The following is a 461373-nucleotide window of genomic DNA, read 5'->3' as shown; positions in this document are numbered from 1 at the left end:
CCAGAATTAGCGATTGCCTCATCATTATGCATCGTTGGTGCAATCAGTGTAGTCAGTAGTATTGGGTTTATTAAACAAAAAAAGGTCTCTTGGCCTCATGTTTTTTTGTTTGGGTTACCTGGTATGGCAGGCACTTATATAGGTGCATGGGCAAGTACCTTTTTCAATAGTGACATACAACTCACGGTGTTTGTGGTTTTGATGCTCGTTGGCGCGGTAATGATGTGGCGTAATCAATCTGGCAGATGTAAAGCAGGCACCAAGCTGAATATCGTTAAAATCCTGACACAAGGATTGGCTGTGGGTGTCGTCACTGGCTTTGTGGGTGTCGGCGGTGGTTTTCTCATTGTGCCAGCACTGGTATTGCTTGGTGGTATTGAAATGTGGCTGGCCATTGGCACTAGCTTATTGATTATTTCGATGAACTCACTGATTGGTTTTGTTAAATATTACAGTTTGCTTTCAGACAAAGGGCTTCAATTTGATTGGTCGGTTATTGGCATCATGATTGCTGGCGGACTTGTAGGCAGCATGGCTGGTCAATGGGTAAGCCAGTATGTTCCTAAAGCCATTTTACAAAAAGTATTTGCGGTCTTTTTGGTGTTAATGGCGATATTTATTTTTATTAAATCTGTTATTTAATTCTTGAGGTAAACATGAAAACAGCTAGACAGTACATTAGTGATATCAAAGCGAATATCCTCGAAGTGACAACTCAAGAGTTACTCACTGCAATGCTTAACCCTGAAGCCGTTATTATTGATGTTCGTGAACATGAAGAGTTTATCACTGGCCATGTTGAAGGGGCGGTGAATTTTCCTCGCGGCGTATTAGAGATGAAAATACAAGAACACCCTTTGGTGAGTCATCACTGTGAAGCATCAATGGCATTAGAAGAGTTAGCAAACAAGGATATTTACCTTATTTGTCGTTCTGGTGGACGCTCCGCACTTGCTGCTGAATCATTGCAGAATATGGGCTTTAGCAGACCTCTTTCTGTAGCCGGTGGTATGATGCAATGGCAACAGGATGGTTTTCCGTTGGTGAGTTATAAGGCCTAAAGTAATACAACACGAACCGGGTTATGCTGGTTCGTGTTAGTTGGTGATATTAGTTAGTTATATTAGTTGGTGATATTAGTTACTTATATTAGTTACTTATATTAGTTGGTTATCTTGGTTATTCTCGAGTATTACAACTGATTAAGCGGTATTTTAAGGTAATAGTTACCGGTAGCTTCTGCTGGAGGCATATTGCCTGCACGAATATTAAATTGTATTACGGGCAATAATAAAGGCTGGATATCTGAATCAACATGGCGTTGCTGATGTAACTTAACAAACTCAGCAAGGGTTGCTTTACCACCAACCACACTGTTATAACGTTTTTGCGCTATAACGGATGTTTCTAACACCTCATCGGCGCGTTTTTCTGCAAGCTTATTATGTCCGACGAACACCCGAGTACAATTTGGCAATGCCAATATTCGCTGAATGGAATGGTATAAAGTGGTTGTGCTGCTATCTGGAAAGTCTACATTTACAGTACCCAACTCTGGGGTTGATAAGGTATCGCCGACAAACACGGCATCTTCAATAAGATAACTTACACAGGCAGGTGTATGCCCAGGTGTATACATGATATGAATATCTAAATGACCCAGTTTAATGAGTTCTTCATCGGTAAACAGTTGATCAAACTGTTCACCATTGCACTTAAAACTGTCATCTAAATTAAGTAATCGTTTAAAGGTATGCTGAATTTGGGTAATGTGTTCGCCAATTCCTGTCATCCCCCCACGTTGTTTCTTGATATAACACGCAGCTGACACATGATCACAATGAGCATGTGTTTCTAAAATCCATTCAATTTCAAATCCATTATTGTCAATATGATCTATGATGCTATCGGCAAAACCAGTGCTTATTGTGCCAGATGCTATATCAAAATCTAAAACTGGATCAATAACCGCACTTTGACAAGTCGCAAGATCGGTCACCACATAGGTAACTGTATGGCTAGCTGGATGATAAAAAGGATCAATCCGGATTTTACTCATGACAAATTAACTCCCAACAAAATACATAATGCATTTGTTAGATAACACTTCAGATAAAAATTAACCTACATTTGCAACATCATTTCGACAACGACGGTGAAGGCTTAATTGCGACAGCTTAATATTAAATTAAACCATTATCATAAACTGCGCATGACGTCGCAATAAGTAGCAAATAACGACACGATAATGAAATGTGTATGACTTAGGTTTGGTGTAGTAGGGCTTAACAACAGTTAAGCCCTACGTAACACTAGGATATTCTATTCATGCATTAATTCTATTGTTTCAGCTTTGTTGTAGTTGTCATCGATTGAGCTGGATTACTGATCACCTTTTGCAATGAAAATGCCCCGCGAATATCACCTAGAGCAAAGTTAACTGCTTTATCATTTGGGTAGGTTTTGTTTATCAATGCACTCACGTCAGGTTCAACATTGCTACCATGACAACCTAAGCATAATTCCTGAGTCGGTATTGCTTTCATATAACGAAAATGGGTTTCCCCATCATTGACAATATATTCACTCGCAATGATGGGTTTATCAGCAGCCTGTTGCCCTGAAGCGTTAATAACTTCAAATTTTTGTAATTGGGTTAACTCCCAAGCATCAGGCGTATTTTCTGAATTACGCATCCGTAAACTGGTGCGCTTCAGTGTCCATCCTTCTTTAGCGTTCTCAGCGGCAATGGCTGGCGCGACAGAGTGACACACCGACACGGCATTAATTAATCCACCTTGTTTAATTGCTGCTTTTAACTGGCCTTTTAATGCTTGGCTAAAGTCAGCAATACGTTGGTTAGCTTGTTGTTCAAGTGTTTGCTGCTCAGTGAGTGATTCAGCCTGCCCTATTGTCGAAATGCTCATAAACATGATTAGCCCAGTCATTTGGCCAGATTTTATCCATGAGTTAGTTTGTTTGTGTGTTAAGCGCATTATTCGTCATCCTTTGTTTCTAGTCGAGTTATCCCCATGAGTTTGAGGCCATATTTTTCATAAAGTGGTTCACTACTTCCGGTTTTCATTTTACGTAAAAAATATTTCTCAAAACCAATTTTAGCTAAATGTGCCCATTTACCTTTAGCAAACCATGACACATTCCTTGGGGCTATTTGTGGGATAGCCACGAATACCGCACCAGTGTCCCCCATGTCAGCAATACAAATCGCATTCCAAGTCCCTTTACTTTTAGGTGCAACATTTTCAACAATAATGCTATGCAGGTTATGGGCTATGGCGGTCATCATTGACTCGATCATATATCCTGTTTTAGGCATTCCCGTTGGTACTGGAGTCACTTCTGCAGGCGGAATTGCGACACAAACCCCTCCCGCAAAAATATTGTTAAATCTTGGTGATTGTTGATGCTCGTCTGTAATGACAAAACCTTTGCCATTGCATAAACCTTCTACATTGGCGACGGCATCAATACCGGCAAACGGTGGAATTAACATTGCGTGATTAAATGGCAGTGAGTGTGAAAGGTAAAGATCTCCTTTACGATCTAGTTCAGATATGTGCATGGTTCCTTGTTCAATATTGTCGACACTCGCGTTACATATCCATTTAATATCTCGCTGACGTAACTCAGATTCGAGCATTGATTTTGAATCACCGACACCGTCTAGTCCTAAATGGCCCACATAAGGCTCACTGGTGACAAAATGAATTGGCACTTTATTCCTGATACCTGCATCACGTAATACTTTGTCTAATATGAACACATATTCATAAGCTGGTCCAAAACAACTGGCACCTTGAAATGACCCCACTATCACTGGACCTGGTTTTGCTAATAGCTTATCTACATCGATTTTGCAGGTTAACGCATGTTCCAGTGAACATACTGATTGAGTAAAGTGTTCTGGCCCTGCTCCAGGTATGCTGTTAAACGCCAACTTAGGTCCTGTGGCAATGACTAAATAGTCATAGTCAATAATGTCATTATCAGCGGTAATCAGTTGGTTTTGTTCAGCATCAATTTGAGTGACAAAAGCACATTTAAAATCAATATCTTTTTTAGCCAAATATTTTGCTATTGGTATAGATATCGCTTCGGGTTCTCGCCAACCCACTGCAACCCAAGGATTAGACGGTACAAAGCGGAAGTTTTCACGCTCATTAACCATTAACACCTGATGATCTTTACCTAGGATATCTTTAATTTCATACGCAGCAGGCATACCACCAGTACCTGCGCCGAGCACAACAACCTTCGCCATTGAGTATTCTCCCCATTTTATGCTCTACTAACCAATATGGTCAGGAAACATATAACAAGATGAATACAAACCTTGTGCCAGATCACACAAATAATATAAATACAATATAATCAGCTAGTTAAAATACATTGATATTTATATGATGCACATGCTAGGTTATAAAGTGACAAATATGACATTGCTGTGACAATTATCGTGTTAGATTGTGCTAAAAATGTCATTTAGATATTAACGGCTAGATGCGTACTGCAAACGAGAGCAATAAATGAATAACACTACTGTTGTGCAATCCATGATCAACGCGATTGATAAACCAGCGATATTTATTTCACCTGATTATGTTATTCATGCTGTTAATCAAGCCTATATAGAAACCTACGACACCCAAGTTATTTTAGGTCAAAGTCGCTGTCATCAGATATCACATCATAGTGACGAACCTTGTGATAAACATGGCGAAGAGTGTCCGCTACAACAATGCCAAAGCACGCAAAGGGCTGCCAATGCGGTGCATATTCATAGCACCGCACAGGGTAAGTCATATTGCGATATTTTAATGAAACCCATTAAAGACAGCAGTGGAGAAATATTAGGGTTTCTGGAGATTTTAGATGCTATCGATTATGCGTCAACAGAATCTAAAAAAGGCACCATGGTGGGTCAGTCTGTGCCATTTAAACAAATGCTCAACAGAATTAACCGAGCATCTCAATCCAGCATTGCTGTGCTATTACAAGGTGAAACTGGTGCAGGTAAAGAATTAGTCGCCAAAGCAGTGCATCAGGCCAGTAGCCGAAATGATAAACCGTTTGTGGTCATTGAATGTACCGGACTCAGTGAAAACCTATTTGAAAGTGAATTATTTGGTTACGAAAAAGGTGCCTTTACCGGCGCAACAACCAGTAAAAAGGGTCTGATTGAGATAGCCCATGGTGGTACGGTATTTTTTGATGAAATTGGTGATGTTCCGTTGAACATGCAAGTAAAATTGCTTAGGTTACTCGAAACCCAATGTTATCGAGCCGTCGGCGGATTAAAACAAAAACGCTCTGACTTTAGATTAGTCAGTGCTAGTCATAAAAATTTATTGGATTTGGTTGAAAAAGGTGAATTTAGACGTGATCTATATTATCGCATTGCAGGATTTCCCATTTACTTACCCTCGTTACGTGAACGCCATGATGACATTCCAGGACTCGTTAAGCATTTTATAAAGTATTCTGAATACAAACATAAAAAGTTTTCGGTCAATGCTTTAACTTTACTGAGCCGCTATGCATTCCCTGGTAATATTCGGGAATTAAAAAATATTATTGAACAAGCGGCACTGATAGCCAACGAAGATACTATCCACAGCAATGATTTACCTGAAAGTGTACAACTAACAGTAACAAGTGATGTCGTTAACACCAATACAGACACAGAAATAGTGACTTTAGATGACATGGAGTGTGCATATCTTTCTCAAATATGCTCGCAATATCAGGGATCACCAGCTGAGTTAGCCATAACACTGAATATTAGTGTGCGTACTTTATATCGTAAATTACAGCGCTATGGCTTAAAGCTTACAACGCTGTAATAACAATATCTCCACCATCGTTATCATTAATGATGATGATGCATTATTGAGTGCTTTTTACAGCAACGTTTCATTGTAGCTGTTTCATTTGCCAATTCAGATTCAGACTCGCAGCAACGTTTATGTGTCCCCGAGTCAGATTGATTATGGCAGCCTTCCTCACCATGCGCATGATGTTCATGCTCATGTCCATGTTCATGTTCATGGTTACAACAACCACCATTGGCCTTCTTAGCAATATTATTGATTGATGGACGCCCCTGACTTGCCTCGGTAAATGGCTCACAGTCTGCTAAATTAGCACCTGCAAAATACTCTATTGCTGTGCGACCATTTTTTGCATGAAATACACTCAATTGTTGGCTTAATAATTTAGATAACAGTTGTTGACCAATGTTACGCACGATGACGCGATCCGCTCCATTTGCCAGTATCATGCTGACTAATTGTTGCTTACCCTCACATCCTTCAGTTAACGCTGGGTTCACAAAGCGCCCTTTTACTTGGCCTTGCTCATCGATAAATAGCATCTCATCGGCACGACTAAAGTGGTTGGCAATATGTTGATCTTTCATTGGTATGGCGGTAATCATAATTTCTCCTCATGTGCATTTTGCATTAACAACGCTTTACCATTGGTTAAGCAGTCCATTAATTTAAAACGCGCAAGCTTAAGTACATTAGCTAACGTTTGACGTGACACTCCCATTTGAATAGCCGCTTGTTGCTGTTGCATTTTTAACAAGTCAACTAAACGCAATGCTTCAAACTCATCGCTATCCATTGCAATGTTTTCAAGTTTGTCCATCGGAATACCATTGGGCTTGAAACAGCTTTTAGCTGGTCCCCCACAAATTGTTCGCTGAATTTTCGGTCTTGACATAATCAACTCATGTTTGTTGGCATATGCTATATATACACCTATAAGTGGCATATGCCAATTATAATTTGTATTTTGTGATCGATTGCACTCTTTATGTAAACATGATTTTTTTGTCCATAAATGGCTGTAAATATGGCTGATAAACAATCAATAATAACGAGTTATACTAATCTCAAAGCCCTTAGCATTTAATGCTTGGTAAGCATTTCCATTGGGTTGAATATTGAGGTGTGAGTAAATCACGGCGCATGGCCCATTTTTGTTGTATCCCTTGAGCGGCGAGAAACACCGTATCGCGTCCATATCGTTGGTTGATGCCGTCAAGCGTGTGCATCAAGGCATAATTGACTTTAGCGGTATTAAACAAATCAAATTGAAAGTTTTTCTCGCTGGCTAAATCAACCAAGCCCACACCAATTTTGTAATAGCGTACACCTTGGCGAAATAATCTAGGAGCGGCTTCTGTCATGGCTTTGGTGAGTTCAATGGTGCAATGAGTTGGACATGGAAAATGTACGATAACTTTATAACTCACAGGCCGTTCGTCATGGGGCGAATTACTGGCAAACAACAACATAGTTTTACAATGTGAGCCTTGTTGACGGGCTTTAGTTGCCGCAATGCCAACATGTTTACTCAATGCTTGTAATAGCGATTCAACATCGCAAATACGTTCACCCACGCTACGAGTGGAGAAAATTTGTTTCTTATCTGCCCTAGCCTCATCCCATTGTTTGCACACTTGGCCATTTAGCTCACGAACCGTGCGTTCGATTTCAATACTAAATTGTTTTCTCGCGAGACTCGGAGGCATGGAAGCGAGATCATGTGCGCTGCGAATGTTCATCAATTCAAGCTTTTTACTAATACGTCTGCCAATTCCCCATACCTCCTTTACGGCAAGTTGGCGTAAAATATCATTACGTTGCTGCGCCGTTTCGATAACGCACACACCTTTATACCCCGGTATTTTTTTAGCGGCGTGATTGGCAATTTTTGCTAAGGTTAACGTTTGCCCCATTCCCACACAAACCGCTAAACGGGCTTCTTTCCATACTGCGCGTCGGATTAACTGGCCTTGGGTATACAGACATTTGATAGCGGGATAACAATGTTTAAAAGAGAGGAAGCTTTCATCAATTGAATACACATGCTGCTCTGGCGCAAAACGGCCTATTATCGCCATCATTTTTGCTGATAAGTCGGCATAGAGCTCATAATTAGACGAACACACGATGACATTACGTTGAGCACATAATGCTTTAACTTGAAAATAGGGTAAAAACTTTTCAATACCGGCCTCTTTTGCTTGCCGGTTAGCCGCGACAATGCAGCCATCATTATTGCTCAGTACAATAATCGGTCTGCCGCGCCAATCAGGGCGAAAAACCTGTTCTGCACTACAATAAAATGCATTGGCATCGACTAAGGCAAACATTGTTATTTACCCTTTTTTGCTGATAAACAGTGGACTTTGACGATGACAACGAATTGAGCGGATCACCACACCTTCGATGCTAAAGTCATCATAGTCGCATATGGTTACGGGTAAATGTTGCTCATTAGATGACACCAACATTCGTCGTTGCATGTCGATAATTTTACACACAAACTCACCATTAAAATTAGCCACTATCACATCCCCGCTTTTTGCAGTTTCATGGCGATCAACAATCAATAAGTCACCATCGAATATTCCCACACCTTGCATCGACTCGCCTTCGGCTAAGCCGATAAAAGTGGAACTTGGGTGCTGAACTAACATCTCATCAAGACTGAGGCTTAATTGAAGGTACTCGGCTGCAGGTGACTCAAAACCGGTAATGCCGGCACTGGCTGCAATGGGAATGACGCGCATATGACAACCTCTAATATGAAATAGATATTGTATAAAAATATACTGTATAAATAAACAGTGTATATTAGCGTTAAATTTTGTCAGTGCAAGCTTATTTGATTTGAACCGAGACAAGCAGCAGTTATTTTCAATTGTTAGCGCCATTTTTATTGTCATCTACACGCGACCGCGCGCCATAACTCACTCATCTTCAATGCGGCAAAGCATCAATACATCAAAGTGATAGCTTCATTATTGATGAAATAATATGTCCAAGGTCAAAATATAATCAACGGGCTTGGTCTACACTGTTAACAGGAGCTAAAAACCAAGCTAACCTGTTTATAAAACAAACGAGTATACTTATTTCATATTGGCTCGGGGGTCTAGCATGACACTCGCAACATTCCATATCGACATGCACGATGATAATTGCTTACTGAACCTTGCTGGTGATTGGCAACTAGGCCAAGCACCACTAGGCGCAGATATTTGTGCTGAGCTGCCATCGAATTGCCATAGTGTCACCTTAATTACCACAGAATTATCCCATTGGGATTCAAGTCTCGCTATTGCTCTATTACAGTTATCTCGCTGGTGTGAACAACATAAACTATCACTAGACACTCAACAAACGCCTCAAGGGCTACAGCAATTACTGCAACTTGCTACCGATGTTGCTGTTTATCAACCAACTAATGAAGGTGCCATTGGCGGTCTGTGGCCGATGTTACGTCGTCAGCTTATTGTGCAAGGTTTGCAGGTACACGACGGATTAGTGTTTGTTGGCAATAGCACGCTTGCATTGGGAAACTGGTTAAAAGGTAAAGCCAGTACTCGCAGGAGTGATATTGTATTTTTCATCGAACAAGCTGGGCCTAAAGGCCTTGCTATTGTCACCTTAATTAGTCTGCTTGTAGGTATGATTTTGGCTTATTTAGGCTCGGTACAGCTGCGCCAATTGGGGGCTCAAGTGTATGTGGCTAACTTAGTGGCTATAGGGATGGTGCGGGAAATGGGCGCCCTTATGACAGGGGTTATTATGGCCGGCAGAACAGGGGCTGCTTATGCGGCACAATTAGGCACTATGCAGGTTAATGAAGAAATTGATGCATTGCGAGTAATGGGAATTTCGACCATGGAGTTTCTGGTTTTACCTCGATTGTTGGCATTGGTTTTCATCATGCCGTTAATGTGTATTTATTCTGATGTAATCGGCATGATTGGTGGTGCAATTGTTGCCAATGGAATGGGGGTTAGTTACACCCAATACATTTTGCAAACCCAAGTAGCCATTGATTGGGTAGACATTTCAGCCGGTTTAATAAAGAGTTTAATTTTTGGCTTTCTTATTGCGATTGCGGGTTGTCAGGCTGGGCTGCTTTGCGGTCGAGATTCTAATGCCGTTGGTTTAGCCACCACCAGCGCAGTGGTTAAGGCCATTGTCTTTCTCGTGGTTTCCGACGCTGCCCTCAATGTTTTATACGATAAATTAGGGATCTAATCATGGTTGATGATGCCTTTATCAGTGTACGTAATCTTACCGTCGGTTATGGCAGTACCGAGGTGCAAAAACAACTCAACTTCGACATTAACAAAAATGATATTTTTTTTGTTATTGGTGGCAGTGGTTGTGGCAAAACAACCTTGCTGAAATCGATGGTGGGATTACTTACACCACTAAAGGGTGAAGTACTCTATCAAGGCAAAAACTTTTATGAGGCAGATGAACCCGCGCAGGTAGCAATGCTTAAAGATTGGGGCATTACCTTCCAAACAGGTGCGCTATTTTCGAGTATGTCACTTGGCGAAAATGTGGCTTTACCCTTGCAGCTCTATACCGACCTTTCTGAGCGACAAATAGCCGAAGCCGTTGCCTATAAGCTGGCATTAGTCGGCTTAGCTGGCTTCGAGAAGTTTTACCCTGCCGAGTTAAGTGGCGGTATGCACAAACGCGCAGGATTAGCGCGCGCACTCGCATTAGACCCTCAACTGTTATTTTTTGATGAACCCTCTGCAGGTTTAGACCCTATTAGTTCAATGCGTTTAGATCAATTGATCGTGCAAATATGCCAAGCGCTAGACTCTACCGTGATCATTGTGTCCCACGAGTTACCCAGTATATTGTCGATCGGCACCCGCTGTGTGTTTCTGGATAATCAAACCAATACGATGCTCGATTGTGGTGACCCTCGAGAATTAAAGATACACAGTAATCAGCCTAGGGTTCGTCAATTTCTCAATCGCACCGAAAAATCGGAGATATCATGAGTAAAAGCCAACGACTTCCGCTTGCGATTGGTGCCTTTATTTTTGGCGCCATTATCTTAGTGTTTATTGCTCTGCTGTTCTTTTCTGGTGGGCGGTTATTTGCCGAAAAAGCGCCTGTAATCATGTATTTCAATAACTCAGTGCAAGGACTTCAGGTAGGTGCACCCGTTAAGTTAAAAGGCGTGATAATAGGTGAGATTAGTGATATTAGTATTAATTTCCCCAACGACAGTAGCTTAGGTGTCACAGCTGCTGTTCATGCTGATTTACTATTAAAACGCATCAACCTTAAAGGCACACAAGTTGGGGAAGAGTTTTTCTCTCACGCTATTGGAAACGGTTTACGTGCTCAGTTGAATTATCTTAGTTTATTAACCGGGCAACTCTATGTTGAACTGGATTTTTACCCTGGTAGCACGCCTATATTTCATGGCAAAAAAGACTCATTACTAGAGTTACCTACCATAGCCAATGATTTCGAATCATTGTCAAAAGATCTACAATCATTAAACTTAAAAAGTTTAGTGACCAATGTCAATAACTTGGCTATGCAACTCAGTGAGATTGCCGCCAGTGGCAAAATACAGCAAGCACTGGATGACTTCGACAGTGCCGCAAATGCTGTAAAAAAAACCGCTGTTAACATTGATAGCACTCAAGCTAAATTTGGTATAAAGACTGAAGTAGTATTGGCTAAACTCGATAGTTTACTGACACAGTTCAGTCTGGATGAACCTAAATTAGTAGAGTCACTCAACCAAAGTTTAATGGCATTACGCGATACCTTAACAAGCATTGAGCAACTTGCCACCCGAACTGGATATTCACTAGACCAAAACTCACCATTGTTAATTGAGTTAACCAACACATTAGAAGAGATCAGTCGCACAGCTCGATCGTTACGCAGTTTAAGTGAGACCTTAGATGAACAACCTGAGGCCATCATCCGAGGTAAAAAAACCATACCGTCAGGAGAATAATGTTATGGGGAAATATGGGATGAAATTAATTTCTTGGAGCGTTTGTCTATTGGTACTTAGCCAGCTCTGCAGTTGTCAAAGCTCACCGCCAAAACAGTACTTTGTGCTAACCGCACAGCCTTCAGTGATAGAAGCAGGAAGTACATCACTCAAACACGACATTGGTATCGGCCCTATCGACGTCCCTGAGTACTTAAATTTCACTCAAATGGTCTATCAGCTTGAAGATGGCAGCCTGCAAAGAATAGGCAATAGCTATTGGGCCGAACCATTAGATCAAGGTATCAGCCGTATCATGAGTATGAATCTCAGCCAAAGCGATCATAGTCGTAAACTGGTGTTATTTCCATGGCCAGTAGAAAATACTCCTCAGTACAGCGTAACAATAAAGATCATGACCTTAAATCGCGATAACAACAACGCTAGACTGAATGCCAATTGGGAACTTATTGATAACCATGTAAACCGTCATATAACCCAGCAAAATTTCACCGCTATCACCAACGCAGGTACAACTGCAGCTGAAATGGTCACAGCCTACAGTGATTTATTGGCTCAATTATCTCAACAAATTGATAACGCGCTACAACAACTAACTGATTAACTGACTTAGTACCCGCTTTGATTTGTCTATAGGCTAAACATAACTAGGGGTTTAGAGGTGATGGGTATCTCAATAGCAATGTTCGATCAGGCAACTTGGATGTGCAATACCGCTCGCTTTATACAGCTTATTTATCGATACCCTGACATAGCCCTTTAAAGCGCTCGATTGACATTCATATCACTGGTGCAAAATTTGCTAACAATTCAAATGTTGACTATTTCTGTCACTCTTTCAATATAACAGAGTAAATAATTCTATAACTAAGCAAATAATTCTGTTCATACATTAGCTAAGGAACACGATAACAATGAAAAAATCCTTAATTGCGATTGGATTAACAACAGCACTATTAAGTGGTTGTGGCGTATCTGATACAAATAACACTCAGGCTGCGGCCGTGACCTCACCTGCTCCCGCTAAAGCAGAATTAGGTACTTTTGGTATTGATTTAACAGCACGCAATGAAGCCGTTAAACCAGGTGATGACTTCTTTATGTACGCAAGTGGTACTTGGTATGACAACTTTGTCATGCCTGCTGACAAAACCCGCTATGGTGCTTTTAATGCATTAGCAGAGCGCAGTGAAACACAAGTCAAAGCGATTATTGACGATATTGCCAGTCGCACAGATTTAAACGCCGAAGAACAACTCATTGCAGATTTTTACCATGCCTACATGGATACTGAGACCATTAATAAGTTAGGTATTACGCCTATTAAAGGCACCTTAGATCAAATTGCTGCAATTAATTCAACCAAAGACTTAACCAAGGTATTTGGTGAAGCATGGCTTACCGGAGCATCATCTCCTATTAACGGTGGCATGTGGTTTAATCGTTTAGACCCTAACCAATATGAAATGACTATTGGTGCGGGTGGTTTAGGTTTACCTGACCGGTCATATTATTTAGAAGACACAGAGCGTTTTATTAAAATCCGTAAAGCTTATGTCGAACACATCGCTAACATGCTTGCCTTTGCAGGTATAAAAGACGGTGAAAAACGTGCCGAAGCAATTCTTGCTCTTGAAACTAAAATTGCACAAGCACAATGGCCAAGAGAAAAACGTCGTGACCGTGATTTAACCTTAAACCAAATTAAACGTGAAGATCTTGCTAAACAATATCCAGGATTTGACTGGGATTTATATTTTGCACAAACAGGTTACCAAGTACCGCAGTTGAATATTTCGCAGCCAGAACCTGTTAAAGCAATGATAGGCTTAATTAATCAACAACCTCTCAATGTATGGCAAGACTATCTGACCTTCCACACCATCACCAACAACGCAGATCTACTGTCAGAAGACATTTTTAATAGTAACTTTGCATTTTATGGCAAGATATTAACGGGACAAGAGCAACCTCGCCCACGTTGGAAACGTGCCGTTGAAGAAATGTCGGGAACTCAATCATTAGGTTTTGCAATTGGTAAAGTATATGTGTCGCGTTATTTCCCCGAGTCATCTAAACAAAAAATGGCCGAGTTAGTTAAAAATCTGCGTACGGCATTAGGTCAACGTATTGATGGTATAGATTGGATGGGTGCTGAAACTAAAGTGAATGCTCATGCTAAATTAGCTGCATTTACACCTAAAATTGGCTATCCCGATGTATGGCAACAATTTGATGGTTTAACCCTAACTAAAAATGACTTAGTAGGTGACATTAAACAGTTACGCCAATACTTCCAAGCCGACAGTGTTGCCAAAGAACTGGAAAAAACCGACCGTAACCGTTGGGGGATGACACCGCAAACGGTAAATGCATATTACAACAGCTCATTTAATGAGATTGTTTTCCCTGCGGCGATTTTACAACCACCATTTTTTGATCCAAACGCAGACGCCGCCGTTAACTATGGCAGTATTGGTGCGGTAATTGGTCACGAAATGGGTCATGGTTTTGATGATCAAGGCTCTAAGTCAGACGCCAACGGAATTCAACGTAACTGGTGGACCGACGAAGACCGCGCGGCTTTTGATGCCAAGACCAATAGGCTTGCAGAACAATACAGTCAATATGAGCCAATCCCGAATAACTTTGTCAACGGACGCAACAGCCTAGGTGAAAATATCGGTGATGTAGGTGGTATATCAATGGCATATCATGCCTACAAATTAAGTTTAAACGGTAAAGAAGCGCCGGTTATTGATGGCCTAACAGGTGATCAACGATTCTTTTTAGCATGGGCTCAAGTGTGGAAAGAAAAACGCACCGAGCAAAGTATGTTAAGTCAGTTACGTTCCGATCCTCATGCACCTGGACGTTATCGCACCCTCGCCCCACGTAATCACGATGCGTGGTATAAAGCCTTTGATGTTAAACCCGGTGATAAGTTGTATTTGCCTGAAGATCAACGCGTACACATTTGGTAGAACATATTAAATAATATTAAGTAGCTAATATAGATTGATTCAATTAATTTGTTAAATGTCATTGGCTAATTTGTCGCGGTGTAAGCATTAATTAAGATAATAAAACAAAATGCCAGTCAGTTACCTGATTGGCATTTTTTGTTTCACACTAAAACAATCAGTAATGTCATGCTAAGGGATTAACGATCATGACTAGATACGAATAAAATATGGAATTGCAATTAAGATGACACCTATGATCAATAAACTGGTGACACTGGCAACAAAATAGGGAAATATAATTAACGCCATTCCAATACACAAAGGGACAATTGCACGTTGCCGTTTACCAAACACAAAATAACCCATGCCAATAGCACCAAATAATACACTCCACATAATCATAGCTGCATCCATCTATGTCCCTCTTTACCTGTCATCTGATTATTAGATCATTGTCAACTTTGGAACTTGTTCAGTCAATCATCTAAGCATAAAAACTCGACACATCAACAGATGTCACAAGCATAACAATATAGGATAACTCGACTTAAAATCTGTACAAATAATCGACTAACCACTTAAAATAAAACCAAAAATAACTGTAGCTATAATTATTACAGGTAAAATCTTTTATTTTAAACAAGATATTGCCTCGTTATTGGCAATACAGATATAAAGAATATTAACAGCATGTTACAGGTAATCTCTCGATTAACATCTCATCTAACACACTTAGATATGTGATCTAAATCAACATATTTCTTGATAGTTACAGCACTAATCATTAGTATTGTTATTAATTGAGCGTTCAATTAACAACTCTTAAGACTGATAACAGGACCCCTTTATGTCAAGACCTATAATGAAAAACGTCAGACAACAACAGCTGATAGATGCCACGTTAATGTCTGTCGAACGTCATGGGTTACAGAACACCACAATTAATACCATTAGTGGATTAGCTGGAATGTCATCAGGAATTATTAGCCACTATTTTGGTGGTAAACAAGGGTTAATTGAAGCCACGCAGAAATTCTTATTAGAAGAATTGAAGCAAGCATTACTGACGAGAACGTCAGGCAAAACATTAACCCCATTTGAACGGCTTTCAATGATTGTGGAAGCAAACTTTACTGAATTACAACGCTCAACTGCCGCAACAAAAACATGGTTAAGCTTCTGGTCTCAAGCGATGCACGATCCTGGATTAGCAAGACTACAAAATATTAATAGTCAGCGGTTATACAGCAACCTGCTTTTTTCATTTAAACAATTATTACCCAAAATCGACGCTATCAATGCCGCTAAACAAACGGCAGCAATGATTGATGGTTTTTGGTTACGCAGTGCGCTGAGTACCAACCCTAATGAAGATTTTAAACAAGCCCAAATTTTATCTAAAGCCTTTATCAAGGCTGTGATCGTGCAAAACGGAGTTCATTAATGTCGTCAAAAGTTATTTATCAAAATTATGTTCATGGCAAATACCTAGCAAATGGTACTGGTGAGACATTTGAAGTGATCAACCCTGCTACTGGAAATGTGAGTTATTTAGTTGAAGTAGCAACTGAATCGGTACAGCAAGCTGCAATTGAAAGTGCTAAAACAGGATTTGCTATTTGGTCTGCAATGATGCCGATAGAACGTAGCCGTATTTTACTTAAAGCCGTTGCCCTACTTCGTGAACAAAATGATGACCTTGCTGCAGGTGAAGTCTTAGATACTGGTAAACCATGGCAAGAAGCCTCGGTTGTCGATATTGTTACTGGCGCCGACTCTATTGAGTTTTTTGCTGGACTAGCACCAAGTATTGAAGGTAATCAACAGCCTGTAGGCGCGGACTTTTATTATACTCGCCGCGAACCATTAGGTATTTGTGCTGGTATTGGCGCATGGAACTACCCGTTACAAATTGCTTGTTGGAAAGCAGCCCCTGCACTTGCTTGCGGCAACGTAATGATTTTTAAACCTTCAGAAGAAACACCTCGTGGCGCAATGCGTTTAGCTGAAATATTCACTCAGGCCGGTGTACCAGATGGCGTGTTTAACGTAGTTCAAGGTGACGGTAGAGTTGGCGCATGGTTAACCACCAATGAAGATATCGCTAAAGTGTCATTTACTGGCGAAGTCGGTACAGGTAAAAAAGTGATGGCCGCTGCTGCAGGTTCACTTAAAGAAGTGACTATGGAGTTGGGCGGAAAATCGCCATTGATTATCTTTAACGATGCCGACGTAGAAAATGCAGTGTCAGCAGCAATGTTAGCTAATTTCTATACTCAAGGTGAAGTGTGTACCAACGGTACTCGCGTGTTTGTACAACAAGATATTTATCCACGGTTTATCCAACGCTTAAAAGAACGTACTGAGCAAAACATAGTTTGTGGCGATCCAATGCACCCTGACACCAATTTTGGTGCATTAATTTCACGTGACCATCAACAAAAAGTACTCGACTATATTGAAATCGGTAAAAAAGAAGGTGCCACCTTATTAACAGGCGGGACAGCATTAACACCTGACAATGCACCGAATGGTTTCTTTGTTGCTCCTACGGTATTTACCGATTGCACTGATGAGATGACGATTTCGAAAGAAGAAATATTTGGCCCAGTGATGTCTGTCTTTACCTTTACAGATGAAGATGAAGTTATTGAACGTGCCAATAGTACTCACCTAGGTTTAGCGGCGGGTGTATTTACTCAAGACATTACCCGCGCACATCGAGTTATTCATCAAATGCAAGCGGGTATTTGCTGGATAAATGCTTATGGTGCCTCTCCTGCAGAAATGCCGGTTGGTGGTTACAAGATGTCTGGTATTGGTCGTGAAAATGGCTCAGAAACATTAAAAGCATACACGCAAATCAAAGCGGTTTACGTTGGCATGCAGTCACTTGAAAGCCCATTTTAGGAGTGACCCAATTAATGTCTAAGCAAATGTCTCATGAATACGATTATATTATTGTTGGTGCCGGTAGCGCAGGTTGTGTATTAGCCAACCGCTTAACGGAAAACCCAGATAATAAAGTATTAATACTTGAAACGGGTGGAAGCGACAAGAGCATTTTTATTCAAATGCCTACCGCACTATCAATTCCAATGAATACTAAAAAGTATGCTTGGCAGTTTGAAACGCAGGCCGAACCACATTTAGATAATCGTCGTATGCATTGCCCTCGCGGTAAGGTATTAGGCGGCTCATCATCAATTAATGGCATGGTTTACGTGCGTGGTCATGCTCGCGATTTTGACGAATGGCAACAACAAGGCGCAAAAAATTGGGATTACGCTAATTGTCTTCCTTATTTTAAAAAAGCAGAAACCTGGTATCTGGGCGGTAATGAGTATCGAGGCGACCAAGGACCATTAGCGGTAAATAACGGCAATGAAATGAAAAACCCGTTGTATCAAGCTTTTGTTGATGCTGGTGTCGATGCCGGCTATTTAGCCACTGATGATTACAATGCCAGTCAGCAAGAAGGCTTTGGCCCAATGCACATGACAGTTAAAAATGGCGTGCGTTGGTCCACAGCTAATGCCTATCTTCGCCCAGCCATGAAACGTCCTAATCTAACGGTAGTAACCCACGCTTTAGTGCACAAGGTTATCATGCAGGGTAAAACGGCTGTCGGCGTGCGTTACGAACGCAAAGGTGAGTTAATTGATATTAACTGCAATAAAGAAGTGATTTTATCAGCAGGTTCAATTGGTTCACCACATATTCTACAGCTGTCGGGTATAGGTGAAGCAACAACGTTGGCAACCGCAGGTATTGAGCAAGTACATCAATTACCCGGTGTCGGTCAGAATCTGCAAGACCATTTAGAGTTTTATTTCCAATTTAAATGCTTAAAGCCGATTTCGCTGAATGGTAAAATTGATCCATTAAACAAATTGTTTATTGGCGCTCGCTGGATTTTAAATAAATCAGGTTTGGGCGCAACTAACCATTTTGAATCGTGTGGATTTATCCGTTCAAAGGCCGGTTTAGAGTGGCCTGATCTGCAGTATCACTTTCTACCTGCCGCTATGCGTTACGACGGTAAAGAAGCATTTGCTGGCCATGGTTTCCAAGTTCATATTGGCCACAATAAACCTAAAAGCCGTGGCGCCATAACTGTCGTATCAAATGATCCTAAGATAGCGCCTCAAATTCAGTTCAATTATTTATCGCACCAAGATGATATTGAAGGTTTTAGAGCTTGTGTTCGTCTCACCCGTGAAATTATTAATCAATCGGGTTTAGATGACTATCGTGGTGAAGAAATTCAACCTGGCCTAGCAATACAAACTGATGAAGAAATTGACCGCTTTGTCAGAAGCACAGTAGAAAGTGCTTACCATCCTTCTTGCTCTTGCAAAATGGGCGAAGATGAAATGGCTGTAGTTGATTCTGAAACCAAGGTTCACGGTATTAATGGATTACGAGTGGTTGACTCGTCTATTTTCCCGACTATTCCTAATGGTAATTTGAATTCACCTACCATTATGGTCGCCGAACGCGCTGCCGATATTATTCTGGGTAACAAAACACTAGAACCCAATATGGCAAAAGTGACTATTGCCGAGCAATGGCAAACAACACAACGATTGCAAACACCCAAAAGACAAGTTGATTAATAGGTATTAGTCGATGTGCATCAACACACATCGGCAATAGGTTGATGACCAACCTTCATTCAGTAAATGGCCAATATAGCCAAGTTCAATCTATCAGGGTTTAACTATCGTCAACACGATACTTAAGGCCTGAGGGCGTACTGCCTTTAAAAATTGTTCTATGGCATTAAATAACATAAAACAAGGAATTAACATTATGTTTTCACACACTATTAGTTCAGGAGTTCAATAATGGCTACCTGGTTATCAATCGGCATTTTATTTACATTTGTCGCTATCGCATTTGTTATTTATCGTTGGGGTAACATGCAATGTATTGGTGTCACACCCGTGCATAGATTTACTTTTATTGCCATTTTGTTCACTTCTGGACTTGATGTTGGCTTAATCATGTTTCCATTAACAGAGTTCGCTGGATATGCCGATTTGGTAGCAAGTCCAGAATATGGATTTAGTAATCCATTGGCTATTGAATTTGGTTTTTGGGCCTGCTTAATTTGGGCTTTTTACTTTTTAACCTGCTTCTACTTTTGTGTCATTGAACCAAGAGTTAAGTATTTTGAAATTCCATTAATTAAGTTTATTAATAACGTGGTTATTATTGGTACTTGTGCCTTTACCGCTTATTTATTACTCACTAATTTACCTTGGTATTTACCAGAATTAGGTGATGGCGAATCCGTTGTTAGCAGTTTCTATTTAATTGTATTTTTGGTGATTGCCGCAGCCGTGTATTCAAGTACCAGTATTCGATATGTTCGCTACCTTAGCTTAGGCAGTACGTGGTTGTTCCTAGGATTAATCGCCATTATGTGGTCAGGCGCATTTTTATCCGATAACTCTAGTGTTGGTGAGTTTTTTACAACCTTTGCATTAATTGGTGACTACTTCGAAAATATTAATAACTTTGTGTTACCTATTAATGATTACCATGAGTTTTACTTATTTTGGTGGTTTGCATGGAGCATTATGATAGGCCAATTTACCGCACGTTTTGTGGGTGGTATGAAAACCTATCAAGTACTAATTGCTATGATGGTGTTCCCTTCAATTCCAATCGCTATTTGGTTCACGGTTCTGTACTACTACAGCTTAAACGGCATTGATACCACAGGCTTCTATAACCTTGCCATGGTGATTGTTGGTATTACATTTGTAATTAACTCGCTGGACTCACTAGTGCGTTTATACACAGATAATTTAGATATAACCGTAAAACGTTTCGGCAAAACTAAATACATCATAGGTAATATTGTTTTATTGAGTGCATTAACGATGCTCTTTAAACTAGATTTCTTACAAATTCAGTGGGTTGGCGCATTAGCTATCGCCCTAATAATAAGTTGTTTCGTTTACATATTAAAATCGCATTTCCATACTGTGAGCGACATAGAGCGTTCACCAAAAGAAAATAAAATCGATTTTACTAAAATCGAATTAGCAGACTAAAAAACAATAATGACTCAAGGAATAATGATGAATACCACAATAAAAAAATTAGCATTACTCAGCTTATTTGCTTTACCGACGACAGTAATGGCAGGTGAATTAAGCACCACGATTAATGCCACTTCTGACTATACCTTTAATGGGGTTAGCCAAACGGATAATGATCCTGCATTACAAGCCAGCCTTGACTATGCTGTTGATAATGGTTGGTATGTAGGTGCTTGGGCATCTAATGTTGATTTTGGTAGTGCTGATGATACTTGGTTAGAACTTGATTTTTACGCAGGTAAATATATTGAGCTAACAGACAGAGTTTCTGTCGATGTGGGTATCGCGTATTATACTTATCATGGTGATGATGCCTCAGATGACTATTACTACCCTGAGATATACTCCAAGTTTGGTTATGCTTCTTCGCTTGGTCAAAGTGAATTAAATTTTTGGTATTCATGGGACTACTTTGGTCTTGATGCTGACCATTACATCATGATGGTTGCTCACACTTTTGCTATTGCTGAAGGTCACGATATTCGTGTTAGCTTTGACCGTTCAACATCAGAAGATAAAAACAAGTGGAACTGGGACGGCGATAAGTCTTACAACCATTACCGTGCTGAATATATGACGAGCTGGGAAGGTTTTGACTTTAACCTAGCCGTTGAAGATACCAGCATGGACTTAGATACTAGTGATACTCGAGCAGTATTATCTGTGTCGCGAACGTTCAGTTTGTAAGCTACAATTGTCGATAAAATCACTAAACAGAATAATGTTATCAACATTATTCTGTTTTTTTTATATTCGACATGAGTCAGAAGCTGATTTCTGTTATGGTGCGTGATGAATTATGAGGGGATTATGGAAAAATACGAGCAACTATTAATATCATTGCGTCGGGTCATTAGAGCCATTGATATACACTCGCGCCAATTAAATAAATTATCAGGTCTTACTGGACCGCAATTAATGGTTATACAGAAAATTGATCAACTTGACGCGCCACTGGCTAAACAAATAGCGCAAGAGATTAATTTAAGTGCGGCGACTGTAACGACCATTATTGATCGACTCGAAAATCGCAATATGGTGATTAGAACTCGCAGTGAAACCGACAAGCGTAAAGTTCACCTATCATTAAGTGACGCTGGTAAAACATTATTAAATAGCGCACCTAAACCACTACAAGAGCATTTTATTATGCGTTATCAAAATCTTGAAGAGTGGGAGCAAAGTCAACTATTGTCTGCCGTTGAACGGATTGCCACTATGATGGATGCCGATGAAATTGATGCTGCACCGGTTTTACTAGTAGGTCAAATCCAAGTTGAAGATCAATCTCAATAACTCCCCTTCTATATTCATAACGTGATGAGTAAAATTTATCCTACTCTCACGTTATGTTTTATTCTCAATCAAGCCTGTCTTCACTCAACTGTTATTATGAGTTCAGTTCAACGACCTATCTGCACTCTTTCAGTCCTATAAAGCTCAAAAATTCAATGACGTATAATATTCTACTTAATACCGGATAACTCTTAATAATAAAAAGTGATATGCCTTATGTACTATATGAGTGGTAAAGGTTAAATCTTAATCTAATTCACAAATTACTGACGTAAAAAAGCCTCAACTAATGTTGAGGCTTTTTTATACCATTCTTCATTACAAAGAGTTACGTATGTAATTTCTTACGATAAATAATGGTACCCGAGGCCGGACTTGAACCGGCACGCTTATTCAGCGAGGGATTTTAAATCCCTTGTGTCTACCGATTCCACCACTCGGGCAAAGTGTTGTTTTAACCGTTACTAAATGTAACCATCAAAAGCAATTTTGTGGAGGCGCGACCCGGAGTCGAACCGAGATCGACGGATTTGCAATCCGTAGCATAGCCATTCTGCCATCGCGCCATGCTTTAACCAAATTCTAGTCTATCGGATAAGATAAGAAATTGGAGCGACATATCGGGTTCGAACCGATGACCTATACCTTGGCAAGGTATCGCTCTACCAACTGAGCTAATGTCGCGTTTTCAATCGTTTTAATGCTTTATTAAATCTGCAGAAAAGTGATTCCCTTGACTGCGGAATGGCATTTTACCGATTTAGCCCCGATAGTCAATCAATAAAGGCCGGATTTTAACAACAAAATAGCTGTTTGGTGCATAAATAAACACTAGGATGCATTTTTAACAATTTGTGATTAAATGTATTCGACAAACTACGCGGAAAAATTAAATGATGCTTAAAAAAATTAAATGATGCTTAAATGAATAGCTAAACTTATGTCATTAACCAATAAAAAAGCATCTCAAAAGAGATGCCTTTTATATGCCTCAACAATAAGTAGATTAACTATTAGGCAAAGATAATGTAGTTAACCCAAGCATTTTTTGCATAACGCCTACGACCTGACAGCTATAACCAAATTCATTGTCATACCATACATATAAAATGGCGCGTTTACCGTCGGCAATAGTTGCCTGTGAATCAACTACTCCAGCATAACGCGAACCAACTAGGTCACTAGATACAATTTCTGTTGACTCCGTAAAGTCGATTTGATTTTGTAATCCGGACTGTAATGCCACGTCTTTTAAGTATTCATTTAGCTCATCACGATTCGTTTCAGCTTGTAAATTAACACTAATGATTGCCATAGAAACGTTAGGTGTAGGAACGCGAATAGCGTTGCCAGTTAACTTACCGGCTAATACCGGTAATGCCTTAGCAACAGCTTTAGCGGCACCTGTTTCGGTAATGACCATATTTAATGGTGCGCTGCGACCACGACGATCAGCACTGTGATAGTTATCAATTAGGTTTTGATCATTGGTATAGGAATGAATGGTTTCAACGTGACCATTCTCAATACCATATTTGTCGTTAACCGCTTTCAATACTGGAGTAATTGCGTTAGTAGTACAACTCGCCGCAGATACGATAGTATCTTCATCCAGAATATCGTTTTCGTTAACACCGTATACGATATTTTTAATAGCACCTTTCGCAGGTGCTGTTAACAATACTTTTGAAGCTCCAGGGCTTTTAAGATGTAAACCTAAACCTGCTTCATCTTTCCAAATACCAGTATTGTCAACAATTAACGCATCATTAATATCATACTGAGTGTAATCTACTTCATCTGGTGAATTTGAATAAATGATTTGGATATAAGTACCATTGGCAATAATGGCATTGTTTTCTTCATCAACTTCAACAGAACCATTAAAGGGACCATGTACTGAATCACGACGCAATAAACTGGCGCGTTTTTCTAAATCGCCTTTTTTACCACCGCGTAATACAATGGCACGTAAACGTAATTTGTTGCTTTTACCAGTACGTTCAATTAACAAGCGCGCTAATAAGCGACCGATACGACCAAAGCCATAAAGAACAACGTCACGGGCTGGAGTATCATCGCCATGATTAATTGCTTCAGACAATTCCTTGGCCATATAAGCTTCAATACCGCTTGCGTCTTTATTGTCACGCCAGTAGTTAATCGCTAATTTACCAATATCTACTTTACAATGTTTAATGGCCAATTTACTTAGTGCCACAACAAATGGGAAACTTTCACGAAGACGTAATTTTTCACCAACATGTCGACGAACTAAACGGTGCGACTTAATGATTTCGATGGTTGATGCGTTAAGCAGTGGTTTACCATACACCACGACTTCTATACCTTGATTACGATACAATTTGCCAAGCAATGGTTGCATTGCTTCAGCCATTTCGAAACGTTCTTGCCAGCTTTGTAAATGTTTATCTGCGCTCATGTAGGGATCCTTTATCTCACTTTTCTATTTTTTTCAGAAAGGTTGAGTAACAAAAAAGAAAAGACCAATAATTTAGTATATTGTATAGGGATGTCCCCTGCTTGGTCGCCGACATTGTAATAAAATATTAGCATTTTCGCCAGTAACTAATTTTCGGTAAATGTGTAATTTTATTAGACAATTTACCTATTGGAGTCGAATTTGAGCCGTAATTTTGTATTAATTACATCATTTACCATTTTTGTAGCAATATTTGGCCTTTTTGGCTGCGATAATGACCGTAATAGCGACATCATTTGTAAAAATAATCCTGAACTTTGTGCCGATTTACACAAAGATAGTTGGTGTAGGTTCGAAAAAGGCAATTTGATTCGACATCGTTACCAATTAAAGAAGGTAGATAAGCCAACAGGCAAGCAACTTTATAAACAGCTTGTTTATCTTGAAACATATAGCGATTGCATTCGACTTGCCGCTGGGGTTCAACATAAAGTGAATACTTATCGAACTCTTGATCGCGAACGTGCATTTGCTGTGAGTACACAGACACTTGCGGAGCTACAAGAGTCTACTAAAACTAACAATGAAGTGCATTTAGCCTTCTATCGTTGGATACGTTTCAATGACCAAGCCGGATTAGCGATTGTAGAAGATACCTATAAACAAGGTATGCTCATCGATAATGAAATCATCACTCAGTTAGCAGCTTATTATGTGCGTGTATCACCCCAAGATTCCAAAAAACTTTATTTACATTTGCTAGCGACAACAGAGCCAGAAAAAATCGATCCTGATTGGTTTTTGGCTTTAGCTTCTATATATCGGCAGCAACAAAATGAAGAAAAAGAATACTTGTTAACAAGGGCTAATTTACTGATCAGTGAGAATCAAGTTAATGAAAATAAATTATTGGCTCTCATTAAAGGGGATCGGGCACTTGCATTAATTCTAGACGGCCAAGCAGTTGAACTAGTCTCGGCAGTCATGAGTAAACAATTTGCTAATAGTGAAAGTGAAACATTATTAAAATAAATGACAACCTGACATTTTAGTTAGTTCTTGTAGTTTGATTAACTTTATTGAACTTACAAAACCGTGCTTAATTATCTAAAAAATAGGCTAAATGTAAAAATATTCCAAAATTATCAGCCTAATTTGGCATGTTAGGGTGATTTAACTTGATTATTATCGCCAATTTGGTAATTTTACAACTAGGCGAACTACATGCCACCAAATTATTTTTTAACTTGAGGGATATGAGATGACTATCCGTGTTGCAATTAACGGCTATGGCCGTATCGGTAGAAATATTTTACGTGCACTTTATGAAAGCGATAAAGATCTTCCAATCGAAATCGTAGCAGTAAACGACTTAGGTGATGCGGCAATTAATGCCCATTTAACCAAGTATGATACTGTTCACGGTCGTTTCAACGCTAAAGTTGATCACGATGATGAAGCTATCTATGTAAATGGTGACAAAATATTAACGTTCCAAGAACGTGACCCATCAAAATTACCATGGGCTGAACTAAAAGTTGATGTTGTTTTTGAATGTACTGGTCTATTCACTTCTAAGGAAGCGGTAAAGCCACATCTTTCTGCTGGCGCTAAGAAAGTTATTATTTCTGCACCAGGCAAGAATGTTGATGCTACGATCGTTTTTGGTGTAAATGATAATGTATTAACTTCAGACATGACCGTAATTTCAGCAGCATCGTGTACGACTAACTGCTTAGCTCCTATTGCTAAGCCGTTGAATGATGAACTTGGTATCGAGTCAGGTTTAATGACTACAATTCATTCTTACACAAATGATCAACGTTTATCTGACGTATATCATACAGATGTACGTCGTGCTCGCGCAGCAGCAATGTCAATGATCCCAACCAAGACGGGTGCAGCTGCTGCAGTAGGCTTGGTGGTTCCTGAGCTTCAAGGGAAGTTTGACGGCTTAGCGGTACGTGTCCCAACGATTAATGTGTCTTTGGTTGACTTAACTTTCTTAGCGTCTCGCGATACTACTATTGAAGAAGTTAATGCCATCATCACTCGTGCATCTTTAAAATCTCCAATGTCTGAAGTGTTAGCGATTAATTTAGAGCCGTTAGTCTCTGTCGACTTTAACCATAATCACTTCTCTTCTAATTTCGACGCAACGCAAACGCGTGTTAATGGTCGTTTAGTGAAAGTCATGTCTTGGTATGACAACGAATGGGGTTTCAGTAACCGCATGTTAGACAATGCTGTTGCACTAATGAACGCTAAGTAATCTACAAGGTATTATTTAATACTTGATAGAATTGTTAGCTTAAGGGCCTCGCATTTATGCGGGGCTTTTTGTTACTAGCAGGATAAATTAATAAAGCAAACGTATTTGATTAACACATCGGCATTCTGAACTTCATGCACAAACAGCCAACAAAAAAAACCGACATAAAGTCGGCTTTTTAATCTTTAATACAAGTTCAACGCTATTCGTTTATGCGTTGCCCTTCACATTCATGTTTAATTCTTTGGCAAAATCGAGCATACGTGTGAGTGGAATGAGCGCTTTGATACGCAGTGGTTCGTCAACAAAGATTTCATGTTGAGTTTTATCAGCATTGACCAATGATGCTTCAATCGCTTGCAAACCATTCAGGGCCATCCAAGGACAATGTGCACAGCTACTGCATGTGGCACCGTGCCCGCCAGTTGGTGCTGACAGTAACGTTTTGCCTGGAGCTTCTTGCTGCATTTTATAAAAAATACCGCGGTCGGTAGCGACAATGAAAGTGTCGTTAGTCATGTTATGTGCGGCTTTGATTAACTGACTGGTTGAACCTACAACATCAGCCAGTTCAACAACACTCGCGGGTGATTCTGGATGTACTAAAATCGCCGCTGTAGGATATTGTTTTTTAAGCTCTCGTAATCCTTTGGCTTGGAATTCATCATGTACAATACACTCACCCTGCCATAACAACATGTCAGCGCCGGTTTGTTTGTTGATATATGAACCTAAATGGCGATCAGGTGCCCAGATAATTTGTTTATCTTGGCTATCGAGATGCTCTACAATTTCTAAAGCAATACTTGAAGTGACTACCCAATCAGCACGAGCTTTCACAGCTGCTGAAGTATTGGCATATACCACAACAGTATGATCTGGATGCGCATCGCAAAATTCATTGAATTGCTCAATCGGACAACCTAAATCTAATGAACAGGTTGCTTCAAGTGTTGGCATTAAAATGGTTTTTTCAGGGCTTAATATTTTAGCGGTTTCGCCCATAAACTTGACCCCCGCGACAATTAATGTTTTTGCAGGGTGATCGCGACCAAAACGTGCCATTTCCAGAGAATCAGAAACACACCCCCCGTCTCTTCAGCTAACGCTTGAATTTCAGGATCAGTATAATAATGGGCAACAAGAACCGCATTTTGATCAATCAATAACTGTTTAATACGTGCTTTATATTGTGCTTTTTCAGCGTCAGACAACACGGCAGGTTTTGGCGGAAACGAATACTCAATAGTTTCAATTTTAGGTGCCGACAGACTCATACAAGTTCCAATCGAATAACATTGTCCGAGTATTATACGAAAAACATTCTAAAAACAAAAGGACGCGTTAGCGTCCTTTTGGATAAGATAGATTAATCATCATTAACGCATGGCTAAAAGCATTTCTTGCGGTTGTTCTAGGTAGTGTTTCCACAGATTACAAAAACGGGCAATCGTACCACCGTCGATCACTCGATGATCGCCAGACCAACTTACTTGCATGATCTTACGTGCTTCAACTTCACCTTTAGCATTAAAACGTGGCAATATTTGTAACTTACCTAACGCAACAATCGCGACTTCGGGCTTGTTAATGATCGGCGTTGCCACCGTGCCACCTAGTGCACCAATATTAGAAATCGAAATAGTGCCATCTTTTAAATCAGCTGGCGATACCCGACCACTGCGTGCTGCGACGGTCAATCGGGTAATATCGGCTGCAATTTCTAAAATTGATTTATTCTGCACATCTTTAACATTTGGCACCAATAAACCGACTTTAGAGTCGACTGCCATACCAATATTATGACGTGACTTGTACGTTAACTCGGTACAATCGGTATTGGGTTGGCTGTTCAATATTGGGAATTCGGTAATGGCTAACGACATGGCCTTCATGAAGAATGGCATCATGGTGAGTTTTACTTCGTCAGTTGAATAACGTTGTTTCATGCTTTCACGCAAGGCAACCAGTTCGGTTAAATCAAACTCTTCACAATAAGTAAAATGAGGGATAGTCGTTACCGACTCAACCATCATTTTTGCCATAATGGCTTTCACACCTTTGATTGGTTCGACTCTATCAGCACTTGATTGACTAACAGTGGTTACTTCAGTCGCCGTAATGGCGGTTGAGGTTGTCACCGTTGGTGCTGTTGAGACTGAAACTCCATTTTGTTGATGGCGTTCAATGTCCTCTTTGTAAACACGTCCATTTTTTCCAGTACCCACAACCATCGCAATATTAATATCGAGCACTCGTGCCATGCGGCGTACTGCAGGACTGGCTAATGCCTTACCTTGGGCGACTGGTTCAATGTTTTCTTGGGGATGAGCAGTTTGAGCTTGAGTGGTAAGTTCAACGGTAACAGCTTGATCATGACTCTGAGCTTCTACTTCAATAGAAAATAATGGCGAGTGCACTTTTGCCAACTGGCCTTTACGGTAGTGCAATTTAACAATTTTACCGGCTTTCATTGCCGGAATTTGCACGAGTGCTTTATCAGTCATCACATCAGCAATAGGCTGGTCTTCAACCACTATATCGCCTTCTTCAACTAACCAATCAACCAATTCACATTCAACAATGCCTTCACCAATGTCTGGCAATAAAAATTCTTCTATGTTTGATTTATTGCTCGTTGGCACATCAATAGTATCAGTATGATGCATCGATGTGTCGTTAACCGGTGTCATGGCTGCTACTGGCGTTTCAGCAACGCTGTCAGTACCTTCACCTTCCATTTCTACTGCATACAATGGCTGATGAACAATGGCAATCTCGCCTTTCGCGTAATAAAGCTTGGTAATTTTTCCAGCATGGGGCGCCGGTATTTGAACTAACGCTTTATCTGTCATTACATCAGCAATGGGTTGATCTTCGGTAACAAAGTCGCCTTCGCTGACCAACCAATCAACCAATTCACACTCAACAACACCTTCGCCGATGTCGGGTAAAATAAAATCTTTAATCATATCTTATTCCTAATACGCCACAGTGGCCTTGATGGCTTCGAAGGTCTTTAACTCATCTGGCATGTATTCTTTTTCGTGAATTAATGGATACGGAGTATCTAATCCACATACGCGGTTGATGGGTGATTCCAACGACAGAAAACATTCTTGTTGGATGGTAGCCGCAATTTCACCGGCAAAGCCACCCGTTAATGGTGCTTCATGGTTTATTAACAAGCGACCCGTTTTAGTCACGGATTTTGCAATAGTCTCGACATCCCAAGGAGATATGGTGCGTAAATCAATAATTTCACATGAAATACCTTCTTTTTCGGCACGTTCACAGGCTTTCTCAACCACTTCCATTTGCGCGCCCCAAGCCAATACCGTGATATCACTGCCCTGCTTGATGACTTGTGCTTTGCCTAACTCGATAATGTAGTCTCCAGCGGGAACTTCGCCAACAGAAGCTCTATACAAACGCTTAGGTTCAAAGAAAATAACTGGGTTAGGGTCGCGAATCGACGCCAACAACAAACCTTTAGCTTGTTCTGGGTTGCGCGGAATAACCACTTTTAAACCAGGCGTTTGCGTAAAATACGCTTCTGGTGATTGTGAGTGATAATGACCACCTGCGATACCACCTCCGTATGGCGTACGGAAGGTTAATCCTCCCACATCAAATTGATTACCACTGCGATAGCGAAATTTTGCTGTTTCATTGACGATTTGATCGAATGCCGGGAAAATATAATCGGCAAATTGAATTTCTGCCACGGCGGTCATGCCATATGATGCTAAACCATTAGCAAAACCGGCAATACCTTGTTCAGTTAATGGCGTATTAAAGCATCGATCACGACCGAACTGCTCTTGCAAGCCTGATGTAGCACGAAATACACCACCAAAGTGGCCAACATCTTCACCAAAAATCACCATGCGCTCGTCAGCAGTCATGGCTATTGATAACGCCTCATTGATGGCGTGTAACATATTCATTTGAGCCACGGTTAGAGTCTCCCTGCGCTTTTTGGATAGGCTTTTGGATACTTACTGATGTGTTCTTTCAATTCTTTCAGCTGTTTTCTTAACGCTGGAGTCGGCTTATCAAGCACATCTTCGATAATTTCGTCTAGTTTCGGTATCGGTAACTTTTCAGCCACTTTTACCGCGGCTAAAACCTCTTCGCGATAACGTTCAAATAATTTGGCTTCATCAGCTTCGGTCAGCCAATCTTTGTTCACCATCCACAATTTAAAGCGTTTTACTGGATCGTGTTGTTGCCATTTAGCCTCTTCTTCTTTTGAGCGATATCCCGATGGGTCGTCTGATGAAGAATGCGCCCCCAAACGATAAGTCATGGCTTCGATTAATACTGGTGCATTATGTTCTAGTGCATGAGCTCGAGCTTGTTGTGTGGCAGCTAACACCGCGAGCATGTCATTCCCATCAACACGGATAGTGTGCATCCCATAACCCACACCACGACTAGCAATACCGTTTCCGGCATATTGCTCTTCAGTAGGAGTAGAAATAGCATAACCATTGTTACGACAAAAAAAGATGGTTGGAGACTTAAGCACTGCAGCCATATTTAAACCGGCATGAAAATCACCTTCTGACGCAGCGCCTTCACCAAAATAACAAATGGCTACATTACGTTTGCCTTGTAACTTCATACCATAGGCAACACCTGTGGCTTGTGGAATTTGAGTGGCCAGTGGCGATGAAATGGTTTGGTAATTCAGTTCGCGACTGCCGTAATGAATCGGCATTTGACGACCTTTACCTAAATCTTTCTCGTTACTGAACATTTGATTCATAAATTGTTCAGTCGTAAAACCACGATAACGCAATGAGGCGTGCTCACGATATTGGGCCAAAATGACGTCGTCTTTATCAAGCGCTGCTGTGCTGCCAATAATTGAGGCTTCTTCACCAGTACAGGTCATGTAAAAACTAATTCGTCCTTGACGCTGCGCACCCAACATACGCTCGTCTAATACTCGTGTAAAAACACAAGTATCAAAGATTTTGTCGGCCAGAGCCTTATCGATTACTGGTAGAACCGCATTTTCATAAGTGGTGCCATCAGCTTGCAAAATACGCAAAATGGGGATGTGCAATGACGCTTTGTCTAAGAAGCTGACACGGTGCACTGTTTCATTGGTCAGTGGTGCGTTGCTCATATTATGCTCTTGTTATTGTTGAGCCCTGTTCAACATAAACATGGCTCTATTTATACTATGCGAGTAGACATTACGTTAACGTAAACTACCTATCAATACTTACTCTCACTGTAAACGTATTTTACTCACGATTAACATGTATATATTGCTTTACGACTATTCAATTTTCTCACTTAACGCTGGTACTAAACATAAAACAGTTCGCTGACCAATAGGCACATTTGCATTCGGAAATACGATTGCTTCTTGTGGGTGTTCAACTGTAATGGCATTACCGCCTTCTGTCGCTAACACTTCACCTTGACTAAAGGCACTGAAGTTTTCTACATCACCAGCAAAACTAAACTCAAAATCATCAAAGTGCTTATTAATAGAGCGCGATACTTTATATAAGTTCACCCTAGCGGCATCAAACGCTGGTACTTCTAGCACGATTTCAGTGATTAACTTTTCAAGCATAGTATGAGTTTGAATAAAACGACTCATATCGTTTTGGCCAAATGGCATCACTTTACCTAATTCAACGGTGAAAGCATCTGCTTGAAATTGCTCAGACGAATAATAACTGAACGTGGTCGTTGGCTCATGATGAAACAACATAGTATCAACGCCACATGCCGCCAAAAACATAATTTGCTCGCCACTGAAAGCACGACCTGGGCGGTATGGATAAATCGCGAACTTTTCATGCTTTGAGGCACGTATTGCGGTATGTAAGTCGTAATGAATACGTTGATTGTCGCTATTGGCATTGTAAAAGTCTGCCACGTATTGCTCTAACGCTTTGGCACGATGACGCTCTGGATGGCGTAAACCCTCGCCTTTAGAATGCGCGCCGCTAAATAAACGATTCATGTTTTCGTCAATAAAACGAGTTTTGTTGATAATAGCTGCTGGATTACCAATTAAAAATAAACAACGTTGTTTAACGATAATTTTTTCGCTCAAAAGATCATGAATTAATTGATTACATATTTCTATTGGCGCGGTTTCGTTGCCGTGCACAGCACTTGATAACACTATGTCTTTAGTTGATGGGGTATTAGGAGTGAACACAATCACCCCAGTATCAAGCACATCCACGCGAGTGTGATTGCTTAAGATAAAATTGAAACTGCCGTCTATTTTGTCTGGATTAGCTAAAGTATAAGCTAGAAAATCATTATCTTTAATTGGATTAGATAACACTATCAACTCCTTGAATGCTTTTTTTTATGGCATGATTAATCTTACTGTTGCGCTTCACTTAACCTTACAAATTTTGCATGCCTATTTTTATCAGCGGATTCTAGCATAAGCGACAATATTTTTTAATGGAGGCATAAGTTAGATTTATTTATTAATAAAACATTACTTGCAAAAAAAACAAATATTGAACACAATTACGGCCATCTAGACTTCTATAATTTGTTTTAAGGGTTTGTCATGGCGTTAGCAACATTTGGTGCAGGTTGTTTTTGGGGTGTTGAGTATTTTTTCCGTGAAGTTAACGGTGTAATAAACGCTACATGTGGCTACATGGGCGGTAAAGATTCAGCTTTGACTTATAAAGAAGTGAAAACAGGAACCACTGGTCATGCCGAAGTTGTGCAAGTTGAATTTGATCCTGAAGTTATCAATTACAACGAGTTATTAGATGTTTTTTGGAAAAATCATAACCCAACCATGTTGAATATGCAGGGTGGCGACATTGGCACTCAATATCGCAGCACTATCTTTTTTCATGATAAACAGCAAAAAGCCCAAGCCGAAACATCTAAGCTAGCGTTAGCACGCAGTGGTAAATGGGGACAACGTCATATTGTCACTGAAATTGTACCGATTCAAACATTCCACATTGCTGAGGAATATCATCAAAATTATCTTGAGAAGAATAATTTACCAACCTGTCACCTAGTTTACTAAGTTGGATTAATCCGTATCATTATTATGACAAATTTCCGTTTCAAGCTTGTTGATGCAACACATCTCTCAGCTTGAAGCGGATTATTTACACAATAGATAACCACAATCGATTTCCTACACTTAACTTCGCTTTACCCGCCGATGTAAATTCCATACAATCTCATCTATATTGCTTAAGGCAAGTTATTGGAGAACCAAATCATGAGTGAAGCTCGTCACGTTAACCTACTAATTTTAGGTTCTGGCCCTGCCGGCTATACCGCTGCTGTTTATGCTGCACGTGCAAATTTAAAGCCTGTAATGATCACAGGCATGCAGCAAGGTGGTCAATTAACCACAACAACTGAAGTCGAAAACTGGCCAGGTGATGCTGAAGACTTAACCGGTCCGGCATTAATGGAACGGATGCAAAAGCACGCTGAAAAGTTTGATACAGAAATTATTTTCGATCACATCAATGAAGTGAACTTAACTGAACGCCCTTTCCGTTTAAAAGGTGATAATGGCGAGTTTACTTGTGATGCACTCATTATTGCTACTGGTGCATCGGCTAAATATTTAGGCCTTCCATCTGAAGAAGCTTTTATGGGCCGTGGTGTGTCAGCCTGTGCAACCTGCGATGGTTTCTTTTATCGTAACCAAAAAGTGGCAGTGATTGGCGGTGGTAATACCGCTGTTGAAGAAGCGCTTTATTTAAGCAACATAGCTTCTGAAGTTCACTTAATCCACCGTCGCGATACTTTCCGTTCAGAAAAAATTCTGATCAATCGCCTAATGGACAAAGTGGCTAACGGTAATATCATTTTGCATCTTGACCAAACACTTGAAGAAGTGACTGGTAACGACATGGGTGTAACTGGTCTTAAGATGAAAAGTACTAAAGATGGTTCAGTAAGCGATCTTGAAGTAGCGGGTGTATTTGTGGCCATTGGTCACAGCCCAAATACGGGTATTTTTGCAGGCCAATTAGAAATGAATCACGGTTATCTAAAAGTAAACAGTGGCTTAGAAGGTAATGCAACTCAAACCAGCATTGAAGGTGTTTATGCCTGTGGAGACGTAATGGATCAACATTATCGTCAAGCGATTACTTCTGCAGGTACTGGTTGTATGGCGGCATTAGATGCCGAACGTTATCTAGACGCTCAAAAATAATCACCCCGCTAACGCGAGACAAAAAAGAGCAGTTTATCTGCTCTTTTTTATTGTCTGATAAATACCTAAATGGGATATGCACTAACATAACTAATCAACATTAAACTACTTTTTGATAAAACACCGCTTCGGTATCGCCAAGTGGATCTTTGTGAATACTTTTATGTTGAAAAGTCATGCCAAGTTTTTTCATAATAGCGATCGATGCTAAGTTATCTTCTACCGCCAGCGCACTAATATGAGTAACTTCATCTATCGCACTCACCGCCTCCATCACCGCTTGAGCGGCTTCTGTTGCATAGCCTTTTCCCCAACTCACATATTTGAAACGCCAACCTAATTCAAGATCATGCTGTTGTATATCGGTAAAAAAATGCATAGGCCTAACTAACACCCAACCTAAATACTGGCCACTTAATCCGTGTTTATCATTTTCAATACAATTGAGTGCATGAACTTTCCATAATCCCCAGCCTTTATCTGGATTTAAATATTGAGCCAATCGAGGGATCATCACCGTATCTATCTGTTGTTGAGTCGTTTTGTTGCCACCATTTAAAAAGTGCATTACCCGTTCGTCTTGGTCTAGTTCAAATAATAATGCGCTGTCATCAAGAGTCATTAATGATAACTGTAATCTAGTGGTGTTGTTTATGTGCACAATAATATCCCTGTAATTTTAAATGCAATTTACTCACATATCTTTGACACACAAGTTTACACAATGAAACAACAAAAAATAAACATTTCGATTAACATATAAAGTAGAAATAAGACTATTAGCTTTGATATGGCTATCGTCAAATAAATTTATTGCAAAGATAAAGCATTATTAAGAGGAAGGATTGTGGCTACTAAAAAGCAAATCATATTACCCATCATAGTATTAGGCATTGGTATAGCCGGTTTAGTTGGGATAGCTGCATTAAAAAAGCCCCCTGAAGAAAAGCCCCCACTTGATACCACACCATTAGTGTCTGTTGAAACAATAGAATATAAACCCATGACCTTTTCGGTAAGCTCATACGGTGTAGTTGCAGCCAAATATGATACTGAACTTGTTTCGCAAGTTAGCGGTGAAATCATTTATTTAGCCGATAAATTCGTTAAAGGCGGTTTTGTCAAAAAAGGCGAGATATTGGCTAAGATTGATCCAAGTGATTATGACGCTGGATTATTAGATGCACAGGCTAATCTTGCCTCATCAAAAGCCACTATGGTTCAAGAACGTGCTAATGCAGAAGTTGCTATTCGTGAATGGGCAGAAATAACCAGCAGTAAACCAACAGATCTTAGTTTACGTAAACCGCAATTGGCACAAGAATTAGCAAAGTTAAAAAGTGCCGAAGCGGGTTTACTTCGTGCGCAACGTGATCTGGAACGCACCATTATCCGCGCCCCGTATGATGCACTTATTTCCAGCCGTGAAATTGGTTTAGGTGCATACGTCACCACAGGCAGCAAACTTGGCCACGTTTACAATACAGATACAGCAGAAATTCGTTTGCCTTTGGCCGACAAAGAAATGCAATACCTAGATCGAAAAGGCACTCATGCAGAAGTGCGTTTAGTCGGTAACTTTGCTGGAAGTAAACAACAATGGATCGGTAAAATAGTCCGCAGTGAAGGGGTGGTTGACAGTAAAAGTCGAATGACTTATCTGGTTGCTGAAGTTGATGATCCATATGGACTTAACAGCGATAAAAACGAATTACGTTTTGGCACTTATGTAACAGCTCATGTTGAAGGCAATGATGCTGGTAAAGTGGCCATTATTCCACGTCATTTAATCGTCAATGGCTTAGTCGCTGTTATGGATAACGATAAAACATTACGTTATAAACCGGTGACCATTATTCGCCAACAAGGTGCTGACGTAGTTATTTCTGATGGATTAGCATCAGGAACACAAGTGATTACATCTGCACTTGATTATCCAATGGAAGGCATGAAGCTGGCTCTGCCAGAAGATAAAATCCAACAAGAAGAGTCACTAGAAACCGAACAGACTGAACTTGCAATGGAAGGTGAGTAAATATCATGGCAGATACTAATAAAGGCATCATTGCTTGGTTTGCCCGCAATAGTGTGGCAGCAAATTTATTGATGATCATCATCATACTTGGCGGCTTATTAACCGCCAATACCATCCGCAAGCAGTTCTTCCCAGCAGTTGAAGTTAATTGGATACAATTCAGCGCAGTTTATCCAGGTACTGCACCACAAGAAGTGGAAGAAGGCATTACCATTAAAATTGAACAAGCCTTAGAAAGTGTTCAAGGATTAAAACGGGTCATTACGTATTCTAACCGCAATATGGCGCAGGGATATTTTCAGGTTGAAGATGCCTACGACCCACAGGTCGTATTAGAAGAAGTAAAGTCAGAAATTGACTCAATCTCAACCTTCCCCGGCGGCATGGAGCCTCCAAAAGTTGAACGGATTAAATTTCGCCAAGAAGTGATGTATTTAAGCCTTTATGGTGACTTAAACCAAAAGCAACTCAAAGATTTAGGTGAACGCATTAATGATGAAATCATGCAACTGCCTGGCGTTAACATTAGCGAATACTATAGCGGTTTGAGTTATGAAATTGGCATAGAGGTCAGTAAAGACCGTTTGCGCGAATTTGGCTTAACATTTAACGATGTGGCTGAGGCCGTTCGTGGTTATTCACGCAACATGTCTGCTGGACAAATTAAAGCAGAAAATGGCTACATCAATTTACGTGTTCAAAACCAAGCCTATGTTGGTTACGAGTTTGAGCAGCTGCCGTTATTAACCTTAGATGATGGAACTAAGATTTTATTGGGTGATATTGCCAGCGTAAATGATGGTTTTGAAGAAGGCATTCAATACTCAAAATTTAATGGCAAAAATTCAGTGACCTTTTTCATTGGTGCAGCTAAGAATCAAAGTATTACCGATGTTGCTGATACTATTAATAATTTTGTTGAAAAACAACAAAAAATACTACCACAAGGTGTAAAGCTCGAACCTTGGGTAGACATGACTTACTACTTAGATGGTCGTTTACAGTTAATGCTCGACAGCATGAAGAGTGGTGCGATATTAGTCTTTATTATGTTGGCTTTATTTTTACGGGTTCGATTAGCTTTTTGGGTGATGATGGGTCTGCCTGTGTGTTTCTTAGGCACTCTACTCTTTATGCCAATGGGTTTTATCGACGTCACCATTAATGTTATTAGCTTATTCGCCTTTATTTTAGTGCTGGGGATAGTGGTCGACGATGCCATTGTGATGGGCGAAAGCGCCCACAGTGAATCTGAAGAACACGGTCAAAGCATTGAAAGCGTTATTCGCGGCGTTAAAAAAGTCGCTATGCCTGCAACCTTTGGGGTACTGACGACTATTGCAGCTTTCTTACCCATCACAATGGATGACGGCCCTTCATCGGCATTTGGCCAAGCCATTGGTTTTATTGTTATTTTATGCTTATTGTTTTCATTAATAGAATCAAAGTTGATTTTACCTGCGCATTTAGCACATATGAAAAAACCAACAATCGTTAAACCCGGCTCAAAGAACCCAATAGATTGGCTGCGTAACGGCGTCAATTTTGTTCAAGGCAAAATTGATCGTGGTTTAAATATTTTTATTAAATCTGTCTATCGCCCTTCCCTAGAATTAGCCGTTGAGTATCGCTATGCGGTTATTATGCTATTTATTAGTTTGATCTTGCTCTGTGTTGGGCTGTATATGGGCGGTGTCATCCGCTTTATCGGTCAACCTAAAATTCCACATGACTTTCCAAGAGTCACAGTTGAGATGAATGTTGATGCATCAGAAAAGTCGACGCTAGCTGCGGCATTAGCTATTGAGCAGACGTTATATGATGTTGATAAAAAAATAGAACAACAATACGGTCAGAAAATGATTTCTGACATGCAGGTTGATCTAAAAGGGCAAACTACTGCTGAAGTGATGACCAAATTAGTCGACCCATCACTCAGACCAATGGATACTTTTGCTTTAGCTGATTTATGGCGTAAGGCGATGCCACAAATTCCAGGGGTTAAATCGTTCAGCATTCAAGACAGCTTAATAGGCGGCGGTCGTGAAGACGGTGATATTAGCTTCAGACTTGAAGGTAAAGATGAAGCTCAGTTAGTAGCAGCGTCATTAGCCCTTAAAGACAAGCTTAATTCACTTAAAGGCGTCAGCGATGTTAACGACAGTCGTCAATCTAGTGCCAAAGAAGTACAGTTCCAATTGAAACCGTTAGCCAACGCATTGGGCTTAACCTTAGCCAATATTGCTTCGCAAGTGGGGAACAGTTTTTACGGTCTTGAAGCACAGCGTATAATTCGCAATGGTGAAGAGATCAAAGTGATGCTTCGTTATCCAGAAGAACAGCGTAATTCAATTGCACTGGTTCAAGATGTCATGATTAACACCCCACAAGGTGCTGAGTTACCCTTATCTGAAGTGGCGGAAATTAAAGTGGTTCAAGGCGTTAACAGTATCCGCCGCGAAAATGGTAACCGCACCATTAATGTCTGGGCCAATGTTGATGCTGATCAGACAGAACCGTTTAAATTGGCGAAGGATATCCGTGATAACTTTATGCCAGAGTTACTGACAAAATACCCTCGTGTGCATAGTGAAGTTTCTGGCAGTATTCAAGAGCAATTAGACAGCGCAGATACCCAAATGCGTGACTTTATTTTATCGCTATTGCTCATATACAGCTTGTTAGCTATTCCACTACGTTCATATATTCAGCCCGTTATGATCATGTCCGTTATCCCGTTTGGTGTTATCGGATCGGTTATGGGACATCTCATCTTAGGCATAGATTTAAGTGTGTTATCGATGTTTGGTATTATTGCCGCTGCGGGTGTAGTAGTGAATGACTCGCTAGTGATGGTGGACTATGTCAATAACTCCAGAAAAGCTGGCGTGCCGATGAAACAAGCTGTTCTTAATGCTGGTTGCCGCCGTTTTAGGGCTATCATGCTTACCTCATTGACAACATTTATTGGGTTAGTGCCGATTATGGCAGAGACCAGCATGCAAGCCCAAATGGTGATCCCTATGGCGGTATCATTAGCCTTTGGGGTACTGTTTGCGACTGTGGTGACCTTATGCCTCATTCCATGTTTGTATATTGCCATTGAAGACGGAAAAGCATTGATCCGCAAAGTTATCAATATATACGCCCCTGCCCCAGCTAATACTGCAACCGAGCAGTATTAACTCCGGTGGAAATCATCAATACCAGCAAGATTAAATAACAACAATGACAAAGGGCCTTAAAGGCCCTTTTTTGTCGCTGTTTTTTATGACCATGTTCTATTGAAAAGAGTGTATGCGCTAAAATCAACCCTAGCTCATTGCATTTATGCTGCTACTATTAGTGGTTAAAGTTTGGCTGAGCAATTGGTTTTATTAATAAAATATCAACTGACTAAAAATGTATCTTTAAGGTTATTCGGTAAAATATTATGCTAGTCTAGGTTAAACGAATCAGGTCAACCTCACCGTGTTTATTGCTAGCCAACTAAGGTAACAATTTATGAGTCAACGCAGCATTAATGCCTTGTTTAAACCCACTTCAGTAGCGGTTATTGGCGCCTCAAATGGTAATAAGCGCGCGGGTAAAGCAATCATGAAAAACCTGCTTTCTAGCGGTTTTTCTGGACCAATAATGCCCGTCACCCCTAAGTACACAGCAGTTATGGGCGTATTGGCTTATCCCAATATTGAAGCATTACCCATTAAACCCGATTTGGCCATCATTTGTACTAATGCATTAAAAATTCCTCGTATCGTTGAGCGCTTAGCTCAGTTTGGTTGCAAAGTGGCTATTATTATTGCCTCGGGTATGGCATCTCAAACAGACGAAAATGGTAATAACCTACTAGATTTAACCAAACAATATGCCAAGCGATACGGCATGCGTTTGTTAGGCCCAAATAGTCTGGGGATGATTTTACCTACGATAGGGCTTAACGCCAGTTTAGCGCATGCTGGTGCAATTCAGGGGAAGATAGCCTTTGTCTCACAGTCAGCGGCAATCTGCACCACAGTTCTGGATTGGGCCAACAATAAAGGTATTGGCTTTTCATCATTTATATCATTGGGTGATGCCACCGATATTGACTTTGATGAGTTACTTGACTATTTAGGCCGTGACAGTAAAACCAGCGCCATTATGTTGTATATCGATTCGATTAATGAAAAACGTCATTTTTTATCAGCTGCCCGTGCCGCCTCACGTAATAAACCTATTTTTGTGATTAAATCTGGTCGCAGTCGTGAAGGAGTACAAGCTGCAATGCTTCATACTGGTGGCGTTGGCGGCAATGATGCTGTTTATGAAGCAGCCTTTAGACGTGCTGGTATGTTAAGAGTTAATGATTTAATCGAATTGTTTGCAGCAGTTGAAAGTCTTGCTCATTCGGCTCAGCTTAAAGGTGAGCGATTGGTCATTATGAGTAATGGCGGCGGCCCAGCAGTGCTTGCCGCAGATGAATTAATCATAAAAGGTGGTAAATTAGCTAAGTTGTCAGATAAAACCGTCGATGAACTTAATGCTATTTTACCCAGCACCTGGTCTAAACAAAATCCTATCGACATGATTGGCGATGCCGATAGTCAGCGCTATGCAGACACATTAAAAGTTCTGATGAGCAGTAATGATACAGATACTATTCTGGTGCTACATTCACCGTCTGTGTTAGGAGAAAGTGTTGAAATTGCCAACAGTATTATTGACACCATTAATCAACATCCTCATCGACATCGATTAAATATTCTCACTAACTGGAGCGGCGAAGATTCGGCTTATCTTGCCCGCAAGCGTTTCACTAAAGGTGGTATACCGACCTATCGGACCCCAGAAGGTGCAGTGAGAGCCTTTATGCACATGGTTGAATACAGTCGCAACCAAAAATTATTACAAGAAGTGCCGCAGTCAATACCTGATAACATTCCCACCGACAGCAAAACCGCACGAGCATTATTGCAACGCGCATTAGATAATGGTCAAACAGTGGTTGAAACCCATCAAGCCGGAGATATATTAAAAGCTTACGGCCTGAATACCATTGATACTCGTTTTGTTAAAGACGTAGATGAAGCGGTAAATGTTGCCAACCAAGTGGGATATCCGGTGGCATTAAAAGTACAATCGCCCGACTTGCTGTATAAATCTGATGTTCATGGTGTGGTGTTAAATTTAGACTCAGACGAAGATGTTAGTCACGCGGCGCATTCGATTATAGATCGTGTGCATCAAATTAATCCTTCGGCCAAAATTGACGGATTAATTATTCAAAAAATGGCCTTAACTGCTGGCGCGCAAGAAATTAGAGTGTCGGTGATTAATGATCCAGTATTTGGCCCAGCTATCTGTTTAGGTGAAGGTGGATCTGAATGGGACCCGACACGTGATGCTGCCGTTGCCCTGCCTCCGTTGAATATGGCGTTGGCACGTTACATGGTGATCCAAGCGCTTAAAACGCAAAAATTGCATGACCGTCATTTACCACTTGGTCTCGACATGAATGCCTTGTGCGTAATGCTAACTCAAATTTCGCACTTGATAATTGATTGTCCTGAAATAGCTGAAATAGACATTAATCCTGTTTTGGCTGCTGGTGAGAAAATAACATTATTAGACGTTAATATGCGCTTGCATGATACCCCACAAGACAACATTAACCGATTGGCTATTTTGCCTTACCCTAAAGAATTAGAACAATCCACCACCTTAAAAAATGGCCTTCATGTCATGTTAAGACCCATTCTGCCAGAAGATGAACCCAAGCACTTGGACTTTGATAATTCATTAAGTGATGAAGACAGATACAAACGTTATTTTGGAGTCAGATCGCAAATGACCCATGAAGAAATGGCGGTGTTAACTCAAATTGATTATTCACGTGAAATGGCATTTATTGCAACCACTATGACAGAAGATGGTGAAGAGCTTACTTTAGGGGCTGTAAGAGCCTCTATCGACCCCGACAATACTGAAGCCGAGTTTGCCATGGCGGTACGCAGTAATTATCAAGGTATTGGCTTAGGTAAGTTATTGCTTGAAAAACTCATCGCCTACTACAAAACCAACAATACAATTGCATTGACTGGATTTACTATGTTTGAAAATCGTAACATGGCGAATTTAGCTAAATCGCTTGGCTTTACCGTATCATTTGATATGGAAGAACATCTCATTAAAATGCAAATGCAACTTCAACCCAAAGAAAAATAATCGTTATGTTCCTAATCTAAAATAGGATTGATATTTAATCGATTACAAGATGCCAGCAATGACTAAAATGGACTTTATGTCATTGCTATAAGTCATCAATTTTATTTATAGATTCGTTCAAATCCATGTAAAAATGCATTTTTTTGTTCTGCAACGACACAACTCGCCATAAATTTGAATAAATATAACCCTTTTAGTGCTACAGAACGTTTACTGAATATAACAAGGACAAATTGACTAGTTATACCAACCACAATAATTATCTGTTTTAGTATGATTAAAGGTAACATTGAAGTGAATCATTAAAAGGAAAATGTATGCTTAAATTACCACTTTCTCTAACTATATTACTCATCTGTACCACAACGATAATGACTTGTTTATACTCGCCATTTGCCCATGCGGCCAATCCAGAAGGTAAGATAAACATTGTTAGCACAGTAATGAATTCCGATGATTATCAAGCCTTAAGCGCGACCAAAATGTATCCTGTTCCTGAGGCCGGAATGGTGCAACATATTCTCACCTTACCGGCTCTCAATAACGAGCAACAATACCTACTGGAGGTACAAATAGGCCAACAGAAAATGGTGGATTGTAATAAGGTCAGGCTTATCGGAGAAATAAGCAGCTTATCATTGCCTGGTTGGGGATACATTTATTATCAAGTCGACAATATTATTCAAGGCCCTAATACGCTAATGATGTGTACAGAACCCAAAAAAGAAAAATTTATTGTTCTCAATAAAAGTATGACTCAGCCTTATGACAGTCGACAACCGATAGTTTTTTATTTACCTGAAGGTACTGATTTACGTTATCGAGTATGGAAAACTGCAAGCGATTATGTGTTTAGTGGACAATAACCCAATCAATTACAGCTAATAGCCATTTTGTCAGACAAACAGTTGAATGTAGACAGATAATATCTAAACTTATTCATTAGTTCAGTGCCAATATTATCATGTAAGAAAAATCAAACACCAAAATGGTTCATTTTTAATTAAATAACATTATTACACTAAAACAAATCATTCATTAATGCTCAGTTACACTTGATGTGTACAGAACATTAAGCATTGATGTTAATAGCGGCGAACCCTAACGACTTGCATAATTTCAATTTCAAACCCGCCCACAACTTCTTTTGATGGGTAATAAATCAAATTGACTTTATGGTCTAACAAACTCTTGAATCGTTGAGGTCGTTTGTATTTAAATGGCACATCGCAATCTTTAATCATCAAGGTTTGCAAAAACCATTCTCCAACTTGACGCTGAATATGAGATACCACAGTAACGCCTTCACTTTGTATTAACTCACCATGTCGCTCTAACAATATTTCAGGAACAGGTTTCATGAATTTACCTTCTTAACAGTATCCAGAATATCTTGATATCGATAAGCACTAAAACGTCCAAAACCTTCTAATTGCTTAACTTTCAAGCGACTAAACATTGGCATGACCATTCCAGCAAGGAATTTAGCCTGCGTAGCAATGGATGGAGTGGGTAACGATTTTGCCTGAGCCACTAACGTTAATGGTTCAAGCAATGTTGTAACAGTGGCTGAGTCTGGTAACGGAGCCAAAGCTTGTTTTGATAATATTGCAATTTGCCCACGACAAACGCTGCAGTGTCCACAGGCTTGTGGCACCGAGTGATCATCGAAATATTGAGCTAAATTGGCACTTAAACAACGATCAAGCTGAAAAAAATCGACTAGCTTACCAATCCGTACAATTTCTTTATGTTCATTGTCACTAAAATATTGACTGAGTTGCGATGTCAATTGTTGTAATTGCTGCGGGGTTGCTAGTGCCTGCTGTTGTACATCATACACTTGAGTGATTTTTTTTGTTTCAAGAATTATCGAATTCTGATCAGCTAAATAATCTAATGCTGCGACAACCCGCTGTCGATCACAGCCATGTTGTTGATATAAACTATCGAAATCGAGAGCGCCCCATACCTTTTTAAATTGTGTATGGCTAAAAATCTGATTCAGAAACTGCTGGCGATCTTCATTGAATCGACTAAGAATAAGCTGTTGATCTTCTACAAACCGATATTTAAATTCTGCAAAATAAGCATAACTTGGACGGATCACACCTAATAATTCTAATTGCACAAAGAGAGTTTTCAACGGCAATGATCGAATATTACACGCTGTAGACAATGGTGATTCTTGTACTTCCCAACGGCCATTCTCGGTCTCATTCGCGATTATAGTTAACAACTGATCAATATTGTGTGGTTCAGGCGTATCACCGTAAACAAAATTCTCAACAGTATTCAATCCATCTAAGTTAGCTAACGTAACACAATGAGACAAATGTCCATCTCGCCCTGCTCGGCCAATCTCTTGGCTATAATTTTCGATAGACTTAGGTAAATCAAAATGAATAACAAATCGAATATCTGATTTATCAATACCCATTCCAAATGCAATTGTAGCCACTATTACTTGAATTTGATTGTCCATAAATTGTTGTTGAATACGTTGACGGACAGTTTGATCCATACCCGCGTGATAAGCAGCAGCATTGATACCTTGACGTATTAAGTGTGCTGCTACGTCCTCAGCAGTCTTCTGTAAGGTTACATAGACAATACCGGCACCAGTATACTCTTTTACGGTCTCGGCAAGCTGAGCGAGCTTATGCTGCTGGCTGATGGCAATAACTGATAAATCTAAGTTAGCTCGATAAAAACCGGTTTGTATCACCTGTTGTGTTGATAAACCAAAACGCTTAGCCATATCCAATTTAACTTGTTCTGTCGCCGTTGCGGTCAATAGTAAACTTTGAGGAATTGAAAATTCTTGACAGTATTGCGGAATTTTTAAATAGTCGGGCCTAAAATTATGCCCCCATTCAGAAATACAATGCGCTTCATCAACCACCAGCAGAGAAATCGGAACAGACTTAAGGAATTGCCTAAATCGTTCATTCTTAAAACGTTCAACGGACACCATTAAAATCCGTGTGCGTTGCTCACGAACATCACGCATGACTTGTTGAGTTTGATCATAGGTTAAACTTGAATCGATACTGGCAGCCGCAATACCCTTACTTGCTAAAAAAGCCAACTGATCTTTCATCAATGCTAATAAAGGTGAAATAACCAAGGTCAAATGAGGTAATTGCTGGGCACAAAACTGATAACACAATGACTTACCTGAACCTGTCGGAAAAATGGCTAACGCTGAATGACCAGATAATATGGTTTCAATAACCGCTTGTTGGCCTTCTCTAAACCCATCAAAACCAAATTGTTGCTGTAATAATTGATGCAACCCCTGATGATCAAGAGCCAGTGCATTGTCGTCTGCTTTTAAGACTTGTTGGTGTGCTAAAGGGGTCATATAAAATCCTGATAATAACCCCAAATGATAAGGGCCTGTTGATCTTTGCCGGTTAATTTTTGTTCGAGACAAAGCAATTAACGATGTAGGAATTTGACAATGAACAACAAGATTACATTAACGTTTACGGGCAATATATTGGTTGATCAATTGTGTCAGTTTATCTTCAAAACGTTCTTCAATTTCATCAAGGTTTTGACTGAATGATTCAATAAATTTAACGGCTTTGTCGCGTGATAGCACCTTGCCTGCAAGACTGTATTGTATTTCAATCAAGTTTTTGTCAAATCGAGGAGCCAAAAACCAATGGCAAACATCAGAATTCAAGTTAACTAAGGCTTGTTCGGCAACATGACAAAAAGTGTCAATATGATTGACGCCATCAGGTCCTAAGCAACCTGGTTCAAGACGAAACAATATCACTAGTTTTTTAGTGCTAATTTCTCTTGCACTGTTTATCAACTCTTCCATAGCGTTTACGACAAAGTCCTTAGTAAAAAATTTATAATGTAAATTTGAGCTTCCAATGATACAGATAAACTCAAGCCATAGGCGTTCAGTTAGCATCTCGCAATCAAACTCAATATGCAAATATTTAACAGCTAGTAATCTATTTTTAGGGAAAAAATCGACTATTCAACGTCATTTTGACTGGCTTTGAGCGCTAGATTGAATGCATCAATAAACTCAGAAATTGGTATTATGGTCTCTTTTAAACGACGATTACGTCCCAACAACGAAGATTCAACAAACAGATCAAACCAAGTGGCTAATGCTAATCCGTTTTGCGGTTCTTGAGCTGCCGTTAATGCCAATGCCGCGACTTCAGCGGTACCGAGCTGAAAATCATGACTTCCTTTACGTAGCGCATAAGTTGCTAAGGTATCTGGTGCGAACGATAACACTGGCATTTTCTGCAAATACGGGCTTTTACGATACATTTTGATTGCTTCACGCCAACTACCATCAAGCATTACCAACAGTGGGGTTTTAGTTTGACCTTGTTCAATTGATAAGTCTGCGGCCGTTATTTGTTCCACAATGACTTGATCGCTCTCAACATATTGTTGGGGAAATACTAAAAATGGTTGGTATTTCGGATGATCTAATAACGCTAACATTGCACTATCTGTATCTGTTCTAGTCCATAAGAACGCATGAGTGTCCGGAATTAAGTCAGCAATTAAACGGCCACTATTGGTGGGTTTTAAGACTTCATCGTTATACATTATCAACATAAAGCTGACGTTTGTATTTAAATATTGACGATATTGACAGGTACAAAATAATTCACCCAAACGGCACAAATTACACCTAATTAGCTTTTTTCCGCGGGCACCATAAGGTTTTGTCGACAGTGATTTACGGTATTCATACAAACGATGAACAGCATGAATAGGAGGCTTGCGCACTTTGGCTGACGTTTCTGACATTTAAAGGCTCTGAGATGAAAAAAATTCACCACCAATGTTGGTGGTGAACAATAATAAACATTTACAACTGGCTATAAAATACGACGCAATAAAAAATCTGCTTTTAACCGACGAATTCGGTTCATGATTTTCTTCACTGGTTTAGGGTATTTTTGCAAGGTATCAATTTGGCTGTAATGATATAAACGCTCAGTGTGGAGCAAAATATGCTGTTGCTCTTCAATAAAAGATTCTTTCCAACAACCACTCTCATCATGCAACAATAAACCATTCTCTAAATCTAAAGCCCACGCTCGAGGGTTTAAGTTTGAACCCGTGATGAGATGTTTACGGTTATCAGCGCTGATCCCTTTTAAATGAAAACTATTAATACCATTTTTCCATAAATGAATATTGAGCTGACCATTTTCAATTGCCCACTGTTGATTTTTAGCAAACTTACGCAGCGATTGTTCGTACATGTAGGGCAAAGCACCAATGGTGGTAAAATCTTGATCGGGTGGAATATAAAAATCGTTAGCGGTTTTGTCACCTACAACAATATCAATTTTTTTGCCTTCACGCAGATGCCTGGCTAATGCACGAGTTAATACGGTTGGCGGGTTGAAATACGGCGTACAAATAAACAGTTCTTTAGAGGATGAATCGACTAACTGAACAATAGTGTCATTCAACTGATTATTTTTTCGACCTAAACCTATTAATGGTGTAACGCGATTGCCTTCTGTGGTTGAGGCATACTGATAACGAACATGAGACAACCGGTGCTTAAAGCTTTTTACATCGTTCTTCTCTGGATTATCTTCATTGCTAATCGTTTGACTTAATATACTCACAGCAGGATCGCTAATAATGTGTTGTTTTATCATGTCACGCATACTGCGGGCCAACTCAGGGCAATTTATGACATGGTATCGATCAAAACGATATTTTTCTTGTTGCTGTAAATAAATATTGTTAATGCTCGCGCCACTGTAAATAACAGTGTCGTCAATAAGGAAACCTTTAAGGTGTAACACTCCCATAAATTCTCGAGACTTTACTGGCACACCAATAATGTCAAACGGGTGTGTAGCTTCGTCCATTAATTTACGGTATAAAATATAGTTGCCGCTGTCGCCTTTTTGGCCAATTAATCCTCGGCGGGCACGATGATAATCAACTAATATTTTTATATCTAACTGTGGGTTTTGAGCTTTTGCGTCTAATAACGCCTGCAATACTTCACGGCCAGCTTCATCATCTTCAACATATAATGCTGCGATGTATATTGAAGAAGTTGCCGATGCAATTTTAGTTAATAAGGCTTGCTTAAAATCTTTTGGATTAAGCAACCAAGACACAGCATCTGCATTTAGGGCAATACCACCTAGCTTATCCAGCAAGGCATCCTCCTTAAAATGGGTGGCCATTACAATAATTGGTAATGGGATTACATTAAAAAACATCACAGCGATATATTTTAATTGTGAGCACGCTGATGAAATATGTAGCCAATACTATTTGCCATGTTTATACGCAAATGTTTAGCGTCGAGTTGAGGGAGTTATTCAACATCTACCTCATTCATGATGTTTCTGTTAACGCCATATCGATAGTGTTCGCGAGATAGCATCATAAAAATAAATCTAGCAATATGATAATAAATCGTAGCAATTCTCTCTGCTCAACTATATAAATCACCAGTTATAATTTGCAAATTTGCTGCTACTATCACGCTAAGGTATCACTTTTATAACTGTTAATTGAGTTTGGCATTCTATCAAGCTGATAGAAATTACCGACTAACAAGGTGATGAGCAAGATTTTTCTCACTTAGCAGCGGTTTTAGTGCACTTTTTTGTCGATAATTAGAGCATGATAACTAGATTGCTGGTTAACTAGGCAGCTTAGGAGACCGCCAAACATGGATAAATATATTTTAAAAAAACTTAAAATAGGTAAATTTAAGCAAAAATCATCAAATGCGTATCAGCAGAGGATATCATCAGCTACCATAACCTATCGTTAATGAATTCATGATGTAGGCTTTTATGACCGCAATGCTTTGCTTTCTCCTTCGGCCTCAGTCATCTTATGAGAATCACACGTTGAATTTTACTCGAACTTTATGGCTATTAAGTGCTTTTATTGTTTCAAGTATGCCTTGTGTTGTTATGGCAGAAGAACCCCTTAGCCAGTCAGCACTCAATCAACAACAAACTCCATCGACCCAAATCAATCATATTAACCAGCAACCTGCTGCCTTGTATTTAAATAATATGCTGCAGTTACTAAAACCAATGCATTCACAGTTAGGTATAACCGTTTGGGATATGTCTAATCAAAAAATGGTATTTGAGTACAACAATCAATCATTAATGCAACCGGCCAGCGTTCAAAAACTGTTAACCGCATTAGCGGCAACCAAGCAATTAGGTAAGGATTTCAGCTACCAAACTCGATTAACGACCTTAGCACAACAACCGCTTGATAAAAGCCAAATTGAAAATGGTATTTACTCAGGTGATATTTATATCGAATTTAGCGGTGACCCGACCTTAACATACCAAGATTTGCAGTTGTTACTCGCTTCCTTAAGTAATTTGGGGATTACTGAAGTGACAGGTAATATTATATTGGCCAGCGATCAAGATAGCCAATTGCAGGCACCAGGATGGGTTTGGGATGATTTAGGGATCTGTTATGCCGCCCCGATTTCACCTTATATTATTGATAAGAATTGTGTTTATGGTCGATTAGCCACAACGGGCTACAATAAAGTAGCTAAGATCACCATGATGGGAAATAGACCAATTGAAATCACTAATGATGCTTATTTTGTCACACCAACCATTAATCGTGCAGTGGCGATCCCCGCAGTTAAGCCATTAACCGATGATACTGATGCTCTCCCTTCGCACTTAACTGAGTCCGTGCCACAATGTCATCTAACCTTGCGTCGCTTCGATAATAACCGTTATCACCTTAGTGGCTGCCATGTTGGGGCTAAATCATTACCATTAGCAATAGCCATTACCGAACCACAACTTTATGCTCAACAAATAGTAGCTAAGCAACTCGCTGCTTTAGGTATTGTACACAAGCAACCTATTACTGTAGGAAAATTGAGTACGGAACCAGAGTTTATTGCTCAACGACAAATTATCGCCAGCCACCAATCTGCGGCGTTACCGCAATTATTAGAAACCATGTTACTAAAATCAGATAATTTGATTGCCGACAGTTTATTAAAAAAATTGGGTGAAGATTATTATCAGGCACCAAGTGATTTTGCTCGCAGTAGTCAAGCATTGAAAACGATTCTGTACTCAATTGGCATTGACTTATCCAATGCAAATATTGCTGATGGCTCAGGTTTATCACGTTATAACTTACTCACGCCTGAGCACGTATTAACCGTACTTACCACTTTGTATCAACAACCTGAATACCGTTTCTTGCTTGATTTATTACCAGAATCAGGTGTCAGTGGTACCTTACGCTATAAACGATATTTCAATAAGTCTCCGTTGAAACATCATGTGTTTGCCAAGACTGGCAGTATGCTAGGTATTGCTAACTTGGCTGGCAGAGTTAATGTCAGTAATGGTCATGACTATTTATTTGTATTATTCGAAAATGGTTTGAGCCCACAAATTAAAAAACAACAAAAGGCACCTTTTTCTGCGGTTTTTTTACAAACCATGATGGACTTGCCTAGATAAGAAGATGAAGCCGCAATGCATTAAGCTTGTGGCGATCATTTTCCCGTCATTAATTGCTCTAATGCCACCAGCCAAAACAACATAGAAAAAGCCGTTACGATTAATCTCCTACGTAACAATATTTTTGCTTAATCATCTTATATCGACACTAATTTCCATTCAGCACTGGCACATATTTTAACTTGCTATAACATTGCTATCAGTAAGTTAAAAATTTCAATGTTTTACCGGGTGGGTTTATTATGGATAAGCAAGTCAGTTCTCGTGGCACAAAAGAAAAAGCACTTCGTTTAAATTTAGACGAGAAAAAGTACGGAACCATTGTCGAGATTGGTGCTGGTCAAGAAGTCGCGCGTAACTTTTTTGTTGCGGGTGCTGCAGCAGGAACGATAGCGAAAACCATGTCGGCCTACGATATGAAATTCTCAGATGCCATTTATGGTGTTCAAGAAGATGGCCGATATGTGAGTAAGGCCCGTGTATTAGCCATGATGGAACAAGAATTCGATCTCGTTGTCGATCGTGTTGGCAGTGTACGCTCAAAATCATCGCGTTATTTTAGTTATGCCACTACTGTATCGGCCAAAAGTTTTAATCGTAAAAACGAATGCCATGCATGGTGTGGCGTGCGTATTCAAATGTACCCAGGTGCCGAACCGTCTAATATAATCGTTCACGTTCGTATGTTTGATGACAGTGCAGAAGCACAACAACAAGCGTTAGGTATTTTAGGGGTTAACCTAATTTACGCCAGTTACTACTATTTTGAAGACCCAAAGAAAATTATTGATTCGTTAACCGACAGCTTGAAAGCCAATCGAATAGAAATTGACTGTATCGACTTTCAAGGTCCCTACTTTGAAGATGTCGACAATCAGGCAAAAAACATTCATCTTATTCGCAGCTGGAAAACCCGCGCTATCATGTTCAAAGCAGATGGTAATGTCGCTATACCAGCCGATATGCTTTACAAAAAGAATGTATTAACCATTCGCGGGTCATTTAAACCAGTGACTAATCTCAATGTCGATATGATAGAGCAAGGCTATAAAGCCTTTTCCTTGCTCGAAGGTGTTAATAATAAAAATACTGTTTTGATCGCTGAAATTTCGTTAAACGATCTACACGGTAAAGACGCCAACATGACAGAAAAAGACATCATGGAGCGAGTCAAGTTACTGAATGTTTTAGGTTACAACGTAATGATATCGGACTACACTCGTTATTTCTCATTACGTGCTTATTTCCGTCAATATACCCAATTACAAATCGGTATCGTGGTGGGCATTGTTAATATTAAACAGATTTTTGATGAAGAATATTATCGTGGTATGGAAGGCGGTATTCTCGAAGCCTTTGGTAAGTTATTCCCTGATAATACCCGCTTGTTTGTCTACCCCGAACGAGATGAAAAAGACGAGCTCAATGACTTAAATACTGTCAGTGTTCCCAATAATCTACGCTATTTATTCCGCCATGTAATCGATAATGGTTTTATCACCAGTATTGAATCTAGCAATCCTGATTTGTTCAATATTTTTTCTCGTGAAATTTTACAGCAAATTTGTCGAGGTCAAGGAGAATGGGTGGACGCGGTTCCAGAAGCTGTCAGTAAGGTCATTATGGAACAAAAATTATTCGGCTATCGTGGATAATAACAGCATATAAATGTGACGCTATCACTGCGTTGCTATCACTAAGTTAAATCTCTTATCATTAATTGATTTCATTTTTAGTTTTATTACGCAAAAAACGATTTAGTACACTATCTTATAGAATGGCTAACCTAATTTGGTTAGCCATTTTTTTTACAGATAATTTTTCTCCATTATCCATTCACTACGACTTAAGAAATGTTAACTCACCCGTCCCTTTTAACGATAGGAACTTGCGATTGTTACAGATATTATCTTTATCCATGGTTATATTAGGGATCAGTATGCTGGTCTTCAGCTTAAGATCAGTAAATGAAATATGTATTAAGGATAATACTAGTGGTTGGCGCATTCTTAGAGCACAGATCATCTTTTTCGTATTGGGTTATATGGGGATATTTTATTACCTGTGTAAACAATCTGATTTTATAATATCCGATGTCATATTTTGTATCATCATGTTGTTTGGTGGTGCATTTGTGGTCTTAGTGACTCGGCTAAGTTTATTGAGTTTACTGAAAGTTGAAAAACTGATCATCAATGAACGAACTATTGCTCTACACGATAGCTTAACAGGCTTACCAAACCGCCAATACTTAATGAATTCATTAAGTCATCATGTCAAAATTGGTTTACCATTTAGTCTATTAATGATTGATTTAAATCGCTTTAAACAAGTCAATGATGCATTAGGACACTATTATGGTGATTTACTGTTAATCGAAGTCGGTAACAATGTGGCTGAACAGTTACCCCATGACGCCCAGTTATTTAGATTAGGCGGGGACGAATTTGCCGTGATTGTCACTCAAAGCGAATTACCAAAAGTAGAAGAAACAATCAATGCTATTCATCATGCGCTAGAGAGTGCATTTTGCATTGAGAGTTATGATTTATTAGTGGGTGCGAGTGTTGGTGTTAGTCATTATCCAAGCCAGGCGAGTGAAATAGGTCAACTACTACAACAAGCTGATATTGCTATGTATGCCAGTAAAAAAATGGCAACTGAATATACCCTCTATGACAATACCCTTGAAAGCAATGCTGTTGAAAAAGTCAATATTAGTGCCTCGTTAAAACGCGCTATTGAAAATCAAGAGTTTGAACTCTGGTATCAACCTATTATTAACCTTAGTGACAATAATCTGTATGGTGTTGAAGCGCTTATTCGCTGGCCTCGAACAGATGGAAGTTATACCGCACCTAACCTATTTATACATATTGCCGAACAAACGACACTGATAAACCAGATAACCGATTGGGTTATGCTGCAAGTATCAAAAGACATGGAATATTTTGACTCCCTGAGTGTATCTTTGTGTATTCATATCAACTTATCCGCGAAAGATTTGCAAGATCCAAAGCTTATCGAGAAAACGAGCGCATTACTAAAGAATAACCTTTCATCACAACAAGTCATGTTTGAAATTACCGAAAGTGCGATGATGACTAACATTGAACAAGTTAAAACAGCCATGGCAGTGATTACTGCAGCAGGCGGAACGTTCAGTATTGATGATTTCGGTACCGGATTTTCATCCCTAGAACTATTACGTGACCTGCCCGTTAAACAAATTAAAATTGATCGTTCTTTTATCAGTAATATTCATCATAAAGATGCTGATCTAGCCATCGTTAAATCAGTGATATTTTTATCGCAACACCTAGAATGTGTGGTGGTAGCTGAAGGTGTAGAACAATTAGAGACAGTCAATATCCTCAAATCATTGGGTTGTGACTTAGCTCAAGGTTACTACTACGCTAAACCTATGCCAACAAAAGATTTCAGAAACTTTATCAAAAATAAAGGGCATATTCCTCATGACAAAGCTTTACAAATCAATGAGCTGATTAGGTGATCTAGATCATAATTTAACCGGTAATTATAACTTAATCTCATCAGTCATGAACTATGGTTTGGTTAAATAACATTAGAATTTATTAGTAAGTATTTATATATCAATAAAACCGATTAGTGGAACCTAAAAATTTCATTTTTATATGTAATGACGATAAGTTAGGCTATTTATTCAATATTAGTATTTAACAAATTTAGTCAGTTTATTTTTTCGAGTTTAATTATAAAGGAATATATCATGGACAAATCCAATCAAGGCAAGTGCCCTGTTATGCATGGCGGCAATACGTCGAACGAAACCAACAATATGGACTGGTGGCCCAAAGCACTCAACCTCGATATTCTTCACCAACATGATACAAAGACCGATCCAATGGATCCAACATTTGATTACCGCGAAGCTTTCAAAAGTCTCGACCTCACTGCAGTTAAACAAGACTTGAGCACGTTAATGACTGACAGCCAAGACTGGTGGCCTGCAGATTGGGGCCATTATGGTGGATTGATGATCCGCATGGCTTGGCATTCAGCCGGGACTTATCGAATTGCTGATGGTCGTGGTGGAGCAGGAACAGGCAATCAACGCTTTGCACCACTCAATAGCTGGCCAGATAACGTTAACCTCGATAAAGCGCGCCGACTACTTTGGCCAATCAAAAAGAAATATGGCAATAAACTTTCTTGGGCAGATTTGATCATTTTAGCTGGTACTGTTGCCTATGAATCTATGGGGCTCAAAACATTCGGTTTTGCTGGTGGTCGTGAGGATATTTGGCACCCAGAAACAGATATATACTGGGGTTCAGAAAAAGAATGGTTAGCGACGAGTGACTCAGAAAACAGTCGTTATTCAGGTGAACGAGACCTTGAAAATCCATTAGCCTCTGTGATGATGGGATTAATTTACGTCAACCCGGAAGGTGTAGATGGTAATCCTGACCCACAAAAAACAGCAAATGATATTCGTATCACGTTCGAACGTATGGCAATGAATGACGAAGAAACCGTCGCCCTAACCGCTGGTGGCCACACAGTAGGTAAATGTCATGGTAACGGCAATGTAGAAAATTTAGAAGCAGATCCTGAAGGTGCTGAACTTGAAGACCAAGGTTTAGGTTGGTTAAACAAGACCAGTCGTGGCATTGGCCGAGATACAGTTTCCAGTGGTATTGAGGGTGCGTGGACCACACATCCAACTCAATGGGACAATGGCTACTTTGAACTATTGCTTAATTACGATTGGGAGCTTAAAAAAAGTCCTGCAGGTGCATGGCAATGGGAACCAATTAATATCAAGGAAGAACATAAACCTGTAGACGTTGAAGACCCATCAATTCGCTTGAATCCCATTATGACAGATGCCGATATGGCGATGAAAATTGATCCTGAATATCGTAAAATTTCCGATCGTTTTTATAAAGACCCTGCATATTTTTCAGCCGTATTCGCACGGGCGTGGTTTAAGTTAACCCACAGAGATCTAGGGCCAAAAAGTCGTTATCTTGGTACCGAAGTCCCTAATGAAGAGTTAATTTGGCAAGACCCAGTCCCAGAAGTTGACTATAGCTTAACAGAGCAAGAAATTAGCGAGTTAAAGGCTAAGATCTTATCTAGTGGATTAAGTGATGCAGAACTGATCGCTACTGCATGGGACAGTGCCCGCACCTTCCGTGGCTCAGATTATCGTGGTGGTGCCAATGGTTCGCGTATCCGTTTAGCGCCACAAAAAGACTGGCAAGGTAACGAACCGGCAAGATTACAAAAAGTGTTAAATGCTTTAACGACAATTCAAGCTGGATTAGCGAAACCAGTCAGTATTGCAGACTTAATAGTGTTAGGTGGTACTGCTGCGGTTGAAAAAGCAGCCCATGCTGCAGGTGTTAATGTAAAAGTGCCATTTTCAGCGGGTCGTGGTGATGCCACACAAGAACAAACAGATATAGAATCTTTTGAAGTGTTAGAGCCATTGCACGATGCGTATCGTAATTGGCAAAAGAAGGACTATATCGTTCAACCAGAAGAAATGATGCTTGATCGTACCCAACTTATGGGCTTAACCGCACATGAAATGACGGTATTAGTGGGCGGTATGCGAGTATTAGGTACCAACTACGATAACACTCAACACGGTGTATTTACTGACAATGTTGGTGTGTTAACAAATGACTTTTTTGTAAACTTAACGGACATGTCATACACTTGGAAACCTGCAGGCAATAACTTATATCACATAATTGACCGCAAAACAGGCAAGATGAAATGGACTGCCACTCGAGTTGACTTAGTCTTCGGTTCAAACTCAATATTGAGATCTTATGCCGAAGTGTATGCTCAAGATGATGCTAAGGAAAAGTTTGTTAAAGACTTTGTTAAAGCCTGGACCAAAGTGATGAATGCAGATCGATTTGATCTAATTTAATATAACGTCTATCCAATGACCACGAGTCATAAAAAAAGCACTGTGAATACTCAACAGTGCTTTTTTATTTCAATTAATCAACTCAATAGAAGATTAATTAACCTTTTAGTGCTTGATCAATCATTTGTTGTGCTTGAGTGATAATGTCATCTAGATGTTGCTGGCTAATAAAGCTTTCGGCATAAATTTTAAACAAAGCTTCTGTCCCAGAAGGACGTGCGGCAAACCAACCATTTTCAGTAGTGACTTTAATGCCACCAATGGCAGCATTATTACCTGGCGCATGACTTAATATTGCGGTAATAGCCTCACCAGCTAATTGGGTATCACTAAAGCTATCAGCGTTTAATTGTTCAAATTTGGCTTTTTTCTTAAGGCTAATAGGGCTATCGATACGACTATAAAAACTCTCACCAAACTGATCCGTTAATTCTTTATAACGTTGTGCAGGCGTTTTACCGGTTACCGCTAAAATTTCAGCGGCAAGCAAGGCCAAAATAAACCCGTCTTTGTCGGTACACCATGTGCTGCCATCTCGTTTTAAAAATGCGGCACCAGCACTTTCTTCGCCACCAAAAGCAATGGTGCTATGTGCCAAGCCATCTACAAACCACTTAAAGCCCACGGGTACTTCCAAACAGTGACGACCCAACGCGTTACATACGCGGTCAATCATTGCACTAGACACCAAGGTTTTTCCAACGGCCAATGAAGCAGACCATTGTGGGCGATGTGTCATTAAATAATCAATCGCAACCGCTAAATAATGATTAGGATTCATTAAGCCATAACCTGGGCAAACAATACCATGACGGTCATAATCGGGGTCGTTACCAACACATAAATCAAAATCTTCACTGCGCGCTAATAATCCAGCCATGGCATAAGGTGACGAACAGTCCATTCGAATTTGGCCGTCCTTGTCTAGGCTCATAAAACCAAATGTAGGGTCAACTTTGTTATTCACTAAGGTAATATCAAGGCCATATTTTGCTGCAATCTTGTCCCAATAATAAATACCAGAACCACCTAGAGGATCAACACCGATGCGAATATTAGCTTTTTTAATTGCGTCCATATCTACAACATCAATAAGAGAAGCAACATAGGGTTCAATAAAATCAACCTCATCAACCCAACCAGATTGAACCGCTACGCCGTAATTAACCTTTTTAACCCCAGAAAGTTGATTAGCAAGGTATTCATTGGCCTTGGTTTCAATGATTTTGGTGATGTCACCCTCAGCAGGACCACCATGAGGTGGATTATATTTAATTCCACCATCCTTAGGCGGATTATGTGATGGTGTTATGATAAGTCCGTCTGTTAGTGCTGAAGGTTTACTAACGTTAGCACTGACAATGGCATGTGACACAACAGGAGTTGGCGTAAAACCATTATCTGTTTGAATCAACATTTTGACTTGATTGGCAGTTAACACTTCAATAACAGACAAAAATGCCGAATAAGATAATGCGTGAGTGTCAAAACCGACAATCATAGGACCTGTAATACCAACAGATTGTCGATAATCGACCACAGATTGAGTGATGGCCCAGATATGGTTTTGATTAAAACTGGCCTTAAACGAGCTACCACGATGTCCCGATGTCCCAAATGACACTTTTTGCTGAACATCTTCCACATTAGGTATAATGCGATAATAATAACTCATCAATTTAGGAATGTTCACTAAATCCGTTTGTAAAGCTTGCTGTCCTGCACGTGGATGAATGGCCACTTATAGTCTCCTATTATCAAATCATTATTTTATCTAACTAAAAAATTGTCCGTGTGGATAACATCAATCACCGATTAAATATGTTCAGCAATCATTTTGGCCTTTTCACTATCACAACCCAAGTGTTCTAACACTTCGGTCAAAATATTTTGTTTTTTAGCAGTATTATTATTGGTCGTAACCCAAAAACCGCTGGTTGCAATTTCTTTAGGATTTGAAGATTTACTTGACGCTAATAATGCCTGTTTAGAACAAGCAAAGTACAAACGACCTTTGCCTTGGATATTTAAGACTTTATCGAAATCACTACCAACAACTGTTTCAAGGCTGCTTAATAAGTACATAAAGCGACCGACAGCACCTTTTTGCTGGCTCAATAAATGTTGATTTACAATAGAGTCAAAGTCAATCACTTCTGTAGATAAGGAATTTTCATCTAATGTTTTGTGTTGACTAGGAATTTTTTGTTCCGAAATAACCTTTTCAACCGCTATTTTAGCTTGATTAAATACGTGTTCTCGATTTTGTACAGGTGCAGATTCTAAACTGGGTTGACTAATATCAATGGGTAAACTTATATCAACATCTTCTACTGACAAGTTCAATAACCGACGTAAAATATCTGAAGCACTTTCGCCTATGCGTTCGGTCTTGCTGGCAATAAAGCGATAAAGTTCTTCGTCAATTTCTATGTATTTCATCAGAGTCATCCTTTTTCTATCAGTCTTTGTCACTACTGGAGCCAATATCATGCTGCTGTAGATTAATTAGGGATCGCAGATCAAATTATTATTAATGAGATCAAAACATATCGTTCCAGTGTAAGCCATGCTTAACCTACTAATAAAGTAGCAAAATCATTATATGCATTAAATGACTAAAAATTTATTAAAAGCAGTATAAAATATAAGCAATATTTGTTGTGACTGCCACAAAACTTGATTTGACTGGCCAGTTGCAGCAAAATCCTCAGCATTAATCGTTTTAACGAGCTTATTGCTGTATGCATTATGTAACTTCCGGTCAAGGTGAAGCCGTTCTGTTAATTCATGGACTCTTTGGTAATCTTGATAATCTAAAAAATCTTAGTCGTGTCCTGGAAAAACAACATCAAGTCATACGGGTTGATGTGCCCAATCATGGTTTAAGTGAACATTGGGATAATATGGATTATCCACAATTAGCCGATGCCATGATTGATCTACTTGACGATTTACAGATTAAACAAGTCCATGTTGTTGGCCATTCAATGGGCGGAAAAATTGCAATGGCAATGGCACTTTTGCATCCTGACCGAGTAATCAGTTTAGTCATAGCAGATATCGCTCCGGTGGCATATAGTCCAAAACATCAAACGGTGTTTGCTGGATTAACCAGTTTAGTATTAGACAGTGCCACCACTCGAAAATCAGCATTAACCCATTTAATGGCTGCAGGCATTGATGAGCCCACGTCTCAGTTCTTACTAAAGAATTTACAACGCACTGACAGCGGTTTTGAATGGAAAATGAATTTACCTGGGTTAATTCATTCTTATGACAATATTATTGGTTGGGATTTGCCATTAAATAATGACAGTCATTTTAATAAGCCTACACTATTTTTACGTGGCGGTGATTCAAACTATATAACGGCTGCATATCGTGATGACATTATGCGTCAATTCCCCCATGCCATTGCTAAAACATTGAATGGCACAGGCCATTGGTTACACGCACAAAAGCCAGAAATATTTAATCGTATTGTGTCCGAGTTTATTGAACAAAACCAAGGGTAAATTTTAATATTTACCCTTTAGAATATAGCCGATGCCAACGTGATGTGGTATATTCTCGCCCTCTTTTCGCCAGACAGTTAATTGCGAAGGTAGAAGTATGTTAAACCAATACATGGAACAAATTGAAGCAGTAGGCTTAAACTTGTTTTTTGCATCGATATTCTTTTTTATCGGCATGGCTATCCATGATGTGCTTAAACAAGGTGATGTGCCTAAATTTGGTCGATTTATTGTTTGGTTAGTTTTATTCCTTGGCTGTGCCGGGTTTATTGCAAAAGGTATTATTCAGATGACCTGGGAAGGCTCTGGGATCGGTTAAAGAGTACAATGGCAAAAGAAACAACAGATAGAACGACTATTGATCTTTTTTCCGCAGAAACGCGCCGAGGGCGTCCGAGAAGTAACCCTCTTTCTCGAGATCAGCAATTAAAGATCAATAAGCGCAACCAAATTCAGCGTGATCGCGCTAACGGTTTAAAGCGAATAGAGTTAAAAGTGTCACAAGATTTGTATGATGCCTTGAACCAACAAGCTTTGAACAGTAACATCAGCCGTAGCCAGTTAATCGAATTTATTCTGCAACAGCAACTCGACAACTGAGACGTTTTTAGAACATCGCACAACGCGAATTAGATATTTAAAGGATAGACAATGGCAACTGTAGGTCTTTTTTTCGGTAGCGACACTGGTAACACCGAAGCTGTAGCCAAAATGATCCAGAAAAAACTGGGTAAAAGCATGCTCGATGTCAAAGACATCGCAAAGAGTACCAAAGAGCAAATTGCTGAATATGATTTGTTAATGTTTGGTATTCCAACTTGGTATTACGGCGAAGCACAGTGTGATTGGGATGATTTTTTCCCGGAACTTGAGCAAATTGACTTTACCGACAAATTAGTCGCTATTTTTGGTTGTGGTGACCAAGAAGATTATGCTGAATATTTCCTTGATGCTATGGGCATGATCCGTGACATCGTAGAGGCTCGTGGTGGTATCATTATTGGTCATTGGCCATCAGAAAGTTACAACTTCGAAGCATCTAAAGGCATGGCAGATGACAAACACTTTGTCGGGTTAGGGATTGACGAAGACCGTCAACCAGAGCTAACCGAAGAACGTGTTGACGGCTGGGTTAAGCAAATTTATGAAGAAATGTGTTTAGCTGAGTTAGAAGACTAACCAAGCACATATTTTTATGATAAAAAGCGGCTTTATTGCCGCTTTTTAATGTCTAACGTTTACCTTTAAATGTTAAGTAACCATCAATATGCCAACCAATAGTTCTTGTTTAACTCAACATCATTGGGATATATTTTGTACCGTTGTCGACAACTATGGTGATATAGGCGTCACTTGGCGTTTGGCTAAACAATTGGTAGCAGAATATAACATTCCGATTAATTTGTGGGTTGATGACTTACTAAGTTTCTCACATATTTTACCTAAACTTGATATTAATAAAGCACAGCAATCATTTTGTGGCGTGAATATATTTCAATGGAATAACCCTCTAGATATAGAATTTAAATCTGGGGAAGTCGTTGTTGAAGCTTTCGCCTGTGAATTACCTTCACAAGTTAAGGATCAGATTGAACAACTGCATCACCACTCAGATACCCATGCCCCAACTTGGCTTAACCTAGAATACCTCAGTGCTGAAGATTGGGTTGATGGTTGCCATGGGCTACCATCATCACAACCTAATGGCGTTACAAAATGGTTCTATTTCCCTGGTTTTAGCGCTAAAACGGGTGGTCTTATTTGTGAACGTGATTTATTTAACCAACGTGATGAATGGCAAGCTGACCCTAAACATAAATTAGCATTATTCAAGCAGCTGGGTTTACAAGGTATTAATGCTCAAGATACGGTTATCAGTGTCTTTAGTTATGAAACAGAAGCATTAACCGCTTTATGTCATTTATGGCAAGCCTCACCGACTCCAGTTCATGCGCTTATTCCTAAAGGGCGTAGTTTGAATAGTATCCAAAGCTTATTACCTTGTGCCATTGAAGATTTGATACCCGGTCAACAATTTATAATAGGTAGCTTGACCCTACATATATTGCCGATGACGGATCAAAATGGCTTTGATCGCTTGCTATGGAGCTGCGATTTTAATATTGTGCGGGGTGAAGATTCATTTTTACGTGCTCAATGGGCTGCAAAACCTTTTATATGGCACATTTATCCACAAGAAGATGATTATCACCTGGTAAAATTACAAGCTTTTATACAAATTTACTGCGATAATCTGGCTCCAGAAATTGCTACTACTTGGTCTGAGGTGAATTTGGCCTTCAACCAAGGGAATACAAACGCGGTAGTAATGCACTGGCAACACTTACTTTCTGTTAATTTGCCTTTAATGCAACATGCTATTAAATGGCCAATTAACGCGTTAAATGATGCAGATCTTGCGAGTCGACTCGTTCAATTCGTTAACAATAGCTAAGATACTGCTCTATAAATAAAAAAAGTCCCAAAATATAGGAAATAGTGAAATGAAAACTGCTCATGAAATCCGTCCTGGTAACGTGATCATGTTAGATGGCAGCCCATGGGTTGTTCAGAAGACTGAAACAACTCGTTCTGGCCGTAACGCTGCAATCGTTAAGTTAAAATTAAAAAACGTATTGCTAGATTCTGGCACTGAACAAACCTTTAAAGGTGAAGACAAATTAGACGATATCATTTTAGAACGTCTTGATTGTACTTACTCATATTTTGCCGATCCTATGTATGTATTCATGGATAGTGAATATAACCAATACGATGTAGAAGCTGACAACTTAGGTGATGCTGCTACCTATATCATTGATGGCATGGAAGACATGTGCCAAGTGACCTTCTATGAAGGCAAAGCAATTTCTGTAGAATTGCCAGTTCACATCGTACGTGAAGTGATTTACACAGAGCCTTCAGCTCGTGGCGACACTTCAGGTAAAGTAATGAAACCAGCTACCATTACTGGTGGTGGTACTGTTACTGTTGCTGACTTTGTTAAAGTGGGTGACAAAATTGAAATTGATACTCGCACAGGTGAGTTCAAGAAGCGCGTATAATCGCCAGTTAACATGGGTTATTAGTAAAATAGTAATAACACAAGTCAACTCAGCAAAAGCCAGCACTACGTGCTGGCTTTTTTGTAGTCAAACACTATAACCACACTGCTAAATAATAAAAATACAGAATAAAACACTAAAGCAAAGCCTAATTTACCTAACAAGTCAGCATTTAACACTAATATTATTCTTCACTTTGCGCATTTGCCTCTTTCACAATGCCTATAAATTCGTTATGGTTCGATAACTTAAGCCGTATTTAGTTATCGAGAATAGTAGTATGCGCCCCATTATCAAATCCAATAAGCTTGATTCAGTTTGCTACGATATCCGTGGTCCTGTCCATAAAGAAGCCCGACGTCTTGAAGACGAAGGTCACCGTATCTTAAAGCTTAATATCGGCAACCCGGCCCCGTTTGGATTTGAAGCGCCAGAAGAGATCGTTCGCGACGTCATTTTAAATTTACCCAGTGCACAAGGTTACTGCGAATCTAAAGGCTTGTTCTCTGCACGTAAAGCCATTGTGCAACATTATCAAGCTCAAGGAATATTTGGTGTCGATATTGAAGATATCTACATAGGTAATGGGGTGTCAGAATTGATCGTGATGGCCATGCAAGGCTTGCTTAACGCCGATGATGAAGTGCTTATCCCCTCGCCCGATTACCCTCTATGGACTGCTGCAGCTAACTTAGCAGGCGGTAAAGCCGTGCATTATCGGTGCGATGAAGAAGCCGATTGGTTCCCGGACTTAGATGACATTATCAGTAAAATCAGCAGTCGCACCCGTGCAATTGTATTAATCAATCCAAACAACCCTACTGGCGCAGTTTATAGTAAAGAATTGTTGTTGCAGGTTATTGAGTTATGTCGGCAACACGATTTAATATTATTCGCCGACGAAATCTACGACAAAATCCTCTATGACGAAGCCAAACATATACCTGCAGCGGGTTTATCTGATGATATCTTAACGATTACTTTTAATGGTTTATCTAAAGCTTACCGCGCGGCAGGATTCCGTGTCGGTTGGATGATGTTGTCAGGTAACTTAAAAGCCGCCAAAAGCTATATTGAAGGCTTAGAAATGCTGGCTTCAATGCGTTTGTGTGCCAATGTGCCCAATCAACATGCTATTCAAACCGCGTTAGGTGGTTATCAATCAATTAACGAGTTGATTTTACCGAGTGGTCGCTTAACGATTCAGCGCGATGCCGTGTACGAATTACTTAACCAAATTCCAGGGGTAAGTTGTAAAAAACCTAAAGGGGCACTGTACGCGTTTCCAAAATTAGACATGAAAAAATTTAATTTACGCGATGACGAACGCTTGGTGCTTGATTTATTAAAGACGAAAAAAATTCTTTTGGTTCAGGGAACGGCCTTCAACTGGCCTGAGCCCGATCATCTTCGGGTGGTATTCTTACCTTATAAAGAAGATTTAACTAAAGCTATTACAGAATTTGGTGAATTTTTAGAAGATTACCGCCAATAACCATTCACATAAGCATGGTTCAAAATAAATAACTAAGCGACTGAACAGTCGCTTTTTTTTATTGATAAGCTCCTGTAAGCTATTAAAAACTATTGAGCGCAGTAAGGAGTCTCATGAGTCATTTATTTGCCCATTTATCTCGGATGAAACTGATCCAACGTTGGCCGTTAATGTATAACGTGCGCCGTGAAAACGTTCAAGAGCATTCACTACAAGTGGCTATGGTTGCCCATGCTCTTGTCATTATCAGTAATAAAAAATTCAACACCAACTTAGACGCTAATAAAGCCGCAACCATTGCTATTTATCATGATGCCAGCGAAATTTTGACCGGTGATTTACCAACGCCAGTAAAATACTTTAATAAAGAAATTGAAGCTGAATATAAAAAGATAGAAGCCATTGCTGAACAGCGAATGTTAGAAATGGTACCGGAAGAATTTAGAGAAGATTATCGTAGCCTATTTATTAGTGAAGATGCTGATCCACAATACAAAGCCATCGTAAAAGCAGCCGATACATTATGTGCGTATTTAAAGTGCTTAGAAGAGCAAAAAGCCGGTAATAGCGAATTCAATAGTGCCCGTAAACGTTTGGAACAAAGTCTACATGATAATCCGAACCCAGCGGTAGGTTATTTCCGAGATTGTTTTATTCCAAGTTTTACATTGAATTTAGACGAAATTAATCAAATGCTGTAAAGGAATTCTATGTCTGATAACACTGACGAGCCAAGTAATACGGAACATGATAATCGTTGGCAACAACGTTTACTTGGTGAGGATAAACAACGCCGTAACGACCATCGCAGTCCTTATCAGCGCGATCGAGCTCGTATTCTACATTCTGCCGCATTTCGTCGCCTTCAAGCCAAAACACAAGTATTGGGTGTAGGCATGAATGACTTTTATCGCACTCGTTTGACACATTCCTTAGAAGTCTCACAAATTGGTACGGGTATTACTGCTCAGTTACGTCGTAAGTATCCAGAACTAAGGTATTTGCTCAATTCAATGAGCCTAATTGAATCAATTTGTTTAGCCCACGATATCGGCCATCCTCCTTTTGGTCATGGCGGTGAAGTTGCATTAAATTATATGATGCGCCATCACGGTGGCTTTGAAGGCAATGGCCAAACATTTCGGATTTTAACTCGGTTAGAACCCTATACACAGTCATGGGGAATGAATCTCACTCGACGGACTTTATTGGGGGTAATGAAATACCCAGCAACTTATTCGCAATTGTATATCGATCTACATCGACCTGACATCGTTAATCATCGTCAGCTAAAACCTTCTGAATGGCCACCCGTAAAAGGCTTATTTGATGATGATAAATCTATTATTGATTGGGTATTATCTGAGTTGTCAGATGCGGACCGACAATTATTCATTAGCAGTGAGCAAAGTCATACAAACATCGATTACCCCCATTTAAAAACTCGCTATAAGTCATTCGATTGTTCGATTATGGAATTGGCAGATGACATTGCTTATGCTGTGCACGATCTTGAAGATGCCATTGTAATGGGTATTGTTAATCAACATCAGTGGCAACGTGATGTTGTTGAACAGTTATCAGAAATTAAGGATGATTGGCTCATCTCTGAAATGGCACAAATAGGTGACAAACTTTTCTCCCACGAGCATCATTTACGTAAAGATGCCATCGGCACCCTAGTAAACGGTTTTGTTACCGCCATTGGAATTGGTATTAATTCTAAGTTTGATGAAGATTTATTAAAATATAATGCTGAATTACAATCAGATTTTGCTGCAACTTTGCACGTCCTAAAACAATTTGTGTTTAAATATGTTATCCGCAAGCCAGAAATTCAAATGTTAGAATACAAAGGTCAACAGATTGTAATGGAATTATTTGAGGCGTTTGCCTCGGATCCTGAACGATTGTTACCACTCAATACTCGCGAACGGTGGTTAGTAGAACGCAATCAGAATAATAATCCAATGCGGGTGATTGCTGATTATATTTCTGGCATGACTGATGAATTTGCAGGACGCTTACACCAGCAATTATTCGGCTCAAAAACGGCGGGTATTATGGATTTAAGTCGCGAGCAATAATTATATTGTTATGTAAAAAAAAGCGCTTGGTTATCGCAACCAAGCGCTTACGGGTTAAATAAAGGGGAAATAACCCAAATGTCTCACTTCACTTTTTGACATTAACGTTTACTTAAACAGGTTGCATAAATGCTTGTATCTCACTCAGAGACAACAATGGCGTTGCACCATGAGATTGTGCCACCATGGCCCCACTGCACAGGCAAAATCAATTGCATATTGAGGATGATTGTCACTGCATAATTGATACAGTAACGACCCTAAAAACGAATCTCCGGCACCAACGGTATCAACTACATTGACTAAATAACCTGAATTATAAAACTTCTGCCCAGCAACACTCAGTAGTGCACCATGACTGCCTTTGGTCACACACAGGTATTTGGTTTGGGTTTGTTCAGCGATAAAATCCAAGTTTTGCTCTAATGAATAAAATGGCGAGCCCATTTCTTTAGCAATCTCATACAATTCATCATCATTTAATTTTATGAAGTCTGCTTTTTTCATCAAATTAACCACATTGCCAATCTGGTAATGCGGCGCACGTAAGTTAACGTCAAATACAGAAAATGCAGCCAATTCAACTAAGGCAGTTAAGGTACTGAGAGACACATCATTGCGTCCAATTAAACTGCCAAAAACCAACATATCAGCACGATTCACTTGCTCAATAAGATCTTCAGTCAATGCGATATTGTCCCAAGCTGTATCGGCGACGATTTCGTAGGATGCTGAACCGTTTTTGTCTAAGGTAACTTGGACAGTGCTGGTGCTTTTGACTGGGTCCATGGCGATACAGTCACGATTAACACCACGTTCATCAATAAAGCTCAGCAGTTCGCGGCCTAATAAATCATCGCCAACGGCACTGATCATTGAAGCTTTAATACCCAAGGAATTAAGTCTGACGCACACATTTAAAGGTGCCCCACCAACACGCTTATCATCTGAGAAACAATCCCATAATACTTCGCCAAAACAGCTAACATTGATGTCTGCTGTTACTTTATGATTAATTAATACACTATTCATAATGATTAACTCTTTGCTTGTAATCTTGCTTGCATGATCGCTTTAATATCGGAGCCTGGTGCGTATAAGGCAGTAATAGCTTGACGATAATCTTTGCAGAAAATGGCTTGATTATTGAGATCACCAAATAAGTCGGTTAACTGTAAAAAAGCTAACGGATCTTGTGCTGTTCTACTGGCAAATTCATGTAACTGTGCAGACATTTGGTCACTAATATCTAACGCTTTCCCTTGCTGGTCTACACGTTTGTCACTGTATAAACACCAAGTCGCTATGACTAATGTTGCCAAAGAAGTATCACGGCCTAAGGCGATGTTTTCATTAATAGAAGCAATGATAAATTTTGGTAACTTAGCTGAACTTTCTAAACAAATACGTGCCAAGCTATCTTTAATGTTCGGATTGGCAAAACGCTCAATTAAGGTGTCTTTATATTGTGTTAAATCAATCCCTTCAAGTTGCTCGATTAACGGTGTAACTTCATCGTCCATAAATCGACGTAAATAGGAAGAAAATAGCGGATCCGATACCGATTCATCAATTGTCGCAAAACCATGTATAGAGCCTAGTAAACCTAATACTGAATGGCCTGCGTTTAATAAACGGATCTTCATTTTTTCAAATGGTGTTACGTCACTGACAAATTGAGCCCCAACGGTATCTAACGCCGGACGGCCATCACTAAAGTTGTCTTCTATTACCCATTGAGTGAAGGCTTCGCAAGTAATTGGCCATTCATCATTAATGTGTAATGTGTTGGTCACATACTCGATATCCGCTTTAGTTGTTACAGGGGTAATACGGTCAACCATTGCGTTTGGAAACGCTACATTTGCTTCAATCCATTGGCCTAAATCAGCGTCATTTTTATTCACAAACGCCAATAGCATTTTACGGGTCATGTCGCCGTTATGCTGAATGTTGTCACAAGACTGAATAGTAAAAGGCTTCATGCCCTTAGCTTTACGCTGTTTAAGTGCTGCCGTTAAATAACCAAACGCAGTGATAGGGTCATTAGGATTCGCCATATCATGGATAATGTCTGGATTGTTGAAATCAAACTCACCCGTTGCAGGGTTAAAGTTATAACCGCCTTCAGTAATGGTTAATGACACAATTTTAGTGTCAGAGTTAACTAGTTTATCAATAACATGTTGCTTGTTTTCTGGTGCAAATAAAAAATCAATCATTGACCCCATCACTTGATGATCAATATGACCATTTGGGTGACGCACTGTTAAACTGTATAAATAGTCTTGTTTTACCAACACATCACGTAAACCGCGGTTAGCTTCTAACAAACCCACACCACAAATCGCCCAAGATTCAGAACCAGGCTTCTTTAACAATTCATTGATGTACATCGCTTGATGAGCTCGATGAAAACCACCAACACCTATGTGAACTATGCCCGCAGTTAACTTGCTACGATCATATTTTGGCACATCAACATGAGTAGGTAATGTTGACAAACTTTGTTGGTTTAACATGTTAAGTTGAACGCTTGACTGTTGAGAGTGATCCATGTGGATTGTGCCTCATAAAATAATTAAACAATATGGATGTATATGTTATCTCAATGAAATAACACAGCTGACTCAAGGTTAATGTTTTATTAACATTATTAAGCTTGAGTCATTAATGTCTCGATTATAAATTTAATTTTTTATGTCGTTTCAAGGCGACATATGAACAGCTAAAATAAATCACAGTACATGCGAAGCAAACTGTTTCAAATAATGATTTATTATCTGTATAGATTTCCATCGTTGGACTGTAAAACATAACGTTAACAGCCAATATGCTAATAACAACTAGCGAAACAAACGCAAAGCCATTTAGTAATAGGGTTAACTTACTGTTGTCTTCAACTTGTGGCGTATCGTCTTTAGCCATTTCATCTTGATATTCAGCAATTTGTTGCTGTTCTTTTTCATCTAATAATATGGCATCGGTGTAATCTAAATCGGCACCATATTTTTTAGCCAAGACGGTATAAATAATAATGGTGAATATCCACGTTGGAATAAATAGATAATAGAACGAAATAATATCAAGACTATTTAAACCAAAGCCAAACACTAACGCTAATGCCCAAGATGCAATTGCGGGTGTACTTTTAGACAGATTTTGATATTTAACCCAATAACGGGTTAATCCAATCTTAGGAAACAACACGTGCTCAGCAAACACAATACCACCAACAGGTACAACTAATAGGCCTGCATAGGTTAGTAACGGTAACATCTGCGAAAACACGAATGGAAAACACGCAATCACTATAGTGACTAAACCAACAATAGCTGTGGTACGTTCACGAGATTGGTTAACAAAGATTGATTGCGCGGCAAGACCAGCACGGTATAAATTGGCGTTTGCGGTCGTCCAACCTGCAATAATGATAATTACAAAGCCTGAAAAACCTAAAGCATGATAAGCAACATCACCTGGATCAAGTTGAGTAATAGTGGTTTTTAATAGCACCGCGGTGCCTGCGCCCATAATACCTGCAGAAATCCATGCTAAGTAATGGCCGAAGAACATTCCAACACCCGAAAACAAACCATAACTTTTACGCTTAGCAAAGCGGAAAATTGCCATGTCGATCAAACCAAAGTGAGTAATTGAGTTAGCAGCCCACGCAAAACCTATTACTTCAAGTAAACCAATGCCGGGTTCGCCTTTATCGTTTATTCCGGTCCAAATTGAGCTGTCACCAATTGTCATAAAGTCTTGCCAACTGGTCAACGTGGTACTACCAATTACATGATTGGATAACGCAGGAAATAAGGTGAATGAACCCGCAATAAAGATAACAAATAACCAGGGGGCACAAATTTTAGAAAAATCTGCAACGGTAGAAAACCCATACATGGCAACCACCACAACGATTGAGCCCACGGCTAATACAATCATCACAAACCATAGACTGCTGGGATACCAATTTAATTGTGCGGGAATGTCGAATAAGAAACGTACGGCTGTCGACGATACTGTAATCATCGCCGCAGATATCACCGAGAAGATAATGACGTTCGCCCAGTTATAGAGCTTGGTCATCGAGTCACCAGCTATTTTATTCAAATAGTTATATAAACTTAATCGTGTTTCTACCGCTATAGGTGCGGTTAATAACCACCATGAACACATGGCTAAAAGGTTACCGATTAATAACCCCAATAAAATATCAATGGTCGATGCACCCAAGGCAACAAAGGTAGCACCGATAACAAATTCAGTTGCGGCTACATGCTCCCCAGCATATAAACCAGCAAAGTGCTTCCAACCATGGAGCTTATTTTTGGCTACGGGCAGTTGCTCTTCATTCATTTGTTCAAATGAAGGCTGGTGTTGTCTTGTTGTCATTATTTTTATATTCCTGTTCTTTCAGGTAAATTAACCCCCTCACCAAAAATCGATGATAAAATTAAACAATTTACCTTTACTGACTATTTACTATTTCTATCCATTAGAAATAATAACCCCATTTATATCACTGTCTTATTGATTGATATTGTTCTATTTATATTGAGCTGGTTTATTGTTAACTATTTTAGTCTAGCTAATATTTTTTCCGCGGTGAATTCATTGGTGATTAACGAGTTAATCAATCGTCCTTGTAATGCCGAATAGATGGCATCCACTTTATGTTGACCTGCGGCTATACCATATACAGGTTTAGTTGAATTAACCTTTAACGGTGCACTCATCACTAACTGATTGATAGGATGTTCTAGCAGCTGACCTTGTTGGTTATAAACCCAACTAATAATTTCGCCCGCTGCATGGGCATCCTTTAATTCATTAAGTTGGATCTGATTAATAAAACCATCTAACAATAACGGCGGATTTACGTCCATATGCCCTATTCCGACAAAGGTGGCATCAGCATGTTGAATTAATTCAAAAATACTTTTTACAGGTGCTAATTCATGTAACAAGTTCTTTTCTGTCACTGAGCTCGCAATAACGGGCAACGGCATTGGATAATGCTTAGCTTGTACCCTACTCGCCATACTGACAACAATGTCAAATGCCGAAGCTGAACCATCTAACATCATATTGCCTAATAGCGATACGATTCTATGTTGCGGGCATTGCATCGAAGGTAATTCATCAACACACGCTTTGAGTACTCTTCCTGTGCCGAATGCTAATGTTTTAGGCAGATCTGATTTCAAATATCGTTCTAGCACAGCGGCACCACGTTGTGCCAAACCATAAACATTATTCGCATCAGCAGGATCGCTTGGAACAATTTCGCATTCCAATAAGTTAAAAGCTTGCTTGAGTTGTTGTCCAAGATCCATACATTTAGCAATGGGGTGATCTAAACGAACTTTGATTAACCCTTCACTGACGGCTAATGCAACCAAACGCTGGGCAGTCTGTCTTGATACTTCTAATTTTTGAGCAATTTCATCCTGAGTATTTTTAGCAACGTAATATAACCAAGCCGCTCTAGCTGCTTGCTCTAAACGCGCGAGTTCTGAATTCGATTTGCTGTCCATATTAACCCTTATATTCAATATCAACTTACTAAGGTTGGCATTAAATGCTTAAAATAATGCCAATGGTTAAGTACTGGAACCATTGGATATGCTTGTGATACTGGGTGTAAATCGCTGCCCATGCTATCAACTATATGACCGCCACCGACGTAATGTATCACCGGCATATTTGCTGCAATTGCAGCACTTACACCAAAAAAACTGTCTTCAACAACTAAACAATGTTCTGGCGCCACGCCCATGCTTTTAGCAGCATGTAAAAATAAGTCCGGTGCAGGCTTACCATTTTTAACTTCACTGGCTGTAAACACGTGCTCAGCAAATACATCGGTTAACCCAACTACAGCTAATGCTTTTGTTGTTCTAGGTAAGCTACTACTGGTCGCAATACAACAAGCTACATTCAATTGCGTCAATATTTCCTTTATACCGCTTGTCACCGTTAAATTTTGTTCAAACTCAAGTAATAGCTGTTTACGATATTGTGCTTCAAAATCTACAGGCAAAATAATGGACAATAAATTATGAACTTTGGCGGCTACCGTAGCAAATTGACAACCCAAAAAGTGTTTTTGGACAAAGGCCATATCAATTTTTGCACCCAGCACAGCTAATTGTTCAATTAATACATTGGCGCTTATGACTTCACTGTCTATGACCACACCATCGCAATCAAAAATGACTAATTGTGTATCAATGTCCATAAATTCACCTATCGCATAGCGCTAATGTTAAGTACGATAATAATATAACGGTAAAATTGGGCTGCCACTTAATTCATTCTAGTTGTCCCTTACTAGCCACAATCATCATTTGCGCGGTATATTAAGGCCTCTTGTACCACACTACATTATCAGCCCCAACCAAAATGAGCATATGCCCTACTAATGAGCATATTCCCTTTTCTTAATATTGATGTCAATCACATTTATTCAATTAAATAAGCATTACAAGCTTTAGCTATCACTAATTAATGCTTATAAATATTAAAATATTGTTTATATTCAACAATGTATTTTTAAATATGTTATTTGCCGACGAAGCCGAACAACATCCTCTTAATAAAAACTATACTTTTCTCTAAGCAGGACAATTAACAAACCTATTTTTAGTCGATTATGCATCAATAGATAACGTAGATAATTAATTCTTTGTTGTTAATTTATGTCACTATTTTGTCATATCGCCATCGTCAATTACATCTAAGTCTGTTTTAAAATTTATCTCGTTAAATACAGAGAACAGCTACAATAAGCAGCAGATATTGTAATAAAATTACAGTTATCAGTCTTTTGTGGTCAATATCACAATATATCAGTCCTGAAAGCTGTAATTTTATTCACAAAGAATATTTTACAAAATCGATTTGTTGAATATTTTTAGAAGGAACCACTATGACAGTCACCAACATTCAAGAGCTTGATTTATTGGTAGAGCGCGTTGCCAAGGCACAAGCAGAGTTCGCTAATTTTAGCCAAGAGCAAGTAGATAACATCTTCAGAGCTGCAGCATTAGCTGCTGCTGATGCAAGAATCTCATTAGCCAAAATGGCCGTAATTGAAACTGGTATGGGCGTATTAGAAGATAAAGTGATTAAAAATCACTTTGCATCGGAATACATTTATAACAAATACAAAGATGAAAAAACCTGCGGTATTTTGTCTGAAGATATAACCTTTGGTACTATCACTATTGCAGAACCTGTTGGTATTATTTGTGGTATTGTCCCTACGACAAACCCAACATCTACCGCTATTTTTAAAGCCCTTATTAGCTTAAAAACTCGCAATGGTATTATTTTCTCACCGCACCCAAGAGCTAAAAACTCAACCACGACTGCAGCTAAAATAGTATTAGATGCAGCAGTTGCCGCAGGTGCACCCAAAGACATTATTGGCTGGATTGATCAACCAAGCGTTGCCTTGTCTAACCAATTAATGACTCATGCAAAAATTAACCTCATCTTAGCCACTGGTGGACCAGGCATGGTTAAAGCGGCCTATTCTTCAGGTAAACCAGCTATTGGTGTTGGTGCAGGTAATACACCTATCGTTATCGATGAAACAGCGGACATCAAACGTGCTGTAAGCTCCATATTAATGTCAAAGACCTTCGACAATGGTGTTGTATGCGCATCTGAACAAGCGGTGATTGTGGTAGACAGTATTTATAAACAAGTAAAAGAGCGTTTTGTCAGTCACGGCGGTCATATTCTGTCTAAAGCTGAAACTGCGGCAATGCAAACTGTGATCCTTAAAAACGGTGGTCTTAATGCCGATATTGTTGGCCAGAGTGCTGTTTCGATAGCTGCAATGGCTGGCTTTGAAGTGCCAAGTACCACCAAAGTGCTCATTGGTGAAGTCACAGATATTAATGACGCTGAAGCCTTTGCCCACGAGAAATTATCTCCGTTATTAGGTATGTATAAAGCAAAAGACTTTAATGAAGCAATGGACAAAGCTGAAGCCTTAGTCACCTTGGGGGGGATTGGCCATACGTCTGGTTTATATACCGATCAAGACACCCAAGATGATCGCGTTAAAGCCTTTGGTTTTAGAATGAAAACAGCACGCATTTTGATTAATACCCCAGCATCACAAGGTGGTATTGGTGACTTATACAACTTTAAGTTAGCACCATCGTTAACTCTCGGTTGTGGTTCATGGGGTGGTAATTCAATTTCAGAGAACGTCGGCCCAAGTCACTTAATCAATAAAAAAATGGTCGCTAAGAGGGCTGAAAACATGTTGTGGCATAAGCTTCCATCATCTATTTACTTTCGCCGCGGTAGTCTACCGATAGCACTTGAAGAGTTAAGTGATAAAAAACGTGCACTGATCATTACTGACAAATTCTTATTCAATAACGGTTATTGTAACGAGACCTTAAAAATCCTCAAAGCACAGGGACTTGAAACCGAAGTGTTTTACGAAGTGGAAGCCGATCCAACCTTAGCGATTGTTCGCCAAGGCGCTAAAATTGCACAAAGCTTTCAGCCAGATGTCATTATTGCATTAGGCGGTGGATCGCCAATGGATGCAGCAAAGATCATTTGGGTTATGTACGAACACCCTGATGTTGATTTTGCCGATTTAGCAATGCGTTTTATGGACATCCGTAAACGTATTTATAAATTCCCTAAAATGGGCGTTAAAGCTCAAATGGTTGCCATTCCGACAACCTCAGGTACTGGTTCAGAAGTAACTCCTTTTGCCGTGGTAACCGATGAAAAAACCGGCATGAAGTACCCTATTGCAGACTATCAATTAACCCCGAACATGGCGATTGTCGATCCTAATTTAGTCATGGACATGCCTAAATCACTCACAGCTTTTGGTGGCATTGATGCTGTCACACATGCGTTAGAAGCTTATGTAAGTGTGATGGCAAACGAGTACAGTGATGGCCAAGCGTTACAAGCATTAGACCTATTATTTAAATACCTACCAGACTCTTATGAATTTGGCGCTAAAGCGCCAGTGGCTCGAGAAAAAGTCCATAATGGAGCCACCATCGCGGGTATTGCTTTTGCCAATGCATTCTTAGGTGTTTGTCACTCAATGGCGCACAAATTAGGGGCTGAGTTCCACTTAGCTCACGGTTTGGCTAACGCATTATTAATCTCTAACGTGATCCGTTTTAACGCGACAGACATGCCAACCAAGCAAGCGGCTTTTAGTCAATATGATCGCCCTAAAGCGCTGTGCCGTTATGCTGCCATTGCGGATTATTTAAAGCTAGGGGGTAAAACAGATGCTCAAAAAGTTGAAAAACTGATTGAAAAGATTGAAGAGCTTAAAACAACCATTGGTATTCCTGCATCAATTCAAGATGCTGGAGTTAATGAAGCAGATTTCATCGCCAAACTGGATGAACTGGCTGAAGATGCATTCGATGATCAATGTACTGGTGCTAATCCACGTTACCCGTTAATCAAAGAGCTAAAACAAGTGCTGTTAGACAGCTTCTATGGCAGAGCTTATAAAGACTAGCCTAAACGAGAATAAGCAGTAAGCTTTTAATAAGACGCCTTACAATATTGTAGGGCGTTTTTTTATTGTTTTAAGAATGCATTTGAAAATGAATCGACTGCACTCAATTTAACTGTTACGAGGTAATAAGCAGTTTGAAAGACATTTGTTATCCCCAATTAATGTTACTTAGCCAATACCAGCATAGCGGCACTATTTGCATGGAGTTGAGTAGTATCATACAAAGACACATGAGTATGTTGTTGCTGCACAAGTAAGGCTATTTCAGTACAACCTAAAATGACAGCCTCAGTCCCTTGCTCATAAAATTTGTCAATAATTCCAAGATAGGATTGCCGTGATTGCGGATTAATAGTGTCAAGATATAGCTCTTGATATATCACATCATGGATTAATATTTGCTCGCCTAGCGAAGGTACAATAACCTTAATGGGATAGTTAGCGGTTATTCGCTGCTTATAAAAGTCTTGCTCCATGGTAAAGCGCGTGCCCAGCAAGCCGACTTTATTGATCCCATCGGCTAACAACACCTCGGCTATAGCATCAGCAATATGCAAAATGGGTATAGAGATTTGTGCTTGGATCTCATCAGCCACTTTGTGCATGGTATTGGTACAAATAATCACAAAATCAGCGTCACCGGCTTCTACCACAAAAGCGGCATCAGCTACATCCATACCCCTTGATGCTGTGACGCTTCAATTTCAGCAAAATCGACACTGTACAAACATATTTTCTCTGAATGTAAGTCACCTAAAACTGTCTTAACCCCTTGGTTAATCGCCTGATAATAGCTTTACGCCGACTCCCAACTCATACTGTCATTCATGCATATTTTACTCAATTAAATTCAGAGCAATACGAAAAACCACAATTGCTAAGCAATTAATTCATGCGGGAACACGTTATAGAAAATATCCTAAGTAACTCTCCCGCAGCAAAAATGGGTTTCAGCCTGCACTTGAACATTCTACAGGCTCGTCAATATCCCGCCGATTATCGCAATCAGACTTATTATGAACCCAAGCACCAGAATCATTAGTCGTGTGGTAGCAAATAAGCCACTTTCTAGGGTAATCAGTGCAAGTTCAACTCTTTAAACTTATTACAAATGGCCCGATGACGTTCTTTCAATTGCTCATGCTCACTGGCAAAAGCTTTGTGAGCCTTATGCTGAGTATCATGGTTAACCTGAGCGCCATCATGTCCTGCTCGCTCGCCCGAGCGCTTATGTGCACTAATTATCTCTTCGTGACGCGCCATCTCAATCTCATGAGCCATAATTTCTTGCTCATGCATTAGAATTTGCGCCTCATGTTCGTGAATATCGGCTTCAATGTTGTGCAGGGTGGCAAGCAACTTACAGTGTTCGATACGCCAACTTTGATGGTCGGCTTGCCATTGTTCATGATCCAAGTGGTCATGTTTGTGGTCACTATAGTCTTGTTTGTGATCGCTATAGTCATGATTGTGTTCGTTATTCATAATGCACTCCTTTTAGATAAAGAGTCTTTAGCAAGTGCCTTTTGATGTCATTCCACCTAACGTTAAGCCTACGGGTGAAACGCTGCACGATTATCACTTTGCGGTGCAGCTTTATGGGTCCCAGTGACCTAAGGGAACGAATGTAGTGCTTTGTGTTAGATTTGGACTTACATTACCCACCAAAAACTTATTTATGTATGTTCCCTGTACTACCAATTTCCTCCTAATTTGTTTTGGAGTCAACGTAGATCAGAAATTTCACTTATCAGTTTTCATGAGCATTGAGTTGAGCGCTTAAGGGAGGTTGGAATGGTGTATGCTATGTTTCTAGCTAATCACAATTTTACAATTAATGTTGTGGCGCAAAAAATCTGTAAGTAATTGTTAACAAGCATATTTAACTAACATCACTCTGACCCGATCAAATTAAGAGATGGCCTAAGGCCATATGCCAGATCAATATGGCTAAGCGTACAAGGCATAAAAAAACCAGCTTACTAAGCTGGTTTTTAATGTGCTGCGATTAAACAATTAATTAAAGACCAGCTAACGCTTCTTTACACAATTGCGTAATACGAGTCCAATCTTCATTTTCAACTGCGTCTGTTGGAGCAATCCAGCTACCACCAATACAATCAACGTTAGGCAATGCCAAATAGTCTTTATAAGTGGCAAGGCTAATACCACCTGTTGGGCAGAAATGAATATTAGACAGTGGGCCAGAGAAAGATTTCAATGCATTAACACCGCCAGAGGCTTCAGCTGGGAAAAATTTGAAGTGAGTGTAACCCAACTCCATTCCTACCATTATCTCTGAAATGCTAGCGATACCTGGAATTAACGGTACAGTTCCATTCTTGGCAGCTTTTAATAAATCAACAGTAGCCCCTGGGGTAATAATAAATTGGGCACCTGCTTCAACGGCTTGTTTAAGCTGACTTTCATTTAACACAGTACCAGCACCAACAAGCGCTTCAGGCACCTCTTTAGCTATTTTAGCAATCGCTTCTAACGCACAAGGAGTACGTAAAGTCACTTCTAAAACACTAATACCACCTGCCACTAATGCTTTTGCTAATGGAACAGCTTGTTCAATTTTATTAATCACCATGACCGGAACAACCGGACTACGTTTAAACACGTCTTGTGGTTGTAGCAACCAATTATTAGGCTTAAGCATATTACCGACTTCCTTTATTTTTAATATAATTCATCAATAGCACTAGTACTTCTAGCACCCGTTTCAGGGCTACTTAAACTACGACGTAAGACACCAAATAACTCTCGCCCCATACCATAGCTCGAGTGATGTAAATCAACTTTCCCAGCAATTCTGCTAGCAAGTGTTTTTTCATCAACAAGCAGAGATAATTCACCTGTGGTTGAATCGATACGAATTAAATCGCCATCCTCAACCTTAGCAATTAATCCACCATCGAGGGCTTCAGGCGTTAAATGTATAGCAGCAGGTACTTTCCCTGACGCACCAGACATACGGCCATCAGTCACTAATGCAACTTTAAACCCTTTATCTTGTAAGGTGCCCAAGAAAGGAGTTAGCTTGTGTAGTTCTGGCATGCCATTAGCTTTAGGCCCCTGACCTTTAACAACAACGACACAGTCTCTATCTAGCGATCCAGATTTAAACAACTCGTCAATTTCATTTTGATCATTAATGACGACTGCTGGAGCTTCAATGACTCGATTTGCTGAAGGCACTGCAGAGACTTTAATCACCGCACGACCCAAGTTACCTTTAAGCAGTTTCAAACCGCCATTCTTTTGAAAAGGTGTATCTAGATGAGTCAATACTTCTTTATCTAGACTTTCAGTTACACCATCAACCCACTTAAGTTCGCCTTCAATTAAACGCGGCTCTTGGGTATAACGACGTAAACCAAAACCTGCGACAGTCTTGACATCTTCATGTAATAAACCACCATCAAGTAACTCTTTAACCAAGAACCCCATGCCGCCTGCAGCATGGAAATGATTAATATCAGCTTGACCATTCGGGTAAACACGAGCGAGTAACGGCACAGAGTCTGACAAATCAGAAAAATCATCCCAGTTGACAATAATACCGGCAGCACGCGCAATAGCGACAATATGCATTGTTAAATTGGTTGAACCACCGGTGGCCAAAATGGCCACAATACCGTTAACAATAGACTTTTCAGTAACAATTTCACCAATTGGAGTATATTGCGTGCCCATTGATGTTAAACGGCATACTTGCTTAGCAGCCATCTTGCTTAATTCATCTCGTATTGGGTCATCAGGGTTAATAAATGAAGAACCCGGTAACTGTAATCCCATTACTTCTAGCATTAACTGGTTTGAGTTGGCAGTACCATAAAAAGTACACGTTCCAGCACTATGGTAAGACTTAGCTTCGGCTTCTAGTAATACTGCACGATCCACTTTACCTTGAGTAAATTGCTGACGAATACGGGCTTTTTCTTTGTTTGGAATACCTGACTTCATTGGCCCCGCTGGCACAAATAGCATTGGTAAATGGCCAAAACTTAAGGCGCCAATTAATAACCCAGGAACAATCTTGTCACAGATACCGAGTAGCAAAGCACCGTCGAACATATTGTGTGATAAGCCAACTGCGGTAGACATAGCAATCACTTCGCGACTAAGTAAACTCAGTTCCATGCCAGGCTGACCTTGAGTCACGCCATCACACATAGCAGGAACACCTGCAGCCACTTGTGCCACACTGCCCACATCCATACATGCTTGCTTAAGCATATTTGGGTATGTCTCGTATGGTTGATGTGCAGATAACATGTCATTAAAAGCTGTCACAATACCTATATTGGCTTTAGTCAAATGACGCAATGAATCTTTTGCTTCTGGTTGGCAAGCTGCGAATCCATGGGCCAAATTGCCACAACTTAATGCGCTACGGTGAACGCCTCGAGTGTTGGCATCGTCTAATGCAGATAAATAACTTGAACGAGATTGTTGGCTACGAGCAATAATTCTATCGGTAACCGCTTGTACTACTGAGTGCATGGTAAAACTCCTTACGCGCTATAAAACACATCAACGGGCGTTTTACGCTGCGCTAATATAGCTCTAATGGGCATTTGGGTAACATCATCATTTTCAAGTGCCTGATGATATACAGTTAATTTAGGCTCTCCGACAAGATGCAAATAAATCTGACGACTATTTAAAATAGCATCTTTTGACAAGGTAATGCGTGCATGCGGGGCTGTAGTTGGATTCACAGCGACGCACAAAGCCTTAGTTGTTAATGCATTATCTAGTTCTGCACTGCATGGAAACCATGAACAAGTATGCCCATCAGTCCCCATTCCCAGTACAACCACATCAAATGGACGTGGGAAGTTCGCTAACGATTCACTGGTCATATCACAACCGGCTTCAGGCGTTGCAAACATATTTTTTAAGCCGCGAAATTTAGCGCTGGCGGCCCTATTTTGTAATAGAAACTCTCTAACCAACCTTTCGTTTGAATCTTTTTCATCAGCATTAACCCAGCGCTCATCAGCTAAAGTAATGTAAACATCACTCCAGTCGACTAACTTGTGGCTTAATAGCTCAAATAATTTCAACGGTGTTGAACCGCCAGATACCACTAAACTGGCCTTGCCACGAGTATCAACGGCATTTTGCAATTGTTGGGCAATTTTGTCGGCTAACTTAGCTTCAAGTGCAGCGGGCGTTTCAAATGATTTAAATACAGTATCTTTGATCATGGTTACTCCCTACTCGTCCCAAGAACGGCCATCTTTGGTGATTAATGCCACTGACGAAACCGGCCCCCAGGTGCCTGCTGGATATGGCTTTGGCTTTTCGCCACTTTGCTCCCAAGACTGGATGATCCCATCAACCCATTTCCATGCTTGCTCTACTTCGTCACGACGAACAAACAAGGCTTGGTTACCTAACATTGCTTCAAGTAATAAACGCTCATATGCATCTGCGATACGTTCATTTTTAAACGTATCACTAAAACTTAAATCGAGCTTAGTGGTTTGTAAACGTTGCTTTTGCTCTAGACCTGGAACCTTGTTCATCATCTGAATTTCAACACCTTCATGAGGTTGTAATCGGATGGTTAGCTTATTGGGTGGTAAATTACGGTAGCTTGCGCGATATAAGTTATGTGGAGGGTTTTTAAAATACACCACAATCTCACTACTCTTGAACGGCATACGCTTACCACTACGTAAGTAAAATGGCACTCCAGCCCAACGCCAGTTATCTATGTCTACACGCAATGCAACAAACGTTTCAGTGTTTGAATTAGTGTTGGCTCCTTCTTCTTCTAAGTAACCCGGAACAGGTGAACCTTTTAAAAAGCCTGCACTGTATTGACCACGAACGGTATTTTCATACACATTATCGAGGTTAATTGGACGTAATGATTTAAGTACTTTCACTTTTTCATCACGAATACTGTCAGCATCTAAATTCACTGGAGGATCCATAGCAACCAAAGTTAACACTTGTAATAAGTGATTTTGGATCATGTCGCGCATCTGACCTGCGCCATCAAAATATCCCCAACGCCCTTCAATACCAACTTCTTCAGCTACGGTAATTTGTACATGATCAATAGTACGGTTGTCCCATTTAGATGCAAACAAGGAATTAGCAAAACGCAGCGCTATTAAATTTTGTACCGTTTCTTTACCAAGATAATGGTCAATACGGTATACCTGATTCTCATTAAAAAATTCGGCTACTTGGTCGTTAATCACACGTGATGATTCTAGATCAGTACCAATTGGCTTTTCTAACACAACACGAGTATCTGAATGAATTAGGTCTTGTGCATGTAAACAGCGGCATATAACGCCAAAAAGAGAAGGAGGTGTCGCGAAATAGTTCACCATCACGCGTTTACTTGGCTCAAGTAACTCATGGAAAGCTTTGTAGCCTTCTGGCTCTGTAAAATTAGTGCCTATATAATGACAACGACTTAAGAAGCGGGCTAACGTAGTAGGGCAAATTTCATCTTTAACAAATGTGTTCAAAGCTTTTGTAACGAGAGCAATAAACTCTTCATGAGTAAATGCGTCTTTTGCTACACCAATTATCTTGGTTTCCTTGTCTAGTAATCCTGCTTTGTCTAGTTGATATAAAGAAGGTAATAATTTACGCCTTGCTAAATCGCCTTTAGTACCGAAAAGTACGAAATCACAAGCCTTGGCTCCAATTGATTTACCCATTGTTGAAAGCTCTCCTAATTATATGTGTGTGCTATCCGAATTCGAACGATGAATAAAAGCACACTTTTGTTGTAATATAACAACAGAACATCAATATTGCATCTTTAATTTATAAATATTGCGTTATTGTTAATCTAGTTATATGTACCCATTATCTGCTATGATTTCCCGCATACCACAAGGCTTTTGAACCATTTAATAGTGATCTATGTCTTGAAAAATAACCATAGAAACGAATTAATGGTAAAAAAATAACTTAATTTACGAATATCATGTAAGTTATGGTATAAAATTACATCACCTACTTTTAGCTACTATTTAGCGGATGCTTGCTTATGAATACCCTTGAAAAGGTTCAAAAAAGCCTTACCCAATTTAGTAAATCGGAACGTAAAGTTGCCGAAGTCATATTAGCCTCACCGCAAACAGCTATACATTCTAGTATTGCGACATTAGCCAAAATGGCCGATGTCAGTGAGCCAACGGTTAATCGTTTTTGTCGTCGATTAGATACTAAGGGCTTCCCTGATTTTAAGTTACATTTGGCCCAAAGTCTTGCTAATGGCACACCCTATGTTAGTCGTCACGTTGAAGAAGATGACTCTCCAGAGTCTTATACAACTAAAATATTCGAATCTTCAATGGCATCACTTGATACTGCACGTCAAAGCATTGATACTGCGGCAATTAACAAAGCCGTTGACGTACTCACTCAAGCAAAAACCATTTCATTTTTTGGTCTCGGAGCGTCTTCTTCTGTCGCTCATGATGCACAAAATAAATTCTTCCGTTTTAACGTACCTGTAATTTGTTTCGATGATGTGTTAATGCAACGAATGAGTTGTATTAACTGCAACGAAGGTGACGTCGTAGTGTTAATTTCTCACACAGGTCGGACAAAATCATTGATTGAAATAGCCCGAATAGCTCGTGAGAATGGTGCTGCAGTAATCGGTATTACCGCCCGCAATTCGCCATTGTCTCTAGAATGCACTTTGCCTGTGACAATGGAAGTTCCTGAAGATACGGATATGTATTTACCGATGGCATCACGTTTAGCACAGTTGGTCACCATAGATGTCTTAGCCACAGGCTTTACCTTACGCCGAGGCCCACGTTTCCGAGATAATTTAAAACGCGTAAAAGAAGTATTAAAAGAATCTCGCGTGAACAAGGATTTGACCATATAAACCTAAGTGCATCTTACAAGTAATGGATAGAGGGCTTTTTTACACCCTCGCCCCTAATACTTACAGTAATACTTACTCTAGATATCACAAGCTTTTTATGATGTATTAAGCATATTCGTAATCGGATAACTGGATACTAATTACAAGATTCAGTTATTTTCGACCATTTGAGCCCATTAATACAGCAATGAATATTGTTATTAAGGTCAAACAGCATTGCTGTTTGACCTTTTTTATTATAAAAACCGCTAATCTGTCACATAAATCACACATTAAAAACGATCTTTTTGTTGGTAACTTTACTACATTTAGCCGAATCTCTGTTAATATACTTGTATCATTTAAGTACTAAGATAGCTGGCGTACTTTAAATAACCGAATTCTATTTAACACAAAATCTTTCTTATCATTAACGGAGTATCTTATGTTCCGCAGAACTAAAATCGTTACTACACTCGGACCAGCAACTGATCGCGATGACAATTTACGTAAAATTATCATAGCAGGCGCTAACGTTGTTAGACTTAACTTTTCACATGGTTTACCAGAAGATCATTTAAAACGCGCGACTGATACACGTAGGATCGCCAAAGAATTGGGCAAAACTGTCGCTATTCTAGGTGACTTACAAGGTCCGAAAATTCGAATATCTACTTTTAAAGACAACAAAAAAATCAAACTTAATTTAGGCGATACTTTTGTACTTGATGCCGATTTAGGCAAAGGTGAAGGCGACGAAAATCAAGTCGGTATTGATTACAAGCAATTACCAGATGACGTTGTTATTGGTGATATTTTAATGCTTGATGACGGTCGAGTTCAATTAAAAGTTGAACGAGTTGAAGATCGAAAGGTTTTTACTACTGTTACTGTTGCAGGCCCGTTATCTAATAACAAAGGCATTAACAAAAAAGGCGGCGGACTAACAGCCCCAGCCTTAACAGAAAAAGACATGGCAGACATTAAAACTGCCGCGTTAATTGATGTTGACTTCCTTGCCGTGTCATTCCCACGTACTGGAGCTGACTTAGACTTAGCACGTGCTTTAGCGCTTGAAGCTGGCAGTAAAGCACTTATTGTCGCAAAAGTTGAACGTGCTGAAGCAGTAGAATCAGACGAAGCAATGGATGATGTAATTAGAGCATCAGATGTTGTGATGGTTGCACGTGGTGATTTAGGTGTTGAAATTGGTGATGCTGCGCTTGTTGCTGTACAAAAACGTTTAATTCAACGTTCACGCCAGTTAAACAAAGCGGTTATCACTGCAACGCAAATGATGGAATCGATGATTTCGAGTCCTATGCCTACACGTGCTGAAGTTATGGACGTAGCAAATGCTGTTCTAGATGGCACAGATGCGGTAATGCTGTCAGCTGAAACGGCTGCTGGTGATTTCCCTGAAGAAACTGTTATGGCAATGGCTAATGTCTGTATTGGCGCAGAAGCACATCCAAGTGTGAATGTATCCAACCACCGTATGAATGAGCAGTTTTCATCTATTGAAGAGACCATCGCTCTATCAACTATGTATGCAGCTAACCACTTACCTGGTGTCAAAGCGATTATTTCGTTAACGGAATCAGGTGAGACGGCTAAATTAATGTCTCGTATTAGCTCTGGTTTGCCGATATTTGCATTAACTCGTCATCCAAAAACCTTAGCCAGTATGTGTATGTACCGTGGTGTTCAGCCAGTTAATTTTGACTCTACTGCATATCCTGCTGAAGAACTCGCTAAAGAAGCATTAAACTGCATAGTGAACAAAGGTTATTTAGTCAGTGGGGATATGGTTCTAATGACTAAAGGTGACGTGATGGAAACCATCGGTGGCACTAACACTTGTAAAGTGTTGATTGTTGCTTAATCAAGTCTAACCAAATATAACGAGGAACATTCACTACTCGCACGCGGTGATACACTCGTTAACACTAAAGCTAATCTTCGGATTGGCTTTTTTATCGATTTTTTTGAACATTAACGCTATACCTTAAAAGTAGCTACCATTCCCCTGCTTCATCGTTAATCCGTAACATGATGGATAAAAAAAACCCCGACAGAGTCGGGGCTTATGTACGTAATTATTTCTCAAAACTTAAGATTAATGTAATTAACTTACATTATAGCTTTTCAAAGTCATTAACGTTGATAGCAGCTAAACGCATTACATCTGCTTCTACAAGCTGTTTATGCTCAGCTTCAGTGATGATGTCTTTTTCTAATGCAACATCAAATAACTCAAGCATAGGAAGCTTAGATTTTATGTGGCCGCTTCGTTGCGCTTTCTTAAGTTTCTTATATAAATCTTTCGCAGCATATTTAGCTAAGAAGGCACTTTCTACTTCTGCTATGCCACTTGTGTCACCATCAAATTCACTACACAAGAATGTAATTCGATCACGTGCAGCTCCAGGCTTAAGCATGCCTTTAACTAAATCGACAGCAAACTTATCACTTGGCGCATTAAAATGATTACCCAATGGGAAAATTAATACCCGAAGTAACACAGCTGCAATTTTGCTTGGGAAGTTGCGAATTGCATCTTCAAGCGCTTTAGCCGCTAAATGTAAACGCTCTGTCATCACATAATGTACTGCCGCTAAATCATCTTGCTGACGGCCATTATCTTCAAACAGTTTCAATGTTGCTGACGCTAAATATAACTGGCTTAATACATCGCCCATTCGTGCAGAAATCATCTCTTTACGTTTGAGATCGCCACCCATAATCAACATTGATAAATCAGTCATGATCGCAAGTGAAGAAGATATACGAGTCATATCACGATAATACTGCTGCGTAGGACCACTCACTGGTGCACTGGCAAATCGGCTGCCTGTTAATGCACTACCAAATGAACGTAACGCATTACTTACAGCATAACCAATATGGCCAAGTAACAATGAGTCGAAACGATCTAAAGCCGATGTTTCATCTTCCATTGCCGCCGCTTCCATTTCAGCTAATACGTATGGATGACAGCGTGTAGCACCTTGACCAAAAATCATCAATGAACGAGTTAGAATGTTTGCACCTTCTACTGTAATTGAGATTGGGTTAGCCATAAATGCGTGACCTAAATAGTTTTTAGGTCCAAGTTGAATGCCCTTACCAGATTGAATGTCCATTGCATCTTCTAATACATCACGACCTAACTCGGTCATATGATATTTAGCAATAGCAGTCACAACTGAAGGTTTCACTTTTAAATCGATACCTTGAGTGGTTAAACGACGTGCAGCCTCAAGCTGATATGTATTGGCGATAATACGCGCCATAGCTTCTTGTACGCCTTCAAAATTACCTATTGGCATACCGAACTGCTGACGTACATAACTGTATGCCGTGGTCGTTTTAGTGCATACATGGCCCGATGCTGTAGCCAATGCAGGTAGTGAAATACCACGTCCTGCAGATAAACACTCAACCAGCATACGCCAGCCTTTACCGGCAAACTGAGGTCCACCAATAATCCAATCTAATGGAATAAAGACATCTTCACCGCTCGTCGTCCCGTTCATAAATGCCATCATTAATGGGTTATGACGACGACCTATCTCAACACCTTCATGGTCTGTTGGGATCAAAGCACACGTAATACCAAGATTTTTAACATCACCTAACAAACCGTCAGGATCGCGCATTTGGAATGCAAGACCTAATACAGTCGCAACTGGTGCGAGGGTAATGTAACGCTTGTTCCACGTTAAGCTTAACCCTAATGTCTCTTCACCTTCAAACTCACGGCGACAAACAATACCTAAATCAGGAATTGCGCCAGCATCACTGCCCGCTTCTGGACCGGTTAAGGCAAAACAAGGGATATCTTTACCAATAGCAAGTGAAGGTAACCATCGTTCCTTCTGCTCTTGAGTACCATAATGCGTGAGTAACTCACCAGGGCCTAAAGAGTTAGGTACCATTACAGTAACAGCAGCACTTACACTTCGAGTCGCAATGGTAGCCACGATGGTTGAGTTTGCATAAGCTGAAAACTCACGTCCACCGTACTTTTTAGGAATGATTAACGCAAAGAAACCTTGCTCTTTAAAGTATTGCCACAACTCTGGAGGAAGATCTTTACGATTATGGACGATATCGAAATCGTCAATCATAGTTAATGCAGTTTGAACTTGATTATCAATAAAATCTTGTTCTTCAGCCGTTAATGTAGGCTTACCGTAACCATGTAAGGTATTCCAATTTGGTTTTCCGCGAAATAATTCACCTTCCCACCAAACATCACCCGCTTCCATTGCTTCTTTTTCGGTACTCGATAAAGGAGGCAATACTTTTTTGAAGAACGAAAATACAGGACGCGTAATAACTTGCATCCTGATATTACGTACACCAAAGAGGACAATAATCGCTATAACTAGCAATATGATGATACTCATTTTATACCTTCTTAGTTTGTTAACACAGGGACAGCAACACCAGCTGCCATGTAAGGGATTACTTTACGAAGAATTGCTTCAATATCATTATGTTCACCGTAATCGGCCAAAGCAATTTCATTTAATGCATCAGCAGAAGCCATAGTGAATACTATCGTTCCTAAAGTGAAATGCAAACGCCAGAACATTTCAGCAGCTGGTATATGCGGCGCACTGGCCGAAACTGCTTGTACAAATGTGGCTAAATACTCGCCATAATGCGTAGTAATAAACCAGCGTAAATGACCTTGGCTTTCAATATAGCCACGCCCCAGCAACTGTAAAAATATAATCGTGCCACCGTTACGGACTTTATTGAGCTCAAGTAACGGTTTAATTAGAGCAGAAAAAATCTCGTTAAGTGATGCATCTTCAGGTGCATGGTGTATACGTTTAATTTCTATCGCGGCGCTTGGCATGAACACATCTAAGTATCTAGCTAATACTGCACGAATTAACTCTTTCTTCGAACCAAAATGGTAATTGACCGATGCCAAATTGACTTCAGCTTTACTGGTGATTAGTCGTAATGAAGTTTCAGAAAAACCTCTTTCAGCAAACAACTTTTCAGCAGCATCAAGTATTCTTGTTTTTGTATCAGTACGGCTTGCCATTCCAGGACCCAAGTTTAATTTAAACACCCGTTTAAATTAATCATTGAGCGCACAGATGTCAATCGAAATTATCAGCTTTATTGATCTAGTTAAGTAACATAAATGGTAACACCACCATCAAATTAGTCGCCTTTATGTAAAATCCTCAACTTTATGAACACACACATAGATAAAAATCATCGAAGCTAATATAATACATTTGCCTTTAAAACGGCCGTCTTAAATTGAACTTAATGCATTACTCAAATCAGGTTTTAATCTTATAAAAATTGAAATATTACAACTGTTAATTTTCGAACTAGGCTCGCCAGATGTTGAACATAACTCCAAGCCAACCATTACCAGAAGCGCTAAATGTAGACATTACGATTAAAATGGACAATAAAAGAGTATTAAAACACTTGCAATAATATCTTTATAATTAGATGAACAAGGCCTTCAAACTAAGATGATTAGTTGATGATAGCGTAAATGGGGTTGTTCATAATAATCGTTTATAAGCTAATGTAAAAAAGGCATAGAACTTATAGTGTAGTGAAAATATTTAGCATTATGTTGTTATCTAAAACCACAGCCCTTTCGATTTAACTCACTATTTTCCACTTTCTTCTGCTGCGATTTCTTCAACATCACAAATACCCCGCCGACACCACCATGGTTATAAGTTGCTGAATGGTATGCTGTAACGGGTTCAATTTGTTGCAACCAATGACACACTGCCGATTTCATTAATGCTGGGTAGGGTTTACTTTTATAACCCTTACCATGAATAATAAGCAGATTACGTTCGCCCCGTTCGTGAGCACTAAAAATACAATTCATTAAACTTTCACGAGCTTGTTTAAGTCGGTACTGATGTAAATCTAGGACTGTTTTAACAGGATACTTACCCTGACTTAATAGTGTAAACACCTCATTTTGGATGCCATCAATTTTATAGCTTACGACCTCATCAGGCTTCACGGCATGAATCAAATATGGCTCCGTTGGCAGTAATTGTAATAACTCATGTTGTTGTGCAGCAGCTCGCTTTGCAAGTTGAGCATCGGTTATACTTGCACAATGAAGTAACGCATTCGCTAATGATGATTGATTTTCATCTTTAAGAGGCATCACATCGGCCATTTCTTGTAGAAATAATTGGTCATCACTTAACGACATATGTCATCTCCTACATATTTTGTAAACATTCTATGCTTTAGCAAAGTAAATGAATAATTTATAGTCATACTAACGGTATCGCTTGTAATTATTGATTGTCAGATAAAAAGAGAACAACCCTTGAAAAGTATATTGACCTTATCCAATACGTCATGGTTAACAACACGGTTAATCATACTCAGTTTGTGTGTAACTGCATTTAACGTGTCTTCAACAGAACTGACTGCAGATCAAACCTTAAATGCTAATTTTGAAAAATTAACTCACGCTTTTGAACAATTAGATTTAACCGCTATGGAAGATATATACACTGAAGATGCAGTGTATATCTCTGAAACCCAAGATAGAGGCATTATTATCGGTAAGGAAAATATTCTAAACTTATATAGCCGATTCTTTAATAAAATAAAACGTAAAAATGCCAAACTTGAGGTCGATTTTAGGATTCTTGTACGATCTATAGAGCCTAATAGCGCAACTGATATCGGTTATTATTTAGTGCGCTTTCACCCAGGAAAAGAATCGGGAGAACCTGTGAGTGAGTTTGCAGGGAAATTTGTCACCATTTTCACGAAAGATAACAAGCAGCAATGGAAAATCAGCGTTGATTCAAATACTCATACAGCACCACATTTTTACTATGACGCGAAACCTGTGCCTAATCTGTATTATGGTCGACAATTTATTGAAGCGACCACAAAAGAATAATCATCATGGTTAATATCAACTCTGTGGACTCAGCATCTTCACAATGTCCTTGTGGTAGTTTACAAACCTATGTGCAGTGTTGTGAACCATATCATTTGAATTATAGTGTAGCGGACACACCAGAGCGCTTGATGCGTTCACGGTATAGCGCATTTGTATTACGCCACTTTACCTATCTAATATTGACCCACCATCCTGACTATTTACAGGGGTTAACGGAACAACAGTTAGCTCAAGGAAATACCCAGTGGCTTGGGCTAGAAGTAGTGTCGTCAAAACAACAATCTGATCATGGTGAGGTGACATTTAAAGCCTGGTTTATTGATAACAAGCAGATTGATGCGATTTATGAATGTTCATCATTTGTTAAACAACAGAATCGCTGGTTTTATACTCAAGGACAACAAATGACAACCAGGTTACCGGGAAGAAATGATCCTTGTATTTGTAATAGCGGCAAAAAATTCAAGCAATGCTGTGCTAAGTGTTTAAGTTAGCAGCAACCTAAAAGGCCACTATTAACAATAATGATTAAAACACGAAATAATAGGTAACAAGGAGAGTGTTAATTGTTCACTAATGTAAACTAAGTTAAATCAATAGTCGCTAAGTACAAAATGACCCTGTAACAGATTCTGTGTAACTACCTAATTTATATATAATCTGAAATTCGTTCTTCAAATTCAATAATAAAGCGATTCAGTGCCGGTTTCCAGTTTCTAATCGGCATTGTCCATTTCTTCGATGCTTGCATAATAGCCAAGTAAACAACCTTCTTCGCTGAGTCATCATTAGGAAACAGTTTACGGTTCTTGATGGCTTTTCTGATAACACTGTTCAATGATTCAATTGCGTTGGTGGTGTAGATTGCTTTTCGGATATCTTCAGGGTAGTTAAATAGTGTATTGAGATTAGCCCAATTTCGCTGCCAAGAGGCTGAGATACTCGGATATTTGTCATCCCATTGCTCGCCAAAACGCGCTAAGTTCAGCAAGGCTTCTTCTTCCGTCACTGAGTGGTAAATCTTCTTTAAGTCAGCAGCAACGACTTTGTAATCCTTATACGGCACAAATTTCATCGAGTTTCGTACCATATGCACTATACAGAGCTGAATTTGTGTTTTCGGATATACGGTATTAATGGCATCAGGAAAGCCTTTTAAGCCATCGATGCAGGCGATGAGGATATCATTGAGTCCTCTGTTTTGAAGTTCAGTCAACACATTGAGCCAAAACTTGGCGCCTTCATTCTCCGCTATCCACATCCCAAGCAGCTCTTTGTGACCTTCAAGGTTGACGCCAAGGGCTAAGAAAATCGCTTTGTTGATGACCTTATTGTTTTCCCTTATTTTAACCACGATACAGTCTAGAAAAACGATGGGGTAAACAGGCTCAAGTGGACGCGACTGCCACTCTATAACCTGGTCTATAACTGAGTTCGTCACTCTAGAAATGAGCGTAGGAGAGATTTCAGCACCATACATCTCATCAAAAGTATCGACAATATCGCGTGTCGTCATACCTTTGGCATACAGATGTAAAATCTTGTCATCCATTGATGTGAAGCGGCTTTGATGCTTCTTAACAATTTCAGGTTCAAAACTGCCATTACGGTCGCGAGGCGTGCCTAACTCAAAGCTACCTTCTTCCGTTTTGACTTTTTTGCTGGAGTAACCATTACGGCTATTGTTAGTGAGGGCTTTCTCATTTTTTTGATAACCTAAATGATGTTCAAGTTCAGCATTTAAAGCTGCTTCAACGGTAACTTTAGTTAACATTGCCCTGAAATCATTTAGGTCTGCTTCAGACTTTATGCCTTTGGCTGCTTGTTTAGCGAAAGCTTCTAATTCTTGTTTATTCATGTGCTACCTTCCATTGACCCTAATAGGGTACTGATTGAAAAGCAGTTACACAAAATTATTTACAGGCTCTACAAAATCGAAATAGAGCCTGTAAATAACTCTTTTAAACCGCCAATATGATTAATGACAACCAACTTGATATTAGAGTCACTTATGAATGATGAAGTCGTTTTGTGTCGTGGGCGTTGATAAACATTGCAAAGTCATTAACACGTATTGCTGGGCTATATAAAAAACCTTGCGCATGATGACAAGCGCTCATAGTTAAAAACTCTTCTTGCTCTTTGGTTTCTACACCCTCTGCCGTTAAAGAAATATTCAGAGCCTTAGCCATTGCGATGATAGCACTCACAATTTCACGGCTCTCATGGCTTGATGAAATATCCATGATAAACGATCGGTCAATTTTTAATTTAGATATCGGGAACTGTTTTAAGTACTTCATTGAACTATAACCGGTTCCAAAATCATCAATAGCCAAACCGACGCCTAATTCGGCCAACTCATGGCACAATTTAATAGCGTAACGAATATCTCCCATTAACTCTGTTTCGGTAATTTCTAAGATTAAGGTCTTTGGTTTTATCCGATAACGAGTGACCAATCGCCAAACTTGTTCATACAAATTACCGCTGAAAAACTGTTTTGGAGCCACATTCACGTGCATGGTGATATTTACATTTTTGTGTTGCCATAAATTAAGTTGTTTGCAGGCGGTTTCTAATACCCATTCACCGATTTGGTTAATCACCCCATTTTTCTCGGCTATATCGATAAATGTCCCTGGATATAGCACACCTTTTTTAGGATGATGCCAACGAATTAACGCTTCTGCGCCAATGTATTGGTTATTTTGTAAGTCCATTAAAGGTTGATAATACAATTCAAACTCTCGGCCACTAATAGCATGATGTAAATCACGTTCTATTTCTGCATTAATGGTAAACGTATCGAGGAGCTTTTCATTGAATAGCTGATAATGAACATCATTTCTTTTCTTAGCATGTTGTAGGGTAATATCAGCACAAGATAATGGGGAGAATAATCCGACTACAGATTTAATATCAACCACGGCAATTGCCGGTTTCGGCTCTATTTTCTCTCTGGAAATTATAGATGGCGCAGCTAAATTCATATACAACTTGCTAACCATTAGCTCTGTATCGGTTTCAAGCTCAATGGGTGGCAATAACACAGCAAATTCATCACTGCCAATTCTAGCGACATCTATTGCGTTTGCTGCCACAGCAAAATGTTTTAAACGTCGCGCAATTTCTACTAATAAACTATCCCCATGATCATGACCATGAGTATCGTTAAAACGTTTGAAGCCTAATAAATCAATCAGGATTAACGTACCCTCTTTAGCATGCTCTAACATAGGGATAAAATGACTACGATTGTGCAACCCAGTTAATGAGCAATGCCAGGCTAGACGCTCCAATTCTGCTTTATGTAAAAATTCTGCTGAATTATCGAAGCTAGACACCAACGCGTAACGCTTGCCTTGTTCTGTCACAAATGGGGTAATGTGATAATTTAACCAATATTCACTACCATCAATTCGTTCTAACTTAAGGTCGCCTTTGACCGTTTCATTGTTGTGTAATTTATTAATAAGGAGGTCAAGACGCTGTGGTGTATCCTTAAATAAATCAAGGCTAATTACGTTATTGTGCTCTACCGAGATACGCGGTAATCCGGTCATTTTCTCATGGGCACTGTTAACATACTCAATAATACGGCTATCGGTATTTATCAGCATGACCACATGGTCAGATTGTTCAGTTGCATTTCGCAATAGATAAATTTGTTCGTTGCTGTCATAAGAGTAGCGAGTCGCTAATGCTAACGCTAATTGGTCAGCGCATTGAATAGCAAATTGAATATCAGAATCTAGCCAATTTATCTCTTCACAGTTTTCAATCGATAGTACACTTTCAATATGGCCATTAATTCGAATGGCAATATCAACACTAGTGACAATGTTATGATGCTGGTAGTACTCAGAAAATGTGTGAATTAGATTAACCTGAGAATTACCATTGGATAAGATATAGCGGTGGGAACGCAATTCATCAAAATATTGAGGTTCAATAGCTGTTGTTCTCAGATTAGACACATGAACTAATTGATCAGCTATTTGACTGGCAACTAAAGTATGCTCACATACACAACTGCCATCGACAATAGAATTATCATTGACAACTAAACCGTCATTTGCGGTGTTATTTTCTAGGGTCCAAACGGACACAAACGATGCAGCGAAATATTCGAGCAGCAGTTGACACACAAACTCAGAGGTTTTTGTAAAATCACCTTGTTGTTTAGCATTAGAATTTACAATTAATTCCAATAAATGCTGTTGATCTTGTCGATTCATTTAAATCCCGAAAAATGGCTTCATTTCCCTAATTTTTTGAAAACATCAAATCAGTTCTATTTATTGTTATTAGCACTGATTTTAAGAGCATGAGTCAAATAATTAGGCAATACATTGGGAGCAAAACTTGCACTAAAAAGCATTCACTTTACTATATTAGTAACAACGACTATGCCTTGATTAAGTAAAGCACATTACACGCGATACTCATAAACAGCAATCACTTCGTTACATATTGTTACGGTTTGTGAGCATTGCAGTAGAGTGTAGCTACACCCCAAAAAAACGTTTTAACAACAATAATTTGGTACCCTTCTATTAACCCTAACATAGACTAAAATTAAAGCTCATTTTCAAGTTGAAAAATCATTTTCTCTACACTAAAAGTAAAATCCAACGTTAGAGTAATCATATTATCTTTATCGACAAGGTTAGCTTTGGTGTCACTAAAACGTTGTTGCGCTGTTGTTTGCATCGCTTGAGCTTGCATCAACGCATCATCACCGGAAAAGTTTAATATTAATAACGTATCGTCAGCTTCAACAACGGCACCAATGTCAACATAACTTCCGCATTCAGTACAACTGTCACTGACATTACCTTGTTGCTGTTTAATTTGTTTAATCATTAGTTTATTCCGTCAATATCGAAAATTATCAGTGTAAATATATCGTAGTTTTGAACGGTTTTTATTAGTCATGCTCACAATTAACATAAATACACATTAGATCTTATCCGTATCATCATGTACGACTCGATAGTTAAGCAAATTGGTGCGATAACGTTTCAGAAATCTTTCGTTGGGTACTTAATTGATCCAGAAAATGCATATCTTCTAATGGTGTGTGTTGTTGGTAAGCATTAATGGCTTTATTTTTTGTCAGGTAATCGCAGTTATTCAACACTTCGATCATTGAATCTGGTTGTGAACCTCTAATAACTAGCGCTTCAGGTGTTAATGCTTGTTGGAGGTGAAACTGCTTAGCACCATGTTGCTGAAACACGATAGCGTTGTCTGTGGTGTCTGGGTGGACTGAAATGTCATCAACCAACAATTGTGGCTGCGGTACTGAAAATTTATTACGCAGCTTTTGCGTGCTTTCTACATCATTATCAAATTGAAATTGCGCCATATCACGAGCGTCAACTGACAACATAGCCAATAGCAAACCAAATTCACCGCGACGATTATGTTCAATCGCGGCGTTTAATCGGTTTCCTATTTGTAATTCATTGACTAATGTTGATTCAATTTGCATATAAAAACATCACTACTTATGCTCGATGCTAATTTATCGACCAAACAGTCATAAACTTTAGGAATATATTCAATTTTATACTTTACATACAAAAGGTTTCTGACTACTATGGCGGCCGCAATTGAGGAGGGGTTCCCGAGTGGCCAAAGGGATCAGACTGTAAATCTGACGGCTCAGCCTTCGAAGGTTCGAATCCTTCTCCCTCCACCATTTGCGTTGCTTCAAAGTTTCAATTTAAAAGTGTTAATGCTGTAAAGAGTTAGAATGTAAAAAGAGAGTAAGAAAAAAGAAAATATGTGGAGGGGTTCCCGAGTGGCCAAAGGGATCAGACTGTAAATCTGACGGCTCAGCCTTCGAAGGTTCGAATCCTTCTCCCTCCACCATCTTTCTTTTATTCCTATTTATCTTGCTGTGGAGGGGTTCCCGAGTGGCCAAAGGGATCAGACTGTAAATCTGACGGCTCAGCCTTCGAAGGTTCGAATCCTTCTCCCTCCACCATCTTTCTTTTATTCCTATTTATCTTGCTGTGGAGGGGTTCCCGAGTGGCCAAAGGGATCAGACTGTAAATCTGACGGCTCAGCCTTCGAAGGTTCGAATCCTTCTCCCTCCACCATTTTACATCTTAGTTTATCTGCTACTTCCAAACACTAATCTCGTTATCTTTAATACCTGCCCTACTATATTATTTTCTTCAGTGTAACGTTCTCATTTTCCTAGTTTGACCGGCAAAATTCATCGCGTTTCATATAAATAACTTACTACTCAATCAGTCAAATACAGTTGTGTATATTTCTATGACCATTATCATTTAATATTTATTTGATCGTGGTTTTACTATCTATATCGATATCCACATTTGGCTCGGTCATGTTTATGATGATTAACACTCCTTTGTGACCATAAGCACTATTCACACACTAACATTTTAGTTATTATTTATTCCTTTTTAGAATAACGAGTGTCCTTGCATGTCATCAACTTGGGTCAATCAGGCCATCGCAAAAATAGAAGCCGATTATCAACGTTCAGCAGATACACATCTTATTAAGTTAGATCTTCCCAAACTTGTTGGCATTGATGTTTACTTAAAAGATGAAAGCACTCACCCAACGGGCAGTTTAAAGCACCGCCTGGCCCGATCACTATTTTTATATGCCTTATGTAATGGCTGGATAAAACAAAACACGCCGATTATAGAATCCTCATCAGGCAGTACAGCGGTATCAGAAGCTTATTTTGCCCGCTTACTTGGGTTACCTTTTATTGCAGTAATGCCAAGCACGACAGCAAAAAAGAAAATCCAACAAATTGAGTTTTATGGTGGTCAATGCTATTTCGTAGAAAACGGCAGTCAGATGTACCCTGAATCGGCACGCTTAGCCAATGAATTGAAGGGTCATTACATTGATCAATTTACTTATGCAGAACGTGCTACGGATTGGCGAGGAAATAACAATATTGCGGATTCAATTTTTAATCAGATGGAAAAAGAACCCCATCCTATCCCAACATGGATTGTGATGAGTCCGGGAACCGGTGGCACTAGCGCTACTATTGGTCGTTATATTCGTTACCAACAACAAACAACTCAATTGTGTGTTGTCGACCCAGAAAACTCTGTCTTCTATGATTACTTTAACAGTGGCGATGCCAGTATTGTTTGCAACAAAAACAGTAAGATTGAAGGTATAGGACGTCCAAGAGTTGAGCCTTCATTTATTGCGGGCGTTGTTGATAGTATGATAAAAATTCCCGATGCAGCCTCAGTTGCGACAATTCAATGGTTAGAGCAACTCCTTGGTCGTAAAACAGGCGCTTCGACCGGCACTAATTTGTACGGTGCATTATTGCTCGCGACTAAAATGCGTCAAACAGGACAAACAGGTTCAATTGTGACCTTAATTTGTGATTCAGGCGATCGTTATTTAGATACTTATTATGACCCTGAATGGGTTAACAGCAATATTGGCTGCTTTAAACATTACCAAGATAAGCTGTTGAAATTTAATGATACTGGATTATTGATTTAGCAATATTATCAACAAAAATGCCGTTGTTATAAGCAACGGCATTTTTGTATTTATCGTGAGCGTCCGGTGAACTACGCCTTGCTTAGATCAACGAGCCAGGGCAAGAGGCTATTAAGGTCACAGTTTGGATGGGATAGCTGCTCCAAGCAGTGTTCGATGTAATCGAACGGAATAAGACCGTTAGCTTTAGCGGTTTCTATGATGCTGTATAAAATAGAGCTGCCTTCAGCACCACGATGGTTGTGATTAAATAGCCAGTTTTTTCGGCCTATCACAAACGGTTTTACTGCTCGCTCTGCGCGGTTGTTGTCGATATTGAGTCGGCTATCTTCTGTGTAACGACTGAGCTTTTCCCATTGATTGAGGCTGTAATGGATGGCTTTGCCTAGAGGGCTTCCCTTTGATACTTGCAGCGATGATTTATCCAGCCATTGCTTAAATAGTACCAATTGGGGTTGTGAGTGGGTGCGCCTAAAATACAGACGCTCTTCCAGGCTCAGTGATTGTATTTGGGTTTCAATGCGGTACAGCTTGGCTATCATGCTCAGTGCCATATCCGCTTTACTGACTTTACCTACTTTGGGTTTTCCTTGCGCCACTAGCGCTTCTTTGAATTTACGCCGTGCATGGGCCCAACAGCCAACAAGCTTATTACTTACCTGCTGGTAAGCTGCGTAACCATCGACCTGTAAATAACCATTAAACACCGTTTGCTCCGTGGCAAGAAAACGGCTCACGCAGGTGCCCGCACGGCTACCGTCTTGATAGTCGTAAAGCACTATGCTGCGTAAACCTTGATATCGAGGCTCAGTGCTTGGCCCATCCGCGCCAGCGCAATACACCCACATATAGGATTTCACCCGCTCATCGTTAATCACTTTGAGGGTGGTCTCGTCCGCATGGATGACTTCTTGTGTTAACAAATGTTTGTGCAGTAAATCATATAAGGGTTTAAACAGAGCGGCGGATTTCATCATCCAATCGGCCATGGTTTGCCGACTTAAGTCGATACCATGTTGCTTGAACAAGGCTTCTTGCCGGTAAAGGGGTAATGCGTACTGATATTTGCTGGTGATGAGTTGGCTTAATAGACTTGGGGTGGCAAAACTTTTAGGAATGGGGCTGACGGGCACGGGCGCTTGCTTGATGTTGGCCTTGGTGCCTTGCGTTTCGCAATGCTTGCAGCTGTATTTTAATCTAACATGCTCAATCACACTGATTTGTGCCGGTATAAACTTAAGCTTCTCACTACTGTCTTGGCCCATTAATGCCAGCTGATGACCACAACTGTCACACTGCTTATCTTCATCACTAATATCATGGATGACGACTTCTCGCGGCAGGTCTTTTGGCAGTAATTTGCGCTTGGCGCGTTGTTTAGGCGGTACTGACACATCAGCATCTGTCGTTAACTCAACAAGCTCATCAACCGTAACTTCAGCTTCGTTAAACAACTCACCTTGATAATCATGGCTTTCGCTGCTGGCCCCGAAGCGCTGTTGTTGTGCGAGGCGAAATTGCTCCAGTAACCGCTGCACCGAGTGTTTAAGCTCAGCAATTTCAGCATCTCTCAACTCGATAGTATTGTCTTTAGTCGCCAGCGTCTCAAGCAATAATTGCTTAAGCAAATCAACGTCGTTGGGTAAGTTGTCAGGGCTTAATTTCATGGTGTTATTATACCAAAACTCCCCCTAGAGAAGGGGGTTGCAGTGATCTGATTATCAAAAACTGCATACGCAATGGCGATCAATTAACTGTAATTCAAGCCACTAACATGTTGATGTCCCAATACATCAAAGCCAGACAGCAGCCAATGAAACTGTTGCTCAGATAAGCTCAGGCACTCATCAATACTTTTAGTCGGCCACTTAAACTTATCCTGCTCGAGGCGTTTGTACCAAAGCGCAAAACCAGTGTCATCCCAGTAGAGGATTTTTAATTTATCGCGGCTTTTATTACAAAAGACAAACACGCTGCCGTCTGTGGCCTGTAGCGACAACTGTTGCTCGACGATAACGGCTAAGCCATTTATGGATTTACGAAAATCCACAGGCTCTCGATGCAAATAGACACTGGGGAGCTCACGAAACATCAACATGCTTGCAGGCCTTTTATCATTTCCAGCAGATAGCTTGCAGGCAAGGTGCTAGGGAAAGTCCATATCCCGGATTGATGCTGAAAAAAATGGTCTGCTCTGGGACCGGAAGTTGAGCTTGGGTAGCCATCGCCGTCGGCGAGGCCAGCGTCGCCTTAACAAATAGTGCGCCCGTTGGAATGCTCATTTTAGCTATGTCTGCTTTGCGGGCGTAAAATCCGCTGATACTGAGTTTATGCAGGCGACAAAAAGCGGTAATCGTCAAGCCGCTAGCGGATTGCTGTTGTATCAAGGCAACCCAATCTTCATGTGAACGTCTAGCCATGTTAACTCCTGATGTAATGATCAGTCGTTAATATAGAGGATGAACAAGAGCTGCTGAAGATGTACTTGCCCGGACGCTTACTATTTATCAACTAATAGCATTAATCAATATTCAAATATTTATGAGTCTGAATAGACAAACGCCAATTACGTGCAATACACACTTTCATCGCTAATTCTGTAGCGCGAGCCTTTTGGCTGATCGGCTGTAAACAAATGGTTTTATCACTGATGTCGATGCCGATTAATAGTGCATCTAACTCTTCAATATGATTCTCTGTGGCTATCGGGTGTTTAATTTCGTTGGCACGGTTCAATGCTTGTTCTAGCACCTTATAGCCCCCTTTCATATTGATTTTAGGCGATACCGTGACCCACACATCTGGATGACATTTCACTTCAAAAGTGCCACTGGTTTCAATCTGGATCTGATACCCTGCTGCAATAAAATCTTGAGTTAACTCAGTTAAATCATACAAACACGGCTCTCCACCGGTTAACACAATATGTTTAGCAGTAAATCCCTTGTCCTTGAACGCTTGTAATAATGTGCCACCAGTATGATCAGCCCATCGGCCGATAGAACCATCAACCTGAATAACTTGATCCGCGGTCACTTTATTTTCGAGTAATACATCCCAAGTTTGCTTAGTATCACACCATGCACAACCTACAGGGCAACCCTGTAAGCGAACGAACAATGCTGGTACACCAGTATAAGTACCCTCACCTTGTATTGTTTCAAATACTTCGTTAACCGGATATTTCATCGTTTACCTTTCTTTTATAGACAAGTATTGGCTACCTGACTGACAACGGGTCGGCATTTATAGAGTATTTTACTGTTAGCTGCAAGTATTTACACCTATGGCTTTGCAGTTGCGCCTGCCTTAGGTAAAATATCATTTATATTGTCTTGAACCACTCAGTGTTGATCATACCGATCTTACCAGTCAGTTCAGTACGTTAAGAGTATATTCATGTCAGATTCAAATCAAAACATCCCAACTAAAGCCCTTGTTGTATTCAGTGGCGGCCAAGATTCAACGACGTGTCTTATTCAGGCTTTGTCCCAATATGACCAAGTTCACGGAATCACATTTGATTATGGCCAGCGCCATCGTCAAGAGATAGAAGTGGCAAAATCTTTGGCAACAGAGTTGAAATTAGTCAGTCATAAAGTGATGGATACCACCTTACTAAATGAGTTAGCCATTTCTGCATTAACCCGTGACGACATTCCTGTTTCACATGAGTTAATGAACAACGGTTTACCCAATACCTTTGTACCCGGGCGTAATATTCTATTTTTAACCTTAGCAGGTATTTATGCTTACCAACTAGGTTGTGATGTCATCATCACTGGGGTGTGCGAAACCGATTTTTCAGGTTACCCAGATTGCCGTAACGAGTTCATACAATCCATGCAAAACTCATTAGCACTAGGTATGGATAAACCCATCAAGATAATAACCCCATTAATGTGGCTCAATAAAGCTGAAACATGGGCATTAGCAGACAAATATCATCAATTAGCCTTAGTGCAACATCAAACATTAACTTGTTATAACGGTATAGTTGGTGAAGGGTGTGGTGATTGTCCTGCTTGTTTACTGCGTCAACGTGGCTTAGAGGATTACCTACAAAACAGCCAATCAGTGATGGCGTCGTTAAACAGTAAATTATAATCGTGTTGTAAAAAATAGCGGGTAGTTAAAATTGGTTTGGTGACTGCAGCAAAAAGGTAATTATTCATCTCATATGGCGATGTTTTACGGCGAAACCAAAGACAACATAGTTAACCATACGAATTTTTAATGTTACTGTTCACACAGAGTCTTTGGTTTACATTATTCTGACTGAGATTTTACGGTTCATGTTGAGGTTAATTTGCTAAAACACAAAACACCCACTGTTAGTCTTTATCATATTGTCGTGGTGATCAGCCTTATTTGTATAGGGCTGTTTGCTGCAGAACTCCCCTCGCCTGCATTTTTACCAATAGACCAGTATTTTAGTTATCAATACGATGCAATTGCTCATGGGCAAGTTTGGCGATTGATGACTGGTAATCTACTACATACTAATGTATGGCATTTACTGATGAATTTAGCAGGATTCTGGGTCATCATTTTTCTGTATGACATTCACTTTAAGCGAAATCCCGGTAATTTGATGCTGCTTTTTGTCAGTTTATGCCTGTTAGAAGGAATTGGTTTATATCTGTTTTACCCCAATTTAAAAGCCTATGTAGGCTTAAGTGGTTTATTACATGGGTTATTTGTATTTGGTGCGATAATGGATATCCGCAAAGGTTACCGCTCAGGTTACTTACTGTTTATTGGTGTCATTTTAAAAGTCGCTTATGAACAATATTTTGGTGCCAGTGACAGTATTACACATTTGATTAATGCCCGAGTCGCCACTGAATCCCATCTTGTTGGCTTGGTGAGTGGTATAATATGTGCCATATTTTGGTCGATGCTTGTCAAGCGTCTAAAATACAACAAACTTAGTTAGACTATCAATGTTAATAAATTAGTTATGTATTTCATTAATACAAACGTGAACAGTGTTGATATTAAGTCTGTCACTGATTTAATCTTTCTTGGAATTCGTTTTAGGCGCGACTTCTGAAGTTTCAACTTCAGCTTCGTTAGATTGTTCAACTGCGCTTGATTGTGCTCGCTCAACTAACTTATCGTATTCTGTTTGAGTAATTAAATAGCTTTTCAAAGGCGGTAATGGTGTTGCCGAACTTGGTTTAATTGGCATATTTTTGATACCACTGATATCAACTCTGCCAAATATCAATGCTATAGAGATAATGAACACGTGTACTAAAATAACTATGATAAAAATATGTTTATTACCAGTGAATTTAGTTCTGAGTTTTGCTGTGAATCTTTGCAAAAAGTGACCATCTTGAGTGGGATGTTCCGAGAGCAATAAAAGTTCATTGTTGTTAGTGGTGTTATCAATAGTGCCCGTAAATTGCAGTTGAATTTCATCAGCGACATGTTGTTGATAATCTTGTAATTCTTTTGGGTCTACGGCTACCTCATCTGACTCAATAAACGGTGTCACATCTTTGTCAAAAATGATGCTATCGCAATTGTCTTGCTTCCCTGCTTTGTTATCCCAAGCAGGTGCGTCATTACTGGAAGTTGCAGATTGATGCAGATGGGAATGTTTATTTTTTTCAGACATAAAGACTAATCTGCTAAGAATTATCGTTTAAGTATAACCTCTACATCCTCTTTGAGTAACAGCTAATTTGTACATTTAATAAAGTCTGTGCATTAATAAACTCTTATACAATGTTATAAATAGACTCAATATTAAACCTACATTATCGACCAATAAATTTGAGCTTACACGTGTACACCTAATTATAGCTATTTAGTTTCGAGACTGATAGACTAGTGTTGCTCAAAATCCAATCAGCGTTATTTACAGGATATTATGAACTCACCATCAAACACTTCAATACCCCAGCATTCGGCTACAATGTCCTCTGGTTCAGATTACGGTTATACAGAAGAAAAAGCCAATGCGATTTCACATGCATTAGGTGTTATGGCGGGCATTATTGGTTTAATCCTGATGCTAATTAAAGCACCCGATAGTTTATCTTTTGTGCAAATGGCTGGTGTAACAATTTATGGCATTAGCATTATTGTTTTGTTTCTTGCTTCTACTTTATATCACTCTAGCAAAAGCGCACTGTGGCGCAAACGGTTTAAAATGGCAGATCATTGTGCTATTTATACCTTAATTGCCGGCACTTACACCCCTATGATGCTCATCAGTTTACAAAGCTCACGGGCCACTATTGTACTTTCCGCCATTTGGTCATTAGCGTTAGCAGGAATAATATTTAAGACATTGTTTATCGGTCGTTTTAAAGTCTTTAGTGTGGTGCTCTACTTAGTGATGGGCTGGTTTTGTGTCGCTGTAATGGGCGATTTAAAAACTCATATGAACGATTTAGGCTTAAATTTACTCATTATTGGGGGGTTATTTTATAGTCTCGGAGTGATTTTCTATGTAGGTAAACGCATTCCGTATAACCATGCAATTTGGCATTTATTTGTACTAGGTGGCGCATTTAGTCATTTTTTATGTATTTATCTTACAGTGCTATAATTCAACAATATCGTTATCACTTCTAAAAAATTGCGGTTGTACTAAAGCCGCTATTTTTCTATTATCTATTGCTAATAAACTGCTAAATGATTTATAAACGCTATTGGAAACCCCATGACACAAATGCCTCCCATGGAACGAATATGGTTTATTGTTAATCTTATCCCTGAAGGCACCGTGTTACCTTACGGAATAGTGGCAGATTTAGCCGGCTTACCTGGCCGAGCACGTTATGTATCAAGAGCATTAAAATTAGCGCCTAAAACGCTGGCGCTTCCGTGGCATAGGGTCATTAATAGTCAAGGTAAGATATCATTCGAAAAATACTCTGAACCTTTTCAAACTCAGCTAGAATTATTAAGGTTAGAGGGTATTAAAGTGAACGCAGGCAAAATTTTGTTGTCTCAATATCAATGGAAACCCGATCTTGCCACCTTGGTAATGACATTACCCTTTTAATCTCAGACTGTTAACTATTTTCATACTTAAAGGTAACTGCACATTGGTCAATAATTTAACTCGCTTACTCACGTTAATCTTGTGTATTAGCCCTGCTATTAATGCACAGGCTGACAATCAGCAACAGCAGATTGTCGATGCTGAGTCGACGGCTCAATTAGCTACGGCGGAAAAGACTATTATTGCAGAGCAGCATCAACAAGTGACTCCCTCATTGCTATTAAGTGACGTTGAACAAGCTGCTATCTTATCGCCACTCACAGCCCACACGGCTCAATACAAGGTGTTTTATGGCAGCATCGAATTAGGTGTGGCCAATTACCGTTTACCAGCTACTGATAGTGGTTTTTACAGTTACCATTTTGACAGTGATGTCAGTCTATTTGTGTTATCAGATCAGCGTCATCTTACCAGTGAATTTACCTTAGAAAACGGCAAACTGGTACCATTTCGCTACATTCAGGAACGAACCGGAACGGGTAGTGATTACACCGAGCAGACAGCCTTTGCAAAAGCACAACAGTTCATTCACACCATATACAAGGAAGATGCATTAAAACTGCCTTATGAAGACAAAGTATTTGACCCTTTAATGGTGCAATTGCAATTTAGAATGGATCTCGCCGCCAATATTAGGCCATTAGATTATAAAATGGTGAAAGAAAAAGAAATTGATGACTATCAATTTAGAGTCATAGGCAAAGAACAAGTTGTGCTCGACAGTGGTACCTACGATACAGTAAAAGTTGAAGTTGTACGCGACAGCACTAAAAGGCAAACATTTTTCTGGATGGCACCTGATTTAGCCTATTTACCAGTACGATTAAGTCATTTTTCAAAAGGCAGCAAGCAGCTGGATATTCAGTTAGCGAGCTACCAATTTGAACAACCATTGCCCCCGATGACGCCAGCATTGATCGATGGCCCAAACCCTGGAAGGTCAACAGCTGCCGGACAACTCACTTCAGAGGTTGAAAATGAAACCGGCATCAGTGAGTCAGAACTAGAGCAAATTAAAATGTTAGCTGCGGATTAATTCACCTTTCCTGAAAAGTTTCCATTCACCTGGATTTAACACAACCCAATTTTCATTATTGGTTAATGGCCTGGTTGCAATAACAGTCACCACATCATTGGGTGTGGTTTCTTTGCTAAAATCAATCACAACATCAGTGTCAATTAGTGTTGCTTTGCCAAACGGAGCTCGGCGTGTAATATGGCATAAATTGTTAGTACAATAAGCCATTAAATCAACGCCATTACTCAATAGCATATTAAATACCCCTAGCTGGCGTATTTCATCTGCTAACCCTGCAATATAGTCGAATACCGCATCTAGGTCGTCTGGTTCTTGCTCGCCAAATTGTTTTACAACCGATTCTAAAATCCAGCAAAAGGCCAATTCGCTGTCTGTGTCGCCAACAGGCTGAAAACGCGACACCTTAAATTTATCGAGATAACCGGTTAATTGGCCATTGTGTGCATAAGTCCAATATCGCCCCCATAACTCCCGACTAAACGGATGAGTATTAACTAAAGACACGCAACCACGATTAGCCTGACGAATATGACTGATCACGATTTCGCTTTTAATTGGATATGACTTAATGAGCTCAGCTATATGCGATTCGCTACTAGGACAAGCATCCTTAAAAGTACGATTACCCTTACCTTCATAAAAACTAATTCCCCAACCATCAACATGAGGACCAGTTACACCGCCGCGTTCAGCTAACCCAGTAAAACTGAACACAATATCTGTTGGTACATTGGCACTCATCGCCAGTAACTCACACATTAAGCTTGCCTTTATTGTTGTTTAATCGAGCAAATCTGACCAAATTTACTTAGTCGAACGTATTGTATCTACTATGCTTATTAAGTGGAATATTTCAAACACACAATTATTTAAACAATTGTTTGAAAAATACTTGTAATCGAGGCGTCATAAGGTTAACTTTTACGTGACACAGGTCTGACCACGGGCTTTATTGTGAATAAGATCAACAATAAATAAGCTATTTTGGCCTATAAAAATAGCTTTAAGGAGAAGTACAGTGACCACCCTACTTTGGATCATCGCGATGATCTTTGTGCTCGGCGCTATGGCATACCTAAGAGTATCGCTATTATCGACAACGATTGCTGCTGCAATTGTATTAGTCGTCGGTAGCACAATGGATATTATTGGTGTAATCGCATGGATAGTATTCCTTGTTATTGCACTTCCACTAAATATTAAATCATTCAGACAGAATTTTATCAGTCGACCACTGCTTAAAGTTTATCGCGGCATTATGCCTGAAATGTCTACTACTGAAAAAGAAGCCATTGAAGCAGGTACCACTTGGTGGGAGGCTGATTTGTTTGCCGGTAACCCTAACTGGAGCAAACTGCATAATTACCCTAAAGCACGCTTAAGTTCAGATGAACAAGCCTTTTTAGATGGCCCTGTTGAAGAAGTGTGTAAAATGCTTAATCAACACCAAGTCTCACACGTGCTTGGTGACTTGCCGCAAGATATTTGGCAATTCCTTAAAGATAACGGCTTCTTTGCCATGATCATTAAGAAGAAATACGGTGGTTTAGAATACTCAGCTTATGCTCAGTCTTGCGTACTTCAAAAACTAGCAGGTGTCAGCAGCGAACTCGCTTCAACAGTAGGTGTTCCTAACTCGTTAGGCCCTGGTGAACTATTACAACACTATGGTACTAAAGATCAGCAAGATCATTACTTACCCCGTTTAGCTCAAGGTTTAGAAGTGCCATGTTTTGCACTTACAAGCCCAGAAGCAGGTAGTGATGCCGGTTCTATCCCAGATTTTGGTGTGGTATGCAAAGGTGAATTCCAAGGCGAAGAAGTGCTTGGTATGAAACTAACGTGGAACAAACGTTACATCACCTTAGCGCCTGTTGCTACTGTATTAGGTCTTGCATTCAAACTGCGTGATCCAGAACATTTATTAGGTGACAAAGAAGAGTTAGGCATCACTTGTGCGCTTATCCCTACTGACATTCCAGGTGTTGAAACTGGTCGTCGTCATTTCCCATTGAACTGTATGTTCCAAAATGGACCAACACGCGGTAACGAAGTGTTTGTGCCATTAAGTTTCATCATTGGTGGACCAGAAATGGCCGGCCAAGGTTGGAGAATGTTAGTTGAGTGTTTATCTGTAGGCCGTGGGATTACTTTACCTTCAAACTCAGCTGGTGGTGTTAAAACAGCTGCTGTTGCTACAGGTGCTTATGCTCGTATTCGTCGTCAATTTAAATTACCTATCGGTAAGTTAGAAGGCATTGAAGAGCCAATGGCACGTTTAGGCGGTAATGCTTACCTTATGGACGCTGTGGCGACATTAACCACTACCGCGATTGATTTAGGTGAAAAGCCATCGGTTGTTTCAGCCATCGTTAAGTTCCATTTAACCGACAGAATGCAGAAGTGTATTATTGACGCAATGGACATTCACGGTGGTAAAGGTGTTTGTCTTGGCCCGAATAACTACTTAGGCCGTGGCTATCAAGCAGCACCGATTGCTATTACCGTTGAAGGTGCCAACATTCTAACCCGTTCAATGATCATTTATGGACAAGGCGCAATTCGCTGTCATCCATATGTTTTGGCCGAAATGGAATCAGCATTTGATACTGATGCTAGCCGTGGTCTAGACAACTTTGACTCTGCTATATTCGGTCATATTGGTTTTGCAACGTCTAACTTTATACGTAGCTTCTGGATGGGATTAACCTCATCTTATTTCACCAATAGCCCTTACTCAGATAAAACCAAGCGTTATTATCAACAGATGAATCGCTTCAGTGCTAACTTAGCATTGTTATCTGACTTAGCGATGGCAACATTAGGTGGCAACCTAAAACGTAAAGAACGTATTTCTGCACGTTTAGGTGACTTATTAAGTCAACTGTACCTAACTTCAGCAACGTTAAAGCGTTATGAAGATGATGGCCGTTTAACTGAAGATTTACCTTTAGTGCAATGGGCTGTTGAAGATTCATTATACAAGCTACAAGATTCATTAGACGACTTACTTAACAACTTCCCTATGGGTTTAGGTATTGCGCTCCGTGCTGTTATCTTCCCGTTTGGTCGTCCAATTAAGCGTCCGAGTGATGTATTAGATCACAAAGTGGCTAAAATCATGCAAACCCCTTGTGCTAGCCGAGACCGTTTAGGTAAAGGCCAGTTCTGGACTGCATCTGAGTTCAATGTTGTGGGCATCCAAGAGCAAACGTTCAAAGATATCCTTGCAGCAGAGCCACTGTATGACAAAGTCTGTAAAGCTGCGGGTAAGCGTCTGCCATTTATGTGGTTAGACAAAGTTGCTGCAGAAGGTAAAGCGCTTGGTGTGTTAAGCGACAGCGAAATCGCTTTACTTGAACGAGCTGAAATTGGTCGTCTTAAATCAATTAACGTTGATGACTTTGATCCCGATGAGCTTCGTGCGCAACTTGCACCTAAAGCAAAGCAAGAAAAAGCAGCCTAGCTGTTCAGGCTAATTAGCCTAACTAAAAAGGGTAAAGCGCAAGCTTTACCCTTTTTTATCTCTACAGTTTAATGATGTTGGAAGGACAATAATGAAACATTTAAGCGGATTACAACTGATGCAAGCCATGCTAAATGGCGATTTCCCTGCCCCTTCGATTACGCAAACCATACCGATGAAAGCCATTGAGGTGAGTGAAGGCGCTGTGACTTTTGAAGCCCATGCCGATGAACGTCATCTTAATCCTATGGGTGGTGTTCACGGAGGCTTTGCAGCAACGGTTATGGACACAGTAACTGCCTGCGCTGTTCATTCAGCACTTCCGGCTGGTGTCAGTTATTCAACCATTGATTTAAACGTTAAAATGGTTCGTCCTGTTCCACAAAATCAGCGTTTAATCGCAAAGGGAAACTTAATGAACTTATCTAAATCTTTAGGTATTTCTGAAGGGACATTAACCACTGAAGACGGTAAATTATTAGCTACAGCAACAGCAACCTGTCTTATTCTTCGTTCATAGATAGTTGGGTAAACTCTTATCTTTTACGCTGTGCTATGGACTAAAGCGACTATAATGCTGATTACACTAATGATGTACTCAACACTGTCGTGCAGTACAAGACTTATTGTTGAAAGCATAATAACCTCCTTATAAAATATAACAAAAAAGCCAGTCATATGAATGACTGGCTTTCTAATTTGGAATTATCAATAAAACTAATCTTCCTGTAACTCTATTTCTAGCTGTTTTGCTACTGTTTCTGGTGAGCTACTATTGCGGGCAAACAAACTATAAGCAACAGGAATAACGATTAAGGTAAAAAATGTCGCCAGTAAAATTCCTGACAATACCACCACCCCAATAACAAAACGTGTTTCAGCTCCAGCCCCAGACGCCATCACCAACGGAATAGCTCCCGCTGCTGTGGTAATACCGGTCATAAGGATAGGTCTTAAGCGTTGCGTTGAAGCTTGTAAAATAGCTTGTTGAAATTCAACACCACGGTCACGTAGTTGATTTGAGAATTCAACAATCAAAATGCCATTTTTAGCGGCTAACCCTACCAGCATGATAATACCGATTTGACTGTATATATTGATACTTTGATCTGTTAACCATAAACCTACCAGCGCACCCAAGGTTGCCAGTGGTACCGTGAGCATGATCACCATAGGGTGAACATAACTTTCAAACTGCGCAGCCAATACTAGAAATACAATACCCAAAGCAAGTAAAAAGACAAAGTTCATTGAATTACCCGACTCTTGGTAATCCAACGATGGTCCTTTATAGCTGATAACCGCTTCTGCAGGCAAATAAGTTGAAGCAAGATCATTGAGATAATCTAACGCTTCACCCAGAGTATAATCATCTGCCAAATTGGCCTCTAAGGTAATAGCACGCATTCGATTATATCGATTTAACGAACTTGCATCGGCAAACTCTTCCACCGTAACCAAGTTTGATAATGGGATTAGCTCTTGTGAGCGATCCGAGCGAACATAGAGGTTTTCCATATCAGTGGCTGTGTTTTGATTATCACGATTACCTTCCACTATCACATCGTACTCTTCACCATCGCGCATAAAAGTGGTGACTAAACGAGATCCCAGCATTGACTCTAATGTTCTGCCAACATGAGAAATTGATACGCCTAAATCCGCCGCCCGTTCACGATCTATCACCACACGTAATTGAGGTTTAGTTTCTTGATAATCGTGATCTAAACCAATGAGCTTATGATTTTCTTTCGCTTTTTCCAGCATGATGTCACGCCATTCGGCTAATTCTTCGTAGCTTGGCCCACCAAGTACAAACTGCACAGGTTTTCCTACACCTCGTCCAAATGCTTGGCGCATAATAGGAAACGCTCTTATGCCAGCCAAATCTGCTAATCGGCCGCGTATATCGCCAATAATTTCGTTAGCGCTACGACGTTCATTCCAATCTTCTAATACAATAATGGCCATGCCATTTGAAAAATCAGACCCAGCCCCAAAACCACGTGGTGCGCGGATCAATAACCGCTTAATATCACCACTCTCAACCAAAGGCATTAAGCGCCCTTCCACTTCGTCCATGTATTTCTCTATGTACTCAAAGCTAGCACCTTGAGGTCCATTCACGATTAAAAACATCGAACCACGGTCCTCTTGAGGGGCAAATTCTTGGGGAATTTTATTGAGTAAATATCCACTCAGAGCAAAAGCAATAAGCACAACTAACGACACCAATACAGGGCGTTTCATCCCCGTTTTTAGACTGGCTAAATACCAGCCAGATAAAGTTGTCATCATTTTATCGATTTGTTTAACTAACCAAGGATCTTGCTCAGCAGGCTTGAGTAATTTAGAACACATCATTGGCGTAAGTGTTAGTGCGACAATACTCGAAAATATCACCGCGGCACTCATAGTGACGGCAAACTCTTTAAACAGCTTACCTAAATCGCCCTCTAAGAAAGTAATGGGCATAAACACAGCAACCAATACCAAAGTGGTTGCCACTACGGCAAAAGCCACTTCACGCGCCCCCAGAAAAGCTGCTTTAAGTGGTGAGTCACCTTCTTCAATACGTCGATGAATGTTTTCTAACATGACAATTGCATCATCAACCACCATACCAATAGCTAGGATCATCGCCAGTAAGGTCAATAGATTGATGGTGTACCCTAACGCATAAAGTACGATAAACGTGGCTAACAAAGACACTGGAACGGTAATGGCAGGAATTAACATTGCCCTTACAGAGCCTAAGAACAGATAAATCACTATAATAACTAAAATCATCGCAATAAATAGGGTTTGATATACCTCGTCAATCGATGCTTCAATAAATACCGAGCTGTCGTATGCACGTTTAATTTCCATACCTGCTGGTAATGTTGGATTAAGTTTATCGACTAAGGCATTGGCAGCTCGCGCCACTTCAAGAGTATTAGCAGTCGACTGCTTACTGACACCTAAGCCAATCATCGATTCTGTATTGCCCCTAAAGATAATACGTTCTTCTTCGGAGCCTATTTCAACTTTAGCCACATCACCCAGTTTTACTAAATACCCGTCATCTCCTTCAGTGATCACTAAGTTAGAAAAATCCTCAGCAGTTTTAAATACTCGGTCTAAACGCACGGTAAAATGACGGTCTTTTGATTCTATCGAACCTGCGGGTAATTCAACGTTTTCAGCACGAAGCGCGGCTTCAACATCTGACACAGTTAAGTTACGCGATGCTAACGCTTGGCGATCAATCCAAATCCGTAAGGCGTACACCTTACCGCCACCTAAACGCAAGGTTGATACACCATCAATAACCGAGAAACGGTCAACTAAATAACGATTGGCGTAATCGGTTAACTGTAAGATATCCATTTGATCGGAGACCAAATTCAGCCACATGATAACTTCATCACTGCCGTTTGCTTTAGAAATCGATGGCGCGTCAGCTTCTTCAGGGAGCTGCTCTAGTAAACTAGAAATACGATCACGAACATCATTTGTAGCGGCTTCAATATCACGATTAATATCAAATTCGATGGTGATATTTGAACGGCCATCACTACTTGATGAACTAATATGACGAATGCCTTCAACACCACTAATTTTGTCTTCAATTAGCTGGGTGATGCGGCTTTCGACCACTGAGGCACTCGCACCACGATAACTGGTTTCTACAGAAACTATGGGGGATCGATATTCGGATATTCACGTAACGGCAATTTACCAAAAGACACTAAACCTAATACAATCAGCAATATACTAATAACTGAAGCTAATACAGGTCTTTTAACCGATAAGTCAGTTAATATCATGCTGACGTCTCCATACCTTCAACCTGTACAAACTTAAAGTTTTCAGCTTGCTGTACCTTAACTTCATCATCTGGACGAACCTTCAAAATACCACGGATAATCACTTGCTGGCCAACTTCAAGACCTTGAGTAATTTCAACCCAACCGCGAGTACGCGTGCCTAAGGTGACTTGTTGCTGTACGACTTTATTGTCTTCGTTAACAATATAAACAAAATGTTTGCTTTGAATAGGGATAATAGCGGCTTCGGGTAATAACAGTGCCTCACGGCTTTCTTTTATTAATTTCACTTTCATCAACATACCAGGAAACAAACTGTAATCATCATTTGGCATAACGGCACGCACAATGACCGCTCGAGTAGCCGGATTGACGCGACTGTCAATAGACGTCACCACGCCTTTAAATATCCGGTCTGGGTAGGCAACGGCTCTAGCTTCTACTAATTTACCTGGCTGCAATTCCTGAATAAATCGTTCTGGTACAGAAAAATCTAATTTGATTTTGCTGACATCATCTAAGGTACTAATTTGCTCTCCAGGAGTGACTAAACTGCCGACACTGACTTGGCGTAAACCGAGTTTCCCCGCAAATGGTGCTTTAATGACTCGGTCATTTAACGCAGCTTTAGCTTGCGAGACCTCTGCACGAGTGGTGTCAATTAAGCTTTGCAAACGGTCGCGTTCTAATTCTGCAATGGTTTTACTGGTTACCAGTGAGCGGATTCGATCTAATTCTCGTAGGTTTTCAACAAGTTTAATTTCAGTGACAGCCAATTTAGCTTTATGTTCGTCATTTCTTAATTGTACTAACAACGCACCTTTTTCAACCAAATCACCGTCTTTGAAATTTATTTGAGTGATTATGTCGGTGACTTTAGATGTAACAATGATGGATTCAAAGGCTTTACCTGTACCTAAAGCTTGTACTTCATCTCGAATAGGCATAATTGCCGCTTTGGCGACGACGACATTAGGGATAGGTCTCGGACGTTTAACCATTGCCTCTTTAGGCGACATTAAATAGTAAGCCGACAATGAAGCTAATGCGATGGCAATCAGTATGATTATCTTTTTCATTTGTAAGTCCGTAGGCATTGAAGCCTAAATGAATTCTATGTTTGATTATTAAGTTACTGTAATTGTACTTAGCAATGAATCTACATCAAGTCGTTTTACTTTTGCTTACAAATTACCAACATAGTAAACAGATAGTGTATTTTATTTTAATATGCATTTATTTAGATAAATAATTACTATCTATGCAAAAAACAGCACCTATATGCATATTTAAAATAAAATGGTTATGTTAAGAGATAATTACCGACACATGTTGTGACAAATAGCTAACATAAGCAGATTAAGAACATGGAAGCTCAGCATGACTACATGCCAATTAAGCAGATGAACGCATTAATCACCCAATGTTTAAGACGATTCATTTGTATAAATTAATGATTGTGACTAATTGACATATTAAGTGTATTGACTGTCAATATGAGAATGGTTTAAACCGATGATAGGCTATATATAAAATAAAAAAGAGACGCTCAATGCGTCTCTTTTTAGTAAAACGAGTTAATCGAAAAGTTTAACGCACTTTACGGTCTTCTTGCATTAAATCAGAAATAATATTGTACACTTCGGTAACTGACTCATCTGATAACGGTTTGTCTTCTAAATCATGTAATAATATTTTGGTCTGATCGACATTATCGGTTTCTTTAAGCATCAAACGATAACTGCCTTTTTTCAATGACAATTTTTCTTCGCTCCACAAAGAGCTCCAGAAACCACCACTTTCTTGCAAGTTAATGTAAAACAAACCTTCGCTCTTGTTCATGTCAACAACATCGAAACCCATTTCCGGTAACACGATACGTAAACGATCCCATACCGAATTAAAGTTTGCATCAGCTAACCAATAAGCAGGTTCTGTAGGATTAGTCATTAAATCAACTTTAATACCTAAGCTTTTTTGAATGCGAGCAGCTCGAATAGCTTGATCTCGTTTTATGCTCATATAAGCAATGGCATTATTCAGCATATCGGTGGTGTAACGACGTTTGTCTTCACCACTTAATAATATTTGTTGATCTTTATCATCGTAAAATTCTTGATGTTCAACCAAATCAATCGATACAAAGCCAGAACGTCCATGAGGTTTCACATCAACCTGATAACGGTAACGTTGACGAAGTTGATATACCTTATCGCTACTCCACCAGTTAGATTCAATGATTTCATCATTTTCAATCCAATCGGTTTCAATAAAACCAGCATCATAATCTTCATTACGAATAGCAATATTATTTTTAGCTAAATAACCATCGATAACATCAAAGATTTCTTGTTTTAAATCAGTGGTACTTTCAATTGATTCTATCACCACTCGAATGTTATCACTGCTTTCTTCTATATGTGTGCCTTCTGCCATTGGCAATACTTGCAATGGTGCACGTATATCAAGATTTTTACCCACTAACTGTTTATTAACGTCTTTACCCACAGCAGGAATATCATACTCTTTGCTATAAGTCGGTGTGTTCAAACCCTCTGGAATAGTCAGTAATGGTATAGATTCAGCATTAACAAATTCATCAGAACCGTTGGCTTGACGGCGATCTAATGGTGTACTGCAAGCTGAAACAGCTGCAACTAGTAGTAACGGAGTGACTTTCTTCAACATGAATTTATTCTACCTCAATATCAGCTTGTTTCATTGTTTCTATTAACAGACCATGAAACTGCTCAGAAAGTTCAGTTAAAGGTAAACGGATATGACCATTAGCTATCAAGCCCATACGATGAACAGCCCATTTGACTGGGATTGGGTTCGCTTCACAAAATAAAGACCGATATATTCCGGTTAATGGCTTATCAATTTTTGCAGCTAATTGTGCATTGTTGGCTATCGCCGCGTCACACATTGCTTTAAAAGCACGTGGCACAATATTATTTGCGACGGAAATTATGCCATCACCACCCAGCAACAAAAACTCACGAGCAGTCGCATCATCACCACTGAAAAGTAAGAAGTCATCACCACATAATTCACGTAAACGTGCCACACGGCTTAAGTCACCAGTGGCTTCTTTAACACCAATAATATTACTCACAGTTGACAATTCAGCGACAGTTTCAGGCTTCATATCCACGGCGGTACGACCTGGTACATTATAAAGAATTTGCGGAATATCAGTACTTGCAGCAACGGCCGTATAATGGGCAATCAATCCCTTAGGCGTTGGTTTATTGTAATAAGGTGTCACCCCAAGCATCGCAACAATACCTGAGTTTTGCATTGATTTAGTTAAATCAATTGCTTCTGCAGTGGCATTGGCACCATTACCACCAATAACCGGAATGCGACCTGCTGCAAACTTAACCGTTTGACTAACCACATTGGCATGTTCTTTCATTGGCAAAGTCGCTGACTCGCCAGTAGTACCGACAGCAACAATAGCATCAGTACCTTGTTCAATATGAAACTCAACAAGTCTTTCTAGGCTTGCATAATCTACTGTGCCATCACTGTTCATTGGAGTGATTAAGGCTACGATGCTTCCGTTTATCATCTATCTTCCCCACGGTTTCAGGATTCGCTATGTTACTGATGCCAACCAATAATGACAAGCTCTACGGTAACCATAATCTGAAATAAGTCATTTAAGATATTTATTGCCACGTAACCTAGCATCTTTAATGCCATAGAGCTAAAAAATAATCACATTTATGTGAGTGATATAGGTTACTATATTGAGGTGTTTTAGTGAAAAATGATAGCATTAACACCCCACCAAAACTTATATACTTTGCATAAGTTTTCGCTCTACGATATCAACAAGTGAGGAAAATCCATGACCAATTATCTGGTCGTTACGGCAATGGGCGCAGATCGTCCGGGATTAGTCAGTCGTTTAGCGCGTTTAGCAAGTGAATGTGATTGCGATATCGTCGACAGTCGTATGGCATTATTTGGTAATGAATTTACCCTAATTATGATGATATCAGGCTCTTGGTCTGATATAACAAAAATTGAAAGCTTATTACCCAGTTTGAGTGTCGAGCTTGAGCTCATGACGGTAATGAAGCGAACCGCTAAACATACCCCTGAGAACTTTGTTTCTCGTATTGAAGTGATTTTCAATGGCGAAGACCAGCGCGGTACCATGAAAAGTATCACTCAGTTCTTGGCCGACAGGGGACTTGATTTAGCCGCTGTACGTTCTCACGCTGATGACAATAATAATCTTAAAACTCAATCGATTATATTAGCCATAAACATTCCCGACAAAGTGAATTTATTGAAACTTGAACAAGGTATATATGAACTGGCCGAATCAATGTCTTTAGAGTGCACAATCAAGCGCATGCAAGGCATTGCAATAGAATAACCTTAGAGAGTAATGAACTTTATCGCTAAAGTTGACGTAATAAGGTCGATGACATAAAGGCATAACGATCAGATAAAGGAAACATGATGAACACATTACAAGTTGGCGACGTAGCGCCAAAATTTACCCTACAGAATCAAGCTGGTGAATCAGTCTCTTTACAAGACACACTCACTAAAGGCCCTGTTTTAGTGTACTTTTATCCTAAAGCCTCTACTCCAGGTTGTACAGTACAAGCACAAGGTCTACGCGACATTAAAGCCCAGCTTGATGAGCAACATGTCACAGTGTTTGGCATCAGCCCAGATCCAGTAGCAAAGTTGGCTAAGTTTGCGGCAAAGCAACAATTAAACTTCACATTACTCAGTGATGAAGACCATGCTGTTGCTGACGCATTTGGGGTATGGGGCGAGAAAAAGTTTATGGGTAAAATTTATGACGGCATTCATCGTTTAAGTTTTATCGTCGGTACTGATGGCAAAATTAGCCATGTACTTAACAAGTTCAAAACGAAAGATCATCACGAAGTTGTATTAGCAAGCTTAGAAAAATAAGCTGCTATTTAGCTTGATAACGCGTAATAAAAAGGCTTAGCAATTTGCTAAGCCTTTTTATTACAAACAACTCCACTCAAGTCAGTTAATCATTAACTCTCTTTTGGTGAATTGTCATTTTCAGTAGTCTTGCTATCGTCGGCCATAGTATCGTCAGCTTTATCATCCGCCACAGTATCTGGCTCTTTAACATCGTTAACGGTTGCAGCTTTTTTCGCTTTCACTTCGGCAGCTTTGATTTTTGCTAGTTCTGCAGCTTCTTGTTTAATTAATGTAGCTTCTTCATCAGCTAATAAGCGGGCTTTTTCTTCAGCTTCAAACTGTGCCAATTCTTCTTCTCTACGTTGTGCTTTATCAATGGCACGTTGCTCAGCTTCTTCTGCTTCGCGTACAGCTCTTGCTTCAGCGGCCGCCTTAGCTTCAGCGTCGGCCAATGCTTTGGCTTGGCGATCGGCCTCTTCATTTAATTCACGTTGAATAATTGCCTGTTCTTGCGCTTCCTGAGGCAACAAACTAATTAACTCTATCCCCACAGGTAGATTAACGGTTTCAGCACCAGATATCACTTTCACTTTACCTTCTTTGGTTAAGTAAACCAACGGCAATGCAGTTTCACCATAGCGACTCTTGAAATGTTCGAAGGTAAAGTTTTCGGTAATATTAGTGATTTTTAATACTGCACCTTTTGCCATTAAACTGGCAATTTTGGCGTAAGATATATTCTCACCAAACAAAGATAAGCGCTTTAGATAAGACTCTGACAACTGATGACGAGCGCTAGCGCTGTCACCATTGTTTAAACCATAGACCTTTTCTGATCCCAATAAATCTTGGAAGTGAAAAGTCACCAACGGATTTAACTGACGGTAAGGAGACATCACTAATACTCGGCCAATGCCACTTGAATCCATATAATTAGCAGCATGCTCTGAAGCTGGATTACCAAAATAAACCGGAATATTTTTCATTCGCGCTTCACGAATACTGTCCCAGTTATTATCCGCTAAAATGACTTTAATGTTTTTAGATATCAAAATTGAAGCCAATTCACGTGAAAATTTAGATGCCCCGAAAATCAATAAACCTTGATTAGAACCATCCTTTACGCCTAAATACTTAGCCCAGCGACCCGCGGTTAAACTTTGAATCACCACGGTTCCGATAATAATCAAGAATACTAAAGGTACAATTGAACTCGCACCTTCTAAACCAACTGATTCTAATTTGATCGCAAATAACGATGAAATGGCCGCAGCAACAATACCGCGAGGGGCAACCCAACTTAAAAACCACTTATCTTTTGACGTTAAATTGGTACCTAAACCAGAAATCCAAATGCTTAATGGACGCGCAATAAACATCGCAATTAATAGAACCCCTAGACCACCAAAACCAAGATCTATCATTGCATTAGAGTCTAATCTTGCGGCGAGTAAAATAAATAATGCCGAAATTAATAATACTGTTAGCGTCTCTTTAAACTCGAGAATATCGGCTATATCGACACCGCGCATGTTCGCTAACAAAATACCCATTACAGTCACAGTTAATAAACCAGACTCTTCTTGAAGAATATTTGAACCAACAAATACACCAAGCATGATAGTCAGTACCGCGGTATTAAGCAGGTAATGCGGGAATAAGTTTTTACGAATCGATAAACCCGTTAAATAACCCGCAGCCGCGCCTAAGCCAAAACCAAGCAGTAAAGTTAGACCCAGTGCATGTAGCACGTGCGAAGTAGGATCGGCAGTGACAGCGATATACTCAAAGACTAATACCGCAAGTAAGGCACCGATGGGGTCAATAATAATACCTTCCCAACGTAAAATGCTGGCTAAATTGGATTTTGGTTGCACGGTACGTAACATAGGCACAATCACTGTCGGCCCTGTTACTACCACTAACGCACCAAATAACATCGCAATTGCCCAGTCAAAACCAAGCAGATAATGTGCAGCAGGCGCAATACAGGCCCAAGTGATAAAAGCACCTATGGTAACGAGGTGAGTCACCATTCTGCCGTGATCTTTAATTTCTTTAAAGTTGAGCGTCAATGCCCCTTCAAACAAAATGACCGCAACACCTAACGAAATAATAGGAAACAACAAATCGCCAAAGATCTCATCAGGATCGAGGATCCCTAACCCTGGCCCTAACAATAATCCACACAATAAAAGTGGTAAAATTGCGGGTAGACGTAATTTCCAACCCACCCATTGACACAAAAGTGATAGCACGCCGATTAAAGCCAGCATACCTGTAATGTGTTCAACCATAATCATTTCCTTTTGTATTGCTCTCATTGCCCATCACTGACACTAAAAAGCAATGTGGCTTAATTTAATATCCAACTCTAAATGCAGTCAGCATAATTGTTGGTATGCCAAGCTGATTTAGTAAAATAATCAATAGCAATTAATCACTATTATTCATCCGTTTGATTTTTTATTACATCATAAATAACCCATCGTTATATGACGTTTGTATGTCAGCGCTTAAAAACATTGTTCAACAAATATGGCTGACAAAATTCAGCATATAACATACTAATTTAACCAAGGGATCAAGACTTTTTTGACCAATATCACATTTTATACCATTTAAACGTTAGATGAGTAAATATCTGATTTAAATGAGCAAATAGTCCTATAACCATACACCCTAATCGTTTGTTTTTTAGCTTCAATTCGCTCAGAAACAAAAAAACCTCAGCTTTTGCTGAGGTTTTTATAAGCATAAACCGCGATATTATTGAGGAATTCGTACCTTACCTTCCATTAATACTCGTGCACTACGGCTCATGATGGCTTTTTTAACCTGCCATTGACCTTGCACTAATTCTGCTTCTGCTCCCACTCTAAGCGTGCCAGAAGGATGACCGAAGCGAACGGCTTTACGTTCACCACCACCGGCAGCCAAATTAACTAATGTGCCAGGGATAGCGGCTGCAGTGCCAATCGCCACCGCTGCGGTTCCCATCATCGCATGATGCAGTTTACCCATAGACAATGCCCGCACGACTAGATCGATATCGTCAGTATTAACCGCTTTACCACTGGATGAAATATAATTCGCAGCAGGTGCAACAAAGGCCACTTTAGGGGTATGTTGACGAGCTGCAGCCTCATCAATATGGTCGATCAAGCCCATTTTTACTGCACCATAAGCACGAATGGTTTCAAACATGGCTAAGGCTTTATCATCATTATTAATGTCATCTTGCAACTCAGTACCTTGATACTGAATATCTGCTGCATTAATGAAAATCGTTGGAATGCCCGCATTAATCATGGTGGCGTTAAAGCTCCCAACGCCTGGCACGTCAAGTTTATCGACCACGTTACCTGTGGGAAACATAGCGCCGTCACCGTCAGCAGGGTTTAAAAACTCCACTTGCACTTCAGCTGCGGGAAACGTCACACCATCAAGTTCAAAATCACCGGTTTCTTGTACTTCACCATTGGTAATAGGGACATGAGCAATAATGGTTTTATGAATATTAGCTTGCCAAATACGCACGATTGCGGTGCCATTTTCAGGCACTCGGCTTGGATCGATTAAACCATTACTAATTGCAAATGATCCCACCGCTGCGGTTAAATTACCGCAGTTTCCGCTCCAGTCGACAAATGGTTTATCAATCGAGACTTGACCAAATAAATAGTCAACATCATGATCAGCTTGAGTACTTTTGGATAAGATAACTGTTTTACTGGTACTTGACGTTGCTCCGCCCATGCCATCGGTATGTTTACCGTAAGGATCGGGACTGCCAATAACACGTAGTAATATTGCATCGCGGGCAGCGCCAGCCACTTGAGCGGCTGCAGGCAAGTCAGTCAAACTGAAAAATACCCCTTTACTGGTGCCGCCGCGCATATAAGTCGCTGGAATTTTAATTTGTGGTAAATGAGCCATCACATATTCCTAAAATAACAAAAGACCAAACCGGCAAGCCATAAATAAGCTTATAAGCTGCCGGTTAAATAAGGCACAAAATCACATGATTACTTGGTTTCGTTGGCTAAAAAGTCCTGAGCAAAACGTTGTAATACACCACCAGCTTCATAAATTGACAATTCTTCGGCAGTGTCAACACGACACTTAACCGGAATAGTCACTTGCTCACCGTTTTTCCGGGTCATAATAACTTGTAACATTGCACCCGGCTTACGTTCACCAACCACATCATAGGTTTCGGTACCATCAATATGATAAGTATGACGATTATGGCCTGCAGTGAACTCAAGCGGTAATACGCCCATACCCACCAAGTTAGTGCGGTGAATACGTTCAAAGCCTTCAGCAACAATCACTTCTACCCCTGCAAGACGCACGCCTTTGGCCGCCCAGTCACGTGACGAACCTTGGCCATAATCCGCACCAGCGATAATAATCAGTGGCTGCTTACGTTCCATATAGGTTTCAATCGCTTCCCACATGCGGGTCACTTTGCCTTCAGGCTCAACACGCGCAAGTGATCCTTGTTTAACCTTACCGTTTTCTTGAACCATTTCGTTAAACAATTTAGGGTTAGCAAACGTGGCACGTTGCGCAGTTAAGTGATCGCCTCGATGAGTGGCATAAGAGTTAAAGTCTGCTTCTGGCAAACCCATTTTGTGTAAATATGCTCCAGCAGCACTGTCGAGCATAATCGCATTGGATGGTGATAAATGATCTGTGGTGATGTTGTCACCCAACACAGCTAATGGACGCATACCTTTCATGGTGCGCTCACCCGCCAAGGCTCCGTCCCAATAAGGTGGGCGGCGAATATAAGTACTTTGTGGACGCCAATCATATTGTGGATTTACGTGGCTGCCATACTCGACTTTAATGTCGAACATTGGTTCATAGACTTTACGGAATTGTTCAGGCTTAACGCTTGCTTTAACAACTGCATCAATTTCTTCATCGGTTGGCCAAATGTCTTTCAACGTAACCGCTTGGCCTTGATTATCGATGCCTAAGATATCTTTTTCAATATCAAAACGAATCGTACCAGCAATGGCGTAAGCAATAACCAAGGGTGGTGATGCTAAAAATGCTTGTTTGGCATAAGGATGAATACGACCGTCAAAGTTACGGTTGCCCGACAACACCGCAGTGGCGTATAAGTCGCGATCAATTACTTCTTGTTGAATCACCGGATCGAGCGCGCCGCTCATGCCGTTACACGTGGTACAGGCAAAACCGACAATGCCAAAACCTAAGTTTTCAAGTTCAGGTAACAACCCCGCTTCTTCTAAATACAATTGTACTGCTTTAGAGCCTGGCGCAAGTGATGATTTCACCCAAGGTTTACGTAATAAACCACGAGCATTAGCATTGCGAGCCAATAAACCTGCGGCAATCATGTTGCGTGGGTTACTGGTGTTAGTACAACTGGTAATGGCTGCAATAATCACAGCACCATCGGGCATTTTACCGGGTTCGTTTTCAACCACGCCACTAATGCCACGAGCGGCTAATTCTGATGTGGGTACGCGATTATGTGGGTTTGACGGCCCAGCAATGTTACGCCCAACAGAAGATAGATCAAAATGCAGTACCCGTTCATAAACTACGTTTGTTAAGGTATCAGCCCATAAACCCGCTTGCTTTGCATAGGTTTCGACTAATTTAACTTGCTCGTCGTCACGACCGGTTAGCGTTAAGTAATCAATAGTTTGTCTATCAATATAAAACATCGCGGCGGTGGCACCGTATTCTGGCGTCATGTTCGTAATGGTCGCGCGATCGCCAAGGGTTAAATGGGTAGTCCCTTCGCCATAAAACTCTAAGTAAGATGACACAACTTTTTGCGCACGAAGATATTCTGTTAACGCTAGTACTATATCGGTTGCTGTAATGCCCGGTTGCGGCTTACCCGTAACCTCTACACCAATAATATCTGGCAGACGCATGTAAGATGCACGGCCGAGCATGACGCTTTCAGCTTCTAAACCGCCAACACCAATGGCAATCACGCCTAATGCATCTACATGAGGTGTATGGCTGTCGGTGCCGACTAAGGTGTCAGGAAATGCAACACCGTTTTGTGCATGCACCACAGGTGACATACGCTCTAAGTTAATTTGATGCATGATGCCGTTACCTGGTTGGATAACATCAACATTTTTAAACGCCGTTTTAGTCCAATTGATAAAGTGAAAACGGTCTTCATTACGGCGGTCTTCAATGGCACGGTTTTTTTCAAAGGCGTCTTTGTCAAAACCCGCATATTCTACCGCTAATGAATGATCGACAATCAATTGAGTCGGTACTACGGGATTTACTTTTGATGGGTCACCGCCTTTTTCAGCAATCGCATCACGCAGCCCCGCTAAATCGACTAATGCGGTTTGGCCTAAAATATCGTGACAAACCACGCGAGCCGGATACCACGGAAAATCGAGATCACTTTTGCGCTCAATCAATTGCTTTAAGGAATCAGTAAGCGTCTCTGGCGAACAACGACGCACTAGGTTCTCGGCAAACACGCGAGAACAATAAGGAAGCTTGGCAAAGGCACCAGGCTCAATTGCATCAACAGCCTCTTGGGTGTCAAAATAATCTAATTGGGTGCCAGGTAAGGCTTTACGGTATTGAGTATTCATAACTTCATCCACAATAAATATGAAAGTAATAAGCGCTAATCTATATCGAAAAAAACCGAGTCATCATAATGAGACTCGGCAAACTGATTAACGTTGGCTAATAGGCACCACTTTACGAGGCTCACTTCCCACATAATCTGCACTTGGACGAATAATACGGTTATTCGAACGCTGCTCCATCACGTGTGCAGCCCAACCCGTTAAACGTGAACAGACAAAAATCGGCGTAAACAATTTAGTCGGAATACCCATAAAATGGTAAGCAGAAGCATGGAAGAAGTCTGCATTACAAAATAGCTTTTTGGTGTCCCACATAAACTCTTCACAGGCGACTGAAATGTCGTATAAAGAAGTATCGCCGTTTTCGTGAGCCAGTTTTTCAGACCACTTCTTAATAATCACATTACGTGGATCAGACACACTGTAAATAGCATGGCCAAAGCCCATGATTTTTTCTTTGCGCTCTAACATCGATGCCATCTGTTCTTTAGCGTCTGCTGGTGAGCTAAACTTTTGGATCATATCCATCGCCGCTTCGTTAGCACCACCGTGTAGTGGACCACGTAAAGTACCAATCGCACCAGTAACACAAGAATACATATCAGATAATGTTGAGGCACATACACGCGCGGTAAAGGTTGATGCGTTGAATTCATGCTCAGCATACAAAATCAACGACACATCCATTACCTTACGATGCATTTCTGACGGCGTTTCACCACGAAGTAATTTGAGGAAATGACCACCCAAAGAATCTTCATCTGTGGTGCAATCAATTTCTACGCCGTCATGAGTATAACGGTACCAATAACACATGATGGCCGGGAATGCGGCTAATAAGCGGTTTGCCGCTTTGTGTTGCTGAGTGAAATCGACTTCTGGCTCAAGATTACCTAAAAACGAGCAACCCGTTCGCATTACATCCATTGGATGTGCATCAGCAGGAATAAGTTTTAATACCGACTTAAGAGCATCAGGTAAATCACGCTGTGCTTTTAATTCGGTTTTGTAAGCACTTAACTGAGCTTGGTTTGGTAACTCACCATTAAATAATAAATAAGCGACTTCTTCAAAGGTAGCGTTATCGGCTAAATCAGAGACATCGTAGCCGCAGTACGTTAGGCCTGAACCTGATTTACCAACAGTACATAATTTTGTTTCGCCAGCACTCTGACCGCGTAATCCTGCGCCTGATAATTTCTTGTCTACCATGATATTTCCCTTCTTTTGCTTTTCGCGATTTAGCACTGCTAAATCGCGGTTGTAGGCTATTGTTATTTTAGTTGTAATCGAGTCTTATTGTTGTACTGAGGCTGCTATTTATTTTTGCCTTCCGCAAACAAACTGTCTAATTTTTGTTCATAATCGTGATAACCAAGATAGTCGTATAAATCCATACGAGTTTGCATGGTATCAACCACTGCTTTTTGGTCGCCATCGGTTAAAATTGCGCTGTAAACATTTTCAGCTGCTTTGTTCATCGCACGGAATGCACTCAATGGGTACAACACCATTGCAGCGCCCCACTCACCTAATTGTTGCTTATTCCATAATTCAGTTTGGCCAAATTCAGTAATATTAGCCAAAATAGGCACATCTAAAGCCTCAGCAAAGGCGCGATAATGCTCTTCTGTTTGAATCGCTTCAGCAAAAATACCGTCAGCACCCGCTGCCACATACGCTTTAGCGCGTTCAATAGCGGCTTCTAACCCTTCTTGAGCAAACGAGTCAGTGCGCGCCATGATGAAAAAGTCAGGATCGGTACGGGCATCAACGGCTGCTTTAATCCGATCGACCATTTCTTCTACTGGGACAATTTCTTTATTTGGGCGATGGCCACAACGCTTTTGTGCCACTTGGTCTTCCATGTGTACCGCTGCAGCGCCGGCTTTTTCCATGTCACGAATGGTTTTGGCAATATTAAATGCCCCCCCCCAACCCGTATCAATATCCACCAGCAAAGGTAAATCACAAGCTGAAGTAATACGCTGCACATCAACAAGCACATCAGTTAGTGATGTCATGCCTAAATCGGGTAAACCATAAGAAGCGTTAGCCACGCCGCCGCCAGATAAGTAAATCGCTTGATGACCAATTTGCTTTGCCATCATGGCGGCATAAGCATTAATGGTACCGACAATTTGCAGTGGTTTGTTGTTAGCTAATGCTTGACGAAATTTTTTACCTGCACTCATGATATTTCCCTCTATGCAATTAAGACCGTGGACAATAACGCCACAGATAAGTCGTTACGATAATTTATGTTCAATACTGTTTTTAGAATACATAATGTGGCGGCGCATCAGCATTTCGGCTAATTCTGCGTCACGATTTAAAATGGCCTGAACAATGTGTTTGTGTTCATCATAGGCAGTTGTCACACGAGGACCCGCCATGCCAAGTTGCACCCGATACATGCGCACTAAATGATAAATGCCATCAAACAACATTGAAATTAGGTGTTTGTTTTTACTGCCTAAAATAATCCGATAATGAAAATCAACATCGCCAGCTTCTTGGTAATAAGACTTGCCACCTTTAACTTCATCAAAGTGAGATTGTAATAAAGCACTTAAATCAGCAATTTCGTTATCACTCATATTTGTCGCCGCTAAACGTGCCGCCATACCTTCAAGTGATTCACGAACTTGATACAGCTCTATCAACCCTTGTGGAGATAACGCAACCACACGAGCCCCTACGTTGGCTTTTCGCTCAACAATATGGCACGACTCTAATCGGTTAATGGCTTCACGGATCACGGCTCTACTCACGGCATACTTTGTCGACAATTCAGTTTCGCTCAATTTAGAGCCGGCCTGAATACGACCTTCGACTATATCGTCTCTAAGGGCTACAAAGGTCTTATCTGCAGAAGTAATCGGCTGGTTCATGCTTGTATCCTAGGCATTTAAAATTGATCTATCACAACAAGTTGTCGACAATATAACACCTGTTGAATAGATAACAAGCAAAAAAGGTGCTTATTGTCGACAATAGTTTACTCGACGAGTAAATTTTGTCTTGCACTCAATGTAGAGAGGTTTACAGGGAAGACTCCCCCTGCGACAAAATGCCGCAGATAGGGGATATTCAATTGTCGCAATGGCAAAGTTGGAGCAAAATTAATAATAGGATAACGTCAGTGGCATCCCCCTTTTAATAACTATAATTCGCTGACGTTTATTCGTTTTGGTACACACTTTGGCGTTGTTTGATTGCAAACTGATTGGTCATAGATTGATGAGTTACAATTGAATGTCTACTCAATGCTTGGTGACTTTACTCAGCCTCTATCTGCTATGGGAATGGGGATAGAGGCTGATTAAAGGTATCGCTTTTATTCTGAATAAGATTATTGGGCCTCTATTGATATAGAGGCCTTTTTTTATTGTTTTTTTATCACTTCAATTTTACATCTAAACCCAATGAGACTAGCCCCGATTAAAGTTGTGATGACCGCAGAGCGCATGATGGCATACATGACTAATTTAGCCGTTTATGGCTAAAAATAAACATTTAGCCACTTTAGGCTAATGATAATGTGACAGCCTAATCGTCATATATGTTGAAAAACAATCCTGACACAAGTGGTATTGAGCATGACACCAATCAAAGCCCATAGATTATCTTAACGTTACGACGAGCAGCTTAAATGCGAACAACCACCTACCCCAAAGAATTCAGATGCCTTGATTCGATAGTATTTGTCTTCAACGTCCTGGGACTGCTCAGCGTAAGGCTGCGTCATAACGTCCTGTAGTTCTCGAACCAGCGAATAATTGCCAACACTGGCTTGTTGATAAGCAGGCACCAGCAACCACTCACGCAAGGTATATTTAGGGTTAACGAGTTTCATCTGCGAAGCGATCTCATCACGGCTACGTGGCTTCTTATTCGTGTCGTTAGCACTGCCTAGCAATGATTGCCATTGTGTCAGCCAAGCAGACCAACGCTGCTCCAATCCTTTTGGCGCTTGCGATAAGTCGCGGTAGAAACTTTTTGTCAGTGGGCCAATATCATCAGGCAGCGACGAAAGCTCACGGAAAAACAGGGTGTAATCCACTGGCGTTTGCAACATAAGCGTTTCAAGCTCATTAAATAGCGCTGTATCAAAAGTGCTAAGTCCAAGTTTAGCCGCCCACATCTGCTCCATTTTTGCTTCCATCTCAGCTGAAAAGCCATTAACCAACTGCTGGAGCTGTTCTAGATAATCTGGTTTAGACATCAGTAATGGGCTTAGTGCCGTGCAAAACATCAAGAAATTACGTTCTGCAGCTACACCTTGATTAAGAAACGCGAAGTGCTGACCGCCACCCGTCCAAGGTTGATATTGTGGGTTAAACACGTCGCAGAATCCGAATGGGCCGTAATCGAGAGTGAAGCCACCTGCGGCACAGTTATCGCTATTAAAGTTACCCTGACAGTAACCAACACGGATCCAGTTCGCTATCAATGACGTCAGACGACTACGGAACTCGCGCGCCAACAAAAGCACTTTTTCTTCATTAGTGAGTTGTTGGTCGATAACATCAGCGTATTCACGGTCAACTAAATGCAACATCAACTGTTCAAGCTCTGCCATCGCTTGAGGGTGTTCTTGCTTACGGGCGCGGCGACCGAATAGCTCAAGTTGACCAACCCGAATAAACGAGGGTGCCACACGCGTCGAGATAGCAACAGCCTCGGTGATCATTTGGTCAGGATCTTGTGCGTTAGAGCCCTCAGAATACCAAGGCCGCTGGACAGTCTCGGTTTTAGACACATACAAACTCAGCGAACGAGACGTTGGCACGCCAAGCGCGTGCATGTGCTCTTGTGCGAGAAACTCACGCACACTAGAGCGCAACACCGCGCGACCGTCTGCACCACGGCAATATGGCGTGCGGCCACCACCTTTAAGCTGCATTTCCCAGCGTTTATCGTTAATCACTGCTTCTAGCACAGAAACCGCTCGACCATCGCCGTAGCCATTACCCGTTCTGAACGGACATTGTTGGATGTATTCGGTACCAAAAATAGACAGTGCATATCCACATGCCCACCCAACCTTGCTCATTGGCTCAGGAACGTTTGAAAGGTCGCCGGAGAATAAGCTCATAAAATCGGCAGACTGCGCCATGCTGTCGGCAAAACCCAATTCAGCAAAGAAGCTGTTGCTGTGTGCTACATACTCTGGGTTTTCAATCGGTGTTGGTTTAACAGGCACATAGTGGCCCGAAAACACTTGTCGTGGCGCATGGTCGACGCCGTTTGATGTTGCGTCAGGATCACTGTTAAGCGTGTCCATCAACGAGTAATTGACCAATTTAGCGAGATCGTCGACTGTCTCGACAGTAACGGATGTTTTCTGGGACTGTTGATTAGTCATTGGGATACCTTGTTGTTTGAGTCGAAGGGTTGTTCATAACTTGATCGTTTATCGTGTCGACGATTATTCGATTTGTTCTATGTCTGGGAGCGGATCTTTTCAGCATATAATGTCGAAGGCCTGCGCTGTGATATTTGAAAGAGTCTGAGATAAATGGATGGAACCGACACCCATGGTAACGACCCGTTGTAGTAATGGAAAGCTTAGCTTGCTTCATCAGCAAAATTGATATCATGTCATAGGGTATCTATTCTGACTTATGGCCTGCGGCCACTAACGTCGTGGCGCTTCACCCACAACAGACCAAGAGGAAACCAACGGCTGTTCCCTATTTACTCTTTATAAAATAATTAGCCCAGCTGCCCCTCAACATTTTCGCTATTTACAAAACAACAGCTGCGAAAAGGTCGCCATGGGGATTGATCCAGTTTTTGACTTTATTGGGTAACTGCCTCAGCCTTATTCGAAAATGCTAACGCTCCCGATAGGCCATCCCTGGCCAACGAAAGCTAGCCTGGCGTCCTGTCAGGCTCACGCTATTTTCTTCAACGGCCTTAAGTTCTGAGTTGAATCACACCAATTGCGAGCAAGGTATGCAAATCATTTATGCCCCTTTCAATGTTAGGGGCGATTGCCCACTCAGTTCAGTAGAACTTCATTTGGCTTACTTTTCCTCATACCATTAATGTGTTTCAATATCTGGTGTTGGGGGAAGAATAAACTAATGAGGGCTCTATAATGCATCCAGAGTATGATGAACTGTCTTTATGGGATGATGCAATACGTCTGGTGAGTGAAAATAAATACGACCAAGCTATTTATCTATATAAAAGTATGGCTAAAAATGGAATTGATGAGGCGTTGGTTGAAATAGGGCGGCTGTATGAAATGCCATCAACAGCGACTATTGAACAAGACTTTTCAAAAGCGGCTACATATTATAAAAAAGCGATTGATTTAAGTGATGACATGTATGCTTATAAGGGCTATCCATTTAGCGCCACCAGTGTCAATATGTAGTGATGAAAACTTCATCGTATTTATTAAAAGCGGGTGTAGATTACCCTACAAGTTGGGGCGAATTTGTTGATTGGTTTCATGATGAACAATCCTGCATTAGCTACCTTTACAAACTTCGTTGGCCAAACGGATTCATATGCCCAAGCTGTTCAAGCCATCAATCACCTTATCAGTTAAGTAATGGCAAGTTAAAATGTCATGCTTGCCGTTCTCAGTGTTCAGTAACATCAAGTACACTTTTTGACAAAACAAGAACCCCCATGAAAAGTTGGTTTGCTGCCGTCTGGTTTATTACAAATCAAAAAAATGGGGTCAGCGCTCTTGGAGTTCATAGGTTATTAGGTCTTGGGAGTTATCAAACCGCTTGGTCATTAATGCACAAGTTAAGGCATGCCATGGTTGATCCTGAAAGGGATAAACTGTCCGGCATCGTAGAGGTTGACGAAACACTAATAGGTGGCGTCGTTCCCCAATCATCTATTAAAAATCAACAGGGTAAGCGTAAGGCTGTAGTTTTGGTCGCTGTTGAGCTGCTATCACCCTCTGGATTTGGCCGGATACGTTTAAGGCTAGTGGAAAGTGCAACCAAAGAACATATCCATCAATTCATTCAAGATGTAATTGAACCTGGTAGTACAATTTGTAGTGATGGCTCTCAAGCATACAAACAAATAGACAAGAAAGGATATAAGCATAACCGAATAGTGCATTTAGGTTCATCTGTACCTGCACATGAAACAATGGCTGGGGTACATCGAGTCTCATCATTATGTAAAAGATGGCTTTTAGGTACATATCAAGGCGCGGTAAAGGCTAAGCAACTTGATTATTATTTAGATGAGTTTACATTTCGCTTCAATAGAAGAAAGTCAGATTCTCGGGGATTATTATTCTACAGGTTGCTTGAACAAGCAGTGCGTTCTAAGCCGATAACGTACCAATCAATTAAAAATCGATAACCACAACATATAGTGGTTGGTTGTGCTAAGTGGATAGCCCTTATGCTTATACAGCTCTTGGAAGGCTTTACTTTTTCGGGGTCGGTGTGGATCAAGACTACATAAAATCAAAACAGTTGTATTTGAAAGCTGCGAATATGGACGGACTAGTAGCCACATTGATGTTAGCTCGTATTTATCGTTACGGGCATGGTGTTCAACCTAATTTAACTAAAGCAAAAGAGCTCTATCAGAAATCAATTAGGCTTGGAGGCTATGTAGCCCTAAAGGAGAGTGGTTGGTTGGATATTTCTTGTGGTGAGGTTGTAAAAGGAATAGCAAAAGTAATAAAGGGGACTTGGAATATTTTCTTAAGGGTGCGAAAAGACATATCTAATTATGGAGTTATTGTTAGTGAATGTGTAAAAAACCAATAGAGAATATTTATCAGGACAGGTATGACCAATCGAATTTAGGTCGCGTTTAATGTTGTTAACTTATTCACTCCTAAATTAGCCCCAATCATTGGGGCTTTTTGTTGCGCTGAAGAAGGCAATTTAACCAGCAAAGTGTGCAGTGCTCACCAGTAGAAGGTATCAGTTGTGAACAGTAGCCTTTGCAATTGTGAAGTGGAGCTGTGAATTTTACCACTTACTCAGAAGTTTTCAGTACAAAACCTTATCTGAAAAAATCAATAGATTAATCGTTCTAACAAGGTTTTGTCCAAAAATAAGCTAGATAACTTCTAAAGTAGTGCCCAACTTTCTTTAGCCAATACAATTTCTTCTTGGTCTGGTATGGACTAAGCGCCACAACATTCATAGCTATGTGCAAGACCTAATAGGTTTAATATAACCCGATTTGTCTTCACCGATCTCTAACACGTTAACGTTTTCCATAAAGGTAAAAAACTCATCATTCTCATTAAGTTTTAAAAACACGTTTAATTCATTATTTTTAACAGAAAACTGACTATTTTTACATACAGACTCGACGCTAAGATTAAAGCTTCCTCCGCCATCGCTATTGTTCATTCTGTATTTCTTTACAAGCTCCTGCCCTCGAAGCATTTTTAACTTATCATCCTGACTCAATTGCAAAATATAAAACTTACTGTCCCGACTTATTTCTTGTGTTAACTCATTAGGTAATACGTATTGAGTATTCAATTTTACAAAATACTCGTCCTCAAAATTATAGTTTGGGTCATTCGTTGTAAATTCAAACTTAATCACTACGTCGTTATTACTAACCACGATTCCATTAGGGGCTCGAACCGCGACAACTATCTCACTTGGTTCAAGTTCTAGCGGATTGACACTCATCATTTTATACATTGTTGTTAGTGGAATACTGCTGCATCCAGAAACAGCACAAATCATCATTAAAAATATAAAAATAAATCTACGCTTCATAATCCGTTAATACCTTACTAAAAATTAATAGTACTGAAATCCATTTTATTAGTTTGATAAGCACAACTAAACCTCTAATGGTTATACTCATTTATTTATATTGTGTCACGTTCAACGGCAATGCATATCACACCACAGTTATTGTTCTAGTTCATAAATGCATTATTCAACTCTGAACTTGAGGCCGTTGAAGAAAAAACGTGAGTCCAGACATGGATGTCTGGCAAGCTTTCGAGGGGAAGGGACGCCCCATCGTAAGCGTTAGCATTTTCGAATAAGGCCGAAGCCATCTACAAATGCCGGTCAAAGTTAAATCTGACACCATGGCGACCTTTTCGCAGCTCTTGTTTTGTAAATAGCGAAAATGTTGCGGTGCGGCTGGGCCCATTCTTGAATAAAGAGTAAAGAGGGAACAGCCGTTGGTTTTCTCTTGCTCTGGTGTGGGTGAAGCTCCACGACGTTAATGGCCGCAGGCCATGAAGCAATATCTAAAAACACCCATTAACACCCTACTCCCCTATTCTACCGATTATCTGCAGTTGGCTTTTTCAGTAATTTGCGCTGCAAGGTTCTCCGATGCATGCCGAGTTGACGGGCGGTTTCTGATACGTTGCCATTGTTGTTGGCGAGGACTTGTTGAATGTGTTCCCATTCGACCCGCTTGGGATTAAGTGGCAGCTCTTCAATATCATCATAAACCGTTGTGGTTTGAGCCGAGACTGATAATGCATTTAATAAGGTTTGGGTGTCGACAGGTTTGGCGAGGTAATTGTCTGCGCCAAGGCGGATGGCTTCTACTGCGGTGGCAATGCTGGCAAAGCCAGTGAGTAATACCATTTGCACATGAGGAATAAGTTGTCTTAATGGTTTTATTAACGATAAGCCATTATGTTCAGCTAGTTTCATGTCTAACAAGATATGGGTTGGAACAAATTGCCTTGCCATTAATAAACTGTCGCTGGCGTGATGGCAGGTTTTGCACTCAAAACCGTGTTTGCCGAGTCGGCGGGCTAAAATGGCTGCAAGAGCTAAATCATCTTCAATAATCAACAGCTTGTTCATGGTGTTCTCTATTCAGCTTATATTGGCTTCAATTCGCTTCAACTTGTTTTTTGTTCGCTCAGCGGTAAGGTCACAATGGCTTCAGTGCCGCATTCAGAATGGGGTTTAAGGTATAACTTACCGCCTAAACGCTCGAAGCTGGTGTGGCTTAATAAAACAGCGATGCCCATCCCTTTGGGGCTTTTTACCATGTTACTGCCTAATGTATGAAGTAGATGGGTTGCAATACCGACACCGTAGTCGCGAATGATAATACTCAACTCTCTTGGTTGAGAAAGACTAAGATTTACATCGACCTGGGACGAATGTTGATTATCTTCACTGGCTTGGACGCCATTTTGAATAAGAGCCATTAATGCTGGCAATAACCCCATGTCTGTCAACACTATATGTGACTCAACCTGTGGTGCTATGGATATATTCAATTGCGCTTCTGGCATCAATAAACTTATTTGCTCGGTTAACATTGTCACTAATTTGTCGACGCGCTGCTCTATCAGTTTTTGTTCTCTAATCGATTCAGTCGCTAAACGTAAATCAGCTAAGGTGACTTCACAGCGATTTAGCGCTTGCTGCATTTCGCTGATCAATTCAGTTTGTTCAACATCATTGATCGAATCGGATAGTTCATCAACTAGTAAGCGTAATGTGGCTAAAGGCGTTGCCAGTTGATGTGCCATTTGCGCTGATGCGGTGCCTAACGCCAATATCTTTTCTTGGCGTAACTGCGCTTCTCGTAAATAGTGCAGCTCGGCATTTTTTTGTCTAATACGTTTGGCAATAAAGCCTACTGTGATGGTTAAGACTAATGCCGAAATAACAAAATTAAACCACATGCCTAAATAGTGCGACCCCATGTCCATACTGTTGCTTGCTGGCATAGCCTGATTTGCTTGCATAACATGATTCATCTGGCTCATGTCATGGCCCATTACTGAACCACTATTTTGTTCGGTGATATCAACAATCATCAAGCTATAAAATACTGTCGACACTATGGTTAAGCACCAAGGAGCCCATAGGGGTAATGTAATGGCTGAAATAGCAATCGGTAATAGTAGTAATGATACAAAGGCATTGGTTGCTCCGCCGGTAAAATATAACCACGTAGCCCAAAACAAAGTGTCTAATAATAAGGTTAAAAACAACAAACCATTGTTGTTCATGCTGAGTCGATGAAAGCGATAGCTAAAGCCGACATAACAGGCTTCAAAAATTAACACGTAAGACAAGGTTACTGGAGGTGTTGTTAAGCCAAATAAGTCTGTCGCAAACAAAATAAGGCCAATTTTAAGGCCCCAATTCACTAATCGCAGTAAGGCTAATTGTTGCTGGCTTGCGTTAAACGAAACATTCACATTTGCCATACTATTGTTTATCCTAATTTTTGTGATGTATTAAGCCAAAGATACAGCGTTGAAATATTGAGGGTCTTACAACACGGCGTTTATAGGTCACTTTATCAAAAATTTACTCTCGCAGTGCCTATATTAACGATATTAATTCAGCTAGGCGGGCTAACTTGTGAGTCAGTAAAATAGTTAATCAGCCACAAAAACGCCTCGCCTACCGTTAAATATGTAGATATAATGCATAGCAATTCACTCGGCCAAATATAACAATTTCAATTTAACTACCCTTTTGACGGTTATTAACCGGTTAAGACTTTTTGCAGTGTTTGCTTTTATAGGTCAGTTCGTCGAAATATAGCCTGTTAAATTCCTAATGATAAAACCAAGGAAGATGTCCAATGATTAATGACATTATATCGCTCACCAACAATGTACTGTGGGGCGACTACCAAGTACTCATTTATATATTGGTATTTGCCGGCATATGGTTTTCATTGAAATTAAGATTTATTCAGCTTCGCCATTTCGGTTACATGTTTAAAGTGATGAAAGGCAGTACTCAAGGTGACAAATCGGGCATTAGCTCGTATCAAGCATTATGTACTGGCCTGTCTGCGCGAGTGGGTACAGGTAACTTAGCGGGCGTCGCAATGGCGATTTCACTGGGTGGCAGCGGTGCAGTATTTTGGATGTGGGTTATCGCGCTATTGGGTATGGCGACCGGATTTGCCGAAAGCATTTTAGGTCAGTTGTATAAAGTGCGCGACGACCATAAAGAATACCGCGGTGGACCCGCCTATTATATCCGCGCTGGGCTGAATAAACCTTGGTTAGCGGTTTTATTTGCACTGTGTTTATTCCTCGGTTACGGCATTAGTTTCAGTGCCATGCAAGCCAACACCATCACAGATGCACTCAACCACACTTTCGAGATATCTCCCGTATATTCAGGTGCGGTTATTACCTTTATTGCTGGCGTCATCGTTATGGGAGGTCTTCGCAGTATTGCGCGTTTTGCTGAGTTTGTGGTGCCGTTTATGGGTCTGGCCTTTATTTTAGCCGCAGTCACCGTCACCATTATTAACATTCAGCTAGTACCTGGGGTATTGATTGATATTATTAACTCAGCTTTTGGGTTAAACGAAGCGGCAGCTGGTGCACTCGGCGCAGCGATTAAAAATGGGATTCAACGCGGTTTATATTCTAACGAGGCTGGTGCAGGTAGTGTACCCCATGCGGCAGCGGGCGCCACTCCGGTGCCAAACCACCCTGTTGCACAAGGTTACGTACAAATGCTTGGGGTGTTTATCGACACTATGGTGTTGTGTAGCTGTACCGCCATTGTGATTTTATTGGCCCAAGGCAATATTGACAGTGAAATGGAAGGCATTCGGATCACTCAAAACGCCATGACTTACCATATGGGAATGAGCGGTGATATGTTTGTGGCCATCATTATTACCCTATTTTCTTTTACGTCTGTGGTGGCCAACTATGCCTACGCCGAAAGTAACTTGCATTTATTTAAGCTCGACAACATTTATGGTCGCACCATATACACCCTACTGTATTTAGGCATGGTGTATTGGGGAGCTAACGCCTCATTAAAAGAAGTGTGGAACATGGCAGATATGGCGCTGGGATTAATGACAGTGGTTAACATCAGTGCAATTATGCTGTTAACCCCGACCATAGTGAATTTAACCCGCGATTACCAAGTTAAGCTTAAAACCACTAACCAGCCTGAATTCAAACTGGCCGATGTCAAAATTCAAGGTAAAACCGAAACTGGCGTGTGGTCGTAAACACAATACTTTAGGCTTAAATGAGTACAAACTCGTTGATGCGGAATTGAACCTATATTCAATTCTGCATTTTTGTTAATAACGCAGTTAATGCTTAAAAGAACTGCCTATAACTTATTATGATTAAAAATTTATATAATAGACTGGCCTTACGTTACTCCCTTAACGTAAAATGGTTGTTAACTAAAGAGGGACAAATGGCTAATATTTCTAAATTTGATCGCGAAGACGTACTCGAAAAAGCAAAAAACCTATTTTGGCAAAAAGGGTTTCTAGCCACTTCGACGCGAGAGATTCAGACTACCATGGACATGCGACCAGGTAGTATTTACGCTGCATTTGGTAGTAAAGCTGATTTATATCATCAGACATTAATTCATTATGCACAAACTTCAGCTAACGAATTAAATGATAAAATAGAGCAGAATGAACACGTATGGGATGGACTGAAGCAATATTTACGCGGCTTAATAGTGCCTTGTTGTGCCACAGTTCCCAGTGAACTATGTATGGTGATGCGCACGCTGGCAGAACTTGACGAATCACATCAAGAAACCCTTAACATTGCTCGTGATTTACTGACTAAAGTTGAACATCGTTTTGCCAATATCATTGAGCAAGCTCAAACCCGGGGCGATTTATCGGCTAAATTGGATAAATATCAAGTGGCTAAAAAAATCCAAGTACACATTATTGGCTTACGATCTTACTTAAAAGCCACTGGTGATACTGAAACAGTAAGCCAGCAACTAGAAGAGTTTTTTGTTCAATTACAAAATCAATAAAAAAAGCGCCTAAGGCGCTTTTTTTATATCTACATCATTTTTATTGAATAATCATAAAAATTGAACTGTTAAATTGGAGCCCGTAATTATCGCTTGCCCAACATTGAGCTTGATGACTAATTGCGTTAATCATATAATAAACAATATCTTGAGCCAACAAGCACGAATACACCCCAGTAAACAGTTGTACCGATTCAGTATTCTGATATTCACTAACCACTACCTTGTTACAGTTCACTATTTGAATCGATAGATTTAGTCACTGTATATCAAAAAACCGCTGGTTCTAGCCAGCGGTTTTATTTACATCAATAGATTTAGGTTTTTATACCTAAATATAATGTCTAAGGTTACTTCTTGCTGGTTGCTCTTAACATCCATGCAGTTTTTTCATGTACTCGCATACGATCGGATACTAAAGCTACTGTGGATTCATCATCAGCATCTTGTGCCGTTTTAAGTACTTGTCGCGCAGTTTTTATCACTTGTTCATGACCTTTAGTCAGTAATTCGACCATGTCAGCTGAGCTTGGTACACCTTCGACTTCTTTAATAGAGCTTAAACGGGCAAACTCTTTATAAGTTCCCGGTGCGGCTACATCTAAAGTACGAATTCGTTCAGCAATATCATCAACAGCAGTCGCAAGCTCAGTATAATGTTCTTCAAACATTAAGTGTAGTTCGCGAAAGTGAATACCCGTGACGTTCCAATGGAAATTATGGGTTTGTAAATAAAGTGTATAGGAATCGGCTAATAAGCTTTTTAAGCCTTCAGCAATTTTTAGTCGGTCGTCTTTTTTTATACCAATATCGATGTCAGTCATTTTATTCCTCTCAAAGTAGAATTAATTAATCATAACATTATTGCATTTGTATAAATGGTAGATGTAATAGAGCTACAATTATAAAACATACATTATTTGTTAACACATCGCTTACATTTAATTTTTATTGAACTATTTTGGTTTTATTTTAAAAACAAAAATACTCTTTAAAAACAGACTGCAAACATAACACTCACTTATATCTATAATCTTAGTTTAAATGCATCGCATCAATTTATAAAGTAAATTTACAATATATCTTAACTATTTAAAAACTTAAAACAATAATTAACGTATTAAGTACTTTATAAATTAATACTTTCGTTAACTCATCAAAAACCTTGTCTTTATTTATATTATCATGACTGCATAACGGATCAACTGTCTGTCATTAAACTCTGTTAATATTTTTATCTTATTCATTTATTAAAATATTGATCTAGATCATTTTGAGGTAGCGCGTGGAAATAATACCAAATACATATACACCACGATGACGAGGTTAATAGCCAGAACTATCACACTGAGTAAGCTAAAGTGCTTCACCATTTCATAAAGTTCAATAGGCAAGTATATCGCTCCACTTAACAAAGCAAACCACTGAGTCCAGCGCATGTTATGCCATAGCCCATAAGCTTCAACAAAACGCATCAAGGTATACACCGCGACCCCTAACGACATTAAGGTTAAGCTCGATTGTGGCAATGACCCAATAGCAGAAATAAAAATACTTGGGTAACGGTTGGCAGGATTAAGGTGTAAATGTGTGACTAACTGCTCTGCCAACAAAGACAAATTTTGACCTGCATACACATTTAGTCCTATCGCAACGACTAATGCCAACACTCCTTTAGTCGCCTCAAGTAATGCGACAGCGCGTACGCCTTTATCCAAATGCTTCATTATTATAGCTTCCCTGAAAAACTGACTGGTTTATTTTAACGTCTGATATTGACTAAGCCTAGGTAATCAACGGGATAAAATATAAATATGGAGTGTATCTAGCTTATGTAGGATTTAGTGTCATTCTGATAATGGAACGATTGGAGATGTAGATAATAGCTCTACTTGTTTGCGTTCATCATCAGTTAATGCACCGTAATCTCTTGGGTATGACCAACCATATCCCCAACGGAATTTTGTCGGTAAATAAGGCGTACCACCTACTCTAACGCCAGCCAACATCAATAATGCAATTTGCGGCTGGCCCACGTTAGTCACACAAACAAGCAGTGCCTTATCTGATGCCAAACGCTCGTCAAATGTACCGCCCTTCCAATAGTCATAATCATGTTTTTGGCAACACACTAACCATAATTCGCTTTGTTCAAACGTGCCATCAGGAAATGCACTGCAACCATCACTAGTAAAAGGCGATAGCGTGTCGGCCATGACAGGATTAATGAACATCGACACACTGGCGATAACCAAGGCTGCACAACCAAGATGGTAATTTTTCACTTTATATATCCAGCTCATTATCATTTCAAAACAATGATGCCACAGCAAACATGACAGTAATAGAAAATAAACCAGCAACGCAGCATATTAACTTTCATCGTCAAGGGGTCACTCTCTTATGAGCATTATATTTAGTCAATTTACTAACACATTTCTGATACGGTTGATAAATATCGTAAAGCCAATTAAAGACGGCGGTATAAATTAAAATAAAGGTTAATACACCAGCTTCTAGTATTAAAGTATCCAAAAGGCTTAATGCCAAATACCATGACACAATCGGTATAGTCACTATTAACATACCCCCTTCAAAACACAATGCGTGCACAATCCTAGTGAATAACTTTCGAGTAATCCGATCTGGGCCAACTAATTTATCAAACCAATAGTTATAAATATAATTCCATAACATCGCAAACAATGACAAGGCGATACTCACGAATAACATATCTAATGGATTTTGTTCAATTAATAATGCGCTTGCAGGTACGATAAAGGCCAATGCTATTACCTCAAAAGACACTGCGTGGAATGCTCTTTCTCTACTTTGCATAATTATCTCTATTTAATGGTGACGTTTTTACTATTTTCATCCAATATATAGATACATTAAAGTTAGTAAGTATCGGTAAAAACGATATGTATAGTATTGAACAGCTTCAAGCATTTGTGTTGACAGTCAGCACTGGGTCTTTTTCATCGGCGGCTAGAAGCCTGAATAAAGCCCAGTCAGTTGTCAGCCAGCATGTGATAAACCTTGAAATAGACTGCAATAGCGAATTATTTGATCGAAGCGGACGTTACCCTCAATTGACCGCTGCTGGTAAAAAACTGCTGCCTCATGCCCAAGTTTTGCTTAGCCAACATCAACGCCTGAGTGATTGCGCCCAAAGCCTGGACCAACAAGCAATATCTGAGCTGACGATCGGTTTGGATGAAGGGATCCCACTGCAAAGGCTGTTCAATATTATTAGTGAGCTCGAAGCCGAGTTCCCGACGATCACGCTTGAATTTTTAACCGCATCAAGTATTGATATTATCGACATGATTGACACCGAACGGGCTGTAACCGGAATTATTTTCAGTGAATTAACCATCCCGACTCACATTGATTTTGAATCTATCGGGTCAATTAAGTTTGATATGTATGTGGCAAGTGCCCATCCATTAGCACAACAGGTATGTGATAATTTAGCCAATTTGAAATTGTATCGCCAACTCTTAATTCGGTCACGAAACACAAAATCCAGTAGCTTTCAATTTGCCATTAGCCCAGATGCTTGGTACGCCGACAATTACTATATTTTGCTCGAACTTGCACTGCAGGGCCATGGTTGGTGCTTGTTACCTAATCATATTGCTTCCAGCTATGTTGAAAGTGGAGAGTTAGTGTTATTACCCTCTGAATTTAAAGAGATTGGTTGGCAAGCAAATGTAGATGTCATTCAACACCATCACTACAGTCACGAACCAGTATTTAAGCAACTCAGGCATTCTTTACGGCAATTATTGAAGTATTCAGCATGATGATGAAACGCTTTTAAACATTTTTATTTGAGTTCATAATAACCTCGCAGTTAATGACATCAAACGAGAAAACCTAATATGCAACAGCATCAACATCCCCCTGTTTATTTCGCACGGTTCTCCTATGATGGCTGTCGAAAACAGTAAAACAGCGCACTTTTTACAACAATTAGGTCAACAACTGCCTATACCTAAAGCTATTGTGGTGTTTTCCGCCCATTTAGATGCCGCTGACGATGTGCTGATTACCGCTGGATCGCATCCTAAAACCGTTCATGATTTCTATCACTTTCCTGACGAATTGTATCAAATTAGCTACCCTGCACCGGGTGAGCCTGTATTGGCAAAACAAATAGCTGACACCTTTATAAATGCGGGTATCAAGGTCAATTTAGACGCAACACATGGTTGGGATCATGGAGTGTGGATCCCATTGAGATTAATGTATCCGCAGGCGAACATTCCTATCGTGCAAATATCCATTAATACCTGTGTTGGCACTACAGAAAACTATCGATATGGCCAGCTTATCGCATCGTTAAAACACGACAATATTCTTATTATTGGTTCTGGTGGAATAAGCCATAATTTAAGCGAGGTTTTTCGTCAGCCCAAAACACCAAACAGTGTTGAAATGATGAATGAATTCACAAACTGGGTTGAAGTAAAACTAATGAATAACGATACAGAGTCACTGTTAAATTACCGTTCTCTGGCACAATTTAATCATCCGACTCAAGAACACTTTTTACCGCTTATTGCTGTTTTAGGTGCAAGTGAAACCAGTGCGGCTAAAAGGATCCATCAAGGTGTAGAATTTGAATTATTAACGCTAGATGCTTATTCGTTTAGTTAAACACAGCGAGTTCGGTGATTAGGATAGATGATTAATCATTAAGCTTATGTTTTAATACTATAAATTCTAGATACTATAAGAAAACACTCTCTCAAGTGTATTATTCAAAACCATTGGACGTAATTCGTAATTCGTCATAAAGTGCGATTATGTTTTTATTTTATTTTCGAAAATATCATAAATATACGCTGAGTAATTTTTTATAACTTATTGTTCTTCATTATGTTATTTTGCTTATATTACAGCATCAAATAAGTTATATTATTCAGGACGATATACTATAACAACAGTATCAAGCGTAAAATAACTAGACGTTGATCAATAGCCGCAAGGAGCCGATTTATGCTGATTGAACATAACATTGCTGACGTTTGTGTTGGAATGTATGTGGTCGAAATAACCGAACCCAAAGATACCTTTTCACTTACTAAACCAGGGGTGCTTAAAAGCGAGCGAGTTATTGAAGCATTAAAACGTAAATCGGTTACTAAGCTACTCATTGATACCAGTAAAACTGAAGTTAATATAGAAAAAGTTGAGCAAAAAGTCAGTAGGCCTATGACTCAACCGCCTCGTAAAGTCACACCAGCCCGCTTCGATGTCAAAGCAAACTTTTTTAATCAAGAAATCGTCAGAGCACGTCAAGTGTTTAATGAGTCAAAAGACATTCAGAAGAAACTGTTTCATAATGCACAACATGGTTTGCCACTGGACATGGATCCGGTGCAAAAAATAACCGCTGAATCAACAGATTTGATTTTTAATAATCCAAATGCCTTGTCGTGCGTGATCAATATCCGTAATAAAGATGAATACTTATTAGAGCACTCTGTGTCGGTATCGGTATTAATGACCATGTTTGCCGTTTACAAAAAAATCGACAAAGGCATTGTTAATCAACTGGCTATTGGTGCATTTCTACATGATGTTGGCAAAATCATGATCCCAGATCGAATTTTAAACAAGCCCGGAAAACTGACTGATGAAGAGTTTCATATCATGAAAACTCATGCCAGTTATTCGATTGATATCATGAAAAATACTTCAGGTATCAGTCCACTGAGCTTGGAAGTAGCCAGCTTACACCATGAAAAACTCAATGGATTAGGCTATCCATTTGGTGTACCTGCTGAAAAAATCACCCTTTATGGGCGCATGATCAGTATATGCGATATTTTTGATGCTCTGACTTCGAATCGCTGTTACAAACAAGGTTATGCCCAAGTTAAAGCATTCAGTATTTTACGTGCGTTAGCTGAAAAAAATGAATTGGATAAAGACTTAGTCGATCAATTTATTCGCTGTATGGGAGTTTATCCTGTTGGTTCGGTGGTTCAACTTGAATCAAATAGACTCGCTATTGTCGAAGACCATAACCCGAAAGATCCTATCCGCCCGCTAGTCAGACCCTTCTATCATTTAAAACCGGATCATTTTGAAGCAGGAAACAAAATTGACTTAGCAACAGTGACCGATGACTTAATTGTTAAGTGTGTGCGAGCTGATGACTTTAATCTGAGCATGGAACAAATTTTTGAGTATTTAGCTCACGAAGGATAGATAAATGCCGTTAAACGAGTTTAATGGCATGAAAATCTTTTATTATTGACTATTTATCTAAACATTACAGTACAAACTGAGTCATTTGCTATTCAGATACAGGCAATACTTTTAGTCCAAATAAATATCGTGTCACCTTGAACGGCCTAATCAAGTAATAACATAGCAAGGCACACACCACAAAAGCACTCAATAACAAACTCACTGATTTAAGTGCGATTGAAGCCTGCCACTGCACTATATAAAACGCCAACATCACTATTACCGTTTGATGCAAAATATAAAACGGATAGATCAACTCATTGGTTTGGTATAGCCATGTTGGTGTTTTTTTAATATGGGCAATTGCAAAACCTGCCATGGTTAATAATCCAGACCAAGACACTAGCGTACAAACTAACCACCATAATTGCCAACGGGCAGTTAACGATAAATAAGGGCTTAAATCAGGTGAGTAATAGTAGCCATAAAACAGTGTTGAACTCACGAGCAAACTGGCTAAATAGATGTATCGATGTTTTGCTAACGCGCGCCAAATAAGCTCACTTTTGACAAAGCACATGCCTGCAAAAAAGAAAAACAAATAGAACACACTCAATGATAAGTTTTCGATATGGTGACTATCTGATGGCGCGATATATTTAAGCGCACCACGCAATACGATTAACAGCAAAACTAAAGAGAGCAAGCCAAAACGATGATGACTTATTCGTTCAAGCCATTGTTGTAACTTATTGCCAGTTTGAGATGTTAACAAATACCTAAATGGCACAGCAAGTAACATGAAAATGACTAAAAACTCAATAAACCATAAATGATTACTATCAAACGACAACATCAACTGGCCATAGGCAGATGCTAAAGAGTCATATTCAGTGATGTTCTCATAATAATGTTGTGGCGGCACAATCAATATCATTCCCACCAGCAAAGGGATAAAAAGCCGATGAAACTTACTCGATAGAAATTTGCGAGTGGGCATTTTTTGCAGTAACAAAAAACTGGCCGCTCCTGCAATAAAGAACAATGTTTGTAACCTGAGTTGTTCAAAATACACCATGATATCGTCAAGCACCTTGCTCGACTCATTGTTCATCACATGCCAGTCATCACCATTAAACGGCATAAACACATGGTGTAGGAACACAGCAAAAATAAGTGCTACTCGCAACCAATCAAGTTCTGAATAACGCTTATTTTGCAGCAAAATCTCACTCATAATAAATTCTTTCCGCTGGTTATTTATTTAACATATTGAGTATCGTCGTTAACTTGACAATACTCAGCGGTAATACTTAAGCCATACTTTTGGCAATTTTCGCTTTGTTATGTAACGCCAAAGCGACAAAAGAATCTACAGTAGCACGATGATTGGTACGCTTTACATGCAGCTGAGTGGGGATGGCTTTATGTGCATCCGTTAATTGTAAAAATCGACAACCTTGACTGAATAATTTACGAATACAATAAGGCGCAATAGCAACACCAAGACCTGCGGCCACTTCAGTTAACAAGGTTTGCATATGTGTAGGTTGACTAATAATATTTGCAGAAAACCCCGCTTGTTTACACAGCATAATGGTATCGTCAAACAAACCTACTGCCTCGTCACGGTTAAAGATGATCATTTTTTGCTGCTGTAATTGACCAAGCTCTATTTGACTATATTCAGCCAGTGGATGGTGTTGACCCACAACGGCCACCAACTTGTCGATGTAAATATCACAGCTATTAAATTCATCCATGATCCCGCTAGGTAGTGGCCGCGAAAAACCAACATCTATAAGGTTAGCGTTAAATGCTTCAATTTGTTCTGTAGCAGTCATTTCAAATAAAGTGATATGCACATCAGGATACTGCTGCGAATAGCTGCGAACTAAATCCGCCATAAAGGTCAAACATGCTGAACTTAAATAAGCAATATTAAGCTCGCCGACTTGGCCATCATGGGCGCGTTTTACTTGGCTTTTAGCTTTACTGGTCAGTGCTAGTATTTGCTTAGCATCACTAAGTAATTGCTCACCTGCTGTAGTGATCATCACTTCACGAGAGTTGCGAGTAAACAACAGTACTCCTAACTCTTGTTCCAGCATGGCAATATGACGGCTAATAGCCGGTTGCACGGTGTTGAGCTCACGAGCCGCACCAGAAAAACTTTGATGTGACGCTACGCTGATAAAACTTTTCAGTGTTTTTATATCCACAATCACCTCAAATACGTTTTCGCTATAGATTCCATAAAATAATAACATTTTCATTATAGATGCTAACACTTTACTCTATAGCCAAATTATATTTAACCTCAACTCGGGTTAATAGGTGGGATATGTAAGGCAAAATGACAATATTCGGCCTATTTCATATCAAACTGTCATTTTTTTTACTAACAAGGCGCATCGGTGCGTTAATAGCGAGTCAATTCAACACAGTTAGCGAGACAAAGGACTTTTTGATAACCGTTTATCCCGAGCGGAGGTTATTTACAAAGCCCCAATCACTGTTTAGTCAGCCAAAGGCAGATAAATTAGTTGCCATCGAGGGAATATATGAAAAGTTTACAACAGCAAACAGAAGCCAAAATTAACGAGGGACGACAAAAGAACCCTGATTTTATGAAAATCGTCGACGATATTATTGAGCAAGCAAAAGTATTTCAACAAGGTAATAGTGCGATTGACCTTGGCCAAAAAGCGCCTGATTTTTCATTACCTAATTCAGATGGACAATCAATATCCTTAATTGATTTACTGCAACAAGGCCCTGTTGTAGTGACATTTTATCGTGGCAGTTGGTGTCCGTACTGCAACCTACAGCTTAGAGCATTACAAGCACGTTTAGCAGATATTCAAGCCCTTGGAGCTCAATTAGTTGCCATCAGTCCGCAAGTACCAGATGGCTCTATGACAAAAGATGAAATGAATAATTTAGACTTTTTTGTATTGTCTGATCAAGACGCAAAAGTGGCCTCACAATATGGTGTTGCTTGGGAAGTACCGGCGTTTCTCTCTCAGCATATGCGAGTAGATCGCAAACTTGATCTTGAGGCAATCAATAACGGCAATGGCAGTGTATTACCTATTCCCGCTACATTTGTCATCGACCGTGACGGAGTTGTCACCTGGCGCTATGTCGACGTTGACTACAGAACACGTTCAGAGCCGGATGATATTATCGAGGCATTAAAAAAGTTAACGTAATGACTTCTGACCTAATCAATAGCCCTTGTCTGTAAAAAATAGTTTAGCTAACCAATGTGCTGGCTAATGGTGTTTACTACGCTAACACCATCATAGCGCCACAATTTGTAGTCATCTCTTAGTACAAGCACTAAGAGATGAGCCATTATTTTATTAATGCGCTAACTCTGGCTATTTGTGATTGAAATAATAGACTATGTTGATGTGTTACCACCATACTTTCTTGCTCACCTTGTTCGATAAGTCGACATGCTTCATCGGCTTCAAAATGATATCCCAATGATTGTCTGTTATCAGTAAATGAGTCAACCAACTCATCTAGATGATACATACTGCATTCATATGCCCTAAATGCGTCCGGAATAACAATGTACCCCTTGTCACCAATAAGATAAGCGTTATTACTTAATCGGCACAGAAACGTCGCGGCTAAACTCACTGTGACATCACCACTTTTACCAATAATAATCACATCATCTTCAACACCTGTTTCACATACATGTGCTTGAACATACAGAATATCGATATCTGCTTTAACAAAATAATCGGCAATCGCCAATGGGTAAATTCCCATATCCAATAAACAACCACCGGCTAAATGCGGGTTGTATTCACGTCCATCTGGCGTAAATGGGATCGGATAACCAAAATCGACTTTAACGTGTTTAAGCTGACCAATTCGGCCTTCATCTAGCCATTTTTTGGCTTGTTGCATTGCCGGTAAAAAATAAGTCCATAATGCTTCCATCAACAGCAAGCCTTTGTCTTTAGCTAGCTTAACCAAAATATGACATTCTTCAATCGACACCGTCATCGGCTTTTCGCACAACACATGCTTACCAGCCATTAAGGCATCAAAAGCTTGCTGAAAATGAAAATTATGTGGTGTGGCGATATACACGATATCAACTTCTGGATCATCAAATAATGCTTGATATCCTTGATAGGCCTTTTCGATGCCGTATTGCTTCGCAAATGCATTGGCATCCGTTTGTTGCCGCGCTGCAACAGCATATAAATGACTGTTAGCCGAAAAGGTTAAATCCTGACAAAATAACGCTGCTATTCGACCGGCACTGACAATACCCCAATTTAATTTTGCCATAAATGATCCTTATTTAAGTGTGCTATAAATCCATCATCAGATAAGTAATCGAACAAACGCTATTGGCTGTTTAAGTTAACAAAAACCACAAGTCGATTGATACAAAGTAATACAAAATGACATTAACGCTATAATAATATCTAGGCCGATAATCATTACCTCCGGTGACAACCGCTGGTATTTTAATTAAGTCATTAGATTTTTTGTTAAAAAAATCCCCAGCCATTTCTGGCAAGGGGACGATAATGATACACATGATTAGGTTTATTTTAGTGGCTATTAACTATTTACAATGATTAACTCGCGTAAATGTTTAACATCATCACGTACGGCTGCAGCTTGCTCAAACTCTAAGTTCTTAGCATGTTCGTGCATTTGTTTTTCAAGTTTATCTATTTGATGACTTAAATCGGCAATGCTGCTGTATTTTGCCCTTTCTTCAGCCACTTCAGCATATTTAGAATGGTTTTTACGGGTCCCTTTACTGAAGTTAGTATCACCTACATCCATCACATCGGTAATACTCTTCACTACGCCACGAGGCACAATACCGAGTTTAAGGTTATGCTGGTGTTGCTTTTCACGACGGCGTTCAGTTTCTCCCATGGCCTTAGCCATAGAGTTGGTAATTCTATCGGCATATAAAATGACCTTACCGTTAACGTTACGGGCGGCACGACCTATGGTTTGGATCAATGAACGTTCCGAACGTAAAAAACCTTCTTTGTCTGCATCTAAAATGCACACCAATGACACTTCTGGTAAATCCAAACCTTCACGCAACAAGTTAATACCTATCAGCACGTCAAAACGACCTAGACGAAGATCTCGAATAATTTCAACTCGTTCAACAGTATCAATGTCCGAATGCAAATAACGAACCTTCACCCCATGTTCGTCAAGATATTCACTAAGATCTTCTGACATCCGTTTGGTTAATGTGGTGACCAGCACCCTTTCATTTACCGCTACGCGTTTGTGGATTTCAGACAAGAGATCATCAACTTGAATGCCAACTGGGCGAACTTCAAGCACAGGATCAAGTAATCCTGTTGGTCTGACAACTTGTTCTGCAATCTCGCCAGTACTTTTTTCAAGTTCATATAAACTAGGGGTCGCTGAAACAAAAATGGTTTGCGGCATTAACCGCTCAAATTCTTCAAACATCAACGGGCGATTGTCCAAAGCTGACGGTAATCGGAATCCATATTCCACTAAGTTCATTTTTCGACTTCTATCACCTTTGTACATAGCGCCAATTTGCGGCACTGTTACATGGGATTCATCAATAATTAATAAACCGTCTGCCGGCAAATAATCTAATAAAGTTGGTGGACCATCACCAGGTGCACGGCCAGATAAATACCGCGAATAGTTTTCAATCCCAGAGCAATAACCTAACTCAACCATCATTTCAATATCGTATTGTACACGCTCGGTAATGCGTTGAGCTTCAATCAATTTATTGTTGTCGAGTAGATATTGACGACGTTCCCGAAGTTCTTGTTTAATATCTTCTGTCGCTGCAATGATTTTTTCTCGAGGTGTCACATAATGGGTTTTAGGATAAATAGTAGTGCGCGCTATCCGCTTGTTAATCTGTCCTGTCAATGGGTCAAATTCACTTAAGCGCTCAATTTCATCGTCAAATAATTCAATTCGAATGGCTTCGCGTTCAGATTCTGCCGGAAAAATGTCAATCACTTCACCGCGGACTCGATAAGTCCCGCGTTGTAATTCAATATCATTGCGTTTGTATTGTAATTCACTGAGCCGAATGAGGATGTCTCGTTGGCCCATAAAATCACCTTGGCGCAAATGCAATAACATCTTCATGTATGAATCAGGATCGCCTAAACCATATATGGCTGAAACTGAGGCAATAAGTACCACGTCTTTGCGCTCTAATAGCGCTTTAGTAGCCGATAGACGCATTTGCTCAATGTGAGCATTCACAGATGCATCTTTTTCTATAAAGGTGTTAGAAGCAGGTACATAAGCTTCTGGTTGATAGTAATCATAGTAAGAAACAAAATATTCAACCGCGTTATGTGGGAAAAACTCTTTCATTTCACCATAAAGCTGCGCAGCAAGGGTTTTGTTGGGGGCCATAATAATGGTTGGCCTACCCATTTGCTTAATCACATTAGCTATAGTGTAAGTTTTACCTGAACCCGTTACGCCTAATAGTGTTTGACTGGCAACACCCGCTTCTAAGCCATCGACTAATTTTTTTATCGCTGTAGGTTGATCACCGGCGGGTTCGAATTTGGACTCTAGAGAAAATACTGACTCTGACACTACACAATTTCCTATTTTATTGACTCATAATCATATACCAAAACACGGGTAAATGGCGATAGGTAATAGTATTGCACTGTTACTACTAACTCTAAAACAGTCGTTATTTTGATGATAAAGACTCATCATATTGATTCACTTTGAGATATTTGAGATATTTGAGATTTACTTTAAGATGTTTAATTAAGCTCATTATTGATTACCTAACCCATCAATATGACAAAATAATGATCATTATATGAAAGTTACAAACAACACCTTTAGATCGCCTAAAAACACCTATAATCCACAGATAAACATGACTAAAGCATAATTTAATACACAATCTTTAATTTAAAGATATTACAATTTTGCAACTGACAGAACAGTGAACAAAAAAACTTATTGATTTCTATATACCATTGATTAAAAACAACATAATTAACCGCCAATTAATTGTACCATTTTAAGTCCGACCCAAGCGCCATAAGGGATTGCAGCTTATTTACAGTAGAAGTCCACAAGTTTATCCACAGATTTAGTGGATAACTCACTAAAGCTCAATACTGCTGCGGGGTAGCGCCCTAGTCTAATTCAAAAAAGTGTAAGAAAGTTATGATGAAATTTAATTACATTTGACTATTAATACGAATGATCACGACAATTGGTTATGAATAATGCGAATTAAGTTATTAAGCATTACCTTAAAAATACTTCATGGACGATCCTCACTACGATCACCGCTATAAAGTTGAAGTTTCTGATCAGCAACTACCAGCTTTTTTAACGAGAAGCGTCACAACTTAACGCGTAATTCATTAAGTTTAGGTAATCAATATTCAAAGAATATCCATCAGAGGATTGCTTAACCTAGCAAAACTCACGCCCTATGTTCATTATTGAGGTTTCTAATTATTTCATTTATCGATTCTATTTCATTGAAACACACCATTAAGATATAACAACTAATGTAGTTTTCACTAAGGTATTGTCATTCAGTCTACCCATCAAGATTATGATGACAGAATGTCTCAATACTGTAATTAATTTATATCGTTTAAGATGCTCCTTATGCTTCAAATTTAGGGCTCAAAAATGTTGTAATAGACAGCTATTTATCTTTATCCCATATTTGAACATTCACAAAAATATCCTCGTAACGGCATAGCGCGTGAAATTTAAGATAAGTGATTAATTTTAAATTCATTGTTAAATATTGACATAAATGCCCAAAAGTCGTGCACGATGTGTATTTGATAACCAATTAGTCACATAAATGCGTTTTTTTTTATAACTCGAGTTGACTCAGTTACCAGAGCGTTTTACTATGCGCTCCGTTCTCAGCAATACATTGCTAAAAACGTTTCCCCAGTAGTTCAGTTGGTAGAACGGCGGACTGTTAATCCGTATGTCACTGGTTCGAGTCCAGTCTGGGGAGCCAATTAGTAATATAAGTTGAGATGTAAGCGTAATTCCCCAATAGTTCAGTTGGTAGAACGGCGGACTGTTAATCCGTATGTCACTGGTTCGAGTCCAGTTTGGGGAGCCAACGTTTACTGTATCGAAAATAATTCCCCAATAGTTCAGTTGGTAGAACGGCGGACTGTTAATCCGTATGTCACTGGTTCAAGTCCAGTTTGGGGAGCCATCGATACAAAAATTTGAAGTATTACGCTTCCCCAATAGTTCAGTTGGTAGAACGGCGGACTGTTAATCCGTATGTCACTGGTTCGAGTCCAGTTTGGGGAGCCATTTCAAAATCTACATTATTAGTAATAACACGCTTCCCCAATAGTTCAGTTGGTAGAACGGCGGACTGTTAATCCGTATGTCACTGGTTCGAGTCCAGTTTGGGGAGCCATTAATACTTATTACATCCCCTTCGATATAGACTCCTACTTCTAAAGAACAACACCCTTTCACATTGAATGACCAACAATTTATAAATCACATAATATATCGTTTTTTTATCTCCATTCTCTATTATAAATAAAGCCTTAGATTAATAATTAATCTGCTATAATCTTGGTTATTATATGCACTATTGTTAACTACTAACTTTTTGGTTAAAGATGTTGTTCGAATATTGGTTCACGAAAGTGGCGCCAAAGCGAGCGAATTGAGCCAAACGGACTCATGGGAATATATGTTTTATGGGCTTATCGAGATCCTTTCAACTTGTCCTTTTTATCATTTTCGGTTTATTAATTTTCCGGATCTACACGGTAGAAAATCGTGAAATAAAAGCTCAAGGTGAAATAGCACTCGCTAATTATCAACAATATGTACAAACCATTGATAAATGGAATGGCAGTGGAGAGGTATTATACCAACGGATGTCGAAAGACTTTTCTTTCCATTTTTTTCAATATATTCATGACATTGACAGTAATTACAATTTTACTCATGGCAGTTTAGTACACTCATCAGACGATATTGCGAATCAACTTTTTAATATTGAGCTCGGCCAAGTGCACAACTTCCCTGACGGACGTTTACAAATTAGACTAGACACCACAAATATTTTGTCGTCTAGTGTTGATGATTTTGAACAAATCACAACGTTACTTATTGTTGCTTACGTGTCTTTGATGTTGTTATTTGCGCTATTAATGCAATTGCATCGTCGAAGAATTAACTATGCCGCAGAATACATAACTCACATTCCAGACTTATCATTTCTCGCACTTGAAAAATCTCGCTTCCCAGGAGTACTTCGTCCCATAGGAAGTGCATTAGAAATATGCCGCAGCCAATTAAAACTCAGTTTAGAACGCGTACGTAAAGAGAACGACGAATTAACTAAAGCGGCTTATCAAGATCCGGTCACTGGGTTTTCAACTCGGCAGCGTTTTACACAACATATTGATGCAATTAGCAAATCCAAACAACAGCATGGTGTTCTGGTGCTTGTTAGGGCAACAGAATTAGCAACCATTAATCAATTATATGGCCATGCCGCGGGTGATGATTATTTAGCAAAACTTGCTACTTGTATCCGTAAAGCCGTATCGACCCTTGGGTTAAGCTTTTGCTTTAGAGTATCAAGTGGTGATTTTGCAATTTTTATTGACCGAATAACCCTTATTGAGGGTGACCGATTTTTAGAGCTACTTAAATGCTATCTCGATGAATATGCTCAAAATACCAAAAGTGACACTATTGCTCATGCCGGAATGGTGCCTTATGAACAAGGAAATAAACCATTAGCGTTGATGGCTTTGGCTGATAGTGCTGTTAGCGTGGCACAGACACTTGGGCCAAATCATTATTATCAATTGGAAAAATTAACGGGTAATGAACAATTTGGTAATGATCATTGGAAAATCACTATTGACGATTTAATTCATCGTCAAAGTATCAAATTCTATCAACAACCTATTCAACCTTGTAATAATGCTACTGCTGTTTACCGCGAATTATTAGCGCGATTTTACAATGCTGAGGGTAAAAACTTACCGACTACCACTGTAATTGCGATGTCTGAACGTTATGAGATGAGTGTTGACTTAGATAAAATGATTGTTATTCAAATCATTAAAACTCTGCGTGATAATCCAAGTATCTCAGGGGCGCTGGGGGTTAATATTAGTGCTTCTTCGGCGCTCCAAGAAAACTTCACCATGTGGTTAAGAGACATATTGTCTAAACATAGAGACATAGCAGCTCGATTAGTGTTTGAACTGAATGAATCTGGAATGCAGACTAATTTAGATGCTAGTCACCAATTTGTCGCTGCAATGCATAAAGTGGGCGCCAAAATTGCCATTGAACGCTTCGGTTTAGGGTTTACATCATTTAAGTTTTTCCGTGAAGTTAAACCAGATTTTATAAAATTAGACAGCAGTTATAGCCAAAATATTGAACTAAATAACAATAATAAGTTTTTCATTCGGATGATCGTCGACATCGCTAAACGCGTTAGCATTCGTGTTATTGCTACTGGTGTCGAAAAACAAGACGAAAAACTTATCTTAGAAAAACTCTTAGTAGATGGTTTGCAAGGATATTATATTGCTAAACCTGAGTTATTGTTAAATAAACAGTAAAAAAAGTGTTAATAAAGCTTAAAAAGTGCGATTTTCTTCTAAGGTTGAACATTAATTGTTTAACCTTATTTTTTATCCGTTGTTTATCTGCGCCAAACCTAAGATAATAATAGGATCTATTGGTCAAAAAAATTGTAGCAATGACAGAGTACCTTCTCCTCTTGATCGGCACAGTGCTGGTAAATAATTTCGTTCTGGTAAAATTCTTGGGCTTATGCCCTTTTATGGGTGTGTCGAGCAAACTAGCCTCGGCCATTGGTATGTCCATGGCAACAACATTTGTACTCACTTTAGCGTCCATCCTAAGTTATCTAACCAATGAATTTCTGTTACAGCCATTCGATCTCAGTTATTTACGGACCATGAGCTTTATCTTAGTGATTGCCGTCGTAGTACAATTTACTGAAATGGTTGTCCAAAAAACCAGTGCTTCCTTACACCGAGCCTTAGGCATTTATTTACCGCTAATTACCACTAACTGCGCGGTATTAGGCGTTGCATTGCTTAACGTCAATGAAGATCATAACTTTATTCAATCTGCAATATACGGTTTTGGCGCTGCGGTAGGATTTTCATTAGTGTTGATTTTATTTTCAGCGATGCGTGAGCGATTAGCCGCTGCAGATGTGCCATTACCTTTCCAAGGTGGCGCAATTGCTATGATCACTGCAGGTTTAATGTCATTAGCCTTTATGGGGTTTGCGGGGCTAGTTAACTAATGATAACGAGTATATTAATTGCCGTAGCCGTGCTGAGTATTTTGGCGCTGGTATTCGGCGTCATTTTAGGTTTTGCTTCGAGAAAATTTAAAGTCGAAGGAAACCCAATCATCGATCAAGTTGAAGCCTTGCTGCCACAAACCCAATGCGGTCAATGTGGTTATCCTGGTTGTCGGCCTTATGCCGAAGCAATTGCTAATGGCGATAAGATTAATAAATGCCCTCCAGGTGGAACTGCCACTATGGAAAAAATCGCTGAGCTCATGGGTGTAGAACCTGAGCCTTTGGGGGAAGCCGCCCAAAGTAGCGTAAAAAAAGTAGCCTACATACGCGAGGATGAATGTATTGGTTGCACCAAATGCATTCAAGCCTGCCCAGTCGATGCCATTTTAGGTGCCGGTAAATTAATGCATACCGTCATAGCCAAAGATTGTACCGGTTGTGATTTATGCGTTGAACCATGTCCCGTCGATTGTATTGATATGATCCCGGTAGAAACAACAATACAAAATTGGGACTGGAAGTTACGCGCGATCCCTGTAAACGTGATCCATCCTGAACAGGAGGATAAACGGTGCTAACATTTTTAGAGCAATTAGATAAAGGCACATTGTGGCATTCTCCAGGTGGGATCCACCCGCCTGAGCTTAAAAAATTATCTAATCAAACAGCAATTTCATCTCTTCCCTTATTGTCTCGGTTTATTGTGCCGGTTCCGCTTGTGGGCCAACAAGCAACACTCAGTGTCAAAGTGGGTGACAAAGTATTAAAAGGCCAAAGACTCACTGATGGAGTTGGATTTACTTATTTGCCCGTCCATTCCCCTAGCTCAGGAACCGTGGTTGCAATTGAACAACATACCAGTAATCATCCGTCTTCATTGCCCGTGTTGAGCTGTATTATTGAAGCTGATGGTCAAGATACTTGGTGTGAACTCGAAGCAAATCAATTAGAGCAACTGTCAAAGTCGGCTATTTTAGAGAAAATAAAACAAGCCGGTATTGCAGGCATGGGCGGCGCAGCGTTTCCTAGCCATGTAAAACTAAACCCTGCCAGTGAAATCGACTTAGTTATTATTAATGGTGTTGAGTGCGAACCCTACATCAGCGCTGACGACAGATTAATGCGTGAGCACAGCGATGAAATTTTAGCGGGTGTGAGTATTATTGAGCATTTGCTTAATCCACAGCGCATCGTCATCGCCATTGAAGACAATAAACCAGAAGCCGCACAGGCAATGCAATCAGCTATCACGCGTAGTTCATTGCCTAATGACATGGTTCGGGTCACGGTTATTCCGACCAAATACCCCTCTGGTGGCGAGAAGCAGCTGATTCAAATTATTACCGGCAAAGAAGTCCCAAGTGGTGCCATTCCTTCCCAACTTGGTATTGTTATGCATAACGTTGGGACCGCCTATGCCATCCAGGATGCGGTATTACACGGTAAACCACTGATTGAGCGCGTAGTAACGTTAACGGGTGAGCGCGTCGATAAACCAGGGAACTACTGGCTTAGAATAGGCACAACGGTAGCTGACGCCCTCGGTCAAGTCAGCTTCAAGCCAGAACGCTCACAAAAAGTCATCGTGGGCGGCCCTATGATGGGATACGCATTAGCCGATCTTGATGTGCCTATATTAAAAGGCACCAATTGTTTACTGGCACCAAGCAAAGCTGAAATAGCCCCTGATCAAGATGAAAAGGCCTGTATTCGTTGTGGAGAGTGCGCTATTGCCTGCCCTGCATTGTTGTTACCACAACAATTATTCTGGCATGCAAAAGCAGAGGAATACGATAAAGCTGCGAGCTTTAACTTAAAAGACTGTATTGAATGTGGTTGTTGCAGCTATGTATGCCCAAGTGATATTCCTTTGGTTGAATACTATCGCGTCGCGAAATCAGCGTTAAAAAATAGCGCCGAAGAAAAAGTTCAAGCCGAAAAAGCCAAGCTTCGATTTGAAACTCGCTTACAACGACTTGAAGATGAAAAAAATGCGCGTGAAGAAAAATCCAAGCAAGCTGCCGCCAAACGCCAAGCAAATATGAAATCTGGCGATAAAGATGCTGTTGCAGCAGCCATGGCACGTATTGCCGCTAAAAAAGCACAAGATGCAACAATAGGATCAGATGCTGTAGTAACGCCAAGCATCAACACAGAAAAAGTAGCAATCGACAGTTCAAACACTAAGAAAGCTGCTGTTAGTGCTGCCATTGAGCGCGCTAAAGCGAAAAAAGCGGCATTGGCAGCACAATCACAGCTGAGTGAACAAGATACGGTGGTGAGTGTAACTGATGGATCTGCTGATAAAAGTATTGACCCCATCAATGACAAGAAAGCACAAATTGCGGCGGCTGTTGCACGAGCTAAAGCGAAGAAAGCAGCCTTAGCTAATGAGTCGACTCAGCCAGATAGCATGGCAGTGGATGATGCAAATAAACCATTAAATGAAACGAATAGCACAGAAACAGCAACCCCAGGTGATGACAGAAAGGCTAAAATTGCTGCCGCAGTTGCTAAGGCAAAAGCAAAAAAAGCAGCTTTAGCTAATGAGTCAGCCCCGACATCATCGAAACTGGACAGCGATAAAACCACCAAGGCATCAACCGATGCTGAAGTTATCGATACAAGCGACCCTGTCGATGACAAAAAAGCGAGGATTGCTGCCGCAATCGCTAAAGCTAAAGCAAAAAAAGCGGCTTTAGCTAATGAGTCAGCCCCGATATCAGTAGTTCTAAACAACAATACTACTATCCAGACATCAACTAAAGTTGAAGTTATTGATACAAGCGACCTTATCGATGACAAAAAAGCGAGGATTGCTGCTGCAGTGGCTAAAGCTAAAGCCAAAAAAGCAGCTTTAGCTAATGAGTCAACTCCAACGTCATCGGAACCAGACATCGATAAAACCACCGAGACATCAACCGATGCTGAAGTTATCGATACAAGCGACCCTGTCGATGACACGGTAATAGAGGATAAAATTAACACACCGTCCGTAGTTGAAGACCTTAATTCAACCAATCCTGTCGATGATAAAAAAGCTAAGATTGCCGCCGCAGTTGCCAAAGCAAAAGCTAAAAAGCTGGCAAACAGTGCTAAGCAAGAGGAACAATAACTATGGCATTTAAAATTGCCTCATCTCCACATGTCGGCACAACATTGCACACCAATACGGTGATGAAACGTGTCGCGTTATGCCTTCTTCCAGGTATTGCTGTACAAAGTTATTATTTTGGTTATGGGACCTTAGTACAATTATTGCTCGCCATTACTGTGGCTTATTTAGCAGAAGCAGCAGTGATGAAATTACGCAATAAAAATATTATTGCCACGTTAACCGATAATAGTGCATTAGTTACCGCAAGCTTACTCGCGATAGCGATTCCACCTTTAGCACCTTGGTGGATGATTGTCATCGGAACATTATTCGCCATCGTTATCGTTAAACAACTATATGGTGGATTGGGAAATAATGTCTTTAATCCAGCAATGGCCGCATACGTTTTGTTGTTGATTTCATTTCCGGTGCAAATGACCTCATGGGTTGCACCACAAACATTAAGCTTACATAGTGCGGATATATTGCATACGTTCAACAGCATCTTTCAACTAAATAGTGGCTATGCTGCAGATTTTTTCCATTTGGCGACTGATGGCACCACCATGGCAACGCCGCTAGACACATTAAAAACAGACCTCTCTATGGGGCTAACCACAACAGAAAGTATGACTAAGACGATCTTCTCTGGCAGTGTTGGCGAAGGTTGGTTTTGGGTTAATTTAGCCTACCTGATAGGTGGACTAATAATGCTAAAGCTTAAGGTTATCCGCTGGCAAATCAGTGGATCAATTTTGGTTAGTTTGTTTATTTGCGCCAGTATTGGCTTTTTAATGAGTCCGGACACCTTCGTTAGCCCAATGATGCATTTATTTTCAGGTGGGACAATGCTTGCCGCTTTTTTCATTGCTACCGATCCGGTTACAGCTGCTACTAGTACTCGCGGTAGGCTTATTTTTGGTGCAATGATTGGTTTACTCATATACCTAATCCGTACCTTTGGTGGTTATCCTGATGCCGTTGCATTTGCAGTATTACTCGCCAATATGTGCGCGCCATTTATTGATTATTATGTTCGTCCACGCAGTTATGGCCATCGAGCAGGAAATTAACTATGTCTATTTTAACAACTAACCCTATGGTTAAAAATGGTCTGTTACTCGGGCTATTTGCCTTATGCTGTACTGGGCTTGTTGCATGGGTGAATGCGTTAACCAATGACACCATATTATTACAACAACAAAAACAACTAACCTTAATTTTAAATCAAATTATTCCAACTGAATTACACGATAATGTGCTCAGTGAACAGTGTATTTTCGTTAATTCACCTGAATTATTAGGCACTAAAAGCGACCTACCCGCCTATATAGCCTATAAAGACAAATCTCCAGTTGCCATCGCTATTGAAGCCATAGCTCCTGATGGGTATAACGGCGCGATAAAACTGATTATCGGTGTAGATAATCAAGGAGTCGTTTTGGGTGTACGTACGCTTTCGCATCAAGAAACCCCGGGGTTAGGTGATAAAATTGATCTACGAAAATCTGATTGGGTAACCCATTTCACGGGTAAATTATTTAAAGACAATCTCAACATCTGGAAAGTGAAAAAAGATGGTGGCCAGTTTGATCAATTTACCGGAGCAACTATAACACCGCGAGCCTATGTTAAAGCGGTTGCTAATGCGCTCACATATGTTGAGCAACATCGTCTAACACTTTACCAAAGTCATTATACCTGTGAGGCCAACCATGAGTAACTATCGTGAAATCGCTGCACAAGGCTTGTGGAAAAATAACCCAGGATTAGTTCAACTGCTTGGCTTATGTCCCTTGCTTGCTGTTACCGCAACCATCACCAATGCATTAGGCTTGGGGGTTGCAACACTGTTGGTATTGATAGGCTCTAATATTTTAGTGTCATTGGTACGTGATTTTGTTCCTAAAGAAATTCGGATCCCCGTTTTTGTGATGATCATTGCGGCACTCGTTACTTGTGTGCAATTACTGATCAACGCTTATGCCTATAACTTGTACTTATCATTGGGTATTTTCTTACCTCTGATTGTGACTAACTGCGTCATCATCGGCCGTGCTGAAGCATTTGCTTCTCGTAATTCTTTAGCTCATTCGGCATTCGATGGATTAATGATGGGATTAGGCTTTACCGCGGTTTTGGTGGTATTAGGCGCCAGTCGTGAATTGCTCGGTCAAGGTACTCTATTTGGTGGGGCGGATTTATTATTAGGTGATTGGGCCAGCGTGCTAACCATACATGTATGGCATGTAGATACGCCCTTCTTATTAGCGATGTTACCGCCTGGGGCATTTATTGGCATGGGATTACTCATTGCCCTTAAAAATGTCATCGATAGTCGCGTAAAAGCCAGACAGCCTAAAGCTGAAAGTGTTGGTGTTACGCGCGCACGGATCACCAAAGTAAGCTAACGATAATCCGTTGTTACTCATTGTTAATTAACCCTACATTGAACGATTATTATGAATAAAGATAAACGAATTCAAATTCTTAAAAGATTAAGAGACAATAATCCAAAGCCTGAAACCGAATTGAACTTTTCAAGTCCGTTTGAGTTACTCGTAGCTGTCACGTTATCAGCACAAGCGACTGATGTCAGTGTCAATAAGGCGACCGCCAAACTATTTCCAGTTGCTAATACACCTCAAACCATATTCGACTTAGGGGTTGACGGTCTTAAACAATACATAAAAACCATTGGCTTATACAATAACAAAGCCGTTAATGTCATTAACGCTTGTAAAATGTTGATTGATTTACATGCAGGTGAAGTACCAGAAAATCGTGAAGCATTAGAGGCTTTACCAGGCGTAGGTCGCAAAACAGCAAACGTAGTACTCAACACAGCATTTGGCTGGCCTACCATTGCAGTTGATACTCATATATTTAGAGTTGCTAATCGGACTAAGTTTGCCCCAGGAAAGAATGTCGATCAAGTCGAGCAGAAGATGTTAAAAGTGGTGCCGAGTGAATTTAAAGTAGATGTACATCACTGGTTTATTTTACAAGGACGATATACTTGTTTAGCCAGAAAGCCACGATGTGGTAGCTGTATAATTGAAGATTTATGTGAGTTTAAAGATAAAGTATACCCAGAAGATTAACCCCAAAGCACCGAAGACACTTTGGGGTTTTATATCAATGTATTGGATGATAACTCATCAATTAATATCCAATACATTTATCATATCGTAAATCTCATTAAACTATCTATTTTTTGCTGGTGCTTAAAACATCGACACAAAAAATGCACTAAAACAAATCGCAATAACAACAGTAGTACCTAATGCCATTTTTAATTCTGTATTCATTTTCTTGCCTCCAAATGGGTATAACGTAATAATAACGCTTTAAGCTAATTTACCCAAAAATTAACCTAATAAATGTGAGCCATAGCAAAATATAATCAATATCTATTCAAGATTAATCGATGGCAGTTGATCTTTGAGGGCTTAAGTTTTTACCAATCAGTACAGCAAAACTTTTCATTGTCATCTGAGCTTGTTAAAGTCAGATAAATTTTTATAAGAGAGCAAATCATGTCGCAATTACTTCATACGATGATCCGTGTAGGCAACCTAGAACGTAGCATTCAATTTTATACTCAAGTGATGGGAATGAAGCTACTTCGTCAATCTGAAAACGCTGAATACAAGTACACCCTTGCCTTTGTTGGTTTTGGTGAGGAAACCACTGGCCAAGCCGTTATCGAGTTAACTTATAATTGGGGTGTCGATACCTATAATTTAGGCAATGGCTTTGGACATTTAGCCATTGGCGAAGAAGACATTTATGCTCGTTGCGATGCCATTGCAGCCGCTGGCGGCAAAATTACTCGCGCTCCAGGCCCTGTGGCGGGTGGTAAAACTGAAATTGCCTTCGTTGAAGATCCAGATGGATACAAAATTGAGTTAATTCAAAAGAGTTCAGCAACTGAAGCGTTAGGTTAATTCATTTAAGCGGTAAGCTTAAGCCTATTTTTAAACTAGCAATAAACAATAAAACCAGCGAAAGCTGGTTTTATTTTACTGGGTAGCTCGACATTAGTCCCTAGTTCAAATCAATAAGACATTGTCATCAACCTAAAATGAGTAAAACAAGGCAATATGCCTATTCAGGCTTAACCAAACTAAAATGCTCATATGCCCTTTGGGAGGCAATACGACCTCTTGGCGTGCGTTGGATAAACCCTTGTTGAATTAAAAAAGGTTCCAATACATCCTCAATCGTATCTCTGTCTTCACCAATAGCTGCAGCGAGGTTGTCTAATCCTACTGGGCCACCCATAAATTTATCTATAATAGCCAATAACAATTTTCTATCTAAGTAATCAAAACCTTGTTCATCAACATCGAGCAAATCAAGCGCATATTCAGCGACTTTTTGGGTCACTTTACCATCATGTTTTACTTCCGCGTAGTCACGTACCCGACGTAATAAACGATTAGCAATACGAGGGGTTCCCCGTGAGCGTTTAGCGATCTCAATAGCCCCTTGCTGATCAACCTCAAGCTCCATCACCTTAGCTGAACGTGTCACAATTGTAGTGAGATCTTTCACATTGTAAAATTCTAACCGTAATGGGATACCAAAACGCGCACGCAATGGCGACGTTAGCGCCCCAGCACGAGTTGTGGCACCAATAAGTGTAAATGGCGGTAAATCTAATTTAATCGAACGTGCTGCTGGACCTTCACCAATCATAATATCAAGTTGGTAATCTTCCATCGCCGGATAAAGGATCTCTTCTACTACAGGGCTTAAACGATGAATTTCATCGATAAAGAGTACATCGCCCTCTTCAAGGTTAGTCAACAAGGCAGCTAAATCGCCGGCCTTTTCAAGCACGGGTCCAGAAGTAGATTTAATATTGACGCCCATTTCATTGGCTACAATCATCGCTAAGGTGGTTTTACCTAAACCTGGAGGGCCAAAAATCAACATATGGTCAAGGGCTTCACGACGATTTATCGCAGCTTGAATAAAAATCTTAAGCTGAGCTCGAGTATCATCTTGACCGGTATATTCATCCAACATTTTAGGACGCATAGCACGATCTATAAGTTCATCTTGACCTTGTTCCTGCGGCTGAATTAAACGATCAGCTTCAATCATTATTATGGACCCTGTTTATGAATATCATTTATTTATAACATTGATTTTAAGGCAGCTTTAATTAAGGTTTCAGAACTCATACCTTCTTTGAAAGCTGCTGCCACTGATTTACTGGCTTGCGCAGGTTTATAACCTAATGATAATAAAGCTGAAATAGCATCTTCTTCAGCACTGTCTTCAACAATAGCCGGAGTATAATTACTCTGCAGCATAAATTCGCGTTCTGTACCAGCAGAGGCTTCAAGCAAGCTTTTAAGTTTATCACGCATTTCTATCACTAAACGTTCAGCGGTTTTCTTACCCACACCAGGTAGCTTAACTAAGGTGGCAATGTCATCGCGTTCGACACATGACATAAATTCTGATGCTGTCATACCAGATAGAATCGTTAATGCTAACTTAGGCCCAACACCATTCGTTTTAATTAATAAGCGAAATAATGCACGCTCTTGTTTAGTGATAAAACCATAAAGCAACTGAGCGTCTTCACGTACCACAAAATGGGTAAATAACATCGTAGTTTGATTTAACCCAGGTAATTCATAGAAGCTAGTCATAGGTACTTGCAACTCATAACCGACACCATTGACATCAATGACAACTTCAGGCGCTTGTTTTTCAACTAATATTCCGCTTAGACGACCTATCATTTGTATCTTCCATATGTTCTGCTGCTAGCTTTACCGCCCATGGCAATAAGACTTTGATAAGTATGAAAATGGCAAATTGCTACCCCTAATGCATCTGCGGCATCCGCTTGTGGTGATGCAGGTAGCTTTAACAATTGCTTAATCATGTGTTGCACTTGCGTTTTTTGAGCTCGACCTGTGCCAACTACAGCACTTTTTATCTGGGTTGCGCTATATTCAGCAACAGGCAACCCCGCACATGTTGCCGCGACAATGGCTGCGCCGCGAGCTTGGCCCAATTTAAGGGCTGAGTCGGCATTTTTTGCCATAAATACCCGTTCAATGGCAAACTCATCCGGCTGATATTGTGTAATAATTTCGCATAAGCCTGCGTAAATTTGTTGTAAACGTTGTGGTAACTCATCGGCTGATGTTCGGATGCAACCACTACCAAGGTAAATCTGTTGACGGCCTTGGCATTGAATAACACCATAGCCAGTAATACGGGAACCAGGATCAACCCCTAAAATGATCGCCATTGATGCCTCATTCGTTATCTAACGCTTGCATAACATCATCAGAAATCTCAGCATTATGATATACCTCTTGTACATCATCATGGTCTTCTAAGGTATCGATTAAACGTAAAAATTTTTCAGCAGTTTTAGCGTCGAGCTCAGCTTTTAATGAGGCAATCATAGTCACTTCAGCATTAACAGATTCAAAACAAGCGCTATCAAGTGCATCTTTCACTTTGCCAAATGCATCTGGAGTGGTAAAAACATCAGTTGAACCATCTTCGTGGGTGATAACATCTTCTGCACCAGCTTCTAACGCACTATCGATTAAACTATCTTCATCAGTGTCGGTGTCGTAGGAAATAATGCCAGATTTAGTAAACAAATATGCCACCGAACCATCGGTGCCTAAATTGCCACCCGACTTATTAAAGGCATTGCGAACACCAGAAACAGTACGATTACGATTATCTGTCATGGTTTCAACCATGACAGCTGTACCACCTGGGCCATAGCCTTCATAAATAATGGTTTCTAATTGCTGCCCATCCATTTCACCAGCCCCACGTTTAATGGCTCGTTCTACGGTGTCGCGGGTCATATTATTTGATAAGGATTTATCAATTGCAGCGCGTAATCGGGGATTGGAATCAGCATCAGAACCGCCTTCGCGAGCAGCTACTGTCAGTTCTCGAATAAATTTAGTGAACAATTTACCGCGTTTAGCATCTTGTGCTGCTTTACGATGCTTAATATTGTCCCATTTGCTGTGTCCTGCCATAATGGCTCCTTATTATCCACTAGGATATTCCAAGTAAAACGGTCTACTTGTAAAAACATACCGAGGCAAAAGCCTCGGTATCTAGTGCCCTGTTAAGAGCGAGCAAATGGCTAACGTTAGCGATTTACTCTTCTGTTTTAACTTTTTCAACCACTGCAATGCCTAACTCAGCAAGTTGAACTGGGTTTGCAAATCCTGGCGCATTGGTCAACGGACATGCTGCGGTGGTGGTTTTAGGGAAAGCCATCACGTCACGAATTGAGCTAGCACCCGTCATTAGCATAATAATACGGTCTAAACCAAATGCTAAACCAGCATGTGGTGGTGTGCCATAACGTAATGCTTCGAGTAAGAAGCCGAATTTTTCATTCGCTTCTTCAGCTTCAATACCTAAAATATCAAATACTGTGCTTTGCATTTCTGCGTTATGGATACGGACTGAACCACCACCTAACTCACAACCGTTTAAGACCATATCGTAAGCATCAGAAATCGCGACACCAGGATCGGCAGCTAATTGTTCCGCACTAATGCCACGAGGCGCGGTAAATGGATGATGAACGGCGTGGAAACCACCATTAATTTTCTCAAACATCGGGAAGTCGACAACCCACATTGGACGCCACTGCCCTTCAAGAAGTTTGAAGTCTTCACCTGCTTTTAAGCGCAATGCACCCATGGCTTCAGCCACAACGTTAGCCTTATCAGCACCAAATAGAATGATATCGCCTGTCTGAGCACCAGTACGACTGATGATATCGTTAACAATAGGTTCATTTAAAAATTTAAGCACTGGAGATTGAATACCGTCCATACCTGCTGCTAAATCATTTATCTTCATCCACGCTAGGCCTTTGGCGCCATAAATACCAGCATACTTAGTGTAATCATCTATTTGCTTACGTGACAAAGATGCACCCGTTGGAATGCGTAATGCCGCGACTCGGCCTTCGACATCATTTGCTGGGCCATTAAATACCGCAAACTCAACATCTTTAACTAAATCGGCAATATCAACTAATTCAAGTGGATTACGTAAGTCCGGTTTATCGGAACCATAACGCTTCATTGCTTCGGCGTATGACATGCGAGGAAACTCGCCTAAATCAACATTCAATAAGTCTTGAAACAAACCGCGCATCATCTGCTCAGTTTTTTCCATGACTTGTTCAGAAGACATAAAAGAGGTTTCAATATCAATTTGAGTAAATTCAGGTTGACGATCAGCACGTAAGTCTTCGTCACGGAAACACTTAACAATTTGGTAATAACGGTCAAAACCGGACATCATCAATAATTGCTTAAATAACTGTGGCGATTGTGGCAACGCAAAGAACTGACCTTTATAAGTACGGCTTGGGACTAAATAGTCACGGGCACCTTCTGGGGTCGCTTTGGTCAAAATAGGTGTTTCGATGTCTAAAAAGCCATTACTGTCTAAAAAACGACGAACCGAACTGGTCACTTTTGCACGAAACATAATACGCTCGGCCATTTCTGGACGACGTAAATCTAAATAGCGGTATTTTAAGCGTTGTTCTTCACTATTATTCTGATAATTATCCATGCTTAATGGCAAAGGTGCTGAAGCATTAATAACCGTCAGTTGCTTACCTAAGATTTCAATTTCGCCGGTTTTCATTTGTGAATTAACTTGGCTATCTGGACGCGCGTGAACAAAGCCTTTAACTTGAACACAAAACTCACTGCGCAATGTGCATGCTATATCAAAAACATCTTTTAGATCTGGGTCATAAACAACTTGTACTAGCCCTTCTCTATCGCGTAAGTCTAAAAAAACCACTCCGCCTAAATCTCGACTACGATTAACCCAACCGACTAAAGTAACTTCTTGACCTAGATGAGACTTATTGATGTCTCCACAATAATGACTGCGCATTGAACTCTATCCTTTATTCACAAAACGGTATTTTAGAAATCGAAAACCATAAAAACGGCATTATATACCGTGACTCAAACTTATGCATTGAAGTATCAGTCAGATCGCAGCAATTAACCAGACCTATAGCGAATAAACCCGATTGATTGACTGAAAAACCAGCAACCAAACTAGCTCATTTTATATTGATGTCCACCTACTTTTTTTGCCTGATACATTAATTGATCTGATATATTCAATAACGATGTCGCGTTATCGGCATCATCAGGAAAAATAGCAATACCAATACTGGCCGAAATAGTAATGTTAAGATCATCAATGAGTAATGGTTTTTGTAATGTCGCTAATATATTTTCAGCCACATGACGAGCACTTTCTTTGGCTTCAATATTATTTAATAACACCACAAATTCATCGCCACCAAAGCGAGAAACGGTATCAGACTCCCTCACTAGTTGGGTTAATAACAAGGCTATATGTTGCAATAATTTATCCCCTACATGGTGACCATGTTGATCATTTACGGCTTTAAATCCATCCAAATCAATAAATAATAATGCAAACTTTAAATCGTCCCTTTGATGAATGAGTGTGGCTTGTACTAATTTATCATCAAGTAAACTGCGATTAGGCAGTGAGGTAACATTGTCATGATTGGCAACAAATCTAAGGTTATCTTCTACTATAAGACGTTTGTGAATTTCAACATTTAAACGTCGATTTGACATCAAAATGATAATGGAAATGAAGAAAATAACTAAAAAACCAATAACCGATAATTTCAACCAACGTTGATATTGTGAGGTGTCACTATTGAGGTCTAAAGATACCCATTTTTGGTACATGTTTTGTTGTTCGGTTTCATCTATGGTTGCTATCACTCGATCAATTAATGGGACTAATGTCTTTACCCCTGGAAATAAACCAATATGACTATTATGCTCAGTAAGTTCGGCTAATAACGACATCTTTAAACTCGGGTATTGACCACCTTTTAAGGTTGTAGCCAATGTGGCAACTTGTTCAACAAACATATCTGCTTTGCCTTTGATTACCGAGTTCATCCCCTCTTTGGTATCTGACACTATCACCAAATTTAAATTCGGGTATTGTTGACGGAGTTGATCCATGATGTGGTAGCCTTCAACCACAGCCAATCGTTTACCGCCAACTTGTGAAATATTAAAAATTGGAGGTTGTGTTAAAGAAGATACTATTGCCCAGGACGACGGCCAATATGCTAATGAAAAAGCTATAGCATTTTCACGATCAGTCGTTTTTGCCATACTCCCGACAAGATGAATCTCTCCTTTAATCAGATCATTCATCATATTACCAAAATCATCATAAGCCACAGGAATAATGGGTAAATTTAGTTGCTTGACTAATAAATTTTTAATATCTGCATTAATCCCTAAAAACTCACCATTTTCACCCTGAAACTCCATAGGAGCCCAATTCTTTAGGTAACCCATTTTGATTGCGCCTAAACTACTAATATATTGTTTTTGTTGAATCGTCAGTTTAATTTTATTTGCTGAACTAGCGAAAAAGCGGTCATCTGGATTAATCAACCATTTACGTTCAATTTGTATCAATTCTTCAACAGATATCAAATTAAAACCAGCTTGAATACGGTCCGCTAATCCGCTGTCATCAATCCGAGTTAACACATACATATCTGTCGAAAATTCTATATCATCATATTGACGAAACTCTGCCCACAATTTATTAGCCAATAAATAATGCGATGTCATTGCAGCTGAAGACACAAAACCTGTAATCTCGTCGATACGGGATGCTTTTACCATACTGTCTAATGAATCATAGAAACGAATCTGTGCCTTAGGAAACGCTTTTTTAATATCACTAATATAAGGAGCTGTAGGGAATAGACCTATTCGCATATCATTATTTTTAATATTTTTTAAGTTAAGGTTAGTACTAAAAAAACGACTTTTAACAGAAATGATATGCCATGTTTGCTTTAATCCTGTACGCATTTCTTGACTTTCTGGGTAACCAATATGAACATCGGCAACACCACGTTTAACATCTTCAATAGTGCTATTCATATCGCCAGCAACAAAATCAATATTAATACCGGTTTTTTCTGACCATAATGTCCATAAGTCAACCAACATACCGTGTGGCAAACCATCAGTTCCAATATCAATATAAGGTTCTACATTATTTTGCATCGCAATAACAACGCCTGAGGTTTGTCGATGATAACCTAACCAACGTCGCTCGATTTGCTTGGTTATTTTAGCGGGTATCAATTCAAAACCACGGTTAATTTTGTTGATAAGCTCCGTGTTCCCTTTCGAAACAGCCGGTGAAAGATTTATTTTTTTGATGAGAATACGTGAGGAACTGTAAAAGTTTGCCGCAATATCTTGTTCTAATTCTAAATTGCGTTGGTATCCTTCTGTACTGGCAAAAACAAACAAGTCTCCATTAACAGCCGCTTGTAGTAATTGTTCACGGTTTTGATAGCGTTTAAAGCTAAGCTTGGGCTCTAATGCAGATAATGTTGCTTCATGTGATGAGCCCGTCACTATACCTATTTGATAAGGAACTAAATCACTTATTTGCTTTTTACTGTTGAGCGACTTATGCACATAAAGATAGGTATTTACTGAGGTAAATGAATTGGCAAAATCAAATTTTTCAAGCCGGGCCTCATTTTGCGACATCCCAATATGAACGTCGGCTTTATTCTCTTCAAGTTGTTCAAGTGACTGCTGCCAATGTCGAGATACAAATTGCACTTTAGTGCCTGAAAAAACTGACCATTCACGCCACAAATCAACCAAGATACCAGCAGGAGTACCTTTGTCATCTAAATATTGAAACGGATAAGTATCTTCTCCCATTACAATAATTAATGGAGATTGTTGATCTACTAAGTCATTTTTATCAAAATCAGTTGCTTGTACTGGTAATGATGTCCATGTAAATAAAATTGCTAATATCCAAGGTATAAATTTCAAGTTTTTTCCCTAATACTTTGTTTTTTATACTTACTCATCTAATAAGCTGATTTATATTAAATGTGCAGATAATTCATTGATAAAATGTTGAGCAACCTCACCTTTATGTTGGCATTAACTTATGTTGATATTAAATTGGGTTGACACTAGGGTCTGTTGATATCACTACAAATTAGTTACCAATCGATTAACCAACATCCACATTACATCTTCGCAACAAAAATAAATAATATCATTTTTCTATATTGTTTCGTATCGAGTGGATAAATACAGCATAATTTTTGAATTTTTATTGATAATACCAGTATTCAACCTCATTCAAAACCGCTCTTATTAACAACAGTAGCCACTATTTGAAAAAAAACTCACAAATCTGCAATAGTATGCTTGCTGCGGTTCACCTTGATTAGCTAAAATACAATCCTAACTTTTCCATATTACAGCTGATGAAATCTCAACAAGATACGATATACGCTAATGTAGCCAATAAGATAACGGATTTTCAATTTGATCAACGTGTTGCTGGTGTATTTAATGACATGATCCGCCGCTCTGTCCCTGGTTACGCACAAATTATCAATACCATTGGTGATCTTGCTAATCGCTTTGTCACACCTAAAAGCAATATTTATGACCTTGGCAGTTCGTTAGGCTCTGCAACATTGAGTATTCGTCGACAAATTGAAGGTCGAGAATGCCATATTTATGCGGTTGACAATAGCCAGTCAATGATTGACCGTTGTACCGAAAATCTTGCAGCTTATGTCAGCGACATCCAAGTGAATTTACTGTGTGCCGATATAAGAGAAGTCGAAATTCAAAATGCGTCGATGGTTGTGCTAAATTTCACATTACAATTTTTGCCTATCCAGGATCGAAATTCGCTGATTAAACGTATATATGACGGTATGCTACCCGGCGGAATTTTAATTATTTCTGAAAAGTTGTTTTTTGAGGATAATCAAATTCAGCAGTTGTTAGATGAACAGCATTTAGATTTTAAGCGTGCAAATGGGTATAGTGAGCTCGAAATAAGCCAAAAACGCAGCGCGTTAGAGAACGTTATGCGTCCAGACAGCTTGAATGTTCATCAACAGCGTATAACCGAAAGCGGCTTTAGTCACTTTTCAATTTGGTTTCAATGTTTTAACTTTGCATCTATGGTAGCCATTAAATGATCAATTTCAGTTCTTTTTATAAAGACATTGCCGATTCAAATCTGCAGCATTGGCTTGAAACGCTACCAGCGATTTTAGGGAAATGGCAACGAGATAACAATCACGGGAGTTTACCTAAATGGGAAAAAGTCCTCAATAAATTGCATTATCCGCAGCCTGATAAAGTTGATTTTAGTAGTACTGTCACCATTGGAACAGGTGAACAACTTAGCCCTGGACAAGTAGAAAAATTATCTAATTTACTTGCCGTTTTCCAACCATGGCGTAAAGGACCATTTTTAGTTCATGGTATTCAAATTGATACTGAATGGCGAAGCGATTGGAAATGGGATCGGGTTAAAGATTACATCACACCATTAGCAAATCGCACTGTATTGGATGTCGGTTGTGGTAGTGGCTATCATATGTGGCGAATGCTGGGGGCGGGAGCGAGTCGAGTTGTCGGAATAGATCCGTCACCTTTATTCTTATGTCAGTTTGAAGCCATTAAACGCGTTGCAGGAAATCAACATCCAATACATTTACTGCCTTTAGGGATTGAAGAGTTACCCGCTTTAGATGCCTTTGATACGGTATTCTCAATGGGTGTGCTATACCACCGTCGCTCTCCTATTGATCATTTACTACAATTACGAGATCAACTCCGCGTTGGTGGTGAACTGGTATTAGAAACATTAGTGATTGATGGCGATGAGAATGCAGTCCTTGTTCCACAAGATAGATATGGCAAAATGAACAACGTTTGGTTTATCCCCTCTGTAGCAGCCTTAATGTTATGGTTAAAAAAATGTGAGTTTATTAATGTTCGTTGCGTTGACATCGATATCACCTCGTTAGCAGAACAACGCAGCACTGCTTGGATGAAAAATGAATCTCTAGTCGATTACCTCGACCCAAATGATGTAAGTTTAACCATTGAAGGTTATCCTGCACCCAAAAGAGCCATTATCATTGCAACCAAGAACCAACCGAATCACGACTTAGTATAAATAATACTATTCAACAGGAATTGATATGTTAAAGCAGGTAATTGCTCTATCCATTGTAGCGGCCCTTATTTCGGGTTGTACAACAACTCAAAAACCCACAACACCTCCGCTAACTAATGCTGATCTGAATAGCAGTTTGCAAATGTCGCAAACGGTGATCATTGACGCTATGAGTTCACAAAACGCTCAACAAATAAGTGATATTGGTGCTCTTTCTGATGAAATCCGCAAACTAAAAACACAAGTCAGCACAGCAATTAATGAGAAACCTAAAACAGTTATTGTTCAACCACCTATGCCTAAAACCATTGCGGTTCCGGAACAGTGCCCTGAAGCCATTATTGGAGAAAAATTTCTCCTAGGTGAAGTCGAAAGTGTCTATATTGATGAAGTAAAAGCCAAGTTTGCAACACGTATCGATACCGGTGCAGAATCATCCTCTTTGGATGCTCGTAATATCGTATTATTTGAACGAGAAGGCATACAATGGGTTCGCTTTGACGTAATGACTAACGGTATTGATCAACCAGGTAATACCTTTGAATCTAAAGTTGAACGTTTTGTCCGTATTAAACAGGACGCTGATATGGGAGATGACCGTCGTCCAGTCATTCATGCCCATTTAAAAATAGGTAAATACGCCGCCGAAACAGATTTAAACTTAACGGATAGAAGCCACCTAGAGTATCCTTTATTACTAGGTCGCAAGTTTATGAAAGATATCGCCATTGTTGATGTAGGCCAAAGCTACATTTATGGTAAAGCCAAAAACCAAATTACCACGTTAGTTAAGTAGGATCCGTAATGCATTCTCGTAAACCGTTTTATATATTCGTTGCACTGCTATTTATAGTTGGGATCAGTACCAGTATCTATCGTGGATTAGTCCACAATGTGCCTTTTTTACCCGGTGAACAGGTACAAAGTTGGGCAATCGATGCCAAAGTCAGTTTTACTGGTACAAACCAACCTGCTGAGGTCAATTTTTCATTACCTAGCGATCCTGCATTTGACATACTCGTCGAAAATGCATCCTCTCCAGGTTATGGCTTAAGTATCTCGGCTGATGCTAAGGATCGTCGTGCAGTTTGGTCAATTCGTGACGCTTCAGGCCCTCAAGCATTATATTATCGAGTCACATTGGTGCCGACAGGCAAACTCAATATTGAAACGGATATAGAACCCGTTACACCAGAACCTTATTTATGGCCCGCGACAGAAAAATCAGCTGCGGAGCAAGTTATTGAAGAAGTATGGACTCGCAGTGCAACTAACTTATCCTTTGCTCAACAACTAATGAATTTGATTAATGATAATAATCAAAGTCAAAACATGGCATTGTTGTTATCGGCCAATACCTCAACCAATCTTTTTTTGCATATGTTGCATTCAAAAGGTGTACCTGCACGTGTGGTTAATGGCTTACAACTTGAAGATCAACGTCGTCGCCAACAACTCACAACCTACGTTCAAGTTTATAACGATGGCGAATGGGTACTTTTCGATGTTGCTAACAATAAACAAGGCCGTGATAACACCTTAGTGTTATGGGAATATTCTGGTCACTCTGTACTTGATGTGATGGGGGGAACTAATTCATTAGTTAATTTCTCTATGTTACAAGACACTCGCTCTGCATTGGCAACATCTATTGATATGATGATGAATGATGATGCGTTCGATTTTTCCTTGTATCAATTACCGCTTGAAGAACAAAGCACATTTAAAGGTATTCTGTTAATTCCTATCGGAGTATTGGTTGTCGTGTTTTTACGTGTCATCGTCGGGATCAAAACATCGGGTACTTTTATGCCTGTATTGATTGCCCTCGCCTTCATTCAAACCACGCTATTGACTGGCTTAATCGGCTTCTTGTTAATCGTTGCTTTTGGATTAATGATCCGCTCCTATCTGTCGACACTCAACTTACTCTTAATATCCCGAATATCGGCGGTGATAATAGTGGTGATCTTCATTATTGGTTTATTTACCTTAATCTCATTCAAATTAGGCTTAAGCGAAGGCCTTACTATTACGTTCTTCCCAATGATCATCTTGGCGTGGACTATCGAACGTATGTCAATTTTATGGGAAGAAGAAGGTCCTAAAAAAGTATTTGTATCCGGTGGTGGTAGTTTATTTGTCGCAACATTAGCGTATTTAGCAATGGACAATGAATTGGTGCAATATTGGGTATTCAACTTTTTAGGTATCCATTTAGTGATTTTAGCCTTGGTATTAGTAATGGGACAATATACCGGTTACCGTTTAACCGAACTAAAACGCTTCAAACCATTAGTTGGAGAACAATAATGAAGTACGCCTGGCCCTGGGAATTGAGCCGTAGTGGTGTACTCAACATGAATAGGCGCAATATTAGCTATATTGGTCGTTATAATCAGCGTAAATTTTATAAACGCGTTGATGACAAACTAATCACTAAGCAACTTGCGCTTGCTAATGGCATTGCGGTTCCCGATTTAATTGGTGTTGTTCATGAACAACATAAAATCCAAGACATTCCAGCAATGGTCTTGGACCGTAGTGGTTTTGTGATTAAACCAGCAAAGGGTTCTGGTGGTAAAGGGATTATGGTGATCACCAAAGTGAGCAACGGTTGTTATTACAAAGCCAATGGTCATGAAGTGTCTCATAATGAAATTTATCGCCATGTATCCAATATTTTAAGTGGTTTATTTTCTCTAGGTGGTAAGCCAGATGTCGCAATCGTTGAAGGATTAATTGAATTTGATCCTGTCTTTGAAGGCTTAAGTTATGAAGGTGTCCCTGACATCCGCTTAATCGTGTTTAAAGGCTTCCCTGTAATGGGTATGTTACGTTTATCGACGGCGGCATCTGACGGTAAAGCTAACTTGCACCAAGGCGCTGTCGGTGTTGGTTTAGATATCGCGACCGGAAACAGTTTGCATGCAGTGCAATTTGACTTACCCTCGCATAAGCATCCAGATACTCACTTCCCATTATCGGACATTAAAGTGCCTCATTGGGAGACATTACTTCACACAGCATCTAGTGCTTATGAAATGTGTGAATTAGGGTATTTAGGTACCGATATGGTGTTAGATAAAAATAAAGGTCCATTGTTGCTAGAATTGAATGCCCGTCCAGGCTTAACAATTCAAATTGCGAATGGTAGAGGGCTTCTACCTCGACTTAAGCATGTTGAAGCGATGAAAAGCTCAGCAATGTCAGTTGAGGAACGCGTGGCTTATGCTAAAAAGCATTTTTGTAGCAACCCTATTTTTTAATCTTGTTGTCACAGCAAATGCTGTGGCAAATCCTTTAGCACTGTTCATCGAACAGTGCTTACAATATCAACCAAACCTAGTGCAAGATGACCTTGTTACTTTTCAGTCAGTTGAACAGCAAGCTGTTGAATTTGAAAAGCAAACACTTGCGTTAAATAATCTTAACGACAGAATTCAATATTATCGTCCTTTCGTCATCGACAACCAAAGTAAACAAGGTTTATTGTGGTGCCAACTTCATCTTGCTGATGAACTGTATGCATTAACTGCAGCACCATCCACTCAATCCCTTATCAATAAATTACAACATGCCGCCCTTCCTTATAACCAGTTAGGGGAGCATTTGGCATCGATAAAACAGATGCAATGGGCGTTAATCGAAAAATCAAAACTTCACAGTGCTCAAGCAAGTATTCATTTAGCATTGTCGCAACAAGATTTCACAATGCAATTTAATCAGCAGGATTGTGTGCTCAATAATGGCCCAAAAAGCGAATCTAAAACAAATGATAACGACATTAACAACAATGCAAATATTGATATAAGCATTGCCAAATATTTAATTAAACAACCCAATGAACACTGCAGAAAACAAGCGTGGCTTGCTTATCAAACTCGCTCAAAAGACCAACAGGCACCCGCTCTTGAGTTGATTCATCAATTACATCAACAATATGCAACACAGCAAGCATACGACAATACTGCACAATCGGAGTTGTCTCGTTATGGATTAAATCCCCAATTATTACAACAATTTTTAACCAACCAAACAACTAATTTAGATATTGCGCCATGGAATATTGCCCATGTATTAAGTGGTATAAGTAAATCATCGAAGATGAAAATGATTACTTCGAACGAATTTTTACAGCAAATATTCGCAAGTCTTAAGCCATTAGGACTCAAGTTTGAATTAATTACACTGGCAAGTTCGACTACAAACAAACAATCATCGTCCGATGCTGAACAACATAATCCATTAACTGACATGCAAGCTATTCGCGTGTGGCATCAGCAACGATTACTTGGTGATATTTTTACCTATCCACAAGATAAGCTAAAATCAAGATTAAATGTAGATGGTCAACTCATAAAACAAGCTGTCATTGGTCATCAATTTGGACAATATGCGCTAAGTTTTCCTCGACAATTAACCCGGCTGCAACAACAACAAAAATTAATTTACGCTTTGAGCCAAGCAATAGTATCCTTAGCGCAAAGCAGCCAGTTTTATTTTCTCAGCAATAGAGTACAAAACCTAGATACCCATGCGATATCAACGAAGTGGTTAGTGCACCACATTAACCAACAACTTGACTTGCCTTTGTTGTCTGCACGCCATCAATTAGTTGCACAATATCAGCAACAATTATGGGTATTCAGAGCAAAAGTTGCACTGACGTTTTATCAATATAAAGGTAACTTTAAAGGTACTGATCAAGATGATTGGCTAAATAACAATCAACCATTGTCAGCCGCATTTGAACAGAGCTTTGGCCAACAATGGCCAAACGCTACAGATGCAATTTATAGTTATCAAGCTATTGCTAATGAAGGCATTAATCATTATCTTCCTTTATGGCAAACAGCATTGACACAATTAATCATAGCTGAGGTACCAGCCAAAATATCACCGAGAGACATATTTGATTTACTGGTTATAAACGAAACATATTTACCCTTAAACGATCGACTTGAATGGCTTATTGGCCCACCGATTGACACACATTCACTCATCAGGAGATTTAAACATGCTGGAACTACGCAAGAGTAAAACACTCTCGTACTTACTATTGTCAGCTACGTTGTTTAGTAGTGTGGCTTTCGCAAAAGAGACCGTCGAAAAAGTACCTCATAACTTAACAGCAGAACAAGTTTATCAAGGTATTAAAACTAATTTAGAAACCAACCTTTATTCATTACCACCACGTGTACAAGCACATTATGCTATTCGCCAGTTCCGTATGACAGGTGAAAACAAATATGCTAACGGTTCATTAATCGATCTCATTACCATTGCGGAACGTCAACTTTATTATTCCTGTAATCTGGACAAGCCTGGTTTTATTAAAAGTGAATCAAAAATTGAAGCTGATAAGATAGGGAATGGTCCTCGTGGTAAAGCTCGTAAAATAGCCATCGCACCCTACCCTAATTTTATGCTGTACACTGATGTTTTATTACGTTATTCCAGTCGTGTCGATGAATTTGGCTTTACAGGACCTTGTCATGATTTAATGATAAAAACCTTAAAAAATGCCAATCTAGAACCTGCTTTAACCGATAAAAAAATGATCAAAGCTTGGGCTGCACAGTTAATTAACTATGTTTACTGGGCTAAACAAATTGGTGTTGGGGACTATTATGAAGCTTATAAAAAAGCCTTTATTAAAACCTACCCTAATAGCAAGGATGATAAGCTCAAAAAAGGTCAATATAAAAATAAAATTTATGGCATGACTCACTTTATTTTTTCAGCCAGTGAGTATTATCAACACCCAGTGGACCCAAAAGAATACCAGTGGATTCTAGATTATTTTGAAAAAAACATTGATCGCATTTTAACTGATACTACTGAAGATATTATTACTGAAGTCGGCATTAGTTTCTTGATCACGGGTAATGGTGATAATCCTGTCGTTGATAAAGTGAAGAAATACGTGATTGCGGCTTACGATCCCAACACTATGATGATCCCATCACCTCATGGTAAAGCAGAGTTATCTAGCGGTGAGCACAGAAACGTCCTAGCGATGATGTTATTAGATTGGCCAGAAACATTACATAAAGGCCCATATTTAAATGATATAGCGTCAACTAAAAGAAATTTACCTAAATCAGTTAACCCTAAGACATCTATGAGCAATGTAAAATTGCACTAAAATATAAAGATGTACAAACTGAGGCAAATGCACTGCATTTGCCTTTTTTGTTTCAAGGTAGGTTTGTCTCCTCAACGTCTGTCACGCATAAAGAGAGCACTTAATGAGCCGAGCTAAATCAACTCTAGAACAATGGCGAATTGTCCAAGCTGTAGTCGATTTTGGAGGTTATGCGCAGGCTGCAGAAAAACTCAATAGAAGTCAGTCGTCACTCAATCATGCTGTATCGAAGTTACAACAACAACTTGGTATCAATCTACTCGAAGTAAAAGGTCGAAAAGCTTATTTAACTGAACAAGGTGAAGTGTTACTGCGTCGCTCCCGCCATCTAACTCAATCGGTTGAAGAGCTCGAACAATTAGCCAGTAATTTAGGCCAAGGTTGGGAACCAAACCTAACAATTGCTAGAGAAATAGTATATCCGATGGATAAACTTGTTGAAGCGCTAACGGCCTTTTTACCCGAAAGTCGTGGAACCAGAGTAACCATAATAGATTCAGTGATATCAGGTACTCACGATCTTATTAGAAATAACCTAGTTGATATTGCCATTTGTGCAACACCACCTAAAGGCCATATTTCAGAAACATTATGTGAATCGAGTTTTGAACTTGTATGCCATCCAGAACACCCATTAGCTCAACTTGAATTGATTGAAGATGACAAACAATTAGCACAATATCTGCAAATAGTGATTAAAGATACAGGGGTAAATGCCAGTAATGATATTGGTTGGTTAAAAGCGGAACAACGCTGGACAGTGTCAAACTTTCACGAGGCTAAAATAATTTTATCGCGCAATATTGGTTTTTGCTGGATTCCAAGTTTTCTAGTCGAACAAGAAATTGCCAATAAACAGCTTATTCGTATACATTTACGGGGCAGCTATCAGCGTAAAATAATGCTTAATTTAGTGGTACCCAATCGTAATCAACAAGGACCTGCGTGTAAGTTACTCGAAAACTTAATTTTAGCGCGACATAATGTGACGCTTAACGTTTAGCTCACATTCGCTGTTGGCTTTGTCGGTATGACGCTGATTAGTACTAATTGATAATCCTAAGCTTCATTACTGTTCTTAAACTAATAGTTAATTTAATTCAGCAATGATTATCGTAAATTTGGAATATACAGTTTGATTTGTAAAGAAATAATCACGGGTATTGATAGGTATTGCAGAACAATCTTATATCCTAGATATGAATTTTTCTTAATAGCATTTTATAGTCGATATTATACGTATATTTCCAAAGATTGATGCTGTTGATTTGATTGTGCCGCTGTAATGTCGTTGACAATTTTTTCACTACTTTGGTGTTCCGATAATAAATAGTTAGATGAATGCAATTCTTCATTCTGGTTTACATCATCAGCATGAAGTACGTCATTAGTTAATACCTGGCTATTTGGAGAAATGGAATTGTTCTTTGTTGTAGACGACAAAGAATCTGAATTATTTGTCGTTAACTCTTTCTTTGCTTCATTCATGTTCTGTAATGCTTGCGCCGCCACACGAATATCGGCCATTGACGGTTGTATAGGAGCCATGGCTGCTGCATACACTTTCTGCATTTTACTTAATGTTGCTTGGGCGTCACCATCAACAGTAGACACATCAATATTAACCTCTCCATCCACTGCATAACGACGTCCATCGGGCCCTTTTTCATATTGATAACTTGGACTTTGCGCTAAACTTCCACCTACGGCAGCATGTGCCTGTTCGTGCGTTTTAACCTCGGTATCTCGCTGTGCTAGTTGATCAATCTGCTTTTTTTCAGCTTGTATTATTTGCTGTTGTTTGTCTTTTACTTGTTGCTCAACTTGCTGTTCTGCAGTGTCATCCTGACGATTTGAAACTTCAGCGTCTGCAGTTACTGTTGAATCGTCCACTGATGAGTTTTGCGCTGTCGTCTTTGTTTCTACTACAGGGCTGGTTGGCTGATTAACTATTGGCGGTTGAGTATTTTCAACATCACTGATTGCCGAGCTGATTACTATATCTGTACTGGCTGACGCTTCAGTCGGTGTGTTAGTTGCCTGTAATTGAATAGGTGTACGGTTCAATACACCATAGAGATTGAGTGGGCCACTTTTTAGACCGTAGCTATTAACCGAACTAGAATCAACAATGTGTTGTGGCTTGATGTCATTTGTAGATGCCGAATTCGTTTGCAATCCGTGATGAGAATCAGTGCTGAATAAACCATGGCTTAGATCTATCGGCGTTTTGAAGGCCGATGTTTGAGTTGTACTGGATTTAAGCGAACTGATTTCAACTGCATTAGATTGAATGTCTACAGCAATAATCGGAGCAGATTGGGGTTTACTTGCTTGAGTACTATTTGTTGTTTGAGCACTATTTTTTGCTTGTGTATGAGGTTGAGCTTGTGGTGCTGATAATGAATTGCGGTGGTTTATTTGGGCAGCACTGTTAACTAACCCTGTATTGGAAGAAACCATTGCCGCACTCATGATTACACTTCAATATCAATCAAACTACCAACAGTCTCAGATGCTACTTCAATCACTTTAGCAGATGCTTGAGCTTGGTTGGATGATTCAGTCGCGGACACTAAAGCAGATGTGGTGTCAGTTTGCCCAACGGCACGAGAACTTAAGGTTACAGTATCTTGTACCGAGACATTTGGCACCGCAGGTTTTTGTTGCTCTGGAGTGGCAACTGATGTTGTTGCTTGCGCTAAACCTTGTTGAGCACTCTGCAATCCCTGCATACCTGACGCATAGGCTGATTGAACTTGCATAATACTGATCCTGATTATAAAAAAGTCGACTTATTATGGCCTAAACCGACTAATATGTACAGTTTTCAAACAAAAGTTAGTCGTTAACCCAACCCATCTCCCAATCTTTCCATAATGGATTAATTCCTCGTCGCTTCATTTGTTCAACAACTTGCTCTACTGGACGGTTATCACTGATTTCAAATTGATCAAGTTGGCTGTCTGGCGCCATATAACCACCTGGTTGAGTAGAGCTTCCAGCACTCATATGAGTAATGCCTAAAGGGAGTAAATTATCCCTCAACGACGGCAGCTCACGAGTTGATAAACTAATTTCAAGTTGAGGATTGAACAGCCTAAATGCACAGATCATTTGAACTAACCCTGCATCCGTCAATTCAACTTTTGGTGTAATACCGCCAGTACACGGACGTAAACGAGGTAATGAAATACTGTAGCGACTGCGCCAGTAGCTATTTTCTAAGTAATCTAGATGAAAGCCCATAAGTAATGCATCCAAGCGCCAATCATCTAATCCAAGTAATACTCCAAGGCCAATTTTATCGATGCCGGCTTTAGCCACTCTGTCTGGGGTATCTAAGCGATAGATAAAATCTTGTTTTTTACCGCGAGTATGATGTTGAGCATAAGTATGAGCACGATAGGTTTCTTGGTATACCATAACGGCATCAACACCTAATTTGGCAAGACGCTGATACTGATCAGTCTCCAATGGTTGAACTTCCATTGCCACGTAATTAAAAGCCTTGCTAACTAACGGTAACACCGACTCAAAATACCCCATTCCAACTTTAGTTTCATGCTCACCAGATACTAATAATATCGAATCAAAGCCTCGTTGTTTAATAATCGCCATTTCGGCTTCTAGTTCATCACGAGTAAGAGTTTTGCGCTTGACCTTGTTGCTCATACTAAAACCACAATAATCGCACTCATTGGCGCACAGGTTTGATAAATATAAAGGCAAGAAAAGGCCGATATTGGCACCAAATCGCTGCCGAGTCAGCTGAACGGCTTGTTGCGCCATTGGTTCAATATATGCCATTGCGGCAGGAGATAATAATGCCAACAAGCTATCAAGATTACCGCTTGGATTTTGTAGAGCCCGCTCAACCTCTTTGACGGTAGTCGAATACAGCTTCATCGATAATGCATCGGGGGCTAATTGCGAAAATACGCTTGAATACGTCATGCTATCCCCCCTTACCATTCACTGACTTTGCAAGCGAATTGATTGTTGGTTCTGACAAGAATCCGGTCAAAGGACTGGTCGCGTTAGCATGGTTGTTCACTGCCCCTAATCCAGCAAGATATGCTTGTCTTCCTGTTGCAACTGCATCAGCAAAACATTTAGCCATTTGTTGGGGATTGGCACTACTTGCAATCGCGGTATTTACCAATACTGCTGCTGCGCCCATTTCCATAGCTCTACAAGCTTGTGAAGGTGCGCCAATGCCGGCATCTACTATTACCGGAATATTGGCCTGTTCAATAATAATGCTTAAGAATGTTTCCGTCGCTAAGCCTTGATTACTGCCTATTGGACTGCCGAGTGGCATAACCGCAGCGCAACCAACTTCTTCTAAGCGACGACACAATACTGGATCGGCATGCACATAAGGCATAACAATATAGCCTTGTTCGCATAAGTATTGAGCCGCAATCAATGTTTCAATAGGATCTGGCATGAGGTATTTGGGATCGGGATGAATTTCAAGTTTAATCCATTTAGTACCCAGAATTTCATAAGCTAGTTCAGCAGCAAAAATAGCTTCTTTAGCATTACGCGCACCGGCGGTATTGGGTAATAATTTAACCCCCAGACTTTGCAAAGGACCGAGTAAGTTGTCATGACCGCGGGTTAAATCAATCCGCTTCATCGCTAAAGTAACTAACTGCGACCCAGAACTTGCTATCGCTTGTAACATTGTATTGTGATCTGAAAATTTTCCCGTTCCAGTGAGTAACCGAGACGAAAATTGATGATCGGCTATCGTTAACATTATTAACCTCCAGCAACGGCATAAAAAACGGTGATATTGTCATCGGCTTGACACAATACATGCATCCAACGACTTCGAGGCATAACAGTATCGTTGACCACAACGGCCACTCCTTGAGTGGGTAAATCACTGAGTATCAGTAGTTCAGCCAAGTTTAAATTAGCCCGAACTTGTTGCTCGACACCATTGAGGTGCAGGGTTATTACCCCATGGGGATCAGTTTGTATCATTAGACCGCTCCTGATGATCTGTTAATGGATATTGATGACACACTTCACACTGTGGGTCTTGACTCATGTTTGCATACTGCCAGCGTAAATCCTGAGCATTAAATCGATGTAAAACACCGTATTGCGTAAAGGTATTGCAGATGTGCTGCAGGCCCACCAGCGCTTGCATACTGGCGATAATGCCCACGGCGGGCCCAAACACGCCAGTTTGAGTACAATTTTGCATAATGGGTGTATCAAGTGGATATAAACAACAATAGCAACCGCTGTGTGAATGTGTGCTTGAAAAATCAATACAAAATAATTGCCCCTGATATGCACTAATGGCACCACTAACCAAGGTTAACTGATGCTGTACACACAGTTGGTTTATCAGTTGCCTCGCACTAACATTATCAGTGCAATCAAACACCACAGGTTTTACCGTAAATAGTTTAACAAGCTGCTTAAAGTGCGCTGATGTAATGGGCTGTTCCAACACGTCGATATTGATTTGAGGGTAAGCATAACTCAGTACACTTTTTGCAATATTGACTTTTGCTTGGCCAATATCAGATGCCCGGAACAGGAGTTGCCTTGGTAAGTTGGATAATTCCACCACATCATGATCAATTAACATTATTTGCTGAACACCCGCTGCAGCTAAATAATGCGCCACTACATTTCCTAAGCCACCTACACCGATGATCACTACAGGGCTATTCATAATGGCAAGCTGCCCTGCTTCTCCAATATCACTCAGTAGCATGGTGCGTGAATACTGAATGTAATCCTGACCAGATAGAGAATTCATAAGCCCTCCTGAGGTGAACAGGCTTTTGCCAAAGGCCGCGTAACCTGCAACCATTTATGATGCAAGGCTCGATACGCCTTCGCTGGATCGTTAGCCGTGGCTACAGCTCTAACAACAGCAGCATCACCAACGCCGGTATCCGCAATAAACTCCAAATTACTGAGATCTATCCCGCCAATTGCGACTGTCGGATAATGGCGTGCAAATAAACTAACATAACGTTTAAGTTTACTGAGTCCTTGAGGCGTGGAAGGCATTTGCTTGGTCGTGGTAGCAAAAATATGCCCAAGAGCAATATATGAAGGCGAACATTGGTGCGCTAATAAGGCTTCAAAATAACTGTGACTCGATAGCCCTAACGCCATTCCAGCAGCAGCTATCGCGCTTAAATCTGCAGTTGCCATATTTTCTTGGCCTAAATGAACCCCAAACGCACCGTGTTTAATCGCCAATGGCCAATGATCATTAATAAACAACTGAGCATGAAATTTGCGACCTAGTTTGATGGCCTCAATGATATTAGCTTCGAGTGTTAATCGTTCTAATACATGGCTGTCATCAGTATCGATATTAATAGCTAACTTGGCACGATATTGAACCGTCTTACAGCCCGCTTTTAACAATTGTTTAAGCATATCGATATCAGCTACAACAGGATAAATCCCCAAGGGTTGATGCAGCGATTTAAAACTATTAGGTGCAGCTTGCTTGCACGAATCATCAGCGAGATGCTCAGAAGATACCAACTTGATTGATGGCATCATCCCTAAATCATCAGGCCAACCAGTACGGGCTAAGACACCAGGTCCTTGGCCGAGGCTTACACCTAAAGCGAGTCCATTATTAACATAGGCTTTTGCCAGCACAATGGCATCATGAATAACGAAGTCATGGGCAATAAAACACGCAATTGCAGATGATAATGTGCAACCACTGCCATGATTATTGGTGGTTGCTATCCGCTGGCTACTTAGCATAAACACCGCATTACTGTGTGCAATACTGGCGCCTTTAACATTTTTACTCACATAAACATCTATTGCATATTGTTGCTGCCACTGAGCATCACCACCTTTAGCAAGCACATGGCATTTAAATGTATCGGATAACAATTTGGCATCGGAGATCATTTGCTGTTGCTGAGCAACCTTGTTATCGACATCACAATCTTTTACTAACGCATACTGAGAACATAAACGTTTCAATTCGTGCTGATTAGGTGTTAATAAATCAATTAAGCCAATGAGAGGGCTAAAATCGAGATAGATAGGATTAAAATTCGCACCACTACTGGCGACCATGACAGGATCAAGCACCACAAAAGGTACCATCATCTGAGTAACACGCATTTGAGCTAAACAGCCAGCTAATATGTCTACTTGTACTTGGGATGCAAGCAGGCCAATTTTAATGGCAACTGGCGGCAAATCCACGAGTAAACTGCTGAACTGAGCCAACAACATGGATTCAGAAACGGTTTCAACAAGACTCACACTAACTGAGTTTTGTGCGGTTAATGTGGTTATTACGCTACACCCGTGACACGACAAGTCTTGTATAGTTAATAAATCAGCTTGAATCCCTGCACCACCACCACTGTCAGAACCAGCTATGGTCCAGACAATGGGTGGGGTTTGAGTTATGGATTCACTGACAAATCTCGATGAATTCATTGCGATTATTCAACCTCTACAGCTAAGTCGGTATCAAACGGGGCAACTGGTTTGATGTCGTGATACAGCTCCGATCCAGATGCTTTAAATTCAGCCGACTTTTTAGCCATCGCCTCAAATGGATTAAGAGCTTGAGTCGAATGTTGAGCTTGATAAGCACTAGCGGAAGATACTTCAATCTTAAGTGCTTTAGCTTGTTCAAGATTAGCGGCATATTCACGTACTTCGTGGGTTATTTTCATCGAACAGAATTTAGGCCCACACATTGAACAAAAATGAGCCACTTTGGCTGATTCTTGTGGTAACGATTCGTCGTGGTAAGCACGAGCGGTATCAGGATCAAGACCTAGGTTATATTGATCTTCCCAACGGAATTCAAAGCGGGCTTTTGATAATGCATTATCACGTACTTGTGCACCTGGATGACCTTTAGCGACATCAGCAGCATGGGCAGCAATCTTGTAAGCAATTAAGCCTTGTTTTACATCTTCTTTGTTAGGCAAACCTAAGTGTTCTTTAGGGGTGACGTAACACAACATCGCCACGCCGTACCAAGCCATCATGGCTGCACCAATACCGGAGGTGAAGTGATCATATCCAGGCGCAATATCTGTTGTTTGTGGGCCTAAGGTATAAAATGGCGCTTCATCACAAAGGGCCAATTGCTTTTCCATATTGACTTTAATCAATTGCATTGGCACATGGCCAGGGCCTTCGATGATGGTCTGCACATCGTATTCCCATGCAATTTTGACCAATTCACCTAAGGTTTCTAATTCCGCAAATTGCGCTTCATCATTGGCGTCGGCAATTGAACCTGGGCGCATACCATCCCCTAGCGACAACGACACATCGTATTGGGCGCAAATTTGGCAAATATCTCGAAAGTGTTCATATAAGAAACTTTCTTGATGGTGACTTAAACACCACTTAGCCATAATTGAACCGCCACGCGACACAATACCGGTAAGGCGTTTGGCGGTCATGGGTACATAACGCAATAACACCCCTGCATGAATCGTAAAATAGTCTACGCCCTGCTCAGCTTGTTCAATCAATGTATCTCTAAATACCGCCCAACTGAGGTCTTCGGCAACGCCATTAACCTTTTCTAATGCTTGATAAATCGGCACGGTACCAATCGGCACAGGCGAATTACGGATAAGCCACTCACGCGTTTCATGAATATAACGTCCAGTCGACAAATCCATGACCGTATCGGCGCCCCAACGGGTTGACCATACGAGTTTTTCAACTTCTTCTTCAATCGAAGATGTCACCGCAGAATTACCAATATTGGCATTCACCTTCACTAAAAAATTACGCCCAATAATCATAGGTTCAGTTTCAGGATGGTTAATATTCAGCGGAATAATCGCTCGACCTCGGGCGACTTCATCGCGAACAAACTCAGGAGTGATAAGTTGCCCAATATGCGCACCAAAAGTCTCACCAGGCGATTTTTGCGTCAACACGCTATCAGTTACTTCAGCGCGAGCCATGTTTTCACGAATGGCAATGTATTCCATTTCGGGGGTAATAATACCTTGGCGAGCATAATACATTTGGGTCACGCATTTACCCTTCTTGGAACGTTTAGGCGCGACAAGGGCGTCAAAGCGTAAATAATCGAGTCCATCGTCGGCCAGGCGTTGTTGGGCAAAACCAGAGGTTGCACCCGTTAATTGCTCAGTATCTTGTCGCTCATCAATCCATGCTTGACGGATTTTAGGTAAGCCTTCACGCACGTTGATATCAGCAAGAGGATCAGAATAAGCACCCGCGCAGTCATAAACCATGATTGGTGGATTGGCTTGTTTAATGGGTGCAGCGTCGGTACCACCAATAACGGTATCAGTTTGATTAACCTGACGCATAGCGACGTTGATATCAGCACGACTACCCGCTAAATAAACTTTTTCCGAGTTAGGATGTTGTAACGGTTTAAGGGTATCAATAAATTGTTGAGCGTTAGCTCGAGTTTGACGACGGTTTGGATTTGACATTAGCAACCTCAATATTAAGAGTAGAGTTGCTTGTCTGGAGAGGTGTTGATAGCAGCAGTAAACAATAAAAAAGCTATTGCTTAAGTCAATAATCACATAGAAAAATACTAATGTAATAACGTAACTGGAATATAAACCGATAAAAAACTCGGAGGTAAACGTCCAATTACAATCGTGTTAATACGTTATTTATCTTCCCAATAATCATGATTATTACGCTTGTTTCCTTCGCAGGTTCTAGCCTGATCAGGTTCAACGGATCCCGAATAAACGGTCTCAGCCATAATGGCACTCCGACAAGATGTCACGCAGTATAAGCAAGCTTGTTGCTAAATAACAAGCACTAAAATAATCATTTCATACAAAAGTAATCAATCCACATGTCAGAAACTGATGCAGTGTCATTGATATCTCCATGATTCATTTATCACCACAGACAGGTATTTATCAAGGTGCGACACTATGTCGCATTCATCATATTTATTAGCAAGTTATAATTTAACAGACTGATAAACACCTTTGAAATATATTCATCAAAGGTTGAAAAAATAACAATAAAGGTGATGACGTTGGTAAATAAAGCAATCCAAACCATTAAATTAAATACAAATTACCCATGGGTTTACTCATCAATTTCATTGGCTGTAATGTTTGCTATTACACAACCAGTAATGGCTGAGCAGTACGATAAGCAAAATAGTGAAGGCATTGAGCGGGTTGAAGTACATGGACAAGCGGCCAATAACGATTTACTCGGTTCTGCCCAAAACTTATTAAATAAACAAGGTGTAGATTTTTCTGAAGCGGGTGGCGTATCTGCATTACCGATTTTAAATGGCATGATGGGCGATCGGATCAAAGTGCTCATTGATGGCAGTGACATTACCTCATCATGTGCAAACCAGATGAACCCGCCACTTTCATATGTGTCAGCCAATCAAATTAGTTCGATTCAAGTGGTTGCTGGAGTCTCTCCGGTGAGCGCCGGTGGCGATAACATTGCTGGCGTAATTAACGTCACTAGCTTAACCCCTGTATTTACCGATAGCGATACAGTGACATGGCAAAGTGGTAACATATCTAGCGGTTATCTAAGCACTAATGACGCCATTCTCGCAGGTGTAAATGCCACTGTAGCAAGTAAAACATTAAGCTTTAGTTACCAAGGATCATTTGAAGATGCAAACAGCTATACAGATGGCCATGGCGATAAAGTACTAGACACTTTGTACCAATCACAAAATCATGCATTAACCGCTGCTTGGCAAGATGACATTCAACAAGTTGCAGTCAAACTGACTCATCAACATATCCCCTTTCAAGGTTTTGCAAACCAGTATATGGACATGACGAATAATGACAGTTATGGCGCATTAGTACGTTATCAACGAACACTTGAAAACGAAGGCGAGTTCACCGCCCAAGCAAACTGGCACAATGTAGAGCATCAAATGGGCTTCTTTACCGATGAAAAAACCGGCATGATGCCAATGAAAACTAAGGGTAAAGATTACAGTTACCAACTGCATTGGCAGCTACCAATGAGCTCAGACAGCACCTTATTAATTGGCCAAGAATATTATGTTTATCAACTTGATGATACATGGCCTGCGATTGAAGGTTCAGCCATGATGGGCCCCAATGACTATGTCAATATTAATGATGGCGAACGCCAACGTGCAGCTATTTATGGCGAGTGGCAACAAACACTTAATACACGTTGGTGGCTGTCTGCAGGTGTTCGTTATGAATACGTATCAACCAGCACAGGTGAGGTTCAGCCTTATAACACAATGAGCATGATGGGCATGACCAATGTTAATGCCATAGCCGCAGATGAATTTAATGGCCTCTATCGAAAGCGCAATGACAATAACATCGATGCGACCCTTCTTGCTCGCTATCAACTCAGCGATACTGAAGTGATAGAGCTTGGTTTAGCCCAAAAGAACCGCGCACCCAATTTATATGAGCGATACAGTTGGGGCCAAAGCACCATGGCGACAACGATGATTGGCTGGTATGGCGATGCAAACGGCTACATAGGCAACACAGACCTTAGTGCAGAAACTGCACATACATTGAGTATGGCTTACAAGCTAGTACAAGATGATTTAGCATTTAGTGCAACAGCTTGGTACAGCAGCATTAACGATTTTATTGATGCCAATGTGGTCAGCAGTTTTAATCGCACAAGCATCGATAGTAATAGTCGTCATATTTTACAGTTTACAAATGTGGACGCTAACTTGTTTGGTGCACGCATTGATGCTGAATATCAACTAGCAGACAACGACACGGGTAAATGGCTCATTAACGCTAACATCAACACAACGCGCGGCGAAAGAGATGACAACGACCAACCGCTGTATCAAATAAAACCTTTGCAAACAGAGCTAGCTTTGCAACAACAGCTAGGTTATTGGCAAAATAGTATCAGTTGGCAATGGGTTGCCAGTAAAGATCGCGTGGATGAACAGCGTTTAGAAAACACAACTGACAGTTATTCACTGCTTAATTTAAGCAGCAGTATTAAATGGCATTATGCCACAATGACTATTGCAGTGAAAAATCTACTGGATGAGTATTATCAACTGCCACTGGGCGGTGTCAGTATCGCTGATTATAAAGCTGACAGCAGTAACGGTTTTCAACAAATAGCCGGTTCGGGTCGCTCACTAGAATTGAATATAAGTTACGCGTTCTAGTTAATCAGCTATAAGTAATAAGCCGATGCCCTGTAATAATTACCACATTATTGGCTAACCTAAAACAGCAATTCTGCTGATGTTAAGACAGAAAAAAGCCTCTACATTGCTGTAGAGGCTTTCATCTTATTTGGCGGAGCGGACGCTGATGTTGAAACCGTGAACCCGCGACCTCCGGCATGACAGGCCGGTTTCTATTGATCTGCGATGGAATTACATAAATACACTAACATTAGCTTATATGGCTGATTTCTGGCTAAGTAAAAACACCAAATCTTTTGATTTTTCATAAGAAAAAAGCCCCTACATTGCTGTAGAGGCTTTTTTTCTTATTTGGCGGAGCGGACGGGACTCGAACCCGCGACCCCCGGCGTGACAGGCCGGTATTCTAACCAACTGAACTACCGCTCCAAAACGGTTTGTATACACTTAATAAAAACGAAAATAGAATAAATATTACCTATTTTATTAAATGCAAACAGTTACTTGAATAGCGGAGCGGACGTTGATATTAAAACAGTGAACCCGCGTCCCTCAGCATGACAGGCCAGTAATATAAACAACTGAACTACCATTCCATACAAGTGCGATGAATAATAATGTTGTGCTTATTTATCGTCAACTTATTTTTTATTTCGCCTATTTATTTGGCTAAAAATCACGCAAACCACACTATTTAGCACAAAACTCATCCACTTCAACTTATTCGATTTTATCATCGGGTATACTCAAATCAATGTCATCCAAATCAATAGTGTCCAAAAGTGTTTCAATTGATTTTTCAGGCTGTTGTGGTTCTTGTTGTAACCTTAACTCGGCCGCCGCCATCGCTTTAGCGAGTGTTTGTCTCTTACGCCACACGATTAAACTGACAATACCAACTAACAGCAGTATGCCATTAATGATAATTATCCAGAACAGCGCATTATCTTTGGCGACTTCTTCTTCAATTTCGGCTTGAATTGCCGCTTTTTCAGCGATCACTTTAATAGATTCTGCTGTAATTGAAACGGGAGCTTCAATAAAATTAAAGAACATTTCAGGTAGGTAAAGCACTATTTCACGGCCATCAACTGTGGTTGATACGGCAGTCCCCTTGACTCGATAACTACCAAATTCAGTGACTTTCGGTAAGTATAAAACTTGTTTCGCACTCGTCATTGCTTGTAAAGTAACCGGTATAATCAAACCAGCAGGTCCAACTAACTCAAACTCAAAATGAGTTTGTTCTAACAACACCGCAGATTCATCAACCGATAATTGTATTTTCCATATGCCTTTGGATAGATCTTTATTAGCTACCATTTCAGCTTTTAATGGTTGTGGAGAAAGCTCAAACGACATCTCATATTCACGCTCAAAGACATTATTTCGTGCCGTGACATTAAGGATATAATGTCCAGTTGGTTGTTGTAGATTATGGCTTCCAGTAAAAATTCCGTCATCTGGAGCTTCGTCCAACAATTCACCATTATCTTTATATGCTCCGACAATAATGGTACCTGTAGCAAAATTATCATCACTAACAATATGCTCACTGGCAAAACGTGCGGTCCATTCCACCATATAATCTAACCCTGGCATTCTCATGGTTAAATCATCACCCAAAAGTTTTGCTGTTACTTTTAGCCTTTCGCCTTTATAAAGTGGTTGTGGTAAAGGTTGTACTTCAATATCTAATTTAGAAATTTTTTGAATTGTAGATCCTTCAACCACACTGCCTAATAGCTGCCATGGACCTGGCATCGGCTTTTCAATGTAAATCATATCGCCAGCAATACCATCGACCCACTTTACTGTTTGCGGGTAGCGATCTGAATACCATTTGCTGCCGTCAGGTAAAATCACCACCACCGGTGCAGAACCATATCTACGTTGAATCACTAACGTTAAATTATCGACCATATGATCGATTCGGAAACGATTTTTAAGTTCTACAGCTTTTGATGCGCTAACCATAGAGGCTTGGGCATTAGGCTGCCAAACTAAGATAAGACTTAGCAACAATAAACAAGGAATAGCAAAATAACCGGCGCGAGTGGCACTCATAAAGATTGGTTTATCCTCTCCAGAGACATTTACCTGACTTCGCAATGAGGTCAAGTCGTTGTTCGTGTAATAGTATTTCATCGGCAGATGCACCAACGACTTTAAGATTAAACGCAGCAGGATCGATTTTTTTTATTCCGCCGCCTTCTTGACCCGCTTTTTCATTGGACAAATTAAACTTAATTTGTCCACCCGTCATAATTAAATAAACATCAGCAAGGATTTCCGCATCGAGTAACGCCCCGTGATAAGTACGGCGGCCATTATCGATACCATAACGCCTGCACAATGCATCTAGGTTATTCTTTTGCCCTGGATGCAGACGCTTTGCAATTGCCAAGCTATCTAAAATACTGCAAATTTCTTTGGTTTTCGGTCCGATTGGGTTGAGTTTTGAAAACTCATGGTCCATGAAACTCACATCGAAGTTAGCGTTGTGGGCGACAATTTCCGCTCCATCGATAAAATCAATAAAACCTTTGGCTATTTGATGAAAACGCGGCTCATTAGCTACGCGGTCATTAGTGATCCCATGAACTTGAATGGCTTCTTCATCAATTGCCTGACCAGGATTGATATATTGATGATACGTTCTACCCGTTAAGCGACGATTAATCACTTCAACACAACCAATTTCAATAATGCGATGACCAACATAAATCGGTCCACCCGCTTGGTTCATACCTGTGGTTTCAGTATCAAGAATCACTTGACGACTTGCACTAGAAATAATGTTCATATTTTTTACTCTTTCAGCCCTCACCTTCGTATAAATTAAGTATACTGGCGCGAATATTTCGCTATGGTAACAACTTGATGGCCGAACTCAAACAGCTGTATATTTTTACTGATGGCTCTTGCTTAGGAAATCCCGGACCCGGTGGTTATGGTGTGGTCATGAAATATAAACATCAGCACCATGAAATGGCCGATGGCTTCTCATTAACAACCAACAATCGTATGGAACTTTTAGCACCTATAATCGCGTTAGAGTCCTTATATGAACCATGCAACATTATTTTAACTAGCGATAGTCAGTATATGCGTCAAGGTATTATGACTTGGATCCATGGTTGGAAGAAAAAAGGCTGGATAACCTCAACCAAACAACCGGTGAAAAATGTCGATTTATGGAAGCGTTTAGACACGGTCAGCCAATTACACAAGATTGATTGGCGTTGGGTAAAAGGTCATGCCGGCCATATAGAAAATGAACGCTGTGACGTATTAGCAAGAAAAGCCGCCGAAGCTAAACCACAACAACCTGATAAAGGTTATCAACCAGAATAACTAACATGTTCTCAATTAATACTTACGTATATTGCTTGTTTGTTGTGCTTTTTTATAATTTTGCAGATTTCAATATGGGTGTTTTAACATGCTCATCTTGAGTCAAACCACTTCGGCCTGCAGATGGCGCGGGCGACCAGTTAGGCGTTTTTAATTTTGCTTTATCTTTGATTGGTGTGAGCGGAATCGTCATTTTCCGAGCGACAATTAAATAGACACTGCCGGTACTCGGCAACCAGGTAGCAATACTTTTTTGCCACCATGAAGATTGATAAGGTTTGTTGGCTTGATAAGACATATTAGCGCCACGTTGTCCTAATAACGAATGGTACATAAAACGTTCGTCGGCCAATACTTGATAACCCAATAATCCAAGCCAATCTTTAACTCTTGATGGCATAAAAAACTGTCCATCCCAAGGTAGTTGAGTTTGATATTTAGGCAGAATTTTACCAATAAAAGCAGGGCTTATTGGATTAAAACCAATAATGAAAATATAACCACTTTTGATTAACACCCGATCGAATTCACGCAAAATCTGATACGGATCAGATTCAAATTCAAGTAAAAAGCAACTTAAAACTGCGTCAATTGAGTTTTGTTGTATCGGTAAATAATGGGTATCGGCCTGAATACTAGCACCGACGCCATCGTAAACAGAAAAATGGCGTGCAATATTGCATTGTAAACTGTTCAGCTGACTGCTTAACGCCCCCACTTTTAGTAAATGATAACCAAATATCCGCGGCCACCAAGGTGCTAGCTTAGCTTCTATCTCGGCTTGCAACAATTCACCATAAGGTAAATCTTGCCAAATAAGGGGTTTTAACATTGAGCCCGCCAACTTTCACTTTGAAAAATATCATATTCACTAAACAAACTTTACCACAGCTTATTTAATTTTAAGCTAACCATTAATAATACTTTGAAGTATCACTTCACTTGGCGTTATTTAACGATATCCGTTACCCTAACAGATAGTCAATCACCACTCGAGTTAGATTATGCTTAACGTTCATACAATCCCAGCGTTCAACGACAATTACATTTGGTTGATTCATCAAGAAAGCAGCCGTTTTGCTTATGTTGTTGACCCTGGCTGTGGTCAAAGTGTTATCGATTATATCGCGACCACCGATCTTGAGTTAGTCGGGATATTAATCACCCATCATCATGCAGATCATACTGGCGGTATTACACTGCTTCAACAACATTTTAACCATACTCTGAAGGTATATGGTCCAAGTAATGAGAAGATCGCAGGGTTAACATATCCTCTTAGTATTGAATCGCAAACAACGCTCGACATCCCCGATTTAGGCGCAACAACTGTAATGGCCGTTCCGGGCCACACCTTAGGACATATTGCATATTATATGCAGCAAAGCTTATTTTGCGGTGACACCTTGTTTAGTGCTGGTTGCGGACGGTTATTTGAAGGTACTCCAGAGCAAATGCTTAAATCACTGTCAATGCTTGCACAACTTCCCGATGACACCAAGGTGTACTGTGCACATGAATACACCCAGGCAAACATTGATTTTGCATTACATGTCACACCCAAAAATCAGCAATTGATTGAGTATGCTGATACGGTCAAACGCTTAAGAGCACAAAATATACCGAGTATTCCGAGTTCAATAGGCATTGAAAAAGCCATCAATCCATTTTTACGTTGTCACATAAATGAGACTCAGATCGCAATTTTAGCTCATTTTAAATTAAACAAAATAGATAATATTCAAACATTTACCAAACTAAGGTTATGGAAGGATAGTTTTTGATTTAACATGAAAACAGTTTAATAAGACAAGCTAAAAGATTTAATCTACAATGCAAAATTGAATTAGCATGACCAAAAGAGTCTCAATGGCATTTGGTATGTTCCATTTTATGTAAGCCTGAGAACTTGGGGTAATGTATCTTCAAATGAAAGCTAACTTTATTATTATAGCTGGCTGTATGCTGGCTGTAACAGGGTGCCAGACACTCCATACTGCAGAGCCAAATTCTGATAGTTCGAACAAGACCGTTAACACTAACGTTAAAAATAAAAAATCGTCTACGGTAACCCTTGAGCAAATTGAAGAACAAGTCGCAGAAGTAAATGATTTATGGGTCAGGATCGACAGTCAAATGCATTTCCCGGTTGTTGATAATGTATTAGTAAACCAATACCGCCAATGGTATATCGATAATCCACAACATTTAGAAATTGTCACTCAACGTGCTAAGCCATATCTATATTACATAGTAGAACAGCTTAAACAACGTAATTTACCCATAGAACTTGCTTTATTACCTATAGTTGAAAGTGGTTTTGATCCACTAGCCTATTCAGCGAGTAATGCTTCTGGTTTATGGCAATTAACCGCACCGACAGCGTTGTCATTTGGTGTAAAAACCAATTGGTGGTATGACGGACGTCGTGATGTTGCCTCATCAACAAAAGCCGCGTTAGATTTAATGGAATATCTATACGCCAAAATGGGGCAAAATTGGTTATACACCATTGCTGCTTATAATTCAGGTGAAGGCCGGGTATTCAATGCGATTAAACATAACCAAGCCAGAGGAAAGTCCACAGATTTTTGGTCTTTATCTCTTCCAAGAGAAACGACTCACTATGTCCCCCAACTGTTAGCGTTGGCAGATGTCATCAAACATGCTGATAAATACGGTATCAATTTAGCGGCAATTGATAACTCACCTCAAATTGAAGTCGTCAATATTGAAAGCCAATTAGACATAAACTTAGCAGCAGATCTCGCTCAAATAGACATAAGTGATTTAAAAGCGATTAATCCAGGTTTAAAGCGCTGGGCAACAGCCCCGCAAGGTCCACATCACTTAATTGTGCCTAGCGAAAAAGCTGCAACCTTCAAACGAGCATTAGCAACTATCGAACCAGACTCCAGGATTAATTGGGTTCGTTATAAAATAAAATCTGGCGACAGTATTAGTGAAATTGCCGATCAATTTGAAACAACAGCCACATTAATACGAAGCAGCAACGGTATTAAAGGAAATAATATTATTGCTGGTAGGTTTTTAATTATCCCTGTTGCAGCAAAAGATCCAGACTTAGTCACTATGATTGCAGACCAGGTTCTAGCTCGTAAAACGGTGATCAAATCTAGCGTAAATAAACAAACTTATACCGTTAAGTCCGGTGATTCATTATGGAAAATTGCCCAAACTCATCAAGTCAGTGTGGCGCAATTAAGTAAGTGGAATAACCTTAAAAAACAATCTACCTTGAGCGTTGGTAAATCGTTAGTTATCTATCCTAATGAAGTTTCTATTAATACTGCAAGTAATGAGAAAACGGTTAACTATCGAGTACAATCTGGCGATTCGCTAGCGCGAATAGCACTAAAATACAAAGTTACGGTCGCTGAACTCATTGAATGGAACAGTCTAGAAAAAAGTACCTTGATCCAACCAGGGCAAATACTAAAACTAATTATGACCAATAGCTAATCACCTTCATGCAATTATAATTATGATAATAATTTGTATTAATACTGGTGATTAGCCATAGCGCTATATTCAACGCATAAAAACGGACAAGTGAATCACTTGTCCGTTTTTTATTCTGTAATTTTATCGTAAATAAACGCTAATGGTTTAGCCGTGTTTAATACCGTAAACAAACCATTATCACACTTGTACTGTGACATTGACTTAGTTAAATCAACAGTCGTATTTAGTAATCTTAATATCAAAAATACTATATACGTTAAAAAAGGCTGAAGTATTCATAAAGAATGATCGACAGCCCTAAACATTAATAATCTATTAATTACAGTCCAAGCTTCTTGAACAATCCATCTTTTAACTTTTCTTTGGCTTTATCGGCTTCATCTTTAAACTGGCCTTCTAACAATGCTTTTGTATCAATGCCAAACTTAGGTTCTTGGAATGTACCTTTGATAGTTAAAGGAATATTAACACCTTTTAGTGACTCATCAGCATCACCTTGACCTGATAAAGATCCCACTACACTGGTAGTCAAGGTGTAATCCAACGCTTCAGAAGCAATGTTTGCTGTGCCCTTACCGCTTAAACGAATTAACGGTGAAGCCATCGCTAAATCAGGATTAGTCACAACAGCATCTTTCATCGTGAAACTACCTGTCAAACTGGTAAAGTCCGTTTTCAACTCTTCTTTATTGTCAGCAGACAAATCACCTTTTAATTTTTGCTGAGCACTGCGGATCATTTGTGGAATGTTAACCCCATAAAGCGAGCCATCAGCCACTTCAAACTTGCCTACTGCATCAAGATTCTTTTTAAGATTGTCTGGAAGTAAACTCGAACCACTACCGTTAACTTCAAAGCTAGCAGTACCAGAAATCAAATCAACTTCAGCCGCATCAATTAATAACGGACGAATATTAACACCTGTGAGTTTTTTATCGAATTGATATGTGGGCACCGCTTTGCGACCATCTAATTTTGCGCTAAGCGCTAATTTACCTTCATATAAATCAGCTGTAAGCGACGACAAGTTCAATATGCCTTTATTAATAGCCATTTTCATTTGCCAATTTTGCGTTAGCATATTACTGACTTTAATTGATTTAGCCGTTAAGTTAAGTGTTAAGTCGACACTTTTCAATGCTGATAAATCAGGTTCTTGGCTTGGCGCAGTTTCGGGAGTACCCTCAGTTTCTTTCGCATCACCTTCTTGCTTTGGCAGTAATGCATCGACATCAATATCGCCAACATCAAGATTCATCACAATTTTAGGAATACTGTTGCCATAGTTAACCTTAATATCGCCAGTTGCCGCTAACGTCATCGCTGACATTTTAGTTAATTGCAGCTCTAATGTTTTGGCATCTAATGCCATAGTCATTTGTGTAGTGAGCTCTGCGGTAACCGTTTTACCAGGCAAACTGTCACCACTGGCTTTATGTACCATGGCAAAGTCATTAATAGTGATGTTATTTAAAGCTTGGTCTACCTTTATTTTGCCTTGTCCAGATGATGCAAGCTGCATATCAGGTAGTGTCGCTGAAAACTCATAAGCAAAATCAGCAAATTGACCTAGGCTAAACTGACCAAGAGTAAAACTTTTCAAACTAAATGTTTGAGTAGTATTGCTCGCCATATCAATTAAATTGATATTAGTATTTGTGAGTTCGATACCACCAATATCTAGAGTCTGTAAAGACACTGCTTCTGAGTTGCTTGTGGCTGATTGTGGTGTTTCAATCGATTTTTCAGCAGTTAAACCATCAAAACTAGTCTCACCGTCTTTTTGAGTCACTAAATTAAGTGTAAGACCATCAAGCTTTAATAAGTCAACTTCAATTTGTTGGCTAAATAAAGGCATAAGTGCCACATTAGCCACTGCTTCATTAACATCCAGCATTGATACTGGGGTGAAACCATCTGGGTTAGAGAGTGAAATCCCCCCCAATTTAATCCCTAATGAAGGAAAAATGCTCCAACTCAGATCTTGAGTTATTTGTAAGTCTCGACCCGTTTGTTTTTTGACGGCATCAACTATCTGCGGTTTAAAATTATTAAGGTCGAAAAACATTGTTAAGTAGACCGTCACGCCCACTACTAAGGTTAGCCCAATTGCTAATATCCACTTTACTACTTTCATTGTCGCTTCCTTGTCTGTATTTATTCTACTGTAAAATAGACAGGTCTAATGATTGTTTGCTTACAGCAATACCATTGAGATCTGCATAGATCATCATTCCGGGGTGAATACTGACGCCAGCAATCTCAATAATCGCATTGACTTCACCTACGTCTTTTTTGTCTGTTTTAATTGGATTAGTGCCTAAAGCTTGCACGCCAATTTGCATGGTGTTGATGGTTCCAGCATCACGGATGCAACCATTAATAATGATGCCTTCCCAGCCATTTTTATAAGCGTTAAGCGCTATCATGTCACCCAGTAACGCACGCCGACATGATCCTCCGCCATCTACAACCAATACCTTCCCATGGCCTTTTTTGGCTAATTCGGACTTTACCTTAGAATTATCTTCAAAACATTTAACAGTCACCACCTCACCATAAAATATCGACTTTGCACCAAACGATTGCCATGGATTTAGCAATAACGTCAATTGATCAGGATAATGATCGAATAAATCAGGTAATAAATCTAACATAAGTCCTCCTTGTAAATCAGAATCTTAGGTTACTAATAATTAGGTAATCCGACAAGTTTTGTTATAATATACCATTGTTTCACTCGACATGATTAACCTCAGCCTTTTCATTTACTTAATGATTACATAAAAAACGAACAACACGTTTAAGGGTGACTTAATCATTTAATATGAATATAATTTCAAAAAATAATGTAGATAATCATACTTATGAACAACGATTTAAATTTACAGAAAATGATGAATGCGTTTGATGAGTTAGATTTTGAACAACGCACCACCACAAACCTAGAAAATGCCCGTAATAAACAGCAAATGACGGCATACATCAATTCATTAGATTTTAGTATACGCCGTTTAAAGATTTTACAAGAGTCGGTTAACGACATTGTAGAACAAAAACAACTCGATCTTGTTAAGCAAGAACATATCCAAACTTACAAAACAAAAATTATTAATTTATCTCGTAAATATAATATCTCATACCAAGATGTCATCAATATTATGGCTCAGTTATCTCATAAATAATCTTAATTGATAAGCCTACATTTGATTAGTTGATTAATCGTTTAACTCTATGATGTGTCATCTGTTCTAGGGGCTTACCAGAATCTGTTACAGGGTCAATTATTGTATGAAATCATACATTATTTAATGTAATACTCTTGTTTACTCTTAGCCATTAAGTGATTGATAAAAAAATTTAATCATTAGTATTCTGCTTTACAAGCAGTTTTTCAAAATCTGCCACTGAAAGTGGTTTTGACAATAAATATCCTTGGCCAAAATGACATCCAGCCTGTATGAGCAATTGTTTTTGTTGTTCCGTTTCTATTCCTTCAGCGATGACTTTAATATTGAGTTTGTTTGCCATTACAATAATGGCTTCACATAGTGCAATATCTTTATTATTATCTGACATATTCTGTACAAAACTTTGATCAATTTTCAAGTAATCAATCGTATAATTTTTAAGATAAGAAAAAGAGCTGTAACCAGTGCCAAAATCATCTATTGATATTGCAACACCTTGCATCCGTATTGCTTCAAGTGCATCGACAACTTCAGCTTGATTGTCCATTAACAAATGTTCGGTAATTTCAATTGCAATCGCTTGAGGTGATATGTCTTGCGCAATAAGCGAGTCTGCCCAAGCTTTAATTTGTTTTCCCTCATTTTTGTATTGAACCGGGGAAGTATTGATACTAATACATAAATTAGGACAGTAAGCATTTCGCCAAACATTAGCTTGCTGTGAAACCTCATTAAAGATCCATTCACTAATCTCGATAATTAAGCCAATTTCTTCGGCTACATGAATAAAATCTAGTGGCGGAATGAGCCCTTTGTCAGGATGTAGCCAACGAATAAGTGCTTCAGCTTTAACTATTTGGTTATTTTCTAGATTAACAATAGGTTGATAAACCATATGAAATTGATTCTCTGCAACAGCAATTCGTAAATCCTGAATAATTTCTATCCGCTTAAGAAAATCGGTTCGCATATTTTCAGTAAAATAATGAATGCCATTGCGTCCTTGGGTTTTAGCTCGATACATTGCCTGATCGGCATTAACTAACAATCCATCAATGCTCGTTGCATCATCCGGATAAAATGCAAGACCTATACTCGCAGTACAAAAAACTTTCTTACCTTCAATCACATACGGATTAGCAAGTGTGCTTATTAATTTCTGACCGATTATGTCAATATCTTTAGTTTGCATAGTCCCCATCATAACGATGATAAATTCATCCCCCCCTAAACGGGCAACAATATCATTTCTTCTAAGACAATTTTTAATACGCTTTGCACATTCTATAAGTACAATATCACCAGCACTGTGCCCCATAGAGTCATTGACATCTTTGAAATTATCAAGATCCATCATAGCAATAACTAACTGTTTGCTTTCACGATGGGCGTTAGCAATTGCACTTGTGAGATGTTCGTGTAATAAATTTCTATTGGGTAAGTTGGTTAAACTGTCATAGTTAGCTTGTTTCCAGATTAATTTATCAGCTTTCTCTCGTTCTATTGCAATACGGGCTAGATTAGTAAATTGTTCAATTAAGGTAAATTCAATTTCTTTTGGAGACGTTATTTTATGATGATAAATACCGAAAGTACCTAATACGTTTCCCGAATTACCTATGATAGGTTCTGACCAACAAGAGACTAGAGAGGCTTTCTGTGCTATGTCTTTGCAATGGGTCCAATTAGGGTGTGTGGCAATATCTGTCACTATAACCCGCTCCCCAGTAAGAGCCGCTTCGCTACATGACCCGACACCTTTACCAATAACTAATCCATCGATAGCTTCATTGTAAAAGTCAGGCAAACTAGGTGCAGAACCTAACATTAAACGCTTACCATTTTTATCAAGTAACAAAATACTGCACTTAGCATCGGGAAATTCGTTTTCAATCCCCAGTACAATAGCGTGCAATACTTTGGATAATTGACTTGAACTAGCAATCAACTCAAGAATATTATTGCGTAATTGGCTTATTTTATCTTTTTCTAATAATTGGTGATTTTTATTTTGCATAAAAACAGAAAATATCAAAGCAAACACATTAGTAACTACTAGTGCAGAAATAATACGAGGCAAGGTAAAATGATCAAATTGTTCGAAAGTTAAATAACTAGCAATTGTAATGAGGAAAAAATTGAATAGGCTCGCCACTATTGTAGGCAATAAATAATAACTGGCTATAATTATTGGAAAAAGCCAATAAATTAAGCCAGCACCTTTTATATAAATACCTATTAAGATATTAACATGGGCAATCACGGCGAATATTCCGCTAAAAAGCCTAATTTTGCTGGTAAACCAAACACCTAAAAAAATAATAGAAAAGCCACCAACAGCAATAGAATCGACTATGATATGTGCTTTATCTTGAGAAATAATACTTAACACAAGAAAAGGAAATAATACTAATGTTGCCGCTGCAGTTATCCCTAGTAGGATTTTGTCTTCTATGGTGCGGTGTTCCATCTTAACCGTCATACTAAATCAACTTCCTATTCATGGGTTTATCGCTCAAAAACTGTTGAGTTATGCAATAATATAAAGACAAATAAATGTAATTGAAATCAAAAATAACAATATACAACAAAGGCTATATCAATAAACTATTTAGGACCAATCCAAATAAAATTTGCATGAACTTTATTTTAGTTCATACATAGGTGTTCCATCAATAACTCTTCTAAAAAAGGAAAAATAAAACAACAAGGAGTGTGATGTACCAATTCGATTTGTTAAGAGTGTGTTCTAAGATTAACCAAAATGATAATAAAATTAACTAAGTGGCAAAATTTTCGTATAAACGGTTGGGATTGCGCCATTATTGTGTTTAGAAAATATTTTGTTCTATATATATACATTTCTTAATCTCAGACTGACAAAAATGCCAAACATTATGTTTGGCATTTTACGTTTAGCTTGAATGGCAACAATAAAAAAATGTATTATGCCGCGACGACTTGTTTAGCTTTTCGTAGAGGGTGTAAACGATTATGCATTACTTTAATAGTATCAAATTGAGCTAATGATTTACTCTCAGATAGCTGACAAGACTGCGACAAAATCATAACAGTTGCAGCTTGCAAACCATTTTCTACCACTAGGGCAAGGACTTTAGAGTGACCACAATTCAGTTGAAATAATTTACCAATATCACAAAAAACACATTCATCACTAACATCAAAAAACCAAGATTTAGGCATCTGTAATTGCAACAAAAAATGAGCAGCTGTTGCATTCAAAGCCGTTTGTACAATACCTGCATCGGAAATATGTAGGACTTTTGGTAATGTTTCTAACATTTTTATATAGAATTTTGCGTGCTCAAGCGTAAATTCAGCTGCAGTTAATGCATCTGGAATTAATATTTTTTGTTTGTATGGGGTTAAGAACTCCATCTCGGAACCTAATGAAATACTTAGTTGCTTTAAGCTTTCATTGTATTCCCAATGCCAGTCCTTATTTGGCATTAATAACATGACTGTTTACACCTAAAATCTAAACACCGTCATATGATAGATTATTTTTCGCTCAATATCAAAATTTAATTATAAATTATAATATAAATTTCAAAGTGTTAGCGCGATCGAATGATCTACAATTCGATCGCGGCATGATTTTTGATCAATAACTTGGTATTTTAGTGGTTATTTTGCACAATATGCATTAACGATCTGATCGATCAATTTAGGTCCTTGGTAAATAAAACCTGAATATATCTGCACCATGGTTGAGCCTGCATCAAATTTAGCCATCGCATCTGCGGCACTGTTGATCCCACCAACACCAATGATCGGGATCTTACCTTGCAAACAGATCGATAATTGTTTGATCACTTGAGTTGATAAATCGGTCAAAGGCTTACCGCTTAATCCACCCACTTCCTCTGCATTTTTTAATCCCACCACGTTATCACGACTTAATGTGGTATTAGTTGCTATCACGCCATCAAACTGATTACTGATTACTGAATCAGCAATGGCTCTAATTTCGTCATTGCTTAAATCAGGCGCAATCTTTAATGCAACAGGAACGTATTTTCCATATTTAGCAGCGAGCTCAGTTTGCTTAGCCTTAATTGAACTAAGTAAATCATCGAGTAGCTCACCGTATTGCATTGAACGTAAACCAGGAGTGTTAGGAGAAGAGATGTTAACCGCAATATAACTGCAATGTTGATATACTTTTTCCATGCAGATTAAATAGTCATCTTTGCCCTGTTCTATTGGTGTATCTTTATTTTTACCTATATTTACACCAACCATAATGTCAGACTTTTTGGCCATCAAATTACGAACTAGATTATCAACACCTTTATTGTTAAAACCCATGCGATTAATAATCCCTTTAGCAGGCTTTAATCTAAATAAACGAGGTTGGTCATTACCAGCTTGCGGGCGTGGAGTAACAGTTCCAACTTCAATATGGCCAAAACCCATTGCATGAAAAGCATCCATTGATTCGCCATCTTTATCCATTCCGGCTGCAAGACCAACAGGATTAGGAAAAGTTAGCCCCATACAATTAACTGGTGCAGATTTTACCTGCTGACGGTAGAAATAATTTAATGGAGTATTTCCTGTCATTTTCAAACTGCCAATAGCTAAATGATGTGCTAACTCTGGGTCCATCTGAAACATTACTTTTTGCGCGAGTGTGTAAAACATGTTTTCTCCTAGACCTAAAAAAAACCCCAGCAATCGCCGGGGTTTGTTTATATTATAAGAATTACTTCTGACCTTCGCAATGCAAAATCAGTAAGTTAAGTTCCCGTAGGGCGACTGAGAACTTAGCAAATTCATGGGTTTGAGAAACCTTGAAATCCGCCAGCATGTGATACCATCTTTCAAGTAAAGGCTTATTCTGTTCAATCCATTGATTTATCACACTATCTGCATCACATGTATCAGTACAAATACGTAATACTGCAGAACTTAATGCACGTTGTTGCCAATCCAGTTCTTCTCTGAATGCGGCACGGGCAAGTGCTTGCCAGTGATTCGCAACAGGTTGCGCACTAATTTGTGCTAAGAACCAATGTAGCTCAACTTTGGCACCAAGTTTGAAGTAAGTTTCTGATACTAGCTCAACTGACTTATTCTCGATTTGTGCAATTTGTGCTATGTCTAACGCAGAGAATAATGTACTCATTTTAGCCACAACTTGTGCGACAGCTTTCGGTACATTTTCTTCGGTTAGCGCGGTAATTTCAGCTGAAATGACGTCCACTTCGGCAGCAATCATGTATTGATCAACATTGGCTTTAAGTTGTTCAAACACAGGCTTAAAGAACGCAACAGTTTGGTCAATATCATGAGCGCGGTTGCGATGGCGAATAAACCAACGACAAGCGCGGCGCATATTACGACGTAATAAATGTAACATCTCCCCTTGTACCACTGCAGGGGTTACACCATTTAAATCAGTGATTGAAGTGGTTAACTCATCAAGGCCAAAGACTTCTCGTGCCATAGTGTAACAAATAGCAGCTTCAGCAATTGTTGCACCGGTCTCATCTTGCATACGTTGAACAAAATTAAAGCCCATGTCATTAACCAATTCATTAGCTAATGACGTTGCAATAATTTCACCCCGTAGCGGATGTGCAGTCATTTTATCAGCATATTTGGCTTGTAACTTTTTAGGGAAATAAGCTACTAGCAATTTACTTAAAAATGGATCTTCAGTGATTTCAGGCGTGACTAATTGCTCTTTAAGTACCATCTTCGCATAGGCAACCAATACAGATAATTCAGGACGGGTTAATGCACGGCCATTGGCTAAACGTTCAGCGAGATCATCGTCTGTTGGTAGAAATTCCAATGCGCGATCGAGCTTACCGTCTTTTTCAAGATATTGAATAAACCGAATCTGATCTTTAAGCTGTGATACACCATGTACTTGGGTGACCGAAATGGTTCGAGTTTGATCTATACAATCTTGAATCACTATCTCGCTGACTTCATCAGTCATGTCTTCTAGCAAACGATTGCGTTGTTTAACCGTTAACTCTCCTTCTGCAACTAAGGTATTCAAGAAAATCTTGATGTTCACTTCGTTATCAGAGCAATCTACACCGCCTACGTTATCAACGAAGTCAGTATTCATGCGGCCACCATTAGCACAGTATTCGATACGACCGAGTTGGGTACAACCTAAATTACCGCCTTCACCGATTATTTTGGCACGCACTTCGTTACCATTAACACGTAAGGTGTCATTTGCACGATCGCCTACTTCAACATGAGATTCTTTGCTCGACTTAACATAAGTCCCGATACCACCATTCCAAATTAGGTCTACTGGCATTTTCAGTAGCTCTTTCATTAGTTCTGTTGGAGTCATGGTGTCTTTATCAGTGTCTAGCATCTGCTTAATTTCTGGCGTCAATTTAATTGACTTGGCTGAACGTAGGAATATCCCGCCGCCTTTAGAAATCAGTTTCGCGTTATAGTCTTCCCAGCTAGACCGTGGTAATACAAACAAACGCTGCCGCTCAGCATAACTTTCAGCAATCTTTGGCGTTGGGTCGATAAAGATATGCATGTGGTTAAATGCAGCAACCAATTGGGTTTGTTCAGACAACAACATACCATTACCAAATACGTCACCAGCCATATCACCAATAGCAACACAGCTAAATGGGGTTGTTTGGCAATCAACACCAAATTCACGGAAATGACGTTTAACTGATTCCCATGCACCGCGTGCTGTAATACCCATTTTTTTGTGGTCATATCCGTTACTACCACCAGAAGCAAACGCATCACCTAACCAGAAGTTGTATTCAATCGCAATCTCATTAGCGATATCGGAGAAAGTTGCGGTGCCTTTATCGGCTGCAACCACTAAATATGGGTCATCTTCGTCATGACGTACAACATCCTTTGGTGGAACCACTTCACCATTTATAATGTTGTCCGAGATATCTAATAACGCACGGATGAACAGACGGTAGCATTGTTGACCTTCCGTAAATAAAGCTTCACGGCCACCTTCTGTCGGCAGCTGCTTACACACAAAGCCGCCTTTTGCACCTACAGGCACAATCACAGTATTTTTAACTTGTTGTGCTTTTACTAGGCCTAGCACTTCAGTTCGGAAGTCTTCACGACGATCTGACCATCGCAAACCACCACGAGCTACTTTACCGCCGCGTAGATGTACACCTTCAACACGAGGAGAATACACAAAGATTTCAAACTTAGGCATTGGCTTAGGCATTTCAGGAATTAAGCTGGGCGCAAATTTAAACGATATATAATCTTTTGCTTGGCCATCAATAGCCGTTTGATAAAAGTTAGTGCGTAACGTGGCGTTGATTAGATCTAAGTAACGACGAATGATACGGTCATCATCTAAGCTTGAAACATCATCAAGTTGTATGTCCACTTGTTCAAGGAACTTACTTAAGGTTCGAGTTTTAAGCTTAGGATTAAACTTACGGATGAACATCTTAACCAATAAGTCAGCCAACTTAGGATATCGGCTAAACGTTTCTTCGATATAAGATTGACTGAAAGTAGCATCAATTTGGCGCATATACTTAGCATATGCACGTAAAATTGAAACTTCACGCCCGCTTAAACCAGTAGAAAGCACGATGCGATTAAAGCCATCATCTTCTAACTTCTTTTGCCACACCTGCAGGAGCGCTGTTTGAAAGCGGTCTTGGCTATCAGCAAGATTCTCAGTTGCAGCTCCTTGCACTGTCATTAAGAAGTCTAAAATCCAGAACGTTGCACCATCATTAGTTTTGACTTCATATGGGCGCTCGTTAATAACACGTAAACCAAAGTTTTCAAGCATTGGCAATACATCAGACAAGTGAATGGGTTCGTCTTTATGAAACAGTTTTAAGCGAACTTTATTGTCGTTTAACGCCGACTCTTGTGGCTGATAAAACAACATGCCTAACTTATGATCGTCATCCAATGCTTCTAAGTGCTGCATATCAACAACTGCAGAACTAGGAAGTACATCGTCTTTGTAGCTAGGTGGAAACGCATTTAAATAACGTTTAGTTAAACCAGTCCCGGCTTGTTCGCCAACAGTATTATTTAACGCTGTGTGCAATTTATCATCCCACGAACGGGCTGCCTCAATAAGATTTTTTTCAATAGCGGCCACATCAACATCCATATCGTTATTATCAACTTTGATAAAATAATGAGTTCGAGCCAAAGTAGACTCAGAAAAATAGGTGGTGAACTCAACATCTTCATTACTCTGGAAATGTTGTGCCAGAATACGTTGAGTATCTTGACGCAACTTAGTGTTATAGCGATCTTTAGACACATAGACTAAACACGATAAGAAACGGCCATAACCATCTTTACGCACAAACAATTTTAACTTATCACGATCTTGTATTTCCAAGACACCGTGAGCAATGTTAGACAACTCATGATCTTTTGCTTGGATCAGTTCATCACGAGGTAAGTTCTCAAGGATGTTCATTAACGCTTTGTAATCATGAGATCGCGGTGTAAAACCTGAATTATCAAGAAGGCGCTGAACTTTTTCACCCAATAGCGGAATTTCACGAGGGCTGCGGTTATACAAGTTAGAGGCATATAAACCGATGAAACGGTCTTCACCAATGACATTACCTTTTTTATCAAAACGCTTAACACCAACATAATCGACATAAGCTGGACGATGTACACGGCTTTTAGCTGAACTTTTTGTCAGAACTAATAAGCTTTCATCTAATGCTTCTTTACGAGCTGAATGCGATAAACTCGACAGTAATAGACCACGTTCTGCATGGGACGTTTTGGAGCGATTCATTAAGCCAAGACTGGAGTCTATATTAGGCACTAATTCAACATCACCTTCTACCCGTATTAGATCGTAATAACGATAACCTAATAACGTAAAGTGATGATTGTTTAAGTAGTTCAAGTAAGCTATAGATTCTTGTAACTCTGTTTTTTCGCCTGGGAATGGACGTGAAGGTAATTGTGAAATGGTGTTAGTCAGTGTATCTGACATGGCTTGCCAATCATTTACTGAGGCGGCAACATCAGCAAGTACCGACTGAATTTCTTTTTCAATCGTTTTGATATCGGCATCACTATTTTGCTTGTCAATTTCAATCAAGAACACTGCAACACTGCCACTCCCCTCTGTAGCATCATTTAAAAATGATACATCAGTAACATTGTTGTTTTCGCGGATCACAGCTAATGGCGTATGTAACATTACATGAGCAGTAATTCCCATACGATTTAAGGCCATTGATAGCGAGTCAACCAAAAAAGGCATATCAGGTTGAATGACTTCAATAATACTGTGGGTTGACTGCCAACCATGTTTTGCTTGGCTAGGATTAAATACCCGAATGTTAGTTTCGTCTGGGGCTGTTTTGTTTAGGGCATTCCAAAGGCTGACTACCGCGCCATATAAGTCACTGTCATTACGCGCATTGAGATCGTCTTTTGACATATTGGCATAGAGGCAATGGGCAAATTGCTCTACTTGTTTAGCTTGAGAATGAGGGATTTTTGAGTGAATTAAATTGACTACGTTTTCAAGTAGTACAGAAGGCATTGCATCTTTCAAGGCCATGTTGCAGATTCCTTAAGCGTCTAAGCAGCGCTCTTATCATTATATGGATGCTTCGGCTTGTCGATTCAGTAGGTCCGAGTCATTTGTGTCTATCACGTAAATAACTACGTTGCGTTTAACAAAAGAAACTCATATTTGAGATCTGGGCCAAAGTTTATTACTAAACTGCTGCTATATCGAGGAAAATTTTAGTGGTACATCCTCTCTAAATCCAGTCAACAGCATAGTTAAGTGTTTAAAATGACATTTAAGTCGTTTGTTTAGATTAACTATGCAAAACAAAAAAGGGAGCCAAGCTCCCTTTTTAATTTAACTAAATGTTTTAATTACTTTTTTCGCCAGAACATAGCAGAAAGAGCCGGTAGAATAATAATTGCACCTAACATATTTACTAAAAACATAAAGGTAAGCAATATTCCCATGTCCATTTGGAACTTAAGGGCAGAGAAGAACCATGTACTCACACCAATGGCCAACGTCAATCCAGTGAAGATAACTGCACTGCCTCGCTCGACTAATGCTTCAAAATACGCTTGTTGTACAGGCATACCATTACTGAGTTTATTCGACATCGTCGACAAGATATAAATGCCGTAGTCAACACCAATACCAACACCCAACGCAATTACTGGTAAAGTACTCACTGCTAGACCAATATCTAATAAGGTCATTAATGCTTGCGCTAAAGTTGATACCACATAAAGAGGTATAATAACCGCAACTGTCGCTTTAAAGGATTTAAAGCTAATCAAGCACAGAACAAAAACCGCACCATAAACATACAACATCATTGGCAATTGTGCTTCACTAACCGCTTCATTTGTTGCAGCCATAACACCTACGGGGCCAGAAGCTAACTTAAATTGTAATGTATCTGAATTAAATTGAGCTGCCATTGATTTAACTTTATCAACCACCACTTCTATTGTTTCTGCTTTATGATCTTTTAAGAACAGATACACAGGCATCACTGAACAATTGCTATTGAGTAACCCAGAAGTTGTTGGTACTTGGCCAACTGCCTGGACTAAGCTAGCGGTGTTACGTGGTAAAACTTCCCACTTAGGGTTGCCTTCGTTAAAACCAGCATTCACTTTTTTTGCAATAGAAGCCAAACTCGCAGTTGACTCAACACCAGCAGTATTGGCCATCATCCATTCAAACTGATCTATTTGTGATAACACAGAATGATAAGTACAAGCTTCGGGGGTAGCTTCTACAATCACAGTCATTACATCAGTCGTAATAGAAAAGTGATCGGTGATAAAGAAAGTGTCTTGGTTATAGCGAGAATCTTGATGCAGTGCTGGTGCCCCACCCTGTAAATCACCAATTTTCATTTTAGAAGCTTGTTGAAACCCTGCCACATAAAGAACGGCAGTCGAAACTAACACCACTACGGCATACTTTGGCGTGGCGAATTTAGACAAATTTCGCCAAAGGTTTTCAATCTTTTGGCGCTTCTCAGGATTGTCTTGTTTATTCGGTAATTCAAAATAAGAAATCACCAGTGGCAGCAATATAAGGTTGGTCAAAATAATGACTGCAACACCTAAAGATGCCGAAATAGCTAATTCACGAATGATACCAATGTCTATTGACAGTAAGGTTAAGAAACCTACCGTATCGGACAGTAAAGCAACGCCACCTGGCACTAATAAACTGCGAAAAGCTGAAGCTGCTGCTGCTTTGGTGGTTTGTCCATCAAGAACACGACGCCGTACAGCATTGATCATCTGTACCCCGTGACTGACACCAATGGCAAACACCAAAAACGGTACCAGAATCGACATGGGATCCAAGCCAAAACCGATTACTGTGAGTAAACCTAATTGCCAACATACCGCCACTAAACTGCACATTAATGGCAATACAGTTAATATTATCGATTTTGAAAACAGGTACACCATCACGGTGGTAATGGCGATAGCTATCAAGAAGAACAACAGGACGCCTTTAGCCCCCTCTGCAACGTCCCCAGCCATTTTGGCAAAGCCAATAATATGAATTTTAATTTGATCGTTTTCGAATTTACCCCGCAGCTCTTGCTCTAACTGATTAGCAAACGCAATAGTATCGATAGCTTCACCAGTTTGCGGATCAAACTCCATTAACTGTGCTGATACCATCGCAGAGGTATAATCATTACCAATGAGCCGCCCCACTATGCCCGCTTTTTCAATATTATCGCGAACAGTTTTAAGCCCGTAATCATCATTACGAAAATCAGCAGGAATAACCGGGCCGCCAGCAAAACCGTCTTCAACGACTTCAGTGAAGCGTGTAGACGGAGAAAAAAGCGATTTAACCTGTGAGCGTTCAACTCCGGGAATAAAAAATAATTGATCGTGCACATTCTTCAATGCATCAAAAAATACCGGATTAAATATACTGCCACTGGTATCTTCTACTGCCACCATAATACTGTTTGCACCACCAAAATCTTTTTGATGTTTAGTATACGTTTGCATGTAAGAGTGATTAAGTGGAATATTTTTACTAAAAGCCGCATCCATTTTTAATTGGCTGGCTTGGTACCCTAAAAAAATAGTGATAAAAATAAACGAAATGATAACCCATTTTCGATTACGGAATAAATGAGATTCAAATCCATTGACCAGTTTTTCTAACATCTTTTCGGCCCTATTATTGTTGTTTTAATTTTTCCAATCTAACCCGAAGGCTAATCAAGCTGGAACAGTCCCTTGGAACCGGCGAACCATAACTGGCCTTTACTGTCTTGAGCTATTGCGACAATATTTTCACCTTGACGTCTTGCAACAATGGTTGCTTTGTCATCATCAACTGACAACACGATACCCGCGTTTCCAACGAGGTAAAGGTCATTATTAGGTGTAATAAGTGCGCTATTGATAGATGATTTAACAGGTAGCTCCACTTCTTGCCATGTAGAAAGACTTAAGTCTGACTTAAATACATGACCACGAAGCCCCATAACATAAACATCATCAGCTACAGAAATGGCATTGAACATTGATCCATCATAGTCAAAGTTTGTTTTTGAGAATGTGTGACCATTATCATCTGATACCGCAACCATGCCAAGCTCCCCCACAAGCAATAGTCTTTTATCTTTAAGACGAATTAAACGATTAAAATGGGGTAATAATGACGCTCGTTCGGATAAATATAATGCTTCATCTTCCGCTTTGAGCTCATTTAAATATGATATATCTTCTTCAAAAAGTAACTCTTGGTGAAACTCTGCTTGCCATGTTTTACCACCATCAGCAGTGCGATAAAATAAACCATAAGCACCTACCGCAATGCCATCAACAGCGGTGTAAAAACGTACATCAAAAAAAGGTTTTTCAATTTCAGGTGATTGCATTTGTATCGACCAAGTTAATCCACCGTCTTGAGTGTGAATTATGGTTGCATCATGTCCGACGGCCCAACCTTGTTTATCGTCGAAAAAAAATACCTTGGTTAACTGAGATATAACAGGGGTTGCAACTTGATGCCATTGATTATTCTCTAACAGAAGCACATTACCGCGTTGGCCTACCGCAACCAGTTTGTCACCCGCGTGAGTAATATCAAGCAATAAAGAGGATTGAGCTAAGGGTTGAATTTGAACAGTGAGTGGATCGAGTTGAGCATCTACTGAAGCAGTATATAAACATGCACTAATCCCAATCGCCACCGCACTGCGAAGCATGCTAAACGTCATACAGACTTCCTTTACAATATAGGGGCGCTAAGCGCCCCATTTTATTTATGGCTTATTAACGAATACCAGCACGTCTTAATGCGTCTGGGGTAAAGTTAGACTCTGAAAGTGATGCATCAAAATTATACATACGGCCTTCATTGTCTAGACCCATCGCTAAATAACGGCGAGATTGAAGATCATGGAATACTTCTAACGTACTCCAAAGAGCAGGCACTTCATAGTAATTGATAAGATGAGCAACACCGACACGATAAAGTTCATCGCGGTTATCATAAATATCAGTTACCGCGATTTGCCAAGAATCTTCATCAATATAAAACACACGTGACTTATAGGTATGACGCATGCCTTCTTTTAACGTTGCTTTGACTTCCCATACTCGATGTTTTTCGTAACGAGGATATTCAGGGTTAATATGACCAGGTTTTAAGATCTGATCATATTTCAATGAATCTGAATGCAAGCGGTAATCATTGTAAGGAATGTAAACTTCTTTTTTGCCTACTAATTCCCAGTTATAACGCATTGGAGAACCGTTAAACATGTCGAAATCATCGGTAGTTCGTAAACCATCAGACACTGTACCAGGTGTATCAAAAGCAACGTTAGGTGCTTTACGAACACGACGCTGTCCAGTGTTATAGGTCCATGCTTGGCGTGGAAGCGCCTCTTGATCCATGGTTTCTTTTACAAGAAGTGCAGTACCCGCTAATCGTGCTGGCTGAGTTACTACTTGTTTAAAATAAAACAAAGTATTTGTTTCTTTAAGCTTTTCTAAAGTCACCTCTGGACGAGAATATTCAAAGCGAATAGCTTCAGAATTCTCAACCAAAGTGTATGAACCATTAGACATAGGCGCGGCTTGGCTACGGTAGGTTTCTACATCCACTCCGCGATAACGTAAAATATGATTCCAAATGACTTCTAAACCATTATTAGGAATAGGAAATGGAACCCCAATTGTCGCACCAGAAATACCGTTACCTTCCGAAACTAATTCAGCTCTAACAGCATTGGCTTTAGTTGCATCATAGACATACTGAGGCACTGCAGCTGTTCTGCGACTTTCATAGACATTCATTTTGTAAGTGTCTGGGTATATTTCAAATAGCTTATTTTGCCCCGGCGTTAAGAAATCAGCATATTGTGTTTTATTAGCGTTAGTGATCGTAAATAACACTTTATCGCTAGGGAAAGGATCTGGGTGATGCATGCCTTTAGTGTAACCCGCAATCGGCTCACTAATCCCACCACTCCAAGCAGGGATAGAACCATCAGCATTGGCCGCTTTTTCCGCCCCTAAAGGCGTTAATGTTGTGCCTAATTTATCTGCATCAGCTTGTGATACTTTCGCCAGCGCAGCAGGTGCACCTAGTGCGATAATCACTGCTGCTGATAATATCGTCAGTTTTTTCATTATTATTATCCTTTTAAATCGAATACTTGACGTTAAAAGAGATGTAATCTCGGTCCGTCATAGCATTTGTTGTTCCTACGCCACCAAAGAAGCTGTTGTAAGAAATATCAGCGCCCCAACGACTTTGATAATCAAAGTTTACACCCAAGGCAACAGACTTTCTGCCCTCGGTAAACAAAAACATAGGATCCGGTGTAATACCATCAACGTCATGTGAGAAAATCACTCGTGGATACATGTTTACCCCAGCAAACACATTGTTAAAGTCAGCTTTAGCCACTAAACGATAACCCCAAGCGAAATCAGTTGGAAATGGATTTGTTTCTGGACCATTATGCAACGCTTCAATAATGCCGGTCATCTCTGGATTACCACCAGAACGAGCCGTACCGGGACCACTTAAGCGCAATTCGTCAAACCCTGGCATATCGTGGATCCACACACCACCCACTTCTGCAAGCATGGTTAAGTTATCTAAACCAAGCGTTGGACCAAATAAGTGAGTAAATGTCATCTGGGCTTGAGTAGTATCAGTAAGAATGAAACCATCTACCGTTTCACCAGGATCAGCAACATCCATTTGCGAAATACCATCAAGATCTGGTCGAAGACCTGCATTAGCTAATTGCTGTGGCATTGCAGCAAACAACAACTCAACGTCATCGATTTGCAATGGTTCATCAACACGGTGAGATATTTCCCCGGCAACTGAGGTGTCACCCACTAAAGTGTTAAAACTAAAACCATATAACTGAATATCTTCAGGATATACAATTTGCGATTTAGTAAAGGTTTCCATGCTTAGCAACAAATCACGGTCAATAACGCCACCACTTTGTGCTAAACGTCCATAATCACGACCAATCGCATCTGCTGTAAAGTTTGAAGCAGTTCCGCTAATGATAGGTCTGCGACTATGATAGTTCATGTAATAAAAACCGAACTCAGTTTCACCCAATTCTGGTGAGTAATAACCTAACTTCACACCAAATTGACCATCATCGCTCGGATCTGCTGCATCTTGAACTAATGCAACCTTAGTAGAATAAGACAGCATATAAGCTGCATATGCTGAATCAAACCCACTTGCTGCAGCGGCATCGTATAGACGTGAATATTCTGAAATAAGGAAATCTTGATTGATGTCTGGATTAGAGTTGAAACCCAATTGAGCATTTTGGTTGTAACCACCGTAACCCGCAAAATCATTGGTAGCAAAGTTAGAACCCGGTGTAGGGACCCAAATTGGTTGCCAATCATATTGGTAAAATGCTTCAACATTTAGGTTTTCAGTTAACCCTAACGATGCCCAAACCATACCTTGCGGACGGAATGCTTCTTTAAGTTCAGCACCCGGAGCATTTAGAATGTTTAAGTCAACAGAATTAATGACAGCAATACCATGAGATATAAGAGTACTTTCTCCCCAAGAAACCACTTGATTACCCACGCGAACACTTAATGGATTGCTGCCGTCGTTTAAATCCCAGTGACCATAAACGAACGCATCTAATAAGCGAATGTCTTTACATTGTACTTCTGACGCTTTGTCATCTTGACAAGGATCAAATTCATTACCCGTCAATGGATCATTAAAACCGTAATCACCGTCATTGAGTTTACGGTCATAGAAATACATACCGCGCATGAAAACACCGTAGTTTTCATATTTCAGTGATAACTCGTGCAGCCCCTTAACAATCTCAGACGTCGTATCACCCTGAGCATACAATAAATTACTTAAATCATTGTTGCTTGAATAAGAACCCGGTTGAGCCCAAATTTCTGCAGATGTGTATTTGGTTGAGCCAAATGCACCACCAAATGCAGAATAACCAGACCAATCAAACTGTGGTTGGTTGACTTTACCGATCTGATCATTCCAATCACGATCAGCTACACGCCAACTCGCACCTGCAGTCCAAGTTGAATCAAATGTGCCTCGCACATCTCCCCAATTAAAAGAAACTGCTGAGGCTGAAGTGCTCATCCCCAAACATAGTGCCGACACCACCCCCAAAGCGAGAGCCGACTTGTTAAATCTATTTTTAACAATATTCATTTTAGTTCATCTCCGTAGCCTGTTGGATTAGTTGTTATAAGAATTTAAACCAACATCTTGTTAGCCCACAGGCAACACTATTGTTACAGCATTTAACTATATTGAGCAAGGTCAAAAAAAAGAAAATGTTTAAGAAAATTAACGGTATCGAGCTAAGTTAGATAAAATAAAATGGACTGATATTTGAATTAATACTGGCGGGGAAATTACAATCATTACTCCATTAATGAAAGAAGTTTATTTTCATAGACTTATATATGTTCATTAATTGTTAATTTACACGTAACTAATCAATCGAACGTTTGAAGTAAATACTCTATAATTTATTAAGTGATTTAAAATTACCCTCTGAATTTAACACTAATTTAAACTGTCCGTTAATGCCTTGAGGGGTTAAATACGGTCTAAAATACTTACCATTGATGTGCAATATTCGACCATGATGGTCTCTTACTTGCACTTTCTCTGCAAACCCTTGGTAATAAGGTAGAAATGCTTCATAACTAACATTAAGAGAAAAAAATATTTCCATAAATTATTCCATAAAAAGGAGAGCAAGCTCTCCTTTTTAACATGTTATATAAACCAATTAATGACGTTTAATACGCCACTAATTAAATCATCATTCAGCTAAAGATTTAGTGACTTTTTCATATAAATCTTTTGATAAATCAGGCAGAGACTTTAGCTCTACTAAACACAGTTTCATTAATTGCTGACGTTGTTGATCAAATTTTGAAAATTGAATTAATGGCGTAATCATTCGCGAAGCAACTTGTGGGTTAGTCTTATTCAATTTAATCAAAATTTTGGTCAAATAACGATAACCTTCACCATCAGCACGGTGAAATTGATAGGTATTAGCCGCAACAAAAGCCCCTATTAATGATCTAATCCGGTTTGGGTTTGAAAAACTAAAACTTGGATGCTTAGTTAATGCTTTAACTTGATCGATTACATCATCATTATCCACTAAAGCTTGCAAAGTAAGCCATTTATCCATCACTAATGGCGTTGATTCCCACATAGACTCAAAATCACTCAATAACATTGGTAAACAACTTAATTGTCCAGTTGCAGCTGCTTTCAGTGCGCCTAAGCTGTCGGTCATATTTTTTGCTGAATAGTATTGTTTTTGTACCAATGACTCATGAGCATCCGTCACTAAACATAATAACGATAAAGTAACGTTTTTAAATGCTCGTGCTCCGGCATTATTAACCAGAATAAGTTCACGATAACGGGCCAGTAACTCATCTTCACAAGCAGAAGCTAACTCTTCAACAACAAACTCTCTGGCTTTTGCTAATGCATCTAAATCAACTTTATCTACCTGTTCAATTAACGCCGATGCCGAAGGAATAGACAGAATTTCAGCCACTAAGGCTTGATCAATATTGGCATCTAAAATGATACCTCTGAATGCTTCTACAACACGAGGGTCAACCACCATTACCTGTTGCTGCTGCAACTGAGCAACATTGTTCCATATGGTTTGACTCACTAACTGCACCGATGCTTCCCAACGAGCCACTTCACTAGAGGCATAACGCATAAGGTGAACAAGTTGATCTATGTTGAAGTCATATACCAGTTTTACAGGAGCGGAGAAATCTTGTAATAACGATGGAGTAGGCGCATTTTCAAGCCCATCAAACACAAAGGTTTGAATACTTTTCGTTATATCAAGCACTTTATTAACAATGGATTGCCCTGTAATGCCGAGTAACTCAATGCTAAATGGAATGTGTAATACTTGGCCTTTAACACCCTTTGATACTACCTGCTGAGCGATAGTGAGATGATACTCACCCTTGTCTGCATCAAATCGGTCACTGACTGTCACGACGGGGGTTCCAGCTTGGCTATACCAACGGCGGAATAAGGTTAAATCCTTACCGCTCGCATCTTGCATTGCGTTGACAAAATCATCACAAGTGACAGCTTGACCATCATGACGTTCAAAATAGCACTTCATACCAGCTTGGAAACCATCTTCACCTAAAATGGTGTGCATCATACGGATCACTTCCGCACCCTTGTTGTAGACAGTTACTGTATAAAAGTTGTTCATTTCAATCACGCTTTCAGGGCGAATTGGATGAGACATTGGTCCTGCATCTTCAGCAAACTGTTGGTTTTTCATCACACGAATAGCATGAATGCGATTTACCGCGCGAGACCCTACATCTGAGCTAAATTCTTGATCGCGAAAAACGGTTAAGCCTTCTTTTAAACTTAACTGAAACCAATCTCGACATGTTACTCGGTTACCCGTCCAGTTATGAAAGTACTCATGACCGACTACTGATTCAATACCGTGATAATCATCATCTGTGGCACTGGCTTTATCTGCAAGAACGTATTTGGTATTAAACACATTCAAGCCTTTATTTTCCATCGCGCCCATATTAAAAAAGTCGACAGCAACTATCATGTAAACATCAAGATCATATTCAAGACCGAAGCGCGTTTCATCCCACTTCATCGCCTTTTTCAATGATGCCATCGCATGTTCAGCTTTGTGTAAGTTACCTTTATCAACAAAAACCTGCAGTTTAACTTCTCGGTCTGACATGGTGGTAAATGTATCGCTAAGTAAATCAAAATCACCCGCGACGAGTGCAAACAAATAGCTCGGCTTTGGAAACGGATCATGCCATTTTACAAAATGACGACCAGAACGAGGCATCTCGCCTTTATCAACCAAATTACCGTTACTTAACAAGAAAGGAAAAGCTTGCTTCTCTGCTTCAATCCGCACGGTATAAACAGCCAGAACATCAGGTCTATCAAGGAAATAAGTGATGCCGCGAAATCCTTCAGCTTCACACTGAGTGCAATAAGCACCATCAGACATGTAAAGACCTTCAAGACTAGAGTTAGCTTCAGGGTCAAGCAGGGTCACTATTTCTAATTCAAAACCATTTTGGTCTGTATTAATGAGCAATTGATTATCATGTTGACGATAGTTAGCCGCCACACCATTAAGCTTAACTGAACTAAGCGAAAGTTGTTCACCATCAAGAACCAGCTCATGCTGATGTTCACCATTACGACGCACTGTACTGACAGCTGTCACTTTAGTATTTTTACCATCAAGAATAACGTTTAAATCAACATGGGTAATGGTAAATGCTGGTTTGGTATAATCTTTAAGATGTTTTTCTTGCGCTTGGTTCATACAGGATCCTTTGAGCGGTACTAATACCAATGTAAATAAAGTAATAAGCTTTAACTAATCGGTATTATTTTTAAGTATTGTGATTAAGAAAAAACGCGCCTTAAGCGCGTTTTTTAACAGAACAACTCATTACTTAGACGTTGTTTTAGCCAATTTTTCTGCATCAGCCATATCTAAAGTGATATCGGCGGTTTCATCCAAAAATGCATCAGGTAGCTTACTGTCATCGGTATCTTCAATATCATCTAAAGATTTCACGACAGCTAAACCTTCATGAACACGACGAGCATTCGTTCGGTCTAGAGCACGCTTATCATCGTCTTCACGAGAAGCAATGCGCTCACTCTCAACAAGAGAGATAGTTTTGTCTTTATGATGTTTTTTAAATTCTTTAATATCTTGGTAAATATAACTAAATTCAACATCTTTACTGATGCGTTGTTTATGTTTTACATCCAAGTTTTCAATTAATGCAGGAGTAATATTCCCCAATGTAGTGTACTGAGCTACAGGTACCTTATCCCATGGAAGAGCATTTTTCTCTTCTGACTCACCGTATTCGCCAGGCTCTAACGCACTAGGTAAACGAATATCAGGTGTAACACCTTTTAGTTGAGTACTACCGCCGTTGATACGATAAAACTTAGCAATGGTGTATTGCACATGTCCGATTGGCTTTTCGTACATATCATAGATGCGACCTAAACTTTTATGCTGCTGAACAGTCCCTTTACCGTAGGTTGACTCACCAACGATAAGTGCACGATCATAATCTTGTAAAGCCGCAGCAAAAATCTCTGATGCTGATGCGCTATAACGATCAACCATCACAGTTAATGGGCCACTATAAGCACTAACGCCATCATTATCGCGATTTTGATTGATACCACCATTTGCATCACGAATTTGAACCACTGGGCCCATATCAATAAACAAACCAGTCAACAATGTAGCTTCAGTTAATGCCCCGCCACCGTTTCCGCGAAGATCAATAATAATGCCTTCAACCTTGTCTTTTTCGAGTTTAGTGATTTCTTTAGCCACATCTTGCGACAAATTCATATAAAACCCAGGTATCTGAATCACCCCGACTTTACGATTGGCATATTGGCCTTCTGTAGGTTCGATAACTTTTGATGTTGCTGCACGGTCTTCTAAACGGATTTTATCTCGAGTAATCACTAATTCAAAAGGTTTGGCATTCGCCCCACCTTTTTTAGGCAAAATCTGCAAAACAACTTCACTGCCTTTTGGCCCTTTGATCAAATCAACAACATCATCTAAACGCCAACCAATCACATCAACTATGTCACCATCTTTTTGACCTACGCCGACAATTCTATCTTCAGGCGATAGTTTTTCACTGTTGGCAGCAGGCCCTCCAGCCACTAAACTTTTGATAACAGTGTAGTCATCATCCATCTGCAACACGGCGCCAATACCTTCAAGACTTAGGTTCATTTCCATTTGGAAACGTTCGGCATTGCGAGGAGATAAATAGCTTGTATGAGGTTCAACACTGCGAGCAAACGCATTCATCACAGTTTGAAATACATCTTCACTTTGAGTTTGGCTTAAGCGCTTAATAGCATTGTTATAACGCTTCTCGAGCACTTCAACAATTTCAGGCCACTTTTTACCCGTTAGTTTCAAGTTTAATGCATCGTATTTAACACGTTGACGCCAAAGCTCATTAACTTCTGCTTCATCCTTTGGCCATTGCGCATCTTTACGATCAAACTCATAAACATCGCCTGCTTTAGTAAAATCAAACTCTTTATCAAGCAAAGACAAGGCATAGGCAAAACGTTCATAACGACGCTTTTGCACCAAATCGTACATAGCAAATGCAGGGCTAATATCGCCTGTTTCAACCATGTCATCAAACTGTTTTTGGTACTGATCGAAGTTTGCAATGTCTGCCATAGTCAGCACATTACGACGATAATCCAGTTGTTCAAGAAAGCGGGCATAAATCTTTTCAGAAAAGGCATCATCAAGGTTAAAACGATGATAATGCGAGCGAGTAAACAAAGTTGTTACTCGCTTGCTAGCCACTTTATGCTGTGGCTCTTGTGCTAGTTTAGGTAACTCGCTGATTTGAATCGTTGGTGAAATTGCCCATGCCGAAAAGCCGACAAATAAACTGGCAATTGACGCGGCCAAAGTAAGTTTTCGCATCAACAAGTACTCCTTAAATTTCTATAACAATATGTGCTCTGCACGTACTTTGATGGATAGGCCAGTGTCTAGCTGAACATGCACATCTTCTTTATTAATATCAGTCACGACTCCAGGTACAGGTGTGGCGCCTAACTTAACATTAACACGTTGTTTGGGTTTCAAATCTTCAAGTTTAGCAGGTACAAGTTTAATGACCGGAGCCGCTAAAGTTGCTGGACGTTCTTTTTTAACAGCAGGAGCACGTTTCGGTGCAACTTTCTTAGCAGGCTTTTTAGGAGCCAAAGCTTGACGTTTGGCTTTAGCTTTATCTTGGCTTTCTTTAAGCGTCAAAATAGCATGGTCGATGTGCTCTTGTTCTAATTCAGCACATTCATTACCGTCAAGATCAATACGTTTAGCACCCGCTTTAACGCCTTTCAAATAACGCCAGCTGCTTGTGTAACGACGAAGCGCTACACGCAATTGTGTTTTACTGACTTTAGAATCATCAGCTAACCGTTCAGCCAAATCTTGAAACAAACCAATTTTTAATGGCTTAGTTTCACCTTCTGCAATAAAGCATAAAGGAAAGGTTTCATATAAATACGCTAATATTGCGTTGGTGTCGGTCAACTTGTCTGTTGATTCCATTTTTACTTCCACGTTAATAAAGGGACTGATTATGCGGCTTAAAATTTGCCATGCAGTCGTTCATCTTTCGTTAAACCTTAACCTTTAAGGCTCAACGTACAAAATATCACTATCCGCCAGTTAGCTAAAGTCATTGAAACAAACCTTAACAATTTAACCAAACTTACTCTCAGCTTAATCATCGCTCATCAGTAAATCCAGCACAAATGCGTATAGCGGCATATTATAAAGCCCACGGCAGCGAATGCGACCATGATTTAATCTAATTTGTTCGCTATTTAACCAAATAGGCAAGTTTCTAGACTTTTTATCATGTTTTCTAGGCCGATTTGATCATCTTGATCAAAACGATTCAATAATGGACTGTCAATATCTAACACTGCCACAACCTTATTGCCCTGTCTAACAGGAATTACAATTTCAGAATTACTCGCCGAATCGCATGCTATATGACCATCAAATTCATGAACGTCAGCAATTCGCTGGGTTTTATTTTCTGCAGCAGCAGTCCCACAAACACCTTTACCCATATTGATACGGGTACAAGCGACTTTACCTTGGAATGGACCAAGGACTAATTGCTCACCGCGCTTGATATAAAAACCAGCCCAGTTAAGGTCTTCCAGGTTGTCATTCAACAACGCTGAAAAATTAGCCATTGCCGCAATTAAATCATCTTCGCCTTCTAATAAAGCTTGTGCTTGACGATTTAACGTTTGGTAAAATTCGGTTTTCATTTCCATTCCTTAAACTGAACACTCACAAAAAGAGTGAGCTATTAACGTGCCTATTCGGCTGATGTATTTTTAGCGGTCACTTTCTTGCTTTTTGCCGCAGGAGTGTTTTTAACCTGTACGATACCTTTTAGCAAGTTAGAAAGCTCATCTTTATGGTTTGCTAGGTAAAATGCCAACTGTTCGCATTTATTTTCATCAAGTCCGAGGTCTGCCTTAGCGATAAAAGGCACTAGATTATCGGAAATATCAAGCATCTTATCGTAGGCATCTGCCTCTTTCTTCGATATAAATGTCATCTTTTCCACCCCTTCTCTGACCACGACAAACTGGGTTATCACTGCCATGATGTAATCCTCACTGTTTTTATATACAGTGTATAGAATCTCACATAGTTAACTTATGATGCAAGTGTTCTGGTTATTCTGATATTATCAAGTGAAGAAAATTGAGATTATTTAGGGCCTGTTGATCTTTCAAGGTTGTTTTTGCAACGAATTGTTGTTCACTTATACAAGGCAGAGGCTTTGTAGTGTAGTTATCCTACATTAGAAGCCGATAACGCAGTAGAAATGAACAACAAACGCTGCCCGAAGGCTTCGGCTAAAAACGTTTTACTCTTTGTTGAGCGAACTTTACTTAGATTGCTAAGCAGCAATCCACTCGCCTCGATTAAAACGTTTTTATCTCGAACAAAATTTAACCAGCAAAGATCAACAGGCCCTTACTATTGATACATTTATTTACCAATATAAGGCAAAGCAGAGAGGCTTAACTCTTCGCTCCCCCAATAATGCGTTTCAATATGGATTAGATTAATTCTACATGCATGAACTAGATGACCATGATTCAATAATTTTATGCCAATCATGTGATTTGGTAGTGAGGAGACGAGCTTTGCCCTCAAGTGCTAGAGCGTTGTGCCCACGCTGCCACACTGCATTATATGACGCTCCTTATTGCTCAATTAATGGCATGTTGGCATTGTGTATCGCGGCGCTGATTATTTTTATACCCGCTAATTTATTACCTGTACTTGAAATTCATTTTCTTGGTAGCGTGCGAACGACAACCGTATTGCAGGCTGCTATTACAGTGTGGTTAGAAGGATATTGGGTTGTAGGCTTAGCGGTAATGGTCGCGGCGGTTATCGCACCTGGACTCTTAATATTATCGATTTTAACCCAAGTGGTCATTGTAAAATTAAAGCTTCATAGTTCATTTTGGCAAAGAACTTACAGTACACTTTTAAAAAATCATGGTTTAATATCACAAATGACCATGTTAGAAATTTATGTCATCAGCTTTTTAGTATCTGCATTTCAACTTTCTGATTTTTCGGATGTTTATTTCGGAATGGGCACCTTGTGTTTTACCATGTTGTTTATCATAATTTTATTCTTACAACGTGAATATAACCTAGAACACATGTGGAGCTATGTTGATGCCTAATCATCCAACCACCATTGCAGGTGAAATCACAAAATGCAGTGCAGAGACCGTTGAGAATACGAACGACGATGCGACAAAGAAGACCCCATCGAATTTTCAAGGAAAACAAATGGGCTTATGTCTATGTCCTGTGTGTCGTAAACTTAATCTGCTTAGTAATGGTCATTGTAGACGTTGTTTTAGCCAATTAAGCAGCCGTAATTATGCCAGTATCCAGCAAAGCTGGGCTTTATTGATCACGGCAACCATTTTACTTGTGGTCGCCAATATTTATCCAATCACGTTATTAACCAACCGTGGTGTGGTCACCAACGACACTATTTTTAGTGGTATTAGCCATTTAGTTAAAACCGGCATGTTCCCGATTGCCATTATTGTTTTCACAGCGAGTATTTTAGTACCTTGGCTAAAAATTATTGGCTTAGCTACTTATTTGTCTGCTATCAGTTTTAACCTACCAATATCAAAAAGAAAGTTAATGGTTGGTTTTCACATCATTGAATGGATTGGCCGTTGGTCAATGCTCGACTTATTCGTGATTTCATTAACGGTTGCCTTAGTGAATATGGGGCAACTTTTAGACGCCAAACCTGCACCCGCCGCAACAGCATTTGCATTAGTTATATTACTAACGCAACTCGCGGCAAAAGTGTTAGATACTCGTTTACTCTGGGACCGCTTGGAACAAACAAATGACAGAAATTGAATCGCCGAAAATTGTGAAGAAAAAATTATTCTCGCCAATATGGTTATTACCTGTTGTCGCCTTGATATTAGGCGCTTGGTTAGGTGTAAAAAGCATTAAAGAGTCGGGCATTGAAATTTTGATCCACTTTCCCAGTGCCGCTGGAATTGATATCGGTAAAACCTTGGTAAAATACCAAGGTTTGTCGGTAGGTAAAGTAACCGATATAGGCATTGATGATGATCTTAAAGGCGTTAACGTAAAAGTAGTCATGGATTACCGCGCTGACCCATTTTTGAATAAAAATACCCTTTTTTGGTTAGTTAAACCTAAAGCCAGTATCACCGGTGTTGAAGGATTAGATACCTTATTTTCGGGAAATTACATTGCAATCCAACCTGGAGATGGACGTTCTGCAACTATTTTTGAAGCACAACGTGAAGCCCCAGCGATTCTTCCCGGCAGTGAAGGAATAATGATTGAACTGAAATCCCCCAAACTAGGATCGATTGATGTCGGCTCGCCAGTATTTTTCCGTCAAGCTCCTGTAGGAAGTGTTGTTAGCTATCGTCTAGATGGAAATAAACAAATTATTATCAGCGCATTTGTTCAAGAGCAATATGCTCATTTAGTCAATAAAGACTCCCACTTTTGGAACGTGTCAGGCTTAAAAATAGATGCTTCTTTATCTGGGGTAAAAGTCAGTACTGAAAGTATCGCGTCTATTCTTGCCGGCGGCATCAGCTTTGATACCGGAAGCAACACTTTAAAAGCCGAAAATGGTGATGTTTACACCCTCTATGATGATGAAGTCACCGCTATTGGTGGGGTTAATTTTAGGTTAACCGCTGCTGACAGTGAAGATGTTAATGAAGGTACAGCCATCATTTACCGTGGTGTCATTATAGGTGAAATTGAAAAAGTAACGTTAACCGAGACTGGTGTCGAATTTCTCGCTCGAGTAGAACATCAGTACCAAGCCTTAATCACCAATGACAGCCAATTTTGGCTAAGCGGCGCTGAATTATCGTTAAAAGGTGTCAAGCACCTTGGGCGTTTGGTGACTGGGAGTGTCATTAATGTATTACCCGGGACTCAGGACTCTGCGGAGGCGGAGACGATGCAGTTTAATTTAGCATCACAAGCTCCCGATTTGCTCACGCAAGATAAACTTAGCCTGACAGTGATTGCCAATACCCATACAGGTATCAGCAATGGCGCACAAGTGCGATATAAGCAGCTACCTATAGGAAGTATTACCAGCATCAATTTAAGCCAAGATTTTTCTGCGGTCGAATATCATATTGAAATTCTTCCCGAATTTAAAAATCTACTCACAAAAGGCAGTTTCTTTATTCCAGAAAGTGCCTTAGCCATTAATGCTTCATTAGATGGAATAAGCGTTAACACTCGTGACGTGACCACTATGCTTGAAGGGGCAATTAGCTTAATTCCTGGTAACAACAAAACATTGATTCCAGCCAACAGCAAATTAACACTGCATGAATCAATTGAATCAGCCCAGACACTTTATGCCCAACAACAAATGACGCACTTTTCACTAACCAGTATTGATGGTGCTGACCTAGCTGAAGGTTCACCTATTTATTACAAGAAAATGCAAATTGGCGCGGTGAATAAAGTTAATTGGTTTGCTAAAACGGATAAATTTAGTATTGATATTAATATCGATAATAAATTTGCTCCCTTAGTAAATCCTAAGACTGTGTTTTGGCGAAATGATGCTGTTGCTATCAATGCCAGTCTTGCCGGAGTCGACATTAATGTAGCGCCTCTCAAAGGCGCAATAAAAGGTAGTATTACCCTTGGACATATAGACGACATAGTTGATGAGCACAGCGATCAAACTAATCTTCGTTTGTATGACACCAAACAACTGGCGCTGATGCAGGCTAAAGTCATCAATCTCACCCTTCCTGTTAGCACAAAAGTAGCCGATAAAGCCGCTATTCGCTATCAAGGTCATAAAATTGGTGAAGTCTCACATGTGAAGCTAAATCAAGATTTAAATACTCTTAATGCACAAGCATATATCTTTGGTCAATATGCCAACCATTTTAGTACTAGTGACAGTGAATACTTCATTGTCGATGCACAAATTTCTTTAGCGGGCATTAATGCCCCCGAAACGCTGTTAACGGGTCCATACATTGGTGTTATCCCAGGCAATAGCAAAGAAATTGTTGATAACTTTGATGCTCAACCACACTCAAATTTTGAGGCTACAGTGCCTAAAGATGCATTAGCATTCCAACTAGTTGATGATCAACTAGGTTCAATTAAGGTCGGTACACCACTGTTTTTCCGCGGAATTAAAGTCGGACAAATAGATGGATATCAATTGGATGACTCAGGTACCGAAATTAGCTTATTTGCCCATGTTAATGCTGAATATAGTCACTTAGTTAACCAAACAAGTCAGTTTTGGGATGCTTCGGGTATAAAATTAGACGTCGGTTTATTTTCGGGCGCACAATTAGAAACCGGATCATTAGAAACGATACTCGCCGGTGGTATCGCGTTTGCGACCCAAGAAACAACATCAGACAGTAACCGTATCAATACCACCGAACGTTTCCCATTGCATGAGAATATGCAAGATGAATGGGCACAGTGGCAGCCAACACAAACTAAATAACCTCAATTGTGGTTATTTGGTTCTGTAAAAACATAAGGCCGATATCATTATCGGCCTTTTACTTAATATGAATTTGCAAATATAAAACACTCATGCACTTTAACCGTTAATCACCGATATACTTACAGGTCGCAATTAATATCACTTAAATTAATCCCTTTTATTTTACCTTGTTCATTTTTATTTATAACTACTAGTTCGTTATCCTTTACTTCAAAGCTATATTCATACATCCAATCCATTTTAGTAATGATCTTCAGTTCATATCGATCAAACGGTAACCGACATTTCAAGTAAAAATAGTGGTAAGCCTTCCCCATTGCACCAGGATCGGCTGTATACACATAAATGGTACGGTCATCAAATGTCTTTTCTTTATGCATATAATTAAGGTCTGATGATGAAGCCCCTTCAAGCCATATGCCTAAGTAGAGAAAGGGGACTTGAAGTAATATAAGCAAATAGCCAGAATATATAAAACAGTTACTGCTCAATACACTGCCAATTTTTTGCCTTATTTTGCCACTTTTTTTATATAGAAGTAATCCACCTAGACATACAAAAATGAGTTTGATAACTCTAAAATGGTCACTTAACTGATCCATCAATATTGGAGATTGCCAATTTAAACTCGAAAAAATCCCACTTAACCAACTATCGATAAATGGCAAATACACTAATGCAATAACCATTAAAATATATATGGGCGTTATACGATTTTTGTTATCCAACAGATTGCATCCTTTTAATCATGGTATTAATCAAACAGACTCGGCGAATGAATTGATAATTACAAACAAGCAAACCACAAAAATAACTGCGACACTCACAATGAAGGTATATAGGGCAAATTTAACTAACCATAAAACCAATAACACACACCTATAGCGGCTGTAATGCCGGCAAAATCTGCCGCTAAACCACAACCTAATGCATGACGACCATTGCGGATCCCTACCGAACCAAAGTAAACGGCTAATACATAGAATGTTGTTTCAGTACTACCTTGTAATATAGCAGCAAGTCGGCCGGCAAAAGAATCTACACCGTTATGGTCCATGGTTTCTAACATCATAGCTCGAGCACCGGAGCCGCTAAAGGGTTTCATAAATGCCGTTGGCATAGCGTCAATAAAGCGTGTATCGAAACCAAGAGCACTAACCCCTGAAGCTAAAAGCTGCAAAGCATAATCTAATGCGCCAGATGCCCTTAAAAAACCAATTGCTAATAACATGGCAAGTAAATATGGTATCAATGTAATAGCTTGGCCAAAACCTTGTTTCGCCCCTTCGACAAACTCATCATATACAGCGACTTTGCGATAACCCGCTACCAAAATAAAGCTTAAAATCAGTATCAATAAAATTCCGTTACCCAAAACCATTGATACTTGCCCTATCGCCTGTGCCGATAGCGTCAATAAGTAAGCGACCCCAGCCATAAGCGTACCAATAATCAATGCAGCGTAAGCTAGAATAACACTGTTAAATAATGAGATCCTCTGTACTAAAGCAACCACCAACAGACCGACAATAGTCGATGCACTGGTCGCAAGTAAAATAGGTAAAAAGACATCTGCAGGGTTTGCTGCACCTTGTTGTGCGCGGTATAAAAACACGGTGACGGGAACTAAAGTGACAGACGATGTATTCATTACTAAAAATAGAATTTGTGCATTTGTAGCGACCGATTTAACAGGATTAAGACTCTGCAGGTCATGCATTGCCTTTAAACCCAAAGGAGTCGCAGCATTGTCTAATCCAAGAATATTGGCCGTTAGGTTCATACTAATGCTGCCATAGGCAACATGCCCCCGTGGAACATCGGGCATCAATTTAGACAATAATGGCTCAAAAGCACGGGCAAACAATCCCACTACCCCCGCTTTTTCACCCACTTGCATTAGGCCCATCCATAATGCCAAAACACCGATGAGTCCCAGTGATATATCGGCGGCTAATTTTGCACTGGCAAACAATGCAGTAACAGATCCGCTAAGCACATCTGCATTACCACCTATTAATTGGATGATAATAGAAATTGCAGCCACAATAAAAAATAACAGCCATACTCTGTTTAACACGCACCGCTCCATGACACTGTCTCAATATTCCCGTTAATATACAGTAATCATTGACGTTCGGGTGCAACAATTCCGTGTTATGATCATGCTAATTCAGCTAAAAATTAAATGATTCTCTTTATTATGATCCCATTAAATCCAAACTTTATTAGTCATATTCAAAACGAACTCCCTTCACATCTGTCATTGACCGATTTTATTGATTATTGCAATCAACCACTGCGAAAGTCGATTAGGGTCAATACGTTAAAAGTTTCCACAGCAAAATTTGTCGATATCATGACACAAGCTGGTTGGCAATTATCGGTGATCCCATGGTGTGATGATGGTTTCTGGATTGAAGGTAATGAGGATATTCAATTAGGTAATGCGATTGAACATATACAAGGATTATTTTATATCCAAGAGGCGAGCTCTATGTTGCCGCCAACAGCATTGTTTGCTGATAGCACCATACCAGAAACCGTTCTAGATGTTGCTTCAGCACCAGGTTCTAAAACCACTCAAATAGCGGCATTAATGAATAATAGTGGTTTGCTAGTAGCAAATGAGTATTCTGCCAGCCGGGTTAAGGTGTTGCACGCCAACGTGTCCAGAATGGGCGCTAGCCATACAGCACTAACCCATTTTGATGGCCGTGTATTTGGTGAATATTTGTTTGAGTCTTTTGACGCGATTTTGTTAGATGCCCCTTGTGGCGGCGAAGGTACTGTGCGCAAAGATCCATTGGCTTTAAAACACTGGGACATTGAAGATGTCACTGCCATTGCTGAAACTCAAAAAGACCTCATCGAATCAGCATTTTTAGCATTAAAACCCGGTGGTACATTAGTGTATTCAACATGCACACTCAGTCAGCTTGAAAATCAGCATATCTGTAAACATTTACAACAAGTTTATCCTGATGCAGTCGAGTTTGTGTCCCTCGCCAACTTATTTAATGCTGCAGATAAAGCCTGTACCGAAGAAGGGTTTTTACACGTATGGCCACAGATTTATGACAGCGAAGGCTTTTTTGTTGCCAAGATCCGCAAAACAGCTTCAGTAGAACGTAATAAAAAACAACCAAAACTGCAAAAGAACTTTCCTTTCGCCGTTGCAGGTGAAAAACAGCAAAACGAACTACGACAATATTTTAAAGATACTTTTTCAATCGAACTACCACATGACGATGTCATTATGTTACGAGACGATGAATATTGGTTATTCCCGGCGCAATTTATGACTTTTATTGGCAAAATGCGTTTTCAACGCATTGGAATCAAACTGGCCGATGCCATGAAAAAAGGCTATAAAGCCAAGCATGAAGCTATTATTGCATTGTCGACAGCAAGTGGTGCGCCTAGAACCATTGAATTAAAGGCTGCACAAGCTCAAGACTTTTTAATGGGTCGAGACATTGCAACACAGTCTTTTGAAGAACCTGCACAGCAATATTTAGCGGAACTGGCACAAGGGGAAATGTTAGTCAGCTATCACGAAGTGGTATTAGGTGTAGCTAAACACTTAGGTCATCGGTTGAAAAATAATTTACCGCGGGATCTCGTTCGTGACAAAGTAAACTTAAGTTTATGAAAACAGTAATATTTATGATTATATAAAATAAGTTAAGAAGTAAAAGTGAGATATTGATCAAATTTTTGTTATTTTTTATGCAAACAAAATATGTCTGACTATAATTCAGTTAACAGTTTACTCTACAGCTCATTCAGTTTTGGCATCTTAATTCAGATTAAAATGCCGCAACAGTAGCGCAAGGCTCTTAACTGAGCCCTTTCCCTAGGCCCAAAACAATTGGATAGTTTTGGGTCTTTTTTTATCTATTTTTTAAGTTTGACTCAATAAACATAATAGAATCAGGAGAGAAGGTTAAGTGACTAACGGCCAACTAATTTAGCCGCATCGTTAAATAAATTAAAGAAATTATCGGTGGTGTACTGAGCTAATTCTTCATATTTTTCACCACGTAATTCGGCGACAAACTCAGCTACATCACGAACATATGCAGGTTGATTTTCTTGACCGCGGTGCGGTACTGGCGCTAAATAAGGTGAATCTGTTTCTACTAATAACCTATCTTTAGGTACTTGACGGATCACACTACGCAGCTCACCAGCATTCTTGAAAGTAACGATACCAGAAACCGATATGTAAAAACCTAAGTCGATAGCCGCTTTAGCCATTTCCCAGTTTTCAGTAAAACAATGTAATACACCGCCCACTTTGTCTGCGTTACCAGCTTTAAGCATATTAATGGTGTCTTCTCGGGCATCACGAGTGTGAACAATTAATGGCTTATTTACCTCTACAGCTAACGCAATTTGTTGTTCAAAACACTGCTGTTGTAATATTTTAGTGTCATTTGAATAAAAGTAGTCTAAGCCTGTCTCGCCGATAGCAACCACACGCGGATCTTCAGCAAAACGTTTAATGTCTTCAATGTTTAAGCCTTCTTGCACATCAAGAGGATGCACTCCAGAAGATAAAAACACATTATTAAATGCTGCCATTTTATCGCGCATCGCTTCAAAGCCCTGTTGACGGACATTGACGCATAATAAGTAATCAACGCCTTGGGCTTTAGCATTGTTCATAATAGTCTGTAAACTGGCAGAGTCTGGGGCCGCTTTTAAGCGATCAAGGTGGCAATGTGAATCAATTAGCATGGGAATTCTTTCGCAACTACATTAACAAATAAACCGATGCGCAAGAATACCTAGCTACATGGTGCAGGTCAAATCACTAGAGGCTAGTTCACTTGATAATAATTTTTCAATATGATGTTTATGACTTTCAACATCGGTTTTAATCTTAATTCCAATACCTGCAGGTCGCCCGCCAGATGCACCTAATGGATTAATCCAAACAACAGCACCTTTAAATTCGTTGGTTTGTGTGGCATCAGGTAATCGATAAGCAATAGTAAGCTCTTCACCTAAGAAATGGCTTTCGGTAGTCGCAATAAATAAGCCTGCTGGTTTAATAAACGGCATGTAAGCACGATAAAGCTTATGTAATGTATCGTAGTTGACAACAAGATCGACCATAAATGATTATTATCTTCCCATTAAAGGTTAAAATACGTATAACAAAAATGAATTTAATAAGTTAACTGTCTGAATGCGAGTACATATTGCTGACACAATGCTTGAGTATTGACACTGGGCATTGTTTCAAGCTTGTGACACATATTCATTACACGCCCTGCCAGCTCAATTATTTTAGCTTGAAACACTGGGTTTAATGTTTGATGGTTAGCATTATTACTTTTTATCTTATTACTTTTTAACACATATTGGCGTAAGTACAAATACAAAACATTAAGTGCATCAACAATTTGTTGATCTGACACTTTCAATAAACTATTGCTTAAATGACCCGTTTTTAAACTTTGAGCCCAATCTTGGCGAAATGTCAACAGTTGTTGATAATGTTGAGAGGTTAAACTATTGGCTAATGCCAAAGGCCCACCGACGACGCTAAGACACCAGGTAACATCATGCATTTTACCCTCGCTATTAGCAGCAGGTAATAGTTTTTGTTCAGATAACCAGTCGTGAATAGCTAACTTAGTCGGCTTAACAAATTTAAGCGTTTGACAGCGACTGGTAATGGTCGCTAATAACTGTGCTGATGTATTCGTTTGTAGGATGAGTACGACATCATCGCCAGGTTCTTCAAGCGTTTTCAGTAGTGCATTAGCTGCGGCTAAATTTAATCGCTCAGCATTAATAATGATTGCGACACGCGCCCCGCCTTGTTGGGCCGTTTGAGTTAATGCTTTGCATAACTGACGAATTTGATCAACTTTAATTTGGTTACCATCGGGCTCGACAACATATAAATCAGGATGGTTACCAGCAGTCAATAACAAACAGCTTTTACATTGTCCACAAGCGCCCACTGGCGTGAGGTGTTGGCAAAGCACTGCCTGAGCGGCAACCTTCGCTAGCTTATCTCCACCCAGTGCTTTATCAATGTTAAACAAATGTGCATGGCTGCTTTTACCACGATAATATTGATCGACAAACCGCTGATGCGGATCCGCTAACCACGGTAATTGGTCAATCTGATAATCACTCATGTCGCGACATTATCCTCTTGATGCCCATCACTGCTCACCCATAAGAGCTGGTAATAGACGCTGCAACTGAAGCCGAATATCATCATGAACTTGTTCCATTGATTGGCTGGCATCAATAACGATAATACTGTCATCTTCATGGGCTAACTTTAAGTAGGTTTTTCTAGCTCGTTCAAAAAAATCAATGGCTTGTTGTTCAATTCTATCAAGCTTGCCACGACTCGCTGCCCGGCTTAATCCTAGTGTAGGATCAATATCCAAATACAAGGTGAGATCAGGCTTAAACCCATGCAGGCATGCATCGTTTACCGCTTTCACTAATGGCATTAAACCACGACCACCACCTTGATAAGCTAAAGATGACAGATTATGCCTATCACCGAGAACCCATTTACCTGAAGACAAAGCAGGTTTGATAACATTGGCAATTAACTGTGATCGGGCAGCATAAATAAGCAAGCATTCTGCTTCGTCGCATAACGGATCTGACTCATCGGCAATTTTAACTAAGTCACGTATTTTTTCTGCTAATGGAGTGCCACCTGGTTCACGTGTACACACAGGTGACTGGCCAATGTATTGGTTAATAATATCGTTAACTAGGTCAATCGCACTCGATTTACCAGCACCTTCTAATCCTTCAATGACAATAAACTTGCCTTTTTGTTGACTCATTTTCTTTTTCTCTGGAATTCGTTTACAGCATTATTATGAGCCTTCAATGTGGATGAGAACACATGACTACCATCATTACGAGACACAAAATATAAGTAATTTACTTTAGCTGGATTGGCTGCCGCAAATAATGATGCCCGACTAGGTGCAGCAATTGGCGTTGGCGGTAAACCATCAATCTTATAAGTATTAAATGCCGTTGCTTCACGTAGGTCATTACGAGTAATATTGCCTTTATAACGATCACCCATACCGTAAATTACTGTCGGGTCTGTTTGTAGGCGCATGCCCTTTTTCAATCGATTATTAAAGACTGCCGACACCCAATCACGCTCTTCAGGTTTACCGGTTTCTTTTTCAATAATCGAGGCAATAATTAGCAATTCATATGGCGATGATAATGCTAAGTCAGGGTCTCTTCCTTCCCATGCTTGTGCTAAGCTCTCCTGCATCATGTTGTAACTGCGATTCAAAATTGTCTGTAAACTATCGTCTGCATGAAAATGAAAAGTTTCAGGATAAAATTTACCTTCAGGCAAACCAGAAGTATCACCATTATTTAATAACACTTGGTTAAAATCATCAGTATGTTGTACTAGATACTCAGTGCTAGCTAATGTTTTCTGCCACTCCGCAATCGTTTTACCCTCAATTAGCGTGACACTGAAAACTATTTGCTGGCCTAAATATAAGCGAGTTAATAATGTCTCTAAAGTATCACCGGGGATCACTTGATATAAGCCTGTCTTTATATTGGCAAGTTTAGGTTCAAGTTTTACGAGATATTTTATTTTCCAACTATCATGAATCAATGATTGTTGCTCAAGTTGTTGCGCAAGCTTTATTACCGTAGTGCCAGGTTCAACCGTCAAAGTTTGGATTTCAGTTAACTGTAATGGTTGTTTTTGGTAACTAATTAAACCTGATACAAGCCAATACCCACTGAGGCACACAACGGCAAATAAAGGAATAATGCTGGCTAATAGAAATGTTTTTATTATTTTAATCATGATGATAAATTTACACTCAGAACGTGCCTGAATCGCGATGTTTGCGTCCAACGGCTAAATTGAAAATCGTCTATGGCGACTACATCGATAATGCCAAATAAACTGTTCGTTATAAATATATGGTCAGCTGTTTGAATATCTCCAAGTGTGAGTTGCGTTGCCATAACCGCTATATCATGACCAAGCAAACTATCAATCATTACTTCACGCATCACACCACTCACGCCTGCATGAGTAATAGCCGGGGTAAATACCTGATCATTTTTGACGATAAAGAGGTTGGCAATAGATGACTCTATCACATTACCATCACAGTCAAATACTAACCAATCTTGATGGTGACTAGATAGCGGTTGAGACTTTATAAGCACCTGTTCCAATCGGTTAAGGTGTTTTATTCCCGCTAGAAGAGGTTGTCTACCAAGAAATATAGGTGATGATGCTAGCGAAATACCTGTTTGCTGCCAGTCAAGGTAATGCTCAGGAATAGGATGCACTGACAAGACTTCAGTCACGTTTGCGCTAAAAGGAGCCTGATAACCGCGGCCGCCTACGCCACGCGTCAGCAAAAGCTTTATACAATGTTGTGGATATTGTTGGGTGAGCTGGTTCAACTGCTGTAATAATTGGTCATTGGCATGCCACTCAATCCCCAAACGCTCGCAGCTTTGTTGCACACGAGCAATATGCTCGTCAAGGAATAGCACCTCTGCGAGCATATCAGCTGATGCAGTGCGCATTGTCGCAAACACACCATCACCATAAGCAACACCACGATCAAGTGGATTTATTAGTCCGTTTTCAACGTAGTTAACCCAAACCGGTGCCATTATTTGTCCTGACTAATCCGACTTGCAACAGCCTCTTGTTGATCTTTGTACTTCGAGCTTTTACGGGTGTTATAAGGACGTGCAACAGCGGAGTTTAAGCGTTCAAAATTAAGCGCACCGATTGTCATACCAGGACGAAGTGCCAATGGCAATTTACCGCTGTTAAAGAACTCAAGCACAATTTTACCTTGCCAACCGGGATCAATTCGATGCGCAGTAACATGCACCATCAACCCTAAACGAGCAAGAGATGAGCGACCATCTAACCAACCCACTATATCTGCTGGTAAGGTCACGCTTTCATAGGTTACTGCTAAGGCTAATTCACCAGGATGCAGGAAAAAAGCATCATTATCAGCAATTTCAATTTTGTCACTCATTATTCGATCAAGTGCTATTTGCATTTCTGCACTGGGACCACTTAAATCGATATAAGGTGCAGTATGGTCTTTAAATACTCGAAATTGGCTGCCTAAACGCACATCCACACTCACACCCGAAATGGCTTCAATACCAGGACGAGGATCGATGATAATGGTGCCATTATCTAAACATTGCTCAATTTCAATATCGGTTAAACGCATGCTGCACTCTCTCCAAGATAAAGTTATTTAGCCAATAAATGCTGAATTCTAGCTTTTAAAATATCAGTCGCGATGCGATTTTTCCCGCCCTTAGGAACGATAATATCTGCATATTGTTTTGATGGCTCAATAAATTGTAAGAACATAGGCCGTACCGTTCTTTTATACTGCGAAATCACAGACTCCATCGTTCTGCCACGTTCAGCAACATCACGGGTCAATCTGCGTAAAAAACAAATATCCAACGGTGTATCCATAAACACACTCGCATCCATTAACTCACGCAATTTAGGATTTGTTAATAATAGAATACCTTCTAGGATTATCACTTTTTTCGGTTGCATAGAAAGCGTCTCGCTGGTGCGAGTATGCTCTGTATAGCTATAACAAGGGATGTCAACAGATTCCCCCCTTTTTAGCTGAGTTAAATGAACAGCTAACAACTGATGGTCTAACGCTTTTGGGTGGTCGTAATTGGCTTTTACACGTTCGTCCATACTTAAATGGTTTTGATCGTGATAATAGGCATCTTCGTTAATCACACCAATTTGATTGGTACCTAAGTCTCGACATAATTCTTCAAAAATTGTCTTAGCAATTAAACTTTTACCTGAAGCCGACGCACCGGCGATCCCAATAATGACACACTGCTGAGAATTCATCTCTTAAACCTTACTCGTCGTCTGATATGCTAATTTTTACGGTCGATTGTACTTGTTGGAGTGCCAACTCAGCGCCAAGTTTACGAGCAATTTCACGATAAATACCTGAGACTTCACTTTCTGGTTCGCTCATCACGCTCGGCGTACCATTGTCCATAGACTCACGAATATTGATATGTAATGGCAGTGCGCCTAGTAGCGGCACGTTATAACGCTCGGCGATCTTACTTCCACCATGAGTACCAAATGGATGTTCTTTATGACCACATTCAGGACAAAGATGAAAACTCATGTTCTCGATAATACCCAATACAGGAATATTCACTTTATTGAACATAGTGATACCTTTTTTAGCATCGGCTAAAGCAATATCTTGTGGTGTTGTAACAATCACAGCCCCACTCACAGGTACCTTTTGTGACAAGGTTAGTTGAATATCACCGGTTCCTGGTGGCATATCGATGATCAAATAATCCAGTTCAGGCCATTGGGTTTCATTAAGTAGTTGTGCTAATGCGCCTGCGGCCATAGGGCCACGCCACACAGCAGCTTCATCGCCACTGAGCATAAAGCCAATAGATTGTGCAGAAATACCATGGACCAAGGCGGGAGTCATGTGTTTGCCATCTGGCGATTGTGGACGAAAATTAGGAATACCTAACATCAATGGAATAGACGGCCCATAAATATCAGCATCTAAAATACCCACTTCGGCACCTTCAGCTTTTAATGCTAGTGCAAGGTTTACAGCAGTCGTGGATTTACCCACCCCACCTTTACCAGAAGCAACAGCAATGACTTGCTTTACATTAGGTAGTGGAGCAATAGCAGGAAGCGCAGAATACACTCGAGGCTGGAAATCAATTTCACATTCAACTTCATCTATGGCATCAAGTACTGCAAGCTTGTTCGTTATGGCCATCACGGTATCACGGTATTGGGTCATACACGGATAAGGATAAACTAATCCTAACTGTAGACGTTTTCCTTCCATCGATAATGCTGTCACACATCCTGCACTGACCAGACCTTTTTGCAAATAAGGATCAACAAATGCCTCTAAAATATCTAACACTGGTGACAATAATTCATCATTTAATTCATAATCTGTATGCGTATTAACCAAAACGGCGTCTCCGAACAAGAAATTTATACAAGTGTATCAGAACTTAGTAAAAAAATAGCGACTAATAAGCCTTTTTAGGTCATGTTTTGATGAAAAAAGTCTGCTAATCAGTTAGTATCAGGCAATATTTTTGGTGTAATTTGATATCGAGATAAAATGACAAAATCACAGCGTAAAATACTGGTCACAAGTGCCCTTCCTTATGCCAATGGACCAATTCATCTAGGCCATATGCTTGAATATATCCAAACGGATATTTGGTCACGTTTTCAAAAATTACGTGGCAATGAGTGCTATTACATTTGTGCAGATGATGCTCACGGCACACCTATTATGCTTAAAGCACAGCAAATGGGTATTACACCAGAAGAAATGATTGCCCAAGTTCAAAAAGAACATCAGCAAGATTTCGCCGATTTCAACATCCAGTTTGATAATTTTCATAGTACACACAGTGAAGAAAACCGCACTTTAGCCTGTGATATTTATTTAAAACTTCGTGATGGTGGCTACATCAAAACCAAAACCATTTCACAATTATATGACCCAGAAAAGTTAATGTTCTTGCCAGACCGCTTTGTTAAAGGCACCTGCCCGAAATGTAAGTCTGAAGATCAATACGGTGATAACTGTGACAACTGTGGTGCAACCTACAGTACAACCGACCTGATAAACCCTAAATCAGCGGTATCAGGTGCAACACCAATAATGAAAGACACCGAACACTTCTTTTTTGACCTGCCTGCATTTGAAGGCATGCTAAAAGAGTGGATTCAATCAGGCTCCTTGCAACAAGAAATGGCCAACAAACTTACCGAATGGTTTGAACAAGGTCTAAAACAATGGGATATCTCACGCGATGCCCCTTACTTTGGCTTTGAAATCCCCGACGCACCTGGTAAATTTTTCTATGTATGGTTAGATGCGCCGATTGGTTATATGGGATCATTTAAAAACCTATGTGACAAGCGCGATGATATAAACTTTGACGATTTTTGGAGCTTAGATTCTACCGCCGAGGTATATCACTTCATCGGTAAAGACATTGTTTATTTCCACAGTTTATTTTGGCCAGCAATGCTTGAAGGCGCCGGCATTCGCAAACCGACCAGTGTTTATGCCCATGGCTATGTCACCGTAAACGGTGCAAAAATGTCTAAATCAAAAGGGACGTTTATTAAAGCGCGCACCTATTTAGATAATTTAGATCCTGAATATCTACGTTATTATTACGCTGCTAAATTAAACAGCCGTATTGATGATTTAGATTTAAACTTAGAAGATTTCGCCCAACGAGTTAACTCAGACTTAGTCGGCAAATTGGTAAACCTTGCATCGCGGACAGCAGGCTTTATCAGTAAACGTTTTGACGGTAAATTAGCTAAGGTTACAGACAGTAGCTTGACCGAAATATTCTTAGCCAAAAGCGAAGTGATTGCCGAATTATATGAAACTCGCGAATACGGCAAAGCGATGCGTGAAATTATGGCATTAGCTGATATTGCTAACGCTTATGTTGCTGACGCTGCACCTTGGCAATTAGTCAAACAAGATGACAAACAAGATGAAGCACATCAGGTGTGCAGTAATGCATTAAACTTGTTCAGAATTTTGGTGACATACCTTAAGCCAGTATTACCTAAACTTGCCGAAAATGTTGAAGGTTTTTTACAGTTAACCTTAACGTGGGACAATTTAGATCAAGATCTGGCTGGTCATGAAATAGCGACATTTAAAGCATTAATGCAACGTATCGAACCTAAGAGTATTGAAGCTATCATCGATGCATCTAAAGAGAACTTACAAGCAACTAATACGGATGCGTCTATCACCGGCGCACCAAAGCAAACTGTTAATCAATTAGAACAAGACCCTATTAGCCCTGAAATCAGTTTTGAAGATTTTGCTAAAATTGACTTACGTATTGCACGCATCAGCAAAGCTGAACATATCGAAAAAGCCAAAAAGTTACTTCGCCTTGAATTAGATTTAGGTGGCGAAACTAAACAGGTATTTGCAGGTATAAAATCGGCTTATGCGCCTGAAGACTTAGTAGGTAAACTCACCGTCATGGTGGCAAACCTTGCCCCACGTACAATGAAGTTTGGTGATTCTGAAGGCATGGTATTAGCTGCAGGTCCTGGCGGTAAAGACTTGTTCATACTCGAACCTCATGAAGGTGCAGAGCCTGGCATGAGAGTTAAATAGTCTAACTCTCTTTTGCCCACATAAAAAAGACTGCCTAGGCAGTCTTTTTTATTAATCTTGGTATTTAACACTTAACGGCCTTCAACTCAAATTAATAGATAAAATAAGTAATCATCATTTCAGTCTTTACACTTTATCTATTGCTTCATTATTAGCATCAGATGATTCTGGGAGCTTCAATTCGTTTTCATCAGTATCTTCATCCATCGCCTGTTTTAACCGTTCCTCATATTGCAGGAATAGTTTAATAAAATCATTACTGAAACTTTTACCGCCAGATTCACTCAGCCAATTTTCATATAAACGTTTTGAAGCTTCTTTTTCAATACGTTGGTAAGTCGCTTTTCGTCTTGCCACTGAAGCATCAGAATACCCCAATAATTGCAGCGATCCAGCCCCCACCTCTAAAGCAGAATGGTACGTTTCAAACTCAACAATATCGGCACCCGCTGCACGCAATAAATGTCCGTGTCCACGGTCAAAGGCTCTGGCCGCTATTTTAAGCTTTGGATAAGTATGAGTTAAATATTTAACCAACTCCACACTGCTTTCACGATTATCGATTGCAACCACAAACAAAGAAGCTTCGGCAACACCTGCCATTTTTAATAAATCAGGACGAGTCGCATCACCATAGTAAGCTTTAGTGTTAATACGTCGAATTGAGTCAATTTGCGAAGCTTGATGATCAAGCACTACCGTTTTGATGCCATTAGAAATCAATAATCGATTAACAATTTGGCCAAAACGACCAATACCGGCAATGATCACACTACCCACTTCTTCAATATCATCTTGGGTACGTTGATTGGTTTTATTCTGAAATCGGGGAGAAATGACCTTGTCGAATAAAATAAACAAACCAGGAGTTAAAAACATCGACAGCGCAACCACTATCGATAATGTTTGCGCCATTGCTGTTGGCAACACGTGCTGCTGCACGCTGAAATTTAATAATACAAATCCGAATTCACCAGCTTGAGCAAGACTTAGCGTAAACAACCATCGATCACTGCCTTTAATTCGAAAAATCAATGCCAACAGATAAAGTACAATGCCTTTAATTAACATTACACCTAAGGTCATTAATATAATCTCAGCGAAATTGGCAAATAACACTGTAAAATCAATACCTGCGCCAACAGTTATAAAGAACAACCCTAATAATAATCCTTTAAAAGGACCAATATTAGCTTCAAGTTCATGCTTAAATTCACTATTGGCAAGCACTACGCCTGCTAAAAAAGTACCTAGAGCGGGTGAAATCCCGACCAAACTCATTAAGGCAGCAATACCAATAACTAACATAAGCGCTGCCGCAGTAGAAATTTCTTTTACACCTGAATCAGCAACCATTTTAAATAATGGCCGACTGAGATAATGCCCTCCTAATACAACCACCCCAATGGCAAGAAGTAACACAATGGCATAAGCCCATCCAGGCATATTAGCCACCAAAGATAATGAGTCATGCTGCTCACTAGCAACAGCCATCGCCCCTTGGGCTTTTTCAACCAATTCCGGCAACGCTAATAATGGAATAAAAGCTAACATGGGAATAACGGCTATATCTTGAAACAACAACACTGAAAATGCATTTTTACCGGCACTGGTTTTATTCAATCGTTTTTCGGATAAGGTTTGCAACACAATTGCTGTGGATGATAATGAAAAAATCAATCCAATTGTCAGCGCGGTACTAAAATTGTAACCGGCATAAATTGCACACGCCAATACAGCCGAAACAGAACCTACAACTTGTAAGCCACCTAAGCCTAACAAACGGTTTCTCATTGCCCATAGCATTTTAGGTTCGAGCTCTAGACCCACTAAAAATAACATCATTACCACACCAAACTCGGCGAAGTGTTGAATGGTATTGGTTTCACTGCCGACTAGACCGATAATAGGCCCAATAACCACACCAGCAATGAGATAGCCTAATACAGAACCTAATCCCAGCTTTTTGGCTAAAGGCACAGCAATTACCGCGGCTGTCAAATAGATAAAAGCTTGTAAAAAATACTCGGTCATTTATTTATCCCAAACAATAAAAGCTCATAGTCACTTTTGACATCTATTAAATTTAGACATCTGGTACTTTAGATATCGGCTATCTCGGCTTGCCTGAACGACAAAAACACAAAACATCAGTATATTACTGGATGATTACACTGGATTAACAATATCAATAAAATGATGTTCGATATTATATTTTTCCGCTAAATGCTCACCTAAAGCTTGGATGCCAAATTGCTCCGTAGCATGATGGCCAGCAGCAAAGTAATGTAACCCTTGTTCAATTGCAGCATGGAAGGTGCGTTCTGACACTTCACCACTAATAAATGCATCAACCCCCATTTGCGCCGCATAGTCGATGTAATCTTGCGCGCCACCTGTGCACCATGCCAAAGTCGAGATCATTTTAGTATCATCGCCTATGTGCAACGGTTTACGTTTTAACACTTTGTTGAGTAATTCACTAAATTCGGCAACCGTTAATGGATGCTCTAAATGACCTTGCCATAACAAATCTTGTGGCACAGGCTCATAGACTCTTGGGCTGATAATGCCTAATTTTTGAGCCAATTGAGCATTATTCCCCACACCATGATGGGCATCTAACGGTAAATGATAGCCAAATAAACTAATGTTGTTATCCAATAATGCTTTGATTCGGCGATATTTCATCCCAGTAATAACTTCTGGTTCATTTTTCCAAAAAAAACCATGATGAACTAAAATTGCATCGGCATTAATCTTTACCGCTGCATCAATTAACGCCTGACAAGCTGTAACACCAGTAACAATAGTGCGAATGTTCGACTTACCTTCGACTTGTAAGCCATTTGGTGCATAATCTTTGAAAGCATGAACATTTAAAAAAGTATCAAGATACGTTGCCAATTCTTGACGTGAAATAATCGATGAATGTTGATGACTTGTGGACATAATAAATCCTAAAAAAGAACTAAACCTAAATGGAAGACAACATAAGGTTATTGATAATAATAATTATATTATCACTCGTTGTTGAGTGACAACAATATTAGTTTACTCAATTATTTGAGCCTTCGCGAAGTTTATCTAACTCAATATAATTATTTAAAACAACAAAATTAACACAATAAATAACGTACAAAAGCCTGCAGCATAATTAACGTCAATGATTACCAATACATCGTAAAAAAATCACAAGCTTGAGCCGTTTTGTTATGAAAAATCCCATTTTTTTGCATTGAATTGGACTTTTGCTGGATTAACACTTTAAAATTAATAGCAACCTTAATTTAACATGATCACAAATAGGTTATTAACTATGACAATATTGACTAAAGAAGAAGTCATCAGCCAGCTACAAACAGCACTTGAACAGCAGTCTGGTAAAGCTGTTTCTATTGAGCAAGCTGGGAGCTGGTACAAAATCGACGGTGGCAAGTCAGTACGCTTTAGCGAACTTGAATCGATGCATGCTGAGTTAACGGCATCGTCAGCTAAAACAGTGCCAGTGAAAACGACCAGTAAACCTGCGGTAAAGACAGCAAAAAAAGTAGCAGTTAACAAAGTTGAATCAACCTCAGGCGGATTAACACCTAAGCAGCTATGGCGTCAAAAACTCGAAAATACAACAGGTAAGCAAACGTTACCTCGAGGGTTTTAATTATCTTTAATCATAGCTAGCGGTTAGTTTAAACTGCGATATAAAACAACAGGAGCCCAGACTCCTGTTGTTTTATATCTAATATTACATCGCCAGATCAACTCTGACATAACCCGTTAAGTAAACCACCCTAACTTCATCACCCGCATTAAAACTCATACCAGGATCAACATCCTGAATCACCATGACTTCAGTTCCATCATCTTGTTTTATCATCAATTCAACTAACTTGTTTTCAAGATAATATTGTTGATTTCCGTGCTGACTACCAATGCCACCGCCAATTAATGCACCAAGCACTGTTGCAACATCTTGCCCTGAACCGCCACCAAACTGATGACCTATAACACCACCTATTAATGCGCCACCAAAGGTTTTCCAACCACTATGACTATCTTCAACAAGCTGTTTTTGGGTGACATGCTTAACTGATTCAATCTGACCATAAACGACTTTCTCAACAGGAACAGCCTGGTTGCGCTCATAAGCAGCTTGGCTTTGCCCACAAAACAGACAAAGACTCAACAATATTGCAAAAAATACCTCTAAACTTACCGTTATCATTTTAAACATGGCTTTTTTCCGCTAAATTAACCACAAGATATAATAAATAATATACCCAATTTGAACTCACTGTCTTATTTAAATCAATCCATCGGCTTTCCTTCTCCAGAAGAAGCCCTCACTAGTCCTAATGGCTTATTAGCGATTGGAGGTGACTTACGCCCTGTTCGCTTAGCGGAAGCTTATTATCAAGGTATATTCCCTTGGTTTAATGCCGATGACCCTATTTTGTGGTGGTCACCCAATCCTCGAGCCGTATTCACACTCAGCCACCCTTTTGGCAGTAAAAGCTTAAGAAAAAGTCTCAAAAAATCCACATGGCGATATACCATTAATCATGCATTTTTGGATGTGATCGCAGCTTGCGCACAACCCCGTGATGCACAAGATGGAACTTGGATTTCGCCTGAAATTCAAATGGCTTATTATGAACTTCATCTCCAAGGTCGTGCTCATTCCATTGAAGTATGGGACGGTGAAATGTTAGTCGGAGGTTTGTACGGCGTTCCAGTAGGAGGTGTTTTTTGCGGTGAATCAATGTTTCATAAACAAACCAATGCATCAAAAGCTGCATTCGCTATACTTAACCAACACTTGGTGAAACATGATTTTCAATTAATTGATGCTCAAGTGATGAATCCACATTTAGACAGTCTTGGCGCTAGCGCAATACCTAGAAGCGAATTTCTGTCGAGGCTCCATCGCTCTCGAGATCAAACCATGTCGCCGTTAATGTGGTCTAAACAAGAGGTGTTTATTGAATTCTAAATCTGTCAGTGTAGGGATAAGCCAACTTTTTGATTGCAACTATATCGAAGGCAACAAAGAACAATTATTGGTCATCCAAGAACCTCAAATAGATGCCGCACTGTTTGAACAACTTCTTGCAATGGGATTTCGTCGTAACGGAAGTGCCATTTATAAACCTCGTTGTCCAAGTTGCCAAGAATGTCAACCTATTCGATTGAATGTAAATGATTTTACCCTATCAAAACGTCAAAAAAGAACCTTGAAAAACAATCAAGATTTGCATTGGAAAGTCAGTCATATATCACGACCTGAGCATTATGACTTGTATGAGCGTTATATCAACGAACGTCACAACGATGGGCCAATGTTTCCAGCATCACAAACCCAATATGATGATTTTTTATTATCTGACTGGTTACCACCAATGTTTATTGAATTATTTGATCAAGACCAATTAATTGGGGTGGCAGTAACCGATGAAATGGCACTGAGTTTCTCAGCGATTTACAGCTATTTCGACCCTGATTATGCTGAGCGTTCATTGGGATCATTGATGATTTTAATCCAATGTCAATTAGCGAAATCTTTAGGTAAGCATTTTTTGTATTTGGGCTATCAAATTGATCAGAATCGGAAAATGTGCTACAAACGCCAATACCGTCCATATCAAATTTTAACGGTACAAGGTTGGCAAATAGGTGAAAATCTTACACCTATTTCTGTTTAACGCCCTTTACAGTTCGGCATTTTTGGGGCATGATACGCCCGATTTTTTCATATTTGAAGGCTAATGGGATAACTTAATGGCGAAAGAAGACAACATTGAAATGCAGGGCACTATCCTTGAGACCTTGCCAAACACAATGTTCCGCGTAGAGCTTGAAAATGGACATGTGGTGATAGCCCACATCTCTGGCAAAATGCGCAAAAACTACATCCGTATTTTAACGGGTGACAAAGTCACTGTACAGTTGACTCCCTATGACTTGTCAAAAGGTCGTATCGTCTTCCGCGCACGTTAATCGCTAGCCTCAACAATGTAAAAACCGACTGCCTGTCGGTTTTTTTGTTGTTATACCAAACTGCATATAAAGCTATTCAACGCAAAGCTACACGCATGATACAAGACGTGTGTTCAACGTAATGGGTATCCCCTTATCAGAACATTCAACCAAATACAGTAATGGTTGTAATCCGTTTTGCAGAAGCTCGTCATACGGTCCACTACTATGTTGTATTGATAAAAAAGGGCATGCCCATTTTCCATCAATATCCATTGAATTGAACAGTAAGAAATGCTTTGAGTTGATAATTTAATTTTGAAGTCTGGTTAGGCGCAATTAACACACATAAAAAAAGATGACCCATAGGTCATCTTTTTTATGCGAGTTAAACGATTTACGAGACTTTTTCTAACGACTCGCAATCAATATTGATCTCACCGTCTTTAACATCAATATGCGCAATACCACCTCGCTCAAGTACACCAAACAAGATTTCATCTGCTAACGGACGTTTAATCAATTCAGTCACTACACGCGCCATTGGACGAGCCCCCATCGACTTGTCATAACCCTTCTCAGCAAGCAAGGTCCGCGCTTCATCACTAACATCTAAGGTGACTCGCTTATCGTCAAGTTGTGCCTGTAACTCAACTAAGAACTTATCAACCACTTTTGCGATTACCGTCATATCCAAATGATTAAACCATACGATTGAATCTAATCGATTACGGAATTCTGGTGAAAAGACTTTATTAATTTCAGCCAACGCATCTTGAGTATGGTCTTGTTGTCTAAAACCAATCGATTTACGAATAGTTTCTTGTACACCGGCATTAGTTGTCATGACTAGAGTGACATTTCTAAAGTCAGCTTTACGACCATTATTGTCGGTCAAGGTGCCATGATCCATCACTTGCAGAAGCAAGTTGAAAACATCAGGGTGCGCCTTTTCAATTTCATCAAGTAACACCACACAATGAGGATTTTTAAGCACTGCATCGGTTAATAAACCACCTTGGTCATAACCTACATAACCAGGAGGAGCACCAATCAAACGTGACACGGTATGACGTTCCATGTATTCAGACATATCAAAGCGGATCAGTTTAAGATTGAGACAATTGGCCAATTGGTTGGTGACTTCTGTTTTACCCACACCAGTAGGACCAGCAAACATAAAGCTACCAACAGGCTTTTTCTCAGAACCTAAACCACTACGAGACAAGCGTATGGCAGCACTAAGGCTCTCAATCGCTTTGTCTTGGCCAAAGACAACCATCTTAAGGTTACGTTCTAGGTTGCGCAGCATATCCTTGTCAGTCGACGATACCGACTTCTCAGGAATACGAGCTAACTTAGCAATGATGGCCTCAATTTCGGCTTGACCAATGGTTTTTTTACGTTTGCTTTGCGGCATCATCACCATACGAGCGCCCGCTTCGTCAATCACATCAATAGCTTTGTCAGGTAAATGACGATCATTAATGTGTTTGGCCGATAAAATAGCGGCACTACTAATGGCTGCTTGGGTATAGCGTACACCATGATATTCTTCGTACTTGGACTTAAGTCCCATCAAAATCTTGGTGGTTTCGGCTACCGATGGTTCATTGATATCAATTTTCTGGAAGCGACGAGCTAAGGCACGATCTTTTTCAAAAATACTTTGATATTCTTGGAACGTGGTTGACCCCATACAACGTAATTTACCGCTGGACAATAATGGTTTCAGTAAATTAGACGCATCCATCACGCCACCAGATGCGGCACCAGCACCAATAATGGTATGAATTTCATCAATAAACAAAATAGCATGTTCGTCCGCAGCCAATTCTTTTAGTAAGCTTTTAAAGCGTTTCTCAAAATCACCACGGTATTTAGTACCCGCTAATAACGCACCTAAATCTAACGAATACACAGTCGCATTAGCCATGACATCAGGGACTTGTTTATTGACTATTCGATAAGCCAAACCTTCTGCTATAGCTGTTTTACCTACACCAGCTTCACCCACTAGCAAAGGATTATTTTTACGGCGACGACAGAGCGTTTGAATAGCACGTTCAATTTCAGCATCTCGACCAATTAATGGATCGATAATACCGTCTTGGGCTAATTGATTTAAATTAGCGGCAAATTGCGCCAACATACTACGGTCTTCTGAGTTTTCAGCTTGATCGTCACTACGCTCATGATCATGTGCTTCACCAGAATCGTCTTCTTTAGCCATGCCATGAGAAATGTAATTAACGACATCTAAGCGAGAAATATCACAACGACGGAGTAAATAAACCGCTTGCGATTCTTGTTCACTAAAAATAGCCACTAGCACATTTGCGCCAGAAACTTCGTTACGACCAGACGACTGCACATGAAAAACGGCACGTTGCAAAACTCGTTGAAATCCCAAGGTGGGTTGAGTTTCACGTTCTTCAGTTGATTCGGCAATAATGGGCGTGGTTTGTTGAATAAAATTAGCCACTTCTTCTCGTAAACGATTAACATCCGCACCACAAGCCACTAACGCCTCGTATGCAGCGGGATTATCAATCAGCGCTAATAATAAATGTTCTACCGTCATGTACTCATGACGTGAATCTCTAGCTTGCTGAAACGCTAGGTTCAAGGTGACTTCCAGATCTTTGTTCAGCATAAGCACCCCTTTAATTTTGCCACTGACTGTGAGAAATCGATATTATGCTTTCTCTAATAGACACAGTAACGGATGTTGGTTTTCTCTTGCAAACTGATTTACTTGAAAAACTTTTGTCTCAGCTATTCCAAATGGAAACACACCACATAACCCTTTACCTTGATTATGGATCGCTAACATAATCTCTACAGCTTGCTCTTCATTTTTCTCAAAGAAACGTTGTAATACTTCTACCACAAAGTCCATCGGGGTGTAATCATCATTGTTTAGCACCACCTTATACATATTGGGTGGTTGTAGTTCAGATTCAACCTTTTCTTTAATATTCTCTACACTACCTAATTTAGCCATAGTTTAATACTAGCCTCTCGTTTGGTTCCCGACCACTTGATGTTATTAAATTAATTAAATGTTACCTTTTTGTTAATTACTGCTTGACATCTTTTCGTACAAATTTCATTCTGTTTGCTAGGCGGCAAATACTAGACCGCTGGATAATAAGTTTTACTATCTTACTGGTAAGTAGACAACAGAAGGAAGTGGAAGTATGGCAAACGGAACTGTTAAATGGTTCAACAACGCCAAAGGATTCGGGTTTATTTGCCCTGATCAGGGTGGCGAAGATGTATTTGCGCACTATTCAACTATCGAAATGGAAGGTTATCGTACCTTAAAAGCAGGTCAACCTGTATGCTTCGAGATTGAAGAAGGCCCTAAAGGAATGCATGCTTCGGCCATCTCGCCAACAAAGTAATTGGGGAGATTATAAAACAAAAAGACAGAGATTTTAATCCCTGTCTTTTTTTTATCTAAAAAAATGCCGATTAGGCCAATTTAATACACCTTCAAATGAAGGTGTATTAATTCAATCGCTCACGCTTAGCTTAATGAGCAGAGAACACTCACCCAATTAACCAACAATAAATTGGTTTAACGTTGCACTTGGACGCATTGCATGTTCAGCTTTAGCGGCATCTAAACGGTAATAACCGCCTAAATCCACTGCAGGGCCTTGCGAACCATTCAATTCAGCTAAAATCACAGCTTCATTGGTCGCCAATGCTTGAGCTAATGGCACAAAGTGTGCGGCCAGCTCAGGATCAACAGTCTGTTGAGCCAATGCTTGTGCCCAATACATCGCTAAATAATAATGACTTCCACGGTTATCAAGTTCACCTACACGTCGAGAAGGTGATTTATTACAGTCAAGGAACTCACCAATAGCAACATCTAACGTATCAGCTAATACTTGTGCTTTAGGCGTGTTGGTCGTTTGACTTAAATGCTCTAAAGAAGCTGCTAACGCCAAAAACTCACCTAATGAATCCCAACGTAAGTGACCCTCTTTTTGCATTTGTTGAACATGCTTAGGCGCTGAACCACCGGCACCCGTTTCAAATAAACCACCGCCACTCATTAACGGTACAATAGACAACATCTTAGCACTTGTACCCAGTTCAAGAATTGGGAATAAGTCCGTTAAATAGTCACGTAATACGTTACCCGTTACTGAAATAGTGTCTTCACCTTTGATGATGCGCTCTAACGTAAAACGAGTCGCGTCTTCAGGAGTCATGATTTGAATGTCTAAACCTGCAGTATCTTGCTCTGCTAGATACTGAGTCACTTTTTTAATTAACTCAGCATCGTGAGCTCGATTACTGTCTAACCAGAATACAGCTGGCGTGTTACTTAAACGAGCACGCTTAACGGCCAGTTTAACCCAGTCGCGGATCGGCGCATCTTTTACTTGGCACATACGGTAAATATCGCCAGCTTCAACCTTATGACTCATTAACACATCACCAGCTTGGTTAATCACATTAACCGTACCAGCGGCTTGAATTTCAAAGGTTTTATCGTGGCTACCGTATTCTTCTGCTTTTTGAGCCATTAAGCCTACGTTAGGCACGCTGCCCATCGTAGTGGGGTCAAATGCACCGTGCTTTTTACAGAACGAAATCGTTTCTTGGTAAACACCAGCGTAACTACGATCGGGGATCATGGCTTTAGTATCATGTAACTGACCATCAGGACCCCACATTTGACCTGAAGAACGAATTGCAGCAGGCATAGAGGCATCAATAATGATGTCACTAGGTACATGTAAATTAGTGATTCCTTTGTCTGAATCAACCATTGCAAGCGCTGGACGTGCGGCATAAACCGCAGCGATATCAGCTTCAATTTCATTTTGCTTGACCTCTGGTAACGTACTGATTTTGGCATACACATCACCAAAGCCATTGTTAACATCTACGCCAAGCTCAGCAAATAAAACATCGTGCTTGTCAAAAACTTCTTTAAAGAACACTTTTACTGCAAGACCAAATAATATTGGGTCAGACACTTTCATCATGGTGGCTTTAAGGTGCAAAGATAATAAAATATCTTCAGATTTTGCCGCTTCAATTTCACGAGTATAAAAAGCAACCAACGCCTTTTTACTCATCACAGATGAATCAATGACTTCGTCAGCCAATAGCGCCAAACCACTTTTCAACACAACGTCTTTACCGTCTAGTTGCGTCAACACAATATTGACTTTATCAGCTGTTGGTAAAGTCACAGACTGTTCACTACCGTAAAAGTCGCCTTCGTCCATGTGCGCCACATGAGACTGCGAATCACTAGCCCATTTTCCCATTGAATGCGGGTTTTTCTTAGCATAGTTTTTAACTGAAGTTGGTGCGCGACGATCTGAGTTACCTTCACGTAATACCGGGTTTACTGCGCTACCTTTGATTTTGTCATAGCGTGATTGAGCTTCAATTTCAGCATCATTTTTAGGTTCATCAGGATAATTGGGGATGTCATAACCTTTTGCTTGAAGTTCAGCAATACAGGCTTTTAACTGTGGAAGAGATGCACTGATGTTTGGTAATTTGATAATGTTGGCTTCTGGCTGATTAGCCAATTCGCCTAATTCTGTTAATGCATCAGCAATTTTTTGCTCTGCGGTTAGTTTTTCAGGGAAGTTAGCGATTATACGACCTGATAAAGAAATATCACGGGTTTCCACTGCTACGCCGGCTGCGTTAGTGAAAGTACGGATTATAGGTAATAAAGACAGCGTGGCCAGCGCCGGCGCTTCGTCGGTTTCGGTATAGATGATCGTTGGAGTCTTATCTTTCATTTTATTTCCTACATTATTGTAAATTAATAATTTATTAGAATAAATTGTGTAAGCATATTGCAGGCTTAGGTGGATAACACTCGCATTAATGTACCTTGATTTGTCACCAAAGCACTTAATTTGTAAGCCAAGTATATAAAATCCCCGGTCCCATTTATTATTATATTTTGTTGTCAAAACTGTGAGATTTGGTGGAAATACCCACTATCCCTGAATGATAAATTAGGTACAGATCACAATTTTTAGGCGGACATCATAGATCATTCTTAATAATTTTCAAATTCCACTAAGGGCGAATACGCAGTAAACTATCACAAATTGATTTATATTCGTTCACTTATCACTCACTCTTATTAACAAGGGATGTTAACCACACCTTTATGTCAAAAATTGGTAAATTCAACTCATTCACGAAAAAATCAACTACAAATAGAGTTGATACGCCGACAAAACCAGCCTATCGAAACAAGGCAAAGTCGCGCCCCCCACAAAAACCACGACCAGAAAACCCCGTCATCGTATTATTCAACAAACCTTTTGATGTGTTATGCCAATTTACCGACGAAGCTGGCCGGCAAACATTGAAAGACTTTATTCCAGTAGCCGATGTATATGCCGCAGGACGATTAGACCGCGACAGTGAAGGCTTGTTATTACTGACTAATGACGGGCAATTACAAGCTCAAATAACTCAACCAAATAAAAAAACCTTTAAAACTTATTGGGTGCAAGTTGAAGGTGAGCCATCAACTGAAGCCATTGAGGCCCTTTCTAATGGTGTAATGTTAAAGGACGGAATGACCTTACCAGCAAAAGTCCGCGTAATGACATCCCCTGATATTTGGCCTAGAAATCCACCGGTGCGTGAACGGAAATTAATTCCAACAACTTGGCTTGAAGTTCAAATTTGCGAAGGTAGAAACCGTCAAGTGAGAAGAATGACGGCTCATGTTGGCCATCCAACCCTAAGATTAATCCGTTATAAAATAGGTCAATGGTGTCTAGATGATTTACCCAATGGCGAATATAAAGTGCTCAGTACTAGAAAATAATCATCAAGAATTGGCTTAAAGCAGGAGAAAAGGATGACCGAACGTTATAAACCTAATACGACTGTCGCTTGCGTGATCCACTGCCAAGGTAAATTCTTATTAGTGGAAGAATGTATTAATGGTGAAACCAAATTTAATCAACCTGCTGGGCATTTAGAGGCTAATGAATCACTTGTTGATGCGTGTGCTCGAGAAATAACCGAAGAAACAGGGCTTGAATTAACCCCACAAGCCTTAGTGGGAATTTATCAATTTAGTGCATCCGCAGATCTCGCCTTTATACGCTATACATTTTGCAGCGAATTAGCCACACAACAATATGCAACACCGCGTGATAATGTCATTACTGATACACACTGGCTTAGTCTTACTGAAATCAAAGCGCTTGGTAACAAACTTCGCAGCCCACTAGTGTTAAAAAGTATTGAAGATTATTTACAGCAAATAGAAAAAAAGCTCCCGCCACAGCACACCCCATTAACACTGTTAAATGTTGATTACTTTTAATGGCTTGGTTTAGGCTATTTCTATGAGCCTCAAGATAGCCCATTAAGCGAATGCATGATAGAATACGCGCCGCACAAATATCATATTTATTCAGCATTATGTAAATTAATTTGTCTAATATGCGCACGTAACAACGTCCAGGATTCCGACTAGCAAAAAACTAGCACAATGCCTTGAAACAATGGCGTTTCGGTACAATATACACATTATCTATCTTCAAGGTTTTTAGGATTTATGACATCAATCAACCCAACTTCAAACGGTAAAAAAGTCATTGTCGGCATGTCTGGCGGTGTAGATTCTTCAGTATCAGCCTACTTGTTAATGCAGCAAGGCTATCAGGTTGAAGGGCTGTTTATGAAGAACTGGGAAGAAGATGATACCGATGAATATTGCGCGGCGGCTGATGATTTAAAAGATGCACAATCAGTTTGCGACAAGCTAGGCATTAAAATGCATACTGTCAACTTTGCTGCTGAATACTGGGATAACGTGTTTGAATACTTTTTAGCAGAATACAAAGCTGGCCGCACGCCTAATCCCGATATAATGTGTAATAAAGAAATTAAATTTAAAGCGTTTCTTGAATTTGCCGACGACATTTTAGATGCCGATTATATTGCCATGGGTCACTACGTTCGTCGTCGTGACAATAGCGATGGTAGCGTAGAAATGCTCCGTGGCGTTGATGGTAATAAAGATCAGAGCTACTTTTTATATACCTTAAGCCACGAACAAGTGGGTCGCAGTTTATTCCCTGTGGGTGAACTTGAAAAACACCAAGTACGCGAAATAGCCCAAAAGCTGGGGCTCATTACTCACGACAAGAAAGACAGCACTGGCATCTGTTTTATTGGTGAACGTAAATTCACCGATTTTTTAGCGACTTATTTACCTGCACAACCTGGTGAAATTGAAACCGCCGAAGGTGAAGTGATTGGTACTCACCAAGGATTGATGTACCACACTCTTGGTCAACGTAAAGGCCTTGGCATTGGTGGGCTGAAAAACAGTAGTGAAGACCCATGGTATGTGGTCGAAAAAGATTTAATCCGTAATGTACTCATTGTCGCACAAGGGGGGAATCACCCTCGCCTTATGTCAACAGGCATGACCGTTAAGCAATTGCATTGGGTTGATCGTAAAGGGCCAGCGAATAACAGTCACATCACAGTTAAAACGCGTTATCGTCAACATGATGTGGGATGCTCACTTATCTATGATGATGCAGACAACATCACGGTCATGTTCGACCAACCTGTTGCAGCCGTTACTCCAGGGCAATCAGCGGTATTTTACGATGGTGAACTCTGTTTAGGTGGCGGCATAATTGATAGCTTAATCCGAGGATAATCCGTGAGCCAATCACCAGACAACATCTTGTTTGAACGCACTATGGCCTTTGCCGGTATTTTACAGGCTATAGGCCAGGTACAGTATTTAGCTCGCCACGGTGAAAGCGATAAAGAAGCATTAGCCGCTACACTCAACACTATTTTAGTAACAGAGCCTGAATCAACAGCTGACGTATATCAAGATAAAGCGATTTTGAATAAAGGTTATCAGCTTATTCAAAATCAGCTCGGCGATGGCAAAAATAAAGATGTCGAAACCACTCGTTACTTAGTCGGCGTGCTAACCCTTGAACGCAAGCTTGCCCGCTCGCCAAACGGTTTAGGCATGCTAGCGGAACGAATTAATCAAGTGCATCGCCAACTGGCACATTTTGCAATTACCGATGAACAAGTCCTTGCCAATTTTGCCAGTATTTACAGTGATATCATCAGTGAGTTAGGCCCTAAATTACAAATTTCAGGTAATCCTGATTGCTTAAAGCAGCCTCAGGTGCAACACAAAATTCGTGCGTTACTGCTTGCAGCTATGCGCAGCGCAGTATTGTGGCGTCAATTAGGTGGCAAACGCCGCCATTTAGTGTTTGCCCGTAAAGCAATATTTGAAACAGCAAAACAAAGCCAAAATAACAATTAATCGAATCACCCTACAACTAAGTTCATCAAGGAGCTTCAAATGGATCTTTCCGCACTAACTGCTATTTCTCCGGTAGACGGTCGTTATGGTAGTAAAACCGCCTCATTAAGAGGGATTTTCAGCGAGTTCGGTCTTACTAAGTACCGTGTTCAAGTTGAAATTAACTGGTTAAAGCTGTTATCTAGCTGCCCAGAGATTGAAGAAGTTCCCCCTTTTAGCGAAACCGCATTAGCCTTGTTAGACAGTATCAAGGACAATTTTAGCGAACAAGATGCATTGCGTATTAAAGCGATTGAAAGCACCACCAATCACGACGTAAAAGCGGTTGAATACTTTATTAAAGAACAAATTGCCGATAATGCAGAGTTAGTTGCCATCGATGAATTTGTGCATTTTGCCTGTACCTCAGAAGACATCAACAATTTATCTCATGGTTTAATGTTAACTGAAGCACGCGAACAAGTATTGGTGCCGCATTGTCAGCAGATTATTGATGCGATCAAAAAATTAGCTCACGACAATAAAAGCGTGCCGTTAATGTCACGCACCCACGGCCAACCAGCATCGCCATCTACACTAGGTAAAGAAATGGCTAACGTTGCGGTACGTTTAGAACGTCAATTAAACCAAATCAACGCTGTTGAGATTATGGGTAAAATTAACGGTGCTGTGGGCAACTATAATGCTCACATCTCTGCTTACCCAGAAGTGAACTGGCATGAGTTGTCACAACGTTTTGTCACCAGTCTTGGCATTAATTGGAACGCATATACCACTCAAATTGAGCCGCATGATTACATTGCAGAATTGTTCGATGCCATTGCCCGTTTCAACACCATTCTAATCGATTTTGATCGTGATATTTGGGGTTATGTTGCACTAGGTCACTTTAAGCAGCGCACTATCGCTGGCGAAATTGGTTCATCAACTATGCCACACAAAGTCAATCCAATTGATTTTGAAAACTCTGAAGGTAACTTAGGTATTGCTAACGCGCTAATGCAACACTTAGCCGCTAAATTGCCGGTATCAAGATGGCAGCGTGACCTAACTGACTCAACCGTATTACGTAACTTAGGTGTTGGTATGGCTCACTCGTTAATTGCTTATCAAGCGACCTTGAAAGGCATTAGCAAGTTAGAAGTGAATGAAGCACAACTTTTAGCTGAACTAGACAAAAACTGGGAAGTATTGGCAGAGCCAGTACAAACTGTAATGCGTCGTTACGGAATTGAAAAACCGTATGAGAAGTTAAAAGAACTGACACGTGGTAAACGTATTGATGCCGCACAACTTGCGGTATTCATTGATGGTCTTGAATTACCAGAACACGTTAAAGTTGAATTGAAAAAAATGACTCCAGCAAACTACATTGGCCGTGCAGAAGCCTTTGTTGATGAGCTAAAATAGTCCTATAAGCCTATATATAACATTAGCGGTCGCATATGTGACCGCTTTTTTATTGTATTACCATTCGTTAATTATCTCGACCTGAGGTCAATGATGTACACATTAAATATTGATACCCAAGCCTTTATTAAACAGCATTGGCAACAAAAACCGCTTGTGATCAAACAGGCTTTTGTCGACTTTGAAGATCCTATCGCCGCAGATGAACTTGCCGGCCTAGCATGTGAAGAAGAAATATCATCACGCGTCGTGGTTACAAAAGGTGATGACTGGGACGTAGTCCAAGGTCCATTTGAAGACTACGACCAATTTGGTGAAGACAACTGGCAGCTATTAGTTCAAGCCGTCAACCATTGGTATCCAGACTCGCAACCTCTGGTCGAAGCGTTTCGATTCTTACCAGACTGGCGCTTTGACGACTTAATGGCATCATTTGCCACCCCTGGTGGTGGTGTTGGACCGCATATCGATAACTACGATGTGTTTATCATTCAAGGTGATGGCGAACGCCGTTGGAAAGTGGGCGACAAAGGTCAACATAAACGTCGCGGTGATAACCCGAACTCACCATTGGTTGACGACTTTGAACCGATTATCGACGTGGTATTACAAAAAGGCGATGTACTCTACATTCCTCCAGGATACCCACATTGCGGCGAAACAATATCGCTAGCCTTATCGTATTCAATTGGTTTTAGAGCGCCTAGCCAGCAAGAGTTATTAACTGAGCTCGCAGATAATTTAATCGACAGCAACCAAGGCCACAAACGTTTTAATTCTGTGGATGAGCCCGCTACACCAGGGTTGGTTAGCCAATCTCATCAACAAGGGATAATGGATTTATTGACCCAATTGGCACAAGATCCGGCCAGCTATCAAACCATGTTAGGTAAGCTACTGAGCCAAAATCGATTTGAACTTGATATCTGTGAAGATGAAGAGCCATTAACGACTGATGAGTTATTGGAAGCCATTGAGCAAGGCGCGATTATTCAACGTATTGGTGGGTTGAAAATATTACAGTTAGAAAATGATAGTGAGCAACGTTTGTTTATCAATGGTGAAGTGCACACCTTTACTAATGCCACCTCTGAAATGTTACAACTATTAGCTAACAAGGCAAGGATCACACCTGAAGAAGCCTGTTTATTTACGGCCAACGCAGCAGTTATGGATGTTCTGACTGAATTACTCAATCAGGGATTATTCTACTTAGCCGAAGACGATAGCGAATAATCGTGAACTATAAATAACTAAGTTTGATGGTGGCAATCAACATAGCTCATCAACATGGTCCATCAAGCTACTGACACGAAAAAAGGCACTTAATGTGCCTTTTTTAATGTCAGTAGCTTAAGAGGTTGTTAAGCCCACAGTTTCTCATCTTGATGCATTTTATATAAACTTTCAGCTCGAGACACTAACAGTTGTGCAAACTTCTGTTGAGTTGGATCTTTTGTAACACCCGACTTGTGCAAGTTTTCAGCTTTAAGTTGCCACATCATTGAAAAGTGCCTAATTGCATCACGAGCCGTTGCTGCCACTTTAACATCGACATAATCTGATGGTAAATCACCTGACATCACCCAAAAAGTTTGTTTTTTAGGTTGCTTTGTTTCCATCTTCCAAATGGCTAAATAAGGCGCAAGATAACGGCTTTCGTCAGCAAGTACTTTACTTGGGATCACTCCTTTCTCAGCTAAAAAGCGGTTCGCTTTTTGAAACTGAGTACGTACCCATTCTTGTCTTTGGGCTTCTTGTTCTGGTGTTGGCGGTGCAACCTGTTCTGCAACTTCTTCAGTCATAATACTTCCTATCTTATTGTTATAATGCAGATTAGAATAATAATTATCTGCTATTTTAATCAAAAACAATTACATTAAGCCAAATTTCTTTACGTTTACGTAAGTGGCAAGCTAAATTTCCACACTAATCACAAAAATAACTAAATCATGCTTTGTTGAGAGTATCTCTAAATGCTATCGTGCTGCAATAAATATAACAAGCAGTCGTTTACACCTTAATGTAATCAAATTTAACAAGGTGTAATAACTTCATTTTAACTAGCTAGCAAGCGGAGATGTCTCGTGGCAGTTTTTAATCATGTTTCGTTCGATGAACACGAACAAGTGGTCTTTTGTAATGACAAGCAAACTGGTTTAAAAGCCATTATTGCCGTGCATAACACTAACCTCGGCCCAGCCGTAGGCGGTTGCCGTATGTGGAATTATCAATCGGACGATGAAGCCTTAACAGACGTATTACGCCTCTCTCGTGGAATGACTTACAAAAATGCATTAGCCGGTCTTACTATGGGTGGCGGTAAAGCTGTGATTATTGCTGATCCTAAAACCACCGATCGCGAAGCGTTGTTTCTTGCATTCGGACGCTTTGTAAACGGCTTAGGCGGTAAATATTATTCAGCCGAAGATGTCGGTGTTTCAACATCTGATATGATGATTGCCAACCGTGAAACTGAATTTGTAGCAGGTCTTGAAGGCAAGTCTGGTGATCCTTCGCCACTTACCGCATTAGGCACTTATTTAGGCATTAAAGCCGCGGTAAAACATCAACGTGGCATCGATAGCCTTAAAGGCATTAAAGTATCTGTACAAGGCGTAGGGCATGTTGGTTATTACTTGTGTAAGCATTTGCACGATGAAGGTGCCGAACTGATTGTTACCGATATTCATCAAGCCTCACTAGATCGCGTTGCCAATGAATTCGGAGCAACTGTCGTTGCTCCGCAAGATATCTACACCCAGGATGTTGATGTATATGCACCGTGCGCATTAGGCGCAACACTTAACGACACGACATTACCATTATTAAAAGCTAACATCATTGCAGGTTGCGCCAATAACCAGTTAGCTGAAACTCGCCACGGCGAAAAACTCAAGCAAATGGGTATTCTGTATGCGCCAGATTACGTTATTAATGCTGGTGGCATTATCAACGTGTCATTTGAGAAAAACTATGACGCAGCGGCTTCAACAGCCAAGGTTGAGCAGATTTACAACACCCTACTCACAATCTTCGAGCGTGCAGATGCAGAAGACCGTACCACAGGCTCTGTAGCCGATGAAATGGCTAAAGCTATTATTGATGCTGCGAGATAGTTAATCAGTTTTATATTAGGGCTATTTAATGCCTTAACATTCAAGGGAGATGCTAACGCATTTCCCTTTTTTATGCCCCTCCAAAAACCAACAACTTTAATCAAGTTGCAATAAATCGTTCACCTTAGTGTCAAATAACAGCCCTACTCTATATCAACACTGACGTTATCTGTGTATTAGGGTGAATGACTGATGATCTCACACAGCAAAAAAAGTAATCAACAACGGCAACCTTTATCTCACTTAACTCATAGTGACAAAGTTCAGCACTTTCATGCACTGTGGATTTCTGATGTTCATCTAGGCAGCATTGATTGTAAGGCCGAATTCTTATTACATTTCCTTAATCATAGTCAATGCCAATATTTGTATCTGGTTGGCGATATTGTCGATATTTGGGCGTTAAAAAAACGTATTTATTGGCCCGATAGCCACAATAAAGTAATACAGAAAATCCTCGAACTAGCCAGTAGTGGCACGCAAGTTATTTACATACCAGGTAATCATGATGAAGCTTTCAAAGATTATGCCGACAGTCATTTCAGAGGTATTACCCTCGTTAAACAGCATATTCATCAGTCTCTGAGTGGCAAACGTTTTTTAATGCTTCATGGCGATCAATTTGACTCACAAGTTTGTGTTAGTCGTACCTACGCAAAATTAGGTGACCATTTATATGATGTGTTGTTGTGGCTAAATCGTCAATTACATAGGGTAAGAAGCCGCCTAGGATATCCATATTGGTCACTAGCCAGTTACATCAAGTTAAGGGTCAATAAAGCCCAACAAGCCATTAATCAATATCGTGATGCTGTATTACGATATTCGATAAAACAACAGGTGGATATGGTCATCTGCGGTCATATCCACCAGCCTGAATTATCCCAGCACACAATTAACAATCACACCATTACTTATGCCAATGACGGCGATTGGGTTGAAAATTGTACTCTCATTGCAGAAACAAAATCTGGAGATGTTCAGTTGCTCAAGTGGGATGAACAAACGTTACAAGCTACAGCAGTAAACACAATTGATTTCAGTCATTCAGTGGCTAAATCAATCATCACGCCCCAAAAACAGCATGTTGCATAAATAAGGCTAAAATATGATATTTACTGTCGATAATGTGGTAGAAAAAAACCTGCCTAATGTGCATAACAAACCTTGGTTAGCCGTGCCGACGAAAGTTATGTTGCGCTACTTACTTCATGAAAAGCAATGTAATGATATTGCTAACGAACACGCGCATTTATCCGGTGTCGATTTTGTTGAACAAATTCTTGCTTGTTTAAATTTCAGTTACAGCGTCCCCAATAACGAAATTGAAAATATTCCCATTGAAGGCAGAGTGGTGATCTACGCAAATCACCCTATTGGTTCACTTGATGCGCTGGCATTAATCAAACTGATTAGCCAAGTGAGACCAGACATAAAAGTAGTTGCCAATGAATTACTAATGGCCATTAAACCGCTTCACTCTATTTTATTACCCGTGCGCAATATGACTGGCGGCACACCTAAGCAACATTTAAATGAAATCCATCACCACCTTAAAAACGAAGGTGCGGTACTGATTTTCCCCTCGGGTGAAGTGTCACGGTTACGTCCAACTGGCGTCACAGACTTACATTGGCACAGCGGCTTTTTAAAAATGGCTCGCGCCTGCAATGCTCCCCTTTTGCCTATGTTCGTTGACGCGAAAAACTCTGCCACCTTTTATGGTGCATCAATGATTTACAAACCATTGGCAACGCTATTACTGGTAAAGGAAATGTTCAAACAAATGGATCATGTCATGCCGGTGCGGATTGGCCAACTGATCGCCAAAGAAGTTGTCTGCACTCAAGATTTTCCGCTTAAAACCAAAGTAAAATTGCTTAAAAATCATTTATACCGCATTGGTAAAAATCGCAGTCCGTTATTCATCACTCAAAATGCCATTGCTCATCCTGAAAAACGCAGTGAGCTACAACAAGCGTTACAACAATGCGAATTGTTAGGTAAAACCCAAGATAATAAACAAATCTATTTATATAAGCATACTCACAGCAGTGCAATTATGCGTGAGATTGGCCGGCTTCGTGAAATCGCCTTCAGAGCCGTGGGTGAAGGTACCGGTAAACGTCGTGATACCGACAAATATGATAATCACTATTTTCATTTAGTGTTATGGGATAAAGACGAATTAGAGATTGTTGGTGCCTATCGTTTTGCCAGTGCCAAAATGCTTCACGACACCATTGGTGAAAATGCTCTGTATAGCCAATCATTATTTGAATACCACGATGCGTTTGCCCCCTATTTTGACCAAGGACTCGAACTTGGCCGTAGCTTTGTACAACCTAAATATTGGGGCCGCCGCAGTTTAGAATATTTGTGGCAAGGTATTGGTGCGTTTTTAATTAAAAACCCGCAGTATCGTTACCTCTTTGGGCCTGTTTCACTAAGCGATAGCCTACCGATCCCCGCCAAAGAAATGCTGGTGTTTTTTTACCAACACCACTTCGCCACAAAACATGTTTTAGCAACTTCATTTAATTCATATCAATTCACCGACGAACGTCAGCATCAATTGCACCAGTTATTCAATGGCGATGACTATGCTGAGAATTTTAAAATACTCAAACGGACGCTAGCGAATATGGGTGTATCAGTACCTACGTTATTTAAGCAATATGGTGAATTGTGTGACAACAATGGAGTACAGTTTCTCGACTTCGGCATTGATCCAGAGTTTGGTGACTGTATCGATGGTTTAGTGTTAGTCGACATTCACCAATTAAAGCCAATCAAATATCAAAAGTATTTGGCAGGGCATTTACCCGAAAACAAAATTGCATCCTAACCAGATGAATGAATTTAACCTGCAAAAGCAATTGTCATTAGACGTTAAATGATTGTTACACTGATATTTATCTGATATAAATGAATAAATACGTGGAGAATCATTTATGACAACGTCTACCGATGTATCAACTGAAACGTTAGCGAATAAAGCGACTAAACATATGTGCGTCGCTGACATCATGACAACCCGAGTCGTTACCATTGACATGGATGACAGGCTGACACTTGCCAAAGAAATTTTTGATAATGTCAGTTTCCATCACTTATTAGTCGTCAATACTGAAGACCATCTGAAAGGGATATTGTCTCATCGGGATTTTTTACGCGCTCTCAGTCCTAACATTGGCACCGCTGCTGAATTAATAAGAGACACCGAAACCCTGCAAAAAAGGGTTCATCAAGTCATGACTAAAAACCCATTCACCATAGCCCCTCATTGTGACATCAATGAAGCCTGTAAACTGATTTTAGATCATAATATTGGTTGTTTACCCGTTCTAGATAACAATACCATTGTCGGTATTATTACTTGGAAAGATTTATTAAATGCCTACTGTGTTAGATAAATTATCAACATTCTATCTATTCTAACCTCGACTTTGCTTAGCACGAGTCAATTAAAGCCTGTCATTTCCTCCAACAAACTAAAACGTTATTAATCATAATCATACCAATATTCTCGAATTCAATTATAAGTGTTGCTGCCATTGTTTGTATTTTAAATTATCTTTTTTAACTAAGTAAAAAACTTGCTAACAACCAACTGGATATATCAGAAATATACCTATTTTTTAGACTAAAACAGCCTACTTAATAGGCTAAATACAAATAAGTGATCTGTGTCAATTATAATTACATAACATCAACATCTTCAGTTTACCCATCTATTGCCATGTAAATTATATGTTATTATTCTTCTCTTTTTGATTGTTTTATAAAAATTCACCAATTGCACTTGAGGTCAAATATAGGCCTAACGTGTAGATAAATTATCATAAAAAAATGTAGATTTTCTATTTGCTTAAAGAGAACCAAAATATGCGATTACAAACTAGGAGCATGATATGAGCTCTTCAAATCAATCTCCGGAATTGAAACCGCTACTGTCTCCTAAGGAAATGATGAGCCAAGCGGAACAGTTTGCAACAAGCAAAATTATGAAAACCACCAACATGACAATCAGCCTAGCAATAATGGCAGGTGTATTTATTGGCTTAGCATTTTTATTTTATATTACGGTTACGACAGGAAGTACATCAACCAGTTGGGGAATCACCCGATTTGCTGGTGGTATCGCTTTCAGTATGGGACTGATTCTTATTGTATTGATGGGTGGCGAATTATTTACCAGTTCGGTGTTATCAAGTATTGCCTGGGCTAATCGACAAATTAGCTTCAAGGGAATGGTGGTCATATGGGGCAAAGTGTATGTTGGCAACTTTATTGGTGCCATTTTGTTGGTTATTTTGGTTGCCGCTGCAGGCCTTTATAAATTAGATGGCGGCCAATGGGGGTTAAATGCACTCAATATTGCCCAACATAAACTGCACCACACCTTCGTAGAAGCCTTCGCGCTTGGTATTCTGTGTAATCTATTAGTATGTTTAGCGGTTTGGTTAACATTTAGTACTCAAAATGCCGTTGGTAAAGCGTTTATGGTCATGCTGCCTGTGGCAATGTTTGTAAGTAGTGGTTTTGAACACTGCGTAGCAAACATGTTTATGGTACCGCTTGGCATTGTAATCCAATCAACTGCACCAGAATCGTTTTGGCTACAAGTAGGAGCAACGTCAGGTCAATTTTCAGACTTAACTTTATCCCATTTCATTACCGCTAATTTAATCCCGGTAACACTTGGCAACATCGTTGGAGGCTCTGTTCTAGTAGGCCTAGCTAACTGGTCAATCTATGTGCGTCCAGAGTTAACATCAGATCAATCACAGTTAATTAAATCAACACAACTACCAGCGTCATTAAAAGAGGTTGTGATGAAAACCAACCTTACCGCGGTAGATATTATGAATGCTGATTATTATACGCTAACAGCTGAAATGTTAACCGAGCTCGCTATTGATGCATTTAACGACAGAAAAATTCATGGTGCTCCAGTCGTTGATGCCCAAGGTAAACTCGTGGGATTTTTCTCCATACATGACACCATGGTCGATTTATGGCGCCAAGATTATATTCCACCTCAAGGTCAAAAAGTGATGGACTTAATGTCACGTGACGTTATTGCTGTAAACCACACCGAGTCATTGGTTAATTTACTCGAGTTTTTATGTATTGATAAAGATCACCTGTATCCTAATACAGAAAACGATATTGCATCACAGCAGGCTTCGATTTCAGTAGAGCAAAGAGGCCAAAGTACAAATAACAAACCGCAACATCTACCCGTTTTAAAAGAGGGTCATTTAGTCGGTGTCGTCTCTAGAATAGATATTATAACGGCATTACGAACCATCTATGCCGAAACTCTAGATCCAGTACAGCATGGGCAGACTACCAAAACAGCATAACAATATTAGGGTCAAGCAATAAACTTGACCCTGTTCTTGATCAAGAGCCACTAAGAGATACAAAGAACAGCTGATCGCATCCCCTATTGGTAATCGTTACCCTTAATATAAGTATTTTGAGCCCACAAAAAAACTTCCTAGTTTACTTATTCTCTATTTAAAATGCTTATTAAAGCCAATTGCTTGCCTATTCAAACACTAATGCTTAACTCATCAATCATCCTGCTATAAAAATAAAAACATCAATAAAAAATAGACCTTTCATAGAATAACGCCAATGGCTTAATGCCTGTTTTGAAGTGTCGATAAAAGTCCATTTAGCAATAGCCAAGATAAAAAATAAATATTGTTAAGCATGCCAATTAGATAGCTTGATTTAGTAAATTGTTCATATTTCTATGCTGGAAAATGTCACATTATTCTGCTTTTATTGTACATAAGCTTTGCGAGTATCATACGATAAGGATGGCATTATGATTAAGTTTACTTACCACCTCAATCAAGACAATATTGAGTTACAAGCGAGTAACTGGTGCGGCCTAGAACGAGTATTTATTAATGGCAAAGTCGTGTCGCGAAAATTCAATTTTGGCTTGCAAAGCATGCATGACGTTTTGCTTAATAATGGTAAAAAATGCCGTTTCCAATTAGTTGTCGATCCACAAACAGAATTAGTTTCTTGCCGAGTCTACAAACAAAATCAATTGGTCACCATTTTAAAACAAGGTAAGAAGCAACTACAAAAAAGCCAGTTCCTCATAGAAACCAGCTTTGTCATTATATGTGTAGGTATGTTGAGTTTGTATTGGCTAGGTTAGCCTAGCCCACTATAAATCATTAGCTTATGGTGAAATCAAGTCTCACCATCGACTTTGCTTCTGTTGGCTTACCATCAACAAATTTGGGTGCATAACGCCATTGGCTAAGCGCTTCTATCGATTCTTTTTCAAATTTGCTACCACCTTGTGAATCAATTATTTCAGGCGATTTAACAAATCCATTCTCATCAACTGTGAATTCAATTTGCACCCAACCATTTTTGCGACGTTTCGCATATGACATAGGGTAATCTGGTGCTTTTCTATATAACGGGGTTTGTTCTTGCTGATCATTCCATGGCGTCATTTTGCCTATTGCTACACAATGTTCTGTGGCTTTATCTGCTTGGTCTTGTTGTGCATAAATGTTGACTAATAATGCATGTGCACGTAACTCATACGGGTGGCTATAAGGTAATGCTTGATATTGTTTAATAACTTCAAGTAATAAAGGAGCAGCATCAGGCTTATTCATAGCCGAATAGAGGGCGCCTACAAGATAAGTTGAATTAACCCTTTCAATTGAATTTTCCGGTAGTTTTGCAACGTAGATATCGTTGGCATCGATGAGGAAATCTCTCACTTTACGCGTATAAAATTCAGTGCCCGATAAACGATGAAAGGCGACGAGCTTAACTTCGGCCACCGTTAATGCATTATCGGCTTTTTCAGCAATGTCGATAGCTTCAAACAAAAGCTTTTTTGCAAATTTATCATCGGTAGTGGTTTGAGCTAACCCTAATAATGGATCAATCAAAGTAATATCATTTTCAGCAACATTATTGCGATATACACTCAACGCTGAATCAAATAATGAAAGTGCCTGCATTGTTGCGGCATCTTTAATAATTCGGCCATTGTTATTTCTTTTTGATTCATCAATTAACACATTCGCCCAATTCATCGCTAGCTTGGCGCTATCAAGACTGTCCTTGCCAAATTTAATTTGACCTAACTCATACGATTGCTGGGCATAGTTAATAATATCTTGGTTATTATTACTGTTAACCGCGATATTGTACTGTTCGTAAGCATGAGCAAAACCATCTATATCACTAGGTTCAGCATAAACAAATTGACTCACAAACGCTGCGGCTATTGATAGGCGTAAAAGTGTTTTCATACAATTAAAATCCTTTTTGTTGTTATTCTTGCCCCTTCTCAGGCTATGCGGAATACTGATCGAATATAAGTTGAACAATGCGAGTCTCAGTTTAAATCATTTTTATGACCAACATCAACTTAATGATGATTATTGTAAATAATATGTTGCGTAATAATCATCAAAGCCCAAACTGGATAAACAGCTTGCGATATTGCAACTGGCGATACAACAATAACAATCATTACCACAAATTACAGGAGCCAAGATGTCAGCCATCGTAAAATTGCTCCAGGCCATGCTCAGCAGTTTTAAAGACCTTATTCCCATTATCTTAGTCGTTAGTTTTTTTGAGATTTTTGTATTACATCAAGCACCAGCCGAACTTGGCTCAATTCTGGTAGGCGTAATCTTTATTGTATTAGGGCTAACTTTTTTTGTATTCGGTTTGGAAATGGGTTTATTTCCTATTGGCGGATCACTTGCAGAAGCATTAGCACGAAAAGGCAGTGTCTTTTGGTTAGTTATTTTCTCTTTTTCCTTAGGTTTTGGCACCACATTAGCAGAACCAGCCCTCACTGCCGTGGCGAATGAAGCTGCTCAAGTTGCCGCTAATGCAGGTGCGATAGAGTCAAATAAACAAGCCATGAGCTCCTATGCTATGGGCTTACGATTAACCGTTGCAATTTCGGTTGGTCTGGCTATTTTACTTGGGGTCATTCGTATTCTTAAGGGGTGGCCAATCCATTACCTCATTATTGGTGGTTACGTGTTAGTGATGATCCTCACCAGCTTTGCTCCGGCCAACATTATTGGTCTCGCATATGATTCTGGCGGCGTCACCACATCGACCATTACCGTACCTTTAGTCACCGCATTAGGCGTTGGTTTAGCAAGTGTCATTAAAGGCCGTAATCCCATGGTTGATGGCTTTGGCTTGATAGCATTCGCAAGTCTTAGCCCAATGATTTTTGTATTACTGTACGGCATGGTGTTTCTTAAATGATTGAGATAACCAACAAAATGAGGAATACGTTTGCTTAATGAACTGATGAGCACCCTATTACTGACCGCTCGAGATGTCATTCCTATCGCTATAATTCTGTTTGGCTTTCAGCTAGGCGTACTTAAACGCCCTATTAACCAGTGGCGTAAAGTATTACTCGGATTTATTTATGTGATTATCGGCCTCACCTTTTTTCTCGTGGGTTTACAAATGGCGCTATTCCCTATCGGTGAGAGCATGGCTAATCAACTGACCACCAGCGAGTTTTTACACCCTGATGGCGGCAACGAGCCGTATATTTGGCAAGACTATTTCTGGGTTTATGTGTTTGCCGCCGCTATCGGTTTTAGTACCACCATTGCAGAACCGTCATTAATTGCAGTAGCAATCAAAGCCAACCAAGTATCGGGTGGCACTATTGGTATCCAAGGCCTACGAATGTCAGTGGCGTTTGGCGTAGCGATTGGTATTACTTTAGGCTGTTTTCGTATTGTGGTTGGGGATCCCATTCACTATTACATTATGGCGGGCTATGTGGTGGTGGTTATTCAAACCTTTTACGCCCCAAAAATGATTGTCCCTTTAGCATATGACTCTGGTGGGGTAACCACATCAACGGTAACCGTGCCATTAGTTGCGGCATTAGGACTTGGACTCGCCACCAATGTTGAAGGCCGTAATCCGTTAATTGATGGCTTTGGGCTAATTGCCTTTGCCAGTTTATTTCCGATGATCACTGTTATGGGTTATGCCCAAATAGTTGACTATTTATCCAAACGAAAAACCATTAAGGAGTAACCTATGCGCTTTAAACTAATTGTCGCCTTTGTCGATGATGACTGTACTGACAAGGTACTCGATGCTGCGCGTATTGCAGGTGCAACAGGCGCGACAGTCATAAACCATGCTCGCGGTGAAGGGTTAGAAAAAAAGACCACTTTTATGGGATTAACCTTAGAGGTACAACGTGATGTGATTTTATGGTTAGTAGAAGAGCACATGAGCCGTCACATTTTAGAAACCATTTCTCACGTGGGCGAATTTGACACTAACTCAGGCAAAGGTATTGCGATTCAAATTGATGTTGAAGATGCTGTTGGTGTGGCCCATCAAGTTCAAAAATTGAGTAAAGACATTGAGGATCAAATATGAATAGCAAAACCCCTATTCGTAATCGTGACGTTATGAATAACAATTTCGTCATGGTTGACGGCATGCGCACTGTGGCAGAAGCGATCCAGGAAGCCATTAGTCATAATGTGAATATACTAGTAGTGAATAAACGCAATGAGAATGATGAATACGGCATGGTACTCATGAGCGATATCGCCCGCAAAGTGCTAGCCAAAAATAAATCACCTGAACGTACCAATATTTACGAAATAATGATTAAGCCAGTGCTTTCCGTGCCTATAGATATGGACGTACGCTACACGGCACGACTTTTTGAACGCTTTAATATTAATAAGGCGCCTGTGATTGAAGCGGGTGAGATTTTAGGGTTTGTCACTTATGACAATATTGTGCTTAAAGGCATGATAGCCAAGTCATAATATGTATTTAGTATTATATGTACCTGTCGTTATTCGAGCTGGCGAATAATAAAGTCAATCAAGGTTCGTGTTTTTAACGGCAGGTTTTTGTCTTTATACAATAAGTGTATTGGCATTGCTTCTGGAGGTGTTAATACACTGAGATTTGTTAATAATCCTGCTTTAATGGCCTCATTCACAACAATCTGTGGCTGTAAAATAATACCCAATCCATCTATCGCTGCTTGGGTTAGTACCAAGCCACTATTGGACAACAATCTAAAGCTGCGTTTACCAAACAACTGGCTGTGAGCAACCGATAATGACGCACTTTTAGAATAGCTAAAGCCTAAACAATCATGATGAGGTAAATCGTCAATTGACTCTATTGGCGGGTGTTGAGCTAAATAGTGAGGCGAAGCACAAAATATCATTTCATAATTCATGATATGTCTGCCAATTAGCGCAGAGTCATCAAGATTGCCAATCCTTACCACTACATCAACATGATCCACCATGGGATCGATGAGATTATTATCAAGTCGCAATTCCACATCAATTTGCGGATACTGCAGTAAAAATTGATTCACTATCGGTGCCAGCACAATATTGCCAAAACTCACTGGAGCATTAATTCTAATGGTGCCTTTTGGCGTCGAACTCATCGACTGCAGCGTGTTTTCAGCTTGCTCAATGGCCATCAAAATTGGCTGGCATTCTTGGTAATAAACGAGGCCCGATTCCGTTAATTCTTGTTGACGAGTAGTACGGTTAATCAACTTAACCCCTAGGTAAGACTCTAACTGATTAATGTGCTTACTCACCATAGTTCGGCTGATGTTAAACCGATGAGCTGCTGCGACATAGTTGCCCTGCTCGGCCACATGACTAAACACTTTCATCGCGGTTAATTTATCCACCAAACATCCTTAATGCATTATCAATTCAGTGTTAATTATAAACCTATGGTGTTTTCTGTAAACACCATTAAACCATTTAGGGACACGCTTAAGTGGTTTACGATGACGTGATATTAATTAGGAGTCGTTATGAACAACAAACTGGATCAACAAGGCGTGTTTATCACTGCCGAAATTCACATTAAAGATGAGGTGTCATTGGCACAAGGCATCGCAGCTGTCCGTCAATTCTGTGTGGATATGAATAGCGAACCAGGTTGTTCACTTGCAATGGCTCTGCAAAATAAAACCAATCCTAAGCAATTTGTGTTTTGGGAGCGTTATAACGACCAAGCTGCATTTGATGCACACTTTGCTGCTGATCATACTCAAGCGTTTATCAAATCGGCATTAACCGATCTAAAGCAAGCGTTTGACTATCAACTATTAACCACTGAGGGATAATGAATGTCTGGATCGATTAAATGGGCAATATTAGGCACCAGTTTTATCTCTGGGGTAATGGCTGATGCGATTAAAGCACAAGGTCAAAGTACTATTTTTGGCGTGGCCGGACGCAACACCACAACTCTGGCAGAGTTTGCCACTCAGTATCAAATTCCACATCAATTTAAGGATTTTGATGCGTTAATCAACAGTCCTGAAGTCGATGTTATCTACATTGCTCTGCCAAATCATTTACATCATGAATACATAATCAAAGCGGCCAATGCTGGTAAAGCAATTTTATGTGAAAAATCATTGTCTGTAGATATACCAAAAACCATCGAAAGTCTTGCTGCAGTAAAGCAAAATAAGGTGTTTTTCCTTGAAGGCTTAATGTATTTAGCTCACCCATTAATGCAACAGCTAAGCAAAACATTAGCCACTGGTGTGATAGGTGAAGTAAAAAGTATCCGCGGCCAATATTGCGCAGCCATAAGCCAGTTTGTTAATCCCGCCAGCCTTGGGGCGTTATTTAACTTAGGTTGCTACCCAGCATCATTAATGCAATTAGTCATGCAGCAACAATTTGGTACCGAGCAAAGCCAACACTATCAAATTGAAGCAATCGGAAGACGCGGCCAAGACGGTAATATTTGTGAATCAACCGCCATTGTCAGTTATAACAACGGCGTGCAATGTCATCTGCATACCGCTGAAGACTATGGTCTGCACGCAGGCTTTACTATTTTAGGCAGCTTAGGAAGTATTGAGTTCACTTCAAATCCTTGGTTACCAGAATCTCAGGGTAATCAATTTACGGTGAGATTATATGAGCAACAAGCTGAAGTAGCGAATGTTGAAGCTAAAGGCAATGGGTTTTACTATCAAGTAGAAGCTGTGCTTAACGCATTAGAAACCAAGCAATACACAGTACCTAGACCTTTGGTACAGCTCAGTGACTCTGTTGATATGATGCAAATATTAACCACATGGCATAAAGCCGCATTAGAAAGCTGCGCTGCGAACCACACCACTGAACGCTAAACATTCGTTTACTCGCTGTTGCTGAATGTTAGATAATTCAGTAACAGCAACGTAAGCGTACTCGCTGTGTTCATCGCTTAAACGTATTGTCGCTGCTTGGGGTAACGCACAGCGAAAGATAAAAGCTTGCGATTGATACGCACTGTGAAAATACACCCCAGACAGATATTGCACGTCAACCTCACAGCCCAACTCTTCAAAACATTCACGTTGTAATGCCTGATGAATCGTTTCATTAGGGTCAAGTCCACCACCCGGTAAACCCCAATGTTTGTCACCATAAGTGGCTTTTAACAACAACACCTGTCCTTCATCATTAGTAATTACCGCATGAGAACTGAGTCTAAATAAATCATTAAAAGCCATGATGGTTTTCCATTACATATTAAGTTGTTCTTGGAGACCCGAACGTATTTTTAATAATATCACTCTGTCGAATTGAGTCATAAAATACAAGTTAATCAGAACGACAAACGCATTAATAAAAGCATGTTTACTGTTCACGACTAGCTCGTTTCTGGACAAAAGTTCGTTAGAGCTTCGGGTTTAGTGCAATGCTGACCCCACTAAATTCCTTGTTAGGCATTTTCTCGATAGTTTGCTTTGATTGGTGGAGTTTTTCTTTACATTCATTTTTATATTCCCAGCCAGTTTTATCTTCAATTGAGCCAAGATATTCATTGATTGCAGCTACTGCCTTATCTTTCAATTCTTGCTCACATTTTCCTCTTATTTTTGCAGAAGCGAATGCTAAACCAGTTACCGTTTGGAAATATGTATATGAAGAATACTCGCTCTGGTATGGATCATTTATGTCAATCTCCCAATCCCTCAGTAATTTGGCAAGAAAAATCAGCGTTGAATTATTGCCATTTCTTTTATTCCATTTTCTGAAAATTTCTAGAGTATCTGCGCCCGTATCACTCCCATTTGGAGAAAATTCGTCGGCACAGCTCCATTGGTTTGGTATTGGCACGACTTCTCTCGCCTTCGGATGATAATCTTCCCAATCCAGTCCGAGCTTTTTCCAGTCATCTAGTTTGTTAAAAGCTTCTTTTCTTCGTTGAGCTACTATATCTCGAATGTTTTCTAATTCCTCAACATCATCAGGAATAGTACTAAGTGTAGAATTTAAATAGACTTCAAATGCAGGAAAATCAAAATTGTCTGTTTTTTTGATTTTTGGATTGATGATAGGAGCAAAGCCAATGATTTCTTCTAAAGTTGCTTTAACCCATGCCGGATTGACTTGAATCAGAGGTTTTTTATTTCTTTCTATTTCATATCCTGTGGTGAACTTTCCTTCAATTTCCAAACTTAAGCGTTGCTTTTTACGGGAAAAAGTACATTTAGGAAGTTTCTCTAAATTCTTGTGGAACTCTTCCTGCATTTTTTCAAGAGTGTTCCTCGCAGGGCCATCATGATAAAAGTGAACAGTGATATCTATCTCTTGTATAGCATCACCGAAATCAGGCATTTCATATTCCAGTAATGCAGAAACCAATGATATTGATTTATGGCCACCAAACGAATTATATAATCTGTGGGAAACCGTAATGTCCATTTAATTGCTCTCTCTAGAATTATTCGCTATTGCCTAACGAGCCTGTAGAATTACTCGTTTTAAAATTCATTTTGATTAATGAACAAACAATATCTGAGTTTCTATTTTGATTCAATTATTTAGTGGTGTTTAGATTATTATTTAACATGCAGATTTATTGTTGTTTTTAGAGGGAGTGTAAGGCGGGTTTGGTGAGTTTTTGAGATAAAAAGGGCTTCCCCTTCTTAGTGCATCGCGTGTTGCAGCTTTTCTATATTATGAACAAGGCAGTACAACAGTTGCCACTGGGCATTAACTTTGGCTTGGCCTCGTAAGGTCAATTTATTCATGCCTTTGTTGACCGTAATATTCCCGAAAACAGGCTCAATACAGCCTAGTCGCTTGCTAGAGAATTTAGTGGGGTCAGGGTAAACTTTTATAAAAAGTAAATTTAAACACTGGCTTTTTAAAACATTTATGTCCAAAAAATAGATAGTGCCTGTAACCTATAAATGGATAAATTCAACTCTGAATTTGAGGCCGTTGAAGGCTCTTTATACAAGAATGCGTGATGCTCACATGGCCTTTCTCGCACATCCATGTGCTACAAGGCATTCAGGCATCCTGCCTATCAGATGTGAGCTTAGCTTTCGCGGTACAGGTCGTTCTTTGGCGTCCTGCCATCACGACATTCGTGAATCCATTCACATCAAATGTACCATCGGAAGCGTTAGCATTTTCACTCTTTATTAATAAGATGGGCCGAAGCAGCATACAATTTAAGTTAAAATCTGGATTAATTTCCGTCGCGACCTTTTCGCTCTTTGAAAATGTTGCCGGAACGGCAGGGGTGATCCAAGAGGGGATTGCTGTTGATCCCCTTTTGGCCCGTGCAGGGTGGAACCTTGCGATGTTAATTCAAACGGAGTTTGAAAAAACTGGTGTGGGCGAAGCGCCACGACATGAGTGGCCGCAGGCCATAGCGGTAACGCACTATTTATATATAACACTATTCCTCTTTAGCACTATACGTAAATAACACCACGGCGTATTAGCCATTTTTCAATTTCGACGGCAAACAGAATAAGTGAAGATATAAACATACAGACAGCAAAATCGGCCATTGGTAAAGGCTGGGTATGGAAAATAGTGTTCAATACAGGTGTATAAATCACCACCATCTGTAACAACAACGTCAGCAGAAATGCCCCTAACATGGGTAAATTACTGAATAAACCAGTACGCAATAATGAAGTACTATTGCTGCGAACCGCCAGTGCATGAAACAACTGCGATACGGTTAATACGGTAAACACCATCGTTTGCCAGTAAACTAGATCACGAGAAATAGCCCAAGCCATAGTAACAATGGATATTCCACCAATAAATAACCCCACCCAGATAATATGCTGCCACATACCATGAGAAAAAATACTTTCCTTTGGAGGCGTTGGCGCACGATTCATTATATTCGGTTCGGCTGGCTCGGTCGTTAATGCAAGGCCCGGCAAGCCATCAGTTACTAAGTTAATCCACAGGATATGAATCGGCAATAAAGGAATAGGCAACCCGAAAAAAGGTGCCAGAAACAAGGTTAATATTTCACCAAAATTGGAACTCAATGTATATTTGATAAATTTGCGAATATTATCGAAGGTGCGCCGTCCCGACCGTATCGCTCGAACGATCGAGGAAAAATCATCATCCAGCAATACCATATCAGAAGCTTCGCGAGCCACATCGGTTCCCTTCAACCCCATGGCCACGCCAATACTCGCACGCTTCAATGCGGGTGCATCGTTGACGCCATCGCCAGTCATAGCGACAAATTCACCTTTTTCCTGCAACGCTTTGACAATACGTAATTTTTGTTCAGGTGTCACCCTTGCGTACACCCGTATCGTGTCAACTAGGCGGGAGAATTCTTCATCCGGTATTTTAGCAAGCTGATCACCACTTAGCATCGCACTATCGTCATCAATAATACCCAAACGTTGTGCTATCGCAAACGCGGTACCAGGGTGATCGCCAGTAATCATTACTGGAATAATGCCCGCTGTAAGGCAATCATTCACAGCCTTAGGTACTTCAGGCCGCGGCGGATCAATCAGCGCCACCAGCCCCAAAAAAGTGAGTTCTCGCTCTACAACGTCTGCTTCTAGTGGATCTGGCAAGCGGCTAAATTCACGCTTTGCAAATGCCAGAACACGATAACCTTTACTCGCTAATTGTGTTGCCTCTGCCAACACAGTCGCTACTTCAAACGCTGTAGCGCCATCATTATTTAATCCTTGAATACATTGTTGTAGTACTTTTTCTGGCGCGCCTTTGATGTACGCAGTCACAACATCGGATGTTTGATGCAAGGTTGTCATCTGTTTTCGTTGGCTATCAAATGCAATAACAGCTATACGTGGCTTTGCTTGCTCAAGGATAGACTTGTCAAAACCGGCCATGTGAGCGGCTTCGAACAATGCCAGCTCGGTCGGTTCACCAGCAGGTTTGCCATCTTTAACCATGATGTCATTGTTTAGTGCCATGGCTTGGCCCAGTTCAGTCCATGGAATACTAGCTTCTGACTCAGGCATTGCTTTTCGCAGTTCACCAGCGGCGTAAAATAACTCAGCAGTCATGAGGTTTTGTGTCAGAGTGCCGGTCTTGTCAGTACAGATATAAGTAACTGAACCTAGGGTTTCCACCGCGGGTAAGTTACGCACTAGCGCATTATGTCGAATCAGCTTACGCGCCCCTAGGGCTAGTGAAATGGTCACCACCGCCGGAAGTGCTTCCGGTATCGCTGCAACTCCCAGGCTTACAGAGGTTAAAAACATCAGTAATATTGGTTGTCCTTGCAGCAAGCCTACAACAAACACCATTATACATATTGCCAACACAGCCAAAGCAAGATAACGGCCAAAACGAGACAATCGTTTTTGCAAGGGTGTTTTTACATTCGTTTCATCTTGCAGCAACCCAGCAATCTGGCCTATTTCGGTTTCCATACCACTGGCAACCACGACCCCTTTGCCTCGTCCACGCGTAATCATACTGCTCTTAAAGACTAGATTTAAACGGTCTCCAATGGCCAACTCAGTATTAACTAACGGTTCTGTTTGCTTTTCTATTGCACTCGATTCACCAGTCAGTGCTGATTCATCAACCTGTAGATCTTCCTCTTCTAGTAAACGCAAATCAGCAGGCACAATATTTCCTGCTTCCAGCATGACAATATCACCCGGTACGAGCTCTATTGTGTCAATGGTCACTTCATTAGTATCACGCAATACATGTGCATCTGGCGCTGCCATTTTTCGCAGTGCCGCCACAGCTCGTTCAGCCCTATACTCTTGTCCGGTGCCAATAATTGCATTTAGTAATACAATTACCAGAATAGCAATAGTATCTTGTAGCTCACCTAAAAACCCCGAAATCACTGCCGCGACCAACAGCACAATAATCATGAAATCAGAAAATTGCCCGAGTAAAATGAACAGCAACGAACGTCGTTTTTTTTGGATAATCGCATTATGACCATATTCAATTAGGCGTTTTTTTGCCTGTTCTATGGTCAGGCCCGTTAACGATGAGTCAAGCCGCTGTAGAACATCTGCAGATTGTAAACTGTGCCATTTGGGTGATGACATTTTAGTTTCCAACAAAGAAGTAAATAATCGAAGCGGTTAATACAGCAACTAGCAATGCCTGTATACCACTGCGTAACCACGTCACCCCTGATATCCGGCCAAGAAAAACACCTAATAAAAAAGTGAGTAGCAATGCCACAAAGACGGCAGAATAAAGAGGTGAAAGAGGAAGATTAACGCCTGCCATGGCCAGCCAGAGTGGCGACAAGATTAACAATGAAATGACCAGCGGTGCTAGGCCATTAACCAATGCTACTAACAAGGGAACCCAGCGCGAGGCGACACCATGCGCACTATTATGGAGATCACTAATCATTGCCCTCTCCAGTTCTCCCAGGGCATATTTTCGCTCCGCAGATTCACTGATGTAAGCACTGCTAATACCACTCATGCTCAGTGCAATCGCTGCTCCGAGACAGACACCAATAACCATGGATAAATCGGCAGGTTTACTGACAATAAAACCCATTATCAACCCGAGCATGGTAAGTGCACCATCAAAGCCATTTACAACAAAATAACGACGTACAATTCCCCGTGAGTTGGTTATATCGAGTAAAAATCTGGCCTGCTTTAACGGACTCATAATATGTTAACCAGCAACCGTTTCATTATGAACTTCAACCTCATCAATACTGTGAAGAGATCCTCCCATATTGGCAATGACAGATTGAATGGCATTAAAATCAATTGCACTACCAGCCAATTCTATTTGAACCGTTTCAGTGTTTTCATCCATTTCAAGAACAATCAATTTAACTCGATAATCGACACCAGCTTCGGCGATAGCTTGAGAAAACTCAAGTGCATTAGGTTGATGAGGTTTAAGTACATCCAGAACAACCCTTTTGACATTAACCATAATAAATAGTCCTATAAATTTTAGTCTTATTGATTATATTTTAACCCCTCATGAATAATTTGTCGTGAGGTGTCTATGGTTTTTAGTTAACTTGGAAACCTAACGCTTTTGTCAACGTTTCAAATCATACTGACTAATATGTACCCATTTATCTAGCATTGCTAGGATAATGAATATAGGTTTTGTCAGCGTGGATGACGCTAGATTTGTATGATGATTTTTAGATCTAAAAAGATAGATTTAACACGGAATAGTTTTTCTAAACTTAGGGTATGTTGATCTTAGCGGCTTGAATTTTGTTCTAGATAAAAACGTTTTAATCGAGGCGAGTGGATTGCGGCCTAGCAATCTAAGAACTTTTACTCAACAAAGAGTGAAGAGTAAACAGCTGTTGGCTTCCTCTTACTCTGGTGTAGACGAAGCGTCACAACCTAAGTGAACGCTGGCCATAATATTATTGACTAAAATGATTCACTTTATTCAGCAAACGCATAAATTCAACTTGTTCACTGTCGGTTAATGCCGTTAAAAAGTGTTGATTAACCCACTCTGCTTCGTGAATTAAATCTTGTTCGAGCGCTTTACCATTGTCGGTTAAAAAGATTTGAAATGAGCGACGATTGTCCGCTTCTTGATGACGAGTAATAAACCCCTGAACCTGTAGATTATCGAGCAGCCGCGTCATGGTGTAATTGGCTACGTCGCAACGTTTAGATAGCTCAGTTTGACTAATGCCCTCTTCTTGCCATAACGTAAATAGCACAGGCCAAATTTTACTGTCTAACTCATAGCGCTTTAAACGAGTATCGAGTTCTTGCTGCAAGGCAATATTTAAATGGGAAATCAAATAACTTAAACTTTCAAAACGTTCCAAATGATATCTCCTGCATCGTCATCCGTGTCATTATCTCTCAATGTACAGACCTTACCGGCTTTTAAGTAAGCCACAATATCTATACTTAGGTAAAACACACCTGAACACGGATTAGATTACCATCTCTATACGTTAATAGAAGCTATTTTAAGAGTCAAAAGATACATACTCGTTTATGTAGCGGTAATAACAGGCTCGATTTAATTGTCCCACCAAGCCCCGCACTAAAGGTGCGTATATGCCATTGTCTGTAACGATAATATCTGCGACATTAATAGCAGAAAGTTGAGTACCTATACTGCTGGTAAATATCAGCTCATCAATTGAATGAGTATCCGAAGGCGAAGCTTGATAATCCACTAACAATAATGGATATGCCTCAACGGTGACTTTTACTTTTTCGACTGACGTAATTAAGAAATACTCGTCATCAATACAATGCAAAATACTACTGAACAAAGCTGCAAACTTTGCAGGCAACGGACTGTCTAGATACAGCCAATCGCCATTGGCTTGTATATGAAACAGCACATCATCACTGCGCAGCGCCACACCATCAGGTTGAGTAAATGTACTTAATGCTGCTGTTTCATCTGTCATTACGCTTATCCTTATGCCAGTAACTTAAGCAACGCCTCTATCGGATGTTGGGGTTTAAAGCCGGAAAAACGTTTCACCTGGCTTCGACATGAATAGCCCGAAACCAATATTTGACTCTGTTCAGTCATTTTTTCAATACTTGACTGCCAAGACATTTCAAATAATTGCTTTGAACGTTCAAGGTTTTCTAGTTCATGGCCATAAGTGCCCGCCATGCCGCAACAGCCTAAATTGACACTGTTTAACTTAGCCCCAAAATGACTAAAAATCGCTTTCCACTCATTTGCAGTATTTGGTTTTGCTGTTGATTCTGTGCAGTGACTAAACCAAGTGTATTGCGGCGCATCATCTGATAATGCAGAGGCTTCATTTCGACTCGCGACAACATCAGTTAGCCATTCATTGGCCAACAGCACCTCAAATGGACCACGGCGTTGGCCTAGGGCTTCTTTATACTCATCGCGATAACATAATACTAAAGCAGGATCGATTCCCACCATTGGCATACCAAGGGCATGCACTCGGTTTAAGAAGTCAGCACTGTTTTGCGCTGTTTTAGCAAATTTGTCTAAGAAGCCTTTAATGTGAGTCGGTTTACCATTGGGTTTAAATGGCAATAATACCGGCTTAAGGCCAAGCTTTTCGATTAATTGAATAAACCGATAAACCAAATCGGCATCATAAAAACTGTTAAACGGATCTTGTACTACCAACACATATTGACTGCGCTGCGCTTCAGGGATGGCAGACAAACAATCCAAATCATAGCCTCGACTCGAATGACCGTCTAAACGCTGTTTTAGCGTAGGCACGGATAACTTCGGCGCATCGACATAACCAATGGCTTTTTTAATCACCCATTTACTCAGCGGATTTTGCGAAGCTATATTAGTTAATTTTGGCATAGCTGCCATCAGCGGTAATGTGTCTTCAATACCAGCAACTAAATAATCTTTGGCTGGTCGTAAGTAGCGTTTGTAATAAATATTAAAGAACTGTGCTCTAAACTTTGGCACATCAACTTTAACCGGACATTGCCCCGAACAGGCTTTACAGGCTAAACAGCCTTTAAGCGACTCCATGACTTCATGGGAGTAGTCATAGTCCCGTTGGTTGTTGATGGTATTTTGAATTCGTTGCATCAAGCCCAATGATTTAGACTTCGCTAGTGCATCAAGATCAACGCCTTCTGCTTCAAGTAAACGCAACCATTCACGCATTAATCCAGCTCGGCCTTTGGGTGACTGAACTCTATCTCCTGTGACTTTAAACGACGGACACATAGGAGAATAACTGCTGTAATTAAAACACAGCCCATTACCGTTACAGTTCATCACATCAGGAAAAGCTTCACGGGTTTGCACCGGAATTTGTCTGTCAAAACTGCCACGTTTTGCACTGTCGACATTAAACATCAATGGACCAGATTGAGGCGGAGCGACTAATTTACCTGGATTTAAACGATTATCAGGGTCAAACAAGCCTTTAATCTGTTCAAGCACACCATAAAGTTCGTCACCAAATACCGCTGGACCATATTCACCACGCACACCTTTACCATGCTCGCCCCACATTAAACCGCCATACTTAAGTGTTAATGCTGCCACTTGGTCAGATATCACTTTAAGTAATTGCTCATCGGCGACATCACACATATCTAATGCTGGGCGAACATGTAATACACCAGCATCAACATGACCAAACATACCGTATTGTAAATTATGGCTATCGAGTAACGCACGAAACTCCATAATATAGTCGGCTAAGTTTTCTGGTGGCACGGCGGTATCTTCGGCAAATGCTAGCGGTTTACGATTACCTTTGGTGGCACCTAATAAGCCCACTGCTTTTTTACGCATCGCATAAATACTGTCGATATCACTTCTTTCACTAATAATTTGAAAACCAACTAAACCGAACTGCTGTTGGTTCAGTTGTCCTGTCAGCATCTCTTCTAACAGTGCGAGTTTATGTTTTACGACATCGTCTTCACCGGCAAACTCAACCATATTAAGACCTTCGATGATCTTATTGGGCACGGCTTTAATTTGATCGGCAACTGAGTGCCAAATAATGTCTTCGCGGGCAAGGTTAAGCACTTTAGAGTCAACGGTTTCAACTACAGTAGCATTGGCTTGTACTAATGAGGGTGCATGACGTAATGCTGATTCAAACGAGTCGTACTTAATATTCACCATCATGCGAGTTTTTGGTAACGGAGTAAGATTAAGCTTAGTTTCGGTAATGACCGCAAGCGTACCTTCTGAGCCCGTTAAAATACGCGATAAATCAAACTGGCTTAAATCATCATTCCACACATGCTTTAAATCATAGCCAGTTAGAAAACGATTCAACTTTGGAAAACGCTCAATAATAGTGTCGCGTTTTTGCAAACATACTGCTGCCACCTTGCTAGCAATGGTATTACCAAGCTGATTATCACCGAAAGGTTGTTGGTCAACGTTGTCATGAGCTATTGGTGTTGTGGTCAGTACACTACCGTCAATGAGTACACTGGTGATCCCTAACACGTGATCAGACGTTTTGCCGTAAACTAATGAACCAGCACCAGATGCATCGGTATTAACCATACCGCCAATGGTCGCGCGGTTTGAAGTGGATAAATCAGGACTAAAGAAAAAACCATGGGGACGCAATGCATCATTTAATGCATCTTTAATCACCCCAGCCTGTACCCTTGCCCAGCCCTCTTTGGCGTTGATCTCAAGTACTTGGTTCATGTGCCGCGACACATCGAGGATCAGTCCATGAGTCAATGACTGGCCATTAGTGCCTGTTCCGCCGCCGCGAGCACTAAAGGTGACTTGTTTGTATTTGGGCTGCGCTGCTAGTGATAACACCAACTCAACATCTTGTTGATGTCGTGGATAAATAACAGCTTGCGGTAGGAATTGATATACCGAATTATCGGTTGCCTGAATAAGCCGCGCACTATAACGCTTGTCTATTTCACCTTCAAACTCGCTTTGTTCTAGCGCGTCAAGATACTCTAGATAGATAGGTTCTAATGTTTGTTTATGTGATAGCAAAGGTAACATAGAGGACTTATTAATTATTGGTATATTAAAATCATTATAAACAAAAAAAAGCCGCTAAAAAGCGGCTTTTCTAACATTTTGATAAAATTCAACTTAAAAATTACATTAAATTGCAATTATTATGCTTGATTATGCATTCTGTTCAGCTAAATATAACCAAGTGTCGATGACTGTATCAGGGTTAAGTGAAACAGAATCAATACCTTGCTCAACTAACCATGCAGCAAAGTCAGAATGGTCTGATGGACCTTGACCACAAATACCCACATAGGCACCTTTGGCTTTAGCTGCTTTAATGGCCATGGCTAATAATATTTTAACCGCATCATCACGCTCATCAAATAAATGGCTGATAACTCCAGAGTCACGATCAAGCCCTAACGTTAGCTGAGTTAAGTCATTTGAGCCGATAGAGAAACCATCAAAATACTCAAGGAACTGATCTGCTAGCAAGGCATTCGATGGGACTTCGCACATCATAATCACACGCAAGCCATCTTTACCGCGCTCTAAGCCTTGCTCTTTCAGTAATTCGATTACTTTAGATGCTTCGCTTACCGTACGTACAAATGGGATCATAACTTCGACGTTGGTTAAGCCCATTTGGCTACGAACACGTTTAATTGCTTCACATTCAAGCGCGAAACAATCGCGGAATGATTCAGAAATATAACGGCTGGCACCACGGAAGCCCAACATTGGGTTTTCTTCATCTGGCTCGTAACGATCACCACCGACTAAGTTTGCGTATTCGTTAGACTTAAAGTCAGACATACGTACGATAACTTTTTTCGGATAAAACGCTGAAGCAATAGTCGCAATACCTTCAACTAGACGTGCTATATAAAACTCAACAGGAGAATCATAACCAGATATCATTTCGTTGATTTCAGCTTGTAACTCGGCAGTTTGACCGTCGAAATCAAGCAAGGCTTTAGGGTGAATACCAATCATACGGTTAATGATGAACTCTAAACGCGCTAAACCGACACCTTCGTTAGGTAAACGGGCAAAGTCGAATGCACGATCAGGATTACCGACGTTCATCATAATCTTCATTGGCAAAGGAGGTAATGTATCTACGCGGTTTGTGACAACGTCGAACTCTTGTTTACCCGCATAAATCAAACCAGTATCACCTTCAGCACAAGATACTGTGACAATATCGCCCGTTTTAATACGGTCAGTAACATCACCACAACCTACAACTGCAGGTACGCCTAATTCACGTGCAATAATCGCTGCATGACAAGTACGTCCGCCACGGTTAGTCACAATCGCACTCGCGCGTTTCATGATAGGTTCCCAATCTGGGTCTGTCATGTCGGTAACTAACACGTCACCTGGCTCAATTTGATCCATCTGGTCAATCGAGGTTAATACCTTCGCAACACCAGCACCAATCTTATGACCAATAGCGCGGCCTTCACAGACAACGTCACCTTTAGTTTTTAAATGGTAACGTTCAATTAACTGCACATCTTCACGACTGCGAACGGTTTCTGGACGAGCTTGAACAATATAAAGTTTGCCATCGTTTCCATCTTTAGCCCATTCGATATCCATCGCACGGCCATAATGCTTTTCAATAATCACAGCTTGCTTAGCAAGTTCCATGACTTCTGCATCATTAAGAGAGAATATACGACGTTGTTCTGCAGAAACGTCTTCGATTTTAACTTGTTTACCATGAGCCTTATCATCAGAGTAAACCATTTGAATCAACTTACTGCCAATATTACGACGCACAACAGCTTGATGGCCTTGCGCTAAAATCGGTTTGTGGACATAGAATTCATCAGGGTTAACCGCACCTTGTACAACCATTTCACCTAAACCAAAAGATGAAGTGATAAAGACAACGTCGTTGTTACCAGATTCTGTGTCCATGGTGAACATAACACCAGAAGCCGCTTTGTCTGAACGTACCATACGTTGTATGCCAGCAGATAAAGCAACACCTTGATGTTCGTAACCTTGATGGACACGATAAGAAATTGCACGATCATTAAATAATGATGCGTAAACATGCTTAATCGCTAACATGACGGCGTCATAGCCTTTAACGTTTAAGAATGTTTCTTGTTGGCCGGCAAAAGATGCGTCAGGCATATCTTCAGCGGTCGCTGATGAACGCACTGCAAATGATGCGTCTTTAGTTTCGCTCGACAATTTTTCATATGCTTCACGAATGGCGACTTCTAATGCAGGCTGAAATGGGGTATCGATAACCCATTGTCTGATCTGTGCACCTACTTTGGCCAGTTCATTAACATCATCAACATCCAATGTATCCAGAATATCATTAATTTTCTGGTTAACTCCGCTTTGTTCAAGGAACTCATTGAACGCATGAGACGTCGTCGCAAAACCGCCAGGAACTTGAACCCCAGCATTAGCCAAATTGCTGATCATTTCACCAAGGGATGCATTTTTTCCGCCGACCTTGTTTACATCACCCATGCCTAAATCTTGATACCAGAGTACGTATTGCTGCACAGTTTTATCTCCGCAAGTTTTTATTTCAATGGCCACTTCACATAAGGGCAATAGCATCTTACACTCCCATACAAGACGCGTAAATCTATAATTTTATTTGTAATTTTATTACTACAAGAGGTCATAATGACACCAAAAGTATTCTACATTTCAGATGGAACCGCGATCACGGCAGAGGTTTTTGGTCATGCGGTACTTTCACAATTTCCTATAGAATTTGAATCACTTACAATTCCATTTGTCGAAACGATCCCTCTAGCAGAGAAAGTTAAGCAAAAAATAAATGATTGTTTTATTACAACAGGTGTAAGACCACTAGTGTTCCACTCAATCATTAATCCTGAAATTCGTAATGTGATTTTTTCGAGTGAATGTGTCGATTACGATTTCTTGAACACCTTTGTTGCGCCACTCGAACAACACTTAGGTGTGAAAGCGAAACCTTTATTACACCGAACACATGGTAAAAGTAACCAAGGTTACGAAACCCGCATTGATGCGATTAACTTCACTATGGATAATGATGACGGCCAAACCATGAAACACATGGATGAAGCCGATATTATTTTATTGGGTGTCTCTCGTTGTGGTAAAACGCCGTCAAGCTTATATCTGTCAATGCAATTTGCTATTAGAGCTGCAAACTACCCTTTTACTGAAGATGACATGGATAATCTTAAGTTGCCTGAGGCGTTAAAGCGCAATAAACCCAAATTATTTGGCTTGACCATTGACCCTAATCGTTTACACGAAATTCGCCAAAGCCGTATGGAAAACAGCCGGTACTCCTCATTAAGACAATGTCGCCTCGAAGTAAAAGAAGTCGAGATGATGTATAAAAAAGAGCGCATTCCATTCGTTAATACAACCAATCTTTCGGTTGAAGAAATTGCTACAAAAATTCTCCATATCACCGGTTTAAAACGCCATATGTTCTAATTAATAAACAATCAAAAAGCGCTGTATAAAGGCTATAAAAGTCGTTTTTATTCATTTAATTCGGCCCAGTCTTTTACAGCAATCTGTTTTTTGCAGCCAGATTACGTGGCTAAGCCTCGCATCTTGAACTTCTTTGGGTATATAATCCCGAGCAATATGATGCAAATGCATCTCACGATTTTTCGGTAATATGCATGACAATTAAAACAGATGAACTCAGAACAACCTTATTAAGCAAAGTTATTTCTCCTGCTCAGTTGGCTTCAGAATTTCCTTTAACCCAAGATGCCGCCGATTACCTTGTCGCTCAACGTCATGAAGTTGAAGCTATTATTGCCGGTGAAGACCAACGCTTATTAGTTATTGTCGGCCCTTGCTCGATTCATGACACTACAGCAGCATTAGAATACGCAGAGCGTTTATCTGCTTTGCACCATGAGTTAAAAGATGACTTATGTATTTTGATGCGGGTGTATTTTGAAAAGCCGCGTACTATTGTCGGTTGGAAAGGCTTAATTTCAGATCCTGATTTAGATGGCAGCTTTAGCCCTAACAAAGGCTTACGCATGGCGCGTCAATTATTACAACAAATCACTGAGCTTAAGTTACCTATCGCCACTGAATTTTTAGATATGGTTAACGGTCAATACATTGCCGATTTAATTACTTGGGGCGCTATTGGCGCGCGAACCACTGAAAGCCAAATTCATCGCGAAATGGCTTCCGCTCTATCTTGCCCTGTTGGGTTTAAAAATGGTACTGACGGTAATATCAATATTGCGGTGGATGCTGTACGAGCGGCTAAGGCCTCTCATATTTTTTATTCTCCAGATAAAGATGGTGCGATGGCTGTTTACCGCACTCACGGTAACCCATATGGGCATATCATTTTACGTGGTGGTAAAACCCCTAATTACTCAGCCGAAGATATTGAAGTGGCTCGAGCCCAACTTGAAGATGTGGGTGTAACTCAACGTATGGTCGTTGATTTTAGCCATGGTAATAGCCAGAAAAAACATAAAAACCAATTGAATGTTGCCGACAGCATCATGGCACAACTTCGTAATGGTAGTACTGCAATAGCAGGTATTATGGCCGAAAGCTTTATGATTGAAGGCAATCAAAAAGTAATTAAAGACGAACCATTAATTTATGGACAAAGCATTACTGATGCGTGTTTACATTGGGCTGACTCAGAAAAACTGCTACGTGATTTGGCTCAAGCATCTAAAGAACGCCAAACATTGCTTGCTAAATCGTAATTAATATATAAAACGGTTACACAATAATGCCAGCCTAAAAATAGGCTGGCATTATTCTGTATATCAAGATAATACTTGTTACATACTCGCATCACCTCATTCTGACACATTCACTCATTTAACATGCTACTTTTGCTCATGGGCTAAAAGTGATAATTGTGCCAGTTCTGCAAATTGTTGCTCAATTACCATAAAGCTGTCGACTAAAGCCGGATCAAAATGACAGCCCCGTCCATCAATAATAATCTTGATGGCTTCGTCATGGGAAAAGGGTCTTTTGTAACAACGTGGTGATGTTAACGCATCGTATACATCCACCAGTGCCACAATTCTGGCAGACAAAGGGATAGACTCGCCTTTCAACCCTTTCGGGTAGCCACTGCCATCCCATTTTTCATGATGACCTCCAGCAATATCTCGTCCCATCAACAAAAATTCGCATTGCGGTGCAAAGGCCAGCAAACTGTCTATCACTTTTGCACCAATTACCGGATGTGCTTTTATTTGATCAAACTCTTCAGGGGTTAATCGACCAGGTTTTAATAAAATATGATCCGCGATCCCCACTTTACCAATATCATGCAAAATAGATGACAGACTAATTTCATGAATAAAAGCTTCAGTTAATTCACTTGGCACTTGTTGTTCATCTAATCTTTGCCTTGCTAGCATATTGGCATATTGTTGCATTCTAATTAGATGAGCCCCAGTATCGTTATCTCGATACTCTGCCAGCTTTGCTAAGCCAATCACTGTCGCCTGCCTAGACGCTAATGTCGACTGCAACGAATGACTTAACTTACCGAGTAAATACGAAGTCGATTGAGTGACGATGGCATTAGTCACCACAAAGTTAATCACCACCACATACCAAATTAATGTCGAAAAACTATGAATTTCAGGCCAATTAAGCAACCTAAAGTGGAACGCTATCCCCATACCTATAAGCAATAATGCATTAACAAACTGTGCAAACAAAGCCCACCTTTCTCCGAGTAAAATACTGGCTAATGGAGGAAAAACAAACAACCAAAAAAAACCAGCTCCAGACGGGCCAATAGCCACTAAGAATGCGGCGCCAATAAAAAAAGTTAAGTAACAACCAATGACATACCGGCTTTTATCTGTCATTTTGGGGAACAACAAAATAATCAGCAAGACACCGTATGCGGCAGTGTCAAACACTGCCATATACCAAATACCTTCTGTAATGCACAGATACACACTGGTGATATAAACAGGTATGCATAACAGCGCTAATACACCAAACAAGCGTTGAAAGATGACTTTTCGCCACAAAGGTAAGCTATCATCTAGATCGTGTTGAATAATTTGAGCCGCTAACGAAGCTGACATAACCTTTCCTTAGTTAATCATCCTTAATTGCAATATTGGTATATAGAGCAGTAAAATAATAAGCGTATGTTAAGTATTGTTGTATAACGGTGAACTAGCAAAATAAGAATTAAAAATAATCCATAAATTCAACATAGGCCCATTGTTAAATTATGATAGTCACTTAATATATATGGAGTGATTGAGTATGATTATCAGAAATTAGTATTATATAAAATTAATACTGTCACAGTATCAAAATAGGTTTAATCTTGTTTTAATTTAATCAATGACTTATTAAAATAAGGATATTAAATGCAAGCGTCTTTACCCCCTGCCTCATCTGGTTTAAATAAAAGCACGATCATCGCAGGTTTACTGTTAGCGATAGGGTTAGGTGCATTAGGCTTATTGCTGAAACAAGCCATCATTGAATACAAATTACTCGACCGTAGTGTCACGGTAAAAGGTTTAGCAGAAAACGAATATCCTGCCGATGTTGTTATCTGGCCGATTCAATTTACTGCGGCGAATAATAATCTTGATGAACTCTATAAACAGCTGGATGCACAAAACACCCAAGTAGTGAATTTTTTAACCAAACAGCATATCAACCCAAAAGAAATCACTCTTACCGCACCAACAATTACAGATAAATTGGCCCAACAATATGGTGGCAACCAACCGGTCACATTACGCTACACAGGATCACAAACCATCACAGTGTATTCTAATGACATTGACAAGGTACGCAATGCGATGCCCCTGTTAACTGAACTCGGTAAAATGGGGATTGTCTTCACTCAAAATAACTATGATACTCAAGTTGAGTATATTTTCAGTCGATTAAATGATGTTAAACCTGACATGATTGAAGAATCCACCACTAATGCACGCCTTGTCGCAAACAAATTTGCCAAGGATTCACAAAGTCGACTGGGTAAAATAAAGAAAGCCACTCAAGGCCAATTTAGTATTAATAATCGTGATAAAAATACACCTTATATTAAGCGTGTACGTGTCGTATCTACCATTGAATATTATTTAGCGGATTAACATTAATGAAAACCATAACCAAAGTCTTGTTACCCATATTGGCACTATTCAGCGCTATGCTGATGGCACAACCGAATGACATCAGCCCTGAATCTATTAAGAAAGTAGGTGCTGACAAAGTGTTTTATCTAGTTCGACACACTGAAAAACTTGAGGGTGACAACCCAGGTTTAACCGCTCAAGGTCAACTTAGAGCCGTTAGATTAGCAAAAGTATTATCAAGCACACTTTTATCCAAGGTTTATACCACCGATTATAAACGCACACGCGAAACTGCACTTGCGGTTGCTCAAGCTCAACATGCAGAACCAAACATATATGACCCACGAGATTTAAAAGCGGTAGCAACGACATTACTTAACGAACAAGGACACATTTTAGTCGTCGGCCATAGTAATACCACCACCGAATTGGTTGAAATGCTTGGTGGAGATAAACAACCTCCGATTGATGATAACAACGAATTCGATCGTCTCTATATTGTCACGGTTGATGGTAATAACCGTATGGTATCAACAGTATTACTGCGTTATTAATGATACCGAGGCAAACTGATGAACCCGATAAAATGCACGCACTATGACTACATTGAATTACTGTGCCTGTATCAATATCGGGTAAAACTGACATTACACTCTGGTGATGTATTTATTGGCAAATTTAGTGCTACAACCTTAGTGAATAACAACAATCAAAGATACGAAGCCATCGTTGGAGTAAGTGACATCCAACAACCACTCATTGTTATTCTATCTGACATAACCCGCATAGATGTACTGAGTGACAAAGCCAAATTTGACCATTTAATACTCACTTAGTCCTTATTGGATCAAACAAAATAAAAATATCCACTTTGGCGCACTAATATTCGACACCCCTTAGTCCAATACATTACAATGCGCAGCATTTTTCGCTTTATTCCTTGTTAATTTGCATAACACTAGGTAGTTGTATGTCCCTTGCTCTAAATCCAGCACAAACCCAAACTGATTTCCCTGATGATATAGCAGCACGCATTGCTCAATCAGAAGCGCGAGTTATCAAAGCTATTTTCCCCTCTAACACTAATCACCATAACACCTTGTTTGGTGGTGATGCGTTAGCGTGGATGGACGAAACCGCTTTTATCGCCGCCACTCGTTTTTGTCGTCAGGCCTTAGTCACGGTCAGTTCTGATCGCATTGATTTTAAAAAAGCGATACCCGCTGGCAGCTTAGCAGAGCTTATCGCTAATGTTATCCATGTGGGAAATACCTCATTAAAAGTTGAAGTTAATATATATGTCGAAGACATGTATAAAGATCATCGCGAACATGCAATTCGTGGGGTATTTACTTTTGTTGCTGTAGACGAAGAGAGAAATCCCGTTCAGGTATGGCCACACGGCTAGAACTAATCCCATATAAATGCAGTCATTAGGCTGCATTGTTTTGTTATTTATTCGACTAAAGTCTATAGTTTTGCTGTTTTTGTTCAATATCATTAATAATATGACATAAAGCCATAGAACACTCGATTACTTTTCTGTTACATTAAATTTATCTTCGCGTGCAACATAGAATAAAAAATGCCATGAAGCTTGAAAATTTAAATATCATCATTGCCGACGATCACCCATTATTCCGTAATGCTTTAAGATTGGCATTGAGTAATACCTTTGAAAAAACTCAATGGTTTGAGGCTGATAGTGCAGAAGCGCTGCAACGTGTTATTGATCAAAAAGAGATAGTTTTTGATTTAATTCTGCTTGATCTACAAATGCCGGGGTCTCACGGTTACTCTACCCTTATCCACCTTCGTACACATTACCCTGACATCCCAGTAGTGGTGATCTCAGCCCATGAGGACATTAATACAATAAGCCGTGCGGTACATTACGGTAGCAGTGGATTTATTCCTAAATCTGCCTCCATGGAAGTATTGGGAGAAGCATTAAATGCCGTGTTATATGGTGATATTTGGTTACCAAAAGGGACTCAAGTCGTTCCTATCCCAGATGATCCATCGGACCAAATGGCCAGTCGACTGACCGATTTAACGCCGCAACAATATCGAGTATTACAAATGTTCGCAGAAGGGTTACTCAACAAGCAAATTGCGTATGACTTTGGTGTTTCTGAAGCCACCATCAAAGCGCATGCAACTGCAATATTTCGTAAGCTTGGTGTTCGCAATCGTACTCAAGCGGTGATAGCATTACAACAACTCGAAATGGATAGAATCGATATATCTTAATGCCTCAAACACTAGAACAACTGCCTTTTTCACAAGCATGTGAAAATAATAAACAGCCTATTTTAACCCTGTTGACACAGTGGCTGAACAATAGGCAACATATTCTTGAAATAGGCAGTGGCACAGGGCAGCACAGTGTCTATTTCGCAAAAAACCTTCCTCATGTGCGTTGGCAACCAAGCGATCAACTACATTATTTAGATACATTGCAAACTCGGCTCAATTTGCAAGCCTCACCCAATCTACAACAAGCAATCTCTCTTGATGTGACCCAGCAGTGGCCACTACTAACATCGAACGTTGATGCTATATTCAGTGCTAATACTCTGCATATTATGAGTCAATCAATGGTGGAAGCCTTTTTTACTGGTGTCGGGAGTGTGTTGGTTAATTCAGGCTCGTTAGTGATTTATGGCCCATTTAATTACCAAGGTCAATTTACCAGTGACAGCAATCGACAATTCAATTTATGGCTGCAACAAAATAATCCACAAAGTAGCATCCGTGATATTGAATGGATTTGTCACTTAGCACAGCAGCAAGGATTAACACTCCAAGAAGATATTGCTATGCCCGCCAATAATCGTATGTTGCATTTTATTAAGTGATCTCAAATCTAAATATTGTTCAAACTGCAATTTATATTGCTAACAAGATAATGTCACACTAACAGTTTATTGATTACCAGTGATGCAATACAGTTAGTACGGCTAGTACGGCCTCACTCAAACCATTTAACAATAATTTTATTACCAAAGCTTGGGTCAACCCATCGAACAGTATCCATTTGATGAGTGACAGACTCGATCCAAAATTTATAAGCTAATGACTGGAATTAAAATACACAAGGACACACATTATGGGTTCGGTTACCACTAAAAGACATCCCAATGGTCTTGATTATGTCGATATAGATACAGCACTCTGCCAAGCTAGAATTTTTATGCAGGGGGCGCAAATAGATCAATTTACTCCTGTAGGTAAAGCACCGCTGTTATGGGTGTCAAGTGCCGATGATTACCAACCGGGTAATGGCATTAGAGGTGGAATACCCATCTGCTGGCCTTGGTTTGGCATGAGTGATGCCAAAGGATTTCCACAACATGGTTTTGCCCGCAATAAAATTTGGGTGCTTGAATCCGTTAATATGCGTAATGAACTCGTTGATTTAATTTTCACTCTACCTGCCAGTGAAATCGATAAGAATTATTGGCCTCACGATAGCCAAATAAAAGTGTTATTTACCTTAGGCGAAAGCTTATCGGTAAGCATAGTGAATACTAACAACGCAGATTATGACATAAAGCTTACCCAAGCATTACACAGCTACTTCCCCATCGAAGATATTCACCAACTTAACGTCAGTGGTTTTAGTGACTCTGCATACATTGAATTTGGTGAAGGCCCTTTCAAACAACATGATGATGTAATCACTTTTAAGCAAGAGACTGATAGAGTGTATACCCAATTAGGTCATACTCAGGAGTTACATACACCCAATGGCACTATTGTGGTTAGCCGTGAAAACAGCCAATCTTCGGTGTTATGGAATCCTTGGATTGAAAAATCAACGCGTTTATCTCGGTTTAACGCTGAAGATTACTTAACCATGGTGTGCTTAGAAGCAGCTAATGTGCGGGAAGACTGTGTGGTAATGGCTCCAGGGCAAAGCCATACATTAACAACTCATATTGGCTGGAAATAAAAACACTTAATCGAGTGATATACGCAGTCATAACGATAAAACACAACCATAGAAAAGGCAGCCTAGGCTGCCTTTGTCACTTTCTAAGATTAATTTTTAATTAATCCATTTCAAGTTTTACATGATTTTATATTATTGATTATCTTCTGGTTTAAACACTGGATTATCAAGATTAGCTTCAAAGCTAGTTGGTGCAATGAAAGTTAAACCTGTTGGGATTTCTTCTAATTTCTGTCCAGCCAGAGTTAACGCTTCTACATATTCAATCATAGATTCGTTATCAATAAAGCCAGACTTAATAACAGGAGAAAGCTTCTTAGTTTCAAAAATATCATAACCATCTTTACCACCAGCAATATAAGCATTGGTAGAAATCTTGTAAGTCATATCAGGATCAATATCGGTACAACTACCAGCAGCTACACCGTTAGGGCATATATGTAAGTCTTCAATTTGTTCACCAGCAACGGCTTTACCATTGAAAGTAAATTCCACATTAGCAAATGTTGGGAATGAACCTGAAGAAGTAGTCAATGAGTAATTAATGGTATCTTCTAGCAGTTGAGTCACATCGCTACCTTTCAACTCAACAATAGCTAACTCATTACTGAAATATAAAAGTGAACCGATAATATAACCTGCAGTTAAATCACCATTTTCATCATTTTTAATATCATTACGCACACCACCAGTGTTTGTAATAGCCATATCAACATCATAACCATGTTGATTTAACTTCCAAACCATAGATGCTGCAACATGGGCACCTGCTTCTGATCCCGTAACCGGTAATGAAGCGCCGTTACGTTTAACACCAGGTTGACGAACATGGTCTAACATACCAGTATCAACTGGATCGTTGGCATCAAATACTTGACCGATCACTTTACCTTCAAACTGTTCAATAAGTGGTTTGTAGTCGATATCGATAATACTGCGCAGTAAAGCATCTTCTTCAGTAATGGCAATATTATCTTGCTCAGCAACAAAGGCTTCTACAGCACTTTGATCAGCTTCAGTCAATGACTCACTTGTATCCTCGACATATTCGTGCGTAAAGTTATCGCCAATTAACAGGGTGTTATTACCTTGACAAACTGTCACATCACCATCTTCAAAAGTAATATCTGCTTGGCCAACAGCTTGAGCAACCTCGCCAGCTTGTACGATACATGTTTTAGAAGTGCCGTTAGGATTAGTAATCATCTCTGCATAACTTGCAATGCTTGAACCCATGCCTCTACCAATATTAGTGAAGTCACCTAATAACGTATGAGAGTGACCACCAACAATGACGTCTACACCGTTAACACTTTCAGCAATGCGGATATCTCTATCTAAGCCGATGTGACTTACCATCACAACTTTATCCACGCCCATCTCATTTAGCGCATCAACTGTGGCTTGAGCAGTTACCACTTCACCATTGAAAACTAAATCTTCACCTGGAGAAGAAATCGACTTCATGTCTTCTAATACTAAACCGAAAATACCAACTTTAACGTCACCGTATTCTTTAATAATGTAAGGCTTAATATTAGTCACACCAGACATTTGAGAGTCTGCACTAGTATCTAAGTTAGCAGCGAGAAGAGGAAAGTTAACCTTATTAACAAATTCAATCAACGGACCATCACCAAGGTCAAACTCGTGGTTACCAATCGTCATTGCATCAAGGTTCATTTCACGCAATAAAGTTGCATTTCCAGCACCTTTTAAGACATTAAAATAAAGTGAACCTTGGAAAGCGTCACCACCGTGTAAAGCGAGGAAAGGCTTATTTTCATCAGCAGCCATCGTTCTAGCATTGTTTAATGCTGTAGCAACACGTGGATAACCACCAACATCAGTGTTAATACTCATGTCTTCAGAATTAACTTGGGCGGTAAAATCTAATGATGTTGGATCAAAACTCGAATGAGTATCGTTGATATGTGCAATGCGTAAGTTAAACGTGTCAATGTTAACGGTAGCATCATCATCACTACTGTTGCAGCCTGTTAATGCAACAATAATAGCCGTTGCCAGTAAACCTTTATACATCGTTTTGTTCATGTAAGACCCCATTATTTAGATAATTTATTATTTTTGCTTGATATGAATCAGCTTTACTTTCGAGTTTAATTATTTGTTTGAGATAAAATAGTTTTTGGTTAAAGAAGGAGGTTTAATACAAAAAACAAAGACACTGTATCAACAAAACCATGATCTAAATTAACCATAAGCAACTGCAAACATTATCCCGAAAATTAGAGACTCTCATTTTTACCGGCTAGATAATAGCAAAATATAGCGGGGATATGTGACGAATTTATAACAAAATGTGACATTTAATTTAATACTAACAAGCAGTTACAACACGCATTATCTTTATTTAAAAACAGTGACACGTTCAGGATGAGGTTTAAACTACTAAAAAAATGGTTTAGCGGAATTTAAACAACTAAACCATTAAATTTATATAGATATTTACTTAAAGCACCTAAAAGGCTGATTGTTTTCTAAGTAAAACAACAAAAGCTTTACCAACAGCCATTAAATTAACATCAACGTAATACTTGCTGTAACCATTGACCTATTTCGGTCAATTGATTAGGTAAAACACTGTGCGCCATCGGAAAGGTTTTCCAAATGGTACTGTAACCCGCTGCATTGAGGGCATCATTTGCCATTTTGCCTGCATATAACGGCACAACATCATCTTGCTCACCGTGATGTTGTAATATTGGCGTCGTACGATTGGCCTCTGCAAGATGCTCAGGTAATTTGTCACCACCGGGTAAATAACAAGAAAGCGCCATGATGCCTGCAAGCTGTTGATCAAAACGCAATCCAGTGAACAAACTCATGACTCCACCTTGGCTAAACCCAGCCAAAATAATTTTATTTGCAGGGATACCACTGTTTATTTGTTCAAGAATTAACTGCTGGATTGCTTTTTCTGAGGCCATAACACCTTGTAGATCTGCACGGTCATGCAAATCCATGCTTTTAATGTCATACCATGACCGCATCACAAAACCGCCATTTATTGTCACCGCTTGTTCTGGTGCGTGGGGAAATATAAAGCGAATACTATGCTGGCTATTGAGGCCTAATGCTGGCACAACAGGGGCAAAACCCGCGCCAGAATCACCTAAGCCATGTAACCAAATCACACAAGAAGTAGCAGCTAATTGTGGTTCAACCACTATTTTTTCTAACGGAGTAGACATATTCATCAATCCTATCAATACAGTAACAATATTATTGGTTATCTTACGTTAATTGATTTTTAACATCGAACTATTCACGCATTTTAACCAAACAAAAAACCTAATTTAATGGCCTTTTATTTGATTAGCACGGTTATAGCCTAAATATACTTTGTTAGATTGGTTGGTTCATATAAACTTAATACAAACAGTTATTGTGCATGTATCCCTGTGAGATCAAGTAACGCTTCTAATTGCACCGGATTATCAAGCTTGAGGCTCCATCTTACTGTGCCAGCATCAGCAACAACCACTAAACCTTGGTGAAAACAACTAATATCATCCACTGATGCAGTAAGCACCAATTGACTATCATGAAATCGGCACTGAATCTCATGAACAGTGACAATAATTTTACCCAATGAAAAATCGATAACCATAATAACTCACTATAGAAACAAAAAATCCCAAGTATAAACTTGGGATTTACACATCAACTAAACTACGGCTCTAATTAATATTAACCGTCGTTCAATCAAACAGATTAGTGGTGATGACCGCCTGCACCATGGGCATGACCATGGGCAATTTCTTCATCAGAGGCATCACGAGCACCGACAACTTCAATATCGAATGTTAACTCACGACCCGATAGAGGATGATTAACATCTACCGTTGCCATAAATTTACCCACTTTGATGATGGTGACTTGACGTTGGCCTTCCTCAGTATTCACAACAGCTGCCATGCCAGGTTTCCATACCTTTGCGCCCACAAGATGTTTCACTGATACGCGTTGTTCAGCGTCAGCTTGACGTTCACCATAAGTGTCGGCTGCTGGAGGAGTAATGGTAAACTTGTCGCCGATTTCTTTACCATTAATAGCAGCTTCGATACCAGGCATCATGTTGTCATGACCATGCAAATATGCAATCGGCTCACGACCTTCATTTGATTCAATCACATCGCCTTTTTCATCACGTAGCGTGTAATTAAACTGCACTATCATATCGTCTTTAATGCTCATTATTGTTCCTTAACTCAAAAATTTGCCGAAGCTTAACAAAAGCCTGCTTATGCATCCACAAAAAAGTACCCATTAACTAGAGAGCATCATAGTTTGATACCTAACGCAGTAAATGTTTGTTGATCGGGGAAACCGTCTGCAATAAGCCCATTTTGCTTTTGAAAGGCTTGTAAACCTAACACTGAATTACGGCCCAAAATACCATCTGGCTTACCGACATCAAATCCTGCATTATTTAGCTTTTGTTGTAATTGCGTTACTATTTCCCGGCTTAATCTTGGTTGTTTAGGTACCGCACGAGTGAGTGCTGCACCACCGTTGATTCGGTCGGCTAAATGCCCTACTGCAATGGCATAAAATTCTGAACGATTCCAACGCATGATCACGTTAAAGTTGTCATATCCTAAGAAAGCAGGTCCGGTATGCCCAGCAGGTAAATACAATGCCGCCTGCATGTCTGGTGTAGAAAGTGGTTGCCCATTGGATTTCTTTATATCCAGCTCACGCCATTTCACTAATGGCAACGGTTGCTTACCGCCTAAATAAGCAAATGAATAATGAGCAGGCAACAGTACTTCACGCCCCCACCGTTCATCCGCTTTCCAACCTAAGTGTTGTAGAAAATTTGCTGCTGAGGTTAATGCATCCACCTCACTGTTCCATAAATCGGCAATACCATCACCATCACCATCAACGGCATATTTTCGATAGTTAGTTGGCATAAATTGAGTGTGGCCCATAGCGCCAGCCCAAGAACCAACCATTTTATTGTCGGCAAATTGGTATTGTTGTTTCAATTTTAATGCTTGTAATAGTTCTCCAGTAAAATAATCACTTCTGCGTGGGTCGCACGCCAAAGTAGCAAGTGAATTAAGTACTGGCATACTGCCTTTGTAACCACCAAAATTAGTTTCAAGCCCCCAAAAAGCAACAATATACTGACCAGGAACGCCATATTCTTTGGTTAATTGGCTTAGCAATTGATGATGTTTAGCCATTAATTTTCGGCCTTGCTCGACTCGCCAAGGGGTCACACGTTTATCAAAGTAATCCCCAAAAGTGGTGGTAAACTCTGGCTGTTGATTATCTAGCTCAATGACTCGAGGGACATATTTTAAGTTTGCTACCGTAGTATCTATAATGTGTTGTGAAATCCCTGCATCCCTGGCTTTTTGTTGTAATCGCACCACACATTGGGCAAAACTTTCTGTCGGTATTATGGGGTCGGCGATCTTGACCAAAGCAGCAGCCTTGGGTATCGGCGTTGATGTTAGAGTCGTTGTAGGGGTTGATGTCGCAGGAGCCGCCGAAGCAGCACAAGCACTCAACACCGTGCAAGATAAAATGATTGAAGCAACAAATACAGCAACACGGCTTTTTCTGGTCATGAAACAACACTTAATTAAGACAAAATGAATGATGAATATCGTGACTCATCGCCCATCAGGAAACAAGAGCTAGTAACATTAATCCCTGTTTATTTATGCTAAATACATCATTAAAAATAAAAATGCTGCAAAATTACCCAGCTAAAATCTTATTAAACAAAATTGTCATTAATTAAGCCTTTTCCTTATTCATTGAGTCCGTATAATGAAACTAATTCTCACTCATTTAAGCGATTTATCATGACTGAACAGACAGCAGCACCAACAAGCTTTATCGAAAACGTAAAACAACACCAAGTCTTATGGGGCTTACAGGATGAAACTGGTGAAGGTTGGGTTGTATGCGACTCATCTGAATTTGAAGAAACTGATGTTATGCCACTTTGGTCAAGCGAAGCAGCTGCAACAAGCCACTGCACTGATGAATGGGCTGACTACAAAGCGGTGACGATTACACTCACCGACTTTTTAGAATACTGGGTAAGTGATTTAAATGATGATGGCGTATTAATTGGCGTTGATTGGGAAGCTGATCAAGAATGCCAAGAGGTTGATCCTATCGTATTAGCCAAAGAATTAGTTGATTTCGAAAAAGAATAATCATTACTAATTTGATCTTACTACTTAAGCTGTTCAGCCATTGAACAGCTTTTTGATATTATAGTGCCTATGCCTACACTGATTGATATTCCTTTTGACAAACGCCACATATGTTGGTTTTGTAACGAACCCAGTAATCATATTTTTGATTACTATAGAATGACTCATACCCCCCATCCCTCTCTAGGTATTCCTGCTTGTAAAGAATGCCATATGTTAGCCAAAAAGAATCTGCTGACCTCTATTTGGGATTGTCGAGATGCGGTCAAAGACAATTTAATGCATCTATATCGTAAAGACTTAGCCATTGGCATTAACTGGACCAAACAAGAACTCGAAGAGTCAGAATTTGATTGTATGATTTTTGGTGGTTTCAAAAAAAGTGCTTGGATGATGTATCAAATAGCCCAAGGCAGAATCAATGCACAGGGATGGCCTCTCAGTCTTGATGGAGTATTACTCGAGGGCGAAATAGCAGGCGATGTCAGTCAATATCAAACTGGTTTTGAATTTGACGGTATTTTGTTTACTTCATTAACAAAAGCCATTAGTCACTATAGCCAAACATTGTCTTTAGACAGTGGTTTTTTACAGCGGTTGATTACCTTACTCGGCAAAGCAAAATTTGGTCATGCCGTAAAAATAGCTCGGATCAATATCGGTATTACTCCTGGGCATCAGCGACAAATTCTTGATGAGCTAATCGAAGATATGGACCAAGAAAAGCCCTAAAAACTCAGAAACGTCTAGCCAAGAATAGTACGCAAACGCTCTTGGACTACACCCACTAATAAATCAGGTTGGAATTTAGAGATAAATTTATCACAACCAACCTTTTCCACCATTGCTTGATTGAAACTTCCACTTAAAGAGGTATTGAGAGTAATATATAGCTTCGCCATTCGAGGGTCATGACGTACTTCTGATGTCAGCTTATAGCCATCCATTTCTGGCATTTCAGCATCGGTAATCATCATTAATAATTCATCTGTAACATCTCGGCCTTCATCTGCCCACGATTGCAATAATCGTAATGCTTGCAACCCATCAGATGCTTCAATAATTTCAAGTCCAAGCTGACTCAATGTGTCTCTGACTTGTTTGCGAGCAGTGGAAGAGTCATCAACGATGAGGATTTTACGACCAGGCATATAAGAGATAAGTGATTCATCAAGTACACCATCAGATATCTTCACATCATAATCAATGATTTCTGCTAACACTTTTTCAACATCAATGATAGACACTAACCGTGCTTGTCCTTCTTCTTCAATACGAGTTATCGCCGTTAAATAATTATGCCCTCCAGCCGATTTAGGTGGCGGCATAATATCGCTCCACGTCATATTAACAATATTCTCGACTTTACCGACTAGAAAACCCTGCACGCTGCGATTGTATTCGGTAATAATCAAGTTACTGTCTTCTGTTACAGGCATCGGCGAAAAGCCTATTGCTTCTCGTAAATTGATTACTGGAATTGATATGCCGCGAATATTAGCCACACCATAGATATTATGATTACTGCCTGGTAAGGAACTTAACGGCGGTAACTTAACCACTTCTTTTACCTTAAATACATTAATGGCAAACAACTGGGTTGAGTTAATGCGAAATAACAATAGTTCTAAACGATTCTCGCCCACTAACTTAGTTCTTTGATCAACCGTATCGAGTACTTTTCTCATGAATGAGTTCCACCTAAAACAAACCAGCAATATCAAAGCTGTATTGACAATAATAAAGCTGATTATACTAAAAAAATATTAATTATCAGTGTCGAACCAAGACTTATGCCACAAAAAATAAAAATATCAGCAAAATAGTCAGCAAAATAGCACTTTACATATATTTTTACACATCTGTGTATTTGTTTTGCTTCTACAAGGATAGAGACTCCAATTGGTTCAACTCTCTCATCAAAACAACACTTAAGCAGCTGATCGATAAAATACTCGACATTCCAGGTTACGATCTATACAGAAGGAAATTGCCAACAACAGCTGTCATTAATGCTGAAACTGACAACGATATGATCAGATTATCTGTTTGGGTTGTAGATCCTGAAAATCTGATTTTGGGTGTATAGACTGCAGCACAAGGTGATCGATAATCCGCTTGTGAACGTATAACACTTCAGATTATTTGATTACATTCATACAGAGGCAGTTATGCTTATCCCACTATTTCCTTTAACCATCTGCTTATTACCACAGGGATATACTCAATTACGTATTTTTGAACCTAGATACAAACGATTGGTGTCTGAATCACTCAAAAGTGATACTGGATTTGGTTTATGCATGTTGGCCGACGATAATAAAACCATTTTACCCATAGGCACACTGACTAAAATTATTGACTTTGAAACGCTTGAAGACGGTTTACTCGGTATCAGTGTTCAGGGGCAACAAGCTTTCACTATTGATCAAATCACCATAGAACCAGACGGTTTAAAGCGTGCTGACGTTAGTTTAATCGACACTTGGCCGAGCGATATCATTGAACCACAAACATCGCAGTCACAAATAGCATCAATTGAGCATAAAAAAGATAAGGTGCTTAGCAATACGTTGAAGCAAATTTTACAACAATATCCACAACACCTCGCTCATTATACTGAAGAAAACTTTAATGATATTTCTTGGGTATGTCAGCGTTGGCTTGAAATTATCCCATTGAGTTCAAAAGAAAAATACCAGTGTATAAATAGTCATGACCATCAATTAGCTAAATCATTGTTAATCGATATTATAAAATAATACTCAACAGTGATCCGAACACAAGAATGTCACGTATAAACTAACCAATCGAACTTGTTTTAACTATTTTTTAAAAGAATTTAGATCAGGTTTTAGCAGAGATTAGCCACGGCATAAATGACAAAATTACTTATGCTCAATGACTTATTTATTGAATGCGAGTGAAATAATGGAAAATGTTCAATTACAAAGCGCACAAAATCGTTATGATAAGGGTCATCTTGCACAAAGATCCCTAATTAAACGAAACGGTGCTATGAAATCAAAAGAACCTAATCCAATGGCAGATGAACTTGCAGCATTAATGATGCAAGTGGCTAACCATCGATGCAAAACATCTTTTGCAAAACTTTTTTCGCATTTTGGCCCCAAAATTAATTCTTTTGGCGTTCAGCGCCTAAGCCAGCAAGGTTTAGCCGTAGATTTAGTTCAAGAGACGATGACACGAGTTTGGACCAAAGCACACCTTTACAATGCCGATAAAGCCGCGGTAAGTACTTGGGTATTTACCATTATGCGTAATCAATGTTTTGACATGCTTCGTAAAGTACAACATAACCGCGAAGATTCATTTGGTGATGATATTTGGCCATTATTTGAGTCTGATGAAGCTGAAAACAAAGATGATGATTTCTTACTATCCTCGAAATTATTGCAACACGTAAAAGAATTACCACCACTACAACGCCAAGTAGTACAAGGTATTTACATGCAAGAGCTAACGCAACAAGAATTAGCAGACAAACTTGATATTCCTATTGGCACGGTTAAGTCTCGACTTAGACTAGGTTTGGAAAAATTAAAAAGCTTTATGGAGAAACACTATGATTAATTACCACCCTGATGAGCATTTGCTGTCTCTCCATGCAAAAGGTGAATTGCCGTTATCAATGTCGATTGCGATTTCTGCCCACGCCGAATTTTGCTCACATTGCCAACAACAACTTGATCAGATGACCATTGCGATGTCTGTACAACAATTTGACTCGGTCACAATGCCTGAATCAGACAACATTAATGATCTCCAATTAGATGCATTACTTAATCAATTATTGAGTTCAACCTTAGATACGTTAGACATTGAGCAACCTAATACAGATAAACATAGTGAAGAAAAAAGCAAAGATAACAGCGTCAATATTAAAGGTCAGCATTACCCGCTACCTCGGGTTTTTCGTAAACAAATTAATGCATCCTGGCAAGGTATTGGCAAAGTCAGTCGTTTAAGACTCGATACAGGAGAACCACAAGCAAGAGCAAGCTTGTTGCACATAGCTGCCAATGGTGAAATTCCCGAACATACCCACAAAGGGGCAGAGCTCACCTTGCTACTCGCGGGAGAATTCAGTGATTGTTATAACACTTATAAACCTGGTGATTTCATGTTGCTTGATAAAGAGCATCAACATTCACCTAAAACACTTGAAGGGTGTTTGTGTTATACCATAGTAGATGCGCCTTTATACTTCACTAGAGGATTCAGTAAGTTACTCAATCCAATTGGCGATTTACTGTATTAGCCATTAGCTTAATTAACGTAATAAATTGCAGTTAAGTATTGACGAATTAGAACTGGTTGATCAATTGAGTCGATAGCATAGCTTACCGCGTTAACCTATGACCTTTGAACACGGATGATGAGGACTTCATGATCCGTGTTAACTTTTTACTCTGCATGTGCATGTGTATGTGCATAAATAGCATCCCGATTGACTGTATTTATTAGTGATATGAATCACACCGAGACATATTTTGATCTAAAACAGTATTTATTTGCTTAAAATTTGAAAAAGACTATTGCCATATGCAAACACTCAGTATATTATCCACACAGATTTAGTTTTCTTGTTAATTTTGGTTACCTACCTGTAAGTCTGCTCAACTTCACTTCGTAAATAAACCCAAGACAAGCTTCTGTACATCGTTTTTGATTTTCAATTAATTATGTTGGTGATTTAAGTTATACCCACGTAATCTTGCTGTCATAAAACTATGTTCAACTTACAAAATTAAGTGCTCAGTGTGTATCAAGTATCTTAAGGTTATGAAGTAACATCAATGTTGCTAACATAAAATAAACCTTAATCAACTATTTACATCACAACACTTGATTAGTGAGTAAAAGATAGGTTAAGTTAAATCTCGAAACATTAATCTTTTGCAACACTAAAAAATGCCAAGGATATTTTATTGAACAATTTTCTCACCAAATGGTGAATATACAAGAAGGAGTGTGACCAATGTCATACAACATGAATGGACACGATATTTCAGTTAACTTTCCAGTTAATTCTATTTCGTCAAATAAAAACTCAATTGCTTTTACCGACAGCCTGGGTAAAAACAAAAAAACATTTTCAAAGCGCATTGAAGCAATCAACTTCATGAAATGGTTAATCTCTGCCAATAAGTAAGATCCCTAACGCTTTGCGTTAATCATTTACTCTGTTATTTAATAAACTCATTTCTCGGTATTCTCCTCTCAATTACCGGATGTTTATTAAAACAGAGTAAAATGAATTTACTCATCAACATAATCTTAAATAATTCCTCAGTATTAACTCTCAAATAAAACCTCAAAAACACCTTAAACACAAATTTATCAACCACTTAAAAGTAGTGTACCTTTCCAACATTCATTCTAAGTTTGTACTATCCGAGAAAACTTTCGTTGGTATCTAGGTAACATTGTGTTATTTCCTAACACCCCACCCTGATGTATATATAAAATTTCTGTTGCGCTGTTAGCATTCTCATTTAAATAATGTTGTAACACTAAAAATCCAACGGGATCGTACAATAATTCAAATTCAATTCCTGACTGACATACTTTTTCCCACATATCAAAACAACGTCGTGATAATTTTCCAAAATGATATTTATGACCATCATTAATAATTTTTGGATAATATATTTCGTCAACTAACTCTGAGAATTGTTGACGTAAATATTCATCACCCCCGACAGTACTGCAAGTTATGACCTCTATAGTAAATACATCCACTATTGATAATTGAGCGAGCTGTTGAATTAATTGCTTATTTAAATATGCTGCAGTAGTCCCCGTACCAGACGGTAAAAATACCATTAGCTTATTTTTCTGTTGTTCTTGTGCCCATTGAATTATTTCAGCAGCCAGTTGCTCGATCCCAGTTTCAGCATACTGACAACGTCCACCTTCTGGAATATACAATAAATGCTTTTTATCAGCGTAGATGGGATCTGATGACACAATATAGTTCATCGCATCGTTTAAATGCATACCAGCAAGATTTTCTGCATAAGCCAAATTGCCAATATCAATAATATTAGCGCCATTTTGTATCGCGGCAGCATAATTACCCTGTGGGTTTTGCAATAAGAAATCACTGATATGACTAACATAATAATTAAACGTCCAGCCCTGCTGATTAGCAAGTACTGACATTGAATATAATGAATTAGCCTGCGCTGATCCAGAAGCCACTAACTGAGTAACATGTGAGTAATCATGATGTAAAAAATGATAAAACTTACGTGCTTTATTACCACTAAAATCAGGATGTAATAAATCATCCCGTTTGACATAGATAATCTGTCTGCCAAAGTTCATTGGCTGTACTGGGCTTATCGAAAACATGCATTGTCTCAATCAACTGTAATATGAGCATTTTAACTAAAAAATGACAAATCTCATCGATTCATTTGTATTAATGATAACTACCAAAGAAAATCGAGTAGGTAAAATCATACTTTAATATATAAAATCAATATCTTAAAAACATGGCATGGATATCGCTATATATTAATCAATATTGACTACAGATAGGAATGAAAATGTCACTTTTACGCTTAATCTTTAATATTGCTTGGTTTTTAATGGGCGGATTTGTTATGGGCCTCGCTTGGTGGTTTGTAGGAGCATTATGCTTTATTAGTATCATAGGTATCCCATTTGGTCGTGCATGTTTTGTTATTGGCGAATTGGCTTTTTGGCCATTTGGACAAGAAACAGTTAACCGTAAACACGTTTCTGGTGAAGAAGACATTGGCACGGGTACATTGGGCTTAGTGGGTAACATTGTGTGGTTTTTATTCTTTGGGATCTGGTTGGCCATTGGTCACTTAGTGCATGCATTGGCTTGCTTTATCACCATTATAGGTATTCCTTTTGCGATACAACACATGAAGCTGGCCTTATTAAGTTTAACCCCTATTGGTCAAACCGTTATTGCCAAACCGACCTATTAAGAATAGTGTTAATCTTATAATGTAAATCTTATAAAAAAGCCGACAACTTTATGTTGTCGGCTTTTTATTAAAAACTAATTCTTAATGTCTTCGCTATGGCAAAATAAAATTAGTTAATCATTCGGCCTATGCCGCCAAGGACAGAACCTTCACCTTGGTCTTTACCGCCACTAGAAGGTGCATGAGCAATAATTCTGTCAGCCATTCGAGAAAACGGTAAGCTTTGTAACCACACAGTACCATGGCCTTGTAAGGTCGCAAGAAACAAACCTTCGCCGCCAAATACCATTGATTTTAATGAACCTGCACGTTGAATGTCATAATCTATTCCTGGGGTAAAACCCACTAAGCAACCAGTGTCGACCCGCAATGTTTCACCCCGAAGCTCTTTTTTAATTAAAGTGCCGCCTGCATGGACAAACGCCATACCGTCACCTTTTAAGCTTTGCAAAATAAAACCTTCACCACCAAAAAAACCGGTACCTAAACGTTTATTAAATTTCATACTAACTTGAGTACCCAATGCAGCCGCTAAAAAGCTGTCTTTTTGGCAGATAAGTTCGCCTTGATGCTCGGATAAATCAATTGCCAAAATGGTACCAGGGAACGGCGCGGCAAATGCCACTTTGCGTTTAAGTTGACCTTCATTACTAAAGTGAGTCATAAAAATGCCTTCACCCGAAATAGCCCGTTTACCGGCGCCAAGTAACTTGCCAAAAAAACCAGATTCAGGCTCAGATCCATCACCCATTTTGGCTTCAAAACAAATATCTTCTTCGATATAAGTCATCGCACCCGCTTCTGCAATCACCGACTCATTGGGGTCGAGTTCCACTTCCACCAGTTGCATACTTGAACCAATGATTTCGTAATCTACTTCGTGACATTTTTTGGTCATCTTTTGCTCCTTCAAATAAATATAATAATGACGCTAATAACGACAACAACCAATTGGAGTAAACGCGATTGAAGTCGTTGTTGTATTCGGTTAAATAGTTGCTTTAGGTTAACAAGATGTTGGTGCTTTGAACATGCTAACTTTGTGAGACATTATTTGTTTCTAGCCGTATCAATAATTTACAGGCAATGTTAACCCAATCCAGCACCACTTAATCCTGATTGTTGTTGCTGTTGATATTGTGCAAACTCTTCTAAAATTAGTTCGGTAAACAACTGCCCAGCTCGCCCAAGCGGACGCTCTAAAGTTGATACTAATTGTGGCGTAAAACTAAATCGGTTGCCGCCAATAAAATCGATTGCGATCAATTCTCCAATGGCTAGCTCTTCGGAGATTAAAAAATCAGGCATCCAGCCAAAACCTAATCCTTTTAACAACGCATTTTTCTTCATAATAAAACCTGAAAGATAGAATACTTTGTCTCCACCGAATTGCATTTCATCTCGGTCACGTTTACCTGGAGATGAGTCTTCAATGGTTAACTCAACATGTTGCTGTAACTCAGGCAAACTAATGGCTTTTAACTGACTTAATGGATGTTGTGATGATGCCACCAGGACACTGGTAATGCTTGGCAGAGCTTTAGGATGATACGAGGGGCCAGTACGGTAATCTTTGACTAACATTAAGTCTGCTTGCTCACGCTCAAAGCGATGTTGCACTCCGCCTAAAAACTCCATATTGAGTTGAATTTTAGTAGGAATATTATGTTCAGACATGCGCTTAAGGGCGGTCATAATTGGTTCCATCGGCAAAGCACCGTCTATCACTAACTCAAGCTTAGGTTCCCACCCCTGACTAAAGCGGCTTGCAAGATGTTCAATATTGGCTAAATGCTGTAATAAGCGTTGTCCTTCAGCCAAAATCACCTTACCTTCCGGTGTTAATTCTGCTCGATAATGATCTCGATTAAATAATGTCACGCCGAGATGTTGTTCCAGTTTTTTTACCTGATAGCTTACCGCCGATTGTGCCTTGTGTAATCGCTCTGAAGCTTTTGAAAAACTTCCTTCTTCAACAAGCACTTGCAATACATTAAAGGCATCTATATCTATCCGCATAAAATTTCCGCTGTCTCATTATCAATACACAAACGTAAAGTTAACACAACTATCTAAAAAATTGATTAAGTTGAGTTATTTATTATTCTTTTTTTTGTTGATCTTTACCACTAAATTGTTAGTTAGATCACATATTGGTTACCTAATGCGATTAGGCCATAACAATAAATAACATAAACGCCACGACATTCGCAGTCGATTCACCATAGGACAATCACATGCCATTCTATGTTAAGCAAGGTCAAATCCCGACCAAACGCCACATTGCCTTCGAAAAAGACAATGGCGAGTTGTACCGTGAAGAATTATTTTCAACCCATGGTTTTTCCAATATTTATTCCAATAAATATCATCACAATATGCCAACCAAAGCGATAGACGTTCAACCTTACTCGTTATCTCATGGTGAGCAATGGCAAGACTCTTTAATTCAAAATTACAAATTAGACTCTCGCCAAGCCGACTGCCAAGGCAACTTTTTTAGCGCCCGAAATAAAATATTTTTCAATAATGATGTCGCCATGTACACGGCTAAGGTGACTAAAGACACCAATGAATTTTATCGAAATGCCTATGCTGACGAAGTGGTGTTTATTCACGAGGGTGAAGGCCAATTATTGAGTGAATACGGTGTCATTGAAACCAATAAATGGGATTACTTAATTATTCCACGCGGGACCACGTACCAACTTAAATTTACCGATTATCAAAATGTACGCTTGTTTGTTATTGAATCATCTTCAATGGTCGAAGTGCCAAAGCATTTCAGAAACGAATACGGCCAAATGCTTGAATCCGCACCTTACTGTGAACGAGACATTCGTACGCCAACTTTGGCTGATGCCGTGGTTGAAAAAGGTGAGTTTCCGTTAATGTGTAAATTTGGTGAGCGCTATCAAAAAATGACACTGCAATGGCATCCATTTGACTTAGTAGGCTGGGATGGTTGCGTCTATCCTTGGGCATTTAACATCTGTGAATACGCGCCAAAAGTTGGCAAAATTCATTTACCACCGTCTGAGCATTTAGTGTTTACTGCACACAATTTTGTCATTTGTAACTTTGTTCCACGCCCATACGATTTTCATCCTAAATCGATACCTGCACCTTATTACCACAACAACATCGACAGCGATGAAGTGCTGTATTACGTCGATGGTGACTTTATGAGCAGAACAGGTATTGAAGCGGGCTACATGACATTACACCAAAAAGGTGTGCCGCATGGGCCTCAACCAGGTCGCACAGAAGCCTCTATCGGCAAAACTGAAACATACGAATATGCGGTGATGGTTGATACCTTCGCCCCACTGAATTTAACCACTCATGTCAAAAATTGCATGAGTAATGATTACAACCGCTCTTGGTTAGAAAACTAAGACCACATTTATAACTAACCCAAGTCACCTAAGAGTGATGGCGTGTTGACATAAAAATAAAGGAAAACAACATGGCAAGCGAACTAAACCCACTGGGCCTGTTAGGCATTGAATTCACAGAATTTGCTAGTCCAGATACTGAATACATGCATCAAGTATTCATCGATTTTGGCTTTTCGATGTTAAAAAAAGCCAAAAATAATGACATTGTTTACTACAAACAAAACGACATTAACTTTCTTTTGAATAAAGGCCGTGCAGGGTTTTCTGCAGAATTTGCCAAATCTCATGGTCCAGCCATTTGTTCAATGGGCTGGCGTGTTGAGGATGCACAGTTTGCTTTTAAAGAAGCGGTAGCCCGTGGTGCAAAACCAGCCGATGATGCTAATAAAGACATGCCCTACCCAGCTATTTACGGTATCGGCGATAGCTTAATTTATTTTATTGACATTTTTGGTGAACAAAACAATATCTATCAAACTGACTTTGTTGATTTAGAGCTGCCTATCGTAACGCCAGAGAAAGGCTTTATGGAAGTCGACCATTTAACCAATAATGTCTACAAAGGCACTATGGAAAAATGGGCTAACTTTTATAAAGACATTTTTGGTTTTACCGAAGTGCGTTATTTCGATATCAGCGGCGCACAAACCGCATTGGTATCTTATGCACTACGTTCACCGGATGGCAGCTTCTGTATCCCCATTAATGAAGGTAAAGGCAATGACAAAAATCAGATTGATGAATACTTAGGCGAATACAATGGCCCTGGCGTTCAACATCTCGCATTTAGAAGTCGTGATATTGTGGCCTCACTCGATGCAATGGAAGGTACGTCAATCAAAACTCTAGATATTATTCCAGAATATTACGACACCATTTTCGAGAAGTTGCCACAGGTGACCGAAGATCACGACCGTATCAAACATCACCAGATTTTGGTTGATGGTGATGAAGATGGATATTTATTGCAAATTTTCACCAAAAACCTTTTTGGTCCAATCTTCATTGAAATCATTCAACGTAAAAACAACCTTGGCTTTGGCGAAGGTAACTTTACTGCGTTATTTGAATCGATTGAACGCGACCAAATGAAACGCGGCGTGCTGTAATTTTATAGACACGAAGTGATACAGAAAAACCAGCAAAATGCTGGTTTTTATCATTTTAAGCCTTTACACTCTGCCATCTACATTCTAATCAAAGACCTTTCCAATGCCAGATTACGCCGTTCTCGCCGTGTTTATTCCAACGTTCTTTTTTGTGTCTATCACCCCCGGTATGTGCATGACATTAGCCATGACCCTGGGCATGAGCATTGGTGTCCGTAGAACATTGTGGATGATGTTAGGCGAATTAGTTGGCGTGGCCTTGGTCGCTATTGCAGCAGTACTTGGGGTTGCCAGCATTATGCTAAATTACCCACAGGTTTTTGATATTCTTAAATGGGTAGGTGGCGCATACCTTGGTTATATTGGCATTAATATGTGGCGCGCAAAAGGCAAAATGGCCATCATTACTGGCCTTGAAGTAAAAACCAGTCGCATGAGTTTAATCAGCCAAGGATTTATTACCGCGATTGCCAACCCTAAAGGGTGGGCTTTTATGATTTCGTTATTACCACCATTTATAAATGTCGATAATGCCGTCGGGCCACAACTCGCCGTTTTGCTTGGTATAATAATGATCACCGAAAGTGTGTCTATGCTGGCTTATGCTAGCGGCGGTAAAAGCTTACGGTTATTTTTAAGCCGTGGCGATAATATCCGCTGGATGAATCGTATTGCCGGAAGCTTGATGATTTTGGTTGGTATTTGGTTAGCACTAAGCTAACCCTTAAAGAGCAATGGATGTGTAAATTGCTCCATATTATGTTTTTGTATTATCAATTGACTTATACGGTAGTTGTTCATACATTTGTTGCATATAAATGTCGATATGAGATTGTTCTTGTTTACAAAAATCACCGATAGCATCATTAAAGCCTTCATGGGCAATAAAATGACTTGAGGTAGTTTTAACCGGGCGAAATCCTCTCGCTACTTTATGTTCGCCTTGTGCACCAGCATCAAAAACGCTTAATTGATTAGCGATAGCGAACTCAATGCCTTGGTAATAGCATGCTTCAAAATGGACATGGTCACATTCAGTTAACGCTCCCCAATAGCGACCATATAAATGTGTGTCTGAAACAAAATATAATGCAGATGCCACTAATTGTGCGTCACTATTTTCAATCAATAATAGTCGTATCATTGAGCCCATAGTTGCTGCAATTTGCTCAAAGAATGCTGCCGACAAATACCCTTTATGACCAGACCGCTTTAAATAAGTATTTTGATAACAACGTACAAAATTCTGCCACTGCTCTGCACTTGCCTTATCGCCATCAATAAATCGAAATTGTAGTTGTTGCCTTGCAGAAATTCGCTCTTTAGTAATATTTTTACGTTTACGTGACGTTAATGTACTCAGAAAGTCATTAAAATCGGCATAATTTTGATTATGCCAATGAAACTGACAACCAACACGCTCCATTACCCCTGCTTGTGCAAACTGTCGATGTTGCTCGGTATTGGTAAATAAACAATGCCAAGATGACCAACCATATTTTACGACAGTTTGTGATAGATAGGTTTGAATACCGTCAATCAAGGATTGCTGATCGTGTTTTGGTAATCTTGGGTCAATGCCAATACGCCGCCCAGAAGTGGGAGTGAAAGGTACACTACTCACAAGCTTGGGGTAATAGCCTATATTATGGCGTTCATATGCTTCAGCCCAAGCCCAATCAAAAACATATTCACCCCAAGAATGACTTTTAAGGTACAAGGGCATCAATGCAATAATATTATCACCATCCATCACCATAAGGTGCATCGGTGTCCAGCCCGTTTCAGCACTAACACAGCGACTCATTTCCAGAGCAGATAAATATTCATGCCGGGTAAAAGGATGAGATGACCCGAAAAAGGTATTCCATACTGAAAGATCTATATTGCTAATACTATTAACAAATTTATATTGATACACTTGTGTTTGTTCCACCCACACCTACCCTATAATAATTAACACTCAACCGTTAAAACTCATACCAATTATTGCTATCATGTGGCATGTTCTATCACAGTATCTTCTCAATACACACCAAGGATTGATCGTGACACGATTCCCTAAATTAACACCGCTTTTATTGAGCACCGCATTAACATTCACGCTTTGTTATCCTGCACTTCATATTGCTGACAGCCAAGCAAACGAAACGTCTATTTTTAGTGAAATGGCAACGGCTCAGCCAATTTATGCTAAGCACGGTATGGTTTCAAGCCAAGAAGTACTAGCCAGTCAAATTGGCGTTGATATTTTAAAACAAGGTGGCAATGCAGTCGATGCAGCAGTAGCGGTAGCATACGCACTTGCAGTAACCTTACCTCGCGCGGGTAATATTGGCGGTGGCGGTTTTATGCTGGTGCATATAGCTGATAAAAATAAAACCATTGCCATCGATTACCGAGAAACTGCACCAGCTAAAGCACACAAAGATATATTCCTTGATGAACAAGGCAATGCCGTTGAGAAACTGAGTCGTGAACATGGATTAGCCGTGGGTGTTCCGGGTACCGTCATGGGAATGGAGCTTGCGTTAACACAATATGGCACCATGAGCATGAAACAAGTTATCACTCCTGCGATAAAATTAGCTAAAAATGGTATTTCGGTGACCTCAGATTTATCAAATTCTCTTAGTGGCCTTAAGCCGCGCATAACCCAATGGCCTAGCTCTGCAGAAGTTTTCTATCATGCCGATGGGAGCGATTACCAAGTTAATGAAATCCTTAAACAGCCAGAATTAGCGTATTCATTGTCGTTAATTGCACAAAAAGGCAGTAAAGGGTTTTATCAAGGCGAAACGGCTGAAAAAATTGTAACTGCAGTTAACAATGCCGGCGGTATAATGAGTTTAACAGACTTAGCTAACTACAAAGTCGTTGAGCGCGAACCGGTACGGGGTAATTATCGAGGCTATGAAGTGGTATCGATGCCGCCGCCATCTTCAGGTGGTATCCATATTATCGAAATGCTCAATGTACTTGAGCAATTCCCCATTGATAAATTAGGCCACAATACCGCAAACACTTTGCATCTTATGGCCGAAACGATGAAATATGCATATGCAGATCGTAGTGAGTATTTAGGCGATCCTGATTTTGTTACCGTGCCAGTTAAACAATTGATTAGTAAACAATATGCTAAAGATATTGCCAGTAAAATCGCCATCAATAAAACCACACCAAGTAGTGAAATCAGACCTGGAAATCTGGTACCATATGAGAGCGATCAAACCACCCACTTTTCGATTATCGATAAATGGGGTAATGCAGTTGCTAACACTTATACCCTTAATTTCAGTTATGGTTCTGGCTTAGTCGCTAAAGGTACTGGCATTTTATTAAATAATGAAATGGACGACTTTTCGGCTAAACCCGGCACTCCCAATGGTTACGGCTTAATTGGTGGTGACGCTAATGCTGTAGAAGGAAATAAGCGTCCTCTCAGTTCAATGAGTCCTACTATGGTAATGAAAGATGGCAAACCATATATTGTTACAGGTAGTCCAGGTGGTTCGCGAATTATTAATATCACTTTGCAAATGATTATGAATGTTATCGACCATCATCTCAATATTGCAGAAGCAACAGCCGCGGCACGAATGCATCATCAATGGTTACCTGATTTTATCTGGGTAGAACACACATTAAATCAAGATACTATTTCATTACTTGAAGCCAAAGGACATAAAGTTAAAGTCCAAAACGCCATTGGTAGTACCCAATCAATAATGATGACCGAACAAGGCCTTTTTGGCGCTTCAGATCCAAGACGTTCAGGTTCTGCTGCTATCGGCTACTAACTTCGTAAACGGCCAATTATAGAATGATAACGATTTTTATTTATCTAAAGTCATTATCATTATTTGTTGGTTCTTTGAACAAGACAATTATCTTTTTTATTGATGATAAAATGTAAGCGTCTGAAATTAATTTTTAATAATAGCAATCTTTTTGAAATCTCCTAGTCATTAATATAATGCGATGTTTGTTACATCAACAACTCCATTATTAAAAAACCGAGTAACTTTATGGTTGCTCGGTTTTTTTTGTTACAAACTAATCACAAAATAGTGAATAAAAATAGGTAGAATTTATCCTGAAAATATATATTAAAAATTAAGCTCGTTTAATAGCCGCTTTATTGTGACTAAAAGGCTTAAAAAAAAGAGGAAAAATTATGAAGGGCTCATCCCTTAAACCACTTTTCGCCAGCATTGCCGTTGTATTTGCTTTAAGCGCCTGCTCTTCCCATACCACAGAACAAACCACCGCGATGGATTTATCTGCTGCGCAAATAAAACAACAACATGCTGACAATCCATTTTTTAAACCTTATGGTACATTTTTCGAAATACCTGATTTTGCAAACATCACGACAGATGATTATCTTCCAGCTTTTGAAGCCGGTATAGCAGAACTACAGCAACAAATTAGTGCTATTGCCAACAATCCACAAACACCAACCTTTGCCAATACGATTGAAGCGATGGAGTTTTCAGGGGACTTATTAACTCGAGTGGCCAACGTCTTCTTTAATTTAACGGGTGCAGACACCAACGACGCATTACAGGCAATATCCAAGCAGATTTCACCCAAGCTTTCATCATCACAAGATGATATTTACCTTAATGATAAGCTGTTTAAACGAGTTAAAGCCGTTTATGAGCAACGTGATAACTTGCCGCTTAATACTGCACAAGCTAAGTTACTCGACGATACATACAAATCATTTACCCGCGGCGGCGCCAATTTATCTGCAGATGATAAACTGAAACTTCGAAGCTTAAATGAACAAATTGGTAAGCTAAGTCTAACGTTTGGCGATAATGTATTAGCCGAAACCAATGACTTTCAACTTATCATCGATAACCAAGATGATTTATCTGGCCTACCACAAGATGTGATTGACACAGCAGCACGCAAAGCAACTAGACTTGGCCATCCTGGTAAATGGATTTTTACTCCGCATCGCCCGTCAATAACCCCTTTTTTGACCTATGCAGATAATAGACAGTTGCGTGAAACACTTTACAAAGCGTATGTTTCTAAAGCCAATAATGATAATGAATTCGATAACAAAAAAGTGCTCGCAAAAATTGCCTCATTACGAGCACAACGGGCTAAACTTATGGGTTACCAATCTCATGCTCATTTTGTGTTAGAAGAACGTACCGCTAAGACCCCGGAAAATGTTTATGGCTTATTAGATAAAGTATGGCCTGCTGCATTAAATCAAGCTAAAAATGAAGTAGCAGACATGCAAGCACTTGTCGATGCTCAAGGTGCAGGCTTCACCATAGAAGCATGGGACTGGTGGTACTATTCAGATAAAATTCGAGTGGCAAAATACAGCTTTAATGAACAACAAACTAAACCATACTTTTCACTTGAAAGTACATTAAAAGGCGTGTTTTACACTGCTAATCGTTTATATGGTATCACCGTCAAAGAGCGTACAGATTTACCTAAGTACCATCCAGACGTTCGTACTTGGGAAGTATACGATAAAGATGGTAGTTTAATGGCGGTATTTATGGGGGACTATTTTGTCCGTCAAAGTAAACGCGGTGGCGCATGGATGAACTCGTACCGTAAACAATCTAATATGAATGGTGTAGAATCAAAACCAATCATTGTTAATGTACTTAACTTTCCTCGTCCTGCCGGCAACGAACCTGCATTATTAACTTTCGATGAAGCCAGTACCCTCTTCCATGAATTTGGCCATGCCTTACATGGTATGTTATCAAATGTAGAATACCGCTCACAATCTGGTACCGCTGTGCCTCGCGATTATGTTGAGTTTCCTTCGCAAGTAATGGAAAACTGGATGACTCAACCTGAAGTATTAGCGAAATTTGCTAAACATTATCAAACGGGTGAAGTAATACCGCAGTCATTGATTGAAAAAATTCAAGCTGCAAGCCAATTCAACCAAGGATTTTCCACGGTTGAATATATGGCGGCAACCTATTTGGATCTTGATTGGCATTCGCTGCAAGATAGTAACGTTCGTGATGCGGCCAAGTTTGAAATGGCATCATTAAACAAAATGGGATTGATTAATGAAATAGCACCCCGTTATCGTAGTACTTACTTTTCACATATTTTTGCAGGCGGTTATTCGGCTGGATACTATAGCTATCTGTGGTCTGATATTCTCGGGGCCGACGCCTTCGAAGCCTTCAAAGAAAATGGCATATTTGATCCTGAAACCGCACAAAAGTTCCGTGACAATATTTTATCCAAAGGTGGCAGTGCAGACCCTATGTTGTTATATAAACAATTTAGAGGAAAAGAAGCCGGCATAGAACCACTATTACGCAGCAGAGGTTTATTAAAAGACAAGTCTTAATATTTTGACTTAACTCTTTTTTACAATATTATTCGTGATGGCTTTTGTAGCATTGCGAATTTTTTTATCATTAAAGTTAAAAATTTCCTCTTTAAAAGACAATTTATATTTAACGGTATTTATCACAACGAATAAATTTTGCATATAGCAGTCCACTTCTACTGAAAAATCACACATTTAATATTCATTAAAACAATCCCCTTATCACCCATCATCTTTAATGCTGGTTAATTGTGCAAACAGACCCAGTTTTTCAGTTTGAGGCGCATTGTTGAAAAAATGGTTGTTCCATTGTAAAACAATACAACAAATAAAAGGAAAGCCTGAGTGGCTTCCAAGGGCAGATTTTTGCACCTTCTATGCTGCTTAATAGGATTTTGACGTACGGCTGCATGGTCTATTTTTTCCTTAAAAAAACATATTCCAACCATCCATAGCGGTCAGACGCAGGAGATAGAGCAACGCAGGAGCTGTTGCCGAGAACAACTCTATGCTTATCATTACTGGCCCAAAAGGCGCAGAACTCCCGTTGAATGACCAGATAATTGTTTGAATAAGTATATTTAGGGCTTCACCACAATTGATTCATTAATTATGCTTATAATACGAATTTTTTCATTTTTTATTAATATAGTTAAGGAATGCTAACATTGCGTAAGAGGCTTAAATGAAAAGAATTCGCCTCGGGGCCTGACTCTACATATGCACAAAGAAAATGGGCACCCTTTAAAAAGTAGAATAAACTTTCTCTAGGCCAACTTATTAAAGGTTTCAAAAATATAAGTGGGAATAGGTTAACTTAACTAGCGACAAAAATGATATGATAATCAGATTAAAATAAAACAACTTCTTTATATTAATAAAAGTTATATCTTATGAAATTAAGTTTCTAATGAGTAACAAAAATGATAAACACGAACAGTCTTCACGCTAATCTAATTAACAGTGAAGGTACTGAGCAGCGTTAGATCTTCACAAAAACAATAGGTTACTCATATGTACGCCAGCTTAACTATTTAAATTACAGTTAAGTTTACATTCTGACACTTCCGTGATTATCTTTAAATATCAGTTTATTCTTTAATTTATAATTTTATCAACGTTATAGCTAATGGCAAAAACTAGCTGGTACATTAATAATGTTAAATAATTTATAAATATTATTACTTTTGTTACATAGATGAATTAAATAACACCGGGAATTTACAAAAGCACTCAGTTAAATAATTATTAATCGAGAATAATCATATTAACTCATTAATGTATTTATTAGCTTAGCCTGATTTCGTATACTGATTGAAAACACTATATTTATTATTCTATATAGTAAATATAGTGTTCTATATTGGTACGGTATCTATATTGGTACGTTATCTATTTAGGAAAGATGATGAATATAAAAAAACCTCTAAACAACTCCAGAAGAAAATTTTTAAAAGAAGCGACAATCGCTATTTCAGTAGTCGCTATGGCCCCGAATCTAGTTATACCAACCCTTGCTCAACCTTTAGATATTGATTTAGGGGAATATAAACCAAGCTACTTTTCTGCTAATGAATGGGCATTCATCCTAGCAGCAACCGATCGCCTTATACCTGCAGATGCTACTGGACCCGGTGCTTTAGACACTAATGTTCCGGTATTTATTGACAAACAAATGCAAGGGAGATTCGGTAACGCTCTAGATTGGTATATGCAACCGCCATTTTTATCTGCTAAACCAGAAATGGGCTATCAATCATCTCTTACACCTGCGCAAACCTACAGACAAGGGATTAAAGCAACAGAAGATTACTGCCATCAAACCTATCAAAAATCCTTTGCAGAACTATCAGACAGTGAAAAAGACATGGTGCTTAGTCAGTTACAATTAGGTGAAATTCAATTTCCTGATCTTAGCTCAATGCAGTTTTTCTCTTTCTTATTACAGAATACCAAAGAAGGCTACTTTGCAGACCCTATTCATAGCGGCAATAAAAATTTAGCGAGTTGGAAAATGATTGGTTTTCCAGGGGCTAGAGCCTCATTCAAAGAATGGGTAGCTTACCCTAATGTTGAATACCCACTTGGACCTGTAAGTATTGAAGGAGAGAGGGGATAAATATGACTCGTCAAAATAAACCTGTAGATGTTGTACTAGTAGGACTTGGTTGGACAAGTTCAATTATGGGAATGGAAATGACTGAAGCGGGTCTAGAGGTACTCGCTCTTGAACGTGGTAAAGATCAAAATACTGTACCCGATTTTGCTTATCCTCAAATGGCAGATGAATTGACTTATGGAGTACGTTATAAATTGATGTCAGCCCCTGCTGACAGCACAGTAACCGTTCGCCACTCATCTCAAGATGTTGCCGTACCTTATCGTCAGTTAGGCTCCTTTTTACCTGGTAATGGCGTTGGTGGGGCCGGAACTCACTGGAATGGTCATACTTGGCGACCAATGCCAGAAGAATTACGTTTACGCAGTTATGTAGAAGAGAAATTTGGTGCCGATATTATTCCTGAAGATATGACAATTCAGGATTTTGGAGTCTCCTATGAGGAATTAGAGCCTCATTTTGATTTCTTTGAAAAGATTTTGGGTGTGTCAGGTACAGCGGGTAACATCAAAGGTGAAATACAACCCGGAGGCAACATATTTGAAGGCCCTAGACAAGCACCTTTTCCGCTTCCCCCATTACAACGAACCCTCAATGATACTGTTTTTGAAAATGCAGCTAAAATAAAAGGTTTTCACCCATTCCCTCTGCCTGCAGCCAATGCATCGGAAGCCTATAAAAACCCTTATGGAATGCAATTAGGCCCTTGTAACTATTGTGGATTCTGTGAACGTTATGGGTGTATTAACAACTCAAAAGCCTCTCCTCAAACTTGTGTGTTAGGTGCATTAAAGCAACGTAAAAATTTCTCATACCGAACTGGGTGTGAGGTGATCAAAATCAATAAAGACAGTTCTGGTAAAAAAGCAACTGGCGTTACTTATATTGATCCCAATGGTGACGAAGTCTTTCAACCCGCCAATTTAGTCATTGTTGGTAGTTACGCTTATCACAATGTCCGTTTATTATTATTATCTGAGATAGGTAAACCTTACGACCCTGTCAGTAATACAGGAGTCGTTGGACGTAATTACGCTTATCAAATGGTCGGTGGAGCAACGTTATTTTTTAAAGACAAAAACTTTAATCCATTTATTGGTGCGGGTGGCAATGCTACCGTAATAGATGATTTTGGTACCAATCAAATTGATTTTAAAAAAGAAGGTTTCATTGGTGGTTCGTATATTTTTGCCGCAATGACGAACGGCCAGCCGATTAGAAATATGCCTTTGCCCTCAGGAACTCCGAGCTGGGGAGCTGAGTGGAAAAAAGCCGTTAAAGCTAATTATGGTCATACTATGACGATAGGAACACACGGTTCCAATATGTCATATAGAGATTGTTATTTAAGTTTGGATCCAACCTATAAAGATAAACATGGCTTGCCAATGTTATCGATGACGTTTAATTGGAAAGAAAATGATATCCGCATGACTCAATTTATGAAAAAACAAATTGAGGGTATTGTCGAGGTGATGAAGCCTGATCATGTAGATTACAGTTTTAAAGACTTTGGGTCTGAATACGATGTCCGTCCTTATCAAACCACTCATAATGTTGGCGGCGCGGTTATGGGCACGGATCCAGCAACGAGCGTATTAAATCGCTACCTACAAAGTTGGGATGTACATAATGTATTTGTCATGGGATCCAGTGCGTTCCCGCAAAACATTCAATATAACCCAACAGGGTTAGTCGGCGCGTTAACCTATTGGTCTGCAAAGGCTATCCGAGAAAAATATTTACCTAACCCTGGCCCATTGGTACAAGTATAGGAGCAGTGAACATGAAGTTATCATTATTCTCATTACTAAGCTTGGCAATAGCAATGGGGAGTTATAGTAGTACGTCTATGGCTCAAAATTTACAGCAGGATCTCATTAATAAAGGGGAATATTTATCTAATGCTGGCGACTGTGTTGCTTGCCATACCAGTGAAAATGGTGAAAAATTTGCTGGAGGAAGAGCCGTTGACAGCCCTTTTGGTCCCATTTACTCCACCAATATAACCCCAAGTAAAACGGCCGGGATCGGTAATTACACATACGAAGAATTTGAACAATCTTTGCGGCACGGTATTCGTGCAGACGGTGCTTTTTTATACCCTGCAATGCCTTATCCTAGTTATCAAAAAATAACTGATGAAGATACTAAAGCAATGTATGCGTATTTCATGCATGGGGTTAAAGCTGTCGATGTTGAAGCGACAGAAACATCTCTAAGCTTTCCATTTAATCAACGTTGGGGGATCCGTTTTTGGGATTGGGTAGCGACAGATGATGGCGCATTTGTGGCTGATCCTAAACAATCGGAAGAACATAACCGTGGGGCTTACTTAGTTCAAGGGTTAGGTCATTGTGGTAGTTGTCACACACCAAGGGGCATTATCTATCAGGAAAAATCTTACGACCATGCTAATAAAAGCTTCTTATCTGGTGCAGATATTGGTATATGGCATGCTCCAAGCTTGCGTGCAGGAAACAACACCAATTTAGAACATTGGTCTGTACAAGATCTAATGGATTACTTTAGCACTGGACGAAATTATTATTCAGCAGTTGCAGGTGAAATGACCGATGTTATTCAATATAGTTTAAGTCACTTAACTAAAGATGATTTGCACGCCATGGCAATTTATTTAAAAAGCCAATCAGGCCAGAAGAGTGCAAAAAGCGAAGACACTTCTGCCCCAGGAAACACCACAAAGTTACTTAATTCCGCTAAGGTTGAAATTAACTCCGGTGCACGATTGTATTTAGATAATTGTAATGCATGCCACTTTACTGATGGTGCGGGTGCCCCACATGTTTTCCCACAACTTGATGACAATTCTTTGGTGAATGCAGAAAATCCAGATGGGTTAATTCATATCATCTTAGCGGGCGCACGATTACCCTCAACAACGAATGCCCCTGAAGCAATCGAAATGCCCGGCTTTGGTTGGCGGTTAAACGATAAGGAAGTTGCGACATTGGCGACATTTGTTCGTCAATCATGGAGAAATAATGCAACAAAAGTTGACGCTGATGAGGTTAAAGAAATAAGGCAAACAATCTCCAGTGAAGTATTAAATAAAAGTGCACCTCAAGTTTATTGATAATTCATATTAACAAAAGTTATGGGTAGTATGGTTTTTAAACGTTAATTTTAAACCTGCTACTCCATTTCTATCTGATAAATATAAACCTTTCTTTTGTTGTAGATTTACCTTAACAATAAGTGGGTCAAATTCTGAAGGATCCCACTTATTTAATAGGATGTTTGTGATTCACTTATTAAATGTTGAAGCATCTTAATCGCTGTTGATTTAAAAAATTGGTTAGAATGTTCTGCTAATCAATTTAATCAAATTGACCCAAGCGTCAGTGCACCACAAAACCTGATTAATCGCACTGGTCATCCAACTTATAACTTCTACGTCATAGATGGCTTAACTTACAAAATTGATGACACTCAACCGACTAAGTTTGATCGCAATTGTGAAGTGGTTGATGCTGATGCCAATCGCATTGTCGACCTAGCATATACCGCAGCTGATGGAACGGTTATTACGGATGATGAGTTAGCGACAATGTCTTTTGTAGTCGCATCAAATAACTACCGTGCCTTTGGTTGCTCATTTGCGGGCACGGGTTCTGACCACGTAGTGCTTGAACTACCAGACACTAACCGTAATGCACTATCTGCTTATATCACTGTAGAATCACAACCTAATACAACTGGCGGATATGACGCTATGGTTGATCCAACCGCTGATTATAACTGGGATTTTAAAACAATCGACAATGCCACTGTTGCATTAGATATTCGTTTTGAAACTCAAGATAGTGCTGTTGCTGATCAGTTTGTTGCTGATAATCAACAACGTAAAATGGTTAAGTTACCTAAAACAGCTGATGTTGTAGCCGGCTTGGCGATTTATAGCATAGACCTAACTACACCTGTTGCTGCGAAGTAATTACTCGCGGACTAAATTCAAAAAGGCGCTTTATGCGCCTTTTTTTATATCTTTAGCGACTAATCTAACTCAAACAAATGACCCATCTTTTGAATATGTTCTAGGGGCACCTGATGTTGGTTCCGTAATGCACACAATTGTTGATGTTCAGCATTTTTGGGCTGACCCACTAACACCACTCTAACTTGATAACCTAACGCTCGAGCCGCAGCTTCATAAGCCATAAACTCCCACTTAGCAACATTAGTATTATCACAAATCACTACAGGTTCACTACGGGCTAATGCCACAATAAAAGCCGTTAAATTAGCTTGGTGATATTGAGGAAGTTTTTGCGGATTGAACCGATACTCACCTTGATGAAAAAAATAAAAATCAGTTGAAAAGTAACCGTGCTGACGAATATGAATCGACAAGTCTGCGCCTAATGAATCAATATAATGCTCCACCCAATGTGACTTACCACTACCTGGCAGACCACGCATAATGATCGCCACTTTCGGATTATTAGTATCACATGTTGAATGACTAGTCTGGTTTGTCACTGCCTATCACCTTGCCTGCCAAAATTTGTTCTACTAATTGTGGGACAATCTCCCCTGCTTTACCGGTTAAATGGTATTGGAACTGACTGTGCCTATCGGCTTCGACTAAATTAACCTCTACAGTTTGCGCGCCATGGTGATTAGCTGCATCGACAAAACCGGCAGCTGGATATACGGTCCCAGATGTGCCAATGGCAATAAACAAATCACAGTGGTCTAATGCATCATGAATTCTATCCATACCAAATGGCATCTCACCAAACCAAACAATATGAGGTCGTAAACGTTTTGCCGGAATACAACACGTACAGCAATTATCGACACCAAAAGGTTCTCGTAACACAAAAGTTTGTAATGATTGTGGACAACGCCCTTTGGCAAGTTCGCCATGCATGTGTAAGAGACGCAGCGAGCCTGCTCGTTCGTGTAAATCGTCGACATTTTGAGTAATGACTAACAATTCACCATCAAATTCAGCTTCGAGTTTCGCTAAAGCAACATGCGCAGCATTGGGGGCAACGTCACCACCATTTAATTGCTCCAAACGTGTATTATAAAATCGTTCAACAAAATCGATATCTCGAGCATATCCCTCGGGTGTTGCAACATCTTCAATATGATGTTCTTCCCATAATCCATGTTGATCTCGAAATGTTTTAATGCCTGACTCAGCAGAAATCCCCGCGCCGGTCAGTACCACTATTCGCCGGTACATGTTATGTCCTTTATTGTTATTAAACACCGCTTTTATTCTGTAAATATATCTCTTTATCGTACAAGATCATCGCGAACATTTGTCAATTAATTCCCCAAATTGGCATATGGTCTAATCAATTGATCATATATTATTACCTAAGTGGTGCAATAATCCCTTAGTATAAGTAAGTTTATTGAATACCTTTTAGTGATATATCGCAAATAATATCAACATAAGTGCGTGTTTTACTAAATATTCTGTATATAAGTTGATTAAGCGCCTTAAGAGGTTTATGTTTTTAAATTCAAGACATATAATGCTTATATTATCCACCGATGAACCGATGGGTTCTGCAATCAAGAGATTAGCAATGACAGATGGAAATCAAGCGCTCAAAAAAGCCGGATTAAAAATAACCCTGCCGCGAGTTAAAATTCTAGAACTGATGCAAGAACCAGAAAATCAGCACATCAGTGCGGAAGACTTATATAAAAAATTACTCGAAATAGGTGAAGAAATTGGCCTTGCTACCGTATATAGAGTACTGAACCAATTCGATGATGCAGGCATTTTAAATCGCCATCATTTTGAAAGTGGTAAAGCGGTGTTTGAAATGTCAACACAGCAACACCATGACCATTTGGTGTGTTTAACCTGTGACAAAGTGATTGAATTTACTGATGATGTGATTGAACGTCGCCAAGATGAAATTGCGATGCGTCATAATATTAAACTCACTCACCATAGTTTGTATCTTTATGGTCACTGCACTAACGATACTTGCGACCATGCAGATGAATAAATCTCTCCCGAGATGTTAATCAACAAAAAACCAGCGTATATGCTGGTTTTTTATTGGTTCAAATACCTGTTTACACGAATTCGATACCTTATACCAACCAAGTAATCCATAAGCTAAAGCTCAATACAGATAGTACTGTTGATAATACCACTGTGCTACCTAAAGTTGATTCATGCTGTTTAATCTCAGTTGCAATGAAATAAGCGTTGATACCTAACGGTGAAGCACTCAATAACACCAACATAGCCGTATTTTGTGCCGAAAGTTGAAATACCACTGCAGCCATTACGTAAACAAAGGCGGGTAACAATAAAATTTTTATACAACTGGCCATTAATGCTAAGCGCCAACTTTCACCTACTCGATAGAAACTGAGGTTGGCACCGAGTACAAATAATGCACATGCCAGAGCAGGCTTAGCTAATAGCGCTAACCCATCATCAAGTTGTTTGCCTAAATCAATGCTTAACCCATTAGCGATGATGCCAAGCCCAATACTTAACACCACTGGATTTAATACCATAGAGCGCGTAAAGCGACGCCAAGAAAACCCTTGTTGTTCCGCCCGAGCCGCTAAAACAAACGTTAACGCGAACAAACATGCGCTATGAAAAGTAATGATCATCAATACAGGCCCAATCATCGCCTCACCTAACGAAGCGGTAATAATGGGCAACCCAACTAAAACCGTATTGGAATAACTGCACCCTAAGGCGAAAACCGCACTAGCATCACGTGTTTGCTGATCACTAGGGCTGAAGTAGTGATTAAGTTGATAACCCAACGTAAATATCACAAACACAGGGAGGTAAAAAGCCACTAATGAATATAAGTCGATGCTTTGCGCTAGTGGTGCCGCCAGCATATTAGTAAATAAAAAAGCAGGGATGCAGACAAAAAAAGTGAATTTGCTAATTCCGGCAATGTGCTCTTTAGTAAAAAAGCCTTTCCAAGTTAATAAATAGCCTAAAGCCACCATAAAAATGATTGGAAAAATGATACTCATGATGGCCATAAATAATCAAACTCATGTAAAAAGGTAATAAAAAAGGCGCCTAAGCGCCTTTTATCTAGCAAGGTAATTAATTACCAGCCAGTTTTAGTACGTAATGCTTTACCAATGTCAGCTAAAGAGCGAACAGTAGTTACACCAGCAGCTTCTAAAGCAGCAAACTTATCAGCAGCAGTACCTTTACCACCAGCGATAATAGCGCCAGCATGGCCCATACGCTTACCTTCTGGTGCAGTAACACCAGCAATGTAAGAAACCACAGGCTTAGTCACGTGTGCTTTGATATATTCAGCCGCTTCTTCTTCAGCATTACCACCAATTTCACCGATCATTACAATCGCTTCTGTTTGTGGATCGTTTTGGAACATTTCCAATACGTCGATGAAGTTAGTACCAGGAATTGGGTCGCCACCGATACCTACACAAGTAGATTGGCCGAAACCTTCATCAGTAGTTTGCTTAACCGCTTCGTACGTTAATGTACCAGAACGAGAAACAATACCGACTTTACCAGGCTTGTGAATGTGACCAGGCATAATACCAATCTTACATTCACCAGGAGTGATAACACCTGGACAGTTAGGACCGATCATGCGAACGCCAGTTTCTTCAAGCTTCACTTTCACTTGAAGCATATCAAGTGTAGGAATACCTTCAGTGATACAAACGATTAGCTCAAGGCCTGCATCGATTGCTTCAAGGATAGCGTCTTTACAAAAAGGTGCAGGTACATAGATTACAGTTGCAGTTGCACCTGTTTCAGCTACGGCATCTTTAACAGTGTTGAATACAGGAAGACCTAGGTGAGTTTGACCACCTTTTCCAGGAGAAACACCACCAACCATTTGCGTGCCATAAGCAATCGCCTGTTCAGAGTGAAAAGTACCCTGACCACCAGTGAAACCTTGACAGATCACCTTGGTATCTTTATTAATTAAAACAGACATTTATTTGCCCTCCGCAGCTTTAACAACTTGTTCAGCCGCGTCAGTTAGACTTGAAGCCGCGATGATATCAAGACCAGACTTAGCCAATACTTCACGACCTAATTCGGCGTTAGTACCTTCAAGACGAACAACCACTGGAACTTTAACGCCAACTTCTTTAACCGCACCGATAATACCTTCAGCGATCATATCGCAACGTACGATACCACCGAAGATGTTAACTAATACTGCTTTAACATTGCTGTCAGAAAGAATGATTTTAAAGGCTTCAGCAACACGTTCTTTAGTTGCCCCACCGCCAACGTCCAAGAAGTTTGCTGGCTTGCCACCATGTAAGTTTACGATGTCCATTGTACCCATTGCTAGGCCGGCACCGTTAACCATACAACCTACGTTACCGTCTAAAGCAACATAGTTTAATTCAAATTTAGCAGCATGCGCTTCACGAGCATCATCTTGTGATGGGTCATGCATCGCTTTGATTTTTGGTTGACGGAATAACGCGTTACCATCAATACTAATCTTGCCATCTAAACAATGAAGGTTACCTTCAGTTGTGATAACAAGTGGGTTGATTTCTAATAATGCGAAATCATAATTAGTGAACATGTTCGCTAAACCCATAAAGATCTTGGTAAACTGCTTCATTTGAGTTGGGTTTAAACCTAACTTGAAACCAAGGTCACGAGCTTGAAAAGCCTGAGGACCTGTTAACGGATCAATGATAGCGGTATGAATAAGTTCTGGCGTTTCTTCAGCCACTTTTTCAATTTCTACACCACCTTCAGTCGACGCCATAAACACAATGCGACGACTACTACGATCAACAACTGCACCTAAGTACAATTCATTGGCGATGTCAGTGCAGCTTTCAACAAGAATTTTAGCAACTGGCTGACCTTTAGCATCAGTTTGGTATGTTACTAAATTTTTGCCTAGCCAATGTTCAGCGAATGCTCTAATTTCGTCTTTACTACCGGTAACTTTTACGCCACCTGCTTTACCACGGCCGCCAGCGTGTACTTGACACTTAACAACCCATAAATTTCCGCCAATGTGACCAGCTGCTTCAACTGCTTCTTGAGCAGTATCACATGCAAAGCCTTCAGAGACTGGTAAACCATATTCGGCAAATAAAGATTTTGCCTGATACTCATGCAAATTCATGATGATCTATCCATATACTTCAAATCAAATCCAACTGGCTCATATTGAGCCAGCGACGAGGGGTTTATCTACTGTCTTATAAATCAAGTAGTAGACGAGTTGGATCTTCTAAGAAGTCTTTAATAGCAACTAAGAAGCCAACTGACTCACGACCATCAACAATACGGTGATCGTAAGAGAGTGCTAGGTACATCATAGGCTGAATAACAACCTGACCATTAACTGCCATAGGGCGATCTTTAATGGCATGCATGCCTAAAATTGCGCTTTGTGGCAGGTTCAAAATTGGCGTCGACATTAGTGAGCCGAAAACACCACCGTTAGTCACAGTGAAGTTACCGCCAGTCATGTCTGCAACAGACAATTTACCGTCACGACCTTTGATGGCTAATTCACGAACTGCTTTTTCAATTTGAGCCAAGCTCATGGTATCAGTATCATGTAAGACAGGTGTTACCAGCCCACGAGGTGTTGATACGGCAAAACTGATATCGAAATAGTTATGATAAACAATCTCATCACCATCAATAGATGCGTTAACATCTGGGAAGCGTTTTAACGCTTCTGTCACGGCTTTGATATAGAAAGACATAAAGCCTAAACGAATACCATGACGTTTTTCAAAAACTTCTTGATACTGTTTGCGAATATCCATAATTGGCTTCATGTTGACTTCGTTAAACGTCGTCAACATAGCCGTGGAATTTTTCGCTTCTAAAAGACGTGTTGCAATGGTTTTACGAAGACGTGACATTGGCACACGCTTCTCACTACGGCCTTCTAATGGCGCTACAGGTGCAACTGGCGCAGCAGTTTTCGCTGGTGCTGACTTAAGGAATGCATCAACATCATCCTTGGTCACACGTCCACCAATACCAGTGCCTTTAATTTTACTGGCATCAAGATTATGTTCAGCAATAACACGACGAACTGATGGGCTTAATGCATCATTAGATTCATCAGTAGAAGCGTCAGAGGCAGCAGCAGAAGGCGCTGATGCTTCAGCTTTAGTCACTTCTTGGCCAGACACAACACCAGGAACAAAGTTAGCAATAACTTGTTCACCTAAGACGGTGTCACCTTCTTGGAATAACAATTCAGAGATTGAACCGTCTTCTGGCGCAACCACTTCTAATACAACTTTGTCAGTCTCGATATCAACTAAGTTTTGATCGCGAGTCACCTGCTCACCAGGTTTAACATGCCAAGTAGCAATAGTTGCATCAGCAACAGATTCTGGTAATACGGGTACCTTAATTTCGATACTCATGGAAAGCTTCCCTTATATAAATTATCTATTACGACAGTTTTAATGCGCTATTTACTAATGATTCTTGCTGCTGTACGTGCAACCCAGGATAACCACATGCTGGTGCAGCAGAAGCTTCACGACCGGCATAAGTTAATTGAGCACCTGCAGGAATATTAGCCCAGAAATGATGTTGACTACAGTACCATGCACCTTGGTTTTGCGGCTCTTCCTGACACCAAACAAAATCAGTAACATGTTGATATGTTGCTAATGCTGCACGCAGTTCCACATCAGGGAACGGATACAGCTGCTCAACACGTACAATGGCAACGTTGGTGACATTTTCTTTGCGACGTTTTTCGAGTAACTCGAAATAAACCTTACCGCTACAAAATACAACGCGGTCCACTTGGCTGGCATCTAAAGTATCAATCTCACCAATGATATTTTGGAAAGTCCCTTCAGCAAGCTCTTCTAGGCTAGACACAGCCAATGGATGACGAAGTAAAGACTTAGGCGACATGACCACTAATGGACGACGCATAGGGCGAACAACTTGACGGCGCAACATGTGATAAACCTGCGCCGGAGTTGATGGCACGCACACTTGCATGTTGTGGTTAGCACATAATTGCAAGAAGCGCTCTAAACGTGCACTTGAATGTTCAGGGCCTTGACCTTCATAACCATGAGGTAACAGCATAGTCAAACCGCATAAACGGCCCCACTTTTGCTCACCAGATGATAAGAACTGGTCAATCACTACTTGAGCACAGTTAACAAAGTCACCAAACTGCGCTTCCCAAATGGTTAATCCACCAGGTTCTGCAGTTGCGTAACCGTATTCAAACGCTAATACAGAGGCTTCTGATAATACTGAGTCAATAATATCAATTGGCCCTTGTTCATCTGCCACATTACGCAAAGGTAAATAGGTAGTACCGTCATTTTGGTTATGCAACACAGCATGACGATGGAAGAATGTGCCGCGACCAGAGTCTTGACCAGTAATACGTACGCGCTTTTGGTCTTCAAGGATAGAAGCATAAGCCAAGGTTTCAGCAAAACCCCAGTCTAATAATTTCTCTCCTGCCGCCATAGAGGCGCGATCAGCACAAATTTTAGCAACACGTGACTGTAATGTGTGGCTTTCAGGAATATCAACCAACTTATTGGCTAAATTCTGTAAGCGCTCCATAGACATTGAACCAGCGTATTCTTCATCCCATTCGCGATTAAGATACGGTGTCCAGTCAACGGTGTGCAACGTCATAGGACGCCATTCTTTCACCACACAATCACCAGCATCTAATGCATCACGATAATGATTAATCAAACCAGTCACTTCATCGGCTGGAATACTATTTTCAGCGATTAATTTATCGGCATAGATTTTACGTGGCGTAGGGTGTTTTTTGATTTTAGCGTACATTAGCGGCTGTGTAGCGCTAGGTTCATCAGCTTCATTATGACCATGACGGCGATAACACACTAAATCAACGACCACATCACGATTAAACTCATTCCGGTAATCCACGGCAAGTTGAGATATAAACGCAACTGCTTCCGGATCGTCAGCATTGACGTGGAAAATCGGCGCCTGAACCATCTTAGCAATGTCAGTACAGTATTCAGTTGAACGTGTATCAGCATGATTAGATGTGGTAAAACCGACTTGGTTGTTGATAACAATTCGAATGCTACCGCCCACACTAAAACCACGTGTTTGAGACATGTTGAATGTCTCTTGCACAATACCTTGCCCGGTAATAGCAGAGTCACCATGAATGGTAATAGGCATTACCTGAAGACCATCTTTACAACCACGACGGTCTTGACGCGCACGCACAGAGCCAATGACCACAGGATTCACAATTTCTAAGTGAGATGGGTTAAAGGCTAAGGCTAAATGAACATTGCCGCCTGGTGTTTCAAAATCAGATGAGAAACCTTGATGATATTTAACGTCACCCGAGCCATGGATGTCGGCGTGTTTACCCGCAAACTCATCAAACAGTTCAGCAGGACGTTTACCTAGCACGTTAATAAGTAAGTTTAAACGACCACGGTGAGCCATACCTACAACGATTTCTTTAGTACCTGCTTCGCCAGCACGATAAATGATTTCGCGCATCATAGGAACAAGCGCATCACCACCTTCTAATGAAAAACGTTTAGCTCCAGGGAATTTAGCACCTAGGTATTTTTCGATACCTTCTGCCGCATTTAACCCTTCAAGAATTCGCTTTTTAACGTTTTTATCATAATTGGCTTTACCCAATGTCGGCTCAAGACGTTGCTGGATCCAACGTTTTTCATCGGTATCAGTGATATGCATGTATTCAGCACCAATTGAGCCACAATAAGTGCTCTTTAATGCATGAATAATATCAGCCAACTTCATGGTCTCTCCGCCCAAGGCGAATGAACCAGTATTAAACTGACGCTGCATGTCTTCAGCGGTTAAGCCGTGATAAGCAGGGTCGAGCTCCTGAACAACTTCACGCTTCCACAATCCTAATGGATCTAAATTGGCATTTTGATGGCCACGAAAACGATGGGCATTGATCAATTGCAGGACTTTAACTTGTTTCGCATCTAGCTCTGGATCGCTGACGCTGTTAGCGTTTTTTAAGCGACCTTCTAGGGCTAAGCTACGGAAATAGTCACGAACTTTAGAGTGGGCAGTTTCGGGTACATCTACTGAAGTACCATTAACCGGAGGGAGATTATCAAAAACGACCTGCCAATCAGCAGACACTGACTGTGGATCTTCTTGATAGGCTTCATACATCTCTTCTACGTAGGTCGAGTTCGAACCACTTAAATATGACGACTCGAGCCAGGCTTTCATGATGCCTTGGTGCATTGTTATTCCTTTCAAACTTGATACACGTACTAGCCATAAACATAACAGTGAGTAACTTAAGTTACATCACACGTAGACTGAAATTATCTTAACAAGATAATGTCAGGAGGTATTGCATAAATACACAAAAGAGCCATCTCCATAATGAAGATGACTCTCAACAGAGCTAATAAGTCAGACTATTTTGCTCTTCTTTATGCATTATACGGCTCGCTTAAGTAACATTGACTTGATATGACCAATCGCTTTAGTTGGGTTTAATCCTTTAGGACAAACATCAACACAGTTCATAATGCCATGACAACGGAACACACTGTAAGCATCATCTAGTTCAGATAAACGCTCCTCAGTTGCCGTATCGCGGCTGTCAATCAAGAAACGATAAGCATGTAATAAACCAGCTGGACCGATAAACTTATCCGGATTCCACCAGAAAGATGGACAAGCGGTAGAACAACATGCACACAAAATACATTCATATAAACCATCTAAATGAGCACGCTCTTCAGGTGATTGTAAATGTTCGCGAACAGGCGCCTTTTCATCATTGATCAGATAAGGCTTAATTTTTTCGTATTGCTTGTAGAACTGAGTGAGGTCAACGACCAAATCACGAACTACTGGCATGCCTGGTAAAGGACGGATTTCAATTTTCTTCCCTTTAAAGGTCGATAATGGCGTGATACACGCTAATCCATTTTTACCATTCATGTTAACACCGTCAGAACCACACACACCTTCACGGCATGAACGACGGAACGCAAGCGTTGGGTCTTGTTCTTTCAGTTTAATTAACGCATCCAGCACCATCATGTCAGAGCCATCAGGCACTTCCAGGGTGAAATCCTTCATGTAAGGCTTGGTATCTACATCAGGATTGTAACGATACAATGCAAATGTTAATTTCATCTTTGCAACTCCTGCCTAGTAGGTCCGTTTTATCGGTGGAAACGCTTCACGTAATTTAGGTGACATGTTGACATCGCGTTTGCTCATCGCTTTAGTCACTGGATTAAACAAGCTATGACATAACCAATTTTCATCATCACGTTCTAAATAATCTTCACGAGAATGCGCACCACGGCTTTCTGTACGGAAGTTAGCGGCATAAGCTGTTGCGAGCGCAGTTGCCATTAAGTTATCTAATTCTAAACACTCAATACGTTGAGTATTAAATTCGGTAGAATTGTCAGATAACTTAGCATTTTCAAGGCGTTTTTGAATCGCTTGAAGCTGTTCTAAACCTTCTGCCATGGCTTCGCCACTACGGAAAACAGAGAAATTTAACTGCATACACAATTGAAGATCTTTACGGATAACCGTAGGGTCTTCACCGTCTTTGTTGCTTTCCCAACGATTAAGACGAGCAAGTGAAGCACTAATGTCTTCGTCTGATGCTGCTTTTGGATCAGGTGTTGCATCTAACGCTTTACCTAAATGCTGACCTGCAGCACGTCCAAATACCACTAAATCAAGCAGTGAGTTACCACCTAAACGGTTCGCTCCATGTACGGATACACAAGCAATCTCACCGACAGCAAACAAACCTAATACATCTTCTTCAGTGCCATCATCATTCTTACGAATAACTTGACCACTCACTTTAGTCGGTAATCCGCCCATCATATAGTGACACGTTGGTAATACAGGGATTGGACCATCGGCTGGATCGATATGAGCAAAGGTACGTGACAATTCACAAACACCAGGAAGACGAGCTTCTAGGGTCTCTTTGCCTAAATGATCAAGCTTCAGCAACAAATGCGGACCTAATGGACCATCTAAACCACGACCTTCACGAATTTCAGTCATCATTGAACGTGCTACCACGTCACGTGATGCTAAATCTTTCGCGTTTGGTGCATAACGTTCCATGAAACGCTCGCCGTCTTTGTTTAGAAGATATCCACCTTCACCACGACAACCTTCAGTAACCAAAACACCTGCGCCAGCAATACCCGTAGGGTGGAACTGCCACATTTCCATATCTTGTAACTGAACACCAGCACGTGCCGCCATACCCACACCGTCACCAGTATTGATATGGGCGTTAGTGGTAGAAGCATAAATACGCCCTGCTCCACCTGTTGCTAAAATTGTTGCTTTGGCTTTGAAATAAACAATATCGCCTGTTTCAATTTCAATTGCAGTACAACCAACAACCACGCCATCATCGTTTTTAACCAAATCTAAGGCATACCACTCAGAATAAACGTCAGTTTTATGTTTAACGTTTTGTTGATATAAACAATGAAGCAGTGCATGTCCTGTACGGTCAGCGGCTGCTGCAGTACGTGCTGCTTGCTCGCCACCAAAGTTTCTTGATTGGCCACCAAAAGGACGTTGATAGATAGTGCCGTCTTCGAAACGAGAAAAAGGTAATCCCATTTGCTCAAGTTCGATAATGGCTTCAGGACCGGTTTGACACATAAACTCAATGGCTTCTTGGTCACCGATAAAATCGGAACCTTTAACCGTATCGTACATATGTTGTTCCCAATGATCTTCGTGCGCGTTACCTAATGCTACGGTGATACCACCTTGAGCAGAAACGGTATGTGAACGAGTTGGAAACACTTTAGATAAAAGCGCACAGCTCTTACCTTCTTTAGAAATCTGTAATGCTGCTCGCATACCCGCACCGCCGGCGCCGATTACGATTGCATCAAATTCGCGTACTGGAATACTCACTTAAACACCCCACATTATTACAATGCCTGATGCAGCATAACTTAATGCGATCAAAACAAAGGTAAACTGTAAAACCCCGCGTAATGCAGTATTTTTGACATAATCAGTCAATACTTGCCATACACCAATCCATGCATGAATAAGTAAAGCAAGCAAGGTTATTAGGGTAAAGACTTTCATCGGAAGTGAGCTATACAAACCACTCCAAATTTCAAAAGTTAATGGGGCACTACACGCGATAAAGCCAACTATGAAAATAGTATAACAAGCGAGAATCACTGCACTTGCGCGTAATAGAATATAGTCATGAACACCACTGCGTCCAAAACTTGATGCATTTATTACCATACCCAAATCCCCGCTATGATTGAAAAGGCCGCTGCTAAAGCAAAAGTAGCCTTAGCTGATGCAGTACCTGAAGCTAACTCTTCCCAACGACCAGTATCCATTACCAAATGGCGTATGCCACCTAATAAGTGATAACCCAACGCAGTTAGAATTCCCCAAAGGATGAACTTCATCACGAAACTATCGAACAAGGATTGTACGCTAGCGAAACCATCTGCTGATGTTAAAGTCGAATTTAACAACCAAAGAAGGATACCAATAGCAAATAGCATGATCACACCGGAGATGCGGTGCAGTATTGACGCGATCGCTGTCGCAGGAAAGCGAATCGTCTGCAGGTCTAGATGGACAGGTCTTTGCTTTTTCACGTTCTGCTCACTCAGCTCCATTGAGCCTTATTTTTGTTATAAATCTATTCTTTGCTTAACCATTAATAATTTGCACATAGCAAAGCATTCTCTAAACAAAAAATAGACTGCTCTTAACGCCTAAAACAGTTGAGAAAACAACAATTAGTTTATAATTTAATCATTTCCAAACTGTGACGCTCGTCGCCATTAGGGACGCAGGCAAGTATACTCGTGGGAATTGTCAAATACAAACCTCACATTATGCAAAATAAGTTTTTTTAGTGTTTTTTTTATTCTAATCCAAGCGCAGAGCGGTTTTCAGAGGACATATACCATGGTCTAACAAATTTAAACGCTTATTTAAATTGAAATGTGATCCCGATCCACTGTAAAGTAATGACCGCTTAACATGCCGCACTCATATAAAGAATGAAGTAAGGAGAACGGGGTATGGCTGATAATATAGCCAAATTAGAGTTACCAGGAAACGATTCAATCGACCTACCTATTAAAAAAGGTACTGAAGGTTTTGATGTTATCGACATCAGTAAACTTGGAAAAAAAGGGTATTTTACCTTCGACCCAGGCTTTCTAGCTACTGCATCTTGTGAGTCAGCAATTACTTATATCGATGGTGATAAAGGTATCTTGTTACATCGTGGGTATCCAATTGAGCAACTTGCAACTGAATCGACATACTTAGATTTATGCTACTTGCTTCTTTACGGTGAATTACCGTCTAAAGTCGATTACGAACAATTTGTCACCACAGTGAAACAACACACTATGGTTAATGAGCAAATTGCTTTCTTCTTCAGAGGATTTCGTCGTGATGCACACCCAATGGCAATGCTATGTGGTGTAACAGGTGCATTATCTGCTTTCTATCAAGACTCTCTAGATGTTAACAATCCAGAGCACAGAGAAATTGCAGCTTATCGCTTAGTGTCTAAAATGCCGACCATTGCTGCAATGTGCTACAAATATTCAATGGGGCAGCCATTTATTTACCCACGTAACAATTTAAGTTATGCAGGTAACTTCTTGTCGATGATGTTTGCTACTCCGTGTGAAGAGTACAAGGTCAACCCAGTGATTGAACAAGCAATGGACCGTATTTTTGTACTGCATGCTGATCATGAGCAAAATGCATCAACATCAACAGTACGTTTAGCAGGTTCATCAGGCGCTAATCCATTTGCATGTATTGCAGCGGGTATAGCTTCGTTGTGGGGCCCAGCTCATGGTGGTGCTAACGAAGCTTGTCTGCAAATGCTAGAAGAAATCGGCAGCGTTGATCGCATTCCTGAGTTTATCGAGAAAGCGAAAGACAAAAACGATCCATTCCGCTTAATGGGCTTTGGTCATCGAGTTTACAAAAACTTCGACCCACGCGCTAAAGTGATGCGTGAAACGTGTCATGACGTGCTTAAAGAACTTAAAGTGGTTGATCCATTATTAGATGTAGCAATGGAACTTGAGCGTATCGCCCTTGAAGATGAATACTTTATCTCTAAGAAGCTATACCCGAACGTTGATTTCTACTCTGGTATCATCATGAAAGCCATTGGTATCCCTACCAGTATGTTTACTGTGCTATTTGCATTGTCACGTACTGTTGGTTGGATTTCACATTGGAAAGAAATGTTAGATCAACCAGGCCATAAAATCAGCCGTCCACGTCAGTTATACACTGGTGAATCGGCACGTGAATTTGTGAGTCTTGATAAACGTTAATCGTTTTGATTAATGTGATAAAAAAGCGCCGAAAGGCGCTTTTTTTGTATTTTAAGCCCATTCATTTGTCCCCATTGAATTAAATACACTTACTACTAGCATGCAACCATAGCCTCGAAGTCGTTCTACCTCTTATTCCCTAATTAATTTACTTTTTTATTGATCGTGTTATTAAATCTTTTTCATAACCCATCATGCAGGAATAACCAATCACACCATAAGTTAACCATTTTAACTAATTTAACATTACCAAACTCACTAACACCAAACATTAAACCAACATAAATCATTGCTGTATAACATGTATTTAACATGGCATGGTTAATGCTATATGGTGAGTAATTAACATTGATTACAAATGATAACGTGACGTTTAACTGCTTAAATATAACACTAAGTACATTAGCGTCATTTAATTCAAAAAATAATAATTGGCAGGTACTCCCATGGACAGGTTCATCAACATAAAAAAAATGGCAATTCCTTTATTTTGTATAGCAGCACTTAGCGGTTGTGGTGACGAAACAGAGCAAGTAAAAGAAGATGAAAAATTTGCTATCCCAGTTGAAACCGCACTGGTCACTACAGGCAATGTATCCTCTTTTTACAGCACGACAGCAACTCTCGAGGCACCAGAAGAGTCACATGTGATGAGCCGCATCGCAGGGATAATTGAAACCATTAACGTTGAGGAAGGCGATCGGGTTACCAAGGGGCAAATACTTGCGGTAATTGATGCCAAGCGTCAACGCTATGATTTCAATCGTTCAGAAGCCGAAGTGCAGATTATTCAGCAAGAATTAAATCGTTTAAACAAAATGAATAACAAAGAGTTTATTAGCCAAGATGCTATGGCCAAACTCGAATTTAATTTACAAGCAGCCAAGGCACAACGAGATTTAGCAGAGCTACAAGTTAAAGAAAGCCAAATAACCTCACCCATTAATGGTGTTGTTGCTGAACGCTATGTTAAAACAGGCAATATGGCCAAAGAGTTCCAAGAGCTATTTTATGTCGTTAACCAAGACCAACTTCACGGTATATTACACCTACCAGAACAACAGCTTGCGAGTTTACGAGTTGGTCAGCAAGCCAGTATTATTCAACAACATCAAACTGCAAACGCCAAAATTATTAACGCTAACGTGTTACGCATCAGTCCAATAGTGGATGCTCAAAGTGGTACGTTTAAAGTAACACTAGCGGTCCCCAATCAAGATGCAACATTAAAAGCAGGCATGTTTACTCGGGTTGAACTTAAATACGACACCCACCTTGATGTACTTACCGTGCCTTATAACGCATTAATCAACCAAGACAACACCCAGGCTTTGTATGTCATTAAAGACACCAAAGCACAACGACGTGAAGTCACCTTGGGCTACCGTGAAAATAACACGGTTGAAATTTTATCGGGTGTGGAAGATGGTGAACAAATTGTCATCCGTGGCCAACAAAATCTCAAAGATCAATCATTAGTGGAAATTATTACCCCACTTAGCTTCGCAGCTATTCGATAACGGAGCGGGATAATGTCAATAATTAACACTTCAGTTAAACGCCCCGTCACTGTATGGATGTTCATGTTAGCTGTAATGCTTTTTGGCATGGTAGGGTTTTCTCGCCTCGCGGTAAAATTGTTACCAGACTTAAACTATCCTAGCGTGACAATACGCACAGCCTATGACGGTGCCGCTCCGGTTGAAATTGAACAGCTGGTATCAAAACCGATTGAAGAAGCTGTAGGGGTGGTAAAAGGACTCCGGAAAATCAGTTCAATTTCACGTTCTGGCATGTCTGATGTTGTGCTCGAGTTTGAATGGGGCACCAACATGGATATGGCAAGCCTTGAAGTACGTGAAAAAATCGACACTATCGAACTTCCCTTAGACATTAATAAACCATTATTACTGCGTTTTAACCCCAATCTTGATCCCATCATGCGCTTAGCTTTTTCTGTACCCAATGCCGATGCGGAACAATTAAAGCAAATGCGAACCTTTGCAGATGAAGAGTTAAAACGACGTTTAGAAGCCTTATCCGGTATTGCTGCCGTAAGGTTATCCGGTGGGTTGGAGCAAGAAGTTCACATTGAATTAAATCAACAAAAACTAAGCCAATTGAATCTTAATGCCGACCAGGTTAAGCGTCGAATCAATGAAGAAAATATCAACCTTTCAGCAGGTAAAGTGATTCAGGGTGATAAAGAATACTTGGTCAGAACCTTAAATCAATTCAACTCACTCGATGAGTTAGGTCAAGTCATTATCTACCGAGATGGCCAAACCTTAGTCAGATTATCTGATATTGCGGTGATTAGTGATGCCTACAAAGAACGCAGTGATATTACTCGTATCGGCGAGGTAGAATCGATTGAGCTAGCAATATACAAAGAAGGCGACGCCAATACCGTTGCTGTTGCGCAAAAGCTACGCTCTGAACTTGAAAAAATCAACCAAGCTAATGAAGGTAATAAATTAAAAGTTATTTATGACCAATCTGAGTTTATTGAAAGTGCAGTGAATGAGGTAACTTCTGCAGCGTTATTTGGTAGCTTACTGGCAATGCTGGTGATTTACCTATTTTTACGGGATATTATTGCCACCTTGATTATTTCTATCTCGATCCCCTTTTCGGTTATTGCCACCTTTAATATGATGTATTTTGCTGATATCAGTTTAAACATTATGTCACTAGGCGGTATTGCGTTAGCGATTGGTTTATTGGTCGACAATGCCATTGTGGTTTTAGAAAACATAGACCGTTATAAAGCTCAAGGCATGAGTAAAGTTGAGGCAGCCGTCACTGGATGTAAAGAGGTCTCTGGTGCCATTTTTGCATCTACACTTACCACGCTGGCAGTATTTGTACCTTTAGTGTTTGTCGATGGCATTGCTGGAGCCTTATTTTCCGACCAAGCTCTCACTGTCACGTTCGCCCTACTCGCCTCATTATTTGTCGCCTTAACAGCCATTCCCATGTTGGCATCACGTCAAGGTTTTACTAGCCTGCCGCAACCGGTTGAAGTGACCCAAAAGCCTAAACCAACAAGTCGCAAAGGAAAAATAGCTTATTACTTACTGGCAGTGCTGATTTTTCCCTTTAAACTCTTGTTTAGCTATTTACCTTCAGGATTGTTAACCGCAATTATTGTCATTAGCCGTTTTATAAGTAGTGTATTTGGGCTGTTACTCAAACCCATCTGTGCTGGCTTTAACTACTTATATCGCATCGTAGAATCAATTTATTTCCGAGTGTTACATCACGCCCTACGCCACCAAGTACTCACCATTGTGTTAGCACTAATGGTGACCCTAGCCTCAAGCAGTTTACTGCCTAAGTTAGGTGTCGAGTTAATCCCGCCGATGAATCAAGGTGAGTTTTATGTCGAAATTTTATTACCACCAGGCACCGAAGTCAGTGAAACTGATGCCGTATTACAAAAACTAGCGCTGTCGATTAAAGACCGTGAAGATGTGAAACATGCTTATAGCCAAGCGGGTAGCGGTGGATTAATGACATCAGATACCGCTCGCGGCGGTGAAAACTGGGGCCGATTACAAGTGGTACTCGCAGACCCTTTAGCCTTTAACGTTGTTAGTCAGGTATTGCGAAACACAGCAAGAAACATTCCTGAACTAGAAGCTAAAATTGAACATCCTGAGTTATTCAGTTTTAAAACCCCACTTGAAATTGAATTATCAGGTTATGATTTAGCTCAACTCAAACAAAGCGCAGACCAATTGGTTAATGCCTTGTCTGAGTCTGACCGTTTTAGTGACATCAATACTAGCTTACGTGATGGCCAACCAGAGATCAGTATTCGCTTTGATCATGCCCGTTTAGCAGCGCTAGGAATGGATGCGCCGACAGTCGCTAACCGTATAGCCCAACGCGTAGGTGGGACTATTGCCAGCCAGTTTACGGTACGTGATCGTAAAGTGGATATTTTGGTGCGCAGTGAGTTAAGCGAACGCGATCAGATCAGCGACATTGAATCGTTAATTATTAATCCCAATAGCGCCCAACCGATCCCATTAAGTGCTATCGCCACAATAGATTTGCAAATTGGTCCTTCAGCGATTAATCGTATCAGTCAACAGCGAGTCGCTATTGTGTCGTCTAATTTGGCATATGGTGATTTAAGCGAAGCGGTGCTTCAAGCACAACAAATACTGACTAAACAGCAGTTCCCGAGTTCGATACAGGCCAGATTTGGCGGTCAAAATGAAGAAATGGAACAATCATTTGATTCGTTAAAAATAGCCTTGGTTCTAGCTATCTTCTTAGTATATTTAGTGATGGCCAGTCAGTTTGAGTCATTGTTACATCCACTGTTAATTTTAATTGCCGTGCCAATGGCCGTTGCAGGCAGCATTATTGGTTTATTTATTACCGGAACCCATTTAAGTGTGGTGGTATTTATAGGCTTAATTATGCTGGCAGGTATTGTGGTCAACAATGCGATTGTATTAGTTGACCGTATTAATCAGTTACGCCAAGAAGGCAAGGATAAGCTAACTGCGATTAATGATGCTGCGCAATCTCGTTTACGTCCTATCATGATGACAACCCTAACCACTACTTTAGGTTTATTGCCTATGGCAATAGGGATTGGCGATGGCAGTGAAGTTCGTGCGCCAATGGCGATTACTGTGATTTTCGGTTTAAGCATGTCAACCTTGCTTACATTGTTAGTTATCCCTGCTTTATATGCGTTATTTGATCGTAAACAATATATCCAAAGCGACGTTGAACTTAATACTGCGGATACGCCAGCATGAACATAACTCAACTGGCAATAAAGCGCCCTGTCACCACCTGTATGTTTTTCTTGGCCATCATGTTATTTGGTATGGCGGCCAGTCGAATGTTGCCATTAGAAATGTTTCCAGGGATTGATATTCCACAAATTGTGGTGCAAGTTCCGTATAAAGGCTCCAGTCCTGCAGAAGTTGAACGGGATATCACTAAAGTTCTGGAAGAATCACTTGCCACCATGAGTGGTATTGAAGAGGTGCGTTCAGATTCAACCCAAGACGGTGCTTTTATTCGACTCAACATGAAATGGGGTCAAGACGTTGCCACCAAAAGTCTTGAAGCACGTGAGAAAATCGACTCGGTAAGACATTTATTACCAAAAGATGTCGAACGCGTGATGATCCAACAGTTTTCTACCGCCGATATGCCGGTTCTGACCATTCGCATATCAAGCGAGCGTGAACTCTCTAATGCATTTGATTTATTAGACAAACAATTGCGTAAGCCACTTGAACGCGTTGATGGCGTATCAAAAGTCACCCTTTATGGCGTTGAACAAAATCAGATTGAAATCCGGCTTGATGCCGATAAATTAATAGCTTCAAACCTTAATAGTCTCGATCTACGCACGCGTTTGCTGGCTGAAAACTTCGTCATCAGTGCAGGCACCCTTAGAGAAAACTCAAGAGTGTATCAAGTATCACCCAAAGGCGAATTTACCAGTCTCGATGATATTAACAATTTGGTCATAGTGCCAGGTATTCGCCTGCAAGATATTGCGATGGTGAATTATGCCCTGCCCGAGAAAATAGAAGGACGACATTTAGACCAAAAATATGCAGTGGGCATTGACGTATTTAAAGAGTCTGGTGCTAATTTAGTGGAGGTGTCTGATCGAGTATTAAACGTTATCGGACAGGTTAAGCAAGATCAGCAATTTAATGGCATCAAACTGTTTATCATGGAAGATCAAGCCTATGGTGTTAAATCGTCATTAAAAGACTTACTACTGTCTGGCTTAATGGGTGCGGTATTGTCATTTGGCGTGCTGTATCTTTTTTTACGTAACCTTAAAATGACCTTAGTGGTTATCTCATCTGTGCCGATTTCATTATGTATGACATTGGCTGGTATGTACTTTTTAGGCTACAGCTTAAATATTTTGTCGATGATGGGACTACTATTAGCAGTCGGCATGTTGATTGACAATGCGGTGGTGGTGACCGAAAGCGTACTGCAAGAGAAACAAGCAGCACACATTGACGACACTTGCCAGCTAAAAGCCAACCAACAAGCCGTGTTAACCGGCGTAGAAAAAGTTTCATTGGCAGTGTTAGCGGGCACATTAACCACCGCCATTGTATTTTTACCCAATATTTTTGGTGTTAAAGTGCAACTGACCATCTTTTTAGAACACGTTGCTGTCGCCATTTGTATTTCGCTGGCGGCTTCATTGTTAGTTGCAAAAACCCTTATTCCACTTATGCTTAATCACTTTCATTTTGAAGTGAAAGCCGCTAATGGCAATAATCACTTAGGGCGTTTTTATCAACGCAGCCTCACCTGGATTTTAACCCGCCCTAAACGCTCTGGTGTCATTGCCTTGGTGATATTGGTATCAACAGTATTGCCATTAAGCATGGTGCAACAAGATCAAGGTGATGGTGAAGGTAATGACCGTTTATACATTAATTACCAGCTAGAAGGTCGCCATAATCTAGCGGTCACTGAAGCCATGATTAATAGCATGGAAACGTATTTATACAGCAATAAAGACAAGTTTTATATTGATGCGGTTTACAGTTACTACGCCCCACAAGATGCACAATCAACCATTTTATTGCAAAAAGACATCCCAATAGACATTGGTGAGTTAAAGAAAATGATCCGTGAAGGCTTTCCTAAGTTTTCGATTGCTACGCCACAATTTGGTTGGGGCAACGAAAATAACGGTATTCGTGTGACGTTAACTGGACGCTCAACAACCGAATTAATTCGTATCAGTGAGCAAGTGATGCCACTACTCGAAGATATAGAAGGTCTAGTCGATGTACGTTCTGAAGTAAATGGTTCACAACAGGAAGTTATTGTCGTCATTAACCGAGAAATGGCTGCCAGACTGGATTTGACCTTAAGTGATATAGCATCGAACATTGCAATTGCTTTAAGAGGTTCACAACTACGTTCATTTCGTCATGATCCTAGCGGCGAATTACGTATCGAACTGGCCTATGACAAAAGCTGGCAAAAATCGCTGGAAAAACTTAAGCAACTACCGATTATTCGTCAAGGTGACCGAGTTTATACCCTAGACAGTTTAGCTGAAGCAACCGTGGTTCCACGTTTTGATACCATTCGACATTTTAATCGCCAAACAGCTTTATCAATCGGTGCAAACTTAGAAAACTTCACCACAGAAGAAGCACAAACCAAAATAACTCAAGTAATGGATTCAGTAAACTTTCCAAATGGATACGGCTATTCGCTTCGGGGTGGGTTTGAACGTCAAGATGAAGACCAGTCAATCATGGCGGTGAATATGATCTTAGCCATTGCGATGATTTATATTGTTATGGCGGCATTATTTGAATCACTGCTTTTACCAACAGCTATCATTACCTCGATCATGTTCTCCATAACTGGTGTATTTTGGGCACTGTGGTTAACAGGTACGCCGATGTCGGTAATGTCTATGATTGGCATACTTATTTTAATGGGTATTGTGGTGAATAATGGTATTGTATTGGTTGATCAAATCAACCAAATGACTCCGGATTTAGATAAGCTAAGCGACACTATTGTCACCGTGTGTATTACCCGTTTGCGTCCAGTATTAATGACAGTTGCAACAACAGTGTTAGGCTTAGTTCCGTTAGCCATGGGAGACACCCAAATAGGTGGCGGTGGACCACCTTATTCACCAATGGCCATTGCGATCATTGGTGGGTTAACTTTTTCAACGGTAACCAGTTTGTATTTAGTGCCATTGTGCTACCAAGCTCTTTACTTAATGAGGCATAAGGCAGCTATTCGATTAGGCTTAGCCAACACTTTTGCTCAAAAACTGCTACCTTGGACTAATACTAGTCGTTAATCGTCTTAGAATAATGCGACTACATTAGCTATTGCGTTAACGACAAGCTATCAAAAAGCCTTAACAGCTATGTGATCTAATACGTTGAATTAGTAGTATTGATAACAACTAGCTCGCTAAGACAATAAATAAAAGGGACAAACATGAAACTGAGATTCCAACGAAACATTATTGGATTAAGTGCTTTTGCAATGTTGGCTTTCAGCAACGTTTTAGTGGCAGATGACACCATGAGTGATGTTACTATCACCTCGAAAAAACTAGATAATAATACTTATATGTTTATGGGTGCCGGTGGCAATATTGGTGTTTCTGCAGGGGACGACGGTATATTGATCATCGATGACCAATTTGCACCATTAGCCGATAAAATTACTGCCGCCCTCAATCAAATTCAACCCGGTGTACCGAAATACATAGTGAATACTCATTACCATGGTGATCATACTGGTGGTAATGCTCATTTTGGCGAGCAAGGTACAATCCTAGCCCATCATAATGTGCTCAAACGTCTTAGTGAAGATAACAGTACGCCCACCTCAGCACTGCCTGTTATCACTTTTGAAGAAAACATCTCAATACATTTCAATCACGATACTTTAGAAGTTATCCACCTAGGTCCCGGCCATACCGACGGAGACAGTGTTGTAATGTGGGAGAAAGCAAATATCATTCACATGGGCGATTTATACTTTAAAGACCGCTTTCCGTACATTGATTTAGCGGCGGGAGGTTCTGTGACGGGTTACCGAGAAAATGTTAGTTTAATACTCGACCGTTTAGACAATAAGACTAAAGTGATACCCGGTCATGGCGCGTTAGCCGATAAAAATGCACTGTTAAAATTTAAGCATATGCTTGATGACAGTATTAATTGGATGCGTGGTGAAATAGAAATGGGCCATGATTTAGCTACCATCAAAAAACAGGGCGTGCCAGCAAAATACGCTAATTGGGCTTGGGGATTTATCTCTGCAGACAAATGGATTGAAACCTTATATCAAGACCTATCCACAAAAACTTAAATGGCTAACCTATCTCGGTAAAATAAATATCACTGTCAACTTACATATAAAAGCTTGCTGTTCTAAGCAAGCTTTTAGTATAAACATCAACATAATTAAAGACAGAACAGCCACTATGCTAGTATCAAAGGCGCCTGTCTGAAATGCCATAATACCCAATATACCGGCTTCAAATCTTTTCCACCAATGTCACGAAATGGTCTAGCGAAATAATATAACCATTGCCAAGAAGCTAAAAACTGCTTGGCTTTTTGCCATATCATTTCTCCACCGGCTTTACGATAACAATCAATAGCTAGATTAATCGCACTATTCTTGGGGCCAATGTAACGATATAAGCTATGGATAAAGACTAACAAATCACGAACTTGTTGAGAAACAACAGATTTGTGTTGTTGATTCGCTTCAAAATCAATAAACTTCACCTCACCGGCTTGCCAGCTAATATCTCGCAATGCAGGACGACCATGAGCAAGCTGCATACTGTGAAGTTTAGCCAACGCAGCACTGGCATCGTTTAAAATTGGTTGCCACAAAATTTCATTTGTATGTTCAAGAAGATGATTAATGGTCTCACCAACATCCTCGACCACCATATAACCGTCGCCAAAATCAACAACGGCAGGCACAGGAGCACCTAAATGACTTAAGGTGTTTAACACCCCAATTTCTTTATTTAGTGCCTCCGCAGAGTTTTGCTTTAACAAACGCATTGCACCGGCAAGCTGTTCAACTTGTTTCAACCAATAACGTTTCCCCTGAAACTCAAATGACACCACTCGCTCGCCACGATGCTCGCGAAAGACACTCGCTACACATTGTTGAAAGCTATCATTTTCAGCCATAAAAACCTACTCAACAACTTACTATTACTGATTGCTAAATTATCTTCCTCAGTTTTAAAACATTCAATTAAATTAATGTTTTTTAATGCTTATTTATGATTTTATAGCCTTCAATAGCAAATCTATACATACCTTTTATACAATCTAAAAACACAAATGATACATTTTTCACCGCTGATATTAATTGCAATAACATTCACTTTTTAAATATTGACCAACAAAAAAACGCCCTTCCGGGCGCTTAGTCATCTCTACTCAAAAAAGCGATAAATAAGTTACTCTATCACCAGTGCCGTAGCGCGATTTTCCAATAATACTGGTATGCCTTCAGTAATTGGGTAAGCTAACTTATCAAACTTACATATCAACTGTTGTGATTCTTTGTCGTATTCTAGCTTTCCTTTACATACTGGGCAGGCCACAATTTCGAGTAATTTTCTATCAAATGCCATGAGACAATCCTTTTTTAGTTTGAGCCACTTGTCGTAATCGGCTCAACATTGCGTGATCAAATTCTGAGTTAAGCTTCGCATTTACAGGTAAATACCACCAGTTCGATTGTGCAAAATCGCGACATTTAACCGCATCTTTTTCAGTCATTAATAATGAATGCTGCACAGATAACTCATTTAATTGCTTTGGGTCAAAAGCTTGATGGTCTGTAAATTCAATTGTTTGTACTACTTCATAACCTAACTGGCTAATACTATTAAAGAAACGTTGCGGATTACCAATGCCCGCCATAGCCACGACACTGTGCTGTTGACTAAATTCATCGTGTAGGTTGCTATCAACCTGACAAAGTGCAGCTGGCTCTAGTGTCATCAGCACTTCACCGTTCAGAGCAGGCCCGCCATTGTTTATCACGAAATCAACTGAATTTAACCGCCATAACCCCTCTCTCAAGGGACCTGCGGGTAACAAGCAGTGATTTCCATAACGCCGTTCACCATCAACGAGTGCTATTTCAATATCGCGTCCTAGCGCATAATGTTGTAAACCATCATCACTGATAATCACATCAACATCAAAGTCTGCTAATAACGTTTGTGCAGCCGCTATTCTTTTACTGCCTACAACCATAGGTACTTGAGTACGAGCAACAATCATTGCAGGCTCGTCACCTACATCACTGGCTTTTGCATTAATATTAACGGCAGCAACGCCATCAATATTAACCCCATAACCTCGACTTATCACACCTGGTTTATAACCATGTTGGCGCAATAACTCGATTAAATAAATCACCGTGGGCGTTTTACCACTCCCGCCCGCCGTTATATTACCAACAACAATTACGGGTACAGGCAACACTTGTGCGTGCTTAAATCCGTAATTAAATAGGGCTCGCCTAATAGTGGATATTAACCAAAACAATCCAGACAAAGGTAATAAGAACCACTTGGCTTGATGACCTTGGTACCAAATGCGATGAATAAGCTGTTGCATCACAAACACCTAATCATTATTGACTGAACTGCATTTGATAAAGATTAGCGTAAATACCTGCTTGAGCGATTAACTCACTGTGATTACCGCGTTCAACAATTTTCCCTTGATCAATAACCAAAATTTCATCAGCACTTTCTATGGTTGATAAGCGATGGGCAATCACAATCGAAGTACGATTATGACGCAGATTATCTAAGCCTTTTTGAATCGCTTTTTCTGATTCGGTATCCAGAGCCGAAGTTGCTTCATCTAAAATTAATACCGGTGCATCACGGAGCATAGCGCGAGCAATAGCAATACGTTGACGTTGACCGCCAGAAAGCAACACGCCATTTTCGCCAACTTGAGTATCTAGTCCTTCTGGTAAGGTTTCGATAAATTCCATCGCATAAGCTAATTCAGCGGCATGGATAATCTGCTCTCGTGTGACGTCACCTGGATAGGCATAAGAAATGTTATTGGCAATGGTGTCATTGAACAGGGTCACTTGTTGCGACACTAACGCGACTTGATTACGTAATGATTTAAGCTGATAGTCATAAATACTGGTGTCATCAAGACGAATGTCACCGGTTGATAAATTACCATAAAAGCGGGTGATCAGACTGGCGATAGTCGATTTCCCAGAACCAGAACGTCCAACGAGTGCGACGGTTTTACCCGGCTTAACCTCAAAGTCAATCCCATTTAAAGCGGGCTTTTCTTGGCCAGGATAGGTAAAGGTGACATTATCAAAGGTCAACTTACCTTGTACTCGGTCAATACTAAACTCACCATTATCGGGTTCTGGCGCGGTATCTAATAATTCAAAAACTGTTGTGCAAGCTGCTATACCGCGTTGAAATTCAGCATTAACTCGAGTTAAGTTTTTAATCGGTTGAAGCATAGCTAGCATGGCACCTAAAATAGCTGCAAATGTACCAGCCGTTAAATCAGTTTTCATGCTATCCCAAGTGGCTGCATACAGTACAAATGCCAATGCGAACGAACCAATTACCATAATAAGCGGCTGGCTAACTGACTGTGCGACTGCAAGCTTCATATTTTGGTAGCGATTACGATCGTTAACTTGAAAGAAACGATCAACCTCTGTTTTTTGGCCACCAAACACTAATACGTTTTTATGTCCCTTAATCATCTGCTCAGTAGTAGCAGTCACCCCACCCATTGCAGATTGAATCTGTTTAGACACTTTACGAAAGCGCTTACTAACAATACTGATCACTATTCCCATTATTGGGCCTATTACCAATATGCATAATGATAGTTTCCAAGAATAATAAAACATAATGCCTAACATACCGATGGCTGTCATGCTGTCACGGACAATTGAAATTAACGCACTACCAGATGCACGGGCTATTTGCTCCGTATCAAACGTAACGCGCGAAATCAAATTACCGCTATTTTCACGGTCGATATAACTCACGGGTAATCGCAGATAATGCTCAAACACTTGTTGGCGCATATCCATAATGAGTTGTGCACTCATATACGACACGCAATAAGTCGATACAAAGTTAGCCACGCCACGTAAGCTGAACATCAGAATGACCGCAATTGGAGCCATTAACATAATGTCTTTATTGGCGTTAAAACCACCATGAGTCGGCAAGTCGACACCCGCAACAATTGTCGGTGTTTGGCTAAATCCCTCGTCGATAAATGGTTTAATAAATGCGATAAACGCCGCATCTACAGCACCATAGGTGATAAGACCTAGTACAGCCATAATAAACATGGTTTTCATTGGTACGACATAGGTCATCAAACGCTTGAAAACGACCCACATTTCATTTTTAGGTGATGCTGACATTGAATCCAATACTTAACTAACAAACATAAATGATATTCTACTCTGCTTTAAGTGACTCACCAAATCTAAACAAACGGTTGTACCAAAATGGGGCAATTTGTTGACGATAAGTGGCGACTTTATACCCGTCAGAAGTAAAGCTGATGCTAATTTGGCCAACATGGCCCGTCTGTAAAATGTTGCTGCCATGAAGTTGATACCTATCCACAATATCTGACTTAGGAAAACCGTATTGATTAGAAAAGCCAGCAGTAAAAATGGCTAATTGAGGATTAACGCTATCGATAAACTCCGCTGTAGATGAAGTTCGGCTACCGTGGTGCGGAACCAATAAGATATCGGCCTGTATATTAGTATTATCCATCAGTAACATATGTTCTCTTGGGGCTTCAATATCGCCGGTTAACAATACCGAAGACTGACCATCAAACAATTTAACAACACATGAACGGTTATTATCATTACTATTTGTCGTTAACTGGTTACTGATAAAACCTAATTGTACCCCACGCCAGTTTAACTGACCGTCACAAGTTTTCACGGGGCGTGATAAACCTGACAAGGTCGATGCAGCCATAGGGAAATCAGCTATCAATACCGCCCGCGGAAATTGCTTCAATAACACATTCAATCCACCAGCATGATCATTATCATCATGGCTTATTATAATAAAATCAATATAACGAATACCTCGACTAGCCAAAAATGGCAGTATAGCGCGTTGCGCATAGCTAAAATCTCCATATGCTGCGCCAGTATCGTAAATAACACCGTGCTGTCCTTGCTGTAAAACCACGGCCATACCTTGAGCTACATCAATCACATGCAGCTGCCAAGGTGTTGAGCGTAATGTCGACTTAGGCGTAGGTAAAAGATCATGAGCGACTAGCTTCACCATGATAATCGGTAACACCAAAATAACGACGATTAAACGATAAACAGATCTAAGCTTGTTAGGTACATAGCCGCGCAACATCAATAACATGGTCGCCAAAATAAAAAATAATAACCCTGCCAGTTCTTGTTCTGTCAACACCAGTTGTTTTAGGGGCAAGTGATCACTCAGCTGTAATAACCATCCAAATGGCTCCAGACTTAAATTGGCCCATTGAAATATCATCAGGCCAATATTTTGATGTGCCCCAGCATCAACTCCCACTAACAACATAACAGACAAAGCCACCAACCAAATGCAGAAGCTCAGCATGGTTAACGGAATAACCACCAAACTAAACCAGGGAACTAACAGCATATTGAGCCAAATACTATGAGGGGAGATCCCACCAAACAATATGCCCTGCAATACACCAAGTAATAGCGCTAAACGCCATTGAATAGACCACAATACACTCAGTCCACGGAGTATTTTATTTTTTATTAACTTGAATTTATTTACCCAAAATTTTGCGTTATGGGGTTGGAGGGAATCAATGCTTTGATGGGTATAATCTGCATCCAAGATTGCCTGTTGCTCAGTGACATCGGACTTAACCGATAATAAAATGATCATCAATGCGCAAAACGATAACCATAATCCTGCACCAAGTGATGCGAAAGGGTCGACTAATAGTACAAAAAATAAGGCATATGCCAGCCGATCCCAATGATGGCTAAATTGTTTTATAAAACTAAATATCAGCAATAAAAATAGCATCAATAACGCACGTTGTGTAGCAATAGCAAAACCAGATAAATAGCCATAACCCAACGTAAATAGTGCCGCAATCAACATCGCGAGTTGTATTTTACCTAAATGTTGCCAAGAAAAAGCATAACGGCTCAATCCAATCATTATGGCGTAAAATAAACCAAAGACGACCGATAAGTGTAAACCTGAAATAGCAACTAAATGCCCTGCTCCTGTCTGGCGTAATTGTTGCCAACGCTGCGCGGTTAACATGCTTTTATCGCCAAAGATTAACGCTTGTAAAATGTCGCCCTGAGAAAATTGTGACAGTATCGGCGATGACACAAGCATGACTTGTTGGCGCATAGACACACTATTGCTAATCAACTCAGCTTGCTTAATTCGACCTTTAGCAATAATGTGCCTACTAATGAAGTACTTTTGTTGATTAAAACCTCCTTGGTTTTGGATGCTTGTGATCCCTTTCAACTTCGCACTAAATTGCCATATTTGGCCGATCACAATTTTATCTGGCTTTTGCCATGTTAATCGGTAATATCGCTGCACATTGTTAAGCGCCAACGTCTCAAAAAAAGCGTCTTGCTTTGGTTCGGCAATAACGCGCACATCAAAACTAATCCAGTCGCTGTTTTGGCTAACTAGTGATACTATCTGCGCCTTAAACTCGATTTGTTGCGACTTTTCAGCATATTGATGCATATATAAGCTATGAAACAACAGGCTAAGCCAAATGACTGCGAATAAACAACCAGCCATAAGCGGCCCTTTGCGAATGCAAACAAGCATAACTAAGAATAAAATAGGCACACACCACATAGGTGCCAGCGAAGGCCACAACATCGCTGATAAAGAACAGGCGCAAAAGCCATAGATAAATCGATTCATAATGAATTAGTTAAGACATTAATCGACAAATATGCCAAAAAAATTTATACAAAAATATATGCCAAAACCAGAAACACTCCGTAATCATAAGTATTTACGGGTGTTTGGCACGCTATTACACAAGCCTAATCTTTGGGCGTTAAATCGTAAATCGGCCCCTGGGGCATTTGCGGTTGGACTATTTGTGGCGTGGCTACCGATGCCATTTCAAATGGTAGCTGCTGCTGGACTGGCAATACTGTTTAACGTAAATCTTCCCGTTGCAGTGGCACTAGTGTGGATAACTAATCCGCTAACCATGCCCATTATGTTTTATGGTGCATATTTATTAGGCACTAAAATCCTCGGGCATAAAGCACAGGCATTTCAATTTGAAGCCAGCTGGGCATGGATTGAAGCTTCGTTATCAACTATAGGTCCGCCCTTCCTCGTTGGTTGCATTGCGTTAGGTATTATTAGTGCATTGATTGGCTTTATTGTCATAAAAAGCATGTGGCGTTATTCAATTCTATTTAAATGGCAAAAACGTAAAGGCCAATAACGTTCAACAAATTGATTCATTTATTATAAAAAAGTCACTCTCGTGACTTTTTTATGGGTTATATTTTTATCACTTACAGATGTCGATTTAAATTTTTTGCCATCAACTTTGCCAAACGAGAAAAATCTGCAATCTCTTGGTCTGTTAATCCGCTTTTCATTATTTCATTAACGCGAGATTCTGCCGCAGACAAAACCGTAACAACGTCAGAACCTGCAGGACTTAATCCTAAAAAATAACTGCGTTTATCATGTGGATTATTTATCTTTACAACATATTCCAACTGAATCAGTTCTTTGATTAATCGCGCCAATTGCGCCTTATCAATCAAGGTTTTCTGCACTATATCATTTGCTGTATATTCTTTATCTTGGCTAGCAATGAGTTTCAACACGCGCATGTGTAAAGGTGTTAAACCAAACCCTTCACTATCAATAGCTTGTCGCAATGAACGTTTTACACTGTGCAATAAATTAAACAGTGGCTCTTTAATATTTTCAGACATAAGACATCCTCAAGCTCATTTAAATACCTCACCAACAACGGCATCAGGTTAAAGAGAGCGGCAACAATACAAACTAGTTGACTTTATCAACAATTATCAATATAGTTGATATTATCAACCAAAGATAATGTTAACACAATCACTACATACCCAAAACTTAATCTCAATTATTTGCGACACCCAACGATAGGCCAGTTATCATGAATAGCCCAAAAGTAAAAAAACCACCTAGATTAACTTATATCAGTGACATCATCGAAATCAGCCCTTATCTTCGTAGATTGGTGTTAAGTGGCGAGCAGTTAAGCGATTTCCCTGCCGATAAACAAGGGGCTCATGTGAAAGTGCTATTGCCACGACCCGGTTCATCGGCAGAAAATATGACATTCAATGGCCCTAACGCTGCCATTAAACGATCATATACGATTAGAGAATTTGATCCTATTCACAAACAACTCAGCTTAGATTTTGTCATTAACAAACATCATGGGCCAGCCACTGATTGGGCTAAATCAGCTAATATTGGAGATTTGCTTGCCATTGCGGGGCCAGGACTACTCAAAATGAATAAATTCGATGCTAATAACTATCTATTATTGGGTGACTCAACCTCAATTAATGCAGTCAATGGAATAATTAACCGACTTTCGTTAACAACAACGGGTTACATTATAATGTTAGTGAATAGTGAACGAGAGAAACAATTATTGGCGCCACATCCACTAATACAAATTCAATGGCTAGTGGTAAAGACAAATACAACCGCAGAACAACAAGCTGCTTGGCTACTTGATAGAATAAAACATCTTGAGGACTTAACAGCACAGACACAAGTATTTATAGGCTTAGAAGCATCGCAAGTTAGATTAGTGAAGCAACACCTCATAGAACAGCAGTCGTTAGCGTTAAGCGCTATCAGTGCCACGGGCTATTGGAAGCTCGGTACTGACGCTGACACCTTTGGTCAACAAAAGCAGATCAATCCGCTCTAAGCTTCGCTCAGGATAATATATAACGCTCATTTTTTATCCTGAAATAGATTGAACCATTTTACTGATTCTGTTGTGTCAGAGTACGATAAGTCAACACGATCAAGTGCAGGGTAAGTAACCCCGTAAAACTAATAGCAAAGAAAAGTAATGCGATAGATTCTACTGACTTAGGAGTATCAGCGTAGCAATACCACCAAACGGGCCAAGTAAACAAGCTCAGTAGCGTTAGTTGCCACATGCAGCGTTTACACCGACCAATTTTTTGTTTAAATATTGAATCAGTGCATTGGTTACAAGCCATAACAGTTTTCTTTATCATTCATGATCAAGATATTGATTATCAAATTCGCTCGCCAACATGGCATACAGATATTCATCACCCCATGCACCTTTAAAAAACACATTATTAATAAAATGGCCTTCACGACGGAACTGCAATTTTTCTAAAAGCGCTGCACTGGCTAAATTAAGGCAATCAGTTTGAGCGATAATTCGGTGACGAGATAAGTCCACAAACAAATATTGCAATAAACGCGTGAGCGCTTGCGCTGCAATTCCCTGCCCTTGAAATGCTGGAGCAACAGTAAAACCCACTTCAACTTGATTGTCGTCAATAAAATGCACTGCCAGATCACCCATTAACAACGCATGCTGATCACTAATGGCTAATTGATACCATTGCCCTGCTTTAGCAAAATCGTGGTAATTAATTGAATTGAATAACCTTAGTGCATCTTGATAGTGATAATCCGTCCAACTTTGATATCGAGCAACATTAGGATCCGCTCGATAGGCAGTAAATGCGCTTAAATCATCCAGAGTAAATGGCCTGATGATTAAACTACCCGAGGCTAACGTAGGACATTTTAGTGAACATAAACTTGAATCACTGTCCATATCAACCTCATTCGTTTATAAAATCTATCTACCCGCTAATGCAGTAGCTGGCGCGATTTTAGTTGCTTTCCACGCTGGATAAATCGTGGCAACAAGACTCATAAATAACCCCATGAACAGCACCACAAATACATCTTGGTAATGTAATTCAGATGGTAAGAAATCAATGAAATAAATATCAGAAGCCAATAACTGAACACCTAGTAATTGCTCAATACTGCTAGCAATTGCACTTAAATTATAGGCTAGAGTAACCCCTAATATGCCACCAATAGTGCAACCCATCACACCATTTAGCGCACCTTGCAAAATAAAGATGGTCATAATGGCGCCACGCGATAGCCCCATGGTCATTAATATTGCAATTTCAGAGGCTTTATCACGCACAGCCATAACAAGTGTCGACACTATATTGAAACATGCCACGGCGATAACGAGCGCTAACACTAAATACATGATTAATCGCACTAACTGAATATCTTGATACAAATGTCCCTGACTGCGAGTCCAATCATTGATATAAAGATATTGCTCTTGAGCAAAGCCTAAATCACGGGTAATACTCGCCGCATTAAACACATTATCGACTTGAATTCGTACCCCAGAAACAGCGGAACCTAACTCAAGTAAATCAGCTAGATAGTTAAGTGACACATAAGCTTGGGTCGATTCAATTTCCCCACCTAAATTATACACACCAGATACCACAAAACGGTGGCTTTTGGCCGACGTTAACTTACTGTTATTGGCGTCAGGGGTATACATTGCCAGAGTATCGCCTACTTTTAAGCCCAACTTGACCAATAAACTACGACCGAGCACAATATGATTTTCATCACCCGCTAATGACTGCCACGCATCGGCAGACATATAGTCAGCAATACTCGACACATCAGATTCATAGTTAATATCAATACCATTAACGATTAACCCTTGAAAACCGCCGGGTTTCTGCACTAAACCTTGCAGACGAACAAACGGAGCAACACCGGTGATTTGTGGCATATTTGCGGCGCTTTTAGCAATATCATGCCAATCGGCAATCGGTTGATTAACACCAACCAGTTCACCGTGAGACACCACGCCTAATAAACGGTCTTGTAACTCTTTTTCAAAACCATTCATGGCAGATAACACCACAATTAACACGCCAACACCTAGGGCAATGCCTGCAGTAGACGCAAACGAAATAAAGCCGATAAAGCCATTAGACTGCCTAGCGCGGAAAAAACGCCAGCCAATTGTTAACGGTAACCACTTACTCATTCGGCTAGCCCTGCAGGAGATGAAGAAGCTACAACTTGCAAAATGCCATCTTTCATTGTCAATTGACGATCCATTTTTGCGGCTAATTTATGATCATGTGTCACCACCACAAACGCCGTACCAAATTGTTGTGCTAACTCGCGGATCATCGCATAAACATTATCGCCACGGCTGGCATCCAGATTACCTGTGGGTTCATCGGCTAATACTAACTTTGGTTTGTTGATGAGCGCTCTGGCAATCGCGACACGTTGACGCTCACCGCCCGATAACTGCGCTGGGATATGTTGTAAACGATGGCCTAACCCCACACGCTCAAGTAAATTTTGCGCATCGATTAAGGCTTGCTTTTTATCTCTACCTTGAATGAATGCAGGCATCGCCACATTTTCAATCGCGGTAAATTCAGGTAAAAGATGATGGAACTGGTAAATAAAGCCCAAATCTTGATTACGTATTTGCGCCTGACGCGCACTAGACAATTGATATAAGTCTTCGCCGTCTAACAACACAGTTCCAGACGTGGGCGTGTCTAAGGTGCCCATAATATGTAACAGCGTACTTTTACCCGACCCAGAACTGCCCACAATGGCTAACTGTTCTCCCTTGTATACGGTTAAATCAACACCAGATAATACCTGAGTGGTCACTTCACCGTCATGGTAATGCTTACTAACATGTTGAACTTGTAATAACGCTTGTTGTGTCTGACTCATTATTCGTATCTCAAAGCAGTAGCAGGTTGAACCCTTGCGGCGGACAATGCAGGATAAAGGGTGGCAATTAAGGTAATAAACAAAGTGCCTAAAATGATAAAACTTAATTGCGTTAGCGATAATTGCACTGGCAATGTCTGGCCTACGCCTAAAATAGAAATACCCAAAGTTGTTAATATTTCATTTAAATTCAGCGTTAACACTATGCCAACGGCGGCACCCAACATTAACCCTAACAATGCATTTAGCGAACCTTGAACAATAAAAATGTTCATCACCGAAGTGGTGGTTAATCCTTGGGTTTTTAACACCGCAACATCGGTGGTTTTATCCACCACCATCATCACCAACGCTGACACAATATTAAATGCAGCCACGGCCACAATTAAGCTGAGCATCAACGACATCATGTTTTTTTCCATTTTGACGGCGGCAAATAAATGGCCATAATCTTGGCGCCAGTCCCGGGTTTGAATCTCAATATTTTGCTTAGCAAATGCAGCCACTATTTTCGGCGCTATCGCAGGCGCAGAAAAAGGATCGTTCAAATACACCCGCAATTCATTAACGCTATTACTGTCTTCACGCATCAACTTACGTGCATCTTTATAATGCACATAAGCCACACTCGAATCGACTTGCGAACCCATTTCAAATACACCGGCAACAGTAAATTTACGCTGACTAGGAACGGGTCCCATAGGTGAATACACCACCCCATCACCGCTTAACACCCTCACCTTATCTCCCGCTCGAACATCTAATTTACGAGCTAGGTCTGTACCAAGCACAATTGAATACTTTCCAGCTTGTAACGATGAAAAGGCATCAGAATAGGTATGAGATGCAATGCTCGACAACGATTGCTCCTGTTCAGGGTATACTCCGTACATTTGTATCGCTTGAATGTTGCTGCTCGATTGGATCATGGCTTGGGTTGTGGCACTTGGCACAATGCCGCGGATATTCTGCAATAAATCTTTATCAGCCAACAAACGTTGAGTGGTTTGTTGCCAATCCCTAAAGCCAACGTCACTGATCAGAGTCAGTTGCGGCACCGCACCTAAAATGCGATTTTTTAGCTGACCTTCTAATCCATTCATCACCGAACTGACAACAATCAATGCCGCAACACCAAGAAAAATACCCGATACCGAAAAAAAGGTAATAAAAGACGCAAAAGCATTGGTTTTTCGGGCTCGCCAATAGCGGTAGCCGATGAAAAATGAAAATCCTAAATTCATAAAAAAATACTAATCCTGTGTGCCCATTTGGGCGTATTAATCAAACAATCAGGCAAAATATGGAAATGAAAACAATAAGCCAGCCTGTATGACTTGCTAAATCATTAACTTGGGCACGATAATAGGGCTATTAGTGTGATAAATAAAGAGGCAAATCTTGATACCTGACAGCAATTCTTATTTTAGTGTGCCTCACCACTTTAATGTGTACCTCACGTTGTGGGACCAAAATCATCCTTTACCCACAGATGATGAACTTCGCGACATGCAATCTGTCGGTTTAAAATTACTCACAGAAGTGAAAAGTCTTGAAGCAAGTTGCTTATTGCAGCTACGAAATTTAGACAATGATGCAAAAGCTGTGGTCGACTTTTTAAAGCTACAATCACGTAAAGTCGATTTAGTATTACAACATGTATTAGAAAAAGAAGTTCAGGATGGTGAGTTATTTAAAGGTGACCAATTTGGTGGCAGTGGAGTGAGCATTATTTCATCACGACCACTCGAGTTGAATGAACACGTAAAAACCCACATCTATTTGCATACTGAATTAGTCGCATTATTGTGTGTTTGCCAAATAAAAACTTGTACCCCAGTACAGACTGATGACCACACGGATCCTGCCTTTTGGCGTTGTGAACTTGAATTTAGTCAAATACTTGAAGATGATATTGAACAATTAGTCAGAGCAAGTTTGAATGTACAGCAAAAAATGCTCAAAAAACGTAAACAGAATATCGATAAGCAGCGCAGCTGAAGCCTCGCCTCATTCAATACGATTTGATCGAAAACGGAACTGAAAAAGATTTTAATGAACCTATTTAGTGTACTCACGCCGCCGAGTGTAAAAAAAGGCCAACAAACACAAACTTTGGCAACCTTAGGTGGGGTCTCACAAGCCATCACCCTAGCCAATTTAATTAATAACCATCCTGGCACCAGTATTATTGTCACCCATGACACGCCCAGTGCCTTGTCACTTGAGGTCGAGCTGAGTTATTTATTAAATCACATCAATGTGAATGTGTGCCTGTTTCCCGACCGTGAAACCCTGCCCTACGATAGCTTCTCGCCACATCAAGACCTGATTTCCCAACGACTGGAAACCTTAGCTAATATTAGCCAAAGCCAACATAATGTGGTGATTGTGCCCGTAAACACCTTAATGGTTCGTTTACCGCCAAAATCATTTATGACCGCCAATGTTATGGTGTTAAAAAAAGGCGACACCTACGGATTACAACAAGCTAGACAACACCTTACAGACACGGGTTATCATTTAGTTGATCAAGTATACGAACACGGTGAGTTTGCTATCCGTGGATCTATTATTGATATTTTTCCGACGGGATCTAGACAACCATTACGCATAGAGTTATTTGATGACGAAGTTGAATCAATCCGTTATTTTGATGTTGATACTCAGCGTTCAGGTATGGCCCGTGACACTATTAGGATGTTACCCGCAAAAGAATTCCCAACCGACAACCATGCTATTGAAGGCTTTAGGCAACGTTATCGTCGTCGCTTTGAAGTGATCTCAAAAGAGGCCGAATCGGTTTATCAGCTTGTTAGCCGTAATTTAATGCCTGCAGGCATTGAAAACTACTTACCGCTGTTTTTCGATGAAACCGCCACGTTGTTTGATTACTTGCCACAAAACAGTCAACTCATCACCATAGGCAATATTGAAAAAGCCAGCTTAGCCCACTTGCATGAAATTAATGTGCGCTACGAAGATCGACGTGTCGATCCTCTGCGCCCATTACTGGCGCCGAAAGAACTTTATCTGCTCAATGATGAATTATTTGCGGCATTTAAATCTTACAATCGAACCCAGTTATTACAGCAACATATTGCTACCGACACCAATAATGCCGGTGAACCGTTAGCCGAAGTCGCACTACCAACACATGCCCTTATTGCTAATGTTGAAAAGTTGCCGGATATCAATGCTAATCACAAACTCAAACAACCTCTTATAGCATTAGAAGAATACAGTCAAAAACATCCACAACTACTGTTCAGTGCTGAATCTGAAGGCCGCCGTGAAGCCTTATTAGACTTATTTGCAAAAATTGGCATTAAACCCAAACTGTTTGAGCACCTAAGCGACTACCTAGCAGCCAAAGACAATATCGGTTTAATCGTGTCACCTTTAGCCCGTGGTTGTGTGTTAACAGACACCCCAAAAGGTGTCGTGAGCATCATTTGTGAAACCGAATTGTTTGGTCAACGTATCTCACAGCAACGCCGCCGAGAGAAGCAAAAACAAGTTAGCTCAGATGTATTAGTCAAAAACTTAGCCGAACTGAAAGTCGGCCAACCTATCGTGCATCTTGAACACGGTGTGGCGTTATACCAAGGACTGGAAACTCTCGATACCGGCGGTTTAGTTGCAGAATATTTAAAGCTAGAATATGCCGGTGGCGACAAACTGTATGTTCCGGTTTCATCACTGCACTTAATTAGCCGTTTTAACGCCAGTGGTGATGGTGATGCCCATTTAAATAAACTGGGTAACGAAACCTGGGCCAAAGCCAAGAAAAAAGCCATAGAACGAATTCGGGATGTAGCAGCAGAATTACTCGATGTTTATGCCCGTCGCCAAGCACGTCCGGGTGAAGCGATGAATATTGATGAACAAGAATACGCACAATTTAGCCAAGGTTTTCCGTTTGAAGAAACGGTCGATCAAGAAAGTGCTATTCATGCCGTACTTGAAGACATGCAAGCACCAACCGCGATGGATCGTTTAGTATGCGGCGATGTAGGTTTTGGTAAAACAGAAGTGGCCATGCGTGCGGCATTTGTCGCTGTTAATGCGGGTAAACAGGTAGTGGTGTTAGTACCGACTACTTTGCTGGCCCAGCAACACTACGAAAACTTTAAAGACCGCTTTGCCGATTGGCCGATTGTTATTGAAGTCATGTCACGCTTTAGAACCACCAAAGAACAAACTGGTGTGGTCCAACAGCTCTCAGAGGGAAAAGTCGATATTGTTATCGGTACCCATAAATTACTGTCATCAGAAGCTAACTTCGACAACCTCGGTTTACTAGTCATCGACGAAGAACACCGTTTTGGTGTGCGACAAAAAGAAAAAATTAAAGCACTTCGAGCCAATGTCGACATTTTAACCTTAACGGCCACGCCAATCCCGCGAACGCTCAATATGGCCATGTCAGGCATGCGTGATTTATCGATTATCGCCACGCCACCAGCCAAACGGTTAGCAGTAAAAACCTTTGTACGTGAATATGATAAAGCCACGGCACGAGAAGCCATTTTGCGTGAGATTTTGCGTGGCGGCCAAGTGTATTATTTACACAATAATGTTGAAACCATTGAAAAGACCGCGCAAAACATTCGTGATTTAATTCCAGAAGCCCGTGTTATCACAGCCCATGGTCAAATGCGCGAACGCGACTTAGAAAAAGTCATGTCAGACTTTTATCATCAGCGGTTTAACGTGTTGGTGTGTACCACCATTATTGAAACGGGTATTGACGTACCCAGTGCCAATACCATCATTATCGACCGAGCTGATATGTTCGGTTTAGCACAGTTGCATCAGCTCCGAGGTCGTGTTGGACGTTCACATCATCAAGCCTATGCCTATATGATGACACCACATCCTAAACGCATGACCGCTGACGCACGTAAACGTCTTGCTGCAATTGATGCACTTGAAGATCTTGGCGCCGGTTTTTTACTGGCCACCCAAGATTTAGAAATCCGTGGTGCCGGTGAGTTACTCGGTGATGAACAAAGTGGTCATATTTCAAAAATTGGTTTCAGTTTATACATGGAAATGCTTGAGTCTGCGGTGAAAGCCCTCAAAGAAGGCAAAGAGCCTTCGCTAGCCTACATGATGAGTGCCAAAGCAGAAATTGATTTACGGATCCCGGCATTATTGCCAGAAGATTATGTCAGTGACGTCAACATGCGTTTATCCTTGTATAAACGGATTGCAAATTGCGAAACTGAAGCCATGCTTGATGAACTAAAAGTCGAGTTTATTGACCGCTTTGGGATGCTACCAACTCCAACCCGTAATTTAATGGCCATTACCCTATACAAACATCAAGCGACAGCATTGGGTATTGTTAAAATAGAAATGCATGCTAAAGGTGGTAGCGTGGAATTTGGCCAAGAAAATCATGTTGATCCAATGTTTATCATTGGTTTGTTGCAAAATCAGCCACAAATCTATCGAATGGACGGGCCAAATAAGTTAAAGTTCAACATTCCTGCTGAGACAAGTAAAGAGCGTCTTGAGTTAATCAACACCTTGCTTGAACAGTTTGCTAAACATCAAATTTTGGAGACTAAATAGTGCTACGTAAAATTGCGATTGCTATCGCCGCTATCACAGCGCTATCCCACAGCTTTTCAGCCCATGCAGAATCATGGTTTGAAGTAGAAGTATTTGTATTTGAACGCCAACAAGCTTCAGTTGAAAAGTGGTTAGATGCTACACCGCCTAAGCTAAGCAAAGACACCGTGGATATCATTACTCCAGTGATCAGTACCGATATTACTGGGGTTGCCGTTGGCTTAAATGGTTGCTCCTCAACCGACTGGGCCAGCGATGCTAGCAACTGTAATGATCCTAAAGTCAGTAATATTACAACCACATATCCAAGCCAAGTACCATTTAATATTGCAGCCAGCAAGCCACAAACGGCTTACTTAGGGCAAGGACCATTACTGTTAGCACAAAGCCAAGGCAAATTTAACGATATTATTCGAACTATTCAACGTGAGCCTTATGTTAAAAGCCTAGTGCACCTAACGTGGCAACAAAATATGCAATCACGTCGACGAGCAAAGCCGATTCGAATTTTTGGCGGCCAGGATTTCTCTAAAAGTTTTGAATATCATGGTCTAAGTGTTAAAAAGCCAACTCAATTAGACGCGATGCCTAATACTGATTTCAGTGCGTTAGGCAGTTTTTATGAGGCGCCCAAAATCACTCCAGTATGGGAATTAGACGGTTCAATTAACATTTATCTCAGCCATTATCTTTATATTGAAAATAATTTGGCCTTGCGTAAAGTAACCCAAAAAATGGTTGAATCAAGCCCTTTGGCCTTTAACGAATATGCAGCACTCGACATTGAAAGTAAAAAGCAATTAGCACCGTTCTTGGAAAGCATTCCGTTAATCCAAAACCGCCGAGTTCGCAGTGGTGAAATCCACTATTTTGATAACCCACAGCTGGGTATTGTGATGCAAATCCGTAAAATGATTCAGCCTACTAACGTTAAGCCCATTGATTTAATCGAGCCTTCTACCGCTAGCCAACCTGTACCTTATACTGGTTAATACACAAGTAGCTTAACACTAAAATACCGGATCAATTGATCCGGTTTTTTACTCAACAGGCACTACTTTACAACGACTGGACAATGACGTTAATGTCCATCGCCAATTGTTGTGCCGCTTGCCAACGTATTTGCTCCTCAAGTGCCAGCAAAGTTTGTGCGTTATTGCCTTTTAGCGATAATGCGGTGTGCATAGGTTCTGCCGCAGGCCAATCAAACTCGGTTAATAAAACGTTAACACCAGCAGGGTCATTACACAGTAAAATCATATCGCATCCCGCATCTAATGCTGCTTTGGCTCGTGCAACATAATCACCGGCAAAACTGGCGCCTTTCATGCCTAAATCATCAGAAAAAATCACCCCATTAAAACCTAATTGTTGACGTAAAACAGTCTGTAACCAGTAAGTAGAAAACCCTGCAGGATTAGGATCAATATTAGTATAAACAACATGTGCTGGCATAACCCCTTGTAGGTGTTGGCTAGCAATGAGCTGTTTAAACGGTAACATATCAAAAGCTTCTACCTGCTCTTTACTACGCGGGTCAACAGGCATCGCAATATGTGAATCAGCGGCGACACTACCATGACCAGGAAAGTGCTTACCCACCGCGGCCATACCAGCCTCATTCATTCCAACAATAAACTGTTCAGCCAATGCACTCACTTCAACAGGATCGGCACTAAAACTGCGTTTGCCAATCACTTCACTAATGCCATTTACATCTAACACAGGTGCAAAACTTAAATCAATATCACAGGCTAATAGCTCTATGGCCATTAAAAAACCACATTCTTTCGCCCATCGTTTAGCTAATGTCATATCCCCTTTCGCGGCAGGTAAAATATCCCCCATGGCAGGAATTAAACTAAAGCCCTCACGAAAACGTTGAACTCGGCCACCTTCATGATCAACAGCAATTAATAGTTCAGGTCGAATATGACGGACCTCTTTAACTAATTTAATTAATTGACTTTTACTTTCTAGGTTTCGACTAAACAATATAATTCCACCCACTTGTGGATGCTGTAATTGCTCAGTTTCAAGTGCAGAGACTGTTAAGCCTGCAAGATCCATCATTAAATAGCTCAAACCATTCCCCCTATCTATAAAGCTGACTATTACGTCAGGTTAATCAAGTCACATTACACATTATGTATAAGGCTGGCTAATGTGAAAATAATGCATAAAAAAATCTAATGGACTGTCATCGATTAATGTGTGGGATACTCTACCAAGAATATGAGATAAACCGCCAACATTCCATTTGACGATTATACTCACTTATAACTAAAACAATAAACGACTCAGCAAGGGTTAAATAACATGATTAGCGTATTTGACATGTTCAAAATTGGTATCGGTCCTTCTAGCTCACATACAGTTGGCCCGATGAAGGCGGGTAAAATTTTTATCCAACATGTTGCAGATCTTAATTTATTGGACAAAACCGATGAATTACAAACAGAATTATTTGGATCTTTAGGTCAAACAGGTAAAGGCCATGGTACTGGCAAAGCGGTCATTTTAGGTTTAATGGGTGAAGATCCCGAAACCGTCAACACCGACGGTATCGATGCCATTTTAGAAACGGTATTGACAAGTCAAAAATTAACCTTAGCAAATGGACAGATGGTTAAATTTTCTCGTGAAGAGGGGGTAACCTACCATAGACGCAAAACCTTACCCGCCCATGCAAATGCGATGACCTTATACGCATTGTCAAAAGGTGAATGCATTTTTCAGCGTACGTATTATTCTGTTGGTGGCGGATTTGTTCTCGATGAAGATGAAATAACTCAACGAAATGCCTCTCCGGCAACCCCTATTGAACAAGCACCTTATGATTTCAATAGTGCGTTACAGTTACTGCAACTATGTTGCGATAACGGCTTAAGTATTTCATCACTAATGATGGCTAACGAGTTGAGTATTGCGTCCGAAGAAGACGTAAAACAAGGTTTGTGGAATATTTGGCAAACCATGAAAAATTGCGTCGACCGTGGTTACCAAAAAGAAGGCATTTTACCTGGCGGACTAAAATTGCGTCGTCGTGCACCAGCACTGTATCGACGTTTAAAAGCTGAAGGTCGTAATAATATTGACCCATTAACAGCAATGGATTGGGTCGATTTATTTGCCTTATCGGTTAACGAGCAAAATGCCGCAGGCGATCGTGTTGTCACCGCCCCACCAATGGCGCGGCAGGAATTATCCCTGCAGTATTGTGTTACTACGATATGTTTGTCCAAGAAGTCGATATTGACGTTTGCAGCCGTTATTTACTCACTGCGGCTGCCATTGGTATTTTGTACAAGAAAAATGCCTCTATATCCGGCGCTGAAGTCGGCTGTCAAGGTGAAGTAGGCGTAGCCTGCTCTATGGCAGCTGGGGCACTGACTGAAATAATGGGCGGTACGGTTGAGCATGTTGAAAACGCCGCAGAGATTGGTATGGAGCATAACTTAGGCTTAACCTGCGATCCTGTTGGTGGCTTAGTGCAAGTACCCTGTATTGAGCGCAATGCTATGGGAGCGGTAAAAGCAATTAATGCTTCACGTATGGCATTACGCGGCGACGGTAATCACAAAGTCTCATTGGATAAAGTCATTAAGACCATGATGGATACCGGTAAAGATATGCGCAGCAAATACAAAGAAACCGCCAAAGGTGGTCTTGCGGTGAACATCGTCGAATGTTAACTCTTTCTTAAACCGAAATGATTTGAATTAAAATGCCTGTTAGTTGCGCTAACAGGCATTTTTGTATCATATTAAGTGAAAATTCAAGCGCACTAAGTGACTCTCTCACCCCTACTCTCTCAACCCTACTATTTTAAACCTGCTATCTTTAAACCTGCTATTTTAGCGAGTACCTGTGGCAATGATCCAAGCCATCAAATAACCAATGTAACGCACTATTAGCTAGCTTACCCAACAAAGTCGTTTACACCTTAAATGAGCCTAAAACTAACTGTGCACAAAGCACCTCTGACTTGAATAGTGCCATCTTAGGGTTAACCGATAAATGTCTAGTGCCCCTGACATTTCAAAGGAATGAAAAGCGTCAGGCAGCGATAAGATCGCACTAAGAGAGCCTCTATATGTGTTTGCTGTAAACGATGATTTGACAGCTAAATGACAGACGAAGTAGATGAATTTGTTGATTGATTTTAATTTGACTGCAAAAGCAGTCAAATAAGTTAGGCGCGCCTATTGACTGGCGGAAGGCTCATATGTGTTATGTACCGATTTCGCACAACACTTTGATTACATTAACATGTTCGTTACCAACAAGACCAACATCTTGGTGAAACCTAATTCCTGAGCGCTTAACTTCTGCAGCATCCAATACTGATTTTGAATGCTTAGGATCATTATTTATTAGCGCAATTGATGCGTGCCATTTGAATTTTTCTAACGAAAACATTAGACGGCTCTTATATTTATTAAGCACCGAAAGTACATTTGAATACTCACTCTCTATTGCTTGAGTCGCAACAATATATGGATAATCGACATAAACTGTTGTCTGGTGATTTGGAAATTCATCTTCTCGTTTAAGTACAGCTCGATAAGCTTTCATTGAGTTATCTATTTCACCGATAGTCATAAAAGCTCGAGCTTGCGCAGAGTAAGCGCGAACATCTTCATATTTATCTGTTCGTGTTTCAAAATATTCATTTATTAAGCGTAAGGATATTAAAGGGTATGAATTTGCTAAATATGAAGATTGAATAACAAGATATTGATCTCGTTGAGTACGAGCACGTTTTAACTTTGCGTAAAACAGCGTTTCTATTTCATCATTCCATTCATTATTTCTATACCAATCATCAGATGACATAGCTTTCCTTAGGTACATAATGCCCGCTTAAACTGTGAGTGAACGTGTGCCATGTCTGAGCGCCAGCGAGTTCGGCACGCGTTTGCGAATCAGATTTGAAGCGTTTGTTAAATGCCCCATACCTGAGGAGTTAAATTAGCTTTCAAATACAACGGGTGTGCAGGTTCACCTGATTTGTTCATTTTCAAATAGTGTAAGTTAGGTATTAAAGCCCTAACTTGTTTTGAACGAGACAGAAAACTACCATCATTGCCCCATGCCGCAATGACAATACCTGACTCATCAGCCAAGTTTACTAGCCACTTGTTGTTTTCACTTCCAACAGGATCATTTTGTGATTTCATATTCTTAGGCTCAGTCGCTCGAAAAGCAAATAGATTCGCCATACAGACACCACCATAACCCCAAGCTTTAGCGAAATTAATACATCTAGTTAATGTTGGATCATCACTTGATTCATCAGCCGTTGAAGGATTAAGCCCAATGAATAAAACATTAGGTTTTGTCGTATCCCAAGTTCTCCATAGGGCATACCGATAGTTTCGACAATCTGATAGTTTTGCTGTGTTTTTCATTAATCCTCGATATTAAATTGCTTGTTAAGGCCCAACCAATCGATAGTTTGCCCCATAGGCACCATTTAAATACTCTTGAATAACCTTAAAGTGTTCCTTCAATTCCACGGTGTTATAAAAGTCTAATAAAAGTTGGATACTTTCATAATTAAACACATCAATACTCTGATACTTTTCTGCACCAGGTTCAATAATTTGATCGATAAAAATAGGCAATTTATTGTTTGAAAAAGACGTTAGTATTTTAATGGAGTCAGGGCTATTAAAGGTTTTGTGTAATATTCCACAAATTTCTGATGCATTCAGTGATTGCAATATTTCTATCTGGTGTAGCTCAATTACGTAATCAGTGAAGCCAAACTTAATACAATCACAAAAAAATTGTTCATACTCTTCAGGCAAATCGCTACAATGCATGTATGAGCGCTCGAGAACATATGATTTAACATCAAAAAAATCAGTAAAGCGAGGAAGATCAGGTTTTATCTCCGTTATAAACTTTGTGATATCAGGGTAGTTAGACAAATACGTTAATACCCCTCCGCCAGATTTTCCATAAACATTTAATGAAGCTCCGTTTTCTATTAATATTTTAACTATTTCTGATGCTTTATCTCTATCACAATCTTCCCATTCATCTTCTTCTTGACTATCGGCTATAGAAAAAGCAAAAGCTAATAATGGAGTATGACCATCCCAATTTATTGCCTCAAAGTCAGCTCCGTATTCAGTTAAAATATTTATTATTTCAAGTGATTCAAAATCACACTCATCAGACATATACCAAGATAAGGAGTGCAGTAAAGTATTTTGGTCAAGATCTCGAGAATCCGGAGAAGCACCCAGTCGCAAAACTTTCTCTAATAGCTTTAAATCTGACGTAGTGACAATACGGTGAATTGCATGCTCTCCCTCCTCATGAAAACAAAGGTTATGAGTGTACTGGCAACTGTAATTATGAAAACCTTTATCAATTGCGTACTCCATTAACGGTGAATAATCCCCCCAAAAACACCTTTCAACATTAGGAACACCTGCAAACTTGTCCTTCAAATCTAAATTACTACTTTCAAGTATCTTCAATGCACTTTTATAATTACCATACGAAATGTTCAAATAGAAACTAACTTGCGGAGATATTTTTTCTATAATTGAAAATGCTTTTTTCTTTGTTACTTTTTTCTGTTGAACAAATCCAGTGTTATCAAATGTGGATATTAAAATATCTGGTTTGTACTTATTTAAAATATACTTGCATATGTTTTCAGTATCTGAGTATTCACTAGTATATATATGTATATCTAGTAGCTCTTTATCCATAACAGTACAAATAGAATATTCATCATCCTCAACTTCTATAACTGCATTTAATGAGAACTCATCACATATTGCTTTTTGAATTAGTTTGTTCTTCGAATGTATTAGCAAACATCCATCTATTTCAGACATATCTCACCTCAATGTTAATGGGCTTTAACGCCTCGTTAAGAGGCAATAAAATAGTTGGCTAAACTTAGCGACGAAGGAGCAAAAGCCAACTGTTTTTTGTCCTTTTGAACGACTTGTGTACGCCCAGCATGGGCATGAACTAATGAGGTGAAAGTCCTCTGTAGGAAGATCAACGTTTAATAACATACTGTTATTAAACGTTAACTACTAGCGAATGGCAAGGGCTTAATCGCGAGGTTTGGTCTGGAGGAAGCCGCTAGCAAATTTGCGAGCTGATGAACAAGAACATCATATGAGGCGTAGGCTAGAGGTGAGTTGGCAGGGTCTGCCCCGCGAAGCAAGGGTACAAGACGACGAAACCACGTGATCTAATGGCCACCGTAAATGATGCAGCAGTGCAAAGAAAGTTCATGTTCTTATCTGGGGAGATCTGTTTAACACGCGATCGGTCATTAACCAGTAAGGCTCTGGTTTATAAGTGCCTTGGCTTTTCAATTTCATCGACTGAAAAGAGCGAACTAGATGGAAACCGATAGCGCATGACGGGGTAACTTGGCATGTGATTAAGCAGAAGTCAGCAGACGGCATAATAGCCCAACGCCCATCGTAATGGTTGGGATAGCATACCCCGCGTTAGCGTTGTGGGTACATGGTGAAGGCCTGAACATTTAGAAGAAGGAGGAGTCTTGTCAAACTTGTCGATACCCACTACGTCGCCAGACGATTACTATCAGCAGCGTATTGATTTGCAACCGGCCTTCAACAGCGATTTATTCCAACAACTGCTCGAACCTGAAAATCTACACCGAGCTTGGCGTCAAGTTAAAGCCAATAAAGGTGCGGCGGGCATCGATGGCATGACCATCGAAGCCTTCCCGCTCTGGATGCAACAAGGCGGCTGGCAACAATGTAAATCTCAATTAGAGCGAGGTGAATACCAACCCTCAGCGGTCAGGCGGGTGGAGATCGACAAACCCGATGGCGGTAAACGCAAATTGGGGATCCCTAACGTCATTGACCGTGTGATACAGCAAGCCATTGCTCAAATACTCACGCCACTGTTTGACCCATTCTTCTCGACTAACAGTTTTGGCTTTAGGCCGAACAGAAATGCGAAGCAAGCGGTACTGCAAGTAAGGGATATCATCAAACAGAAACGCAAATTTGCCGTCGATGTTGATCTGTCTAAGTTCTTTGACCGAGTTAATCATGATCTCTTGATGACTCAACTTAGAAGTAAGGTGCAGAATAAGCGTCTGTTGGCGCTTATTGGTAAGTACCTTCGAGCAGGTGTGATGGTCAATGGCCAATTTGAAGCAAGCTTTGAAGGTGTGCCTCAAGGTGGCCCACTCTCGCCATTACTCTCTAACATTATGTTGGATAGTCTGGATAAAGAGCTGGAAAGCCGAGGGCATAAATTCGCCCGCTACGCGGACGACTTTATCATTTTGGTAAAGTCTATTCGAGCGGGTGAACGAGTACTCAAGAGCATCACTAAATACCTTGCCACTAAGCTAAAACTGGTTGTTAATGAACAGAAAAGCCAAGTGGTTAAGGTAGGTCAAAGCAAGTTTCTTGGGTTTACATTTAACCGAGGAAAGATCCAGTGGCATGCTAAAACATTACACATTTTCAAACAAAAGATGAGACGACTGACGAACCGAAATTGGGGAGTTAGTATGGGATATCAATTGTTTAAAGTGCGGCAGTACATGCAAGGCTGGATCAACTACTTTGGCATAGCCAATGCTTACCAAGGATGTGTCGATTTAGACCATTGGATCCGTCGTCGCATACGTATGTGCTACTGGCGTCAGTGGCGAAAACCACGGACTAAGGTGCAAAATTTACTTAAGCGTGGCGTCAGGATCCAAGCCGCTGTTGCTTGTGGTATCACAAGTAAAGGCCCTTGGCGTAGCTCGAAGACACCAGGAATACAACAAGCACTGAGTAATGAGTATCTGAAGAAAGCAGGATTATATTCACTAAGAGATGGATGGATCGCAGTTCATTATCCTAACCAGAAAGCTAGTTAGGTGTTCTAAATGAACCGCCCTGTGCGGAGCCGCATGTAGGGTGGTGTGGGGGCTGGAGGCTAGATACCTCTGGCTACCCGATTAAGTGATTTTTGTATAGCTACTTCAAATTTAAATTCAAAAGCACTTTCATTTTATTTAGTGTTGGTTTGTGCGTTGTTTCATCAAATAAAGATTTTGCAAATTTAGCCCCATTTTCAGACTCTAATAAAGCCGTGAAACAAGCATTGGCCAACTTCACGTCTCGTATACCTAATAGTTCATGAGTTTGATACATAACTTTACAAGTTTCATAAACAACTTCGATACAGCCTTTATGATTCACATTCATTAGAAGCCACATAATACTCTTCAAAATATAACTGCTGCTTTCTGAAATTTTCCATAAATCAAATGATTCATTTGTGGAGGCAGAACCTTTGTAGTAAGGACCGCCTTCTAATTCTCCATAAATAAGAGTATCCCTTTGATTATGTGATTCAATTATAAATGATTGTGCCCGCTCACCAAATAAGCTGACACCTATTGAATCAACAATTTCTAGACAATCTTTTAACCACTTTTTACTGGGTTTCTTTGCCTTATTTACACATTTATTTATTAAATTGCACCACAGCATTTGCGTATTTTCATCATCCTGTTCAATACTCTTAAAAAACAATTCACACCAACTATCATGAGTTGAAATTGGCTTTAAAGTATCTAAGCATGATATGGAACCTTCATACTTTTCAATTAAATATGCCCTGGCTTGATATGCATTTAAAGCATCTATAGCATCCGTGACCACATTATCATCAAAATAAAAAGCATGGTGACTTCTATTCAAACAAACATCGTATATATTTCGTCTAGGTAATATTTCTTGATTTGGGTTTGCCCCCAAACTTAAAAACTTTTTAATACCATCAGCTCTCCACCTTTCCACTGAAAGACGGATCCCAAAGTTTAATAAATCACTATCAGTAGGCAAGCAATTATCTTGAGTTAAAATCCAACAAGACAACTCATGCAAATCAGTACTTCCTGATAAAAAAGACCAATCAAGTATAGATAATACATATTTCGGATTTACAGCTACGGTTTCAGTAATATGCTTAATTAAGTCTTTCTCCCGCCCTTGTTTTAAAGCTAGGGCTAATTTATTTGCCTCACCTATATCAAATATTTGGCCTTCAAATCCTTTGTATATTCCTGTATCAAATCGATTAACTTCGATATCATCCAATAAATTCATTTTATAAATTCCCTACGTAGAACCGTAATCACTTAACGCCCTATTAACAGGCAAAAAATTGTTTGCTAAAATGTTGAGGAACGAAAACAGCAAACTGTTTTTTGTCCTTGTTTAATAGCTTGTTATACGTCATTTACGCTGAAAATAAAACGTTGCACTATTAACAACTTTTACGTTATTCCCATCAATAGTTGCAGGTGTAAACAGCCACAGTTGAATAGCCTTTAGCGTTTCTTCTTGTAACTTTTTGGGATAGGCATCAACTATTTTTGCACCTTCCACTTTACCTGATTTGTTTACGGTAAACTCCACCGTAGCAAAGCCATCAAGGTTAGCTTTGTTTTTAGGCCATATTTTTAACTCTAACACTTCATTGATCTTGGGAGCGAAAACAAGATTACCTTCATTTGGCATTGAATCAGTCGCAATTGCTATAGAGGAGAAAGCAAAAATAAACGCAAATACAAACTTCATTGAATCCTCCATGACGTATAACGTTTTAGTATTTATGCGTTGCGCTGTTTGCAAAGCATAAATCGCTTGTTGGACTTGGCCGATGCCACATCCAAATTAATCGGTATGTTTTATGCTATAGGAATTTGCTTTTTAACGGTAGTGGTATTTTGTACAACCTTTCGGCTAATCGTCTGTTCTGATTACACCTTTTAGGGTCGATTTTGTTGGCTTTCATCTTTTTCCATTACTCGATTATTGCCTTATTTACTGATTTCTCGATACCAAATCGTGTGCCATCGTCCCACCTAATCCAAGATTAGCTGAGCCTGCTTTATTTGCTGACATCCCCCCACTTAATCTGACTAACCTGACAGCTTCAACTTTGCTTCACGCGCTAACATCGTTAGCAGTGGCACCAGTCCCATAAACATTAGCCGTCCATTGGGGCACTGCGGACAACACCAGTGGCCTAATGTGTCAGTGATTGCTGCTGGGATATCTTTCGCTTTACTCCCCAGTTGCTCTCTAATTTTGGCGAGCCTTTTACGCCGACAGCTGTTGGCTAAAAAACCAAAATGCCTTATCCGCATCACCCCTTTAGGCAGTACATGTAATAAGTAACGCCTAATGAGCTCTTCAGGAGTCAGTTGCATGATTTTACGTTGGTTATCGACATAGTCTGTGTAGCTGATATCAACACGCTCTTTGGTGACCGCCTTAAGCCGTGATTCATGCAGCATGCCTTTTCGAGTGTAACGCCCGAGATAAGCCACTACGGTTTCAGCTTTATAAAGACATGCTTTACTGTATACGCACCACGCCTTATTGATGAGGTTATTGGCCTCGGGAATGGTCAGTTCACGCTGGCGCAGAGCAGCCAACATCTTAGCTTTGAACACGGTTGAGACCGCCTTAACAGGAAATAAATAGTCTGATTTAACGCCGCGCCACTGACCTTGCTCAGTGACCACTCCGCCTGGGATTAAACAGTGTAAGTGGATATGCTGGGTTAAGGTTTGCCCCCATGTATGCAGTACCGCTGTGCACCCTAACTGACCTTGTAAGTGTTTACGGGTCATGCCAAATCGGCTTAAGGTTTGCCAAACGGCTTCAAATAACGCGCTGTACACAAGCTTTGCTTGCTCATCGGTATGAGTGAGCGCGTTGAGCTCATGGGGCAAGGTAAACACCAAATGAAAATAGCGACAATGCAGTACTTGTTGTTGCTGTTTCTCTATCCATGCTTGGGTTTGTTTACCTTGGCAGCGTGGACAATGTCTGTCTCGGCATGAGCAGAACACGCTTTGCTGATAGTGACATTGATTACATTGCCACTGCTGTTGACCAAGTGCGGCTGTGCGGCAAGCCAAAATACGCTGACACACCAAACGCTGTTGCTGACTCAGTCGATGATGTTGCTGGTAGTGACCATAGTGGGTTTGCAATATGTCACTCAAGTGATAATGCGCCATCTCATCACCCCAAGTCAGCGAGTAAATCGCCCCCTTTATGCCCAAGCTCTGGCGACCAGTGCAGATATCGCTCTGTGGTTTTAATGCTTTTGTGACCCAGTTGATGTTGGAGTTGATTCAGTAACATGCCAGCGGCCAATTGATGTGTCGCATAGGCATGGCGCAAGCTGTGCGGGCTGCAAGGTTTGGTGATCCCTGCGGCTAACGCCGCTTTCTTGAGGGTTTTACGCACGCTTGATACATCTAACGGGTAGGTGTTGCCATGGGAATGCACACCAAACAGCCACGTTTGCGGATGATACTTAAGCCAGTAATGGCGCAATAAATTAAGCAGTGAGGGAGAGATGATAACTAAACGGTCTTTAGCACCTTTGCCCTGACACACTTTGAGTAACTGCCGCTGACCATCAATATCACTGACTTTAATATTGACCAGCTCACTGACGCGTAATCCACAGCCATAGCACAGCGCTATCATGGCGTGATATTTCTGATTAGGGCAGTACTGCAACAACTGACCAATATCTTGCTTACTGAGCATTTGCGGCAGTTTTTGGCTAGGACGAGGCAAACACACGTCAATTCTAAATTGACGCTTTAAAATGTGTTCAAAGTAAAAGTGAATACCGTTCAGTTGAAGCTGAATAGAGGCTCTTGATAGTTGCCTTTCAAGGTTTAAATAGCGGAAATAATCACTTAACTGCGTATCGGTAACAGTATCAACTGGTTGATGATAGTGTTCTGCCAGTTTAGTAATGGCATACAGATAAGCTTTACGGGTTCGCTCAGAGTAGCGTCTAAGCGTAATTTCATCATGGAATAATTGAGTGTGTACTAACATGACTTACCTCCTTGATAGTGGGAAATCCACTGAGGTAAGTGTGGTTCAAATCACGGGTCTTTGGGCTCCGCGCAGCGGCTTAGTTCAACAGCGTATTAGCGAGAATTCCGATAAACATCCTGAGAAGCTCACCAAAACTCAACATCCATACAACTTTAATTATTAATAATTTTAGTAACTTATCAGCTTAAGCACCCCAAATCAATCACCTTTTAGTCTAGGCAAAAGCGAGAATTTAGATAATCGAGAATAATACAAACTCGTTATGTAGAGCAGGTATAGTAACAAAAATAAGCTAATTCAATTAGGTAGCATTATTCTTTAGGTAAAAACGAGAATTTTCGCAATTACATAACGAGAAACAACGCTGTTGTTTTAACACAAATGAATTATAACTGTGTAAAAAAACAGTATGCTGTCGCAAAGATTTTATGATGTTAATCGTAGATAAATTTATATCAAAAGGGTGCTTTCATAAATTAGCGATAACTATGTTCGAGCAAAGTTTAAATTGGATTTTATCTAACAAGGAATGGGCAGAAATGAGTTAATACTTTACTTTCAACGGGTGTAATTCAACTCTGAACTTGAGACCGTTGAAGAAAATAGCGTGAGCCTGACAGGACGTCAGGCTAGCTTTCGTTGGCCAAGGATGGCCTATCGGAAGCGTTAGCATTTTCGAATAAGGCCGAAGAACACTAAAACTAAGTCAAAAGCTGGATTACCCCCCATGGCGACCTTTTCGCTGTTTGAAAATGTTGCGGGGCGGCTGGGAGATCCAAGAGGGAACAGCCGTTGATTTCCTCTTGGTCTGGTGTGGGCGAAGCGCCACGACGTTAGTGGCCACAGGCCATATTCCAAACACGTATTGGGGCAAAAACGAGTTAGTTATCTTGACTTGGAAATGGACCGATTCAACTCTGAACTTGAGGTTGTTGAAGGCTCTTTATACAAGAATGCGTGAAGCTCACATGGATGTGAGCTTAGCTTTCGCGGTACAGGTCGTTTCTTAGTGCGAATTAATCATGCCTCCCATTTTTATGATGAATTAACATAACTGCTTTTAGGTTTGATAGCGATAATATTCTGCACGATTCAAATGTATAAATTGAATGGGAAACATCAACAAACTAAGCACTATATGGAAAATGGTGAGCAATGCGGTAGATTTAAAGTAGCACTAGTGGCTTGATTGTTATCAAGCTGGCAATCAGGTTATTGATTTAGTGTTAGACGTTAAGCATTAAGCGCACAACCAGCGCTGGCAGTTGGCTGCTGCATCTTGTCGTCGCTTTCGCTCTAAATGTTCGCAATAGTCTGTTAATGCAGGCAAAGCCCCTACCGCATCTTTGAATAGTCCCCCAAACTCTGTGGTGATTTTTAGCCAGTTGTCGGCAGGAATATTCAGCCTATTGAGAATATCTTGGCTACTTAAGTTAATTGCACCATATTCATTTTCTCGGATTTCGGAGCCTCATCCAGAGTTGTTTGGGACCGGAGGTCAGACACCTCCGGCTACCCGATTAGTTTTCTAACTTGCTTTACCGGCTTTTGTTGCCTCGGGAACTTCTACAAGTCTTCCAGATTTAGTGTCATAAATATAACCATAAATCGGAATATCACTTGGAACCATTGAACTACTTTTAATTCGTTGAACATCGGCCAAGACGCTTTTAGCTTGATCACTAATGGTAAGCCATTCGATGAACTTCCCATCTGTTGTACCACCACCGGCATTACTATCATGCCAACCTGAGGCATCTACGCTTGCAGTTTTTAAGCTAACTGATAACAGGTCACCCATGATTTCATTATTGAATGTTTCCATTCCACAATCCGTATGATGAATAACAAACCATTCTTTCGTTCCAAGTAACTTATATGAAATTACCAAAGAACGTATTGCATCATCACTGGCTCTGCCACCAGCATTACGGATCACATGAGCGTCACCTTCTGCAAGGCCCGCATATTTAGCAGGGTCTAAGCGAGCGTCCATACAGGTAAGAATGGCAAACTGTCGTGCAGGAGGCATTGCAAGATTGCCTTTATCACCGAAGTTAGCCACATAATCAGCATTTGCTGACGTTACTTCATCAACTATTTTAGTCATCTTTATTCCTCTTTGAATTGCCGCAGATTACTTATTAACGAGGTTCCCAATGCGGCAGATTTGAAAATCTAACGTTTTAGTATTTATGCGCCGCGTTGTTTGCGGCGCATAAATCGCTTGTTGGACTTGGCCAATGCCACATCCATATTAATCGGTATGTTTTGTGCTGTAGGAATTTACTTTTTACGGTGGCTATTTTCTGTACAGCACTTCTGTTAATCGTCTGTTCTGATTACACCTTTAGAGAAAATACATAACCACCCTTTTTGTAGTAACAACATAACCCCTTTCTATTTGAGTTGCGATCACCTTTTATTATTTTCTCAACGAGCAAATTCAACAGGATGATTTAACAAATGAGCACTCAAATTTAGTGGGGGCAAGGTAAACTTTTATAAAAAGTAAATTTAAACACTGGCTTTTTAAAACGTTTATGTCCAAAAAAGAGTTAGTGCCTGTAACCTATAAATGGATAAATTCAACTCTGAATTTGAGGTCGTTGAAGGCTCTTTATACAAGAATGCGTGATGCTCACATGGCCTTTCTCGCACATCCATGTGCTACAAGGCATTCAGGCATCCTGCCTATCAGATGTGAGCTTAGCTTTCGCGGTACTGGTCGTTCTTTGGCGTCCTGCCATCACGACATTCGTGAATCCATTCACATCAGATGTACCATCGGAAGCGTTAGCATTTTCACTCTTTATTAATAAGATGGGCCGAAGCTGCATACTATTGAAGTCAAAAGCTGGATCAATCCCCATGGCGACCTTTTCGCAGCTCTTGTTTTGTAAATAGCGAAAATGTTGCGGGGCGGCTGGGCCATTTTTTTAAAAGAGTTAAGAGGGAACAGCCGTTGGTTTCCTCTTGGTCTGGTGTGGGTGAAGCGCCACGACGTTAGTGGCTACAGGCCATATCCCAAACACATTTCTGGGCAGAAAGGACTTAGCATAATAATGCTAAACCTTTACAAATATTTTGTGCCTTTTACAACAATTTTGTTATTCAACACCATTAGTCCCAAGTTTCCCGTGCATCTTTCCATACCACCTTCAGTATAACGAGATAGCAGATAATCCACGCAGACGCCCTGAGCTAGGGAGCGACCTTTGGCTTTATTGAACTTGTGTAGGCTCAATATATGCCTTAGTTCCCCAAAGTGGAACCGTTGAAAGACTGTGTTTAAAGCTTCCCGATGTTTCTTTGGTAGAGTATGAAACATACATTAATGTTTGATTTTCAGCATCGAATATTCTTCTAATTTTCATTGTCTTAAAAAATATGCTTTTTGATTTTTTAAATACAACCTCACCAGATTTACTCTTATCTATTTTTTCAATCATATCTTTGGTAATTTCACCCGTTTGCCTGCAAGAGATAGAACTATCACTTGGATCTGAAAAACTGAGGTTTTCTTCTATTGAAGCAATGTGACACGTGACACCTGATACAATTTCATCTTTTAAAATGTTTAGTTTTATGTCTTGTGTAGTAAACATTCCAAGTGAAACATCACCGACTTCGTTGTCAGAGCAGGCAGTAAGCAGTGTCGTTAAACATAGCGCAATTAGTATTTTTTTCATCGGTAACACCTTGTCGTGTTGAACGTTTATTATCGAAAAATAGGATTAGTATATAAAGTTTCGTGCAATATCGTTAAAGGCATATCATTAATGTTATGTCTTTCATTATCTGCTTTATTGGTATTCTTTACGTAATAAATAGGCCTAAACTGCTGATGTCGACATCATCGCCACAAATTCATATCACTATCACTTATCATCATGCTAACTCATATCTATATCGTTAATGTGGTTAACCTTGTTGATTAATAGCTATGTTAATAAGTTAAAGGCAGTTTGAGCACAACGGGTTAGCCCAGCAGTTACCGAACCGAAATGGTCACCCACCACCACTTTTGCATTTGGATACACACTAGCAATTCTGTTATATATCGCAGGGCTTCGAGCGGTACCGCCAGTGACATAAACAATATCAGGAGTACTTGGCATCTCACAATCTTGTTGCTCCGCTTTAGAGACAGCAGTTTGTATCGCTTGCTTCATCAAAGCTTCTACTTTATTAAGCGGTTCATTAATAGCTTGTTCAAATTGTGCCGCAGTTAATGGTACAAGCAAGCCTTTTTCAATGAAATCTAAAGCGCATTGGGTGCTATCGCTGTCTGACAAGCTAATTTTGGCCGCTTCAGCTTGGCGTACAACTTGATAACTCATTTGATTTTTTTGTACTTTTTGTAAACGGACTAACAGCTCAGGCTGTTGCGATTCTTTAATTAATAACTCGACCAACTTACGCGACGCTAAACTGACAAACTCACGTTGGGCACTAATATCGTTTACCGCTACTGCATTCCAAAAAGGAGCCCGCGGTGTCGGTTTGCCATTTATCATTAAGGTATCAGCGCCAAAGCTTGGCATTAATCCCGTCATGGCAAGGGCAATATCTAAATCATTACCGCCGATACGTTGCCCTGAATGGCCGAAGCAATCTGAACTGCGATCTTGTTGCTTAATGTGCGATGGTCCCATTTTTACGACAGAACAATCTGTGGTACCGCCGCCAACATCAACAACGAGTACGGTATTGTCGGCATCAAGATTAGCTTCAAAATCCATTCCTGCAGCTAATGGTTCAAGTAAGAAGGTCACTTCAGTAAAACCCGCTCGAGAAGCTGCAAGGCGTAAAATAGCCTCTGCTTGGCGATTACTCTCTTCGCCACCTATGCCCTGAAAATTAACGGGTCTACCGATCACAGCATGAGATGCGGCAGTCAGAGACTTAGCATGCAGTGCTTTATCGGCCGAGGTTTTAACGTGTTGCATCATTAATGTGACGATATCTTCAAACAAGCCGATTTGATCAGGTCGTAAGCCGTTGGCACCTAAAAATGATTTTGGTGAACGGACATAAAACCCTTCTTCTGGCATTTCTAGGTAAGCATCAATAGCGGCTTGGCCAACAAACACCGCTTGTTCATTCGGCGACAGATCAAGCTCATGACGCATTTGCTTTGCACGCATTAACTGCGAACTGCGCAAATGAGAATACTCTGCTTTTAAGTGTTCTGGTAACCCTTGGTATACCGCTTCGGCAATCAACTCGCGATCCATTGCATACAAGGTTGAAGGCATAAAATCTGAATGAGTTGATAATGGTAATAACGATACCGCATCATCAATCATTACCCCTATTGCACAGTTGGCACTGCCATAATCAAATCCAACTAACATTGACTTACCTTCTGTCGTCTAATCGAAAAAAGCGCTCAAAATAACACACTTATGACACTTGCTAAACCATTTATCATTGTTTTGTTTCCTCCTTGAGTAAAGCAAGCCTTTGGCTGAACAAGCAACACTGTATATACCAAGACGGTGCAAACAACAAAAAAGCCCAATCGTATTCAGATCGGGCTTTCGTATTACCAAAACTATCATTAGCCTTTGTTGTTAATGATTTCTTGTGCTTTACGCTGAGCTTCTTTTTGTTGGCGACGAGCATCAATGACTTGTTTTACATCGCTGCCAATATGCGCTTCACCGCGTTGTTTGGCTAATTGTACTTGACGCTCACGCTCAATAAACCGCTGACGTTGTTCTTGCGGCACTTTATCAATGCAATGAGGACAGCTGACACCTTGAACATACGCTTCAGTTTGCTTTTCTGCTTCAGTAATAGGCATACGACAAGCATTACATTGGTCGTATTGGCCTTTTTCTAGGCTGTGATTTACCGCTACACGGTTATCAAACACAAAGCACTCACCTTCCCATAAGCTTTGCTCTTGTTCTACTTCTTCAAGGTATTTTAAAATGCCGCCTTCAAGATGATATACCTCATCGAAGCCCTGCTCTTTTAAATATGCAGTAGATTTTTCACAGCGAATACCACCGGTACAAAACATCGCCACTTTTTTGTGTTTAGCTGGATCTAAGTTTTGTTTTACATATTCAGGAAACTCGCGAAATGTTTCTGTTACTGGATTGACGGCATTTCTAAAAGTGCCAATTTGCACTTCGTAATCATTACGAGTATCAACCAACACCACATCTGGATCTGAAATCAGTGCATTCCAGTCTTTTGGTTTTACATAGGTCCCGACGACTTTACGAGGATCGATGCCTTCAACCCCCATAGTGACGATTTCTTTTTTTAGCTTAACTTTGGTGCGGTAAAACGGCATTTCAGCATCAAAAGATAGCTTAGTTACAATATTATCTAAACCAGGTTGAGTGCCCAACCAAGCCAATAAAATGTCAATCGCTGATGACGTTCCGGCAACAGTGCCATTAATGCCTTCTTGAGCAAGTAACAAAGTCCCTTTTATGTCGTTTTGTTCCATGACGCTAAGCAATGGCTGACGGACAGCCTCAAAATGAGGTAACGCAACAAATTTATATAACGCGCACACAGCAACTTGGGATTGAGATGATGCTGGTATGGCTTTTTGAATAGGTTCTTGTTTAGGATTTTGTTTAGGCTTTTGTTTAGATTGTTGCATAAAAATGTTGACTCCGCTGGCTGGAACTTAATTTCCAGTGCATATTACAGTGCATATAATAAGGCCTATACATTGTGCACAGGCTCAAAAAAACGGCGGAAAGTATACCTAAGTCACACTCAAAAAAATACTAAAACAATCTAAACCCTTTTTTTACTTTGTGATTAGGATTTTATTTTGCGGTTTTGAGCCAGAAAGCGTTACTCTATTAGCAAGATTTAATTTTATAGACACCTAATGAATTCTGCTATTTTATACACATTTCGTCGTTGTCCCTATGCCATGCGGGCTCGTCTTGGGCTTCATTTAAGTCAACTGAATCCGTTAGTACGTGAGATTGAACTTAAAAACAAACCTGCAGAGATGTTGGCTATTTCGGCCAAAGGGACAGTACCGGTGTTAGTGACGGCAGATAACCAAGTTATCAGTGAAAGCCTGGATATTATGCGTTTTGCGTTAACCCAATACCCTGCACCGGATACAAAATACCTAACAGCAAACGAATATCTATCACTACAGTATTGGTTAGATAAGCCATTAACAGAATCACTCATTAATGCTAACGATAATGACTTTAAACCTTGGTTAGATAAATATAAGTATGCAGATAGATTTCCTGAAAACAGTCAGCTTTGGTATCGACAACAAGCTGAACAATTTATTCAGTTGCTGGAAGATCAATTACAACAACAAAACTATTTGTGCAGCAACACCCCTACACTAGCTGATTTGGCTATTTTTCCGTTTATACGCCAATTTGCTAATGTTGAACCTGTATGGTTCAACGCTATTCCCTACCCAAAAGTAAGCGCTTGGTTGACCACGTTAGTGAACAGTCCACTATTTAATGTGACCATGTACAAATATCCATTGTGGTTACCCCAACAAAATATGATTCAATTCAAATATTCGATAAGCGATGATGGACAAGTAGTACCTTTGTGCAAGAATTAAAAAATTATGAATCTTTAATGATTTACAGACTATTAATCCGTTAATTTTTAAAGTAAATTAATCTTACTCGCAGTAAATAGCCGTTTAAGAACATAGATTTCTATTTTTACTGCAGATTTCTAATTTAGGGTTATACTTAAATAAGTCATTGCTGGAACGCAAAGGAACATGACATGGATAATATGGATATTACGTTAGTCTTAATGCTTATCGCATTACTGGTTTTACATATTCACTTTTGCTATCGAGCTTTTACCTCGAAAGCACATATCAAAAATGCTCAACGTATAGTGTGGTCGATGATCAGTTTGTTAATGGGACCATTAGGCTATTATGTCTATCAAAACATGATCCCACTCGAATTCTATGAATAGGAATTAAGGCTTAATTGCAACATAGCGAGCCTGTTTGTTGAATAAAGGCCCGTACTCTCTGTTAACCCAGCTTATAAATAGCGAGCGAATTGCTGACCATTTTTTAATGGTTTTACAGGCGCGGTTACCGCTGGCGTACCTACGTATAAAAAGCCCACTATTTGATCTTGTTTCGATAAACCTAATTGTTGATGTACATTAGCATCAAAAGCAAAATCACCGGTACGCCATACTGCACCTAGTCCAATTGCAAAAGCAGCTTGCTGCATTGCCATCGTCGCACAACCCGCTGCAATATGCTGTTCTAAAGCAGGTACTTTATCATGCGTTTGTGTTTTAGCGACTACCGTAATCACCATAGGTGCACGATAAGGCATGTTGGATACTTTAGTGAGAAAAGCTTCATCTGCACCACTTTTTTTAGCCGCATCAACAAAAATATCTGCCAACTTAGCTAAGCCATCATCTACCGCAATAATAAACTCCCAAGGCGTTAGTGCACCGTGGTCAGGTACTCTTGCTGCTGCATCAAGTAAAAACGTGAGTTGTTCGGCATTGGGTGCTGGAGCAATTAAACGAGGCGTTGATTGGCGAGTCAATAACAGTTGTTTGGCGTCCAAGATACTATCCTTTTGAATAAATGATAACGCCGATATTAACAAAAATCCCACGCATAAGGTGGGATTTTTTGGGATTGATCTATGTAACCTAAACTCGTGATAGCAAACGCTTCTCAAACAGCTCTTAGCCTTGTTAACTGCGTTGAATCAACTTGCAAATAAACAAGGTTACTTCAAAAAGCGACGTCCTATAAAATAGTCAACGCTGGTGTAACGGCCACCACCAATCACAAATAAAGCCAGTAACATGAATAAATACGTTATCGCGAATTCAATACCGTTATTTAAAATAACAAAATTACCCGAACTGGTTAGCCATTCATAATTACCATGCTCTTGTAAAATAGATTTTGCCTCTGCTAGCTTTTCCGCTGCAGCCAACACTTTCTCATTCGCTAGCCATGAACTTGGATCGGCAATGGCCAACCAGCCATTGGGTAAATGCACCGCAAAAGCAGCAACTAACATGGTGACCATCATTGGCAATGCAACGAGTCGAGTGGCTAAACCAATCAAGATTAAAAAACCACCAAACAATTCAGTGCCTGCGGCTAATGCTGCCATGACTTCAGGCATAGGTAAACCTAAGCCCCAATCAGGATTACCAAACCATGCGGCGGTGTCTTCAAAATGTGACAATTTATTATATCCTGCCTGCATTAACACAGGTGCAAGATAAAGCCTTAGCATTAAAGCGGCTAAGCCTTCTGTATGTTTAATTACATTTAAAAACTGTTGATATAATCCACTTAGTGTTTGCATAAATAATCCTGACTGAAATCGTTATTGTAGTAAGAGACCCGCTAAAGATTAAAAATATTTCATCTTAAGCATTAATTGATAAAAATAAACATTATTTGTCTAAGTGTAGTTCAGTTAAATCTTCTACTAACTCGGTCAATTTTTTATCGAAGTGTTGACGTTGTTTTTGATTAAATGTTTTATTAAGCGCAATCAACATTGAACCAAATTTTCGAGTATTTTCATCAACATTATCGCGATAAACTTTAGATTTCAGTTCGTCAGGCGAGATCATTAATAACTTCATTTGTTGGGTAAAATAATCAGTTTGCTGACGGCGTTTAAGTGCTTGTTCAAATTGACTTAGCCATTCATGGCGATACTCAAGCCACATGTCTAACGTGGCTAAACGTTCCGTATTAGCTTGATGAATAATATTTTTTTGTTCATCAGTAGCGTTGCCGGTCCATTCTGTTAATTGTTTTACGATTCTTTTGTCTGAGTCTTTTATTAATTCGGCTTGATCTTTACCGGCATATTCTTCGATTAATTCTTGTTGTTCTTTTTTAAGTTGGGTTAACACTTGATTCACTTGCTCATTAGTGAAACTCGCCATAATAGGTAATAGTTCTGGCATAACAAAATCAAAAATACGATGCCAATGTGCCTTTGCCAATGACACTTGGTTAAGCCATAGCTCTGGGGTCATTGTTTGTTGATTCGTCAGTGTCGATAATAAAGACAATTGATCACGATAACGCGGCAATTCTTGTTGGCGATGCCAAACTAAAAATGATTCGATAATGACATCAAATTTGTCTTGCTGATCTGAGGTTAACTCTACGTATTCTTCAACTTCCCACTCTATCGCCCAATCCAAAAAGAAATAACTTATTTTGGTTGAGCAGCCAACAAAAATAGGCAACTTAATAGTAGGATAATCACTTTTTTAGACACAGATAATTCCTTTATCAAAACGTGCTTCACTTATACTTTGTAAGAACCTTTTACGTTATCGGAGCTTATTAGCAAGTGATTAATGTAAAGTAATGTGTAAAATATTGTAAGTATTTTGTTGCTTTTTGTGGTTCTTTGGCTGCCATCAGTAATGCCCACATTGCTGAAAATAACCAAAAACAATTCATTGCAGCGGGTAATGCAGCTTTTGCCGCCGCCACATCTGTGAGGCTAGCGACCTGACAATATTGTCTAATCACGTTATCGATTAATTGGTTCACTTGTGTTTTTGATAGCTGATGACTGGCCACAACGCTTGCTAAATCGAACAATGGATGACTCGCCACAGCATATTCATAATCAATACAAAACAGCTGATTAGATTTACCGCCACTAAATAGTAAATTGTGCGGGGTTAAATCTCGATGACAAAAAGCCGGCAGCAACATACAGGCTTCTAATTGTGATAACCAATGTCGAATAAGCCCATTTAAGCGTAACAATTGCTGCCAAGCATCATGCCATTGTGGAGCTATTTGCGATGAACTTAATAGGTCTAACTGCTGCGCATATTGTTGCCACTGCTCAGTCACGGTAATACTTTTACTGGGTGCTGGTAGGGTAATAAGTGTGCTAAATAGTGTTGTTAATAAAGGAACAGCATCAACGCTTAAAATTGGCTTGTTTTGTCCATTCTGCAGAGATGAGTAACTGTTAATCGCTGAAAAAATTGACCAGTCGATATTGGGTTGATGAATAAACTCACTTAAATATAGTTGGTTGTCATCACTGACCCAAACTAGGGTTGGGGCAATGTGAGCCGCAATAGCCGTATGCCAACATTCTATTTCGAGTGTCCTATCACACCAATTACTATGGCGTTGGTTAACCCTTAAAACCTTATCGCCATCATCACAAGATAACTTAATATTAAGATTACTGATCCCTGCGTTGAGCAATGATATGGCGGTACATTGTGTTTCAAGTCTATTAAACAACGCCATTGGCATTGTTTTCGTCATAATGTCGAGCACATCAATGGGTAGAGATAACAAGGGTTGGGACATCAAATATTTTCTCTAATGAAATGGTATTGTGGTTGGCTATGCTCCAACCACCTCTTGACTCGTATTGTCTTGCGTTATTATATGATGACGATATTTCTTACGCCACATCATGTATCCACCAACCGCCATCGCGACATATAAAACAAACAAACCCGATGTCAGCATTAAGCCTTTTTGAAAGTAAAGGTAAATAGACACAAAATCAATGACGACCCAATAGAGCCAATTCTCCAGCACTTTTTTCGCCACTAGATAGGTTGTTACTATAGCAAAACAAGTGGTTGCCGCGTCGACATAGGGAAATGCTGCCGACGTGTAATGAGCCATACCATATCCCACCAGCAAAGATACTAATGATGTAGCGCCGATGAGCCTAGCATGTGTACTCCAAGACCAACTGGTAATATTAAGATGATTCGTTTCGATGTTGTGCTGAGTACCATTTTGCAAATCTGTATTGTGCAAATTACTTTGCTGAGACGGTGGCACGTGCAACCACAGCCAATAACCATATACCGCCATCCCCATATAATAAATATTAAGGACTGACTCCATCAATAACGATACATTCCAAAATAGTACAGTATAAATGGCGGTACTAATAAATGCTGCAGACCAGCACCAGATGTTAGTCCGCATGGCAAGAATTAAGTAAGCAAGCGCTAGCATAACGGCAACAGCCTCCCAAAACGTCATTAATGACGCTTCATTAAAGGCTTGTTGTAGCGTTATAAATAGATCATTCATTGCAGTTATTCGCTATGAGCAAGATCGAGCTCACCACCAATAAATTTACACACAAAAACAGCTTTACCCCATTTTTTATGTGCAGCTTGCATTTCAATGGCTAACATCGACATTACATCGGCATACTCACCGCACACTTGAGTTGCCATCGCGTTAGTGACTCGTTGAATATTGTCATAACTATCCACTCTGCCGATAAACCATTGGATCGGATCAAGATAGTTTTCATTAAACGGATACATGCTGATTTCTGCAGTTAACTTCATCTTTTATTCCTTATTAAAAGCCGCTACAACACAGGTTGCAACGGCCTCAAGCCATTACATAAATTGAACTTCTAATGTTACGCCCATTTGGCGTGGGTCGCCGTAACGAATATATTGCTTGTCAGCCCAGTCTTGATCTGGCTCATTGCCAAAATAAAAACCACGCACGCCATATTGTTCATCAAACAAATTGCGGCCCCATAAATATGCCGACCATGTTGGCGTTTCATAGCCTAAGCGAGCGTTATAAATGGTATAGGCTTCTGACTGAGATTCATTGCTGTCTGAATAATAAAACTGGCTTTTACCACTGGCATTCACGTTTGCAAACCAGCCTGAGTCTGCAACATAGGTCATACCTGCACTGTAAGTAAATTTAGGCGAATGCGCTAAGTCGCGGCCAGATAAATCGACGGTAGAACCGTATTTGTCACTGTATTGATATTGGCCATATTCGGTTTCTAACCAACCGAAACTGCCATAAAATTCAATGTTTTCTGTCAAATACCATTTTGCATCGAGTTCCGCGCCATAGTTATTTGAACTGCCTGCATTTTCGGTAAATAGAATAAACCGCTGTGGGCTATCTGGATCTTGTAAAGATGCGGCGACTTGTTGATCTTGGCGATCCATATAAAATAGCGCCAATGTAGAATCCACTTCTCCGTCAAACCAGCTCGATTTCAAACCGACTTCATAGTTATATAAAATCTCAGTGTCGAATTCTTTCTTGTCTGACAATTCAGCAGGTAATGTCATATTAAAACCACCCGCTTTATAACCGCGAGCAACACGAGCATATGCATTGTGATTATCATTAATGACTTTTGACAATGCTATATGGCCTCCCCACATATCTTCTGATGGGGTAAAATTATCTTCGTTAGTGTCACTATAATCAGTATCGCGACGCTCGAAACGCAACCCTGTCGACAATAAGTAATCATCGCCTAAATGGCTGTCTAGTTGAGCAAATACAGCATAGTTTGTCGCATCATAGCTCGACTGTAACACTTCATCAGGGTAAGAATTGTACTCGGAGTACAAGTCGTTATCTTCTTTTAAATTCATTGCGTACACACCCACTAACCAGTCAGTGCTGCCCGCCCAGATACGTCCAGCCGTTTTTGACGACAAGCGAAACTCTTGAGTAAAAGTTTTACGGTCACCCTTTTTATCCCAAGTATAATCATAAACGCATGGCTCACTGCCAACAGGATTGTAGTCATCGTCATACAAAGTACATTCCTTGCTTGCCCAATACTCTGGATTTGCCCAATCGCCATCATAACCATTGTGATGATCTGTTTGTGCAAATGAAGTTAACGAAGTGAAATCAAATCCTTGCACTCCAGTATAAATGAACTTAATTCCTGTCCCTGTGGTTTTTTGGGTATCAACCCCAGGTTGGTCGGTTAAGGTGTTAGTGCGATTGTTGTCCAATGTCCACACATCGTAACCATTATCAAAATTGGCGTGCAATAAAGTTAAGTCGATTTGTAAGTCATCAGTCGCGTACCAACGGAACTTAGCCCTCGCCGTTAACTCATCACGTTCATTGGTATCATTACGGTTAAGATAGAGGTTGTCACGATAGCCATTTTGGTTATGTTGTTCTAGTGATACTCGGTAGAGCAATTTACCCGAATCACTGAGTGGACCAGAACTAAAGCCAGAAAGCGTGCGAAGGTTGTCGTCACCTAAACTGACTTTTGCCCCATGTTCAAATGATTCTGTAGGGTCATTACTTTTTAAGTAAATTAATCCGGCTAACGCATTAGCACCATATTGGGTACCTTGTGGACCGCGCAAGACTTCAACTTGCTGCATGTCATACATGCTCGATACCATACCAAGGCCAGATAGATCGATATCGTCGACCACAAAGCCTACGGATGAGTTGGGTGCACCTTGATATTGTTCTTGTTCACCAACACCACGAATTTGGAAATATTTAGGACGAGAACTGCCACCAGACCAATTAAAGTTGGCAATAGAATTGAGCACATCTTCAAAATGTTGCGCCCCTTCGTCTTCTAGTTGCTGTGCATCAATAACCGTCACACTTGACGGCATTTTATCAAGGCTGATATTACTAAAGTCAGCATTAACAACAATCACTTCCATTTTTTCAGATTCAGGTGTAACGCGCTCAACATCAGCGGTTTTAGCCATAGCAACAGGCGAGCTCAATGCTGTAATAACAGCTAAAGCAATTGGCGTGTGGGATAACCCAGTAGAATTTTTCGTGAACATAGGACCTCAAATAATTATTTTGAGATCCGGCAAGAGTAGCGAATAAGAGGTGCACATAAAGATAGTGTGGCCCATTCCTACGCCGGTATAAGCCGGATCAGGTTCTAAGGGTTCGTCATAAAGACATCTCAGTTCAGTTTTACTGAACACCCCTTGGCGGTCATAATTATAAACTATCTACAATCTGATTACACGAACAGTCATACATTTTAATAACACAACATATTCTGGGTATTGAAGCTAACACCTTGAAGATAAATAAAGTGTTAGCCTTAAAAATTTTTGCCCCTACCGGTTAACTTGAGTTAGGTTAACAACACTGACGTTATCTAATTAATAAGAAAACGTTTCGCGTACGTAAATCTCAAAGCGAATTGCTTGGGTATTTGGCGCCACACCACTCACTTGTAATTGTTGCATGCCATGTAATTTAACCGATTTCCAACTGCTTGCTTCATCTTCAACAGTCAATCCGTTAGCATCAAACCAAGTGAATTTATATTGTACCCGTAAGTCGGTACTGGATTTACTTTGAATTAATGCCGATGCTTTAAGTAAATCAGCCACCATGTGTGATGAAATATTTGTCACCTTGATGTCGCTCGCAAATGAGGCGCTATCAACTCTAACCAACCCACTAGAATCGACAGCAATTCCCGCAGTATTGTGTGCGCATGCACTCAGTAACAGTGCAGAAGCGATAAAGCATAATGATGTTATTTTCATACTATAGTCCTTCTAATAAACTGGTTAAATTAATCTTGTGGAACAATAAAACTCACTACATTGCTAATCCAACAAAAAATGAGCTCGTGCTGTGGCAATAAGTTGTTTACGGTTGGTTTGCCAGCAGTTAATGCTCACGTTCGCAACTCGACGACCTTGGCGAGTAATTTTACATTCGGCAAACGTATCTTGATGCAAACCGGCACGTAAATAATCAATCGAGAAATCAATAATTTTAGGCACTTTTTTGGCTTGCATAAATACCATTAATTGCACAATTGCCGACATTTCCATAAACCCAGCAATTACCCCTCCGTGAATCGCCGGCAATATTGGGTTACCAATATTGTCATCTTTAGCGGGTAGTCTAAATACCATTTCATCGCCAAAACGGGCCACAGACATACCAATGAATTGTGAGTAAGGTACTTTCTCAAGTAGGTAACTATAATCATTTAGTTCAATGGCGCGTTTAACCACATCTTGAACATCTAAACCCTTTGCTGGATCTATTTTGCTTGGCTCGCTCATGATTTAGCCCCCGGCAAATTACCCATTAACGCTTGACGAAACTCTTCACCGACCATTTCAGGACTAATGCGCATAAATGAACCCACAGCATGAGCAATAGGCTCATCAATGCTGTCTTGATAGGCAATCGCACGGGTAAAGGCAACGCTTGACGATAAACGATAGCATTCAGCAAAGGCATAAACTGATTTATGTGGCTCTGCAGGTTTCATGTAATCGACACGTAAATCCAATGTTGGAGACAATTCTAACGATTGATACTTTTTCAAAATGGCACATACCACTGCGGTGCCGCAAGCAGTATCGATCAAGGTCGTGATCACTCCACCGTGAATAACTCCGGTGTCAGGGTAACCAATAATATCTTGACTGTAAGGCAGCTCAATTAACACATGATGCTCGCTGGCTTCTTGCACCGTAAGCCCTAAACGACGACATTGAGCAAGTTGATTAACAAAACGGGTAGCAACTTCTGTTAATGGAAAAAAATCACTGTTAGTTTTCATTATCCGCGACTCAGCATTGGGCCTAATGGTTTGCCCCCTAAAAGATGCATATGAATATGATACACCTCTTGACCGCCATGCTTATTACAATTCATTATTAAGCGATAACCGTCTTCTGCAATACCCGCTTCATCAGCAAGTTTTGCCGCTACTGTTATCATTCTCCCTAATGCTTTTTCATCAGATGCTTTAACATCATTCGTTGTCGCGATTAAATGGTTAGGAATAATCAAAATATGCGTAGGAGCTTGCGGAGCAATATCCCGAAATGCGGTGACTAACTCATCTTGGTATAAAATATCCGCTGGAATTTCACGGCGGATAATTTTGCTAAATATGGTTTCTTCGGCCATTAGGAGGATCCTCATTAAATAACTGCATTGTAACTATTGATAATACTATCAAGTCTTTGATCTATCACTCCAGTAAAAACGCTTTTTATGGTTAATATTTTACCTAAAATGGGATTCGTTTGCTTAAGTGAGTCAATTTTGGCAGCATTGGTTATTATAGCTCAATCGTTTTGATTGCGACTTGCCACTCATTCGGAATTCTTTATGCATTATCATATTCATGCGGTCGACCCAAAAGCTCATTTATTTGAAGTTACCTTTACGCTAAAAAACGCCAATCCATCTCAGATTTTCTCATTACCGGCATGGTTACCTGGCAGTTACATGATCCGCGATTTTGCTAAAAACATCATTGAAATTGATGCCAAAGAGAATCAACAATCACTTTCGGTCACTCAATTAGATAAACAAACGTGGCAATTGGATAACCAAGGTAGCCACATTAGCTTGTGCTACCAAATTTATGCATGGGATTTGTCTGTTCGAACAGCGCACCTTGATACTAATCATGGTTTTTTTAATGGCAGTAGCGTGTTTCTAGCCGCTAATGGCCTTGAGTCTCAGCCACATAAGGTCACCATTGCCAAGCCTGCTCTTGCAAACTTAGCTCATTGGACGCTGGCCACCAGCATGACGAGAACAACCGGCGAGCAATTTGGTTTTGGTGATTTTAGCGCAGAAAATTATGACGATTTAATCGATCATCCAGTTGAAATGGGTGAACTCACCATCGAAACATTTTATGCGGCCGGTGTTCCACACGATATCGTTCTCAGTGGTAAACACCGAGCCAATATGGCTAGATTGGCCAATGATTTAAAAGCGATTTGCGAATATCAAATCGATTTGTTTGGCACTCCAGCACCGTTTAAGCGCTATGTATTTATGACAACGGTTTTAGATAATGGTTTTGGCGGCTTAGAGCATAAAGCATCTACTGCATTGATGTGTTCGCGTAATGACTTACCCTTGTCGCTAGATGCGCCTGTGGATAAAGGTTATCGCACTTATTTATCATTATGTAGCCACGAATACTTCCACTCATGGAATGTTAAACGGATTAAACCAGCTGAATTTACCCCATTTGATTTATCACAAGAATCATATACGTCTCAATTATGGGCGTATGAAGGCATCACATCATATTACGATGATTTAATTACTTTTAAATCACAATGTATTGATCAAGCAGGTTATCTCACCCTGCTCAGCCAAATTATGACTCGAGTATATCGAGGCCAAGGCCGTTTTAAGCAAACGTTAACGCAATCAAGCTTTAATGCGTGGACCAAATTTTATAAGCAAGATGAAAATGCCGCCAATGCCATTGTCAGTTATTACACCAAAGGGGCACTGTTTGCATTATTTTTGGATTTAACCATTCGTATTGAATCTCAAGGTAAGCACAGCCTAGATGATGTAATGCGAACGCTTTGGCAACAATACGGCTTAACTGGCATCGGAACCGATCCGTTTAGTCATCAGCGAATTGTCGAAACGATACTAAACCGCCCTTGTGATGATCTATTTGCCTATCTTAATAACTGTGATGATATTCCGCTTGAAGCTTTATTGGCTCAGGTCGGGGTGTCCATGACTCTTCGAGCAAGTGAAGGTAATACTGATTTAGGTGGCGGTGATGCTAAGGGGTATATCAATGGCTTTGGTGCTAAAACAAAGACTGAATCAATGGGTTTAAAAGTGTTAAGCGTAATCCAAAATAGTCCGGCACATCAAGCTGGCCTTAGCGCTGGAGATTTATTGATTGCAGCAGATAACTTACAAGTTACCGCACAATTTGAACAACAACTACAAAACTTACCCATTGGTGAGGTACTTACCTTACATTGGTTTAGACGTGATGAATTAATGCAAGGACAACTGCCTATTCGTGAAGCGGTTTTAGACACGGTTTCTCTTAGCATCAAGGATGCTAATAAAACAATGCTCTGGTTAGGTTGTTAACGACAAAGCCAAATAAAAAATGGGTACCAATTCAATTGATGCCCATTTTTATTACATTTCAATCTTAAAAATACCAAAGATATTATATTCTCACCTCATGCATGTGAGTTTGCGCCCATGCAATTGCTTGTCCACGACTAGACACCCCAATTTTTCTAAATGCTCGGTATAAATGGGTTTTAATAGTTGATTCGCTGACAAATAGCTGATTAGCAATATCTAAATTAGTACTACCAGATAATAAAGTCTGTAATACTTCACGCTCGCGGATGGTTAACGGTTCACTGTCCTCGTCATTTTCATCGTTCAGGGCTGAACGTAATAATTCTTGAGGAATGACTCTACGACCTTTCATGATGTTATTTAAGCCAAGACTAATTTCGTTTAAGCTGCTGTCAGCATAAAATACCCCTAACGTCGTTGTGGGGTGAATAAGAAATCGAGTATCGAGTTGTTTAGGGAAATTGATAAAGACGGTATGGATAGAACAATATTCACGTTCAATAAGACGCTGTAATTGATATACCTGTTGTAAGTCAATGGTTGATAAGTCAAAAAATACTATTGAAATAGGTTCTACAGCTAACATTTTGGCCATAGAGCTTGGCTGGCTTTTAGATAATTTAGCTAAAAACTCTTGCGGCCAACGCCAATCCAATAAGTCTGTTAACAGCTGAGACCTTGATACTATCATCCAATTTACGACTTTAAACATTTCATACACTCCATGTGATTAAAATACATGACTCAATGCCAAGCCTATATTCATACACGGTAATACTAACAATCAGCACCTCATCTGCAAATAAGCCAAAAGGATAGCTATAAGAACAAAAATAGACTTTAGTACTAGTGTTTGGTGATTATCTTAATTCTGATCGATTTAACTCTATTTTAGTTAATTAGATTGAATAATGCATAAATTAGATAACATAAAATCAAAATGCTTTACTCAAGTAAGCAATTATCGTTAATCGCTTAATCAAATAAGTAAACTGGCCATCAATGCTAAAAACAGAACGATAGAAATGATTTGCCAGAAACGAACTGGGTTACGGTTAATTAACGGAACAAAATGCTTAGCATTTCGATTTAGACTTGCAGTTGTTAATTGATGAATAAGCTCACAGGTATCAGCTTGACGTAAATTAGGTTCAATATTAAGTGCTTTTTTTAATGCCAGATCAATCCACTCTGGTACCATAGGATTTAATTTATGCACGCTAACATATTCTAACCGTAAATAATCTTGCCGATTTCGACAACGTTCCAATTTACCTTTAAAAGGTAATTCCCCTGCCAACATCTCAAAAGCAATAACTGCCAGAGAAAATAAATCGGCGCGCCCATCAGCTTGATAACCAAGCATCACTTCTGGAGCGGTATAATCTGCAGTACCAAGAATCCGATCACGCGCTAACGGACTGCTTATTTCCGCAATGCCCTTAATGTAACAAGAACCAAAGTCGATAATTTTTACCACTCCCTCACGCGTAATAAAAATATTATCGGGTTTTAAATCTTGATGCAGCGTTTCACGGCGATGAAATGCTCTAATGCCTAATTCGATTTGTTTGAGCAGTAATAACACGTCTTCCACTGGCGCTTTTTTATGCTGAGTTAGCCACTCTGCTAAGCTTATTCCTGATAAGAATTCGGTTAAATAGTACAAGGCAGACTTCGTTTTATGTTGCTCGACCATCTTGACCACATGCGCACTATTGATACGTTGACCCGTCCAGCTTTCTAACATGAATCGTTCAATATAAGCAGCATCGTCTAAGTAATTTACAGAAGGGGTTTTCATACAAAAAACTTGGTCGTGCTCATTGATTACCCGATACACTTGGCTGCGCTGTGATTGATGGATAATATGGGTAACCTGATAACCATCTAGCTTCATTCCTTCACTTAACGGTGGCGGAAATGGCTGGCGCGATAAACTATGATACACATCATCGATAGCTTGTTTAGGTAATTGACTCACACTTAAAAGCTGTGCACTAAGGTTATCTTTGCTGCCTAAATCAAACGCTTTTCTAATCAAAGTTTGGCAAAATTGCTCACATAAATCATCTGTTAGTTGCGGGTATAATTGGCAAAACGCGCTTAACTCTTGATGTATGGCAAACTCAGTTAATTGGTCATGAACTCCGTCAGTTGTCATTAAATACAGATCATCGACTTCTACCGACAAGGTTTTGTAATCAACATCTAATTTTACATCCATCCCCAATGCTCGAGTAAGATATTGGTTTGATGAGCTAATATTGGCACTATGATCATGACTTAATTGAAGTAACTCACCACGGCGAAAACGATAAATCCTCGAATCACCCACATGAAGCATGTGCACAGAACAAGACTTAAACACCAATGCACTAAAGGTACATACAAAACCGCGCCTAGCATCCCGATAATCTTGCCCTAATCCATATAACCAACGGTTTAATGCAGTTAATACTTTAGTACTCGATGTTTGTACACTCCACGTCTCTGGAGTGGAATAGTAATCCGCTAGAAAGTTACTGACACTAATGGCTGAAGCATGTGCGCCCCCCTCAGCGGTACTGACACCATCACTGATCACACTCACAACACCCTTCGACATGAGCGGTATCCCTGAAGGAATACGAATTCCTATTGCATCCTCATTTTGTAACTTGCGGCCCTTTTCGGAAGCTTGGCCAACAACAAGCTGCAATGTTGCTGCAAAAGGAAGCATATCATCATTATCCAGTGTTTTTTCTAACGACTTTTCAGCCATATAAGCTCTCGTTGTTTGGTTAAAAAGTTTGTTACATAAAAACTCAAACTGCATAAATATAAGCAGTTTGAGTTTTAATCACAACGTCTGTAAATATCATTTGAATCAAGTATTAACTTACGCTGATTAACGTCACTTCACCTTGTTCGTTTACTTCAGCAATATGACCTTTGGGTTCTTTCATAAAAAATAATGTCACAAAGCCAAATATGGCACTCACTGCAATCACATAGAAAAACACTTGAGTAGACACTAACGAGTAAACCGTTAAGAAAAATACGGCACCAACATTACCATAAGCTCCTGTCATACCGGCTATTTGACCCGTTAAACGGCGTTTAATGAGAGGTACTGCAGCAAATACAGCACCTTCGCCACCTTGAACAAAGAACGAACAAGCCATGACAACCATTACAGCTAAAGTTAATGACCAAGATGAATCAATTTGCGCGACCGATAAATAACCGATAGCCAGACCCGCAGTGAGGATAAGCAAGGTAGTTTTACGACCAAACTTATCACTTAACCAACCACCACCAGGACGAGACATGAGGTTCATAAAGGCATAACTTGAAGCCAACATACCAGCTTGCGCCATCCCCAGTTCAAACGTTTCGGCAAAGAATAGTGGCAACATGGACACAACGGCAAGCTCAGAGCCAAACGTAGTGAAATACAATATATTCAATACAGCAACTTGCTTAAACTCATAACGTTCAAATTCTGGGACTTCAATTGAAAACAAGTGTTTGTTCACTTGATACGTTTGATAATAATCAAACACAAATACCACGACTAAACCAAGATAAATAAGATAAGTGACATCTTGAGTAAACATACTCACACCTGCAGGAGACAACTTCCAACCCAACAGGGCTAACGTCGCATACATAGGGACTTTCATAATGATCAGTAGTACAAAATCACTTTTGCTAGTCACTTCTAAGCCACCACCTTTTTTCGGCTTAAAGTAGGTTGAACCTTTTGGGGTGTCGGTAACGTTGAAGTAATACACAAACGCAAACAATAAGCTCATTAAACCGGTAATACCAATGGCATAGCGCCATCCGTCAGGGCCACCAAAAGCAAGTGCAACGGCAGGTAAAGTAAAGGCTGCAGCGGCAGAACCAAAGTTACCCCAACCACCATAAATACCTTCTGCAGTACCCAACTCTTTAGCCGGGAACCATTCACTCACCATACGAATACCAACCACAAAACCGGCGCCAATAAAGCCAATCAGAAAACGTGCCAAGGCTAATTGCTCAAAGGTATCTGCCACTGCAAACATAAAACAAGGTATAGAACAAATTCCCATCAATGCTGAGTAAGTGATCCTTGGACCATATTTATCGGTAACCATGCCAATGATAATCCGTGCGGGAATGGTTAACGCCACATTGAGGATCAACAAGGTTTTAATTTGCGATTTAGTTAGCCCTAAACTGTCGGCAATCACACTGACTAACGGGGCGGCGTTAAACCACACCACAAAAGTAATAAAAAAGGCCATCCAGCTCAAATGCATTATTTTCATTTTACCGCGAAAAGAAAACAGATTAAATTTTTCAGCACTCATATTGCCTCCTTTATGACTGAGCTAAGACAAAAACATTGCCTTGTTCAGTTTTAATGTCGAATGGTTTAGCGACTAAATCATCATTTTCAATACAACGTCCCGTATCCAAACGGTAATGTTGTTTATAGAGAGGCGAAGCAACACAAAGCTCACCGTCAATTTCACAAATCAACCCTCTGGCTAACAAGCTCACACCACTAGCAGGATCGATATTATCAAGGGCAAACAAACCGTCATTACCGAGGTTAAAAATAGCCACTGCACGACCCGCTACCCAAGCCGCTACGCCAGTGCCTTTCGGCATGTTTGCTTCGCTGCACACATTTATCCAACTCATACTAATTCCTCCACTGCGGGTTGTTCGATATCATCTGTAATATCTTTAACGGCAATCGTTCCTGCCCCAGCATCTTTAATGCTAGGGAAACGTTGATCTCGAATACGTTGATAAGCATTAGCATCTGCTGTTGGTGCATCATTTGGGTTAACAAACTCATTAAAGCGAGCCAAAAACTCAGGTTGATCAAGACTGGTTTTCCATTCACATTGGTATGTGGCGGCAATATGATCCATCTGTTGCTCTAAGGTCGAGTTGATCCCCAAAACATCATCAATAACGACTGATTGTAAATAAGCTAGACCACCTTCTAAAGAGTCCATCCAAGTAGAAGTCCGCTGTAATTTGTCAGCGGTTTTGACATAAAACATCAAAATACGATCGATGTACTTATATAGGTCTTCGGTGGATAAATCGGTAGCAAATAAATCACCATGACGAGGACGCATGCCACCATTTCCGGCAACATACAAGTTCCAACCTTTATCGGTTGCAATAATCCCAATGTCTTTACTTTGAGCTTCTGCACACTCCCTAGTACAACCTGACACTGCAAATTTTAATTTGTGCGGACTGCGTAAGCCTTTGTAACGATTTTCTAAATCGATAGCGAAACCGACTGCATCTTGTACGCCATAACGACACCAAGTACTGCCAACACATGACTTAACTGTTCTTAGTGATTTGCCATAGGCATGGCCAGTTTCAAAACCAGCATCAATGAGTTTTTTCCAAATTTCAGGTAACTGCGATAGCGGTGCACCAAACATATCAATGCGCTGTCCACCAGTTATTTTGGTATACAGGTCATATTCTTGGGCAATTTGGCCCATAGCGATGAGTTTTGTTGGGGTTATTTCACCACCAGCTACTCGCGGTACAATAGAATAAGTACCGTCTTTTTGGATATTGCCTAAGTAAGCATCATTGGTGTCTTGAAGTTGTACATGGCCAAGATTTTGATCCAGCACATAATGATTTTGTAGGCTGGCAAAGATAGATGCGGCTGCAGGTTTACAAATTTCACAACCATATTTGTGGCCACTGGCAGAAGGTTTGCCATGCTGAGTGATTAAGGTATTAAAATCATTAATGCTTTCCACTTGGCATAAGTGATACAAGGCTTGTCGGTCATGATCAAAATGGGCACAAATCCCAGCATTAAAATCGAGCCCTGCAGCTTGCAACGTTTGATCAATAATTTTTTGAACTAACGGCGCACAACCACCACAACCCGATGCTGCGCGAGTGCATGATTTAATCTCGGCTATTTTATGGTTACCCGCATTAACAGACTCGACGATGTCACCTTTGGTTACTTGATGGCAAGAACACACAATAGAAGTGTCTTTTAAATCAGCTTCATTTTCAGCACCGGCTAGCAATAACTCAACCGCAGAACCTTCAATCTCGTCTTGAGATAAATAGGCATCGAGCAAGCGACTGTAATCGCTGTTATCACCAATTAACACCGCACCTTTTAAAAATTTACCGGTTTCGTCTAACCATAATTTTTTATAAATGCCCGCTTGGTTATCAGATAACTCAACAAACTGTGCATTATCAAAACCACGGCTAGCACCAATTGCGGCTACATCAACACCCAACAACTTCAACTTGGTGCTCATGTCTGCACCGGTAAATGACTGTGAAACAGTATTTGATGCTAATGAGGCAATATGGGAAGCCACAACACGGGCCATTTGATAACCTGGAGCCACTAAACCAAATATTTTTTGCTGCCATAATGCACATTCACCAATAGCATAGACATCTGGCGCAGAGGTTAAGCAGTAATCATCAACTTCAATACCGCCACGTTCACCAATATTGATATTTGAAACACGTGCTAATGAATCTTGTGGACGAATACCGGCAGAAAAGACAATCATGTCAGTTTCAAGATAAGATTCATCATTAAAGGTCATTCTATGTAATGCCGTTTCACCGTCGATAATCGCGGTGGTGGCTTTTGATGTATGAACACTCACGCCGAGTTGTTCAATTTTACTACACAACAAATCACCCGCTTTGTCATTTAGCTGAACGGGCATCAATTGTGGCGCAAACTCAACAACATGGGTTTTCACTCCGAGTTGTTTCATGGCATTAGCGGCTTCTAACCCTAATAATCCACCACCAACAACAACCCCAACTTTGCTATTTTGCGCAGCAGCTTGAATGGCCTCAAGATCTTCAATGGTGCGATAGACTAGACATTGAGCGCGATCGTTACCTTGAATCGGAGGCACAAACGGAAATGATCCTGTAGACAGTACGAGTCGATCATAATGGTAATTATCACCTTGGGCACTCGTGACCGTTTTAGAGGCTATATCAATTGCGGTTATAGGGGTGTTTAAGTGAAGCGAAATGCCCCAGTCTTGATAGTCTTGTGCACTGGTTAACATTAATGGATCGGCACTACCGGTCTCAAAATATTTTGACAATTGCACTCGGTCATAGGCTGGACGAGGCTCTTCTCCAAACACATGTACATCAAACGTTTTATTAAGCCCTAAACTACACAATTGCTCAATAAAGTGATGACCTACCATGCCATTACCGACGACCACTAATTTGGGTTTTGAGACTGCCATATCCTACTCCTTCATGCCACGGACTGTAAAAAAACAAAATGGCGCCAACTCCGCTTAAAGAGTTGGCGCCATTGCCAGTTACAATCCCGATTTTTTAAATTTTACTGTTTGAACATAAATGGTTTAAAACCATTATCGACATTCAGTATCATACTGTGATGTTGCAGGCTTTATGCCAACAAATAAAAAACTATAATTGATTGATTTACCTTAAATTAAAACTTAACAACCTTTACGTTGTGACGATAACTTGTCCACTTTAGGGATAATCGCACCAACATGAGGCGCACCATTATTGCTCACAGCTAAAGTCTCTGGTGCCAACGGACTTTTTTGCGGTCTGGCCACGGCAATAATTTGTGCCGACATTTGTGCCAAAGACAACCCTTTTTGCATCGCTTGTTGTTGAATAATCTGATGTGCTTTAGCTTCATCAAATCCTTGCGCCATGACAATTAATTTTGCCTGACTGAGCAGTTTTATACTGCGAATTTCATCATCCAATTTCTTAAATTCAGCTAAGGTTTTACTGGCAGCATCAAAACGCGCTTGGGCCAAACTTATCACGCTGGTTAATCGATTTACCGTTAACATCTCTGGGATAAAAGTAATGCGGCCACAATCAAGTAAATCGGTTAACGCTGTCTGCTGCCAGGTTTTGGCATTGACAACTATCACCATAGGCTTACTTGTTAATGTACGTTGAATTAGCCCTTGGATTTGACCGTGTAATGTGTCAGTTAATACCAATAAGGTATCAAATGTTTGTTGATGTAATCGTTGCTCAACTTGACTCACAGAAGTCAGCACAGTGACATGTCCAAATGCCGCCATACAAGCTTGATACTGCACCACATCACAATCGACTACAGGCACGGCAGAAAAACTCGGATCACAAAATATTAAACTGCGCATAAAAACTCCCTGCTCCGCCATTGTTTTAGTGGACTATCTGTTGTATTAAAACGGTTTTCCCAACATTTCAGGCTTAAATCAACTGCTTGTTCTGCTGTAATAATTGCAGTTGTATTGGGTTCTGTCATAGCTGATTTACGACTCAGTAATAGCAACACAGTAGCCAAAGTGGCCGTAATACTGCTAAGCGCTTGCTCAATCATGGTGCGCGACATTAATGCTGTTAGTTCACTGCTTACAAATGGCTGCTTCTCGCCCCACAACAGCGCAAGAATCTCGCTCGACAATTCTGCTTGACCCACTTTTGCACCAGAAAAGCCTTCTAATAACGTAGGAATAGATAAGCTCAATACCGCTATATTATCTGTCTGTCCGTTGACGACAGTTATCGTAGTCGACACTCTTGGATTACATTCTGTTTCGCCTTGTAAACCTTTAAAAATAGCAATACTGCCATCATGATATTCACCGTTTGCAAATAACACCTCACAAATACCTTGGTGCAAATTATCTAACCCTGGATGAAAATAACTGCGCAGACTTATCGGCGCATTTGCAGGATTGATACAACGCACTGCAGTTTGAATTAAACTGCGTAATCCTAATTCTTGATGTAATTGACGACACTCATCTAACACGGGGGCTAAGTCACCTGCGCGTACATAAACAATGTTATCTGATTGCAATGCCGCATTAGCGCTTTTTGGGGTAGTACAACAAGCAATATTTACCGCACTTAAGCAAGATTCAACATGGCGGCGATGTGGTAACGCTAGGCTGTCGCCGTGCAACATGACACGAATACCTTGGCTAGCTAATAATTTAGCCACCAACAATAACCAAGGTAACTGCTCACGCTTACCCGCATACACAGGCCAATCAATGTCAACAGCTAATGAACGCCAATCATGGTCTAACGTATGGCGTAAACCAGCCACCATTCCAGCGACTTCTTCTGTCGTTTCACCACGAACGCGCATTAACATCATGGCACTCGCCATCTGTACCCGAGTCGCTTTCCCTTTCGAAAAACCTTCAAGCAATAAGCTGGCCTCAGCAAAAGTTAATGCCCGCGAGCCTTTCTCACCCTTACCCAAGGCTTTTATCAATAACCGAAAATCAAACTCATCGACTGATGTCAGGGTTAACTCGCCAATTTTAGGCATAAAGTGCCTCATACTCATCAGCTGGCTGTGGTGAAGCAAAATCAATATCGTCGAGTAAAGCACCAAGCTGTTGCCCGACACTCACCACTTCACCAATAATGATTAATGTTGGTCCAGAGTCTTTAATGGTTAACGCGGCATCAGACATAGAGTCTACGGTTGCATAAGTAACAATTTGGTTTGCTCTACCGCCATTGGTAACGAATGCCACCGGCAAATCAGCTGCGCATAGTGTATCGAGTAACCCAATAGAGATTCTTGCGGCTTGTTCTTTACCCATATAAAATACTAATGTCGATTGTGCCGCTAATAATGCCTGCCACTGCGTAGGCGCATTTACATTATCGACATCGGTCATCTTAGTGCCAGTTATCAAGGTTACGCTGCGCGCCATACCACGAAAAGTCAATGGAATACCTGTACTTGATGCACAACCTAACGCCGCGGTAACACCGGCAATAAACTGTGACCGGATCCCCTGCTGTGCCAAGTAAAGCGCCTCTTCAGAACCTCGGCCAAAAATATGTGGGTCTCCGCCTTTTAAACGTACTACTTTTAATCCTTGCTGAGCCAAACTCAGTAATAATGTATTAATATCTTCTTGCTTAACACTTGGCTGGCCGCAACGTTTACCAACAAAGTGGCGCTGACAAGATGGCGTCACCAACGTTAAAATATCGCTGCTCACAAGGCTATCAAACACTAATGCATCTGCTTGGGCGACAATTCGAGCAGCTTTAATGGTCATCAAATCCAACTGACCACAACCAGCGCCAACAATGGCGACTTCGCCAGCTTGCAGTTCACGGGTATGTAATCCATCAGTAATACTGCCTAAAGAGTTAATTGGCTGATGACCTTTTATCATTGCGTCTACGCTATTCATTAGGCAACTTCCTCTTCTACTGCATGTTGATGTTCAATTTCTGTGTACGATAATGCATCCAGCCAACTTTGCTTGGCACACTGCTTTACTTCACTGTTACAACTACCACAATGACGCCCGCAACCTAATAATGATTGAGTGTTGTCTAATGCCTGTTCAAAACTGATGTTAGCGACACCATCACTCATCACTTGATCATTAAATTGGTTATTCATTTCGGCGCTAATCTTCGCTTCGGTTACACCAGTACAAGCACACACTAATGGGCTGTTGCCCGCCTTTATTTGTTGATGTAATTGCTTAATGAGCTGGTTATCTAAAGGTTTACCAATAAACGCATTCATTTGGGTTAACGCGACATCCACTTTAGTGTCAGATAACAACTTTAGTGCTTTCAGTAACCCTTTCTCCATATTGCATTGGATATATAAAGGCTGGCCATCTATCGTTAAGGTCCATTTTAGTGAATGGGCTGTCGCTTGGTAGGCAAAACCGTCGTCGATATCTGTAAAACCAATGTGATGACACACTCCGTTCTCCAGCGTTTGTGTTACTTGCCAACATAGCCCGTGAGCAGAAGAGTCGTGTTGACCAAAAACCACACCTTGCAGAGCCAGTTCAACAGGACTTAATGTCACTGGTTGACACTTAAACCCTGGTTGTTTTGATATTGGATCGACACGTGCATCTAATGCCTGATTCACTCCTTTGGTCAGCGAAAACTGTGCAGACCAATGCATCGACATCAAAGCCATATTTGTCGGTATTTCATCATCGACAACGGCGCGAGCGACCGTGAATGAAGGTTGGATAATGAAATCAGGGTTAGTGAGCTCAGCAGAGTATTGTTTAATTTGATTTTGAATGGCTTCAATTCGGACCAAGCCACCTTCTGTTAAAGAAAATGTGCTGAGTTGTGATGAATGGATGAGAACAACAGGTTCTGGAATACTAGCTCGTAAGCTAGCAATATGCCCAGTGCGAGTCATGGTATGCCACTGATCCCGACTACGGCCGCTATTAAGTAACAGTGTGTTACTCGGTAACAATTGCTGCGAAACATTAGCGGCTGGCGCAACAAACTGAGCTTTACCCGTTGCGGTAGCAAATACACCATCACTGAAAACACGCACGTTTTGTTGACCAATTTGAGCCGACAAAGCAATAGGCCATTGAGTTGGTGCTAATGCATCATATTGTGCTTTGGATAAATCTGTTAGCCCAGTAAGATCAAACATCTTAGTCGGAAAAACCTGTTTAACCTTAGCTGATAATGCTGCAAACTCGCTAAATACACTAACGTTGTCATCAAAATTAAAGCCATCAAAGCCCATTTTTTTCGCTACCTGACTAAGCGCCCACCAATCAGGTTTAGCTTGTCCTTTGGCTGTGATAAAGCCACGCTGGCGGGTAATAGTACGCTCACTATTTGTGACGGTACCGCATTTTTCCGACCAGCCTTGAGCAGGAAGTAATACATCAGCAAGCTTGGCTGTATCTGAGTCTGGGCTGATTTCAGACACCACCACAAAAGGACAATCGGCTAATGCTTGTGCTATTTTTTCACTGTTGGGCAAAGACACCACAGGATTGGTACCCATAATCCAAATAGCTTTGATTTTACCTTCGGCAAGGGCATCAAACATCTCAACCGCAGCTAACCCTTTCTGATCTGCTACTCTGTCAGTTTGCCAAAAATCAGCTAGTAACTGCTGCTCCGGTTGTGAAAATCCCATATGACACGCTAACTGAGTCGCTAAGCCTCCTACCTCACGGCCGCCCATAGCATTAGGCTGCCCTGTTAACGAAAAGAATCCACAACCAGTTTGACCAATGTGCCCTAGCGCAAGGTGGCAATTAATCATCGCATTCGTCACATCGGTACCGATGGTTGATTGATTAACCCCCTGACAAGATGCCGTAAGCACTTTATTGTTATTGACGACTAATTGATAAAAATCTGTAAGCTGGGTGACTGAAACACCGACTTCAATGGCAAGTTGGGTTAAATTGGCGCTTAATTGTTGCGCCTGGGAAACCACAGTATCAAAGCCTTCTGTGTGTGCGGCAATGTATGCGTGGTCAACACTATTTTGATCTGCTAGATAACCGAGTAAACCATGAAAAAGCGCTAAGTCAGCACCCGGTTTAATGGCTAAATGTAAGTCAGCTTGTTTTGCGGTGGCGGTTGATAAAGGGTCGATAACCACTAAATGCGCGTTGTTGGCTTTTTTCGCGGTTAATATCCGTTGAAAAAGCACTGGATGAGTCCAAGCTGTATTAGCACCGACTAGCACTATGACCTCTGCTTGTTCTAAGTCATCATAACAACCTGGCACCACATCTTCACCAAAAGCGCGCTGCATAGCACTAACCGCTGACGACATACATAAACGCGAGTTAGTATCAATATTGGCAGTTTGTAAAAAACCTTTAGCAAACTTGTTTGCTACATAATAATCTTCAGTGAGTAATTGCCCTGATAAGTAAAGTGCAACGGAATCTGGACCATGTTCCGCAATGGTTTGCGCAAACGTGTCTGCAATCAAGGTGCTCGCATTGTCCCAATCAAGTGGTTTACCTGAACGAAGTTTAGGATAACGAAGCACATTGGGTTGAGCTAAACTGTCGAGTAAACGCTCTCCTTTTGCACATAAATGCCCTTGATTAGCAGGATGATTACTATCACCCATTAATGATACATCGGCCACATCGACATCAACCCAATCGGCTTTAGTCGAAGACACGCTAACACCGCACCCGACACCACAATAAGCACAACTAGACTGGATTGTTGACATACATCTACCCTTTCACATTAACGATTTCATGATTAAATGACTGCGAAAGCCGTGCCAAAAAGTTAACATGCTGATTTACAATAGAAATAGAAATTCAGTTAAGTTTATTACATCAACATTTGCGCAACAAAAGTGCATGCCTGCGCACTTTTGTTGCGCATCTAGTTGAAATTAAAAGAATTTTAATACCTATAAAGAGGTATGCGAATATATATTGAGTAATATAAATGAGTGTTTAACTCACCGTCTTTCATCCTTTAATTAAACATTTTTTTAAAAGGAATGATGATTTTTCCAAATTATACGAGGTTAAAACTGAATGAGTTGATACATGCTGAATGAGAATTTTAGGCAATACATTAGGGAATAACGTTCTAATTAACGCAAGTAAATTGAAAATTGATGAATAAGTTTGTTTATGAAGTTTTTCTATCGAAGAGTTCTTTGTGCGGATATACCATTACCACTAACAAGCGAGAATAAATTAATCTTATTAGTACAAAAGTATTGGATGTCTACTTCATTATTATACCGTTAAAAACAAAATACCGACATAATGTCGGTATTTTTCAGCTACTAATTTTAAACGACTAAAATAGCTTATTTAGCAACGCGGCCATCATCATGACAAGTATCACAAGTTGGCATTTCGCCTACTTTGATTTCATGTGGTGCATGACAATCTGCACACATTAAAATACCATCATGTGGCTTGTGGTTTTCATCCATTTCGGCTAATGAACCATGACAACTTTGACATTGCTCAAATTCATATGCACCATCTTTTGATGGCTCACCATCTGCGTGACAAGTTTCACAGCCACCCATTTCAACGTGAAACTCTGCGAGGGTTTCATCAGCAGCAAATGATGCAGAAGACATCATCATTACCGCAAAACCGGCCGCAAACAATGCGCTTAGTAATTTATTGCTCACTATTCATTCCTCCAATTTAGTATGTGCCCGCATTCTTTTTATCTGATACGGATCACCACACTACAACACGACACTTTACTTGAGAGTTTACTCAACAACGTTATATACAAAACAATCTAAAATTGATTGGCAATGTAAACTTAGTTAATTAGTCCACTTTAAGCAAAATTAATTTATATCAAATAATAATAGCAGTGTTAATACTTTGAATATGTGCGCTACATCATGTAAATCGATGGTTTTTAGCTAACAAACCACTTACCAACAAAAAGTACTAATTTAGCAAAGTCTAACCAGAAACAGAAAAATACCCATAAAAAGCCAGTTACTCACATAACCGGCTTGTTTAAAAAGTATCGAGCGATTCTAGAATGGAACGACAAAAGTATTAATCGATATTAACTGCGCGACTTTTCTAAACGGGCAAGTAAACTAGAGGTATCCCAACGATTACCTTTCATCGCCTGTACTTCTGAATAGAACTGATCAACTAGCGCTGTGACAGGTAAATGACTACCATTTTGACGAGCTTCATCTAACGCTATACCTAAATCTTTACGCATCCAGTCGATAGCAAAACCAAAATCATATTGACCTTGCCACATAGTCTGATAACGGTTCTCCATCTGCCAACTTTGTGCCGCACCTTTACTGATAACTTCAATCACTTTCAAGCCATCCAAACCAGCACTTTTGGCAAAATGAAGCCCTTCCGCTAAGCCTTGAACCACACCAGCAATACAAATTTGATTAACCATTTTAGTTAACTGTCCAGAACCAACAGGCCCTAACAATTCTGCACAACGGCTATAAGCAGCGATAACAGGTTTAACCACATCAAAGTGAGTTTGTTCCCCCCCCATCATCACGGTTAATACACCATTTTCGGCACCCGCTTGACCACCTGAAACTGGGGCATCCAAAAATCCGATATTAAGTGGTTCAATTTGCGCGGCAATTTCACGAGCGACATCTGCAGACGCCGTAGTATGATCAACTAAAATAGCGCCAGAATGCATACCATGAACAGCACCTTGCTCACCCAATACTACCTGGCGTAGGTCATCATCATTACCGACACAAATAAAAACAATGTCTTGACCTTGAGCTGCATCTTTAGGTGTATCAGCAGACTTACCACCATACTGTGCTACCCACTTTTTCGCTTTCGCGCTGGTACGGTTATACACTGTGACGTCATGACCCTGCTGAGTTAAATGCCCCGCCATTGGGAACCCCATAACGCCTAATCCAATAAATGCTACCTTAGCCATACTTTCCCCTTATTTATTCAACTGAAGGTTTAACGTGAGCTTCCATTTCTGCCCCAATGCGTTTACGCATATCCATTAAACGTAAAGCGGCGTCACGTAGACGAATATCATCGGCAGTTTGTGGGATCCACTCAGGAACTGGAGTCGGTTCCCCTTCATCGTCGACAGCTACCATGATCACAATACAATGCGTGGTTAAATAACGTGCTGACTCTTTAGGATCGCCCGCCTTCACGTCTATGGCAATGTGCATGGATGTCGTACCAGTATAAATGACTTTACCAGTCACTTCGACGATATTCCCCACATGAATAGGCTTAACAAAGCGGATGCCACCTGCATAAACTGTAATACAATACTTACCACTCCAGCCAGCGGCGGCTGCATAAGCAGCCAAATCGATCCATTTCATTACTGCGCCGCCATGCACTTTACCGCCGAAATTTACATCTGCGGGCTCAGCTAAAAAACGTAATGTAATCTGCCTATCTTGTCCGGCCATACAGCCTCCTAGTCATCGCAAGATATATCGAAACTTAACGATACACTTTGTATTAATACCAATCATTAAAAGAGATAAAAAAAGCGCCATCGGCGCTTTTTTTGAGCAAATAATATTAATCCATTCTTTTGAATAATAATGAACCGTTTGTACCACCGAAACCAAATGAATTACATAAGGCATAATCAAATTGATGACGGCGAGATGTGTGGGCAACAAAATCTAAGTCGCAACCTTCATCTGGGTTATCTAAGTTGATTGTTGGCGGTACGTGTTGATCGCGTAATGCAAGCAGAGTAATAATGGCTTCAACTGCGCCAGCTGCGCCCAACAAATGCCCCGTCATTGATTTAGTCGAACTCACCAATACCTCGTAGGCATGTGGTCCAAATACCGATTTAACGGCAGCCGTTTCGGCTTTATCACCAGCGTTAGTTGAGGTGCCATGGGCATTAATATAACCCACAAGCTCTTTCTCTATTTGGGCATCATTAATGGCATTAACCATCGCAGCCGCTGCGCCTGCACCGTCACTTGGAGGTGATGTCATGTGGAATGCATCGCCACTCATACCAAAACCAACTAACTCACCGTAAATTTTAGCACCACGCGCTTTAGCTCGCTCATACTCTTCCATAACAATAACACCTGCGCCATCACCAATAACAAAGCCATCACGGTCTTTATCCCAAGGACGACTTGCTGCAGTGGGATCGTCATTACGCGTCGATAATGCTTTAGCGGCACTAAAACCAGCAACACCTAGTGGGCTAGTCACATCTTCAGCGCCACCAGCGACCATCACATCGGCATCACCATAGGCAATGGTGCGTGCTGCAAAACCGATATTATGTACGCCCGTAGTACACGCAGTGGTAACCGCAAAGTTGGGGCCTGTCATACCATACATAATCGACAAATGGCCTGCGATCATATTGATAATAGTACTTGGCACAAAAAAGGGTGACACTTTGCGTGGTCCGCCGTTTAATAATGCTGAATGGCCTTGCTCGATTAACCACATTCCGCCCATACCCGCGCCAATAGCGGTACCGATGCGAGCGGGGTTTTCTTGGCTCATATCTAAGCCTGAATCTTTAACGGCTTGAATACCCGCCGCCATGCCATATTGGATAAACAAATCCATTTTACGGGCATCTTTTTTGCTTAGGTATTGTTCGACGTCAAAATCTTTCACTGAACCACTAAAACGAGTGCCATACTCACTCGCATCAAACTTAGTAATGGGAGCAATACCACTCTTACCAGCCAGTAAGGCATTCCAAGTAGACTCGACATCATTACCCACTGGAGTCACAAGACCAAGACCTGTGATGACGACACGACGTTTAGACATGATATTCACCTTTAAATAAAATCTGCCACGATGCCATTTATTGCGATATAGCTAAAGAAAGTTAAGGAAGGATGTTCTCTTGCAATTAAATGAAACGAGCGTTTACAAATGTTTTAAACAAAAAAAGGCGGCATAAATGCCGCCTTTTTTTGTGAATTCTTGATTACTGATTTTTAGAAACGTAATCGATCGCTGCTTGAACAGTAGTGATCTTTTCAGCTTCTTCGTCAGGGATCTCGGTATCAAACTCTTCTTCTAGAGCCATAACCAATTCAACAGTGTCTAGAGAATCGGCACCTAAATCGTCTACAAAAGAAGCAGCTGATTTAACGTCTTCTTCTTTAACGCCAAGTTGCTCAATGATGATTTTCTTTACACGTTCTTCGATGTTGCTCATTAGTTTTCTTTCCTATTCAAATTACGCACTTGCGTAAGATTGCGAGTAGTTTATTCGAATTAGATAACAATGCAAGCTTAGATTTTGTGGTCTAACCACAAAAATTAACATTGAATTGTCACTAACACTGACTCAAATGAAGGTAGTTGCCTACCCATCGCTCTTAAACCATGTACATACCGCCATTCACATGCAAGGTTTCGCCTGTGATGTAAGCAGCTGAATCCGAGGCCAAAAACAATACTGCATTGGCAATTTCTTGTGCTTGCCCTAATCGTTCCATCGGAACTTGCGACATAATAGCTTGTTGCTGCTCATCTGTCAGCTCATCTGTCATATCGGTCTGAATAAATCCAGGTGCGATAGCATTCACTGTTATTTGACGAGATGCAACCTCTCTTGCAAGAGATTTTGTAAATCCAATCAAACCAGCTTTAGCCGCCGAGTAATTTACTTGGCCGGCATTGCCCATTGTACCAACAACTGAACCGATACTGATAATTCGTCCGAAACGTTTTTTCATCATAGATCGCATTACTGGTTTAGACAATTTAAATAATGATGTCAAATTAGTGTCAATAATATCTTGCCATTCATCATCTTTCATCCGCATTAATAAATTATCACGGGTAATACCAGCATTGTTGACAAGAATATCAACATCACCAGCCTTTTCTTTGATCTGGCTATATAAATCAGCCACTGACTGAGAATCGGTGACATTTAACACCATCCCAAAGCCTTTGTCACCTAAGTATGCTTGAATTGCTGCAGCGCCTTTCTCACTGGTTGCGGTACCAATAACTAATGCCCCAGCTTGAACTAATGATTCAGCAATTGCACGACCAATACCACGACTGGCTCCTGTGACTAAGGCAATTTTACCCTCTAAACTAATGCTAAAGCTCATATCAACTCCCTTATTCGACTAATGCTGCAAATGAGGCAACATCATTGACCGCTTTAGCGGCTATCGATTTATTAATTCTTTTCGTTAAACCGGTTAATACTTTACCTGGTCCACATTCTATTAGCTGTGTAACGCCTTGTGTAGCCATAAACTCTACTGTTTCGCTCCAACGTACAGGACAATACAATTGACGCACCAATGCATCTTTGATTGCTTGTGCGCTTGTAGGCATTGCGACATCTACGTTATTAATAACATTGATTGTAGGTTCTAAGAATGTCACCTCAAGTAAGGCTTTAGCTAATTCATCAGCGGCTGGTTTCATTAATGAGCAATGTGATGGCACACTCACAGGCAAGGCCACTGTCATTTTAGCCCCAGCAGCTTTACATGCAGCAGCAGCTCGTTCAACAGCGACTTTTTCGCCAGCAATAACGACTTGACCAGGGCTGTTGTAGTTAACAGGGCTCACCACATCGCCTTGAGCAGACTCTGTGCACGCTTCAGCGATAGCATCATTATCAAGACCAATAATGGCATACATGGCGCCAGAACCAGCAGGAACCGCTTGTTGCATTAACTTACCACGCAATTCAACTAATTTAACCGCATCAGTAAATGCCATCACACCGGCGCACACTAATGCGGAGTACTCGCCAAGGCTGTGGCCAGCAAGTAAAGATGGCAATGGTTTATTTGACGCTTGATATGCTCGCCAAATAGCCACGCTTGCTGTCAGCAACGCAGGTTGAGTTTTGTCTGTTTCATTTAAGATTTCAGCTGGACCATTGGCCACTAAATCCCATAAATCGTAGCCTAACACTTCACTCGCTTCAGCGAAGGTTTTCCCAATAATATCGTTAGACTGAGCCAATTCGGCTAACATTCCTACGGCCTGCGAACCTTGGCCAGGAAATACAAAAGCAACATTTTCCATAAACGCTTACCTGTATAAAGAATTAAAAAGTAAATATTAAAAACGAATTAATGCACTGCCCCATGCAAAACCGCCACCGAACGCTTCAAGCAATAATAATTGTCCACGCTGAATTCGGCCATCACGCACAGCCTCATCTAATGCAATAGGCACAGAGGCAGCAGATGTATTGCCATGTTTCGCTAAGGTTAATACGACTTTATCTAAATTCATGTGCAGTTTTTTTGCCGTGGCATTAATGATGCGAAAATTAGCCTGATGTGGCACGAGCCAATCAATTTCTGATTTATCGACATTATTAAGACGCAAGGTTTCAGTAACCACATTAGACAATTGTGTAACTGCGACTTTAAACACATCGTTGCCTTTCATCGTCATAAAGCCTACAGCTTCAGAACTTTCATTCGCACGAGGAGGAAAAGAGCATTTTAATAAATCCCCTTGGCTACCATCAGCATAAATGTGTGTCGCAATGATACCTGGAGTATCACTTACACCAATAACAGCGGCACCAGCCCCATCACCAAATAATATGACAGTTGAGCGATCAGCAGGATCACACATTCGTGACAATACATCAGAGCCAATAACCAGTATTTTTTTAGCCGAACCTGTTTTTACGAATTGATCCGCAATCGATAAAGCATAAATAAAACCTGAACACGCAGCGGCAATGTCGAAGGCTGGAATATTTTTAATGCCTAATAGGGCTTGAATTTCACATGCGGCAGCAGGAAATGCATTTGATGCACTTGTGGTTCCGCAAACAATCATATCAAGCTCGCTTGCATCGATCCCAGCCATTTCAAGTGCTTTTAATGCCGCTTGATAACCCATTGTTGAAACCGATTCGTCTGATGCAGCAATGCGCCGCTCTGAAATACCGGTTCGGTCAACAATCCATTGGTCACTGGTTTCAACCATTTTTTCGAGATCTTGATTGCTACGAACTTGCACAGGTAGATAGCTACCTGTTCCGAGAATTTTTGTGTGCATATATGAGATCAGCTATTGATGTCTAAAAGAATCGACTCCAAACGATCTTTAATCATTTCAGGAAGACGACGTTTTGCTTCTGTTGCTGCTAAATTTAATGCTTGTAAAAATGCAGCTTCATCCGCGTTACCATGACTCTTTACTACTATTCCGCGCAATCCTATCAGACTTGCACCATTGTAGTGGTCGGGGTTCATCTTATTGAGAACAGCTTGTATACGAGGAGCGATGAGTTTGGAGAGTAAACGAACAAAAAAACCATCATTCAAGCCACGTTTTAATTGGTGAACTAATAACTTGGCAATCCCTTCTGACGTTTTTAAAGTAATATTGCCGACAAAGCCATCACAGACAATCACATCAACATTACCAGTATAAATTTCATCCCCTTCAACGAAGCCAATATAATTGACTTGTTCAGTCTGTTGAAGAATTTGCCCTGCTTGTTGAACTTGATCATTGCCCTTAATCGCTTCAATACCGACATTAAGTAATGCCACTTTAGGACGGGGTTTCTTATGGACTGCTTCACATAATACAGACCCCATGATTGCAAACTGAAATAAGGTATCGGAGTCACAAGAGACATTTGCACCTAAATCAAGCAAATAAACAGGCTTTCCTGTCATAGTCGGTAAGCAAGACACCAAAGCGGGCCTATCAATACCAGGTAAGGTTTTTAATAGCACTTTAGCCATTGCCATTAATGCACCGGTATTACCGGCACTGACACAAGCAGTGGCTTTACCATCACGAACAAGTTCAAGCGCAATTCTCATGGAACTGTTTTTACGCGAACGCAAAGCATGAATTGGCCTATCACTCATGGTGACAACTTCAGTGGTATGGATAATTTCTATGCGAGCTAAATCAGTAGAGGATGTTTGAGGTAGATATTTTTCTATTTCGGTTTGATTACCAACCAAAATAATTTTTAAACTTGTGTGAAATTTCAATGCCTGCAAGGCTGCAGGCACTGTTACGTGGGGACCGTGATCGCCCCCCATCGCATCTAACGCAAGCGTCAGATCTTTCATTAGATTAACAACAAATTACTTGTTGATAACCTTTACACCGCGGTAAAAACCATCAGCAGTCACATTGTGACGTTGATGAATTTCACCACTAGTAGCGTCTACTGACAATTGAGCAGTGCTCAATGAATCATGTGAACGACGCATACCACGCTTTGAACGTGATTTTTTATTCTTTTGTACAGCCATTGGACCTGTCTCCTACGATTACTTGCTCTTCAGTTTTTCTAACACTGCAAACGGATTTGGACGCTCCTCATGAGCGGGTTCGATCTCGCCTACAACTATATCTTTCGATCCCAACTTACAATTACTATCATCATGCATCGGAATAATAGGCATAGCGACTATCAATTCATCTTCAATCAATTGATGCAGACGTACTTCGCCAATCTCATTACACTCAATTGGATCATACGCATCCGGGAGCTCATCGATTTCTGCCTCAGTCTTACAAGGACTAAAACAAAAGTCGACCGTAACCTCAGTAGTAAATTGTGTCATGCAGCGTTGACATAGCAGAGTGAGCTCCGTCACAGCCTTCCCGCGAAGGTAGACTATCCCCTGTAAATCGACACCACATTCTAACGACACAACTACGTCGGAACAGTCGCCGGCACATAACTCGCTTAATCGCTTTAATTGCTTACCTAAAATGAAACCTTCATATCGAAGACTACTCGAGGCAGCGCGTATAGGATCAATTGAAACCGGTATCTTTACTGTTTGCATAAGGCGCGCATATTATAGTTTGAAAACGCTGGAGTCAAAGAAAATTTCCGTAAAAATACGGTAACCTCACCTAAAAATGAACTTTAGATACTCTTCAATCCGGCATTAAATTTAAAAGTTGGCAAATTTTACCGAACCCTGCCCCATCACACAAGCATTACTCGAGAAAAATGATCCATTTACATTGATGAATACAGTAAACTGACTAATATTCTGTTATTAGCCAAGAAATAATGAAACAAACCCAATGAAATTCAAACTTGTACTTGCATCAACCTCACCTTTCCGTCAGCAATTATTGCGAAAATTAATGTTACCTTTTGACTGTGTTAATCCTGATATTGATGAAACGCCTTTTAAAGATGAAACAGCATTAGCCTTAGTGAAAAGGTTGGCAGAACAAAAAGCATTAGCTGGCGCGAACTTAATTGGTCAAACACCGGTGACACAATTCATTATTGGCTCAGATCAAGTTGCGTTAATTAACGGTCAGATTATCGGCAAGCCAAATACAATCGACAATGCGATAGCTCAATTAAGCGCTGCTTCAGGCCAAACAATCACTTTTTATACTGGTCTTGCGGTGTTCAATAATGTCACTAAACAAATGTTATCGTATGTTGAACCATTTACAGTACATTTTAAGCATTTATCTGCTGCGCAAATTCGCTATTACATCGACGCAGAACAACCTCTTTATTGTGCTGGGAGTTTTAAATGTGAAGGATTAGGTATTGCTCTTTTTGATCGTTTAGAAGGTGATGACCCTAATAGTTTAATCGGCCTGCCATTGATTAAGCTTATTTATTTACTAGAACAGCACGGCGTTGATGTACTCAGCAAAGAATCTGAACACTCCATAAAATAATGGTTTAATGCCGGTTAATTATGAGGAAATGGTTAACTTTAGAAATGTGAACATACGTGTAAAATAACAGGACATGCAGCGCAGAAAATTAGTAAGCTAATGATATACAGCGTCGACAGTACGTACTATCCGACGCTGTTATAGTTGTCGTGGTCAAGTTCAATCATAAACATAAGCCAACAAAGTTAAAGATATTGACGTATCTCAAGTGGCTGGTCGACAATTGCGCGTGGCTTTAACGTTCTCAATCTTGATTCACTATGGGCACCATAACTCACGCCAATACCCGCCATACCCGCATTATTGGCCATAGTTAAATCGTGAACCGAATCACCAATCATAATGGCTCTATCCGCAGTAATATCAAAATGAGTCAATAGCGAATATAACATCTCAGGATGCGGCTTACTTTCAGCATCATCTGCACAACGTGTCGCATGGAAATACTGACCTAATCCCGTGAGTTCAAGTACTTTATCTAGCCCCTCGCGTCCTTTGCCCGTAGCTACAGCCAATTGATAACCTGCGGCATGTAGATTGCGGATCAGCAATTCGACGCCCTCAAATAAAGGCGTAGGTTGCTCATGAGCAATATGGTGTCGTCGATAGCAACTAATAATCTGCTGATGATTCTGATGCTCAGCAAATAGAATCGGCATTATTTGAGGTAAAGATAAGCCGATAATATCTCTCACTTGTTGTTCTGATGGAATAGGCAAACTAAGCTCTCGTGCTACATCTTGCATACAAGACACTATGTGACCTACCGAGTCCATGAGTGTGCCATCCCAATCGAAAATGACCAGCTCAAAAGCCTTATCTTGACTATCCAATACCATTCCTTACTTCATTTACACACCACTGTGGGTGCTAGACTCTTTTTAATTTATCAAGCGTATTGAGTAACACTGGATCTAAAGGCGCTTTAACTCGCATGATTTCATTATTTTCAGGATGAGTAAATTTAAGCTCCGCCGCATGTAAAAAAAGACGGTCTAGTCCCAATACACGCATACTGTCATCAAATTGCTGTTCACTGTATTTATCATCGCAAGCTATTGCATGGCCAGCATATTGACAATGCACCCGAATTTGGTGAGTACGTCCAGTCACAGGACTCGCCTTAACCAAAGTACAACCCTGGTAACGTTGCATGATTTTATAACGAGTTTCCGACTCTTTACCCTCTTTATTAACCCGTACGATACGTTCGCCCGACTTTAAGGTGATTTTTAATAATGGTGCCTTAACCACTTTATCGCTTGCTTGCCAATCACCTCGAACCAGAGCTAGATAATCTTTTTGCATGGTTTTACTGCGTAATTGCTCATGCAAATGCTTTAACGCACTGCGCTTTTTAGCCACAAGCAAAACGCCAGAGGTATCTTTATCTAATCGATGTACTAATTCTAAAAACTTCTGCTGCGGACGCAGTGAACGCAAACCTTCAATCACACCATAATCGACACCGCTACCACCATGCACAGCAATACCAGCAGGTTTATTTAGGACAATTAAATGATTATCTTCATGGATAATACGGTCTTCAAGCTGCGACACTCTCGATAAATTAGGCGAAGGTGCTTTGCGATTGTCTTTTTCTGCAACTCGAACTGGTGGTATACGAACAATGTCATCTATTTGTAATTTGTAGTCAGGTTTAATACGTTTTTTATTCACCCGCACTTCCCCTTTACGTACGATCCGATAGATCATACTTTTGGGAACACCTTTTAATTTAGTTAGCAAAAAATTATCGATTCGTTGTTCAAAATGATCTTCGTCGATAGTCACGTATTCAACTTGGGGAGTAGTTTCAGTATTCATGATGCGCCATATAGTGGGGACCCCAATAGTGTACCTTATCTTGTAAATGCTTGGCTATTGCCACATAAGACTTGAAATAAATACATGAAAGAATATGGGCTTTTGATTGCTGAAAATAACGATTGTTGCTATATTTGCCCACAGGTTGAGAGTAAACAGTGGATAAAGTGTTCACAACTTTCACCAAATGCGAAAAACTAACAGTTAAAAAAACAGACTTTACCGGTAGCAACTCATTGATTTGCAAATTGTATTCATTAAAAAACGACAAAAACCGTTTGTACAATTAAACCGTAAGTATTTAGTAAAGATTTTAATTTAACTGTAGTAAATCGCCCCAAATTCGAACAACATTTTAGCTTGTTATCAAACAAACCGATTCGACTTGGGCATTAACGGATTAAAATACCATAATTTATGGGGTTGGTTGAAACTCAACCAATTCCTTGTTTTTGTAAACATTAGAAAATGAGCCATAAATAGGATGCGACACGCAGTGACTGCGTTTTACAGTAATGAGCACCTAATTGCCTGGATCTAACCGTGAGGTTATACCGATTAATTCAGGCCCGTAATGCAGAAAAATCGTGTTGTTTGATGACCTCATTCAGAAGAATCACGTCATCATGAAACGTATGTTAATTAATGCAACTCAATCAGAAGAGTTGCGCGTAGCCCTAGTAGATGGGCAAGAGCTGTATGATTTAGACATCGAAAGTCCAGGTCACGAACAGAAAAAATCTAATATCTACAAAGGTAAAATCACTCGAGTAGAACCGTCACTTGAAGCTGCATTTGTTGATTACGGTGCAGATCGTCACGGTTTTTTACCCCTAAAAGAAATTGGTCGCGAATACTTCCCTAAAGGTTATTCATTCCAAGGTCGCCCAAACATTAAAGAAGTTGTTCAGGAAGGCCAAGAAGTTATCGTTCAGATTGATAAAGAAGAACGTGGCAACAAAGGCGCAGCACTAACAACCTTTATTAGTCTTGCAGGCTCTTACTTAGTCTTAATGCCTAATAACCCTCGTGCTGGCGGTATTTCTCGTCGTATCGAAGGTGATGAACGCACCGAACTCAAAGAGGCGATGTCTGAGTTAGATGTACCTAATGGTATGGGCTTAATTGTTCGTACTGCAGGTGTAGGAAAAGAATCAACAGAGCTAAAATGGGACTTAAAAGTACTTCAACATCATTGGGATGCCATTCTAGAAGCTGCTCAAAGTAAAGCAGCACCATTCTTAATTCATCAAGAAAGTAACGTGATTGTACGCGCTATTCGTGACTATTTACGTCGTGATGTTGGCGAAATCCTTATCGATCACCCACGTATTTTCGAAGAAGCCAAAATGCACATTGGTTTGGTTCGCCCTGACTTTGTAGAACGCGTAAAACTATACGATTCTGAAGTGCCACTATTTACTCACTTCCAGATTGAATCACAAATTGAATCGGCGTTCCAACGGGAAGTTCGTTTGCCTTCAGGCGGATCAATTGTTATTGACCCAACAGAAGCATTAACGTCTATCGATATCAACTCTGCCCGTGCAACAAAAGGCGGCGATATTGAAGAAACTGCATTAAACACTAACCTTGAAGCAGCCGATGAAGTGGCTCGTCAATTACGTCTTCGTGACCTAGGTGGCTTAGTAGTAATCGACTTTATCGACATGACACCAGTGCGTCATCAGCGTGAAGTTGAGAACCGTTTACGTGATGCAGTGCATCATGACCGTGCACGCGTACAATTAGGCCGTATTTCTCGTTTTGGTTTAATGGAAATGTCACGCCAACGTTTACGTCCTTCACTTGAAGAGTCAGCGGCACATATATGCCCACGTTGTCATGGTCAAGGTACGATTCGAAGTACTGAATCATTAGCGCTTTCTATCCTGCGTTTAATGGAAGAAGAAGCGATTAAAGAGAATACCACCCAAATAGAAGCTATTGTGCCTGTTGATGTGGCGGCATTCTTATTAAATGAAAAACGTAAAGCAATTCGTATTACAGAAGAACGTCATCAAGTTGAAGTGTACATCATCCCAGATGCTAATATGCAAACACCTGACTACCGTGTCGTTCGTCGTAAAAGTGATGACGAAGTCTGTGAATCAAGCTACAAGCGTGTAGAACAGCCTGCTGCAAATCTGTATGAACCTCGTAAACTTGAACGTGCAGCTTCGCCAGAACCAGCGTTAAAAGGCTTCGCGTCACCACAAAAAGCACCAGAAGCACCAGTAGCTGCTACTCCAGTTGCGAAAACACCTACCGCTGCAGCGCCAACTCAACCTGGTTTCTTCGCTCGTATCGTATCCGCTATTAGTGCATTATTTTCTGATAGCAGCACCGACACTAAAGAAGTTAAACCAAGCACTCCGACTAAAAACAATAGTCAGACAAATAATCGTCGTCCACGTCGTAATGACAGCCGCAACGATAACGCTAATCGTAATGACAAACGCAATGACAGTCGTAATGACAATCGTCGTCAGCGTAATGACAGTGATAAGCCAAAAGATGGTGTAGAACCGCGTACTCGTAACAAGCGTAATGATCGAAATAGCAAAACCAATACTCAAGACGACAACGCACGCAACAAACCACAAACTGAAAAAGTAGATAAGCCACTACCGCAAACTACTGATACTAAAGTTGCTGAGGCTAAAACTGCTGAAGTTAAAGTCAGTACTGAAAAGTCGCCTAAGCAAGAAGCCGCACGAGAGCGTCGTCAACGTCGTAACCTTCGTCGTAAAGTTCGTATTGAAAATGAGCAAAATGAAGAGTCAGTTGTAAAAGCAACTGACACTAACACCACCGATAACATCGATAAAGACACAGCAGCGATAGCCGCTAATGTGTCAGAAACCAATACAGTAGAAGCCAAAGCAACTGAAGAAAAAACAGAAGCAAAAGCTACTCGTAGCCGTCGTCAGCCAAGAAAAGACCGAAGTGAATCGTCTGCTGAAGTGAAAAACACGGCAGTTTCAACTGCTGCAGATAACGCCGAAATAGCACCGACGCTATCAACAACTGACATGACTCAGCAAGCTGGTCATGACCAAACTGGCACAGATACACTAGCAAAAACCGACACGGTAAATGCTGAACAGACTGATGAACAATCATCCGCCGTAAATGCGTCTACTGAAGAAACTGCAAGCCAAGAGAAAACGGTTGCAGAAAATGATGATGACTCAGCTGAAGGTCGCGAAGGTCAACGTCGTAGTCGTCGTAGTCCGCGTCACCTTCGTGCTGCTGGTCAACGTCGTCGTCGTGATGAAAGTGACACTACTCAACCTGCAGTATTTACCTCTGTTGATGAGCTAGAAAAGCAACTAGATGCCGAGCAATCACAAAGTAAACTGCCTGCAACAAAAGCAGACCAACCTACCGAAGTGAACGAGACGAAAACAGAAACACAAGTCGCTCCAGTTGAAGTGGTAGCAGAAACGAAAGCGGTAGAGACTCCTGTCGTAGAATCAACAGTTGAAACTAAAGCTGTTGAAAATGTCGTTGAAGCAAAAGCTGTCGAGCCTGTTGTACAACCAACTGCTGAAAAAGTGATTGAACCAACCAAGGTTGTAGAGCAACCAGTTGTATCGGTAACGGCTGAAGTGGAAGTTAAAGCAGAACCCATCAGTGCAGAACCGGCACTAAACATTGAACGTGAAAAAGCTGTTGCGTCAAATGCTTCTGCGCCTATGGCCAAACCTGCTGCGATTACACGCAAGGCTAAACCGCAAATAGCGCCAGAAGTTAAAGTCGATGTTAGTGAAACTACACCGGCAGACGTTGCACCTAAAACTGTTGCTAAAACCAGTCGCTTTGGTTCTATGGTGTCATCAGATATGACTAAGCCAACTGTAGATGTTCGTGAACAACAAGCAGTTCCGCAAGGACGTTCTTATGACGCACAAACAACAGAAGCCAACGTCGAAAAAGTGGCCCAAGGTAATAGTGCATCATCTGGCATGGCTCGCCCTGGTAAGTAACATCTTAAGGTATCTTTCGACTCCTTAACAAAAAGGCCATGCTCTGCATGGCTTTTTTATTTGTCATTTTTCTATGTCCAATGTCAATTACGAAGAGTTCATGCTGATACATTTAACACACCTGATATACACAAGTGAATTGAATGCGCTTAGTTCAGCGATAATAACTTGGTTGTCAGCCCTTGTTAGACATTAGTGAGATAGCGTAAACATGTGACATTATTGAATTCGAGTTGATTGAAAAATCCAGAACAAAAAAAGAGCAACGATTGTATATGCAATCGTTGCCCCTTTTTATTAAATTCAAGATTAGTTTTTACGTTTATCGGCAAATTTACTCATGACTTTATCAAACTTAGGTTTAACCACTAATTGACAATAAGGCTGCTCACCGTGTTTGGCAAAGTAGTCTTCATGATAATTCTCAGCAGGGTAAAAAGTATCAAATGCACTCACTTCGGTCACTATCGGTTTAGACCATATATGTTGTTCAGTTAATGCGTTAATAAACCGATTAGCAGCATCAATTTGCTGACTATTATGAGCAAAAATAACTGAACGATATTGTGGTCCTTTGTCATTACCCTGCTGATTTAATGTCGTTGGGTCATGACTTTCAAATAACACTGCTAATAAAGTCTCATAACTAATCACTGCGGGATCAAACTCAATTTGTATCACTTCAGCATGACCCGTACGACCAGAACAGACCGCATCATAATTGGCATCTTTGGCGTCGCCACCACAATAACCCGACTTAACACTCTGTACGCCTTTAAGCTGCGAAAAAATGGCTTCAATACACCAAAAACACCCTGCACCAAAGGTTGCTTTCTCGTTTGGCGTACTAGCAGAGCTTACTTGGCTTAGTTCATCCAATGGTGTAAACACCATCGACACAGAATTGACACAATGACGAATATTGTTTTCTGTTAAATGTTCACCTTCAAATACATGGCCCAAATGACCGCCACATTGTGCACAGGTAATTTCGGTTCTGTGACCATCGGCATCAAGAGTATGCTTTACCGCTCCTTCAATTTCGTTGTCAAATGCAGGCCAGCCACAATGAGCATTAAACTTATGTTCACTTTTATATAAAGGTGCAAGACACTTTTTACACAAATACATGCCCTGAACATCATGATCGACATATTCACCACTAAAAGGACGTTCAGTGCCTTTCTGTTCAATAACGTATTTTTCAAATTCAGTTAAATTATTCATTACTGTTCTCATTGAGTTTACTTGTCGCTTAAATAAACAATACGTGAGATCTGCGGCATCAGTTCAACCATTGCAAAGCGAAGACGCGCAAATAATTGCGACAAAGTGTGACTAAGGTTACCATTGCAGTGGGTCAACACACTAATAAGAAATACATAATGAAACTAAATACAATTGATTACCTTGTACCAGATAGTGCTGAGCGCTTTGTTGAATCTCTTCGTGAAACGGGCTTTGGGGTATTATCAAACCACCCTATTCAAAAGCAACTTGTCGAAGATATTTATAAAGAATGGTACAGTTTCTTTCAATCCGAACAAAAACATGACTTTTTGTTTAAAGCAGAAACTCATGATGGTTTTTTCCCAGCATCGATTTCTGAAACAGCCAAAGGCAACAACGTAAAAGATATCAAAGAATATTATCACGTGTATCCTTGGGGCCGTATTCCTGATTCATTAAAAGCAAATATTCTTGCCTATTATGAACATGCCAATGCCTTAGCATCAGAGTTACTTAGCTGGATTGAGCAATACACTCCACCAGAAGTGGCTGTTAAATATACTATTCCGTTACCAGACATGATTGCCCAAAGCCAACAAACTTTATTGCGAATTTTACATTACCCACCAATGCAAGGTGATGAAGAAATGGGGGCTATTCGTGCTGCAGCACATGAAGATATTAATCTCATAACCTTATTACCTGCAGCAAATGAACCAGGGTTACAAGTTAAAACCCAAAGCGGTGAATGGATTGATGTTCCCAGTGACTTTGGCAGCATCATTATTAACATCGGTGACATGTTGCAAGAAGCTTCAGGTGGTTACTTCCCGTCGACATCTCACCGAGTCATTAATCCTGAAGGTGCTGATAAAACTAAGTCTCGAATTTCACTACCTTTATTTTTACACCCCAATCCAGAAGTGGTGTTATCTGAGCGCTACACAGCCAACAGTTACTTAATGGAAAGATTACGTGAGTTAGGCGTTATTTAATCTGATTTGCATAGATACCAAGCGCCTTAGGGCGCTTTTTTTATGCTTTTAGTTATCTAACAAGGTACAATATGCCCATTATATTGATTAGATTTTTTTCTTCGTTCTAGCATTCGATTATAAGGCAACATCATGGCAATTCAGTGGTATCCAGGACACATGCACAAAGCACGTAAAGAGATTGAAGAGGCAATGCCTCAAGTGGATCTCGTTATTGAAGTGCTAGATGCACGTATTCCCTACAGCAGTGAAAATCCTATGGTGTCGCAACTCCGTGGTGATAAACCTTGTATTAAATTGCTCAATAAATCTGATTTAGCCGATCCTGAAGTCACTGCTCGGTGGATTGAATACTTAGAGCGTGAACAAGGCGTTCAGGCATCAGCAATCACCACTTTACAACCAGGAATGGTAAGAAGTATTCCAGATCTTTGCCGTAAACTTGTGCCGCATCGTGACACCATGGAAAAAGACATCCGTACCATGATAATGGGTATTCCTAACGTCGGTAAATCTACAATTATTAATACGTTAGCAGGCCGAACTATTGCCAAAACTGGTAATGAACCCGCGGTCACCAAAAATCAGCAGCGTATTAATTTACGTAACGGAATTGTGCTGTCTGATACTCCAGGGATTTTATGGCCGAAAGTGGATAATGAAGCCAGCAGTTATAGACTTGCTGTCACCGGCGCAATCAAAGATACCGCGATGGAATATGAAGACGTAGCCATGTTCGCTGCCGATTACTTTCTTAAAGCTTATCCTGACGAAATTTGTGAACGATATAAGCTTAAATCGCTACCAGCTACCGATATTGAATTACTCGAAGCCATTAGTCGATCTCGCGGAGCACTTCGTCCTGGCGGACGAGTTGATTACCATAAAGTGTCAGAACTATTACTGCATGAATACCGTGCAGGGAAAATCGGCTTATTAAGCCTTGAAACTCCCGAAATGGCTGAAAAAGAAAAAACTGAAGTGGCACGTAAGATGGCTGAAAAAGAAGCCTTGAAGCAACAAAAGATTGAGCAAGAAAAGTTAAAACGTTCTGGCAAGCGTCATAACGATTAACTTTGTGCATAGTTAGTTTGGTAATAACTCTTTTAGAATGACAATATTAGTTGTTAGTTTTAGTGATTAGTTACATACACCATATTTAATCAAAGTCTATTTTTGGCAGCAACCAGTTGAGCAGCTAACGCTGTAAGACTGGCTTCAAGTAAATCGATGACCAATTCAAACCCCATCTCACCGCCATAATAAGGATCAGGCACCTCCTGCTCCTCACTGTCAGCGAACGCCAAAATCAAATGTAATTTATATTGATAATCTGTAGGACAACGCTCAAGCAAATCAGCTAAATTTGCTTCATCAGCAGCCAATATAAGATCAAAATCTTCAAAATCACTATTGCTGACTTGCCTTGCTTTCATACCCGAAAAATCTAATCCGCGTTTAACCCCGGCAACGACGCTACGATGATCAGGTGCATTACCCTTGTGATAAGCCATGATTCCAGCTGAGTCGATATTAAGTTGTAAATTATGTCTCTCTGCCTGTTGTTTAAATACTGCCTCCGCAGTGGGAGAGCGACATATATTACCCATACAGACGAATAGCACGGAGTTTATTTTTGCTAGATAAACATCTTTAATCATTCATTGCGCCTTAATCACTCAAAATCATCACATTAGAAACTAAATGGTGATGAATATAATCAAACTTACAAGGTTAATCAGAATATGATCTCTAAATCAAAACCGACTATAGTGTGCTTATCAGACAAACGAATTATTGTTTAGGTCTTTCACGCAAAAATGTGGCAAATCTTGGTGTGCCTTTTTGAGTTAAGCCTAAATATTGATAGGTAATGGTAGATCCTATTAAAGGTGGGTTCTCTCGTTGTTTATCACTTAGACCACTACCTACATTGAACACTATGCCAGAAGATGTTTTTACGACCAAAGCTCCCAACATGCCACGATATTTACCTTTCCCTTGTGTATGGCCAATCACTATCGCTTCAGCATCATATTTTGGTTTTAGTTTAACAATATATTCACTACGACCAACGGCATAATAAGCTTGCTGATAATGTAACATCAATCCTTCACCGCCAGCATTAACGACAGAATCGAGCTGTGAAAATAGAGCTTCAGCTGAAGCCACTGTATCCTGCTTGATAACCTGTAAATGTTTAGAGTTCGCACTTTTTACCAACATTTTCATCGCTAAATAGCGTTCAATAAAAGGGCCAGAATGCTGTGGCAAATCAAACATCATAAACTTAACTTCCTGCCAGTCTTCTTCAGGGACTTGTTGGCGTCGAACTAAGGCCGAAATCTGTTCAAAATGGTTACGGCCCAGCCAAAGTTCACCGTCAATAGCGGCATTAGGGAACCCAATGATAAATGAGTCAGGTAATACTATGTTTCGGCCACTGCGAGTCAACATTCTTTTGCCATCCCAATAACCCCGAACGCCGTCAAGTTTTTCGCTGACTAAATACTTAGATATCTCTATATCAGGATCATATTGAGTTGCTAATTGAATGGGAGGTGTGGGTAAAACTTCACAGTGTGTGGGGAAACAATATAGTCCAAATAATATCAAAAATATAAAATAGATTATCTTACTCATATGCAATCCTTGCGATAGTTGAGATCCTTTAAGTACTGACTTACCTTAGCTGTACATTTTTAACGGCACATAATGTATTTATTAATAAAAATATTTATATGCCTTTCGACACTCGTAATTTATCTGCTTTTCTACAATCGAGCATCAAACTTTCATTATCCTAACAACGTTAAAATGGACACAGCAAAGCCTAGTACATTCGAATGGATTGTCCACCCAAAACTTCAATCCAAAATGATATACAACATTTGAGATAATTTACTGCTGGAAGCATATGAACGGAATGTTACAATCTACAGAATTAAAATCAAAAAGATAATGAGCCAAATGAAACCAGAGAACAATCATGGTCTAAAACGCGTATTTCGAGCTACAGGGTTTTCAATATTAGGTCTAAAGTCAGCATGGAAAAACGAAGCGGCATTTAGACAAGAAACAGTGCTTGCTTGCCTAATGCTACCCGTTGCACTGCTACTCAACATCAGCAGTACTGAACGTATTTTACTTATTATGGCCGTGTTAATTGTATTGATTGTTGAATTATTGAACTCAGCTATTGAAGCGGTAGTTGATCGGGTTGGTGATGAGATCCACCCACTCAGTGGACAGGCAAAAGATATTGCGTCAGCAGCAGTCTTTATCAGTTTAGTATTGTGCGCGTTCACATGGGGTATCATCATTTGGCCATTACTGTCTTAATCGACACTCAAAATAACTAATCGGTGCTTTCATTGAGCGTCAAAATTGAAATAGCTTTTTCAATATATGCCAGTCGTTCATTTTCGGCCCAATAAGCAGCATACACATGTCGGCGAATACATTTAGCATCATTCACATAAAATAATGTGCGATTATCTAACAAGGGTTGAATAAGTGCCTCAGGTAAAAATGCACAACCACCATTATTGAGGATAAAATCCAAGGCCATACGGGCAGAGCTGGTATGTAATACCGGTATCGGTAACATCGTAAAATCTTGAGCGTGGGTAATATTAAAGGCTGTCCCCCAATCCACTTTAACATAAGGTAAATTAGGTGTTTGAGTTAGATTAACGTTCTGTTGTTTAGACACTAAGTATAGTTTGACTTGAGCAAGCTTAACCAATGTCACTTCGTCCAATTTAGGGGGATCAAAAGTGATTGCGATATCTAAAGTGCGTGCTATTAGTTGGCGGTTCATTACCAATGCAGACAAAACATCAGTTCTTAAAGCAACACCTTCTAAGCACAAATGTAATGGCTGTAAAAAGCCTTGAAAATACGAATCCCAAATATTATTACCAGTAGATAATGTCAATTGAGCGTTGTGCTGTTGGTTTAAAGTAATATCCTGTTTTGCCCTTTCCCAAGCATTAAGAACCGCTTCAGCGTGACCAAGCATTCTTTCACCTGCAGGTGTTGGTTGAATATTGTTACGTAAGCGCTCAAAAAGTTCTATACCCAAAATATTTTCTAATTGTTTTATCCTAAAACTAACAGCACTTCGAGTGAGATAAAGGTTTTCTGCCGCTTTACCAAAGTGCCTAGTTCGAGATACTTCTAAGAAGGTTTTTAATAAATCTGTATCCATAAAAATTCTTTACCAATAAGGACAAAATATTTTGATTTAAAAAATGATAATACTAGCCAATACTCCAGTTGCAAATCTTTATATCTCATAATCTGGAAGGTATTAGCCATGTCTCAGCAATCATTTATCAATGCGAAACAAGCTATTGGAGCTCATACCAATGGGACCAATGACAGCTTTCACTCTTCTAAACGCTTCTATGATGACGTTAATTTCCCTAAAGGATTTAAACGTTGTGGTGACTTTACCAGTAAAGAAGCGGATTTGCTTGAACAACACGGTCAAGCAATGAAAAATTTGGCTGAAGGTAGTCAAATTCCATGTAACGTTGATGAAGATCAATTTGTACAAGTTTCCCAAGGTAAATTGCCCGCCTCAACCGCAATGGAATTATTGTGGATTAAATATTGTCGCTTAGCAAAAGGCAAACCCTTTTATGCTGTTGTAGGCACGATTCATACTCCCTCTAGCGCTAAAGTCGAAATAGAATTTGACGATATTGAAAGTGATGCATCTGACACCGATGAAGCTGAATAGATTCAATATTTAAGCAACCAAAGCAATCGCTTACAATGCATAACAATTAGTTCACAACTACCTAAAAGTAGAGTCTATTATTTACTCTACTTTTAGGTGCATTTGGCCAAAATATCATTCTATATTTTCTCTATTTATTCACAACTCACTGTCACATCACACTTTGACACTAAAATGGGTACTTTTACGTGTTTGAGCTCAAACTACCAATGAAAACTTGATTTAGCACAACAACTCGCTACAAAAACTTCACATTTAATGACAAAATGCTAGTATGTATATCGAACTGTTTGTCCTATTTATCCTGGTCTAATGTTTATGTCGATGCATTTAACATCCCTTTTTGGATATCATCGTTACATAAATTAGGTATCAGATACGACAACAGCATCATATGAAGACGCATATCTTGTGACACTAGTAAAAAAGAATAAATGCGGAGTTTCAATGATTAAACCTTTTTTTTGTATTGCCATAATGTTATTTGGTACTCAGACGGCGATTTCAGCTCAGAGCCAGAGTGACCATTCATCAACAACAGATAAATACACCATAGACATAGGTGTGTTTTATGCTAACTCCGATTCAAATATGGCTGTCACAAATCCTAAAAATGGTGGTGTTTTTCTAATAGATTTTGAAGATGAATTTTTACTCGCTGAAGAACAATACCTACCCTACTTTGAATTTACCTACGAATTTAATCAACGACATAAACTTTTCATCGATTGGAAATCCTTAGATCGCGAAGCTAACAACAACTCAATAAGTCAGGACTTTATCCTTGAAGATATTGACGGTCAGGACTATTTGATTGAAACAGGAGCAGCCCTCAATACCGAATTCAACATTGATATATTACGTATCGGCTACGGTTATGATATTTGGCAAGGATCAAATTATGCAGTAGGAGTTTCCGTGGGTTTACACACTATGTTTGTCGAAATTGAATTTCAGGGAAATATAGGCACATGTGCGCTAGATTCAAGCTTAACAAGTCAATGTAGTAATGTGGTCGCTACACCAAACGTCGTTGATTACAGCGTTACTGCACCATTACCAAATTTAGGCGTTTATGGTTCTTACGAGTTTTATCCAGATTTAACATTTTCTGCACATGCACAATATTTTACCATTAAATATGACGATGTTGACGGGTCGTTAATCGATGTCCGTTTAGGTGTTGAAGCAAAAATTTGTGACAACTGGTCACTGAAACTAGCCTACAATTATTATGATGTTGATATCTCAATAGAAAAACAACGTAGAATAAATGATAATAAGATAAAAACTTTTGATCACAATATTAACTACAGTTTTACAGGCCCCATGTTTGCTATTTCTTATGCATTTTAGCCTTCGTTTATTCAATAAAAAGCATCTTATGATGCTTTTTTTGTGATTGGCAAAATGATAATGTCCTATTATTTATTTTACTATACTAAATTCATCTTAATGTCTTTTCATTGTCCTGCTCACGAGGCACTTAATGTCTAACACCTTATTGCAAACCGCTGCTGCTAATTTAAAAAAAGCGGTGCCGTTAATGTTAAAATACAAAATCCCCACTACACCAACAAATTATGCACTTTGGTATGCTTATGTCGGTGAGCAAAATCCATTACTTAACCAAGAATTGGATACCGCAGTCAAACAGAATCAAACTTATTCACCCGTGACCAGTGAATTATTATACCGAAAGCATGTGGCAGATCCGGTTGAGCTTAATGTGCGAGATATGCGCAAAAACCTTGATGCTATGGTATGCGAATTATCTCAATCACTTAAAGATACTAATTTAGACACCGAAACCTTTCAAACTCAAATAGAGAAAGATTTTAAAAAATTAAATGACCTTGAAAACCAAGGCTTCTCACTCGAACAAGTCATCGGTGTTATTAGAAGTATTGTTAAAGAATCATCTAACATTCGTTCCAGTACCGAGAGTTTTACTGAACAGTTACAAAAAGCCCAATCCGAAATTAATATTCTCAAAACTCGCTTAGCAGAGTCCGAAAAAGACATGTTATTTGATGCATTAACTAATGTATTAAATCGCCGCGCATTTGACCACGACATTGAAGCACAAGTCAGTTTATCTCCTGCTGGAACATGTTTGATTATCATTGATATCGACCACTTTAAAGTATTCAACGATACCTTTGGTCATCAACTTGGTGACTTAGTCTTGAAAACAGTCGCAAAACGGATTCAAGAAGCTTGCCGAGACGGGATTAAACTGTATCGTTTTGGTGGTGAAGAGTTCGCCATTATTGTACCAAGTAGCCAGTTTAGAGTAGCCAGACAGCTAGCAGAAGGGATTCGAAGAGCACTAGAGAAACTCAGTGTTAAAGATAGGCGTAGTGACAAAGTCATTGACTCAATTACCGCCTCTTTTGGCGTATGTGAGTGGAAGCCGAAACAAAATGTATCCCAGTTGATTGAAGCAACAGATAAGTTACTATACGAAGCAAAGCGTTTGGGTCGTAACAGAGTGATGCCAATCGCAAATTAACCTTTCTGCTAATATCAATTGATTGTTCGCCCACTTTTGCATGCTCATACTGAAAAGCTAACAGCAGAAAAAGTTGGGCTTAATATTTTCTACTGCGGATTATTTCGGTAATTGCAGATAAGCAGCGGCATTATCCGCTGTAGCCGCTTTTAAATGAGGCACATAACCTAAAAATGGTCCCTGCATCATTTGCTGTAAACTGTTGAGGTTGTCGTCAATAAAAGCCATTTCAATATCGACTTGATTCGCCACCCACCCTGCTATCGTTAATCCGTCGGCCAGTACCGCCTCTTGAGTTAACAATGCATGGTTTAAACAGCCTAACTTCATGCCTACGACTAAAATAACACCAACGTTAGCTGCCGCCAGTTGACCTTGAATTAGTCGAGATTTTTGTAGCTTGGCCTGCAATAATTTAACGGTATCAGACAAAAACTCACCATTACCTAATGGTAAACGCCAACCACCAGCGCCTTCAATTAATGCAAAATCAGCTTGTTGCATCGCCGGATGATACATAGCATCAAGTACTGTTTGTGCCGTTAAAATCTGATTAACTTGTTTAGCGGCAATGTGCGGTGCAATAGCAGGCTCAAAACAAATAGGATTAATCGCCGAATATGGCAAATCCATGTTCGACTGCGCAATTAGCATTAAAGCATCACTGTTACGCAATCCTGCGTCGGTGGGAACACATCCTGAAGCTATCGGTTTAAAACCACATTTATCGCCTTGGGCTTTAGCTAAAAGAGCTGCCGAAATTAAGGTTTTACCACTGTCAGTATCGGTTCCTGTCACAAAATATAGCATAGCGTCAGCCTCGTTTAGCATGGATATACGCAATTTGATAAGTTAATGGCAAGCCTTTTTCGGTACGCAGACTTTCTGCCAACGCGACACGTTGCTGCCATTGTCGCTTGGTGAGCGAGTGACGCTGCTTACCTGCACCATGTTGGTCAAATGACGCCCCCACACCTTTTATTGAATATAGTAAGCTGCGTAAATCATCGAAATACACCCTAATACTCTCAACCTTAATATCGACGCTGTGCCAGTCATCCGGCGTCACTTGAGATACGTTAAATGCAGTCTTAAGCGTGGATACTGAATCAAATTGATTGACGTGGAAACCTAAGCTTTCCAATTCAGCTAAACTGCCATCTACCACTACGCTGAGGTAACATTCACCTCCAGATCGTAATACTCGATGAAACTCAGCAAACGCTTTAGGTAAGGTTTGGCACCACTGTAAGGCTAAATTTGAATAGATACTGTCCATAGAATCACTTTGCAAACCTAGTGCTTGGGCATCAGTGCAAAGAGGCAAATAATCAGGATGCTGTTGAACCAACTGTGTAAGCATGCCATGAGAGATATCAACTGCAACTATTTGGTTTACTCGTTCAAAAGCTTTAAAACATGTCCCGGGACCGGCTCCGACATCAAGTAAGGTGCCACACAAGTTAGCCTGTTGTAGCAACTGTTTGGCGCTAATGCGTTGCAATACATCATGTTGCTTGTATTGAGCAGCAGCTATTGAAAATGTGTTTGCAACCGGATTATCTAACGTCATGGGGGCTCTCAAAGGTACGACTTATTTGACTACTGATTTATCAACTGCTTGTGGAACTAATACAGCCTGCATCGAATTATTATCATGTTGATGAATAAGAACAGCTACTGCGGCAACAAGTTCATGAATATCAATAGCTTGATGTTGTGCGTTTAACGTCACACGTAAACGCTCCTGCCCTTTTGGTACCGTTGGTGAACGAATAGCACCCACCAAAAAACCTTGTTGTGTTAACTGCTCTGCAATTGCCATTACGCGATGATTATCACCGATCATAATCGGCTGAATAGCGGTCGTTGAAGATGTAATATTAAGTTTGTTTTCCACTGCAAGTTGCCTAAACAGTGCGATGTTAGCCGTTAGTTGTGTCAATAAGTGTGGATTAGCTTGTTGCCAATTTATCGCAGCTAAGGCTAACTGAGCATTAGCTGGTGACAACGCGGTAGAATAAATATACTCACGACAAGTCGCAATTAAGTAATCAATCACCTCTTGCGAGGCTAAAATAGCCGCGCCTTGCCCCCCTATTGCCTTACCAAATGTTACCACTTGAATATCGACATTATCGGCATTAACAAATGAGCTAGATAGCAAACCAAAACCGTGGGCATCATCGACAATCAGCCAACAGTCATGCTGTTGGCATAGCGCGGATAGTTCAGAAATAGGCGCTATATCGCCATCCATACTAAACACACTTTCGGTAACAACAGCAGTATGAGGATTACGCTCAATAAGGCGCTCTGCACTGCTAATATCGTTATGTAAAAAACGACGAATTTTACTGCCACTGTCTTGCAACCCATCTATGACAGAGGCATGCACCAATTTGTCGGCTATTACAATGTCATCGCTGTTAAATAGGGTTTTCATTAACGCACTGTTTGCACTAAAACCGGAACTAAATAACATGCAAGCTTGGTGACCAGTAAGTTCACATAAACGTTTTTCAAGCGCTACATGAGCTTGGTTATAACCACTCACAAGAGGTGATGCGCGACTGCCGACACCATACTGCTGTGCCCCAGCATAAAGTGCTAAAGCTAAAGCGGGTTCACGGGCTAAGCCTAAGTAATCATTATGGCTAAAATCAATCACCGCATGCTGTTTTGTTGCCATCATATGTCGTTGGCGTAAAAGGCCAGTAGCCTGCAGTTCAGCAAGCTTATCACTTATCCGCTGAGTTAATGGGTGCAATCCAATGACAGGTTGTCCTGATACGGTCATATAAAATTATAACGCCGCGGCATCAAAAAACTGTTTAGTCGACTTATCTTGTTTAGCGCTGGCTTTGGCTAATAATGCACTATCATTTTCGATATTGGCTTGTGGGCCTTGCTCTGGGTGTAACCCTAAACGTCGGAATAAACTCATGTCATCGTTTTCTTCAGGGTTAGGCGTCGTCAACAACTTACAACCGTAGAAAATAGAGTTAGCACCAGCAAAGAAACACATTGATTGCAGTTCATCACTCATGCTTTCACGTCCAGCAGATAAGCGCACCCGTGATTTAGGCATGATAATACGCGCTACTGCAATAGTGCGCACAAACTCAAGTGGGTCAAGATCATCTATTTTTTCAAACGGCGTACCGGCCACTTTAACCAGCATGTTGATTGGTACAGAATCTGGATGTTGTTCTAAATTGGCCAATTGTTGCAGTAAACCTGCGCGATCGGTTGCTTGCTCGCCCATACCCACAATGCCACCAGAACATACCTTCATCCCAGAAGCCCGTACGTTTGTTAATGTATCTAAACGGCTTTGATAAGTGCGAGTGGTGATAACGTCGCCGTAATATTCGGGTGAGGTATCAAGGTTATGGTTGTAATAATCTAAACCCGCATCAGCTAATGTATCAGCCTGTTCAGACGACAACATACCTAATGTCATGCAGGTTTCCATGCCTAAAGCGCGGACATCTTTTACCATTTTCGTTAAATATGGCATGTCTTTGTCACGTGGGTTACGCCAAGCGGCCCCCATACAAAAACGTGAGGCTCCTGCCGCTTTAGCACTTTTAGCCTCTGTTAATACTTTTTCAATTTCAAGCAAACGTTCTTTTTCAAGACCGGTGTCGTAACGTGCACTTTGTGGACAATATTTACAGTCCTCAGGACATGCACCCGTTTTAATTGATAAAAGACGGCTGATCTGCACTTCGTTAGGGTCAAATGTTTCACGATGAATACTGTGCGCTTTAAACAATAAATCATTCATAGGCAACGCAAATAATGCTTCGATTTGTGATTTTTGCCAATCGTGACGAACTTCAGCTAACGACATGGATCATTCCTTTTTTTATTTTATGTTGGCTAGGATACCCTGAGCCCGTAAACTGTCAACGCAGCTATTACTTCACGCTTTACAAGCGGTCAAAAAACGAGCACCTATAATTATGGCACTTTCCGACCTAAATACCACTATTGATTACACTTTCGATGAACAACACATTTGGCATCCTTATACCTCTATGACCCAGTCTCTGCCTGTATATGGCGTCGTTTCAGCTCAAGGCTGTGAGCTGACATTAGACAGTGGCAAGATACTCATTGATGGTACGAGTTCGTGGTGGTCATGCGTACACGGTTATAGTCATCCGACCATTTTAGCGGCGATGCAACAGCAACTTTCACAGCTTAGTCACGTGATGTTTGGTGGCATAACCCACCAGCCAGCTATTGAAGCATCAAAACGTTTAGTGCAAATGACCAGTGATAACTTAACTAAGGTTTTCTTAGCCGATTCAGGATCAATTGCAGTAGAAGTGGCTTTAAAAATGGCGCTGCAATATTGGCAAGGACGGGATCAACCACAAAAACAACGGATTATGACGGTAAAAAGTGGTTATCACGGTGATACATTTGCGGCGATGAGCGTGTGCGATCCTGATGGCGGTATGCACACCATGTTTGGCAATAATGTCACTAAACAAGTATTTATCCCGGCACCAACATCTAAGTTTAATGAACCACTGAATAAGACAGATACACTTGCTTTAGAAGCCGCATTTATTCAACATCATCAAGATATTGCCGCAGTGATTATTGAGCCTATTATGCAAGGTGCAGGCGGAATGCGTTTTTACTCGCCTGGTTATTTAGTTAAATTACGTCAACTGTGCGATCAATACCATGTACTACTGATATTAGACGAAATAGCGACCGGATTTGGTCGAACAGGTACCCTATTCGCTTATGAACATGCCAATATCGAAGCGGATATTTTGTGTGTAGGTAAAGCCTTAACTGGAGGATATATCAGTCTAGCAGCCACCTTATGCAGTGACGAAGTTGCTAGTGGCATTAGTGACTCACCTGCAGGTGTATTTATGCACGGCCCTACGTTTATGGGTAATCCATTGGCATGTGCAGCAGCAACAGCCAGCTTAGACTTACTTCTTAAAGGCGAGTGGCAGCAACAAGTTGAAAACATTGAATCTCAGCTCAAGCAAGAACTTGCTAGTGCGATTGATTTACCTCAAGTGAATGATGTTCGTGTGCTAGGGGCTGTTGGGGTGATTGAAATGGTCAATACAGTGAACACAGCCGAATTACAACAAGCCTTTGTTGATCTTGGTGTTTGGGTTCGACCGTTTAATAAATATATTTATCTTATGCCGCCCTACACCATCAGTGCGGAGCAATTAAGTAAGTTGACCTCGGCAATGCTCACAGTCGCAAAAAGCATTGACACTACCCCCGTTACGACTCAATTCATTAGTCACGGTTAGTCACATTCAAATAAATATATTTTGAAGTTCAGGCTTGAGGCTATCAAAAGCAAATTTACTTCAAGTTGGGGTATAAAGTTAATAAATTAGTTAGGTCATTAGTAATAAGGGCCGTTGATTCTCTCATCGGTCCGATTTATAAGTCACATAGTTGCGCGCTCTGACACCATTTCACCGTCATGATCATTATCATCGAGCCATTTTAATTTTGATAATGGATAGCCTAAAAACCATTTAGCACGTTCAAGTACAATGCGAGTTTTAATGTGTTTTATCCGCAAATCTGTTTGATCACTTACTTTTTCACTAGGCTAGAAATTAACGCACGCAATGCGGCAGGTTTAACCATTTTAGCCATATAGTGATAACCACGTTTTTCAATATCATCAACCAAGTCTTTATTGGTATTTGCGGTAATAAGAATACCCGGTAAATGGGCACCATAGCGTGAACGAATATTGTCCATAGCATCAACGCCATTTTGGTCATCATCTAAATGGTAATCTGCTAAAATAATATCTGGGGCGACACCTTTAAGTCCCAACTTAATCCGTGCATCAGCAAGATCTGTTGCACAAATAACCTCACATTGCCAACGACTTAATAATGACTCAAGTCCAGCCAAAATTGCTTCTTCATTATCAATACATAACACTTTAACGCCTGCTAGAGGCTGTAATAATGTCGGCAATGGTTTATTTTTCACTTGGCTAACAGTTTGTCCTAGCGGCACAATAATAGAGAACATGGAGCCTTGTCCTAGCGCTGATTGCACTTGAATGGAGTGATCGAGCACTTTACTTATTCTATCAGCAATGGCTAAGCCTAGCCCTAAACCACTGACATTACGGCTACTGGGATGATTTAGGCGTTTAAACTCTTTAAATATTTCTTGAGTATCGTACTCATCAATTCCACAGCCAGTATCCAATACTTGGATCTCGATAAAATCACCGCGATGACGACAACCAAATAAGACTTTGCCTCCGCGGGCGTAACGATAAGCATTAGTTAAAAAGTTTTGCAATATTCGGCGTAACAATGACGGGTCAGAATTTACCGTAGCTGAGCATGGCACCATAGAAAACGAAATTTGGTTATCCCCTGCCATTGCATCAAACTCAATAGATAAACCATTGATAATCTCAGAGATGGCAAAATCACGGCGATTAACATCCACCATGCCAGAATCTAATTTTGAGATATCCAATAAATCCGTCAGCAACTCACCAGCAGTTTTTAGCGAACTGTTAACGTGTGTTAACGTCGTACGAGCTTCAAGGTCTAAGTTTGGGTATTGCGACAATGACGCAGTAAACAATCTAGCAGCATTTAATGGCTGCATTAAATCATGCCCTACAGCGGCTAAAAAGCGGGTTTTAGAGGCATTAGCGAGCTCTTCTTGGGCTTTTGACTCAAGTAATTCACTGTTTAGCATCGCTAATTCATAGGTACGCTCTTGCACACGACTTTCTAAGGTTTCATTGGCTTCAAGTAATGCCTTTTCTTGCAAGCGATACTGAGTAATATCGGTAAATGTCATCACAAAGCCACCATCGGGCATTGGATTACCCTGAATTTTAATCACTTTACCATCTCTACGTTCGCGTTCTGAGGTATGCGCGGTACCATTACGCATGTGCTGCACTCGAATTGCGATTTGATTCTCCATATCTCCATCACCACAAAAGCCGCGAGAAGCATTAAATCGAACCACATCAGCAATGGGCATACCTTTTTGTAAAAAACCTTCTGGGTATTGATATAAATCCGCGTAGCGATAATTCCAAGCAACGAGATTAAGATCCTTATCAACCACACTCATGCCTTCATAGGCATGTTCAATAGCGCCACGCAGCATATCTTGGCTTAACATAATTTTTGATGAAGCTTCATCTACTAGGCTAAATACTTCATCTAACGCCAGATCTCGCCCTTGTAGGACCGAGTCCATCACTAACGAAGCACTTGATGCCCCGAGTACCCCTGACAACATGTGCTCGGTGTGGGCGATTAACTCCTCTGGCGCGGCTTTATACCAACTGTCACTTTTTACTGCATCGGGCGAAAAACGGCTAAAACTCTCATAAGCGCGGGTAGGACTAACAAAACGGCTAGCTAAAATAAGTAAATCTTGTTGCGATATAGGCCCCTGACGCTTGTTAGCACCTTGCTTTGAAGACCAAGGCTTAACAAAGTTACTTGCTTGAATGCGCTCAGCAACACCAGCTCTGAACCAAATAGAGCCGAGTACGTAACACACCACATTTGCAAGTAACGCAATTAATGTGTCACTGACATTGGGAGTAATACTATTGAGTAAATCAAACTCACCGCCAATGAATCGAGCTTGACCAGCGCCTTGTAGTAAAATAAAACACCACAAACAAAAACCAACAGCGAGGCCAAAATATACTCCAGCACGATTACCATTTTTCCAATATAAACCGCCGACCAATGCAGGGGCTAACTGAGAAAACGCCCCAAATGACAACATGCCTAAATGCGACAACGAATCGCTATCTGCCAAGGTTAAATAGCTTAGATAACCAAAACCTAAAATCACCACAATGGCAAAGCGACGGACATTTAATAACAATTGCGAGAACTGACTAAAGTTTTTTTCTCGAATCTGCCCTGTACGCAATAAAAACGGCACCAACCATTCGTTACTGACCATCACACTAATCGTCACCACAGCAACGATCACCATACCGGTAGCGGCCGATAAAGTACCAAGTAATGCAATGACAGCCAATAAGGGTTGATCGAGCGCAAGCGGTAAATTAATCACATAGGTATCGGCAGAAACAGAATCGCCTAACAATACTTTACCTGCTAATGCCAACGGCGCGACAAACATGCCAAACAACGCTAAATAAATAGGTAGAATCCAGCGTGATTTTTGCAAAATATGTTCGCCACCACACTCAACAACCATCGCATGGAATTGTCTCGGCATACACAAAAATGCTGCCATTCCGACAAATAACTCTGGCAAAAATGATTCCAGACGTAAATGACTATTCTCAATGAGTCCTTTGGCAGATGCTTGTTGCCAGATATCCCCAAAGCCATCGAAAAAACCAAAACTGATTACCGCACCCACAATGATAAATGCGGCTAATTTGACTAACGACTCGAACGCTATTGCGACCATCATTCCGGGATTATGCTCTGTTGCATCTAATTTTCGAGTACCAAATAAAATAGCAAAAATCGCTAAAAGCATGGTGATCAATAACGGCACAACGATCGGACTTAATGGATTATCATCAGGCTGAAATAAATTAAGACTAAACACCATCGCTTTAAGCTGTAAAGCGATGTAAGGCATGATGCCAAATAAGGCGATGAGGGTAACAATTGCTGCCAGTAACTGTGACTTACCGTAACGGGCTGCAATAAAATCGGCAACAGAAGTAATGTTTTGTGCTTTAGATACCACGACCATTTTTCGCAGCATGCCAAAACCAAGGGTAAATACCAAAATTGGACCCACAAAAATCGGTAAAAAAGACCACAAATCGTTTGCAGACTGCCCTACTGTGCCTAAAAAACTCCATGATGAACAATACACAGCAAGACTGAGACCATAAATCCATACTTGGACTTTTTGGCTTATCTTACTAAACCAGCGTTCAGCACCCCACGCCAAAGTAAATAACAATGACACGTAACACACCGCAATGATTGCTACTATTAAAGTTAAATTCATTCAATCTTCCGCTATCGTTTTATTGTTATTAACCATCTATTTTATTTTTATCACAACTTAACACGTTGAACGTAAAACAACCTACATTAGATAAAATGAGTAATTGTGGCACAAACTATCACCAAGATTTATGATTCTACCATGTGCAACAGACTAAATATTAAGGATATTTTAAAACTAGACCAAGGTCTAATAGTGTTGGTAGTCGGTTGCAGATGATACTTTAACCACGCCATTTTTAGAAAGGGAAGCCCTATGAGCTCGCAGTCTCTTTACAAAGTTCCTAGTGACATTGCAAAAAACGCACTGGTTAATAACGATCAATATAAGAAAATGTACCAGGAATCCATCGTTAATCCAGAAGGTTTTTGGAGAGAACACGGCAAACGTATTGATTGGATTAAACCTTATACCAAAATTAAAAAAACCTCTTTTGACGATCATAACTTATCAATTAACTGGTTTTACGACGGCACGCTTAACGCATCTGCTAACTGCTTAGATCGTCACTTAGAAGAACATGGCGATAAACTCGCGATTATTTGGGAAGGTGATGACGCTAATGAACAGCGTAAAATAACTTACGCTGAATTACATGCAGACGTCTGTAAATTTGCCAACGCCCTGCGCAGTCAAGGCGTAAATAAAGGCGATATCGTCACGATTTATATGCCTATGGTGCCAGAAGCGGCCGTCGCTATGTTAGCTTGCGCTCGTATTGGTGCAGTTCATTCTGTGGTGTTTGGTGGCTTTTCACCAGATTCAATTGCAGCAAGGGTAATTGACGGTAAATCAAAAGTCATCATCACCTCAGATGAAGGTGTTCGTGGTGGTCGTAAAATTCCTTTAAAACGTAGCGTTGATGAAGCAATATCAAACCCTGATGTGACTTGTGTTGAAAAAGTCATCGTATTAAAGCGCACCGGTGGTGACATAGATTGGGTTGAAGGCCGAGATATTTGGTGGGATTCACTTATGGACGTTGCTTCAGAGCATTGTATTCCAGCTGAAATGAACGCCGAAGACCCATTGTTTTTACTTTATACCTCAGGCTCTACTGGTAACCCTAAAGGTGTGCTGCATACCACTGGCGGTTATATGGTATATGCATCAATGACACACGAATATGTGTTTGATTACAAGGCTGATGAAGTCTATTGGTGTACTGCTGATGTAGGTTGGATTACAGGTCATTCATATATGGTATATGGTCCTTTTGCCAATGCTGCCACAGTATTAATTCATGAAGGTGTACCTAATCACCCAACACCTGCCCGCCTTGGTGAAATGATTGACCGTCATAACGTTAATATTCTATATACAGCACCGACATTAATTCGTGCACTTATGGCTGAAGGCAAAGAACAATTTAGCAGCTATAAAGGCGACTCGTTACGCATTATGGGATCAGTAGGCGAACCCATAAATCCAGAAGCATGGCGTTGGTACCATGAGGTGATCGGTCATGAAAAATGCCCTATCGTTGATACGTGGTGGCAAACCGAAACCGGTGGCATTTTGATTAGTCCATTACCGGGCGCTACCGACACCAAGCCAGGTTCCGCAACACGACCTTTTTTTGGTGTACAACCTGCTTTAGTCGACAACATGGGCAACATTGTTGAAGGCGTAACAGAAGGTAATTTGGTTATTCTAGACTCATGGCCAGGACAAATGCGTACCGTTTACGGTGATCATGATAGATTTGCGCTAACGTATTTTAAAACATTCCGCGGCATGTATTTTACTGGTGATGGCGCGCGTCGTGATGAAGATGGTTACTATTGGATTACTGGTCGTGTTGATGACGTGATTAACGTGTCAGGCCATAGATTAGGTACCGCTGAAGTCGAAAGCGCATTAGTGGCACATAATCTCGTTGCTGAAGCGGCCGTTGTGGGTTATCCACATGACATTAAAGGCCAAGGTATTTACGCCTATGTGACCTTAACTCGCGGAGTTGAACCCACAGAAGAATTACGCCAAGAATTACGTCAATGGGTACGTAAAGAAATTGGTGCCCTCGCCACACCGGATTTGATTCAATGGGCAAGTGGTTTACCCAAAACGCGTTCAGGTAAAATTATGCGTCGATTCTTACGTAAAATTGCAGCAAACGAAGTGACTAACTTAGGTGATTCTTCAACTCTGGCTGATCCAGCAGTAATTGATACATTGATTGAGTCACGCTTAAACAAAACTGAGTAATACATACCAATTTGTGATGTCCTACCCACCCAGAGAAATCCTGACCAATTTCTCTCTTAGCCCCTCCCTTGAGGGGCTTTTTTTATTCATTAATTGTGATTATTTTTGTTCTTCCACTGCAGGTAATTCACCGTAACGGGTGTCAATAGTGACTTTGTATGAATGGTCATTATGGCTTATCTGATAGTTTGCTGAATTACCAACATTCAATTTAAGAGACTTATCACCTAATAATTCAGGAGCACCATTAGATTGGTCACTTAAGCTCACCACTAAATTAACTTTAGATGCTTGTGACTTTTCAGAAACAATGGTCACGCCATAATCCCCTTCAACATCAAGCGATACGGATTCATTAAAGCCCATTACGATTTTGGATACTGAAATAGTCACATCTTGAGATTGTGCGGCATGTTCTTCAATCGATATCTCTACAACCAATCCTTGCTCCGCCATGGCGCAGTGACTTATGACTAGCAATGCAAGTAATGATAAATATTTCATGCGGTATACTCCTAATTTTTCGATTTTATTATAATAATTACCTGACATTTGTGATAAATCTACACTAAGCCAACAGATAAAACAGTGGTTAACTCGCAAAATACTACGAATTAATCGACTACAAATAACGCTTATTTAACATTATCTAGCTAAATACCCTTGAAGGTCTATGTTATTCTGTTGCCAAATCAGATACATCACTTCACATACATTCACAAACATAACCAACACACATATGACCATTAGCCTTAGAGATTACCAACAGCAAGCTGTAGATGCCGCTGTAACGCATTTTAAGCAAAGCCAACTATCAGCCGTATTAGTATTACCTACTGGTGCAGGTAAAAGCATCGTTATTGCCGAACTGGCAAGAATTGCAACTGGTAATATATTAGTGCTAACCCACGTTAAAGAATTAGTGGCACAAAATGCTGAAAAAGTTGGCCTGCTGACACAAGATGCTAATATCTATTCAGCTGGGCTTAAACAAAAAAAAGCCAGCGGCAAAACGGTTGTCGCTAGCGTTCAATCAGCCTCCAGAGCACTAACCAAATTCGACCAACCTTTTTCATTAGTTATTATTGATGAATGTCATAGAGTCAGTAATGAGTCGACTAGTCAATATCAACAGTTGCTTACTCACTTACGCACTAAAAATTCAAATATAAAATTACTTGGGCTTACTGCGACGCCCTATAGACTAGGCATAGGTTGGATATATCGTCATCATTATCACGGTAAAGTCGGTAATACCGATAAACCGGTATTCGAAAAATGTATTTTTGAATTACCGATGCGACCATTAATCAAAAAAGGCTATTTAACTCAGCCTACTATTTTTGATGGATTCAGTGCTCAATATGATTTCAGTAGCTTAGCGCCACCCGAAACCAATGAATACCCACAAGCTGAGGTTGATAATTTACTGCATCACCAAGGCAGAGCCACCACCGCAATCATTAAACAAGTCAAGCAACTAGCAGTGCACCGCCAAGGAGTACTTATCTTTGCCGCGACGGTACGTCATGCAAATGAAATAATGACGTTAATGAATGATGACGCTGCTTTAATAACTGCAAAAACACCACATGCAGACCGTGATGACATCATTGAACGTTTTAAATCTAAAAAGCTTAAATTTATTGTCAATGTTGCTGTATTAACCACAGGTTTTGATGCGCCACACGTTGATCTTATTGCCATACTTCGCCCTACAGCATCAGTAAGCTTATTCCAACAAATGATTGGCCGAGGTTTGCGATTGGCAGCAAATAAAACTGATTGCCTTGTCATTGACTACGCCGCAAATGGTTATGATTTATTTTATCCCGAGGTGGGTCAACCTAAACCCAACAGTAAATCGGTCCCAGTACAAGTACACTGCCCGGTATGTCAATTTGCCAACACATTTTGGGGGTTAGTCGATACAGAAGGTGACATCATTGAGCATTTTGGGCGACGCTGTCAGGGCCTTATTAATGATACAGAGCAATGTGACTTTAGATTCAGATCTAAACTATGTCCAGACTGTGGCGCCGAAAACGATATTGCGGCGCGCATTTGCCAACAGTGTAATTCAACGTTAATTGATCCAGACAAACGACTTAAGCAAGTGTTAAATGCACAACACCATCATTTATTTAAATGCCAAGAAATGCTGCTACAGGATAAAGACGGTAAATTATTAATCCAATATATCGATATTGAGGGTAATGATTTTAAACAAAGTTTTCAGTTTTCAACCAAAGCACAACAACGGGCTTTTTACGCAGTATTTGTACTCAGTCATACTCGTACACCAGGATTACCACACCCACACTACAACACCATCGCCGACGTTTTAGCTGACAAAGATCGCTTTAGAAAACCCGATTTACTACTCTTAAAAAAAAATAAACACCGATGGGATTTAATCGAATCATTTTTTGATTATCAAGGAAAATATCAAATCGATATGAGTTAAAACAAAATTAATCGTCCTGAATTATGATTTAAAAAGATCATATGGTATAAATTGCTCATATCATTAAACAGGAGTCACCATGTTTGTCGTTATTTTTGGCCGTCCAGCTTGCCCATATTGTGTCCGTGCCGTTGAATTATCTGAAAAGTTAGCCGCACAAAGTGAAAATTTTAAATTTAAGTATATCGATATTCATGCAGAGGGTATCTCTAAAGCAGATCTCTCTAAGAGTGTAGGTAAAACAGTTGAAACAGTACCGCAGATCTTTATTGATGAACAACCTATTGGCGGTTGCACTGAATTTGAAGCGTATGTTCGCCAAAATAACCTATTAAATTAATCCCTTAATTGATTAGTTTATACAGTAATTAAAAAAGGCAACCATACGGTTGCCTTTTGTTTTATAGCATCACACTACAGTACGTATTTTGCAGAAAACATCACTCGGTTTAAATCACCATCAATACCATCTTCACGCTCGTTCAACGCATGCATAAATTCAACACCAAACGTGAGCGGTTTTGACGGAGAATACAATAAATTCACGTATGCTGAATACGCTTCTTTATTCACAGCCTCACCTGTTAACGCAACATCGTTATCCGCAGAAAAACCTGAGAACGTAAAGCTTGAACGCCATTGCTCCGTCCACCAGTGACGATAAGCGACAAAACCACCAAATGATTTTATCGCTTGAATATCACCATTAGCATCAATTACACCAGCATTAGCATAATTTAATGCCATATAACGCCCAAGCCCTTCACCATAAGTTGCGGTAAACTTAAAATCGTCTTTACCTACAGGGATGACACCGGCAAAACTGGCACCATAACCTAACTCGGATGTGTCATAAGCTGTACCACCAACGACTTGCTCAACGTTAAGTTGTCTGACAATAGCCGCAGCGGAGAAAGTCGAACCATTTGAAGAACTAAAGTTATAACGACCCACAAAATCAGGAATAACACCACTTCCACTGGTAATACGTGCGCCACCACCATAAGGCGTTACAGTGGTTTCTGGGTTTTCAATAGAAAATTGCCAATTACCGCTGGTATAACGAACTTGTGATTGTCTTACAAAGGGTGTGCCTTCAGGTGCACCTACAAAATCAAGGTTTTCAGGTAAGGCTCCTGGGTTTTGAAATGTGGACCATGTTTGGCCGACGGTCCATTCATCATAACTCATAAATGCATGACGGATTCTTGGTGAGTAACTATTCGATACTCGTTCATTACCATCACTGTGAGTCATAAAATCTAACTCAATAAAACCAGTTAACTTATGTCCATCAATATCGGTTACAGTTTTAAAGTTAAAGCGAGATTCTCGAGCCTGAAAGTCAACAACTTGCTTACCATTACCCTCAGTCCCATAAATGGTACCTGGTACATAAAACTGACGAGAAAGAGAACCAGAATCAGGCGCCCCATTACCGTAGTCACTAAACATCACATCTGCTTTTATGTAGCCACCAAATGTCATATCGGTTGCAGCCTGAGCTCCCCCACTCATAGCCAATAAAGCACTTGCAACAAAAAGATTTAACTTTAGTTTTTTCATTATTATCTCCCTATTTATATTGTTCTAATCTTGAGCAATATGAGCTAATTAACAAACAAGTAACATTAGCAATAGGTCTATGAGACAAAAGTAGATAAGCAAAAGCTAAAGCATGATTTTGTATGGCAACCCAATGTACAATTCGAGGGTGAAATTAAAATACAATGGTAAGTTCGTAAACATCCGTTATAGAAAGTTAAAGTTGAATGATTACAAACCTAAATAGACTTAATTGCTTGAACAAATACAGAGGAAGTTTGAATTTTAGTGATTGAAGCTGTGATAGATATATTGATAGTTATTGATTTAACGACGAAGAAAGAACAAAAGTAGCGGAAGTTTTTACTGACTTTATATTATTGAAGGATAAATTAAGTGGTGGGTCGTGAAGGATTCGAACCTTCGACCAATTGGTTAAAAGCCAACTGCTCTACCAACTGAGCTAACGACCCATCTTGGTGTTGCAAGAATATTCATTCTTACTGGAGTAAATGCCCCATTTGTACAACGTTTAAATTATTTAGCCACTATTTAAAAAGTGGTGGGTCGTGAAGGATTCGAACCTTCGACCAATTGGTTAAAAGCCAACTGCTCTACCAACTGAGCTAACGACCCATCTTGATGTTGCAAGAACTACTATTCTTACTGGTACAAAAGCCAACTGTCTCTATTTCAAGACCAACTGAACTAACGACCCATCTTGGTACTGCACTTAAATTCTTTAGACACTATTTAGAAAGTGGTGGGTCGTGAAGGATTCGAACCTTCGACCAATTGGTTAAAAGCCAACTGCTCTACCAACTGAGCTAACGACCCATCTTGGTGTAACATTTAAATTGTTTAGACACTATTTAAAAAGTGGTGGGTCGTGAAGGATTCGAACCTTCGACCAATTGGTTAAAAGCCAACTGCTCTACCAACTGAGCTAACGACCCATCTTGGTGTTGCACTTAAATTCTTTAGACACTATTTAGAAAGTGGTGGGTCGTGAAGGATTCGAACCTTCGACCAATTGGTTAAAAGCCAACTGCTCTACCAACTGAGCTAACGACCCATCTTGGTGTAACATTTAAATTGTTTAGACACTATTTAAAAAGTGGTGGGTCGTGAAGGATTCGAACCTTCGACCAATTGGTTAAAAGCCAACTGCTCTACCAACTGAGCTAACGACCCATCTTGGTGTTGCAAGAACTACTATTCTTACTGGTACAAAAGCCAACTGCCTCTATTTCAAGACTAACTGAGCTAACGACCTATCTTGGTATTGCATGAATTCATATTCTTGCTGGAACAAAAGCCAACCGTCTCTATTTCAAGACCAACTGAACTAACTATCCATTCAGTTTTGTAAAATATACACATCGGTTAATGCTTTTAATCCCCTCAGAAAGCTATGCCGTTCTGAGGGCGCCTATAATACCTTTTTCAATTTCTCATGCAAGCGCAAATTTATAATTTCTTGTTGTTTGCATGAAAAACAGACTAAGAGGCTGTTTTTTGTCTTAATTAGCCTTTCAGTGCCGATAATTGCTGTTGTGCAAGGCGAGCGGATGCACTATCTGCATATTCTTTTAACACTTTATTATAGAGGGCTCTTGCACCTGCTGAATCATTTTCTTTTTCTGCGATCATTCCCAGTTTGACTAAACTGTCACTACGCTTATTAGAGTCTGCAAATTTAGTAACCACTGTACTAAACGCTTGTTTCGCGTCACTGTATTCGTTTTTATTATATAAAAGTTGACCTAACCAATAGTTAGCGTTTGCTGCATAATTAGAATCTGGATATGTAGCAATAAAATTACGAAATGCTGGTATTGCTTCATCATATTTGCGCTCTTTTAACACCAAATTGACAGCAGCCTCATAGCTTCCAGTTTCACCCAAAGTTGAGCTAGCTGCAGCCACCGTAGTAGCATCAGCTGGAATGGTAGCTGTTGGGGTTGATGACTTAGCAGTAAGATTAGCAATTTCCTCATACAGTTGACGTTGACGCTGTATCATTTGATTCATTTGATAATTTTGCTGCTCAGTAATGCCTCGTAAATCCAACACTTCATTTTGCAGTGCATCCATACGGCGTTGCATGTCAAAGTCACCTTGTTGCTTTGCCTTAATGATGCGCTCTAACTTAGCGATTCGATCATCATTTGAACCATTCGATGCATCCGAAACAGGTGCTGGGGCAGCAAACGCAGTCGCGGTAGTGAATAACATTGCCGCAACTAATATGACTTTTTTCATTTTTTTACTCCTAAAAAAGGCCAACCGTTACCGGTTGGCCTTACATCTTTAACTATTAGTAAACTAACACACCACGACGGTTTTTACCAAAACCGGTATCTGTACGAGAGTAATCTAATGGTTTTTCTTCACCATAGCTGACAATACTCATTTGGCTAGGCTGTACACCCATACCTTGTAAATACTTAGCAATCGCTTTAGCTCGACGTTCACCTAACGCGATATTGTATTCAGGCGTACCACGTTCATCAGCATGACCTTCAATCAGAACACGGACATTTGGGTGTTCAACTAAATAATTACCATGTGCTTGAATGATTTCAGCATTTTCGCTTTGAACTTCACTACGGTCAAAATCGAAATAAATGATATTTTGACGACGCAATTCTTGTTCTTTTAAACGTTGTTGCTCTACAGCACTTAAAACAGGTGCTACACCGCCAGTTTCAACGCCACCGGCACCGTATTCACTACTAGTACCACTCATCGAACCGCTAGCATCAGTTTCAGAGTCTGAAGTTGAGCTACAGGCACTCAGTGCCATAAGCGGAACTGCAACCAACATAGCCTTAAACAACTTATTCAGATCCATTTTAAATCCTTATCAATATCTATTTAGAGAAACGGAGACCATGCTGGTGACTTCACCTCGCCCTGGCCGACTGGCAATCTTGCTTTAAATCTGCCATCCATAGAAACAGCAGCTAACACTTGTTTACCTTGATGGGTTGTACCATAGATAACCATAGTGCCATTAGGAGCAACACTTGGCGATTCATCAAGTTGGGTTGATGAAAGCACCTGCATAAAGCGTGTTGCAAGATCCATTCGGGCAATATGGAATTTACCATTCGTACGGTTTACAAAAATCATACTACGACCATCTGGGGTAATTGAACCACCGAGGTTCCATTCTCCTTCAAAAGTCATACGCGAAACTTTATTTGTATCTAAATTTACGCGATATAACTGTGGCTTCCCACCTCGTTCTGACGTAAACAAAATCGATTTACCATCTGGGAACCAAGAAGGCTCAGTATCAATTGCGTAATGTTCAGTAATGCGTCGAGCAGCTTTGGTCGCTATATCAATGATATAAATATCTGGCTGACCGTCCTTTGACAAGGTCACTGCTAATTTTTTGCCATCTGGAGAGAATGCAGGCGCGCCATTAATCCCATCAAAACTACTCACCAAAGTACGAGTTTGACTATAAATATCCTGAACAAAAATTTCCGCTTTTCTGTTTTCAAAACTAACATAAGCTAAACGACGTCCATCTGGGGACCACGTTGGTGACATTAACGGTTCTGGTGAACGTAATAACATTTGTTCATTGTAACCATCATAATCTGCAATCATTAGATGATAAGGTGCTTTTTGACCAGGCTTAACGACAACGTAGGCAATACGAGTTAAAAATGCACCACGAATACCAGTAAGCTTTTCATAAACAATATCACTAATACGGTGGCCATATTGTCTAAATTGATTTGCACTGATCACTGTTTCACGGCTTTCAAGTAATAACTCGTTATTATTCTGTGGTCCGTTACCGGCTTGGAGTTGTGCTTTAACTAAATCAATCAACTCAAAGCTGACTAAATATTGATCGGTGCCATAGGGCTTAATCGAACCAACAACAACCGCTTCAGCCTCTACATTAACCCAACTCTGAGCAATAAAACCATTCACAGATGAAATAGTTGATTGTGGTAATGCACGCACATCAATTGTTTTAAATGTACCACTGCGAGCCAAATCAGATGCGACAACATCAGAAATAGATGCCGGTGCTGGACCTTCTCCCAACCATACAAAAGGGACTACAGCGATAGGTCTTGCTACATCGACCCCTTCAGTAATCACAATATCTAGCGCTGCGCGAGCGGGTGTAGTTAACACTAGTAAAGTCAGTGCTAGCCATTTAGCCAAGTTTTTCATGCGACTCCTTTAACTCAATTCCATCATAGAATACGATTTATATTAATTAAATTCCGGTGAAACGGTTAAATTAATTTCTTTTAATTGTTGATATACAGCAGGTTCTTGCGATACAGGTAAACGTCCCGCTTTATTTATTGACGCTTTTGCTGCACGACAAACAACCTGATCACCATCCAATGTTTGACTGGTTGTAACAAATCCGTCTGGCGCTAAGCGAATAAACACCCGGCAACTTTTACCTCTCATGGATTCATCTACCACCAAGTTACGTTGAATTGTGGCAATAATCATTGCTTTATATTTCTCTACCTCAGATAAAACTTGTTTATTGCGCGTTTTAGATAGCGAGTCTTGTTCTGCAGCCATTGCTTCAGCCATCTCACGCTCTTGACGTGCCTTGGCATCAGCTTCGGCTTTACGTTTACGCTCAGCATCTTCTTTACGTTTACGTTCATCATCAGCACGCTGACGCTCTTCTTGCGCTTTTTTAGCCGCGGCTTCTTCCTGCTTACGTTTTTCAGATGCTTGTTTAGCGGCATCTTCTGCTACTTTTTGTTCCTGTTCTTTCTGCTTACGCACCACTTCAGCTTTATCTGCTCGGTCTTTTTCTAACAGTTGTTTTGCTTGAGCGGCTTTAGCAGCATCATTAGCCTTTTGAGTTTCCTGCTCTTTTTGTTTGCGCTGGATCTCTAAGGTTTTAATTTTTTCTTGTTCGCGCTCACGATTTCGACGTGCTTCTAATGCTTTACGTTCTAACTCAGCTTGACGGGCTTTTTCTTGCTTAGCCACATCTTGTTTTTGTTTCTTTAATTGCTCAACTCTTTCATTGACTTTCTGTTGATCAATCACAATAGCTTGTACAGCCGGCGCACTTGCCGCTGCCGTTTGCATTTGTTTGGGCTTATCCTCAAAACTGATGCCTAAAGCAAGAATGACAATAAACCCAATATGGATACCAGCAGAAATAGCAACGGGTAAGGTTAAATCTGATTTTCCAGCCACCTATTTCTCCTTTGGTGAATCGGTCATTAGCCCTACAGCCGGTACTCCAGCACCTTGTAAGCTAATCATTAGTTGAATAACACTTTCATAAGGAATAGTGCGGTCGGCTTTTACAACCACAGGCCTTAATGGCTCAAGTTGAATTAATGCTCCAACTTCAGTCGATACCTGCTCTAAGTCCATAGCATCTGAATTAGAACTACTGCCGATATTCAAAAAATATTGTCCTGCTGCATCAATGGATGCCACAATCGGAGGCTTACTATCAGGAGGTAACGATTCCGCATTACCTTGAGGTAATTCCACTTTTACCCCTTGCGATACAATAGGCGCTGTCACCATAAAAATAATCAACAACACCAACATAACATCGATATAAGGTACCACGTTGATTTCAGCAACTGGACGACGACGTTTACGCTGATACATTAAACAGCTTCCTTCTCGCTATATGCTTGACGTTGCAATATGTTTGAGAATTCTTCCATAAAGTTAGCATAAGTCATTTCAATTTTATCAACTTGCGTTGTAAAACGGTTATAACCAATCACGGCTGGAATAGCAGCAAACAAGCCCATTGCCGTTGCAATCAATGCTTCGGCAATACCTGGTGCAACCATAGCCAATGTGGCATTTTCTACAGCACCAAGTGCAATAAAGGAATTCATAATCCCCCATACAGTACCAAATAAACCAATATAAGGACTAGTGGACCCAATGGTTGCTAATAGTGGCAAATGATTATCAAGTTTTTCCATTTCACGCGACAAACTTACTCGCATCGCTCGAGTGGTGCCATCCATAACGGCTTCGGGGGCTTTACTGTTTACTTTACTCAACCGAGTATATTCTTTAAAACCAGCGACAAACATTGATTCCAAGCCCGAGATAGCACTGCCACGAGCAATCAATTCTTTGTAAAGACGGTTTAAATCAACACCAGACCAAAACGTATCTTCAAAACGTAATGACTTCACTCTTGCGGAGTTTAATAATTTGTTGCGTTGAATAATCACTGCCCATGAGGCAATCGATAACCCCAATAAGGTCAGCATAACTAACTTTACTAATACACTGGCTTCTAAAAACAAGTCAATAAATGAAATTTCAGCGTGCACTGTCAAACTCCTGAACAATATTTAGGGGGATAGCGCGGGGACGCATACGTGATAAAGATATACACGCGACAACCACTGTCGCTTCACAATAGCAATCACCTTGATGATCAACTAGGCGCTGGTGAAACACCAACGACACTTTTTTTAATTCTATAACCTTGGATTCAATTAATAAGTCTTGTTCAAATTTTGCCGCTTTACGAAAATCTATATCAACGTGTTTAACGACAAAAGCAATATCTTCTGCCAACAGTTCAGCTTGGCGAATACCCATGGATTTTAACCATTGGGTTCTGGCCCGTTCAAAAAAATTTAAGTAATTCGAATGGTACACAACACCACCGGCATCGGTATCTTCGTAATAGACTGAAATAGGCCAAACAAACATAATTTGAACATCAATTTTTTGGTTGTAAAAGTTGGCTTACTATACCTAGTACCATCACGCTTGTGAATAATGCACCAAGTGAAAAATAGACTTTAT

Annotated in this window: 384 protein-coding genes, 19 tRNA genes, 7 pseudogenes and 2 riboswitches (1 of these 412 only partly in view); of the genes and pseudogenes, 172 read left to right on the top strand and 238 right to left on the bottom strand. The window is 40.1% G+C overall.

Going from position 1 to position 461373, the window contains the following annotated elements:
• Positions 1-642: the 3' portion of a sulfite exporter TauE/SafE family protein gene (locus FCN25_RS19920; RefSeq protein ID WP_175405909.1), read on the top strand. 111 nt of this gene lie to the left of the window's left edge; 642 of the gene's 753 nt are visible here — the last part of the coding sequence; its start codon lies beyond the left edge, outside the window; the stop codon is at positions 640-642.
• Between the two features lie 14 nt (positions 643-656).
• On the top strand, positions 657-1061 hold the full coding sequence (locus tag FCN25_RS19915) for a rhodanese-like domain-containing protein (protein WP_137227088.1): 405 nt from the start codon (positions 657-659) through the stop codon (positions 1059-1061).
• A gap of 131 nt (positions 1062-1192) precedes the next feature.
• On the opposite strand, the gene FCN25_RS19910 is transcribed toward FCN25_RS19915, so the two are convergent.
• The 3 genes from FCN25_RS19910 to FCN25_RS19900 form a co-directional block, all read right to left on the bottom strand.
• Positions 1193-2059 carry an MBL fold metallo-hydrolase gene (locus FCN25_RS19910; RefSeq protein ID WP_137227087.1) on the bottom strand — a complete coding sequence of 289 codons (867 nt, stop codon included), beginning with the start codon at positions 2057-2059 and terminating at the stop codon, positions 1193-1195.
• Between the two features lie 280 nt (positions 2060-2339).
• Positions 2340-2996 carry a DUF3365 domain-containing protein gene (locus FCN25_RS19905; RefSeq protein ID WP_137227086.1) on the bottom strand — a complete coding sequence of 219 codons (657 nt, stop codon included), beginning with the start codon at positions 2994-2996 and terminating at the stop codon, positions 2340-2342.
• The gene (locus FCN25_RS19900; RefSeq protein WP_137227085.1) at positions 2996-4282 is read right to left on the bottom strand and encodes an NAD(P)/FAD-dependent oxidoreductase; all 1287 of its coding nucleotides are present in this window, start codon (positions 4280-4282) and stop codon (positions 2996-2998) included. Before FCN25_RS19900 ends, FCN25_RS19905 begins: the two co-directional genes overlap by 1 nt.
• Positions 4283-4547: 265 nt before the next feature.
• On the opposite strand from FCN25_RS19900, the gene FCN25_RS19895 reads away from it, so the two are divergent.
• Complete coding sequence (locus tag FCN25_RS19895) at positions 4548-5864, top strand: sigma-54-dependent Fis family transcriptional regulator (RefSeq protein ID WP_254693693.1); 1317 nt, start codon at positions 4548-4550, stop codon at positions 5862-5864.
• Between the two features lie 26 nt (positions 5865-5890).
• Here FCN25_RS19895 and FCN25_RS19890 read toward each other — a convergent pair whose 3' ends face one another.
• The 4 genes from FCN25_RS19890 to FCN25_RS19875 all read right to left on the bottom strand — a co-directional run bounded on the left by FCN25_RS19890 (position 5891) and on the right by FCN25_RS19875 (position 8605).
• Positions 5891-6457 (bottom strand): NifB/NifX family molybdenum-iron cluster-binding protein, encoded by a 567-nt coding sequence (locus tag FCN25_RS19890; protein WP_137227084.1) that lies wholly within the window; start codon positions 6455-6457, stop codon positions 5891-5893.
• Entirely contained in the window at positions 6454-6747 is a 294-nt protein-coding gene (locus FCN25_RS19885; RefSeq protein ID WP_137227083.1) for a DUF134 domain-containing protein, read from the bottom strand. The genes FCN25_RS19890 and FCN25_RS19885 overlap by 4 nt, the downstream gene beginning before the upstream one ends.
• Positions 6748-6928: 181 nt before the next feature.
• Complete coding sequence (locus FCN25_RS19880; RefSeq protein WP_137227082.1) at positions 6929-8185, bottom strand: Y-family DNA polymerase; 1257 nt, start codon at positions 8183-8185, stop codon at positions 6929-6931.
• A 6-nt stretch (positions 8186-8191) separates the two neighbouring features.
• Positions 8192-8605 carry a LexA family transcriptional regulator gene (locus tag FCN25_RS19875; RefSeq protein WP_137227081.1) on the bottom strand — a complete coding sequence of 138 codons (414 nt, stop codon included), beginning with the start codon at positions 8603-8605 and terminating at the stop codon, positions 8192-8194.
• A 370-nt stretch (positions 8606-8975) separates the two neighbouring features.
• On the opposite strand from FCN25_RS19875, the gene FCN25_RS19870 reads away from it, so the two are divergent.
• The 5 genes from FCN25_RS19870 (at position 8976) to FCN25_RS19850 (ending at position 14819) form a co-directional block, all read left to right on the top strand.
• Positions 8976-10088, top strand: coding sequence for an ABC transporter permease (locus FCN25_RS19870; RefSeq protein ID WP_137227080.1), 1113 nt, complete (start codon positions 8976-8978; stop codon positions 10086-10088).
• 2 nt (positions 10089-10090) lie between these two features.
• Entirely contained in the window at positions 10091-10855 is a 765-nt protein-coding gene (locus FCN25_RS19865; RefSeq protein ID WP_137227079.1) for an ABC transporter ATP-binding protein, read from the top strand.
• A complete protein-coding gene (locus FCN25_RS19860) occupies positions 10852-11835 on the top strand; it encodes an MlaD family protein (RefSeq protein ID WP_137227078.1) in 984 nt (327 codons plus the stop codon). Before FCN25_RS19865 ends, FCN25_RS19860 begins: the two co-directional genes overlap by 4 nt.
• Before the next feature lie 19 nt (positions 11836-11854).
• Positions 11855-12439 carry a membrane integrity-associated transporter subunit PqiC gene (locus FCN25_RS19855; RefSeq protein ID WP_175405908.1) on the top strand — a complete coding sequence of 195 codons (585 nt, stop codon included), beginning with the start codon at positions 11855-11857 and terminating at the stop codon, positions 12437-12439.
• Between the two features lie 310 nt (positions 12440-12749).
• Positions 12750-14819 carry a M13 family metallopeptidase gene (locus FCN25_RS19850; RefSeq protein WP_137227076.1) on the top strand — a complete coding sequence of 690 codons (2070 nt, stop codon included), beginning with the start codon at positions 12750-12752 and terminating at the stop codon, positions 14817-14819.
• Between the two features lie 192 nt (positions 14820-15011).
• On the opposite strand, the gene FCN25_RS19845 is transcribed toward FCN25_RS19850, so the two are convergent.
• Positions 15012-15215 (bottom strand): hypothetical protein, encoded by a 204-nt coding sequence (locus FCN25_RS19845; protein WP_137227075.1) that lies wholly within the window; start codon positions 15213-15215, stop codon positions 15012-15014.
• 433 nt (positions 15216-15648) lie between these two features.
• Between FCN25_RS19845 and betI the strand changes: the two genes are divergently transcribed.
• From betI to FCN25_RS19815, 6 genes are all read left to right on the top strand, one after another.
• Positions 15649-16245, top strand: coding sequence for a transcriptional regulator BetI (betI, locus tag FCN25_RS19840; RefSeq protein ID WP_137227074.1), 597 nt, complete (start codon positions 15649-15651; stop codon positions 16243-16245).
• On the top strand, positions 16245-17711 hold the full coding sequence (gene betB / locus FCN25_RS19835; protein ID WP_137227073.1) for a betaine-aldehyde dehydrogenase: 1467 nt from the start codon (positions 16245-16247) through the stop codon (positions 17709-17711). The genes betI and betB overlap by 1 nt, the downstream gene beginning before the upstream one ends.
• A 14-nt stretch (positions 17712-17725) precedes the next feature.
• Positions 17726-19420: a choline dehydrogenase gene (betA, locus tag FCN25_RS19830; protein ID WP_254693692.1), complete on the top strand. Its 1695-nt coding sequence runs from the start codon at positions 17726-17728 to the stop codon at positions 19418-19420.
• A gap of 231 nt (positions 19421-19651) precedes the next feature.
• Positions 19652-20869: a BCCT family transporter gene (locus FCN25_RS19825; RefSeq protein ID WP_137227072.1), complete on the top strand. Its 1218-nt coding sequence runs from the start codon at positions 19652-19654 to the stop codon at positions 20867-20869.
• A gap of 27 nt (positions 20870-20896) precedes the next feature.
• Entirely contained in the window at positions 20897-21604 is a 708-nt protein-coding gene (locus FCN25_RS19820; protein WP_137227494.1) for a TorF family putative porin, read from the top strand.
• Between the two features lie 123 nt (positions 21605-21727).
• Positions 21728-22213, top strand: coding sequence for a MarR family winged helix-turn-helix transcriptional regulator (locus FCN25_RS19815; protein ID WP_137227071.1), 486 nt, complete (start codon positions 21728-21730; stop codon positions 22211-22213).
• A gap of 357 nt (positions 22214-22570) precedes the next feature.
• Here FCN25_RS19815 and FCN25_RS19810 read toward each other — a convergent pair.
• The 4 genes from FCN25_RS19810 to FCN25_RS19795 form a co-directional block, all read right to left on the bottom strand.
• Positions 22571-22656 (bottom strand) — tRNA-Leu (locus FCN25_RS19810).
• Positions 22657-22705: 49 nt separating this feature from the next.
• Positions 22706-22779 (bottom strand) — tRNA-Cys (locus tag FCN25_RS19805).
• 42 nt (positions 22780-22821) lie between these two features.
• Positions 22822-22897: transfer RNA gene (locus tag FCN25_RS19800), tRNA-Gly, on the bottom strand.
• A 322-nt stretch (positions 22898-23219) separates the two neighbouring features.
• A complete protein-coding gene (locus FCN25_RS19795; protein ID WP_137227070.1) occupies positions 23220-24656 on the bottom strand; it encodes a glyceraldehyde-3-phosphate dehydrogenase in 1437 nt (478 codons plus the stop codon).
• Positions 24657-24857: 201 nt separating this feature from the next.
• On the opposite strand from FCN25_RS19795, the gene FCN25_RS19790 reads away from it, so the two are divergent.
• Entirely contained in the window at positions 24858-25688 is an 831-nt protein-coding gene (locus FCN25_RS19790; protein ID WP_137227069.1) for a DUF2989 domain-containing protein, read from the top strand.
• 229 nt (positions 25689-25917) lie between these two features.
• Entirely contained in the window at positions 25918-26928 is a 1011-nt protein-coding gene (gene gap, locus FCN25_RS19785) for a type I glyceraldehyde-3-phosphate dehydrogenase (protein WP_137227068.1), read from the top strand.
• A 210-nt stretch (positions 26929-27138) separates the two neighbouring features.
• On the opposite strand, the pseudogene nadA reads toward gap, so the two are convergent.
• The 5 genes and pseudogenes from nadA to astE form a co-directional block, all read right to left on the bottom strand.
• Positions 27139-28205, bottom strand: a pseudogene (nadA, locus tag FCN25_RS19780) (quinolinate synthase NadA).
• A gap of 102 nt (positions 28206-28307) precedes the next feature.
• Positions 28308-29900 carry a dihydrolipoyllysine-residue acetyltransferase gene (locus FCN25_RS19775; protein WP_137227067.1) on the bottom strand — a complete coding sequence of 531 codons (1593 nt, stop codon included), beginning with the start codon at positions 29898-29900 and terminating at the stop codon, positions 28308-28310.
• 9 nt (positions 29901-29909) lie between these two features.
• Entirely contained in the window at positions 29910-30887 is a 978-nt protein-coding gene (locus FCN25_RS19770; RefSeq protein ID WP_137227066.1) for an alpha-ketoacid dehydrogenase subunit beta, read from the bottom strand.
• A 2-nt stretch (positions 30888-30889) separates the two neighbouring features.
• Positions 30890-32068, bottom strand: a complete 1179-nt coding sequence (locus FCN25_RS19765) for a thiamine pyrophosphate-dependent dehydrogenase E1 component subunit alpha (protein WP_137227065.1) — start codon at positions 32066-32068, stop codon at positions 30890-30892.
• 156 nt (positions 32069-32224) lie between these two features.
• The gene (astE, locus tag FCN25_RS19760; RefSeq protein ID WP_137227064.1) at positions 32225-33256 is read right to left on the bottom strand and encodes a succinylglutamate desuccinylase; all 1032 of its coding nucleotides are present in this window, start codon (positions 33254-33256) and stop codon (positions 32225-32227) included.
• 237 nt (positions 33257-33493) lie between these two features.
• On the opposite strand from astE, the gene msrA reads away from it, so the two are divergent.
• On the top strand, positions 33494-33973 hold the full coding sequence (gene msrA / locus FCN25_RS19755) for a peptide-methionine (S)-S-oxide reductase MsrA (RefSeq protein ID WP_137227063.1): 480 nt from the start codon (positions 33494-33496) through the stop codon (positions 33971-33973).
• 201 nt (positions 33974-34174) lie between these two features.
• On the top strand, positions 34175-35128 hold the full coding sequence (gene trxB / locus FCN25_RS19750; RefSeq protein WP_137227062.1) for a thioredoxin-disulfide reductase: 954 nt from the start codon (positions 34175-34177) through the stop codon (positions 35126-35128).
• Between the two features lie 100 nt (positions 35129-35228).
• On the opposite strand, the gene FCN25_RS19745 is transcribed toward trxB, so the two are convergent.
• The gene (locus FCN25_RS19745; RefSeq protein WP_137227061.1) at positions 35229-35789 is read right to left on the bottom strand and encodes a GNAT family N-acetyltransferase; all 561 of its coding nucleotides are present in this window, start codon (positions 35787-35789) and stop codon (positions 35229-35231) included.
• Between the two features lie 186 nt (positions 35790-35975).
• Here FCN25_RS19745 and FCN25_RS19740 point away from each other — a divergent pair, with 186 nt between their 5' ends.
• The 4 genes from FCN25_RS19740 to eco all read left to right on the top strand — a co-directional run bounded on the left by FCN25_RS19740 (position 35976) and on the right by eco (position 44236).
• Positions 35976-37163, top strand: coding sequence for an efflux RND transporter periplasmic adaptor subunit (locus FCN25_RS19740; RefSeq protein ID WP_137227060.1), 1188 nt, complete (start codon positions 35976-35978; stop codon positions 37161-37163).
• Positions 37164-37168: 5 nt separating this feature from the next.
• Positions 37169-40348 carry an efflux RND transporter permease subunit gene (locus tag FCN25_RS19735; protein ID WP_137227059.1) on the top strand — a complete coding sequence of 1060 codons (3180 nt, stop codon included), beginning with the start codon at positions 37169-37171 and terminating at the stop codon, positions 40346-40348.
• A gap of 319 nt (positions 40349-40667) precedes the next feature.
• The gene (locus tag FCN25_RS19730; RefSeq protein WP_137227058.1) at positions 40668-43370 is read left to right on the top strand and encodes an acetate--CoA ligase family protein; all 2703 of its coding nucleotides are present in this window, start codon (positions 40668-40670) and stop codon (positions 43368-43370) included.
• 317 nt (positions 43371-43687) lie between these two features.
• On the top strand, positions 43688-44236 hold the full coding sequence (gene eco / locus FCN25_RS19725) for a serine protease inhibitor ecotin (protein WP_137227057.1): 549 nt from the start codon (positions 43688-43690) through the stop codon (positions 44234-44236).
• Between the two features lie 219 nt (positions 44237-44455).
• On the opposite strand, the gene FCN25_RS19720 is transcribed toward eco, so the two are convergent.
• The 5 genes from FCN25_RS19720 to pssA form a co-directional block, all read right to left on the bottom strand.
• Positions 44456-44731: a hypothetical protein gene (locus FCN25_RS19720; protein ID WP_137227056.1), complete on the bottom strand. Its 276-nt coding sequence runs from the start codon at positions 44729-44731 to the stop codon at positions 44456-44458.
• The gene (locus FCN25_RS19715; protein WP_254693691.1) at positions 44728-46737 is read right to left on the bottom strand and encodes an ATP-dependent DNA helicase RecQ; all 2010 of its coding nucleotides are present in this window, start codon (positions 46735-46737) and stop codon (positions 44728-44730) included. Before FCN25_RS19715 ends, FCN25_RS19720 begins: the two co-directional genes overlap by 4 nt.
• Positions 46738-46854: 117 nt before the next feature.
• The gene (locus FCN25_RS19710) at positions 46855-47208 is read right to left on the bottom strand and encodes a hypothetical protein (protein WP_137227055.1); all 354 of its coding nucleotides are present in this window, start codon (positions 47206-47208) and stop codon (positions 46855-46857) included.
• A gap of 161 nt (positions 47209-47369) precedes the next feature.
• Positions 47370-48149 (bottom strand): tRNA-uridine aminocarboxypropyltransferase, encoded by a 780-nt coding sequence (locus tag FCN25_RS19705; RefSeq protein ID WP_137227492.1) that lies wholly within the window; start codon positions 48147-48149, stop codon positions 47370-47372.
• A 92-nt stretch (positions 48150-48241) separates the two neighbouring features.
• The gene (gene pssA / locus FCN25_RS19700) at positions 48242-49555 is read right to left on the bottom strand and encodes a CDP-diacylglycerol--serine O-phosphatidyltransferase (RefSeq protein ID WP_254693690.1); all 1314 of its coding nucleotides are present in this window, start codon (positions 49553-49555) and stop codon (positions 48242-48244) included.
• 771 nt (positions 49556-50326) lie between these two features.
• On the opposite strand from pssA, the gene dacB reads away from it, so the two are divergent.
• The 4 genes from dacB to katG all read left to right on the top strand — a co-directional run bounded on the left by dacB (position 50327) and on the right by katG (position 57809).
• On the top strand, positions 50327-51877 hold the full coding sequence (gene dacB, locus FCN25_RS19695; RefSeq protein ID WP_175405907.1) for a D-alanyl-D-alanine carboxypeptidase/D-alanyl-D-alanine-endopeptidase: 1551 nt from the start codon (positions 50327-50329) through the stop codon (positions 51875-51877).
• Between the two features lie 242 nt (positions 51878-52119).
• The gene (locus FCN25_RS19690; RefSeq protein ID WP_137227053.1) at positions 52120-53532 is read left to right on the top strand and encodes a TonB-dependent receptor; all 1413 of its coding nucleotides are present in this window, start codon (positions 52120-52122) and stop codon (positions 53530-53532) included.
• A gap of 458 nt (positions 53533-53990) precedes the next feature.
• Positions 53991-55391, top strand: coding sequence for a bifunctional diguanylate cyclase/phosphodiesterase (locus FCN25_RS19685; RefSeq protein ID WP_254693689.1), 1401 nt, complete (start codon positions 53991-53993; stop codon positions 55389-55391).
• Between the two features lie 237 nt (positions 55392-55628).
• Positions 55629-57809 carry a catalase/peroxidase HPI gene (katG, locus tag FCN25_RS19680; RefSeq protein ID WP_137227052.1) on the top strand — a complete coding sequence of 727 codons (2181 nt, stop codon included), beginning with the start codon at positions 55629-55631 and terminating at the stop codon, positions 57807-57809.
• Positions 57810-57906: 97 nt separating this feature from the next.
• Here katG and pgm read toward each other — a convergent pair whose 3' ends face one another.
• Both pgm and seqA read right to left on the bottom strand, forming a co-directional pair.
• Entirely contained in the window at positions 57907-59550 is a 1644-nt protein-coding gene (pgm, locus tag FCN25_RS19675) for a phosphoglucomutase (alpha-D-glucose-1,6-bisphosphate-dependent) (RefSeq protein ID WP_137227051.1), read from the bottom strand.
• A gap of 74 nt (positions 59551-59624) precedes the next feature.
• Positions 59625-60251 (bottom strand): replication initiation negative regulator SeqA, encoded by a 627-nt coding sequence (gene seqA, locus FCN25_RS19670; RefSeq protein WP_137227050.1) that lies wholly within the window; start codon positions 60249-60251, stop codon positions 59625-59627.
• A 302-nt stretch (positions 60252-60553) separates the two neighbouring features.
• Between seqA and FCN25_RS19665 the strand changes: the two genes are divergently transcribed.
• The 9 genes from FCN25_RS19665 to FCN25_RS19625 all read left to right on the top strand — a co-directional run bounded on the left by FCN25_RS19665 (position 60554) and on the right by FCN25_RS19625 (position 67974).
• A complete protein-coding gene (locus FCN25_RS19665; protein WP_137227049.1) occupies positions 60554-61327 on the top strand; it encodes an alpha/beta fold hydrolase in 774 nt (257 codons plus the stop codon).
• A 97-nt stretch (positions 61328-61424) separates the two neighbouring features.
• Complete coding sequence (locus tag FCN25_RS19660; protein ID WP_137227048.1) at positions 61425-61646, top strand: DUF2788 domain-containing protein; 222 nt, start codon at positions 61425-61427, stop codon at positions 61644-61646.
• An 8-nt stretch (positions 61647-61654) separates the two neighbouring features.
• Positions 61655-61927 (top strand): LexA regulated protein, encoded by a 273-nt coding sequence (gene ybfE / locus FCN25_RS19655; RefSeq protein WP_137227047.1) that lies wholly within the window; start codon positions 61655-61657, stop codon positions 61925-61927.
• Positions 61928-61978: 51 nt separating this feature from the next.
• Positions 61979-62506 (top strand): flavodoxin FldA, encoded by a 528-nt coding sequence (gene fldA, locus FCN25_RS19650; RefSeq protein WP_137227046.1) that lies wholly within the window; start codon positions 61979-61981, stop codon positions 62504-62506.
• Between the two features lie 88 nt (positions 62507-62594).
• Positions 62595-63782, top strand: a complete 1188-nt coding sequence (earP, locus tag FCN25_RS19645; protein ID WP_137227045.1) for an elongation factor P maturation arginine rhamnosyltransferase EarP — start codon at positions 62595-62597, stop codon at positions 63780-63782.
• A gap of 49 nt (positions 63783-63831) precedes the next feature.
• Positions 63832-64392 carry an elongation factor P gene (gene efp / locus FCN25_RS19640; protein WP_137227044.1) on the top strand — a complete coding sequence of 187 codons (561 nt, stop codon included), beginning with the start codon at positions 63832-63834 and terminating at the stop codon, positions 64390-64392.
• Positions 64393-64672: 280 nt separating this feature from the next.
• Entirely contained in the window at positions 64673-65887 is a 1215-nt protein-coding gene (locus FCN25_RS19635) for a pyridoxal phosphate-dependent aminotransferase (protein ID WP_137227043.1), read from the top strand.
• 113 nt (positions 65888-66000) lie between these two features.
• Positions 66001-66588, top strand: coding sequence for a 5'-deoxynucleotidase (gene yfbR / locus FCN25_RS19630; RefSeq protein WP_137227042.1), 588 nt, complete (start codon positions 66001-66003; stop codon positions 66586-66588).
• Positions 66589-66597: 9 nt separating this feature from the next.
• Positions 66598-67974 carry an anti-phage deoxyguanosine triphosphatase gene (locus FCN25_RS19625; RefSeq protein ID WP_137227041.1) on the top strand — a complete coding sequence of 459 codons (1377 nt, stop codon included), beginning with the start codon at positions 66598-66600 and terminating at the stop codon, positions 67972-67974.
• A gap of 112 nt (positions 67975-68086) precedes the next feature.
• Here the strand turns inward: FCN25_RS19625 and FCN25_RS19620 are convergent.
• The 5 genes and pseudogenes from FCN25_RS19620 to FCN25_RS19600 all read right to left on the bottom strand — a co-directional run bounded on the left by FCN25_RS19620 (position 68087) and on the right by FCN25_RS19600 (position 74221).
• A pseudogene (locus tag FCN25_RS19620) lies at positions 68087-69006 on the bottom strand (carbohydrate kinase).
• 5 nt (positions 69007-69011) lie between these two features.
• Positions 69012-70532, bottom strand: coding sequence for a mannitol dehydrogenase family protein (locus tag FCN25_RS19615; protein WP_137227040.1), 1521 nt, complete (start codon positions 70530-70532; stop codon positions 69012-69014).
• 124 nt (positions 70533-70656) lie between these two features.
• Entirely contained in the window at positions 70657-72372 is a 1716-nt protein-coding gene (locus FCN25_RS19610; protein ID WP_137227039.1) for a cytosine permease, read from the bottom strand.
• 182 nt (positions 72373-72554) lie between these two features.
• Entirely contained in the window at positions 72555-73517 is a 963-nt protein-coding gene (locus FCN25_RS19605) for a sugar-binding transcriptional regulator (protein ID WP_137227038.1), read from the bottom strand.
• 20 nt (positions 73518-73537) lie between these two features.
• Complete coding sequence (locus FCN25_RS19600; protein WP_137227037.1) at positions 73538-74221, bottom strand: HAD family phosphatase; 684 nt, start codon at positions 74219-74221, stop codon at positions 73538-73540.
• Between the two features lie 690 nt (positions 74222-74911).
• On the opposite strand from FCN25_RS19600, the gene adhE reads away from it, so the two are divergent.
• A complete protein-coding gene (adhE, locus tag FCN25_RS19595) occupies positions 74912-77509 on the top strand; it encodes a bifunctional acetaldehyde-CoA/alcohol dehydrogenase (RefSeq protein ID WP_137227036.1) in 2598 nt (865 codons plus the stop codon).
• A 164-nt stretch (positions 77510-77673) separates the two neighbouring features.
• Here the strand turns inward: adhE and FCN25_RS19590 are convergent.
• The 6 genes and pseudogenes from FCN25_RS19590 to zwf all read right to left on the bottom strand — a co-directional run bounded on the left by FCN25_RS19590 (position 77674) and on the right by zwf (position 84210).
• A pseudogene (locus FCN25_RS19590) lies at positions 77674-78338 on the bottom strand (aspartate/glutamate racemase family protein).
• Between the two features lie 248 nt (positions 78339-78586).
• Entirely contained in the window at positions 78587-78994 is a 408-nt protein-coding gene (locus tag FCN25_RS19585) for a hypothetical protein (RefSeq protein WP_137227035.1), read from the bottom strand.
• Between the two features lie 535 nt (positions 78995-79529).
• Positions 79530-80174 (bottom strand): bifunctional 4-hydroxy-2-oxoglutarate aldolase/2-dehydro-3-deoxy-phosphogluconate aldolase, encoded by a 645-nt coding sequence (locus tag FCN25_RS19580; protein ID WP_137227034.1) that lies wholly within the window; start codon positions 80172-80174, stop codon positions 79530-79532.
• Between the two features lie 20 nt (positions 80175-80194).
• Positions 80195-82021 carry a phosphogluconate dehydratase gene (gene edd / locus FCN25_RS19575; RefSeq protein WP_137227033.1) on the bottom strand — a complete coding sequence of 609 codons (1827 nt, stop codon included), beginning with the start codon at positions 82019-82021 and terminating at the stop codon, positions 80195-80197.
• Between the two features lie 11 nt (positions 82022-82032).
• Positions 82033-82731 (bottom strand): 6-phosphogluconolactonase, encoded by a 699-nt coding sequence (gene pgl, locus FCN25_RS19570; RefSeq protein ID WP_137227032.1) that lies wholly within the window; start codon positions 82729-82731, stop codon positions 82033-82035.
• A 9-nt stretch (positions 82732-82740) separates the two neighbouring features.
• Positions 82741-84210, bottom strand: coding sequence for a glucose-6-phosphate dehydrogenase (zwf, locus tag FCN25_RS19565; protein WP_137227031.1), 1470 nt, complete (start codon positions 84208-84210; stop codon positions 82741-82743).
• 335 nt (positions 84211-84545) lie between these two features.
• Between zwf and FCN25_RS19560 the strand changes: the two genes are divergently transcribed.
• Together FCN25_RS19560 and pyk are read left to right on the top strand one after the other, a co-directional pair.
• Positions 84546-85400, top strand: coding sequence for a MurR/RpiR family transcriptional regulator (locus FCN25_RS19560; protein ID WP_137227030.1), 855 nt, complete (start codon positions 84546-84548; stop codon positions 85398-85400).
• A 424-nt stretch (positions 85401-85824) separates the two neighbouring features.
• On the top strand, positions 85825-87264 hold the full coding sequence (gene pyk / locus FCN25_RS19555; protein WP_137227029.1) for a pyruvate kinase: 1440 nt from the start codon (positions 85825-85827) through the stop codon (positions 87262-87264).
• Positions 87265-87517: 253 nt separating this feature from the next.
• Here pyk and FCN25_RS19550 read toward each other — a convergent pair whose 3' ends face one another.
• The 3 genes from FCN25_RS19550 to smrA form a co-directional block, all read right to left on the bottom strand.
• A complete protein-coding gene (locus tag FCN25_RS19550) occupies positions 87518-89794 on the bottom strand; it encodes an acyl-CoA dehydrogenase (protein ID WP_137227028.1) in 2277 nt (758 codons plus the stop codon).
• An 11-nt stretch (positions 89795-89805) separates the two neighbouring features.
• A complete protein-coding gene (locus FCN25_RS19545) occupies positions 89806-90447 on the bottom strand; it encodes a TetR/AcrR family transcriptional regulator (RefSeq protein WP_137227027.1) in 642 nt (213 codons plus the stop codon).
• 558 nt (positions 90448-91005) lie between these two features.
• Positions 91006-91608: a DNA endonuclease SmrA gene (gene smrA, locus FCN25_RS19540; protein WP_137227026.1), complete on the bottom strand. Its 603-nt coding sequence runs from the start codon at positions 91606-91608 to the stop codon at positions 91006-91008.
• 120 nt (positions 91609-91728) lie between these two features.
• Here smrA and FCN25_RS19535 point away from each other — a divergent pair, with 120 nt between their 5' ends.
• Positions 91729-92316 carry a DUF4440 domain-containing protein gene (locus FCN25_RS19535; protein WP_254693688.1) on the top strand — a complete coding sequence of 196 codons (588 nt, stop codon included), beginning with the start codon at positions 91729-91731 and terminating at the stop codon, positions 92314-92316.
• Positions 92317-92321: 5 nt separating this feature from the next.
• Positions 92322-92813, top strand: a complete 492-nt coding sequence (locus FCN25_RS19530) for a YchJ family protein (RefSeq protein ID WP_137227025.1) — start codon at positions 92322-92324, stop codon at positions 92811-92813.
• Between the two features lie 155 nt (positions 92814-92968).
• On the opposite strand, the gene FCN25_RS19525 is transcribed toward FCN25_RS19530, so the two are convergent.
• The 4 genes from FCN25_RS19525 to FCN25_RS19510 form a co-directional block, all read right to left on the bottom strand.
• The gene (locus FCN25_RS19525; protein WP_137227024.1) at positions 92969-94177 is read right to left on the bottom strand and encodes an IS256 family transposase; all 1209 of its coding nucleotides are present in this window, start codon (positions 94175-94177) and stop codon (positions 92969-92971) included.
• Positions 94178-94328: 151 nt separating this feature from the next.
• Positions 94329-96560, bottom strand: a complete 2232-nt coding sequence (locus tag FCN25_RS19520) for an EAL domain-containing protein (protein WP_137227023.1) — start codon at positions 96558-96560, stop codon at positions 94329-94331.
• Between the two features lie 340 nt (positions 96561-96900).
• Positions 96901-97188 carry a DUF406 family protein gene (locus tag FCN25_RS19515; protein ID WP_137227022.1) on the bottom strand — a complete coding sequence of 96 codons (288 nt, stop codon included), beginning with the start codon at positions 97186-97188 and terminating at the stop codon, positions 96901-96903.
• A gap of 133 nt (positions 97189-97321) precedes the next feature.
• Positions 97322-97819 carry a VC2046/SO_2500 family protein gene (locus FCN25_RS19510; protein ID WP_137227021.1) on the bottom strand — a complete coding sequence of 166 codons (498 nt, stop codon included), beginning with the start codon at positions 97817-97819 and terminating at the stop codon, positions 97322-97324.
• A 125-nt stretch (positions 97820-97944) separates the two neighbouring features.
• Here FCN25_RS19510 and FCN25_RS19505 point away from each other — a divergent pair.
• The 5 genes from FCN25_RS19505 to FCN25_RS19485 all read left to right on the top strand — a co-directional run bounded on the left by FCN25_RS19505 (position 97945) and on the right by FCN25_RS19485 (position 99849).
• Positions 97945-98029, top strand: a tRNA-Tyr gene (locus FCN25_RS19505).
• An 88-nt stretch (positions 98030-98117) separates the two neighbouring features.
• A tRNA-Tyr gene (locus FCN25_RS19500) sits at positions 98118-98202 on the top strand.
• A 30-nt stretch (positions 98203-98232) separates the two neighbouring features.
• Positions 98233-98317, top strand: a tRNA-Tyr gene (locus FCN25_RS19495).
• A 30-nt stretch (positions 98318-98347) separates the two neighbouring features.
• Positions 98348-98432, top strand: a tRNA-Tyr gene (locus FCN25_RS19490).
• A gap of 355 nt (positions 98433-98787) precedes the next feature.
• A complete protein-coding gene (locus tag FCN25_RS19485) occupies positions 98788-99849 on the top strand; it encodes a PLP-dependent cysteine synthase family protein (RefSeq protein ID WP_137227020.1) in 1062 nt (353 codons plus the stop codon).
• A gap of 71 nt (positions 99850-99920) precedes the next feature.
• On the opposite strand, the gene FCN25_RS19480 is transcribed toward FCN25_RS19485, so the two are convergent.
• From FCN25_RS19480 to queE, 4 genes are all read right to left on the bottom strand, one after another.
• Entirely contained in the window at positions 99921-101516 is a 1596-nt protein-coding gene (locus FCN25_RS19480; protein ID WP_137227019.1) for an IS66 family transposase, read from the bottom strand.
• Between the two features lie 83 nt (positions 101517-101599).
• Positions 101600-101947 carry an IS66 family insertion sequence element accessory protein TnpB gene (tnpB, locus tag FCN25_RS19475; RefSeq protein ID WP_137221684.1) on the bottom strand — a complete coding sequence of 116 codons (348 nt, stop codon included), beginning with the start codon at positions 101945-101947 and terminating at the stop codon, positions 101600-101602.
• A gap of 16 nt (positions 101948-101963) precedes the next feature.
• Positions 101964-102269 (bottom strand): IS66 family insertion sequence element accessory protein TnpB, encoded by a 306-nt coding sequence (locus tag FCN25_RS19470; RefSeq protein WP_254693687.1) that lies wholly within the window; start codon positions 102267-102269, stop codon positions 101964-101966.
• A gap of 100 nt (positions 102270-102369) precedes the next feature.
• Positions 102370-103038, bottom strand: coding sequence for a 7-carboxy-7-deazaguanine synthase QueE (gene queE, locus FCN25_RS19465; RefSeq protein WP_137227018.1), 669 nt, complete (start codon positions 103036-103038; stop codon positions 102370-102372).
• A 210-nt stretch (positions 103039-103248) separates the two neighbouring features.
• On the opposite strand from queE, the gene queC reads away from it, so the two are divergent.
• Both queC and rrtA read left to right on the top strand, forming a co-directional pair.
• A complete protein-coding gene (gene queC / locus FCN25_RS19460; RefSeq protein ID WP_137227017.1) occupies positions 103249-103956 on the top strand; it encodes a 7-cyano-7-deazaguanine synthase QueC in 708 nt (235 codons plus the stop codon).
• 202 nt (positions 103957-104158) lie between these two features.
• Complete coding sequence (gene rrtA / locus FCN25_RS19455) at positions 104159-104788, top strand: rhombosortase (RefSeq protein WP_137227016.1); 630 nt, start codon at positions 104159-104161, stop codon at positions 104786-104788.
• A gap of 78 nt (positions 104789-104866) precedes the next feature.
• On the opposite strand, the gene FCN25_RS19450 is transcribed toward rrtA, so the two are convergent.
• Positions 104867-105478: a hypothetical protein gene (locus FCN25_RS19450; RefSeq protein ID WP_137227015.1), complete on the bottom strand. Its 612-nt coding sequence runs from the start codon at positions 105476-105478 to the stop codon at positions 104867-104869.
• 300 nt (positions 105479-105778) lie between these two features.
• On the opposite strand from FCN25_RS19450, the gene FCN25_RS19445 reads away from it, so the two are divergent.
• The 3 genes from FCN25_RS19445 to FCN25_RS19435 all read left to right on the top strand — a co-directional run bounded on the left by FCN25_RS19445 (position 105779) and on the right by FCN25_RS19435 (position 107912).
• Positions 105779-106417 (top strand): hemolysin III family protein, encoded by a 639-nt coding sequence (locus FCN25_RS19445; protein ID WP_254693796.1) that lies wholly within the window; start codon positions 105779-105781, stop codon positions 106415-106417.
• A gap of 114 nt (positions 106418-106531) precedes the next feature.
• Complete coding sequence (locus FCN25_RS19440) at positions 106532-106876, top strand: MGMT family protein (RefSeq protein ID WP_137227013.1); 345 nt, start codon at positions 106532-106534, stop codon at positions 106874-106876.
• 202 nt (positions 106877-107078) lie between these two features.
• Entirely contained in the window at positions 107079-107912 is an 834-nt protein-coding gene (locus tag FCN25_RS19435) for a DUF3108 domain-containing protein (RefSeq protein WP_254693795.1), read from the top strand.
• Here the strand turns inward: FCN25_RS19435 and FCN25_RS19430 are convergent.
• A complete protein-coding gene (locus tag FCN25_RS19430) occupies positions 107898-108674 on the bottom strand; it encodes a class II glutamine amidotransferase (RefSeq protein ID WP_137227012.1) in 777 nt (258 codons plus the stop codon). The genes FCN25_RS19435 and FCN25_RS19430 overlap by 15 nt on opposite strands.
• 259 nt (positions 108675-108933) lie before the next feature.
• Here FCN25_RS19430 and fadE point away from each other — a divergent pair, with 259 nt between their 5' ends.
• Both fadE and FCN25_RS19420 read left to right on the top strand, forming a co-directional pair.
• Positions 108934-111381: an acyl-CoA dehydrogenase FadE gene (gene fadE, locus FCN25_RS19425; protein WP_137227011.1), complete on the top strand. Its 2448-nt coding sequence runs from the start codon at positions 108934-108936 to the stop codon at positions 111379-111381.
• A 91-nt stretch (positions 111382-111472) separates the two neighbouring features.
• Positions 111473-111901 (top strand): PaaI family thioesterase, encoded by a 429-nt coding sequence (locus tag FCN25_RS19420; RefSeq protein WP_137227010.1) that lies wholly within the window; start codon positions 111473-111475, stop codon positions 111899-111901.
• Between the two features lie 197 nt (positions 111902-112098).
• Here the strand turns inward: FCN25_RS19420 and FCN25_RS19415 are convergent.
• The 4 genes and pseudogenes from FCN25_RS19415 to dapA form a co-directional block, all read right to left on the bottom strand.
• Positions 112099-115193: pseudogene (locus tag FCN25_RS19415) on the bottom strand (efflux RND transporter permease subunit).
• Positions 115190-116272, bottom strand: a complete 1083-nt coding sequence (locus FCN25_RS19410) for an efflux RND transporter periplasmic adaptor subunit (RefSeq protein ID WP_137227009.1) — start codon at positions 116270-116272, stop codon at positions 115190-115192. Before FCN25_RS19410 ends, FCN25_RS19415 begins: the two are co-directional and overlap by 4 nt.
• 511 nt (positions 116273-116783) lie before the next feature.
• Positions 116784-117881 (bottom strand): outer membrane protein assembly factor BamC, encoded by a 1098-nt coding sequence (bamC, locus tag FCN25_RS19405; protein WP_137227008.1) that lies wholly within the window; start codon positions 117879-117881, stop codon positions 116784-116786.
• Positions 117882-117885: 4 nt separating this feature from the next.
• A complete protein-coding gene (gene dapA / locus FCN25_RS19400) occupies positions 117886-118770 on the bottom strand; it encodes a 4-hydroxy-tetrahydrodipicolinate synthase (protein WP_137227007.1) in 885 nt (294 codons plus the stop codon).
• A gap of 282 nt (positions 118771-119052) precedes the next feature.
• On the opposite strand from dapA, the gene FCN25_RS19395 reads away from it, so the two are divergent.
• Together FCN25_RS19395 and bcp are read left to right on the top strand one after the other, a co-directional pair.
• A complete protein-coding gene (locus FCN25_RS19395; protein WP_137227006.1) occupies positions 119053-119589 on the top strand; it encodes a glycine cleavage system protein R in 537 nt (178 codons plus the stop codon).
• 86 nt (positions 119590-119675) lie between these two features.
• Positions 119676-120143: a thioredoxin-dependent thiol peroxidase gene (gene bcp / locus FCN25_RS19390; protein WP_137227487.1), complete on the top strand. Its 468-nt coding sequence runs from the start codon at positions 119676-119678 to the stop codon at positions 120141-120143.
• Between the two features lie 92 nt (positions 120144-120235).
• Here the strand turns inward: bcp and FCN25_RS19385 are convergent, their stop codons facing one another.
• The 7 genes from FCN25_RS19385 to FCN25_RS19355 form a co-directional block, all read right to left on the bottom strand.
• The gene (locus tag FCN25_RS19385; RefSeq protein ID WP_254693686.1) at positions 120236-122422 is read right to left on the bottom strand and encodes a sodium:proton antiporter; all 2187 of its coding nucleotides are present in this window, start codon (positions 122420-122422) and stop codon (positions 120236-120238) included.
• A 472-nt stretch (positions 122423-122894) separates the two neighbouring features.
• Positions 122895-124064, bottom strand: coding sequence for a 2-methylaconitate cis-trans isomerase PrpF (gene prpF / locus FCN25_RS19380; protein ID WP_137227005.1), 1170 nt, complete (start codon positions 124062-124064; stop codon positions 122895-122897).
• Positions 124065-124153: 89 nt separating this feature from the next.
• On the bottom strand, positions 124154-126745 hold the full coding sequence (gene acnD, locus FCN25_RS19375; RefSeq protein WP_167496007.1) for a Fe/S-dependent 2-methylisocitrate dehydratase AcnD: 2592 nt from the start codon (positions 126743-126745) through the stop codon (positions 124154-124156).
• 87 nt (positions 126746-126832) lie between these two features.
• Positions 126833-127957 carry a 2-methylcitrate synthase gene (gene prpC / locus FCN25_RS19370; protein ID WP_137227003.1) on the bottom strand — a complete coding sequence of 375 codons (1125 nt, stop codon included), beginning with the start codon at positions 127955-127957 and terminating at the stop codon, positions 126833-126835.
• 104 nt (positions 127958-128061) lie between these two features.
• Complete coding sequence (prpB, locus tag FCN25_RS19365; protein WP_137227002.1) at positions 128062-128940, bottom strand: methylisocitrate lyase; 879 nt, start codon at positions 128938-128940, stop codon at positions 128062-128064.
• Between the two features lie 54 nt (positions 128941-128994).
• Positions 128995-129639, bottom strand: a complete 645-nt coding sequence (locus FCN25_RS19360) for a GntR family transcriptional regulator (protein ID WP_137227001.1) — start codon at positions 129637-129639, stop codon at positions 128995-128997.
• 743 nt (positions 129640-130382) lie between these two features.
• A complete protein-coding gene (locus FCN25_RS19355) occupies positions 130383-132116 on the bottom strand; it encodes a YdiU family protein (RefSeq protein WP_137227000.1) in 1734 nt (577 codons plus the stop codon).
• Positions 132117-132854: 738 nt separating this feature from the next.
• On the opposite strand from FCN25_RS19355, the gene FCN25_RS19350 reads away from it, so the two are divergent.
• Genes FCN25_RS19350 through FCN25_RS19340 form a run of 3 tightly spaced genes read left to right on the top strand, consistent with a single transcriptional unit; the run spans position 132855 to position 134511 of the window.
• Positions 132855-133136 (top strand): hypothetical protein, encoded by a 282-nt coding sequence (locus FCN25_RS19350; RefSeq protein WP_137226999.1) that lies wholly within the window; start codon positions 132855-132857, stop codon positions 133134-133136.
• Positions 133137-133138: 2 nt separating this feature from the next.
• Positions 133139-134095, top strand: a complete 957-nt coding sequence (locus FCN25_RS19345) for an IS1595 family transposase (protein WP_137222035.1) — start codon at positions 133139-133141, stop codon at positions 134093-134095.
• A 29-nt stretch (positions 134096-134124) separates the two neighbouring features.
• Positions 134125-134511, top strand: coding sequence for a tetratricopeptide repeat protein (locus tag FCN25_RS19340; RefSeq protein WP_137226998.1), 387 nt, complete (start codon positions 134125-134127; stop codon positions 134509-134511).
• A gap of 387 nt (positions 134512-134898) precedes the next feature.
• On the opposite strand, the gene FCN25_RS19335 is transcribed toward FCN25_RS19340, so the two are convergent.
• From FCN25_RS19335 to FCN25_RS19325, 3 genes are all read right to left on the bottom strand, one after another.
• Positions 134899-135489, bottom strand: coding sequence for a hypothetical protein (locus tag FCN25_RS19335; protein WP_137226997.1), 591 nt, complete (start codon positions 135487-135489; stop codon positions 134899-134901).
• A gap of 522 nt (positions 135490-136011) precedes the next feature.
• Entirely contained in the window at positions 136012-136551 is a 540-nt protein-coding gene (locus tag FCN25_RS19330; RefSeq protein ID WP_137226996.1) for a response regulator transcription factor, read from the bottom strand.
• A 38-nt stretch (positions 136552-136589) separates the two neighbouring features.
• Positions 136590-137918 (bottom strand): sensor histidine kinase KdpD, encoded by a 1329-nt coding sequence (locus FCN25_RS19325; protein WP_137226995.1) that lies wholly within the window; start codon positions 137916-137918, stop codon positions 136590-136592.
• Between the two features lie 383 nt (positions 137919-138301).
• Between FCN25_RS19325 and FCN25_RS19320 the strand changes: the two genes are divergently transcribed.
• Entirely contained in the window at positions 138302-139708 is a 1407-nt protein-coding gene (locus FCN25_RS19320) for a sodium:alanine symporter family protein (protein ID WP_137226994.1), read from the top strand.
• Between the two features lie 197 nt (positions 139709-139905).
• The gene (locus FCN25_RS19315) at positions 139906-140493 is read left to right on the top strand and encodes a TetR/AcrR family transcriptional regulator (protein ID WP_137226993.1); all 588 of its coding nucleotides are present in this window, start codon (positions 139906-139908) and stop codon (positions 140491-140493) included.
• Positions 140494-140843: 350 nt separating this feature from the next.
• Here the strand turns inward: FCN25_RS19315 and FCN25_RS19310 are convergent, their stop codons facing one another.
• The 4 genes from FCN25_RS19310 to FCN25_RS19295 form a co-directional block, all read right to left on the bottom strand.
• Positions 140844-141317 (bottom strand): Dps family protein, encoded by a 474-nt coding sequence (locus FCN25_RS19310; RefSeq protein WP_137226992.1) that lies wholly within the window; start codon positions 141315-141317, stop codon positions 140844-140846.
• 444 nt (positions 141318-141761) lie between these two features.
• Positions 141762-142220, bottom strand: a complete 459-nt coding sequence (locus FCN25_RS19305; RefSeq protein WP_137226991.1) for a DUF2127 domain-containing protein — start codon at positions 142218-142220, stop codon at positions 141762-141764.
• Positions 142221-142340: 120 nt separating this feature from the next.
• Positions 142341-142727: a hypothetical protein gene (locus FCN25_RS19300; protein WP_137227486.1), complete on the bottom strand. Its 387-nt coding sequence runs from the start codon at positions 142725-142727 to the stop codon at positions 142341-142343.
• Positions 142728-142878: 151 nt separating this feature from the next.
• A complete protein-coding gene (locus tag FCN25_RS19295; protein WP_137226990.1) occupies positions 142879-143331 on the bottom strand; it encodes a PACE efflux transporter in 453 nt (150 codons plus the stop codon).
• A gap of 86 nt (positions 143332-143417) precedes the next feature.
• Here FCN25_RS19295 and FCN25_RS19290 point away from each other — a divergent pair, with 86 nt between their 5' ends.
• From FCN25_RS19290 to FCN25_RS19280, 3 genes are all read left to right on the top strand, one after another.
• Positions 143418-144305, top strand: a complete 888-nt coding sequence (locus FCN25_RS19290; RefSeq protein WP_137226989.1) for a LysR family transcriptional regulator — start codon at positions 143418-143420, stop codon at positions 144303-144305.
• Between the two features lie 124 nt (positions 144306-144429).
• Complete coding sequence (locus FCN25_RS19285) at positions 144430-145161, top strand: class III extradiol ring-cleavage dioxygenase (protein ID WP_254693685.1); 732 nt, start codon at positions 144430-144432, stop codon at positions 145159-145161.
• Positions 145162-145503: 342 nt separating this feature from the next.
• Positions 145504-146721, top strand: coding sequence for an HD-GYP domain-containing protein (locus tag FCN25_RS19280; RefSeq protein WP_137226987.1), 1218 nt, complete (start codon positions 145504-145506; stop codon positions 146719-146721).
• An 88-nt stretch (positions 146722-146809) separates the two neighbouring features.
• Here FCN25_RS19280 and FCN25_RS19275 read toward each other — a convergent pair whose 3' ends face one another.
• Complete coding sequence (locus FCN25_RS19275; RefSeq protein WP_137226986.1) at positions 146810-147940, bottom strand: acyltransferase family protein; 1131 nt, start codon at positions 147938-147940, stop codon at positions 146810-146812.
• Between the two features lie 76 nt (positions 147941-148016).
• Entirely contained in the window at positions 148017-148979 is a 963-nt protein-coding gene (locus FCN25_RS19270) for a LysR family transcriptional regulator (RefSeq protein ID WP_254693684.1), read from the bottom strand.
• A gap of 288 nt (positions 148980-149267) precedes the next feature.
• Here FCN25_RS19270 and FCN25_RS19265 point away from each other — a divergent pair, with 288 nt between their 5' ends.
• Positions 149268-149918 (top strand): peroxiredoxin-like family protein, encoded by a 651-nt coding sequence (locus tag FCN25_RS19265; protein ID WP_137226985.1) that lies wholly within the window; start codon positions 149268-149270, stop codon positions 149916-149918.
• 145 nt (positions 149919-150063) lie between these two features.
• Here the strand turns inward: FCN25_RS19265 and FCN25_RS19260 are convergent, their stop codons facing one another.
• Together FCN25_RS19260 and uvrB are read right to left on the bottom strand one after the other, a co-directional pair.
• On the bottom strand, positions 150064-151023 hold the full coding sequence (locus FCN25_RS19260) for a Gfo/Idh/MocA family protein (RefSeq protein ID WP_137226984.1): 960 nt from the start codon (positions 151021-151023) through the stop codon (positions 150064-150066).
• 279 nt (positions 151024-151302) lie between these two features.
• Entirely contained in the window at positions 151303-153324 is a 2022-nt protein-coding gene (gene uvrB, locus FCN25_RS19255) for an excinuclease ABC subunit UvrB (protein ID WP_137226983.1), read from the bottom strand.
• A 1344-nt stretch (positions 153325-154668) separates the two neighbouring features.
• Between uvrB and FCN25_RS19250 the strand changes: the two genes are divergently transcribed.
• The 14 genes from FCN25_RS19250 (at position 154669) to gloA (ending at position 165121) form a co-directional block, all read left to right on the top strand.
• Positions 154669-154744, top strand: a tRNA-Asn gene (locus FCN25_RS19250).
• A gap of 32 nt (positions 154745-154776) precedes the next feature.
• Positions 154777-154852, top strand: a tRNA-Asn gene (locus FCN25_RS19245).
• Between the two features lie 23 nt (positions 154853-154875).
• Positions 154876-154951, top strand: a tRNA-Asn gene (locus FCN25_RS19240).
• A 28-nt stretch (positions 154952-154979) separates the two neighbouring features.
• Positions 154980-155055: transfer RNA gene (locus FCN25_RS19235), tRNA-Asn, on the top strand.
• A 33-nt stretch (positions 155056-155088) separates the two neighbouring features.
• Positions 155089-155164: transfer RNA gene (locus tag FCN25_RS19230), tRNA-Asn, on the top strand.
• A gap of 292 nt (positions 155165-155456) precedes the next feature.
• Positions 155457-157352, top strand: coding sequence for an EAL domain-containing protein (locus FCN25_RS19225; RefSeq protein WP_137226982.1), 1896 nt, complete (start codon positions 155457-155459; stop codon positions 157350-157352).
• 140 nt (positions 157353-157492) lie between these two features.
• Positions 157493-158071, top strand: a complete 579-nt coding sequence (gene rsxA / locus FCN25_RS19220) for an electron transport complex subunit RsxA (RefSeq protein ID WP_137227484.1) — start codon at positions 157493-157495, stop codon at positions 158069-158071.
• Between the two features lie 2 nt (positions 158072-158073).
• Positions 158074-158652 carry an electron transport complex subunit RsxB gene (gene rsxB, locus FCN25_RS19215; protein ID WP_137227483.1) on the top strand — a complete coding sequence of 193 codons (579 nt, stop codon included), beginning with the start codon at positions 158074-158076 and terminating at the stop codon, positions 158650-158652.
• A complete protein-coding gene (rsxC, locus tag FCN25_RS19210; RefSeq protein WP_137226981.1) occupies positions 158646-161189 on the top strand; it encodes an electron transport complex subunit RsxC in 2544 nt (847 codons plus the stop codon). Before rsxB ends, rsxC begins: the two co-directional genes overlap by 7 nt.
• A gap of 2 nt (positions 161190-161191) precedes the next feature.
• Positions 161192-162244, top strand: coding sequence for an electron transport complex subunit RsxD (rsxD, locus tag FCN25_RS19205; protein WP_137226980.1), 1053 nt, complete (start codon positions 161192-161194; stop codon positions 162242-162244).
• A gap of 26 nt (positions 162245-162270) precedes the next feature.
• Complete coding sequence (gene rsxG / locus FCN25_RS19200) at positions 162271-162894, top strand: electron transport complex subunit RsxG (protein ID WP_175405954.1); 624 nt, start codon at positions 162271-162273, stop codon at positions 162892-162894.
• Positions 162887-163582, top strand: coding sequence for an electron transport complex subunit E (locus FCN25_RS19195; RefSeq protein WP_137226978.1), 696 nt, complete (start codon positions 162887-162889; stop codon positions 163580-163582). Before rsxG ends, FCN25_RS19195 begins: the two co-directional genes overlap by 8 nt.
• A gap of 51 nt (positions 163583-163633) precedes the next feature.
• A complete protein-coding gene (gene nth / locus FCN25_RS19190; RefSeq protein ID WP_137226977.1) occupies positions 163634-164275 on the top strand; it encodes an endonuclease III in 642 nt (213 codons plus the stop codon).
• Between the two features lie 435 nt (positions 164276-164710).
• Entirely contained in the window at positions 164711-165121 is a 411-nt protein-coding gene (gloA, locus tag FCN25_RS19185; RefSeq protein WP_137226976.1) for a lactoylglutathione lyase, read from the top strand.
• A gap of 160 nt (positions 165122-165281) precedes the next feature.
• Here the strand turns inward: gloA and ruvB are convergent, their stop codons facing one another.
• The 6 genes from ruvB to FCN25_RS19155 form a co-directional block, all read right to left on the bottom strand.
• Positions 165282-166286, bottom strand: a complete 1005-nt coding sequence (ruvB, locus tag FCN25_RS19180; RefSeq protein ID WP_137226975.1) for a Holliday junction branch migration DNA helicase RuvB — start codon at positions 166284-166286, stop codon at positions 165282-165284.
• Between the two features lie 32 nt (positions 166287-166318).
• Positions 166319-166936, bottom strand: coding sequence for a Holliday junction branch migration protein RuvA (ruvA, locus tag FCN25_RS19175; RefSeq protein ID WP_137226974.1), 618 nt, complete (start codon positions 166934-166936; stop codon positions 166319-166321).
• The gene (ruvC, locus tag FCN25_RS19170) at positions 166933-167454 is read right to left on the bottom strand and encodes a crossover junction endodeoxyribonuclease RuvC (RefSeq protein WP_101087026.1); all 522 of its coding nucleotides are present in this window, start codon (positions 167452-167454) and stop codon (positions 166933-166935) included. Before ruvC ends, ruvA begins: the two co-directional genes overlap by 4 nt.
• A 7-nt stretch (positions 167455-167461) precedes the next feature.
• On the bottom strand, positions 167462-168214 hold the full coding sequence (locus tag FCN25_RS19165) for a YebC/PmpR family DNA-binding transcriptional regulator (RefSeq protein ID WP_137226973.1): 753 nt from the start codon (positions 168212-168214) through the stop codon (positions 167462-167464).
• Between the two features lie 124 nt (positions 168215-168338).
• Positions 168339-170114 (bottom strand): aspartate--tRNA ligase, encoded by a 1776-nt coding sequence (gene aspS, locus FCN25_RS19160; RefSeq protein WP_137226972.1) that lies wholly within the window; start codon positions 170112-170114, stop codon positions 168339-168341.
• A 170-nt stretch (positions 170115-170284) separates the two neighbouring features.
• Positions 170285-173110 carry a transporter substrate-binding domain-containing protein gene (locus FCN25_RS19155; RefSeq protein WP_137226971.1) on the bottom strand — a complete coding sequence of 942 codons (2826 nt, stop codon included), beginning with the start codon at positions 173108-173110 and terminating at the stop codon, positions 170285-170287.
• A gap of 446 nt (positions 173111-173556) precedes the next feature.
• Here FCN25_RS19155 and cmoA point away from each other — a divergent pair, with 446 nt between their 5' ends.
• The 8 genes from cmoA to FCN25_RS19115 all read left to right on the top strand — a co-directional run bounded on the left by cmoA (position 173557) and on the right by FCN25_RS19115 (position 182431).
• A complete protein-coding gene (gene cmoA, locus FCN25_RS19150; protein ID WP_137226970.1) occupies positions 173557-174288 on the top strand; it encodes a carboxy-S-adenosyl-L-methionine synthase CmoA in 732 nt (243 codons plus the stop codon).
• Positions 174285-175277 carry a tRNA 5-methoxyuridine(34)/uridine 5-oxyacetic acid(34) synthase CmoB gene (gene cmoB, locus FCN25_RS19145; protein ID WP_137226969.1) on the top strand — a complete coding sequence of 331 codons (993 nt, stop codon included), beginning with the start codon at positions 174285-174287 and terminating at the stop codon, positions 175275-175277. The genes cmoA and cmoB overlap by 4 nt, the downstream gene beginning before the upstream one ends.
• A gap of 25 nt (positions 175278-175302) precedes the next feature.
• A complete protein-coding gene (locus FCN25_RS19140) occupies positions 175303-176073 on the top strand; it encodes an ATP-dependent zinc protease (RefSeq protein ID WP_137226968.1) in 771 nt (256 codons plus the stop codon).
• Between the two features lie 8 nt (positions 176074-176081).
• The gene (locus FCN25_RS19135; protein WP_137226967.1) at positions 176082-177590 is read left to right on the top strand and encodes a UUP1 family membrane protein; all 1509 of its coding nucleotides are present in this window, start codon (positions 176082-176084) and stop codon (positions 177588-177590) included.
• Positions 177590-178546, top strand: coding sequence for an alpha-L-glutamate ligase-like protein (locus FCN25_RS19130; protein WP_137226966.1), 957 nt, complete (start codon positions 177590-177592; stop codon positions 178544-178546). The genes FCN25_RS19135 and FCN25_RS19130 overlap by 1 nt, the downstream gene beginning before the upstream one ends.
• Positions 178509-180320 (top strand): hypothetical protein, encoded by a 1812-nt coding sequence (locus FCN25_RS19125; protein WP_137226965.1) that lies wholly within the window; start codon positions 178509-178511, stop codon positions 180318-180320. The genes FCN25_RS19130 and FCN25_RS19125 overlap by 38 nt, the downstream gene beginning before the upstream one ends.
• Complete coding sequence (locus tag FCN25_RS19120; RefSeq protein ID WP_137226964.1) at positions 180298-181428, top strand: DUF3541 domain-containing protein; 1131 nt, start codon at positions 180298-180300, stop codon at positions 181426-181428. Before FCN25_RS19125 ends, FCN25_RS19120 begins: the two co-directional genes overlap by 23 nt.
• 103 nt (positions 181429-181531) lie before the next feature.
• Positions 181532-182431 (top strand): LysR family transcriptional regulator, encoded by a 900-nt coding sequence (locus FCN25_RS19115; RefSeq protein ID WP_137226963.1) that lies wholly within the window; start codon positions 181532-181534, stop codon positions 182429-182431.
• 230 nt (positions 182432-182661) lie between these two features.
• On the opposite strand, the gene FCN25_RS19110 is transcribed toward FCN25_RS19115, so the two are convergent.
• From FCN25_RS19110 to thiC, 8 genes are all read right to left on the bottom strand, one after another.
• A complete protein-coding gene (locus FCN25_RS19110) occupies positions 182662-183903 on the bottom strand; it encodes a putative metalloprotease CJM1_0395 family protein (RefSeq protein ID WP_137226962.1) in 1242 nt (413 codons plus the stop codon).
• A 2-nt stretch (positions 183904-183905) separates the two neighbouring features.
• The gene (locus FCN25_RS19105) at positions 183906-184193 is read right to left on the bottom strand and encodes a chemotaxis protein (protein ID WP_137226961.1); all 288 of its coding nucleotides are present in this window, start codon (positions 184191-184193) and stop codon (positions 183906-183908) included.
• Between the two features lie 76 nt (positions 184194-184269).
• A complete protein-coding gene (thiH, locus tag FCN25_RS19100; protein ID WP_137226960.1) occupies positions 184270-185385 on the bottom strand; it encodes a 2-iminoacetate synthase ThiH in 1116 nt (371 codons plus the stop codon).
• Position 185386: 1 nt separating this feature from the next.
• On the bottom strand, positions 185387-186196 hold the full coding sequence (locus FCN25_RS19095) for a thiazole synthase (protein ID WP_137226959.1): 810 nt from the start codon (positions 186194-186196) through the stop codon (positions 185387-185389).
• Between the two features lie 2 nt (positions 186197-186198).
• Entirely contained in the window at positions 186199-186426 is a 228-nt protein-coding gene (thiS, locus tag FCN25_RS19090) for a sulfur carrier protein ThiS (protein ID WP_137226958.1), read from the bottom strand.
• Entirely contained in the window at positions 186413-187219 is an 807-nt protein-coding gene (locus FCN25_RS19085) for a HesA/MoeB/ThiF family protein (protein WP_175405906.1), read from the bottom strand. Before FCN25_RS19085 ends, thiS begins: the two co-directional genes overlap by 14 nt.
• Positions 187216-188892, bottom strand: coding sequence for a bifunctional hydroxymethylpyrimidine kinase/phosphomethylpyrimidine kinase (locus FCN25_RS19080; protein WP_137226956.1), 1677 nt, complete (start codon positions 188890-188892; stop codon positions 187216-187218). The genes FCN25_RS19085 and FCN25_RS19080 overlap by 4 nt, the downstream gene beginning before the upstream one ends.
• A gap of 5 nt (positions 188893-188897) precedes the next feature.
• Positions 188898-190898, bottom strand: coding sequence for a phosphomethylpyrimidine synthase ThiC (thiC, locus tag FCN25_RS19075; protein ID WP_137226955.1), 2001 nt, complete (start codon positions 190896-190898; stop codon positions 188898-188900).
• 206 nt (positions 190899-191104) lie between these two features.
• A riboswitch (TPP riboswitch) is annotated at positions 191105-191204 on the bottom strand.
• A 257-nt stretch (positions 191205-191461) separates the two neighbouring features.
• Here thiC and FCN25_RS19070 point away from each other — a divergent pair.
• Complete coding sequence (locus FCN25_RS19070) at positions 191462-193606, top strand: TonB-dependent siderophore receptor (protein ID WP_137226954.1); 2145 nt, start codon at positions 191462-191464, stop codon at positions 193604-193606.
• Positions 193607-193940: 334 nt separating this feature from the next.
• On the opposite strand, the gene FCN25_RS19065 is transcribed toward FCN25_RS19070, so the two are convergent.
• The 3 genes from FCN25_RS19065 to dnaQ form a co-directional block, all read right to left on the bottom strand.
• Positions 193941-194017 (bottom strand) — tRNA-Asp (locus tag FCN25_RS19065).
• Positions 194018-194308: 291 nt separating this feature from the next.
• Positions 194309-195655, bottom strand: coding sequence for a TIGR03503 family protein (locus FCN25_RS19060; protein WP_137226953.1), 1347 nt, complete (start codon positions 195653-195655; stop codon positions 194309-194311).
• 10 nt (positions 195656-195665) lie between these two features.
• Positions 195666-196394 (bottom strand): DNA polymerase III subunit epsilon, encoded by a 729-nt coding sequence (gene dnaQ, locus FCN25_RS19055; RefSeq protein WP_137226952.1) that lies wholly within the window; start codon positions 196392-196394, stop codon positions 195666-195668.
• A 77-nt stretch (positions 196395-196471) separates the two neighbouring features.
• Between dnaQ and rnhA the strand changes: the two genes are divergently transcribed.
• Positions 196472-196945 carry a ribonuclease HI gene (gene rnhA, locus FCN25_RS19050; protein WP_137226951.1) on the top strand — a complete coding sequence of 158 codons (474 nt, stop codon included), beginning with the start codon at positions 196472-196474 and terminating at the stop codon, positions 196943-196945.
• Positions 196946-196997: 52 nt separating this feature from the next.
• On the opposite strand, the gene FCN25_RS19045 is transcribed toward rnhA, so the two are convergent.
• Positions 196998-197777: a class I SAM-dependent methyltransferase gene (locus FCN25_RS19045; RefSeq protein ID WP_137226950.1), complete on the bottom strand. Its 780-nt coding sequence runs from the start codon at positions 197775-197777 to the stop codon at positions 196998-197000.
• 172 nt (positions 197778-197949) lie between these two features.
• Between FCN25_RS19045 and gloB the strand changes: the two genes are divergently transcribed.
• Positions 197950-198729, top strand: a complete 780-nt coding sequence (gene gloB, locus FCN25_RS19040; RefSeq protein WP_137226949.1) for a hydroxyacylglutathione hydrolase — start codon at positions 197950-197952, stop codon at positions 198727-198729.
• 145 nt (positions 198730-198874) lie between these two features.
• Positions 198875-200428, top strand: a complete 1554-nt coding sequence (locus tag FCN25_RS19035; protein WP_137226948.1) for a LysM peptidoglycan-binding domain-containing protein — start codon at positions 198875-198877, stop codon at positions 200426-200428.
• A 322-nt stretch (positions 200429-200750) separates the two neighbouring features.
• On the opposite strand, the gene FCN25_RS19030 is transcribed toward FCN25_RS19035, so the two are convergent.
• Together FCN25_RS19030 and FCN25_RS19025 are read right to left on the bottom strand one after the other, a co-directional pair.
• A complete protein-coding gene (locus FCN25_RS19030; RefSeq protein ID WP_137226947.1) occupies positions 200751-202568 on the bottom strand; it encodes an AsmA family protein in 1818 nt (605 codons plus the stop codon).
• Positions 202569-202593: 25 nt separating this feature from the next.
• Positions 202594-203088 (bottom strand): putative 4-hydroxy-4-methyl-2-oxoglutarate aldolase, encoded by a 495-nt coding sequence (locus FCN25_RS19025; protein ID WP_137226946.1) that lies wholly within the window; start codon positions 203086-203088, stop codon positions 202594-202596.
• A 210-nt stretch (positions 203089-203298) separates the two neighbouring features.
• Here FCN25_RS19025 and FCN25_RS19020 point away from each other — a divergent pair, with 210 nt between their 5' ends.
• Positions 203299-203616, top strand: a complete 318-nt coding sequence (locus FCN25_RS19020; RefSeq protein WP_137226945.1) for a hypothetical protein — start codon at positions 203299-203301, stop codon at positions 203614-203616.
• A gap of 175 nt (positions 203617-203791) precedes the next feature.
• Here FCN25_RS19020 and FCN25_RS19015 read toward each other — a convergent pair whose 3' ends face one another.
• The 14 genes from FCN25_RS19015 to FCN25_RS18950 all read right to left on the bottom strand — a co-directional run bounded on the left by FCN25_RS19015 (position 203792) and on the right by FCN25_RS18950 (position 227451).
• Positions 203792-206104 (bottom strand): bifunctional diguanylate cyclase/phosphodiesterase, encoded by a 2313-nt coding sequence (locus FCN25_RS19015; RefSeq protein WP_217495322.1) that lies wholly within the window; start codon positions 206102-206104, stop codon positions 203792-203794.
• Between the two features lie 464 nt (positions 206105-206568).
• Positions 206569-207102: a cell division protein ZapC gene (locus FCN25_RS19010; protein ID WP_137226944.1), complete on the bottom strand. Its 534-nt coding sequence runs from the start codon at positions 207100-207102 to the stop codon at positions 206569-206571.
• A gap of 168 nt (positions 207103-207270) precedes the next feature.
• Positions 207271-208290 carry a quinone-dependent dihydroorotate dehydrogenase gene (gene pyrD / locus FCN25_RS19005; protein WP_137226943.1) on the bottom strand — a complete coding sequence of 340 codons (1020 nt, stop codon included), beginning with the start codon at positions 208288-208290 and terminating at the stop codon, positions 207271-207273.
• Between the two features lie 61 nt (positions 208291-208351).
• Positions 208352-213196, bottom strand: coding sequence for an NAD-glutamate dehydrogenase (locus FCN25_RS19000; RefSeq protein ID WP_137226942.1), 4845 nt, complete (start codon positions 213194-213196; stop codon positions 208352-208354).
• Positions 213197-213522: 326 nt separating this feature from the next.
• Complete coding sequence (locus FCN25_RS18995; protein WP_137226941.1) at positions 213523-215829, bottom strand: RND family transporter; 2307 nt, start codon at positions 215827-215829, stop codon at positions 213523-213525.
• A 50-nt stretch (positions 215830-215879) separates the two neighbouring features.
• Entirely contained in the window at positions 215880-216890 is a 1011-nt protein-coding gene (locus tag FCN25_RS18990) for a YCF48-related protein (protein WP_137226940.1), read from the bottom strand.
• Positions 216891-216945: 55 nt separating this feature from the next.
• Positions 216946-218310 (bottom strand): DUF1329 domain-containing protein, encoded by a 1365-nt coding sequence (locus FCN25_RS18985; protein WP_137226939.1) that lies wholly within the window; start codon positions 218308-218310, stop codon positions 216946-216948.
• Between the two features lie 13 nt (positions 218311-218323).
• Complete coding sequence (locus FCN25_RS18980) at positions 218324-220372, bottom strand: DUF1302 domain-containing protein (RefSeq protein ID WP_137226938.1); 2049 nt, start codon at positions 220370-220372, stop codon at positions 218324-218326.
• Between the two features lie 316 nt (positions 220373-220688).
• A complete protein-coding gene (locus FCN25_RS18975; protein ID WP_137226937.1) occupies positions 220689-220904 on the bottom strand; it encodes a DUF2835 domain-containing protein in 216 nt (71 codons plus the stop codon).
• A 90-nt stretch (positions 220905-220994) separates the two neighbouring features.
• Positions 220995-223556, bottom strand: a complete 2562-nt coding sequence (gene pepN, locus FCN25_RS18970; protein ID WP_137226936.1) for an aminopeptidase N — start codon at positions 223554-223556, stop codon at positions 220995-220997.
• Between the two features lie 129 nt (positions 223557-223685).
• Positions 223686-225737 carry a carboxy terminal-processing peptidase gene (gene prc, locus FCN25_RS18965; protein WP_175405905.1) on the bottom strand — a complete coding sequence of 684 codons (2052 nt, stop codon included), beginning with the start codon at positions 225735-225737 and terminating at the stop codon, positions 223686-223688.
• A 21-nt stretch (positions 225738-225758) separates the two neighbouring features.
• Positions 225759-226370: an RNA chaperone ProQ gene (proQ, locus tag FCN25_RS18960; RefSeq protein WP_137226934.1), complete on the bottom strand. Its 612-nt coding sequence runs from the start codon at positions 226368-226370 to the stop codon at positions 225759-225761.
• Between the two features lie 278 nt (positions 226371-226648).
• A complete protein-coding gene (locus FCN25_RS18955; protein ID WP_137226933.1) occupies positions 226649-227107 on the bottom strand; it encodes a GAF domain-containing protein in 459 nt (152 codons plus the stop codon).
• A 50-nt stretch (positions 227108-227157) separates the two neighbouring features.
• Positions 227158-227451 carry a YebG family protein gene (locus FCN25_RS18950; protein WP_137226932.1) on the bottom strand — a complete coding sequence of 98 codons (294 nt, stop codon included), beginning with the start codon at positions 227449-227451 and terminating at the stop codon, positions 227158-227160.
• A 478-nt stretch (positions 227452-227929) separates the two neighbouring features.
• Here FCN25_RS18950 and FCN25_RS18940 point away from each other — a divergent pair, with 478 nt between their 5' ends.
• The 3 genes from FCN25_RS18940 (at position 227930) to FCN25_RS18930 (ending at position 231900) form a co-directional block, all read left to right on the top strand.
• A complete protein-coding gene (locus FCN25_RS18940) occupies positions 227930-228556 on the top strand; it encodes a paraquat-inducible protein A (RefSeq protein ID WP_137226931.1) in 627 nt (208 codons plus the stop codon).
• Positions 228557-228665: 109 nt separating this feature from the next.
• Positions 228666-229262 (top strand): paraquat-inducible protein A, encoded by a 597-nt coding sequence (locus FCN25_RS18935; RefSeq protein WP_137227481.1) that lies wholly within the window; start codon positions 228666-228668, stop codon positions 229260-229262.
• Complete coding sequence (locus tag FCN25_RS18930; protein ID WP_137226930.1) at positions 229249-231900, top strand: PqiB family protein; 2652 nt, start codon at positions 229249-229251, stop codon at positions 231898-231900. Before FCN25_RS18935 ends, FCN25_RS18930 begins: the two co-directional genes overlap by 14 nt.
• Before the next feature lie 122 nt (positions 231901-232022).
• On the opposite strand, the gene FCN25_RS18925 is transcribed toward FCN25_RS18930, so the two are convergent.
• The gene (locus FCN25_RS18925; RefSeq protein WP_254693683.1) at positions 232023-232631 is read right to left on the bottom strand and encodes a hypothetical protein; all 609 of its coding nucleotides are present in this window, start codon (positions 232629-232631) and stop codon (positions 232023-232025) included.
• A gap of 125 nt (positions 232632-232756) precedes the next feature.
• Positions 232757-233983 (bottom strand): nucleoside recognition domain-containing protein, encoded by a 1227-nt coding sequence (locus FCN25_RS18920; protein ID WP_137226929.1) that lies wholly within the window; start codon positions 233981-233983, stop codon positions 232757-232759.
• Between the two features lie 123 nt (positions 233984-234106).
• Here FCN25_RS18920 and rsmF point away from each other — a divergent pair, with 123 nt between their 5' ends.
• Entirely contained in the window at positions 234107-235558 is a 1452-nt protein-coding gene (gene rsmF, locus FCN25_RS18915) for a 16S rRNA (cytosine(1407)-C(5))-methyltransferase RsmF (protein ID WP_137226928.1), read from the top strand.
• 302 nt (positions 235559-235860) lie between these two features.
• On the opposite strand, the gene FCN25_RS18910 is transcribed toward rsmF, so the two are convergent.
• The 9 genes from FCN25_RS18910 to apbC are packed head-to-tail and all read right to left on the bottom strand — an operon-like array spanning position 235861 to position 242954.
• Complete coding sequence (locus tag FCN25_RS18910; RefSeq protein WP_137226927.1) at positions 235861-236649, bottom strand: TatD family hydrolase; 789 nt, start codon at positions 236647-236649, stop codon at positions 235861-235863.
• Positions 236650-236703: 54 nt separating this feature from the next.
• Positions 236704-237030: a PilZ domain-containing protein gene (locus FCN25_RS18905; protein WP_137226926.1), complete on the bottom strand. Its 327-nt coding sequence runs from the start codon at positions 237028-237030 to the stop codon at positions 236704-236706.
• 53 nt (positions 237031-237083) lie between these two features.
• Positions 237084-238067 (bottom strand): DNA polymerase III subunit delta', encoded by a 984-nt coding sequence (holB, locus tag FCN25_RS18900; RefSeq protein WP_137226925.1) that lies wholly within the window; start codon positions 238065-238067, stop codon positions 237084-237086.
• 27 nt (positions 238068-238094) lie between these two features.
• The gene (gene tmk, locus FCN25_RS18895) at positions 238095-238742 is read right to left on the bottom strand and encodes a dTMP kinase (protein WP_137226924.1); all 648 of its coding nucleotides are present in this window, start codon (positions 238740-238742) and stop codon (positions 238095-238097) included.
• A complete protein-coding gene (mltG, locus tag FCN25_RS18890; RefSeq protein ID WP_175405953.1) occupies positions 238739-239743 on the bottom strand; it encodes an endolytic transglycosylase MltG in 1005 nt (334 codons plus the stop codon). Before mltG ends, tmk begins: the two co-directional genes overlap by 4 nt.
• Positions 239744-239748: 5 nt before the next feature.
• Positions 239749-240582 carry an aminodeoxychorismate lyase gene (gene pabC / locus FCN25_RS18885; RefSeq protein WP_137226922.1) on the bottom strand — a complete coding sequence of 278 codons (834 nt, stop codon included), beginning with the start codon at positions 240580-240582 and terminating at the stop codon, positions 239749-239751.
• A complete protein-coding gene (gene dcd / locus FCN25_RS18880) occupies positions 240582-241166 on the bottom strand; it encodes a dCTP deaminase (RefSeq protein ID WP_137226921.1) in 585 nt (194 codons plus the stop codon). The genes pabC and dcd overlap by 1 nt, the downstream gene beginning before the upstream one ends.
• Before the next feature lie 23 nt (positions 241167-241189).
• Positions 241190-241828 carry a uridine kinase gene (gene udk, locus FCN25_RS18875; protein ID WP_137226920.1) on the bottom strand — a complete coding sequence of 213 codons (639 nt, stop codon included), beginning with the start codon at positions 241826-241828 and terminating at the stop codon, positions 241190-241192.
• A gap of 10 nt (positions 241829-241838) precedes the next feature.
• Entirely contained in the window at positions 241839-242954 is a 1116-nt protein-coding gene (gene apbC / locus FCN25_RS18870; protein ID WP_137226919.1) for an iron-sulfur cluster carrier protein ApbC, read from the bottom strand.
• A 156-nt stretch (positions 242955-243110) separates the two neighbouring features.
• On the opposite strand from apbC, the gene metG reads away from it, so the two are divergent.
• Positions 243111-245162: a methionine--tRNA ligase gene (gene metG / locus FCN25_RS18865; RefSeq protein ID WP_137226918.1), complete on the top strand. Its 2052-nt coding sequence runs from the start codon at positions 243111-243113 to the stop codon at positions 245160-245162.
• Between the two features lie 126 nt (positions 245163-245288).
• Here metG and FCN25_RS18860 read toward each other — a convergent pair whose 3' ends face one another.
• Entirely contained in the window at positions 245289-247196 is a 1908-nt protein-coding gene (locus FCN25_RS18860) for a monovalent cation:proton antiporter-2 (CPA2) family protein (RefSeq protein ID WP_137226917.1), read from the bottom strand.
• Between the two features lie 135 nt (positions 247197-247331).
• The gene (locus FCN25_RS18855; protein ID WP_137227479.1) at positions 247332-248084 is read right to left on the bottom strand and encodes a Nif3-like dinuclear metal center hexameric protein; all 753 of its coding nucleotides are present in this window, start codon (positions 248082-248084) and stop codon (positions 247332-247334) included.
• Between the two features lie 397 nt (positions 248085-248481).
• On the opposite strand from FCN25_RS18855, the gene FCN25_RS18850 reads away from it, so the two are divergent.
• Positions 248482-248823: a hypothetical protein gene (locus FCN25_RS18850; RefSeq protein WP_137226916.1), complete on the top strand. Its 342-nt coding sequence runs from the start codon at positions 248482-248484 to the stop codon at positions 248821-248823.
• Positions 248824-248907: 84 nt separating this feature from the next.
• Here the strand turns inward: FCN25_RS18850 and FCN25_RS18845 are convergent, their stop codons facing one another.
• Complete coding sequence (locus FCN25_RS18845; protein ID WP_254693682.1) at positions 248908-249396, bottom strand: glycine zipper 2TM domain-containing protein; 489 nt, start codon at positions 249394-249396, stop codon at positions 248908-248910.
• 51 nt (positions 249397-249447) lie between these two features.
• Between FCN25_RS18845 and aat the strand changes: the two genes are divergently transcribed.
• From aat to infA, 3 genes are all read left to right on the top strand, one after another.
• Entirely contained in the window at positions 249448-250155 is a 708-nt protein-coding gene (gene aat, locus FCN25_RS18840; RefSeq protein ID WP_137226915.1) for a leucyl/phenylalanyl-tRNA--protein transferase, read from the top strand.
• Entirely contained in the window at positions 250145-250864 is a 720-nt protein-coding gene (locus tag FCN25_RS18835) for an arginyltransferase (protein ID WP_137226914.1), read from the top strand. Before aat ends, FCN25_RS18835 begins: the two co-directional genes overlap by 11 nt.
• Positions 250865-250940: 76 nt before the next feature.
• Positions 250941-251159 (top strand): translation initiation factor IF-1, encoded by a 219-nt coding sequence (infA, locus tag FCN25_RS18830; RefSeq protein ID WP_011496276.1) that lies wholly within the window; start codon positions 250941-250943, stop codon positions 251157-251159.
• A 376-nt stretch (positions 251160-251535) separates the two neighbouring features.
• Here the strand turns inward: infA and clpA are convergent, their stop codons facing one another.
• Together clpA and clpS are read right to left on the bottom strand one after the other, a co-directional pair.
• Complete coding sequence (gene clpA / locus FCN25_RS18825) at positions 251536-253794, bottom strand: ATP-dependent Clp protease ATP-binding subunit ClpA (RefSeq protein WP_137226913.1); 2259 nt, start codon at positions 253792-253794, stop codon at positions 251536-251538.
• Positions 253795-253836: 42 nt separating this feature from the next.
• Positions 253837-254145 (bottom strand): ATP-dependent Clp protease adapter ClpS, encoded by a 309-nt coding sequence (gene clpS, locus FCN25_RS18820; RefSeq protein ID WP_137226912.1) that lies wholly within the window; start codon positions 254143-254145, stop codon positions 253837-253839.
• Positions 254146-254341: 196 nt separating this feature from the next.
• Here clpS and cspD point away from each other — a divergent pair, with 196 nt between their 5' ends.
• Entirely contained in the window at positions 254342-254548 is a 207-nt protein-coding gene (gene cspD / locus FCN25_RS18815; protein ID WP_137226911.1) for a cold shock domain-containing protein CspD, read from the top strand.
• A gap of 156 nt (positions 254549-254704) precedes the next feature.
• Here the strand turns inward: cspD and FCN25_RS18810 are convergent, their stop codons facing one another.
• Positions 254705-256930 carry an NADP-dependent isocitrate dehydrogenase gene (locus FCN25_RS18810; protein WP_137226910.1) on the bottom strand — a complete coding sequence of 742 codons (2226 nt, stop codon included), beginning with the start codon at positions 256928-256930 and terminating at the stop codon, positions 254705-254707.
• A gap of 380 nt (positions 256931-257310) precedes the next feature.
• Here FCN25_RS18810 and FCN25_RS18805 point away from each other — a divergent pair, with 380 nt between their 5' ends.
• The 6 genes from FCN25_RS18805 (at position 257311) to FCN25_RS18780 (ending at position 263124) form a co-directional block, all read left to right on the top strand.
• On the top strand, positions 257311-257982 hold the full coding sequence (locus FCN25_RS18805; protein ID WP_137226909.1) for a pseudouridine synthase: 672 nt from the start codon (positions 257311-257313) through the stop codon (positions 257980-257982).
• 33 nt (positions 257983-258015) lie between these two features.
• Positions 258016-258489, top strand: a complete 474-nt coding sequence (locus FCN25_RS18800) for an NUDIX hydrolase (RefSeq protein ID WP_137226908.1) — start codon at positions 258016-258018, stop codon at positions 258487-258489.
• Positions 258490-258723: 234 nt separating this feature from the next.
• Positions 258724-259842 carry a tRNA 2-thiouridine(34) synthase MnmA gene (mnmA, locus tag FCN25_RS18795; protein ID WP_137226907.1) on the top strand — a complete coding sequence of 373 codons (1119 nt, stop codon included), beginning with the start codon at positions 258724-258726 and terminating at the stop codon, positions 259840-259842.
• A 42-nt stretch (positions 259843-259884) separates the two neighbouring features.
• Positions 259885-260478 carry a high frequency lysogenization protein HflD gene (gene hflD / locus FCN25_RS18790; RefSeq protein ID WP_137227477.1) on the top strand — a complete coding sequence of 198 codons (594 nt, stop codon included), beginning with the start codon at positions 259885-259887 and terminating at the stop codon, positions 260476-260478.
• A 39-nt stretch (positions 260479-260517) separates the two neighbouring features.
• Positions 260518-261888, top strand: a complete 1371-nt coding sequence (gene purB / locus FCN25_RS18785) for an adenylosuccinate lyase (protein ID WP_137226906.1) — start codon at positions 260518-260520, stop codon at positions 261886-261888.
• Between the two features lie 93 nt (positions 261889-261981).
• A complete protein-coding gene (locus FCN25_RS18780) occupies positions 261982-263124 on the top strand; it encodes a cupin domain-containing protein (RefSeq protein ID WP_137227476.1) in 1143 nt (380 codons plus the stop codon).
• 128 nt (positions 263125-263252) lie between these two features.
• Here the strand turns inward: FCN25_RS18780 and FCN25_RS18775 are convergent, their stop codons facing one another.
• The gene (locus tag FCN25_RS18775) at positions 263253-263693 is read right to left on the bottom strand and encodes a DUF4826 family protein (protein WP_137226905.1); all 441 of its coding nucleotides are present in this window, start codon (positions 263691-263693) and stop codon (positions 263253-263255) included.
• Positions 263694-263975: 282 nt separating this feature from the next.
• On the opposite strand from FCN25_RS18775, the gene FCN25_RS18770 reads away from it, so the two are divergent.
• The 6 genes from FCN25_RS18770 to FCN25_RS18745 all read left to right on the top strand — a co-directional run bounded on the left by FCN25_RS18770 (position 263976) and on the right by FCN25_RS18745 (position 271197).
• Positions 263976-265007, top strand: a complete 1032-nt coding sequence (locus FCN25_RS18770; RefSeq protein ID WP_137226904.1) for a Glu/Leu/Phe/Val dehydrogenase — start codon at positions 263976-263978, stop codon at positions 265005-265007.
• A 192-nt stretch (positions 265008-265199) separates the two neighbouring features.
• The gene (locus FCN25_RS18765; RefSeq protein ID WP_137226903.1) at positions 265200-266102 is read left to right on the top strand and encodes a UDP-2,3-diacylglucosamine diphosphatase; all 903 of its coding nucleotides are present in this window, start codon (positions 265200-265202) and stop codon (positions 266100-266102) included.
• A gap of 13 nt (positions 266103-266115) precedes the next feature.
• Positions 266116-267855: a lysophospholipid acyltransferase family protein gene (locus FCN25_RS18760; RefSeq protein WP_137226902.1), complete on the top strand. Its 1740-nt coding sequence runs from the start codon at positions 266116-266118 to the stop codon at positions 267853-267855.
• Between the two features lie 106 nt (positions 267856-267961).
• Positions 267962-268423: a CBS domain-containing protein gene (locus FCN25_RS18755; RefSeq protein WP_137226901.1), complete on the top strand. Its 462-nt coding sequence runs from the start codon at positions 267962-267964 to the stop codon at positions 268421-268423.
• Positions 268424-268921: 498 nt separating this feature from the next.
• A complete protein-coding gene (gene focA, locus FCN25_RS18750) occupies positions 268922-270379 on the top strand; it encodes a formate transporter FocA (RefSeq protein WP_137226900.1) in 1458 nt (485 codons plus the stop codon).
• Positions 270380-270852: 473 nt separating this feature from the next.
• Complete coding sequence (locus FCN25_RS18745) at positions 270853-271197, top strand: hypothetical protein (protein ID WP_137226899.1); 345 nt, start codon at positions 270853-270855, stop codon at positions 271195-271197.
• A gap of 19 nt (positions 271198-271216) precedes the next feature.
• On the opposite strand, the gene FCN25_RS18740 is transcribed toward FCN25_RS18745, so the two are convergent.
• Positions 271217-272320, bottom strand: a complete 1104-nt coding sequence (locus FCN25_RS18740; RefSeq protein ID WP_137226898.1) for an energy transducer TonB — start codon at positions 272318-272320, stop codon at positions 271217-271219.
• 247 nt (positions 272321-272567) lie between these two features.
• On the opposite strand from FCN25_RS18740, the gene FCN25_RS18735 reads away from it, so the two are divergent.
• The 4 genes from FCN25_RS18735 to FCN25_RS18720 are packed head-to-tail and all read left to right on the top strand — an operon-like array spanning position 272568 to position 274858.
• Positions 272568-273305: a DUF1538 domain-containing protein gene (locus FCN25_RS18735; protein WP_137226897.1), complete on the top strand. Its 738-nt coding sequence runs from the start codon at positions 272568-272570 to the stop codon at positions 273303-273305.
• 24 nt (positions 273306-273329) lie between these two features.
• Positions 273330-274103: a DUF1538 domain-containing protein gene (locus FCN25_RS18730; RefSeq protein ID WP_206194463.1), complete on the top strand. Its 774-nt coding sequence runs from the start codon at positions 273330-273332 to the stop codon at positions 274101-274103.
• Positions 274104-274106: 3 nt separating this feature from the next.
• On the top strand, positions 274107-274457 hold the full coding sequence (locus tag FCN25_RS18725; protein ID WP_137226896.1) for a P-II family nitrogen regulator: 351 nt from the start codon (positions 274107-274109) through the stop codon (positions 274455-274457).
• Complete coding sequence (locus FCN25_RS18720) at positions 274454-274858, top strand: CBS domain-containing protein (protein WP_137226895.1); 405 nt, start codon at positions 274454-274456, stop codon at positions 274856-274858. Before FCN25_RS18725 ends, FCN25_RS18720 begins: the two co-directional genes overlap by 4 nt.
• A 29-nt stretch (positions 274859-274887) precedes the next feature.
• Here the strand turns inward: FCN25_RS18720 and FCN25_RS18715 are convergent, their stop codons facing one another.
• On the bottom strand, positions 274888-275757 hold the full coding sequence (locus FCN25_RS18715; protein WP_137226894.1) for a LysR family transcriptional regulator: 870 nt from the start codon (positions 275755-275757) through the stop codon (positions 274888-274890).
• A 129-nt stretch (positions 275758-275886) separates the two neighbouring features.
• Here FCN25_RS18715 and FCN25_RS18710 point away from each other — a divergent pair, with 129 nt between their 5' ends.
• Both FCN25_RS18710 and FCN25_RS18705 read left to right on the top strand, forming a co-directional pair.
• The gene (locus tag FCN25_RS18710) at positions 275887-276201 is read left to right on the top strand and encodes a putative quinol monooxygenase (protein ID WP_217495321.1); all 315 of its coding nucleotides are present in this window, start codon (positions 275887-275889) and stop codon (positions 276199-276201) included.
• Between the two features lie 3 nt (positions 276202-276204).
• Entirely contained in the window at positions 276205-277227 is a 1023-nt protein-coding gene (locus FCN25_RS18705) for a Gfo/Idh/MocA family protein (RefSeq protein ID WP_217495320.1), read from the top strand.
• Here FCN25_RS18705 and FCN25_RS18700 read toward each other — a convergent pair.
• The 3 genes from FCN25_RS18700 to FCN25_RS21205 form a co-directional block, all read right to left on the bottom strand.
• The gene (locus FCN25_RS18700) at positions 277189-277593 is read right to left on the bottom strand and encodes an NUDIX hydrolase (protein ID WP_137226893.1); all 405 of its coding nucleotides are present in this window, start codon (positions 277591-277593) and stop codon (positions 277189-277191) included. The two genes, FCN25_RS18705 and FCN25_RS18700, sit on opposite strands and share 39 nt — an antisense overlap.
• Before the next feature lie 166 nt (positions 277594-277759).
• Positions 277760-278791 carry a hypothetical protein gene (locus tag FCN25_RS18695; protein WP_137226892.1) on the bottom strand — a complete coding sequence of 344 codons (1032 nt, stop codon included), beginning with the start codon at positions 278789-278791 and terminating at the stop codon, positions 277760-277762.
• A 224-nt stretch (positions 278792-279015) separates the two neighbouring features.
• Positions 279016-279120 carry a transposase gene (locus tag FCN25_RS21205; protein WP_254693681.1) on the bottom strand — a complete coding sequence of 35 codons (105 nt, stop codon included), beginning with the start codon at positions 279118-279120 and terminating at the stop codon, positions 279016-279018.
• 221 nt (positions 279121-279341) lie between these two features.
• Between FCN25_RS21205 and FCN25_RS18685 the strand changes: the two genes are divergently transcribed.
• Positions 279342-279809: a hypothetical protein gene (locus FCN25_RS18685; protein WP_137226891.1), complete on the top strand. Its 468-nt coding sequence runs from the start codon at positions 279342-279344 to the stop codon at positions 279807-279809.
• Here the strand turns inward: FCN25_RS18685 and FCN25_RS18680 are convergent.
• The 7 genes from FCN25_RS18680 to ppsA all read right to left on the bottom strand — a co-directional run bounded on the left by FCN25_RS18680 (position 279796) and on the right by ppsA (position 290308).
• Complete coding sequence (locus FCN25_RS18680; RefSeq protein ID WP_137226890.1) at positions 279796-282414, bottom strand: calcium-translocating P-type ATPase, PMCA-type; 2619 nt, start codon at positions 282412-282414, stop codon at positions 279796-279798. The genes FCN25_RS18685 and FCN25_RS18680 overlap by 14 nt on opposite strands.
• A 1-nt stretch (position 282415) precedes the next feature.
• The gene (locus tag FCN25_RS18675; protein WP_137226889.1) at positions 282416-283000 is read right to left on the bottom strand and encodes a hypothetical protein; all 585 of its coding nucleotides are present in this window, start codon (positions 282998-283000) and stop codon (positions 282416-282418) included.
• Between the two features lie 6 nt (positions 283001-283006).
• Positions 283007-283276, bottom strand: coding sequence for a DUF211 domain-containing protein (locus FCN25_RS18670; protein ID WP_137226888.1), 270 nt, complete (start codon positions 283274-283276; stop codon positions 283007-283009).
• A 454-nt stretch (positions 283277-283730) separates the two neighbouring features.
• On the bottom strand, positions 283731-284150 hold the full coding sequence (locus FCN25_RS18665) for a MarR family winged helix-turn-helix transcriptional regulator (protein WP_137226887.1): 420 nt from the start codon (positions 284148-284150) through the stop codon (positions 283731-283733).
• A 147-nt stretch (positions 284151-284297) separates the two neighbouring features.
• Positions 284298-284750, bottom strand: a complete 453-nt coding sequence (locus FCN25_RS18660) for a DUF1285 domain-containing protein (RefSeq protein WP_137226886.1) — start codon at positions 284748-284750, stop codon at positions 284298-284300.
• An 11-nt stretch (positions 284751-284761) separates the two neighbouring features.
• A complete protein-coding gene (locus FCN25_RS18655) occupies positions 284762-287809 on the bottom strand; it encodes an FAD-binding and (Fe-S)-binding domain-containing protein (protein WP_137226885.1) in 3048 nt (1015 codons plus the stop codon).
• 129 nt (positions 287810-287938) lie between these two features.
• Positions 287939-290308 carry a phosphoenolpyruvate synthase gene (gene ppsA, locus FCN25_RS18650; protein ID WP_137227472.1) on the bottom strand — a complete coding sequence of 790 codons (2370 nt, stop codon included), beginning with the start codon at positions 290306-290308 and terminating at the stop codon, positions 287939-287941.
• A gap of 126 nt (positions 290309-290434) precedes the next feature.
• Between ppsA and FCN25_RS18645 the strand changes: the two genes are divergently transcribed.
• Together FCN25_RS18645 and FCN25_RS18640 are read left to right on the top strand one after the other, a co-directional pair.
• Entirely contained in the window at positions 290435-291247 is an 813-nt protein-coding gene (locus tag FCN25_RS18645; RefSeq protein WP_137226884.1) for a pyruvate, water dikinase regulatory protein, read from the top strand.
• A 194-nt stretch (positions 291248-291441) separates the two neighbouring features.
• On the top strand, positions 291442-292509 hold the full coding sequence (locus tag FCN25_RS18640) for a 3-deoxy-7-phosphoheptulonate synthase (protein WP_137226883.1): 1068 nt from the start codon (positions 291442-291444) through the stop codon (positions 292507-292509).
• 126 nt (positions 292510-292635) lie between these two features.
• Here the strand turns inward: FCN25_RS18640 and FCN25_RS18635 are convergent, their stop codons facing one another.
• Positions 292636-293865 carry an HD-GYP domain-containing protein gene (locus FCN25_RS18635; protein ID WP_137226882.1) on the bottom strand — a complete coding sequence of 410 codons (1230 nt, stop codon included), beginning with the start codon at positions 293863-293865 and terminating at the stop codon, positions 292636-292638.
• Between the two features lie 294 nt (positions 293866-294159).
• Here FCN25_RS18635 and FCN25_RS18630 point away from each other — a divergent pair, with 294 nt between their 5' ends.
• The 7 genes from FCN25_RS18630 (at position 294160) to FCN25_RS18600 (ending at position 298840) form a co-directional block, all read left to right on the top strand.
• The gene (locus tag FCN25_RS18630) at positions 294160-294900 is read left to right on the top strand and encodes an SIMPL domain-containing protein (RefSeq protein ID WP_137226881.1); all 741 of its coding nucleotides are present in this window, start codon (positions 294160-294162) and stop codon (positions 294898-294900) included.
• Between the two features lie 5 nt (positions 294901-294905).
• Positions 294906-295436 carry a histidine phosphatase family protein gene (locus tag FCN25_RS18625; RefSeq protein ID WP_137226880.1) on the top strand — a complete coding sequence of 177 codons (531 nt, stop codon included), beginning with the start codon at positions 294906-294908 and terminating at the stop codon, positions 295434-295436.
• An 18-nt stretch (positions 295437-295454) separates the two neighbouring features.
• On the top strand, positions 295455-295718 hold the full coding sequence (locus FCN25_RS18620; protein ID WP_137226879.1) for a Rho-binding antiterminator: 264 nt from the start codon (positions 295455-295457) through the stop codon (positions 295716-295718).
• Between the two features lie 134 nt (positions 295719-295852).
• Positions 295853-296290 carry an acyl-CoA thioesterase gene (locus tag FCN25_RS18615; protein WP_137226878.1) on the top strand — a complete coding sequence of 146 codons (438 nt, stop codon included), beginning with the start codon at positions 295853-295855 and terminating at the stop codon, positions 296288-296290.
• A gap of 182 nt (positions 296291-296472) precedes the next feature.
• Entirely contained in the window at positions 296473-297135 is a 663-nt protein-coding gene (locus tag FCN25_RS18610; protein ID WP_137226877.1) for a response regulator transcription factor, read from the top strand.
• The gene (locus FCN25_RS18605) at positions 297135-297743 is read left to right on the top strand and encodes a DUF938 domain-containing protein (protein WP_137226876.1); all 609 of its coding nucleotides are present in this window, start codon (positions 297135-297137) and stop codon (positions 297741-297743) included. The genes FCN25_RS18610 and FCN25_RS18605 overlap by 1 nt, the downstream gene beginning before the upstream one ends.
• Before the next feature lie 251 nt (positions 297744-297994).
• A complete protein-coding gene (locus FCN25_RS18600; protein ID WP_137226875.1) occupies positions 297995-298840 on the top strand; it encodes a D-hexose-6-phosphate mutarotase in 846 nt (281 codons plus the stop codon).
• Positions 298841-298972: 132 nt separating this feature from the next.
• Here the strand turns inward: FCN25_RS18600 and FCN25_RS18595 are convergent, their stop codons facing one another.
• The 5 genes from FCN25_RS18595 to FCN25_RS18575 all read right to left on the bottom strand — a co-directional run bounded on the left by FCN25_RS18595 (position 298973) and on the right by FCN25_RS18575 (position 304449).
• Positions 298973-300895: a bifunctional UDP-sugar hydrolase/5'-nucleotidase gene (locus tag FCN25_RS18595; RefSeq protein WP_175405903.1), complete on the bottom strand. Its 1923-nt coding sequence runs from the start codon at positions 300893-300895 to the stop codon at positions 298973-298975.
• Between the two features lie 491 nt (positions 300896-301386).
• Entirely contained in the window at positions 301387-302055 is a 669-nt protein-coding gene (locus tag FCN25_RS18590; RefSeq protein ID WP_137226873.1) for an alpha/beta hydrolase, read from the bottom strand.
• A gap of 191 nt (positions 302056-302246) precedes the next feature.
• Complete coding sequence (locus tag FCN25_RS18585; RefSeq protein ID WP_137226872.1) at positions 302247-302474, bottom strand: DUF3389 domain-containing protein; 228 nt, start codon at positions 302472-302474, stop codon at positions 302247-302249.
• Positions 302475-302578: 104 nt separating this feature from the next.
• Positions 302579-303061 carry a peptidylprolyl isomerase gene (locus FCN25_RS18580; protein ID WP_137226871.1) on the bottom strand — a complete coding sequence of 161 codons (483 nt, stop codon included), beginning with the start codon at positions 303059-303061 and terminating at the stop codon, positions 302579-302581.
• Between the two features lie 86 nt (positions 303062-303147).
• Entirely contained in the window at positions 303148-304449 is a 1302-nt protein-coding gene (locus FCN25_RS18575) for a lytic murein transglycosylase (RefSeq protein ID WP_137226870.1), read from the bottom strand.
• A gap of 240 nt (positions 304450-304689) precedes the next feature.
• On the opposite strand from FCN25_RS18575, the gene FCN25_RS18570 reads away from it, so the two are divergent.
• Positions 304690-305049, top strand: a complete 360-nt coding sequence (locus FCN25_RS18570; protein ID WP_137226869.1) for a DUF2750 domain-containing protein — start codon at positions 304690-304692, stop codon at positions 305047-305049.
• A gap of 69 nt (positions 305050-305118) precedes the next feature.
• Positions 305119-305781 (top strand): hypothetical protein, encoded by a 663-nt coding sequence (locus FCN25_RS18565; RefSeq protein WP_137226868.1) that lies wholly within the window; start codon positions 305119-305121, stop codon positions 305779-305781.
• Between the two features lie 14 nt (positions 305782-305795).
• On the opposite strand, the gene FCN25_RS18560 is transcribed toward FCN25_RS18565, so the two are convergent.
• Positions 305796-306737 carry a chemotaxis protein CheV gene (locus FCN25_RS18560; RefSeq protein ID WP_137226867.1) on the bottom strand — a complete coding sequence of 314 codons (942 nt, stop codon included), beginning with the start codon at positions 306735-306737 and terminating at the stop codon, positions 305796-305798.
• Between the two features lie 483 nt (positions 306738-307220).
• On the opposite strand from FCN25_RS18560, the gene FCN25_RS18555 reads away from it, so the two are divergent.
• From FCN25_RS18555 to FCN25_RS20970, 4 genes are all read left to right on the top strand, one after another.
• Positions 307221-307811: an LON peptidase substrate-binding domain-containing protein gene (locus tag FCN25_RS18555; protein WP_137226866.1), complete on the top strand. Its 591-nt coding sequence runs from the start codon at positions 307221-307223 to the stop codon at positions 307809-307811.
• Positions 307812-307980: 169 nt separating this feature from the next.
• Complete coding sequence (locus FCN25_RS18550) at positions 307981-308643, top strand: sigma-70 family RNA polymerase sigma factor (protein WP_137226865.1); 663 nt, start codon at positions 307981-307983, stop codon at positions 308641-308643.
• Positions 308636-309331, top strand: coding sequence for a ChrR family anti-sigma-E factor (locus FCN25_RS18545; RefSeq protein WP_137226864.1), 696 nt, complete (start codon positions 308636-308638; stop codon positions 309329-309331). The genes FCN25_RS18550 and FCN25_RS18545 overlap by 8 nt, the downstream gene beginning before the upstream one ends.
• Before the next feature lie 720 nt (positions 309332-310051).
• On the top strand, positions 310052-310225 hold the full coding sequence (locus tag FCN25_RS20970) for a hypothetical protein (protein ID WP_167496011.1): 174 nt from the start codon (positions 310052-310054) through the stop codon (positions 310223-310225).
• 227 nt (positions 310226-310452) lie between these two features.
• On the opposite strand, the gene FCN25_RS18540 is transcribed toward FCN25_RS20970, so the two are convergent.
• Positions 310453-311430: a 1-aminocyclopropane-1-carboxylate deaminase/D-cysteine desulfhydrase gene (locus tag FCN25_RS18540; protein ID WP_137226863.1), complete on the bottom strand. Its 978-nt coding sequence runs from the start codon at positions 311428-311430 to the stop codon at positions 310453-310455.
• Positions 311431-311627: 197 nt separating this feature from the next.
• On the opposite strand from FCN25_RS18540, the gene FCN25_RS18535 reads away from it, so the two are divergent.
• Positions 311628-312041 carry a YccF domain-containing protein gene (locus FCN25_RS18535; RefSeq protein ID WP_137226862.1) on the top strand — a complete coding sequence of 138 codons (414 nt, stop codon included), beginning with the start codon at positions 311628-311630 and terminating at the stop codon, positions 312039-312041.
• 109 nt (positions 312042-312150) lie between these two features.
• On the opposite strand, the gene FCN25_RS18530 is transcribed toward FCN25_RS18535, so the two are convergent.
• Together FCN25_RS18530 and FCN25_RS18525 are read right to left on the bottom strand one after the other, a co-directional pair.
• Positions 312151-312939, bottom strand: a complete 789-nt coding sequence (locus FCN25_RS18530) for a TIGR00266 family protein (protein WP_137226861.1) — start codon at positions 312937-312939, stop codon at positions 312151-312153.
• Positions 312940-313130: 191 nt separating this feature from the next.
• The gene (locus tag FCN25_RS18525; RefSeq protein ID WP_137226860.1) at positions 313131-314060 is read right to left on the bottom strand and encodes a LysR family transcriptional regulator; all 930 of its coding nucleotides are present in this window, start codon (positions 314058-314060) and stop codon (positions 313131-313133) included.
• A 218-nt stretch (positions 314061-314278) separates the two neighbouring features.
• Between FCN25_RS18525 and FCN25_RS18520 the strand changes: the two genes are divergently transcribed.
• The 3 genes from FCN25_RS18520 (at position 314279) to FCN25_RS18510 (ending at position 317272) form a co-directional block, all read left to right on the top strand.
• Positions 314279-315439, top strand: a complete 1161-nt coding sequence (locus tag FCN25_RS18520; RefSeq protein WP_137226859.1) for a homogentisate 1,2-dioxygenase — start codon at positions 314279-314281, stop codon at positions 315437-315439.
• Between the two features lie 71 nt (positions 315440-315510).
• Positions 315511-316551, top strand: a complete 1041-nt coding sequence (gene hppD / locus FCN25_RS18515; RefSeq protein WP_137226858.1) for a 4-hydroxyphenylpyruvate dioxygenase — start codon at positions 315511-315513, stop codon at positions 316549-316551.
• Positions 316552-316654: 103 nt separating this feature from the next.
• The gene (locus tag FCN25_RS18510) at positions 316655-317272 is read left to right on the top strand and encodes a LysE family translocator (protein ID WP_137226857.1); all 618 of its coding nucleotides are present in this window, start codon (positions 316655-316657) and stop codon (positions 317270-317272) included.
• Between the two features lie 36 nt (positions 317273-317308).
• Here the strand turns inward: FCN25_RS18510 and FCN25_RS18505 are convergent, their stop codons facing one another.
• Positions 317309-318487, bottom strand: coding sequence for a GNAT family N-acetyltransferase (locus FCN25_RS18505; protein ID WP_137226856.1), 1179 nt, complete (start codon positions 318485-318487; stop codon positions 317309-317311).
• A gap of 145 nt (positions 318488-318632) precedes the next feature.
• On the opposite strand from FCN25_RS18505, the gene ggt reads away from it, so the two are divergent.
• The 6 genes and pseudogenes from ggt to FCN25_RS18475 all read left to right on the top strand — a co-directional run.
• Positions 318633-320351 carry a gamma-glutamyltransferase gene (gene ggt / locus FCN25_RS18500; protein WP_254693794.1) on the top strand — a complete coding sequence of 573 codons (1719 nt, stop codon included), beginning with the start codon at positions 318633-318635 and terminating at the stop codon, positions 320349-320351.
• A 377-nt stretch (positions 320352-320728) separates the two neighbouring features.
• Positions 320729-322906: a M3 family metallopeptidase gene (locus FCN25_RS18495; protein WP_137226854.1), complete on the top strand. Its 2178-nt coding sequence runs from the start codon at positions 320729-320731 to the stop codon at positions 322904-322906.
• A 1387-nt stretch (positions 322907-324293) separates the two neighbouring features.
• Positions 324294-325007 carry a gluconate 2-dehydrogenase subunit 3 family protein gene (locus FCN25_RS18490; protein ID WP_217495319.1) on the top strand — a complete coding sequence of 238 codons (714 nt, stop codon included), beginning with the start codon at positions 324294-324296 and terminating at the stop codon, positions 325005-325007.
• A gap of 2 nt (positions 325008-325009) precedes the next feature.
• Positions 325010-326782: a GMC family oxidoreductase gene (locus tag FCN25_RS18485; protein WP_137226853.1), complete on the top strand. Its 1773-nt coding sequence runs from the start codon at positions 325010-325012 to the stop codon at positions 326780-326782.
• 11 nt (positions 326783-326793) lie between these two features.
• Positions 326794-328104, top strand: a complete 1311-nt coding sequence (locus FCN25_RS18480) for a cytochrome c (protein ID WP_137226852.1) — start codon at positions 326794-326796, stop codon at positions 328102-328104.
• A 207-nt stretch (positions 328105-328311) separates the two neighbouring features.
• Positions 328312-328965: pseudogene (locus tag FCN25_RS18475) on the top strand (2',3'-cyclic-nucleotide 2'-phosphodiesterase); the annotation flags it as partial.
• A 59-nt stretch (positions 328966-329024) separates the two neighbouring features.
• On the opposite strand, the gene FCN25_RS18470 reads toward FCN25_RS18475, so the two are convergent.
• Positions 329025-329450, bottom strand: a complete 426-nt coding sequence (locus FCN25_RS18470; RefSeq protein WP_137227470.1) for an AAA family ATPase — start codon at positions 329448-329450, stop codon at positions 329025-329027.
• A 43-nt stretch (positions 329451-329493) separates the two neighbouring features.
• Positions 329494-330225 (bottom strand): Sir2 family NAD+-dependent deacetylase, encoded by a 732-nt coding sequence (gene cobB / locus FCN25_RS18465; protein ID WP_137226851.1) that lies wholly within the window; start codon positions 330223-330225, stop codon positions 329494-329496.
• A gap of 352 nt (positions 330226-330577) precedes the next feature.
• Here cobB and fur point away from each other — a divergent pair, with 352 nt between their 5' ends.
• Entirely contained in the window at positions 330578-331009 is a 432-nt protein-coding gene (gene fur, locus FCN25_RS18460) for a ferric iron uptake transcriptional regulator (protein ID WP_137227469.1), read from the top strand.
• 88 nt (positions 331010-331097) lie between these two features.
• Here fur and FCN25_RS18455 read toward each other — a convergent pair whose 3' ends face one another.
• The 9 genes from FCN25_RS18455 to sdhC form a co-directional block, all read right to left on the bottom strand.
• Positions 331098-332024, bottom strand: coding sequence for an AEC family transporter (locus FCN25_RS18455; protein ID WP_137226850.1), 927 nt, complete (start codon positions 332022-332024; stop codon positions 331098-331100).
• Positions 332025-332095: 71 nt separating this feature from the next.
• Positions 332096-332968 carry a succinate--CoA ligase subunit alpha gene (gene sucD / locus FCN25_RS18450; RefSeq protein ID WP_137226849.1) on the bottom strand — a complete coding sequence of 291 codons (873 nt, stop codon included), beginning with the start codon at positions 332966-332968 and terminating at the stop codon, positions 332096-332098.
• Positions 332969-334135, bottom strand: a complete 1167-nt coding sequence (gene sucC / locus FCN25_RS18445) for an ADP-forming succinate--CoA ligase subunit beta (protein ID WP_137226848.1) — start codon at positions 334133-334135, stop codon at positions 332969-332971.
• 76 nt (positions 334136-334211) lie between these two features.
• Positions 334212-335405, bottom strand: coding sequence for a 2-oxoglutarate dehydrogenase complex dihydrolipoyllysine-residue succinyltransferase (gene odhB / locus FCN25_RS18440; protein ID WP_137226847.1), 1194 nt, complete (start codon positions 335403-335405; stop codon positions 334212-334214).
• A gap of 28 nt (positions 335406-335433) precedes the next feature.
• On the bottom strand, positions 335434-338256 hold the full coding sequence (gene sucA / locus FCN25_RS18435) for a 2-oxoglutarate dehydrogenase E1 component (protein WP_137226846.1): 2823 nt from the start codon (positions 338254-338256) through the stop codon (positions 335434-335436).
• Between the two features lie 201 nt (positions 338257-338457).
• On the bottom strand, positions 338458-339165 hold the full coding sequence (locus tag FCN25_RS18430) for a succinate dehydrogenase iron-sulfur subunit (RefSeq protein WP_137226845.1): 708 nt from the start codon (positions 339163-339165) through the stop codon (positions 338458-338460).
• 15 nt (positions 339166-339180) lie between these two features.
• Complete coding sequence (gene sdhA / locus FCN25_RS18425; protein ID WP_137226844.1) at positions 339181-340947, bottom strand: succinate dehydrogenase flavoprotein subunit; 1767 nt, start codon at positions 340945-340947, stop codon at positions 339181-339183.
• On the bottom strand, positions 340948-341295 hold the full coding sequence (gene sdhD, locus FCN25_RS18420) for a succinate dehydrogenase, hydrophobic membrane anchor protein (protein WP_137226843.1): 348 nt from the start codon (positions 341293-341295) through the stop codon (positions 340948-340950).
• On the bottom strand, positions 341289-341684 hold the full coding sequence (gene sdhC / locus FCN25_RS18415) for a succinate dehydrogenase cytochrome b556 subunit (RefSeq protein WP_137226842.1): 396 nt from the start codon (positions 341682-341684) through the stop codon (positions 341289-341291). The genes sdhD and sdhC overlap by 7 nt, the downstream gene beginning before the upstream one ends.
• Before the next feature lie 411 nt (positions 341685-342095).
• Here sdhC and FCN25_RS18410 point away from each other — a divergent pair, with 411 nt between their 5' ends.
• The 5 genes from FCN25_RS18410 (at position 342096) to FCN25_RS18390 (ending at position 352262) form a co-directional block, all read left to right on the top strand.
• Positions 342096-343382: a citrate synthase gene (locus tag FCN25_RS18410; protein WP_137226841.1), complete on the top strand. Its 1287-nt coding sequence runs from the start codon at positions 342096-342098 to the stop codon at positions 343380-343382.
• A gap of 446 nt (positions 343383-343828) precedes the next feature.
• A complete protein-coding gene (locus FCN25_RS18405; RefSeq protein ID WP_137226840.1) occupies positions 343829-344902 on the top strand; it encodes an efflux RND transporter periplasmic adaptor subunit in 1074 nt (357 codons plus the stop codon).
• Positions 344903-344914: 12 nt separating this feature from the next.
• Positions 344915-348166: an efflux RND transporter permease subunit gene (locus tag FCN25_RS18400; RefSeq protein ID WP_137226839.1), complete on the top strand. Its 3252-nt coding sequence runs from the start codon at positions 344915-344917 to the stop codon at positions 348164-348166.
• The gene (locus FCN25_RS18395) at positions 348163-351237 is read left to right on the top strand and encodes an efflux RND transporter permease subunit (protein WP_137226838.1); all 3075 of its coding nucleotides are present in this window, start codon (positions 348163-348165) and stop codon (positions 351235-351237) included. Before FCN25_RS18400 ends, FCN25_RS18395 begins: the two co-directional genes overlap by 4 nt.
• Positions 351238-351380: 143 nt before the next feature.
• Positions 351381-352262: an MBL fold metallo-hydrolase gene (locus FCN25_RS18390; RefSeq protein WP_137226837.1), complete on the top strand. Its 882-nt coding sequence runs from the start codon at positions 351381-351383 to the stop codon at positions 352260-352262.
• A gap of 113 nt (positions 352263-352375) precedes the next feature.
• Here the strand turns inward: FCN25_RS18390 and FCN25_RS18385 are convergent, their stop codons facing one another.
• From FCN25_RS18385 to FCN25_RS18365, 5 genes are all read right to left on the bottom strand, one after another.
• Positions 352376-353107 (bottom strand): serine/threonine protein phosphatase, encoded by a 732-nt coding sequence (locus FCN25_RS18385; RefSeq protein WP_137226836.1) that lies wholly within the window; start codon positions 353105-353107, stop codon positions 352376-352378.
• 275 nt (positions 353108-353382) lie between these two features.
• Positions 353383-353559, bottom strand: a complete 177-nt coding sequence (locus FCN25_RS18380; RefSeq protein ID WP_137226835.1) for a Trm112 family protein — start codon at positions 353557-353559, stop codon at positions 353383-353385.
• Positions 353549-354556, bottom strand: a complete 1008-nt coding sequence (lpxK, locus tag FCN25_RS18375) for a tetraacyldisaccharide 4'-kinase (protein ID WP_137226834.1) — start codon at positions 354554-354556, stop codon at positions 353549-353551. The genes FCN25_RS18380 and lpxK overlap by 11 nt, the downstream gene beginning before the upstream one ends.
• 16 nt (positions 354557-354572) lie before the next feature.
• Positions 354573-356375 carry a lipid A export permease/ATP-binding protein MsbA gene (msbA, locus tag FCN25_RS18370; protein ID WP_137226833.1) on the bottom strand — a complete coding sequence of 601 codons (1803 nt, stop codon included), beginning with the start codon at positions 356373-356375 and terminating at the stop codon, positions 354573-354575.
• Between the two features lie 37 nt (positions 356376-356412).
• Positions 356413-358839: a DNA internalization-related competence protein ComEC/Rec2 gene (locus FCN25_RS18365; RefSeq protein ID WP_302629533.1), complete on the bottom strand. Its 2427-nt coding sequence runs from the start codon at positions 358837-358839 to the stop codon at positions 356413-356415.
• 100 nt (positions 358840-358939) lie between these two features.
• Here FCN25_RS18365 and FCN25_RS18360 point away from each other — a divergent pair, with 100 nt between their 5' ends.
• A complete protein-coding gene (locus FCN25_RS18360) occupies positions 358940-359449 on the top strand; it encodes a DUF2062 domain-containing protein (RefSeq protein WP_137226831.1) in 510 nt (169 codons plus the stop codon).
• 73 nt (positions 359450-359522) lie between these two features.
• Here FCN25_RS18360 and FCN25_RS18355 read toward each other — a convergent pair whose 3' ends face one another.
• On the bottom strand, positions 359523-359954 hold the full coding sequence (locus FCN25_RS18355; protein WP_137226830.1) for a MarR family winged helix-turn-helix transcriptional regulator: 432 nt from the start codon (positions 359952-359954) through the stop codon (positions 359523-359525).
• A gap of 200 nt (positions 359955-360154) precedes the next feature.
• Between FCN25_RS18355 and FCN25_RS18350 the strand changes: the two genes are divergently transcribed.
• On the top strand, positions 360155-360946 hold the full coding sequence (locus FCN25_RS18350; protein ID WP_137226829.1) for a siderophore-interacting protein: 792 nt from the start codon (positions 360155-360157) through the stop codon (positions 360944-360946).
• Between the two features lie 58 nt (positions 360947-361004).
• Here the strand turns inward: FCN25_RS18350 and FCN25_RS18345 are convergent, their stop codons facing one another.
• The 5 genes from FCN25_RS18345 to FCN25_RS18325 are packed head-to-tail and all read right to left on the bottom strand — an operon-like array spanning position 361005 to position 365069.
• Positions 361005-361247 carry a DUF3624 domain-containing protein gene (locus FCN25_RS18345; protein ID WP_137226828.1) on the bottom strand — a complete coding sequence of 81 codons (243 nt, stop codon included), beginning with the start codon at positions 361245-361247 and terminating at the stop codon, positions 361005-361007.
• Between the two features lie 14 nt (positions 361248-361261).
• Entirely contained in the window at positions 361262-361843 is a 582-nt protein-coding gene (locus FCN25_RS18340) for a GNAT family N-acetyltransferase (protein ID WP_137226827.1), read from the bottom strand.
• 24 nt (positions 361844-361867) lie between these two features.
• Positions 361868-363109, bottom strand: a complete 1242-nt coding sequence (gene lolE, locus FCN25_RS18335) for a lipoprotein-releasing ABC transporter permease subunit LolE (RefSeq protein WP_137226826.1) — start codon at positions 363107-363109, stop codon at positions 361868-361870.
• Positions 363106-363825, bottom strand: a complete 720-nt coding sequence (gene lolD / locus FCN25_RS18330) for a lipoprotein-releasing ABC transporter ATP-binding protein LolD (protein WP_137226825.1) — start codon at positions 363823-363825, stop codon at positions 363106-363108. The genes lolE and lolD overlap by 4 nt, the downstream gene beginning before the upstream one ends.
• Positions 363825-365069 (bottom strand): lipoprotein-releasing ABC transporter permease subunit, encoded by a 1245-nt coding sequence (locus tag FCN25_RS18325; RefSeq protein ID WP_137226824.1) that lies wholly within the window; start codon positions 365067-365069, stop codon positions 363825-363827. Before FCN25_RS18325 ends, lolD begins: the two co-directional genes overlap by 1 nt.
• Positions 365070-365226: 157 nt before the next feature.
• Here FCN25_RS18325 and FCN25_RS18320 point away from each other — a divergent pair, with 157 nt between their 5' ends.
• Genes FCN25_RS18320 through FCN25_RS18310 form a run of 3 tightly spaced genes read left to right on the top strand, consistent with a single transcriptional unit; the run spans position 365227 to position 370400 of the window.
• A complete protein-coding gene (locus tag FCN25_RS18320) occupies positions 365227-365826 on the top strand; it encodes a hypothetical protein (protein WP_137226823.1) in 600 nt (199 codons plus the stop codon).
• 54 nt (positions 365827-365880) lie between these two features.
• A complete protein-coding gene (gene mfd / locus FCN25_RS18315; RefSeq protein ID WP_137226822.1) occupies positions 365881-369408 on the top strand; it encodes a transcription-repair coupling factor in 3528 nt (1175 codons plus the stop codon).
• Positions 369408-370400, top strand: coding sequence for a peptidoglycan binding protein CsiV (locus FCN25_RS18310; protein ID WP_137226821.1), 993 nt, complete (start codon positions 369408-369410; stop codon positions 370398-370400). The genes mfd and FCN25_RS18310 overlap by 1 nt, the downstream gene beginning before the upstream one ends.
• Before the next feature lie 67 nt (positions 370401-370467).
• On the opposite strand, the gene nagZ is transcribed toward FCN25_RS18310, so the two are convergent.
• The gene (gene nagZ, locus FCN25_RS18305; RefSeq protein WP_137226820.1) at positions 370468-371493 is read right to left on the bottom strand and encodes a beta-N-acetylhexosaminidase; all 1026 of its coding nucleotides are present in this window, start codon (positions 371491-371493) and stop codon (positions 370468-370470) included.
• A gap of 234 nt (positions 371494-371727) precedes the next feature.
• Here nagZ and FCN25_RS18300 point away from each other — a divergent pair.
• Positions 371728-373103: pseudogene (locus tag FCN25_RS18300) on the top strand (L-serine ammonia-lyase).
• 538 nt (positions 373104-373641) lie between these two features.
• On the opposite strand, the gene FCN25_RS18295 reads toward FCN25_RS18300, so the two are convergent.
• From FCN25_RS18295 to FCN25_RS18285, 3 genes are all read right to left on the bottom strand, one after another.
• Positions 373642-374247, bottom strand: a complete 606-nt coding sequence (locus FCN25_RS18295; RefSeq protein ID WP_137226819.1) for a hypothetical protein — start codon at positions 374245-374247, stop codon at positions 373642-373644.
• A gap of 107 nt (positions 374248-374354) precedes the next feature.
• The gene (locus FCN25_RS18290) at positions 374355-374822 is read right to left on the bottom strand and encodes a DUF1643 domain-containing protein (RefSeq protein WP_137226818.1); all 468 of its coding nucleotides are present in this window, start codon (positions 374820-374822) and stop codon (positions 374355-374357) included.
• 24 nt (positions 374823-374846) lie between these two features.
• Entirely contained in the window at positions 374847-376271 is a 1425-nt protein-coding gene (locus tag FCN25_RS18285; protein ID WP_137226817.1) for an ankyrin repeat domain-containing protein, read from the bottom strand.
• Positions 376272-376957: 686 nt separating this feature from the next.
• Between FCN25_RS18285 and ltrA the strand changes: the two genes are divergently transcribed.
• On the top strand, positions 376958-378307 hold the full coding sequence (ltrA, locus tag FCN25_RS18280) for a group II intron reverse transcriptase/maturase (protein ID WP_137226816.1): 1350 nt from the start codon (positions 376958-376960) through the stop codon (positions 378305-378307).
• 100 nt (positions 378308-378407) lie between these two features.
• Here the strand turns inward: ltrA and FCN25_RS18275 are convergent, their stop codons facing one another.
• The 9 genes and pseudogenes from FCN25_RS18275 to FCN25_RS18235 form a co-directional block, all read right to left on the bottom strand.
• A complete protein-coding gene (locus tag FCN25_RS18275) occupies positions 378408-379544 on the bottom strand; it encodes a hypothetical protein (protein ID WP_137226815.1) in 1137 nt (378 codons plus the stop codon).
• A 129-nt stretch (positions 379545-379673) separates the two neighbouring features.
• On the bottom strand, positions 379674-380018 hold the full coding sequence (locus FCN25_RS18270; RefSeq protein ID WP_175405900.1) for an energy transducer TonB: 345 nt from the start codon (positions 380016-380018) through the stop codon (positions 379674-379676).
• 344 nt (positions 380019-380362) lie between these two features.
• Complete coding sequence (locus FCN25_RS18265; protein WP_137226813.1) at positions 380363-381472, bottom strand: IS91 family transposase; 1110 nt, start codon at positions 381470-381472, stop codon at positions 380363-380365.
• A gap of 4 nt (positions 381473-381476) precedes the next feature.
• The gene (locus FCN25_RS18260) at positions 381477-382313 is read right to left on the bottom strand and encodes a site-specific integrase (RefSeq protein ID WP_137223013.1); all 837 of its coding nucleotides are present in this window, start codon (positions 382311-382313) and stop codon (positions 381477-381479) included.
• A 1243-nt stretch (positions 382314-383556) separates the two neighbouring features.
• A pseudogene (locus FCN25_RS21200) lies at positions 383557-383778 on the bottom strand (transposase); the annotation flags it as partial.
• A gap of 66 nt (positions 383779-383844) precedes the next feature.
• Entirely contained in the window at positions 383845-384426 is a 582-nt protein-coding gene (locus FCN25_RS18250; RefSeq protein WP_137226812.1) for a carbonic anhydrase, read from the bottom strand.
• A gap of 1114 nt (positions 384427-385540) precedes the next feature.
• Positions 385541-386008 carry a CreA family protein gene (locus FCN25_RS18245; RefSeq protein WP_137226811.1) on the bottom strand — a complete coding sequence of 156 codons (468 nt, stop codon included), beginning with the start codon at positions 386006-386008 and terminating at the stop codon, positions 385541-385543.
• Positions 386009-386260: 252 nt separating this feature from the next.
• A complete protein-coding gene (gene yegD / locus FCN25_RS18240; protein WP_137226810.1) occupies positions 386261-387676 on the bottom strand; it encodes a molecular chaperone in 1416 nt (471 codons plus the stop codon).
• A gap of 206 nt (positions 387677-387882) precedes the next feature.
• Entirely contained in the window at positions 387883-388947 is a 1065-nt protein-coding gene (locus FCN25_RS18235; RefSeq protein WP_254693680.1) for a rhodanese-related sulfurtransferase, read from the bottom strand.
• A gap of 237 nt (positions 388948-389184) precedes the next feature.
• On the opposite strand from FCN25_RS18235, the gene FCN25_RS18230 reads away from it, so the two are divergent.
• Both FCN25_RS18230 and FCN25_RS18225 read left to right on the top strand, forming a co-directional pair.
• Positions 389185-389901 (top strand): glutathione S-transferase, encoded by a 717-nt coding sequence (locus tag FCN25_RS18230; RefSeq protein WP_137226809.1) that lies wholly within the window; start codon positions 389185-389187, stop codon positions 389899-389901.
• Between the two features lie 173 nt (positions 389902-390074).
• A complete protein-coding gene (locus FCN25_RS18225) occupies positions 390075-390275 on the top strand; it encodes a hypothetical protein (RefSeq protein WP_137226808.1) in 201 nt (66 codons plus the stop codon).
• Between the two features lie 71 nt (positions 390276-390346).
• Here FCN25_RS18225 and FCN25_RS18220 read toward each other — a convergent pair whose 3' ends face one another.
• From FCN25_RS18220 to hinT, 11 genes are all read right to left on the bottom strand, one after another.
• Positions 390347-390895: an NAD(P)H nitroreductase gene (locus FCN25_RS18220; protein ID WP_137226807.1), complete on the bottom strand. Its 549-nt coding sequence runs from the start codon at positions 390893-390895 to the stop codon at positions 390347-390349.
• A gap of 168 nt (positions 390896-391063) precedes the next feature.
• Positions 391064-391657 (bottom strand): DoxX family protein, encoded by a 594-nt coding sequence (locus tag FCN25_RS18215; RefSeq protein WP_137226806.1) that lies wholly within the window; start codon positions 391655-391657, stop codon positions 391064-391066.
• Positions 391658-391748: 91 nt separating this feature from the next.
• Positions 391749-392516 carry a DUF6279 family lipoprotein gene (locus FCN25_RS18210; protein ID WP_254693679.1) on the bottom strand — a complete coding sequence of 256 codons (768 nt, stop codon included), beginning with the start codon at positions 392514-392516 and terminating at the stop codon, positions 391749-391751.
• Between the two features lie 145 nt (positions 392517-392661).
• The gene (locus tag FCN25_RS18205) at positions 392662-393660 is read right to left on the bottom strand and encodes a phosphotransferase (protein WP_137226804.1); all 999 of its coding nucleotides are present in this window, start codon (positions 393658-393660) and stop codon (positions 392662-392664) included.
• A 36-nt stretch (positions 393661-393696) separates the two neighbouring features.
• The gene (gene pnuC / locus FCN25_RS18200) at positions 393697-394407 is read right to left on the bottom strand and encodes a nicotinamide riboside transporter PnuC (RefSeq protein ID WP_137226803.1); all 711 of its coding nucleotides are present in this window, start codon (positions 394405-394407) and stop codon (positions 393697-393699) included.
• A 5-nt stretch (positions 394408-394412) separates the two neighbouring features.
• Positions 394413-394673, bottom strand: coding sequence for a hypothetical protein (locus tag FCN25_RS18195; protein WP_137226802.1), 261 nt, complete (start codon positions 394671-394673; stop codon positions 394413-394415).
• 54 nt (positions 394674-394727) lie between these two features.
• Positions 394728-396929 (bottom strand): TonB-dependent receptor, encoded by a 2202-nt coding sequence (locus tag FCN25_RS18190; RefSeq protein ID WP_137226801.1) that lies wholly within the window; start codon positions 396927-396929, stop codon positions 394728-394730.
• A 57-nt stretch (positions 396930-396986) separates the two neighbouring features.
• Positions 396987-397093, bottom strand: a riboswitch (TPP riboswitch).
• 169 nt (positions 397094-397262) lie between these two features.
• Positions 397263-397655 (bottom strand): YcfL family protein, encoded by a 393-nt coding sequence (locus FCN25_RS18185; RefSeq protein WP_137226800.1) that lies wholly within the window; start codon positions 397653-397655, stop codon positions 397263-397265.
• 63 nt (positions 397656-397718) lie between these two features.
• On the bottom strand, positions 397719-398186 hold the full coding sequence (locus FCN25_RS18180) for a PaaI family thioesterase (RefSeq protein ID WP_137226799.1): 468 nt from the start codon (positions 398184-398186) through the stop codon (positions 397719-397721).
• Positions 398183-398692 (bottom strand): PaaI family thioesterase, encoded by a 510-nt coding sequence (locus tag FCN25_RS18175; protein WP_137226798.1) that lies wholly within the window; start codon positions 398690-398692, stop codon positions 398183-398185. The genes FCN25_RS18180 and FCN25_RS18175 overlap by 4 nt, the downstream gene beginning before the upstream one ends.
• Positions 398692-399045 carry a purine nucleoside phosphoramidase gene (gene hinT / locus FCN25_RS18170; protein ID WP_137226797.1) on the bottom strand — a complete coding sequence of 118 codons (354 nt, stop codon included), beginning with the start codon at positions 399043-399045 and terminating at the stop codon, positions 398692-398694. Before hinT ends, FCN25_RS18175 begins: the two co-directional genes overlap by 1 nt.
• A 204-nt stretch (positions 399046-399249) precedes the next feature.
• Between hinT and FCN25_RS18165 the strand changes: the two genes are divergently transcribed.
• A complete protein-coding gene (locus FCN25_RS18165) occupies positions 399250-401010 on the top strand; it encodes a M61 family metallopeptidase (RefSeq protein ID WP_137226796.1) in 1761 nt (586 codons plus the stop codon).
• Positions 401011-401092: 82 nt separating this feature from the next.
• Here FCN25_RS18165 and FCN25_RS18160 read toward each other — a convergent pair whose 3' ends face one another.
• The 20 genes from FCN25_RS18160 to yceD all read right to left on the bottom strand — a co-directional run bounded on the left by FCN25_RS18160 (position 401093) and on the right by yceD (position 423136).
• Positions 401093-401725, bottom strand: a complete 633-nt coding sequence (locus FCN25_RS18160; protein ID WP_137226795.1) for a LuxR C-terminal-related transcriptional regulator — start codon at positions 401723-401725, stop codon at positions 401093-401095.
• 267 nt (positions 401726-401992) lie between these two features.
• Entirely contained in the window at positions 401993-403777 is a 1785-nt protein-coding gene (locus tag FCN25_RS18155; protein ID WP_254693678.1) for a bifunctional protein-serine/threonine kinase/phosphatase, read from the bottom strand.
• A 112-nt stretch (positions 403778-403889) separates the two neighbouring features.
• Positions 403890-405356 carry a NarK family nitrate/nitrite MFS transporter gene (locus tag FCN25_RS18150; protein ID WP_137226794.1) on the bottom strand — a complete coding sequence of 489 codons (1467 nt, stop codon included), beginning with the start codon at positions 405354-405356 and terminating at the stop codon, positions 403890-403892.
• 10 nt (positions 405357-405366) lie between these two features.
• A complete protein-coding gene (gene nirD, locus FCN25_RS18145) occupies positions 405367-405693 on the bottom strand; it encodes a nitrite reductase small subunit NirD (protein WP_137226793.1) in 327 nt (108 codons plus the stop codon).
• A complete protein-coding gene (nirB, locus tag FCN25_RS18140; protein WP_137226792.1) occupies positions 405690-408293 on the bottom strand; it encodes a nitrite reductase large subunit NirB in 2604 nt (867 codons plus the stop codon). Before nirB ends, nirD begins: the two co-directional genes overlap by 4 nt.
• Before the next feature lie 222 nt (positions 408294-408515).
• Positions 408516-409208, bottom strand: coding sequence for an ANTAR domain-containing response regulator (locus tag FCN25_RS18135; RefSeq protein WP_167496013.1), 693 nt, complete (start codon positions 409206-409208; stop codon positions 408516-408518).
• Positions 409196-410374 (bottom strand): glycosyl transferase, encoded by a 1179-nt coding sequence (locus FCN25_RS18130; protein ID WP_175405899.1) that lies wholly within the window; start codon positions 410372-410374, stop codon positions 409196-409198. The genes FCN25_RS18135 and FCN25_RS18130 overlap by 13 nt, the downstream gene beginning before the upstream one ends.
• The gene (gene cobA / locus FCN25_RS18125) at positions 410367-411260 is read right to left on the bottom strand and encodes a uroporphyrinogen-III C-methyltransferase (protein ID WP_137226789.1); all 894 of its coding nucleotides are present in this window, start codon (positions 411258-411260) and stop codon (positions 410367-410369) included. Before cobA ends, FCN25_RS18130 begins: the two co-directional genes overlap by 8 nt.
• Positions 411260-414061 carry a molybdopterin-dependent oxidoreductase gene (locus FCN25_RS18120; RefSeq protein WP_137226788.1) on the bottom strand — a complete coding sequence of 934 codons (2802 nt, stop codon included), beginning with the start codon at positions 414059-414061 and terminating at the stop codon, positions 411260-411262. Before FCN25_RS18120 ends, cobA begins: the two co-directional genes overlap by 1 nt.
• A gap of 600 nt (positions 414062-414661) precedes the next feature.
• Complete coding sequence (locus FCN25_RS18115; protein ID WP_137226787.1) at positions 414662-414997, bottom strand: cytochrome c3 family protein; 336 nt, start codon at positions 414995-414997, stop codon at positions 414662-414664.
• A gap of 398 nt (positions 414998-415395) precedes the next feature.
• Positions 415396-416271, bottom strand: coding sequence for an NAD(P)-dependent oxidoreductase (locus FCN25_RS18110; protein WP_137226786.1), 876 nt, complete (start codon positions 416269-416271; stop codon positions 415396-415398).
• Positions 416272-416284: 13 nt separating this feature from the next.
• A complete protein-coding gene (locus FCN25_RS18105; protein WP_137226785.1) occupies positions 416285-416773 on the bottom strand; it encodes an acyl-CoA thioesterase in 489 nt (162 codons plus the stop codon).
• Between the two features lie 115 nt (positions 416774-416888).
• The gene (gene fabF, locus FCN25_RS18100; RefSeq protein ID WP_137226784.1) at positions 416889-418130 is read right to left on the bottom strand and encodes a beta-ketoacyl-ACP synthase II; all 1242 of its coding nucleotides are present in this window, start codon (positions 418128-418130) and stop codon (positions 416889-416891) included.
• Positions 418131-418293: 163 nt separating this feature from the next.
• Positions 418294-418527 carry an acyl carrier protein gene (acpP, locus tag FCN25_RS18095; RefSeq protein ID WP_011496723.1) on the bottom strand — a complete coding sequence of 78 codons (234 nt, stop codon included), beginning with the start codon at positions 418525-418527 and terminating at the stop codon, positions 418294-418296.
• Between the two features lie 163 nt (positions 418528-418690).
• The gene (fabG, locus tag FCN25_RS18090) at positions 418691-419437 is read right to left on the bottom strand and encodes a 3-oxoacyl-ACP reductase FabG (RefSeq protein WP_137226783.1); all 747 of its coding nucleotides are present in this window, start codon (positions 419435-419437) and stop codon (positions 418691-418693) included.
• Between the two features lie 10 nt (positions 419438-419447).
• On the bottom strand, positions 419448-420374 hold the full coding sequence (gene fabD, locus FCN25_RS18085) for an ACP S-malonyltransferase (RefSeq protein ID WP_137226782.1): 927 nt from the start codon (positions 420372-420374) through the stop codon (positions 419448-419450).
• Between the two features lie 36 nt (positions 420375-420410).
• Entirely contained in the window at positions 420411-421370 is a 960-nt protein-coding gene (locus tag FCN25_RS18080; RefSeq protein WP_137226781.1) for a beta-ketoacyl-ACP synthase III, read from the bottom strand.
• Between the two features lie 8 nt (positions 421371-421378).
• The gene (gene plsX / locus FCN25_RS18075) at positions 421379-422407 is read right to left on the bottom strand and encodes a phosphate acyltransferase PlsX (protein WP_137226780.1); all 1029 of its coding nucleotides are present in this window, start codon (positions 422405-422407) and stop codon (positions 421379-421381) included.
• A gap of 15 nt (positions 422408-422422) precedes the next feature.
• Positions 422423-422593 carry a 50S ribosomal protein L32 gene (gene rpmF, locus FCN25_RS18070; protein ID WP_137226779.1) on the bottom strand — a complete coding sequence of 57 codons (171 nt, stop codon included), beginning with the start codon at positions 422591-422593 and terminating at the stop codon, positions 422423-422425.
• Between the two features lie 18 nt (positions 422594-422611).
• The gene (yceD, locus tag FCN25_RS18065; RefSeq protein WP_137226778.1) at positions 422612-423136 is read right to left on the bottom strand and encodes a 23S rRNA accumulation protein YceD; all 525 of its coding nucleotides are present in this window, start codon (positions 423134-423136) and stop codon (positions 422612-422614) included.
• A 247-nt stretch (positions 423137-423383) separates the two neighbouring features.
• Here yceD and FCN25_RS18060 point away from each other — a divergent pair, with 247 nt between their 5' ends.
• Positions 423384-424004, top strand: coding sequence for a nucleoside triphosphate pyrophosphatase (locus tag FCN25_RS18060; protein ID WP_137226777.1), 621 nt, complete (start codon positions 423384-423386; stop codon positions 424002-424004).
• A 185-nt stretch (positions 424005-424189) separates the two neighbouring features.
• Here FCN25_RS18060 and FCN25_RS18055 read toward each other — a convergent pair whose 3' ends face one another.
• Positions 424190-424843 (bottom strand): HAD-IIIA family hydrolase, encoded by a 654-nt coding sequence (locus tag FCN25_RS18055; RefSeq protein ID WP_137226776.1) that lies wholly within the window; start codon positions 424841-424843, stop codon positions 424190-424192.
• A gap of 31 nt (positions 424844-424874) precedes the next feature.
• Positions 424875-425831 carry a 23S rRNA pseudouridine(955/2504/2580) synthase RluC gene (gene rluC, locus FCN25_RS18050; RefSeq protein ID WP_137226775.1) on the bottom strand — a complete coding sequence of 319 codons (957 nt, stop codon included), beginning with the start codon at positions 425829-425831 and terminating at the stop codon, positions 424875-424877.
• Between the two features lie 626 nt (positions 425832-426457).
• Here rluC and rne point away from each other — a divergent pair.
• Positions 426458-429823: a ribonuclease E gene (gene rne / locus FCN25_RS18045; RefSeq protein WP_137226774.1), complete on the top strand. Its 3366-nt coding sequence runs from the start codon at positions 426458-426460 to the stop codon at positions 429821-429823.
• A gap of 309 nt (positions 429824-430132) precedes the next feature.
• Here rne and FCN25_RS18040 read toward each other — a convergent pair whose 3' ends face one another.
• The gene (locus FCN25_RS18040) at positions 430133-431050 is read right to left on the bottom strand and encodes a bifunctional methionine sulfoxide reductase B/A protein (protein WP_137226773.1); all 918 of its coding nucleotides are present in this window, start codon (positions 431048-431050) and stop codon (positions 430133-430135) included.
• A 158-nt stretch (positions 431051-431208) separates the two neighbouring features.
• Here FCN25_RS18040 and FCN25_RS18035 point away from each other — a divergent pair, with 158 nt between their 5' ends.
• Both FCN25_RS18035 and ylqF read left to right on the top strand, forming a co-directional pair.
• Positions 431209-432048, top strand: a complete 840-nt coding sequence (locus tag FCN25_RS18035) for an isopenicillin N synthase family oxygenase (RefSeq protein WP_137226772.1) — start codon at positions 431209-431211, stop codon at positions 432046-432048.
• Between the two features lie 132 nt (positions 432049-432180).
• The gene (gene ylqF / locus FCN25_RS18030) at positions 432181-433122 is read left to right on the top strand and encodes a ribosome biogenesis GTPase YlqF (RefSeq protein WP_137226771.1); all 942 of its coding nucleotides are present in this window, start codon (positions 432181-432183) and stop codon (positions 433120-433122) included.
• 89 nt (positions 433123-433211) lie between these two features.
• On the opposite strand, the gene FCN25_RS18025 is transcribed toward ylqF, so the two are convergent.
• Both FCN25_RS18025 and FCN25_RS18020 read right to left on the bottom strand, forming a co-directional pair.
• Positions 433212-433709: a low molecular weight protein-tyrosine-phosphatase gene (locus FCN25_RS18025; protein ID WP_137226770.1), complete on the bottom strand. Its 498-nt coding sequence runs from the start codon at positions 433707-433709 to the stop codon at positions 433212-433214.
• Positions 433710-433842: 133 nt separating this feature from the next.
• Entirely contained in the window at positions 433843-434691 is an 849-nt protein-coding gene (locus tag FCN25_RS18020; RefSeq protein WP_137226769.1) for a DNA ligase, read from the bottom strand.
• A gap of 327 nt (positions 434692-435018) precedes the next feature.
• Between FCN25_RS18020 and FCN25_RS18015 the strand changes: the two genes are divergently transcribed.
• Positions 435019-435390 carry a diacylglycerol kinase gene (locus tag FCN25_RS18015; protein ID WP_137226768.1) on the top strand — a complete coding sequence of 124 codons (372 nt, stop codon included), beginning with the start codon at positions 435019-435021 and terminating at the stop codon, positions 435388-435390.
• Positions 435391-435406: 16 nt separating this feature from the next.
• Here FCN25_RS18015 and FCN25_RS18010 read toward each other — a convergent pair whose 3' ends face one another.
• Positions 435407-436261, bottom strand: a complete 855-nt coding sequence (locus tag FCN25_RS18010; protein WP_137226767.1) for a LysR family transcriptional regulator — start codon at positions 436259-436261, stop codon at positions 435407-435409.
• A gap of 108 nt (positions 436262-436369) precedes the next feature.
• Here FCN25_RS18010 and FCN25_RS18005 point away from each other — a divergent pair, with 108 nt between their 5' ends.
• The 3 genes from FCN25_RS18005 to FCN25_RS17995 all read left to right on the top strand — a co-directional run bounded on the left by FCN25_RS18005 (position 436370) and on the right by FCN25_RS17995 (position 439313).
• On the top strand, positions 436370-436798 hold the full coding sequence (locus tag FCN25_RS18005) for a DUF413 domain-containing protein (RefSeq protein ID WP_137226766.1): 429 nt from the start codon (positions 436370-436372) through the stop codon (positions 436796-436798).
• 447 nt (positions 436799-437245) lie between these two features.
• Entirely contained in the window at positions 437246-438154 is a 909-nt protein-coding gene (locus tag FCN25_RS18000; RefSeq protein ID WP_137226765.1) for a DUF481 domain-containing protein, read from the top strand.
• Between the two features lie 133 nt (positions 438155-438287).
• Positions 438288-439313, top strand: coding sequence for a GGDEF domain-containing protein (locus FCN25_RS17995; protein WP_137226764.1), 1026 nt, complete (start codon positions 438288-438290; stop codon positions 439311-439313).
• A gap of 99 nt (positions 439314-439412) precedes the next feature.
• Here FCN25_RS17995 and bioD read toward each other — a convergent pair whose 3' ends face one another.
• Genes bioD through bioB form a run of 4 tightly spaced genes read right to left on the bottom strand, consistent with a single transcriptional unit; the run spans position 439413 to position 443172 of the window.
• Positions 439413-440123, bottom strand: a complete 711-nt coding sequence (gene bioD, locus FCN25_RS17990) for a dethiobiotin synthase (RefSeq protein WP_137226763.1) — start codon at positions 440121-440123, stop codon at positions 439413-439415.
• A gap of 4 nt (positions 440124-440127) precedes the next feature.
• A complete protein-coding gene (locus tag FCN25_RS17985) occupies positions 440128-440886 on the bottom strand; it encodes a methyltransferase domain-containing protein (protein ID WP_137226762.1) in 759 nt (252 codons plus the stop codon).
• Between the two features lie 21 nt (positions 440887-440907).
• Positions 440908-442113: an 8-amino-7-oxononanoate synthase gene (locus tag FCN25_RS17980; RefSeq protein ID WP_137226761.1), complete on the bottom strand. Its 1206-nt coding sequence runs from the start codon at positions 442111-442113 to the stop codon at positions 440908-440910.
• 6 nt (positions 442114-442119) lie between these two features.
• Positions 442120-443172, bottom strand: coding sequence for a biotin synthase BioB (bioB, locus tag FCN25_RS17975; RefSeq protein WP_137226760.1), 1053 nt, complete (start codon positions 443170-443172; stop codon positions 442120-442122).
• Positions 443173-443284: 112 nt separating this feature from the next.
• Here bioB and bioA point away from each other — a divergent pair, with 112 nt between their 5' ends.
• A complete protein-coding gene (gene bioA, locus FCN25_RS17970) occupies positions 443285-444619 on the top strand; it encodes an adenosylmethionine--8-amino-7-oxononanoate transaminase (RefSeq protein WP_137226759.1) in 1335 nt (444 codons plus the stop codon).
• A 295-nt stretch (positions 444620-444914) separates the two neighbouring features.
• Here the strand turns inward: bioA and FCN25_RS17965 are convergent, their stop codons facing one another.
• Entirely contained in the window at positions 444915-448337 is a 3423-nt protein-coding gene (locus FCN25_RS17965; protein WP_137226758.1) for a PAS domain-containing hybrid sensor histidine kinase/response regulator, read from the bottom strand.
• Positions 448338-448592: 255 nt separating this feature from the next.
• Here FCN25_RS17965 and acs point away from each other — a divergent pair, with 255 nt between their 5' ends.
• Positions 448593-450545 carry an acetate--CoA ligase gene (acs, locus tag FCN25_RS17960; RefSeq protein ID WP_137226757.1) on the top strand — a complete coding sequence of 651 codons (1953 nt, stop codon included), beginning with the start codon at positions 448593-448595 and terminating at the stop codon, positions 450543-450545.
• A gap of 99 nt (positions 450546-450644) precedes the next feature.
• Here the strand turns inward: acs and FCN25_RS17955 are convergent, their stop codons facing one another.
• Entirely contained in the window at positions 450645-451049 is a 405-nt protein-coding gene (locus FCN25_RS17955; RefSeq protein ID WP_137226756.1) for a hypothetical protein, read from the bottom strand.
• Positions 451050-451284: 235 nt separating this feature from the next.
• Here FCN25_RS17955 and FCN25_RS17950 point away from each other — a divergent pair, with 235 nt between their 5' ends.
• A complete protein-coding gene (locus FCN25_RS17950) occupies positions 451285-453012 on the top strand; it encodes a DEAD/DEAH box helicase (RefSeq protein WP_137226755.1) in 1728 nt (575 codons plus the stop codon).
• Positions 453013-453091: 79 nt separating this feature from the next.
• Complete coding sequence (locus tag FCN25_RS17945; protein WP_137226754.1) at positions 453092-453352, top strand: GrxA family glutaredoxin; 261 nt, start codon at positions 453092-453094, stop codon at positions 453350-453352.
• Between the two features lie 74 nt (positions 453353-453426).
• Here FCN25_RS17945 and FCN25_RS17940 read toward each other — a convergent pair whose 3' ends face one another.
• From FCN25_RS17940 to ybgC, 14 genes are all read right to left on the bottom strand, one after another.
• Complete coding sequence (locus FCN25_RS17940) at positions 453427-454578, bottom strand: DcaP family trimeric outer membrane transporter (RefSeq protein WP_137226753.1); 1152 nt, start codon at positions 454576-454578, stop codon at positions 453427-453429.
• Between the two features lie 376 nt (positions 454579-454954).
• Positions 454955-455030, bottom strand: a tRNA-Lys gene (locus FCN25_RS17935).
• 87 nt (positions 455031-455117) lie between these two features.
• Positions 455118-455193, bottom strand: a tRNA-Lys gene (locus FCN25_RS17930).
• Between the two features lie 125 nt (positions 455194-455318).
• Positions 455319-455394 (bottom strand) — tRNA-Lys (locus tag FCN25_RS17925).
• Between the two features lie 43 nt (positions 455395-455437).
• Positions 455438-455513: transfer RNA gene (locus tag FCN25_RS17920), tRNA-Lys, on the bottom strand.
• 43 nt (positions 455514-455556) lie between these two features.
• Positions 455557-455632 (bottom strand) — tRNA-Lys (locus FCN25_RS17915).
• A 43-nt stretch (positions 455633-455675) separates the two neighbouring features.
• Positions 455676-455751, bottom strand: a tRNA-Lys gene (locus tag FCN25_RS17910).
• A gap of 333 nt (positions 455752-456084) precedes the next feature.
• Positions 456085-456822, bottom strand: a complete 738-nt coding sequence (gene ybgF, locus FCN25_RS17905) for a tol-pal system protein YbgF (RefSeq protein ID WP_137226752.1) — start codon at positions 456820-456822, stop codon at positions 456085-456087.
• Positions 456823-456877: 55 nt separating this feature from the next.
• Positions 456878-457414, bottom strand: coding sequence for a peptidoglycan-associated lipoprotein Pal (gene pal / locus FCN25_RS17900; RefSeq protein WP_137226751.1), 537 nt, complete (start codon positions 457412-457414; stop codon positions 456878-456880).
• A 23-nt stretch (positions 457415-457437) separates the two neighbouring features.
• Positions 457438-458766, bottom strand: coding sequence for a Tol-Pal system beta propeller repeat protein TolB (gene tolB, locus FCN25_RS17895; RefSeq protein ID WP_137226750.1), 1329 nt, complete (start codon positions 458764-458766; stop codon positions 457438-457440).
• A 42-nt stretch (positions 458767-458808) separates the two neighbouring features.
• On the bottom strand, positions 458809-459771 hold the full coding sequence (tolA, locus tag FCN25_RS17890) for a cell envelope integrity protein TolA (RefSeq protein WP_137226749.1): 963 nt from the start codon (positions 459769-459771) through the stop codon (positions 458809-458811).
• Positions 459772-460200, bottom strand: coding sequence for a protein TolR (gene tolR, locus FCN25_RS17885; protein ID WP_137226748.1), 429 nt, complete (start codon positions 460198-460200; stop codon positions 459772-459774).
• Entirely contained in the window at positions 460200-460889 is a 690-nt protein-coding gene (gene tolQ, locus FCN25_RS17880) for a protein TolQ (RefSeq protein ID WP_137226747.1), read from the bottom strand. The genes tolR and tolQ overlap by 1 nt, the downstream gene beginning before the upstream one ends.
• Positions 460879-461280 carry a tol-pal system-associated acyl-CoA thioesterase gene (ybgC, locus tag FCN25_RS17875; protein WP_137226746.1) on the bottom strand — a complete coding sequence of 134 codons (402 nt, stop codon included), beginning with the start codon at positions 461278-461280 and terminating at the stop codon, positions 460879-460881. The genes tolQ and ybgC overlap by 11 nt, the downstream gene beginning before the upstream one ends.
• Positions 461281-461373: the final 93 nt, after the last annotated feature.

The sequence above is a fragment of the Shewanella sp. MEBiC00475 genome (assembly GCF_005234075.1).
In the GTDB taxonomy this organism is placed as follows: Bacteria; Pseudomonadota; Gammaproteobacteria; order Enterobacterales; family Shewanellaceae; genus Shewanella; species Shewanella polaris.
Note: the sequence above shows the minus strand (reverse complement) of the source record. Positions and strands in the feature narration are given on the sequence as shown.

Bases quoted from the DNA above. Each gene is read 5' to 3' on its own strand.
- FCN25_RS19915 (WP_137227088.1), top strand. From the start codon at position 657: ATGAAAACAGCTAGACAGTACATTAGTGATATCAAAGCGAATATCCTC.
- FCN25_RS19910 (WP_137227087.1), bottom strand. From the start codon at position 2,059: ATGAGTAAAATCCGGATTGATCCTTTTTATCATCCAGCTAGCCATACA.
- FCN25_RS19905 (WP_137227086.1), bottom strand. From the start codon at position 2,996: ATGCGCTTAACACACAAACAAACTAACTCATGGATAAAATCTGGCCAA.
- FCN25_RS19900 (WP_137227085.1), bottom strand. From the start codon at position 4,282: ATGGCGAAGGTTGTTGTGCTCGGCGCAGGTACTGGTGGTATGCCTGCT.
- FCN25_RS19895 (WP_254693693.1), top strand. From the start codon at position 4,548: ATGAATAACACTACTGTTGTGCAATCCATGATCAACGCGATTGATAAA.
- FCN25_RS19890 (WP_137227084.1), bottom strand. From the start codon at position 6,457: ATGATTACCGCCATACCAATGAAAGATCAACATATTGCCAACCACTTT.
- FCN25_RS19885 (WP_137227083.1), bottom strand. From the start codon at position 6,747: ATGTCAAGACCGAAAATTCAGCGAACAATTTGTGGGGGACCAGCTAAA.
- FCN25_RS19880 (WP_137227082.1), bottom strand. From the start codon at position 8,185: ATGTTTGCCTTAGTCGATGCCAATGCATTTTATTGTAGTGCAGAACAG.
- FCN25_RS19875 (WP_137227081.1), bottom strand. From the start codon at position 8,605: ATGCGCGTCATTCCCATTGCAGCCAGTGCCGGCATTACCGGTTTTGAG.
- FCN25_RS19870 (WP_137227080.1), top strand. From the start codon at position 8,976: ATGACACTCGCAACATTCCATATCGACATGCACGATGATAATTGCTTA.
- FCN25_RS19865 (WP_137227079.1), top strand. From the start codon at position 10,091: ATGGTTGATGATGCCTTTATCAGTGTACGTAATCTTACCGTCGGTTAT.
- FCN25_RS19860 (WP_137227078.1), top strand. From the start codon at position 10,852: ATGAGTAAAAGCCAACGACTTCCGCTTGCGATTGGTGCCTTTATTTTT.
- FCN25_RS19855 (WP_175405908.1), top strand. From the start codon at position 11,855: ATGAAATTAATTTCTTGGAGCGTTTGTCTATTGGTACTTAGCCAGCTC.
- FCN25_RS19850 (WP_137227076.1), top strand. From the start codon at position 12,750: ATGAAAAAATCCTTAATTGCGATTGGATTAACAACAGCACTATTAAGT.
- FCN25_RS19845 (WP_137227075.1), bottom strand. From the start codon at position 15,215: ATGGATGCAGCTATGATTATGTGGAGTGTATTATTTGGTGCTATTGGC.
- betI (WP_137227074.1), top strand. From the start codon at position 15,649: ATGTCAAGACCTATAATGAAAAACGTCAGACAACAACAGCTGATAGAT.
- betB (WP_137227073.1), top strand. From the start codon at position 16,245: ATGTCGTCAAAAGTTATTTATCAAAATTATGTTCATGGCAAATACCTA.
- betA (WP_254693692.1), top strand. From the start codon at position 17,726: ATGTCTAAGCAAATGTCTCATGAATACGATTATATTATTGTTGGTGCC.
- FCN25_RS19825 (WP_137227072.1), top strand. From the start codon at position 19,652: ATGGCTACCTGGTTATCAATCGGCATTTTATTTACATTTGTCGCTATC.
- FCN25_RS19820 (WP_137227494.1), top strand. From the start codon at position 20,897: ATGAATACCACAATAAAAAAATTAGCATTACTCAGCTTATTTGCTTTA.
- FCN25_RS19815 (WP_137227071.1), top strand. From the start codon at position 21,728: ATGGAAAAATACGAGCAACTATTAATATCATTGCGTCGGGTCATTAGA.
- FCN25_RS19795 (WP_137227070.1), bottom strand. From the start codon at position 24,656: ATGAGCGCAGATAAACATTTACAAAGCTGGCAAGAACGTTTCGAAATG.
- gap (WP_137227068.1), top strand. From the start codon at position 25,918: ATGACTATCCGTGTTGCAATTAACGGCTATGGCCGTATCGGTAGAAAT.
- FCN25_RS19775 (WP_137227067.1), bottom strand. From the start codon at position 29,900: ATGATTAAAGATTTTATTTTACCCGACATCGGCGAAGGTGTTGTTGAG.
- FCN25_RS19765 (WP_137227065.1), bottom strand. From the start codon at position 32,068: ATGAGCAACGCACCACTGACCAATGAAACAGTGCACCGTGTCAGCTTC.
- msrA (WP_137227063.1), top strand. From the start codon at position 33,494: ATGGCGTTAGCAACATTTGGTGCAGGTTGTTTTTGGGGTGTTGAGTAT.
- trxB (WP_137227062.1), top strand. From the start codon at position 34,175: ATGAGTGAAGCTCGTCACGTTAACCTACTAATTTTAGGTTCTGGCCCT.
- FCN25_RS19735 (WP_137227059.1), top strand. From the start codon at position 37,169: ATGGCAGATACTAATAAAGGCATCATTGCTTGGTTTGCCCGCAATAGT.
- FCN25_RS19730 (WP_137227058.1), top strand. From the start codon at position 40,668: ATGAGTCAACGCAGCATTAATGCCTTGTTTAAACCCACTTCAGTAGCG.
- eco (WP_137227057.1), top strand. From the start codon at position 43,688: ATGCTTAAATTACCACTTTCTCTAACTATATTACTCATCTGTACCACA.
- FCN25_RS19720 (WP_137227056.1), bottom strand. From the start codon at position 44,731: ATGAAACCTGTTCCTGAAATATTGTTAGAGCGACATGGTGAGTTAATA.
- FCN25_RS19715 (WP_254693691.1), bottom strand. From the start codon at position 46,737: ATGACCCCTTTAGCACACCAACAAGTCTTAAAAGCAGACGACAATGCA.
- FCN25_RS19710 (WP_137227055.1), bottom strand. From the start codon at position 47,208: ATGGAAGAGTTGATAAACAGTGCAAGAGAAATTAGCACTAAAAAACTA.
- dacB (WP_175405907.1), top strand. From the start codon at position 50,327: ATGGCAGAAGAACCCCTTAGCCAGTCAGCACTCAATCAACAACAAACT.
- FCN25_RS19690 (WP_137227053.1), top strand. From the start codon at position 52,120: ATGGATAAGCAAGTCAGTTCTCGTGGCACAAAAGAAAAAGCACTTCGT.
- FCN25_RS19685 (WP_254693689.1), top strand. From the start codon at position 53,991: ATGTTGTTTGGTGGTGCATTTGTGGTCTTAGTGACTCGGCTAAGTTTA.
- katG (WP_137227052.1), top strand. From the start codon at position 55,629: ATGGACAAATCCAATCAAGGCAAGTGCCCTGTTATGCATGGCGGCAAT.
- seqA (WP_137227050.1), bottom strand. From the start codon at position 60,251: ATGAAATACATAGAAATTGACGAAGAACTTTATCGCTTTATTGCCAGC.
- FCN25_RS19665 (WP_137227049.1), top strand. From the start codon at position 60,554: ATGCATTATGTAACTTCCGGTCAAGGTGAAGCCGTTCTGTTAATTCAT.
- FCN25_RS19660 (WP_137227048.1), top strand. From the start codon at position 61,425: ATGTTAAACCAATACATGGAACAAATTGAAGCAGTAGGCTTAAACTTG.
- ybfE (WP_137227047.1), top strand. From the start codon at position 61,655: ATGGCAAAAGAAACAACAGATAGAACGACTATTGATCTTTTTTCCGCA.
- fldA (WP_137227046.1), top strand. From the start codon at position 61,979: ATGGCAACTGTAGGTCTTTTTTTCGGTAGCGACACTGGTAACACCGAA.
- earP (WP_137227045.1), top strand. From the start codon at position 62,595: ATGCCAACCAATAGTTCTTGTTTAACTCAACATCATTGGGATATATTT.
- efp (WP_137227044.1), top strand. From the start codon at position 63,832: ATGAAAACTGCTCATGAAATCCGTCCTGGTAACGTGATCATGTTAGAT.
- FCN25_RS19635 (WP_137227043.1), top strand. From the start codon at position 64,673: ATGCGCCCCATTATCAAATCCAATAAGCTTGATTCAGTTTGCTACGAT.
- yfbR (WP_137227042.1), top strand. From the start codon at position 66,001: ATGAGTCATTTATTTGCCCATTTATCTCGGATGAAACTGATCCAACGT.
- FCN25_RS19625 (WP_137227041.1), top strand. From the start codon at position 66,598: ATGTCTGATAACACTGACGAGCCAAGTAATACGGAACATGATAATCGT.
- FCN25_RS19615 (WP_137227040.1), bottom strand. From the start codon at position 70,532: ATGGATCACTCTCAACAGTCAAGCGTTCAACTTAACATGTTAAACCAA.
- FCN25_RS19610 (WP_137227039.1), bottom strand. From the start codon at position 72,372: ATGACAACAAGACAACACCAGCCTTCATTTGAACAAATGAATGAAGAG.
- FCN25_RS19605 (WP_137227038.1), bottom strand. From the start codon at position 73,517: ATGGACAGCAAATCGAATTCAGAACTCGCGCGTTTAGAGCAAGCAGCT.
- FCN25_RS19600 (WP_137227037.1), bottom strand. From the start codon at position 74,221: ATGGACATTGATACACAATTAGTCATTTTTGATTGCGATGGTGTGGTC.
- adhE (WP_137227036.1), top strand. From the start codon at position 74,912: ATGACAGTCACCAACATTCAAGAGCTTGATTTATTGGTAGAGCGCGTT.
- FCN25_RS19585 (WP_137227035.1), bottom strand. From the start codon at position 78,994: ATGAATAACGAACACAATCATGACTATAGCGATCACAAACAAGACTAT.
- FCN25_RS19580 (WP_137227034.1), bottom strand. From the start codon at position 80,174: ATGCTTAAGCCTAATAATTGGTTGCTACAACCACAAGACGTGTTTAAA.
- edd (WP_137227033.1), bottom strand. From the start codon at position 82,021: ATGCACTCAGTAGTACAAGCGGTTACCGATAGAATTATTGCTCGTAGC.
- pgl (WP_137227032.1), bottom strand. From the start codon at position 82,731: ATGATCAAAGATACTGTATTTAAATCATTTGAAACGCCCGCTGCACTT.
- zwf (WP_137227031.1), bottom strand. From the start codon at position 84,210: ATGGGTAAATCAATTGGAGCCAAGGCTTGTGATTTCGTACTTTTCGGT.
- FCN25_RS19560 (WP_137227030.1), top strand. From the start codon at position 84,546: ATGAATACCCTTGAAAAGGTTCAAAAAAGCCTTACCCAATTTAGTAAA.
- pyk (WP_137227029.1), top strand. From the start codon at position 85,825: ATGTTCCGCAGAACTAAAATCGTTACTACACTCGGACCAGCAACTGAT.
- FCN25_RS19550 (WP_137227028.1), bottom strand. From the start codon at position 89,794: ATGAGTATCATCATATTGCTAGTTATAGCGATTATTGTCCTCTTTGGT.
- FCN25_RS19545 (WP_137227027.1), bottom strand. From the start codon at position 90,447: ATGGCAAGCCGTACTGATACAAAAACAAGAATACTTGATGCTGCTGAA.
- smrA (WP_137227026.1), bottom strand. From the start codon at position 91,608: ATGTCGTTAAGTGATGACCAATTATTTCTACAAGAAATGGCCGATGTG.
- FCN25_RS19530 (WP_137227025.1), top strand. From the start codon at position 92,322: ATGGTTAATATCAACTCTGTGGACTCAGCATCTTCACAATGTCCTTGT.
- FCN25_RS19525 (WP_137227024.1), bottom strand. From the start codon at position 94,177: ATGAATAAACAAGAATTAGAAGCTTTCGCTAAACAAGCAGCCAAAGGC.
- FCN25_RS19520 (WP_137227023.1), bottom strand. From the start codon at position 96,560: ATGAATCGACAAGATCAACAGCATTTATTGGAATTAATTGTAAATTCT.
- FCN25_RS19515 (WP_137227022.1), bottom strand. From the start codon at position 97,188: ATGATTAAACAAATTAAACAGCAACAAGGTAATGTCAGTGACAGTTGT.
- FCN25_RS19510 (WP_137227021.1), bottom strand. From the start codon at position 97,819: ATGCAAATTGAATCAACATTAGTCAATGAATTACAAATAGGAAACCGA.
- FCN25_RS19485 (WP_137227020.1), top strand. From the start codon at position 98,788: ATGTCATCAACTTGGGTCAATCAGGCCATCGCAAAAATAGAAGCCGAT.
- FCN25_RS19480 (WP_137227019.1), bottom strand. From the start codon at position 101,516: ATGAAATTAAGCCCTGACAACTTACCCAACGACGTTGATTTGCTTAAG.
- tnpB (WP_137221684.1), bottom strand. From the start codon at position 101,947: ATGTTGATGTTTCGTGAGCTCCCCAGTGTCTATTTGCATCGAGAGCCT.
- FCN25_RS19470 (WP_254693687.1), bottom strand. From the start codon at position 102,269: ATGGCTAGACGTTCACATGAAGATTGGGTTGCCTTGATACAACAGCAA.
- queE (WP_137227018.1), bottom strand. From the start codon at position 103,038: ATGAAATATCCGGTTAACGAAGTATTTGAAACAATACAAGGTGAGGGT.
- queC (WP_137227017.1), top strand. From the start codon at position 103,249: ATGTCAGATTCAAATCAAAACATCCCAACTAAAGCCCTTGTTGTATTC.
- FCN25_RS19450 (WP_137227015.1), bottom strand. From the start codon at position 105,478: ATGTCTGAAAAAAATAAACATTCCCATCTGCATCAATCTGCAACTTCC.
- FCN25_RS19445 (WP_254693796.1), top strand. From the start codon at position 105,779: ATGTCCTCTGGTTCAGATTACGGTTATACAGAAGAAAAAGCCAATGCG.
- FCN25_RS19440 (WP_137227013.1), top strand. From the start codon at position 106,532: ATGACACAAATGCCTCCCATGGAACGAATATGGTTTATTGTTAATCTT.
- FCN25_RS19430 (WP_137227012.1), bottom strand. From the start codon at position 108,674: ATGTGTGAGTTACTGGCGATGAGTGCCAATGTACCAACAGATATTGTG.
- FCN25_RS19420 (WP_137227010.1), top strand. From the start codon at position 111,473: ATGAAACATTTAAGCGGATTACAACTGATGCAAGCCATGCTAAATGGC.
- FCN25_RS19410 (WP_137227009.1), bottom strand. From the start codon at position 116,272: ATGAAAAAGATAATCATACTGATTGCCATCGCATTAGCTTCATTGTCG.
- bamC (WP_137227008.1), bottom strand. From the start codon at position 117,881: ATGTTGAAGAAAGTCACTCCGTTACTACTAGTTGCAGCTGTTTCAGCT.
- dapA (WP_137227007.1), bottom strand. From the start codon at position 118,770: ATGATAAACGGAAGCATCGTAGCCTTAATCACTCCAATGAACAGTGAT.
- FCN25_RS19395 (WP_137227006.1), top strand. From the start codon at position 119,053: ATGACCAATTATCTGGTCGTTACGGCAATGGGCGCAGATCGTCCGGGA.
- bcp (WP_137227487.1), top strand. From the start codon at position 119,676: ATGAACACATTACAAGTTGGCGACGTAGCGCCAAAATTTACCCTACAG.
- FCN25_RS19385 (WP_254693686.1), bottom strand. From the start codon at position 122,422: ATGGTTGAACACATTACAGGTATGCTGGCTTTAATCGGCGTGCTATCA.
- prpF (WP_137227005.1), bottom strand. From the start codon at position 124,064: ATGGCTCATTTACCACAAATTAAAATTCCAGCGACTTATATGCGCGGC.
- acnD (WP_167496007.1), bottom strand. From the start codon at position 126,745: ATGAATACTCAATACCGTAAAGCCTTACCTGGCACCCAATTAGATTAT.
- prpC (WP_137227003.1), bottom strand. From the start codon at position 127,957: ATGGTAGACAAGAAATTATCAGGCGCAGGATTACGCGGTCAGAGTGCT.
- prpB (WP_137227002.1), bottom strand. From the start codon at position 128,940: ATGAGTGCAGGTAAAAAATTTCGTCAAGCATTAGCTAACAACAAACCA.
- FCN25_RS19360 (WP_137227001.1), bottom strand. From the start codon at position 129,639: ATGAACCAGCCGATTACTTCTGCAGATAAGACCTTTGTAGCCCTTAGA.
- FCN25_RS19355 (WP_137227000.1), bottom strand. From the start codon at position 132,116: ATGACTAATCAACAGTCCCAGAAAACATCCGTTACTGTCGAGACAGTC.
- FCN25_RS19350 (WP_137226999.1), top strand. From the start codon at position 132,855: ATGCATCCAGAGTATGATGAACTGTCTTTATGGGATGATGCAATACGT.
- FCN25_RS19345 (WP_137222035.1), top strand. From the start codon at position 133,139: ATGAAAACTTCATCGTATTTATTAAAAGCGGGTGTAGATTACCCTACA.
- FCN25_RS19335 (WP_137226997.1), bottom strand. From the start codon at position 135,489: ATGAAGCGTAGATTTATTTTTATATTTTTAATGATGATTTGTGCTGTT.
- FCN25_RS19330 (WP_137226996.1), bottom strand. From the start codon at position 136,551: ATGAACAAGCTGTTGATTATTGAAGATGATTTAGCTCTTGCAGCCATT.
- FCN25_RS19325 (WP_137226995.1), bottom strand. From the start codon at position 137,918: ATGGCAAATGTGAATGTTTCGTTTAACGCAAGCCAGCAACAATTAGCC.
- FCN25_RS19320 (WP_137226994.1), top strand. From the start codon at position 138,302: ATGATTAATGACATTATATCGCTCACCAACAATGTACTGTGGGGCGAC.
- FCN25_RS19315 (WP_137226993.1), top strand. From the start codon at position 139,906: ATGGCTAATATTTCTAAATTTGATCGCGAAGACGTACTCGAAAAAGCA.
- FCN25_RS19310 (WP_137226992.1), bottom strand. From the start codon at position 141,317: ATGACTGACATCGATATTGGTATAAAAAAAGACGACCGACTAAAAATT.
- FCN25_RS19305 (WP_137226991.1), bottom strand. From the start codon at position 142,220: ATGAAGCATTTGGATAAAGGCGTACGCGCTGTCGCATTACTTGAGGCG.
- FCN25_RS19300 (WP_137227486.1), bottom strand. From the start codon at position 142,727: ATGTTCATTAATCCTGTCATGGCCGACACGCTATCGCCTTTTACTAGT.
- FCN25_RS19295 (WP_137226990.1), bottom strand. From the start codon at position 143,331: ATGCAAAGTAGAGAAAGAGCATTCCACGCAGTGTCTTTTGAGGTAATA.
- FCN25_RS19290 (WP_137226989.1), top strand. From the start codon at position 143,418: ATGTATAGTATTGAACAGCTTCAAGCATTTGTGTTGACAGTCAGCACT.
- FCN25_RS19285 (WP_254693685.1), top strand. From the start codon at position 144,430: ATGATGGCTGTCGAAAACAGTAAAACAGCGCACTTTTTACAACAATTA.
- FCN25_RS19280 (WP_137226987.1), top strand. From the start codon at position 145,504: ATGCTGATTGAACATAACATTGCTGACGTTTGTGTTGGAATGTATGTG.
- FCN25_RS19275 (WP_137226986.1), bottom strand. From the start codon at position 147,940: ATGAGTGAGATTTTGCTGCAAAATAAGCGTTATTCAGAACTTGATTGG.
- FCN25_RS19270 (WP_254693684.1), bottom strand. From the start codon at position 148,979: ATGAAAATGTTATTATTTTATGGAATCTATAGCGAAAACGTATTTGAG.
- FCN25_RS19265 (WP_137226985.1), top strand. From the start codon at position 149,268: ATGAAAAGTTTACAACAGCAAACAGAAGCCAAAATTAACGAGGGACGA.
- FCN25_RS19260 (WP_137226984.1), bottom strand. From the start codon at position 151,023: ATGGCAAAATTAAATTGGGGTATTGTCAGTGCCGGTCGAATAGCAGCG.
- FCN25_RS19225 (WP_137226982.1), top strand. From the start codon at position 155,457: ATGGGCTTATCGAGATCCTTTCAACTTGTCCTTTTTATCATTTTCGGT.
- rsxA (WP_137227484.1), top strand. From the start codon at position 157,493: ATGACAGAGTACCTTCTCCTCTTGATCGGCACAGTGCTGGTAAATAAT.
- rsxD (WP_137226980.1), top strand. From the start codon at position 161,192: ATGGCATTTAAAATTGCCTCATCTCCACATGTCGGCACAACATTGCAC.
- rsxG (WP_175405954.1), top strand. From the start codon at position 162,271: ATGGTTAAAAATGGTCTGTTACTCGGGCTATTTGCCTTATGCTGTACT.
- FCN25_RS19195 (WP_137226978.1), top strand. From the start codon at position 162,887: ATGAGTAACTATCGTGAAATCGCTGCACAAGGCTTGTGGAAAAATAAC.
- nth (WP_137226977.1), top strand. From the start codon at position 163,634: ATGAATAAAGATAAACGAATTCAAATTCTTAAAAGATTAAGAGACAAT.
- gloA (WP_137226976.1), top strand. From the start codon at position 164,711: ATGTCGCAATTACTTCATACGATGATCCGTGTAGGCAACCTAGAACGT.
- ruvB (WP_137226975.1), bottom strand. From the start codon at position 166,286: ATGATTGAAGCTGATCGTTTAATTCAGCCGCAGGAACAAGGTCAAGAT.
- ruvA (WP_137226974.1), bottom strand. From the start codon at position 166,936: ATGATAGGTCGTCTAAGCGGAATATTAGTTGAAAAACAAGCGCCTGAA.
- ruvC (WP_101087026.1), bottom strand. From the start codon at position 167,454: ATGGCGATCATTTTAGGGGTTGATCCTGGTTCCCGTATTACTGGCTAT.
- FCN25_RS19165 (WP_137226973.1), bottom strand. From the start codon at position 168,214: ATGGCAGGACACAGCAAATGGGACAATATTAAGCATCGTAAAGCAGCA.
- aspS (WP_137226972.1), bottom strand. From the start codon at position 170,114: ATGCGCAGTCATTATTGTGGAGACATCAATAAGTCTCATCTAGGTCAA.
- cmoA (WP_137226970.1), top strand. From the start codon at position 173,557: ATGAAATCTCAACAAGATACGATATACGCTAATGTAGCCAATAAGATA.
- cmoB (WP_137226969.1), top strand. From the start codon at position 174,285: ATGATCAATTTCAGTTCTTTTTATAAAGACATTGCCGATTCAAATCTG.
- FCN25_RS19140 (WP_137226968.1), top strand. From the start codon at position 175,303: ATGTTAAAGCAGGTAATTGCTCTATCCATTGTAGCGGCCCTTATTTCG.
- FCN25_RS19135 (WP_137226967.1), top strand. From the start codon at position 176,082: ATGCATTCTCGTAAACCGTTTTATATATTCGTTGCACTGCTATTTATA.
- FCN25_RS19130 (WP_137226966.1), top strand. From the start codon at position 177,590: ATGAAGTACGCCTGGCCCTGGGAATTGAGCCGTAGTGGTGTACTCAAC.
- FCN25_RS19125 (WP_137226965.1), top strand. From the start codon at position 178,509: ATGCTAAAAAGCATTTTTGTAGCAACCCTATTTTTTAATCTTGTTGTC.
- FCN25_RS19120 (WP_137226964.1), top strand. From the start codon at position 180,298: ATGCTGGAACTACGCAAGAGTAAAACACTCTCGTACTTACTATTGTCA.
- FCN25_RS19115 (WP_137226963.1), top strand. From the start codon at position 181,532: ATGAGCCGAGCTAAATCAACTCTAGAACAATGGCGAATTGTCCAAGCT.
- FCN25_RS19110 (WP_137226962.1), bottom strand. From the start codon at position 183,903: ATGAGTGCGGCAATGGTTTCTTCCAATACAGGGTTAGTTAACAGTGCT.
- FCN25_RS19105 (WP_137226961.1), bottom strand. From the start codon at position 184,193: ATGCAAGTTCAATCAGCCTATGCGTCAGGTATGCAGGGATTGCAGAGT.
- thiH (WP_137226960.1), bottom strand. From the start codon at position 185,385: ATGACGTATTCAAGCGTATTTTCGCAATTAGCCCCCGATGCATTATCG.
- FCN25_RS19095 (WP_137226959.1), bottom strand. From the start codon at position 186,196: ATGTTAACGATAGCCGATCATCAATTTTCGTCTCGGTTACTCACTGGA.
- thiS (WP_137226958.1), bottom strand. From the start codon at position 186,426: ATGATACAAACTGATCCCCATGGGGTAATAACCCTGCACCTCAATGGT.
- FCN25_RS19085 (WP_175405906.1), bottom strand. From the start codon at position 187,219: ATGAATTCTCTATCTGGTCAGGATTACATTCAGTATTCACGCACCATG.
- FCN25_RS19080 (WP_137226956.1), bottom strand. From the start codon at position 188,892: ATGAATTCATCGAGATTTGTCAGTGAATCCATAACTCAAACCCCACCC.
- thiC (WP_137226955.1), bottom strand. From the start codon at position 190,898: ATGTCAAATCCAAACCGTCGTCAAACTCGAGCTAACGCTCAACAATTT.
- FCN25_RS19070 (WP_137226954.1), top strand. From the start codon at position 191,462: ATGACGTTGGTAAATAAAGCAATCCAAACCATTAAATTAAATACAAAT.
- FCN25_RS19060 (WP_137226953.1), bottom strand. From the start codon at position 195,655: ATGAGTGCCACTCGCGCCGGTTATTTTGCTATTCCTTGTTTATTGTTG.
- dnaQ (WP_137226952.1), bottom strand. From the start codon at position 196,394: ATGAACATTATTTCTAGTGCAAGTCGTCAAGTGATTCTTGATACTGAA.
- rnhA (WP_137226951.1), top strand. From the start codon at position 196,472: ATGGCCGAACTCAAACAGCTGTATATTTTTACTGATGGCTCTTGCTTA.
- FCN25_RS19045 (WP_137226950.1), bottom strand. From the start codon at position 197,777: ATGTTAAAACCCCTTATTTGGCAAGATTTACCTTATGGTGAATTGTTG.
- gloB (WP_137226949.1), top strand. From the start codon at position 197,950: ATGCTTAACGTTCATACAATCCCAGCGTTCAACGACAATTACATTTGG.
- FCN25_RS19035 (WP_137226948.1), top strand. From the start codon at position 198,875: ATGAAAGCTAACTTTATTATTATAGCTGGCTGTATGCTGGCTGTAACA.
- FCN25_RS19030 (WP_137226947.1), bottom strand. From the start codon at position 202,568: ATGAAAGTAGTAAAGTGGATATTAGCAATTGGGCTAACCTTAGTAGTG.
- FCN25_RS19025 (WP_137226946.1), bottom strand. From the start codon at position 203,088: ATGTTAGATTTATTACCTGATTTATTCGATCATTATCCTGATCAATTG.
- FCN25_RS19020 (WP_137226945.1), top strand. From the start codon at position 203,299: ATGAACAACGATTTAAATTTACAGAAAATGATGAATGCGTTTGATGAG.
- FCN25_RS19015 (WP_217495322.1), bottom strand. From the start codon at position 206,104: ATGACGGTTAAGATGGAACACCGCACCATAGAAGACAAAATCCTACTA.
- FCN25_RS19010 (WP_137226944.1), bottom strand. From the start codon at position 207,102: ATGTTATTAATGCCAAATAAGGACTGGCATTGGGAATACAATGAAAGC.
- pyrD (WP_137226943.1), bottom strand. From the start codon at position 208,290: ATGTTTTACACACTCGCGCAAAAAGTAATGTTTCAGATGGACCCAGAG.
- FCN25_RS19000 (WP_137226942.1), bottom strand. From the start codon at position 213,196: ATGGCCTTGAAAGATGCAATGCCTTCTGTACTACTTGAAAACGTAGTC.
- FCN25_RS18995 (WP_137226941.1), bottom strand. From the start codon at position 215,829: ATGTTAGAAAAACTGGTCAATGGATTTGAATCTCATTTATTCCGTAAT.
- FCN25_RS18990 (WP_137226940.1), bottom strand. From the start codon at position 216,890: ATGACGTTTAGCATGCTTCGCAGTGCGGTGGCGATTGGGATTAGTGCA.
- FCN25_RS18985 (WP_137226939.1), bottom strand. From the start codon at position 218,310: ATGAAAAAACTGACGATATTATCAGCAGCAGTGATTATCGCACTAGGT.
- FCN25_RS18980 (WP_137226938.1), bottom strand. From the start codon at position 220,372: ATGAATATTGTTAAAAATAGATTTAACAAGTCGGCTCTCGCTTTGGGG.
- FCN25_RS18975 (WP_137226937.1), bottom strand. From the start codon at position 220,904: ATGGAAATATTTTTTTCTCTTAATGTTAGTTATGAAGCATTTCTACCT.
- pepN (WP_137226936.1), bottom strand. From the start codon at position 223,556: ATGAACCAAGCGCAAGAAAAACATCTTAAAGATTATACCAAACCAGCA.
- prc (WP_175405905.1), bottom strand. From the start codon at position 225,737: ATGCGAAAACTTACTTTGGCCGCGTCAATTGCCAGTTTATTTGTCGGC.
- proQ (WP_137226934.1), bottom strand. From the start codon at position 226,370: ATGGAATCAACAGACAAGTTGACCGACACCAACGCAATATTAGCGTAT.
- FCN25_RS18955 (WP_137226933.1), bottom strand. From the start codon at position 227,107: ATGAAAACCGAATTTTACCAAACGTTAAATCGTCAAGCACAAGCTTTA.
- FCN25_RS18950 (WP_137226932.1), bottom strand. From the start codon at position 227,451: ATGGCAGTGATAACCCAGTTTGTCGTGGTCAGAGAAGGGGTGGAAAAG.
- FCN25_RS18940 (WP_137226931.1), top strand. From the start codon at position 227,930: ATGCATGAACTAGATGACCATGATTCAATAATTTTATGCCAATCATGT.
- FCN25_RS18935 (WP_137227481.1), top strand. From the start codon at position 228,666: ATGGGCTTATGTCTATGTCCTGTGTGTCGTAAACTTAATCTGCTTAGT.
- FCN25_RS18930 (WP_137226930.1), top strand. From the start codon at position 229,249: ATGACAGAAATTGAATCGCCGAAAATTGTGAAGAAAAAATTATTCTCG.
- rsmF (WP_137226928.1), top strand. From the start codon at position 234,107: ATGATCCCATTAAATCCAAACTTTATTAGTCATATTCAAAACGAACTC.
- FCN25_RS18910 (WP_137226927.1), bottom strand. From the start codon at position 236,649: ATGCTAATTGATTCACATTGCCACCTTGATCGCTTAAAAGCGGCCCCA.
- FCN25_RS18905 (WP_137226926.1), bottom strand. From the start codon at position 237,030: ATGGTCGATCTTGTTGTCAACTACGATACATTACATAAGCTTTATCGT.
- holB (WP_137226925.1), bottom strand. From the start codon at position 238,067: ATGAGTGATTATCAGATTGACCAATTACCGTGGTTAGCGGATCCGCAT.
- tmk (WP_137226924.1), bottom strand. From the start codon at position 238,742: ATGAGTCAACAAAAAGGCAAGTTTATTGTCATTGAAGGATTAGAAGGT.
- pabC (WP_137226922.1), bottom strand. From the start codon at position 240,582: ATGGCACCGGTTTGGGTTAACTACGTTGAAAACGGACTAATAAATCCA.
- dcd (WP_137226921.1), bottom strand. From the start codon at position 241,166: ATGCGTTTAACCGATATTGAAATTGAGCAATGTTTAGATAATGGCACC.
- udk (WP_137226920.1), bottom strand. From the start codon at position 241,828: ATGAATTCTCAGCAGTGTGTCATTATTGGGATCGCCGGTGCGTCGGCT.
- metG (WP_137226918.1), top strand. From the start codon at position 243,111: ATGACAAAATCACAGCGTAAAATACTGGTCACAAGTGCCCTTCCTTAT.
- FCN25_RS18860 (WP_137226917.1), bottom strand. From the start codon at position 247,196: ATGACCGAGTATTTTTTACAAGCTTTTATCTATTTGACAGCCGCGGTA.
- FCN25_RS18850 (WP_137226916.1), top strand. From the start codon at position 248,482: ATGACAATATTGACTAAAGAAGAAGTCATCAGCCAGCTACAAACAGCA.
- FCN25_RS18845 (WP_254693682.1), bottom strand. From the start codon at position 249,396: ATGTTTAAAATGATAACGGTAAGTTTAGAGGTATTTTTTGCAATATTG.
- infA (WP_011496276.1), top strand. From the start codon at position 250,941: ATGGCGAAAGAAGACAACATTGAAATGCAGGGCACTATCCTTGAGACC.
- clpA (WP_137226913.1), bottom strand. From the start codon at position 253,794: ATGCTGAACAAAGATCTGGAAGTCACCTTGAACCTAGCGTTTCAGCAA.
- clpS (WP_137226912.1), bottom strand. From the start codon at position 254,145: ATGGCTAAATTAGGTAGTGTAGAGAATATTAAAGAAAAGGTTGAATCT.
- cspD (WP_137226911.1), top strand. From the start codon at position 254,342: ATGGCAAACGGAACTGTTAAATGGTTCAACAACGCCAAAGGATTCGGG.
- FCN25_RS18810 (WP_137226910.1), bottom strand. From the start codon at position 256,930: ATGAAAGATAAGACTCCAACGATCATCTATACCGAAACCGACGAAGCG.
- FCN25_RS18805 (WP_137226909.1), top strand. From the start codon at position 257,311: ATGTCAAAAATTGGTAAATTCAACTCATTCACGAAAAAATCAACTACA.
- FCN25_RS18800 (WP_137226908.1), top strand. From the start codon at position 258,016: ATGACCGAACGTTATAAACCTAATACGACTGTCGCTTGCGTGATCCAC.
- mnmA (WP_137226907.1), top strand. From the start codon at position 258,724: ATGACATCAATCAACCCAACTTCAAACGGTAAAAAAGTCATTGTCGGC.
- hflD (WP_137227477.1), top strand. From the start codon at position 259,885: ATGGCCTTTGCCGGTATTTTACAGGCTATAGGCCAGGTACAGTATTTA.
- purB (WP_137226906.1), top strand. From the start codon at position 260,518: ATGGATCTTTCCGCACTAACTGCTATTTCTCCGGTAGACGGTCGTTAT.
- FCN25_RS18780 (WP_137227476.1), top strand. From the start codon at position 261,982: ATGTACACATTAAATATTGATACCCAAGCCTTTATTAAACAGCATTGG.
- FCN25_RS18775 (WP_137226905.1), bottom strand. From the start codon at position 263,693: ATGACTGAAGAAGTTGCAGAACAGGTTGCACCGCCAACACCAGAACAA.
- FCN25_RS18765 (WP_137226903.1), top strand. From the start codon at position 265,200: ATGATCTCACACAGCAAAAAAAGTAATCAACAACGGCAACCTTTATCT.
- FCN25_RS18760 (WP_137226902.1), top strand. From the start codon at position 266,116: ATGATATTTACTGTCGATAATGTGGTAGAAAAAAACCTGCCTAATGTG.
- FCN25_RS18755 (WP_137226901.1), top strand. From the start codon at position 267,962: ATGACAACGTCTACCGATGTATCAACTGAAACGTTAGCGAATAAAGCG.
- focA (WP_137226900.1), top strand. From the start codon at position 268,922: ATGAGCTCTTCAAATCAATCTCCGGAATTGAAACCGCTACTGTCTCCT.
- FCN25_RS18745 (WP_137226899.1), top strand. From the start codon at position 270,853: ATGATTAAGTTTACTTACCACCTCAATCAAGACAATATTGAGTTACAA.
- FCN25_RS18740 (WP_137226898.1), bottom strand. From the start codon at position 272,320: ATGAAAACACTTTTACGCCTATCAATAGCCGCAGCGTTTGTGAGTCAA.
- FCN25_RS18735 (WP_137226897.1), top strand. From the start codon at position 272,568: ATGTCAGCCATCGTAAAATTGCTCCAGGCCATGCTCAGCAGTTTTAAA.
- FCN25_RS18725 (WP_137226896.1), top strand. From the start codon at position 274,107: ATGCGCTTTAAACTAATTGTCGCCTTTGTCGATGATGACTGTACTGAC.
- FCN25_RS18720 (WP_137226895.1), top strand. From the start codon at position 274,454: ATGAATAGCAAAACCCCTATTCGTAATCGTGACGTTATGAATAACAAT.
- FCN25_RS18710 (WP_217495321.1), top strand. From the start codon at position 275,887: ATGAACAACAAACTGGATCAACAAGGCGTGTTTATCACTGCCGAAATT.
- FCN25_RS18705 (WP_217495320.1), top strand. From the start codon at position 276,205: ATGTCTGGATCGATTAAATGGGCAATATTAGGCACCAGTTTTATCTCT.
- FCN25_RS18700 (WP_137226893.1), bottom strand. From the start codon at position 277,593: ATGGCTTTTAATGATTTATTTAGACTCAGTTCTCATGCGGTAATTACT.
- FCN25_RS18695 (WP_137226892.1), bottom strand. From the start codon at position 278,791: ATGGACATTACGGTTTCCCACAGATTATATAATTCGTTTGGTGGCCAT.
- FCN25_RS21205 (WP_254693681.1), bottom strand. From the start codon at position 279,120: ATGAATAAATTGACCTTACGAGGCCAAGCCAAAGTTAATGCCCAGTGG.
- FCN25_RS18685 (WP_137226891.1), top strand. From the start codon at position 279,342: ATGCTCACATGGCCTTTCTCGCACATCCATGTGCTACAAGGCATTCAG.
- FCN25_RS18680 (WP_137226890.1), bottom strand. From the start codon at position 282,414: ATGTCATCACCCAAATGGCACAGTTTACAATCTGCAGATGTTCTACAG.
- FCN25_RS18675 (WP_137226889.1), bottom strand. From the start codon at position 283,000: ATGAGTCCGTTAAAGCAGGCCAGATTTTTACTCGATATAACCAACTCA.
- FCN25_RS18670 (WP_137226888.1), bottom strand. From the start codon at position 283,276: ATGGTTAATGTCAAAAGGGTTGTTCTGGATGTACTTAAACCTCATCAA.
- FCN25_RS18660 (WP_137226886.1), bottom strand. From the start codon at position 284,750: ATGACAGATGAAACAGCAGCATTAAGTACATTTACTCAACCTGATGGT.
- FCN25_RS18655 (WP_137226885.1), bottom strand. From the start codon at position 287,809: ATGTTACCTTTGCTATCACATAAACAAACATTAGAACCTATCTATCTA.
- FCN25_RS18645 (WP_137226884.1), top strand. From the start codon at position 290,435: ATGACACCAAAAGTATTCTACATTTCAGATGGAACCGCGATCACGGCA.
- FCN25_RS18640 (WP_137226883.1), top strand. From the start codon at position 291,442: ATGACAATTAAAACAGATGAACTCAGAACAACCTTATTAAGCAAAGTT.
- FCN25_RS18635 (WP_137226882.1), bottom strand. From the start codon at position 293,865: ATGTCAGCTTCGTTAGCGGCTCAAATTATTCAACACGATCTAGATGAT.
- FCN25_RS18630 (WP_137226881.1), top strand. From the start codon at position 294,160: ATGCAAGCGTCTTTACCCCCTGCCTCATCTGGTTTAAATAAAAGCACG.
- FCN25_RS18625 (WP_137226880.1), top strand. From the start codon at position 294,906: ATGAAAACCATAACCAAAGTCTTGTTACCCATATTGGCACTATTCAGC.
- FCN25_RS18620 (WP_137226879.1), top strand. From the start codon at position 295,455: ATGAACCCGATAAAATGCACGCACTATGACTACATTGAATTACTGTGC.
- FCN25_RS18615 (WP_137226878.1), top strand. From the start codon at position 295,853: ATGTCCCTTGCTCTAAATCCAGCACAAACCCAAACTGATTTCCCTGAT.
- FCN25_RS18610 (WP_137226877.1), top strand. From the start codon at position 296,473: ATGAAGCTTGAAAATTTAAATATCATCATTGCCGACGATCACCCATTA.
- FCN25_RS18605 (WP_137226876.1), top strand. From the start codon at position 297,135: ATGCCTCAAACACTAGAACAACTGCCTTTTTCACAAGCATGTGAAAAT.
- FCN25_RS18600 (WP_137226875.1), top strand. From the start codon at position 297,995: ATGGGTTCGGTTACCACTAAAAGACATCCCAATGGTCTTGATTATGTC.
- FCN25_RS18595 (WP_175405903.1), bottom strand. From the start codon at position 300,895: ATGAACAAAACGATGTATAAAGGTTTACTGGCAACGGCTATTATTGTT.
- FCN25_RS18590 (WP_137226873.1), bottom strand. From the start codon at position 302,055: ATGTCTACTCCGTTAGAAAAAATAGTGGTTGAACCACAATTAGCTGCT.
- FCN25_RS18585 (WP_137226872.1), bottom strand. From the start codon at position 302,474: ATGGTTATCGATTTTTCATTGGGTAAAATTATTGTCACTGTTCATGAG.
- FCN25_RS18580 (WP_137226871.1), bottom strand. From the start codon at position 303,061: ATGAGCATTAAAGACGATATGATAGTGCAGTTTAATTACACGCTACGT.
- FCN25_RS18575 (WP_137226870.1), bottom strand. From the start codon at position 304,449: ATGACCAGAAAAAGCCGTGTTGCTGTATTTGTTGCTTCAATCATTTTA.
- FCN25_RS18570 (WP_137226869.1), top strand. From the start codon at position 304,690: ATGACTGAACAGACAGCAGCACCAACAAGCTTTATCGAAAACGTAAAA.
- FCN25_RS18565 (WP_137226868.1), top strand. From the start codon at position 305,119: ATGCCTACACTGATTGATATTCCTTTTGACAAACGCCACATATGTTGG.
- FCN25_RS18560 (WP_137226867.1), bottom strand. From the start codon at position 306,737: ATGAGAAAAGTACTCGATACGGTTGATCAAAGAACTAAGTTAGTGGGC.
- FCN25_RS18555 (WP_137226866.1), top strand. From the start codon at position 307,221: ATGCTTATCCCACTATTTCCTTTAACCATCTGCTTATTACCACAGGGA.
- FCN25_RS18550 (WP_137226865.1), top strand. From the start codon at position 307,981: ATGGAAAATGTTCAATTACAAAGCGCACAAAATCGTTATGATAAGGGT.
- FCN25_RS18545 (WP_137226864.1), top strand. From the start codon at position 308,636: ATGATTAATTACCACCCTGATGAGCATTTGCTGTCTCTCCATGCAAAA.
- FCN25_RS20970 (WP_167496011.1), top strand. From the start codon at position 310,052: ATGTCATACAACATGAATGGACACGATATTTCAGTTAACTTTCCAGTT.
- FCN25_RS18540 (WP_137226863.1), bottom strand. From the start codon at position 311,430: ATGTTTTCGATAAGCCCAGTACAGCCAATGAACTTTGGCAGACAGATT.
- FCN25_RS18535 (WP_137226862.1), top strand. From the start codon at position 311,628: ATGTCACTTTTACGCTTAATCTTTAATATTGCTTGGTTTTTAATGGGC.
- FCN25_RS18530 (WP_137226861.1), bottom strand. From the start codon at position 312,939: ATGACCAAAAAATGTCACGAAGTAGATTACGAAATCATTGGTTCAAGT.
- FCN25_RS18525 (WP_137226860.1), bottom strand. From the start codon at position 314,060: ATGCGGATAGATATAGATGCCTTTAATGTATTGCAAGTGCTTGTTGAA.
- FCN25_RS18520 (WP_137226859.1), top strand. From the start codon at position 314,279: ATGCCATTCTATGTTAAGCAAGGTCAAATCCCGACCAAACGCCACATT.
- hppD (WP_137226858.1), top strand. From the start codon at position 315,511: ATGGCAAGCGAACTAAACCCACTGGGCCTGTTAGGCATTGAATTCACA.
- FCN25_RS18510 (WP_137226857.1), top strand. From the start codon at position 316,655: ATGCCAGATTACGCCGTTCTCGCCGTGTTTATTCCAACGTTCTTTTTT.
- FCN25_RS18495 (WP_137226854.1), top strand. From the start codon at position 320,729: ATGAAGGGCTCATCCCTTAAACCACTTTTCGCCAGCATTGCCGTTGTA.
- FCN25_RS18490 (WP_217495319.1), top strand. From the start codon at position 324,294: ATGATGAATATAAAAAAACCTCTAAACAACTCCAGAAGAAAATTTTTA.
- FCN25_RS18485 (WP_137226853.1), top strand. From the start codon at position 325,010: ATGACTCGTCAAAATAAACCTGTAGATGTTGTACTAGTAGGACTTGGT.
- FCN25_RS18480 (WP_137226852.1), top strand. From the start codon at position 326,794: ATGAAGTTATCATTATTCTCATTACTAAGCTTGGCAATAGCAATGGGG.
- FCN25_RS18470 (WP_137227470.1), bottom strand. From the start codon at position 329,450: ATGCGTGGTCTGCCAGGTAGTGGTAAGTCACATTGGGTGGAGCATTAT.
- cobB (WP_137226851.1), bottom strand. From the start codon at position 330,225: ATGTACCGGCGAATAGTGGTACTGACCGGCGCGGGGATTTCTGCTGAG.
- fur (WP_137227469.1), top strand. From the start codon at position 330,578: ATGACAGATGGAAATCAAGCGCTCAAAAAAGCCGGATTAAAAATAACC.
- FCN25_RS18455 (WP_137226850.1), bottom strand. From the start codon at position 332,024: ATGGCCATCATGAGTATCATTTTTCCAATCATTTTTATGGTGGCTTTA.
- sucD (WP_137226849.1), bottom strand. From the start codon at position 332,968: ATGTCTGTTTTAATTAATAAAGATACCAAGGTGATCTGTCAAGGTTTC.
- sucC (WP_137226848.1), bottom strand. From the start codon at position 334,135: ATGAATTTGCATGAGTATCAGGCAAAATCTTTATTTGCCGAATATGGT.
- odhB (WP_137226847.1), bottom strand. From the start codon at position 335,405: ATGAGTATCGAAATTAAGGTACCCGTATTACCAGAATCTGTTGCTGAT.
- sucA (WP_137226846.1), bottom strand. From the start codon at position 338,256: ATGCACCAAGGCATCATGAAAGCCTGGCTCGAGTCGTCATATTTAAGT.
- FCN25_RS18430 (WP_137226845.1), bottom strand. From the start codon at position 339,165: ATGAAATTAACATTTGCATTGTATCGTTACAATCCTGATGTAGATACC.
- sdhD (WP_137226843.1), bottom strand. From the start codon at position 341,295: ATGGTAATAAATGCATCAAGTTTTGGACGCAGTGGTGTTCATGACTAT.
- sdhC (WP_137226842.1), bottom strand. From the start codon at position 341,684: ATGGAGCTGAGTGAGCAGAACGTGAAAAAGCAAAGACCTGTCCATCTA.
- FCN25_RS18410 (WP_137226841.1), top strand. From the start codon at position 342,096: ATGGCTGATAATATAGCCAAATTAGAGTTACCAGGAAACGATTCAATC.
- FCN25_RS18405 (WP_137226840.1), top strand. From the start codon at position 343,829: ATGGACAGGTTCATCAACATAAAAAAAATGGCAATTCCTTTATTTTGT.
- FCN25_RS18400 (WP_137226839.1), top strand. From the start codon at position 344,915: ATGTCAATAATTAACACTTCAGTTAAACGCCCCGTCACTGTATGGATG.
- FCN25_RS18395 (WP_137226838.1), top strand. From the start codon at position 348,163: ATGAACATAACTCAACTGGCAATAAAGCGCCCTGTCACCACCTGTATG.
- FCN25_RS18390 (WP_137226837.1), top strand. From the start codon at position 351,381: ATGAAACTGAGATTCCAACGAAACATTATTGGATTAAGTGCTTTTGCA.
- FCN25_RS18385 (WP_137226836.1), bottom strand. From the start codon at position 353,107: ATGGCTGAAAATGATAGCTTTCAACAATGTGTAGCGAGTGTCTTTCGC.
- FCN25_RS18380 (WP_137226835.1), bottom strand. From the start codon at position 353,559: ATGGCATTTGATAGAAAATTACTCGAAATTGTGGCCTGCCCAGTATGT.
- lpxK (WP_137226834.1), bottom strand. From the start codon at position 354,556: ATGCAACAGCTTATTCATCGCATTTGGTACCAAGGTCATCAAGCCAAG.
- msbA (WP_137226833.1), bottom strand. From the start codon at position 356,375: ATGTCAGCATCACCTAAAAATGAAATGTGGGTCGTTTTCAAGCGTTTG.
- FCN25_RS18365 (WP_302629533.1), bottom strand. From the start codon at position 358,839: ATGTGGTGTGTGCCTATTTTATTCTTAGTTATGCTTGTTTGCATTCGC.
- FCN25_RS18360 (WP_137226831.1), top strand. From the start codon at position 358,940: ATGCCAAAAAAATTTATACAAAAATATATGCCAAAACCAGAAACACTC.
- FCN25_RS18355 (WP_137226830.1), bottom strand. From the start codon at position 359,954: ATGTCTGAAAATATTAAAGAGCCACTGTTTAATTTATTGCACAGTGTA.
- FCN25_RS18350 (WP_137226829.1), top strand. From the start codon at position 360,155: ATGAATAGCCCAAAAGTAAAAAAACCACCTAGATTAACTTATATCAGT.
- FCN25_RS18345 (WP_137226828.1), bottom strand. From the start codon at position 361,247: ATGGCTTGTAACCAATGCACTGATTCAATATTTAAACAAAAAATTGGT.
- FCN25_RS18340 (WP_137226827.1), bottom strand. From the start codon at position 361,843: ATGGACAGTGATTCAAGTTTATGTTCACTAAAATGTCCTACGTTAGCC.
- lolE (WP_137226826.1), bottom strand. From the start codon at position 363,109: ATGAGTAAGTGGTTACCGTTAACAATTGGCTGGCGTTTTTTCCGCGCT.
- lolD (WP_137226825.1), bottom strand. From the start codon at position 363,825: ATGAGTCAGACACAACAAGCGTTATTACAAGTTCAACATGTTAGTAAG.
- FCN25_RS18325 (WP_137226824.1), bottom strand. From the start codon at position 365,069: ATGAATTTAGGATTTTCATTTTTCATCGGCTACCGCTATTGGCGAGCC.
- mfd (WP_137226822.1), top strand. From the start codon at position 365,881: ATGAACCTATTTAGTGTACTCACGCCGCCGAGTGTAAAAAAAGGCCAA.
- FCN25_RS18295 (WP_137226819.1), bottom strand. From the start codon at position 374,247: ATGTCATCTGATGATTGGTATAGAAATAATGAATGGAATGATGAAATA.
- FCN25_RS18290 (WP_137226818.1), bottom strand. From the start codon at position 374,822: ATGAAAAACACAGCAAAACTATCAGATTGTCGAAACTATCGGTATGCC.
- FCN25_RS18285 (WP_137226817.1), bottom strand. From the start codon at position 376,271: ATGTCTGAAATAGATGGATGTTTGCTAATACATTCGAAGAACAAACTA.
- FCN25_RS18275 (WP_137226815.1), bottom strand. From the start codon at position 379,544: ATGAATTTATTGGATGATATCGAAGTTAATCGATTTGATACAGGAATA.
- FCN25_RS18270 (WP_175405900.1), bottom strand. From the start codon at position 380,018: ATGAAGTTTGTATTTGCGTTTATTTTTGCTTTCTCCTCTATAGCAATT.
- FCN25_RS18265 (WP_137226813.1), bottom strand. From the start codon at position 381,472: ATGGCGCATTATCACTTGAGTGACATATTGCAAACCCACTATGGTCAC.
- FCN25_RS18260 (WP_137223013.1), bottom strand. From the start codon at position 382,313: ATGTTAGTACACACTCAATTATTCCATGATGAAATTACGCTTAGACGC.
- FCN25_RS18250 (WP_137226812.1), bottom strand. From the start codon at position 384,426: ATGACTAAAATAGTTGATGAAGTAACGTCAGCAAATGCTGATTATGTG.
- FCN25_RS18245 (WP_137226811.1), bottom strand. From the start codon at position 386,008: ATGAAAAAAATACTAATTGCGCTATGTTTAACGACACTGCTTACTGCC.
- yegD (WP_137226810.1), bottom strand. From the start codon at position 387,676: ATGTTAGTTGGATTTGATTATGGCAGTGCCAACTGTGCAATAGGGGTA.
- FCN25_RS18235 (WP_254693680.1), bottom strand. From the start codon at position 388,947: ATGCAACAATCTAAACAAAAGCCTAAACAAAATCCTAAACAAGAACCT.
- FCN25_RS18230 (WP_137226809.1), top strand. From the start codon at position 389,185: ATGAATTCTGCTATTTTATACACATTTCGTCGTTGTCCCTATGCCATG.
- FCN25_RS18225 (WP_137226808.1), top strand. From the start codon at position 390,075: ATGGATAATATGGATATTACGTTAGTCTTAATGCTTATCGCATTACTG.
- FCN25_RS18215 (WP_137226806.1), bottom strand. From the start codon at position 391,657: ATGCAAACACTAAGTGGATTATATCAACAGTTTTTAAATGTAATTAAA.
- FCN25_RS18205 (WP_137226804.1), bottom strand. From the start codon at position 393,660: ATGTCCCAACCCTTGTTATCTCTACCCATTGATGTGCTCGACATTATG.
- pnuC (WP_137226803.1), bottom strand. From the start codon at position 394,407: ATGAATGATCTATTTATAACGCTACAACAAGCCTTTAATGAAGCGTCA.
- FCN25_RS18195 (WP_137226802.1), bottom strand. From the start codon at position 394,673: ATGAAGTTAACTGCAGAAATCAGCATGTATCCGTTTAATGAAAACTAT.
- FCN25_RS18190 (WP_137226801.1), bottom strand. From the start codon at position 396,929: ATGTTCACGAAAAATTCTACTGGGTTATCCCACACGCCAATTGCTTTA.
- FCN25_RS18185 (WP_137226800.1), bottom strand. From the start codon at position 397,655: ATGAAAATAACATCATTATGCTTTATCGCTTCTGCACTGTTACTGAGT.
- FCN25_RS18180 (WP_137226799.1), bottom strand. From the start codon at position 398,186: ATGAGCGAGCCAAGCAAAATAGATCCAGCAAAGGGTTTAGATGTTCAA.
- FCN25_RS18175 (WP_137226798.1), bottom strand. From the start codon at position 398,692: ATGAAAACTAACAGTGATTTTTTTCCATTAACAGAAGTTGCTACCCGT.
- hinT (WP_137226797.1), bottom strand. From the start codon at position 399,045: ATGGCCGAAGAAACCATATTTAGCAAAATTATCCGCCGTGAAATTCCA.
- FCN25_RS18165 (WP_137226796.1), top strand. From the start codon at position 399,250: ATGCATTATCATATTCATGCGGTCGACCCAAAAGCTCATTTATTTGAA.
- FCN25_RS18160 (WP_137226795.1), bottom strand. From the start codon at position 401,725: ATGTTTAAAGTCGTAAATTGGATGATAGTATCAAGGTCTCAGCTGTTA.
- FCN25_RS18155 (WP_254693678.1), bottom strand. From the start codon at position 403,777: ATGGCTGAAAAGTCGTTAGAAAAAACACTGGATAATGATGATATGCTT.
- FCN25_RS18150 (WP_137226794.1), bottom strand. From the start codon at position 405,356: ATGAGTGCTGAAAAATTTAATCTGTTTTCTTTTCGCGGTAAAATGAAA.
- nirD (WP_137226793.1), bottom strand. From the start codon at position 405,693: ATGAGTTGGATAAATGTGTGCAGCGAAGCAAACATGCCGAAAGGCACT.
- nirB (WP_137226792.1), bottom strand. From the start codon at position 408,293: ATGGCAGTCTCAAAACCCAAATTAGTGGTCGTCGGTAATGGCATGGTA.
- FCN25_RS18135 (WP_167496013.1), bottom strand. From the start codon at position 409,208: ATGCGCAGTTTAATATTTTGTGATCCGAGTTTTTCTGCCGTGCCTGTA.
- FCN25_RS18130 (WP_175405899.1), bottom strand. From the start codon at position 410,374: ATGCCTAAAATTGGCGAGTTAACCCTGACATCAGTCGATGAGTTTGAT.
- cobA (WP_137226789.1), bottom strand. From the start codon at position 411,260: ATGAATAGCGTAGACGCAATGATAAAAGGTCATCAGCCAATTAACTCT.
- FCN25_RS18120 (WP_137226788.1), bottom strand. From the start codon at position 414,061: ATGTCAACAATCCAGTCTAGTTGTGCTTATTGTGGTGTCGGGTGCGGT.
- FCN25_RS18110 (WP_137226786.1), bottom strand. From the start codon at position 416,271: ATGGCTAAGGTAGCATTTATTGGATTAGGCGTTATGGGGTTCCCAATG.
- FCN25_RS18105 (WP_137226785.1), bottom strand. From the start codon at position 416,773: ATGGCCGGACAAGATAGGCAGATTACATTACGTTTTTTAGCTGAGCCC.
- fabF (WP_137226784.1), bottom strand. From the start codon at position 418,130: ATGTCTAAACGTCGTGTCGTCATCACAGGTCTTGGTCTTGTGACTCCA.
- acpP (WP_011496723.1), bottom strand. From the start codon at position 418,527: ATGAGCAACATCGAAGAACGTGTAAAGAAAATCATCATTGAGCAACTT.
- fabG (WP_137226783.1), bottom strand. From the start codon at position 419,437: ATGAGCTTTAGCATTAGTTTAGAGGGTAAAATTGCCTTAGTCACAGGA.
- fabD (WP_137226782.1), bottom strand. From the start codon at position 420,374: ATGGAAAATGTTGCTTTTGTATTTCCTGGCCAAGGTTCGCAGGCCGTA.
- FCN25_RS18080 (WP_137226781.1), bottom strand. From the start codon at position 421,370: ATGCACACAAAAATTCTCGGAACAGGTAGCTATCTACCTGTGCAAGTT.
- plsX (WP_137226780.1), bottom strand. From the start codon at position 422,407: ATGAAAGATCTGACGCTTGCGTTAGATGCGATGGGGGGCGATCACGGT.
- rpmF (WP_137226779.1), bottom strand. From the start codon at position 422,593: ATGGCTGTACAAAAGAATAAAAAATCACGTTCAAAGCGTGGTATGCGT.
- yceD (WP_137226778.1), bottom strand. From the start codon at position 423,136: ATGCAAACAGTAAAGATACCGGTTTCAATTGATCCTATACGCGCTGCC.
- FCN25_RS18060 (WP_137226777.1), top strand. From the start codon at position 423,384: ATGAAATTCAAACTTGTACTTGCATCAACCTCACCTTTCCGTCAGCAA.
- FCN25_RS18055 (WP_137226776.1), bottom strand. From the start codon at position 424,843: ATGGTATTGGATAGTCAAGATAAGGCTTTTGAGCTGGTCATTTTCGAT.
- rluC (WP_137226775.1), bottom strand. From the start codon at position 425,831: ATGAATACTGAAACTACTCCCCAAGTTGAATACGTGACTATCGACGAA.
- rne (WP_137226774.1), top strand. From the start codon at position 426,458: ATGAAACGTATGTTAATTAATGCAACTCAATCAGAAGAGTTGCGCGTA.
- FCN25_RS18040 (WP_137226773.1), bottom strand. From the start codon at position 431,050: ATGAATAATTTAACTGAATTTGAAAAATACGTTATTGAACAGAAAGGC.
- FCN25_RS18035 (WP_137226772.1), top strand. From the start codon at position 431,209: ATGAAACTAAATACAATTGATTACCTTGTACCAGATAGTGCTGAGCGC.
- ylqF (WP_137226771.1), top strand. From the start codon at position 432,181: ATGGCAATTCAGTGGTATCCAGGACACATGCACAAAGCACGTAAAGAG.
- FCN25_RS18025 (WP_137226770.1), bottom strand. From the start codon at position 433,709: ATGATTAAAGATGTTTATCTAGCAAAAATAAACTCCGTGCTATTCGTC.
- FCN25_RS18020 (WP_137226769.1), bottom strand. From the start codon at position 434,691: ATGAGTAAGATAATCTATTTTATATTTTTGATATTATTTGGACTATAT.
- FCN25_RS18015 (WP_137226768.1), top strand. From the start codon at position 435,019: ATGAAACCAGAGAACAATCATGGTCTAAAACGCGTATTTCGAGCTACA.
- FCN25_RS18010 (WP_137226767.1), bottom strand. From the start codon at position 436,261: ATGGATACAGATTTATTAAAAACCTTCTTAGAAGTATCTCGAACTAGG.
- FCN25_RS18005 (WP_137226766.1), top strand. From the start codon at position 436,370: ATGTCTCAGCAATCATTTATCAATGCGAAACAAGCTATTGGAGCTCAT.
- FCN25_RS18000 (WP_137226765.1), top strand. From the start codon at position 437,246: ATGATTAAACCTTTTTTTTGTATTGCCATAATGTTATTTGGTACTCAG.
- FCN25_RS17995 (WP_137226764.1), top strand. From the start codon at position 438,288: ATGTCTAACACCTTATTGCAAACCGCTGCTGCTAATTTAAAAAAAGCG.
- bioD (WP_137226763.1), bottom strand. From the start codon at position 440,123: ATGCTATATTTTGTGACAGGAACCGATACTGACAGTGGTAAAACCTTA.
- FCN25_RS17985 (WP_137226762.1), bottom strand. From the start codon at position 440,886: ATGACGTTAGATAATCCGGTTGCAAACACATTTTCAATAGCTGCTGCT.
- FCN25_RS17980 (WP_137226761.1), bottom strand. From the start codon at position 442,113: ATGACCGTATCAGGACAACCTGTCATTGGATTGCACCCATTAACTCAG.
- bioB (WP_137226760.1), bottom strand. From the start codon at position 443,172: ATGTCGTTAGCTGAAGTTCGTCACGATTGGCAAAAATCACAAATCGAA.
- bioA (WP_137226759.1), top strand. From the start codon at position 443,285: ATGGCACTTTCCGACCTAAATACCACTATTGATTACACTTTCGATGAA.
- FCN25_RS17965 (WP_137226758.1), bottom strand. From the start codon at position 448,337: ATGAATTTAACTTTAATAGTAGCAATCATTGCGGTGTGTTACGTGTCA.
- acs (WP_137226757.1), top strand. From the start codon at position 448,593: ATGAGCTCGCAGTCTCTTTACAAAGTTCCTAGTGACATTGCAAAAAAC.
- FCN25_RS17955 (WP_137226756.1), bottom strand. From the start codon at position 451,049: ATGAAATATTTATCATTACTTGCATTGCTAGTCATAAGTCACTGCGCC.
- FCN25_RS17950 (WP_137226755.1), top strand. From the start codon at position 451,285: ATGACCATTAGCCTTAGAGATTACCAACAGCAAGCTGTAGATGCCGCT.
- FCN25_RS17945 (WP_137226754.1), top strand. From the start codon at position 453,092: ATGTTTGTCGTTATTTTTGGCCGTCCAGCTTGCCCATATTGTGTCCGT.
- FCN25_RS17940 (WP_137226753.1), bottom strand. From the start codon at position 454,578: ATGAAAAAACTAAAGTTAAATCTTTTTGTTGCAAGTGCTTTATTGGCT.
- ybgF (WP_137226752.1), bottom strand. From the start codon at position 456,822: ATGAAAAAAGTCATATTAGTTGCGGCAATGTTATTCACTACCGCGACT.
- pal (WP_137226751.1), bottom strand. From the start codon at position 457,414: ATGGATCTGAATAAGTTGTTTAAGGCTATGTTGGTTGCAGTTCCGCTT.
- tolB (WP_137226750.1), bottom strand. From the start codon at position 458,766: ATGAAAAACTTGGCTAAATGGCTAGCACTGACTTTACTAGTGTTAACT.
- tolR (WP_137226748.1), bottom strand. From the start codon at position 460,200: ATGTATCAGCGTAAACGTCGTCGTCCAGTTGCTGAAATCAACGTGGTA.